Here is a 461,373-nt window from a genome sequence, read left to right as displayed (position 1 = left end):
CAAGCGGATCGAGGCCGGCCTGTTCGCGGAGGAGAAGCTCGCGGCCGAGGGCGACGACCTGGACCGCAAGCTCAAGCGCGAGCTGCAGTGGATCGCGCACGACGGCAAGCGGGCGAAGAACCACCTGCTCGAGGCGAACCTGCGTCTCGTGGTGTCGCTGGCCAAGCGGTACACGGGCCGCGGGATGCTGTTCCTGGACCTGATCCAGGAGGGGAACCTCGGCCTGATCCGTGCGGTCGAGAAGTTCGACTACACCAAGGGCTACAAGTTCTCGACGTACGCGACGTGGTGGATCCGCCAGGCGATCACGCGCGCGATGGCGGACCAGGCGCGCACCATCCGCATCCCGGTGCACATGGTCGAGGTCATCAACAAGCTCGCGCGCGTGCAGCGTCAGATGCTGCAGGACCTGGGCCGCGAGCCCACGCCCGAGGAGCTCGCCAAGGAGCTCGACATGACCCCCGAGAAGGTCGTCGAGGTCCAGAAGTACGGCCGCGAGCCCATCTCGCTGCACACGCCCCTCGGCGAGGACGGCGACAGCGAGTTCGGCGACCTCATCGAGGACTCCGAGGCGATCGTCCCGGCCGACGCGGTGAGCTTCACGCTCCTGCAGGAGCAGCTCCACCAGGTGCTCGACACCCTCAGCGAGCGCGAGGCGGGCGTCGTCTCGATGCGGTTCGGCCTGTCCGACGGGCAGCCCAAGACGCTCGACGAGATCGGCAAGGTCTACGGCGTGACGCGCGAGCGCATCCGCCAGATCGAGTCGAAGACGATGTCGAAGCTGCGGCACCCGAGCCGCTCGCAGGTCCTGCGCGACTACCTCGACTGACGCCCCGCCGTCGGGCGTCCGGCCGGCTGCGGCCGGTCGGCCCGACGGCGAGCAGCGTCGCGACGCACGAAGGCCCCGAGGAGATCTCCTCGGGGCCTTCGTCGTGTCGTCGGCCGTCGGGCCGCGGGACCGGGCGGTGGAGCCGGTCCTCGGGGCCCGCCGCTCCGGCGCGGGTGCGCGCGGCGCGTCAGCGCGCGCCGTGCTCCGCGAGCAGCTTGTCGGTCTCGTCCTGGATGGACGTCGCGAGGTCGGTGTAGGCGTCCGCGTGCGCCCGCGCGTGGTGGCCGCAGAACAGCAGCTCACCGCTCGGCAGGACCACGCGGACGTACGCCTGGGCCCCGCAGCGGTCGCAGCGGTCGGCCGCGGTCAGCGGTTCGGTGGTGGTCGTCGTAGCAGTCACATGAACATCAAACCATCCGCCCCTGAGGATTCGTCCCCCGCGGGTGCCGGGTTCGCTACCCGCGAAGCGCCGCGGGCCTGCGCCGGGTCCGTGCCGGGTCCGCGTGGAGGCGGCCCCGGGGCCCGGCGGGGGAGCGCAACGGTGTGGGCGCGCTCGTCTAGGCTTGCCGCCGTGACGACCACCTCCGCTGAGTCCAGCTACACCGCTCGGCACCTTTCCGTGCTCGAGGGTCTCGAGGCCGTGCGCAAGCGCCCGGGCATGTACATCGGGACGACCGACTCGCGCGGTCTCATGCACTGCCTGTGGGAGATCATCGACAACTCGGTCGACGAGGCGCTCGCCGGGAACTGCTCCAAGATCCTCGTCGTGCTGCACGCCGACTCGTCCGTGACGGTCGAGGACGACGGCCGCGGCATCCCCGTCGACATCGAGCCCAAGACCGGCCTGTCCGGCGTCGAGGTCGTCTTCACCAAGCTGCACGCGGGCGGCAAGTTCGGCGGCGGCTCGTACACGGCGTCGGGCGGCCTGCACGGCGTCGGGGCGTCCGTCGTCAACGCGCTCTCGTCGCGCCTGGACGTCGAGGTCGACCGCGGCAGCAAGACGTACCGGATGACCTTCCACCGCGGCGAGCCCGGGGTCTTCGCCGACCCGAAGAGCGGCCCGACGCCGGACGCCCCGTTCGAGCCGTTCGTCTCCGGCTCGGAGCTCGCCGTCGTCGGGAAGACGAAGCGCGGTGTCACCGGCACGCGCGTGCGCTACTGGGCGGACCGCCAGATCTTCCTCAAGACCGCCGTCTTCTCCTACGACGAGCTCGTCACGCGCGTGCGCCAGACGACGTTCCTCGTCCCCGGGCTCGAGATCACCGTGCGCGACGAGCGCGGCGTGCCGGGGACGCCCGGAGAGGCGGGGCCGCACGAGGAGACCTTCGTGCACACCGGCGGGTCGGTCGACTTCGTCGACTTCCTCGCGCCGGACACGCCCGTCACGGCGACGTGGCACCTCACCGGCTCGGGGTCGTTCACCGAGACGGTCCCGGTGCTCGACGACCGCGGGCACATGACCCCGCAGGCCGTGCAGCGCGACTGCGAGGTCGACGTCGCGCTCCGCTGGGGCACGGGGTACGAGACCGAGGTCCGGAGCTTCGTCAACATCATCGCCACGCCCAAGGGTGGTTCCCACCTCGGCGGCTTCGAGCAGGGCCTGCTCAAGGTGCTGCGCAAGTCCGTCGAGACGAACGCGCGCCGCCTCAAGGTCTCGACGAAGGACGCGTCCGAGCGCATCGAGAAGGACGACGTCCTCGCGGGCCTGACCGCCGTCGTCACCGTGCGCCTGGCCGAGCCGCAGTTCGAGGGCCAGACCAAGGAGGTCCTCGGGACGGCACCGGTCCGCGCGATCGTCTCGCGCGTCGTCGAGAAGGAGCTGAACGCGCTCCTCACCTCGACCAAGCGCGACGAGAAGACGCAGGCCGCGCTGCTGCTCGACAAGGTCGTGGCGGAGATGCGCGCGCGCATCACCGCGCGCAAGCAGAAGGAGATCTCGCGGCGCAAGAACGCGCTCGAGACGTCCTCCCTGCCGGCCAAGCTCGTCGACTGCCGCAGCGACGACGTCGAGCGCAGCGAGCTGTTCATCGTCGAGGGCGACAGCGCGCTCGGCACCGCGCGCCTCGCGCGCAGCTCCGACTTCCAGGCCCTCCTGCCCATCCGCGGCAAGATCCTCAACGTCCAGAAGGCGTCCGTGAGCGACATGCTCCGCAACGCGGAGTGCACCGCGATCATCCAGGTGCTCGGCGCGGGGTCCGGGCGGTCGTTCGACCTCGAGGCCGCGCGCTACGGGAAGATCGTGCTCATGACGGACGCCGACGTCGACGGCGCCCACATCCGCACGCTCCTGCTCACCCTCTTCTACCGGTACATGAAGCCGCTCGTGGAGGCGGGCCGCGTGTTCGCGGCCGTGCCACCGCTGCACCGGATCGAGGTCATCGGCGCGGGCCGCCGCAAGAACGAGTACATCTACACGTACTCCGAGGCCGAGCTCGCCGCGACCCTCAAGAAGCTCGACAAGGCCGGGCGCCGCTACAAGGACGACATCCAGCGGTACAAGGGCCTCGGAGAGATGGACGCCGACCAGCTCGCCGAGACGACGATGGACCCGCGCCACCGCACGCTGCGCCGCGTCACCGCCGAGCACGCCGAGGCGGCGGAGCGCGTGTTCGAGCTGCTCATGGGCAGCGACGTCGCGCCGCGCAAGGAGTTCATCGTCGCCGGCGCCGCCGAGCTGGACCACGCACGCATCGACGTCTGACGGTGACCACCGGCCAGGACGCCCGCCGGCCCGACGAGGCCGACGTCGCGCGCCGCCTGCGTCGCGTCGTCCTGGTCGTCGCGGCGCTCAACCTCGCGTACTTCGTCGTCGAGCTGACCGTCGCGCTCGCGGCGGGGTCGGTGTCGCTGCTCGCCGACAGCGTGGACTTCCTCGAGGACACGGCGATCAACCTGCTCATCGCTGTCGCGCTGGGCTTCCCGCTCGCGCGGCGTGCGGTCCTGGGCAAGGTCATGGCGCTGCTCCTCCTCGGCCCGGCGCTCTTCGCGGCCTGGGAGGCGGTGCAGCGCTTCGGCGACCCGACGGCGCCCCAGGTCGTGCCGCTCGTCCTCGCCTCGCTCGGGGCGATCGTCGTCAACGGTGCGTGCGCGTGGCTCCTGGTGCGGGTGCGGTACCACGGCGGGTCGCTCAGCCGGGCCGCGTTCCTCTCGGCGCGCAACGACGTCCTCGTGAACGTCGCCGTCATCGCGATGGGGCTCGTGACCGCGTGGACCGGGTCCGGCTGGCCGGACCTCGTGCTCGGGTGCGGGATCATCCTCCTCGCCTTCCACTCCGCCTACGAGGTCTGGGAGGTCAGCGAGGAGGAGCGGCTGGCCGCCAAGGCCGTCGCGGGGGAGAAGATCGGGTGACCGTGCATCGTCCGACTGGCGGGCGCCCGGGCGCGCGTCGGCGCGCGCTCCGTACGCTGGGGTCGTGACCCTCCGAACGCTCCGCGACGCCTCCGCGCGCCCGCTCACCGCACTGACCGCCGCCCTGCTCACCGCGGGCCTGCTGGCCGGGTGCTCGTCCACCGACGAGCCCGCGACCGACGCCACGACGTCGACCGCGAGCGAGGAGACGAGCGCGCCCGCCGACGACGCGACGGACGAGGCGACCGACGACGAGTCGGGCGACGCCGAGGACGCGCCCGAGCTCTCCTACGACGGACGCACCGGCGCGTCCGCGCTCGACCTGCTGCTCGAGGCTGACCCGTCCGCCCAGGTGACCGGCGAGGGCGAGAACGCGTTCGTCACGGCGATCGACGGCGTCGTGGCAGACCCGGACAGCGAGTTCTGGGCGCTATACGTCAACGGCGAGATGGCTACCGTGGGAGCAGGTTCCCTCGAGACGAAGGACGGGGACGAGATCACGTGGAAGCTCGAGACGTTCACCTCGTGACGGGTTCGCAGGCCTCCCTGGTGTCCCGCTGGTGGCGCCCGGCGCTCGTCGTGGCGCTCGCGGCGCTGGCCGTGGTCTGGCGCCTCGTGCGCGCCGACCTGGGCGCTCCCGCGAACCTCGAGCTCGTCACGGCGGCCACGTTCGCGGCGACGCTCCTGCTGCGCTCGCGCTGGGCGTTCGTCGTGCCGCTGGCCGTGACGGTCGTGTCCGACGTCGTCCTCGGCAACACCGCGATCGCGCTCTTCACGTGGAGCGCCTGGCTCGTCGTCGGGCTGGGCTCGCTGCTCGCGCGGAACACGACCGGATGGCGCCGCGTGGGCGCGGGCGCCGCGTTCGGCGTCGCAGGCTCGCTGTGGTTCTTCGTGTGGACCAACTTCGGCGTCTGGTTCCAGGGTCGCGGCGTCTGGTACCCGGCGGGCGTCGACGGGCTCGTCGCGAGCTACGTCGCGGGCCTGCCGTTCCTGCGCACGATGCTGCTGGGCAATCTCGTGCTCGTGCCGCTCGTCGCGGCGGGCACGCTGCTCGTGGACCGGCTCGAGGCGTCGCACGGGATGGTTGCAGCCCGACCCGCCTGACCCGCGCGGTAGCGTGGTCCGTGCCGGACGGCCGCACGTGCTGAACCGGCGACCGGCTCGTTCGCGGCAGGAGGAGGACACCCATGGCGGGACACCGGATCTTCGGGATGAGCTTCGCGAGCATCTACCCGCTCTACGTGACCAAGGTGGAGCGCAAGGGGCGGTCGACGGACGAGCTCGACCAGGTCATCGGCTGGCTGACCGGCTACGACGACGCCGGCCTGGCGCAGGCGATCGCGGACGACATCACGCTCGAGGAGTTCTTCGACCGGGCACCGGCGATGAACCCGAACGCCTCGCTCATCACCGGGGTGATCTGCGGCGTCCGGGTCGAGGACATCGACGACCCGCTCATGCAGAAGATCCGCTACCTCGACAAGCTCGTCGACGAGGTAGCGCGCGGCAAGAAGATGACGTCGATCCTGCGTGGGGAGACCGCGGCCGCGTCGTAGCGGCCGGCGGGGTCTCAGCCGAGCTGCTCTGCGATCCCCACGATGACGCCACCCGGCCCGCGCAGGTAGCAGAGCCGGTAGACGTCCTCGTACTGGACGATCTCTCCCATCACCTCCCCGCCGTGAGGCCCGAGGCGCCGCACCGTGTCGTCGATGTCGTCGACCGCGAACATCACCCGGTGCAGGCCCAGCACGTTGGGCGGGGCGGTGCCCAGGCCGAGGTCGAGCGGCGCAGGCGCGTGGTACCGCGTGAGCTCGAGCCGCCCGTGGCCTCCGGGCACGCGCATCATCGCGATCTCCGAGCGCAGGCCGTCGAGCCCGATGACGCGCTCCGCCCACCGTCCCTCGATCGTCGTCCGGCCCTCGAGCTCCATGCCGAGCTCGGCGAAGAACGCGATGGCCGCGTCGAGGTCGTCGACCACGACGGCCACGTTGTCGAGCCGCTGGATCGCCATGTGCGGTGCCTCCTGGGTCTGGGGACGGTGTGGTCCGGTTCCAGGGTCACCCGTCCTGGTCGACGCCGCGCCCCGGCTCGCTCATGTCGCCCGTCCGCGGCGTGCCGTCGGCGAGGCCGTAGCGCAGGAGGACGGTGCCCGTCGGGCTGGGTGCCGGTGGTTCGAGGAGGGTGAGGTTGGTGGGGACGGCGCCGCCGTCGAACACCGACTTGCCCGTGCCGAGCACGATGGGGTGCACCCACAGGTCGAGGCGGTCGAACAGCCTCTCGTGCAGCAGCGTCTGCACCAGGTCGAGGCTGCCGACGACCTTGACGTGCTCGTGCCGGTCGCGCACCTCGCGTACCGCGGCCGGCAGGTCCGGGCCGAGCAGCGTCGACCCGGCCCACGACAGGTCGGGCGTGCCGCGCGACGCGACGTACTTGGGGATGCGGTTGAACAGGGCGGCGAAGTCGTCGTCCTGCCCGCCCTCCTGGAACGGCCAGTACGACGCGAAGATGTCGTACGTCCGCCGCCCGAGCAGCAGCGCGTCCGTGCCCTCGTACGCCGCGGCGATCTGCTCGCCCGCGACGTCGTCGAGCAGCGGCGCCTGCCATCCGCCGAACGCGAACCCGCCCTCCGGGTCCTCCTCCGGCCCGCCGGGCGCCTGCCCGACGAGGTCGAGGGTCGTGAACAGCTCGATCTCGATGGATCCCATGAGTCCGCTCCGTGGTGATCGCCTGGTTCTGTCGAGGAGTAGACCTCGCGCTCAGCGAGAAGTCATCGCGGAGGCGACCCGCGGTGCAGCAGCCCGTGCGAGCGGTCGGACGGCACCCGAGGCCGACGTGGCGTCACGCACCGGTCCGTGACGCGACGAGCGCACCGAGCCCGCCCGCCCACGCGTGCAGGTCGCGAGCCTGCGCGGCAGCGTCGTGCGTGTCGGAGGCCCACGGCTCCTTGAAGAAGAAGCCGAGCTCGGGCACCGGGCCCGCGAGCCCCGCGGCGTGCGCGAGAGCGAGGAGGCGGGCGAGGTCGAGCACGTAGGGCGCGGCGAGCATCGAGTCGAACGCGCTCCACGTCGTCTGCAGCGTCAGGCGGGTGCCGAGGAAGCCCTCGACGTGCACGTGGTCCCACGCGACCTTGAGGTCGCCGAGGTCGGGCACGTTGTCGATGTGCAGCGGGGTGACGTCGGAGCCGGTGAGGGCACGGAGTCCGCGCGACTTCGTCGCGAGCTTGCTGCGGACGTTCTGCGGGTCGGCCAGCGTGGCTCCGTCGCCACCACCGAGCAGGTTGGACCCGGCCCACGAGAGCACGCGCAGGCCGCGGGCAGCGAACGCAGGTGCCAGGACGGTCCGCAGCCAGGTCTGACCCGTCTTGCCGTCCTGGCCGGCGACCGGCAGGCCGGCCTGCGTGGCCAGCCGGGTCAGCGCCGGGATCGTCATGCCTGCGGATGGTGTGAAGGCGGCGTACGGCGTGCCCGCGAGCACGGCGGCGTACGCGGTCACGGACGACGGTGGCAGGACCGCCTGGGCGGGATCGGCGAGCGCCGTGAGCAGGGCGGCGACGTCGTCGTGCTCGGCCCGTGGCTCGACCGGCGGCTCCGTCGACGCCAGGTCGACGACCACGACCCGGGCCAGGGCGTGCCGGTCACGGAAGGCGACGATGTCCGCCGCGAGCCGTTCGGCCGCCTCGAGCTGGGAACCGTCGTGCCCACGCGGGTCGTAGCCGGGCCGGACCTCGGCGTCCGCGGCCTCCAGTCCGTTCAGTGCCGCGGACAGCAGGCGGGGAGCGATCATCCCGGCCTCGACCAAGGCCTCCGCCCGCTTGACCATCGGGCCGGGGGAGAGGTCGTGCCCACCGACGACGAGGTCGTCGAACCGGGGCAGCGGTACGGCGTCGAACTCCGGCTGCGCGGTCACGCACCCGGTCGGGGCCGCGTGACGTTGGGCCAGCACGGCCAGCCCGAGCGTCACCGTCGTCGCGACCGAACCACGGGCGCCCACGAGCCACAGCCCCGTCCGCTCCGTCGGTGCGGCGTGCCCGGGGCTCCCGGTGGACGGCGTGAGGTCGCGAGCAGCGCGATGGCGCATCGGCGCGCCCGGTGAGGTGAACGGCTGGGCAGTGGTCACGTCAGGATTCGACCTCGGCGCCCGGTGCGCGGGCAAGGAGTTGCCGTCGGTTGCCGAGTTGCCGTCAGTTGCCGCGCGGGTCGCGGCAACAGTGCGGTTCGGGGCTCAGGGGCAACAAGTGGCAACTCGTTGTTGCCGTCTCGGGGGCGACCTAGCGTCGGGGTCACGCGCACTGCGCAGCCACGGGACGCACGTCCTGAGCAGGCATTCCTCAACGGAGAGGCAGACTGATGGCACTCGCAACATCCCCTCGCGCCGGTAGACGCTGGAGCCGGCGAGCTCGGCTCGTCGCCGCCGCGACCGGAGCGCTCATGCTCCCGCTCATCTCGTCGGGCGCGTATGCGGCGACGGAGTCGGACGCGTGCACGTACGGCTACTCGGCGGACTCGAGCGTGTTCTTCGGAGACGGCGCTGCGGCATCCGGGGTCGCGAACGTCGATCGTGGCGACGGGTGCACGCTGATGGACGTCTTCATGGCGGAGGCGCCGTTCGCCAACCACGGCCAGTTCGTCAGCAGGATCGCACGCATCGCCACCGAGCAGGTACGCAACGGCGTCATCTCCGACGCCGAGCGTGCCGCGATCGTCTCGGCAGCGGCCGCGTCCGAGGTCGGGCGACCGCATCCCGTGACCGGGACACGCTCCGTCGACCTGAGCCGGGTCGGCCTCGTCGGCTACACCGTCCGTGCGACGATGCCGTCGGACGCCGAGGGGACCCTGGCGGCCCTGGCCGAGTGCGGCTTCCAGAACATGGAACCGTCTGGCGCCGTCGGCGGCTTCTACGGCTACACAGCCGCCCAGCTCGCGCCGCTCACCGAGTCCGCGGGCATCGCGGTGCCGTCGCTCGGTATCAGTCAGGCGAACCTCGAGAACGACATCGACGGCGTGATCGCGGAAGCGCGGGCCATCGGCGCCGAGTACGTGCGCATCTCCGGCTCGGGTCGGTGGACCCTCGCCGACTACTCCCGGACCGCGGCCGTGCTGAACGAGGCCGGCGCGCAGCTCAAGGAGGCCGGCATCACGGTCGCCTACCACAACCACGGTTTCGAGTTCCAGACCGAGGAGAACGGGGTGACCGGGTACGACGTCCTGGTCCGCGAGACCGACCCCGAGCTCGTGACCATGGAGCTCGACGTCTACTGGGCGGCCAGCGTCGGGGTCGACACGGTCGGCCTCTTCGAGACGTACCCCGGCCGGTTCGGGCTGCTCCACCTCAAGGACATCGCTCCTGACGGCTCCTTCGCCGACGTCGGGTCGGGCAGCATCGACTTCGCCGAGATCTTCGCGAACGCGTCCCTGGCCGGCGTCGAGTACTCGTTCACCGAGAACGACCAGCCACGCCCTGACGGCGTGACGTCGGCGTGCACGAGCCATGCGTACCTGAGCGACCTCCGGTACTGACCCGACCGCTGCCGGCCCGTTCCGTGGGCCGGCAGCGCGCATCCCGGCGCCGCACGGCGCCGGGGATCCATCACCAGAACCCACGACGAACGATGGGGCGGTCCGTCGGGGACCGACCCGTGACGAACGTGTGCCCTGCGCGATCGCCGCAGGTCGCGCCAGGGCACCTGACGACACAAGGGAGTGTTGATGATGTCTGCGAGACGCAGCAGAGCGTTGAGCGCGACGATCGGGGTGACCGTCGCGATCGGCGCGGTCGCTCTTGTCCCCGTCGCTCACGCGCACGAGGACGCGCACCCCTCCGCCGAGGTCGCGGAGGACGTCTTCGACAAGGTGCCACTGGTCACCGAGGGCCTCGCCGATCCGTTCGAGCTCGACGTCGCCGAGGACGGCCGCGTGGTCTACATCCAGCGGACGGGACAGGTGAAGGTGCTGGAGCAGGACACGCTCCGCCAGTTCACCGCGCTCGACCTCGACTACGGCCTCGACCTGCTCACGCAGTCCGACGGTCTGCTCGGCCTGACGCTCGACGGCGACTTCGCCGAGAACGGGTGGCTCTACCTCCTCTGGAGCGACCCGGACGTGGCGAAGATGAACTTGTCGAGGTTCACCATGGGGCCCGACAACAGGATCGACCGGGACTCCGAGAAGCGTCTCCTCGACTTCACGATCTGGCGCGGTGAAGGTCGCGCCAACTCGCACATGGCCGGCTCGCTCGCCATGGGTCCCGACGGGAACCTCTACGTCGCCACCGGTGACAACACCGACCCGTTCAACCAGCAGGGGTACACCCCGATCGACGAACGACCGGGCCGCCGCGCGTACGACGCCCAGGCGACCTCGGCGAACACGAACGACCTGCGCGGCAAGGTCCTCCGGATCACGCCGGAGGACGACGGGACGTACACCGTCCCCGAGGGGAACCTCTTCGCGCCCGGGACGGAGGGCACGAGACCGGAGATCTACGGCATGGGCTTCCGCAACCCGTTCCGCATCACCGTCGACCCGGCGACCAACGCCGTCCTGGTGGGCGACTACGGGCCTGACGCCCGGGTGGCGAACCCGCTGCGAGGGCCGGAGGGGCTGGTCGAGCTCGTCCGGATGACCGGGCCCGGGAACCACGGTTGGCCGTACTGCCACGGGGACAACCAGCCGTACGTCGACTACGACTACGCCACCGGGGTGTCCGGCGAGACGTTCGACTGCGCCCACCCGGTGAACGACTCGCCCAACAACTCCGGCCTGCGGGAGCTGCCGCCGACCCAGGAACCCCTGGTCTGGTACGGCTACGGGGTCTCGGAGCAGTTTCCCGAGCTCGACTCGGGAGGCGCTGCGCCGATGGCCGGTCCGGTCTACCGCTATGACGCCGAGCTCGACGTGAAGACGAAGTTCCCGGAGTCGTACGACGGGCGGTGGTTCGTCTCGGAGTACGCGCGGCACTACTACAAGGTGCTCTCGCTGGACGAGACGACGGGCGAGCTGCTCTCGATCGACCCGTTCCTGCCCGGCGAGAGGTTCGTCGCACCGTTCGAGGCGGAGTTCGGGCCCGACGGCTCGCTGTACGTCATCGACTTCGGGCGGGGCAGCGGGGCGGGGCGGGGCAGCACGAACACGGACGCCGGCATCTACCGCATCGACTACGCCGCCGACGGCCGACGCCCGGTGTCCCAGTTCACGTCCGACGTCGACTCCGGCACCGCGCCGCTGACCGTCGCGTTCGACGGCAGCGCGAGCGAGAGCCCGGACGGGCTCGACATCACCTACGAGTGGGACTTCGAGAACGACGGGACCGTCGACTCGACGGAACGTGACCCCGTCCACACCTATGAGGAGAACGGGCAGCACACCGCGCGCCTGACGGTCACCGACTCCGACGGTCTCAGCGGCGTCTCCGTCCAGAAGATCACGGTCGGGAACACGCGTCCCGAGGTCTCCTTCGCGCGGCCGCTCGCCGGCGGCTTCGCGGAGCTCGGCGACACGGTGCCGTACGCGGTCGACGTCGTGGACGCCGAGGACGGCTCGACGGCCGACGGGACGATCGACTGCAGCCTCGTCACGGTCGCGACCCAGCTGGGGCACGACGACCACGCGCATCCTCTCGACAACTACGAGGGATGCTCCGGCGAGGTCTTCCTCGACCCCGCCGACCACGGCGTGGGCCAGAACGTGTACGCGGTGCTGGGCGCCGGATACCAGGACCTCGGTGCACCGGGTGTTCCGGAGCTCGCTGCACAGGAGATCATCCGCCTGCAGGTCCGCGACAAGGAGGCCGAGTTCTTCAGCAGGGGATCCGGGGTCCAGATCGTCGACGACGACGCAGCCCGGGGTGGACGGTGGGTCGATGGTTTCGACGACGGCGACTGGATCGCCTTCGATCGTGTGGACCTGACGGGCATCTCGGGCCTGACCGTCGGAGCCGTGCGTGGCGCCGCCGAGACCACGCTCGAGGTGCGCACGGGCAGCCCGACCGGGCCCAAGCTGGGGCAGGTCAAGATCGCCCCGGCGACCGCACCGGGCCAGGTGGTGTCGCCCACCATCGAGATCGACGCCGAGGGCGGAGAGACGTCCCTGTACGTGGTCGCCTCCAGCAAGGGCAGGGCCGGCGCCGAGGCGGGCGTCGTGGCGCTCGACTGGCTGGTCTTCCACGGGCGCGGCGTCGCCGACGCGACGGCCCCGGTCGTCGAGGCGCAGGCGAGCCGCGGAGGCGGCCCCGCCGGCATCGCGGTCACGCTCAGCGGCTCCGCGGTCGCTCCGGAGGGTCGCACCATCGGGTCCTACGTCTGGGACTTCGGGGACGGGACGACGGCGGAGGGCGCCGAGGCGACCCACGTCTACACCCAGCCGGGCAGGTACACCGCCCGTCTGATCGCGACCGACAGCGCCGGTACCCGCGACTGGACGACGGTGGGGATCAACGTCGCGGCCACGTCGAAGTGACGCGGTAGCACCCACGGCCGGCCCGCTGGCACATCGCCGGCGGGCCGGTCGGCACGCGCCCGAGACCTCGTGGCGCGGTCAGACGCTGAAGTACTTCGCCTCGGGGTGGTGGAACACGAACGCGTCGGTCGACTGCTCCGGGTGGAGCTGGAGCTCCGCCGAGAGCTCGACCCCCACGCGCTCGGGGCGCAGGAGCTCGACGACCTTGGTGCGGTCCTCCATGTCCGGGCAGGCGGGGTAGCCGAGCGAGAAGCGCGCGCCGCGGTACTCGAGCTTGAACATGCCCTCGACCTCGGTCGGGTCCTCGTCGGCGAACCCGAGCTCGGCGCGCACCCGCGAGTGCCACATCTCGGCCAGCGCCTCGGTGAGCTGCACCGAGAGGCCGTGGAGCTCCATGTACTCGCGGTAGTGGTTCCCCGCGAAGAGCTTCGCGGTGTGCTCGTCGACGCTCGCACCCATGGTGACGAGCTGGACGGGCAGCACGTCGTAGCGGCCCGTCTCCTCGACCCACGACCGGGGCTTGACGAAGTCGGCGAGGCACAGGTGCCGGTCGCGGCGCTGGCGCGGGAAGGTGAAGCGCAGGCGCTCCTCGCCCAGAGGCCCGCCCGACCCGCCGTCCGGCGCCCCGATCCCGGCCAGCCCGGCACCGTGGTGCGCGACGACCACGTCGTCGCCCTCCGACCACACCGGGAAGTAGCCGTAGACGACCGACGGGTCCACGACGCCCTCGGTGCGGATCCGGTCGTACCACGCGTTGAGCCGCGGGCGGCCCTCGGTCTCGACGAGCTCCTCGTACGACGCGCCGTCGTCGCCACGCCCCGGCTTCAGACCCCACTGGCCCATGAACGTCGCGCGCTCGTCGAGGAACGCCGCGTACTCGGCGAGCTGGACGCCCTTGACGAGGCGCGTGCCCCAGAACGGGGGAGCGGGCACGGGGTTGTCGGCCGCGACGTCGGACCGCGCGGGCAGGTCCTCGACGGGCGTCTCGGTCACGGTGACCACCGCGTGCCGGCGCTTCTTGAGCGCGGGCAGCCCGACGGCGTCGGGCGACTCGCCGCGCGCCACGCGCACGAGGGGCTCCATGAGGCGCAGGCCCTCGAACGCGTCGCGCGCGTACCGGACGACCCCGGGGAACTGGCCCGCGAGGTCGTCCTCGACGTACGTGCGCGTGAGCGCCGCGCCGCCGAGCAGGACCGGCCAGCGGCCGGCGAGCCCGCGCGACGCGAGCTCCGCGAGGTTCTCCTTCATCACGACGGTCGACTTCACGAGCAGCCCCGACATGCCGATGACGTCGGCATCGTGCTCCTCGGCGGCCTCGATCATCGCGGAGATCGGCTGCTTGATGCCGATGTTGACGACCGTGTAGCCGTTGTTGGTGAGGATGATGTCGACGAGGTTCTTGCCGATGTCGTGCACGTCGCCCCGCACGGTCGCGAGCACGATCGTGCCCTTGGACCCGGTCGAGCCCTCGACCTTCTCCATGTGCGGCTCGAGGTAGGCGACCGCCGTCTTCATGACCTCGGCGGACTGCAGCACGAACGGGAGCTGCATCTCGCCGCGCCCGAACAGGTCGCCCACCACCTTCATGCCCTCGAGCAGGTGGTCGTTGACGATGTCGAGCGCCTTGAGACCGGACGCCATCGCGGTGTCGAGGTCCTCCTCGAGGCCCTTGCGCGCGCCGTCGACGATCCGCCGCTCGAGGCGCTCGCCGACGGGCAGCGCCGCGAGCTCCGCCGCGCGCTGGTCCTTGAGCGCCGCCGAGTCCACGCCCTCGAACAGCTCGAGCAGCCGGGCGAGCGGGTCGTGCACGAGGTTCCCCTCGTCGTCGTACCGCCGCCGGTCCCACACGAGGTCGAGCGCGGCCTCGCGCTGCTCGTCGGGGATCTGGGCGAGGGGGAGGATCTTCGCGGCGTGCACGATCGCGGAGTCCAGCCCGGCCTCGACGGCCTCGTGGAGGAACACGGAGTTGAGCACCGTGCGCGCCGCGGGGTTGAGCCCGAACGACACGTTCGAGACCCCGAGCGTGGTGTGGATGCCGGGGTAGCGGTGCGTGATCTCGCGGATCGCCTCGATCGTCTCGATCGCGTCGCGCCGCGTCTCCTCCTGGCCGGTGGCGATGGGGAACGTCAGGGCATCGACGATGATGTCGTCGACCCGCAGGCCCCAGTCGCGCGTCAGCGTCTCGACGAGCCGGGTCGCGATCGCGACCTTCGTCTCGGCGGTGCGCGCCTGGCCCTCCTCGTCGATCGTCAGCGCGACGACGGCCGCCCCGTGCTCGACGACGTGCGGCATGACCCGGGCGAAGCGCGACGTCGGGCCGTCGCCGTCCTCGAAGTTCACCGAGTTCACGACCGCGCGCCCGCCCACGAGCTCGAGGCCCGCCGCGATCACCTCGGGCTCGGTCGAGTCGATGACGAGCGGGAGCGTCGACGCGCTCGCGAGGCGCGAGACGACCTGCTTCACGTCCGCGACGCCGTCGCGCCCCACGTAGTCGATGCACACGTCGAGCAGGTGCGCGCCGTCGCGCGTCTGCGCCCGCGCGATCTCGACGCACTCGTCCCAGTTCTCCGCCAGCATCGCCTCGCGGAACGCCTTCGACCCGTTGGCGTTCGTGCGCTCGCCGATGGCGAGGAACGACGCGTCCTGGTGCAGGTCGGTGTGCGAGTACAGGCTCGCGACGCCGTTCTCCCGCTCCGGGTGGCGCTCGACGACGGGCCGCGTGCGCACCGCCTCGACGACGCGGCGCAGGTGCTCGGGCGTCGTGCCGCAGCAGCCGCCCACGAGGCCCAGGCCGAACTCGGTGACGAACTGCGTGTGCGCGGCCGCGAGCTCGTCCGGCGTCAGCGGGTACGTCGCCCCGTTCGGGCCGAGCACCGGCAGCCCCGCGTTGGGCATGCACGTCACGGGGATCTCCGCGTGCCGCGACAGGTGCCGCAGGTGCTCGCTCATCTCGGCCGGGCCTGTCGCGCAGTTGAGCCCGATCGCGTCGACGTCCAGCGCCTGGAGCGTCGTCAGCGCGGCCCCGATCTCCGAGCCCATGAGCATGGTGCCCGTGGTCTCGACCGTGACCTGGACGATGACGGGGACCTCGCGCCCGACGTCGCGCATCGCGTTCCGCGAGCCCGTCACGGCGGCCTTCGCCTGGAGCAGGTCCTGGCTCGTCTCGACGAGGATCGCGTCGACCCCGCCCTCCAGCAGCCCCGCGGCCTGCTCGGCGAACGTGTCGCGCAGGTGCGCGTACGTCGTGTGGCCGAGGCTCGGCAGCTTGGTGCCCGGCCCCATCGAGCCGAGCACCCAGCGCGGCTGCTCGTCGGTCGCGAACGCGTCGGCGCGCTCGCGCGCGATCCGCGCCCCGGCGGCGGCGAGCTCGCGGATGCGGTCGTCGATGTCGTAGTCCGACAGGTTGGACCAGTTCGCCCCGAACGTGTTCGTCTCGATCGCGTCGACCCCGACCTCGAGGTACGCGTCGTGCACCGCCGCGATGATGTCGGGCCGCGAGACGTTGAGGATCTCGTTGCAGCCCTCGAGCCCCTGGTAGTCGTCCAGGCTCGGGTCCTGCTCCTGGATCATCGTCCCCATCGCGCCGTCCGCGACGACGACGCGTGTGCGCAGCGCGTCGGCGAGGGCCCGGGAACGGGCGTCGGCGAGGTCCTGGGGTACGACGATCGGCATGCTACGCAGCGTAGATCGCGCCCGCCCGGTCGTGGGATGCCGTCTCAGCGGGACCCGCTCGCCGCCGAGTGATGCGTCTCGGGGTGAGCGATGCGTCCACGAACGCATCGCTCGGCCCGGGACGCATCTCTCGGGCGCCCGGGCGCGCGGGCGGGCGGGAAAAGCGCGTGCCCGACGGCGCAGGCGCACCTACCGTGGTCGGCATGTCCTCTCCCGCGACCGACCAGGTCGAGAACCCGGCCCCCGCGACGCTCGCCCCGATCGCCGAGCGCGCCGCCGCGCCGTCGACCCTCCCGGCCGTCACGGCGGGCGACCTGACCTGGCGGCATGCCGTGCCGGCCGACGCGCCCGCGCTGCTGGCCCTGCGCAACGGCATCGCCGAGGCGGACCAGGAGCCGTACCGCGAGACGATCGGCGAGGTCGAGGAGCTGTTCACCGCGCCGTGGCGCGACCTCGCGACCGACTCGCTCGTCGGCGTCGACACCGACGGCACGCTGCGCGCGTACGCCCTCGTCGACACCAACCCGGGCGACGCGAACACCGTGCGTGCGTTCCTCTGGGGCGGCGTCCACCCCACCCATCGCGGGCGCGGCGTCGGGCGCGAGCTGTTCGCGTGGGAGATCGCCCGTGGACGCCAGCTCCTCGCGGCGAGCGGCAAGGAGCTGCCTGCGCGCCTGCTCACCTACGGCGAGGACACCGACCCGCCCGCGAAGGCGCGGCTCTACGCGCGCTTCGGGCTCGAGACCCGCCGCTTCTACTCCGACCTGCGCCGTGACCTGTCCGCGCCCCTCCCCGACGTGCCGCTCGACGGGTCGCTGCGGCTCGTCGCGTGGTCGCCGGAGCTCGACGAGGCGACCCGCCTCGCGCACAACGACGCGTTCCGCGACCACTGGGGGAGCGAGCCCCGCACCGCTGAGGCGTGGACGCACGGGCGCAGCGAGTTCGCGCCCCAGTGGTCCTTCCTCGTGGTCGACGACGCGCCCGACGTCGATGCGCTCCTCGCCGACCCGACGACGGACGCCGAGACCGCCGCGGCCCTGCGCGCGGGCGAGCCGCTCGTCGTGGGCTACGAGATGGCGGGCCGCTACGACGAGGACTTCCCCGTGCGCGGCTACTCGTTCGGGTATACCGAGATCCTCGGCGTGCGCAGCGCGTACCGGGGGCGTCGGGTCGCCGTCGCGGCGCTCGCCGCCGGGATGCGCGCGTTCGCCGCGGACGGCATGCAGTACGCCGCGCTCGACGTCGACACCGAGAACCCGTCCGGCGCGCACGGCCTCTACGCGAGCCTGGGCTACGAGAAGGTGACAGGCTCGCGCATGTACTCGATCGAGCTCTAGAGCCCCTGCCGGGGCTCCGGGACCGGCGCGCGACGCCGGGAGAGGTGGCGACCATGCCCGAGGTGATCGTGGAGACGCTCGTGCCGCTCGGCGCCGACGGGGCGTGGGAGGCCTGGACGCGGCCCGACCGGCTCGCGACCTGGTGGTGGCCCATGTTCCCGGACACGGTCTACGACCTCGACGCCCGCCCCGGCGGGAGCTACCGCTTCGAGACGGCGACCGGCGGGTTCGGCGCTCGCGGCGACGTCGTCGCTGCCGACCGCCCGGACCGCCTCGTGCTCACTTGGACGTGGCTCGACCACGGCGCCGACGACGGCGGGCCCGACCCCGTCACCGTGACGTTCGCGCCGTCGGGCGCGGGGACGCTCGTGCGCGTCGTCCACGAGACCGCGGAGGAGAACCGGGACCCCTACGCCGAAGGGTGGCGCGACTGCTTCGCACGGCTCGGGACGCTCGTCGGCTGACGGGCGTCCCGGGTCACAGGGTCGAGGCCGAGAGGGCGTTGCAGTCCTGGAGGGTGCCGCCGTTGTAGCCGATGGTGAACCAGCGCTGGCGCTGCTCGCTCGAGCCGTGGGTCCAGCCCTCGGGGTTCACCTGGCCGGTCGCGGCCTCCTGGATGCGGTCGTCGCCGACGGCGGACGCGGCGGACAGCGCGTCGTTCAGCTCCTGCTCGGTGATGGGGGCGAGGAACGTCACGCCGGTGTCCGGGTCGACGGTGCTCGCGGCGTGGCCCGCCCACATGCCGGCGAGGCAGTCGGCCATGAGCTCGATGCGGACGGAGTCGGACTCGGGACCCGTGCCCTGGCGGTCCGCCGCGTCCATGGCTCCGACGAGCTGCTCGATGTGGTGGCCGAACTCGTGCGCCACGACGTACATCTCCGCGAGGCCGCCGTCGTTGGCGCCGAACCGGCTCGTGAGGTCGTCGTAGAAGCCGAGGTCGATGTAGACGGTCTGGTCGGGCGGGCAGTAGAACGGGCCGACGGCGCTGGTCGCCGCGCCGCAGCCCGTCGAGACCTGCCCGGTGAAGCTCACGACCTGGGGCAGGTCGTACGTGACGCCCGCCTGCTCGGGGAGCGCGTCGGTCCAGTAGGCGTCGAGCGACTGGACCGTGCCGTTGAGGCGGCACTCGCGCGTCGAGTTCGCCTCCTCGGCCGTGCACGTGTCGATGTACTCCTGCTGGCCGTCGCCGTACGCGCCCGAGTCCGACCCGTCACCGCCCGTGAGCGCGCTGAGGTCGACACCGGTCTGGTTGCCCACGAACGCGATGAGCAGCGCGACGAGCACGGCCCCGATCCCGCCGCCCGCGATCATCGTGCCGCGCCGACCGCCGCCCTTGCGGACCCGTCCGCCCTCGAACGAGCCACCCTCCTGGAAAGTCACAGGTCAACGCTACCGCCGGGCCACGCACGAGGCGTCCTGGTACGGGGGCGCCCGGCGGACGAGCACGCTCCCGACGCGCGCGACCGACCTCACGCGGACCGTCGGCGGAATGGGGTGGGACGCGACGCCGGGCGCCCGTAGAATCGACGAGGCCCGGACGCCGGGGCGCACGCGCCCCGGCCCCACGACGAGCCGCCGGCCGACCGGCCGGGAGAGGGCCGTCGTCGGGCGCCCGTACCACCCGAGAGGACCCTCCCGTGATCACCGCTCACGGCGTCGAGCTGCGCGTCGGCGCCCGCGTCCTGCTGCACGAGGCGAACTTCCAGATCGCCTCGGGCGACCGGATCGGACTCGTCGGGCGCAACGGCGCCGGCAAGACGACCCTGACCAAGACGCTCGCGGGGGAGACCCAGCCGACGGCGGGGAAGATCACGCGCGGCAACGACATCGGCTACCTGCCGCAGGACCCGCGCACGGGCGACCTCGACGTCATCGCGATGGACCGCGTGCTCTCGGCTCGCAGCCTCGACAAGATCGTGCGCCAGATGCGCGAGACCGAGGGCGCGATGGCGAGCGCCGACGTCGAGACGCACGAGGCCGCGATGGAGCGCTACCCCCGGCTCGAGGCGCGCTTCCTCGCCGCGGGCGGGTACGCGGCCGAGAGCGAGGCGCACCGCATCACGAGCAACCTCGGCCTCGACGACCGGGTCCTCGGGCAGCCGCTGAGCACGCTGTCGGGCGGCCAGCGCCGCCGCATCGAGCTCGCGCGCATCCTGTTCTCCGGGGTCGAGACGCTGCTCCTCGACGAGCCGACGAACCACCTCGACGCCGACTCGATCATCTGGCTGCGCGACTACCTCAAGTCGTACAGCGGCGGGTTCGTCGTGATCTCCCACGACGTCGAGCTGCTGCGCGCCACCGTGAACAAGGTGTTCCACCTGGACGCGAACCGCGGGGAGCTCGACCAGTACAACCTCGGCTGGGACGCGTACCTCGCGCAGCGCGAGTCGGACGAGCGCCGCCGCCGTCGTGAGCGTCAGAACGCCGAGAAGAAGGCGGGCGCGCTGCTCGCCCAGGGCGAGAAGATGCGCGCCAAGGCGACCAAGGCCGTCGCCGCGCAGCAGATGATGCGCCGCGCGGAGAAGATGCTCGCAGGCATCGAGGGCGAGCGGCAGTCCGACAAGGTCGCCAAGCTGCGGTTCCCCAAGCCCGCGCCCTGCGGGCGCACGCCCCTCACCGCGAGCGGGCTGTCCAAGGCGTACGGGTCGCAGGAGGTGTTCGCGGGCGTCGACCTCGCGATCGACCGCGGCAGCCGCGTCGTCGTGCTGGGCCTCAACGGCGCCGGCAAGACGACGCTCCTGCGCATCCTCGGCGGCGTCGAGAAGCCGGACACGGGCGAGGTCCACCCCGGGCACGGCCTGAAGATCGGCTACTACGCCCAGGAGCACGACACGCTCGACATGGACGCGACCGTCGTCGAGAACCTGCGCCACGCCGCGCCAGACCTCACCGACACGCAGGTGCGCTCCGTGCTCGGGTCGTTCCTGTTCTCCGGCGACGACGCGGAGAAGCCCACGAACGTGCTCTCCGGCGGGGAGAAGACGCGCCTCGCGCTCGCGACGCTCGTCGTCTCGGCGGCGAACGTGCTGCTCCTCGACGAGCCCACGAACAACCTCGACCCCGCGTCGCGCGCCGAGATCCTCGGGGCGCTCAAGACGTACGAGGGCGCCGTCGTCATGGTCACGCACGACGACGGCGCGGTCGAGGCGCTCGAGCCCGAGCGCGTCCTGCTGCTGCCCGACGGCGACGAGGACCTGTGGAGCGACGACTACGCGGAGCTCGTCTCGCTCGCGTGAGGCGCCCGCCGAAGAACGCCGTGCCCGCGCGCGACGAGCCGCGCGGCGTCAGGTGAGGAGGCGCCGCCGGTAGCCCTCGGCCACCGCCGAGGCGCGGTCGCGGACGCCGAGCTTGTCGTAGACGTGCTGCAGGTGGGTCTTGATGCTCGCCTCGCCGATGAACAGCGCGGCGGCGGCCTCGCGGTTCGAGCAGCCGTTCGCCACGAGCTGGAGCACCTGCTTCTCCCGGTCGGTCAGCGATCCGGCGCCGGGCCTGCGCACCTGTCCCATCAGGTGCTGGGTCACCGACGGCGCGAGCACCGACTCCCCGCGCCCGGCGGCGCGGACGGCCCGGACCAGGTCGTCGGGCAGCGCGTCCTTCAAGAGGTAGCCGATCGCGCCCGCCTCGATCGCCGGGAGGACGTCGCTCTCGCCGTCGAAGGTGGTCAGGACCAGCACCCGGGCGTCCGGGACCTGGTCGCGCAGGGCCGCCGTGGCCGCGACGCCGTCCGTCCCGGGCATGCGCAGGTCCATGAGCACGACGTCCGCCGCGAGCGACCGCGCACGGTCGACCCCCTCGGCGCCGTCGCCGGCCTCGCCGACGACGACGATGTCCTCGACGTCCGCGAAGGTGTCGCGGAGGCCTCCCCGCACGATCGGGTGGTCGTCGACGATCACGAGTCGAAGCATCGGCCGGTCTACTCCTTCTCCGTCGTTCCCCCGGGGGCGATCGCCGGGACGCGAGCGCTCACGGAGGTTCCCTCGCCGGGCGCGCTCTGCACCTCGAGGTGACCGCCGACCCCTCTGATCCGCTGGCGCATGCTCGTCAGGCCGAAGCCGGTGCCGACCCCTGCGACGAACCCGCGCCCATCATCCCGCACGTCCAGCAGCACCTCGGCGCCTGCGTACGACAGCGTGACCCCGACGCGCGAGGCCTCCGCGTGCTTCGCCACGTTGGTCAGCGACTCCTGCACGACCCGGAAGAGCGAGACCTCGATCGCCGGGCTCAGCGGTTCCCGCACTCCGGTGATCTCGACGTGAGCGCGGACGTCGTGCTCGTGCGACCAGCGCTCGGTCAGGGTGCGCAGCGCGTCGGGAAGGTGCGCGCGCCCGAGCTCCTGGGGTCCGAGCGCCTGCACGGACCGTCGGGCCTCCGCCAGGCTGCTGCGCGCGAGCCGGAGCGCCCGCGCGACGTGCGCGTCGGTCTCGCCCTGCGCGTGCGCGGAGCGTTCCGCGGCCTGGAGCTGCGTGATGATGCCCGCCAGGCCTTGGGCCAGGGTGTCGTGGATCTCGCGGGCCAGGCGCTGCCGCTCGTCCTGGGCGCCGGACTCCCGGGCCTGGACGACGAGCTGGGCATGGAGTCCCGCGTTCTCGTGCAGCGCGGCCTCGAGCCGCTCGACCAGCTCCTCGCGCTTGCGTTCCGCCGACTCGCTGCGCGCCGCCAGCAGGATGCCCGCACCGATCGCCGCCGTCTGCACGACGACGACCAGCACGAGCTCGGCGAGCAGCTCCGGTGTCGGGTCGGGCCACATGCTCATCGCCGAGCCGTTGAGGGCCACGGAGGTGGCGAGGACGCCGAGCACGCCGAGCGGCCAGGGCGTGAGCAGGTACGCGTGGAAGAAGCCCGCGACGGTGAAGACCAGGAAGATCTCGGAGTAGGTCATGAGGGTGACGCACAACGCCAGCAGGCCGACGAAGTAGATGCCCGCCGGGACGGGACGCAGCGTCCCCCTCCGCAGCGGAAGCGTGTGCCCGCACAGCACCCACAGCGCCGAGACCGCGACCAGCCCGAGGACCGAGGCGCCCTCGGGCCAGAAGCGCTCACCGGAGGCCGGGAGCACCCCCGCGAAGTAGATCGCGGTCGAGACCGTCAGGAGCAGCCACGGGGTGAAGAGCTGCAGGAGGTCCCAGACCCGGAGCTGGCCCGCCTTCCAGGGCCGCGTCGTGGCGCCCGGCGTCGGCGCACCGTCGGCGACGGAGGGTCCGCGCTCCCCGGAGGTCGGGCGCTCGACGGCCCCGGCGTCCTGCATCGTCGACTCCTGTTCCGGTCCGGCTCCCGGCTCTACTCCCAGCGGAAGAGCTTCGCGGCGACCGCGCCCGCGACCAGCGCGATGCCCGCCATTATGGCCATCTGCAGCCAGAACGGCTGCCCGCCGGCCGTGGCCGTGAGCGCACCCGCCTCTGCGGACCACGCCGTGGTCAGGGCCTGCAGGCCCGGTGGGACCACGTCGCCGACCGCGCGCAGCAGGTCGGGCATGAGGACGCGGGGGAGGAACGCCCCGCCGAAGAACATCAGCGCGACGAACAGGAGGGTGCCGACCTGGTTCGCCGCGCTGCTCGTGCGGACCACCGCGGCGGAGACCAGCCCGAGCCCGAGCAGCGCCGCGTAGCCGACGACGAACGCGACGACGAACTCCAGCGGTCGTTCCGGCGGCGCGACGTCCAGGACCGCCCATGCGGCGAGGACCAGGAGCGCCGCAGAGACCGCCACGGAGGCGAACGCGACGATCACCTGCGCGAGCAGGACGCTCCGCGGGTGCGCCGGGGTGGTCGACAGCCGGCGCAGGATGCCGCGCTCCCGGTACGTCGCGATCACCGCCGGGACGTGCTGCACCGCGATCATCACCATCCCGAACACCAGCGCGGTCGGCGCCCAGACGTCGATGGGCCGGAGGCCGCCGGTCTCCGGCGTCGGTTCCCTGAGCGCCGGGATCGTGCCGAGGCCGAGCAGGAGCGCCGTCGGGAACAGCACGCCGAAGACGACGGTCGTGGAGTCCCGGAGGAAGAGCCTCGTCTCGACCCGGACCAGCTTCCGGAGCGCGGGCATCAGCGGGCCCTCCGCGCGGAGGCGTCCCCGGACCCCGGGGGTCGCCCCGTCAGGGCGACGAACGCGTCGTCGAGGGTGCGCTGGTCGACGCGGAGGTCCTCCGCCACGACGTGCGCCCGGGCGAGAGCCCCGGCGACGCTGCTCAGGAGCTGCCCGCGGCCCGTGACCCGCCAGCGGTCCGCGGTGTTCTCGACGTCGGTCACCTCGGGAAGCCCGGTCAGGACGCTCCTGTCCAGGGGTTGGCTCACGCGGAACCGGACCTGCTGCGCGGCGTTCGCCTGCGCGACGAGGCCCGCGGGCGTGTCCACCGCCGCGACCCGCCCACCGCTGACGACGGCGATCCGGTCGCTGAGGCGCTCGGCCTCGTCCATGAAGTGCGTGACGAGGACGATCGTGACGCCCGTGTCCCGGACGCGCTCGACGAGGCTCCACGTGTCGCGCCTCGCCTGCGGGTCCAGCCCCGTCGTGAGCTCGTCGAGGATCGCGACCCTCGGGCCGCCGACGAGCGCGAGCGCGATCGACAGCCGCTGCTTCTGCCCGCCGGACAGGGCCTTGTACCGGGTGTCGCGCTTCTCGGTGAGGTCGAGGAGCTCCATGAGCTCGCGCCAGTCGCGGGGGTCCCGGTAGAACGAGCCGTAGAGGTCGAGCGCCTCGGCGACCGTGATCGCGTCCGGGAAGCTGCTCTCCTGCAGCTGCACGCCCAGCCGCTCCCGCACCTCGGCGCGATCCGTGGCCGGGTCGAGACCCAGCACCGAGATGGATCCGGAGTCGGGCGTGCGCAGGCCGGCGACGCACTCCAGGGTCGTCGTCTTCCCGGCGCCGTTCGGCCCGATGATGCCGAAGATCTCGCCGTCCTCGACGGTCAGCGACACGTCGTCGACGGCGACGCGGTGCCCGTAGCGTTTGTGCAGGTTGCGCACTTCCAGAGCGGTCATGCGACGACGCTACGGTCGCCGGGCACAGGGCCACATCGACCGTCACGGCTCTGCCGAGGTGGACGCGCGCCTCCACCGTTCGGTGGACCCGCGACCCTGCCGGCACGCGAGCATGGCTACCGCAGTGGCGGGCGCTCGCGCTGCATCTCGCGCTCGGAGCTCGTCTCGTCGGCCCGACCGCTCGGCGGACCGGGGTGCGAGCCCAGCTGGGCGTCGATGAGCGCGTCCTCCTCGTCCTCGGCGCTCGGCCGACGGCTGCGCGGCTCGCGACGAGCGCGGGCGGTCGCGGGGTCCTGGGCGGCGAGCAGGTCGCCCGCGGTGAGCGTCGTCTCCTCGCCGCGCGCGTCGCGCCGGTCGCGGCGGACCAGGAGCCAGAAGCCGGCGAGCGCCCCGATCGCGAACACGCCCCACTGGAACGCGTACGACAGGTGCGACCCGGGGTCCGTGTCGGGCTTGGGCAGCGCCTCCAGCGTCTCGGCCGCGGGCGGCACCTCCGTGCGGAGCTGCCCGTACGCGCCGACGGTCCGACCCTCGGCCCACGCGGTGCCGTCGGGCCCTGCGGCGAGCACCTGGTCGGTCGCGATCGCCTGGACCTGCCCGTCGGGAGCGTCCCGGCCGGACGGCGGCTCGTCGCCCCGCAGCGTGACGGTCGCCTCGACCTCACCCTCCGGGGGCGCGGGGACGTCCCCCGGCGTGACGGCGTCCGTGCCGAGCGGGACGAACCCGCGGTCCACGACCACGACGAACCCGTCGGGCGCGGAGGCCGTGGGATTCGTCACGAACGGGACGAGCACGTGGAAGCCGGGGCTGCCACCGACGGGGCGATTGCGCAGGAGGACGGTCGCGTCGGTCTCGTAGCGGCCGACGAGCGTCACGGGGCGCCAGAGGTCGGCCTCGTCCAGCGTGGCGCCCGGACCGTCGAGGACGGCGTCGACCGGCACGGGCTCGGACGCGTAGTTCGTCTCGATGCGCTCGATCTCCGCCTCGCGCGCGACGTAGCGGTTCCACTGCCAGCGCCCCGCCACGAGGCACAGCGCGACGAGGACGACGACCCCGACCGCGAGAGTCACCCACTGCCGGGGCGTGCGGGGCTGGTGGGCGTCCGCGGTGGCGCGCTCCGGCGTCGGGCCCCCGGGGGAGACCTGTGCCGGGCCGGGTGGTGCGGCCTGCGTCACGGGGCCGCCCGGCGCTCGAGCTCGTCGACGGGCACGGTCGAGCGCCAGAACGAGCGGGCGCCGAGGAACGTCTCCAGGTGCTCGCGGTGGGCGTCGCACGCGAGCCAGACCTTGCGCCGCTCGGGCGTGTGGATCTTGGGGTTGTTCCACAGCAGGCCCCAGACGGCCTCCTCGCGGCAGCCCTTGGCGCTGCACACCAGCTCCTCCTCGCCGACGGGGTCGGCGAGGCCCAGGACGTCGGTCACCGGTGGTCCTCCTCGTGATCCTGCGTGTCGCGCGGTCCTGCGCCGGCGATCCCGTGGGATCCCGGCACCCCGGCCGAGGGCAGCGCGTGGTGCTCCATCGGCGAGGTGTCGTACCGGGCCTGGTCACGCCCGGCGTTGGCGATGAGCACCGCGCTGTACGGCAGGACGATCGCGCCGACGGCGAGGACCCAGGTCAGCCAGCTGCCCTGGGCGAGGATGGCGCCGAAGATGCACACCAGACGGATGCCCATCTGGATGAGGTACTTGCGCTCACGCCGCGCCTGGTCCGCGGCCAGGGGCTCCGGGGCTGACGTGATGCTCGGGACCGCCTCGGCCGACCTCCGGGCCGTGCGTCGTGTGCTCACACGGCCAGTCTACGTTTGTCGGGACCCCACAAAGTGTGGGGGAGCGCTGTGACCGTGCCGCACCGCGCACGGCGGCGCCAGGGCACGGTACGGTCGGTGCGGCGCGTTCGCGCGGGCCTGTCACGAGCCCGCGCCAGGCCCACCCGGCACCGGCCGTGCGGGACCCGTCCCCGGCCGCCGACCCACCCGACCGTCCCGAGGAGCCGCACCGTGTCCGAAGCCACCGCACCCGCCCCGCGCACCGTCGTCGTCACCGGCGCGAACCGGGGGATCGGCCGCGCCATCGCCGAGCGGTTCGTGGCGAACGGCGACCGCGTCGCGACCGTCTACCGCGGCGGCGACCTGCCCGAGGGCGTGTTCGGCGCCGTGGCGGACATCACCGACACCGCGGCCGTCGACGCCGCGTTCACCGAGATCGAGAAGGAGCTCGGGCCGGTCGAGGTGCTCGTCGCGAACGCGGGCGTGACGCACGACCAGCTCCTGCTGCGCATGACCGACGAGGACTTCGAGTCCGTGATCGACGTCAACCTCACCGGCACGTTCCGCTGCGTGCGGCGCGTGAGCAAGGGCATGATCCGCCTGCGCCGCGGCCGCATCGTGCTCGTGTCGTCCGTGATCGGCCTCTACGGGGGCGCCGGTCAGGTCAACTACGCGTCGTCCAAGGCCGCGCTCGTCGGCATGGCTCGCTCGATCACGCGCGAGCTCGGGTCGCGCAACATCACGGCGAACGTCGTGGCGCCCGGCTTCATCGACACCGCGATGACGGCCGAGCTGCCCGAGGAGCGCCAGGCCGCCTACAAGGCCGCGATCCCCGCCGGGCGTTTCGCCCAGGCCGACGAGGTCGCGGGGGTCGTGCAGTTCCTCGCGTCCGACGACGCCGCGTACGTCTCCGGGGCCGTCATCCCCGTCGACGGCGGCCTCGGCATGGGCCACTGAGCGGACCCGCGACCCGGCCCGCACGGGAGCCTCATCATGGTGAGGGTCACGTCCGCGGGTCACCGGCGCCCCCGCGCCCCCTCTCTTTCAGTACGCTCAGCCTCAGCGCGCCCGCACGGCGGGTGCACGACGGAAGGAAACCGATGGGTCTGCTCGACGGCAAGAAGCTCCTGATCACCGGAGTGCTCACCGACTCCTCGATCGCGTTCCACGCGGCGCGCCTCGCGCAGGAGGAGGGGGCCGAGGTCGTGCTCTCCTCGTTCGGCCGCCAGATGAAGCTCACGCAGGCCTTCGCCAAGCGCCTGCCCGTCGAGGCGCCCGTCGTCCAGCTCGACGTGACGAACGACGACGACCTCGCCGGCCTCGCTGACGCCCTCCGCGAGCACACGGACCGCCTCGACGGCGTCGTGCACTCGATCGGCTTCGCCCCGCAGAGCGTCATGGGCGGCAACTTCCTCGCCGCGACGTGGGAGGACGTGGCCACCGCGCTCCAGGTCTCGACGTTCTCCTACAAGTCGCTCGCGGTCGCCGCGAAGCCGCTCATGACGGACGGCGGCGCCGTGGTCGGTCTCACGTTCGACGCGCAGTTCGCCTGGCCGGTGTACGACTGGATGGGCGTCGCGAAGGCCGGCCTCGAGTCCGCGAACCGCTACCTCGCGCGCGACCTCGGCCCCGACGGCATCCGCGCCAACCTCGTCTCCGCGGGCCCGATCCGCACGACGGCCGCCAAGTCCATCCCCGGCTTCGAGCAGATGGAGGACGGCTGGCCGAAGCGCGCGCCGCTCGGCTGGGACCAGACGACGGCGGAGCCCGCCGCGCGCGCCGTCGTCGCCCTCCTCTCCGACTGGTTCCCGGCGACGACCGGTGAGATCGTGCACGTCGACGGCGGCGTGCACGCCATGGGGCAGTGAGTCAGGAGGAGAGCATGGGCGCGGAGACCACCGACGGCGGCGTGCGCCGCCTCGTCCTCCTGCGCCACGCGAAGGCGGAGCCCGGCGGCGGGAGCGTCGACGACGTGCTGCGTCCCCTCGCCCTCAACGGGCGGCGGCAGGCGGTCCGGGTCGGCGGCGCGCTGCGCGAGACGGGGCTCGTGCCCGAGCGCGTGCTGTGCTCGTCGGCGCTGCGCACGCGCCAGACCTGGGAGCTGCTCGCCGCCCACCTGGGCGACGTGGACCCGGAGGTCCTGGTGAGCGACGACCTCTACGCGGCGGACGTGACCGACGTGCTGGACCTCGTCCGGACGACGGACTCGCGCGTGCGCACGCTGCTCGTCGTCGGGCACGAGCCCACGATGGCGGCGACGGCGTCGCACCTGGCCGACCCCGCCTCCGACGGCGGGGTGCTCGCCCAGGTGCGCGTCGGCGTGCCGACCGCGACGTACTCCGTGCTGGAGTCGGCGACGGCCTGGGACGCCTGGGTGCCCCGCGGGGCGCTGCTCACCTACGTGGGTCGCCCGTCCTGACCGTCGCGTCCCGCTCGTGACGCGAGAGAGCCCTGGTCCGCACGGACCAGGGCTCTCTCGCGTGCGGGGCGCGGCTCAGCGCGCGGCGTCCACCCGGTCGACGACGTCGAGGACGGCGTCGATGCGGGGGCCGTCGACGCCGTAGGGGGCCTGGGCCCGCACGACCGGCTTCGCGGCGAACGCGACGCCGATGCCGGCGGCGCCGATCATGTCGAGGTCGTTCGCACCGTCGCCCACGGCGATCGTCGCGCTCATCGGCAGGCCGAGCTCGGCCGCGAACTCGCGCAGCGCGACCTCCTTCGCGGCGCGGTCCACGACCGGGCCGGTCGTGCGACCGGTGAGCCGGCCGTCGGCGACCTCGAGCCGGTTCGCGCGGAAGCGCGTGATCCCCAGCTCCGCGGCGAGGTCGGCCACGATCTCCTCGAAGCCGCCCGACACGAGCCCGACCTCCCAGCCGCGGCGGTGCGCCTCGGCGACGAGCTCGCGCACGCCCGGCGTGAACGTCGCGCGAGCCCGGACGTCGGCGAACGCCTCGACGGGCACCCCGGCGAGGGTCGCGACGCGCTCGCGCAGCGACGCCCCGAAGTCGATCTCGCCGCGCATCGCGCGCTCGGTCACCTCGGTGACCTCCGCGCGCGTGCCCGCGTGGTCGGCGAGGAGCTCGATGACCTCCTGCTCGATGAGCGTCGAGTCGACGTCCATGACGAGGAGCCGGACGGGACCGCTCGGGGGGTCGGGGGTCACGCGGGGGCTCCTCGCGGTGTCGGTCTCGTCGGCGCCCGGGGCGGGCACCTCGGCGGGCGCGTCGACGGGCAGCGCGACGCGGACGGCGTCGGGCACGACGCCGGCGGGGGAGGGCGTCACTCGACGACCGTCCCCTTGGGCACGACCGTGATGCCGGACTCGGTGACGGTGAACCCGCGGGCGCGGTCCTGCTCGGGGTCGAGCCCGATGCGGGCCTGCTCGCCCACGACGACGTTCTTGTCGATGATCGCGCGGTGGACCTGTGCGTGGCGGTGCACCTGCACCCCGTCCATGAGCACGGAGTCCGACACGGACGACCACGAGTGCAGGTAGGTGCCGGGGGAGAGGACCGAGCCGACCGCCGTCGCGCCCGAGATGATCACGCCGGGCGAGACGAGCGAGTCCGCGGCGTGCCCGAGGCGCCCGCGGCCCGCGTGCACGAACTTCGCGGGCGGCAGGCCCGTGTAGCCCGTGTGCAGCGGCCACTCCTCGTTGTAGAGGTTGAAGACCGGCGTGACGGCGATGAGGTCCTTGTTCGCGTCGTAGTACGAGTCGATCGTCCCCACGTCGCGCCAGTAGTCGCGGTCGCGGTCGGTCGAGCCGGGGACGTCGTTGCGGATGAAGTCGTAGACCGCCGCCGTGCCCTTCTCGACGAACGCGGGCACGATGTCGCCGCCCATGTCGTGGCGCGAGTCCGCATTCGCGGCGTCCGACGTCACGGCCTCGACGAGCGCGTCCGTGTCGATGACGTAGTTGCCCATCGACGCGAGCACCTCGTCGGGCGAGTCCGCGAGGCCGACCGGGTCCTGGGGCTTCTCGCGGAAGGCGGCGATCTTCGTCGGGTCCTTCGCGTCGGTCTCGATGACGCCGAACTGGTCGGCCATGGAGATCGGCTGGCGGATGCCCGCGACGGTGAGCTGTGCGCCCGACTCGACGTGCGCGTCGACCATCTGGGAGAAGTCCATGCGGTACACGTGGTCCGCGCCGACCACGACGACGATGTCCGGGCGCTCGTCGTCGATGATGTTGAGGCACTGGTAGATCGCGTCCGCGCTACCGAGGTACCAGTGCTTGCCGACGCGCTGCTGCGCGGGCACCGGCGCCACGTAGTTGCCCAGGAGCGACGACATGCGCCACGTCTTGGTGATGTGCCGGTCCAGGCTGTGGGACTTGTACTGCGTGAGCACGACGATGCGCAGGTAGTGCGAGTTCACGAGGTTGGACAGCGCGAAGTCCACGAGGCGGTAGATGCCCCCGAACGGCACCGCGGGCTTGGCCCGGGAGGCGGTGAGCGGCATGAGGCGCTTGCCCTCGCCCCCGGCGAGGACGATGGCGAGGACTCGTGGTGCGGCGGCCATGCCCAGACGGTAGCCCCTCGGGGTGGCACCACGCAGCAGGGACCCGCATCCTGGGCGCGGCGCGTCGGGAGCACCCCGCGTCGGCGGTCATCACGGGACCGCGACGGGGGACTCGGCTACGGTGTGGCGCGTGAGAGTGGACCTGCTGACCCGTGAGTACCCGCCGCACGTCTACGGCGGCGCCGGCGTGCACGTCGCCGAGCTGTCCGCCGTCCTGCGCCGCCACGTCGACGTGCGCGTGCGCTGCTTCGACGGCCCGCGCGGCGAGGACGGCGTGACCGGCTACTCGGTGCCGGGCGTCCTGTCCGGCGCGAACGCCGCGCTCGGCACGTTCGGCGTCGACCTGCAGATGGCCGACGACGTCGCGGGCGCCGACCTCGTGCACTCCCACACCTGGTACGCGAACCTCGGCGGACACCTGGCGGGCCTGCTGCACGGCGTCCCGCACGTGCTCTCCGCGCACTCGCTCGAGCCGCTGCGCCCGTGGAAGGCCGAGCAGCTCGGCGGCGGGTACGCGCTGTCGTCCTGGGCCGAGCGCACCGCGTACGAGGGCGCGGCGGGGATCGTCGCCGTGTCCGGCGGCATGCGCGACGACATCCTGCGCGTGTACCCGCAGGTCGACCCGGCCAGGGTGCACGTGGTGCACAACGGCATCGACCTCGACGGCTGGCGGCGCCCCGAGCCGGGGACGCAGACCGACGTCGCGGCACGGGTCGTGCGCGACCTCGGCATCGACCCCGACCGCCCCGCCGTCGTGTTCGTCGGCCGGATCACGCGGCAGAAGGGCCTGCCCTACCTGCTGCGCGCCGCGCGCTCGCTGCCCGACGACGTCCAGCTCGTGCTGTGCGCCGGCGCGCCCGACACCCCGGAGATCGCCGCGGAGGTGAGCGGCGCCGTCGCCGAGCTGCAGAAGGAGCGCAGCGGCGTCGTCTGGATCGAGCAGATGCTCCCGCGCGCCGAGCTCGTCGCGGTGCTCGCCGCGTCCACCGTGTTCGTGTGCCCGTCCGTGTACGAGCCGCTCGGCATCGTCAACCTCGAGGCCATGGCCGTGGGCCTGCCCGTCGTCGGGACCGCCACGGGCGGCATCCCCGAGGTCGTGGACGACGGCGTCACGGGCCTGCTCGTCCCCATCGACCAGGCCGACGACGGCACCGGCACGCCGCTCGACCCCGACCGGTTCGTCGCGGACCTCGCCGCCGCGCTGACCCAGGTCGTGAGCGACCCCGAGCGCGCCGCCGCGATGGGCCGCGCCGCCCGGCAGCGGGTCGAGGACCACTTCGCGTGGGACGCGATCGGGGAACGGACCCTCGAGGTGTACCAGACGGTGCTGGGGCAGTCGTGACCAGCGCGGGGTCCGGCCGGGTCGACGAGGCGTCACGACTCGTCGCCGCCGCGCCCCGCGACGTCTACCGCGCGCTCGTCGACCAGGGCGCGCTCGCCGCGTGGCTGCCCCCCGACGGCATGACGGGCCGCTTCGAGCACTTCGACCTGCGCCCCGGGGGCGGATACCGCATGGTCCTCGCCTACGACGACCCGCGGGCCGAACCCGGCAAGACCGGCGAGGGGACCGACGTCGTCGACGTCGCGATCGTCGACCTCGTCCCGGACCGGAAGGTCGTGCAGCAGGTCGACTTCGCGTCCGACGACCCGGCGTTCGCCGGGACCATGACGATGACCTGGACCGTCGAGCCCGACGGCGACGGTGCCCGGGTCACCGTGCGGGCCACGGGCGTGCCGCCGGGGATCTCCCCGGAGGACCACGCCGCCGGGATGGCGTCCTCGCTCGCGCACCTCGACGCGCACGTGACGTCGCGCACCTGACGGCGGGTTCGCGCGGGGCGTCACGGGCCGGGCAGTCGGCGAGTCGTGAGAAGTGGCCCTCCGGGTCGCCCCACGACGGGCCACGTCTCGCTTCTCACCCCCGCGACCGAGGTGACGTCGCCCGTGACCTGCCGGTCCGCGGGTCCGCGATGCCCCTCTGCGGGGGAGCGGGCCCACGCGCCCTCGTCGTCCACAGGGCGGGACGTGCGGTTCCGTCGGCCGGGCGACTTCGCTAGGTTGCTGGGCAGCCCGCACGCCTCGTCGAAGTGACGTGCCGGGTGGTTCGCATCGATCAGCAGGGGGTCTCGTGCGTCGTTCTCGTGTGCTGTCCCGTGCCCGACGGCGGTCGCTCGCCGTGGGCGTCGTCGTCGCGGTCGGGTGGGTGGTCGCCGGGTGCACCGGGGGCGGCGACGCCGGTCCGTCGCCGTCGGTCGACGAGCCGGTCGTGCCATCGCCGTCAGAGTCGGAGCCGTCCGAGCCGTCGCCGACCGAGACCGGACCGGCGAAGCCGGAACGTCCCGCGGCGATGGACCGCGACGACGCGGAGGGTGCCGCCGCGGCGGCGGAGTACTTCCTGTCGTTGTACGCATATGTCCTCGCGACGGGTGACACCGCCGAGTGGGACGCGATGACCTGGGCTGAGACATGCACGTTCTGCACCAGCGTCCGCGATCGGGCCGGCGAAGTCCGTGCAAACAACGACTCGTTCACGGGAGCCGGCATCGACGTGACCAACCCAGACGTGGGGTTGTACGACGACTTCGTTGGCGGATTTCCAGTCCTCTTCGACTTCGTGCAGTCGCCTCACAAGCGGGTCGCAGCGGACGGCTCAGTCGTCTCCGAGGACCAAGGGGCGAGCGGAAAGCTGCAGATCGATATGAAGCACCTTGCTGACGGCTGGCTCGTTCTTGCTGTGACGAGTGCCGAATGAGCACGACTCTGGTGGCCCTTGCCGGCCTCGTCGGCGTCATCGTCGCAAACGTCACACCCCCAGCCGGAACAGGGGACGCGGAAATCTGGGGTGAACTGGGCGGCGACAAGGCAATACTCCACGGAACGGCGGGGCCGAATGGTGGGGCGGAGTACGTGCCGGCGGCGGCGGGTGGTGGTCCGGCGTCGGAGGCGTTCCGGCGGGGGCCGGCGTACCGGTGCTACGACGGTGACCACGCCACGACGTTGCCCGGGCTCGTGCCCGCGTGCCCGGACGGGCAGAGCCCGGCGGGGTTCGACCCGGGGTGCACGCCGGACCAGGTCGCGATGGAGCCGTTGTTCCGCCAGACCTGGACCACCACCGACGAGGGCACCCGCACCGCGGTCTCGGCCTGGGAGCTCGTCGCCGACGGGTCCTGCGTGGGCGCGGCCGACCTGGCCGGCGAGGCCGAGGCCGCGTTCCGCACCCTGACCATCGCGCCGTCCCCGGTGATCGTGCAGCCCCCGGACGGGTGGACCCTGGTCAACGTCCCCACCATCACCTACACCCAGCCCGGCGAGCAGACCCTGGACACGACCCTGCTCGGCATCCCCGTGCAGATCCGCGCCACCCCGCGGACGTACGCGTGGGACTACGGCGACGGCACCGCCCCGCTGTCCACGACCGACCCGGGAGCGCCCTACCCGCACCACACGGTCGCGCACACCTACGACCAACCGGCCGAGCAGATCCAGATCACGCTCACCACGACCTGGTCCGGGCAGTTCCGCATCACCGGCACCACCACCTGGACCGACGTCACCGGCACCGCGACCACCACCAGCACGGCCGACCCCCTGCGCGTCTACGAAGCCCGCTCCCGCCTCGTCACCGACAACCTGTCCGGGTAGCACCCCTGCACCCGACGGGCCGCACCGTCGTCGAGCACCAGGACGACACCTCCGAACCACACCGCCCAACCATCTCGCCGAACCACCTCGCCGAACCACCCGCGAGATCGACCCGACGTGCGAGACCGACCCTCAGAAGGCCGATCTCGCGACGTGCGGGTCGATCTCGCGGAGTGTCAGGAGGCGATCCAGAGGGTGGCGGCGCCGACGGCGTGGCGGGAGGCGCGGTCGACCTCGCGCAGGGCGGTGGAGCGCTGGTCGGCCTGCCAGAGGTTGACGGACCCGCCGTCGTCGGCGGTGGCCAGGTCGACGATGGCGCGGAGGCGCACGGCCTGGGTGAGGACCTGGACGGCGCGCGGCGGGACGGTCGCGGGGAGCTGCCAGGTGGGGGCGCCGCCGGCGCGCAGGTCGGCGATGGCTCCGGCGGCGTCGTCGCGCCAGCGTGCGACGTCGAGCTCGTCGAGGGCGCGGGTCGCGAGGAGCAGCGCGGTGCGCAGGTCGCGCTCGGCCTCGGCGAGCGAGCCGAGCGCGCCGAGGACGCGCGTGCTCCACGGGCCGACCGACGTCACGTGCCACGTCACGAGGTGGCCCGGCTCGAGGTCGCTGCCGAACTCGGTGACCTCCGGCACGAGCGCCCACGACCCGGAGGACGTGGTGACGACGACGCACTCGCCGGCGTCGGTCGCGCGTGCCGCGGCCTCGGGCGGGACGCCGGTGACGTCGCCGGGGACCGGGGCGAGCGCCACGACCTCGCGTGCGTCGCCGGCCCACGCCCCGGCCAGGTCCTCCAGGCGGAGGTCGCCCAGCGCCCCCGACACGACGTGCGGCTCGTCGTCGCGCTGCACCGCGCGGAGCAGGCGGGCCAGCCCGTCCTCGTCGCCGAGGCGCGCCGCGCGCAGCCAGAGCGCGAGGAGCGCGCTGCGGGGGAGGGCGCCCGCGCTCGACGCGGAGCCGGGACCGGAACCGGGGCCGGTCGCGTCGCGCGGGCCCTCGGACGAGTGTGAGACCACGTCGGCCAACCTATAGGGTCGGTGACCATGAGCGCGGTTCTCGACCTGAAGGGCGTCACGGTCCGCCGTGACACCAAGACCATCCTCGACGCGGTGGACTGGCAGGTGAACGAGGGCGAGCGGTGGGTCGTGCTGGGCCGCAACGGCGCCGGCAAGACGACGCTGCTGCAGATCGCGTCCGCGCGCATGCACCCCACCGCGGGCACGGCGGACATCCTCGGCGAGCGGCTCGGCCGCGTCGACGTGTTCGAGCTGCGCCCGCGCATCGGCCTCGCGTCGGCGGCGCTCGCGGAGCGGATCCCGGGCGACGAGACGGTGCGCGACGTCGTGCTGACGGCCGCGTACGGCGTCACGGGCCGGTGGCGCGAGGAGTACGAGGAGTTCGACGCGGAGCGGGCGAGCGACCTGCTCGCCGCGTTCGGCGTCGACCACCTGGCGGACCGCCTGTTCGGCACCCTCTCGGAGGGCGAGCGCAAGCGCACCCAGATCGCGCGGTCGCTCATGACCGACCCCGAGCTCCTGCTGCTCGACGAGCCTGCTGCGGGGCTGGACCTCGGCGGGCGCGAGGAGCTGGTCGGTGCGCTCTCCGAGCTCGCGGGCGACCCGGCGTCTCCGGTGCTCGTGCTCGTCACGCACCACGTCGAGGAGATCCCGCCGGGGTTCACCCACCTGCTGCTGCTCAAGGACGGCGTCGTGCACACGGCCGGACCGGTCGAGGAGGTCCTCACGGCCGAGAACCTCAGCGACGCGTTCGGCATCCCGCTCCTCGTCGCGCACGGCGGCGGACGCTGGATGGCGCGCGCCGCGCGCGTGTGACGCACCCGTCCTCGACCCGGCGCACCGGGATGCGTGCACCGCGGGCGGAAATTCGGTAAAGTACACGTAAAGCGTGCACGTGGGAACGGGGGTCGAGATGGACTGGCTGTGGTGGGTCGGAGCGGCGCTTCTCCTCGCTCTCGTGGAGATCATCTCGCTCGACCTCGTGCTCATCATGCTGGCCGGCGGCTCGCTCGCCGCGGCCGGCGTCAACGCTGCCGGCGGGCCCCTGTGGCTGCAGATCGTGGCGTTCGCGGTCGTGAGCGCCATCCTGCTGCTCACCCTGCGGCCGTGGCTCCTGCGCCACCTGCGCTCGCGGGTCCCGCTCACGGAGACGAACGTCGCCGCCCACGTGGGCCGCACGGCGCTCGCCGTCGACCGCGTGAGCGAGTTCGGCGGCCGCGTGAAGCTCGTCGGCGAGGTCTGGACCGCGCGGACCGAGCCCGACGCTCCCCAGATCCCCGTGGGGACGGAGGTGCGCGTCGTGCGGATCGACGGCGCGACCGCCGTCGTCGCGCCGCTGCCCGCACAGCACCCGACCGGGTCGTGACCGACCGGCACGACCCGCACCGCGCCGCCGGGCGACCGGTCGCGCCGACGACCAGGAGGTAGTCGATGAACGACCCCAGTCCCGGAACGATCCTCGCGTACGTCGTCCTCGCGCTGATCCTGATCTTCGTCGTCGTCGCGCTCGTCAAGGCGGTGCGCATCGTGCCGCAGGCGGTCGCGATCATCGTCGAGCGCCTGGGCCGCTACTCCCGCACGCTCGAACCGGGTCTGCACCTGCTGGTGCCGTTCATCGACCGCGTGCGCGCCTCGGTCGACCTGCGCGAGCAGGTCGTGTCGTTCCCGCCGCAGCCCGTGATCACGTCCGACAACCTCGTGGTCAGCATCGACACGGTGATCTACTTCCAGGTCACGGAGCCGAAGTCGGCGGTCTACGAGATCGCGAACTACATCACGGCGATCGAGCAGCTCACCGTCACGACGCTGCGTAACGTCATCGGCTCGATGGACCTCGAGCAGACGCTCACGAGCCGCGACCAGATCAACGGCCAGCTCCGCGGCGTGCTCGACGAGGCGACCGGGCGCTGGGGCATCCGCGTGAACCGCGTCGAGCTCAAGTCCATCGACCCGCCGCCCAGCGTGCAGGGCTCGATGGAGCAGCAGATGCGCGCCGAGCGCGACCGGCGTGCCGCGATCCTCACCGCGGAGGGCGTCAAGCAGTCGCAGATCCTCACGGCCGAGGGCGAGAAGCAGGCGGCGATCCTCCGGGCCGAGGGTGACGCACAGTCGAAGATCCTCACCGCGGAGGGCGAGGCGCGCGCGATCCTCCAGGTGTTCGACGCCATCCACGAGGGCGACGCCGACCCCAAGCTGCTCGCGTACCAGTACCTGCAGATGCTCCCGCAGATCGCGAACGGCACCGCGAGCAAGCTGTGGGTCGTGCCGACGGAGTTCACGGCCGCGCTCGGGTCCATCGCCAAGGGCTTCGGCGGCGTGCCGGGGATCGACGGCGGTGGCGTGCCGAGCGCGACGCCCGCCGAGGACGCGGAGGCCGCCGAGGCGAGCGCCGAGGCGCGCCGCGAGCGTGAGCGCGACCGCGTGAAGTTCGGCGTGCCGTCGCTGACCGACCCGTCGGAGGCGCTGGCCGAGGCGCGTCGTCAGGCCGAGGCGGCCACCGCGGACGCCACGAGCGCGGGCACGCGCTCCGGTCTCCCGTTCGACCCGCAGACGGAGCGCGGCCAGCACCCGGGCGGTGCCGGTGAGCACCGCGCAGGCCCGCCGGAGCCGGGTGCCGCGACGCCGCGCCCGCTGGGCGGCCCGTCGCAGTACGCACCGCCCCCGCCGCCCGTGGAGGACGCGCCCGGGGCGGACGAGCCGCCCGCCGACGAGCAGCCGCCGTCGTTCCCGCCGCACCGCTGATCTCCGTGGTCGGCGCCGGGTGGCCGACGCGGGCGGCATCGCGGCGCTGATGCCAGCGTCGCCGGCGCCGTCCTCGTGACGCGCGGCGGAGGCCGGACCCGCATCGCAGAGCCCCGCACCTCCCGGGTGCGGGGCTCTCGCGCGTCGCGACGGGGGCACGTCGTCGGTCGCACGAGGGTTCTGCCGTGAGCGGACGGCGTTGCGAGTGAGTGCTCACTCAGTTAGCGTCGCCATCGTGACACGGCTCCCCGTCCCGTCGGACGCACCACCCGACACGTCGTCCGACGTGGCGCCCGAGGCGCCCCTGGACGCACCCGCTCCCGAGCGCACGCGCGCCCGCCCGCTCTCGCGCGAGGAGCGCCGCGACGCGATCGCGGCCGCGACGATCCCGCTGCTCGTCCAGCACGGGGCGGCCGTGACTACCCGGCAGATCGCGGACGCCGCCGGGGTCGCCGAGGGGACGCTGTTCCGCGCGTTCGCCGACAAGGACGAGATCCTCCACGCCGCCGTCGTGCGCTCGCTCGACCCGGCGCCCGCGGTCGCCGCGATCGAGTGCCTCCCCGACGACGACGGCCTGCGTCCGCTCGTGGTGAGCATCGTCGAGTTCCTCCTCGAGGCGCAGCGCGTCGGCATGCGGATCTTCTCCGCGGCGCACCAGGTGCTCGAGCCGCACCGCGTGTCCGGGCACGGGGCCGGCCCCGACGGCGGCCCGCGGACCGACCGCCAGGTCCGTGACGACGCCGCACGTCGGAGGCGCGCCGGTCACGGCCCGGACGCGCGCCGCGCGGGGTTCGACGCGCGGGAGCGCTCCGCGCGCGAGATCGTCGGGGCGATCGAGCGCAAGCTCGCCGACCACCGCGCCCAGCTGCGCGTGGACCCGGGGCTCGCGGCGCGCGCCGTCTTCTCCCTGGTGTTCGGAAACGCCTTGCCGCACCTGTCGGGCGGTGACAGGCTCGACGCCGTGCAGCTCGCCGACCTGATCCTGGGCGGCATCGGAGCGGACGTCACCACCGACCCCTCGCCCTGACGGGCGTTCCGTCACCACGTCTGCGACAGCCCTCGCCCGGCCCGTTCGCGGATCGAGCCCGCGGCGCCCCTGGCCCCCGCGGCCCGTCCGCCCGTCCCCGTAGCCCCCACCCGGACAGGAACCCCATGCTCGTCAGCCTCTTGCGGACGCGGTTGCGTCCCTACCTGACACCGATCCTCATCCTCCTCGGCCTGCAGCTCGTGGCGACGCTCGCGTCGCTGTACCTGCCGAGCCTCAACGCCGACATCATCGACCAGGGCGTCACGCAGGGCGACACCGCCTACATCATGCGCACCGGCGGGCTCATGCTCCTCGTGAGCCTGGGCCAGGTCGTGTGCGCGGTCGCGGCCGTCTACTTCGGCGCGCGGGTCGCGATGTCGTTCGGCCGCGACGTGCGCGCCGGGCTGTTCACCACCGTGCAGCGCTTCTCCGCCCAGGAGATGGGCCAGTTCGGCGCGCCGTCCCTCATCACGCGCACCACGAACGACGTGCAGCAGGTGCAGATGCTCGTGCTGCTGTCCCTGACCATCATGGTCATGGCGCCGATCATGCTGGTCGGCGGCGTGGTGATGGCGCTCCAGGAGAACGTCGAGCTCTCCGCCCTCCTGCTCGTCATCGTCCCCGTGCTCGGCGTGAGCGTGGGGCTGATCATCTGGCGGATGGTCCCGTACTTCCGGCAGATGCAGAAGAAGATCGACGGCATCAACGCGGTCCTGCGCGAGCAGATCACGGGCATCCGCGTGATCCGCGCGTTCGTGCGCGAGCGGCGCGAGGCCGAGCGGTTCGACGTCGCGAACGACGCCCTGTTCGACGTCTCGCTCAAGGCGGGCAAGCTCATGGCGCTCATGTTCCCGACCGTCATGCTCGTCATGAACGCGTCGAGCATCGCGGTGTTGTGGTTCGGCGGTCGGCAGATCGACGCCGGCGACATGGAGGTCGGTGCGCTCACCGCGTTCCTGTCCTACCTCATGTACATCCTCATGGCCGTGATGATGTCGACGATGATGTTCATGATGGTGCCGCGCGCGGCGGTCTCCGCCGAGCGCATCACGGACGTCCTGCGCACGACGGCCACGGTCGTCGAGCCGGAGCGCCCCGTGGCCCTCACGTCGCGCACCGGCCGCGTCGAGCTCGACGGCGTCGAGTTCGGCTACCCGGGAGCGGAGGACCCGGTGCTGCACGACGTCTCGTTCGTGGCCGAGCCCGGTCAGACGACCGCGATCATCGGCTCGACGGGCTCCGGCAAGACGACGCTGCTCAACCTCGTGCCGCGCCTGTTCGACGTCACGGGTGGGTCCGTGCGCATCGACGGGACCGACGTGCGCGACCTCACGGGCGCGGACCTCGGCTCTCTCCTCGGCCTCGTGCCGCAGAAGGCGTACCTGTTCTCCGGCACCGTCGCGGACAACCTCCGGTACGGCCGCCCTGACGCGACCGAGGAGCAGATGTGGGAGGCGCTCGACGTCGCCCAGGCCCGCGAGTTCGTCGAGGCGCTGGACGGCGGGCTCGACGCGCCCGTCGCGCAGGGCGGGACGAACTTCTCGGGCGGTCAGCGCCAGCGGCTCGCCATCGCCCGCGCGATCGTGCGCGACCCCGCGGTCTACCTCTTCGACGACTCGTTCTCCGCCCTCGACTACGCGACCGACGCGCGCCTGCGCGCGGCCCTCGCGCCCCGTACCCGGCACTCCACGGTGATCGTCGTCGCGCAGCGCGTCGCGACGATCCGCGGCGCCGACCAGATCCTCGTGCTCGACCACGGCCGCATCGTCGGCCGCGGCACGCACGCCGAGCTCCTCGAGTCCAACGAGACGTACCAGGAGATCGTCTACTCCCAGCTCTCGATCGAGGAGGCAGCATGAGCGGCGAGCAGGACGCCTCGCGCACGCCCGCGCCGTCGGGCCCGGACGCCCCCGGAACGGACACGCCCGCCGCGAAGGGCCGCGACGTCGCGTCCACACGGATGGCCGGACGCCCCCGGGGCGGCGGCCCCGGCCCCATAGGCGGCATGGGGGTCCCCGGGGAGAAGGCGCTCGACTTCAAGGGCTCCCTGCGCCGGTTCGCGGCCTCGCTGCGGCCCGAGCGCGTGCCGATCGTCGCCGTCGTGATCCTCGGCGTCGTGTCGGTGGCGCTCGCCGTCGCCGGCCCCAAGCTCCTCGGCAACGCGACGAACATCATCTTTGCCGGCGTCGTCGGCTCTCAGCTCCCCGCGGGCGTGACACAGGCCCAGGCCGTCGACGCGCTGCGCGCCCAGGGGCAGGACCAGATCGCGGACCTCGTCTCCGGCGTCCCCGGCCTCGTCCCCGGCGAGGGCATCGACTTCACGGCGCTCGCGACCGTGCTGGCGTGGGTGCTCGCGGTCTACGTCGGCTCGTTCCTGTTCGGCTGGCTGCAGGGGCGCATCACGGCGATCGTCGTGCAGCGCACCGTCTACCGGCTGCGCGCCGAGGTGCAGGCGAAGCTCGGTCGGCTCCCGCTGTCGTACTTCGACCGCAACCAGCGCGGCGAGATCCTCTCGCGCGTGACGAACGACATCGACAACATCTCCCAGACCCTCACGCAGACGCTGTCGCAGCTCGTGACGTCGGTCCTGACCGTCTTCGGCGTGCTCGGCGTGATGTTCTGGATCTCGCCGCTGCTCGCGGTCGTCGCGCTCGTGACGGTGCCCCTGTCCGTCATCATCACGGCCCAGATCGCCAAGCGCTCGCAGCCGCAGTTCATCCAGCAGTGGGCCGCCACGGGCCGCCTCAACGCCCACATCGAGGAGATGTACACCGGCCACACCCTGGTCAAGGTCTACGGTCACCAGCAGGCCGCGATCGACGACTTCGAGCGCGAGAACGGTGACCTGTACGACGCGAGCTTCAAGGCGCAGTTCATCTCCGGCACCATCCAGCCGGCGATGGGCTTCGTCGCGAACCTCAACTACGTGATCGTCGCGGTGGTCGGCGGGCTGCGTGTCGCGTCGGGCACCATGACGCTCGGTGACGTGCAGGCGTTCATCCAGTACTCGCGCCAGTTCACGCAGCCCATCACGCAGATCGCGTCGATGATGAACCTGCTCCAGTCGGGCGTCGCGTCGGCCGAGCGGGTCTACGACCTGCTCGACGCCGAGGAGCAGACGCCGGACCCGTCGCCTGCCGCGACGGTCGATCCGGTGCGTGGCCGCGTCGCGTTCGACGACGTGTCGTTCTCCTACACCCCGGACACCCCGCTCATCGAGCACCTCGACCTCGTGGTGGAGCCCGGCCAGACGATCGCGATCGTCGGGCCGACGGGCGCGGGCAAGACCACCCTCGTGAACCTGCTGATGCGGTTCTACGACGTGGACTCGGGCCGCATCACGCTCGACGGCGTGGACACGCGCGACATGACGCGCGACGACCTGCGCTCCGACATCGGCATGGTCCTGCAGGACACGTGGCTCTTCAAGGGCACGATCGAGGAGAACCTGCGCTATGGCGTGCGGGACGGCCGGGAGCTCGACGACGAGGCGTTCCTCGCGGCGACGCGTGCGACGCACGTCGACCCGTTCGTGCGCACGCTGCCTGACGGGTACGCGACGGTGATCGACGACGAGGGGTCGAGCGTGAGCGCGGGCGAGAAGCAGCTGCTCACGATCGCGCGCGCGTTCCTCGCCGACCCGGCGATCCTCGTCCTCGACGAGGCGACGAGCTCGGTCGACACGCGTACGGAGGTGCTCGTGCAGCAGGCGATGAACGCGCTGCGCGAGGGGCGCACGTCGTTCGTCATCGCGCACCGTCTGTCGACGATCCGCGACGCCGACACGATCCTCGTCATGGAGCACGGCTCGATCGTCGAGCAGGGCTCGCACGACGAGCTGCTCGCGGCGGGCGGCGCGTACGCGCGCCTGTACGAGAGCCAGTTCGCGGCGCCCGTCGGCGCCGAGGCGGAGGACGACGCGGTGGACGCCGCCGCGGCCCCCGCGGGGCGGCCGGCCGGCGCCTGACACGGCTCGGCCCGCGGCGGTCCACCGGAGGGCGGACCGCCGCGGGCCGTGTGCGGGCACGACCAGGGTCGCGGTCGGGCGGCGACCTGCCCGGGCTCAGGCGAGCGAGAGGAACAGCTTCTCGAGCTTCGCCACGTCGAGCGTGGGGTCCTCGCCGTCCTCGGCCGGCTCGGTGAGGCACTGGCGCATGCCGGACGCGATGATCGCGAAGCCCGCGCGGTCGAGCGCGCGCGACACGGCGGAGAGCTGCGTGACGATGTCCTCGCAGTCCCGCCCTTCGTCGATCATGCGCACGACGGCCGCGAGCTGGCCCTGGGCGCGCTTGAGCCGGTTGACGACCTTGTCCATGTCGGTGCGGTCGAGCTCCACGGGTGTTCTCCTGCGTTCGTCTCGGAAGGGTGGCAGCGAGCGTGCTGCCGAGGGGCCCGCGTGCGGGCCGGGGTCGGCGGGGTCGGCGTCAGGCGCAGGTGCAGCGCTGCTCGGGCGGTACCTCGGCCATGACCTCGTCGGCGTGCATGCCGCAGCCGGTCCAGGTGGTCTTGCCGCACGTGCGGCACAGGGCGGGACTGCACACGGTGTGTCTCCTCGGTTCGGCGGTTCGGGGGTTCGGGGGTTTCAGCGGTTCGGGTGCGGGGGTCGGCGCTCGGCCGGGTGGTGCAGGATCAGCGTCGCACGGCTCCGCCCGCGGCCTGCCACGCGCCGATCCCGCCGGACAGGCTCGTCGCGGCGTACCCGAGCGAGCGGAGCTGGCGGGCCGCGGTGCGCGAGCGCATCCCGGACGCGCACATGACGACGACGGTCGCGCCGTCCTGCAGGCGACGCGGCCCGGCGGTCGAGACGTCGGCGAGCGGGACGTGCACGGCCTGAGGCGCGTGCCCGGACCGCCACTCGTCGCGCTCGCGCACGTCGAGGAGCGTCGCCCCGTCGCGGACGAGCTGCAGCGCGGTGGGCGCGTCGACCGTCGGGCGGACGCCGCCGTCGTCGGTGGGGCGGGAGAAGAGGCGGCGGAGGCGGTCGATCATGCGGGGACTCCTTCGAGGTCGCGCGCGGCGCGCGGCGTGGTGGTGAGGGTGAGCCAGCCGCCGGAGAGGTTGCGCGCGTCGAGCCCGGCGGCGAGCAGGACACGCGTGGCGAGGTAGGAGCGCACGCCGCTCGCGCAGTGCACGGCGACGGGTCGACCGGCCGCTGCGGCGCGCACCTCGTCGAGCCGCTCGCGCAGCTCGGTGTGCGGGACGTTCAGTGCACCGTCCAGGTGGCCGCCGGCGTGCTCGGCGCGCGACCGGACGTCGAGCACGAGCGAGGACGCGACGACCGCGTCGAGCTCGGCCGCGTGCCACTGCGGCATGGTGCCGTCGAGCACGTTCTGCGCGACGAACCCGAGCATGTTCACGACGTCCTTGGCGGCGCCGTAGGGCGGCGCGTACGCGAGCTCGAGCTCGGCGAGGTCGTCCGCGGTGAACCCGGCGCGCAGCGCCGTCGCGAGCACGTCGATGCGCTTGTCGACCCCGGCGCGGCCCACGGCCTGGGCGCCGAGCAGGCGACCGTCGGGCGCGAAGCTCGCCGTCACGTGCACGGGCTCCGCCCCGGGGAACCAGCCCGCGTGGTGGGCCGCGTGGACGCGCACCTGCTCGTGCGCGACGCCGGCGGACGTCAGGGTCGCGTGGCTCGGCCCGGTGACCGCGGCGGTGAGGCCGAACACGCGCACGATCGCGGTGCCGAGCACGGGCGCCTGCGGCGTGGTGCGGCGGCCGAGCATCGAGTCGGCGGCACGTCGTCCCTGGCGGTTGGCCGGTCCGGCGAGCGGGACCGGGCCGGTCGCTCCCGTCACGGCGTGCACGACCTCGACCGCGTCGCCCACCGCCCACACGTGCGGGTCGGACGTGCGCTGGTCGGCGTCGACGCGGATCGCGCCCCGCTCCCCGAGGGCGAGCCCGGCGGCCGCGGCGAGGTCGCTCGCGGGCCGGACGCCCACGCTCACGAGCACGACGTCCGCGTCGAGCGCGGTGCCGTCCTCGAGCTCGAGCGTGACGGCGTGGGGGGCGCCGGTCGGCCGCGGCACGACGGCGGTCGCGGACGTCCCGAGGTGCAGCCCGACCCCGTGGTCGCGCAGCTCGTCCGCGAGCAGCGGCGCGAGGTCGGGCTCGAGCGGCGGGAGGACCTGCTCGGCGCGCTCGACGACGTCGACCACGAGCCCGCGCGCGACGAGCGCCTCCACCGCCTCCAGGCCGATGAACCCCGCGCCCACGACGACGGCCCGCACCGGTGCGGTGCGCCCGGAGGCGACGTCGGCCTCGAGGTCCGCGAGCCGCCCGGCGAGCGCGTCGAGGTCCGTGATCGTCCGCAGCGTGTGCACGGCCGGGTGGTCGATCCCCTCGACCGGCGGGAGCACGGTGGTCGCGCCCGGCGCCAGGAGGAGCGCGTCGTAGCCGAGCTCGTACGTCCCGTCCGCGGCGGCGACGGTGACCGTGCGCGCGGCGCGGTCGATCGCGGTGACGCGGTGCCGGGTGCGCACGTCGAGGTCGAGGCTCGCGCGCAGCGACGCGGGGGAGTGCAGGAGGAGGGCGTCGCGGTCCGCGATCTCGCCGGACACCTGGTACGGCAGGCCGCAGCCCGCGAACGATACGTGGTCGGACTGCTCGAGCACGACGATCGACGCGTGCTCGTCGAGGCGGCGGGCGCGCGCTGCGGCGCTCATGCCTCCCGCGACGCCCCCGACGATCACGACGCGGCGTGCGCCGTGGGTGTCCGACGGACGGGTCGTCGAAGCAGGAGTCGAGGTGATCATGGCTCCACGATACCCCTGGGGGTATCCCTCGAAGCAAGCCGTCGGGCTGAGAGGTCCGTCACGGGACGTCCGGGGCGGCGGTTGCGGCCGCTCACAGCCGACGAACAGCCACGCCATCCGCGTGGCACACACCCGCTCCGTAGACACGGACCATGAGCACCCCGACCTCGACGAGCACCCCGGCCCCGACCCCGCAGGACCCGACCCCGCACGACCCGCCCGCCGCCCGGCGCCGACGACGATGGCGCGTCGCGCTCGTCGGAGCCCTCGCCGTGCTGCTCCCGCTGGGAGGCGCGACGGCGTGGGCGCTGGACCGGTTCGTCGTCGAGCACGTCGAGATCGCCGACGTGTCGGCGTACGAGGCGTCGCAAGGTGCCGACGCGGACGGGGCGTCGGAGCAGGGCACGACGGCGGACGGCAGCGCGGGCGCACCGGACGGCGGCTCGACCGGCACCTCGGACGGCGGCGCGAGCATCGACGGCGACACATACAGGTCCGACGGCACGAGCATCACGGTCTCCCGGGTGACCACCGGCTCGGGCGACGACACCGTGACGTACTACGTGGCCGACGTCGCGCTCTCCGACATGACGGACCTGCGCTCCGCGTTCGCGCAGGACGCGTTCGGCACGAACATCACGGAGACGACGTCCGACATCGCCGCCGACAACGACGCGGTCCTCGCGATCAACGGCGACTACTACGGGTTCCGCGACACGGGCATCGTCATCCGCAACGGCGTCGTGTACCGGGACGAGGGCGCGCGCGAGGGCCTGGCGCTCTACCGCGACGGCCACGTCGAGGTCTACGACGAGTCGACGACCGACGCGCAGAGCCTCGTCGACGCCGGCGTGTGGAACACGCTGTCGTTCGGGCCCGCGCTCGTCGAGGACGGCGAGGTCGTGGCCGGGATCGAGGACGTCGAGGTCGACACGAACGTCGGGAACCACTCGATCCAGGGGGAGCAGCCGCGCACCGCGATCGGCGTGATCGACGAGAACCACCTCGTCCTCGTCGTCGTGGACGGCCGTCAGGAGGGCTACTCGCGGGGCGTGACCATGACCGGGCTCGCGGAGATCCTGCAGGGCCTCGGCGCGACGACCGCGTACAACCTCGACGGCGGCGGATCCTCGACGCTGTACTTCGACGGCGAGGTCGTCAACAGCCCGTCGCAGGGACGCGAGCGCGGCACGTCCGACGTCCTCTACGTCGCGGACGGTGCGTGATGGCCGCCGCGACCACGCACGCCCCCGCAGCGCTGCCCGGCGCGGGCGCCGCCCGGACCGCCGTCGTCGTCCCCGCGTACCAGCCGGACGCGCGCCTCGTCGCCCTCGTGGACGCGCTGCGCGTCGCGGTCCCCGGGCTGCCGGTCGTGGTGGTCGACGACGGGAGCGACCGGCGGTGCGGGGGAGTGTTCCGCGCGGTGCGCGCGCTGGGCGCTGTCGTGCTCGCGGTGCCGGTCAACCGCGGGAAGGGCCACGCGCTGCGCACGGGGATCCGGTGGGTGCGCGACCGCCTGCCCGGCCACGGCGTCGTGTGCGCCGACGCGGACGGGCAGCACACGGTCCTCGACGTGCTGCGCGTGGCGGCGCGGTCGCAGGCCGAACCCGACGCGGTCGTGCTCGGCGCGCGCCGCTTCGCCGGTGTCGTCCCGCTGCGCAGCCGGGTGGGCAACGCCGCGACACGCTGGGCGTTCACGGCCGCGACGGGGACGCGCGTGCGCGACACCCAGACCGGGCTGCGCGCCTACGGGCCGGGACTGCTCGACGCCCTGCTCGCCGTGCGCGGCGACCGGTACGAGTACGAGCTGCGCACGCTCCTCGACGCGACCCGCGCGGGCTGCCGGATCGTCGAGGTGGACGTCGCGACGGTCTACCTCGACGACAACGCGTCCTCGCACTTCCGGCCCGTCGCCGACTCGCTGCGCGTGTGGGCACCGCTGCTGCGGTTCGCCGCGTCGTCGCTGGGGTCGGCCGCGGTCGACGTCGTCGGGCTGCTCGTGCTGCACGCGCTCACCGGGTCGCTCCTCGCGGCCGTGGTGGGTGCGCGCCTGCTCAGCGCGGGCGTGAACTTCGCCGTGAACCGTCGCCTCGTCTTCGGCGGCGGGCGCGACGTCCCGCTGCGCGCCGCCGTCGTGCGGTACGCGGCGCTCGCGGTCGTGCTGCTCCCGGCGAGCTACGGGCTGCTCGCGCTGCTGACTGGTCTCGGCGTCCCGCTGCTCGCGGCGAAGGTCGGCACCGACGCCGCGCTCTTCGCGACGAGCTACGAGGTGCAGCGGCGGGTGGTGTTCGCTCGCCTCAGCCCTGGACGGCGCGCTGACCGGCGTCGTGGCGCTCGACGAGCGCGGGCACGTGGTCGCGCGCGGTCCAGCGCCGGCCGACCCACTTGATCGCCTCGACGAGCAGGAACACGACGAGCGCGAGCCCGAGCGTCTTGCCCCACTCCGCGAGGTCGATGGGTGCCGAGTCGAACCAGGAGTGCATGAACGGCGCGTAGACGAACACGGCCTGGAGGGCGAGGAGCGTCGCGGCCGAGATCCAGATCACCCGGTTGCCGCGGAGCACGTCGAGCGTGAGGCTCGACCGGTCGAGGAACCGGCAGTTGAACAGGTACGCGAGCTGGCCGAGCGCGAGCATCGTCACGGCGGTCGTCTGGGCCTCGGCGATCGGGACGCCCTGAGCCCGCTCGACGTAGAACAGCAGGATCGTCGCGCCGCCGATGAGGAGGGAGACGAGGAGGATGCGCCGCACGTAGGCGCCGTCGAGGATCGACGCCTTGGGGTCGCGCGGCGCGCGGCGCATGACGTCGGGCTCCGCCTTCTCGTACGCGAGCGCGAGCGACAGCGTGACGGCGGTGATCATGTTGATCCACAGCACCTGGACGGGCTGGAGCGGCAGCGTGAGGCCGAAGAGCACCGCGACGAGGATGACGAGCGACTGCGCGCCGTTGGTCGGCAGGAGGAAGAGCACGGACTTGCGGATGTTGTCGTAGATCCGCCGCCCCTCCTTCACGGCGCGCTCGATGGTCGCGAAGTTGTCGTCCGCGAGCACGACCTCCGCGGCCTCCTTGGTCGCCTCCGTGCCCTTGATGCCCATCGCGACACCGACGTCCGCCTGGGTGAGCGCCGGGGCGTCGTTCACGCCGTCACCCGTCATGGCGACGACCTCGCCGTGCGACTGCAGCGCCGAGACGATCCGGATCTTGTGCTCGGGGCTCGTGCGCGCGTACACGTCGACGTCGCGCACCACCTGGCGCAGCCTCTCCGTGCTCATCTCCTCGAGCTCGGGGCCGGTGAGCACGTCCGGCGCAGCGGTGGCGCCGGTCTCGTCGTGGGGGTCCACGATGCCCATCTCCCGACCGATCGCGAGGGCCGTGCCCGCGTGGTCGCCCGTGATCATCTTCACGCGGATGCCCGCGTCGCGGCACTCGGCGATCGCCTCGATCGCCTCGGGCCGCGGCGGGTCGACGATGCCGACGAGCCCGCACAGCTCGAGCCCGTCCGCGACGTCGTCGACGTCCAGGTCGGCCGTGCCGTCCGCGGCGGTCCGCCGGGCGGCGGCGAGCACGCGCAGCCCGCGCCCGCCGAGCGCGTCGATCTGCGCGTCCCAGAACGCGCGGTCGAGCGGCTCGGTTCCGCCGTCCTCAGCCACCTGGGTCGCGCAGCGGTCGAGCACGCGGTCCGGCGCGCCCTTGACGTGCACGTGCAGGGCGCCGTCGGGGTCGGCGTCGAGCGTCGCCATGAACTTGTTCTCGGACTCGAACGGCACGACGGCGACGCGCCGCCACCCCGTGGGGTCGACGCCCGCCTTCATGCCGAGCGTGCGCAGCGCGCCCTCGGTCGGCTCGCCCACGAGCCGCCAGCCGTCGGCGTCGGACTCGTCGGGGACGATCCGCGCGTCGTTGCAGAGCATCATGACGGTCGCCAGGGCCGCGAGGTCCCGGTCGTCGGCGAGGTCCGCGTGCCGCGTGCCCGACGCCGGTCCGTCGCCCGGGTCTCCCGCGGCGCCGGGGGCGTCGGCCGGCCCGGGGTTTGACGCGTCGTCGGGCACCGTCACGTCCCCCACGGGCGCGTACCCCGCACCCGCCACCGCGAAGGTGCGCCCGCTCGTGCGGACCGTGCGCGCCGTCATCTCGTTCTTCGTGAGCGTGCCCGTCTTGTCGGAGCAGATCGTGGTCACGGACCCGAGCGTCTCGACCGCGGGCAGCTTGCGCGTGATCGCCCGGCGGCGGGCCATCTGCTGCACGCCCAGCGCGAGCGTGATCGTCACGAGCGCGGGCAGGCCTTCGGGCACCGCGGCGACCGCGAAGCCGATCGACGCCGAGATGAGCTCCGGGACGGTGAAGTCGTGGAAGACCCGGCCGATGATGACCATGACGACGGCCATCGCGAGGATGAGCACCGCGAGCAGCTTGCCGAACCGGTCGAGCTGGCGCGTCAGCGGCGTCGCGAGGCTGCGGACCTCGGAGATCATCGTCTGGATGCGGCCGATCTCCGTCGCCGTGCCCGTCGCGGTGACGACCCCGACCCCCTGGCCCGCGGCCACGAGCGTGCTCGAGAAGAGCATGCTCGACCGGTCGCCCACGCCCGCGTCGGCGCCGACCGCGTCGACCTTCTTGGCCGCCGCGACGGACTCGCCCGTGAGCGCCGACTCCTCGACCCGGAGGTTCGTCGCTTGGATCAGCCGCACGTCCGCGGGCACGCGGTCGCCCGAGCGCACGCGCACGACGTCGCCCGGCACGACGTCGTCGGCGTCCACGCGCGCCCACGCGCCGTCGCGCCGCACCTCCGCGTGGACCGACAGCATGTTGCGGATGCCCTCCAGCGCGCTCTCCGCGCGACCCTCCTGGATGAACCCGATCGCCGCGTTGATGACCGCGACCGCGAGGATGACCGTGAAGTCGACCCAGTCACCGAGGATCGCCTTGAGCACCGCCGAGACGAGCAGGATGTAGATGAGGACGTCGTCGAAGTGGACGAGGACCCGCTTCCACAGCGGGTCGCGCTGCGGCGGGGGCAGCCGGTTGGGCCCCACCTCCGCGAGCCGCGTCGCGGCGTCGGCGTTCGAGAGACCGCCCGCGTCCGTGCCCAGCTCGGCCAGGACCTCGTCGGGCGGGCGCGACCACGGCACGTCGAGCGGCCGCTCGGCCGTGCCTGCGGAGGTCGACGAGTCCGTCGTGGCGGGGGTCGGTGCAGCGTCCGGCGCGGATCCCATGTGCCTATTCGACCCCCGATGCCCGGATAGCGCGAGAGACGAAAGACCGTGAGCCCCGCCACGGCCGGGCTCACGCGTCGAGCACGACCTCCCGAAGCGGGCTCGTGTCCCGGACGATCTCCAGATCGTCGCCGACGGGCGCGGCGAGAAGGTGCTCCGCGAGCCCGGTGCTGGCGCCGACCATCTCGCGGTACAGGTCGATCCCGATGATCGCGGCGACTGCCGTCCCGTCCTTCGTCACGACCTGCGGCTCGTCCTCTGCCGCGCGGAGCAGAGCGTCCAGGCCCCGCTCGGCCTCGCCGATGGTCCAGTCCATCTGCCACCTCCCGTCGTCCCAGAAACCAGGGTAAGGGCCCCGCGATGCAAGGCCCGGGTGCCGTGCACGAGGCGGCATCGATGCTGCAAATGCGTCGTTCGCTCCGTTGATACCGTATGCCCCATGAGTGGTTCCGCCGACATGGCGCCGCGAGCATCGTCGGGTCGCAGGATCGAGGTGCTCGTGGTCGCGGCCACGGCGCTCGCCGGCGCGGCACCGACCCTGATCCTTGGATGGGCCGTCAACGAGCATCTCTGGGAGCTGTGGTGGTTGGAAGCCGGGGCGGACAGCGGGCTGCTCGACGGGCGACCGGACCGCGCCGTGGTCGTAAGCGCCGCCGTAGGGATCGGCCTGCTCGTCGGTCTCACGGTGGCCGCCCATCTCGTGATGCACTCCCTGTCTGCGGGCAGGCTGACCCACCGCCAGGCGGCGGGGCGGGCGCTGCTCGCCGTCGGGATCCCCGTTGCCCTGCTCGTGCTGGCGCTGCTCCTGCAGATCGTGGTGCCCGGGGCCGAGGGCTCGCCTCTCGTTCCCTTCTCCGACCGGGTGCGCACCTGACGGAGACGCGCGGCGGTGCTGGGAGAATCGACGCGTGAGCGACACCAGCACCCGGGCCGACCTGCGGGTCGTGCACGTCACCGACCCCGCCGACGACCGCCTCGCGGACTACAACCGCCTGACCGACGTCGCGCTGCGGTCCAAGCACGAGCCGGAGAAGGGGCTGTACATCGCGGAGAGCTCGACCGTCATCCGGCGAGCGCTCGCGGCGGGGCACCGGCCGCGGTCCTTCCTCATGGCCGAGCGCTGGCTCGACGACCTGGCCGACGACATCGCGGCACTGCCCGTCGACGACGCCCCGGGCGGCACGGGCGAGCCGGTCCCGGTCTACGTCGGCGCGCCCGACGTGCTGGAGGCGATCACCGGGTTCCACCTGCACCGCGGTGCGCTCGCGGCGATGCACCGCCCGCCGCTCCCGACCGTGCACGACCTGCTCTCCACCGCTCGCGGCGGCACCGGGGCGCGGCGCGTCGCCGTGCTCGAGGACATCGTGGACCACACGAACGTCGGCGCGATCTTCCGGTCGGCGGCCGCGCTCGGCGTGGACGCCGTGCTCGTCTCGCCGCGTTGCTCCGACCCGCTGTACCGGCGCTCGGTGCGCGTGAGCATGGGCACGGTGTTCCAGGTCCCGTGGACGCGGTTCGAGACCTGGCCGGGTGGGCTCGACGTGCTGCGCGCGGAAGGCTTCGACGTCGCGGCGCTCGCGCTGGCGGACGACGCGACCAGCCTCGACGACGTCGTCGCCGACCCGCCCGAGCGGCTCGCGCTCGTGCTCGGCACCGAGGGCGACGGGCTCTCGCGCGGCGCGATCGAGGCGGCCGACCGGGTCGTGACGATCCCCATGGCCGGGGGAGTGGACTCGCTCAACGTCGCCGCCGCCTCGGCTGTCGCGTTCTGGGCGACGCGGGTTCCCTGACTCCTGGTCGACGCACACGGCAGGACTTCCTGGCCGCCGGGAACAACTGTGCGCGCGGGCGCGTTGGGCTCGTGTCCGTACGTCGTACGAGAAGAGGTCCCGTGCCGGTCCAGCCCTCCCCGTCCCTGCCCGCCGTCGTGCTCACCGCCCCGCAGTCACCCATGCCACGCGCCACGCCGCACGACGCCGCGGCACAGGCCGTCGTCGAGGAGCAGCGGCACCTCGACGTCGCGCTCGCGCGCAGGATCCAGCTCCTCGACGAGCTGGACGCGCAGCTCTCGGCGCCTGCCGAAGCCGGCACCGACCGGTCCGGGTCCGAGGACGTCGTCGAGCGCTCCCGGCGGGCCGGGCTGCGCCGTCGGCGTACGGAGCTCGAGCGCGCGGAGAGCGGGCTCGTCTTCGGTCGCGTCGACACCGTCGACGGGGTGACGCGCCACGTCGGGCGCGTCGGGATCGCCGCGCCCGACGCCGACGCCGACCCGCTCGTGCTCGACTGGCGTGCCCCGGGCGCCCGCGCCTTCTACACCGCGACCGCGCGCGAGCCGCAGGGCCTCGCGCGGCGCCGGCACGTGCGGACCGCGGGGGAGCGGGTCACCGGCGTGGACGACGAGCCGCTCGACGGGTCGGCGGCCGGGGCGGACGAGGAGGACGGCCTCGTCGGCGAGGGCGCCCTGCTCGCCGCGCTGTCCGAGCGCCGGACCGGCCGCATGGGCACCGCGGTCGCGACCCTCCAGGTCGAGCAGGACGCGATCGTGCGCGCCCCGGCCGAGCAGACGCTCGTCGTGCAGGGCGGCCCGGGCACGGGCAAGACGGTCGTCGCGCTGCACCGCGTCGCGTACCTGCTGTTCACGCACCCGCACCTCGCGGAGCGCGGCGTGCTCCTGCTCGGCCCGTCGTCGCGGTTCCTCGAGTACGTCGCTCAGGTGCTGCCCGCGCTCGGGGAGACGGCCGTCGTCTCGGCCACGTGCGACACCCTCGTGCCTGGCGTCGTGCCGGAGCGCGACGAGTCGCGGGACGTGGCCGAGATCAAGGGGCGTGCGCTGTGGCAGGACGTCGTCGCCCGGTACGCCGACGCTCTCCTCCCGGACGCGCGGGCGCTGACGGTGCGCCTCGACGGCGAGCCGCTGACGCTCGACGCGGCCCGCGTGGGGCAGGTCCTGCGCGCCGCGCGGGCGGGCGGGCGCAGCGTGCTCGCGGCGCGTCGTCGAGCCGTGGACCTCGTGCTCGACGCGCTCGTCGACGAGGCCGCGGCGCGGCACGCGGAGCTGCTCGAACGCGTCGAGGAGGGGTTCGAGGACGTGCTCGGGAAGCTCGACGCCGGGCTCGCCGCGCGCGACGACCGAGCCCCGACCACCGGCGCGCACGGCGGCGACGTCGACGGCGAGCTCACGGACGACGACCTCGACCGGCTGCGCGGCGAGCTCGCGCGCGACGGCGGGTTCACGGCGGTCCTCGACGCGTGGTGGCCCGTCGTCGACGCCCGCACGGCGCTCGCGGACCTCCTGGGCGACGGCGCGCTCCTCGCCCGCCACGCGCCCGAGCTCGCGCCCGCGGAGGTCCGCCGGGTGACGGGCGAGCCGGCGACGCTCGCGCCGAGCGACGTCCCGCTCCTCGACGCGCTCGCCGACGCGCTGGGCACCCCCGACGCCCCGGGCGAGCAGGGCGAGTTCCTCGCGCAGCGGGCCGCGACCCGCCGCGACTGGGTCTACGGGCACGTCGTGGTCGACGAGGCGCAGGAGCTCTCGCCCATGCAGTGGCACATGGTGCTGCGCCGCTGCCCGACCCGGTCGGTGACCGCCGTCGGGGACGTCGACCAGACGGAGGCGCCGCACCGTCACACGGACTGGGCGGACGTCGTCGGCCCGGTCTTCGGGGAGCGCTGGCACCGCGCGGACCTGACGATCTGCTACCGCACGCCGCGCGAGGTCATGGAGCTCGTCGGGCCCGTGCTGCGCGCGGCGGGCAGCCGCAACGCGCCGCCCCGCGCGGTGCGCGACGCGGGGGTCGCGCCGCGCGACGTCGCCGTCCCCGCCGATGCTTCGGGCGCGAGCCTGGGCGCGACGGTCGCCGCGGAGGTCGCTCGCCTCGTGGAGCGGTACGACGGCGGTTCCGTCGGGGTCGTGGCCCCGCGCGACCGGCTCGCGTACCTGGGCGCCGCCGCCGACGGCGTCCCCGTGCTCAGCACGTCGGAGGCGAAGGGGCTCGAGTGGGACGCGGTGGTCGTCGTCGACCCGGACGGCATCGCCGCGGAGCCGCGCGGCTGGAACGGGCTGTACGTCGCCATGACCCGGTGCACGCAGGAGCTCGCGCGCGTCACCGTGGGCGCGCCGTCCGGCACCGGCTGACCGCGCCCGCTCACTCACGGGAGGTCGACCGGGCGAGCCGGTCGACCTCCCGCACCACGACCTCGACGAGCGCCGGGTCCCCGAGCGGGAGGAAGTGCCCCGCGAGCGGCAGCTCGACGTTCCGCCCGCCCTCGAGCCGCCCGGTCTCCGGGATGTGCGGGTCGAAGCGCGGGTAGACGGCGGTGATCCGGGCGTCCACGCCGCGCTCCGCGGCGAGCGCGAGCAGCGCCGCGTCCCGGGGCGAGAACGCACGGAGCGTGCGGCCCACGACGTAGCGCGCGTAGCTCGACCCGTTGAACGGCGTCGCGACCGCGACCATGCCGGCGACGCGCGGGCCTCCGGCCGACAGCATGACGCGCTTGCCCACGAGGCCGCCCTTGCTGTGGGCCACGAGCACGACGTCGTGCAGGTCCTCCTCCTCCAGGAGGTGCGCCACGAGCTCGGAGCCCTCGGTGAACGGGCGCCGGTTGTGCCCGAGGCCGGGCACGGCGCGGACGCGGTGGCCCGCCGCGGCGAGAGCCTCGGCGACGGGCGCGAGCAGGTGCCACGTCTCGAGCACCCCGGGCAGGAGGACGACCGTCCCGCGTCCGCCCGTACCCGTCGGGACGGGCCGCCGGGGGTGCAGCGCGGCGGCGACCTGGCGTCCGGCCACGTACGCGTAGTCCACCGCCCGTTCGCGCAGGCGCAGCCCGGTCCGCGGGCTCGCGGCGGCGCTCGTCCGCGGCGCGGGGCGGGCGCCCGGGCGCGGGGCCCGACCGGGGGGCTCGGTCACCGCCCCAGCATGGCCCGCCGGGCGGGGCCGCGCGAGGGCGCCCGCCGGTCCCGGCCGGTCCCGAGGCACGGTCGGAGGTCGCTGGTGAGCCCGGTCACATGGTGGCGAGGGGCTGGTTCGGACACGGCGACATAGATTAGCCTCACCTATGTGAGTGGAACCTCAGTTGACCCGGGCCCGGCCGGAGCGCCCGGCGCCCCGGCGCTCGCCGGGCACGACCTGCGGCTGTCGTACGACGCGCGCACCGTCGTCCACGGCGCCGCGCTCGAGCTCGCGCCGGGAGCCGTCACGGCCCTGATCGGGCCCAACGGCTCGGGCAAGTCGACGCTCCTGCGCTCGCTCGCGCGCCTGCACCGTCCCGACGCCGGGACCGTCGCGCTCGACGACGCGCCCGACGCGCTCGCGCTGCACCCCAAGGACTTCGCCCGCCGGGTGACGCTCCTGTCGCAGAGCCGGCCCACGCCGTCGGGCGTGAGCGTGCGCGACGTCGTCGCGTACGGGCGACACCCCTACCGTGGCCGGTTCCGCTCCAACGACCCCGACGGCCCGCGCGCGATCGCGCACGCCATGGACGTCACGGGCATCACGACCATGGCCGACCGCGGCGTCGACGAGCTCTCCGGCGGCGAGCTGCAGCGCGTGTGGCTCGCGACGTGCCTCGCGCAGGACACGCAGGTGCTCCTGCTCGACGAGCCGACGACGTACCTCGACCTGCGCTACCAGGTCGAGCTGCTGGACCTGGTGCGCGACCTCGCGACGGAGCACGGCGTGGCCGTCGGCGTCGTGCTGCACGACCTCAACCAGGCGGCCGCCGTCGCCGACCGCGTCGTCCTGCTCCACTCGGGCGTCGTGCGCGCCACCGGTCCCGCCGACGAGGTCCTGACGTCCGAGCTGCTCACCGAGGTCTACGGCATCCACGTCGACGTCTACACGCACCCCCTCACGGGGCGCACGTGCTGCGAGCCGCTCGGGCGGCACGCCGCCCGGCTCGACGCGGCCGTCCTCGTCTGACCCCGTACCACCCGACGTACCACCCCACGACGTACCCGCACCGACCCACCGCCCGGCCCCGACGCGCGGCCCACCGGCCCGCCCGACGGAGCACGGCCCGGGCACCGACCGAACCCGAAGGACACCCATGCGCTCGACCACCCGTTCCCTCGCCGCGGGCGCCCTCGCGCTCGCCACGGCGCTCGCGCTCACCGCGTGCGGCACGACCGAGGACCCCGCGGCCGCCGACGACACCGAGGCGACGACCGACACGGCGTCCGGCCCGGTCACCGTCACCGACGAGCGCGGCGAGGTCACGCTCGACGCCCCGGCCACCGACATCGTGTCGCTCGAGTGGGGCCTCACGGAGAACCTCGTCGCGCTCGGCATCGAGCCCGTCGGCCAGGCGGACGTCGAGGGCTACAACACGTGGGACACGGTCGCGCCGATCGACGCGAGCACGCCCGACGTCGGCACGCGCGGCGAGCCCAGCCTCGACGCGATCTCCGCGCTCGAGCCGGACCTCGTCGTCACGACGACGGACCTGCCGGAGAACGTCATCGCGCAGATCGAGGAGGTCGCGCCGGTGCTCGCGCTGCGCGGCTCCGACGGCGAGGACCCGATCGGCTACATGCGCTCCACGGTCGAGACGCTCGGCACGGTCACGGGCCGCGAGGACGAGGCGGCCGCCGCGCTCGAGACCTACGACGCGAAGATCGCCGAGGCCACCGCGGCGCTCGACGAGGCCGGCGTCGGCGGCGTCGACTTCGTCATGGCCGACGGCTGGATCACGAACGGCGCCGTCTCGATCCGCATGTACACGCCCGGCTCGTTCTTCGGCGCGATCGGCGAGGAGCTCGGGCTCGTCAACGCCTGGACCGAGGGCGGGGACCCGGACTACGGCCTCGCGCAGACCGACGTCGAGGGCCTGACCCAGCTCGGCGACGTGCAGTTCCTCTACGTCGCGAGCGAGTCCGAGGCCAACCCGTTCGAGGAGGGCCTCGCCGGCAACGCGGTGTGGGAGCAGCTCCCGTTCGTCACGGCCGGGAACGTGCACCGTCTGCCCGACGGCATCTGGATGTTCGGCGGCCCGCTGTCCGCGGCGGCCTACGCCGACGCGGTCGTCGAGGCGCTCACCGCGGCCTGACACCGGTCCGCACCACCACCGGGCGCGGTCGCGCCCGGGACGACGAGAAGGCTGACGAGAACCACAGTGCTGACGAGGACATCGTGACGCGGCCGGAGCAGCGCACGACGGCGGAGCCGGACACCCTCCTCCTGGAGGACCCGGCTCCGGCCGTCGTCCCGGGGCCGGGCGGTACCGGCGACGGAGGTACCGGGGGCGGCACGCCCGCAGGCCCGACGGCGGCCCCGCCCCGCGCGCGGACGTCGCGCCTCGGGATCGCGGGCGTGTTCGTCGTCGCGGTCGTGGTCGCGGCGGTGCTCGCCGCCGTGCACCTGACCCAGGGCACGGCGGACGTCGGGCCGCTCGACCTGCTGCGCCTGGCGACCGGAGGCGACGGCGTCGACCAGACCGTCGCCGTCCTCGTGGCCTCGCGCGTGCCGCGGCTCCTCGCGGGCCTGCTCCTGGGCGTCGCGCTCGGCGTCGCCGGTGCGGTGCTCCAGTCGGTCGCGCGCAACCCGCTCGCGTCGCCCGACACGCTCGCGGTCAACGCCGGCGCGTACCTCACGGTCGTGGTCGTCGCCGCGTTCGGCATCTCCATCCCGTTCTACCTCCAGGGCGGGCTGGCCTTCCTCGGCGGGCTCGCCGCGGCCGGGCTCGTGCTCGTCCTCGCGCGCGGCGGCGCCGACGGCCCGACCCGCCTCGTGCTCGCCGGGTCGGCGATCATGCTCGCGCTGCACTCGCTGACGACGGTCCTCCTCGTGCTGTTCGAGCAGGAGACGATGGGCCTGTTCGCCTGGGGGAGCGGGTCCATCGTCCAGTCGGGCACGCGCACGGTCTCGCTGGCGACGCCCGTCGTCGTGGTCGGCGCCCTCGCCGCCCTGCTCCTCTCGCGCCGCCTCGACCTCCTCGGCCTCGGCGACGACGCCGCGACCGTGCTCGGCGTCGACGTGCGCCGCACGCGCGTCCTGTCGGTCCTCGTGGCCGTCCTCCTGGCCTCGATCGCGGTGACGGTCGCGGGACCGGTCGGCTTCGTCGGCCTCGCCGCACCGGTCGTGGCGCGGCTCGTCGCGCGCCGGGTTCCCGGGCTCGGTCGGCACGTGCTGCTCCTGCCGTTCGCGGCGATCGTCGGGGTGGTCGTCGTCCTCGGCGCCGACGTCCTGCTCCGCCTGCTGCTGCCGGGCACGCTGTCCATCGCCGTGCCGACCGGCATCGTCACGACGGTCCTCGGCGCGATCCTCCTCATCTGGCTCGCGCGGCGCCTGCGCGACTCCGGGCCGGCGTCGTCGCGCGGCGCGCACGGCGCGCTGAGCCGCCCGCGCTCGTCGCGCGCCGTGCTCGTGGTGGTCGTCGTCCTGGCGCTCGCGGTCGCCGCGGCCGCCGTCGCGGGCCTGCTGCTCGGTGACCGGGTCGTGCTGCTGGGCGACGTGGCGAACTGGTGGAACGGGCTCGCCGGGCGGCACGTGACGTTCGTCCTCGACCAGCGCTTCCCGCGCGTGCTCGCGGCGCTCCTCGCCGGCGCGGCGCTCGCGCTCGCCGGCACGATCGTGCAGGCCGTGTGCCGCAACCCGCTCGCCGAGCCCAGCCTGCTCGGCGTCACGTCGGGCGCCGGGCTCGGGGCCGTGACGATGATCCTGCTCGTCCCGGGCGTCGGGATCTGGCCCATGTCCGCCGCGGCGGCGATCGGGGCGTTCGCGGTGTTCGGGCTCGTCTACGGGCTCTCCTACCGCGGCGGGCTCAGCTCGGACCGGCTCGTGCTCATCGGCATCGGTGCCCAGGCCGGGGTGATGGCGCTCATCACGCTCCTCGTGGTCGTCGTCGCGCCGTGGGACGTGAACCTCGCGCTCACGTGGCTCTCGGGCTCCACGTACGGGCGCACGCTCGAGCAGCTCATCCCCGTCGCGCTCGCGCTGCTCGTGCTCACGCCGCTCACCGCGTTCTACCGTCGCGACCTCGACGTCCTGGCGCTCGACGACGACACCCCGCGCGTCCTCGGCGTCGCGCTCGACCGCACGCGCCTGCTGCTGCTCGCGGCCGCGGCGCTCCTCACGGCCGCCGCCGTGTGCGCGATCGGGGCGCTCGCGTTCGTGGGCCTCGTCGCGCCGCACGCCGCGCGGGCGCTGGTCGGCGCACGGCACGGTCGCGTCGTCCCCGTCGCGATGCTGCTCGGCGCGCTCCTCGTGTCCGTCGCGGACACGCTCGGCCGCGTCGTCATCGCGCCGGAGCAGATCCCCGCGGGCCTCGGCACGGCCCTGCTGGGCGCGCCGTACTTCGTCTACCTGCTGTGGCGCAGCCGCGGCCGGGGAGCGTGACGCGTCTCACGGTGCCGGAGCCGGGTCCGCGTCCCGGACGGGTTGACCCCGGTGAGGGTGCGTAGGTTAGCCTCACCTGTGTGAGCCAGACCGTCGTCGCACCCCGCACCCGAGCCCGTCGCCCCGTCGCTCGGGCCACCGCGCCGTGGCGCTTCTTCGACGTCGAGGTGGCGCGCGTCGAGCAGCTCACGCCCAGCTTCCGCCGGTTCACGTTCACCGGCCCGGAGCTCGACCTCTTCGGCGACCCCGGCCTCGACGTGCGGATCAAGTTCGTCCTCCCCGCGCCCGACGGCGGTTACGAGCACCTCGTGCGCGACGCCGAGTCCTGGTACGCCGCGTGGCGCGACCAGCCCGAGGAGCGCCGCAACCCGCTGCGCACCTACACGACCGTCGCGGTGCGCCCCGAGGCGCTCGAGGTCGACGTGGACGTCGTGCTGCACGGCGACGCCGGCCCCGCCTCGCGCTGGGCGCTGACCGCCGAGGTCGGGACGCCGCTCGTCCTGCTCGGCCCGGACGCGACGTTCGACGGCCCCGTCGGCGGCATCGAGTTCCGCCCGCCGACGCGCCCGCACGCGCTCCTGCTCGCCGGCGACGAGACGGCGCTGCCCGCGATCGCCGCGATCTGCGAGGACCTGCCCGCCGACGCGTGGGGCGAGGTGTACGTCGAGGTGCCGCACGTGGGCGACGCGCGCAACCTGGTCACGCCGCCCGGCGTCCGCGTGACGTTCCTCGCGCGCGACGACGTCCCCGGCGGAGCGCACGACGCGCACGGCGCGCGACTCGTGCCCGCCGTCCAGGAGGCCGCCGCGCGCATCCTCGGCGCGGGCGTCCTCGGGACCGACCCGCCGGCTCAGTGCCGTACGGCCGAGGACCTCGAGGACGTCGACGTCGACGCCTCGATCCTCTGGGAGGTCCCCGGCCTGCTCGAGGAGGACACCGTCCTGTACGCGTGGCTCGCGGGCGAGGCGAGCGCGATCAAGACGCTGCGCCGTCACCTCGTGACCGACCTCGGCGTCGACCGCCGCGCCGTCGCGTTCATGGGCTACTGGCGTGAGGGCCGCGCCGAGGGCTGACGCGTTCCCCGAGACGAGAGAAGTGGCCCCTCACCGTGCACGGTGAGGGGCCACTTCTCGCATCTCGGCTCGCGGGTCCCGGTCCGACCCTGGTCGGGTCGCTGGTCGGGTCGAAGACGGGGACGGAAGAGGGAGGCCGACCGGCCTCCCTTTCCAAGGTATAGCGCACGGGGGGTCTTGCGGCAAGGCCCCCCTGGGGGCGCAGAATCTCCGTTCGTGCGCGGGCCGTCGTCGGTCCGCGCCGTCCCGCTCGACCTCGGACCGGAGCTGATGACGTTGCCCGACGCCCCCGTGACCGCCGACCGCACGACCGACCGTCCCACCACCCGGCCCGCCCGGGTCTTCGACCTTCCCGACCGCCTGGCCGCGAAGGCCGACCCCGCGCTCGTCGCCGCCGACGAGCGCCACTTCGCCGCGATCGCGGCGAGCCTCGAGCACTCCGTCGCGGACCTCTCGCAGCGCCTCGACGCGGCGCGCCGCGCCCCCGGCGGGAGCGGGACCGAGGCGCTCGAGCGCGACCAGGAGATCCATCGGCTCAGCGGGCGGCTGCGCCTCCTGCAGCGCTACGGCGTCGACCTGTGCCTGGGCCGCATGACGTTCGCCGACGGCTCCGCCCCGGTCTACGTCGGGCGCGTGGGCCTCACCGACCCGGCGGGGGAGCGGCTGCTCGTGGACTGGCGCTCGCCCGCCGCGGAGCCGTACTTCGCCGCGACGCCCGCGCACCCGCTCGGCCTCGCGGCGCGGCGCCGCTACCGGTGGGCGCGTGGTCGCGTCACGGACTACTGGGACGAGGAGCTCGTGCCCGACGGCGCGGGGTCGGGCGCGGCGCTCGACGACCAGTCCGCGTTCGTCGCCAGCCTGGGCGCTAGCCGGTCGCCGCGCATGCGCGACGTGCTCGGCACGATCCAGGCGGACCAGGACGCGATCGTGCGCGCGGGGTCGCGCGGCGCGCTCGTCGTCGACGGCGGCCCCGGCACGGGCAAGACGGTCGTGGCGCTGCACCGCGCCGCCTACCTCCTGTACGCCGACCCCCAGGTGGGCGCGGGGCACGGGGGCGTGCTCGTCGTCGGGCCCAGCCGCCCGTACCTCTCGTACGTCGCCGACGTGCTGCCCGGGCTCGGCGAGGAGGGCGTGCAGACCTGCACGCTGCGCGACCTCGTCCCGGAGGGCGCCGCGGCGCGCGAGGAGACCGACCCGGAGGTCGCCCGGCTCAAGGCGTCCGCCGACCTCGTCGCCGCGATCGAGCCGGCGGTGCGCTTCTCCGAGCGCCCACCGACCGAGGGGATGGAGGTCGAGACGCCGTGGGCCGACGTCTGGCTCTCCACCGCCGACTGGGCGGAGGCGTTCGAGTCCGTGGACCCCGGCACCCCGCACAACGAGGCGCGCGACGACGTCTGGGGCGCGCTCGTGGAGATCCTCGTGGACAAGACGGTGGGCGAGGGGGCCGCGGAGGACGCCGGGGACCTGTCTGCCGACGACGTGCGCCGCGCCCTGCGCGGTCACCGCGCGCTCGGCGCCGCGTTCGACCGCGCGTGGCCGCTCGTCGAGGCGACGGACCTCGTGGCCGACCTGTGGTCGGTGCCTGCCTACCTGCGCCTGTGCGCGCCGTCGCTCACGCCCGAGGAGGTGCGCGCGCTCCAGCGCCCGGACGCGCAGGCGTGGACGACGGCGGACCTGCCGCTGCTCGACGCCGCCCGGCAGCGTCTGGGCGACCCGGAGGCGTCGCGTCGCCGTCGCCGCAACGCGGCCGCCGCGGCCGCCGAGCGGGCCCGCATGGACGACGTCGTCGACCACCTCGTCGCGTCCGACGACAGCGAGCTCATGGTCATGACGATGCTCAAGGGGCAGGACCTGCGCGACGCGCTCGTCGACGAGGGGGCGATGGTCACGGCCACGCCCGACCGGCTCGCCGGTCCGTTCGCGCACGTCGTCGTCGACGAGGCGCAGGAGCTCACCGACGCCGAGTGGCAGATGGTGCTGAGCCGCTGCCCGTCACGCAGCGTCACGGTCGTCGGGGACCGCGCGCAGGCGCGTCACGGGTTCGCGGAGGGGTGGCGCGAGCGGCTCGGGCGCGTCGGGTTCGACCGGGTCGCGGAGTCGTCGCTGAGCGTCAACTACCGCACGCCGCAGGAGGTCATGGCGGCGGCGGAGCCCGTCATCCGGGCCGCGCTCCCGGACGCCAACGTCCCGACGTCGGTCCGCAGCACGGGCGTGCCGGTCGCCCACGGCGCGGTCGCGGACCTCGACGGGATCCTCGACGGCTGGCTCGCCGAGCACGCCGAGGGCACGGCCTGCGTGATCGGTGGCGCGGGGTCCGTCGCGGCGTCGACCGCGTCGGTCTCGGCGCGGGCCGGCGAGGACGGGGCGTCGCGCGTGCAGGTGCTCACGCCGGAGACGGCGAAGGGGCTCGAGTTCGACCTCGTCGTCCTCGTGGACCCGCAGGCGTTCGGCGACGGCGTCGAGGGCGCCGTGGACCGCTACGTCGCGATGACGCGCGCGACGCAGCGGCTCGTCGTCCTGGATCGCTGAGGACCGGGCGTCGAGCACGACCTGGCGGTCGTCGGGCCGCCGGTGGCGACCGTCAGGTCGTGCCCGGCAGGGTGGGACGGGTCAGGCGACCGGGACCGCCAGGTCCTCGACGACCTCGACGCCGGGCAGGCGCTCCAGCAGGTGGCCGGGGAGGAGCAGCTTCGAGCGCCGCACGCCGCTGCCGATCAGCGCGTGCGCGCCGTCGGTCACGACGCGCGAGTCGACGAGCACGCGCCACCCCTCCGGGAGCCCGACGGGCGTGATGCCGCCGTACTCCATCCCGGACTCGGCCGTCGCGCGGTCGGTCGGCAGGAACGACGCCTTGCGCACGTCGAGGAGCTTGCGGATGCGCGTGTTGACGTCGGCGCGCGTGTGCGCGCGCACCACGGCGGCGGCGATCCGCTCGTCGCCCGCGCGTGCGCCGCCCACGACGACGCAGTTCGCCGACGCCTCGACGGGCAGGTCGAACGCGGCGTTGAGCGTCGCGGTGTCCGCGAGGTCGGGGTCGATCTCCGTCACCGCGACGAGCGCCGCGACGTCCGGGTCGGCCTCGGCCCAGCGGCGCAGCGCGTCCGCGGTCACGGGGGCGACGAGGTCGAGGTGGTCGAGCGCCGGCTCCCAGGTGAGCGAGCCGAGCGTGGGCAGGGTGGCGCGGGCGTCCATGGCGCCAGCCTGCCATCCCGGGACCGCTCGTGCGGGCGAGGACCGGCTGCCGAGCAGGCGCCTGCGCCCGCCGAGCATGCGGTCGTGGCTCGCCCCGCACGCCGGACGGGCTGCGACCCCATGTTCGGCGGGAGGGAGAGGTTCAGGTAGAGGTCGAAGGTTCGGGTCGACCCTCGAGCGTGGGTCGAGGGTTGCGGCGGGCATCTCGGACGAAGGCGACGGCTCTCACCTGCGGAGTTGACACCCTGCGACGGCGGTCGTTCACTGGAAGTGTTCGAACGTCTGTTCGAACGATGGCGGGGTGCAGAACGACGCCCCCAGCAGTCGACGCGCGGTGCGCGTCCCGTCCGAGCAGCATCCCCGGGAGGCGAGATGACCCTTCTCGCCGACCCCGCCGAACGGGCGGGGGCACCAGGCCCGACGGCCGCGGCCGTCGACAAGGCCGAGCGCGCCCGCGCCGTCCTGCGCCGTGCGGAGGAGCGTACGGGCGTCCGCCGACACCGCCCGGTCGTCGCACCCGCGGTCCCGGCAGCACCGGACGCCGCCCCGCGCGCCGACACGGTCCCGCGCGCCGACGTCCCGCGTGCCGACACGGTCCTGCTCGCCGACGCCCCGCGCGCCGCCGTCTCCTCGCCGACGGTCGCGCCGGCCGAGCGCCCGGCGCGCGCCCGCGACCGCCACGTCGTGATGCGGGACCCGAGCCGGGACGTGATCCCCGACGAGCGGGCGTGGCCGGTGCACGACGCGCTCGCCCCGCTCCTGCCGCTCGGCGGGCTGCAGCGGGGCACCGTGGTCGCGGTGCGCGGGTCGACGAGCCTCCTGCTCGCGCTCGTGGCGCGGCCGTCGCGGGCCGGGGCGTGGACCGCCGCGGTGGGGTTCCCCGCGGTCGGGCTGCTCGCGGCCGCCGACGTCGGTGCGGACCTCGACCGCGTCGTCCTCGTCCCGCGGCCGGGACCGGACGCGGCGCTCGCGATCGCGGCGCTCGTCGACGGCCTGGACGTCGTGGTCGTCGGACCCGACGCCGCCCTCACCGACACCGACCGGCGCCGCCTCACCGGCCGCGCACGCGAGCGCGGGGCGCTGCTCGTCGCAGCCACGGCGTGGCCGGGCGCGCACGTCGCGCTCACGGTGACGGGCGGCGGCTGGTCCGGTGCGGACCGTGGGGCGGGCTGGCTGCGTCGGCGCACGCTCGTCGTCGAGCGCGCGGGCCGCGGGGGTGCCGCGCGCCCCACGCGGGTCGAGGTCGAGCTCCCGCTCGCCCACGAGGACTGGCCCGCGTTCCTCGCCGAGGGCGCCCGGGGCACCCGGCCCGACGCCGAGGTCGGGGTCGCCGGCCCCGTCCCCGCCCACGTCGTCGACCCCGACCGGCCCTCCCCGCTCCGGCTCGTCGGATGAGCACGAGCCCGACCCGCACGGCGGCCCTGTGGGTGCCGGACTGGCCGGTGCTCGCGGCGATGGCGGGGCGCGACGTCCCCGCGCACGTCCCCGCCGCGACGCACGACGGCCGCCGCGTCGTCGCCGTCTCCGCGACCGCGCGCGCCCAGGGCGTGCGCCGGGGCATGCGCCGCCGTCGGGCCCGCGAGTGCTGCCCCGAGCTCGAGCTGCTCGACGTCGACGACGCGCGCGACGCCCGCGAGTTCGAGCCCGTCGCGCTCGCGGCCGAGACCGTCGTCGCGGGCCTGGAGATCACCCGGCCCGGCCTGCTGCTCCTGCCGGCCGCCGGGGCGAGCCGCTATCACGGGTCGGACGTCGCGCTCGCGGAGGCGCTCGTCGCGCGCGTCGCCGAGCGCACCGGGCACGAGAGCCAGGTGGGCGTCGCCGACGGCATCCTCGCGGCCGTGCTCGCCGCGCGGGACGCCGCCGTCGTCGCGCCCGGCGGCTCCGCCGCGTTCCTCGCGCCGCGGCCCGCGCGCGACCTCGCGCACGTCGCCGCCCGCCCCGACGCCGCCGTCGCGATCGACGAGCTCGTGGACCTCCTGGGCCGGCTCGGCGTACGCACCCTCGGGGCGCTCGCGGCCCTGCCGCCCGCGACCGTCGAGGGACGGTTCGGCGACCTCGGCGCGTGGGCGCACCGGCTCGCGCGCGGCGAGGACCTGCGCCCGCCCGCGCGGCGCCGCGTCGAGCCCGACGTCGCGGTGGGGGCCGAGCTCGACCCGCCCGCCGAGCGCGTCGACGTCGCGACCTTCGCCGCGCGACGGCTCTCCGAGGACCTGCACGACCAGCTCGTCGCGCGCTCGCTCGTCGCCGGGCGGCTGCGCATCACCGCGCGGACCACGGAGGGCGACGACCTCGAGCGCACCTGGCGGCTCGACGGGCCGGGTGCGATGAGCCCCGCGCGCCTCACGGACAAGGTCCGGTGGCAGCTCGAGGGCTGGCTCACCACCACGTCCGTCCGCGCCGGGCGCGCGGCCCGGGCCGCGCGTCGTGGCGGCGAGCACGGCTCGGTCGGCGGGGCCGACGTCGTCCCGGCCGTCGCGCCGCTGACCCGGCTGTCCCTCACGGCCGAGGAGGTCGTGCCCGCGGGGGCGGAGCAGCCGCGCCTGTGGGGCGCGTCGAGCGGCGAGGACGCGCGGGCCCACCGCGCGCTCGGGCGCGTGCAGGGCATCCTCGGCGGCGACGCGGTCCTGCGCGTCGAGGTCCAGGGCGGTCGCGACGCGACCGACCGCGTGCACCTCGTGCCGTTCGGGGAGGACGTCGCGCGTCCGCGCGACCCGGCCCTGCCCTGGCCGGGCGCGCTGCCGAGCCCCGCCCCGGCGGTCGTGCCCGTCGAGCCGCAGGACGTCGTCGTGCTCGACGCCGCGGGGCGGCCCGTCGTCGTCGACGCGCGCCTCGCGATGAGCGGCGAGCCCGTCACCGTGCGGTGGCCCGCCGCCGCGCCGGAGGAGGGTCCGCGCCGCCCGTCGGCACCCCGGGGCGAGGCGGCGCTGCCCGGTCCGGGGTCCGCGCGCGCCGTCGTGGACTGGGCCGGGCCGTGGCCGCTCGCCGAGCGCTGGTGGACCCCCGCGCCGCGGCGCCGGGTGCACGTGCAGGTCCTGCTCGACGACGGCCGCGGGCTCCTCCTCGCGAGTGCCCGCGGGCGCTGGACCGTGGAGGGCCTCTATGACTGACCGGACCACCGGCCCGCGCTACGCCGAGCTCCACGCGCACTCCGCGTTCAGCTTCCTCGACGGCGCGTCGCACCCCGAGGAGCTCGCCGCCGAGGGCGCGCGGCTCGGGCTGTCGGCGCTCGCCGTCACCGACCACGACGGCCTGTACGGCGTCGTGCGGTTCGCCGAGGCCGCGCGCAAGGTCGGGCTGCCCACGATCTTCGGTGCCGAGCTGCACCTGCCCGTCGTCGAGCACGGGCGGACGCCCGCGGGACCGCCCGTGCTCGACCCGCCCACCGGCGTGCCCGACCCGCGCTCGACCCACCTGCTCGTCCTCGCGCGAGGGGCGCAGGGCTACCGCAACCTGTCGAGCGCGATCGCCACCGCGCACCTCGCGACCGGGACCAAGGGCGCCGCCCGCTACGACCTCGACGCGCTCGGCGCGCAGGGCGCGGGCGAGTGGCTCGTGCTCACCGGCTGCCGCAAGGGCTCCGTGCGGCGCGCGCTGGTCACGTCCGGGCGCGCCGCGGCGCGCCGCGAGCTCGACCGGCTCGTCGCCGTGTTCGGCGCGGACAACGTAGCCGTCGAGATCACCGCGACCGACGACCCCCGCGACGCCGACCTGCACGCGGCGCTCGCGGACCTCGCCGCCGAGGCCCGGCTGCCGCTCGTCGCGACGACCGCCGCGCACTACGCCCACCCGCGCGACGCCGACCTCGCCGGGGCGCTCGCCGCGGTGCGCGCCCGCTCGTCGCTCGACGACCTCGACGGGTGGCTCCCCGGTGCCCCGACGACGCACCTGCGCACGGCGGCGGAGATGCTCGCGCGCCACCACCGGCACCCGCAGGCCGTCGCGACCGCCGCCGCGCTCGGGGACGAGTGCGCGTTCGACCTGCACCTCGTCGCGCCCGACCTCCCGCCGTACCCGGTGCCGGACGGGCACACCGAGGCGACCTGGCTGCGCGAGCTCGTGCGCCGCGGCGGCGAGAACCGGTACGGGCCGCGCGGTCAGGAGAAGATCGCGGGCGCGTGGGCGCAGATCGACCACGAGCTGCGCGTCATCGAGGACCTGCACTTCCCGGGGTACTTCCTCGTGGTCTACGACCTCGTCGAGTTCTGCCGCAGGAACGGGATCCTCGCCCAGGGCCGCGGGTCGGCCGCGAACTCCGCGGTCTGCTACGCGCTCGGCATCACGGCCGTCGACGCGGTGAAGCACGGTCTGCTGTTCGAGCGCTTCCTCGCCCCCGAGCGCGACGGCCCGCCGGACATCGACGTCGACATCGAGTCGGGGCGGCGCGAGGAGGTCATCCAGCACGTCTACGCGACGTTCGGGCGCACGCACGCCGCGCAGGTCGCGAACGTCATCTCCTACCGGCCCAAGTCCGCGGTGCGCGACGCGGCCCGGGCGCTCGGGTACGACGTCGGGCAGGCCGACGCGTGGAGCAAGTCCATCGAGCGGTGGGGGTCGCTACGCGGCCCCGACCCGTCGTCACCCGCGGCCGACCGCAAGGCCAAGGAGGTCGCCATCGCGACGAAGACCGCCGAGAAGGACGCCGAGAAGGCTCGCCTGTGGGGGTCGGGCGACGTGGGTTCGGCGGGGAGGGATGTGGGGTCGTCGCGCACCGGCACCTCCCGCGCCGCCGCCTCTCGCGACGAACGTCCGCACACCGGGCATCGTGGCGACTGGTCGCCCGACCTGAGCGGCCGGGGCGCGCGGCGACCGCGCGTCGTCGACCCGCTCGCGGTGGACGAGGGCGAGGTCCTGCGCGCGGACGACACGCACGACGTCGTGCCCGCGCACCGGCCGCCGTCGGCCGCGCAGGAGGGCGAGATCCCGGACGCGGTGCTCGACCTCGCCGACCGGATGCTGCGCCTCCCGCGGCACCTGGGCATCCACTCGGGCGGGATGGTCATGTGCGACCGCCCCGTCATCGAGGTGTGCCCCGTCGAGTGGGCGCGCATGGAGGGCCGCACCGTCCTGCAGTGGGACAAGGAGGACTGCGCGGACGCGGGGCTCGTGAAGTTCGACCTCCTCGGCCTCGGGATGCTCACGGCGCTGCGCATCGGGTTCGACCTCGTGGAACGGCACGATGGCGGGCCGCGCCTCGCGCTGCACACGCTGCCCGAGGACGACCCGGCGGTGTACGACCTGCTGTGCGCGGCCGACACCGTCGGCGTGTTCCAGGTCGAGTCGCGCGCGCAGATGGCGACGCTGCCGCGGCTGCGACCCCGGACGTTCTACGACATCGTCATCGAGGTCGCGCTCATCCGCCCCGGGCCCATCCAGGGCGGGTCCGTGCACCCGTACATCAACCGCGCGCGGGGGCGGGAGAAGGTGACGTTCCTGCACCCGCTGCTGGAGAAGTCGCTCGGCAAGACCCTCGGCGTGCCGCTGTTCCAGGAGCAGCTCATGCAGATGGCGATCGACGTCGCGGGCTTCTCGCCCCAGGACTCCGACCAGCTCCGGCGCGCGATGGGGTCCAAGCGGTCGGTCGAGCGCATGGAGGAGCTGCGCGGGCGGCTCATGGACGGGATGCGGAAGAAGGGGGTCACGGACCCGGCCGTGCGCGAGGCGATCTACGACAAGCTCAAGGCGTTCGCCGACTTCGGGTTCCCCGAGTCGCACGCGTACTCGTTCGCGTTCCTCGTCTACGCGAGCTCGTGGCTCAAGGTGCACCACCCCGCCGCGTTCTACGCCGGCCTGCTCGCGGCGCAGCCCATGGGGTTCTACTCGCCCCAGTCTCTTGTGGCGGACGCACGCCGCCACGGCGTCACCGTCCTGCGCCCCGACGTCAACGCGTCCGACGTCGAGGCGACGGTCGAGCGGCTGCCCGCCGATCCTGCGGTTGCGTCCGCCGGCCCTGCGGATACCGATCGTCCTGGTTCCCGGACGGGCGACAGCCGCATGCTCGGCGGGGAGGTGGGGATCGACACCGTGTTCGGGCCGGAGCCCGATCTCACCCTCGCCGTGCGGCTCGGGCTCGCGAGCGTGCGGGGGCTCGGGAAGGACGCGGCCGAGCGCGTCGTCGCGGCGCGCGGGACGCCGGGGGAGGGGCGGCCGTTCCGGGACCTGCGCGACCTCGTGCGGCGCGTCGACCTCACGACCGCCCAGCTCGAGGGGCTCGCGACGGCCGGGGCGACGGACTGCCTCGGCGTGACCCGGCGCGAGGCGCTGTGGGCGGCGGGCGCGCTCGCGCAGGAGGGCCCGGGGACGCTGCCGGGCGTGAGCGTCGGGGTCGAGGCACCGGTGCTGCCGGGCATGACCGACGTCGAGACCGCCGTCGCCGACGTGTGGGCCACGGGGGTGTCCGCCGACTCCTACCCGACGCAGTACGTGCGCGACGGCCTGACGGCGGCGGGCGTGCTCACCGTCGTCGGCGCGGTCGAGGTGTCGCGGCAGATCGAGCAGGTCGACGAGGCCGAGCGCATCGCGGGCGAGGTGCCGGGGACGCGCCCGCACCCGTCGTCGCGCGTGGCGGTGGGCGGCGTCGTCACGCACCGCCAGCGCCCCGGGACCGCCGGGGGCGTGACGTTCCTGTCGCTCGAGGACGAGACGGGGATCCTCAACGTCGTGTGCTCGCCCGGGCTGTGGCAGCGGTTCCGGAAGGTCGCGCGCGGCTCCGCGGCGCTCGTCGTGCGCGGCCGGCTCGAGCGGGCCGACGGCGCCACGAACCTCGTCGCGGAGCACCTCGCCCCGCTCTCGCTCCAGGTCGCGACGACGTCGCGCGACTTCCACTGACGGGTTCGTCGCCGTCCGGTGGCACGCGTGGTAGGAACGGAGCGGACGAGGGCCCGGCGCGCGACGACGGGTCATCCGCACCGGCTCACCGACGAGAGGACCCGCGATGCCACCTCGCCTCACCGCCCGCACGATGTTCTGGACCGGCGTCGGTCTCACCGTGGTGAGCGCCCTCGTCCAGAACGTCGGTCTCGCGAACCTCACCTACTCCTTCATCGGCACGTGGTTCGTAGGCCTGCTCCTCACCGTGCTGCAGGTCGCGTTCACCGGCGGCGTCGTGCTCGCCGCGGGGTCGTTCGTCGTCCGGGCTCTGCAGCCTGACGACCCGCCGCGCAAGGAGGCGGCGTCGACGCCGTGGGAGGACCGCGACAACCGGCTGTCCTGACCGGCACCCGGGCAGCGCCCGAGCGGTCCGGGCGCACAGGAGGCCGCCGGCAGCCAGACGGCGTGGGGCTACGGACCGACCGGCGCGGCGACGCAGACCTCGAACGTGTCGCGGGCGCGGCGCAGCAGGTACCGGACCTCCTGCGCCTCCTGCTCGTTCGCGTACTCGTCGCGATAGCTCCAGCGCACGCGCGCCCACACGAGCGCGTCGCCGACCTCCTCGACGTCCTCGAGGTGCGCGACGACGCCGACCAGGCCGCGCTCGCGGAACCCGCGCGCGGTCTCGGTGGTCGACTCGCGCACGTCCTCCGGGTCGGCGAGGAGCGCAGACCTGGTCGACCCGACCACGAGCGCCGGGAACGCGTAGCTCTCGCCGATCGTGTCGAGGTCGCCCGTGGAGAGCGCGACCCCGTAGGTCGTGAGGAACGTCTGGACGTCGTCGGCGTCGAAGGACTCGGTGGAGGGTTCCATGGTCCCGTTCTACCCCGTCGGTCCGGCGTCGGCGCGGCCGGGCGCCTCGGCCGCGCGCGTCAGGCGGGCAGGGTCGCGGTGACCTGCTCGAGGAGCGCGAGGTCGGCGAGGACCGTCGCGTGCTCGGCGTCGATCCGAGCGGCCTGCCCGTCGGCGCCCGCCGTTCGCGCCGTCGTGCCGACGGCCGTGCCGGACGTCGGCGCGAGGACCGCGAGCGCGTGCTCGACCACCGGGGCGAGGTAGTCGGCGTCGAGCACGACCTCGGAGCGTTCGACGCGGCGCGGCGTGCGCACCGCGACCGTGAACCCCGCGGCCGGGTGCGCGCCCGGGTCGAGGAACCGCAGCCGGACCGGGACGCCGCCGAGGCGCGTGGTCGCGACGACCCCGTCCGCCGAGGTCGTCACGACGGGCGGTGCCCACCCCGCGCCGGGAGGACCGCCGACCACGGCGCGAGCCGCCTCCACGACGTGGATGCCGAGGAAGAACAGCCCGTCGCGCTCGTCGGCCGGGTCGGCGGGCCCGGACACCTCCACGACCGGCCCGGGCGACGTCGTCGCCGCCTCGGCCGTCGGTGCCGTCTCGGCCGTGTGGGCCGCGAGCACGGCGCGGGCGGCCGCGACCTCGGGCGCGAACCGCAGCGCGGACGCCGTGGTCACGGCGGTGCCGTGGGCGCGGGCCACGTCGAGCGTCGCCCGCGCGTCGGCGACCGACGCCGCGAACGGCTTGTCGACGAGCACCGGGACGCCCGCGCCCAGGAGCGTGCGGGCCGCGGCACCGTGGAGCCGGCCCGCGCGGTGGGCGACGATCGCCACGTCGGCCCGCCCGACGACGTCGGGCACGGTGACCTCACCCGCGCCGAGGGAGAGCCCGCCCGCGGCGGCGAGCTCCGCGCGTCGGGCCGGCTCGCCGTCGACGAGCGCGACGACGCGCGCGCCCGGCCAGTGCCGCTCGGCCTCGACGAGCCGCACGTACTGGTCGGCGTGGGACGAGTCGAGGCCGACGAGGGCGAGGCGCAGCACGCGGCGATCGTCCCACGCCTCGCGCGCGCCCCGCGCCGACCGTCACCACGCCTGGGCGAGCAGGAGCGCGAAGAGCTCGTCGGCGTCGGTCTCGAGCCCGCGCGAGGCGAACCACGCGGACATCGTGCGGCAGTCGCGCAGCAGGAGCTCGGTACCGAACGGGTTGGCCACGAGGTCGACCACCTGCGGCAGGTCGATGATGACGAGCCGGTCGCCGTCCGCGAGGACGTTGTACGGGGACAGGTCGCCGTGCGCGAAGCCGAGGCGGGCCAGCACCGCCATCCCGTCGCGGAGCTGGTCCCACCACGACGTGAGGAGGTCCAGGTCGGGCCGCGTGCGCGCGAGCCGGGGCGCGGCCTCGTGCGCGACGCCGTCCGACGTCCCGACGAACTCCATGAGGATCTCGTTGCCGTCGATCTGGACGGGGTAGGGGACGGGCGCGCCGGCCGACCAGAGCTCGCCGAGCGCGGCGAACTCGGCCGCCGCCCACTGCCCGGCCGCGACCTGGCGCCCGTAGCGGGACTTGCGGTCGAGCGCGCGCCGGTCGCGCGTGCGGCGCACGCGGCGGTCCTCGGTGTAGACCGTGTCGCGCCGGAACGCGCGGTGGTCGAGGTCCCGGTAGCGCTTGGCGGCGAGCAGCGTGCGCCGGGTGGCGTCGTCGGGGACGGCGCGCTCGACGAGGAAGACGTCCGCCTCCTTGCCGGTCTTGAGCACGCCCAGCTCGGTGTCGACGGCCGCGTCGGCGGTCACGACCCAGTCGGGGCGCGGCTCCGGTCCGCGCTGCCCCTTCTCCACGGCGGACCACGTGGACCAGCGCTGGTCGTCGCCGAGCGCGGCGTCGAGGACGCCCGCCGCGGGGCCGGCGTCGTCAGCGGTGTCGTCACGGCGCCGCAGGCGGCGGGGCGGGGGAGTGCGGGGGTCTCCCGCGAACGTCGGCGGGAGGTACGGGTCGGGGTACAGCAGGTCGTGCTCGGGCACGGGTGGGCTCCTTCGGGCGGGGAGCGCACGGCGCTGCCGTCGCCTCAGGGGCGAGCGGCGGGCGCGGGCCATCTGGGGGGGACGGGCCCTGGACCGTCTAGCGGCGGTCGGTGCTCCCGGGGGTGGTGGACACGCGAGCGTGGGTCGTCCAGCTCATGGCGTTCCTCCTTCCTCCGGTGCCCGACGGCGCGGGCGACGTCCCGTGACCGTCCCACCCGGGCGCGGCCCGGGGCAAGCGAATTACCGTCGGTCGTCGGTCGTCGGTCGTCGGTCGTCGGTCGTCAGGCGGGGCGGCTCACGCGGCGCCGGTCGCCAGCGCCTGGACCGCCGACGCGACGCGCTCGTACGCCCCGTACGTGTCGTAGCCCATCTGGTCGAGCGCGGACCACACGAACCCGACCGTCGCATAGAGGCCGACGGCCGTCGCGAGGATCCACTCGCGCACCGACCCGGTGTCCCCGAGCAGGGGCAGGGCGAAGCTGCCGCCGGGGCGCCAGACGTCGTCGACCACCAGGGACTTGCGCACCCAGCGCGGGGAGCGGATCTTCACGGGCCACAGCAGCGGCGCGCCGTTGGTCGTGAGCACGTCGCCCAGGATGTGCACGGTGACGCCGATGCCGACCGCGACCGGGAGCCAGTTCCACTCCTCGGGCGAGAAGAGCGCGACGAGGGCCGCGACGGTGAGCGACGTGACCCACGGCATGAGCTTGCCGCGTCGCGTGAGCTTGAGCGCCTTGAGCGCGAGCGCGACGAGCAGGACCGCGAGGAGTCCGCCGCCCACGTAGACCGTGCCGAAGCTCTCCGTCTCGACCGTGACCAGACCCACGAGCCACGCGAGCGCGGTGAACACCGCGATGCCGAGGAACGAGTGCGTGCCCTGCCGGTGGCCGCCGGAGATCGTCTCGACCGCGTCGGACACCCACTCGCTCACGGGCGGGAGCGAGTGCGCGAACGTGCCGTTGTGGTGGTCGGCGTCGGGGAGGAGCGCGGCGCCCGCGCACACGACGGCGCCCGTCATGACTCCGACCGACGACACGGGGTGCCACCCGAGCGCGAACGGGGCGGTGGACGTCACCGCCACCCAGGCGGCGGCTCCGGTCGCGGCGTGGTGGGCGCCCATCATGGCGGCGGGTCTCCTGTCGTCGGCCCGGCCGGGTGGTTCGTCGGCGTCGGGAGGTGTGTCCGGAACGTCCGGAACCCTACCGGGTGCCGCCGACAGCGCCGGAGGGCCGTCCGGGCGCAGGCGCACCGCCGGGAAGAAAAGTGTGCCAAGCGGCGAGCCGCCTTCGGAGAAGGTCGCCGGCCCGGCCCGGAGCGGCGAAGCTCGCGGAGTATTTCCGGCGAATTCTGGAAAGAGGGTTGTGCCGATCGGAAAAGGCGCGTACGGTCTTCCTCGGTCGACGACATTCCGGTGCGTGGGCCACCCGACATGACCGAGAGGAGCAGTGCCGTGCGCGAACCCGTCCAGCAGGACCGGCGACGTCCCGTGCTGCCCTGCGAGCAGCCGCGCGTCGTGCTGCCCGTGGCGTATCTCAGCGTGTCCTCGTTCCTCGCCGGCGACTCCGGCGGTCCTGTCGTCTGACCACAGCGTCGTACGACAGGCCGTCCCGGGACATCGCCGGGGCGGCCTTTTTCTTGTGCATGAATGTGCCCGGCCGGGGTGCATTTCTCGTGCTGCCATTCTGCTCGTTCGTCGTCGGCGCGCATTTGTCGTGCGCCTGCGGTGGAAAAGCACTGCCTTCGTGGTCCAACGGACACGACGCCGCTCTACGGAAGCGGAGACGGGGGTTCGACTCCCTCCGAGGGCACCTGGACGCCTCGCGTCCCGTCTGCTCGACGTTAAGGAGCACCAGCGCGCGTAGCTCAGCGGACAGAGCACCGGCTTCCGGAGCCGGGCGTCGGGGGTTCGAGTCCTCCCGCGCGCACCTCGCCGCCCCGCCCGGGGCGGCGTCATGATCGTCAGGACGACCCGAGGAGGTCAGCACCGTGAGCACCGAGGCCCACGCGTTCCCCGTCCCGCTGTCGGGTGCGAAGGCACCCACCCTCATGTGGGCGCACGAGCACGCCGTCGAGCCCGCCGCGCTCCAGCAGCTGCGCAACATCGCCGCGCTGCCGTGGGTCGAGGGCGTGCGCGTCATGCCCGACGTCCACCTCGGCAAGGGCGCGACCGTCGGCTCGGTCATCGCGATGCGCGACGCCGTGTCGCCCAACGCCGTCGGCGTCGACATCGGCTGCGGCATGATCGGCGTCCGCACGTCGCTCACGGCCGAGGACCTGCCCGACGACCTCGGCCCGGTCCGTGCGCGCATCGAGGCCGCGATCCCCGTCGGGTTCCACGCGCACGACGAGGCGGTCGACCCGCACCGGCTGCGCTCGATCTCCGGGCGCGGCCCCGCCGAGGTCGCGCGCGGCGCGGACGCGTTCTGGTCGCGGTTCTCCGGCCTGCACGGGCGTGTCTCGGACATCGAGGGTCGGGCGCGCCGCCAGCTCGGAACGCTTGGTGGAGGCAATCACTTTGTTGAGTTGTGTGTAGATCAGGCGGGTTCTGTTTGGCTTCAGCTGCACTCGGGGTCGCGCAACATCGGCAAGACGCTCGCCGAGCAGCACGTCGCCGTCGCGAAGCGCCTCGAGCACAACCAGGGGCTCGTCGACCGCGAGCTCGCGGTGTTCCTCGGCGGCACGCCGGAGATGGACGCGTACCTCGCCGACCTGTGGTGGGCGCAGGAGTACGCGGCGCGGTCGCGCGCGGTGATGATGACGCTCGTCGTCGACGCCGTGCGTGCCTCGTTCCCGGGTCGTGAGATCGCGTTCGACGAGGCCGTGAACGTCCACCACAACTACGTCGCGGTCGAGCACGTCGACGGGCAAGAGCTCGTCGTGACCCGCAAGGGCGCGATCCGGGCCGGGAAGGGTGACCTCGGCCTGATCCCCGGGTCGATGGGCACCGGCTCGTACATCGTGCGCGGGCTCGGGAACCCGGAGTCCTACTGGTCGGCGTCGCACGGCGCGGGGCGGCGCATGTCCCGCACCAAGGCGAAGAAGACCTTCACGCTGGACGACCTCGCCGTCCAGACGGCCGGCGTGGAGTGCCGCAAGGACGCCGGGGTGCTCGACGAGATCCCGGGTGCGTACAAGGACCTCGACGAGGTCGTCCGCGCGCAGTCCGACCTCGTCGAGGTCGTCGCCCGCCTCACGACGCTCCTCTGCGTCAAGGGCTGACCACAGGAAGCCCCACCGCGCGGCGCGACCAGGTGGTCCTGGCGCGTCCGGCTGTCCGGACGAGCCAGGACCACCTGCTCGGCGCGGAAGGGGAGTCCGCGCGCGGACTGGCGACCCGGAACGGTCAGGGGCGGTCACGGGGGAGGGTGACCGTGAAGGTGGTGCCGGTGGGGCCGGGGTCGTCGGGTGTGGAGGACGACACGGTGATCGTGCCGCCGTGGGCGGTCACGATCGCGTCCGCGATGGCGAGGCCCAGACCGGTGGAGCCGCCGGTGCGGTTGCGCGCGTCGTCGCCGCGCGTGAAGCGGCGGAAGAGCGTCGGGCGCAGGGCCGCCGGGATGCCCGGGCCGTCGTCGGCGACGGTGAGCACGACGTCGTCGCGGTCGGTCGTGAGCCGTACCGCGACGTGCGTGCCGGGCGGGGTGTGCGTGCGCGCGTTGGCGACGAGGTTCGCGAGAACCTGGCGCAGGCTCGCCTCGTCGCCCAGGACCTCGAGGTCGACGTCCTCGTCGGTGCCGTCGCCGAGCGCGTCGGGCAGGTCCGTGGCGAGGTCGACGTCCAGGTCGCCCGCGCCGGGCAGGTCGAGGGCCCAGTCGTGGTCGGGGCCGGCGGCGTGGGCGTCCATGACGGCGTCGACGGCGAGCGCCGCGAGGTCGACGGGCGCACGGTCGAGCGGGCGGCCGGCGTCGAGCCGGGCGAGGAGGAGCAGGTCCTCGACGAGGCCGGTCATGCGCACGGCCTCGGACTCGATGCGGTCGAGCGAGCGCGCGGTGGCGGGCGGGACGTCGTCGGGAGAGCGCCGCACGAGCTCGGCGTAGCCGCGGATGGAGGCGAGCGGGGTGCGCAGCTCGTGACTCGCGTCGGCGACGAACTGCCGCACCTGGGTCTCGGAGTCGTGGCGCGCCTGGAGCGAGGTCTCGACGTTCTCCAGCATGCGGTTCAGCGCGGCACCGACCTGCCCGACCTCGGTGCGCTCGTCGGTGAGGTCGTCCGGGACGCGCGGGATCGCGTCGATCTCGCCCTGCGCGAGCTCGAGCTCGGAGACGCGGCCCGCCGCGGTGGCGACGTCGTCGAGCGGCCGGAGCGAGCGCCGCACGAGCCACGTGCCGAGGAGCACCGCGGCGAGCAGGCCCGCGGCGCCGAGCGCGACCTCGATGAGCACGTACTTCTCGACCGTCGCGTCGACGGTGGCGGTGCTCGACGCGACGACGACGGTCTGGCCGTCGTCCGTGGTCCGGTGCACGGCGCGGAACGACCCGAGGTCGGGCAGGTCGGCGTCGTGCGGGGTGCCGTCGGCGGGCACGTCCTCGAGCGCGGCGATCTGCGCGTCGTCGAGCGCGATGCGCTCGAGCGTGGGGGTCACGTACTCGGCGAGCACGACCGCGCCGTCGACGTAGCGCAGGACGGCGCTGCCGGGGCCGGTGCCCGCGGGAAATCGGGACGGGTCGTCGGGCAGGTCGCTCGGGTCGGGGGTCGCGCCGGTGTCGGCCGGAGGCTGCCCGGGGCCGTCGCCCGGACGCTCCCCGAAGCCCTGCGCGAGCCGCGAGCTCGCCTGCTCGAGCTCGTGGTCGAGCTGTTCGACGAGCTGGTCGCGCAGCGCGAGCGCGGACGCGGCGGCGAGGCCGACGGTGACGAGGAGCACGACCCCGGCGAGCACGAGGACGAGCCGGCGGCGCAGCGCCGTCGGCCGTCGCGCGGGGACACCGTCGGCGGACCCGTGACGCGCGGGGTCGGGAACGGCGCGCGCCTCAGCCACGGGCGTCGTCCGCGCCGTTCGCGGGCTTGAGCACGTACCCGACCCCGCGCAGCGTGTGGATCATGGGCTCGCGCCCCTTGTCGATCTTGCGGCGCAGGTAGGAGATGTAGAGCTCGACGATGTTCGCCTGGCCGCCGAAGTCGTAGTTCCAGACGCGGTCGAGGATCTGCGCCTTGGACAGCACGCGGCGCGGGTTGCGCATGAGGTAGCGCAGCAGCTCGAACTCGGTGGCCGTGAGGCGCACCTCCTCGCCTGCACGGCGGACCTCGTGCGCGTCCTCGTCGAGCTCGAGGTCGCCGACGACGAGCACGGAGTCCTCGCGCTGCGCGGTCGCGCCGCCCCGGCGCAGCAGCCCGCGCAGGCGCGCCACGACCTCCTCGAGGCTGAACGGCTTGGTCACGTAGTCGTCGCCGCCCGCGGTGAGCCCGGCGACGCGGTCCTCGACGGCGTCGCGCGCGGTGAGGAAGAGGACGGGGACGTCGGTGTCGCGCTCGCGCAGCCGGCGGAGCACGGTGAGGCCGTCCATGTCGGGGAGCATGACGTCGAGCACGACGACGTCGGGCCCGGTCTCGCGCGCGGTGCGGATCGCGGAGCCTCCGTCGAGCGCGGTGGACACGTCCCAGCCCTCGTAGCGCAGTGCCGAGGTGAGCAGCTCGGCGAGGTTGGGCTCGTCGTCGACCACGAGCACGCGGACGGGCGAGCCGTCCGGGCGCGTGAGGCGCGGCTGGTCAGGACGGCCGACGGGGGCGGTGGCTGCGGTCATGGACCCAGCGTCCCGCGGCGCGCGTGGTCGTGCCTGTGGTGACCCTGTGCGCGCGCTGTGCCTGCTGGGATGCCTGCTGGGATGCTGCGCGTCGCGCGCCAGGAGCGGGTGAGATCGGCACGCCACGGTCGTTGAATCCTTGACTTTTGATGGGTCGCCGTCAAAACTCGCGGCATCGGCAGCAGCCGACGTCCACGCACGCAGGAGTGCGCGCGCTGCCGGGCTGCCGAGGGTGCCCGGTGATCGGACGGGCAGTGGAGGCCCGGCTCGCGCTCTCGACGACGAGGGAGAAGCACGCATGGATTTGTTCAGCGGTACGACAGTCAGACGGGCGGTGGCGGCGGCGGTCGCGCTGCCCCTCGCCGGAGGGGCGACGCTCGTGGCCGCGGGCCCGGCGGCCGCCGACGAGGAGGACTACAAGATCCTCGTCGTCGGCAAGACGCTCGGGTTCCGGCACTCGCACATCGACGACACGACGCGCGCGCTGATCGAGCTCGGTGAGGACAACGGGTTCACGGTCGACGTGTGGGACCCGCCGAACGACTCCGCGGGCTGGTGGGGGAACGGCTCGCCGGGGCAGCCCGACCTCACGATGGACTCGACGCCGTTCACGAGCGCCGAGGACCTGTCGCAGTACGCGACGCTGGTCTTCGTCTCGCCCGTCGACAACACGAACTCGCTGAACCCCGCGACGCCACGCCTGCTCGACGACACCGAGCTCGCGGCGCTCCAGGGCTACATCCACGACGGCGGCGGGTTCGTCGGGCTGCACGCCGCGACCGACACGATGCACACCGTCCCCTGGTACAGCGAGCTGACGGGAGGTGGCGCCCGCTTCGTCGCCCACCCGCAGCAGCAGACCGCGACGATGCGCGTCGAGAGCCCGGCGCACCCCTCTACCGCGCACCTGCCGGCCGTCTGGGAGCGGTTCGACGAGTGGTACAACTACTCGGTCAACCCCCGTGCGGACGTGCACGTGCTCCTCACGCTCGACGAGTCGACCTACTCGCCCGGCAACGGTGCGATGGGCGAGGACCACCCGCTCTCGTGGTGCCAGAACTTCGAGGGCGGCCGTTCCTGGTACGAGGGCGCCGGGCACACCGACGAGTCGTGGACGGACCCGCTCTTCCGCGAGCACGTGCTCCATGGCGTCGAGTGGACCGCGGGCGTCGTCGAGGGCGGCGGCAACTGCGTGACGTTCCCCGAGGTCGACGGCGTCGTGGCCGGCCTGAACACCTCCGCGGTGGGCGACAGCGTGATCGCGGGCGCGATCGGCTCGTTGCTCGGCAGCGCGCGCACCGCCGCCGAGGCGGGCGACCCGACGACGGCGGTCCAGGTGCTCGGCGGCGCGCGGTCGCTCGTCGACCACCTGTCCGCGGCCGCGGGAGACCGGGACCTGCTCGCGTCGAAGATCGACGACCTCGTCGTGTGGCAGGGCGCGCTCGTCGACGACGGCCCGGCGATCGACCTCGCGGCCGAGGCCGAGCTGCGGACCATGGGCGGCAAGCAGTACGTCGCCGTGCGTGTGCTCAACGAGGACGACGCCCCCGTCGACATCAGCCTCGCGACGCCGTACGGGAGCAAGGAGTACGCCGACGTGGCGCCCGGGAAGAACGCCTACCAGGCGTTCGCGACCCGGCTCGTCGAGGCCCCGGCCGGGGAGGTGACCGTGACGGCCACCGTCGAGCGTGACGGCGAGACCGTCACCGAGGAGATCGTCCTCGCCTACGCCGGTACCGCCTGACGAGCCTCCTCGTCGGCACCCGGTGCACCGACGGCGCCCGTCGCACCCTCCCGTGCGGCGGGCGCCGTCGTGCGTCCCCGGTACAGTCGCGGCGTCCAGGAACCGTCCGAAGGAGCGTCCGAGTGCCCCCGCACCCCGACCCGGAGGCGCCTCCCGGGCGGCCGGTCGCGCGCTTGCGGCGCACCCCGCCCAAGGTGCCCCGCCCGGAGCCGGCGCCGCGCGTCGTCGGGCCCGTGGTCGAGCGGCTCGAGGCGGCGCTCGCAGCGTCCCCGGGACGCCGAGACGCCGTGGTCGAGCGGTTCTGGTCGGAGGGCGCGGGAGCGTCGCCCGTCGTCGAGACCGCGGGCCCGGGCGAGGCGGTGGCGACCTTCCTCGTCCGCGACGGGGGCGCCCGCGCGGTGCTGCTGTTCGTCAACCGCCTCACCGACGAGCGGAACCTGGCCGACAGTCTCATGGCACGCGTGCCCGGGACCGACGTCTGGCACCTCTCCTACCGGATGGCGACGACGTGGCGTGCCTCGTACGCCGTGCTGGCACATCGCGGCGACGGCCCGGCCCCGTGGGACGCACCGGACCAGGCGGCGCTGCGACGTGCGCTCGACCTCGTCGGGCGCCCGGACCCGCGCAACCCGCGCACGTGCCGCAACCGCGCGGGCCAGGTGCAGTCCGTCGTCGAGCTCCCCGACGCCCCGCCGCAGCCGTACGTCGAGCGGCGGCCGGGCGTCGCACGCGGCGCCGTCACGGATCAGGCGGCGCCCGGTGGCCGTCGCGCCTGGGTCTACGAGCCACCCGTGCCGGAGGGTACGGCGACCGACGTCGTCCTCGCGCTCGACGGCGACGCGTGGACGGGGTCGCAGGACCTCGCCACGACGCTCGACAACCTGCATCACGACGGCGCGGTGCGGCCGCTGCGCGCCGTCCTGCTCGACGCCGGGTCGCGCGAGCGGCGCTGGGGCGAGCTCGACGGGGGCGGCGGCATGGACGCCTACCTTGCGCACGACCTCCTGGACTGGGCCCGCGCCAGCCTCCCGGTGCGCTCCGGACGCGGTGCCGTGAGCGTCGCGGGCCAGTCGCTCGGCGCGCTCACGTCCCTGCGCGTGCTCGCCGCGCACCCCGACCGGGTAGGCGCGGCGATCAGCCAGTCCGCGTCCTTGTGGCAGGGCGACCCGAGCGCGGGTCTGGCGCCCGGCGCGCTGGCCGGGACGCGCGCGTGGGTCGAGGTCGGCACCCAGGAATGGGTCCTGCGTCCGGAGCACCCGGCTGCCGTCGGACGGCTGCGGGCGGCCGGGTGCGAGGTGGCGTACCGCGAGTTCGACGGCGGCCACGACGACGCGTGCTGGCGCGGCGGGATCGCGGACGCGCTGGCGTGGGCGCACCCACCGACGCGCTGAGGGGCCCGCCGCCGGGGGAGGCCCGGACGTGACGTGCGACACGTCGCGTGATGATCCGCCTCGTGTCGCGTCCTCACTCCTGGACACCCGTCCAGGAGTGAAGGAGAACCGCCGTGCCCCCCACCGCCCGCCCCCCGCGCGCGAGCACCTCGCCCGCGCGCCGCGCCCTCGCCGGCGCGGTCGCGCTGCTGCTCGCCCTGCTGAGCCTCGCCGCCGTCCCCACGGCCGCGAGCGCCACCGAGCTCGACGCGATCACCGGCGTCGAGATCACCCGTCCCACCGGGCAGATCCACCAGTGGGACTCGATCCGCCTCGACGCCACGTGGGCCGTGCCCGACGACGCACGCCCGGGTGACACGTTCCGCCTCGCGCTCCCCACGAGCCCGCGCATCGTCGGGTTCACCGACACGTTCGACCTCACCGACCCCTCGGGTGCGGTGGTCGGCTCGTGCACGGTCGACGAGACGCAGTTCGTCTGCACCCTCGGCGACTACGTCGCGACGCACACGGGCGTCGCGGGGACGCTGTTCTTCTGGGCCCAGGTGACGGAGACGACCGATGCCGACGTGCTCGTGTTCACCACGGGCGGCGGTGTCGAGATCCGCGTCGACGTCCCCGGCGGCATCGGCGAAGGCGAGGGCGGCGGGGGCTGGCAGCCACCTACGTACCCCGTCAAGGGCGGCTGGTACGACCGCTGGGACGGCGTCGTGCGCTGGGACGTGTACGTGCCCGGCCAGTACCTCACCGGCCCGGACGGCGACCCGGTCGTGCTCACGGACACGTTCGACCCGCGCCTCACCCTGGTCGAGGGCAGCGTCGGGGCGCTCGCGGTGCCCGTCGACCGCTGGGACGACGGCGACTTCTGGGACGCGGGCTTCTGGATGGATCCTGCGGACTACGTCGTCGAGACGGGACCGGCCGCGAACCAGTTCCGGTTCAGCGTGCCCGACGCCCACGGTGCCGACCACGTCTACGTGCTCACGTACGCGACCTCGGTCCCCGACGACGCGCGCGACGGCGACCGGTACGAGAACACGGTCACCGGCCTCGCCTCGGGAGACGTCGAGGCGTCGGCGGAGTACGCCGGGGCCGGCGGGACCGGCGGCGGCGAGGGCGTGCGCTCGATCCGGCTCGCCAAGCAGCTCGACGGCGACGCCGCGGAGGGGGTGACCGGGCCGTTCGGTTTCGAGCTGGCCTGCACCGACGCGGACGGCGCACCGCTGGCAGGGTTCCCGCGCGCCGCCACCGTCTCCGCGGGGGCGACGACGACGTTCGCGGGCGTCCCGGTAGGGGCGGTGTGCGGGCTGACCGAGACCGAAGACGGAGGAGCGGACCGCGTGACCTTCGCCCCTGCCGGCCCGATCGAGGTCACCGCGGACTCGCCCACGACGATCGACGTCGTCGCGACGAACACCTTCGACGCGCACGTCGGCGGGATCGCCGTGACCAAGCGCGTGACGGGGTCCGCCGCCGACGCCGTGGCGGACGGGACCGAGTTCGCCGTCGGCTACGCCTACGAGGGCCCCGAGGGCGAGGTGACCGGGGAGCTGGTCGTCACGGACGGGTCCACGGCGGCGCTCGCGGACCTGCCCGCGGGCACGGTCGTCACGCTCGTCGAGGCCGCGCCCGCGGCGCTCGACGGGGTGGTGTGGCGGACACCGGCGTTCTCCGGCGACGGGGTGGAGGTGCTGGCGGACGGCGCGGCGCGCGTCGTGGTCGGCGACGGCACGACGGCGGAGGCCGTCCTGACGAACGAGGCCGACGCGCCGGGCGTGCCGGAGGAGCCCGGCGGCCCCGCGGAGAACGTCGAACCCCCGGCTCCCGGGGCGCCGCAGCCCACGGCGCCGGCCTCGAGCGAGGCCCTGGCGGTCACCGGCATGACCCTCGGCGTCGCGACCCTCGCCGCGGCCCTGCTCGTCGCGGCCGGGGTGGTGGTCGTCGTCGCGCGGCACCGCGCCCGGGCCTGAGGTCCCGGGACGTGGTGACGTCCGTCACCGCGAGGCCGTCCCGGCGTCATGATCGTGCGCCGGGGCGGTCTCTCCACCCGAGGGGTCGCGCCGACCGCGTCGCCCCGGACGAGAGGCGACCATGCACGCGCACCACCTGACCGCACCCGTCGGCACCCAGGCCGACGCGGTCCCGCACGACGAGCACGACGTCGGGCCCGCCCCCGCGCGGGACGACGTCGAGCTCGCCGACGCCGTGCGCGCCGGGGACGTCGACGCCTACGCGGAGCTCTGGGGACGCCACGCCGGCGCCGGCAGAGCGGCGGCGCGGCGTCTCACCGCGACCTACGACCCCGACGACCTCCTCCAGGAGGCGTTCGCGCGCATCCTGCACGCCCTCCAGTCGGGGGCCGGTCCGACGGGACCGTTCCGGCCCTACCTCTACACGACCCTGCGCTCGGTCGCCGCGTCGTGGTCGCGCACGCCCGCCCCGTTCCCCGTCGACGAGGTCCCCGAGGTCGCCGACCTGCGGGACGCCACGACCGAGGTGCTCGAGCGCTCGGTCACGGTGCGTGCGTTCCGGCGCCTGCCCGAGCGCTGGCAGTCCGTTCTCTGGTACACGGAGGTCGAGGGGATGGAGCCGCGCGAGGCGGGGCCGCTCCTGGGTCTGTCCGCGCCCGCCACGGCCGCGCTCGCGTACCGGGCGCGCGAGGGGCTGCGCCGGGAGTGGCTCCAGGCGCACGTCGCGACCGACGCCGTCGCGCCGGAGTGCCGCTGGGCTGCCGCCCGCCTCGGCGACCACGCGCGCGGCACCCTCTCACCGACCGCCCGCGACCGCGTCGAGGACCACCTGACGGGGTGCCTCGCGTGCTCGATCCTCGCCGAGGAGGTGGACGACGTCGCCTCGCGCCTGCGCCTGGTGCTGCTGCCGCTCGTCCTCGGGGTGCCGGCAGCCCTCGGGGCCGCGGGCACGGTGGTCGCGCCGACGGTCGCCCCGGCCGCCACGTCCCCCGCCGTGACGCCCTCTCCCGGGGCGGGCACGCCGCCTGCCGCGGGCACCCCGGCCGCGACCACACCGGCTGCGGGCGTCACGGCCGGCGCCCTCCCGGGTCTCGTCCTCGGGGGCGTGGCGGCGACGGTCGTCGCGGCGGTCGTGGGCGTCGGTGCTGTCGCCGGGTGGTGGGGCGGCGCCGGGGAGCCGGCGCCGGCAGCGGGCCAGGCCGCGGGCGCGCTCGCCTCCCCGCGCGTGCGGGGGGACGAGGTGCCCGCTGCCCCTGCCGCGCCCGAGGGCGTCGCGCGCGGGCCGGCCGTCGAGCCCGGCACGGCACCCGACGCCACTCCGGACGCCGCCCCGAGCCCGGCCGACCTGCCCGCGGCAGGCTCCGTCGACCCGGGGTCCGGGCCGGGCGCAGGGACGACGTCGCCCCTCGTCGCCCAGCCGTCGCCCCCGGCCACGGAGACTCCGCTCGCCCCGGCCCTGCCACCCGCGCCGGAGCCCCCGGACCCGGGTACGGACCCCGGAACGGAGCAGCCCGAGCCGCTGACCCCGGCGGCCCCGGTCGTCGCGTCGGCCCCGGACCCCGGCCTGCTCACGGTCCTCCCGGTCCTGCGCGGGACCGGCGAGCCCGGCGCGACGGTCCGGGTCCTGGACGCGGCGGGCACGGTCGTCGGGACGGCGCCCGTCGGGCACGACGGCGCGTGGGAGGTGGTCGCCGACGGTCTCGGCGCCGCGGGCGAGCACCGGCTCCGGGTGGTGCAGGAGGCCGAGGGCGTCGCGTCCGCGCCGTCCGAGGCGCTCGGGCCCTACACCTTCGACCTGCCCGTGCTGCTGTCGCCGGGCGACGGGTCGACGGTCACGGGGCGGCCGTCCGGCCCACCCTGGGAGCCGGTGCGCTACGCGGTCGACGCCGAGATCGCCGGGACCCCTGGTCTGGTCGTCGAGGCGTTCGTCGACGGCCGCTCGACGGGCAACCTCCACACGCTCGGCGACGTGCCGCTGGCCCGGCAGGTGACCGGGCTCTCGCTCGGCGAGCACTCGCTCGGGCTGCGCGTCGTCGACCCGGGGACCGGGGCGCACGGTCCCGTCGTGACGACGCGATTCACCGTCGTCGGCTGAGTCAGGCGAGCTGCAACGACGTGAGGCAGGTGGGGTCGTCGTCGCCCGTCGAGACGGTCGTCGTGCCGACGCGGCCGTCGTGCTCCACGCGCAGCGCGGCCTCGACGTCGCGCGGGAGCCAGTAGCCGACGAACCCGTTGGCGCCGAGCGTCGTGTCCTCCTCGACGAGGACGTCGCCGGTCGCGGTGTCGACGACGCTCACGCTCACGGGCTCGCCCGCGAGCTCGCCCTGGCACGTCGTGAGCGAGTGGTAGAAGCACTCGTGCGTCCCGTCCACGTACGGCGCGACGGACAGGTAGAACGTGTCGTCCGGCAGCGGGACCGTCGTCTCGTACGACGCGTCGGCGAGCACGAGCTCCGCCGCGCGGACCGAGGCGACCAGGTCCGTGGGGCGATCCGCCGACTCCAGCCCCTCCAGGCGGTCCACGACCTCCTGACCGGTGAGGCCCGCGAGGTCGTGGCGGTCGAGCAGCGCGTCCAGCGCGCTGGGCTCGGGCGCGGCGGCGGTACAGCCGGCGAGCACGAGGGCGAGGGCGGTTCCGGCGGCGGCGGTCACGAAGGTCGGGAGGGCGCGTCGTCTCATGCGTCGATCCTCTCAGAGCGCAGCCCCGTGACCAGGGCCGGAGGTCCCGCGCGCACGGCGCCGGCCGGGCCCGACGACGAGCGTGTCGGGACCCGGCCGGGTGGGGCGTGATGGGTCGCGCGGTCCGACGGCGGCGCCGTCAGGCGGTGAGCATCGCCACCGGGTTGTCGTGGGTGAGCCGGGCGAGCACGTCGCGGGGCACGCCGCGCGACGCGAGCATCTCCGTGAAGACGGTGGGGACGTAGGCGAAGCCGTTGCCGCCGTGCTGGACCCACATCTGCTTGAGGAACACGTCGTGGCTGAGCAGCACCTGGCCCGCGTGCCCGTCCGCCACGAGACGCTGCACCGCGGCGGCGGTCGTGTGCGGGTCGGGGGAGACGCCCTCCTGCGGGAAGGTGATGTCCATGCCCACCATGTCGAACTCGAGCCAGACGCCGCGCTCGGCCACCGACCGCTGGTAGCCCGGGTCGTCCGCGGACGGGTCCATGTGGCACAGCACGACCTTCTCGGGTCGTACGCCCACCTCGTCGAGCACGAGGTCGAGGACCTCGTGCGCGCGGCGCTGCCAGCCGGGCAGGTGCACCTGGAGCGCGACGTGCGGGTGCTCGCGCTGTGCGAGGGCCGCCGCGCGCAGGGAGGCGGTCTCGCCCGCGGTGAACGACGGCGAGACGCCGATCTCGCCGATGACCCCGGGCCGCACGCCGGTCTCGCCGATCCCGTGGACGAGCTCGGCCACGATCGCGGTCGCCTGGGCGTCCACCGCGGCGGCGGCGATGCGGTCGCCCTCGAACTTCTCGAGGTAGGCGCCGCAGCCCGCGATCACGTGCAGGCCCGTCCGGCGGGCCACCTCCGCGAGCCGCTCGGGGTTGCGCCCGATCACCGCGCTCGACGTCGCGTCGACGATCGTGCGCCCGCCCAGCGCGGCGAAGCTCTCGAGCTCCGCCGCGACCGCGGCGACCGGCTTGTCGGCGATGTTGTCCGCGCAGCAGTACGGGTCCTGGCGCAGCGCCCAGGCGACCGACGCGGAGACCGGGGCCCCGACGACCGCCTCGGAGAAGCGGTAGCTCGGCGGGTCGAGCACGCCCGACAGGTCGTTGAACAGGTGCTCGTGCGGCAGCGTGAGGCCGAGGTCGGCGGCCGCGGCGCGGCCGGTGACCGTCTGCACGTGGCCGGCGGGCGTGACGCTCATCGTCCGCTCGCCTCGCCCGCCTCGCCGCCCGCGACCGCCGCCGTCACGGCGTCCTCGTGCTCGCCGTCGTCCGGCTCGTCGGCGTGGGCCGCCTTGCCGGACGGGATCATGCCGATCCCGGCGGCCACGAGCGCGATGACCGTGCCGATCACGGTCGCGACGTGCACGGTGTGGCCCAGCGCCGGGATCGCGGCGTCGAGGACGAGCGAGCCGACGAGCTGGCCCGCGACCGAGGCGAGGCCGAGCAGGAGCAGCCCGAGGCCGCGCACGAGCAGCGCCATGAGCGCGATGGACAGCAGGCCGAGCGGGCCGCCCAGGTACATCCACCACTCGCTCGGGAGCTGGAAGTCGACGCCGCCCGCCAGAGCGCGCACGACGTAGGCGATCAGGAGGGCCGTGAAGCCCACGAGGAAGTTCCAGCCGATCGAGACGAGCATCGACCCGGTGACGTCCGCGACGGCCGCGTTCCCGGCCGGCTGCCAGCCCGCGAGCAGGCCGCCCACGAACGGCATGATCGCGAGGACGATCGTGTGCGGCACGGAGAAGCTCGGCGAGATGACGACGACGGTCGCCGCGATGGCGAGCGCCGCGCCGAGGAGGCGCGTCGTGGTGAGCGGCTGCTTGACCGACGCCGTGACGCCGAGGCGGTCGCAGATGACGCCCGAGATCACGAGGCCGGAGATCAGCGAGATCTGGAACGTGGCGACGCCGAGGACACCGACGGTCACGCCCTCGGACAGGACGATGACGGCGCCGCACAGGCCCGCGAGGTAGTTCCACCACGGGATCGTGCGGGAGCGGATCAGGCCGGGGATCGCGAGCGCCTCGCGCCGGGTGGCCGGGCGGGCGAACACGACGACGAACATGAGGACCAGGCCGGTCCCGAACGAGATGAGCGCGGCGGCGTGCCCGTCGCCGATCGTCTTGCCGAGCTGGCCGTTGACGGCCGCCTGCAGGGGGCCGAGGGCCCCCGCGAGGACGGTCGCGACGACGAGCAGGGCGGTCGCGGTGTCCTTGACCCTGCTGCGGCGGGCTGACGAGTTCAGAGCACCTCCCTGAGTGCCGGACGGGGAACCGGTGGTCGCCGGCGTGGTGTGCTTCATTGCGTGACCGTGCCTTCCTCCGACGGTACGTCGGACTTAGCTGTGGAGCGGAATCCTGGTGCCCTCGGGGGCCAGGTCGGCGGCGCGCGGCAGGGAGTCGACGGCGCCGTGGCGGGTGGTGGTGGAGGCGGCGACGTGCGCCGCCCAGCGGGCGGACTCGACGAGGTCGCCGCCGTGGAGCAGGCCGTCCGCGAGCGCCGCGCAGAACGAGTCGCCGGCGGCGGTCGTGTCGACGGCGTCGACGCGCTCGGCCGGGACGGTGACGGGTGCGCCCCCCGCGGGGACGACGAGCGCGCCGTCGGCCCCGAGGGTGACGACGACGTCCCCGGGGTGGTCGAGCGCGTGCACCATGGCGAGCACCTCGTCCTCGTTGCCGGGCTCGGTGCTCGCCCCGACGAGGGTCGCGAGCTCGAACCGGTTGGGCACGAGCACGCGGAACGCGGCGCGCACGGGGGCGGGCAGCGGGACGGCGGGCGCCGGGTTGAGCACCGTGGTGCCCGTCGCGGTGGCGGCGACGGCGCGCAGGGCGCCGAGCGGCGTCTCGCACTGGCACAGGACGGCCGCCGCGTCGCGGACGAGGTCGGCGCGCTCGGCGACGAACGCCTCGTCGACGACGGCGTTCGCGCCGGGCTCGATGACGATCGTCGACTCGGGCTGCTCCCACAGCACGACGGCGACGCCCGTGGGGCGGTCGACCGTCGCGAGGCCGTCGAGGACGAGGCCCTCGACGGCGAGGCGGCGGCGGATGGCGCGGCCGTCGTCGTCGTCGCCGACGGCGCCGACCATGGCGACGCGCCGGCCGAGCCGGGCGGCGGCGACGGCCTGGTTGGCGCCCTTGCCGCCGGGGGAGCGGACGAGGCCCGTCGCGGAGACTGTCTCGCCCGAGCGGGGCAGGCGGTCGACGGTCAGCCTGAGGTCCATGTTCAGGCTGCCGACGACCACCACCTCGGGCGTCATCAGCCCGCGAGCCAGGTGACGGCCTGGTCGAACAGCGGGCTGTAGCCGGCCCAGTCCATGAACTCGCGCGGGGCCCAGTGGGGGGAGATGTCGGAGGCGAACGCGAGCGTGCGCCCCTGGCCCTCGGTGCGGACGGCGACGAGCGGTCGGCCCTCGATGGTGGCGAGGACGGTCGCGTCGGGCTTGGGCGTGAGGCGCTGGTAGCCGAGGAGGATCGGCCACTCGCGGTCGAGGCCGGCGGTGACGGGGTGCTCGACGTCGGTCCGGGTGCCGCCGATGCCCTCGGGGGTCTCCTCGCGGTCGTCGTACGGGAGGATGTCGACGGGCAGGACGGCCTCGACGGCGGTGCCGTGGTAGTTCGCCTTGGCCTGGAAGCCCTGGAAGCTCAGGTAGCCGCCGGCCATCATGAGGCCGCCGCCGCGGCGGACCCACTCGGCGAGGAGCTTGAGCCGGTTCGGGAACGGGCGGCCCTGGGAGAACACGACGGGCGGCAGCAGGAGCGAGTTGGCGCCGATGTCGGACAGGATCACGACGTCGTAGGCGTCGAGCTCGTCGAGCGTGGAGGGGAAGTCCTCGGCGACGAGGTGCGAGGGCAGGTGCGTGACCTCGTGGCCCTCGGCGGCCAGCGCCTCGAGCAGGCGCGCGCACCCGATCTCGAGCTGGGCGTGGGGGAACGCGTCGTACCCCTTGTAGTCGGTGGTCGCGTTGATCCACGACTCCCCGGCGAGCAGAACCCGGCTCATCCCGGCCTCCTTGCGATCAGGTCGCGCGACGACGTTGCGCAACGTTGTGTGACGTTGCGCAAGACCGTAGGGTGGAGACGCTCGGCCTGTCAACACCGTCTGTGTGACGCGGTGCCGGTAGGGTGCAGGGGTTCTGGGACGCGAGCCGTTGGAGGGGAGCCATGACGCTCACGCGTGTTGCGCAACGTGCCGGCGTGTCGGCCTCGACGGCGTCGCGCTACCTGCGCGGTCAGCTCAACGTCCAGCCGGAGACGGCGGCGCGGATCGACGCCGCGGTCCGCGAGGTGGGGTACGTCGTGCCTGCGCCGGGCCCGGCCGTGCGCGAGGACGAGCGCCGCACGGGTGTAGTCGCGCTCGTCGTGCCCGACTTCGTCAACCCGTTCTTCACCGCGCTCGCCGAGGAGGTCGCGCGCCTGGCGGGCGACCGCCGCGTCCCGCTCGTCGTCGCGCTCTCGACGCGGCACGGCGACGCCGAGTCCGGCCTGGGCCAGCTCCTCGCGAGCGACGGCTCGCTCGGCGGCGTCGTCTACGTGGGCATGTCCCGCACCGACGACCGGCTCGCGCGCGCCGTCGCGGACGGCCTGCCGGTCGTCGTCATCGACGAGGAGGTCGACCTCGACCTGCCGGTCGAGACCATCACCGTCGACAACTACGGCGGCGCCTACCAGGCCACGAGCTACCTCGTGCAGCAGGGGCACCGGCGCATCGCCCACGTCGCCGGCCCCGCGGAGCTGTCCACGACCCAGGACCGACTGCGCGGCTACGTCGACGCGATGCACGACGCCGGACTCGACGTCGATCCGGACCTCGTGCGCCACGGTCCGTACACCGAGCAGTTCGGCGCCTCGACGTTCCCCTACCTCACGCGCCCCGGGAGCGCGCCGACGGCCGTGTTCGTCGGCAGCGACATCGTCGCCGTCGGGATGCTCGGCGCGGCCGAGCTGCACGGGATCTCCATCCCCGAGGACCTCTCGGTCGTCGGGTGCGACGGCATCCGCGTCGGCCAGTGGCTGCGGCCCAAGCTCACGACGCTCGAGCAGCCCGTCGCGGCGCTCGCGCTCGCCGCGATGGACGCGGTCGAGCGGTCCATGGCCGGGGCGCGTCCGGACGGCGTCCCTGCCCGGACCGTCCTGCCGCTGCACCTCGTCGTGCGCGGCTCGGTCGCACGGCCCGCGACACCCTAGGGCGGGCCGACGGCGGACGTTGGCCGTCGTCGGCCCGCGCAACCGACCAACTTCCAGAAAACACATTTCGACTTTTGACTTGGCAGCAGCGAAAGTCGCCCGTAGGGTCGTCCCAGTGCGACGGCGGGGCATCGCATCGTCCGTCGCACCGGGTCTCACGTTCGAGGCCCAGCCATCCGGAGCCGACCGATCGACGGGGATCGTCGTGCGGCCGCATCGGGAGCGCGCGTGCCTGGCGCTGCTGGTCCGGCGGTCACCGTCGTCGCGTGACGCGTCAAGGAGGACGTCGTGCACAGACGAACGACCATGGGCCCTCGCAGGCTCGCCAGACGAGGGATCGCCGCGGTCCTGTCCGCCGTGGTGCTGGTACCGCTGTCGATCAGCGCAGCCGGCGCGCACCCCGGGCACGAGGAAGCGACACCGGCCGCCGACGAGGCGATCGACTGGGACAACTACGAGAAGGTGCTGCTCAGCAAGAACACCGGCGAGCCGATCGACCTCGCCGTCCTGCCTGACTCCCGGGTCCTGCACACCGCGCGCGACGGCGTCGTGCGCCTCACCGACTCCGCGACGGGGCTGACCACCCAGATCGCGGACCTCGACGTCTACTCCAACTCCGAGGACGGGCTGCAGGGCATCTCCCTCGACCCGGACTTCGAGGAGAACCACTGGCTGTACCTGGTCTACGCACCCCGCGTGATGGACGGCGTCTCGCCCTCCGGCGTGGAGTACCCGGAGACGACCCCGTCGGGGAGCGCTCCGAACTCGCTGCCGACGGGCGAGGACGAGAGCTACTGGGACCGGTGGCTCGGGTACAACCAGCTCTCGCGCTTCACGTGGGACCCGGCGACCGACGCGATCGACCTCTCCACCGAGCGCGAGATCCTCAAGGTGGACGCGCAACGAGGGCAGTGCTGCCACGTGGGCGCGGACATGGCGTGGGACGCCGAGGGGAACCTGTTCCTCTCGACCGGTGACAACACCCCGGCCAGCACCCCGGGCGCGAACGGCTACGCGCCCAACAACAACGCCCCGGGCATGAACCCCGGCTTCGACGACCGTCGCGGCGCCGGCAGCACCAACGATCTGCGCGGCAAGATCCTGCGGATCAACCCGATCGAGGACCTCGCCGCAGACACCGAGGTCGGCCCGGGGAGCACGTACACGATCCCCGAGGGCAACCTCTTCGACGACCCGCAGTACGACGACGTCCAGGACCTCGTGCGGAACGAGACCTACGTCATGGGTGTGCGCAACCCGTTCCGCATCGACTACGACGTCGAGTCCGGCGCGCTCGTGTGGGGCGACTACGGACCGGACGCGGCCGCGGCGGACCCGAACCGGGGGCCCATGGGCTACGTCGAGTGGCAGCTCACGACCGAGCCGATGAACGGCGGCTGGCCGTACTGCCACGGTCCCAACGCGAACTACAACGAGTGGGACTACGCGACGTCGACGCCGGGAGACTTCTTCGACTGCGAGGCCGGCGCCGAGAACAACTCGACGTGGAACACCGGCCTGGACGTCGTGCCGCCCGCGACCGCGCCGCAGGTCTACTACGGCGACAACCCCGGCGACCAGCCGGAGCTGCTCGACCCGCTGACGGCATGGGGCGGCACGGGCCAGGCCCCGATGGGTGGCCCGATCTACCGCTACGACGAGAACCTCGACTCGGACGTCAAGTTCCCCGCGTACTGGGACGGGCACCCGTTCATGGCGGAGTTCTCGCAGGACTACGTCGCGGCGTTCACCCTGGACGAGCTCTCGTCCGCCGGTGAGGTCACCGCGGTCGAGAACTTCCTGCCGAACGACCACCTGGAGACGGTCAACCAGCCGATCTGGGACAACGTCATGGACATGGAGTTCGGTCCGGACGGCGCCCTGTACGTGCTGGAGTACGGTGACGGCTTCTTCCGCCAGAACCCGGACGCCGGCCTGTACAAGGTCGTCTACGGGTCGTCGAACACCCACCCGCGGGCCTTCATCTCGGCCGACCCGGTCTCGGGCAGCACCGCCCCGCTCGAGGTGACCTTCGACGCGTCGGCCTCGACCGACGCCGAGACCCCGGCCGGCGAGCTCGTCTACGACTGGGACTTCGACTCCGACGGCGTCTACGACGCCCAGGGCGTGACCGTCACGCACACGTTCACCGAGCTCGGCCAGTTCAACGTGCAGCTGCGCGTCACCGACGCGGGCGGCAACTTCGGTCTCGCGATCCAGCAGATCACGGTCGGCAACACCGCCCCCGTCATCACCCTGGACCAGCCCGACGGGGCGATCTTCGACTGGGGCGACGCCGTCCCGTACACCGTCTCGGTCGAGGACGCCGAGGACGGCAACCAGCCGACGTGCCGCAACATCCAGTACACGTTCGGTCTGGGCCACAACACGCACGCGCACCCCGAGGTGAGCGGGCGGGCCGCGGACACGGCGGACGGGTGCGGGTTCACGATCCAGACCAGCCCCGACGCGGTCGAGCACGGCGAGGGCGAGAAGATCTACGGCACCCTCGTCGTGACCTACACCGACCAGGCGCAGGGCAGCGTCCCGGCCATCCGGGGCGAGGCCACGCACATCCTCAAGCCGCAGGAGCAGCAGGCGGAGTGGTACGACGCGGCCGAGGGCGTCGAGCTCGTGCAGGACGACACGGCGGACGCCGGGTACTACGTCTCCTCGCTCGACGAGGGCGACTCGTTCTCCTACAAGCCGATCGCCTTCACGCACGCCCCGACCGGTGACCCGATCAACAGCGTGACCATGATCGGCCGCGGCGAGGGCACCGTCTCGCTCGGCTGGGTGGGTGCGGACGGCGAGACCGTCGACTCGCTCGCCGAGTTCCGCTTCGCCGGTGACACCTGGAAGGACGCCAGCCGCACGCTCACCGAGGTGCCGGAGGGCACCGGGACGCTCGTCGTGACGAGCACCGGTGGTGTGGACGTCGACAACCTGACCTTCGGGCGCAACGTCGTCGTCCCGGCCGACCAGGTGTCCATCCAGCTCTACTCGCTGATCCCGTGGGTCCGGGCGGACGGCCAGCAGGCCGTGCTCGACCGTCTGGGCGAGATCGGGCTCCAGAACGTCGAGCCGTACGGCGGCAACTACGCCGGCCTGACGGGCGAGGAGTTCCGTGCGCAGGCCGACGCAGCGGGCCTGAAGGCGCCGTCGTCGCACTACAACGTGGGCGAGGCGGACTTCGACACGACGCTCGAGTACGTGGGCGAGGTCGGGCAGCAGTACGTGGGATCGGGTGGCTTCCCCTCCCCGGGGATCGGCACCTACGAGAACACGCTGGCCACCGCCGAGGCGATGAACCGTCTCGGTGAGCGGGCCGTGGCGGCCGGGTTCGAGAAGTTCTTCGGCCACAACCACGACCGCGAGTTCACCACGAAGTACGTGCACGACGGCGTCGAGATGTCCGCCTGGGAGATCCTCGTGGCGGAGACGAACCCGGAGTACGTGACGTTCGAGGTGGACGTCGCGTGGGCCGCTCACGCGGGCGTGGACGTCGCGGCGCTGCTCGAGCAGCACGGCGACCGGATCGAGCTCCTCCACATCAAGGACGCGACCGGGCTCGGCTCGAGCATCAGGTTCACGAACCTCGGTGACGGGGACGTCCCCCTGCAGGGCATCCTGTCCGCCGCGGCCGAGGCCGGCGTCGTGTACTACGTCATGGAGTACGACCAGGCCCCGGACGGCGAGGACTTCGCCACCACCGGGTACGAGTACCTCACCGGTGAGCCCGCGGGCGGTCCGGACGAGCCCACCGAGCCGGTCACGGTCCCGGTGGACCAGGTCTCGATCCAGATGTTCTCGCTGATCCCGTGGGTCAACGAGGTGGGCCTGCCAGCCGTCCTCGAGCGCCTGTCCGAGATCGGGTTCCAGAACATCGAGCCGTTCGGCGGCAACTTCGCCGGCTACACGGCGGAGGAGTTCCGCGCGCTGGCCGACTCGTACGGCCTGAGCGTCAAGTCCTCGCACTACAACGTCGACGAGGGCACGTTCGACGCCACGCTCGACTACGTCTCCACGCTGGGCCAGGAGTACGTGGGCTCGGGTGGCTTCCCCCAGCCGGGGATCGGCACCTACGAGAACACGATCGCCACCGCCGAGGCGATGAACCGCCTCGGTCAGCGCACCGTGGACGCGGGGCTGGTGAAGTTCTTCGGTCACAACCACGACCGGGAGTTCACCACCACGTACGAGCACGAGGGCGAGACGCTCTCCGCCTGGGAGATCCTGGTCCGCGAGACCGACCCGGAGCTCGTGACGTTCCAGCTGGACGTCGGCTGGGCGACGCACGCCGGCGTCGACGTGCCGGCGCTCATCGAGCAGTACGGCGACCGGATCGCGCTCACGCACATCAAGGACGCGGTCGACCTGGGGACCGAGGACGGCCCGACGTTCACCAACCTCGGTGACGGTGACGTGCCGCTGCAGGAGATCCTTGCGGCGGCGCAGGAGGCCGGCGTCGACTACTACGTGATGGAGTACGACCTCGCCGCCGACGGCGAGGGCTTCGCCACCACCGGGTTCGAGTACCTCACCGGCCAGCCGGCCGGCGCGAACGAGCGGACGGTCACGGTGACGGCGCAGCCGCGGTGCCTCGCGGGCAAGGCCTACCTCGCCGTCCGTGCGCTCAACGACGAGGACGTCCCGCTCGACATCACGATCGAGACGCCCTACGGCACCAAGACGTTCGAGGACGTCGCACCGGGCAAGAACGCCTACCAGTCGTTCGGTACCCGGTCGGACGAGCTCGGCGCCGGCAGCGTCAGCGTCGCGGCGACGGACGCCGAGGGAGGGACGGGCACGGTCACCGCGGAGCACGACGCCCTGTCGTGCGGCTGACGGCAGCCTGACAGCGGCCTGACGGCCAGGTGAGGCGGACGTCCGACGCCGCCTCACCTGGTCGCACCACCGGCGGCCCGGGAGACGAGGTGCCCTCGTCACCCGGGCCGCCGGCGTGCCGGTTCCGTGGTGCGACGGCTCGGCTCGCGAGCGGGGGCGAACGCGGACAGCATGGCCGTGGTGTCGAGCAGGGGCGCCGACCACGCCAGAGCGAGGACCCTTCCCATGACCCCCACCGCCGTGCCCGCCCAGGTCTCGGAGACCGCACGGGGGCCCGCCGTCGGGCCCGTGGCCGGTACCTCCTCGGCGCCGGGCGCGGGCCGCCTGCCGCTGCCCCAGCCCCGCGGTCCGCTGACCGCCGCGCTCCTGTCCGCGCTCGTCGCGGGTGCGCCCGCGGACGACGCGGCTGAACGACTACGCCCCGTCCGGGACGCCCTGCCCGCCGCACTCGACGCGGCTGCCGGTCGGGTGCTCCGGGACGACGACGTCCAGCTCGCCCTCGCGGTCCTCTACGAGCTGCACTACCGCGGGGTCGACGGCGTCGACGACGCCTGGGAGTGGGTGCCGGCGCTGCTCGCCGTCCGTGCACGGCTCGAGGCCCCGTTCGAGACGGCCGTGCGTAAGCGCGCCGGGCAGCCGGAGTGCGCGACGACGGATGCCGCAGGCGTCGCCCGGCGGCTCTTCGAGCTCGCCGCCGCCGACGACGGACCGAGCCTGTCGCGCTACGTCGCCCGGCGCGCCGACGCCGAGCAGGCGCGCGAGCTCCTGGTGCTGAAGTCGCTGTACCAGCTCAAGGAGGCGGACCCCCACACGTGGGCGGTCCCGCGGATAGCGGGTGCGCCCAAGGCCGCGCTCGTGGAGATCCAGGCCGACGAGTACGGTGGCGGGCGGCCCGGACGCATGCACGCGGAGCTGTTCGCGCGCGCGATGCGCGGGGTTGGGCTCGACGACACCTACGGGCGGTACGTCGACGCGGTGCCTGCCGTGGTCCTCGCGGCGGTCAACACGATGTCCCTGTTCGGCCTGCACCGCCGGCTGCGCGGGGCGATCGTCGGGCACCTCGCCGCGTTCGAGATGACGTCGTCCGTGCCGAGCCGCCTCTACGGGAACGGGTTCCGTCGCCTGGGCCACGACGCGGACACGACCTGGTACTTCGACGAGCACGTCGAGGCGGACGCGGTGCACGAGCAGATCGCCGGGCGGGACCTCGCCGGCGGCCTGGTCGAGCAGGACCCCGCCATGCGCGACGACGTGCTGCTGGGGGCGGCCGCCTGCCTCGCCGTCGAGGCCGACGTCGGCGCCTACGCGCTCGACCGCTGGGAGCGGGGAGAGTCGGCGCTGAGGGTCCCGCTCGGGACGTCCGAGACGGCCCGGGAAGGCTGACCGTGACGGTGGACCCGCGTGCGGACCGTGCGGAGGAGGTCGTCGTGACGGCCTGCCCAGACGGCCCGCTGCTCGTGCGCGGCCCGGCGCGGCTCGTCGACCAGGACGGGCGCGACGTCGAGCGGCACCGCGCGACCGTCGCGCTCTGCCGGTGCGGCGGCACGGCGATCCCGCCGTGGTGCGACGGCACGCACAAGGTCAACGGCTACCGCAGCGGCGAGGAGGCCTGAGAACGCGGCGGGGGAGCCGACGACGGGCGCGTCGGCACCGGCGGCCGGAGCCGTGGCCAGGAGGAACGTGCGCTCGTCACGCAGCTCTCGGCCAGCGGGCCCAGGACGGCGCCCACGGGTTTCTCGGCGTAGGCGCGGGCCATCCTCGCGGCGCAACCCCGACCGTCGCGCCGCCACGTGGTCGTCGAGGTAGATCGCCAGCAGGTCGCGGTCGGTGCGCCGGGTGCCGGTCATCGAGTCGCCTCGGACCACGGGTCGAGCACGACCTTGACGCAGCCGTCCTCCTTGCGCTGGAACATCCCGTACGCCGCGGGCGCGGACTCCAGGGAGAGCCGGTGCGTGCGCAGGTCCAGGACGCCGAGGGGGTCGGAGACGTCGGCGGCGAGGGGGAGTGCGTCGTCGGTCCAGCGGCGCACGTTCGCCTGACCCATGCGCAGCGTCACCTGCTTGTCGAAGAGCTGCATCATCGGCAGGGGGTCCTTGGCGCCGCCGTAGACGCCCGAGATGGACACCGTGCCGCCGCGGCGGACGAGGTCGAACGCGTTGTAGAGGGCGGCGAGGCGGTCGCCCCCGGCGCGCTCGGTGAGGGGCGCGGACAGCAGGTCTGGCAGCAGTCCCACCACCTTCTGCGTCGCCTCCGCTACGGGAGAGCCGTGGGCCTCCATGCCGACCGCGTCGATCACGGAGTCCGCCCCGCGCCCCGCCGTCAGGTCGCGCACCGCGGCCGGGAGGTCGTCGACCGCCGTCGGGTCGAGCGTCTCGATTCCGTGGCGCTCGGCCATCGCCCGCCGCTCGGGCACGAGGTCGACGCCCACCACGCGCGCCGCCCCTCGGTGCAGGGCGATGCGCGCGGACATCTGGCCGATCGGGCCGAGGCCAAGGACCACGACCGTGCCGCCGGGCGGGACGTCGGCGTACTCGACCGCCTGCCATGCGGTGGGCAGGACGTCCGACAGGTAGAGGTAGCGCTCGTCCGGCGACCCGTCGTCGGGCACGACGACGGGGCCGTACTGGGCCTGCGGCACGCGCAAGTACTGTGCCTGGCCCCCGGGGACCTGGCCGTAGAGCTTGGTGTACCCGAAGAGCGCGGCGCCCTTGTCCTGCGAGCGGACCTGCGTCGTCTCGCACTGGGTCTGGAGGCCGCGCTCGCACATCCAGCAGTGCCCGCACGCGATGTTGAACGGGATCACGACGCGATCGCCGACGTGGAGGTTCCCGGCCTCCGGGCCCACCTCCTCGACGACGCCCATCGCCTCGTGGCCCAGGACGTCGCCCGCGTCGAGGAACATTCCGAGCACCCCGTACAGGTGCAGGTCGGAGCCGCAGATCGCGGTCGATGTCACGCGGACGACCGCGTCCGTGGGCTGTTCGATCCGGGGGTCCGGCACGTCCTCGACGCTCACCTTCTCGCGTCCCTGCCAGGTCAGTGCTCGCATCAGTCGTCGTCCTTCCGTGGTCGTCGTGCCGACCGCGGCGGCGTCAGCACGCCTGGGACGCCACCGTGCCCGACGGCGTCGGCGGGACTCTGCACCGACGTCGCCAGTGAAGCACCGGCCCGACCCGCTCACACCTCGGCGAGCGGCGGGGAGGCGGCGTGCGGGTGCGGGCACGACGCGCGATCCTCGTGCTCGTGACGACCGACGACCGGGCAGCGCCCCACGTGCCAGGGGGCGAGGGGGCGACCTGGGCGCGCCGTGCCGTCGCCGCCGCGGCGCGGCGCTGGGTGCGGCACCCTCGCTGGTCGCTCGCGGTCAAGGGAGCGGTCGCGGCCGCGCTCGCCTGGTTCGTCGGCGTGCTCGCGCCCGAGCCGTTCTCCGACTACCCCTACTACGCGCCGCTGGGCGCCGTCGTCGCGACGACGAGCACGCTCGCGCGCTCGGTCCGCGAGTCCACCCAGGCGATCCTCGCGATCCTCGTCGGCGCGGCCATCGCGCGCGGCGTCGATCTCGTCCTCTCCCCGAGCGCGCTGTCCGTCGCGCTCGTCGTCGGCCTCGCGCTCCTGTGCTCGGGGTGGCGTCGCTTCGGCGAGATGGGCACGTGGGCGGTGACGTCGGCGCTGTTCGTCCTCATCATCGGCAACGCGGCCAAGGTCGAGTTCGTCGGCGCCTACGCCGGGCTCGTCGTCGTGGGCGCGACGATCGGCGTCGGGATCAACCTCCTGGTCCCGCCGCTCCCGCTCACGCCGACCGAGGAGGCGCTCGACGGGCTGCGCGACACGCTCGTGGACCAGGTCGACGCGCTCGCGGACGGGCTCGACGGGGAGCGGCCGCCGTCCGCGGAGGAGTGGGAGGAGCGCCGCCGCGAGGTGGAGCCGACGCTCGCCCGTGCGCGCGACGCCGTCGCGCGCACGCGCGAGGCCGCGCGGGCGAACATCCGCCTGCGCCGGCACCGGGACTGGGCGGTCTCCCAGGTGCGGCGCTCGCACGAGCTGGAGGTGTCCGCGGACGTGGTGGGGTCGCTCGTCCGGCTCCTCGTCGAGTGGGAGCGCGAGGGGCGCGACGACCTGGCGCTGGGAGCCCGCCTGCGCCCGCTCGCGGCCCGTGCGCTCGACGCCTACGCCGCCGCCCTGCGCTCCGTCGGCGCCGAGCCTGCCGACGAGGAGGCGCTGCGCGCCGTGGCCGCCCGCGCCGAGGACCTGCGCAGGGCGGTCCGGGAGGCGCGGCAGGAGGACGACGAGGACTACTTCGTCGCGGGTGCGGTCGTGCTCGCCCTCCGGCGCGGTGCGGCGGTCCTCGCCGCCACCTGACCGCAGTCTTGCTCCGTCGCTCCCGCACCACGCCGGAACCGGGACGCACGAGCCGCCCCGGACCCGCCGGCTGGTCGGACGCAGCCGGCGCGGCCGGGGCGGCTCACGCGGTCAGGAGGTGGCGCTCATGCGCGGGGGGTCACCCGCACGTGAGCGCGTCGTGCTCGACGACGACCTCGCCCGTCACCTCCTCGCCGTCGACCGTCGCGGTCGCGGAGACCGCGACCGTCCCTGCGTCGAACGCCGTCGCCCGCGACGCGAACGACTGATAGGCGGCCTTGCCGGGCTGGACGTCCGCGACCGTCCGCGATCCGAACGCCGTCGTGAGCGTCACGTCCGCCGGGACGTCGGACGCGTTCGTCGCCGCGACGGCGAGGTACGCCTTGCCCGCGAGGCACCGCGGGGAGACCGTCACGTCGAGCGCGACCCCGGCAGGCTCCGCGGCGGGCGTGACCACGAGGCCGCGCAGGCTGCCGGTGTTGTCGAACGAGCCGAAGCCGGCGCGTCCCTCGGCGAACGTCGTGTCGTTCGCCGTGAGGAGCGGGGTGTCGAGGCCGTCGAGGTAGACGGCGATGTCGCCGCTGTCCGCGCAGCGCACGACGCGCACGTCGTGCCACTCCTCGTCGGTGACGGCCGGGGGAGCCCCGACCGCGCCGTCCCACTGGTCGTCGATCCGCTCCCGGTCCTTGCCGTCGACCTTGAAGATGCCGTTGTGGGCGTAGATCGTGTTGTCCTGCGACAGGTGCGCGTAGTAGTACTGCGTGTCCGACTGCCAGCCGAACACCACGATCACGTCCCGGTTGTTCACCGACGCGGGGGCGTCGAGCTTCACCTCGGCGTCGAGCGCGAACGAGCCGAGCTCGGGACCCTCGGTGAGGACGGCGTACTCGAACGGTCGGCGGATGCCGTCGTTCGGGTTGTCGCCCGCCTGGGCGAGGACGATCTTGTCGCCGGGGAACTGCCACTTCGACGGCGTGCGCGGCGCCCAGTGCTCGGCCGCCAGGACGTCCGTGATCGGCTCGCCCGCAGGCGCGCACGACGGCGGGGCCGGGGGCTCGACCGGCTGCGCCCCGAACCGGGCGTACTGCGCCGCGACCTGCTCCGGCGTCGGGACGGTGTCGAGGAACATGAGGTCGTCCATGCGACCGTGGAACGGGTTGGCCTCGCGCGTGTTCTGCGGGAAGCTGCCCCCGATCTTGAGCCCGGCGGGGTCGGATGGGGAGGTCGCGCCCGCGCCCCACGGGTTCGAGGCCGTGTACTGGCCCTCAAGCTCCTCGCCGTTCATGTAGAGCTTCATCTCGCCGCCCGCGAAGTCGAACGTGGCGGCGAGGTGGACCCAGCGGTTCCGCTCGAGGATCTGGTCCCACGGCAGGTCGGCCGCGAACGTCCAGGACCCGGCGCCGTCGACCCGGCGGCCGAGCGCGACGAGCTTGAGCTCGTTCCCGACCGTGATGACCTCGAGGAGCGCGCGCACCGCGTGGCCGTCCGAGGTCCCGGTGAGGACGCCGGCGAGCCCGATCGCGTTGTAGCGGTCGTCGGGGTTCACGGTGCCCGAGTTGAGGGCCGGGTGCTCGCCGGTCGGCTTGAACCAGCCCATGACCGAGATCTCGTCCGCGTCCGCGAAGGCGCCGAGCGAGTCCACGCCCGCGGGGTCGTAGACGCCGGCCTTCCAGTCGTCGTTCGACGCCGTGAGCGGGCTCATCTGCTGCGTCTGGAGCGCCTCGCCCGCACCGGGGTAGGCCCGGTCGGCCACACGCATCTCGACCCCGCCGTTGACGAGCTGGATGTTCGTGCCGGACCAGCCCTGGTCCGCCTCCCACGTCGTCGAGCCCGTGACCGGGTGGTCGAAGTCGTAGTGCGCCGCGACGTTCCCGGCGAGCTCGGGGAGCACGACGGGCGAGGACGCCCCGACGCGCCGGGCGCCGGTGACCTGCCAGATCTTCCCGTCGGCCTTCGAGATCAGGTACAGCTCGCCGTCGGCGTCGGACCCGAAGCGCAGGTCGACGCGCTGGTCGCCGACGAGCTCCTGGAACGTCGTCTCCTGCCCGTCGGCGAACACGCGCAGGTGCTCGATCTCGGCCAGGTCCGCGAGGTCGCCGTCGCCCCGCACCATCTCGTCCTGCTCGGTGGCGAGCACCCAGCCGCGCACGAGGTCGGTGAAGAGGTAGCGCCCCCGCAGCTCGGGGATGTCGCCGCGGTAGACGAACCCGCCGTTGAGCGCGACGCCCGCGTCGCCGGTCTGGCCGGGGTCGCGGTTGTGGTCGTAGGCGGCCACGGGGTACGTGAAGCCGTTCTCGGCGTCGTTCGCGGGCAGCGGGTAGATCTGCCGGTTGTCGGCGCGGAACGACCCCTCGCGCACGGACCAGCCGAAGTTGTCGCCCGGCTCGACGGCGTACACCGACTCGACCTGCCACTCGCCGATGTGCCCGAGGTACATCGTGTGGTCGCCCTCGGGGTCCCAGCTGATCCGGTGCGGGTCGCGCATGCCGACCGCGTAGATCTCCGGCAGCGCGCCGGCCGTCCCGACGAACGGGTTGTCCGCGGGGATCCCGTACCGCCCGTTGGCGCTGTCGTCGCCCAGCGGGTCGATGCGGAAGATCTTGCCCTGGGGCGTGGCGAGGTTCTGCGGGTTGCCGTTGCCGACGCCGTTGCCGCCGTCGCCCACGAGGACGTAGAGGTTGCCGTAGTCGGCGTCACCCTCGGAGACCGTGGGGTTGAACGCGATCTGCTGCACCGTGTGCACGCGGCCGGCGAACGGCACGCGCAGGACCTCGCGGCTCGTGCCCTCGAAGACCGGTGCGGACGGGTCGGTCGCCTTCCACTCCGTGACGACGCTGTGGAACTGGGTGTTGCCGTATGCGGGGTAGTCCGGGGTGTCCTCCGTCAGCGCCGTGCCGCCCTCGGTGTGGACCGTGTAGAACAAGCCGTTCTCGGCGAAGTCGGGGTGGAACTCGGCGGAGCCGAGCCCGGTGCCGAGGCCGGCGCTGTTGTGGAAGTTGTCGAGGAACTGCTGGCGCACGTCCAGGTAGGGCACGTACGCGCCCGTGTCCTTGTCGACGGTGTAGAGGACCGCGTTGTTGTCCGGCACCATGAGGCGGCCCGAGCCGTCGGGGATCTCGTCGAGGTGCGTGATGCGGTTGTGGCGCACGAGGCGCGGGTCCTGCGTCGCCGGGGTCGTCTGCGACGCCGGGAGCTGGGCGAGCTCCGTCACCTCGATGCCGAGGGTCGACGGCGTCGGGTCGGGCAGCGGGTTGAGCAGCGGCTCGTTCGGCGTCGTGCCGCCCGCGGCGCAGTCGGCGGGGTTGCCCGTCGGGATCGCGAGGTTCTGCCCGGCCGTGTCGACCGCGACGTCGTCGAGCATGAGGCGGCCCGCGCTGCTGGCGCCGTTGATCCAGAAGAACCGGTCGAGCGCCGAGGTCACGCCCTGGCGGAAGCCGAACTGCTGCTCCGTGCCCTCGGGCAGCCGGGTGATCTCCTCGTACGGGCCGCCCTGGCTGTAGACGCTGACCTTGTCCGTCGCGTTGTCGGCGACGATCCAGACGCACTGCCACGTGTCGCGCGACCAGACGCCGGCGGGCTTGAAGGCGCCGCCGTCGCGCACGAGCATCACGTCGTTGTTCTGGTTGTTCACGTACGCGCGGCTGTGCGCGTAGTCGGACGGCGCGTCGTTGTCCGTGATGCCGAACGACGTGTCGACGCTCCCTGTCCGCATGAAGCGGAAGAACACGGTCCCGGTCGTGCCGTCGGCGATCCCGGGGACGGCACGGTGGGCGCGCTGGGTGCCCCCGACCATCTCGAGGACCTGGTTGTTGCCGTTGAGCGGGTCGGCGATGACCCGCGCCGCGGACGAGGCGGACCAGCCGTCCTGACCGTTCAGGGCGGTGCGCTGGTAGGCCTCGAAGCTGAGGACCTCGCTGAAACCGTCCGCGGCCTCCTCCGCGGCCGCCGGTGGTCCGAGGAGGGTTCCTCCCAGGACGGCCGCGAGGGAGAGGGCGATCGCCGCTCTCCCTCGTCGGCTCGAGTGCGTAGACGTCATCGTCTGCTCCGTTTCGTCGGGTGGCGCTGGCACGACAGCAGTGAGCGCTGTCATGTCTCCGACCCGCCGGCCGTCCGTCGCCGGGTCGGGCTCCTGCACTCCGCCGGTTCTCCTCGGCCGCGTCGTTGCGCCGGGGTCCGCACGGGCCGCGCGCACGGTCGGTGGCGGCCCCTCGACCGCCGCGTCCTGGCTCTCCCGTCCGGCTCGAGCTGCACGTCCGTGTGCGCGACCCTCGCAGCGTAGGGAAGGCGCTTTCCGAGTGTCAAGAGATGTGTCGGCCGCGTGTCGCGGCGCCGGTGCACGACGACGGCGGGCGACCCGGTCCGCCGGGTCGCCCGCCGTGGGCTGCGCGTCGTGCAGCCGGTCAGGAGGCCTGCGCGTACGTCTGGATCCGGTCGATCCGCAGCGGCGGCTTCTTCTCGCCGGCGGTCACGGGCACGGGGAGGCGGTTCTGCGGCGGTGCCAGCGGGCACGTGACGAAGTTGGTGAACGCGCACGGGAACGAGAACGCCCGGTTGAAGTCGACCACCGTGTCGCCGTCGGTCTCGATGTCCGGGACCTGCACGAGCCGTCCGTTCCCGTAGGTCTCGGTGCCGCTCGTCGTGTCCGTGAAGTGGGCGTTGCCGCGCTCGATGCCGGTGTCGTCGTCGGGGCGGCCCGCGACGGCGAGCCTGTACTCGACTCCGTCGAGGGTGAAGGAGACCTCGCCGATCACGCGCTGCTCCTCGAAGACGCCGCGCTCCACCGTCGGGTAGTCCGACGCCTGCTCGGCCGTCCGCGTGAACCGCGCGGGGAGCACCCAGCGCTCGTCGAGCGGGAACGTCTCGATGTCGTCGAGGCGCTTGCTGGCCGCCTCGCGCGGGTCGCGGACGCGCACGCCGAAGATCTGGCGGCCGGTCGCGTCGGTGCGACGGATCGTCTCGACGCGCAGGTCACCGTAGAACGCGGGCACGAGGGAGTACTTGTGGCCGGTCGACACGGGCGTCGGCGCCGTCACCGGTGCGCCGTCGAGCGTGACGGTCTCCCCGCTGCCGTCGGGCGTGTACACGACCTCGTCGTCCTGGACCGACCAGGTGCCGGGCACGCCCTCGACCTCGAGCGGCTCGGCGCCCGTCAGCCAGTCCTGGCTGACCATGGACATCCACCCGTACGGGCTCGTCAGCTCGTCGAGCCGGGCGCGGTGCCACCGCTCCCACTCCTGGCGGTACTCGGCGCTCACTGCGGACATGTCGGTCCTCTCGTCGATGGGTCGGGTCACAGGTCGGGACAGGTTCTGGGTCGAGGGGTGCAGGTCAGGGCACGCGCGTCGCGCGCTCCACGAACGCGCACACCTGCGCGAACGAGTCGGCGTCGGCGAACGCGTTGCCCGCGGGGGTCCCGCCGGCCGACAGCTCGATGCCGGAGACGGGGTGGCGCGTCGGGCCCTGCGCGACGGGGAGGTGCGGCAGGGCGATCGAGTGGCCCGCGTCGGGGTAGTCGAGCAGCAGCGTCTCGTGCACGTGGCCCGCGGCGTGCAGCGTCTCGACGACCTGGCGTGCGTACATGCTCGACGGCCACAGGCCGTCGGCCATGCCGGAGACGCACGCGACGGGGCCCGCGATGCGCTCGACGGGGACACGCGACGCGGCGGCGAACTCGCGGTCGCGCAGGCCGTCGACGTAGACGTCGCGGTACCGGTCCGGGGGCGGCCCGCCCGTCCACGGCTGCCACGTCACGCCGGGGTTGTCCTGCCACAGGTGCGGGAGCGGCTCGCCGCCGAGCGTCCACGTGGGGGAGTCCCACCCCTGCGCCGGGTCCGCGGCGCCCTGGGCGCCGTGCACGTGGGCCCCGGGCACGTAGGCGACGACGGCGCCGACCAGCCCGGGGTAGGTGGCGCCCAGCAGGAGGGCGAGCTCGCCGCCCCGCGACTGGCCGCTCACCACGACGACGCCGGCGCGCGGCGCGAGCTCGCCGTGCACGTGGCGCAGCGCGGTCTCGAAGTACTCCAGCGGCGTGCGGGTGATGTGGTCGGGCAGGCCGGGCACGCCGAAGTAGCCGAGCGCGAGCGCCTGCACGCCGCGCGACGCGTAGAGCGCGCCCCGCTGCTCGTTGATGCCGCCGCCGGAGCCGTTGAGCACGACGATCGTCGGGTGCGGGCCGTCGCCCGGCGGCACGAAGAGCGTGCCGACGAGCCCGTCCTCGCGGACGTCGTGGCGTCGCACCCCGGGTCCGGTCCAGCGCTGCACGAGGTCGGCCGTCGCGCGCCGCGTGGCGTCGGACTCGTCCCACGCCTCGAGGCGCGTGCGGAGCGGGCGCGCGACGTCGGTCGTGGTCGGCCGGCCGGGCTCCGTGCCGGGCGTCGGGTCGGGCCGCTGCGACGTGAGGAGCGCCATCCCGTCGACGCGCCCGTAGTCGCCGGACATCGGCGGGTCGCGGTCGAGCCGGACGGTGCCGGCCCGGTCCGCGCGGTAGGTCGCGCGGGCGGACCACGCGGTCCCGGCGCGGTCCGTCGTCGCGCGGACCGTGACGAGCGCGCGGGGAGCGGCGCCGCTCACCTCGATGCGGCGGGCGACGTCGAGCAGGTCGTCGGCGGGGCTGACGGTGAGCCGGAGCGTCACGGCGTGCCTCCCGTCGCCGGGTCCAGCGCGTCCCAGACGTCGCGGTCGACGTCGAACGCCGGCGCGTCCGGACGGGCGCCCGGGACGCGGCCCCCGGCGCGGGCCCAGTCGTCGCCGAGGCGGTCGGCCCGGTCGGCGAGGTCCTCGGCGCCGAACGCGCGGGGGTCCAGCGCGAGCACCCAGAGACCGCGGCCCACGGCGTCGCCGCGCGCCCCCGTCAGCAGCCCGGCGAGCGCCTCCACCGTGAGACCGAGGAGGGACCCGAGCAGCCCCGCGGGGAGCAGCGTGGCGACGGCGCCCGCGTCCCGGGTGGGCTCGCCGTCGGGACCGAGCGCCGCGCCGTCGGGCAGGGGAGCGCCCTCCCGGGCGCGGCGCCGCGCGTCGGCGAGCGTGACGGAGCTCGTCGCGGCGTCCACGACGAGCGCACGCCCCTGCCCGGCCCGCGGCACCGCCACGGCGAGCGGGTTCGTGCCGACCACGGGGGCGGTCCCGCCGTACGGGGCGACGGTCGCGGGGGACTGGGCGAGCGCGACCCCGACCAGCCCGTCCTCGGCGAGCGCGCGGACGTACGCGCCGACGCGCCCCGTCCCGCCCGCGTGGCGCACGGCGACCACGCCGACGCCGAGCCCGCGCGCGAGCCCCGCGGCCCGGCGGACCGCCGCGGCGAGCGCGACCGGCCCGGGGAGGTCGTACGCGTCCAGCGTCGCGGTCGCCCCGGTCACGACGGCGGACGGCGCCGCGGTCCCGGCCCGCCCCGTCGTCGTGCGCTCGCGCGCGTCCCGCAGCTCGCGGACGAGGAGCGCGAGGCCGAACTCCGGCCATCCCGACGCGTCCCCCGCGACGACGGCGCGGGCCGCGAGGTCGGCGTCGGCGGGGTCGTGGGCGGCGAGCGCAGCGCGGGCCCGGGCGCGGGCGTCCGCGGCGTCGACGCGCACGGTGGGGGTGGCGGGCACGGCGGTCCTCTCGGGTGGTCAGGGTGGGTCGGTCGTGCGGGTGGATCGGGGTGGGACGTGCGGGTCGTCGCGCGGGAGAGACGCTCAGTCGTCGCCGAAGAACGCCCCGGAGTCGATCGCGAGGCCCATGACGACGCTGCGACCGCGGCGGATGTGCTCGAGCTCGAGCCGGGCGGCGCGCTCGCCGTCGCCCGCACGGAGCGCCTCGATGAGGAGCCGGTGGTCGTCGAGTGGAGGCCCGGGCTCCAGGGGCTGGCGCCCGCAGAGCCGGAACGCCCGCTCCAGGTCCTCGAGCGCGAGCTCGGTGATCGCGTGCAGCCGGGGGTTGCGCGAGTACTTCGCGACCCGGCAGTGGAACAGGTGCGACGCCGACAGGATCGACTGCACGTCCTGCGCCTGCGGGTACGTGCCCTCGGCGATGGCCGCGAGCTCGTCGACCTCGGCCGGGCTCGCGTGGGCGGCCGCGAGGCGCGTCGCCATCGGTCCCGTCGCCTCGCGCACGTCGAGCACGTCGACGAGCGTCTTGAGGGTCACCGGAGCGACGCGGCACAGGGCGCGCGGGCGCACGTCCACGAGACCGTCGTGGTCGAGGCGGTGGAGCGCGTCCCGCACCGGGGTGCGCGACGTCCCGAACTCGGACGCCGTCTCGGTGACGTCGATCTCCTCGCCGGGGCGCAGCTCGGTGAAGATGATCCGGCGCCGCAGCTCGTGGTAGATCCGGTCCGCGGCCGGGACGACGCTCATGCGACGCCCCCGGGCACGCGGGACGGGTCGTGGTGGGATCGGTTCATGCTGCCTCCTACTGACGGGACCAGGGCACGAGACGTCGTTCGAGCACCGTGACCAGGGTCGTGGAGAGGTAGCCCAGCACGGAGATGGTGACGATGCCCACGTACATCTTCGCGACGGCGAACGTCGTCCAGGAGCTCCAGATGAGGTAGCCCAGGCCGTTGCGCGACCCGACGAACTCCGAGGCCGCGATGATGACGAACGCGCCGCCCACGGCGAGCTTGAGCCCGGTGAAGATGCTCGGCAGCGCGGCGGGCAGCGCGACCGTGCGCCAGCGCTGGAGCCGGCCCGCCCCGTTGGCGGACGCCACGTCGAAGTAGATCTGCGGCGTCTGGAGCACGCCGCCCATCGCGTTGTAGAAGACGTAGAAGAACACGCCGATCGCGACGATCACGTACTTGCTCGCCTCGCCGAGGCCGAACACGAGGAGCAGCAGCGGGAAGATCGCGACCTTGGGCACGGGAAGCAGGCTCGCGAAGATCGGCCCGAGGAGCGTGCGCAGGGTCGTGACCGAACCGAGCGCGATCCCCAGGACCAGCCCGGGCACGGCGCCGAGCACGAACCCGATCGCGATGCGCGTGAGCGTGATGCCCGCGTGCTCGAAGAGCTCGCCGCTCCCGACGAGCTGCGCGAAGGTCTCGGCGATCGACGACGGCGGCGGGAAGAACCGCGCGTCGAGCACGTTGGTCCGGCTCGCGAGCTCCCACACCGCGAGGAGCAGGAGCGGCGTGAACGGCCCGACGATCCGCACGACGCGGCCCGTCCGCTTCCGGCGCAGCTTCTCCGTCAGCTCGCGCGTGATCTCGGCCGTGCGGTCGTCGGCGTCCCGGGGCCCGCCCGGGGCGTCGCCCCTCGCGGCGGAACCGGTCCGGCCGGCGGGGGTGCGCTCGTCGGTCGGGGTCGTCATGCGGCCGCCTCCCGGGCACCGGCGGCAGACCGCTCGCCCGCCCCCGACGCGTCGTGCGCCTCGGCGTCCTGCGCCTCCGCGTCCCGCAGCAGCCGCCACAGCTCGTACGTGATCTCGCCGTGGCGGGGGTCGCGGCGCAGCTCGAGGATGTCGCGCGGGCGGTCGAACGGGACCCGCACGTCGGCGAGGATGCGGCCGGGCCGGGCCGACATGACGACGACGCGGTCCGCGAGCACGAGCGCCTCGTCGACGCTGTGCGTGATGAAGAGCACCGACCGCGAGGTCTGCGACCAGATCTTCAGCAGCTCCTGCTGGAGCACGACGCGCGTCTGCTCGTCGAGCGCGCCGAACGGCTCGTCCATGAGGAGGGTCGCGCCGTCGTCGGCCAGCGCCCGCGCGACCGACGTGCGCTGTCGCATGCCGCCCGAGAGCTGGTGCGGGTAGAAGCCCCGGAACTCCGTGAGGCCCACCATGTCCAGCAGCGGGGCGACGCGCTCGCGCCGGGCCGAGCGCCGCACGCCGCGCAGGCGCAGCGGGTACTCGACGTTCTGCTCGACCGTGAGCCACGGCAGCACGCCGTGGTCCTGGAAGACGACGGACGGTCGCGCCGCCATGGTCACCGTCCCGCGGTCGGCCTCCTCCAGGCCCGCGAGGATGCGCAGGAGGGTGCTCTTGCCGCACCCGGAGGGGCCGAGCACGCAGACGAACTCGTTGTCCTCGATGGTGAGCGACACGTCCTGGAGCGCGACGAGCACGTCGTCGCGGCGACGGTCGTGGAATCCCTTCCAGAGGCCCTCGACGGAGACGGCCGTCACGAGCCGAGCTCCGCAGCCCGCTCGCGCGCCTGCTCGAGGAGGTCGGCGCGGAAGATGCTCTCGACGTCCGCCTCGCCCTCGTACTCGAGCGTGCCGCGGTCGCGGAAGAACTGCTCCTGAGCGTGCACGTCCTCCCAGTCGATCTCGCCCGTCGGGTCCTGCTCCGTGAGCGCGAGCGACGTGAGCGTCTCGACCGGCAGCTCGGTGTACCGCGCGATGATCTCCTGGTTCGCCGGGTCGTCCCAGCCGCCCGCCTCGAGCTCCGCTGCGGCGCGCAGGTACGCGGCCGTGAACGCGACGACCGCGTCGGGGTGCTCGTCGACGTACTCGGTGCTGAAGACCAGGGCGCCGAGCTCGGTGCCCGCGTGGTAGTCGATCGGGAGGATCTCGGACGCGATGCCCTCGCTCTCCAGCGACGACGAGATGGGCTCGATCGACCAGGCGGCGTCGACGGAGCCGCCCACGAGCGCGGGACCTGTCTCCGGCGGGCCGACGTTGACGAGCTCGACGTCGTCGAGCGTGAGGCCGCCGGCCTCCAGCGCCTTGGCCACCGAGTAGATGCCGAAGCCGCCGTCACCGGGGATGCCGACACGGCTGCCGGCGACCTGCTCGATCGACGTGATGCCGGAGTCGGCCGCGACGACGAACGGGGCCGGGTTCGGCCCGCTCTCCGGCACGCGCGAGACGCTCGCGATGACCGAGAGCGACGCGCCGGCCTCGGTGGCGTTGAACAGGCCCGCGCCCCACGTCGCGCCACCGGCCGTGACGTTGTTCGTGCTGACGAGCTGGTAGGTCTCGCCGGACGTCCCGCCCTTGGCGAGGAGCTCGACGTCGACGCCCGCCTCCTCGAAGTACCCCTTGTCCTCCGCGAGGAAGAACGGCGCGTAGTCCGCGTAGGGGGAGTAGAGGAACGAGATCTGCGGCGCGGCGTCGTCCCCGCCGCCGGACGGGTCGCTCCCGCCCGCACAGCCCGTGAGGACCCCCGCCGCCGCGACGAGCGAGATGGTGATCGACGAGCGGCGTGAGATAGCCATGAGTCCTCCTGGGTCTGACACACGAGCAAGCGCGTCGTGATGTGCTTGGCACTATGCGCTAGTGCATCAGTTGCCCCTAGCGTGACCCTGGATGTCTCGAATGTTGGGACGATGTAACAGCGGACGGTCTCCGGCCCGTCACGTCCCCAGGATGTGCGCCTTCTGCTCCGTGAGCTCGGCGTCCGTGAGGACGCCCTGGTCGCGCAGCGCGGCCAGCTCGCGCAGCTGCGCGATCCGCACGTCCATCGCGTCGGACGCGCGCTGCCCCGGCGTGGCGGGCGGGTCCGGGGGAGCGGTGGGCGGCGGGTCGTCGCCGGAGGGGGGTTCGCGCAGGCCGGAGACCACGGCGAGCAGGCCGGCCAGGTCGGTGTCCCGGAGCCGGTAGGACGTGAGCGACCCGGGGAGGGCGCGGCCGACGTCGCGCAGCATCTCCTGCACCAGCGCGCCCACGGGACCGCGGACGACGACCTCGACGTCGGCCCGCTGCCCCGGCGTCGCGGTGCGCAGCTCGACGAGCTCGAGACCGAGCGCGGCGAGCCGCTGGAGCAACCCGTAGAGCGCGGCCTGGTCGCGCACCGTCGCCTCGAGCAGCGTGCACTCCGCGGTCCGGTGCACGCCCAGCTCCGCCAGGTCGGCGGCAGGGAGCGTCACGGGCCCCAGCACCGTCACCTCGACCATCGTCGTGCCGTCCATGCGCCTCTCCCGGCTCGCCCACGTCGGTCCAGGATGTGCGCGCACCGGGCAGCGCGGATCACCCGGTGCGGGTGGCACCCGGGAGGCGCCTCGGCGACTACCCCCGGCGGGTGAGTACCGGTGGCGTCCCGCGACCCACAGTGGGAGCATCGCGAACGTTCGCGACCTGAGACGAGGGGTGCCTGATGGACGGCTTCTGGGACTGGTTCTGGCTCATGGTGTGGTGGTTCTTCTTCATCGCGTACCTCGTCGTGCTGTTCCAGATCGTGGCCGACCTGTTCCGCGACAAGGCGCTCAGCGGCTGGTGGAAGGCGCTGTGGATCATCGCCCTGATCTTCGTCCCGTACCTGTCGGCGCTGATCTACGTCATCGCCCGCGGGCGCGGGATGGCCGAGCGGCACGCCGAGGAGGACCGCGCGCGGCGTCAGGTGATGGACGACTACGTCCGGGCGACCGCGAGCACCGGCCGTTCGCCGGCGAGCGAGATCGCGGACGCGAAGGCGCTCTACGACGCCGGGACGATCGACGCGGACGAGTTCGCCCGCCTCAAGGCGCGAGCGCTCGCCTGAGAGGCCGGGGATGACCGACGAGAGCGAGCCCGGGGCCGGGGCCGGCACCGCGACCGACGACGTGGCCGCACGGCTCGCCGCGCTGGAGCGCGAGAACGCGGAGCTGCGGCGCCGCCTCGAGGAACGACCAGGCCCGGGCGGCGACGGGGCGGTGCCGGGCACGGGCACAGCGCCGCCGACCGCCGTGCGCCGTCCCCGACGCCGCCTGCGGGCCGTGGCGTGCGCCGTGCTCATCACCCTGGGCGCGCTCCTGGCCCCGTTGGGCGCGGTCTCGGCGTGGGCGCAGCGGGAGCTGACCGACACGGACCGGTACGTCGCGACCGTCGGCCCGCTCGCCGCGGACCCGGTCGTGCAGTCCGCCGTCGCGGGACGCCTCACCGAGGAGGTCATGTCTCGCATCGACGTCGGGGCGCTCGTCGACGACCTCGTCGGAGGGCTGGAGGAGCGGGACGTCCCGCCGCGCGCCACCCAGGCGCTCGCCGCGCTCGAGGCGCCGCTCCAGAGCGGCGTCGAGTCGCTCGTCCACGAGACCGCGACGCGGCTCGTGGAGAGCGACGCGTTCGAGGGCGCCTGGCTCCAGGCGAACCGCGTGGCGCACCAGCAGCTCGTCTCGGTCATGCGCGGCGAGGACGGCGACATCCTCCAGGTCGACGACGGCCGCCTCAGCATCCAGCTCTCCGGTCTGATCGACCTGCTCAAGGAGCGGCTGGTCGACCGCGGGCTGGACGTGGCCGCACGCATCCCGTCGGTGGACGCGACGTTCACCATCGCGCAGTCCGCGGAGCTCGTGATGCTCCAGAACCGGTACGCGCAGATCGTGACGCTCACGACGTGGCTGCCGTGGGTCGTGCTCGGCCTGCTCGCCGCTGGGGTCCTCGTGGCGAACCGTCGGTCGCGCGCGCTGGTCGTCGCCGGGCTCGCGCTGACGGGGGCGATGGTCGGGCTCGGCGTCGGGCTCGCGGTCGCGCGCGGCCTCTACCTCGGTGCGCTCTCCGGGCAGGTCCTGCGCCTCGACGCGGCCGAGGTCGTGTTCGACCAGGCCGTGGGCTACCTGCGCCTCACGCTGCGCACCGTGGGGGTCCTCGGCCTCGTCGTCGCGCTCGCCGCGTACCTCGGCGGGCCGAGCGAGTCGGCGCGCAGCCTGCGCGCGGGGCTCGGGCGCATGGGCGCCACGGTGCGGGGTTGGGGCGAGGGCCGCGGGGTCTCGGCGGGTCCCGTGGGCGACTGGCTCGGGCGGCACAAGGCGTTCGTGCGCGTCCTGGTCATCGGGGCTGCGGCGGTCGTCCTGCTGCTCGCCGGATCCCTGACGCCGGGCCTCGTGGTCGGCGTCGCGCTCGTCGCCGGCCTCCTGCTCGTCGTGGTCGAGATCCTCGCCCGACCGCCCGTGGTCACCGAGCCGGCGGGCTCGCCGTGATCGACGACGTCGTCCCGCCGTCCGGGGCCTAGCGGGCCTGACCTCTTCCACCCGGCGTTCGTCCTGCGCCTCCCCGGCCGCGGGAATAGCCTGCCCTCATGACCTCGGTCGAGCCGCGTGCCGAGCAGGAGGACGTCGCGCTCGTCGCCGACACCTTCGAGACGACGCGTGCCCGGACCTCGGTCCCGGCGCTCCCCGCCTCCACGGTTCCGCGGCCCGCCGTCGAGGCGCTCGTGGCCGCCGCGGTGGCGCGGCGCCTGACGCTCGTGTCGGCCGGGCCCGGCTGGGGCAAGACCACCGCGGTGGCTCGGTGGGCGCGCGCCGCGACCGGCCCGCGGGTCGCCTGGCTGACGCTGGAGCCGTTCGACGACAAGCCGGCCGCGTTCTGGGCCGACGTCCTCTCGGCGCTGCGCGCCGCGGGCGTCGTCCCTCCGGGGCACCCGCTCGAGACGCTCGTCGTCCCGCCGCGGCTCTCGCCCGCGCTCCTGCGGCGGGTGCTCGCCGCCGTCGAGCAGCTTCCCGAGCCGGTCGTGCTCGTGCTGGACGACTTCCACCACGCGGCGCGCGCCGACGTCGCGGCGACCGTCGACGACATGCTGCGCTACCCGCTGCCCCTCCACCTCGTCGTGCTCACGCGCGTCGACCCGCTGGTGCGGCTCCAGCGGCTGCGCGCGCAGGGCGAGGTCGCCGAGGTCGGTGCGGCCGACCTCGCGTTCGATGCCGCGGCCGTCTCGACGCTCGCCACGGCCCACGGGCGGCCGCTGTCCACGGTCGGTGCGCAGCGCGTCCTCGACGAGACGGGCGGCTGGGCGGTCGGGGTCCGCCTGTGGGTCGAGGCCGACGACGCGGCGAGCCGCGCACGCGCCGACCGCTCGGCGGCGGAGTTCCTCCTCGCCGAGGTCCTCGACCGGCAGGAGCCGGAGACCCGGAGCTTCCTCCTCCGCACCAGCGTCGCCTCGGCCGTCTGCCCCGACCTCGCGTCCGCGCTCGACCCGGAGGCCCCGGCGGACCGGCTGCTCCCGGGCCTCGCCGCGGCGGACGGCTTCGTCATGACGGCGGGTGAGAACCGCACCTGGTACCGGTACCACCCGCTCCTGCGCGAGATGCTCCTGAGCCAGCTGCGGGTCGAGGACCCGGTGCGGCTGCGCGACGCGCACCGTGCAGCCGCGCGCTGGTTCGCGCGCGACGGCGAAGCGGTGCGAGCCCTCGAGCACGCCGCCGCCGCGGAGGACTGGCCGCTCGTGGGCGAGGTCTTCGTGGAGGGGGCGGCCGCCCAGCTCGCGGGCCCGCACCGCGAGACCGTCGCGGACACCCTGCGTCACGTGCCCTACGCGACGATCGGGGTGGACGCACGGCTGCACCTGTGTGCCGGCGCGCTGGCGTACGTCGACGAGCGCTTCGACGCCGCTCGTCGGCACGTCGCGACGGCCCGCGACCTCCTCGACCCCGCCGAGCAGCCCGCCGCGGCCGTGCTCCTGGAGCTGCTCGACGCCTCGATCGCGCGCGCGACGGGCGACGTGCGCGGCCTCGCGACGGCGGCCGGCGCCGCCCTCGCGACCGCGGACGCGGCGCCGTACCCGTTCCCCGCGCTCGACACCTACCGAGGCCTCGCGCAAGCCCACCGCGCCGCGGGCCTCGCCTGGTGCTCGGTAGGCCCCGAGCCGGCGACGCCCGCCTTCGAGCTCGCGCCGCCTCCCGGCCGCGCCTGGCGGGCACCCCAGCTCTTCGTCCTCGGGGCTCGGGCGGCGATGTCCCTCCTCGCGGTCGCGGAGGGCCGGCTCGACGAGGGCGACGCGGTCGCTCGCGCGGTCGTCGCGGAGGCCGAGCCCCGGGGCTGGGACGGGTACGCCCACGTGCGCCCGGCCCACGCGGCCCGGGCCTGGGTGCTGTACCTGCGCGCGTCGGACGACGCCCTCGACCGGGAGCTTGCGCACGCGCTGGCAGCCGACGCCGGGGGACGCGAGCCGGCGTCCGAGGCGGCCGTCCGGCTGCTCCAGGCCCTGGTGGCGGCGGACCGCGGGCACGCCGGGGCCGCGCGCCACGCACTGGTCGGCGCCGACCGCGCGCTCGGGCCCGTCGTGACGCCCCCGGTGCTCGCCGACCTGTGGGTCCGGGCGACGGCGGCGGTCCGCCTGCTCGACGACGGGACTCAACCGGCGCTCCCCGTGCGCGTCCGGCGGGAAGGGCTGGGCACGGCCGCCGTCGCCGCGGTGTGCGGCGCCCGCGAGCTGCTCGTCACGGGGCGGACCGGGGCCGCGCTGCGCGCCGTCGCGGGGCTCGTGGACGCGGGGGAGGACGAGGTGGACGACGTCGTGCGGGTCGAGGCGGCACTCGTCGAGGCGTCGGCCCTGGCGCGGGCGGGCACCCGCCGCGTCGAGGTCCCGTTGGCACGTGCCCTGGACCTCGCCGCCGTCGAGCGGCTCGCGCGCCCGTTCCTCACCGTCGTCGTGCGCGAGCTGCGCCCGGCGCTGGCGCGCGCGGTCGCCGCGCGCGACGACGCGCTCTCCGAGCGGCTGCGCGCCCACCTCGACCCGGCCGACCGCGCACCGGAGCCGGCCCCGCTCGTCGAGCCCCTCACCGAGCGGGAGCTCGCGATCCTCGCCGTCCTGCCGTCGATGGCCAGCAACGTCGAGATCGCCGAGGACCTCTTCGTCTCGGTGAACACCGTGAAGGCGCACCTCAAGTCCGTCTACCGCAAGCTCGGCGTGAGCTCGCGCCGCGACGCCGTGCGTCGAGGCCGTGAGCTCGGCGTCGTGTCCTGAGCCGCCGCCCTCAGACCTGCGCGGGCGAGACCCGGGCGGGCGCGCCCGCGTCGGCGGGCGTGCTCCGGTGCCGGTCGACCTGCCGCAGCACCAGCTTGCCGAGCTCGGCCAGGACGAGGAACGCGAGCGCGACGAGCGCGCACACGCTCCACTGACCGCCGTCGAGGTCGACCGTGCCGAAGATCCGCTGGAGGCCGTCGAGGGTCGTGACGAGGAACGTCAGGCCCAGGGACGCCAGGAGCAGCACGACGAACCGGCCGTTGGCGAGCGTCTCGAACGACAGGATGCTGGCCCGCGGGTCGCGCCACTCGAGCGCGGCGACGACGTGCAGGAGCGACATCGCGGTGAGGCCCATCGTCGTCGCGACGGCCAGGTCGGCGTCGGCCTCGCCCCACGCCACGGCGACGAGCGAGCCGACGGCGATGAGCACGCCGCCGACGGCGAGCCGGACCCCGAGCCCGCGCCCGATGACCGGCTCGGTCGGCGGCCGGGGGCGGCGGCGCATGAGGCCGGGCGTCGCGGCGTCGAAGCCGAGACCGATCGCGAGCAGCACGTCGATCGCGAAGTTAACCCAGAGGATCTGCAGCGGCGTGAGCGGCGTGCCGCCCGCGATCGTGAAGATCCCGGCGCCCACGAACGTGAGGATGAACCCGACGAGCACGACCATCTGGAAGCGGATGTACTTCATGAGGTTGTCGTAGAGCCCGCGACCCCCCTCGACGGCGGCCACGATCGTGGCGAAGTTGTCGTCGGTGAGGATCATCTCCGCGGCGTCCTTGGTCACCTCGGTGCCGGTGATGCCCATGGCGACGCCGATGTCCGCACGCGTGAGGGCGGGCGCGTCGTTGACGCCGTCGCCCGTCATGGCGACCACGTCGCCCGTGCGCTTGAGCACGTCGACGAGGCGGACCTTGTCCTCGGGCGCCACGCGCGCGACGACCCCGATCTCGCCGACCTCCGCCTCGAGCTGCGCGTCCGACATCGCCGCGAACTCGGCCCCGGTCAGCGCGCGGCCCTCGATGCCGAGCTGCCCGGCGATCGCCGCCGCGGTGGTGACGTGGTCGCCCGTGATCATCCGGACGCGGATGCCGGCGTCGCGGCACTCCGCGATGGCGTCGCGCGCCTCCCGCCGCGGCGGGTCGACGATGCCGACGAGCGCGACCAGCTCGAGGTCGCGCACCGCGTCGAGGAGCTCCCCGGACAGCTCGTCCCCGCCGACGGTCCGCCGCGCGACCGCGAGCACGCGCATGCCCTCGCCCGCGAGCGCGTCGTTCTCGGCCACGACGCGCGCCCGCGCGTCGTCGTCGAGCGGCGCCGTCCCGCCGTCGGCGGTGAGGTAGCGGCTCGACCGGGCGAGCAGCACGTCCGGGGCGCCCTTGACGAAGCACGTGAGCACGCCGTCGATGTCGTGGAACGTCGCCATGAACTTGTACGCCGCGTCGAACGGGACCTCCGCGACGCGGGGGTGCTCGGCCCGCGTCTCCTCGACGTCGAGGCCCGCCTTCGCGGCCAGGACGACGACGGCCCCCTCGGTGGGGTCGCCGATGCACTCGCCGTCGCGCACGACGGCGTCGCTCGCGAGCGCCAGGGGCAGCGCGACGGGCTCGAGCGGGACGTCCGTCGAGCCCGCGGCCGCCAGGATGCGGCCGGTCGTGGAGTAGCCCTCGCCGTCGACCGAGAACCGGCGGCCCGCGAGGACGAGGCGGCGCGCCGTCATCTGGTTGAGCGTGAGGGTCCCGGTCTTGTCCGAGCAGATGGCGGACGTCGACCCGAGCGTCTCGACCGACTTGAGGCGCTTGACGATCGCGCCCTCCTCGGCGAGCCGGCGCGTGCCGAGCGACAGCAGCATCGTCACCACGGCGGGGAGCCCCGTCGGGATCGCGGCGATCGCGAGGCTGATCCCGACCACGAAGAGGCTGTCGAAGTCCTCGCCGCGCACCAGGCCCAGGACCACCACGACGACGAGGGCGATCGCCGCCATGACCGTGATGATCACGGTGATGCGGTCGAGCTGGCGCGTGAGCGGCGTCTTGTCCTGCTCGACGCCGCTGAGCATCCCGGAGATGCGGCCCACCTCGGTCGTCATGCCGGTAGCCGTGACGACCATCTCGCCGCGCCCGCGCGTCACCTGCGAGTTCATGTACGCCATGTCGGTGCGGTCGCCGAGCGGGGCGTCGTCCGCGACGACCGTCTCGACGCCCTTGGCGACCGGGGTGCTCTCGCCGGTCAGGCCGGCCTCCTCGATCTCCAGCGACGCCGCGACGAGCAGCCGCCCGTCCGCGGGGATCTTGCTCCCCGCCTCGAAGCCGACGACGTCGCCCGGCACGAGCTCCTCCGCGGGCACCTGCTCCTGCCGCCCGTCGCGGCGCACGGTGGCCGTCATGACGAGCATCTGCTGCAGCGCCGCGACGCTCTGGGCGGCCTTGCCCTCCTGGTGCAGGCCCATGAGGGCGTTGAGCACGGTGAGACCGAGGACGACGACGCCCGTCGTGACGTCGCCCAGCGCGATGATGCTCACGACCGCAGCCCCGACGAGGACGAGCTGCATGAGGTCCCGGTACTGGCGCAGGAACGCCTGCCACGGCTTCTCCTTGCGCTCCTCCGCGAGCGCGTTGGGCCCGTACCGGGCGCGCCGCTCGCCGACCTGCGCCGTCGTCAGCCCGACCGCCGGGTCGACGTCGAGCGCCGCGCACACGGCCTCCGTCGAGGCGGTGTGCCACGGGCCCGTGGCGGGAGGGACCTGCTGTCGGGGGATCTGCGCAGCCGTCATCGTGGGCTCCTCTCCGGCGCTCGTCACCACCGTCGCAGCGGACCCGGGGCCGAGCCTCACCCGGCGGGGGTGAACGCGGCGCACCGGGCACGGCCGGGAGCGCCGGGTCAGGACCTCGACCCGACCAGCCCGCTCTCGTAGGCGACGATCACGGCCTGGACGCGGTCCCGGACCCCGAGCTTGGCGAGGAGGTTGCCCACGTGCGTCTTGACCGTCGTCGACGACAGCACGAGGCGCTCGGCGATCTCGGCGTTGGACAGGCCCTCGGCCACGCGCCGCAGCACGTCGAGCTCGCGAGGCGTGAGCGACCGCAGGCGCGGGTCGAGGCCGTCGTTCGCCGGCTGCTCTCCGGCGGGCAGGTGCGGGGCGAAGAGGTCGAGCATGCGGCGCAGCACCCGGGGCGCGACCACAGAGCTCCCCGCGGCGACGGTGCGGATCGCCTCGACGAGGTCGTGCGGGCGGGCGCTCTTCAGCAGGAAGCCGCTCGCGCCGGAGCGCAGCGCCGCGAACGCGTACTCGTCGACGTCGAACGTGGTCAGCACGAGCACGCGCGTCCCGGGGTGCTCCGCGACGACGCGGCGGGTCGCCTCGATGCCGTCCATCCCGGGCATCCGGACGTCCATGACGACGACGTCGGGCGCGAGCGCCGCGACCTGGTCGAGCGCGACCCGGCCGTCGGACGCCTCGCCGACCACCTCGAGGTCGGGCTCCGACTCGATCACCAGCCGGAAGCCCATCCGTAGGAGCGCCTGGTCGTCCACGAGCAGCACGGTCGTCACGGGAGCCCTCCCTCGTCCTCGTCGTGCGGCGGGTCGCGCGGCTCGTCCCGGGGCCCGGGCCACGGAAGGGCGACGTGCACGACCCACCCGCCGTCGGGGCGGGGGCCGGCCTCGACGCTGCCGCCGAGCAGGGCGGCGCGCTCGCGCATGCCGAGGATGCCGCGGCCGGTCCCGCCGCCCGCGCCGGGTCGGGTGCCACCGGCGTCGCGGACCTCGACCTCGACGACGTCCGCGCCGCGCCGGACCTCGACCTCCGCCGTCGGCGTCCCGGGCGCGTGCCTCAGGACGTTCGTCAGCGCCTCCTGCACGACCCGCACCACCGCGAGCCGGAGCGACGTGTCGTCCGGGAGCGGGACGTCGAGGCCGGTCGCCGTCACGGGCACGCCCGCGGCGCGGAAGCGCGCGACGACCGCCGCGAGGTCCGTCGCCGTCGGCTCCGGCCGCCCGTCCGGCGCCACGGGCTCCTCGTCGCCGGGGTCGAGCGCGCCGAGAACGCGCTGCATGTCGGTCAGCGCCTCGCGCCCCGTCCGGGAGAGCTCCCGCAGGGCCTCGCGCGAGCGGTCGGGGGCGCGGTCGAGCGCGGCGCCCGCGCCGTCGGACAGCGCGACCATCACCGAGACGCTGTGGGCGACGACGTCGTGCATCTCGCGGGCGATGCGGGTGCGCTCGGCCGCGCGGGCGAGCGCCGCGCTCTGGTCCCGGTCGCGGGCCATGGCCCGGTAGCGCTCCGCCAGGTCCTCGGCGTGCAGCCGCCGGGCGCGCGCGCCCGAGCCCGTGGCCATGCCGAGGAGCAGGAGCGCGAGGAGCAGCGAGACGGACGCGGACCGGCGGCCGGGGGAGAAGGGCGGCTCGGCGAGGTCGCGCACGGGGTCGCCGTCCGGCGTGACGACCGGGTCGCTCCAGAGCAGGATCTCGGCGAGGCCGATGTCCTGCCACCACCACAGCGCCACCGTGACGACGGCGAGCACCGCCGCGCACGTCAGCCACGCCGTGCGCGGCGGGCGGGTGGCGGCCACGGCGTGCACCGCGCACGCGAGGCACACCCCGAGCACCCCCAGCACGCCCGCGCTCGCGAGCGACGCGACGGCCAGCGCCGTGAGCGCGGCCGTGACGACGAGCGGTCGCGCGCGGCGGGCGAGGAGGAGCGCGGCCCCGAGGGCGGCGCCGGCGAGCCACGCCGCGACGACCACCTGGGCGACGGGCTCGTCGGGCCGGAACAAGCCGAGGCTGGTGGACCCCTCGACGGTCGCGAGCCCGAGGACCGCCGTCACGAGCCCGAGCGTCACGACGCCGACGGCGAGCGCGGCGTCCGCGACGCGCGGGTGCTCCTCGACCAGCCGGCCGACCGACCCGCGCCGCCGGACGTCGTGCGTGGTGAGCGCGACGTCGTCGGCCACCCCGTGCGCGGGCGGGGCGGGGGACGGCAGAGGCATGGGGCCACTCTCCCATCCGTACCCGCCCCCGTCAGGTGACGTCACGGCGCCGGAGGCGGTACCCCGCCGCGACGAGGAGCACGGCAGCCCACGCGGCGAGCACGAGGCCGGCGGCCCACGGACCGAGGTGCGGGCCCAGCGTCGTCGCATCGAGGGCGGCGAGCCGCTCGTCGCCCTGGAGGAGGCGCGTCCCGACGCCCGGGAGGAGGGCGCGCGCCGTGTCGGCGACCCGGCCGGGGTTCGTGGCGAGGAGGTGGTCGAGCACGACGACCAGGACCACCCCGGTGACGAGCGCGGCGTCGGGCCGGCGCAGCAGCGCCCCCAGCCCGAGCCCGACGAGCGCGACCCCGGTCTGGTAGAGCACGAAACCCCCGAGGAGGCGCGCCGTCTCCGGGTCCGCGACGTCCAGCACGAGCCCGGTCGCCGCGCGCGGCGCCGCGAGCGCCGCGCCCAGCGCGACCGCGGCCGTGAGGGCCGCGGCCGCCGTCGTGACGAGCACCTGGGCCAGGAGCACGGGGATCCGCCGGGGGACCGCGACGAAGGTGACGCGCGCCGTGCCGGTGCGGAACTCGCCCGCGCCGGTCGTCGCGCCGAGCACGAGGAACCCGAGCTGGGCGAGCACGTACCCGGCGACGGCCACGGGGGCACCGGACGCGCCGTCGTCGGGCCGGACGAACAGGCCGAGCGCCCAGGCGCTCGCCGCCGCGGCCGCGACCGTCGCGAGGGCGAGCCAGCCCGTCGCGCGCAGGCTCGTGAGCTTGTCCCACTCGGCCGCGAGCACCCGGCGGAGGGTCACCTGCGGGCGGACCCCGGTGCGGACGGCGGGAGTCTGTGTCGTCGCGGCCACGTCAGACCACGTCCCGCGTGCGGAGACGGACGCCGGCCACCGCGAGCGGCAGGGCGACCCACGCCGCCAGGACGAGCCCGCCGCCCCACGCGCCGAGGTCGGGAGCTCCCTCGACGGCGCCCTCGGTCGTCAGCAGGGACCCGGCGCCGGCGGGGAGGAACGTCACGGCGGTGTTGACGGCGGCCTGGGCGGGCGGGACGCCCGCGGACGCGGCGAGCGGGTCGCCCGCCACGTCGGCCGCGAGCACGAGTGCGACGGGCAGGACGAGCACGACGAGGACCGCGACCGTCAGGGCGGGCACCGGCCGCCGGAGCAGCGCGCCGAGCGCCAGGCCGAGGACGGCCATCGCGACGAGCAGGAGCACCATCCCGCCGAGGACCTGGGGCGTCCCGTCGTGACCGAGGTCGAGAGCGATGCCGCGGGCCCGGGCCGAGGGGAGCAGGGCGAGGACGGCGGCGCCCACCGCGAAGGCGGCCGTGAGCAGCGCGAACGCGGCGGTGACGACGGTCTGCGCGGCGAGCACGGGCCACCGCCTCGGGACGGCGACGAACGTCGTGCGGAACGTCCCCGTGCTGTGCTCGCCCGTCCCGACGAGGACGCCCAGGACGAGCGGGGGCACCTGGGCGAGCAACAGGCCGGACGTGAGGGAGCCGAGCGGGTCGAACCCCGGGTCCACGGACGATGCCTGGGCCGAGAGGTAGGTCAGCGCGGCCGAGACCGCGACCGTGAGCGTGGCGGCCCACCAGGAGGACCGGAGGCTCGTGAGCTTGGTCCACTCGGAGCCGACGACGCGCGCGAACGTCGGGCCCCGGGGCGTCGACCGCGCAGGGGCCGGGGGAGTGCGCACCGGGGCGGGGGTCGCGGCGGTCATCGGGCACCGCCCGTCGCGGCGCGGTCGGTCTCGCCGGTGGCGCGGCCCCGGTACTGGACCGCTCCGGCGGTGAGCCGCAGGTACGCGTCCTCGAGCGAGCCCGCGTCCTCGGCGAGCTCCTGGACCGGTGCGTCCGCGAGGAGCCGGCCCCGGCCGATGACGACGACCCGGTCGGCGCAGAGCGCGAGCTCGTGCATGAGGTGCGAGGAGAGGAGCACGGTCCGTCCCTCGGCCGCGAGGCCCCGGACGAGCCCCCGCACCCACAGGACGCCGTCGGGGTCGAGGCCGTTCACGGGCTCGTCGAGGATGAGCGTCCCGGGGTCGCCGAGCAGCGCCCCCGCGATGCCGAGGCGCTGCCCCATCCCGAGCGAGAAGGTCCCGGCGCGCCGTCCGGCGACGCTCTCGAGCCCGGTCATCCCGATGACCTCGTCCACGCGGGCGCGGCCGATCCCGTGGGTCCGCGCGAGGGCCCGCAGGTGCCGGAACGCCGTGCGCCCCGGGTGGACCGACCGCGCGTCGAGCATGCACCCGACGGCGTGGAGCGGCGCCGGGAGGTCGGCGTACCGGCGGCCGTCGACGGTCGCCGTGCCCGACGTGGGCCGCTCGAGCCCGACCACGACGCGCATCGTCGTCGACTTCCCCGCCCCGTTCGGGCCGAGGAACCCCGTCACGGTGCCGGGCCGCGCCGTGAACGACAGCCCGTCCACCGCCGTCGTCGGCCCGTAGCGCTTGGTGAGCCCCTCCACCTGGATCATGCGTCCTCCCGTCGTCGCCGGCGCGCCCGGTCCTGGACGCCGCCGTCGTCGACGCTACGGACGGCCACCGGGACCGCGGCTCCCGCCGGCGGCCGAGATCGGCGCGGGCTGGCCCTCCTCCTCGAGGAGGAGGTGGTCGTGCTGGGGTGGGACCGGCGGTGGCCGGGTGCCGGGCGTCACGTTCTGCCCGGGCCGTGCCGCTCCGCCGACCGCTGCGCCACGTCGACGCCGGCCGCCCAGCCCGGGGCGCGACCGCCCCCGGGCGGCTCGTGGCCGGTCGGGACACCGGCGCGCGCCAGCAGCCACGCGACCAGCGAGTTGGAGTTCCACATGGCGCGAGCACCGGGCGGGCGGCGGCCCCAGGTGAGCGCGGGGACGGCCGGGACCGCGTCCAGGAGCCGGGCGACCGCGGCGGTGTCGGAGGCGACGACGACGGGCGGCCCGACGGCGTGGGCACGGTCCGGGATCACCCCGTAGGGCCAGCAGCGCACCTCGTACCGGAACCAGCGAGACCGGCCCAGCGGTCGCGCGCCGACCGGTCCGGTGGCGACGACGCCACGGTCGGTCGGGGCAGCGCCCCACGCGGGGGTCATCTCGACGGTGTACGGGACGCCGCCGAGGCGCACGTCGAGCGCGGCGTGGAACAACGGGCGGGGACGACGTCTCTCGGCGAGCGCGCACGCGCGCTCCCACCACGCGCTCGTCCGACGCACGACACGACCGTCGGCGCCGACCGGCAGCCAGAGCAGCTCGACCCGGTCGTCGTCGGGGAGGGCGCTCGTGGTCACGCGACGACGCTATAGGCTGGGGGCATGCTTCCGGCGCGAGAGCGCCGGCGGGATCCGATGAGACAGCGGATCGAGAAGCCCCGTCGCTCCACACGGCGGGGCTTCTTGCTACCCGGGTGAATGCGCGGCGCGGGGATTGTCGCCCGGCGGCGGGCGGGCGTAGCGTCGGAGAGCGCCACGACGACACCGGGGTCGACCGATCGGGCGGAGGACGAGATGACCAGCAGGCTGCCTCCCCCCGGACCGCTGCCCGCGGGCCAGCACGCCGGGTGCGACACGTCGGGCATGTTCCTCGTCCACCGGATCTTCCGCTGGCTCTACCGCGAGCTTCCCGTGCTGGTGCGCGAGGTCGCGCCGGGGGACACCGCGCGCTCCGCCGTCGTCGGGCGCTACGCCCACCTCGACTTCTTCGCGCTGCACATGCACCACGAGACCGAGGACATGGTGCTCTGGGACAGGCTGGAGGCCCGCGCACCCGCCTGCGCGCTGCACGTCGGGCAGATGCGGGCGCAGCACGCCGAGGTCGCGGTGCACCTCGCGCGGATCGAGCCACAGCTCGCACCGTGGGTGGCCACCGCCGACCACGGGCTCCGCGACGCCTTCGCCGCCGACCTCGAGGCGCTGCGGGACCTGCTGTCCGCGCACCTCGGGCAGGAGGAGGGCGACATCCTTCCCGTCGCAGGCGAGGTGATGTCGCAGCAGGAGTGGGACTTCATGGAGGAGCACACGCGCGCGACGCTGATGGCGCACCGCAAGGAGCTCGGCAAGGACGTCATGGCGCTGCAGCTCGGGCTGCTGGTCGCGAGCGTCCCCGAGGCCGAACGGGAGGACTGGTTCCGGGCGAACGTGCCGGCCCCGGTCCGGGTGCTGTACCTCCTCCTCCTGAGGCGCCGGTACGACAACGCGATGCGGGAGCTCTACCCGGACCGTCCCGTGCCCGCGATGGTCTGACACCGGGTGCCGGGAGGGGGACGGACCGTGTGGCGACGCGTGACGCTCGACGTCCACCTCGACCACCCGCCGTCGCGCGTCTTCCCCTACTTCGCCGACCCGGGTCGGTGGCCGGAGTTCGCGCCCGCGGTCGTCTCCCGCAGCCCGGTCGACGACGGGCCGCTGCGGGTCGGGAGTCGTTGGGCCGCCGTCGACCGCGTGGGTCCCTTCCGGGTGCGGTTCACCGACGTGCTCGAGGTCGTCGAGCCCGACCGGCGGGTCGTGTGGCACTCCACGGCGCCCTGGAACTCTCGCGTCGAGTACGTCACCACGCCGGACGGTGGCGGCACGCGTGTCCGCGCCGACTACCACGGTGACGTCGCCGCCGGGCTCCGGCTGGTGGCCCTTCTCCCGACGGCCGTCCTCGCGCGGATCCTCCTGCGCGACTTCACGGGCCTACGCCGGGTCCTCGAGACGGAGGACCGGGCGCGCGCGCGTCGGCCGTGAGGCGGCACCCCGCGTACCGCTACCGGCGGACCGGGACGGTCTCCCGCGCCATGCGGTCCCGGAAGGCTTCGTGCCGCTGCCGCTCGCTCTCCGTCCGGGAGCCGACCACGACGAACATCAGGAGCACGACGGAGCCGCCGCCCCCGACGAGGAGGGCACCGAGCAGGTCCAGCATCGGTACGCCGCCGTCCGGTGCGCCCGGCTGACCGGTCACCGAGACGCCCCACATGCCGGTGTAGTGCATCCCGGCGACCGCGACCCCCATGACGAGGGCCGACACCGTCATGGACAGCCCGCCCCGTGCGTGCACGCAGAGCCAGAGCGCCGCCGTCGCGGCGGCGACCGCGATGAGCACCGCGAGGACGACGGAGACCGCGCTGTAGTGCACGGTGCCGTGCATGCGCATCGCCGCCATGCCCATGTAGTGCATCCCGGCGACGCCGAGCCCGGCCACGGAGCCTCCCACGACCAGCAGCAGGGGACGGTAGCCGAACATCATCACCAGGTGCAGGCCGACCGACACGACCACCACGGCGACCAGTGCGGAGACGATCGTCAGCGGCACGTCGTAGTGGATCGGCATGCCGGTGACCGTGAACCCGAGCATCGCCACGAAGTGCATCACCCAGATGCCCGTACCTCCGATGGCCGCGGCCCCCAGCCACAGCCACGCCGAGCGCACGTGCCACGGCGCGTCGACACGGGACCGGGACACCGCGGACAGGCCGCAGGCAGACCCGGAGACCGCGGCAGCGTAAGAGATGAGCGGAGTCACGGCTCCGTAGGTGAAGTGATGGACGTCGAGCATTGCATACCGCCTCAAAAGCATCAGAAAGGACATGCCACCGTAAAGCGGGACGTCCGACCGCGCATCCCGAGGCGGGCCGAGGACACCTCGCTACGATGAGATCCCGCGGGCCCGGGCTGTGCCGGGGTCGGCCCCGGCGACGTCGAAGGGGAGCGCATGGGCGAGTCGACGAGCGAGCGCGGACGGATCTCCGCGGCCGAGTTCCACCGAGCACCGGGCGTGTCCGACTGGCGCGTCACCGGGACGGGACCGCAGGCGGTCTTCACGGCGACGTCCCTCGCGCGTGCCGCGGCCTTGGTCCCGGCGGTCGTCGAGGCCGCGGAGCGCGCCGGGATCCTGCCCGACGTCGACGTGCGTCCCGAGGGAGTCGTCGTCCGGGTCCCGTACCGCGACCCGGACGGCATCCCCGCGACGGCTCCGGACTTCGCGGCGAGCGTGTCGCGCACGGCGGCCGAGCTGTCGCTGACGCCCGACCCGACGCGTGCGCAGTCGGTCGGTCTCTACGTCGCGCAGCACTCCCAGGCGGACGTGCGGCCGTTCTTCACGGCCGTGCTGGGCTACGAGGAGCTCGGCGACACGGACGCCGTCGACCCGCTGCGGTGCGGCCCGCAGCTCGCCTTCAACCCGATCTCCGGCGACTCCCCGGGACGCGGACGGACCCATCTCGACGTCTTCGTGCCGGCCGACCAGGCATGGGCGCGCGTGGACGCCGCGCTCGCCGCCGGCGGGCGGCTGGCCGACGACTCGCACGCCCCGGCGTGGTGGTCGCTCGCGTCGCCCGACAACCACGGCGTCGACGTCGCGTCCTGGACCGACACGGACGGCTGACCGCGGGCGGGCTCAGGCGCGCGAGCTCGGCGGGTCAGCCGGTCGCGGTGGCCGGCAGCAGAGCGTCGGGGGCGGTCGCCGACTCGACGTCGACCGCGGTGACGTGCACGGTTCCTGGTCGTGCCGTCCCGAGGCTCGCGGTGACACCCGCGGCGCCGAGGAGGACCAGGTTCGACGCAGTCGCCTCGCCGTCGTTGACGAATACCTCCAGGAGGGGGCCGTCAAGGCTGAGGAGCACCTGTGCAGGGCGGTTCCCCGGCAGCGCGACGGTGCTGGTCGACGGGAGGTCGGGGTGCACCGCCTCGGCTGCGGGGCCCCCGCGAACCAGGCGAAGCCTCCCGCTGCCGGGTTCGTGCACGAGGTCCACGAAGGCGTCCGCGTCCCCGCGCAGCCGGAGCGAGAGCGAGCCGGTGGAGGCCGGATCCCAGCGCAGCTCGAGCAGGGAGTGACCGGTGAGCGAGAGCTCGGTGGGGCGGACGCCCACGGCGACCGGTGTCGGCGCCGCCTGCTCCAGCTGCCGGCGGACGAAGTGCGGCGGCGCCTGGACGAGAGCAGGCTGCCCGTGCACGGTGCGCAGCGCCAGGACGCGCGGAAGCGACATCGCCCCACGCCATGGCGTCGAGGGGAACACGTGCGCGTAGCGCCAGTTGCTCATCCAGCCGATCGTCACGGCCTCGCCGCCCGGGGCGTCGTCGAACGTGACGGCCGCGTAGTAGTCGCGGCCGTGGTCGAGCCGGTGGAGCTCGGGCGAGTCAGGGAGAAACACCGTCCCGTCGAACTGCCCGACGACGTAGTGCATCGACGAGCCCGCGGGGTCGGGGTCGTCGCCGACCGGGTTGGTGCTGAGCAGGAGGACCCACCGGGGATCGTCGGCGTCGCCGTCCAGGGGCAGCCGGACCAGGTCGGGGCACTCCCACACGACACCCGCCGCACCCAGGGGACCGAAGGTGCTCAGGTGCTCCCAGGACACCAGGTCGTCGGACGTGTAGAGCAGGACCTGGCGGTCGTCCGCCTCGACGGTGAGCATGACCCACCGAGCGGTGCGACCGTCGTCGTAGCGGATCACCTTGGGGTCGCGGAAGGCTGTGGTGCCCCGGTCGAGGACCGGGTTGGCGGTGTCGGTCTCCCAGGTGAAGCCGCCGTCGTGGCTGGTCGCGCGTGACTGCGCCTGACGCCCGTCGTCGTACGCGCTCGTGTAGTAGGCGGTGAGCACGTCGTCGTCAGCACGTGGGGCGACGACGGAGCCGGAGAAGATCTGCTCGCCGGTCCGGTGCGGGAGCGCGACCGGGTGCTCGGTCCAGTGCTCCAGGTCCGGGCTGGTGGCGTGGCCCCAGCTCATGTTGCCCCAGTCGGAACCTTCCGGGTTGTGCTGGAAGTACAGGTGCCACAGGCCCCGGTGGTGCACCAGGCCGTTCGGATCGTTCATCCAGTGTCGCCGGGGGGTGAAGTGGAAGCGGGGCCGCGGCACGTCGGCGCTCGTCGTTCGCACGGGCGCGCGTCCTCAGACCGAGTGCCGGCGGACCGGCGGGCAGGCGACGAGACGGGGCTGGTCGTCCGGTGCCGGGTCGACGCCGAGGAGCGTCCGCACGCCCGCTGCGCCGAGCTCGTAGTGCGGCAGCGCGACCGTGGACAGGGTCGGGCGCAGGTGAGCGGCGATGACGTCCTGGTTGTCGAATCCCATGACGGCGACGTCGTCGGGGATGCGCAGCCCGCGCTCGCGCAGGCCGTCGTAGACACCCATCGCCACGCGGTCGTTGTGGCAGAACACGGCGGTCGCTCCGGACTCGACGACGTGCGCCGTCGCGGCATAGCCGCCCTCCTGCTCGGGCGCCACGGACAGGACGAGCGCGGGGTCGAAGTCGACGCCGGCCGCCTCGAGCGCGGCGCGGTACCCGGCCAGACGACCCGACTGGGCGGGGGACGGCGTGGTGGTGTTGAGGAAGGCGATGCGGTGGTGCCCGGCGGTGAGGAGCTCCTCGGTGGCGGTCCGCCCGCCCTGCTCCTCGTCGGGGACCACGGCGGGCAGCCCGCTGCCGTCGGCGAAGCAGTCGACGAGGATCGTGTCGGTCTGGTGCAGCGACTCGGGGACGACGATCTCGCGGTGGTACCAGGTGGAGTAGAGGATTCCCCGCACCTGGTGCTCGAGCATCATCGCGATGGCGTCGTTCTCGGCCGCCACGTTCCCGTCGGTGTTGGCGACGAGCAGCACGTAGCCGTGCTTCCACGCCTCGTCCTGCGCACCGTGGATGATCTGACCGGCGAACGGGGTGGTGGCGATCTCGTCGGCGACGAGGCCGATGAAGGGGGAGGTGCCACGGGAGAGGGTCTTCGCCAGGGCGTTGGGGCGGTAGCCGAGCTGCTCGACGGCCTCGTGCACCCGTCGCCGGGCGTCCTTGCCGATGCGCGCACCGGGCTTGTCGTTCACGACGTGCGAGACCGTGGCGACCGAGACGCCCGCGAGCTTGGCGACGTCACGCATGGTGACTGTCGCCCCGTGCTTGCTGTTGCCTGCCGTGCTCATCCCTTGGTCGCCCCGCTCTCGAGTCCGTTGATCATCGCCTTGTTCAGGACGAGGAATACCAGCAGCAACGGGGTCACGGTGACACACACCGCCGCAAAGGTCGCCGTCCAGTCGGTGTTCCCCATCGCGCCGATGTAGTTCTGCAGGCCGAGCGGGATGGTCTTGAGCCCGTCGGACAGGACGAACGTGTTGGCGAAGATGAAGTCGTTCCAGATGAAGATGCTGTTCACGAGGACCACCGTGATGATCGTGTTCACCGACAGCGGGGTCGTGATACGGGCAAAGATCCGGTACGGGCCCGCGCCGTCGAGCGACGCCGCCTCGTACATCTCACGCGGGATGTACTCGTAGAAGGACGAGAACAGGTAGATCGCCATCGGCAGCGAGAACGCCGCGAGCGGGATGATCATCGAGGCGTACGTGTCGAGCAGCCCGACCTGCGCGTAGTCCACGAAGAGCGGGACGAGCGCGATCTGCACGGGCACGATGATGCCCAGCAGGAACAGGGCGCGCACGAGCCCGCTGAACCGGAAGCCGAGCACCTGCAGCGCGAAGGCCCCCATCATCCCGGCGACGACGATGAGCGCGCTCGCACCGAGCGTCACGACGAAGCTGTTGACGATGTTCAACCACAGGTTGCCGGTCGCGAACGCCCGCGAGTAGTTGTCGAGCGTCAGCTCGCCGGGGATGGCGAACGGGTTGCCGCCGGCGAAGTCGGCAGCCGTGCGAAAGCTTGTGAGAAACAGCCAGGCGAGGGGATAGACCTGGACGACGACGATCGCGACGATCGTGACGGTCAGCAGCGTGCGCTGGACGCGGAGCCGGGACGAGCGCGACGAGCGTGCGCGGGCCGGTGGTCGCGCGGGGTGCGAGGCGTCCGGTGTGGACCGGGCCAGGAGGGGCGTGGTCACGAGTCGTCCCTTCGACGGAGCAGGAGGAAGATGAGGCCGACGGCGACGAGGCACTCGACCACGATGAACACGGAGATCGCGCTGGCGTAGCCGTAGTCCGTGTGCACGAACGCGGTCTTGTACATGTAGGTGGTCAGCAGCTCGGAGGCCTGGCCGGGACCGCCGTTGGTGAGCAGGTACGGGATGTCGAACCCCCGCAGGGCGAAGGTCGTCGCCATGATCGTCGTCGTGATCCACACCGGCCGGATGTAGGGGAAGCGGATGCGCCAGAACACCTGCCACCACGATGCGCCGTCGAGGCGTGCCGCCTCCTCGAGCTCGCGGGGCACGGCGATGAGCGCCGCGTAGACGATGAGCATGTACAGGCCCGTGAACCGCCAGCCCTCGGGCACGGACACCGCGGCGAGCACCGTGTCCACGTTCGACAGCCACGCGGTCTGCAGGCTCTCCAGCCCGACCCATCCCAGGATCTGGTTGAGCAGGCCGACGGGCTCGAGCGAGTAGATGCGCTGGAACAGGAACGCGATCGCGACGGTCGAGATGACGGCCGGCAGCAGGTAGAGGGTCTTGACGAGCTCGCGCGCGCGGGGGAGCGCCGTCAGCAGTCCCGCGACGGCCAGCGCGCCGCCGAGCTGGAGCACGAGGCAGATCGCGAGGTAGCCGAGGGCGTTGCCGAACGCGGTCCAGAAGACGTCGTCGCGGGTGAACATCTTGGTGTAGTTGTCGAGGCCGACGAAGTCCATGGCGCTGATCCCGTCCCACCGGAACAGGCTCAGGAACAGGGACTGCACGATCGGCAGCAGCACCGCCACGCCGTACAGGACCAGCGGTGGCACCAGGAAGACCAGGACCGCGGTCCGCGACCGGCGGGGCAGCATCGACGACCTCAGCGGCGTGCGCCGTGACTGCGGTCGAGGGAGGGGTCGAGGTCGGGCCGCGACGTCGACCGCGGCGGTGTCAGCCATCGATGTTCTCCCGCAGCGTCGCGTCCATGGTCGTCACGAACTCCTCGGGAGTGATGTCGCCCTGGACCAGCAGCGTCAGCTCCTGCTGGAGCCGGGTGTTGGTGGCCGGGTCGAGCTGGGTGTCCCAGGGCATCGCGATCTTCGGCCCGACCGTGTCCGCCTGCTCGACCGCGCGCGAGTACAGGGGGGTCGCGTCGGCGGGGACCGTGGTCTGCACGGTCGTCGTCGGAGAGATCGCACCCGTGGTCGCGTAGATCTCGGGGTACCGCTCGAGCGCGAACTTCAGGAAGTCGCGGACCAGGGGGTCGTACGTCTGGGCGTTGACCGCCATGCCGATACCGGACGGCGTGACGTACTCGTCGTCCGTGGTGACGGCGCCGTCGACCGTCGGGAGGGTGAAGTAGTCCACGTCGTCGCGCACCCCCGGGTCGAGCGCCTCGGTCGCGAGGTTGCCGAGCTCCCAGGTCCCGATGTTGTAGACGGCGGCCTTCCCCGAGGTGAACAGCGCCTGGGCGTCGGCGTAGCCCGTGGAGGAGAAGCCCTCCTGGAAGCACCCGGCCTCCCCGAGCTCGGACAGCCACTCGGCGGCGGCGACGCCGGCGGGGTCGGCGAACGACGCGTCGCCGTTCTTGAGGTCCTGCACGTACTCCGGCCCGGCCATGCGGAACGGGTAGTACGCCATGTACCGCTCGAGCGGCCACTGGTCCTGGCCGTCGAGCGCGATCGGTGTGATGCCCTGGGCACGCAGGTCCCGGCACAGCTGCGGGAAGTCGTCGAGCGTCGCGGGGACCGTGACGCCAGCCTTCTCGAACAGCGCGGTGTTGTACCAGAAGAACTCGAGCTGGAACTCGAACGGCACCATGTACAGCGAACCGTCGTCGAACCGCTGATAGCCCAGCGCCGCTTCGCGGTAGTCCTCGGCCAGCCCGAGGTCGTCGAGCAGCGCGTCGACGTCGATCATCCGGTCCTGGCTCGCGAGCTTCTGCGCGAAGGGCGTGGCGTCGGTGTCGAAGAGCTCCGGGAGCTTGTTCGCGGCCGCGAGGGTCTCGTACTTCTGGATGTACGACGGCCGGTCCGGCGTGGTGATGAGGTTCAGCGAGAATCCCGGGTGCTCGGCCGCGTACTCGTCGGCGATCTGCTCCATCGCGGTGATCACGCCACCGTCGGCGGGTCGCGAGAGGAGCCAGGAGATCTCGCGAGGTTCGATCTCCCCCTCGGGGTTCACGTCGGTCGGGTCGGCACCACCGGTACCGCCGGCGCACCCGGTGAGCGCGAGGGCGGTGGTCACGGCGGCGGCGAGGAGTGCTGCGGTGCGCTTCCTGATGGCCATGGTCGACATCTCCGTTGATCGATGGGGTGTGGTGAAGCGGGTCGGGGTCGGGGCTACGTCGCCGTGGCGAGCACGTCGTCGCCGAGGGCGGTGGCGTCGTCGAGCTCTCGCGCCGGGGCACGTTCGCCCGGGGTGGCGAGCGAGACGCGGATCAGCGCTGCGGTGCCCTCGCCGACGAAGGCCCCCACGCGGCCTCCGGGCCGGTCGTACAGACGGGTGCTCAGCACCGTCGCGTCGTCCACCGTGGCGACGCACAGGTCGCCGTCGACGATGACCTCGAGCTCGTGCACGCCGGGTCCGATCGCGCACGGGCGCTCGAGCTCGACGGCGAACGGCACGTCGCCGGAGATCTGCCACTGCTCGGTGCCGGTCTGCCGGCGTGGCCACCGGTCCAGGACCAGGCGCTGGCGGGGCGGCTCGAGGCGCAGCACGTACCCCTCGTCGCCGTCCGCGCTCGCGCGCAGGAGCAGTCCGAGCTCCCGGGTGCCCGCGGCGACGTCGAACCGGGCGGTGAGCCGGAACGCGTCCGGCGCGTCCTCGGGGGAGAGGACGCTCACGTGCCCGTCGGGGGCGGTGAGCGTCGTCCCGGCGGGGACGACGTCCACCGGGTCGACGAACGTGCCGCGCTGCTCCTGGGTGGGGTGGAAGGTGAGGGTGCCGTCCTCGCGCTGCTCGGCCTCGAGCACGGACATCGTGCCGGCCCACTGCCACGCTCCGTCGTCGGTGCCGCCCTCGCGCGAGGCGATCCACCCGAAGAAGAACCGGCGCCCGTCGCGCTCCGCGGACTTGGCGGCGTAGTACGCGCGCCCGTCGAGCGTGTCGTGCTCCGGCACGAGCCACGGGCCCTCCAGGCTGCGAGCCATCCGGTAGCGCGTGGTGAAGGCGTCGCTGAACTCCGAGTAGACGAGGTACCACCACTCACCCCACTGGAACACCTCGGGGCACTCGTGAGCGATGTACCGGCGTGGGTCCCAGAACGGCGCGGCCGCCTCCCAGGTGGAGAGGTCGCGCGACACGCACTGGGCGATCACACCTCGACGACGCTCGGGCCCGTGGTCGTGCCGGGCGGTGATCAGCATGCGCCAGAGCCCGGCCTCGGCGTCCCAGAGCACGAACGGGTCCCGCCAGTCCCCGGTCTCGTAGCCGGCCGTCGCGCCGAAGGTGTCCTCCGGGCGGCCGTGCCAGGACCGCATGCCGTCGCGGCTCGTCGCGTGCATCACCACCTGGAGCGGCCGCCCGTCCGCGCCGACGCGGGCCGGGTTCTGCCCGGTGTAGAACGCGTGGTGCGTCCCCGCGGAGTCCAGCACGATGCTGCCCGTGTAGACGTTGAAGTCCGCCGCGGACGGGCCACCCGAGGCGAGCGCCGCCCCGGCGTCGTGGAAGTCGACGAGGTTCTCGGTGAGGACCCGGTGCCACGGCATGCCGTCCTTCGGCGCGCGGCGCGTCTCGTGCAGGTAGAAGAGGTGGAAGACACCGTCCTCCTGCCAGGGGATGACGTCCCCCACCCAGGCGTCGGTCGGCTGGTAGAACCCTCGCTGGTCCATTGCTACCCATCGTCGTGGTTAAGCGGTTGCGCACACCGTAGCGGCCTCCAGCGACGTTGGTCAACCGGTTGATCATCCACGAATGAGGTCGGGAGCAGCCTTCGTATCTGGCATGAGGGAAGTCGCTGGCGAGCCTGCCCCGCGGGAACGCGCGCCGCCGCGCGCGACGAGACCGGAGGCCGGCCGAAGAGCGCTGTCCCCGGTGCGGTGCGAGACAGGGCTCGGGGAGCGTCTGCGACGGATCGTGGTCTCGCGCCGGGGGCGCGTGGTAGGCCTCACACCTGCGGCTCGACCCGGCCCGGCCGAGGGCGCCGTGCGTCGGTGTGCCTGGGGCGTGGCGGGCGCGTTCGGTGGAACGCAGAAGGCCGGGTCAGGAAGAATCTCCTGACCCGGCCTCCGTGGCGCACGAGCGCCGTGCGGTGTCCGGAGGGGGACTTGAACCCCCACGCCCGATAAAGGGCACTAGCACCTCAAGCTAGCGCGTCTGCCATTCCGCCACCCGGACGAGTGGACCTTCCCGGCGTTTCCGCCGTTCCGGTGCGGGGAAAAACATAGCACGGTTCGGGCGTGGTCCTCACATCGCGGCCGCCCGCCGGGACCGGGCCGACGTGGGGCGACGGCCCGGGTGCGGCACCCGGCGTGGGGGGACGACCTGGGGCAGACTGGGCGGATGAGGGCCACGACCGGGCGGAGGCACGTGTGACGGACGAGCAGAGACCGGCGGCAGCGGTCCCGACCCCGCGGCCGGGCTCCGGCTCGGACCGCTCGGCGGCGTCGGTGAAGCACCTCGCGGGCGCGTCGAGCGCGGCGCGCAAGGTGGCGGGGGCGCGGCGCAACCCGTCCGTCGTCGGGTACGACGAGTCGGTGCCCGCGTGGCTGCGCACGACGGCGGGCTGGTCGTGGCGCCTCCTCATGATCGTCGCGGCGGTCGCGCTCATCTTCTTCGCGACGGCGCAGGTGCAGCTCGTCTTCGTGGCCGTCTTCCTGGCCCTCGTCATCACGTCGGTCCTGCGGCCCGTCACGGACTTCTACGCGAAGGTCATGCCGCGGGGGCTCGCGACCGGGCTCGCGATCCTCTCCGCGCTCCTGTTCATCGCGGGCCTGCTCGCGTACGTCATCACGTCGGTCGCGGGCCAGTGGCAGAGCCTCGCGGACCAGTTCAGCAGCGGCATCGACCAGATTCTCGAGTTCCTCGAGAACGGCCCGTTGCCGGTGACCATCACCGCGGACGACGTCAACGGCTGGATCGAGAACGGCCGGCAGTGGCTCACCGAGCACGGCGGCGACATCGCGAGCCAGGCGGCCGCGAGCGCCGGGTCGGTGTTCGAGGCGTTCGCGGCGATCGCCCTGGCGATCTTCTGCACGGTGTTCTTCCTCGCCCGGGGCAAGGACATGTGGACCTGGTTCCTCAACCAGCTCCCGTCGCGCTCGCGCGACAGCTGGAAGATCGCCGGCGGCGCGGGCTGGTACACGTTCTCGGGCTATGCCCGGGGCACCGTGATCATCGCGCTGGTCGACGGCATCCTCGCGGGCATCTTCCTCGGGATCCTGGGCGTGCCGCTCGCCGCGCCGCTCGCGGTGCTCGTCTTCATCGGGGCGTTCATCCCCATCATCGGCGCGCCCCTCGCCATGATCATCGCGGCCATCGTCGCGCTCGCGGCCAAGGGCATCGTCATCGCGCTCGTCGTGACGATCGGCATCGCGCTCATCGGGCAGTTCGAGGGCCACATCCTGCAGCCGCTCGTCATGGGCAAGCAGGTGTCGCTGCACCCGGTCGTCGTCGCGATCGCGGTGACCGCGGGGACGCTGCTCGCAGGGATCCTCGGTGCTGTCGTGTCCGTGCCGCTCGTCGCCGTCGCCTGGTCGGTGTTCTCGCACCTGCGGCACAAGGACCCACCCATGGAGGAGGACCTGCCGACGGCGAAGGAGATCGCGCTCGGCGACGCCCTGCCCGGGTCGCCGGACCGCACGGCGGAGGACGCCGCCGGCTGACCAGGGGGAGGCGACCCGCCAGGATCGGGCCGCGAGCGCCTCACCGGGGGACGGCCGAGACCTCCGCCGCGAGCCGGACCGCGACGTGCACGGTGTCCCCGACGTCCTTGCCGGTCGTGGTGCGCACCGACCGGAGGACGGCGAGCAGGTGCGGACCGCCGTAGGCGACGAGCGAGGCGTGGTACCGCACGTCGTCGACCTCCGCGGTCACCGGGACCCGGCCGCGCGTGCCGAACAGGTCGACGGCGTCGTACGGCAGCGCGACGAACGCTCCCGAGCGCGTCCCGGCGGCGATCACGACGGCGTCGAACTCCACCGTGCCCGGGTCCGTCCACGTGGGCATGCCGTCGACCGTAGCGGACCGCGCCACGACGGGGAACGGGTCGGGCGGGCGATTCTCGGGCGGCGGCGACGCTCAGGGCGTGGCTCGCCGGTGCCGCACGAGCGTGACCGTGGTGGCGCCGACGGCGAGGAGCGCCGGGGCGACGAGCGAGGCACCTGCGAGGACGAGCAGGACGCCGGTGAGGGCGGTCGCGACGGCGGCGAGCCACCAGCCGACGGTGCGGCGGGGGAGCAGGCGCAGGGCGGCGAGCATCCCGAGCGCGTACACCGCCACCATGCAGCTCGTGTGCACGCGGACGAACGGCTCGAGGTCGAGGCCGGTGGCGACGAGCACCGCGAGGTACGCCGCGCTGAGCACGAGGGTGACGGCGAGCGCGCGCCGCGGGACGTCCGCGCGGCCGGAGAGCGCGGCGAGCGGGCGCGGCAGGTCACCGTCGCGCGCGAGCGCCTGGCCCAGGTTCGCGAAGGCCGCGAGGTAGGCGGTGAGGACGCCGGACGTGACGATCGCCGCCACGACGCCGACGACCACGGGCCCCGCGGCGGGCGCGCCGGTGCGCGCGAGGTCGAGCAGCGCGACGGTGCCGGAGCCGGCTCCGGCGCCGAGCACGCCGACCGTGGTGACCTGCAGGGCGAGGTAGGCGACGCCGACGACGACCAGCGCGATCCCGGTCGCGGCGGGGATGGTGCGGCGCGGGTCGCGGAATTCGGCCGAGACGTGCGTGCCGACCTCCCAGCCCGCGAACGCCCACACGAACAGGCTCACCGCGGAGCCGACGCCGGACCAGCCCTCGCTGAGGAACGGCGTGAACCGCTCCGCGCTCACGGCGGGCGCCGCCACCGCGACCACCACGACGACGGCGGCGAGCAGCAGGGACGTGAGCCCGAGCTGGACGGCGCCGGCGACGCGGATCCCGAGCCACACGGCGACCGACGGCACGACGACGAGCGCGACGGCCACGACCGGGACGGTCCCGCGGTCCGCCCCCACGACCGCGACGACGTACTCCGCGCCGAGCACCGCCACGACGGGCACGCCCACGCACACCCCGAGGTAGAACCAGTAGCCCGTGGCGCGGGCCGCCGTCGGGCCGAGGGCCGCGCGCACCGCGCTCGCGACGCCGCCCCGGTCCGGGTGCCGCGCGGCGAGCGCCGCGAACGTGCCGGCGAGCGGGACGCTCGCGACGAGCACCAGGGCGACGGCGAGGACGGACGCGGGGCCCGCGACGCGCGTGGCGAGCCCGGGCAGCGCGAGCACGCCCGTCCCGAGCACGCTCGCCACGTACAGGGCGCTGCCGCGCGCGAGCCCCAGGGTGCCCGACGACGCGTGCTCGCGCGGGGGAGCGGTGGTCGCCGTCACGGCGTGGTCGAGGGCGGCGCGCGGCGTCGCGAGAGGTGTCGTCGGGTCCACGCGCCCACCCTGGCAGCGGGTCGTGGCCGGGACGAGCGGCAGGAAGGACACTCTCCGACAAGATCCTGCCACCCTGCGCGCGACGGGGTGGTGCGACCACACTGGACCATGAGGATCGGCATACCCACCGAGGTCAAGAACCACGAGGACCGCGTCGCGCTCACCCCCGCCGGCGCCCACCACCTCGTGCGGGCCGGGCACGACGTGCTCGTCCAGTCCGGGGCCGGTGCCGGCTCCCACCTGTCCGACGCGGAGTTCGAGGGCGCCGGTGCCCGGATCGTCGCCTCCGCCGAGGAGGTCTGGGGCGAGGCGGAGCTCGTGTGCAAGGTCAAGGAGCCGGTCGCGAGCGAGCACGCGCTCCTGCGCGACGACCTGCTGCTCTTCGCCTACCTGCACCTCGCCGCGGACCCGGCCTGCACGCGGGCGCTCCTCGACGCCGGCACGACCTCCGTCGCGTACGAGACGGCGCAGGCGCCCGACGGCACGCTCCCGCTGCTCGCGCCCATGAGCGAGGTCGCCGGGCGCATGGCCACCCAGGTCGGCGCCTGGCTCCTGCAGCGGCCCGCGGGAGGTCGCGGCGTCCTGCTCGGCGGCGTGCCGGGCACGCGGCCCGGGCGGGTCGTGGTGCTCGGGGGCGGGACCGCGGGGCGCAACGCGGCCGAGGTCGCGGTGGGCATGCGCGCCGAGGTGACCGTGGTCGACCTGTCGCTGCCCGTGCTGCGCGCCGCCGACCAGGAGTTCTCCGGGCACGTGCGCACCGTCGTGTCGAGCGCGTACGCGATCGAGCGCGAGGTGCTGGAGGCCGACCTCGTCGTCGGGGCCGTGCTCGTCGCGGGGGCGCGCGCCCCGCGCCTCGTCACCGACGACCTCGTCGCGCGCATGCGCCCCGGCGCCGTGCTCGTCGACGTCGCCGTCGACCAGGGCGGCTGCTTCGAGGGGTCGCGACCCACCACGCACGACGACCCGACGTTCGCGGTCCACGGCACGACGTTCTACTGCGTGGCGAACATGCCCGGCGCGGTCCCCGTGACCAGCACGCTCGCCCTCACGAGCGCGACGCTGCCCTACCTCGCGGCGCTCGCGGACGGCGGGGTCGAGGCGGTGCGGGCCGTCCCGATCCTCCGGTCGGGGGCGTCCACCCACCGCGGCGCGCTCCTCAACGAGGCGGTCGCCGCCGCGCACGGCCTGCCGTGGACGCCCGCGGAGGACGCCCTGCGCACCTGAGGCCGCCCGTGCCCGCGGTGCGGGGCGGCCGCGGCGTCGCGGGGCGACGGCACCCGGCAATCCGGGTGACGCCGCACGGCGGGACGTGCCAGGCTCGGGCGGTGCACCCCTTCACCCTCGACGACGGCCACGTCCACCTGTCCAGCCCGACCCTCGACGACGCGGACGCGATCACGGCGGCGTGCCAGGACCCGGCGGTCGCGGCGTGGACCGTCGTCCCGTCCCCGTACGCGCGCGAGGACGCGGTGCAGTTCGTGTCGGAGTACGTGGGACCGGGCTGGGAGCGCGGGGACGTCCTCACGTGGGGCGTGCGCGCGAGCGCCGGCCCCTCGGGCATCCCCGGCCCCGACGGCGCCGGTCCCCTCCTCGGGATGGTCGGACTGAGCCTCGACGACGCGCCCGAGGGGCGTCGGTCGGCCGAGATCGGCTACTGGGCGGCCCCCGAGGCACGGGGCCGCGGTCTGACGACCGCGGCGTGCAGGCTCGTCGTCGACTGGGCATTCGACCCGGAGGGCCTGGGGCTCGCGCGGCTCTTCTGGCAGGCGTACGTCGGCAACTGGCCGTCGCGGCGCACCGCCTGGCGGCTCGGCTTCCGGGTCGAGGGCGCGGTGCGCGGGTTCGCGCTCCAGCGCGGCGAGCGGCGCGACGCGTGGCTCGGCACGCTCCTGCCCGACGACCCGCGCGAGCCGAACGAGCCCTGGCCGGCGGACGCGCCGTCGTCGGGCCGCGCCGCCTGACGCTCGCACCTGCCCGCCCGGTCCCTGGGGCGTCCGCCAATGCGTTTCCGTCGCGCCCGCCCGCGGGGTCAAGATGGGCACCATGACCTCCGAGCCCACGACGCGCACCGACGCGCCCGCGCCCACCTCCGCGCCCGCTGTCACCTCCGGCATGATCGACCTCGATCCCGCCAACCCGTTCGCCGCGCCCTCGGCGCTGCCGTACGAGCTGCCCGACTACGACGCGATCCGCGAGGAGCACTACCTGCCCGCGCTGCGCGCGGCGACCGCGGCCCAGCGCGCGGCGATCGAGGCCGTCGCGACCGACGACGCGGCCCCGACCGCCGTCACCGTGCTCGAGGCGCTCGAGCGGTCGGGCCGCGAGGTCGCGCGCGTGCTCAACGCGTTCTACAACCAGCTCTCGGCCGACGCGACGCCGGGGCTGGAGGAGATCGAGGAGGAGTTCGCGCCCGAGCTCGCGGCGCACCACGACGCGATCTACATGGACGCGCGCCTGTACGCGCGCGCCCGCGCGCTGCAGGACGCCGTCGACGCCGGCGAGCAGACGCTCGAGCCCGACGCCGCGTGGCTGCTGCACACGCTCCTGGTGCGGTTCCGCCGCTCGGGCGTCGAGCTCGACGCCGCGCAGCAGGAGCGCCTGCGCGAGCTCAACGGCCGCCTCACCACGCTCGAGGCCGCGTTCGGCCGCAAGCTGCTCGCGGGCGCGAACGCGGCGAGCGTGCTCGTCACCGACCGCGCCGAGCTCGACGGCCTCGCCGAGGACGCCGTCGCGGGGGCGGCGGCTGCCGCCGCCTCGCGCGGGCACGAGGGGGCGTGGCTGCTCGAGATGCAGCTCCCCACCCAGCAGGGCGTCCTCGCGTCGCTCGCGCGCCGCGACGTGCGCGAGCGCGTGCAGCAGGCGTCGGAGTCGCGCGGCGCGACCGGCGACGACCACGACACGCGCGAGATCGTGCTGGAGACCGTGCGCCTGCGTGCCGAGCGCGCGCGCCTGCTCGGCTACGAGCACCACGCCGCGTACGTCGCGGAGGACGCGACCGCGAAGACGACCGAGGCCGTCGACGCGATGCTGGCGCGGCTCGCTCCCGCCGCCGTCGCGAACGCGCGGCGCGAGGCTGCCGACCTCGAGGTCGCGCTGCGGGCCGACGAGCCCGGCGCGACGCTGCGCGCGTCCGACTGGTCGTTCTACGCCGAGCGCGTGCGCAAGGACCGCTACGCGCTCGACGACGCGCTCCTGCGCCCCTACCTGGAGCTCGAGCGCGTCGTGCACGACGGCGTCTTCGCGGCGGCGAACCGGCTCTTCGGCGTCTCGTTCGCCGAGCGCCACGACCTCGTCGGCTACCACCCCGACGTCCGGGTCTTCGAGGTCTTCGACGCGGAGACGCCGGGCGAGCCCGGCCAGGGCCTCGGCCTGTTCCTCGCCGACTGGTACACGCGCGAGTCCAAGCGCGGCGGGGCGTGGATGAACAACCTCGTCGACCAGAACCACCTCCTCGGGCAGAAGCCGGTCGTCGTGAACAACCTCAACATCGTCAAGCCGCCGGCCGGCCAGCCCACGCTGCTCGTCTGGGACGAGGTCATCACGCTGTTCCACGAGTTCGGGCACGCGCTGCACGGCCTGTTCTCCGACGTGCGCTACCCGTCGCAGTCCGGCACCGAGGTGCCGCGCGACTTCGTCGAGTACCCCTCGCAGGTCAACGAGATGTGGGCATGGGAGCCGTCGGTCCTGCGCTCCTACGCGGTGCACCACGTCACGGGCGAGCCGATGCCCGCCGAGTGGGTCGACACCATGCTCGCCTCGCGCCAGTTCAACGAGGGCTTCGGCACGACCGAGTACCTCGCCGCGGCGCTGCTCGACCAGGCCTGGCACCAGGTCGGGCCCGAGGCCGTCCCGGCGTCCGAGGCCGACGTCGTGCCGTTCGAGGCCGCCGCGCTCGAGGCGGCGGGCGTCGCGTTCGCGCCCGTCCCGCCGCGCTACCGCACCACGTACTACAACCACGTGTTCGGGGGCGGGTACGCGGCCGGCTACTACTCGTACATCTGGTCCGAGGTGCTCGACGCCGACACCGTCGAGTGGTACCGCGAGAACGGCGGCCTGTCGCGCGAGAACGGCGAGCGCTTCCGCCGCGTCCTGCTCGCCCGCGGCGGCTCGCAGGACCCGCTGCAGTCGTTCCGCGAGCTGCGCGGCCGCGACGCCGACATCGGGCCGCTCCTCGCCCGCCGCGGCCTCGACGCCTGATCCGAGGCCCCGTCCCGCCGAGGTAGAGCTCCGGTTCCGCGAGGTAGAGGCGTGGTCATGACCACGCCACTACCTCGGCGGGGTGCCCGGGCGGACCAGGCCGGTCTCGTAGGCGACGACGACGAGGCCGGCCCGGTCTCGCACGCCCAGCTTGGCGAGGATGCGGCCCACGTGCGTGCGGGCCGTCGCCGGGCTCATGAACAGCGTCGCGCCGATCTCGTCGTTGGTCAGCCCGCGTCCGACGTGCGCGAGCACCTCGCGCTCGCGGTCCGTGAGCCGGCCTGCGACCGCGGCGACGAGCGCCTCGTTGCGTCGCCCGCCGTCCACCGCCTGCGCGACCACGCGCGCCGTGACCGCGGGGGAGAGCAGCGCGTCGCCCGCGGCGGCGGTGCGCACCGCGGCGCGCAGCTCGTCGGGGCTCGCGTCCTTGAGCAGGAAGCCCGACGCCCCCGCCCGCAGCGCCGCGAAGAGGTTCGCGTCGTCGTCGAACGTCGTGAGGACGACGACACGCGGCCCGGCCGGGTCGGCGCCCTGGGGGGTCGCCCGGGTGGCGCCCTCGACGATCTCGCGCGTGGCGGCGATCCCGTCGAGCACGGGCATCTGGAGGTCCATGAGCACGACGTCGGGGCGCACGTGGCGCACGAGCGCGACGCCCTCCCGGCCGTCGGCGGCCTCGCCGACGACCTCGACGTCGTCCGCGCGCTCGAGCAGCGCGCGGATGCCGGTCCGCACGAGGGGCTGGTCGTCGACCAGCACGACGCGGATCACGCGACACCCCCGCCGGAGGACTGCGGGCCCCGCACGGGAGCGGTCCTGCGCGCCGCGGCGCCGGGCGCGACCGGCACGCGCGCCCGGAGCCGGAACCCGCCGCCGTCGGGCGTCACGGTCTCGACCGTGCCGCCCAGGACCGCGACGCGCTCGCGCAGGCCGCGCAGCCCGAACCCGCCACGGTCCGTCGCGTCCCCCGCGGCCCGTGCCCCGTGGCCGTCGTCGTGCACCTCGACCGCGAGCACGTCGCCGCCTGCACCGGGCGAGCGCTCCAGGGCCACGCGGACGACGGCGGCGCGCGCCCCGGCGTGCCGCAGCACGTTGGTCAGCCCCTCCTGGACGACCCGGTACGCCGCCGCGCCCGCGGCGGTGCCGTCCGCCGTCCCCGACGGCAGGTCGACGTCCAGGGTGACGTCGAGCCCGGCCGCCCGAGCCGTGCGCGCGAGGTCCTCGAGCCGGTCGATGCGCGCCTGGTCCGCGAGCCCCGCGGGCGCGGTCGTCCCGCGCAGCGCGCGCACCGTGGCGCGCAGGTCCGCCAGGGCCGTCGTCGTGGTCGTCCGGACGAGCTCGAGCTCGGCCCGCACGGTCGCGAGCGCGTCCGACCCCGCCGCACCGTCGGGGCCCACGTCGTCGAGGGCCTCACGGGCGACGTTCGCGTGCAGGGACACGACGGCGAGGTGGTGCCCGACGACGTCGTGCAGGTCGCGGGCGACGGCCTCGCGGTCGCGCGCGAGCCGGTCGGCGGCCTCGAGCTCGTGCGTCTGCTCGCGCAGCGCGTCGGCGTGCCGCCGCTGCTCGTCGCGCTGCCGGCGGGCGAAGGAGCCGTGGCCGAGGGCGATCGCGGCGGCCATGAGCGCGACGGTGGTCGCGAGCTCGTACCCGACGACGTACCGGACGTCGTCGCCCTCGGCGAGCCGGAAGTACGTCGAAGCGACGACGAGCGCCGCCGCGACCCCGACGGCCCACCCGAGCCGGCCCGCGACGGCCGCCGAGTAGAGCGCGACCGAGACGGGCAGGGCCAGGCCGATCGCGGGCAGGTCGAGCGTGTAGTAGGCGCAGATGACGAGCGCCGTCGCGACGAGCACCCCGACCGGGAAGCGGCGCCGGCCGAGCACGAGCAGCCCGAGCACGAGGGCGGTCGGGTACGCGACCCACGGGTCGGCCCGCGTGCCCCCGACGTCGGCCGCGATGGCGAAGGCGACGACGTCGAACACCGCGAACCCCAGCAGGGCATCGATGAGCCACGGCGGTGGCGACGGGCGCGACGGCCGGGTCGCGGGCGGCGATCCGGCGGGCCGGTCGTGCGGGATGTCGGGGGACGTCACGACGACCGAGTCTAGGAAGACCGCCCCGACGCCGCGTCCGTCGCGGGGCGGGTCCCGGTCGGGGTCGGCTACGTCGAGACGCGTACGCGAGGGGCGCGGGACGACGCATCGCGTCGCGCACCAGGGCGGACGCGACGCCGCACCCCGCTCCCTAGCGTCGACGGCATGAACCCGACTCCCGGCCCCGCACCCGACCGTCCGACCCCGCCCGCGTCGTCGGTCCCGCCCGGACCCGGCGTCCCGCCAGGCGCGCCCGCACGGCCGGACGCGCCGTCCCGCCCGACCCTCGGCGAGACGGTCCGCACGCTGAGCTGGCCGCTCGTCCTCGGGCTCGGCGCGCTCGCCCTCGTCCGCCCGCTCCTGAGCGTCACGGGCCTCGACGACGCGATCGGGCGGCCCGCCGCACCCCTGCTCACGACCCTCGCGCTCACGGTCGCATGGGTCGTCGCGATCGTCGTCGCCCGTCCCGCGCACCCGCTCGCGACCGGCGTGGCCGTCGGGCTCGCCTACGGCGTCCTCGCGCTGATGCTCAGCGCGGTGCTGTCGCCGATCCTCACCGGCGAGCTGCAGGGGCCCGTCGCGCGGCCCGTCGCGGTCGTCCCGATGCTGCTCACCAACGCGGCCTGGGGCGCGCTCGCGGGAGCCGTGGCGCGGGGTCTCCTCGCGGCCCGACGCCGCTGAGGCCCGTCCTCCCACCGCCCTCGCGCCCCCGTCCCCCCCGCAGTCCCCGACCGGCACCACCCTGAGCCGCACCTCCGCGCCCTCAGGGTCGGTTCCGGGCGCGCGTACGCTTCCGAGCGGACGCGCCCGGCACCGCCCGGTCCCTAGCGTCGACGGCGTCGCCCGCACCGCCGGGCCACCGTCGACCCGCACCCGCCGACCGCCGTCGTCCACCCTGGAGAAGACCCGATGACGACCACGTACACCACTCCGCCGCCCGCCGTCCCGCCGACCCCCGGGGCGCCCGCCGGGCCGCCCGGGCGTCGCGCGCGACGGCGGCGCAGCCCGCTCGCGCGCGTCCTCGTCGCGCTCGGGCTCGTCGTGCTCCTGTTCGTCGCGGCGGTCGTCGCCGTCGTGGGCGTCGCGTGGGCGCGCGCCGCGACCAGCACGGCGGGAACCGTGGAGTTCACGCGCCCGCTCGCCGTCCCGCCGCTCGCGGAGTCCCGCGTCGAGGACGGGGTGCGCGTCTTCGAGCTCGAGGCGCGCGACGGGGTCGCCGACCTCGGCGCCGCCGCGCCCACGCCGACGATCGGGCTGAACGGCGACTACCTCGGCCCCACCCTGCGCGCCGCGCGGGGCGAGCGCGTCCGTGTGGACGTGACGAACGCGCTCGACGAGACCACGACGCTCCACTGGCACGGCATGCACCTGCCGCCCGCGATGGACGGCGGCCCCCACCAGATGGTCGAGCCCGGAGAGACGTGGTCGCCCACGTGGACGATCGACCAGCCCGCCGCGACCCTCTGGTACCACCCGCACCTGCACGGGCAGACCGCGAGCCAGGTGTACCGCGGGCTCGCAGGGATGTTTCTCCTCGACGACCCGGCCGGCGCCGACGGCCCCGCGGCCGACCTGCCGCACGAGTACGGCGTCGACGACGTCCCCGTCATCCTCCAGGACAAGAGCTTCCACGCCGACGGACGGCTCGACGACAGCGCCTCGTTCCTCTCACCGGTCGGCACGCTCGGCGACTCCGTGCTCGTCAACGGCACCCCCGGCCCGTACCTCGACGTCACGACCGAGCGCGTCCGCCTGCGCCTGCTCAACGGCTCCGACTCGCGCGTCTACGACGTCGGCCTCGCCGACGGCGGCGCGGTCCAGCTCGTCGGCACCGACGGCGGGCTGCTCCCCGCCCCGCAGACGGTCGAGCGCGTGCGCCTCTCCCCGGGGGACCGGGCGGAGGTCGTCGTGACCCTGACCCCCGGGCAGAGCGCCGTCCTGCGCAGCTTCCCGCCCGAGCTCGGCGTCAACCCGCTGTTCGAGCGGTTCTCGGGCGGCGACGACACCTTCGACCTTCTCGAGCTGCGCGCCGCTCCCACGCTCGCGCCGAGCCCGGTCGTGCCGGACGTCCTCGGCTCCGACCCGGCGGACACGCTCGACGAGGGCGACGCCGTCCGGACCCGGACGTTCCAGCTCTCCGGCCGGTCCATCAACGGACGGTCGATGGACATGTCCCGCGTCGACGAGGTCGTCACCGTGGGGGAGACCGAGGTGTGGGAGGTCACCGGGCTCGACGACACCCCGCACAACTTCCACGTCCACGACGTGCAGTTCCGCGTCCTCGACGTCGGCGGCGAACCACCCGCGCCCGACCTCGGCGGCTGGCAGGACACCGTCTACGTCCAGCCGGGCCGCGTCACCCGCCTGCTCGTCCGGTTCGAGGCGTCCGAGGGGACGACCGACCCCACCACCCCGTACATGTTCCACTGCCACCTCCTCACGCACGAGGACCAGGGCATGATGGGCCAGCTCGTCGTGGTCGCCCCGGGCGAGCGGGCGCCGTCCCGCATCGACGTGCCCGACGACGGCACCCACCCCGACCACGACGCCGCACCCCTGCCGGCCGACGGCACCGGCCCCCGTCGCCTCGACCCCGACCGGCACGAGGACCACTGACCTGCTCGACCGGCGACCACCCGCTCGGCCCGCGCCGCCCCCTCGGCGATGTCCGCGATGTGGGCGGGTGGCGCGGTCGGTCGGTCGGGTCGACGGCGGCGGGTAGCGTGTCGCCCATGACCGCTCCGCACCCGGAATCCCCGGCCAGCGCCCGCACCCCGGCGACCGTCGACGTCCCCTCCGGCACGGTGCCGCGAGCCGAGGACGAGGTCGTGCGGATCTGCCGGGAGCTGCTGCGCATCGACACGTCGAACTTCGGCGACGGGACGGGCCCGGGCGAGCGCCGGGCGGCGGAGTACGTCATGGGGCTGCTGCACGAGGTCGGGCTCGAGCCGGAGCTGTTCGAGTCGGAGCCCGGGCGGGCGAGCGTCGTCGTGCGTCTGGAGGGCGCGGACCCGACGCGGCCGGCGCTCGTGCTCCACGGGCACCTCGACGTCGTGCCGGCGCAGGCGGCGGACTGGTCGGTCGACCCGTTCGCGGGCGAGGAGATCGACGGCCTGCTGTGGGGCCGCGGCGCCGTCGACATGAAGGACATGGACGCGATGATCCTCGCGGTCGTGCGCCAGATGGTGCGTGAGGGGCGCAAGCCCGCGCGCGACGTCGTCGTCGCGTTCTTCGCCGACGAGGAGGCGGGGGGCGTGTACGGGGCGCGCTACGCCGTCGACCACCGACCCGAGCTGTTCGAGGGCGCGACCGAGGCGATCAGCGAGGTCGGCGGGTTCTCGGTCGAGGTCGGGGGGCGGCGGGCCTACCTGCTCCAGACCGCGGAGAAGGGCATCGCGTGGCTGCGCCTCGTCGCGGAGGGCCGTGCGGGCCACGGGTCCCAGGTGAACGACGACAACGCGGTGACACGCCTCGCGGAGGCGGTCGCGCGCATCGGGGCCCACCACTGGCCGAACACGCTCACCCCGACGGTCGACAGGCTGCTGCGGGGCGTCGCGGACCTCACCGGGCTCCGGTACGACCCGGAGGACCCGTCGTCCGTCGCCGCGCTCGTGGCGGCGCTCGGCCCGGCGTCACGGTTCGTCGGCGCGACGGTGCGCCACACGTCCAACCCGACGCAGCTCACGGCCGGCTACAAGGCGAACGTCATCCCCGGCCGGGCGGAGGCGACGATCGACGCGCGCCTGCTCCCCGGGCACGAGGACGAGGGGTTCGCGACGCTGCGCGCGCTCGCGGGCGAGCACGTGCGGGTCGAGGAGATCCACCGCGACATCGCGCTCGAGGTGCCGTTCGAGGGCGACCTCGTCGACGCGATGGTCGACTCGCTCCTCGCCGAGGACCCGGAGGCGACGGTGCTGCCGTACACGCTCTCGGGCGGCACGGACAACAAGTCGCTCGCGCGGCTCGGCATCACGGGCTACGGCTTCGCGCCGCTGCGCCTGCCCGGCGACCTCGACTTCTCCGGCATGTTCCACGGGGTCGACGAGCGCGTCCCGGTCGACTCGCTGCGCTTCGGCGTGCGCGTGCTGGACCGCCTGCTGCGCACCTGCTGACGCCGTCCGGGTCGACGCCTCAGGCGTCGCCGAGCAGCGCCCGGACCGACGAGCGGAGCTGCGCGCGGTAGCCGCCGCCGAACAGCACCGCGTGCACGGCGACCGGGTACACCTGGTGCAGCGCGACCCGGTGGCGCCACCCGCGCGCGAGCGGGTGCGCGGCGTCGTACCCGGCGACGATCTCGTCGAGGTAGGGCGCGCCGAACAGCGCGAGCATCGCCAGGTCCGCCTCGCGGTGCCCGCCGTGCGCAGCGGGGTCGATGAGCACCGCCTCGACGCCGCCCGGACGCCCGCCCGGGCCGGGATCGAGCGGGGACCACAGCACGTTGCCCGACCACAGGTCGCCGTGCACGCGCGCGGGGGAGTCGTCGAGCGCGGGTCGGGCGAGGTCCGTCAGGCGGTCGCCCAGCCGCTCGAGCAGACGCGCGTCGTCGGCGTCGAGGGCGCCGCGGTCCCGGCCCTGCCGCGCGACCGGGAGCAGCCGCGCCTCGGCGTAGAAGGTCGGCCAGTCGGGCCAGGAGCCCGTCGCCATGGGCAGCGGGTCGTCGAGCGGCCCGAAGAACGCGTCACCGTCCCATCCCGGCGGCGACGCGCCCCACGCCGGCGCCCCGGCGTCGTGCACGACGGCGAGCGCCCGGCCGAACTCCTGCGCCGCCTCGGGCGTCGGCGCGGCAGGCACGACGCGTTCGAGGTCGAGGCGCGTCGGGCTCACGTCGAGGACCCGGGCGACGCGGGGCCCGCCCGCGACGCTGAGCCAGGTGAGACCCGCGGCCTCGCACGCGAAGAACCCCGGGGGCGCGTCGGTGCGCGACTTCGTGAAGACGCGCGCCGACGGCGTGTCCCCGGAACCCACCTCGCGGTGGCGCGCGGGCCCGCTCACGGGACCGTGCTCACGTGGTCGGGCCCACGGCGGAGCTCACAGGGTCGAGCTGACCCGGATGATCTTGCGCCGCAGCCAGACGCGTCGCTCGCCCCCGACGTAGAGCCGCGTCCGGGCGAGCTCCCAGCGCCCGTACTCGGCCTCGTCGGTGAGGAGCCTGCTCGCGTCCGACCTGCTCGTGGAGCGGTCGATCGTCAGGACGCGGTACTCGTACTGCCCGCCGTGCGCGGCCCATCCGGACCGCCGACGTGACGTCGGCCTCTCCTCCACGTGCCACCGTCCTCTCTCGCCTGTCTCGGTCGTCGGCCGGGCGGGGCGGACCTGCCCGACTAACGAGTGCCATTGTGCCCCTCTCGGCGCTACCGTCAGGGTATGACCGCTGACCCGCGTGCCGCGCTCGACCGGTTCATCGCCGCGCTCGAGGCCCACTACAACGCCGTCGCCGCACGCCGCGGGGAGGACGACCCCTCCGTCGACGACGCCTACTACGTGCTCGCGGACGCCTTCGAGGTCTACGACGAGGCCCTCGGCCAGGTCCACGGGGAGGCGACGCCGTTCTACCTCGCGGAGGAGGACGACGACGACGAGGACGACGAGGACGACGACGAGGAGGACGAGGTCGACGACCTCGACGACACGCTCGACGACGACGTCCTGTCCGGCGAGCTGGAGACCGACGGCGCGCGCTGACGTGCCGCGCCCTCACCACCGCTCGGGGTAGCCGACCTCCAGGTCGCTCACGTCGTCGAGCGCCGCACGGACCGCGTCGGGGAGCTCGAGGTCCGTCGCGGCGAGCGACGTGCGGAGCTGGGCGGGGGTCCGTGCGCCGACGATCGCGCTCGCCAGGGTGGGACGGCCCAGGAGCCACGACAGGGCGACGTCGAGCGGGGCGCGGCCCAGCCCGTCGGCCGCGGTGACGACGGCCTCGACGATCCCCGACGAGGACTGGTCCAGGTAGGGCTCGACGAACGCGGACAGGTGCGGGGACGCGCCACGCGAGTCCGCGGGGAGCGAGCGGCGGTACTTGCCCGTGAGCACGCCCCGGCCCAGCGGCGACCAGGCGAGGAGGCCGAGCCCGAGCGCCTCGGCCGCCGGTACGACCTCCCGCTCGGCGCCGCGCTGCAGCAGCGAGTACTCGAGCTCGACCGCGGCGAGGCCCACGTCGTCGGCGCCGCCGAGCAGCGTCGCCGCGCGCGCCGTCGCCCACGCGGGGTGGTTGGACAGGCCGACGTAGCGCGCGCGCCCGGAGGTCACGGCGTGGCGCAGCGCGGAGAGCGTCTCGGTGAACGGCGTGCGCGGGTCGGGCGCGTGCACGAGGAACAGGTCGACGTGGTCGGTGCCCAGGCGGGACAGCGAGTCGTCCAGCGAGTCGAGCAGCGCTCCGCGCGACGCGTCGACGACCGGCCCCTGCGCCGTGCGGCGCACGCCGGCCTTGGTGCACAGGAGCACGTCGCGCCGGTCCACCTTCGTCCCCAGCAGCGACCCGAGCAGCGCCTCGGCGTCCCCGTCGGCGTACGAGGCGGCGGTGTCGACGAGGGTCCCGCCCGCGTCGACGAAGTCGCGCAGCTGCTCGGCGGCGTCGAGCTCGTCCGTGTCCCGGGCCCACGTCATGGTGCCGAGACCGAGCTCGGACACGCGCAGGCCGGTGCTGCCGAGGTGGCGGTGTTCCATGGGAGCCGAGGGTACCGGCGGACCCTGCCGCGCGACCGTCGGGGCGCGCGGCGGGCGCCGGGAGCGGCGAGGTTCACCCGCCGCCCCGGGCCTGCCGGCCGGGTCCGCAGGACGGTGTTCACGCGCCCGTCGCCCGGCGTTCGTCCGGGGGCGCCGACCCGCCGACGAGGTGCCGGGCGGGCCCGCTCGAGCGGGTATCGTGGCCGCTCGTGAACGCGTGGGAAGCCGTCCTCCTCGGCCTCGTCCAGGGCCTGACCGAGTTCCTCCCGATCTCCTCGAGCGCGCACCTGCGCATCGTGGGCGAGCTCATCGGCTCGCAGGACCCGGGTGCCGCCTTCACGGCGATCACCCAGATCGGGACCGAGACGGCGGTCCTGCTGTACTTCCGGCGCGACATCGCCCGGATCTGCGTGGCGTGGTGGCGCTCGGTGCGCGGCGACCACGGCACGGACTGGAGGTCGCGCCTCGGCCGGCACGACCACGACGCCGCGATGGCCTGGTACATCGCCCTGGGCTCCGTCCCGATCGTCGTCCTCGGCCTGCTCTTCCAGGACGCGATCGAGAACACGTTCCGCAACCTCTACCTCACGGCGCTCATGCTCGCGGTCTTCGCGCTCCTGCTCGGCTGGGCGGACCGGGTCGGCGCCAAGCGGCGCGCGCTGCGCGAGCTCTCGCCCGGCCAGGCGGTCGCGTTCGGGCTGGCGCAGGCACTCGCGCTCGTCCCGGGCGTCTCCCGGTCCGGCGGCACGATCACCGCCGGACTCCTCATGGGGTTCACCCGTGAGGCCGCGGCGCGCTACTCGTTCCTCCTCGCGATCCCCGCGGTCATGGGCTCGGGCTTCTACCAGCTCTTCAAGTCCGCGGACGAGCCGGCGCCCGGTGCGCCCGGCGCGGGCGCGACCCTCATCGCCACGCTCGTCGCGTTCGTCGTCGGCTACTTCGTCATCATCGCGTTCCTCAAGATCGTCTCGACCTTCAGCTACAAGCCGTTCGTGATCTACCGCCTGGCGCTCGCGGCGATCGTCGTGCTGCTCCTGCTCACCGGCGTGCTCGAGCCCGGCGGGACCGCCGCGTCCACCCCGTGACCTGCGGTCAGAGCCAGCCGACCCGCTTGAACACGCGGTAGAGCACCAGGCAGCCGACGGCCATGAGACCGAGCGCGAACGGGTAGCCGAACGCCCAGTGCAGCTCGGGCATGTTCCGGAAGTTCATGCCGTAGACCCCCGCGACGATGGTCGGGTAGACGAGGATCGCCGCCCAGGCCGAGATCTTGCGCATGTCCTCGTTCTGGCGCACCGACACCTGGGACATGTGGACCTGCAGCATGTCCGAGAGCAGGTCGTCGTGCGCGTCGAGGTGGCGGTCGATCCGCTCGACCGTCGTCACCACGCGCTCGAGCATGCGCCGGTTCACCGCGAGGTGGTCCGGGACGTCGGGGTCGAGCAGCTCGGGCAGCTCGGCCGAGACGGGCATGAGGGCGCGCCGCGCCTCGGTGATCTCGCGCTTGAGGTCGTAGATGCGCTCGACCGGGTCCTCGCGCTGCTGGTCGAACACGACCCGCTCCGTGTCCGCGACCGCGTCCCCCAGGCCGAGCTCGACCTGCGACGCCCCGCCCACGATCGCCAGGACGGCGGCGGACACGATCCGCTGGACGGGCGTGCCCCGCGGGTCGCCCGGGGCGGCGAGCTTCGCGAGCATGGTCGCGTGCACGTCGGCGTCCCCCTCCTCGGCGGTGACGACGGTCCCCGGCCCGAGGAGCGCGGCGAACTGGCCGGTGTGCACCTGGCGGTCCGCCTCCGTGAACCAGGCCGTCGGCGTGACGAGCAGGAGCCAGTCGGCCGCGAGGCGGCGCACGTGCGCCAGCGGGTGGTGGGCGTGCCGGGACAGCTCGTGGCGCGTCGGTCCCGGGCCCGTCGAGACCCTCGCCGCGGCGTCGAGCACGGCGTCGAGGTCGGCGACCCGCACCCACGTCGCCGGGCCCCGCGCGGCCCGGTGGTCCTCGCGGTCGCCGTCGTCGTGGTCCCGTGACGCGTGGTCCACGGCGTGCGCGTCCCCGAGCGTGCCGGGGTCGACCTCGCGGACCCCGGCCGCTCCGGGGTCCACGGTCCAGGCCGCCAGCACGTGGACGCCGGGGAGCAGCGGACCGTCGTCGCTCCACCCGTCCCGCGGGGCGTCGACGTGGGGGTCGGTGGGCTTCGTCACGTCCGCATTGTCCCGCGCCCGGCGCGGACCTGCCCGGGCGCGCGGGTTCGCCGTCCGGGCGCCGTGCGCGCGGTGCCCGGGTCCCGGACGACGGTCCGGCGCCGACGTCCCGACCGATAAGGTTGACGCGTGCACAGCTGGCCCGCCCCGCAGATCCCCGAGCTCCCCGGACGAGGCCTCCCGGTCCGGGTGCACGACTCGACGACCCGTGAGCTCGTCGTCGCGGCCTCGGGCGAGGACGCCACCCTCTACGTGTGCGGCATCACGCCGTACGACGCGACCCACATCGGCCACGCGGCCACCTACGTCGCGTTCGACCTGCTCGTGCGCGCGTGGACGGACGCCGGCCAGCGCGTGCGGTACGCGTCGAACGTCACCGACGTCGACGACCCGCTGCTCGAGCGCGCCGCCGCGACGGGCGTCGACTGGCGCGCGCTCGCCGTCGACCAGACGGCGCTCTTCGCCGAGGACATGACGGCGCTCGGCGTCGTCCCGCCCGACGTGTACGAGGGCGCGGTCGAGACGATCCCCGCCGTCGTCGAGGCGGTCACCCAGCTCCTCGACGCCGGGCTCGCCTACCGCGTGCCGGTCGAGCCCGGGGCGGGCGGCACCGACCCGGGGCTCGGCGACGTCTACGCAGACCTCTCGGCCGACCCCGCGTTCGGGTCGGTCTCGCGCCTCGCGCGCGACGTCATGCAGCACCTCTTCGCCGAGCGCGGGGGCGACCCGGACCGCGAGGGCAAGAAGGACGCGCTCGACCCGCTCCTGTGGCGCCGCGAGCGCCCGGGCGAGCCCGCGTGGGACGGCGGCGCGCTCGGCACCGGGCGACCGGGGTGGCACGTGGAGTGCGCCGTCATCTCGCGCGACGGGCTCGGCCTGCCGTTCGACGTGCAGGGCGGGGGAGCGGACCTGCTCTTCCCGCACCACGAGATGTCGTCCTCGCACGACCGCATGCTCTCGGGTGGCGGCGCGCCCCGCGCCCACGTCCACGCCGGCCTCGTCGCGTACGAGGGCGAGAAGATGAGCAAGTCGCGCGGCAACCTCGTGCTCGTCTCGAAGCTGCGGGCCACCGGCGTCGACCCCATGGCGATCCGCCTCGCGCTGCTCGCGCACCACTACCGCGGCGAGTGGGAGTGGACCGACGACGACCTGCCCGCCGGCGCGCGCCGCCTGGAGACCTGGCGCGACGCCGTCTCCGGCAACGGCGGTCCCGACGCCACCGCGACCCTCGCCGCCGTGCGCGCCGCGCTCGCCGACGACCTGGACGCGCCCGCGGCGCTCGCTGCGGTCGACGCGTGGGCCGCGGAGTCGCTGCGTCCGGGTCGCGACACGTCCGGCGACGACGAGGGCGCGCCCGGCGTGGTCGCCCGCGCGGTCAACGCGCTCCTGGGCGTGCGGCTGTAGGAACGGGTCGTGACGCCCGGGTGCCGGTGGCGGACGCGCGGGCGCGAGCTCGTCGGGTCCGCGCGCCTGCGCCCGAGCGGGGGCCGGGTCGTCGTCCTCGTGCTGGGCCTCGGGCTCGCGGTGACCTCCGTCGTGGTGCTGCGCGGGGCGACCGCCGTCGCGGCGGCCGACGGCTGGACGGCGCGGCAGGACCCGTGCCTGTCCTCGCGCGGCTGCGCGCCCGTCGTCCTCGAGGCGGTCGTCGGGGTCGTGCTGGCGCTCGGGGCGCTCGCGCTGCTGCTCGGCTCCGTAGGCCTCGTGCTCCGGCAGCCGGTCCTCGTCCTGACGGAGGCCGGCGTCCGCGGGCGGCAGTCCCGCAGCGACCACGCGCGGACGGTGCCGTGGGAGGCCCTGGCCGGGGTCGCCCCGCTCGGACGCCGACGGCTCGTCCTCCAGGTCCTGGAGGACCCTCCGGCCGAGGTGGCGGTCCGGAGCGCCCGGTCCGCGTCCGACGCCGCCGTGCTGCGCGGCTTCCTGGGCGACCCGCACGCCCGCGCCGCGATCGGGACTCCCGTGGCGGAGCGCTCGGCCACCGTCTGGGCCGCGGGTGGTTCGTCGCCACGCAACCCCGACGAGACCTAGACCGTCGGCCCCTTGCCCGGGTTGCCGCGGTCGCGGCGGCGCAGGTACCGCTCGAACTCGCGCGCGATCGCCTCGCCGCTCGCCTCGGGCAGCTCCACGGTGTCCTTCGCCTCCTCGAGCTGCTGGACGTACTCCGCGATCTCGGCGTCCTCCGCGGCGAGCTCGTCGACGCCGTGCTGCCACGCCTCGGCGTCCTCGGGCAGGTCCCCGAGCGGGATGGGCTCCGAGAGGAGCTCCTCGACGCGGGCGAGGATCGCGAGCGTCGCCTTGGGCGACGGCGGGTGCGCCACGTAGTGGGGCACCGCCGCCCAGAGCGACACCGACTGCAGGCCCCGCTCGGCGGCGGCGTGCTGGAGCACCCCGACGATCCCCGTCGGCCCCTCGTACGTGCTCGGTTCGACGTCGAGCACCGCCTGGAGACCGACGCTCTCCGACGTCGCGGTCATGGGGATGGGGCGTGTGTGCGGGACGTCGGCGAGCAGCGCGCCGAGCGTGACGACCGTGCGCACGTCGTGCTCCTCCGCGATGTCGAGCAGCTCGCGGCAGTACCGGCGCCACCGCATCGACGGCTCGATGCCGTGCACGAGCACGACCCGGCGCCCGGTCGGTGACAGGACGGCGGACGCGATCGTCGTCGTCGGCCACGTGATCTCCCGGCGCCCGTCGTCGTCGGTCGTGACGACGGGGCGGTTCACCTGGAAGTCGTGGTACTCCTCCGGGTCGAGCTCGTCGACGTCCTCGGCCCCCCACACCTCGTGCAGGTGCTGGAGGGCGGCCGTGGCGGCGCTCCCCGCGTCGTTCCAGCCCTCGAACGCCGCGATCATCACGGTCTGCCGGGTGCCCTCGGTCGCGTTCTCGGTCATCGCCCCAGCCTATGCGGCGGGGCCCGACGACGGCGGAGCAGGTTCGCGCGTGGCGTAGTCGACGGCTGCGGTGCCTCGGAGCCGCGGCGCGCGCCCTGTGCGGTGCGCCGCCCGGTCCTTCCTCGGGACGAGCCTCGCTGCGGCGGGGTCCGACCCCGGTGGGACGTCGCCCCGCGAGGGACGGTCGAGGATCGACGGGTGCCCTTCACCCTCTCCCACCCTGCCGCGGTGCTGCCCCTCGTGCGGGCCCCCTTCGTCCCTGCCGCCCTCGTGGCGGGGGCCGTCGCTCCGGACGTCCCGTACTTCGTCCGCGTCCCTCGGTCCGCGAACGCCTGGTACGAGCCGTTCGTCAACGCGACGACGACGCACGAGCCGCTCGGCGCGCTCGCCGTGGCGGTGCCGACCGCCGCGGTGCTCCTCGCGCTCTGGTCCGTCGTGCGCGCCCCGCTCCGCGCTCTCGCCGTCGGGCACGAGCGTGGGGACGTCCGCAGGCTGCCCAGGAGCGGACCCTGGGGCGTCCGCGCGTGCTGGGTCGTCGTCTCGCTGGTGCTCGGTGTCGCGACGCACGTGGTGTGGGACGCGCTGACCGACGACGCCGGGTTCCTCGTCGAGCTCCTCGTGCCGTCGCGCGAGCCCGAGGCGACGGGGTGGGACGGCAGCCGTGTGCTGCAGCACGCGAGCACGGCGCTGGGACTCGGGGTGCTCGGGGTGTGGTCGTGGCGCCGGTTCGCCGCGTGGCGAGGTGACGGGGGTCGCCTGCGGCTCACCTCGGGCCGGGCGGCGGTCGTCGCCGGGATCGTCGCGCTCGTCGTCGGGGTCACGGTCGCGGCCGCCGTGCGCGCGGGGCAGGACGAGCTCGCCGGGGTCGAGGGAGTCCTCACCGCGGTCGCGAAGGCTGCGGGGTCCACGTTCGCCGCAGCGGTGCTCGTGTACGCCGTCGCGTGGTGGTGCTGGGCCGGTCGGCGGCGCTCGGCCACGATCATCGGCACGCAGCCGTGACGAGAGCCCGCGCCGGGCGTCCCGGCGTGACGCGAGGGTCCGGCGCGCACCGCGCGCCCGGGGCTGGGGCTGGGTCGATCAACAGGGACGGTCCTGTGCGCGGCATCCTGGCCGGGAGCGTGGTGCCCGGCGATCGTGGCGGGGGAGCGGCTAGGGTCGGATGCTGCACGACGTGTTGCACCGTTCGGTTGGGAGTATGTGATGGCCGCCCCTCATGGCGAGATGAACGCAGTTCACGGGACGTCTTCGAGCGTGGTGCTGCCTGACGCTGTCCTGTGGGACATGAAATCAGCGGACAGTCACTGAGGGGCGCAACTGGCGAAGTTACGCGCCTTTCGGCGCATTGAACTCGGCGATCAGAGTCCATTTGCGGGTCGAAGACGGCGATTTTGATGCATCGCGTGGTGCATCGCGTTCGTGGTCTGGATGCACCCAGACGCCTCCAGATGGACCTGGATGGCCCACGCGAGCCGCGCCACAAGCGAACACCAAGGTGCAGTCCACGCCGCGCGGACACCGCGACCACGTAGCGGTGCCTGACGGCACGGCTTGTAAAGCGGCCCGTGCGCGAGCGCCGCGAGACGCAGGTCCTCCAGTGTCGAGACGCCACGGGATGCGACCGGTGCGGCGTGGCCGTGCGGCCCATTGCCCATCACGCGCCTGCGCTTGACCCACGCAGCGGGCCTCTTTGCCGCCGATCCGCGTCGTGCCCGCCCCACCGATGTCCGCGCTGGCGATGGACGCGCGATAGACGCGCGCCCACCACCGACCCGACCGAGCACCGCGAGGGAGGGGGCGCTCTTAGGGCGCCGCCGGCGCCCAGCCGGTTCGGCTACCGCTGCTGCCGGCTCGCCTGGGGCTCGCGGGTTGGGCCGTTCGGCCTACCGACCCTGCTGGCGTGTAGGCGTCGGACGGTCGCGTCCTGCGGCTCGGGCCGCACCGGTAGGGTCGCCGGTCATGGAGCGTAAGCACTGGGTGATCGGCTCGCTCGTCGTGGTGATCGTCGCGGTCGCGGCGTACATCATGGGGTGGGTGTCGGGCCCGGACTCGCCGGCTCACGTGGTGCCGCGCAGCCACGAGGAGTGGACAGCGGCGGCTGCGTGGGTCGCGGTGTTCGTGGCTGTCGCCGCAGCGGTGTTCGCAGGGGTGCAGGCCCTCGAGGCGCGGCGCATCCGGATCGACCAGGCGCAGCCTCACGTCGTGGCCTACCTCGAGCAGGACCCCGACATCCCCTCGGCCGTCAACATCGTGATCGCGAACTTCGGTGCGACCGCGGCGCGCGACGTCGCCGTGACCGCGGACGGACCGATCCGTGGGACGCTCGGCCTGGGAGGTGGGCCTGGCGTGAAGGCGGTGCCGCTCCCGAAGGAGTTCAGCACCCTGGCGCCCGGTCAGAAGTGGCGCACGTTCTGGGACTGGGCCCCCGATCGATCCACGCATCCCGAGCTCGAGAACGAGAAGCGCGTCACCCTGACGTTTACCTACGGCGGAGTTGCGGGCTCGAAGCCGAGGGAGGAATCGACGCTCGACTGGTCGGTGATTGACGCGCGGACCTACGGGAGCAAGAAGACCATGCATCACGCCGCGATCGCACTCGAGGCGATCGCCGCTGGGCCTTCCAGCGCGCAAAGCGAGATGGGCGAGCACCAGCCCGCGGTGCCCGGTGTCACCGTGCCGGACTCTGCCGCTCGCGCGGGGCGTAGATGCCTGCGCGCGACGTGGCGGGGACTGATCGGTCGCTGAGCGTCGGCGCCGCAGAGCACGAGTCCCGGCCACCGTGAAAGGTGCCGGGGCGTCGGTGGCGATCAGGGCATGGAGCGCAGCAACGCCTCCAGCGCGGCTGGCCGCTGTGTGACGGAGACCGGCGTGTCGACTGGGACATGACGCCGAACTCCTCGGACCCGTTCAGCATCCGTCCGCCGCACCACACGGCCACTCCCTTGTGGGGGCGGAGCATGACCGCGACGGAGACGAGCTTGTGCTGGGGGTGTCGCTAGACTTCACCGGCAGGATCAGCGCCGGCACTCCGCAGCCCTGCCGCTGGAACCGGGTCTGGGCCAACACCGGGAACCGGTCAGCGGGGAGGCGGCGACCTGCTCCTGGAGGCGCTGATACACCGTGAGCAGGTCGGCCACCTCGGACAGGACACCATCCCGGCGACGTCCTCCTCGCCCTCGGCGTTGGGGGCGAGGCCTGGACGCTACGCAGCCGGTTGACCTGCGGGGTGTGCGCACCGGTGTGCGCGAGCAGGTCCGGGCCGCGGTCGAGCAGCTCGGCGGTGTCGGCCTCGCCCTCGGCCCACTCCTCGGAGTCCTGCAGCTCGAGCGAACCGGTGACGTACTCCTGGATGCGGGCGGCCACGAGCTCGTCGATCTCGGCGCTGATCGTCGAGGTGTCGCTGAGGTCGACGTCGGCCTCGGCGTGCGCGGTAGTGGCGAATTGCCCGCCGGTGCTGACGCCGGCCGGGGTGCGGGGCTGTCGGGTGCTCATGCCTCATGGATATGCGGGGGAACATGCCGTCACCCGGACGGGCGAAGCACCGCACGGGTGGGCCCCCGTGTCGCCCGTACGGTGCTGCTGCCGGTGTCAGCCGTGGCAAGGCGTCGAGCAGTCGGCGGTGGCGCGGCGACGTCGCCTGGCGGCTGGCCGGTACCGCTTCGGTGAGCAGGATGCCGCCAGCGCCGGCGAGGGTTCCGGTGACGAGGGTCAGGACGATGGAGAGGATGTGGTCGGTCATGATGGGAGCGTGGACGACCGGGACGGTTACCGTCTCGTCCTGCGACCCCGGGGCTGGCCGCGACCTCCGCTAGGGTCCGCACCATGAAGCCGAAGCACCTGATCATGACGGTCGCGCTCGTCATGATCGTAGCCGTCGCCTCGTTCGCGGCGGGGTACGCCGCGAGCCCGGCTTCGCCCGCTCACCTGCTGGCCCACACCGCGGAGGAGTGGGCAGCGTTGGCGGCGTGGGTGACGATCGCCGTCGCGGTGCTGGCGGCGCTGTTCGCGCTGGAGCAGGCGCGCGAGGCACGACGCATCCGAATCGAGCAGGCGCAGCCTCAGGTGGTCGCCTACCTCGAGCAGGACCCCGACATCCCGGAGGCCATCGAGATCGTCATCGCGAACTTCGGCACGACCGCGGTGCGGGACGTGAAGGTGACGACGAGCACCCCGTTGCGCTCCACCCCCGGGTACCGGCGTGGGGACGCTCCGGAGGCCCTGGCCATCCCAACACGGTTCGCCACCCTGGCTCCCGGTCAGCAGTGGCGCACCATCTGGGACTGGGGACCTCAGCGTGCCAAGCACGACCAGCTCGCCGAGGAGAACCAGGTGACGTTCACGTTCGACTACGTCGGCGTGGACGGCAAGCCGATCCGCTCGCAGTTCGATCTGGACTGGGCGGACATCCAGGGGAGGCTGTGGGCGAAGAAGAAGTCGCTCCACCACGTCGCTGCCGAGCTAGCGGGCATCAACACCACGATGCGCCGCAAGGCGTCGTCCACGCCGGTGTTCCCGCCCGGCGCCATCGCAGGCGTCACCCCGGTGGAGCGACCTCGGGTGCAGCAGTCGTTGCCGCGCATGTCCCGCAGGCTCCAACGCGGCTGACGGCCTGGGAAGCGCGAACGCCCCGACCCGGGCCGGAGCATTCGCGGTTGGCGGGCCTCAGGGTATCGAGTCGAGGACCGCGGCCAACGCCGCGGCGGCCGCGGCCGGTCGCTGCGAGGCGGCCCTGGTGGCGATCGCCGACCAGATGGGGCGCTCGCCCAGGCCGACGACCCGCTGACCTCCGGCCCACAGGTCGACGGTGCCGGCGGGAGTGCGGGCCGCGGTGACGTGCTGGCGACCGCCGGCGGCCGCGACGAACTCGGTGTGGGCCAGCATGACGGTCGGCGCCCCGGTCGGTTCGCGCTGGTACCGGGGCCGGACGAGCTGCTCGGAGCCTGCGAGCGGGGAGTGCAGCACGGCGTCCTGCAGCGCGAGGTGCGTCTCGAGCAGCCCCGTCACGTCGTCGACGAGCCCGGCAGGGTCGGGGTCACCTTCGAGGAAGCGCTCGCTGAACCGCTCCCGCCGGATCCGGGTGACGAGCTGGTCGTGGGCGCCGGTCTCCGCCAGAAGCGCCAGGCCCTGGTCGAGCAGGGAGGCGGTGTCGACGTCCCCGCCGTACCAGGCGTCGTTGCCCTGCAGCGTCCGGACCTCCTGGACGTACTCGCTCAGGTTCACTCCGAACTCCGCGCGGGCCAGGACGCCGCGTAGGTCCGCGGAGCCGTAGGACTCGGCGACGATGGAGGCCTCCCAAATGGCGGCCGCGATGCGGGCCTGGCGATCCGCGGGCGGCTCGACGCCGAGGGTGACGGCGGACTCGGCACGTGCCGACGCGACGAACTGGCCGCCGGCGGTCACACCGGCGGGCAGGCGCGCGGGGGTGTGGTTGCTCATGGCCGGTAGATGTGTTGCCCTGCCGCCGAGGTCAGCCGCCGAAGCCGGGTCCGGCTCGCGCCACGTTCCGTCGCTACTCACCCACGAACCGGCCGGCGCGACCGGGGGTTCGAGCACCAGCGTTAGCTCGGCGAGGTGTTCGTCCTGACCCTACGTGGCACTGTGCTCGAGGACGCGGACAGGTCGGCGACTACCTTCGGATCGTGCCCGGGCCCCCGTACGAGTGGGCCCCTCGCACCGCGCCCGAACGGGCCGTCGGCCGCGGTGACCAGCTCGACGTGGCTCGCCTGCTCTTCCAGCCGCAGCGCCTGGTGCGAAGCAGGAGGCGGGGGTATGCGTTGTACGCACCCATCGAGTCCCGGTGCTGACCGCGGTCGTCGTCGGCGCACGCCTGGGTGCCCTCCTCGAATGCGGCCGCCTTGGCTAGCAGCACGACCTTCTCAAACTGGTCGGTCAGCGCCTTCGCCTCCGGGCGGTCGACGTCGTGCGCGTCCAGGCCGTCCACGCTCGTGCCGGGTGCCGCGGCGTAAGCCGCGCAGCCCGAGCTCCTGCAGCCCGTCCTGGTCGATCGGGCAAACGGTCACGGGCGGGGCGGAGAGGCGAACGGGTCTGAACCGTCGAGGTTGTTCGTGTCGGTGCTCATCGCGTGCTCTAGGAGATGCCGGGGTTGGTGTGCGCACGGCTTAGTTCGCGCGAGGCGTCGGTGCGGGCGCGCTGCCGATGGGTTCCATCGCGGCGGGTGGCGATCGCGCCGCGCAGCTTTCTCGGCACCCGACTGGCCAGGCGTCATGGGCTTGGCGGCCAGCCAGTACGCCCCGATGCGGCTGCGCAGCGCTGGGGGGGTACCACGCGACCAGGAACAGCACCATGCCGACGAGGTGAGCAAGATGCCGATGGCGCAGACGGCCAGGACCCTCATCGCCGAGCTCCGGGTGACGTGGTCGTCGACGCGACGGCACCACACCACGGTGGCGTAGCCGAGCACGACCGGGACAGTCAGGGCGACGGCGATCGGATCCATGCTGCTGTGCGGCACGCCCTGGGTGTGGGATGGTTCGCTGCGTGGACGGACACGAAAAGCAGCAGGTGATAGCCGACGGTCTGAGCAGTCTAGCCATCGCCTCCCTCGAGTTGGGCGAGTCACCCGAGGCTGTCCGTGCGAAGCTGCTGGAGCAGTGGCACCGGCTGGGCGCGCCTGCCGGGGCTTTCGCCGCCGCGGCCGTCGCGGTCGGCAGCCTGCCGCTGCCGCCCCAGGAGTCCGCGTACGAGACCGAGCAGCGCCGGCACGTCCGCGAGCTGCTCGGTCTGACCAGCGCGGAGGACCAGATCGCTGCGGCGCTGGCCGCACGGGAGCTGCTGCAGGATCTCGCCCGCGAGGTGGGCTGAGCCCTTGTTAGCCGCGGCGTCAGCGTGCCGATCGTCTGCTGTGGCCTAGCTGCGATGTCCAGGGAGGTTGGTCTGCTGGCCTACCGGTGTGGCTGATTGCAGATCGAGTTGTGGGGTCCGTGGTGATTGTAGAAGTGGAGCCATCCGCGTAGCGCAGCGCGGCGTTCAGTCTCTGAGGCGCAGAAGCGTGCGTAGGGCCCGCCCGCCGACGAGCGTGCGGTGGAAGCATCCGATCTGGCCGTTGGTCTGCGGGCGGCAGGGTTGGGATCGCGGATTGCGGCGTCCGTCGGTGCCAGGCACTACGATTCCGAGCGAGTACGACGGCCACGGACAGCGTTGTCTCGTCGACGGGACGCGGCGGGCATTCGGGGAGCGCTTCGGGGTCGAAGGGCTGTCACGACTTTCAGAAGCGGGAGCAGGCGACTTGGCTGATGACGCTCTTCTCGGGACTGCGGGTCTACCCGCCCCTAGGACGCAACAAGAGGCACAGTTGCTCGAGTTGGTTCGGATTGCGGCAGCCGCTCAGAGAGCTCCGGAGCTTGGCGTCACCATGCGACCAGGGCCCGACGGACTGTACGTGCCCGAGGAGCTCCTCCAGGGCCCGGAGCCACTCGACATCGTCCAGGTGTATGCGACGGCCTCGGACATACTTGGTGAGGAACCAGGCGTGGCGTGGCTCCTGAACACGATCGAGCACACGTCCCTGTCGGACGTGCTCGAGTTCGCCACCACGTGGACAGCGAAGTCCGGCGCGACAGATGTGCGGTGGAGCGACGTGGATCGTGAGTTCGCCCAGACGTATCTGAGCGGCGAGTATCTTGACCGCGCGCTGGTGTTCCTGGCCAAGCCTCGCCGACGCCTTGTAGTTCCCCAGGCGCTTATGGTGCTGATCAAGATCGCGCTGTTCAGTTGCGGACGACAAGTGCGGACCCCGGAGCATGTCAGACTCTTGCCAGCGGCACTGTTCACCGTTGGGTCGGGACTGAACGGCGGAAAACAGCCCAGGCGCAGAGAGGACCTCATTGGTGAGTTCATCGCCAATCAGCACTTCAACAACAGCACCGACCCCGCCACGAGCATGGCGCTCTACGACGCACGATGGCACGACGGAAGATTCTCGGACGGGCAGTTGCCGCTGGCCCAGACCTACGCAGAGGTGATGGGTCATAACCTGAACGACCTGGCGCTGGTCGTGCTTGCGATCTGGGCTCGTGTAAACTTGGGAGGCAGTCCGTTCTTCCGGACCGACATGTTCTCAGGAGCCATCGATCCACAGGCCACCGAGCAGGTGCTGAGTCTTTTGTCTGCGACTCCCGAGCAGTTGCGGCAGCAGATCGACGAGGCAGAGATCGCCCCGTCGACCCCCTGGAACTCGGTCCCATGGACGTTCTCGGCTTTCGAACGCTTCCCGTTGATTCAGCATGACGATAGTTGGTTCGTCGTCTCGCCAAAGTTCTTGCTCGACCGTCTCGTGACATGGCTGCCGGTCTTCGACGTCAAGGCAGCGATCGAGGCCCAGGGCTCGGCATCCGATGCGGCACGGTTCGACACGCGTTTCCGCACGACGACCGAGCGCTACGTGCAGGATATCGTCGCGAGGACATACGAGCTCCTGCCAGGCCGCGTCTACACCGAGGTCGAGCTCAGGGCCGAACTCGGTAGAAACCACAAAGTCGCGGACATCGCCATCGACTACGGACATGCCTGGGTCGTAGCAGATGTCTCGACCAGGCGCCTGATGCGCGAAGCTGCCCACGGTGGGGCGGGCGTGACTCTCGACCACGAGATTGACGCGCTCTGCAAGAAGTTCGAGCAGATCCACTCGACCATCAGGCGGATCCGCGAAGCGCGGTTCCAAGTGCGGCCAAGCCGTGGCGAAAGCGAGCCGGCGCGGTTCTATCCGGTTCTGATTCTCACGGAGGGTTACCCCGTCAACCCGTTCGTTCTTGACCGGTTACGCGAGGTGCTCGCAGCGAAGAACATTCTATGCGGGCGGGACACGGCCGCTCCCGAAGTGATCGACCTTGCAGACCTTGAGGCGGTCGAGTCGCTCGCCACGAGCGGTGGTCCCACGCTGATCGACGTAATTCGGTCCAAGCAGAACGGCCCGCTACGCAACATGGACATGACGAGTCACATCCGGAACGCCCTGGGCTTGAGCCCGACACGCCCTGAAAGGGTAAAACAGGCGCAGGACCGCGTCTTCGGGCGTGTGGTCGCCGCTCTACCCCCGCAGGACGCGAGCATCGAGACCCCTACAGCGGACTAGTCCTCGAATCGTACGGGCTCTCCTTTACTTGTCAGAAACTTCCACAACGCTCCTGCCGGGGAAGTCGTGAATCGGCCTGAGACTCGTTCCTTGTTACGAAGCGCCCTCCGCGCACGAGGTGACCGGTGGCGGGCGAACTCGAGATCGTGGGCAGTCCTACTTTTGCCGTGGTCTAGTCCCGAGCCACTAGCGAGGGTCCTCCTGCGCATCTGGCGGGATCCTGCCTGGGGCGGGTCCCAACCATGGCTCGATGTCGGTCACCACTGTTGTCATGCGAGTTGTGGTGGACCTGGGCGTGAGGCCGTTGAGAATCATGATCATGGGGTCACCGACTGCCACCAGCCCGATCGTCCCAGCGAGGTTGGCTGGTGCTCCGTCGGCGCGGAGCGCGGCCAATGCCCATGGCTCGTCGTCGGGTGGTAGCTGTACGCCGAGGAACACCGTGCGTCCGAAGTGGTTGCCGTCTGCGTCAGGGACCTCCAGGTAGTCGACCTCTCGATCCACGGGCATCACGCGGGTGACGGTGGGTGGAGTGGCCGTCGTATCGATCAGGTGCTGCGCGCCGCTCGCGGTCGACACCAGCACACGCGGGAACCGGAACCGGTCCCGCTCGAGGTCCCATCTAGCCAGGCCGGTCATCAGCGGGCTTCGCTCGCGTCGGCCGGCCCACGGTCGGCCCGGTGCGCGCTTCGGCTCCATTCGGGCAGGTCCACGAGTTCTCCTTCGAGGTCGGTCAGGTCGAGGACGACGGAGTTGAAGCGGCGGTTCTCCTCCGGCAGGACCTCGTACCGGGTCGTGACGCCGTCGTCCCAGGTGCGGGTGTGGGCGACGCGCTGGTGCCAGTGCCCGGACAGCACGAGTTGCGGGCGGACGGTCTCCACGGCGCAGTCAAGCAGCTCGCGGCCCTGGTGCGCCGAGGTGGCAACCTCGGACGGGACTGTGAGCTGAGATTCGACCGGAACCGATGCGGGGACCTCGTGCGTGATCAGGATGTCCAAGGGATCGCTACCGAGCGCCTCGATGTCGCTGTCGAGGATGCGCTCCTGGGGCCACCAGGTGCGCCCGGGCTGGCGGTGCGGTCCGACGTCGACGCTCACCGCGCCACCGAGGGAGCCGACCGCGCGCCCACCGATGGTTAGGCGGTGGCCCCGGGGGAGTGCGCGCAGCTGCGAACCGAGGTAGATCGCGCCCGACGTGTCGCGCGGTGCAGCGTCGATCCGGTCGTAGTTCTCGTGGTTGCCGGGCGTCACGAACAACCACACCCCGAGCCGGGTCAGCCAGCGGTCGATGGCCTTGGTGAACGACTTGCGTTCCCCCGGCCATGGGCCGATGCCGAAGTCCCCGACACTGAGGATCACGGTGACGCCAGTTCGGGCCGCAGCCTGGAGCGCGGTGATGACTGCCATCGCGTCCCCGTGCACGTCACCGAGCACCACGACCCGAGTCGCCGCAGCAAGTAGCTCATCAGGGGCGGCCAGTTTGCTCATATGTCAACCTTCACACGGGTACCCGCAGAAGTGGCTCAGGCGCTGCCTGCAGCCCGTAAGCAACCGGCGAGGTGTCCGTCGATCTTGGGGCTGTCCCGGCGGTGCGCAACATTGGCGACCTCTCCTGGAAAGTCCCGACAGTCTGCGCTTACCGCCGGGTGCCGCCTCGACCGTCGGGCCTTTGCTGCTTCCCAGAGGCGCCGTGTCGTTCATCCAGGCCTGGGTGATCGACCTGGCGTGCGGCGTAGGGGAGCTTTAGAAGGAGGGTGAATCAGCGATGAGGAGCAGCGTCCCACCTCTTCACCCAGAGAAGATGCGCGCCGGTGCGCCCCTGTGACACGGGGCGGTGCGGTTCAGACCGCCACGCCGGCACGGATAGGACTGATCGCCTCGAGGTCCTCGTCGCGCTGGTGGTCGCGTGCTCGCGCCCCTCGCCGCGTTCGACGTCAAGGCGCTCGCGGGCCGCGATGTCCGGTCGCGGTCGTTCGACGAGCGGCGGGCGCTCCTGGTCGAGATCGCGGCGTCATGGCGGCCACCGCTCAACCTGAGCCCGGTGACGGCCGACGTCGACGAGGCCGCCGGGTTTTCGAGTCGTACGCCCCGGTCGGGGTCGACGGGTTGGTCGTCAAGGCGGCGCACAGCCCTGTCGGGCGAAGCGGATCTGGTTGAAGGGCAAGCACCGCTCCACCATCGACGCCGTGTGCGCCGCGGTTACCCGGACCCAGCCCCAGGAGATCGTCGCGGGCCTGCAATCGAGGGAGATCTGCGCATCGGGCGCTAACCCGCCCGGTCGAATGGCGTCATCCACGCGGCACGCGCACGCACGCGCGGCAACATCGACGGGCCCGTGCTCGACTTGGGAGACGCGCCCTTGTCCCTCTGGTAACTCCGAGTTAGGACACACGCCCGCACTCTGCACCACCATGATCAAGGCACTAGGGAGACACGCCCTAGCCCGCGCCGCTACTCCTGGCTCGCCGCGGATGCGCAGCGCGCGGTCGCGTGGGGGCCGCCAACGTATCGCTCGAGCGCCTCACCAAGGAGGCTGCAGAAGCCGACGAGGTGCACCTGGCGAAACAGGTCGCTTCGTGAAGCGCCGCCGCCCCGACGCACGCCGGCGACTCGCCTGGTGCATGACCTGCACGGTCGGTGCCCTGACTCTCAACCACCCGCGCGCGCTCACCCCCGGCGAGCCCTTGCGCACCGGCGGCGGGCTGTTCACCCAAGCCCTGTGCGGTCGCGACCTCGCCGGGGGCTGGGACCTCTCCATCGCCGACCCGCACCACGAGACCGACCGACTCGAGCGACAACCGGGTTCCACCCGGGTCTGCATCGCCTGCGCACACGCCGTGCTGCGCCCCAGGACCGAATAGCCCCGTGCCACGACTCGAAACTGACGCCACCAGCGAACAGCGCAACAGCAACCGTTGCGCCTCTGACATCGACGGCTGTACCGTTCAAGGGCTGATCGCTCATCCCTGGATCGCGGCCTGGCGCCGCGACAGCCTCAAGGGCTCCGCCGTTCTCGCCATCCCCGCGGATGGGCCTGAGCGAGGAGTGGGAAGGCTGTGAAGCGCGCTTCGAGCCGTAGACGCGCCGCATCCCGATGATGAGGCACAGGAGCTCCCCGTCACTCGACGGTCCACTACGGCCCTTCCATATTTGGGAGGGCCTCTGCTGTGCAGAGCCCTCCCCCAGCACGAAGGGCTTCACGCACCCCATGACCACTCCTGCGTTCACCTTCGCCGGCGCCCCTGCTGAGGACGAGCCCACGACCGACACCACGCGCCCCGCGCTCGCGGACGGTGAGCTGATCGCCGTACTCGGGGATCAAGAGATTTCGACCCGCCTGCGACCCGAGCCGTCGACAGAGAAGGTCTCCCGGCCAGGTCAGGCGATCGCCAAGGCGCTCGAGGCAGCGACGAGGACCGTCGAGTTCACTCCGCCCCGCGAGGCGGCCCAGGCCGTCGCTCGCACCACCGACAACCCGGCGCTGGCCGCCGCGCAGATCCAGGGCGCCTTCCGCGTCGTTACACCTGAGGGGGAGTTGCTTTCCGCGCACTACGAGGCGTCGACACCGATGCTCCTGCCCGGCCCCCAGCCGCGAGGGATGTCCGGCACGCGCGCGACGGACCCGCTGTGGCCCGCGCCGACAGTCCAGGACGGCATCCCGCGGTACCCCTTCGCGTCACCGACGGAGAGCCGCAAGGTCCTGGTGAACTCCGTCGAGCGGACGATGCGAGACCTGCAGACCCGCAACCGGCCCGCTGAGATCCTGGCGACGGGCGTCCGCCAGGAGCTCTCCACGCACCTTGCCGTCTTCACCTTCGACGACGGCGCCCCGGACCAGTGGGTCATCCTGATCCGCGACGGCATCACCCGCTGGACTGCATCCATGATGCTCGCCCTCGAGCTCGCCGGGCGCCGAGACCTGAAGCCTCTCGACGTCGCCACGCAGATCATCGACGCGGTCCTGCCTCTGTCCCGCACCGCCCGCCCCGTTCGCGATGACGCGTTCGCGGTTGCGCAGCACGCGCTGCGTACCCAGTGGCTGCGCGAGTACACGGCCGACCAGCTTCCCGCCCGCGGCAAGGTTGCGCCGAGCCTGGGACAGCGCGCGATCCACCTCCGTCAGTCGATCGTCGTGCCCACACGGCTCTACCTGCCCACGAGCGACGACGGCGAGATGATCGGTGCCATCGACCGCATGGTCCAGGACAGCCACACCGGTCAGCAGGGCTGGGCCGGGACGGACCAGTCCTTCAAGCAGGCGCTCGACATCATCCACTCGATGCACCGCCAGACCGAGTTGACGGAGTCTGAGCTGAGCCTCCTCCTCGACGTCGACCCCCACCAGAACTCCCTGGACCGTGCGGCCCGCATCGCCCGACTCCTGCTCAACGAGAAGTACGAGGAGTTCAAGGCAGAGATCCGTCGCCAGGGCACCTACAGCGCGGTGCACCTGCACCACGCCGTCGAGCTCTTGGCCGCGGTGATCTCCCGTCCGTGGGCGCACGCCAAGCCCATCGGATCGGCATGGGGGTACCGAGGACTTCTCGAGCCGGACTTCCAGTACGCCACCCTCACCCTTGCCTCCCCACGCTCGTACCTCGAGCTCGTTCCTGCCGCCATCGCCGGTGACGAGGACGCGATTCGCGAGCTGCGTCTGGTCGGCACCATCGCGCTCGTCGCCAACGGCGTAATCACCACCACGGTGGTGGGCGGCTCCGGCGGAGCCAAGAAGCCCACGAGGCGCCTGCCTCTTCGCGACGTGTTCGGTGGGCTCGCTGCCACGCACGAGGGACTGACCCAGCTGGCGCTAGCCGCAGACTGGTTCCACGACGAGACGAGGCCCGAGGACGACCCGACACCGGGTGTGGACCTCGCCGCCCCCGGCAGCGCCGCGCTCGACCCCAACGGGCACGTGCCCGGCGGTGGCGTCACCTCGCCAGAGCTCGTCGACCTGGCGGCCGCCGGTCTCCAGCAGGGCGGCGGTGAAGGCGACGACGGTGCCGATGACGACCGTGACCCTGTTACGAAGGCGGTCGCCGAGCTCCTTACCGACGTCGAGGACCTACAGCAGAGCATGCGCACCTCCAGCGAGCTTGTGAGGGCAATCCTCGACGCCCGGAGCCGCGCCGAGATGGAGGGCCGCGACATCCTGAGCCAGGCGGCGTGGACTGAACTCTCTGACCACTTCCGCGTAATCCAGGAGAGCATCTTCACGTTCAAGCCGAAGGCTCCTGCCGCATGAGCGCGGGCGCGACACGCACTCAGCTGGAGGCAACCGCCGCCGACTGGGCTTCCTGGCTTGCCTCCAACGGGCTCACGGACCCCGGGGCCATGACGGCCTACCCAACCGACGAGCTCCTCGCGGGGCTCGGGGCTGATCTCGCTGGCCATCGCGTGTACTGCGGCATCGGTCACGACGGGGTCGCCGACTACGTCGGGCAGACCCGACGCCCGCTGCGCGAGCGCATCGCCGGCCACGTGCGGAACGGCAACGCCGCGCTGTGGTCTTGGATCGTCAGCGTCAGCGTCGTCGGGCTGTCCGCCGTACAGGTAGACGCGCTCGAGCGGTCCGCGCACCTGTGGATGATCCCACCGAGCCGCCGGCAGGGACGCAAGACACCCGCAGCACGGTGACGAGCGAGGGTGCCGGCCTCAACTAGGCCCCGGCACCTTCGCCCGTCATCACCGGCGTTGTCCCGCGACAGAGGAGAACTCTAGCGCCGCGGCGTCACACGCGGGCATCACCCCACACCTTCCAGGGATGGGAGCGACACCTGAAGAAGGTGCACCGATGAACCTCAGAGCGACCACGGCCGAGCAGTCGTCCCCGCGGACCGAGGACGCACGTCACCGCGCCACTGGCCGCATGGGTCTGATAGCGCCAAGGACGGCGACCGGCCCGGCGCCAACGCCCAGCAGATCGGCGACGGCCAGTGGCAGTGCGGAGATCCTGCCACCCTGCTCGCGGTGTGGGAGTGCACAAGTTGTGTCCACCAGCACAGCGCCGTGCTCTGCGACGTCTGCGCGCACCGCGTCGGGTTGCCCGGTATGCGTGCCGAGCAGTGCTTCAGGCCCGCCGAGGTGAGCGTCTGATGGCCACCGGAACCACCGCTGCTGTGGTTGTCATGGGCAAGGAACCTGCGTCCAGTGCGACGCGACCTACTGGGCCTGGACAAGAATGGCATTGAGTACCGCGTTGTCGACGTCACCCAGGGCGCCGCGGCCCTCGAGCGCGAGCTCGGCTACCCGCAGGTGCTGGTAGTCGTCGCCGGCGACGACCACTGGTCGGGCTTCCGGCCCAACCGGGTCAACGCGCTCATCAACTGAGCAGTATTCGATCCTGGTGCAATCGCTGAGTAGGGCGGACTCGTTCACGGCGGCCCGTAGTCCGGCGGCCATGGAGCACGGTCAGGCGTGCGGACCTGCCGACGTGTGGGTGGCATCGGGCAGCATTGGTGCATGCCGCTTCGTACGCCAAAGTTCCTCGACGCCGAGACCCTGTTCGCCCTTGCTGAGTACGCCGATGTGGACGTGCCGTTGCAGCAGGAGATCACCGAGCGCACGGTGAAGAACCGCAAGGGTGGTGGCAAGTTCGGGGTCGGCAAGAGTGAGGTCGGTGGTGAGCGCGGTACGGAGGTAGAGGTTCAGACGAGCTACACGTTGGCCCCGAACCAGAAGGCTGCGGTGAGCAAGGTGCTCGACAGGCTCATCGCCGAGGAGCACGTGGTGTCTGCGAGCAACGACACGACGCTGCACAAGGATGTCCCCCTGGTGCTCGAAGGAACAGCGCATCTGACGACGGCCTCGGTCGCTGGCAAGCTGCTGCACGTGGTGCTCCAGGCAATCCGTTCTGCGGAGACCTCGTTGGACGATCTGAAGTCGGGACAGATGCCCGCAGGTGTGGAAGAAGCGCTCAAGGGCGTCTACCTAGGCAACCAGCTCGTACCCGTACCGACACTCTTCGAGGTCCAGGGAACCGGGCTGCAGCCCCGCGTCTTGCTAAGCGTCCGTCCTGGTCACTTCGTCGATGCTGCCGCACCTGACCATCTGGAGGGTGAGATCGGGCTCGTTGGCACGGTCGAAGCACTCGTAGCTGACGATGACTACCTCAACGCCGAGAAGTGGCTTCTGCACGGGTGGGAGTGGATGGTCAAGCGCACTCTCATGACCACGATGGATGACATGGTCGCGGGCCTGTCGAAGGCTCTGGACGTCGACCTGCCAGCCGACGACATCCAGGCCTACATCCCGGGCCCTGCGGTGGTGATCGACGCCATCGCGGTCTACTGACTGTGGTGGTCGACCTTGCGGCGGACGACGGGCAACCGCTAAGGCGGGTGTCGGCGAGCCGCGAGGCCGCCGCGCAGGCCTCAGCGGCGTTGCCGAGAGCGCGCCCTGTGCGCGGTTTCCTCCGTCATCGGCCGGGAAGAGGGCCTACGGGCCGTCTCTCGTAAGCGCGCCAGACGAGTGCGGTGATGGCGGACCTTGCAGGCCAGTTTGCAGGTTCGATCTCGGTTATTGCTTGTGCGACCTCGAGCAGGTCGTCATCGCTATCGAGAACCTCGATCGTTGCTTCTCTTGCCTGGATCGACCCGCTTGGTATGCGGAAGGTTCCGTCGGTCCCGGCTGCGGTGACGATGGTTCGTAGGTCGGCGTAGAACCGGCCCCGTGGGCTGGACTTGGGCCATGCGGCGGCAGTCTTGGGGAGGGCGTCGGCGAGCCGGACTGTGTTGCCACGGACTGGTTCGATGATCTCTGGGGCTCGTCGTGCCATGTCTCTGAGCTGTCGTGCGCGCACGAAGAGAGGGCCCGTGGCCTCGCTTTCGGCGAGATGGTCGAGGACGACGAGTGCGCTGTGGCGTTCTCCGGGATCACCATCCACTGCTCGTGCTAGAGCGTCGGTGACCTGCGTGCGCACTGCGCTCTCGTCTCCCAGCTCCACCAGGGCTTCTGCGAGTCGTCCGGCGCCGAGGCTAACGCCTTGGAGTACGTCGAGCGCGTGGGTAAGCAGGAGGCGCAGTTGCATAGGGCTTGCGTTTGCCACACCGTCGTCGAGGATGTCGATGGCGAGGTGGGGGCCCGGCTTGATCACGATCCCGATCGTGGCGCTATCGAGTTCGCGCAACAGCTGCAGGACCTGGTTGAACAGGTAGGAGCGGGTGCGGTGGATCAGGCCCACGGCAAGTTGCCAGGTGTTGCGCCAATGCGCGGAGGGCGCGATGGTACGCAGGCGTTCCAGGACGTCGTGGTCAGGCGCGTCGATAAGCGCCCGCGCAGCCATGAACTCTTGGAGGCTGCGTAGGTCGAAACCCACCCCGTCCTTGCCCTTCGCCATGAGCAGGACGAGTCGATGTTGAGCCGCCTTCATCAGTTCCTCGACGAGGTTGTCCAGGTCTGGCCCCTCGTGCCCGGCGGTCTCGAGTTGGTCGCGCACGAGTGTAGTGAACTCGCCGCGGGTGAGGATCGCTTCGGCGTCGCCGGCTGCTTCGCTCGACCGCTGAAGCGTAAGGCCCACTGCTTGGTGGATGGCGTCCACGTCTGCTCGGTAGGTGTGGAGCAGCTTCGCGAGGTGGTTTGTCTTGGCTGTCTCGCGGTCGTAGATGACGTCGTAGTACCTCTGGAAGAGTTCCGCACGATCCTGGGGCGGCTTCCTGCGGTGTTCGAGGAGGAGCGTCATGAACATGACCTGGAGAGGGGTCTGCATCAGGCGACTCGTCAGCGGGTTTTCGACCGCGTCGGCGATCCGCTGGAGTATCCCCGGCACGTCTTGGCTCTCACCCAGCCGTGCATGCACGAGCGCCGTGGCATAGGCAACGGCTTCCCCTGGAAGAAGAGGCGCCAGGCGTACCTGGCGGAACGATGAGGGGAGTTCGTCGCTGTAGCCCTGGGGACGTGTGGTGGCGAGCACGAGGAGGTCGGCGTCCTCGGTATGTGCGGTCTCGAGCAACTGGCTCACGGCCTTCGCGACGGTCTCTCTCGCGGGGCGAGCGGCTACCTCGTCGTAGCCGTCGAGAATGAGCAGCCACGGCCATGCGCTGAGCCATTTGCGAAGGTCACGCGCGTGGAGGTCGAGGTCGGTCTGTGCCGCGATTCGGCCGGCGATGTACCGCAACAGCGAAGTGTCTTCACCACCGCCGACTTTGTCGGCGTACTCGGCGAGGTCGACGCGAACCGGCCACCGGCGATTGCGAGGCCGCTGGATTCCGATTCCCTCGGCCCGGGCGAGGACGTCTGCGACGGCTCGGGCGACGGGGGCTGAGAGGCCCTCTTGGTCGGCGAGGATGTTTGCCTGGTAGAGCTGTAGAAGGAAGCGTCCGAGTGTGGTCTTTCCCTGCCCAGGGCCTCCGACGATGAGGAAGTGCTCTGGTTCGCCGTCGTAGACCTCGGGTCGGAGGACGGCATCTCCGGCGGCAACGATCTTCTTCATCGTGAGCTGCGGGCGGTGTGCGTCAGCCGCCAGGTCGGGGTAGCTCGGTAGGTCTACTGCCACGCTGGTGAGGTCGATGCGCTCGCTTGCGATCTGACCTGCCTCACTGAGGTTGACGTACGCCCTGTTCCGTAGTTCCGAGCGCATGTGCTCTTCGAGCGTTGTGCGGACCGTGTCCGGGTCAAGTTCCCCGCGCGTCATCTGTCTGAGGCTTGCCAGGACGTCCCCGACCGTGAGTAGGCCGTTGAACCGTTGTCGAACGTCCGCCGCTGTGTCGAGCAGGGTGGTGACCTTGGTGCGATCCCAGACCTGGCAGTCCTTCAACGGCCAACCGTGCTTGTCGGCGTGCATGCGGATGACGTCGGTGGCTCTGTCGAGCCCGCCGCCGATCTGTCCAGAAAGCGCAACGTTCGTCACGAAGACGATGTACTCGGGCCGAGGGCCCTTGCGTCCCTTTCTTGCGTCAGTCCACTTTGTAAGCTCGGCCTGGACCTGGTTGAGGAACCAGGCGAGATCCGGCCCGGTGCCGAGCGGTTGCTCGCGGAACTTGACCTGGAACACGTGGTACCCGTCCCATATCGTGCTCTGCTGCGGTCCCGCGTCCTGAGGAACGGCCTTCCCCTCGACGGTTCGGATCTCATCCGAGCGACCGCGCAGCGTGCCGTCCCGACCGCTGTCTGGACCGCTGCCGAACACACCAACGGTCGGACCATAGAGCTTGACCAGAAGTGCCTGGATCAGGTGCTCGAACTCGTGTGCCCCGAGATCGTCAAGTCGGTACGACATGGGCTCCATCCTGCCGTGCGAGCACGATTCCCTCACAGACTGAACCGCCCCGGGTTCAGTGGAGTCTCGGTTCTCTGGTCTCGGCCGTCGTGACGACCGGGTTCTGAGGGCGGTGGATCGTCTCGTGCTCGGCTGGCGGCATATCGCCGAGCTCGGTGCGTAGGCGACGGTTGTTGAACCAGTCGACCCATTCCAGGGTCGCGATCTCGACGCCGTCCAGGGTTCGCCAGGGCCCGTGGCGGCGGATCAGTTCGGTCTTGTAGAGCCCGATTGCGGACTCCGCAAAGGCGTGGTCATAGGCGTCGGCGACGGTCCCGATCGACGCACGCGTCCCCAAGGCCGCGAGGCGCTCGGTCAGTACCGGTCGTGGGGGCGCTGTTGCGGCGTCGCTATGACCCGCCGTGGTGGGCTCGATCACGGACGAGGTCCGCCCGGCGCGGCGGTCGGCCGCGGCGTAAGAAGTCGGTACGCTCGCATGCCCGTGAAAAATCGCCCGTATCAGACCAAAGTCATCACCCCGGCCTCGGTGTACGTCGGCATCGTCCTCCTTGCGCTAGGACTGCTCGCGGCGGCGTTCGACGGCGGCGCGGGCCCGCTGCTCATCTTGGTTGGTGCCGTCTTCACGATCATCGGGTCCGTGACCCGCGCGCGACGTCGACGCGAGGCGTTCGACTTCGAGGTCCAGTTGATGCTGCACGCCGCGGACGACCCCGACGACTGACGCATAAAATCTATACCCGCGGCTTCGACTGTGTAATGCAGTGGTTGGTGAGGGGCCCGGGCTGCCGCCTAGGCCCACTGTCGTGTTCGGGCGGCGGAGGCAGACGCACCGCCAAGCGTCGTGGATCCGTGACAATGCTGTTTGTCACGGTGCTGTGACACCCATGCGTCCTGTCTCCGGACCTCTCCAGCTTGGGGCCGCGCTGCGCGAGCGGCGAGAGCGCGCCGGGCTGACCCAGGCCGAGCTCGCCGCGCGCGCCAACGTCCCACGCGCCTTCGTTGCCGAGATCGAGCGCGGTCGACGCCCGCGGGCGGAGCGCATTCGCGTCCTGTCGGTCATCCGCGCGCTTGATGCCGACATCGTCTTCGTCGACCGCGACACGCACAGAACAGAGCAGATGCTCGAGGACCTGCTCGCAGACATGTGAGGGACGCGCGGCCTCGGGTCTGGCCCGGCGGGGTCGGAGGCCCGGATGGCGCCTCCGGCGCCGGCATGTGCCCAGGTTGAAGGCTGGTCAAGGGGGGTCGGTGCCGGTGGGGGCGCACGAGAGATGCACCGGGCGGACTTACGAGGACGGCCTCTGCGCTGCGCTTCCGCAGCTCAGAGGCATTTCTAGGGTGTTCGGAGAGGGTCTGAACCCCAGTGGTGCGGTTCCGACTCAATGGCGAATCGGAAGCGACGGGTCGAGGTGTGAGGTTAGTTGTCTCCGGCGAGGAGGGCCTCGAGTCGGTTCGCGGCTCCCTGGTGCGCATCGGGCATGAGGTGCGCGTAGGTGCCCAGGGTGATCGCGGCGTTGGAGTGTCCGAGGCGCTCCTGGATGACCTTGATGTCGACTCCTGCCGCGAGGAGCAGTGAAGCGTGGGTGTGTCGGAGGTCGTGGACGGTGAGGTTCGGTAGTGGGACGTTCGGGTGCGCACTTCGGTAGCCTGCCTGGGCGCGTTTGAATGCCGAGAGCAGGGCGGACTGGCTGGGTGAGCGGTTGTTGCCAGGCGGGAACACGAGGTTGTGGCGCCGACCGCCGATCAGGGTCGAGGTGGTGTCCCGCTGCTGCTTGAGGAGGGCAAAATGCTTCTGCGCTCTGGGCTCAAGGTAGATCGTGCGGATGCGGCCGTGCTTGGTGGGGCCGATCTCGGTGCGCTGCCCGTGGGGTAGGGACTCGTTGTACCGCAGCGCCTGCTTGACCGTGAGGCTGGCTGTTGTGAGATTGACGTCTTGCCACTCGAGGCCGAGGAGCTCGCCCGATCGCAGTCCGGTGAGCGCGAGGATCCACCAGGCGCGTGCCCACGGCTGATCGGTTCGGAACGCCCAGTCGCAGAACGACATCATCTGGTCCACGTTCCAGACGGCGAAGGGCTTGACGCGACGTGCCTGCGGGCCGCGGGGTCGCCCCGAGCGCCGGTTCGATGCCGGGTTGCGTGAGATCAGCCCGTCGTCGATTGCGGCGCCGAAGATGGTCACGAGCCAGCCGCTGTATCGGGCGACCGTGGACGGCGCGAGCTTGCCGGCCGTGTACTTGGTGGTCGCCTTGCGGCCCGTGCCGTTCTCCAGCGCGCGGTAGCACGCCGCAAGGTCGGAGGGGAGGACCTGCGCCATCTGGAGGTTGCCGATGTGTGGCTGCACGGCGTTGATGACCCGTTGGACGTAGACGCGGGTGTTGGGCGACGGGAAGTGGTAGCCCGCAAGCCACCGACGGGCGTAGGAATCGAAGGTCGTACGGCTCTGCGCGGTCGTCGTCCTGCCGTCGGAGACGAGCACCAAGTGCTTGAGGAGCGCAATGCGGGCCTCAGCCGGAGACGCGAAGCCACCCTTGCCCACGAGGCGCTTCCCGAGGTGGGGGTTCATGGGGTCCTTCGGCTCGTACCACTGACAGCGCCAGCGGAGCTGGCCGTTGGCGAGGCGGTACGAGCTGATGGAGCCGTCGCCCTTGCTTCGGCGGGTCATGCCAGACCCCCCTGGGTGATGGCGGGGGGACTCGGGAGGGATGGCCGGGATGGTGAGGGGTTCATGTCCCGTAGATGTGCGGGGTGCCGTGGGGGCGCGCCTCTCGTCGCTCTATGCGCCTCAATGCGGCTAGGGTCGGTTGTTGCACGGTTCGTTGCATGACCACTGATGGAGATCACTCTTGTCCTCTCGTACCGACGGTATTTCCGCAGGTCAGCGCGCTATTGAGTTCTCTGGCGGCTTACCGTTGCCTGAGGCAACTTTGTGGGACATGGACGGCACGCTCGTCGACACCGAGCCCTACTGGATCGCGGCGGAGCACGAGCTCGTCGAGGCGCACGGGGGCACGTGGACGCACGAGGACGCCATGTCGCTCGTGGGGAACCCGCTGCGCGAGTCCGCGCGGATCATCCGAGAGCGTGGGGGCGTGGACCTGCCGATCGACGAGATCGTCGCGTTCCTCCTGGGCCGGGTCGTCGAGCAGGTGCAGGCCGCGGTCCCGTGGCAGCCCGGCGCGCGCGAGCTCCTCACGGCGCTGCGCGAGGCCGGCGTGCCGTGCGCGCTCGTCACCATGTCCTACCGCGAGCTCGCCGCGCCCGTCGCGGAGCTCGCGCCGGACGACGCGTTCCAGGTGCTCGTGTGCGGGGACGAGGTCGAGCGCGGCAAGCCCGACCCCGAGCCCTACCTGCTCGCGGCCGAGCGCCTCGGCGTCGACGTCACGCGCTGCGTCGCCATCGAGGACTCGCCCGCCGGCATCGCCTCGGCCCGCGCGGCCGGCGCGGCCACGCTCGGCGTGGAGGCCGTGGTCCCCGTCCTCCCGGCGCCCGGCCTGAGCCGGACTCCGTCGCTGGAGCTCGTCGACCTCGACCTGCTCGCCCGGCTGGTCTCCGGCGAGGTCGTCGACCTCATGGCCGACGACGCGGCCTAGCCCCGGGGGAGGCGCGCCGCGTCGCGGCGGTACAGCGCGGCGTGGTCGTGCAGGTCCGGACGATCGGTGTCCCGGGCGTGCGCGTCCGTCCAGTCGGCGAGGTCCAGGAGACGGTCGTGCATCGCCGACAGCACGTCGTCGGGAGCCGGTGCGCGGTCGCGGCCGTAGCCGGTGAGCAGCTCGGCGAGCCGCTCGTCTGGCGCGAGCCCGGGCGGGGCCGGCATGTCCTCGCACCAGCCGCACAGCCGGTAGGCGAGGTACGCGACGTCCCAGACCCGAGGCCCGGGCGACGCCATGTCGACGTCGATGAACCCGACGAGGGTGCCGTCCGCGCGGACCATGTTGTACGGCGCGGCGTCGTTGAGGCACACGACCTCCGCCGGCTCACGCACGGGCGAGCGCCACACGGCCCCGGTGAGCGCGAAGCCGACCGTCGCGTCGTGCCACGCCCGCAGCATCGCGCCCGACTGGCGGAGCGTCGCGCGGTCCCAGAGCCAGTCCGGGAGCGGCCAGCCGCCGACCTCGCCCTCGGTCCAGGTCAGCACCTCGCGCCCGGCCGCGTCGCGGCCGAGCGGCGCGGGGGCCACGGAGACCCCCTGGGCGCGGACCCAGGCGAGGAGCGCGTGGACCGTCGGCGTCCACGGACCGGCCGTCCGCCGCACGGTGTCGCCGACGCGCACCACGGCGTTGACGTTCCCTCCGGTCAGCGGGACCTCGACCTGGTCGTCGTCGTGAGCGTGCACGGCCAGATCATCGCACCCGCCGCTCGCCCGACGTCCGGGTCGGCGCGCGGAACGCATAGGCTCTCAGGGTGGACGGACCCGAGCCCAGAGCCCCCCGCACGCCCGCACCGGCCGGCCCGCGCACGAAGGGCTGGGTCATCGGTCGCATCGTCGGCGCACCGGTCATCCTCACGCCGTCGTGGTTCCTGGCCGCCGCGATCCTCACCGTGCTGTTCGTCCCCACGGTGCGGCGGCTCGCGCCGCAGCTGGGCAACGAGGTGTACCTCGTCTCGTTCGCGTTCGTGCTCCTGCTGTTCGCCTCCGTGTTCCTGCACGAGGTCGCGCACGCGCTCGTCGCGCGGGCCCGGGGGCAGCACGTCACCGAGCTCGCCGTCACGCTGTGGGGCGGCCACACGGCGTACTCCGGGACGTCGTCGCGCCCGCTCGACGGGTTCCTCATCTCCGTGGTCGGGCCGCTGACCAACCTGGCGCTCGCGGTCGTGTTCTGGGTGACGTTCCAGGCGCAGCCGACGTTCTCCGTGCCCGCGCTCCTCCTGTACGCCGGGGCGTTCTCCAACGCGTTCGTCGGGTTCTTCAACCTCCTGCCGGGCCTGCCGCTCGACGGCGGCCAGATCCTCGAGTCGGCCGTGTGGGCCGCGACGGGATCACGCACCAGGGGCACGGTCGCGGCGGGCTGGGTCGGGCGCGCGGTCGCGGTCGGCGTCGTCGCGTGGGCCCTGGTGTGGCCGCTGACCGTCGACCGCCAGCCCGACCTGTGGACGGTCGCCTGGGCCGCGCTCATCGGCGCCTTCCTCTGGAGCGGCGCCGGGCAGGCGATCACCGCGGGCCGGACGCGCGAGGCGGTCTCCGGGCTCTCCGTGCGCGGCCTCGCGCGGCCCGCCGTCGCGGTGCCCTCCACGGCGACGGTCGGGGCCGTGGGCCGGTCGGTCGCGCTCGCGGGCGGCCCGCACGTCCTCGCCGTGCTCGTCGACGGGACCGGCCGACCCGTGGGGTACGCGGACCCTGGTGCTGCCGCTGCCGTGCCACCGGACGCCGCCGAGACCACGCCGGTGGGCGCCGTCGCCGTGCCGCTGCCCACGGGCAGGACGATCGACGCGCACCTCCAGGGTCAGGACATGCTCGCCGTGCTCTCGCGGGTCGGGCGGGACGGCGCCGTCGTCGTCGTGACCGACGGCGGCCGCGTCGTCGGGGCGCTCGAGGTCGCGCGGGTCGTGGCCGCCCTGCGGGAGGCCCAGCGCGGTCGCTGACCGCGCCCGGCCCGTAGGATGGTCGCCCGTGACCTCCGAGCCCGCCGCCACGCCCGGCCCCCAGACGACACCACCCGGACCGGAGAGCACCGCCGTGCCCGCGGCCACCGCCTCGGACCGCCCCGGCGCGACGGGCGCGGGCGAGCGCCGCGGGCCCCTGCGCGTGGGCGACAAGGTCCAGCTCACGGACCCGCGCGGACGCCTGCATACCATCACGCTCGCGCCGGGCGCGACCTTCCACACGCACAAGGGCTACCTGCGGCACGACGACCTCATCGGGCAGCCCGAGGGGAGCGTGGTCCGCAACACGGCCGAGATCGAGTACCTCGCGCTGCGCCCGCTGCTCGCCGACTACGTGCTGTCCATGCCGCGCGGCGCCGCGGTCGTCTACCCCAAGGACGCGGGGCAGATCGTCGCGATGGCGGACATCTTCCCCGGTGCGCGCGTCGTCGAGGCGGGCGTCGGCTCGGGCGCGCTGACGATGTCGCTCCTGCGCGCCGTCGGCGACGCGGGCGAGCTGCACTCGATCGAGCGCCGCGAGGACTTCGCCGCGATCGCGCGCGGCAACGTCGAGACGTTCTTCGGCGGAGAGCACCCCGCCTGGACGCTGTCCGTCGGCGACCTCGCCGACGTGCTGCCCACCGTCGCCGGGGACGGCACGGTCGACCGCGTCGTGCTCGACATGCTCGCGCCGTGGGAGAACCTCGACGTCGTCGCGCGCGCGCTCGTCCCGGGCGGCGTGCTCGTCTGCTACGTCGCCACGACGACGCAGCTCTCGCGCCTCGCGGAGGACCTGCGCGCCGACGGCCGCTACGCCGAGCCGGTCGCGTGGGAGTCCATGGTGCGGGGCTGGCACCTGGAAGGCCTCGCCGTCCGCCCGCAGCACCGCATGATCGGGCACACGGGCTTCCTGCTCACCGCGCGCCGTCTGGCCGACGGCGTCGCGCCGCCCGAGCGCAAGCGCCGCCCGGCCAAGGGTGCGTACCCGACCGACGCCGAGCAGTGGTCGCCCGAGGAGCTCGGCGAGCGCCCGGTGTCGGAGAAGAAGATCCGCCGCGTGCGGCGCGACGTCGGCCAGGGGCCGGAGCCGGTCGTCGAGCAGGGCGAGCACCCGTCCGACGTGTCGGCGCCGTGACGGTCCGGTAACGATCGGGACCCGGTCGTCTCACCCTGGGTGTCGTCCGTGTGCACGGGCGAGAATTGTGCCTAAGGTCTACACCCGACCGCCGGACGGTGGTCGGCACGGGTCCTCCCGCGGGTCCGCCGCCTGCCGTCCACGACGCGGTCGGGCGAGCCGCCGGCGAGAGGGGACACCCCATGAGCGAGACATTCGGCCGTAGCGACGAGGCCCCGCAGAGCAGCGCGAGAGAGCTCGCGCTGCTGTCCGCGAAGAACGAGAGGCTCGCCGAGGCGCTCCGTGCCGCGCGCGACCAGATCCTCGACCTCAAGCGGCAGATCGACGACCTCGCCAAGCCCCCCGGGACGTACGCGGTGTTCCTCGCGGCGCACCCGGACGGGTCGGTCGACGTGTCCGCCGCCGGGCGCAAGATGCACGTCGGAGCCAGCCCGAGCCTCGACGTGGAGCGGCTGCGTCCCGGCCAGGAGGTCAAGCTCAACGAGGCGATGACGGTCGTCGCGGCGGGCGGGTACGAGCGCACGGGCGAGATCGTCACCGCCAAGGAGATCCTCGACGCCGACCGCGTGCTCGTCGTGGGCCGCGCCGACGAGGAGCGCGTCGTGCGCCTCGCCGGCTCGGTCGCGCACACGGCGCTGCGCGTCGGGGACTCGTTGACGATCGACACGCGCAGCGGGTTCGTGTTCGAGGTGATCCCCAAGTCCGAGGTCGAGGAGCTCGTCCTCGAGGAGGTCCCGGACATCGAGTACGAGGACATCGGCGGCCTCGGCCCGCAGATCGAGCAGATCCGCGACGCCGTGGAGCTCCCGTTCACGCACCCCGACCTCTTCCGCGAGCACGGGCTGCACCCGCCCAAGGGCGTCCTCCTGTACGGCCCGCCCGGGTGCGGCAAGACGCTCATCGCCAAGGCCGTCGCGAACTCGCTCGCGCACACCGTCGCGCGGGCGCGCGGCGAGAAGGTCGAGGCCGGGTCGGGCGCGGCGCGCAGCTACTTCCTCAACGTCAAGGGGCCGGAGCTGCTCAACAAGTACGTGGGCGAGACCGAGCGGCACATCCGCCTGATCTTCGCCCGCGCGCGGGAGAAGGCGTCCCAGGGCACCCCGGTCGTCGTGTTCTTCGACGAGATGGAGTCGCTGTTCCGCACGCGCGGCACGGGCCTGTCGTCGGACGTCGAGACGACGATCGTGCCCCAGCTCCTCGCCGAGATCGACGGCGTCGAGCGCCTCGACAACGTCATCGTCATCGGCGCGTCCAACCGCGAGGACATGATCGACCCCGCGATCCTGCGGCCCGGCCGCCTCGACGTGAAGATCAAGATCGAGCGGCCCGACGCCGAGGGCGCCAAGGAGATCTTCGCCAAGTACCTCACCGAGGACCTGCCGATCCACGCCGCCGACCTCGCCGAGCACGGCGGCAACCAGCGCGAGGCCCTCGACGCGATGATCCGGTCCGTGGTCGAGCGCATGTACTCCGAGGAGGACGAGAACCAGTTCCTCGAGGTCACCTACGCGAGCGGCGACAAGGAGGTCCTGTACTTCAAGGACTTCAACTCGGGCGCGATGATCCAGAACGTCGTCGACCGGGCCAAGAAGTCCGCGATCAAGGACTTCCTCGCCACCGGTCAGCGGGGCATCCGCGTCGACCACCTGCTCTCCGCGTGCGTCGACGAGTTCAAGGAGAACGAGGACCTGCCCAACACGACCAACCCGGACGACTGGGCGCGCATCAGCGGCAAGAAGGGCGAGCGCATCGTCTTCATCCGCACGATCGTCCAGAAGAAGGGCGAGGGCGGCTCTCCGCGCACCATCGACACGGTGACGAACACGGGTCAGTACCTCTGACCGGGCGGGGCGCGGCCGCGCCGGCCCGGCGGCCGCAGGGCCGGTGGGTCCTCGCGGTGCGGCTCCTGTGGGTCGCCGGCTTCCTCGTGGGGACGACGACGCACGTGCTCGACCTGACGGCGGGCGGGACCGGCGTGTACGCCGGCTTCCCGCCCGCCGTCCGCGCCTTCTGGGTCTCGCTCACGCTCCTCGACCAGCTCGTCGTGCTCCTGCTCGTGCTGCGTCGTCGGGCCGCCGTTCCGCTCGGGGTGGCGGTCATGGTCGCGGACGTCGCCGTCAACGCGACCGTGGCGGCCCGCGTCGGCGGGCTGGCTCCGTGGGGCCTCGTCAACCAGTCGCTGTTCTGCGTCCTCGTCCTGGCGACCGCCCGTGTCCTGTGGCGCGCCGACGAACCGGGCGCTCGTGGACAGGACCGACGCGCCGTCGGCGGACCGGCATAGGGTGAGCGCGTGAGCGTCCGACGGGTCATGGGGATCGAGACCGAGTACGGCGTCCTGCAGCCGGGGAAGCCGATGGCGAACCCGATGCTCATGTCGAGCCAGGTCGTCACCACCTACCGGGCGCTCGCCGCGCGCAGCGACGGCGCGCGGGGCCGGGCGCGCTGGGACTACGACGACGAGGACCCGCTCCAGGACGCGCGGGGGTTCCACGTGCCGCGCGCGTCGGCGCACCCGTCCTTGCTCACCGACGACCCGACCCGGCCCGCGCCGTCAGGCCCCGCGGCGGAGCCCACCGGGGACGGGGCGCCCGAGAGCTCGCTCCAGGAGGTCGCGCGGCCCACCACGGACGAGTACGACGACCCGAGCGCGGCGAACGTCATCCTCACGAACGGTGCCCGGCTCTACGTCGACCACGCGCACCCGGAGTACTCCTCGCCCGAGGTCACGGTGCCGCACGACGTCGTGTGCTGGGACGTGGCGGGGGAGCGCGTGATGCTCGCGGCGTCGCGGGAGCTCGCCCAGGTACCGGGCGGGTCCGTGGTGCTGTACAAGAACAACGTCGACGGCAAGGGCGCGAGCTACGGCACGCACGAGAACTTCCTCGTGGACCGCGACGTCCCCTTCGGGGTGCTCGTGGAGATGCTCACGCCGTTCCTCGTGACCCGGCAGGTGTTCGCCGGCTCGGGGCGCGTCGGCCTCGGCCCGACGGGCGAGGAGCGCGGGTTCCAGGTCTCCCAGCGCGCGGACTACGTCGAGGCGGAGGTCGGGCTGGAGACGACGCTGCGCCGCCCCATCGTCAACACGCGCGACGAGCCGCACGCCGACCGGCAGCGCTGGCGGCGGCTGCACCTCATCATCGGCGACGCGAACATGCTCGAGACCGCGACCTACCTCAAGACGGGCACGACGTCGCTCGTGCTGTTCGTCGTCGAGCACCTCGAGGAGCTGGGGCCGCAGGTGCGGGCGCGGCTCGCGGGCCTGCGGCTGGCGGACCCGGTCGCGGACGTGCAGCGGGTCAGCCGCGACCTGGACCTCACGCGTCGGCTCACCCTCGCCGACGGCAGGGAGCTGACCGCGCTGGAGGTGCAGAGCGAGTACCTCGCGGTGGCCGCGGAGGCGTCGGAGCGGCTCGCCGGCGCGGACGGCGTCGACGCGCCCACGCGCGACGTGCTCGCGCGATGGGCCTCGGTGCTGGAGCGCCTGGGGACGGACCGCGCCGCGTGCGCGCGCGACGTCGAGTGGGTCGCGAAGCTGCGGCTCCTCGACCGCCTGCGCGAGCGCGACGGCCTCGACTGGGGCCACCCGCGGCTCGCGGCCATGGACCTGCAGTGGTCTGACGTACGGCCGGAGCGGGGGATCTACCACCGGCTCCTCACGGCCGGTGCGGTGGACCGGGTCGTCACGGAGCGCGAGGTCGGGGCCGCGGTGCACCACGCCCCGGACGACACCCGGGCGTTCTTCCGTGGCGAGGTGATGGCCCGCTACGGCGACCAGGTCTCGGCCGCGAGCTGGGACTCCGTGATCTTCGACGTGCCGGGCGCGCCCTCGCTCCAGCGGGTCCCCATGATGGACCCCTTGCGGGGCACGCGGGCCCACATCGGCGCGCTGCTCGACGCGAGCCCGGACGCGGCGACGCTCCTGGCGGGTCTGGCGGGCCCGTCGTGATCCGCGGCGACTAGGCTGGACGCACGACGGCGCCCCGCTCCTCGCGGAACGGGCGCCGCGTGCGAGCAGGGCCGGGAAGGGTGCGAGCCCCGACCGGGTTGGAACGGACAGAGCGTCGGCGCGGCACCGGGCCGACGGACGAGGAGGCAGCCATGGCGGGTACCGAACGCACCCACGCGTCGCACGAGGACCGGCGTCCCGACGACGAGCCCGAGGGCCCCGAGGTCCCGGTCGCGCCGCAGGCGCAGTCGCGCGACGCGGAGGTCGACGCGCTCCTCGAGGAGATCGACGAGGTGCTGGAGACGAACGCGGAGTCCTTCGTCCGGGGCTTCGTCCAGAAGGGCGGCGAGTAGGAAGGGTGACGGCAACCCGATGAGCACAGACCAGCCAGGGCGCCTGCCCGACGCGTTCACGACCCCCGGGTCGTCGTCCTTCCTGGACTTCCTGTCCGGGCACGCCCCCGACCTGCTGCCGTCGCACCGCGCCGCGGGGCACGCGTCGGCGGGCGTCGTGCCCGACGCGCCGCACGCGACGACGATCGTGGCGCTCACGTTCGGCGCCGAGGGCGTCGCGGGCGGCGTCGTGATGGCGGGGGACCGCCGCGCGACGATGGGCTCGATGATCGCGAACCGTGAGATCGAGAAGGTCTTCCCGGCGGACGAGTTCTCGGCGGTCGGGATCGCGGGGACCGCGGGCATCGCGGTCGAGCTCGTGCGCCTCTTCCAGCTCGAGCTCGAGCACTACGAGAAGATCGAGGGCGCCCTGCTCTCGCTGGACGGCAAGGCGAACCGCCTGTCCACGATGATCCGGCAGAACCTCGGCCTCGCCATGCAGGGCCTCGCCGTGGTCCCGCTGTTCGCCGGGTTCGACCTCGACCGGGCCACGGGCCGCATCTTCTCCTACGACGTGACCGGCGGCCGGTACGAGGAGCGCGCCTACCACTCGGTGGGTTCCGGGTCGGTGTTCGCGCGCAGCTCGCTGAAGAAGCTCTGGCGTACGGAGCTCGACCGGGACGCGTCCGTGCGCGTCGCGGTCGAGGCCCTGTACGACGCGGCGGACGACGACTCCGCCACCGGCGGCCCCGACCCGGTGCGCCGGATCTGGCCCGTCGTCGCGGTCGTGACCCGGGACGGCTACGAGCGTGTCGCGGACGACGAGCTCGCGGCCGTCGTCGAGCAGATCGTGGCCGAGCGGTCCGGCACGGGCGTGCCGCGCCGCAGCCCCGCGGTGACGAACGCCGAGGCGGTCCCGCACGACCAGCCGCACGACCTGTCGCAGGGCCCCGCGTCGGGAGGTGACGCCGAGTGAGCATGCCCTTCTACGTCTCGCCCGAGCAGCTCATGAAGGACCGGGCGGACTTCGCGCGCAAGGGCATCGCGCGCGGCCGCTCCGTCGTGGTCCTCGCGTACGAGGACGGGATCGCGTTCGCCACGGAGAACCCGTCGCGCGCGCTGCACAAGATCTCGGAGATCTACGACCGCATCGCGTTCGCCGCGGTGGGCAAGTACAACGAGTTCGAGAACCTGCGGGTCGCGGGGGTGCGCTACGCGGACCTGCGCGGGTACTCCTACGACCGTACGGACGTCAACGCGCGCGGTCTGGCGAACGCCTACGCCCAGACCCTGGGCACGGTGTTCACCACCGAGTCCAAGCCGCTCGAGGTCGAGCTCGTCGTCGCGGAGGTCGGCCGGACCGCGGCGCACGACCAGCTCTACCGGATCTCCTACGACGGGTCGGTCGCCGACGAGCAGGGTGTGGTCGTCATGGGCGGGCAGGCGGACCAGCTCGGCCGCGTGATCGAGGACGCGTGGCAGCCCGGTCTCGGCCTGGCGGAGGTGCTGCGTCTCGCCGTGCGCGCGCTCGGGTCGGGCGGCGACGGCGAGGAGGTGCGGACCATCCCGGCCGCGCAGCTCGAGGTCGCCGTCCTGGACCGCACGCGCCCACGGCGCGCGTTCCGCCGCATCTCGGGGAGCGCGCTCGAGGACCTCCTCGCGGGCGGCGACGGCCCGACGTCGGCCGCCGACGCCGCGACCGACGACGCGGGCGACGCGACGGGCACCGGCCCCGCGACGGACGAGGGGTAGGACCGCATGGACCGCAGGATCTTCGGGCTGGAGACCGAGTACGGCGTCACGTGCGCGTCCGACGACGGCCGGGGGCTGTCGGCGGACGAGGTGGCGCGCTACCTGTTCCGCAAGGTGGTCGCGTGGGGCCGGTCGTCCAACGTCTTCCTGCGCAACGGCTCGCGGCTGTACCTCGACGTCGGCTCGCACCCCGAGTACGCGACGGCGGAGTGCGACGACGTGCACCAGCTCGTCGCGTACGACCGTGGTGGGGAGCGGATCCTGGAGGGTCTCGTCGCGGACGCGCAGCAGCGTCTCGAGCACGAGGGGCTGCCCGGCCGCATCCACCTGTTCAAGAACAACACGGACTCGGCGGGCAACTCCTACGGGTGCCACGAGAACTACCTCGTGCGGCGCCAGGGCGACTTCGCGCGGCTGTCGGACGTGCTCGTGCCGTTCCTCATCACGCGGCAGGTGCTCACGGGCGCGGGCAAGGTCCTCGCGACGCCGCGCGGGGCCGTGTACTGCTTGTCGCAGCGCGCCGACCACATCTGGGAGGCGGTCTCCAGCGCGACGACGCGTTCCCGCCCGATCATCAACACGCGAGACGAGCCGCACGCGGACGCGGAGAGCTATCGGCGCCTGCACGTCATCGTCGGCGACTCGTCCATGGCGGAGACGACGACGATGCTCAAGGTCGGCTCGACCGACCTCATCCTGCGCATGATCGAGGCGGGCGTGCCCATGCGGGACCTCGCGCTGGAGAACCCGATCCGGTCGATCCGCGAGATCAGCCACGACATGACGGGCAAGCAGCCGGTCCAGCTCGCGAGCGGACGGACCGTCACCGCGATCGACCTGCAGGGCGAGTACCTCCAGCGCGTGAAGGAGTTCGTCGAGCAGGACGTCTCGCTGACGCCCGTCGTGAAGCAGGTCCTCGACCTGTGGGAGCGGGGGCTGCGCGCGCTCGAGACGGGTGACCTCTCGCTGGTCGACCGCGAGCTCGACTGGGTCATCAAGTACCGGCTGATCCAGCGGTACCAGGCCAAGCACGGGCTCGAGCTGGACGACCCGCGGATCGCGCGCCTGGACCTCGCGTACCACGACATCTCGCGCACCGAGGGGCTGTACAACCTTCTCGCAGCGCGCGGGATGGTCGAGCGCGTCACGACGGACCTCGAGGTGTTCGAGTCGACGGCGGTCCCGCCGCAGACGACGCGCGCCAAGCTGCGCGGCGACTTCGTGCGCGCCGCGCAGGAGGCGCGCCGGGACTACACGGTCGACTGGGTGCACCTCAAGCTCAACGACCAGGCGCAGCGCACCGTCCTGTGCAAGGACCCGTTCCGGAACGTCGACGAGCGCGTGGAGCGCCTCATCGAGTCGATGTGATGCGGGACGTGATGTGACGAACCTGGTACCTCCGACCGGGAGCCCCGTGCAGGGTTCCCGGTCCGCTCGTCGTCGTGCGCCGCGCGCCCGAGGGGTGCTCGCGCTGCTCGTGGCGTTCGTCGTCGCCGTCGTCCTCGCCGCCTGCACGGAGCCCGAGGACGCGACGCCGACGCCCCTGAACACCGACCTCACGGTCGGCGGGTCGTCGGGCGCGCCCCCGGAGCTGCAGTACCGCGCCCCGCTCGACGTGCCGGAGGCGACGTCGGAGGTCGTGTGGCCGGGCGCCGGGGCCGAGCTCGTCGACGGCGGTCCGCTCCTGCTCAACCTCTACGCCCAGGACGTGAGCGACGGGACCGTCCTGCAGAACACCTACACCGACGCGCCACGCTGGCGCGCGCTGACGGACGAGTCGATCGGACGGGACCTGCGCGACCTCCTGCGCGGCCAGCGGGTGGGTGCGCGACTCCTGCGGCTCGAGGAGGACGACGGCGTCCCCGTGGCGCTGGTCGTCGACGTGCTCCCGACCCGGGCGTCGGGCGAGGCGGTCGCGCCCGTCGAGGGTCTGCCGACCGTGACGCTCGCCGAGGACGGCGCGCCGAGCGTCACGATCCCGCCCGAGACGACCCCGCCCGCGGGGCTCGTCGTGCAGCCGCTGGTCCGCGGCGACGGCAACCAGGTCGAGGTGGGCCAGGTCGTCACGGTCCGGTACACGGGCGTGCGGTGGTCCGACGGCGACGTCTTCGACACGACCTGGGCCGACGACACGGCGCCCCTGTCGATCATGATCGGGATCGGCGAGGTCATCGAGGGGTGGGAGCAAGGGCTCCTGGAGCAGTCCGTGGGGAGCCAGGTGCTGCTCGTCGTGCCGCCGGACCTCGCCTACGGCGAGACGGCCAACCCGCTCGCGGGCGAGACCCTCGTCTACGTCGTGGACATCCTCGACGCCCAGTTCCCGGTGACCGCCGAGGAGGCCGCCGAGGGCGGCGCCGATGGCACCGGTCCCGACACGACCGGCGACGCGCCGGCCGACCAAGGAGAGTCCTCATGACCGTCGCGATCCGCGTGATCCCGTGCCTCGACGTCGACGCGGGGCGCGTCGTCAAGGGCGTGAACTTCGAGAACCTGCGCGACGCGGGCGACCCCGTGGAGCTCGCCTCCCGGTACGACGCCGAGGGCGCGGACGAGCTGACGTTCCTCGACGTCTCGGCGTCGTCGGGGAACCGGGAGACGACGTACGACGTCGTGCGGCGCACCGCGGAGCAGGTCTTCGTGCCGCTCACGGTCGGCGGCGGCGTGCGCTCGGTGGAGGACGTGGACCGGCTCCTGCGCGCCGGTGCGGACAAGGTCGGGGTGAACACGGCGGCCATCGCCCGGCCGGAGCTCATCGCCGAGATCGCTGACCGCTTCGGCAGCCAGGTGCTGGTCCTGTCCGTCGACGCGCGCCGCACGACGGGGGACGTGCGCACGGAGTCCGGGTACGAGGTGACGACCCACGGCGGGCGCCGGGGGACCGGCATCGACGCCGTGGAGTGGGCGGCGCGCGCCGCGCGGCTCGGGGCGGGCGAGATCCTCCTCAACTCCATGGACGCCGACGGCACGACCGCAGGCTTCGACCTCGAGATGCTCGCGGCGGTGCGTTCCGAGGTCCGCGTCCCGCTCGTCGCGAGCGGCGGGGCGGGGACGCCCGAGCACTTCGTGGCCGCGGCGCGCGCCGGGGCCGACGCGGTGCTCGCGGCGAGCGTCTTCCACTTCGGCGCCCTGACGGTCGCCCAGGTCAAGGACGCGATGCGCGCGCAGGGCGTCGAGGTGCGCTGAGGCACGGTCCCGCGGGCCGAGGGCCGGGCGGCGCAATTTCGTCGAGCGTGTCAGGGGCGCATGAGAGGATCGTGCAACCCCCTGAACGAAAGACGAGGACCGTCCCGTGCCCGGCAGCAGGACGCGCCCCACCGGCGCCGACGCCCCGCCCGCCCCGACCGACCAGCCGGCCCTGACGGACCGGCCCGACCCGCCCCGGGACCTGCTCCCCGACGAGCCGACGGTCCGGCGGCCGCACGCCCTGACCGGGTCGCGCGTGCGCCGGTCGCTGGCCCTCATGGGTCGCGGCATCCGCGACGAGCCGCGCACCTACGCGCTGGCGATCGGGTCCTCGGCCCTCTTCGGGGCGCTCACGGTCGCCGTGAGCAGCGCGATCGGCACCGCGACCGACGAGGTCGTCGTCCCCGCGATCGCCGGTGACGAGACCGCACGCGGCCGCATCTGGGTCGCGGGCCTCGTCCTCGCCGGCATCGCGGTCTCCCTCGCGGCGAGCGTGGCCGCGCGCCGCATCTTCGCGGGCAACGGGTACGCCGCGCTCCAGGCCCGGCACCGCACCGCGGTGACGCGCCAGTACCTCCGCCTGCCCATGTCGTGGCACCGCTCGCACCCTGCCGGCCAGCTCCTGTCGAACGCGAACTCCGACGTCGAGGCCGCCACGGGGGTGTTCAACCCGCTCCCGTTCGCGCTCGGGGTCGTCGTCATGATCGGCGTCGCCGCGGTGATGCTGTTCCGGGTGGACGTCTGGCTCGCGTGCGCCGCGCTCGTCGTGATCCCGGTCGCGATCGCGGTGAACATCGTCTTCCAGCGCTACATGTCGCCCGCGATCACGCGTGCGCAGCAGCTCCGTGCCGAGGTCTCGGACGTCGCGCACGAGAGCTTCGAGGCCGCCCTGCTCGTCACCTCGCTCGGGACCGCGGACCGCGAGGAGCGCCGCTTCGCCGAGCGCACCGACGAGCTGCGCGCCGCGAACGTGCGCGTCGGCGTCGTCCGGGCGTTCTTCGACCCGGTCATCGAGCTGCTGCCGTCGCTCGGCACGCTCCTCGTGCTGGCCGTCGGGACCGTCCGGCTCACCTCCGGCGGTGTCGCGGCGGGCGACATCGTCACGGCCGCCTACCTCCTCACGGTCATGGCCGTCCCCGTCCGGGCGTTCGGCTGGGTGCTCGGCGAGCTCCCGCGCGCCCTCGTCGGGTACGAGCGCATCAGCCGCGTCGTCGACGCCGGCGGGGTGCTGCGCCCCGGGACCGGTGGCCTCCCCGGCAGGGGCACCGGTCTGGGCGTGCGCCTCGAGGGCGTCGGCGTGGACGTCCGCGCGGGCGGCCGGGTGATCACCCTGCTCGACGGGATCGACCTCCGGGTCGATCCCGGGACCACGGTCGCGGTCGTCGGCCCCACGGGCGCGGGCAAGACGACGCTCGTGTCGCTGCTCGCCCGGCTCTCGGACCCCACCCGCGGACGTGTCCTGCTCGACGGCACCGACGTGCGCGACGTGCGCGAGGCCGACCTGACGTCCCAGGTCGCGCTCGTGGCCCAGCAGGCGTTCGTCTTCGAGGACTCCGTGCGGGCGAACGTCACGCTCGTCGACGACGGCGACCCGGGCCCGGACGACGACCAGGTCTGGGAGGCGCTGCGCCTGGCGCGCGTGGACGACGTCGTCGCGCGCCTGCCGGAGGGCCTGGACGCGCCGCTGGGGGAGCGCGGGGCGAACCTGTCCGGCGGCCAGCGTCAGCGGCTCGCCATCGCGCGCGCCCTCGTGCGCCGCCCGCGCCTGCTCGTCCTCGACGACGCGACGTCGGCGGTCGACCCGCGTGTCGAGCAGCAGATCCTCGCGGGCCTCGCGCGCGAGGGGGCCGACCGCCCGACCGTCGTCATGGTGGCCTACCGCATGTCGAGCGTCGCGCTCGCGGACGTCGTCGTGCACGTCGAGTCCGGCCGGGTGGTCGACGTCGGGACGCACGACGAGCTCCTCGCGCGCGACCGTGGCTACCGTGAGCTCGCGACGGCCTACGCCCGCGAGGCGGAGCGGCGCGAGCAGGAGCGCGCGGACGCCACCGACGACACCGCGCTGGAGACGGCAGAGGACGCCGACGCCGACGAGAGCCGGGGCGACGACCTCGCGCGTCGGGAGGAGATCGAGGAGGACGACGTCGTGCGGCACGTCGAGACGGGGGCGCTGGAGGAATGAGCCGGACCACCACCACGGAGCGCTCGGCGACCGGGAGCGCGACCCCTGCGCCCGGCGGCACGCCGGGCCGCGCCGCCGAGGCGCGCATCGCCGCGGCGAGCTCGCTCGGCGTCCTCGCCACCCTGCGTCGCGGCGTCCAGGTCTCGCCGCAGATCCTCGACGGCATCTGGATCACGCTCGGCCTCGCGGTCGCCGCCGCCCTGGGGCGCGTCGTCGTGCCCGTGACCGTCCAGCAGACCGTGGACACGGGCGTGCTCGCCGACGGCGGTCCGGACACGGCCCGCGTGGCCGTGCTCGTCGGCGTCGCGGCGGTCGTCATCGTCCTCGCAGGCCTCTGCTCGGCCTTCGTCAACGTCCGGCTGTTCCGGTCGACGGAGGCGGGGCTCGCCGGCCTGCGGGTCGGGGCGTTCCGGCACGTGCACGACCTCTCGGTTCTCACGCAGAACACCGAGCGGCGCGGGTCGCTCGTCTCGCGCGTCACGAGCGACGTCGACACCATCTCGCTCTTCGTCCAGTGGGGCGGCATCATGCTGCTCGTCTCGGTGCTCCAGATCGGCGTCGCGACGGTCCTCATGGCCGTCTACTCGTGGCAGCTCACGCTCGTGGTCTGGGCGTGCTTCGTCCCGCTGTTCCTCGTCCTGCGGCCCGCGCAGGCGCGCGTCAACGACGCGTACACGCAGGTCCGGGCGCGCGTCGGGGGGATGCTCGGCGCGATCTCCGAGTCGATCGTCGGTGCCGAGACCATCCGCGCGTACGGTGCGGGCGCGCGCACCGCGCGTCGCATCGACGCCGCCGTCGACGCGACGCGGCGGGCGATGGTCCGGGCGCAGAAGCTCGTCGCCGTCGTCTTCTCGAGCGGGGTGCTCGTCGCGAACCTCGTGCTCGCGGTCGTCGTGGTGGTCGGCTCGTACCTCGGGGTGGCCGGCGACATCTCGGTCGGCCAGCTCCTCGCCTTCCTCTTCCTCGTCCAGCTCTTCACGGGCCCCGTGCAGATGGCGACCGAGATCCTCAACGAGCTCCAGAACGCCGTCGCCGGCTGGCGTCGCGTGCTCGCGGTGCTGGAGACGCCCGTCGAGGTCGTCGACAAGGGCGCCGACGGCGAGCGCAGCCCCCGCGGGCCGGCCCACGTACGGCTCGAGGGCGTCCGGTTCGCCTACCCCGACGGCCCGGAGGTGCTGCACGGCGTCGACCTCGACCTCCCGGCCCGGGCCTCGGTCGCCGTCGTCGGAGCGACGGGGTCCGGCAAGACGACCATCGCCAAGCTCGTCACGCGCCTCATGGACCCGACCGCGGGGCGCGTGCTGCTCGACGGCACCGACCTGCGCGACCTCGCCGTCGAGTCCTTGCGCGAGCGCGTCGTGCTCGTGCCGCAGGAGGGCTTCCTCTTCGACGGCACGCTCGCGGACAACGTCGCCTACGGGCTGCGGGGCGACGCGGAACGGGAGCCGGAGGCCGCGCGTCGCGCCCGGATCGAGGCCGCCGTCGGACGGCTCGGGCTCACGGACTGGGTCGCGGACCTCCCCGACGGGCTCGACTCCGCGGTCGGCCAGCGTGGCGAGTCGCTCTCGGCGGGGGAGCGGCAGCTCGTCGCGCTCGTGCGTGCGTACCTCGCGGAGGCCGACCTGCTCGTCCTCGACGAGGCGACGTCCGCCGTCGACCCCGCGACCGAGGTCCGCATCGCCCGCGCCCTCGCGTCGCTCACCGCGGGCCGCTCCACCCTCACCATCGCGCACCGGCTCTCCACCGCGGAGGCGGCCGACCTCGTCGTCGTGGTGGACGCGGGCCACGTCGTCGAGATCGGTCACCACGACGACCTCGCCCGCGCGGACGGTGTCTACGCCCGCATGCACGACGCCTGGGTCTCGCAGACCCGCTGAGCCGCCCGTCGCCGGGTCGGGGCGTCGTGGGCGCGTGGCGGCTCGGGACGCGACCCCGGCCCGACCGGGGTGAGGCGAGACGGCGGACCGGGGAGGGCACGGCGTCTGGCAGGATTCTCAGGTGCCCGACTCCACGACCGGCCCGCAGCCCACGACCGACCTCTCGCTCGACCCCGAGATCGCCGCGCGGCTCAAGCGCGACGACGCCGGGCTGGTCGCCGCGATCGTCCAGCAGCACGACACGGGCGACGTGCTCATGCTCGGCTGGATGGACGACGAGGCGCTCCACCGGACGTTGACGACCGGGCGCGTGACGTTCTGGAGCCGGTCCCGCCAGGAGTACTGGCGCAAGGGCGACACGTCCGGCCACGTGCAGGTCGTGCGCTCGGTCGCCCTCGACTGCGACGGGGACGCGCTGCTCGTGCGCGTCCACCAGGTCGGGGCCGCGTGCCACACCGGCACGCGCACGTGCTTCGAGGCCGGGGGAGACCTGGGCGCCGTCGTCGGCGACCTGCCGCCCGGCGCTGTCGACCCCTCGACCACGCCCGACCCCGATCCTGAGGAGGAGAACCAGTGAGCGCGACCGTCGACCCGGCCGAGACCACCACCGTCCCCGCGGGCGGTCCCGCGTGGGGCGGGACGTGGCCCGTGCTCGACGGCTTCCGCGCGCTGGCCACGTCCCGACGGGTGGTCCCCGTCGTCCGGCGCCTGCTCGCCGACGACGTCACGCCCGTGGGCCTGTACCGCACGCTCGCGCAGGGCCGGCCCGGCACGTTCGTCCTGGAGTCCGCCGAGTCGGACGGCCGCTGGGCGCGGTACTCGTTCGTCGGCGTCGCGTCGCGCGCGACGCTCACGGCGCGCGGCGGCCGCGCGGTCTGGTCCGGTGACGTGCCCGCCGGCGTCCCGCTCGAGGGTGACGTCGTGGACGTGCTGGAGGCGACGCTCGACGTGCTGCGCACGCCGGCCGTCGAGGGCCTGCCGCCGCTCACGGGCGGCCTCGCGGGCGCGATCGGCTGGGACGTGATCCGGCACTGGGAGCCGACCCTGCCCTCGGACGCGCCGGACGAGCTCGGCGTGCCCGAGCTGACGCTGTGCCTCGCGACGGACCTCGCGGTCGTCGACCACGCGGAGGGCAGCGTGTGGCTCGTCGCCAACGCGATCAACTTCGACGACACGGACGAGCGCGTCGACGAGGCGTACGCGGACGCCGTCGCACGGCTGGACGCGATGCAGGACCGGCTCGTGGCACGCGGCGCGCACGTCGCGTCGGTCCTCGCTCCGGACGTCGCCGAGCCGGAGCTCGAGTTCCGCTCCACGCGCGAGGAGTTCGAGGCGTCCGTCGTCGCGGGCAAGGACGCGATCCGCGAGGGGGAGGTGTTCCAGGTGGTGCTGTCCCAGCGCCTGGACCTCGACTGCCCGGCGGACCCCCTCGACGTGTACCGCGCGCTGCGGACGATCAACCCGAGCCCGTACATGTACTACTTCCAGCTCACGGACGCGGACGGGCGGGACTTCGCGGTCGTCGGGTCCAGCCCCGAGACGCTGGTGAAGGTCGAGGACGGCCGCGTCACGACGTTCCCGATCGCCGGCTCGCGTCCGCGCGGCGCGACGCCGGAGGAGGACGTCGCGCTGGGCGAGGAGCTCCTGCAGGACCCGAAGGAGCTCGCCGAGCACATCATGCTCGTGGACCTGTCGCGCAACGACCTCGTGAAGGTGTGCGAGCCGACGTCCGTCGAGGTCGTGGAGTTCATGGCGACCAAGCGGTTCAGCCACATCATGCACCTGTGCTCGACGGTCGTCGGGACGCTGCGCGACGGCGCGACCGCGCTGGACGCCTTCCGGGCGACGTTCCCGGCCGGGACGCTCTCGGGCGCGCCCAAGCCGCGGGCGATCGCCCTCATCGACGAGCTCGAGCCGGCGTCGCGGGGGATCTACGGTGGGACCGCGGGGTACTTCGACTTCGACGGGAACATGGACATGGCCATCGCGATCCGGACCGCGCTCATCCGCGACGGCCGGGCGAGCGTCCAGGCCGGCGGCGGCATCGTCGCGGACTCGGTGCCGGCGCTGGAGTACGCGGAGTCGCGCAACAAGGCGGCGGCCGCGGTCCGGGCCGTCCAGGTCGCCGCGCGGCTGCGGGGGCTGGCATGAGCCGGCCGGCCGGGCCGAGCCGGCGCACCGCGATCTGGGTCCTGCTCCTGCTCGGCGGCGCGACCCTCGCGGCGGCCGTGCCGACGTGGCTGAGCACGACCGGCGCGACGGCGCTCGACCCGGAGGTCGAGGTGGCCGTCGCCGGGACGTCGGCGGCGCCGGGGGTGAGCGCGTCGGCGCTCGTGCTCGTCGCCGCCGCGCTCGCGCTCGGGCTCGTCGGCCGCGTCGGCCGGTGGGTCGTGCTCGCGGTCGCCGCGGCGAGCGGTGTCGTCGCGACCGTCTCCGCGCTCGGCGTCGCGCTCGACCCGGAGCCGAGCGCCCGGTCGGCCGTCGCGGACGCGACGGGCGTCACGGAGCTCACCGCGCCCGTCGAGCTGACCGTCGCGCCCTGGCTCGCCGCGGCGCTCGGTGTCCTCACGGTGCTCGCGGTGGTCTGGGTCGCCGTCGGCTCGCGGTCGTGGGCGGGCGCCTCGACCCGGCACGAGCGCGCGTCCGGCGCGACGGCGCCCGCCGCACCGGCGGCGGGAACGGCGGTGCCCGAGGAGCGGCCGGACCGGTCCCGGGCCACGGAGACCACCGCCCCCGACGACCTCACCGACCACGACGCGTGGGACGCGCTGTCCCGCGGCGAGGACCCCACGGACCGCTGAGCAGCGCGGACGCCCGCTCGCGTCGACGTCAGCCGCGGCCGTGCGGGGGACGGGCACCTGCCCGGTCCGATAGGCTCTGACCACATCTTGACGAAAGGCACGACCCTCATGGCCGAGAACCAGCAGACCACCGAGATCGCCTACCTGCCGCCCGCGGCACCGCCCACGAACCACGGCCACACCGTCGCCGCGTGGTTCACCATGATCGGCATCATGGTCGGGTCCCTCGTGGCCGCGATCGGGGTGGTCGTCGCCGCCGTCTGGCTGTTCTGGGTGGGCATGGGCGTCGTGGCCGTCGCGCTGATCGGCGGGCTCGTGCTGCGGAACGCGGGCTACGGCCAGAAGCAGGCCGCGCGGTGACGCAGCCGCCGGGACCCGGCCCGTACGACCCCGCAGGCCCCCAGGACGGGTCGCAGGCGCCGTACGGCTCGTCGGCGCCCGGCGGCTCCCCGCAGCATCCCGGGGGTGACCCGGCGGGCGCCTCGTACGCGGCGCAGTACCCCGGCGAGCAGTACCCCGGCGAGCAGTACCCCGGTCAGCAGTACCCCGGCCAGCAGTACCCCGGCCAGCAGTACCCCGGCCAGCAGTACCCGGCCGGCGCCTACGGGGCGCCGCCGTACTACCCCAAGAACAGCCTGGCCATCTGGTCGCTGGTGCTGGGGATCGCGTCGTTCGTGCTGAGCTGCGGGTTCTTCACGGGCATCCCCGCCGTGATCGTCGGCAACGCCGCGAAGCGCGCGGTCGCGGAGGGCCAGGCGGACAACGACGGCATGGCGACGGCGGGGATCATCCTCGGTTGGGTCGCGATCGGGCTGTCGGTCGTCGGTGTCCTCTTCCTCCTCCTCTTCTTCCCTGCCTTCTTGGCCTGGGTCGGCACGATCCCGGACCAGTACTGACGGGTGCGCACGTGACGTCCGAGGCCGTCCGACGTCGACGGCTCCCGCGCGCGGCGCAGGCACCGCTCGTCGTCGGCGCGCTCGTCGCGGCGGCGACGGCCTACGTCGGTGCCGTCGACCCGAACCGTCCGGGGCACTACGTCACCTGCCCCCTGCTCGCGCTGACCGGTCTCGCGTGCCCGGGGTGCGGCGGTCTGCGCGCCACGCACGACCTCGTGCACCTCGACCTCGCCGCCGCCTGGTCCATGAACCCCCTGTGGGTCCTCGTCGCGCCGCTGCTCGTCGTGCTGTGGGCCACGTGGCTCGTCCGGGCCTGGCGCGGGCGCCCGGCCCCCCGCCTCCCGGCCTGGCTCGCGTGGGTCTCGCTCGGCGTCCTCGTGCTCTTCGGCGTCCTGCGGAACGTGCCCGCCCTCGTCCCGTGGCTCGGCCCGGTGGCGGTCTGAGACGGTCGGGCGGCCCCGCGACGGTCGTCTCGGGGGCTGGGCCGTGGTCATCGTCACTCGGGGGCGGCTCTACGATGGCAGGTACCTCCCTGTCAACGGGTCGGCCCGAACCTGTGGGTGCACGATGGCCGACCGGCCCGGCCGGGGGGCGGGACGACACGGGGAGTGGTGGGACGATGACGGTTCTGGACGACATCGTCGCGGGCGTGCGCGAGGATCTCGCGGTACGTCAGGCGGCGACCTCGCTCGACGAGCTGAAGGAACGTGCGTCCCGCGTCCCCGGCGCGCTGGAGTGCGTGAGCCGCCTCAAGGCGGACGACGCCGTCGCGGTCATCGCCGAGGTGAAGCGCTCGAGCCCCAGCAAGGGCGCGCTCGCGGCGATCTCCGACCCGGCCGAGCTCGCGGGGGAGTACGAGAAGGGCGGCGCGGCCGCGATCTCGGTGCTCACGGAGCAGCGGCGGTTCAACGGGAGCCTCGCCGACCTGGACGCCGTGCGCGCCCGGGTCGACGTCCCCGTGCTCCGCAAGGACTTCGTGGTGACGCCGTACCAGGTGTGGGAGGCGCGGGCGCACGGCGCCGACATCGTCCTCCTCATCGTCGCCGCGCTCGAGCAGACGGTCCTCACGTCGCTCGTCGAGCGCGTCCACTCGCTCGGCATGACCGCGCTCGTCGAGGTGCACACGCTGGACGAGGTCTCGCGCGCGCTCGACGCCGGCGCGCGCGTCGTCGGCGTGAACTCGCGCGACCTGAAGACTCTCGACGTGGACCGCACGACGTTCGCGCGCCTCGCGCCCGCCATCCCGGACGAGGTCGTCCGCGTCGCCGAGTCCGGCGTGCGCGGCCCCCACGACGTCATGGACTACGCCCGTTCCGGTGCGCACGCGGTGCTCGTCGGCGAGGCGCTCGTGACGGACGACGCCCCGCGCTCGTCCGTCGCGGACCTCGTCGCGGCCGGGTCGCACCCGTCGCTGTGGTCCGTGCGGCCCTGAGGCACGACGGCACCGCCCGTCACGCCGCAGGCGCCGCGCCCCGGCCCAGCACACCCCACCACGCAGGAGGACCGGCCCCGTGCCCGACTCGACACCTTCGACCACCTCCCGGAGTGCCGAGCACTCCGTGCGCGCCGACCTGACGCGCTCCCTCGCGACCCAGGAGGGTCCCTACTTCGGCGAGTTCGGCGGACGGTTCGTCCCCGAGGCGCTCATCGCCGCCCTGGACGAGCTGGAGACCGAGTACCGCAAGGCGCTCGACGACCCGGCGTTCGTCAACGAGCTCGCGCGTCTCCAGCGCGAGTACACCGGACGTCCGAGCCCGCTCACCGAGGTGCCGCGCTTCGCGCAGCACGCCGGCGGCTCGCGCGTCTTCCTCAAGCGCGAGGACCTCAACCACACCGGATCGCACAAGATCAACAACGTGCTCGGCCAGGCCCTGCTCGTGAAGCGCATGGGCAAGACGCGCGTGATCGCCGAGACCGGGGCGGGGCAGCACGGCGTCGCGACGGCGACGGCCGCGGCCCTGCTCGACCTCGAGTGCGTCGTGTACATGGGCGAGGAGGACACGCGGCGCCAGGCGCTCAACGTGGCCCGCATGCGCCTGCTCGGCGCGGACGTCGTCCCCGTGACGATCGGGCAGCGCACGCTCAAGGACGCGATCAACGAGGCGCTGCGCGACTGGGTCGCGAACGTCGACACGACCCACTACCTCCTGGGCACGGTGACCGGCCCGCACCCGTTCCCCGAGATGGTGCGCGAGTTCCACCGCGTCATCGGCGAGGAGGCGCGCACGCAGATCCTCGACCGCATCGGTCGGCTGCCGGACGCGCTCGCGGCGTGCGTCGGCGGCGGGTCCAACGCGCTCGGCCTTTTCAACGCGTTCCTCGACGACGACGCGGTCGAGCTCTACGGCTTCGAGGCGGGCGGCGAGGGCGTGGAGACCGGGCGGCACGCGGCCCGCTTCAGCGGGGGCGCCCCGGGCGTCCTGCACGGCGCCCGCTCGTACCTGCTGCAGGACGACGACGGCCAGACCCTCCCGAGCCACTCCGTCTCCGCGGGGCTGGACTACCCGAGCGTCGGCCCCGCGCACTCGTGGCTCCACGACCTCGGTCGTGCGACCTACCACCCCGTGACGGACTCCGAGGCCATGGAGGCGTTCCGGCTGCTGTGCCGCACGGAGGGCATCATCCCCGCGATCGAGTCGGCACACGCGCTCGCCGGCGCGCTGCGGATCGGCCGCGAGGCCGCTGCCGCGGGCCGTACCGACCACGTGATCCTGGTGAACCTCTCCGGGCGCGGGGACAAGGACGTCGCGACCGCCGCCCGGTGGTTCGACCTCGTGGACGACGACGCGATCGCCGAGACGGCGACGGGCACGGAGGGACAGCTGTGAGCGCGGCGCAGACCAAGGACGCCCTCGGGGCGCCGACCGCAGGGACGGCGTCGGTCACGGCGCGGCGCCTGCTCGAGCTCCGCGCGGAGGGACGTGCGGCGCTCGTGGGCTACCTGCCCGTCGGCTTCCCGACCGTGGACCGCTCGATCGAGGCGGCGCTCGCCCTCGTCGAGTCGGGCGTGGACGTGCTGGAGCTCGGCATCCCGTACACCGACCCCGTGATGGACGGCCCGGTCATCCAGGCCGCCGCGCAGACGGCGCTCGACGCGGGCGTGCGCGTCGCGGACGTGTTCCGCGTCGTGGCGGCGGTCACGGAGCGTACCGGCGGCCGGGTCCCCGTCCTCGTCATGACGTACTGGAACCCGGTCCTGCGGTACGGCGTCGACGCGTTCGCGCGCGACCTCGCCGCCGCCGGGGGCGCCGGGCTCATCACGCCCGACCTCATCCCCGACGAGGGCCGCGCCTGGCTGGACGCCTCGGAGGCGCACGGGCTGGACCGCGTCTTCCTCGTCGCGCCGAGCTCGACCGCCGAGCGGCTGCGGCTCACCGCACGCGCGTCGCGCGGGTTCGTCTACGCCGCCTCGACGATGGGCGTGACGGGCGTGCGTGCCGCCGTCGGGCCGCAGGCGGCACGGCTCGTCGCCGACACGCGCGCTGCCGGGGCAGACCTCGTCTGCGTCGGGCTCGGTGTGTCCACGGGCGAGCAGGCTGCCGAGGTCGGCCGCTACGCCGACGGCGTCATCGTCGGGTCGGCGTTCGTCCGCCCCCTGCTGGGCGACGCCCCGTGGGACGAGCGCATCGCCGCCCTGAAGGTCGTCGCGGCGGGTCTCGCCGCCGGCGTCCGTGCGGGGCGGGAAGGGGCCGGCGACGACGTCCCGGCCGGCACGACGACGTCCGGAGGGGTGGTCGCATGAGCGCCGTGCTCGCCGTCGGGCAGCTCGTGGAGGCCGCGGGCACCCTGCCCGCCGCGCTCCCGAGCCCCCCGCAGCACACGTGGTACGTGGGCCCGTTCCCGATCCGGGCGTACGCGCTCGCGATCCTCGCGGGCATCGCCGTGGCCCTCTGGCTCACCCGGCGCCGCTGGGTGGAGCGCGGGGGAGAGGCGGACGACGTCCTGGAGATCGCCTTCTGGGCGGTCCCCTTCGGCATCGTCGGCGGGCGGCTCTACCACGTCTTCTCGACGCCGGACCCGTACTGGGGCCCGAACGGTGACCCCGTCCGCGCGCTCTACGTGTGGGAGGGCGGCCTCGGGATCTGGGGCGCGGTCGCGCTCGGGGCGGTCGGTGCGTACATCGGGTGCCGTCGCCAGCGCGTGAGCTTCCCCGCGTTCGCCGACGCCCTCGCGCCCGGCCTGCTGCTCGCGCAGGCCGTCGGCCGGCTTGGCAACTGGTTCAACCAGGAGCTGTTCGGCGCCCCGACGACCCTGCCCTGGGGACTGCGCGTCGACGACTCGGTGGCCGCCGCCGCGGGGTATCCGCCGGGCACCTTGTTCCACCCGACGTTCCTCTACGAGATGGTCTGGAACATCGGTGCTGCCCTGCTCCTGATCTACCTGGACCGTCGGTTCCGGCTGGGTCATGGTCGGGTATTCTGGCTCTACGTCTTCGTCTACACGCTCGGTCGTGTGTGGATCGAGATGCTGCGCATCGACGAGGCCGAGCACGTCCTCGGCCTCCGGCTGAACGTCTGGACCTCGATCCTGGTCGGCGTCGGTGCGTTGATTGCGTTTATCGTTGTCGGGCGTCGCCACCCCGGGCGCGAGGAGACGGTGTCCCTCGACGCTCCGGACGAGGCGTCCACCACGGGGTCCGAGGAGCCGGTCGAGGAGTCGACCGACGACGAGGACCTCTCGACGACCGAGGACTCCGACGACTCGGAGGAGTCCGAGCAGGCAGGTGCCGCGCGACCAGACCCCGGTCGCTGAGCATCCGTCATTCATAGGCGAATCCGCCGGGCGACCGCCCGGTGGGTTCTGTCATGTCCATAGGGCCGACGACGTCCCGAATCCCCCAGCTGGAAACCAGCCCGGCCGTCTCGGTCGGGCGCCTGTGAGGACGGTGTTGATGACCACGCCGCAGTATCGGGACGCGCACCGGGCACCCGCCCTGTCCGCCCCTCCCACGGCATCCGGTCTGTACGACCCCGCCGCCGAGCACGACGCGTGCGGCGTCGCCTTCGTGGCGACGCTCCGCGGCACGCCCGGACGCGACATCGTTGACGCGGGCCTGACGGCCCTGCTCAACCTCGACCACCGCGGCGCCGTCGGCGCCGAGGAGAACAGCGGCGACGGCGCCGGGATCCTCACGCAGATCCCCGACGCGTTCGTGCGCGACGTGGTCGACGCGGAGCTCCCGCCCGCCGGGCACTACGCCATCGGCATGGCCTTCCTCCCGCAGGACGCCGGCGCGGCCGCTGAGGCGGCCCGCGGCGTCGAGGCGATCGCGGCCGAGGAGAAGCTCGAGGTCCTGGCGTGGCGCGACGTGCCCGTGACCGCGGACCTCGTCGGCCCGAGCGCACGCGCGTCCATGCCGCTGTTCCGCCAGGTCGTCGTCGCGGACCCCGCGCGCGAGCTGTCCGGCGTCGAGCTCGACCGTCGCACCTACCGCCTGCGCAAGCGGGCGGAGAACGAGCTCGGCCTGTTCTTCGCCTCGCTCTCGGCGCGCACCCTCACGTACAAGGGCATGCTCACGACGGCGCAGCTCGAGCCGTTCTTCCCGGACCTGTCCGACCCGCGGTACGCGAGCGAGATCGCGCTCGTGCACTCGCGGTTCTCGACGAACACGTTCCCGTCGTGGCCGCTCGCGCAGCCGTTCCGGATGATCGCGCACAACGGCGAGATCAACACGGTGCGCGGCAACCGGAACTGGATGGCGGCGCGCGAGGGCACCCTCGCGAGCGACGCCGTCGGCGACCTCGCGCCGCTCCTGCCCGTGTGCTCGGAGGGGTCGAGCGACTCGGCCAGCTTCGACGAGGTGCTCGAGCTGCTGCACCTGTCGGGCCGCTCGCTGCCGCACGCGGTGCTCATGATGGTCCCCGAGGCGTGGGAGAACCACGCCGACATGGACCCGGACCGGCGCGCGTTCTACGAGTACCACTCGACGCTCATGGAGCCGTGGGACGGGCCGGCGTGCCTCAACTTCACGGACGGCACCCTCATCGGCGCGGTCCTCGACCGCAACGGCCTGCGCCCGGGGCGCTACTGGGTGACCGAGGACGGCCTCGTCGTGCTCGCGAGCGAGGCGGGCGTGCTCGACCTCGACCCGGCGACGATCGTCCGCAAGGGTCGCCTCGAGCCGGGGCGCATGTTCCTCGTCGACACCGGTCAGGGCCGGATCATCGAGGACGAGGAGATCAAGTCCCAGCTCGCCGCGCAGCGCCCGTACGCGCAGTGGGTCGCCGAGAACGCGGTCTACCTCGACCAGCTCCCCGAGCGCGAGCACGTCGCGCACAGCCCCGCGTCCGTCGAGCGCCGCCAGCGTGCCTTCGGGTACACGCAGGAGGAGCTCAAGGTCATCCTCACCCCGATGGCCAACACGGGTGCCGAGCCGCTGGGCGCGATGGGTACGGACACCCCGATCGCCGTCCTCGCGCAGCGCCCGCGCCTCCTGTTCGACTACTTCACGCAGATGTTCGCGCAGGTGACGAACCCGCCGCTCGACGCGATCCGCGAGGAGCTCGTGACGTCCATCGGCGGCGCGATCGGCCCGGAGCCGAACCTGCTCGTCGACACGCCCGAGCACGCGCGCAAGCTCATGCTGCCGTTCCCCGTGCTCGACAACGACCAGCTCGCGAAGATCATCCGCGTCGACAAGGACCCGAAGCTCGCCGGCATCTTCCGCGCGGTGACGATCAAGGGCCTGTACCGCGTCGCGGGCGGCGGCGAGTCGCTGCTCGCCCGGCTCGAGGAGATCTTCGCCGAGGTCGACGAGCACGTCGCCGCGGGCGCGAGCTTCATCGTGCTGTCGGACCGCGACTCGGACGCCGAGCACGCCCCGATCCCGTCGCTGCTGCTCTCGAGCGCGGTGCACCACCACCTGCTGCGCCGGCACACGCGCACCCAGGTGTCGCTCGTCGTCGAGGCCGGCGACGTGCGCGAGGTGCACCACGTCGCGCTGCTCATCGGCTACGGCGCCGCCGCGGTCAACCCGTACCTCGCCATGGAGACCGTCGAGGACCTCGCGCGCCGCGGCTACCTCACGGTCGACCCGGCGAAGGCCGTCGCGAACCTCATCAAGGGGCTCGGCAAGGGCGTGCTCAAGGTCATGAGCAAGATGGGCATCTCGACCATCTCCTCGTACCGCGGCGCCCAGGTCTTCGAGGCGGTGGGCCTGTCCCACGACCTCGTGCAGGCGTTCTTCACGGGCACGACGTCGCGCCTCAGCGGCATCGGGCTCGACGTCGTCGCGGCCGAGGTCGCGGCGCGGCACGTCGACGCGTACCCCAAGTCCGGCAACCACCGCCCGCACGTCCGTCTCACGACGGGCGGCGAGTACCAGTGGCGCCGCGACAGCGAGGAGCACCTGTTCGACCCGGAGACGGTCTTCCGGCTCCAGCACGCCACGCGCGAGCGCCGGTTCGACATCTTCCGTCAGTACACGCACCGCGTGGACGAGCAGTCCTCGCGGCTCATGACGCTGCGCGGCCTCCTCGCGCTGCGCGAGGGCGAGCGCCCCGCGGTGCCGCTCGACGAGGTCGAGCCCGTGAGCGAGATCGTCAAGCGCTTCAACACGGGCGCCATGTCGTACGGGTCGATCTCCGCGGAGGCGCACGAGACCCTCGCGATCGCGATGAACCGCCTCGGCGGCCGGTCGAACACCGGCGAGGGCGGCGAGGACCCGGAGCGCCTGTACGACCCGGAGCGCCGCTCCAAGGTCAAGCAGATCGCGTCGGGGCGCTTCGGCGTCACGAGCGAGTACCTGACGAACGCCGACGACATCCAGATCAAGCTCGCCCAGGGCGCCAAGCCCGGCGAGGGCGGTCAGCTCCCGGGCCACAAGGTGTACCCGTGGGTCGCCAAGACCCGGCACTCGACGCCGGGCGTCGGGCTCATCTCGCCGCCGCCGCACCACGACATCTACTCGATCGAGGACCTCGCGCAGCTCATCCACGACGCCAAGAACGCGAACCCGTCGGCGCGCATCCACGTCAAGCTCGTGTCCGAGTTCGGCGTCGGGACGGTCGCGACGGGCGTGTCCAAGGCGCACGCGGACGTCGTCCTCATCTCGGGTCACGACGGCGGCACGGGCGCGAGCCCGCTCACGTCGCTCAAGCACGCGGGCACGCCCTGGGAGATCGGTCTCGCCGAGACCCAGCAGACGCTCGTGCTCAACAACCTGCGCGACCGCATCGTCGTCCAGGTCGACGGCCAGATGAAGACCGGCCGCGACGTGGTCGTGGCGGCGCTGCTCGGGGCCGAGGAGTTCGGCTTCGCGACCGCCCCCATGGTCGTCTCGGGCTGCGTCATGATGCGCGTGTGCCACCTGGACACGTGCCCGGTGGGTGTCGCGACGCAGAACCCCGAGCTGCGCGCCCGGTTCACCGGCAAGCCGGAGTTCGTCGTGAACTTCTTCGAGTTCATCGCCGAGGAGGTGCGCGAGTACCTGGCGCGCCTGGGCTTCCGGAGCATCGAGGAGGCCATCGGCCGCGTCGAGCTCCTCGACACGCGCAAGGCGGTCGACCACTGGAAGGCCCAGGGTCTCGACCTCGGGCCCGTGCTCGAGCGGCCCGTGCCGGTCGAGGGCGCCTCGCTGCGCAACACCACGACCCAGGACCACGGCCTCGAGAAGGCGCTCGACAACCAGCTCGTCGCCCTCGCCGAGGACGCGCTCGAGCGGCGCGAGCCGGTCCGCATCTCCCTGCCGGTGCGCAACGTCAACCGCACCGTGGGCACGATGCTCGGCCACGAGGTCACCAAGCGGTTCCGCGGCGAGGGCCTGCCCGACGACACGATCGACGTGACCCTCACCGGGTCCGCCGGCCAGTCGCTCGGCGCGTTCCTCCCGTGCGGCGTCACGCTGCGCCTGTTCGGCGACGCGAACGACTACGTCGGCAAGGGCCTGTCGGGCGGGCGGATCGTCGTGCGCCCGGACCGCAACGCGGTCCTCACCGGGTCGAGCAACGTCGTGGCAGGCAACGTCATCGGCTACGGCGCGACGTCGGGCGAGATCTTCCTGCGCGGCCGTGTCGGCGAGCGCTTCGGCGTCCGCAACTCGGGTGCGACGCTCGTCGTCGAGGGCGTGGGCGACCACGGCTGCGAGTACATGACGGGCGGCACGGTGCTCGTGCTCGGCCCCACCGGGCGCAACTTCGGCGCCGGCATGTCCGGCGGCACCGCGTACGTGCTCGACCTGCGGGAGGGCGCCGTGAACACGAGCGCGCTCGCGACGGGCGAGCTCGGCCTGAGCCCGCTCGAGGACGCCGAGGTGGCGCTCGTGGAGCAGCTCGTGCGTCGTCACCACGAGGAGACCGGGTCGCCGCTCGCGGCCGAGCTCCTCGAGGACTTCCCCGCGGCCGTCCAGCGCTTCACGCGCGTGCTGCCGACCGACTTCGCCCGCATGCGCTCGGCGCTCGAGAAGGCCGAGTCGGCCGGGCTCGACCCCGCGGCCCCGGGTGTGTGGGACCAGATCTTGGAGGTGGCCCGTGGCTGACCCCCGCGGATTCCTGAAGGTGCGGGAGCGCGAGCTCCCGCCCAACCGCCCGGTGGCCGTGCGCCTGCGGGACTGGAAGGACGTGCACGCGCACCTCGAGGAGGGCCAGGTCTTCCTCAAGGAGCAGGCGGGACGCTGCATGGACTGCGGCATCCCGTTCTGCCACCAGGGGTGCCCGCTCGGCAACCTCATCCCCGAGTGGAACGACCTCGTCTACCGCGACCAGTGGGCCGACGCGATCGACCGCCTGCACGAGACGAACAACTTCCCGGAGTTCACGGGCCGCGTGTGCCCGGCGCCGTGCGAGTCGAGCTGCGTGCTCGGCATCAACCAGCCGGCCGTGACGATCAAGAACGTCGAGGTCTCGATCATCGACGAGGCGTTCGCCCGCGGCTACGTCACGCCGCAGGTGCCGCAGCGCCTCACCGGCTCGACCGTCGCCGTCGTGGGCTCGGGTCCTGCCGGCCTCGCGGCCGCCCAGCAGCTCACGCGCGCCGGCCACACGGTCGCCGTGTACGAGCGGGACGACGCGATCGGCGGGCTGCTGCGCTACGGCATCCCCGACTTCAAGCTCGAGAAGCTCCACATCGACCGCCGCGTGGCGCAGATGGAGGCCGAGGGCACGCGCTTCCGCCCGGGCGTCGAGATCGGCGTGGACATCACCTGGGACGACCTCCGCGCACGGTACGACGCCGTCGTGGTCGCCACGGGCGCGACCGTCCCGCGCGACCTGTCGATCCCCGGGCGCGAGCTCGACGGCATCCACTTCGCGATGGACTTCCTGCACCAGGCGAACGCCGTCGTGGCCGGGCGCGAGGTCGCCGACCAGATCACGGCCACGGGCAAGCACGTCGTCGTCATCGGTGGCGGCGACACCGGGTCGGACTGCCTCGGCACCTCGCTGCGCCAGGGCGCGGCGAGCGTGACGACGCTCGCGATCGGCAAGCAGCCGCCGCTCGAGCGGTCCGCGACCCAGCCGTGGCCGACGGACCCGATCGTGTTCGAGGTGTCCTCGTCGCACGAGGAGGGCGGTGAGCGCGAGTTCCTCGCGTCCACCGTCGAGTTCCTGGGCGACGAGAACGGAGCCGTGCGCGCGCTGCGCGTCGCGGAGACCGAGTACCTGCCCGACGGCCGTCGCGTGCCCAAGGAGGGCACCGAGCGCGAGATCCCCGCGGACCTCGTGCTCGTCGCGATGGGCTTCACCGGGCCGGAGACGGCGACCATCACGACCCAGGCCGGCACGGACCTCACGGGCCGCGGTCTCGTGGCGCGCGGCGACGACTTCGCGTCGTCGCTGCCCGGGGTCTTCGTGGCCGGCGACGCGGGTCGTGGGCAGTCGCTGATCGTGTGGGCGATCGCCGAGGGTCGGGCGGCGGCGGCATCCGTCGACGCCTACCTTCAGGGAGGGACCGAGCTGCCCGCGCCTGTGCGCGCGAACACCGTGTCCTTGCGCGCTTGACGTGCACCCCGACGTCGGGTGTCCGGCGCCGGGACGATGAGCGGGGCATCCTAGGGAGGGGCACCCCGCGACGACCGGCTCCCGGCCGGTCGGAAGACTAGAGGCTGGAGATATGCGCAGAGCAAAGATCGTCTGCACCATCGGACCCGCGACCGAGTCGAAGGAGCAGCTCCGCGCGCTCGTCGACGCGGGGATGGACGTGGCGCGGATCAACCGCAGCCACGGCAGCGCCGAGGAGCACGCGGCCGTCTACCAGGGCGTGCGCGAGGCCGCCGCCGAGTCCGGCCGCTCCGTGGCGGTGCTCGTCGACCTCCAGGGGCCGAAGATCCGCCTGGGCCGCTTCGGCGGCGACGAGAAGCACTGGCTCGAGGAGGGTGACACCTTCACGATCACGACCGAGGACGTCGTCGGCACCAAGGAGCTCGTCTCCACGACGCACAAGGGCCTGCCGGGCGACGCGCGCGTCGGTGACCCGATCCTCATCGACGACGGCAAGGTGCTCGTCCGCGTCACCGCCGTCGAGGGCCCGCGCGTGGTCACGCGCGTCGAGGTCGCCGGCCCGGTGTCGAACAACAAGGGCCTGAACCTCCCGGGCGTCGCGGTCTCCGTGCCGGCGCTGTCCGAGAAGGACCAGGACGACCTGCGCTGGGCGCTCCAGCTCGGTGCGGACATCATCGCGCTGTCCTTCGTGCGGTCCGCGAAGGACTTCGACGACGTCAAGCGGATCATGGACGAGGAGGGCCGCACGGTCCCCGTCGTCGCGAAGATCGAGAAGCCGCAGGCCGTCGACAACCTCGCCGAGATCGTCGACGCGTTCGACGGCGTCATGGTCGCCCGCGGTGACCTCGCGGTCGAGCTCCCGCTCGAGCAGGTCCCGCTCGTCCAGAAGCGCATCGTCGAGCTCGCGCGTCGCAACGCCAAGCCCGTCATCGTCGCGACGCAGGTGCTCGAGTCCATGACGAACTCGCCGCGCCCGACGCGCGCCGAGGCGTCCGACTGCGCCAACGCCGTCCTCGACGGCGCCGACGCGGTCATGCTCTCGGGCGAGACCAGCGTGGGCGAGTACCCGATCCTCACGGTCGAGACCATGGCCCGCATCATCGAGGCGACGGAGGAGGCCGGCCGCGAGCGCATCGCGCCGCTGGGCTCGACCCCGCACACGCGCGGTGGCGCCATCACGCGTGCCGCCGCCGAGATCGGCGAGATCCTCGGCGCGAAGTACCTCGCGACGTTCACCCAGTCGGGCGACTCCGCGCGCCGCATGTCGCGCCTGCGCTCGTCCATCCCGCTGCTCGCCTTCACGCCGCGCGAGCACGTGCGCAACGTCCTGTCGCTCACGTGGGGCACCCAGACCTACCAGGTGCCCGAGGTGGAGAACACCGACGCGATGGTCGGCCAGGTCGACACGACCCTCCAGGCCAACGGCCTCGCCGAGGTCGGCGACCTCGTGGTCGTCGTCTCCGGCGCCCCCGTGGGCCAGCCGGGCACGACGAACTCGATCCTCGTGCACAAGATCGGCGACCACTCCGACACGCGCGCCTGACGCCGTCGCGCCCGTGAGGGCGCGGTCTCGCGCGACGCCCGACGGCGGCGCCCCTCTCGCGGGGGCGCCGCCGTCGTCGTCTCGCCGTCGAGCCCCGCGACCACCCCGCGCGTGGGTGGTCAGGGACGGAAAGACCACGACACGGAGGTCGCGGTGTCCCTACCCTCGCGGGATGCGTGCCGTGCCGGACTCCCTGGACCCTGCGGTCGTGCGTCGGGTCGACGCGCGGCTGGACGCCGTCGTGCGCGTCGAGCAGGTCGCCCTGCCGCTCGCGGTGGAGAGCGGGAGCCGTGCGTGGGGGTTCCCGTCGCCGGACTCGGACTACGACTGCCGGTTCGTCTACGTGCGTTCGACGGCGGACTACCTGGACCCGTGGCCGCGGCGCGACGTCGTCGAGACGCCCCTGGACGCCGTGCTCGACGTGAACGGCTGGGACCTGCTCAAGGCGGTGCGGCTGCTCGTGCGGGGCAACGCGACGCTGCTGGAGTGGCTGCGGTCGCCGATCGTGTACCGCGCGGACGACGCGTTCCGGGCGGACCTGCTCGCGCTCGCGGAGCGCGTCGTCGACCGTCACGCGCTGCGGCGCCACTACCTGCACGTCGCTCGGGGACAGCGGGAGCGGTGGTGGTCGGACCCCGAGGTGCCGCTCAAGAAGGTGTTCTACGCCGTGCGCCCGGCGGCGACGCTGCGCTGGCTCCGGGTGCGTGCCGAGGCGGCGGTCCCGCCGATGGACCTCGGGACGCTGCTCGTGGAGGGCGAAGCCCCCGAGACCGTCGTGCGGGCGGTGTCCGAGCTCGTGGCCCTCAAGGCGGTGTCGCGCGAGATGGGTGCCGGCCTCGTCCCGGAGCCCCTGGCGCACCTCGTGGCCGACGAGCTCGCGCTCGCCTCCGAGGCGGTGGAGCGCGACGGCGACCGCGCCGGTGCGCGCGCGGTCGCCGCGGAGTCCTTCCGGACGCTGGTGTCGCGCTACGGCCCGGACGCGCCGCCGTCGGACTCCGGCCTCAGGCGCGTACCGGACGCAGCTCGTTGACCCACCGGGGCGCGGTGGGGGACGCCACGAGACGGGCGAGCATCGCGTCGAGCACGGCGGCCCGGTCGAACTGCGACGCGTACGTCCGGGCCGCGTCGGCGCGCGCCCGACGCGCCGGGGGGTCGAGGGAGAGCGCCTCGTCGAGCGCGTGCGCGACCGCGGCAGGGGAGTGCGTCGGGACGATCGTCGCGTGCGGGCCCACGGCCTCGCCGATGCCACCGGTGTCCGTGGTGATCACCGGCCCCCCGCCGGAGAGCATCGCCTCGGCGAGCGCGATGCCGAACGTCTCGACGAACTCGGGGCGTGGCTTGCTCGGCAGGACGAACGCGGCGCTGCCGGCCATGAGGTGCGGCTTGGTCGCGTCGTCGACGTCGTCGAGGAAGACGATCCGGTCGGCAGCCAGGCTCGCGGCGGCGCGGGCGCGCAGGTCGGCCTCGGCCGGCCCGCGGCCTGCGACGACGAGGCGGGCGCCGGCGGCGCGCGTGGCCAGCGCGAACCCGTCGATCAGGTCGTCGACGCCCTTCGCGGCGGCGAGGCGGGACAGGAAGAGCACGTACGGGCGGTCGTCCAGACCGCGCCCGGCGAGCACGTCGCGCGTGACGGCCGGGTCGAGACCGGTGTACGCGCCGGTGTCGATCGCCGGGAAGGAGACCTGCACGCGCTCGGCGCACTGCTCCGCGAAGAAGGTCCCGTGCCGGTCGTCGATCTCCTGGGCGCACGCCACCACCAGGTCGCGCGTGTACCGCGAGACGGCGACGCACAGGTCGCTGGCCAGATACCCGGACAGGACGTGCGCGGCGGCCCCGAAGCGCCCGTCCTCGACGCACGAGCGGACGACGTTCGTCACGTCGGAGCCGACCGCCTCGGCGATCGTGGCGACCTCGACGGGGAGGCCGGTGCTGCGTGCCACGCGCACGGCGTCGGTCACCGCGGTGGTGTGCGGGCTGAGGTACAAGGAGAGGCAGACGGTGGGCACGCCGTCGGTGAAGAGCTCGACGAGGCGGCCGGTGAGCCCGGCGAGGTATCGGCCGTCGGGCACCTTGTAGTCGCCGACGGGACCCGGCCGCTCGACCGTGATGCCCGGGCCGTAGGGGAGGACGGAGTCGAGAGGCTTCAGCGGGAGCCCGGCGGCCTCGAGGCGCTCGACGGGCCAGGTGACGATCCGCACCTCGGTGAACCCGCGGCGCAGCGCGGCCTCGGCGAGGTTGCGGGCCTCGCCCGAGTGGCCGCAGATCACAGGGTCGGCGCGGACGACGACGACGAGGCGGCGGGCGGGCGTCTGGCGCGGGGTGGTGGTCATGACGTCTCCGGGGTCTGGTCGGTCGGGTGGTGTGCGGGGCTCCCGTCGGGGTACGACGGCGGCCGGTGCTCGGGCGCGGTGCCCCAGTCGGAGGGGTGCGGACCGAGCTCGAGGAGGAGGCGCCCGCCGCGGCGCACGCGCGTCGCGGGGAGCCAGGTGCGGTGGAGCGGGCGGCCGTCGAGCCACGCGGCGCGCACGTGCTGCGGCGGCGTGCGCGGGCCGGGCTCGACGAAGCCGGTGGTCTCGATCGTGAGCGTCCCGCCGGGGACGTGGAGGCGGGACTCGGCGAACGACGGCACGCTGACGAGGAAGATCCCCTGCCCGGCGACCGGGAACAGGCCGAGCGACGCCCAGACGTACCACGAGCTCAGCGCGCCCGAGTCGTCGTTGCCGGGCAGGCCGCCCGGCCCGGTGCCGAAGCGCTGGTGGACCGCGGCGTGCACGACCTCGGCCGTCCGGTCGGGGCGCCCGGCGTAGTGGTAGGCCCACGGCGCGTCCATGTCGGGCTCGTTGTTCAGCCCCTCGAAGCGGTTCAGCGCGTACCCGGCGGCCATCTCGGCGGCGGACGGCTGCTCGCCCGGCTGCCTCACGGCCGGTGCACCGACGCCGAAGAACCGGTCGAGGAGCGCGACGAACGCCTCGTCGCCGCCTGCGAGCCCGATCCGCGCCGCCATGTCGTGCAGGAGGCGGAAGGAGTAGTTCCACCGACCGCCCTCGTAGAAGGTCGAGTCGTGCAGCAGCCCGGTGGCGGGATCGAACGCGCTCACCCACCCGCGGGCGTGCCGCGTGAGCTCGTCGGCAAGCGCGTGGTCGCCGACGCGGCGCGCGACGAGCGCGGTGCACCAGTAGCCGAACGCGAGATCGAGCGTGTGGCTGATCGGGTGCGCGACGCCGTGGAGCAGGTAGTCCTCGCCGTAGGTCCGGCGCAGGTCGTTGTGCAGGTGCACGAGCGCCCAGTCCCAGTCGAGGCCCGGCTCGTCGAGCGCGCACAGGTCGGCGAGGAACGTGTGCGCGAGCGCGCTCGCCTGGCGCGAGAAGCGGTCGGCCCCGCGCGCCATCCGGTAGCCGATCGGGAAGTTCCCCTCCTCCTCGCAGACGTGCAGGAGCGCGGCGGCGAGCTCGACGGCGCGCTCCGGCCAGAAGGTCGTCAGGAGCGGGAGCTGTGTCCGGTAGATGTCCCACATCGTCGACACGTCGAACGCGAAGGGCGTGTCGCCCGGCCAGAACGGGCTCTCGTCCGGGGCGAGGCACGGCTTGAGGAGCGCGTGGTAGAGCGCGGTCGCGAAGACGGTCCGGCGCTCGGGGTCCGGGCACGCGACCTCGATCCGGTCCAGGTGCTCGCTCCAGGTCGCCGCGGTGCGGTGGTGCCGCGCCTCGAAGGCCGCGGGCGCGGGACCGCAGTCGGCGACGAGGTTCGCGCGCGCCCGCTCCGGGCCGCGCAGCGAGAACCCGAGGCGGAGCTCGACGACCTGCCCGGGCGTCGTCGGACCCGCCCAGAGCAGCCCGAACGACCGCAGCGTGGTGGGACGGATCCCGCCGAGGTCGAGGCGCGTGCTCCCCGGCATCAGCCGGCGGTCGTACCAGAGCATCTGCCGCCAGCGGCGGGCGTCGCACTGGAGGTGGACCGCGAGCGGCGCACCCTCCACGACGATCTCGCCGGCCGCCGTCCCCGGGCCGAGCGTCGCGAGGTGCGCGCGCAGGGGCACGGTCGTGCCGTGAGGGATCGCCAGCCCGCCGAGCGAGAGGTCGACGACGAGGCGGGCGTCGGCGTGCGCGGGGAACGTGTAGCGGTGGACGGCGCTCTTGGGCCCGACCGTGACCTCGCACCGGACCCCGTTGCCGAGCGTGGCGGCGTAGTACCCGGGGGAGGCCTCCTCGCCGAGCAGGTCCCAGTGCCGGCCGAGCGCGTCGAGCGGCTCGAGCATGGGCGTCACGCGCACGTAGTTGTAGTACTTGCGGATCGCGCCCGTGCCGGACTGCTGGAAGTGCGTGAGGCCCGACGCGACCGGATGGTCGAACAGCGTGCTCGGCACGCCCTCGGTGCCGAGGTCGTACCGGCCGTACCCCGTCGGGTAGGCGCCCGAGTAGGCGCACGCCGAGACCATCCCGAGCGGGTGGGCGGCGCCGGGGTGGGTGTTCCCGACGAGCGGCTTGGGGGACCACCACGTCGCGGCGAGACCGGTCGGCGTCGGGAGGTCGGTCACACCCGTCCCCACGAACGGGTCCACGTGCTCGAGCACCGGTCACCTCCCACCGGACGCACGGCGACGCGCCCTGCTCGGACGGTACGAGCAGGGTGTGACGAGAGTGTTTCCTGCGGTTTCCTGGGCGTCACGACGTCGGGACGTCGCCAGGGACGGAGGGTGCCCCGGGTGGGATTCGAACCCACACTGGATCGGGTTTGAGCCGAACGCCTCTGCCGGTTGGGCTACCGGGGCGGTGCGCGTCGGGACCGGTCCGACCGGGTCCGCAGCGCGTGCACCATCGAACCACACGCGTGCGCCTTCACGAGAATCACACTCCTCCGAGGGTGAAACACGGGGGCGGCACGGGGTGCGGCGCACTACAGTGAACCCCGTGAGTGACCAGACAGCGCAGCCCGAGGACAAGCAGCCGCTCGACCTGCCCCCGATGATCGAGCCCGAGCCCGCCGCGACCCCCGCCCCGTCGGGCCGTCCCGCGCGACGCGCGGTCGTCGCCGAGGACGAGGCCCTGATCCGTCTCGACGTGGTCGAGACGCTGCGCGACGCCGGGTTCGACGTCGTCGGCGAGGCCGGCGACGGCGCGACGGCGGTGAAGCTGGCGCTCGAGCTCAAGCCCGACGTCGTCGTCATGGACGTGAAGATGCCCGAGCTCGACGGCATCTCCGCCGCGGAGCAGATCGGCAAGGCGCACGCCGCGCCCGTCGTCCTGCTGACGGCGTTCTCGCAGGCGGAGCTCGTCGAGCGGGCGCGTGACGCGGGGGCCATGGCCTACGTCGTCAAGCCGTTCACGCCGGCGGACCTGCTGCCCGCGGTCGAGATCGCGATCTCGCGCTACTCGCAGATCACGGCGCTCGAGTCCGAGGTCGCGGACCTGGCCGAGCGCTTCGAGACGCGCAAGCGCGTGGACCGCGCCAAGGGTCTGCTCATGACCAAGATGGGCCTGTCGGAGCCGGAGTCGTTCCGCTGGATCCAGAAGACGTCGATGGACCGTCGCCTCACCATGCGCGAGGTCGCGGACGCCGTCATCGAGCAGGTCGGCGGCGCCTGAGCCTGCGGCGGCGACCGATCGGCCGTGGCCGGGGTCCTGAGCAGGACCTTTGTCACGGCGTCCCGGGCGGGCTATCGTCTTGGACTGGCGTCCAGTAGTTCCCGGGGCGGTGGACACGCGGTCGCCACGTAGTGCTCAGTCGACGGCCGACGGCGCCGTCCGAGCGACGTGGACCATCTCACCCCCCACGTCCCTCGGTGCCGTCGGTCCCACGGTGCGAACGAGGAGGAGCGCGGTGCGCCCAGCAGTGGAGGTCAGGCCCGCGGTCGGTGACGACCTGCCGGGGATCGCTGTGCTGTGCTCGGAGGCTCGCCGCGAGTCGGCGTCCGGGGCCCAGATCTGCGCGCCCGACGAGGACCGCCTGGTCCGGCATCTGTCGGTGCTGCTGACGTTGCCCGGCGGCAACGTCCTCGTCGCCCTGCACGACGGCCGTCCTGTCGGGTTCGTGCTGGCGCGCGTGCTCGACCCGCACCTGTTCGCCGACGAGCCGAGCCTGTACGTCGAGGCCGTCTACGTCGGCGAGGACGCGCGCCGTCGCGGCGTGGGCCACGCACTGCTCAGCGCGACCGCCGACCTCGCCGCCACCGCCGGCGCGACGCACGTCTACTCGGTGCCGATCCCCGGCTCGCGCGGCGTCCAGCGCTTCCTCGCGCGGCTCGGCTTCGGCCCGGTCGCGGGCCACCGCGTCGTGTCGACCGCGGTGCTGCAGCGCCGCCTCGCGGCCGATCTCACGCCGACCCGCCGGGGCACCCGGTCCCTCGAGGATCTCATCGCGCGCCGCCGTCGCGCCCGGACCGAGACGATGTCCGGCCCGGTCGACCTGCGCGAGTTCCAGGCGGAGTACCGCAGCCGCAGCGGCGTCGTGACCCCGGTCGAGGCCCGCGAGACCCTGCCCGGCTGAGCCGGCGGACGGGCGCCCGCGGCGTCGTCAGTCCAGGCTGAGGATCATGCACGTGAGGCGCGCCGTGCACACGCGACGCCCCGCGTCGTCGGACACCACGATCTCGTAGCTCGCCGTCGTGCGGCCACGGTGCACCGCGACCGCCTCCCCGTGGACCCAGCCGTCGCGCACCCCTCGGTGGTGCGTCGCGTTGACCTCGATGCCCACCGCGGCGCGCCCCGGCCCGCCGTGGAGCTGGGCGGCGATCGATCCGAGCGTCTCGGCGAGCACCACCGACGCGCCCCCGTGCAGGAGCCCGGCGGGCTGGGTGTTGCCCGCGACGGGCATGCGGGCGGTGACGCGGTCCGCGCTCACGTCCTCCAGCTCGATGCCCATGCGCTCGATGAGCGTGCCCGCGGTACGCAGGCCCATGGCCTCGTAGGCGTGGCGCGGGGCCTCGGGGGCCCCTGCCGCGGCAGGCGCGGGCGCGGTGGGGTCGGTGGTCCGGTCGGGGCCGTGCGTGTCGGTCATGGACTGTAGGTTGGCACCCGTGACGACCTCCGCGCGACCTCGCCTCCTGCTCATCGACGGACACTCCATGGCCTACCGCGCGTTCTTCGCGCTCCCGGCGGAGAACTTCTCGACGACCACGGGGCAGCACACGAACGCGGTGTACGGCTTCACGTCGATGCTCATCAACCTCCTGCGCGACGAGGAGCCGACGCACGTCGCCGTCGCCTTCGACGCGGGTCGCCAGTCGTTCCGCACCGAGATCCTCCCGAGCTACAAGGGCACGCGCGAGTCGTCGCCCGAGCCGTTCCGCGGCCAGGTCCCGCTCATCAAGGAGATCCTCGAGACGCTGCACATCCCGACGCTCGAGCGCGAGGGCTACGAGGCGGACGACATCTTCGCGACGCTCGCCACGCAGGGGGCAGCCGCCGGGATGGAGGTCCTCGTCTGCTCGGGCGACCGCGACTCGTTCCAGCTCATCGGCCCGGACGTCACCGTGCTGTACCCGAAGAAGGGGGTCTCCGAGCTTGCGCGCATGGACGGCGCGGCCGTCGTCGAGAAGTACGGGGTCCCGCCCGAGCGGTACAGCGACCTGGCAGCGCTCGTGGGGGAGACCTCGGACAACCTGCCGGGCATCCCCGGCGTCGGCCCCAAGACGGCCGCGAAGTGGATCACGGCCTACGGCGATCTCGACGGCCTGCTGGACCACGCGGACGAGATCAAGGGCAAGGCGGGGGAGAACCTCCGGGCGCACCTCGACCAGGTCCGCCTCAACCGACGGCTCAACGCGCTCCTGCGCGACCTCGAGCTGCCCGTCGGCCCCGACGACCTCGCGACGCGCCCGTGGGACCGCGAGGCCGCCCACCGCGTGCTCGACGCCCTGGAGTTCCGAGCCCTGCGCGACCGGCTCTTCGCGATCGCCCCCGAGGGCGAGGTCGAGGCCGAGGCGGGGTTCGACGTCACGCTCGCCGACGTCCTGCCGGGAGGCCTGGGCGCGTGGCTCGCCGAGCACGGCGCGCGTCCGCTGGGCGTCGAGGTGGCCGGCAAGGCCGTGCCGGGCGGCGGGGACGCGTGGGGCCTCGCGGTGTCCGACGACGCCGGGGCGGCGGTCGCGCTCGAGCTCGCCGACGTCGCGGGCGCCGACGACGAGGCGTTGGCCACGTGGCTCGCGGACCCGGAGCGGCCGAAGGTCGTGCACGGCGCGAAGGCCGCGTGGCACGAGCTCGCGGCGCGCGGCTACGACCTCGCGGGCGTCACGTTCGACACCGAGCTCGCGGCCTACCTGTGCCACCCCGACCAGCGCGGCTACGACCTCGGCGACCTCGTCGTGCGCCACCTGCACCGCGAGCTGCGTCCCGACACCGAGGCCGGCAACGACGCGCAGGGTGCGCTCGACCTCTCGCTCGACGGCAACGGCGAGCAGGAGCGCGACGCCGTCCGCGCGCTCGCCGTCGCCCAGCTCGGGGACGTCCTCGCCGGCGAGCTCGAGGACCGTGACGCCACGACCCTCCTCACGGACCTCGAGCTCCCGCTGGCCCAGGTGCTCGCGCGCATGGAGCAGCGCGGCATCGCGGCGGACGTCGAGTACCTGCGCGAGCTCGAGCAGCACTTCGGCGACCTCGTCGCGACGGCCGCGGCCGAGGCGTACGCGGTCATCGGGCGCGAGGTGAACCTGGGCTCACCCAAGCAGCTCCAGGAGGTCCTGTTCGACCAGCTCGGCATGCCCAAGACGAAGAAGATCAAGACGGGCTACACGACCGACGCGTCGGCGCTCGCGGACCTCTTCGTCAAGACGCAGCACCCGTTCCTCGAGCACCTGCTGGCCCACCGCGACGCCTCGCGCCTGCGCCAGACGGTCGAGGGCCTGCTCAAGTCGGTCGCGGACGACGGCCGCATCCACACGACGTTCCAGCAGACGATCGCGGCGACGGGTCGCCTCAGCTCGACCGACCCGAACCTGCAGAACATCCCGATCCGCACGGAGGCCGGGCGGCGCATCCGCCGCGCGTTCGTCGTCGGCGAGGGCTACGAGACGCTCCTGACGGCCGACTACAGCCAGATCGAGATGCGCATCATGGCGCATCTCTCCGGCGACGAGGGTCTCATCGAGGCGTTCCGGTCGGGCGAGGACCTGCACTCCTACGTCGGCTCACGGGTGTTCGAGGTGCCGGCGGCCGAGGTCACGCCCGCGATGCGCTCGAAGATCAAGGCGATGTCCTACGGACTCGCGTACGGGCTCTCGGCCTTCGGGCTCTCGCAGCAGCTCACCATCGAGGTCGGCGAGGCCCAGAAGCTCATGGACGACTACTTCGAGCGGTTCGGAGGCGTGCGCGACTACCTCACTGGCGTCGTCGACGAGGCGCGCGCCACGGGGTACACGGCGACGATCCTCGGGCGCCGCCGGTACCTGCCCGACCTCACGAGCGACAACCGCCAGCGTCGCCAGATGGCGGAGCGTATGGCCCTCAACGCGCCGATCCAGGGCAGCGCGGCCGACATCATCAAGGTCGCGATGCTGGGCGTCCAGCGGGCGATCGACGAGCGCGGGCTGCGCTCGCGCCTGCTCCTGCAGGTGCACGACGAGCTCGTGGTCGAGGTCGCCCCGGGCGAGCGCGACGCCGTCGAGGACGTGCTGCGCACGCAGATGGGTGCGGCGGCAGATCTCGACGTCCCGCTCGACGTCTCGGTCGGCGTCGGCGCCACGTGGCACGACGCGGGGCACTGACGAGGGTTCGTCAGCCCGGGAGGCGCGTGCGGAAGATCGCCGTCCCGGGCAGGTAGGCGCCGCGCACCGGGCCCCACCCGCCCCACACCTCCGTGTTGTCGGCGGGCCACTCCGGCTCGACGACGTCGCGCACCTCCAGCCCGGCGGCGACCACCTCGCGCACGTGGTCGCCCAGCGTGCGGTGGTACTCCGCGTAGCCGACGCGACCGGCGTCGTCCGTCTCGACGTAGGGGCGCCGATCGAAGTAGGAGCGGTTCGCGGTCAGCCCGTGGGCGCTCGGGTCGTCGGGGAAGGCCCAGCGTGTGGGGTGCGTGACCGAGAACGTCCACGTGCCGCCGGGCCGCAGGACGCGCGCGACCTCGCGGTGGATCGCGTCGGCGTCGGGGACGAACGGGATCGCGCCGAACGACGTGAACGCGACGTCGAAGACGTCGTCCGCGAACGGCAGGCGGCGCGCGTCGGCCTGGACGGCCGGGACCCGGATCCCTGTCGCCCGGTCGAGCGCCGTCCCCGCAGCGAGCATCCCCCGGGAGACGTCCGTCGCGACCACGTGCGCCCCCTGCGTGGCGAGCCAGCGCGAGCACTGAGCCGCCCCGGCGCCGACCTCGAGCACGCGGAGTCCCGCGACGTCGCCGAGCAGTCGGGCGTCGCGCTCCCGCAGCCCCTCGGGGCACCAGCAGAAGTCGACGGCGCCGAGGAACGCCCCGTGCTCGTCGAGGTACTCGGCGGCGTTCGCGTCCCACCACCCGCGCCCGGCGTTCCCGCCCTCGGCGGCGGGCACGTCGCGGTAGCCGGCGTCGGCCGTCGGACCGGGCGGGGCGACGTCGCGCAGGGCGGGGACCTGGGGCGGCACGGGCGGCGGGGTCGCGCTCATGCGGCCATTCTCCCGGGCGACGCCCTGTGCCGGCGCCGTCGCGCGCCGCACGGCCCGGGCGCTCGGGACCTTGGTCGTCGGCGTGCCCGAGGACCGGGACGGACCGTGACCCGCGGCGCCGGGTTGACTAGGGTTGGGGTCGACGCGGTGCCGCGGAGGTCGGCACCTCCGTCGACGCCGGGCACGCGCGCGAGGACGCGCGACGCGACGACGAGACGGAGGACACAGGTGCGCATCGGACTTCTCACCGGCGGAGGCGACTGCCCCGGCCTGAACGCGGCGATCCGGGCCGTGGTCAAGCAGGGGACGGGGGAGTACGGGCACACCATCATCGGCTTCCGCAACGGCTGGCGCGGCGTGGTCGACGGCGACGTGCACCCGCTCGGCCGCCAGGACATCCGCAACGTGCTGCCGGTCGGCGGGACGCTGCTGGGCACCGCGCGGTTCCACCCGCGCGAGGAGGACGGCAGCATGGACGCCGTCCTCGCGACGGTCGAGGCCGAGCACCTCGACGCCCTCATCTGCATCGGCGGCGACGGCACGCTGCACGCCGCGAGCCGCGTCGCGGAGGCGGGCGTCAAGATCGTCGCGATCCCCAAGACGATCGACAACGACGTCGAGGGCACGGACCTGTCGATCGGGTTCCACACCGCGGTGAACATCGCGACCGAGGCCCTCGACCGTGTGCACACGACGGCGGAGAGCCACAACCGCGTCATGGTCGTCGAGGTCATGGGCCGCCACGCCGGGTGGATCGCGGTCAACGCGGGCATCGCGGGCGGCGCCGAGGTCGTCCTCGCCCCCGAGGAGCCGTTCGACATCGACCAGCTCGTGAAGTTCCTGCGGCACCGGCACCGCGCGCACGCGAACTTCTCGATCGTCGTCGTCGCGGAGGGCGCGGTCCCGCGCGAGGGGTCGTCGATGGAGTTCACGCAGCAGCTCGGTCGCTTCGGCGAGATCGTCGCGGGGTCGATCGGCGAGCGGGTCAGTGCGGAGATCGCGGAGCGCACGGGGTTCGACACGCGACTCACAGTGCTCGGGCACGTGCAGCGCGGCGGCGAGCCGACGCCCACGGACCGCATCCTCGGGAGCCGGTTCGGGGTCGCCGCCGTCGACGCGGTGAGCGCCGGGACGTCGGGCGTGATGACAGCGCTGCGCGGCGAGCGTGTCGAGCTCGTGCCCCTGGCCGAGGTCGCCGGCCGGCCCAAGCGCGTTCCCGAGGAGCTGCTGCGCGTCGCGCGCGTGCTCGCCTGAGGCGACCTCGGGTGAAGGACGCCGGGCCACCGCGCTCGCGTTGACCACCGGGGTGACACCCGGATAAGGTGGACGGCGGTGCGTTGCGCCTGCCTTCGTCCCGGACCACGACGCCAACCATGACGTCACCTGGTCCACGGACCAGCGGCAGCGGCGCGCCGAGAACCCTACCCGCTCGACTACACCTGTCCGCATCGGAGCATCGAACTCAATGACCATCTCTACCCCCGCGAAGTCCGCACCCCAGGTTGCCGTCAACGACATCGGCACCGAGGAGGACTTCCTCGCCGCCGTTGACGCGACCATCAAGTACTTCAACGACGGCGACATCGTCGAAGGCACGATCGTCAAGGTGGACCGCGACGAGGTCCTCCTCGACATCGGCTACAAGACCGAGGGCGTCATCCCCTCCCGCGAGCTGTCCATCAAGCACGACGTGGACCCCGGTGAGGTCGTCAACGTCGGCGACGCGGTCGAGGCCCTCGTCCTCCAGAAGGAGGACAAGGAAGGCCGTCTGATCCTGTCCAAGAAGCGCGCCCAGTACGAGCGCGCCTGGGGCACGATCGAGAAGATCAAGGAGGAGGACGGCGTCGTCACCGGCACCGTCATCGAGGTCGTCAAGGGTGGTCTCATCCTCGACATCGGCCTCCGTGGCTTCCTCCCGGCCTCCCTCGTGGAGATGCGTCGCGTCCGCGACCTCCAGCCGTACGTCGGCAAGGAGATCGAGGCGAAGATCATCGAGCTCGACAAGAACCGCAACAACGTCGTCCTCTCGCGCCGTGCCTGGCTCGAGCAGACGCAGTCCGAGGTCCGCTCCACCTTCCTGCAGACGCTGCAGAAGGGTCAGGTGCGCCCCGGTGTCGTCTCCTCGATCGTCAACTTCGGTGCGTTCGTGGACCTCGGCGGGGTCGACGGCCTCGTGCACGTCTCCGAGCTGTCCTGGAAGCACATCGACCACCCCTCCGAGGTCGTCGAGGTCGGCCAGGAGGTCACGGTCGAGGTCCTGGACGTCGACTTCGACCGCGAGCGCGTCTCGCTGTCGCTGAAGGCGACGCAGGAGGACCCGTGGCAGACGTTCGCCCGGACCCACGCGATCGGTCAGGTCGTGCCGGGCAAGGTCACCAAGCTCGTCCCGTTCGGTGCGTTCGTGCGCGTCGAGGACGGCATCGAGGGCCTCGTGCACATCTCGGAGCTGGCCGTGCGCCACGTCGAGCTGCCGGAGCAGGTCGTCAACGTCGGTGACGAGGTCTTCGTCAAGGTCATCGACATCGACCTCGAGCGTCGCCGCATCTCGCTCTCGCTCAAGCAGGCCAACGAGGGCGTGGACCCGGAGTCGGACGACTTCGACCCCGCGCTGTACGGCATGGCCGCCGAGTACGACGAGCAGGGGAACTACAAGTACCCCGAGGGCTTCGACCCGGAGACGAACGAGTGGCTCGAGGGCTTCGAGACGCAGCGCGAGGCGTGGGAGGCGGAGTACGCCAAGGCCCACGAGCGCTGGGAGGCGCACCGCAAGCAGGTCGCCGAGGCCGTCAAGGCCGACTTCGACGCCGCGTCGGGCGACTCGGGCTCCTCGAGCTCGTCGTCGTCCTCGAGCAGCACGTCCTACTCGTCGGCCCCGGCCGCCGAGGCGACGGGCACGCTCGCGTCGGACGAGGCGCTCGCCGCGCTCCGCGAGAAGCTCACCGGCAACTGATCTCCTGACGCCCTCCGCCGTTCTGGCGGAGACGTCGCAGGTCGCACGAAGGCCCGCCACCCCCAGGGGGTGGCGGGCCTTCGCCGTGCCCGGCGGGCGCGTCCGGTGCCGAACAGGTTCGCCTGGTGCGTCAGCGGCCACGGACGAGCGGGGACCGCCTGGTCGGCGGTCCAGGATCGCCTGCTCGGCGATCCCGCCGTCGGGCCGTCAGGCCGTCACGGTCGCCGGCTCGGGCGGCGCGGTGGTCGGGTCGGCGCCCGACGGCGGGGGCGAGTCCGCGAACTGCGTCCGGTAGAGCTCGGCGTAGCGCCCGTCCCGGGCGAGGAGCTCGGCGTGCGTGCCGGTCTCGACGACGCGTCCTGCGTCGAGGACGACGATGAGGTCTGCCTCGCGCACGGTCGAGAGCCGGTGCGCGATGACGAGCGACGTCCGGCCGCGCAGCGCCTCGGCCAGGGCCGCCTGGACCGCAGCCTCGGAGCCCGAGTCGAGGTGCGCCGTCGCTTCGTCGAGGACGACGAGCCGCGGCGCCTTGAGGAAGACGCGCGCGATCGCGAGGCGTTGACGCTCGCCGCCGGACATGCGGTACCCGCGGTCGCCGACCACGGTGTCCATCCCGGACGGCAGCGCGGCGACCACGTCCCACACGTGCGCACGCCGCAGCGCGGCCTCGAGCTCGGCGTCGGTCGCGTCGGGCTTGGCGTACCGGAGGTTGTCGGCGATGGAGTCGTGGAAGAGGTGCGCCTCCTGCGTGACCACGCCGACGGCGTCGTGCAGGCTCTCCTGCGTGACGCCGCGCAGGTCGCGCCCGGCGATCCGCACGTGCCCGGAGGTCGGGTCGTACATGCGCGTGACGAGCTGGGACACGGTGGTCTTGCCCGCGCCGGACGAGCCGACGAGCGCGACCATCGCCCCCGCGGGGACGGAGAACGTGACGTCGCGCAGGGTGTCGGTCGTGGGGTCCGTCCCCTCGACGGCGACGGACTCGAGCGAGGCGAGGGAGACCTCCGAGGCGCTGGGGTAGCGGAACGTCACGCCGTCGAGCTCGAGGCTCGCGCCCTCCGTCTCGAGGTCGTCGGCGAGGTCGACGGCGTCGGGCGCGTCGGTGACGGTCGGCTCGAGGTCGAGGACCTCGAGCACGCGCTCGAAGCTGACGAGGGCGGTCATGACGTCGACCTGGACGTTCGACATGGCGGTGAGCGGGCCGTAGAGGCGCCCGAGATAGGCGGTGAGCGCGACGACGGTGCCCACCGTCAACGAGCCGGAGATCGCCATGACGCCGCCGAGCCCGTAGACGATCGCGACGGCGACCGAGGCGACGACGGTGAGGCCGACGCGGAACACCGTGCCGTACATGGCCTGCTTCACGCCGATGTCACGCACGCGGCCGGCCTGGGCGGCGAACCGGGACGACTCGCGGGCCGGGTCGCCGAAGACCTTGACGAGGTGCGCGCCCGCGACGTTGAACCGCTCGTTCATCGTCTGCGCGGCCTCGGCGTTGAGCTCGTAGCTCTCGCGCGTGATCGCGGCGAGGCGCTTGCCGACCCAGCGGGCCGGGAGCACGAAGGCGGGCAGCAGGGTCAGGGCGAGGAGGGTGAGCTGCCAGGACATGGAGAGCATCGCGGCGAGGACGAACACGACGGTGAGGAGGTTCGAGAAGACGTTGGAGAGCGTCGACGTGAACGCCTGCTGCGCGCCGAGGACGTCGCCGTTGAGCCGCTGGACGAGGGCGCCGGTGCGGGTCCGGCTGAAGAAGGCGAGCGGCATGCGCTGCACGTGGTCGAAGACGGCGGTGCGGAGGTCGACGATGAGGCCCTCGCCGATGCGCGAGGAGAACCAGCGCTGGGCGACCCCGAGCGCGCCGGAGAGCACGGCCAGCCCGGCGGCGACGAGGGACAGGCTGACGACGACGCCGACGTCGCCGGCGGTGATGCCGTCGTCGATGATCCGCTGGAACAGGAGCGGCGTGGCCGCGCCCGCTGCGGCGTCGATCGAGATGAGCACGAGGAAGGCCGCGAGCTGGCGGCGGTAGGGCCGGGCGAACGTCAGGACGCGTCGGATCGTGCCGCGGTGCAGCCGCCGGGACGCGACGGAGGAGTCCTGGCGGAACGAGCGCATGCCGCGCCCGCCGCCGGAGCCGGGGAGAGGTGAGGTAAAAGACATGGGGCCTCCTGGGTGGGGGAGGGGCGCGGTCGTCCGCGGGGCGTGGCGGCCGGGCGCGCGCGGCCGGCTGGTGGGCACGGCCGCGCGGGCCGCGCACGCGAAACGATAGTGAGTCTAACTCACAATGAGTGTGCTCCACAAGACCTCGTCCGCCCGGTACGCTCGGCATCGTGACGAGCGATGCGAGCGCGCGCCCCGCGCGGGGCGCGGAGGGCGGCCCGACCTCCACGGACGAGGCGGGCGAGTTCCTCTCGCTCCTGCACGCGGCGCTCCGGAGCGTGCGGCGCGAGGCGAGCGAGCGTGCCGAGCCGGCCGGGACGACCCCCGGTCAGTACCGGATGCTGCGATTCCTCGCCCGCTGCGACGAGCCTTGCCGGCTCGGTGCGGTCGCGTCCGCGCTGGACGTCGCCCCCCGCTCGGTGACGTCCAAGGTCGACGACGCCGAGCAGGCCGGGCTCGTCCGGCGGACCCCCGACCCGCACGACCGGAGGGCGACGCTCGTCGAGCTCACCGCGCGGGGGCGGGAGGTCGTCGCGCAGGTGGGAGCGGAGCGGTCGTCGAGCGCCGGCACGCTCCTCGCGCGCCTCGACGCCGCCGAACGCGCCGAGCTCCTGCGGCTCCTGCGTGCCGTCGCGGGCGAGCGGTCGGACGGCCCGCCCGCCGATGGCCGACCGGCGGACGGCACGGGCGAGCCGGCGGTCGGGCGCCGCTGAGCCGTCCGTGCGCTCGACCGTCCCGGCGCGAGGTCGCCCACCGGCTGGCAGGATGGGGCGCATGTTTCGCATCGGCCTGACCGGAGGAATCGCGGCGGGGAAGTCCGTCGCGCTCGCACGCTTCGCCGAGCTCGGCGCCGTCGTCGTGGACTACGACGCGCTCTCCCGCGACGCGGTCGCGCCGGGGACGGTCGGCCTCGACCAGGTCGTCGAGGCGTTCGGGCCGGGCGTCCTCGACGGTGACGGCGCGCTGGACCGGGCCGCGCTCGGTCGGGTCGTGTTCGGCGACGCCGCAGCGCGCGAGCGCCTCAACGCGATCGTCCACCCGGAGGTGCGCCGGCTCGCGGCCGAGCGTGAGGCCGCCGCCGGCGCGGCCGACCCCCGGGCCGTCGTCGTGCACGACATCCCGCTGCTCGTCGAGACGGGCGACCCCGCGCGGTTCCACTGCGTCGTGGTCGTGCACACGCCCGCGGACGTCCGGGTGGGCCGGATGGTCGAGGAGCGCGGGCTGAGCGAGGACGAGGCCCGCGCCCGCCTCGCCGCCCAGGCCGACGACGCGTCGCGTCTCGCCGCGGCGGACGTGACCCTCGACGGTTCCGGCTCGCCCGAGGCGCTGCGGGAGCAGGTCGACGAGCTCTGGGCACGGGTGCGTGCCGAGGTCGACGCCGAGGTCCAGGCCGAGATCGAGGAGCACGAGGCGTGACCGTCGTCGTCAGCGGGTTCGAGCCGTTCGACGGCGCCGACGCGAACCCGTCGTGGGAGACGGCCGCGCGGCTCGCGGAGCGCGGGGAGGAGCTCGTGGGCGACCAGGTGGTCGCCGTCCGGCTCCCCGTGACCTTCGCCGGGGCGTGGCCGGTGCTCGACGCCGCGATCCGCGAGCACGACCCCGACGTCGTCGTGGCGCTCGGCCTCGCGGGCGGTGCGCCGGGCGTCCGCCTCGAACGGGTCGCCGTGAACGTGCGGGACGCGCGGATCCCCGACAACGCGGGCGCGCAGCCCGTCGACGTCCCCGTCGTCGCCGGTGCGCCCGTCGGGTACTGGTCGACGCTCCCGCTCAAGGCGTCCCTCGCGGCGATCCGCGCGGCGGGTGTCCCCGCAGGGGTGTCGAGCACCGCCGGGACCTACGTGTGCAACGACGTCTTCTACGCGCTCATGCACCACTGGGGCGCCGGGCCGGGACGGCGTGCCGGGTTCGTCCACGTCCCTGACGCCGACGTGGTCCCGATCGAGGACCAGGTCGCCGCGGTGGCCGCGGTCGTGCGGCACGCGCTCCTCGGCACCCCCGAGCCGGTCCTCGCGGGCGGCACGGAGAGCTGAGCCGGACGAGGACGCAGCGAGGGCCCGGCAGGTCGTCCTGCCGGGCCCTCGCTGCGTGGTCGTGCTCGAGGCGTCAGCTCGTCGCGCGCCGACGTGCCACGACGAGGACCGTCGCGCCCCCGGCGAGCAGCAGCGCGGCGACCACGGCCAGCACGACGACCGAGGCGCCCGTCGACGCGAGGCCGCTCCCCGGCGTGTCGTCACCCTGCTCGGCCGACTCGGGCGTCGCGCCGGTGCCGGGAGCCGGGGTCTCTGCGGCCGGGGTCGCCTCCACCGTGGGCTCGCCCGGCTCCTCCGGGGACGGGGTCTCCTCGGCCGTCGGCGGCGTGGTCACGCCCTCGCCCGGGTTCGGGCCCTCCGGCGACGGCTCGGGCTGGGGCTCCTCGACGAACGGCGTCGACTCGCACGGGCCGGCGAACGGGTAGTTGTGGTGCTCGATCCCGGCGCCACCGGTGTAGGAGACGGCGCCGTTCGACAGGATGCGTCCGTTGGTCGAGGTCGCGACGGTGAGGGTCGCGTCCGTGCGCGGGACGACGATCGTCCCGGGGAACTGGTCGTTCGTGCCGAGCGTCACCTGCGTCGCGTCCGGGAAGCTCCACAGGAAGTGCGCCGACAGGTGCTGGGTGGCCTGGTAGACGCGCACGCCGCCGTACTCGACGTGCTGCAGCCGCGACACGTCCACGGAGGGGCCGGTGACGGTGAGGAGCACCGGGCCGCTCCCGGTGACGTGCAGCGTGGTCAGGGTGGAGGCCTGGGCGGCCGTGAGCGTGTACCGCGCTCCCGCCTCGACCGTCAGGACGCCGTCCCGGGGCGTGGCGGCGACGGCACCGTCGGCGGCGTCGGTCGCGAGGCCCGTGACGAGCCCGGGGAGCGCGGCGTAGGGACGCAGGGCGGCCTCGCGACCGACGCCCTGCGTGACCGTGCCGGGGCGGCCCGGGGCGTTGCGGCCCTCGGTGCTCGGGGTCGCGCCGGTGATCGCACCCCCGACGACCACGTTGCCGCCGCTGGACGCGTGGAAGCCGACCTGGGTGTTCGTCGCCGTCGCGAGGTCGCCACCGACGACGAGCATGTCGGTCCCGCCGGCCGGCGTGATGGCCGAGCCGCCGCCCCCCGCGGTCCCGACGTTGAGGCTCCCGGCCCCGGAGAGGTCGGCGTCCCCGCCCACGACGACCCGGCCCTCGAGCTCGGTCGCCGTCGTGACGGTGAGCCCGCCGCCCGCCCAGATGCCGACGCCCGCGTCCTCCACGGCGGTGAGCTCGTACACGCCGACCGGTCGCGTGGACGGGTCCGCGGTGCAGACCTCGTCGGCGGTGACCGGCGTGCCGGCCAGCGGCGCGGCGGTCGCGGGCGCGGCGAGGCCGACGGTCGTCAGGGCGAGCGCGGTGAGGGCGAGCAGGGGGATTCCGCGGGGGCGCGCGGGGTGAAGGCGCATGGTGTCGGCTCCAGGTCGAGGGTTCGCTAGCGGCGCTGACTTACTGCGGACGGACTCCGTCGCCCGTGATCCGTGCTGTCGTGCTGCTCCACGGGCGTCGGGGAGCGCGGCAGGGTCGAGGCGACCCTAGAGGTTGCGAATGACACCTTCCAAATTACGTCGGGGTGATTTCACCGTGCGGCTCCGCGCGCGTGCGACGAACGCGTGCGGAGGGGTCCGTGTGGGTGGGTCGACGTACCGTGGAGGCATGCGTCCCGTGACCGATCTCCAGCGTGCGACCACCCCGTTCGAGGTCATCTCCGAGTACCAGCCGTCGGGTGACCAGCCGACGGCGATCGCGGACCTCTCCCAGCGCATCCGCGCGGGGGAGAAGGACGTCGTGCTGCTCGGCGCCACCGGGACGGGCAAGTCGGCCACGACGGCGTGGCTCATCGAGGAGCTGCAGCGCCCGACGCTGGTCATGGCGCCCAACAAGACCCTCGCGGCGCAGCTCGCGACGGAGTTCCGGGAGCTGCTCCCCAACAACGCCGTCGAGTACTTCGTCTCCTACTACGACTACTACCAGCCCGAGGCGTACATCGCGCAGACGGACACCTACATCGAGAAGGACTCGTCGATCAACGACGAGGTCGAGCGGCTGCGACACTCCGCGACGAGCTCGCTGCTCACCCGGCGCGACGTCGTCGTGGTCGCCTCCGTGTCGTGCATCTACGGCCTCGGCACGCCGCAGGAGTACGTCGACCGCATGGTCCGGCTCGACGTCGGCATGCAGGTCGAGCGCGACGACCTGCTGCGGCAGTTCGTGACCATGCAGTACGCGCGCAACGACATGGCGTTCACACGCGGCACGTTCCGCGTGCGCGGGGACACGGTCGAGATCATCCCGGTGTACGAGGAGCTCGCGGTCCGCATCGAGTTCTTCGGGGACGAGATCGAGAGCATCCAGACCCTGCACCCGCTCACGGGCGACGTGATCCGGTCGGAGCCGAGCATCCACGTGTTCCCGGCGACGCACTACGTCGCGGGGCCGGAGCGCATGGAGCGCGCGATCTCCTCGATCGAGGCGGAGCTCGCCGAGCGGCTCGACGAGCTCGAGCGGCAGAACAAGCTGCTCGAGGCCCAGCGGCTGCGCATGCGCACCACCTACGACATCGAGATGATGCGCCAGATCGGCACCGCGTCCGGGATCGAGAACTACTCGCGGCACATCGACGGCCGCGAGCCGGGATCGGCGCCGAACACGCTGCTCGACTACTTCCCGGAGGACTTCCTCCTCGTCATCGACGAGTCGCACGTGACCGTGCCGCAGATCGGCGCGATGTTCGAGGGCGACATGTCGCGCAAGCGCAGCCTCGTCGACCACGGGTTCCGGCTGCCGAGCGCGATGGACAACCGGCCCCTGCGCTGGGAGGAGTTCGTCGAGCGGATCGGCCAGACCGTGTACCTGTCGGCGACCCCCGGCGACTACGAGCTCTCGATGGCGGACGGCGTCGTCGAGCAGATCATCCGCCCGACCGGCCTGGTCGACCCGGAGGTGCTCGTCAAGCCGACCACGGGGCAGATCGACGACCTGCTGCACGAGATCCGCGAGCGGGTCGAGCGGAACGAGCGCGTCCTGGTCACGACCCTCACCAAGAAGATGGCCGAGGACCTCACGGACTACCTGCTCGAGAAGGACGTGCGGGTCCGGTACCTGCACTCGGAGGTCGACACGCTGCGGCGCGTCGAGCTCCTGCGCGAGCTCCGCCTCGGCGAGTACGACGTCCTCGTCGGGATCAACCTCCTGCGCGAGGGCCTCGACCTGCCCGAGGTGTCGCTCGTCGCGATCCTCGACGCGGACAAGGAGGGCTTCCTGAGGTCGCCCAAGTCGCTCATCCAGACGATCGGCCGCGCGGCCCGCAACGTCTCGGGCCAGGTGCACATGTACGCGGACAAGATCACGCCCGCGATGGCCGCGGCGATCGAGGAGACCGAGCGTCGTCGCGAGCGGCAGATCGCGTACAACACGGAGCACGGGGTCGACCCGACGCCGTTGCGCAAGCGGATCTCCGACGTGACGGACATGCTCGCGCGCGAGGACGTCGACACGGCCGAGCTCCTCGCGGGCGGGTACCGGCAGCCGGGCAAGGGCGCGAAGGGCAGGGCGCCGGTGCCAGGAGCGCCCAAGGAGGGTGCGTCGTCGGGCAACCGGCTCGCGGGCGCGGCGGCGAGCGACCTGGCCGAGCTCATCCAGGAGCTCAGCGACCAGATGCACGCGGCCGCGGGCGAGCTGCAGTTCGAGCTCGCCGCCCGGCTGCGCGACGAGATCTCCGGGCTCAAGAAGGAGCTGCGGCAGATGCAGGCCGCGACGGCCTGACGCGGAGGTCCGGGGTCGGCGTCGGGCGACGAGCCCGTCGGTCGGCCACGGGGGAGGAGGCGACGTGACGTTCGGGGTGCAGGTGACGTTCGACGCGGCCGACCCGCGTGCGCTGGGCGCGTTCTGGTGCGTGGCGCTCGGATACGTGGAGCCGCCGCCGCCCGAGGGCTTCGGGTCGTGGGAGGCCGCCCTGGAGGCGTGGGGCGTCCCTCCGGAACGATGCGGCGACCGGTACGCGATCGTCGACCCCGACGGGGTCGGCCCGCGTGTGTACCTCCAGCGCGTGCCGGAGCCCAAGACCGCGAAGAACCGCGTCCACCTCGACGTGGACGTCGGGGCGGGAGCGCCCGACGCAGAGACCCGGGTCGCGCGGGTGCGCGCGCATGCGGCGCGGCTCGTCGAGCTCGGTGCCCGCGTCGAGCGCGAGGTCGAGGAGATGGGCGAGTTCTGGGTCGTTCTCCAGGACCCCGAGGGGAACGAGCTCTGCCTCCAGTGAGCGGCCGGGGTCGAACCGGCGGCGAGGCCGAGGAACATCTCGCCCGCGCGTCACGTTGTCCCGTGCGGAGGGGCGATGGCCTATGCTGGCTCCTCGTTGAAGGGGAGTATTCCTCCGCGGTGATGTCGTCATCACGGCCGGCGCAGTCGTCGGCCCGGTGTCACCGGTCCCACAACCACCAGCCCGCGTCCCGTGCGGGTGCGGGTGGCGGTGCGTGGCGGAAGAGACCTTCGGTACACAGTGCTCCCCACGTACCGGAGGAATCTTCATGGATGTGCCCGTCTGGGTCTGGCTCGTCACCGTCGGCGTGATCCTCGCGATGCTCGCCGTCGACTACGTCGGGCACGTGCGCACGCCCCACGCCCCGAGCCTGCGCGAGGCCACCTGGTGGTCCGCCGGCTACGTCGCCGTCGCGGTGGCCTTCGGCGGCATCGTCTGGGCCGTCTGGGGCTCGACGTACGGCGGAGAGTACTTCGCCGGCTACATCACCGAGAAGAGCCTGTCGGTCGACAACCTCTTCGTGTTCGTCCTCATCATGACGAGCTTCCGCGTCCCGCGGCTGTACCAGCAGAAGGTGCTGCTCATCGGCATCACGATCGCGCTGGTCCTGCGGACGATCTTCATCTTCCTCGGCGCGGCCCTCATCGAGAACTTCAGCTGGGTCTTCTACGTCTTCGGCGCGTTCTTGCTCTACACCGCGTGGACGCAGGTCAAGGCGGGCTCGGGCCACGACGAGGAGTTCCACGAGAACGGCGCGCTGAAGCTGACCCGCCGCCTGTTCCCGACGACGGAGACGTACGTCGAGGACAAGATGACGACGAAGATCGACGGGAAGCGCTACATCACGCCGATGCTCATCGTGATGATCGCGATCGGCAGCGCGGACCTGCTCTTCGCGGTCGACTCGATCCCCGCGATCTTCGGCCTCACGCAGGAGACCTTCCTCGTGTTCGCCGCCAACGCGTTCTCGCTGCTCGGCCTGCGCCAGCTCTACTTCCTCATCGATGGCCTCCTCGACCGCCTCGTCTACCTCGCGTACGGCCTCGCGGCGATCCTCGGGTTCATCGGCGTCAAGCTGCTCATCCACGCGCTGCACAAGAACGAGGTGCCGTTCATCAACGGCGGTGAGCACATCACCGCCATCCCGGAGATCTCGACCGCGTTGTCGCTCGGGTTCATCGTCGTCGTGCTCACGATCACCACGGTCGCGAGCCTCGCCAAGGACCGCGCCGACCGTCGGCGCTCCGTCGAGAGCTCGGAGGGCTCACGCTGATGGTTCACGAGCTTCCCGTCTGGTTCGAGTGGGCGTCGCTGTCGGCGCTCGCGATCCTGCTCCTCGTCGACCTGTTCGTCGTGGGGCGCCGCCCGCACGTCCCCTCGATGCGCGAGAGCGCGCTGTGGGTCGGGTTCTACGTCGCGCTCGCCCTGGTCTTCGGGGCCATCGTGGGCGCGGTCGGCGGGGCGGCACCGGCCGGGGAGTTCTACGCGGGCTGGCTCACGGAGTACAGCCTCTCCGTGGACAACCTCTTCGTGTTCGTCATCATCATGGCGAGGTTCGCGGTCCCGCGGGACCAGCAGCAGCGCGTGCTGATGGTCGGCATCATCGTCGCGCTCGTCCTGCGCGGGGCGTTCATCCTCGCGGGCGCCGCGATCATCGCGCAGTTCGTGTGGGTGTTCTACCTGTTCGGCGCGTTCCTCATCTACACGGCGATCAAGCTCGTGGCCGGCGGGGACGAGCCGGAGGAGTACCACGAGAACCGCGCCGTGCGGGCGCTGCGGCGCGTCCTGCCGCTGGGCACGCAGTACGACGGCGGGCGGCTGCGGACGGTCGAGGACGGCAAGCGGGTCTTCACGCCGCTCGTCATCGTGTTCCTCGCGATCGGCAGCACCGACCTGCTGTTCGCCTTCGACTCGATCCCCGCGATCTTCGGGCTCACCCAGGACCCGTTCATCGTCTTCACGACGAACGTCTTCGCGCTCATGGGCCTGCGCCAGCTCTACTTCCTCCTGGGCGGCCTGCTCGAGCGCCTGGTCTACCTGCCGATCGGTCTCGCGGTGATCCTCGGGTTCATCGGCGTGAAGCTGATCCTCGAGGCGCTGCACGAGAACACGCTGCCGTTCATCAACGGCGGTGAGCACCTCGACGCCGTCCCGACGGTCCCGATCTGGCTGTCGCTCGTCGTGATCATCGGTGCGCTCGCCGTCACGACCGTCGCGAGCCTGCTGCGGACGCGGGCGCTGCACGCCCAGGACGGCCCGGCCGCGACGACCGCCGCGAGCGACGTCGCCGGTCCCGTCGAGAACGCGTCCGAGGCGCCTGCGGACGAGACCGTCGACGAGGTGGCGTCCAGCGGCGAGGCGCCGCCGTGGGGCACGGGCCCGCAGGACGGCGCCGCGCGGTAGCGCGTGCCCGACGAGCCGCGGAGCGAGACGGTGCCAGCCCGGCCCGACAGGTCCCGCGCTTCCCGCCTGGCCACGCACGCAGCGGTCGCCACCGTGCTGTCGCTGCGCAGCGACCACGAGCTGCGCGAGCTCGTGGACGCCGCCCCCCGGATCGGCGCCGGCATCGGCGGGGAGACGGCGCTGCTCGATGTCGACGGCACGCCCGTCTTCGTCAAGCACGTGCGCCTGACCGACCTCGAGCGACAGGCGGAGAACGTCCGCTCCACGGCGAACCTGTTCGACCTCCCGACCTTCTGCCACTACGGCGTCGGCACCATCGGTGCCCCGGGTTTCGGCGCCTGGCGGGAGCTGGCCGTGCACGTCATGACGACGGGCTGGGTGGTCGCGGGGGAGCACGAGGGCTTCCCTCTGATGCACCACTGGCGCGTGCTCCCCGACGGGGGCCGGCCGCTGCCCGACGAGCTGGCCGACGTCGAGCGTGCCGTCGACTACTGGGGCGGCGGCGCGGCGGTGCGTCGCCGGTTCGAGTCCCTGCGGGACTCCTCGGCGAGCATCGTGCTGTTCCTGGAGCACGTCCCGCAGACGCTGCACGACTGGCTCGGCCTCCAGGTCGAGGCGGGTGGTGAGTCCGCCGAGCGGGCCTGCGCGCTCGTGGAGGAGGCGCTGAGCACCGGGATCTCCTTCATGAGGTCGCGGGGCTTGCTGCACTTCGACACGCACTTCGAGAACGTCCTGACCGACGGCGAACGGCTGTACTTCGCCGACTACGGCCTCGCGATCTCGTCAGGCTTCGACCTCTCGCCCGACGAGGTCGACTTCGCCGACGCGCACCAGGACTACGACGACTGCTACAGCGTCACCCACTTGGTGAGCTGGCTGGCCGTCGCGCTGCACGGGTGCGGGCCCGACGAGCGCCGCGCGCTGGTGCGTTCCTGGGCTCAGGGCAGCCTTCCGGCGGGCGCCCCCGCGGCGGTCGCGGCGACGTTGTCCCGGCACGCCCCGGTCGCGGCGGTGGTCGGGGACTTCTACCGCGCGTTCCAGCGGGAGAGCCGGGAGACGCCGTACCCGTGGGAGGCGATCCGTCGGCTCGACCGGGACCGCCGTCCGGGCGCGACCGCGCGGTGAGCCGTCCCGGCGTGCCGACCCTCGTCCCGGGCGAGCGTGCGCAGTGCGGGTGAGACCTCGGTCAGGCGCGGTCCGCCCAGTCGCCGATGACCGGCGCCCACGGGCGGACCGTGCGCTCGGCGACGAGGCCCGCCCGCCCGAACGGGTCGTCGTCGAGGATCGCGGCGACGGCGTCGGGCGTCTCCCCGTCGAGGACGAGCAGCGCCCCGGCGTGTGCGCCCTCGTGCGCGGGCAGCGGGCCGGACGCCAGGAGCGTGCCCCGGGCGTACAGGTCGCCCAGGAACGCGCGGTGCTCCGGACGCAGGGCGTCGAGCTCCGGGGCGCGGTCGGTGTAGACGTAGGTGACGGCGTGGATCGGCATGCGGTCAGTGAACCAGGACCGCCCGACGGCGCGCGGTCGGGTCCGCGCCTCGGTCGTCACCGCGGCGGCACCCGGGCTGGTCCGACCTCCGTTACCAGCCGCGCTCGCGCCACTCGTCGAGGTGCGGGCGCTCGGCCCCGAGGGTCGTGTCCGCACCGTGGCCCGGGTAGACCCACGTCGCGTCGTCGAACCGGTCGAAGACACGCTCCGTGACGTCCGTGAGCAACCGCTCGAAGCGGGCCGGGTCGCGCTGGGTGTTCCCGACGCCGCCCGGGAACAGCGAGTCGCCCGTGAACAGGTGCACCCGGCCCGCCACCGCCTCCGGCTCGTGCACCTCGGCGGGCTCGCGGTAGGCCAGCGCGACGGATCCCGGCGTGTGGCCGCGCAGCGCCACGACCTCGAGCGCGACGTCGCCGGCGCGGACGACGTCCCCATGGCGGAGACGGCGGGTGACGTGCACGTCCGCGGCTGCCGCGACCGCGTCCGCGTCGAGGTCCCCGGCGGCCGTCGTCGCGCCGGTGACCGCGACGATCGAGGCGAGCGCACGCAGGTGGTCCGGGTGGCGGTGCGTCGTGACGACGACGTCGAGGCGTGCGGCCGGCGACCCGTCGCGGACGAGCGCGAGGACGTCGTCGGGCGCGTCCGCGGCGTCGACGAGTACCTGGGCGCCCGTGCGTCGGCACGTGAGGAGGTAGACGTCGTTCGCGAGCGGTCCGACGGCGAGCTTGCGGATCTCGACCTCGTCGAGGCGGCGCCGGTCGCTCGGCCCGCCGACGACGACCTGTCCCGTGTACACCATGGGGTCAGTCTGCCGCGGCCGGGTCCGCGTCAGGGCCACGGGTGGGCCCGCGGTGAGCGTTCGTCGGAGGACGCGCGAAGGTGACGTCGAACACCTGTGCGAATGTGGGCGGTCGGTCGTACGATGCTGCGGTGAGCAATCGCCTCGTCATCTCCGGTGCCCGCGAGCACAACCTCCGCAACGTCGACCTCGACCTCCCGCGGGACAAGCTCATCGTCTTCACGGGGCTCTCCGGCTCGGGCAAGTCGTCGCTCGCGTTCGACACCATCTTCGCGGAGGGGCAGCGCCGTTACGTCGAGTCGCTGTCCGCGTACGCGCGCCAGTTCCTCGGGCAGATGGACAAGCCCGACGTCGACTTCATCGAGGGCCTGTCGCCGGCGGTCTCGATCGACCAGAAGTCCACGAACCGCAACCCCCGGTCGACCGTCGGCACCATCACCGAGGTCTACGACTACCTGCGCCTGCTCTTCTCGCGCGCGGGGACGCAGCACTGCCCGGTGTGCGGCGAGCGCGTGACCGCGCAGACGCCGCAGCAGATCGTGGACCGGCTCCTCGAGCTGCCCGAGGGCACGCGGTACCAGGTGCTCGCGCCGGTGGTGCGCGGGCGCAAGGGTGAGTACTCCGAGCTCTTCAAGGAGCTGCAGACCAAGGGCTTCGCCCGTGCCCGCGTCGACGGCGAGGTGCGCACGCTCACCGACGTCCCCGCGCTCGAGAAGAAGCTCAAGCACGACATCGAAGTGGTCGTCGACCGCCTCGTGGCGCGCGAGGGCGTGCAGCGCCGGCTCACCGACTCGGTCGAGACCGCGCTCGGGCTCGCGGGCGGGCTCGTCGTCATCGAGCTCGTGGACGCCGACGCGGACGACCCGGCGCGCGAGCGCCGCTTCTCCGAGAAGCGCGCGTGCCCCAACGACCACGAGCTCGCGCTGGACGAGATCGAGCCGCGCACGTTCTCCTTCAACGCGCCCTACGGCGCGTGCCCCGAGTGCACCGGCATCGGCTTCCGCCTCGAGGTCGACCCCGACCTCGTGGTGCCGGACGTCGAGAAGTCGCTGGGCGAGGGCGCGGTCGCGCCGTGGGCGCAGATCTCCTCGGAGTACTTCGAGCGGGTCCTCACGGCGCTCGCGGACGACCTCGGGTTCTCCATGGACACGCCGTGGCGGGCGCTGCCCGAGCGCGCGAAGAAGGCCGTGCTGCACGGGCAGAACCACCAGGTGCACGTGCGGTACAAGAACCGCTGGGGCCGTGAGCGGCAGTACTCGACCGGGTTCGAGGGCGTCATCACGTTCCTCGAGCGCCGGCACACCGAGACCGAGTCGGACTGGTCGAAGGAGAAGTACGAGGCCTTCATGCGCGAGGTCCCGTGCCCCGTGTGCCGGGGCGCTCGTCTCAAGCCCGAGGTCCTCGCGGTCAAGGTCGGCGGCAAGTCCATCTGGGACGTGTGCCGTCTCCCGCTGCGCGAGGCCGCGGCGTTCCTCGGGGCGCTCGAGCTCGGCGCGCGCGAGCGCGCGATCGCGACGGAGGTGCTCAAGGAGATCGACGCACGCCTGGGCTTCCTGCTCGACGTCGGCCTCGACTACCTCTCGCTCGAGCGCCCGGCCGCGACGCTCTCCGGCGGCGAGGCGCAGCGCATCCGGCTCGCGACGCAGATCGGCTCCGGCCTCGTCGGCGTCCTCTACGTCCTCGACGAGCCGAGCATCGGCCTGCACCAGCGCGACAACCGTCGCCTCATCGAGACGCTCACGCGCCTGCGTGACCTCGGGAACACCCTCATCGTCGTCGAGCACGACGAGGACACCATCCGCACCGCGGACTGGGTGGTCGACATCGGCCCGGGCGCGGGCGAGCACGGCGGGCGCGTCGTGCACTCGGGCGACTACGCCGGTCTGCTGGAGGCGCCGGAGTCGGTGACGGGCGCCTACCTCGCGGGCCGTCGCAGCATCCCGCTCCCGGCCGAGCGCCGCCCGACCGACCCGGGCCGCCAGGTCAAGGTCGTCGGCGCGCGCGAGCACAACCTCACGGGCATCGACGTGAGCTTCCCGCTCGGGACGTTCACCGCGGTGACCGGGGTGTCGGGGTCGGGCAAGTCGACGCTCGTGAACTCGATCCTCTACACGGTCCTGGCCAACGAGCTCAACGGCGCACGGCAGGTCGCGGGCCGGCACACGCGCGTCACGGGCCTGGACCACCTCGACAAGGTCGTGCACGTCGACCAGGGGCCGATCGGGCGCACGCCGCGGTCGAACCCGGCGACGTACACGGGCGTGTGGGACCACGTGCGCAAGCTCTTCGCGGAGACCACCGAGGCGAAGGTGCGCGGGTACACGCCGGGCCGCTTCTCGTTCAACGTCAAGGGCGGCCGCTGCGAGGCGTGCTCGGGCGACGGCACGCTGAAGATCGAGATGAACTTCCTCCCGGACGTCTACGTGCCGTGCGAGGTGTGCCACGGTGCGCGCTACAACCGCGAGACGCTCGAGGTGCACTTCAAGGGCAAGACGGTGGCCGACGTCCTCGACATGCCCATCGAGGAGGCGTCGGAGTTCTTCGCGGCCGTGCCGGCGATCTCGCGGCACCTCAAGACGCTCGTCGAGGTCGGCCTCGGGTACGTCCGCCTCGGGCAGCCCGCCCCGACCCTCTCGGGGGGCGAGGCGCAGCGCGTGAAGCTCGCGAGCGAGCTGCAGAAGCGCTCGACGGGGCGCACGATCTACGTGCTCGACGAGCCGACCACGGGCCTGCACTTCGAGGACATCCGCAAGCTGCTCGGCGTGCTGCAGTCGCTCGTCGACAAGGGCAACAGCGTCCTCGTCATCGAGCACAACCTCGACGTCATCAAGAGCGCCGACTGGGTCGTCGACATGGGCCCCGAGGGCGGTTCGGGGGGCGGCAAGGTCGTCGCGCAGGGCACGCCCGAGCAGGTCGCGCGCGTCGAGGCGAGCCACACCGGCCGCTTCCTCGCGGAGATCCTCGACCAGCACGACCCCGTTCCGGTCGGTGCGCCGACGAAGCCCGGCGCCGCGCCGGCGCCCGCCACGAAGGGGGCCAAGGGCCGCTCGGCCAAGGCCCGCCGGGCGACCGACGAGGGCACGACGCGCTCGCGTCGCAAGGCGTCCGCGGCCTAGCCGCGACCCGGCGGGGGAGCCCCGGCGCGCCGTCGTCGGGCGACCCCGCGGTGACGCGTCCTCGGACCGTCACCGCGGGCGTCGACGACCACGGACGGAGTGCTCAGGCTGCCGCCCGCCGCGCGGGCGCAGGCTCGACGAGCACGCGGAAGTTCACCGAGCGCGCGATGAAGCAGTGGTCGTGCGCGCGCTGGTGGAGCGCGGCCAGCGACCCCTCGTCGGTCCCCGGGCCGTCGTCGACCACGACGCGGGGGTGCAGCGTGACGTCCGTGAACTGCCCCTCGCCGCCGGACTCGACGCGCATGGTCCCGGTGACGTCGTCCACGTACTCCCGCACGACGACGCCCGCCGCCGCGGCGAGGTGGAGGAACCACAGCATGTGGCACTGCGAGAGGCTCACGACGAACAGCTCCTCGGGGCTGTAGCGCGTCGGGTCGCCCCGGAACGCCGGGTCCGCGGACCCGGGCAGCGGCGGCCTCCCCTCGAGGAGCACGTCGTGGTCCCGGCCGTAGGCCGTGTAGGAGGCGGTGCCCCTGTCGCCCGCGCCCGTCCAGCGGACCGTGGCGGCGTACCCGTGCTGTGCGCTCATGGCCGCCACCCTAGCGGGCGGTGGTGCAGGTCACACCACGTCTTCGCGGGGCCGCCGCGGCCCCGGACGTCGCCTGCCACCCGACCGTCGGTGGCCTGACCTAGGGTGGAGAACATGGCTGATCCCGCGACGTACCGCCCGGCGCCGGGGGAGATCCCCACCTCGCCAGGCGTCTACCGGTTCCGCGACGACCACGGGCGCGTGATCTACGTCGGCAAGGCCAAGAACCTGCGCGCGCGCCTGTCGAACTACTTCCAGGACGTCGCGAACCTGCACCACCGCACGCAGACGATGGTGACGACCGCGGCGTCGGTCGAGTGGACCGTCGTGGGCACCGAGGTCGAGGCGCTCGCGCTCGAGTACTCGTGGATCAAGGAGTTCGACCCGCGGTTCAACGTCAAGTACCGCGACGACAAGTCCTACCCCTACCTCGCGGTGACGATGGGGGAGGAGTTCCCCCGCGCCCAGGTCATGCGCGGCGCCAAGCGGCCCGGCACCCGGTACTTCGGCCCCTACGGGCACGCGTGGGCGATCCGCGAGACGCTCGACCTCCTGCTCCGCGTCTTCCCCGTGCGCACGTGCTCGGCGGGCGTGTTCAAGCGCGCCCACCAGACGGGCCGGCCGTGCCTCCTGGGGTACATCGACAAGTGCTCGGCACCGTGCGTCGGGCGCATCACGCCCGAGGACCACCGGGCGCTCGCCGAGGACTTCTGCGACTTCATGGCGGGCGACACGCAGCGCTTCGTGCGCCGGATCGAGCGCAAGATGAACGAGGCCGCCGCCGCGATGGAGTACGAGGCCGCGGCGCGCCTGCGCGACGACATCGTCGCTCTCCAGCGCGCGACCGAGAAGAACGCGGTGGTCCTCGGTGACGGCACGGACGCCGACGTCTTCGCGCTCGTCGGTGACGAGCTCGAGGCGGCCGTCCAGGTGTTCCACGTGCGCGGTGGGCGGATCCGCGGCCAGCGCGGCTGGATCGTCGAGAAGGTCGAGGACGTGACCGACGCGGAGCTGGTCGAGCACCTCCTCCAGCAGGTCTACGGCGCGGCCGAGGAGGCGGCGGCGGCAGACCCGGGGACCGGCCAGGGCCGGGGTGGCGCACGCGACGTCGTCCCGCGCGAGGTGCTCGTCCCCGTCCTGCCGCCGGACACCGCGCAGGTCACGACGTGGCTCTCGGGCCTGCGGGGCGCGCGCGTCGACGTCCGCGTGCCGCAGCGCGGGGACAAGAAGGAGCTCGCCGCCACCGTGCGCGCGAACGCGGAGCACGCGCTCGCCCTGCACCGCACGCGCCGCGCGGGCGACCTCACGACGCGCAGCCAGGCGCTGCGCGAGATCCAGGAGGCGCTCGACCTCGACACCGCCCCGCTGCGGATCGAGTGCTACGACGTCTCGCACAACCAGGGCACGTACCAGGTCGCGTCGATGGTCGTGTTCGAGGACGGCCTCGCGCGCAAGAGCGAGTACCGCCACTTCACCGTGCGCGGGCCCGACGGGGACGGGGCCGCGGACGACACCGCGGCGATGTACGAGGTCATCACGCGCCGGTTCAAGCGCTACCTGTCCGACCGCGCGCGCTCGGGCGAGGTCGAGCTGGACCTCGAGGCCGACGACGTGGCGACCGGCTCCGACGCGGCCGGCCGGCGTGCTGAGCGGGCAGCGGAGGCGGCCGGCTACGTGCCGCGCAGCGGCGAGGTCGACGCCGACGCCCCCGTGGACCGGCGCGCGCGGTTCGCGTACCCGCCGAACCTCGTCGTGGTCGACGGCGGCCCCCCGCAGGTCGCCGCCGCCGCCCGGGCGCTGGCCGACCTCGGGATCGACGACGTCGCGCTGTGCGGCCTCGCCAAGCGCCTCGAGGAGGTGTGGGTCCCGGGGGACGACTACCCGGTGATCCTCCAGCGCTCGTCGGAGGGCCTCTACCTGCTCCAGCGCGTGCGCGACGAGGCGCACCGGTTCGCCATCGCCCAGCACCGCAGGCAGCGCAGCAAGGGCATGACCGCGTCCGCGCTCGACGACGTCCCGGGCCTCGGTCCGGCGCGTCGCACCGCGCTCCTCAAGCACTTCGGCTCGCTCAAGCGCCTGCGCGCCGCGAGCGTCGAGGAGATCGCGACCGTGCGGGGCATGGGCGAGCGCACGGCGCGCGCCGTCGTCGCCGCCCTGGGCGGCGCCGCCGAGCCGTCCCCGGGCACGGCCCCCGTCGGACCGGCGCCCGAGGGTGCCGCGGTGCGCCCGGACGAGGCGACCGGCGGCGCCCGGGACACTCCGGTGGGCGACGGGGCCGCGGCCCGGGCGTGAGCGGCTGGCATGCTGGTGCCATGACCTCGGAGCCGACCCCGGACCTCAGCCCGCAAGGGCCGCCCGCCCGCGTGCCGGAACCCTCCCCGACCACGGTCCCCAGCGGGATCCCCGCGATCGAGGCGGCGACCCACGCCCCGGAGCCGCGCGAGGCCGAGGTGCTCATCATCACGGGCATGTCCGGCGCCGGGCGCACCCGGGCCGCTGCCGTGCTCGAGGACCTCGACTGGTACGTCGTCGACAACCTGCCGCCGCGCATGATCGTCCCGCTCGTGGACCTCATGACGCGGTCGGGATCGGCGCTCGAGCGCATCGCGGCGGTCGTCGACGTGCGCGGCCGCGAGTTCTTCACCGACCTCGTCGAGGTGCTCGACCACCTCCGCCAGAGCGGGGTGTTCTACCGCATCCTGTTCCTCGACGCGTCCGACGAGGTGCTCGTGCGCCGGTACGAGCAGGTCCGGCGCCCGCACCCGCTGCAGGGGGAGGGGCGCATCCTCGACGGCCTGGCAGAGGAGCGGCGCCTGCTCGCGAGCCTCGAGGAGCGCTCCGACGTCGTCATCGACACGTCCGAGCTCACCGTGCACGACCTCGCACGCGAGGTTCGCGCCGCCGTCGCCGACGGCACGCCGGAGACCCTGCGCATCAACGTCGTCTCGTTCGGGTTCAAGTACGGGCTGCCGCTCGACGCCGACCACGTGGTCGACGTGCGGTTCCTCGCGAACCCGTACTGGATCACCGAGCTGCGGCACCTCACCGGGCGCGACGCACCGGTGCGCGACTACGTGCTGGGTCGCCCCGGCGCGCTGGAGTTCGTCGACCGGTACGTGAGCGCCCTGGAGCCGGTCCTGGCCGGCTACCTGGGGGAGGAGAAGCGCTACGTGACGATCGCCGTCGGCTGCACCGGGGGCAAGCACCGCTCCGTCGCGATCAGCGAGGCGATCGCCGCGCGCCTGCGCGCGCAGGGTCAGCGCGTCATCGTCACCGCCCGCGACCTCGGCAAGGAGTGATCGGTGGTCGCCCAGCGCAACCCCGCCGTCGTCGCCCTGGGCGGCGGCCACGGCCTGTCCGCGAGCCTGTCCGCGCTGCGCCTCATGTCCGACCGGCTCACCGCCGTCGTGACGGTGGCCGACGACGGCGGCTCGTCCGGACGCCTGCGCGCCGAGCTCGGCGTGCTGCCCCCGGGCGACCTGCGCATGGCGCTCGCCGCCCTGTGCGACGACTCGGAGTGGGGTCGCACGTGGAGCGCGCTCCTCCAGCACCGGTTCACGTCGGAGGGGGACCTCGACAACCACGCGGTGGGCAACCTGCTCATCGTCGCGCTGTGGGAGCTGCTCGACGACCCGGTCGCCGGGCTCGACTGGGTGGGCAAGCTCCTCGGCGCGCGTGGGCGCGTGCTGCCCATGGCGGCGGTCCCGCTCGGGATCGAGGCCGACGTGCGGACGGGCGACCGGCTGGACACGGTCGTCGGGCAGAGCCACGTCGCGGTGACCCACGGCCGCATCGAACAGCTCCGGCTCGTCCCGGCGGACCCGCCGGCCTGCGCCGAGGCGGTCCAGGCGGTCGAGGAGGCGGACTGGGTCGTGCTCGGCCCGGGGTCGTGGTTCTCGTCGGTGATGCCGCACCTGCTCGTGCCCGAGCTCGCGCGCGCCCTGCACGAGACGTCCGCGCGGCGCTGCGTGACGCTCAACCTGTCGAGCGAGACGGGGGAGACCTACGGGCTGTCGGCGACGGATCACCTGGAGGCGCTGCACAAGCACGCACCCGGTCTCCGGATCGACGCCGTCGTCGCGGACCCGTCCGCCGTCGAGGACACGGAGCAGCTCGCAGAGGCGTCCGCGAGCATGGGGGCGCGCCTCCTCCTGCGGCAGGTGCGCCGCGGGGACGGCACCCCGCGGCACGACGCGCTGCGCCTGGCGGCGGCGTACCGGGACGTGTTCGACGACTTCCTCGGCGACGTCGGCTCGCCCGCCCGCTGAGCCGCGCACCGACCCACCGGGTGGTGCTCGGGGCGCCCGGTCCGCCGCCGCGACGCGTCGGCATCGGTGGCAGGATGTCCCGCATGGCGCTCACGGCACAGGTGAAGGACGAGCTGGCTCGACTGCGGGTGGACAAGACCTCGTGCCGCAAGGCGGAGGTCTCGGCGATGCTCCGCTTCTCGGGCGGGCTGCACCTCATCTCGGGCCGCGTCGTCATCGAGGCCGAGCTCGACACGGCGATCGCGGCGCGCCGCCTGCGCGAGACCATCGCGGACGTCTACGGGCACACGAGCGAGCTGATCGTCGTGTCGGCGGGCGGGCTGCGCAAGAGCAGCCGGTACGTCGTGCGCGTCGTGCGCGACGGCGAGTCGCTGGCCCGCCAGACGGGCCTCCTGGACCAGCGCGGGCGGCCCGTGCGAGGGCTTCCGCCGCAGGTCGTCTCCGGCGGGGTGGAGGAGGCCGAGGCGGCGTGGCGCGGCGCGTTCCTGGCGCACGGGTCGCTCACCGAGCCGGGCCGGTCGTCGGCGCTCGAGATCACGTGCCCCGGGCCCGAGGCCGCGCTCGCGCTCGTGGGTGCGGCGCGCCGGCTCGGCGTCTCCGCGAAGTCCCGCGAGGTGCGCGGCGTCGACCGCGTCGTGATCCGGGACGGCGACGCGATCAGCGCGCTCCTCACGCGCCTGGGCGCGCACGAGGCGGTGCTGGTCTGGGAGGAGCGGCGGGCCCGGCGCGAGGTGCGCGGCACCGCGAACCGGCTCGCGAACTTCGACGACGCGAACCTGCGTCGGTCGGCCCGGGCCGCGGTCGCGGCAGGAGCGCGCGTCGAGCGGGCCTTCGAGATCCTCGGCCCCGACCTGCCCGACCACCTGCGCGAGGCCGGCGAGCTCCGGCTCGCCCACAAGCAGGCGTCGCTCGAGGAGCTGGGGCAGCTCGCGGACCCGCCGCTCACCAAGGACGCCGTCGCGGGCCGCATCCGGCGCCTGCTCTCCACGGCGGACAAGCGCGCGGCCGAGCTCGGCATCCCCGACACGGAGGCGGGCCTGAGCCCGGAGCTGCTCGACCTCTGACCTGCCGGCCCGCGACCAGCCCGGCGACCCGCCGGCGACCGCCCGGCACCTGGACGTCATGCACCGACGGGACGATGGTCCCGAACCGTGGGATCCAGGTCACACGCTGGCGTGGTGTTGGTATAGGCTCGGATGCGTCAGGTGACAACGACGTGCTCCTTCGCTGACACCCCTCGTGGGCGTGGGTGGTCCCGGCTGTCGCCGTGACGGTCCACGGGCACGGAGGGTGCTGTGCCGGGATCCCGGGCAGCGGGGCACGGGCGCGATCACCACCTGCGTACGACGGCGTACGTGATCGTTCGGCATCAACCGTGTGCGTCGGGACAACCGGCGCGCCCTGAGGAGGGCATTGTGACCATCCGCGTCGGTATCAACGGCTTCGGTCGTATCGGACGGAACTTCTACCGCGCCATCGTGGCGTCGGGCGCCGACATCGAGATCGTGGGCGTCAACGACCTCACGGACAACAAGACGCTCGCGCACCTGCTCAAGTACGACACGGTCCTCGGCCGTTTCCCGCTGAGCGTGGACTTCGACGACGACAACATCATCGTCGACGGCAAGAAGATCCGTGCCCTCGCCGAGCGTGACCCCGCGAACCTCCCCTGGGGCGAGCTGGGTGCCGACATCGTCATCGAGTCGACCGGCTTCTTCACTGACGCCACCAAGGCGAAGGCCCACATCGACGGTGGCGCCAAAAAGGTCATCATCTCCGCCCCGGCGAAGAACGAGGACGCGACGTTCGTCGTCGGCGTGAACTCGGACCAGTACGACCCGGCCGCGCACCACATCATCTCGAACGCGTCGTGCACCACGAACTGCCTCGCCCCGCTGGCGAAGGCGCTCAACGACTCGATCGGCATCGAGCGTGGTCTCATGACCACGATCCACGCCTACACGGGTGACCAGAACCTGCAGGACGGCCCGCACCGCGACCTGCGTCGCGCCCGCGCCGCCGCGCAGAACATCGTCCCGACCTCGACGGGTGCGGCGAAGGCCGTGTCGCTCGTCCTCCCGGAGCTCAAGGGCAAGCTCGACGGCTTCGCGCTGCGCGTGCCGGTCATCACGGGCTCCGCGACGGACCTCACGTTCACGGCCTCCAAGGAGGTCACGGTGGACGAGGTCAACGCCGCCGTGAAGGCTGCCTCGGAGGGCCCGCTCAAGGGCATCCTGTCCTACGTCGAGGACGAGATCGTCTCGAGCGACATCGTCACGGACCCGCACCAGAGCATCTTCGACTCGAAGCTCACCAAGGTGATCGGCGACCAGGTCAAGGTCGTCTCCTGGTACGACAACGAGTGGGGCTACTCGAACAGCCTCGTCGCGCTGACGCAGCTCGTCGGCGACAAGCTCTGAGCCACCTGCTGACGCAGCACGACCCTGCGTAGCAACCATGCGTCCGCGTGCGCGTCCCGGCACCGCCCGGTGACGCGCACGCGGACGTCCTCATGTGCGGGCCCGGCCGGTCCTCGGCAGGCGCCCCGTACGACGGCGACCGAACCGTAGGAGACCGCATGAACACCATCGACTCCCTGGGCGACCTGCGCGGCAAGCGCGTCCTCGTCCGCTCCGACTTCAACGTCCCGCTCGACGGGACGACCATCACGGACGACGGCCGCATCCGCGCGGCGCTGCCGACGCTGAAGAAGCTCACCGACGCCGGCGCGAAGGTGATCGTCACCGCGCACCTGGGTCGCCCCAAGGGCGAGCCGGACGCGAAGTACTCGCTCGCGCCCGTCGCGGCCCGCCTGGGCGAGTTGCTCGGCGTGCCGGTGCACCTCGCGCAGGACGTCGTCGGCGACTCGGCCCGCGAGACCGTCGCCGCCCTCGGCGACGGCGAGGTCGCGCTGCTGGAGAACATCCGGTTCGACCCGCGCGAGACGTCCAAGGACGACGCGGAGCGCCAGTCGCTCGCACGCGACCTCGCGCAGCTCGCGGACGTCTTCGTCTCGGACGGCTTCGGCGTCGTGCACCGCAAGCAGGCGTCGGTCTACGACGTCGCCCAGGTGCTCCCGTCCGCGGTGGGCGAGCTCGTCCTCAAGGAGGTCGACTCGCTGCGCAAGGCGACGGAGGACCCGGCCCGCCCGTACGCGGTCGTGCTCGGCGGCTCCAAGGTCTCGGACAAGCTCGGCGTCATCGCGAACCTGCTCACCAAGGCGGACCGCCTGCTCATCGGCGGCGGCATGGTGTTCACGTTCCTCGCGGCCAAGGGCTACGGCGTCGGCAAGTCCCTCCTCGAGGAGGACCAGATCGACACGGTCAAGGGCTACCTCGCGGACGCGGAGAAGAACGGCGTCGAGATCGTCCTGCCGACCGACATCGTCGTGGCGGACGCGTTCGCCGCGGACTCCCCGCACGAGGTCGTCGCCGCGGACGCGATCCCCGCGGACAAGATCGGCCTCGACATCGGCCCCGAGTCGGCGCAGCTCTTCGCGAGCAAGATCGTCGACGCGAAGACGGTCGTGTGGAACGGCCCCGCGGGCGTGTTCGAGTTCGAGGCGTTCTCGGGCGGCACGCGTGCCGTGGCCAAGGCGCTCGTCGACGCGACCGCGAACGGCGCGTTCACGATCGTCGGCGGCGGCGACTCGGCGGCGGCGGTCCGCATCCTCGGCTTCGACGAGGCGGGCTTCAGCCACATCTCGACCGGTGGTGGCGCGAGCCTCGAGTTCCTCGAGGGCAAGGACCTGCCGGGGATCTCCGTCCTCGAGGGCTGAGCGCCCCTCCCGAACCATCCTCACGCACCGCCCGCGGCCTGTCGTGCGCGGGCGGTGCGACCCCCACAGAGAGAAGAAGGACCGTGGCGAACAGCCGTACCCCGCTCATGGCGGGCAACTGGAAGATGAACCTGGACCACCACCAGGCGACCCACACCGTGCAGAAGCTCGCGTGGACCCTCAAGGACGCGAAGCACGACTACGCGGCCGTCGAGGTCGCCGTGCTGCCGCCCTTCACCGACCTCCGGTCCGTGCAGACGCTCGTCGACGCGGACAAGCTGGAGCTGAAGTACGGCGCGCAGGACGTGTCCGCGCACACCGAGGGCGCCTACACGGGCGAGATCTCGGCGACGATGCTCGCCAAGCTCGGCGTGAGCTACGTCGCGATCGGCCACTCCGAGCGCCGGCAGTATCACGCCGAGACGGACGCGCAGGTCAACGAGAAGATCGTGGCCGCCGTGGGTCAGGGCGTCGCCCCGATCCTGTGCGTGGGCGAGGGCCTCGACGTCCGCAAGGCCGGCGAGCAGATCTCCTACACGCTGGCTCAGGTCGAGGGCGCCCTCGCGGGCATCCCGGCAGCGCAGCTCGCGACGCTCGTCATCGCGTACGAGCCCGTCTGGGCCATCGGCACAGGCGAGGTCGCGACGCCGGAGGACGCGCAGGAGGTCTGCGGTGCGATCCGCGGTGCCCTGGGCGACCTGTACGACGCGGACCTCGCGGACGCGACGCGCATCCTGTACGGCGGCTCGGTGAAGTCGTCCAACGTCGCCGCGATCATGGCGCAGCCCGACGTCGACGGCGCGCTCGTCGGCGGCGCGAGCCTCGACCCCGAGGAGTTCGCCAAGATCGCGCGCTACCAGTCGCACGCGACCGGGGCCTGACCTCCGCGAGACCCTCGTACCGACGGCCCCGGGAGCGGATCCCGGGGCCGTCGGTCCCTGGCGTGAGACGCTGCCGGCCGGGGTTGGCCGGAGCGGCCCCGCGTCGCCTACTCTTGTCCCCTGTGCAGCAGGTCACGCCTGCGCACGACAACCGTGCGGTCGCGCTCGACATCGGTCGGGACGGCCCTGAGCCTCAAGGACGTACTCGTGGACGTGCTGCGCATCATCCTCCAGATCCTGCTGGTCCTGACCAGCGGCTTCCTCACCCTGCTCGTGCTCATGCACAAGGGCAAGGGCGGCGGCCTCTCCGACATGTTCGGCGGCGGGATCTCGAGCTCGGTGGGCAGCTCCGGCGTCGCCGAGCGCAACCTCAACCGGATCACCGTGTCGTTCGCCCTCGTCTGGGCGGTCGTCATCGTGCTCCTGGGGCTGCTCCAGAAGGTCAGCTGACCTCCGCGCCCCTGAGGGCGTCGCAGGGTCGAGCAGGGCTCGAGGAGTCGGCAGGGGGCAGCCGCGCCGGACGGCGCGGTACGGGCAGGATCGAGTGCCGACGACGGCACGGACGGGGGAGAGCACGTGGCAGGTGGTAACGCGATCCGCGGGTCGCGCGTCGGGGCGGGACCGCTCGGGGAGTCCGAGCGCGGCGAGATCGCGCCGCGCTTCTGGGTCTCCTACTGGTGCGCGAACGGCCACGAGACGCGGCCCAGCTTCTCCTCGGAGGCGGAGATCGAGGCGCCCGAGACCTGGGACTGCCCGCGGTGCGGGTTCCCGGCCGGGCAGGACCGGGAGAACCCGCCGACGCCGTCGCGCAACGAGCCCTACAAGACGCACCTCGCGTACGTGAAGGAGCGTCGCAGCGACGAGGACGGCGTCGCGATCCTGGACGAGGCGCTCGCCGCGCTGCGGGCCCGTCGGGGTCGCTGACTCGCTGACCGAGGGTCCCTGCGCGGCAGGGCCGGGGCTCGCTCCTGCCTCAGCGCACGCGCGCGAGCACGAACCCGTCGTAGCCCTTGGACCCGACGGTCTGCACGGCCGTGGCGTCGAGGCGCGGGTCCGCGACGACGTGCTCGACCATCTCCCGCACCCCGAGCACGTTCGGGTCGGTGCTCTCGGCGTCGGCGACGGCGCCGCCGCGGACGGTGTTGTCCACGACGATCAGGGTGCCGGGGCGGGACAGCCGGAGCGCCAGGTCGAGGTAGACGGGGTTCGACGGCTTGTCAGCGTCGACGAAGACGAGGTCGAACGGCTCCGCACGCTCGTCGACGAGGCGGCGCAGGGTGTCGGCCGCGGCCCCGACGACGACGTCCACCACCCCGGAGAGCCCCGCGGCGTCGAGCGACTCGCGCGCGACCGCGGCATGCGCCGGGTCGATCTCGCACGTGACGAGCGAGCCTCCCGCAGGCAGCGCGCGGGCGAGCCAGATCGTCGAGTAGCCGCCGAGCGTGCCGACCTCCAGCACGCGGCGCGCGCCCGTCGCGAGCGCGAGGAGCTGCAGGAGCCGGCCCTGCGCGGGGGAGACCTGGATCTCCGGCAGGCCGGCGGCCCGTGCGCGGGCGCCGGCGGCGGCGAGCAGGTCATCCTCGGCCACGAGCGGGCCGAAGTACGCGTCGACCGCGTCCCACGTCGCCGCGGGGTCCACGTGCTCGCCGCCGGTCGTCATCGGTCGGCGTCCCGCGTGCCTGCCGCTGCGGCGTCCACGAGCCACAGCGTGCGCTCGGTTCCGGTGACCGCCGCCGCCGGGGTCTCGGCCGCAGGGGCACCCCCGAGCGCCGACGCGACGGCCGTGGCCTTCTCGGCGCCCGCGGCGACGACCCACACCTGGCGGGCGCGCGCGATGGCCTCGAAGGTCAGCGTCACGCGCTCCGGCGGCGGCTTGGGCGAACCGTGGACGCCGGCGGTCGGGACGCCCGTCACGTCGAGCCCCGGGTGCCCGGGGAAGAGCGACGCGACGTGGCCGTCAGGCCCCATCCCGAGCAGGAGCACGTCGAACGCCGGCACCTCGGCGCCGTCCGGGGCGTGCGCGGCGAGCGTCGCGGCGTATGCGGCGGCCGACTCCTCGGGGGTCGCCGCCACGTCCGCCGCGGGCATCGGGTGCACGTTCTCGGCCGGGAGCTGAGGCAGGTGGGCGAGCAGCGCGTCGCGTGCCTGCGTCTCGTTGCGGTCCGGGTCCCCGGTGGGCAGGAAGCGCTCGTCGCCCCACCAGAGGTGCACGCCCGACCAGTCGACGGCGTCGCGGGCCGGGTGGCGCTCGAGCGCCGCGAGGCTCGCGATGCCGACGGTGCCGCCGGTGAGCACGACGTGCACCGGGCTGCGCACCGACTGCACGTCGAGCAGGCGCGTCACGAGCCGCGAGGCGACGGCCTCGGCGAGGACGCCGGCGTCCGGGTGGACGACCACGAGGCGCCCGTGGGACGCGTGCGCGTCCCCGGGCCCGGCGGCGGTCACGCGCCCACCTTCTGCAGGCCCTTGGTGAGCACCTCGCCGTAGATCTCGTCCGGGTCGAGGCGACGGAGCTCCTCGATGAGGGCCTCGCTGAGCGTCCGGATGGGCAGCGCGACGCGGCGGTCGGGCTTGCCCGGCTGGCTGATCGTCACGGTGCGCCCGTCCGGGCGGTCGAGGATGATCGGCCCGCTCTTGCGCTCGAGCGTGACGCGCGTGATCGCCTCGGCCCCACGACGGCGCACTACCGCGGCCGGGCAGCGCAGGCGCGAGCCCAGCCAGGCGGCGAGTAGGTCGAGCGACGTGTGCTTCGCCTGACCCTCGACCACGACGCTGGTCACCGGCTCGTACGGGGGCTGGTCGAGCGCCGCCGCGATGAGGCCGCGCCACAGGGTGACGCGAGCCCACGCCAGGTCGGAGTCGCCGGGACCGTACGTCGTCGCGAGCTGCGCGAGCATCGCCTCGGGGTCCTTGGACGTGATCGAGTCGGTGATGCGGCGCTGGGCCATCGCCCCGACGGGGTCGTCGTCGACCGAGGCGGGCGGCTGGCCGGGCCACCACACCACGATCGGCGCGTCGGGGAGCAGGAGCGGCATGACGAGCGTGTCGGCGTGCTCGAGCAGCGGGCCCGCGGTCCGCAGCACGACCACCTCGGACGCGCCGGCGTCGCCGCCCACGCGGATCTGGGCGTCGAGGTGCGGGACCGTGCTCCGGCCGGACGGCGCGACGACGATGACGCGGCACGGGTGCTCGCGGCTCGCGTCGTTCGCCGCCTCGATCGACGTCTCGACGTCGGACTCGCGCGCGATGACGACGAGCGTGAGGACGCGGCCGAGCGCGATCGCGCCGCCCTCGTCGCGCAGCCGCACGAGGCGCTTGTTCACCGCGTTCGTCGTCGTGTCGGGCAGGTCGATGATCATCGCGGGGTCCTCGCCGGTCGGAGGGTCGTGCGGCCCTGCGGCGCACGACGGGGTCGGGGGGTCTCTCTCTGGGGCGCCGCGCTCCGCGGGGCCGACGCCGGGACGGCGGCCGTCACGGGCGCCGCCACGAACGGCCGTCGCGCGCTAGCATCGCGTCGGCCGACTCCGGCCCCCACGTGCCGGACCGGTACTGGTCGGGCGTGCCCTTGGCCGCCCAGTGGGCGGTGATCGGGTCGAGGATCTTCCACGAGAGCTCGACCTCCTCACGCGTCGGGAAGAGCGGCGGGTCGCCCAGCAGCACGTCGAGGATGAGCCGCTCGTACGCCTCGGGGGAGGACTCGGTGAACGCGTGCCCGTACCCGAAGTCCATCGTGACGTCGCGGACCTCCATCGCGGTGCCGGGGACCTTCGCGCCGAACCGCATGGTCACGCCCTCGTCGGGCTGGACGCGGATGACGAGCGCGTTGTTGCCGAGGTCGGACGCCTGCGAGGTCTCGAACGGCAGGTGCGGAGCCTTCTTGAACACGACCGCGACCTCGGTCACGCGACGCCCGAGGCGCTTGCCGGTGCGCAGGTAGAACGGGACGCCCGCCCAGCGACGGTTGTCGATGTCCACGCGGATCGCGGCGTACGTCTCGGTCGTCGAGTCGGCGGGAATGCCGTCCTCGTCGAGGAAGCCGATGACCTCCTCGCCGCCCTGCCACCCGGCCGCGTACTGGCCGCGCGCGGTGTGCTTGGACAGCTCGCGCGGCAGGCGCACGGCCGAGAGCGCCTTGATCTTCTCGGCGCGCAGCGACGGGGCGTCGAACGACACGGGCTCCTCCATCGCGACGAGCGCGAGGAGCTGGAGCAGGTGGTTCTGGATGACGTCGCGCGCGGCGCCGATGCCGTCATAGTAGCCCGCGCGCCCGCCGATGCCGATGTCCTCGGCCATCGTGATCTGCACGTGGTCCACGTAGTTCGCGTTCCAGATGGGTTCGAACATCTGGTTGGCGAACCGCAGCGCGAGGAGGTTCTGGACCGTCTCCTTGCCGAGGTAGTGGTCGATGCGGAAGACCGAGTCGGGCGGGAAGACCTCCGACACGACGGCGTCGAGCTCGCGGGCGCTCTCGAGGTCGTGGCCGAAGGGCTTCTCGATGACGACGCGGCGCCAGGCGTCTCCCTCGGAGCGAGAGAGCCCGGAGCGGGAGAGCTGCCGGCACACGACCGGGAACGCGCTCGGCGGCACCGAGAGGTAGAAGGCGTGGTTGCCGCCCGTGCCGCGCTCGGCGTCCAGCGTCTCGACGGTCTCGCGCAGCCGCTCGAAGGCGTCCTCGTCGTCGAACGTGCCCTGCACGAACCGGATCCCCTCGGCGAGCTGCCGCCACGTCGCCTCGCGGAACGGCGTGCGCGCGTGCTCCTTGACGGCGTCGTGCACGACCTGCGCGAAGTCCTGGTCCTCCCAGTCGCGGCGCGCGAAGCCCGTGAGCGCGAAGCCCGGGGGGAGCAGGCCGCGGTTGGCCAGGTCGTACACCGCGGGCATGAGCTTCTTGCGGGCGAGGTCGCCCGTGACGCCGAAGATGACGAGCCCGCACGGGCCCGCGATCCGGGGCAGGCGCAGGTCGAGGGGGTCGCGCAGCGGGTTGTGCTCTGGCGTGATCTTGGCCGGTCTCACCTGGTGGCACCGTTCCGTTTCGAGGAGGGGTCGGGAGGACTGCAGAAGGTCTGAGGCGTGTGCGGATGATACGGCTGGCCCGGGTGGGCGCGCCGTCGTTCCCGCAGGTCGGACGCGTGCCCGCGCGCGGCGGGCACGCGTCGGGAGGTCAGGAGCCGGCGGCGTCGCGCAGGCCGTCGCGCGTGGTCGCGAGGAGGTCGGTCCAGCTGTCCTCGAACTTGCGCACGCCCTCCTCCTCGAGGCGGTCGGTGACCTCGACGAGCGAGACGCCGAAGGACTCGACGGTCTCCAGGGTGCGGCGGGAGGCGGCGGCCGTGCCGATGATCGTGTCGCCCGTCACGACGCCGTGGTCGGCGAACGCCTGGAGCGTCGCCTCGGGCATGGTGTTGACGACGCCGTCGGTGACGAGCTCGTCGACGTACATCGTGTCGCGGTACTCGGGGTTCTTCACGCCGGTCGAGGCCCAGAGCGGGCGCTGCGGCTGCGCGCCGGACGCGACGAGGGAGCGCCACCGGTCGGTCTGGCGGAACTCCTCGTACGCCTCGAACGCGAGGCGGGCGTTGGCGATCGCGGTCTGGCCGCGCAGGTCGAGCGCCTCCGGGGTACCGACCTTCTCGAGCGCGGCGTCCACCGCGGTGTCGACGCGGGAGACGAAGAACGACGCGACGGAGCCCACCGGCGCGAGGTCGATGCCGTCCGCGCGCGCCTGCTCGAGCCCGATCGCGAACGCCTCCATGACCGCGCGGTAGCGCGCGAGCGAGAAGATGAGCGTCACGTTGACGCTGATGCCCTGCGCGAGGGTGCGGGAGATCGCGTCGAGCCCGGCGACCGTCGCGGGGATCTTGATGTAGACGTTGGGCCGGTCGATGGTGGCCCACAGGCGCTCCGCCGTGACGACCGTCTTGTCGGCGTCGTGCGCGAGGCGCGGGTCGACCTCGATCGACACACGACCGTCGACACCCTCGGTCGCGTCGTACACGGGACGCAGCAGGTCCGCGGCGGCGCGCACGTCGTCCGTCGTGATGCGCTCGACCGCGGCCTCGACCGCCGCGTCGTCGACGCCCGCGGGGGCGAGCTCGGCGAGCTGGGCGTCGTAGGCGTCGCCCTTCGAGAGCGCCCCCGCGAAGATCGTGGGGTTGGTCGTGACCCCGACGACGCCGCGCGTCGCCACGAGGTCGGCGAGGTTGCCCGTGCGGAGCCGTTCTCGTGAGAGGTCGTCGAGCCAGATCGAGACGCCCGCTCCCGTGAGCTGCTCGACGGGGCCGGGGACGGTGGGGGACTGCGTCATCGGACTTCCTCTCGGTGGTGCTCTCGCTGCGGGCGTGCTCCCGGGCGGTCGCGCACGGCGGCCGGTTCCCGGGGCAGTTCCGAGGTGGGGCCGCGCGCGGCCCCACCTCGGAATCTACGAAGGGTCAGCGCTGGTCGCCAGTGCCACCCTCCGAGGGCGTCGGCGCGGCGCCCGGGGTGTCGCCACCACGCGCGGCCGCGATCGACTCGCGCGCCGCGGAGGCGACGGCCTCGGACGTGATCCCGAACTCGCGGTACAGCACCTGGTAGTCCGCCGAGGCGCCGTAGTGCTCGAGGCTCACGGTGCGGCCGGCGTCGCCGACGAGCTCGCGCCAGCCCTGCGCGACGCCCGCCTCGACGGAGACGCGTGCGCGGACGGCGGCCGGGAGCACCGACTCGCGGTACGCCGCGTCCTGGCCGTCGAACCACTCGCGGCTCGGGACGGAGACGACGCGCGCCTGGACGCCCTCGCCCGCGAGGATCTCGCGCGCCTCGACGGCGAGCTGCACCTCGGAGCCGGTGCCGATGAGGATGACGTCGGGCGTCCCCTCGGTGTCGAGCAGGACGTAGGCGCCGCGGGCGGTGCCCGACGCGTCGGCGTAGCCCTCGGTGCCGCGCGGGAACGTCGGGACGTTCTGGCGCGTGAGGATGATGCCCGCCGGGCGCTCGGTGTTCTCGAGGATCGTGCGCCAGGCCCAGGCCGTCTCGTTCGCGTCGGCCGGTCGGACGACGTCGAGGCCCGGGATCGCGCGCAGCGCCGCGAGGTGCTCGACGGGCTGGTGCGTCGGGCCGTCCTCGCCGAGGCCGATCGAGTCGTGCGTCCAGACGAACGTCGTCGGGATCTCCATGAGCGCGGCGAGGCGCACCGCGGGGCGCATGTAGTCGCTGAACTGGAGGAACGTGCCGCCGTAGGCGCGCGTGCCGCCGTGCAGGACGATGCCGTTGAGGATCGCGCCCATGGCGTGCTCACGGATGCCGAAGTGCAGCGTGCGGCCGTACTCGTGGCCGGGGAACTTCTTGGTCGCGTGCTCGACGGGCACGAAGGACGGCTCGCCGTCCATGGTCGTGTTGTTCGACCCGGCGAGGTCGGCCGAGCCGCCCCAGAGCTCGGGCAGCACGTCCTTGAGCGCGGTGAGGACCTTGCCCGACGCGGAGCGCGTCGCGACGGCCTTGCCCGCCTCGAACGTGGGGAGCGCGTCCTCCCAGCCGGCGGGCAGCTCGCGCTTCTGGAGCCGGCCGAGGAGCTCGGCGCCCGAGGGGTTCGCCGTCGTCCACGCCGCGAAGGCGGTCTCCCAGGCGGCGCGCGCGTCGCCCTGGCGCTCGCCGACGGCGCGCGTGTACGCGAGCACCTCGTCGTCGATCGCGAAGCTCGCCTCGGGGTCGAGGCCGAGCTCGATCTTCAGGCCCTTGATCTCGTCGGCGCCCATGGCCGAGCCGTGGATGCCGCCGGTGTTCTGCTTGGTCGGCGACGGGTAGCCGATGATCGTGCGCAGCGCGATGATCGACGGCTTGCCGGTCTCGGCCTTGGCGGCCTCGATCGCGGCGTGCAGCGCGTCGACGTCCTCGCCGTAGCCCGTGCCGCCGTTGGTCCAGTCGACGCGCTGGGTGTGCCAGCCGTACGCCGCGTAGCGCGCGAGGACGTCCTCCGTGAACGCGATGTCCGTGTCGTCCTCGATGGAGATCTTGTTGTCGTCCCAGATGACGACGAGGTTGCCCAGCTGCTGGTGCCCGGCGAGCGAGGAGGCCTCGCTCGTCACGCCCTCCTGCAGGTCGCCGTCGGACGCGATGACGTACACGTGGTGGTCGAACGGCGACTCGCCCGGGGCGGTCGACGGGTCGAGCAGCCCGCGCTCGCGGCGCGCCGCGAAGGCCATGCCGACGGAGGACGCGAGGCCCTGGCCGAGCGGGCCGGTCGTGATCTCGACGCCCTTGGTGTGCTTGTACTCGGGGTGGCCGGGGGTCTTCGAGCCCCACGTGCGCAGCGCCTCGATGTCCGCCATCTCCAGGCCGTAACCGGCGAGGAAGAGCTGGAGGTAGATCGTGAGCGACGAGTGGCCCGCCGAGAGCACGAACCGGTCGCGGCCGACCCAGTGGTCGTCCGACGGGTCGTGGCGCATGACCTTCTGGAAGAGCAGGTAGGCGGCCGGGGCCAGCGAGATCGCGGTGCCGGGGTGGCCGTTGCCCACCTTCTCCACCGCGTCGGCGGCGAGCGCCTTGATCGTCTTGACGGCCCGGTCGTCCAGGTCCGTCCAGTCCAGGGGCGTGTGAGCAGGGGACAACGCGTTCACCGAACCTCATTCCCGTCCGGAGCGCGCGCCCCGGATCCTCGCGACAACTCGAAACAACCGTTGAACATTTCCCGGCCTCACGCCTCAGGGGGCGGGGCGGCCCGGTGCCGGTCACGTCGTCCGCGGGCCACAGGTCCTGACGGGCGGTCCGACGCGGGACGGTTGCGGGTCCAGCCTATACGCGGACGCCGTTCGTGCCCGGGCGGTGCCCACGTGCTGGATTTCGGTCGGATGTCACACAATCGCCCGGCCCGTCCGGTCGGCCCCGGCGCAGGCGGGGACGTACGATGAGCGAGGACGACCGGCGGTCCGTCCCAGCTCGCCCCCCCACCTCAGAACGGAACACCGAAGCGCGTGCACACCACGAGCCAGGCACCGATCGACGGGACCGGAAGCCCGTCTGGCGCCGCGTCGACCCAGCAGCCGTCCTCGCCGACGAGCCCCGTGTCCTCCGTCGCCCCCGCGGCCGAGGCCGTTCGTGCGACCCGCACCCTGCGCGAGCGCCTCGGCGCCTACGTCGCGCTGACCAAGCCGCGCATCATCGAGCTCCTCCTCGTGACGACGGTGCCGACGATGATCCTGGCCCAGGGTGGGCTGCCGGGCATCGGGCTGATCCTCGCGACGCTCGTGGGCGGTACGCTCGCGGCAGCGTCGGCCAACGTCTACAACTGCTACCTCGACCGCGACATCGACGAGGTCATGAACCGCACCAAGCGGCGCCCCCTCGTCACGGGCGAGGTGACGCCGCGGGCCGCGCTGGTGTTCGCGACCGTCCTCGGCGTCGTGTCGCTCGTGTGGTTCGCGCTCCTGGTCAACGTCGTCTCGGCCTGGCTGACGTTCGCGGCGATCGCGATCTACGTCGTCGGCTACACGATGATCCTCAAGCGCCGCACGCCGCAGAACATCGTCTGGGGCGGCATCGCGGGCTGCATGCCGGTGCTCATCGGCTGGTCGGCCGTCACCGGGTCGCTGAGCTGGGCCGCGCTCGCGCTGTTCCTCGTCATCTTCTTCTGGACGCCGCCGCACTACTGGCCGCTGTCCATGAAGTTCAAGCGCGACTACGCCAACGCCGGCGTGCCGATGCTCCCGGTCGTCGCGGACGACCGCAAGGTCGCGCGCGAGATGATCGTCTACGGCGTCGCGATGGTCGCCTCGTCGCTCGCGCTCTGGCCGCTCGCCGGCATGACCTGGGTCTACGGCGTCGTCGCGACCGTGCTCGGGGCCTGGTTCCTGTCCTCGTGCGTGACCATGCTGCGCCGCGCCCGCGACAAGGCCGACGGCAAGGGCGGCAAGGTCGGGGAGATGAAGGTCTTCCACGCCTCGATCACGTACCTCACCCTGCTCTTCGTCGCGGTGGCGGTCGACGTCTTCCTCCCGCTGTGAGCCCGGCCGTGCCAGGGGGACGGTAGGACCATGGGCTCCGGCGAGGCGCTCGTGCCCGAGGCGCTGGACCGCGCCGCGCGGGAGTACCTCGCGCACCTCGCCGTCGAGCGCGGCCTGTCCGCGAACACCGTCGCCGCCTACCGGCGCGACCTCGCGCGCTACGTCGCGTTCCTCGCCTCCCGGGGCAACCACGCGGTCCGCGAGGTCGAGGCGGACGACGTCGCGGCGTACGTCACCGCGCTACGCACCGGTGCCGACGGCGGGGCGAGCCTCTCGGCGTCGTCCACGGCGCGGTCCGTGGCCGCCGTGCGCGGTTGGCACCGCTTCTGCGCGGCGGAGGGCCTCGCCGATGCCGACGCCTCCGCCGACGTGCGGCCCCCCGCCCAGGGGAGGAGGCTCCCCAAGGCGATCTCGACCGACGAGGTCGCACGCATCCTCGAGGCCTCCGGCGTCGGCGACGGCCCCGGACCCCTGCGCGACCGTGCGCTGCTCGAGCTCGTCTACTCGACCGGTGCGCGCATCACCGAGGCCGTGAGCCTCGACGTCGACGACCTCGACCTCGGGACGGGCGCCGTCCGCCTGCTCGGCAAGGGCGGCAAGGAGCGCGTGGTGCCTGTCGGATCGTTCGCGCGGCGCGCGCTCGACGCCTACCTCGTCCGCGGGCGCGCGGGACTGGCCGCGCACGGCCGCGGGACGCCCGCCGTCTTCCTCAACACGCGCGGCGCGCGCCTGTCGCGGCAGAGCGCGTGGGCCGTGCTGCGCACCGCCGCCGAGCGCGCGGGGATCGACCACCCGGAGCGGATCTCGCCGCACACGCTGCGGCACTCCTTCGCGACGCACCTGCTCGCGGGCGGCGCCGACGTGCGCGTCGTCCAGGAGCTGCTGGGGCACGCCTCCGTCACGACGACGCAGATCTACACGCTCGTCACCCCGGACACGCTGCGCGAGGTGTATGCCGCCGCGCACCCCCGCGCGCTGGGCTGACGCGGGAACGCGGCGCGCGGGCGCGTGCGCACGAGCGGCGGCAGGGTCCTGCGATACCGTGGCGGACGTGAGCAGCCAGGCCGAGACCCAGCCCGAGACGCGCGGCGCGCAGAGCTCGCACGGCGACGCCGTCCGTCCGGCCGCCCCCGTGACCTCCTCCGAGCGCGACGTCGCACCCGTCGTCGACCACGCCACGAACGGCGAGAGCCGCGAGACGACCGAGGCGCCCACCGACGTCGTGGGCCGCCCCCTGCCCGAGTTCCCGGTCCCCGCGCCGCTCGCGGCGCACGGCCCCGGACGCATCATCGCGATGTGCAACCAGAAGGGCGGCGTCGGCAAGACGACGACCACCATCAACCTCGGTGCGACGCTCGCCGAGTACGGCCGCAAGGTCCTGCTCGTCGACTTCGACCCGCAGGGCGCGGCGTCCGTGGGGCTCGGCGTCAACCCGCACGAGCTCGACCGCACCGTCTACAACCTGCTCATGGAGCGGGGCGCGGACATCCACGACGTGCTCGTCCCGACGGACGTCGAGAACCTCGACCTCCTTCCCGCCAACATCGACCTGTCGGCCGCCGAGGTCCAGCTCGTCGGCGAGGTGGCGCGCGAGTCCGTCCTGTCGCGCGTGCTGCGGCCCGTCGTCGACGACTACGACGTCATCCTCGTGGACTGCCAGCCCTCGCTCGGCCTGCTCACGGTCAACGCGCTCACCGCAGCGCACGGCGTCCTCATCCCGCTCGAGTGCGAGTTCTTCGCGCTGCGCGGCGTGGCGCTGCTCGTCGAGACGATCGAGAAGGTGCGCGACCGGCTCAACCCGCGGCTCGAGGTGGACGGCATCCTCGCGACGATGTTCGACTCGCGCACGCTCCACTCGCGCGAGGTCGTGGCGCGCGTGCACGAGGCGTTCGGCGACAAGCTGCTCCAGACCGTCATCGGGCGCACCGTGAAGTTCCCGGACGCGTCCGTCGCGGCCGAGCCCATCACCGTCTACGCGCCGACCCACCCCGGCGCGGTCGCGTACCGGCAGCTCGCCCGGGAGCTGGTCGCCCGTGGCGACGCCGCCTGAGATCGAGCCAGCGCGTCGAGGGTTCGAGGTCCGCCTCGACAACTTCAGCGGCCCGTTCGACCTGCTGCTGTCGCTCATCACCAAGCACAAGCTCGACATCACCGAGGTCGCGCTCGCGCGCGTGACGGACGACTTCATCGCGTACATCCGCGACGCCGAGCGCGCGGCCGCCGCTGCCCGCGCCGCGGGGGAGGACCACCCCGGGTGGGACCTCGGGACCGCGAGCGAGTTCCTCGTCGTGGCGGCGACGCTGCTCGACCTCAAGGCCGCGCGCCTGCTGCCCACGGGCAGCGTGGAGGACGACGAGGACCTCGCCCTCCTCGAGGCGCGCGACCTCCTGTTCGCCCGGCTGCTGCAGTACCGCGCGTACAAGGACGTGTCGGGGGTCCTCGCGGAGCGGTTCGAGAGCGCAGGTCGGCGCTTCCCGCGCGTCGTGCAGCTCGAGCCGCACCTCGCCGCGCTCCTGCCGGAGCTCGTGTGGACCATGGGTCCCGACCAGCTCGCAGCGCTCGCGGCCCGCGCCCTCGCGCCCAAGGCGCCCCCGCCCGGCGTCTCGCTCGACCACCTGCACGCGCCCGCGGTGAGCGTGCGCGAGCAGGCGGGCATCGTCGTCGACCGCGTGCGCAGCCACGGCACGACGACGTTCCGCGCCCTCGTCGCGGACGCGGGGGAGACGGCCGTGGTCGTCGCCCGCTTCCTCGCCCTGCTCGAGCTGTTCCGCCAGGCGCTCGTCGCGTTCGACCAGGTGACGCCGCTCGGCGAGCTCACCGTGCGGTGGTCGGGTGACGACGACGCTCCGGAGCCCGCGCTCGCCGACGTCGGCAGCGAGTTCGACGAGGGAGACGACCCCGAGCCGGTCGACGCCCCCGCACCCACCGACCTGGAGGTCCCCGCGTGACGCAGCCCGACGGCGCCCCCGCCCTCGACGAGGTCCTCCCGCCCGCCGTGCACGACCTCCCGGGCGGACTGCCCGCCGCACTGGAGGCCGTGCTCATGGTCGCGGACGAGCCGATCCCGGTCGTCGAGCTCGCCGCGGCGCTCGCGGTCCCCGTCGACGCGGTCCTCGACGCGCTGCACGACCTGGCCGCCGAGTACCGGGGCGACGACGGCGGGCGACCGCGCGGGTTCGAGCTGCGTGCGGCGGGCGGCGGGTGGCGCGTGTACTCGGCGCCGGCGCACGCCGAGGTCGTGGGACGGTTCGTGCAGGGCGGCCAGACGGCGCGGCTCACGCAGGCGGCGTTGGAGACTCTGGCCGTGATCGCGTACCGTCAACCGGTCAGCCGCGGCCAGGTGTCGGCGGTGCGAGGGGTCAACGTGGACGGCGTGGTGCGCACTCTCGTGGCGCGCGGGCTCGTGGCCGAGGTCGGTCAGGACCCGCACACCGGCGCCGGCCTGTTCGGCACCACGGGCTACTTCCTCGAGCGCATGGGCTTCACGTCGCTCGACGAGCTGCCCCCGCTCGCCCCGCACCTGCCGGACATGGACGACCTCGAGGGCCTGGACGGGCTCGCCGACCTGCGCGGCAGCGCGCGGGCAGGCGCCGTCGCGTCCCCGACGGCCCTCTCCGACGGCGCGGCTGACGACGGGGACGACGCACCGGCGTCGGCCCCGACGCTGCACGACGTGGCGCACGACGCCGCGCAGGACACGACGGACGAAGGACACGCATGAGCTCGAAGGACGGACGCCAGCCCGGTGACGGGGGGCGCGGGCGCGCCCCGCGCGACGGGGCGGGCGACGCGCGTCGCGGTGGCCCGCGGCGCGGCGACGCCGCACGCTCGGGCGGCGCCCCGCGGGGGGCCGGCTCCGGGTCGACGGGCACGTCCGCGGGCCGCGGCGCGAGCGCCGGCCGCGGAGGTCGCAGTGGCCAGGCCGCGGGGCGCGGCACGACGCCCTCGCGCGGCGGTCAGCAGCCCGGTCGGCAGCAGCCTGGTCGGCCGCGACGTGCGCAGCAGCCGACGGAGCCGCAGCGGGACGTGCACGTCGAGGACGGCGTGCGCCTGCAGAAGGTGCTCGCCTCGGCGGGGCTCGGCTCGCGCCGCGCGTGCGAGGAGCTCATCTCCCAGGGCCGCGTCGAGGTCGACGGCGTCCGCGTGACCGAGCTGGGCGTGCGGATCGACCCGGAGCGCGCCGTCGTGCACGTGGACGGGATGCGGCTCCAGCTCGACTCGTCGCGCGTGACGCTCGCGCTCAACAAGCCGCGCGGCGTCGTGTCGACCATGCACGACCCGGACGGTCGCCCGTCCATCGCCGAGCTCGTCGCGGACCGCCCCGAGCGTCTCTTCCACGTCGGGCGCCTCGACGCGGACAGCGAGGGCCTGCTCCTGCTGACGAACGACGGCGAGCTCGCGAACCACCTCGCCCACCCGTCGCACGAGGTCGCCAAGACGTACCTCGTCACGGTGCGCGGCAAGGTGCCGGGCAACGTCGCCAACAAGTTCCTGCACGGCATCGAGCTCGAGGACGGGGTCGTGCGCGCGGACGCGTACCGCGTCGTCGACCAGGTCGCGGACCAGACGATGATCGAGGTCGTGCTGCACTCGGGGCGCAACCGCGTGGTGCGCCGCATGTTCGAGGAGGTCGGCTTCCCCGTGACGCGCCTCGTGCGCACGCGTATCGGTCCCATCGCGCTGGGCAACCTGCGCCCGGGGACGACGCGCGTCCTCGGCCGGACCGAGCTCGGCAGCCTCATGGCGGGCGTCGGGCTCTAGGGCCGAGGAGGTCCCCACGCGACCTGCACCACCCTCCGACGGACCGCCGTGAGGCGGGCCGTCCCGTACTGAAGGAGCACCACCCATGCCGGTCCGGGCGATCCGGGGCGCGACCCAGCTCGACGTCGACGAGCGCGAGCACCTCTTCGAGCGCACGCGCGAGCTGGTCCAGGAGGTGCTCGACGCGAACGCGGTCGATACCGACGCGCTCATCTCGATCCTCTTCACCTGCACGCCCGACCTCGTCGCCGACTTCCCGGCCGCGGCGGCGCGCGAGATGGGGCTCGGGGACGTGCCGCTCATGTGCGCGACCGAGATCGCGGTGCCGGGCGCGCTGCCGCGCGTCGTGCGCCTCATGGCGCACGCCGACCTCGACGTCGAGCGGTCGGCCGTCCAGCACGTGTACCTGCACGGCGCCACGTCGCTGCGCAAGGACCTGGCCCAGTGAGCGCGGGGGGCGCCGCGGGCACTGCGGGCACCGCGGGTACCGCGCTGACGATCGCGGTCGACGGTCCCTCGGGGTCGGGCAAGTCGAGCGTGTCCAAGGGCGTCGCGCGCCGGCTCGGGCTCGCGTACCTCGACACCGGCGCGATGTATCGCGCCGCGACCTGGTGGTGCCTGCACCGGGGCGAGGACCTCACCGACCAGGCGGCGGTCGCCCACGCGGTGCGCGTGATGCCGCTGGTCATGGGCCTGGACCCGTCCGGGCCGACCGTGCACGTGGACGGGACCGACGTCGGCGAGGCGATCCGTTCCACGGAGATCTCCACGGCCGTGAGCGCGGTCGCGACCAACCTCGACGTGCGCGCGGAGCTGCGGCGCCTGCAGCGCGCGGTGATCGAGGCCGAGCGCACGCCGTCGGGGTTCGCCGGGGGGCGCGGCGTCGTGGCCGAGGGCCGGGACATCACGACGGTCGTCGCGCCCGACGCGGACGCGCGCGTCCTGCTCACCGCGAGCGAGGAGGCGCGCCTGGCGCGCCGTTCCCTCGACGTGCACGGGACGGCGGACGCCGCCGCGGTCGAGGCGACCAAGGACCAGGTGCTGCGCCGGGACCGCGACGACGCGACGGTCTCGCAGTTCCAGGTCGCGGCCGACGGCGTCGTGACGGTCGACTCGTCCGAGCTCGACCTGGAGCAGACGATCGACGCCGTGCTCGCCGTCGTCGAGCAGGTCACCGGGCGGGTGGTCGGTCCGCGCCAGGGCTCGTGAGCGCGAGCCCGACGGGCGAGCGGGTGCCGTCGCCCGCCGGCCCGGCCTGGTCGCGCTGGGTCGGCCGGTTCCTCGCGCGCGTCGTCTGGTCGACCCGGGTCCTCGGCGCGGAGAACGTGCCGGCCGACGGCCCCGTCGTGCTCGCGGCGAACCACACGGGCGTGGTCGACGGGCCGATCGTGCTCGGGGTCGCGCCCCGCCCCCTCCACGTCCTCGTCAAGGAGGAGATGTTCGTCGGGCCGGTCGGGTGGGTCCTGCGCGCGGCGGGCCAGATCCCCGTCGACCGCAGCGGCGGCCGGAGAGCGCTCGCGACCGGGCTGGGCGTGCTGCGCCGGGACGGCGCGGTCGGCGTGTTCCCCGAGGGCAACCGCGGTCGCGGCGACGCGACGTCCGCCCGGGCCGGGGTCGCGTGGCTCGCGCTCAACGGTGGAGCGCGCGTCGTCCCCGTCGCCGTGCTCGGCACGCGTCGCACGGGCGAGGGCGTCAACCGGATCCCGGGCCTGCGCCGCCGCCTCGTGGTCCGGTTCGGCGAGCCGTTCGCCGTCGAGCGGGCGCCCGGGGTGAGCGGCAAGCAGGCGCTCGAGGACGCGAACGAGCGCATCCGCACCGCCCTCGCGGAGCTCGTCGCGGACACCGTCGCCTCGACGGGCGTGGCGCTGCCCACGGACGACCCGAACCGGGAGCGGCGGGCGGCGCCGTGAGCACCGGCGGCCCGGTGGCGCACGTCGTGGGCGACCGCCCGGGCACGGGAGTCCTCGTCGGCCTCGCGTCCGCGCTCGCGTTCGGCGCGAGCGGCCCGTTCGTGAAGCCGCTGCTCGAGGCGGGGTGGTCGCCGGGCGCCGCCGTCTTCGCGCGGGCGCTGTGCTCGGCGCTCGTCCTCGCCCCGGTCGCGGCGTTCGCGCTGCGGGGCAGCCACCGGCTGCTGCGCGAGGAGTGGCGCCTCGTCCTCGGGTTCGGCCTCGTCGCGGTCGCCGGGACGCAGCTCTGCTACTTCGCGGCCGTCGCGCGCATGCCGGTCGGCATCGCGCTGCTCGTCGAGTACCTCGCGCCGGTGCTGCTCGTCGGGCTGGCATGGCTGCGCACGCGGCACGTCCCGCCGCGGCTCACGCTCGCGGGCTGCGTCGTCGCGGTCGCCGGGCTGGTGCTCGTCGTCGACCCCGCGGGCGCGCGCCCCGACCTCGTCGGGGTCCTCTTCGCCCTCGGCGCGGCCGTGGGCCTCGGCGCCTACTTCGTCCTGTCCGCGCGCCCGACCCGGCTGCCGGCCGTCGCGCTCGCCGCGTCGGGGCTGGGCGTCGGGGCGCTCGCGCTCGGCGCCGCCGGCCTCGTGGGCGTGCTGCCGTTCGCCGCGCCGTTCGTCGACGTCGCGCTGCTCGGGACGTCCGCGCCCTGGTACGTGCCGCTCGCCGTCGTCGTGCTCGTGGCGACGGCGTTCGCGTACGTCTCCGGCGTTGCCGCGACCGTGCGCATGGGGGAGCGCCTCGCGTCGTTCGTCGGGCTGTCCGAGGTGCTGTTCGCCGTCGTCATCGCGTGGCTGCTCCTCGGCGAGGCGCCGAGCCTCGTGCAGGCGGCCGGAGGCGTCCTCGTCGTCGCCGGCGTGGTGCTCGTGCGCCTCGCGGGGTCGCCCGGCGCGCGGTAGGTTCGCGCGTAGCCGGCCGTGGAGCCGTGCCGTCGTGAGGTCGCGGACGCCAGCCAGCACGCGCGGAGAGGAGAGCGGATGACCGACGCTCCGGGCAAGCCCACGACCGTGGACGAGTACCTCGCGACGCTGACACCCTCGGCGCGGGACGTCGTCGCCCACCTGCGCGCCGTCGTCCACGACACCGTGCCCGGCCTCGGCGAGCGCATCAGCTACGGCATCCCGACGTTCACGCTCGACGACCGGTACGTCGTCTACCTCGCGGGCTGGGCCCACCACGTCTCGCTGTACCCCGTGCCCGAGACCGACGACGAGCTGGCGCGCCGGATCGCGCGCTACCAGGACGGCAAGGGGACCCTGCGGTTCTCGCTGGCCGAGCCCGTGCCCGACGACGTCGTGCGCGCCGTCGTCCTCCGGCTCGCCGCCCGCGCGGCGGCGGCGCGCGACGGCCGGGCCGGCTGATCCGGCCCTCCGCGGAGCCCCGCGAGGGCGCGCCGACGGGCCGGGTTCGGAGCCTGGCCCGCGGCCTGGGAGAATGGACCACATGACCACACCCGACCCCGCCCAGCCCGGCACGCCCGGACAGATCGACGCCGCCGGGCAGGCCGAGGAGCCCCTGGCGCCCGCGGACCTCGCGGACTCCGCGGACTCGGCGGACGACGCGGCGCGCGAGCGTGCGCTGCGCGCCGGCCTCGAGGACTACGAGCTCGAGGACACCGACCTCGTCCTCCTCGACGCCGACGGCGAGGTGATCGAGGGCTACGAACCCGAGGCGCCGCTGCCCGTGCTCGCCGTGGTCGGCCGCCCCAACGTCGGCAAGTCGACGCTCGTCAACCGCATCATCGGGCGCCGCGAGGCCGTCGTCGAGGACAAGCCGGGTGTCACGCGCGACCGCGTGAGCTACCCCGCCGAGTGGGCAGGGCGGCGCTTCACGCTCGTGGACACGGGCGGCTGGGAGGTCGACGTCGCGGGCATCGAGTCGAAGGTCGCCGAGCAGGCGGAGGTGGCGATCTCGCTCGCGGACGCCGTGCTGTTCGTCGTCGACGCGACGGTCGGTGCCACCGCGACGGACGAGCGCGTCGTGCGCCTGCTGCGCGAGTCCGGCAAGCCCGTCGTGCTGTGCGCCAACAAGGTCGACGGGCAGTCCGGCGAGGCGGACGCGGCGTACCTGTGGGCGCTCGGCCTGGGCGAGCCGCACCCCGTGTCGGCGCTGCACGGCCGCGGGACCGGCGACCTGCTCGACGCCGCCATGGCGGCTCTGCCGACCGAGTCCGAGCACGGCGAGGTGCGCCCGACCGGTCCGCGCCGCGTCGCGCTGATCGGGCGGCCCAACGTCGGCAAGTCGTCGCTGCTCAACAAGATCGCCGGCGCCGACCGTGTCGTCGTCGACGAGATCGCCGGCACGACCCGCGACCCCGTCGACGAGCTCGTGACGATCAAGGACGTCCCGTACGTCCTCGTCGACACCGCCGGCATCCGCCGCCGCGTGCACCAGACCAAGGGCGCCGACTTCTACGCCTCGCTGCGCACGCAGGCCGCGATCGAGAAGGCGGAGCTCGCGGTCGTGCTCGTCGACGCGTCCGTCCCGCTCACCGAGCAGGACACGCGCGTCATCTCGCAGGTCGTCGACGCCGGCCGCGCGCTCGTCATCGCCTACAACAAGTGGGACCTCATGGACGAGGACCGCCGTCCGTTCCTGGAGCGCGAGATCGAGAAGGACCTGGTCCAGGTCCAGTGGGCGCCGCGCGTCAACGTCTCCGCGCGGACGGGCTGGCACACCGACCGGCTCGTGCCCGCGATCCAGCGCTCGCTCGAGTCGTGGGACACGCGCATCCCGACCGGGCGCCTGAACGCGTTCCTCGGCGAGCTCGTCGCCGCCCACCCGCACCCGCTGCGCGGCGGCAAGCAGCCCCGCATCCTCTTCGCGACCCAGGCGTCCACGCGCCCGCCGCGGTTCGTCATCTTCGCGACGGGCTTCCTCGAGGCCGGCTACCGCCGGTTCATCGAGCGTCGCCTGCGCGAGACGTTCGGGTTCGAGGGCACGCCCATCGAGATCAGCGTCCGCGTGCGGGAGAAGCGCAAGCGGTGAGCGACGGCGCGGCACGCGTCCCCGCGGGGGTCACCCGGCGGGGGCGTGCGCTGCGCCTCGGCGTCGCGCGCGACACCGCCGCGACCCGCCACCTCGTGACGTTCCTCGTCGTGACCGTCGCGACCGTGCTCGTCACGCGCTTCCTGCTCGCCGCCTCGGGGTACCCGCAGGTCGGCGGGGGAGACCTGCACGTCGCGCACGTGCTGTGGGGCGGGCTGGGCATGGCGCTCGCGGTCGTCGTGCTGCTGTCGTTCGTCGGCCCGGCGCTGCGGTCCCTCGGCGCGGTGCTCGGCGGCGTGGGCTTCGGGCTGTTCGTCGACGAGATCGGCAAGTTCGTCACCGCGGACAACGACTACTTCTACCAGCCGACGGCGGCGCTGATCTACGCGACCGTCGTGGTCCTCGTGCTCGTGGTCGAGGCGGTGCACGGGCGGCGCCGGCACCACCCGGCCGAGTACCTGGCCGTCGCGACGGACCGCGCGGTCGCCGGCGTCGCGGGCGGGTTCACCGACGACGCGCGAGACGAAGCGCGGGCGCTCGCGGCGCGGGGCCGGGGCGAGCCCGCCGCGGCGGAGGTGTCGGCGCTCGTCGAGGCCGTGCCGCGCGACGACGTCGACGTGCCCGACCCCGTGCGCGCGCTCGTCCGTCGTGCGTCCGCCTGGTTCGCCGCGGCGCTGGGACGGCCCTGGGCGGCTGTCGTCGTCGTGGTCCTCGCGCTCGGGACGGCGCTGGGGTCCCTCCTGGCCGGGATCCGCGTGCTGGGCGGCGGGATCGACGTGCCGACGTGGGTGGGCGCGGGGATCGTCGTCGGGGTGGCGGGGACGGTCGCGTGTGTCGTGGCGGGCGTCGTCGTGGCCCGCGGCGGGTCGCCCGAGGACCACCGGGCAGGCGCCGTCTGGGTGCGCCGCGGGGTGCTCGTGTCGCTGCTGCTCACCCAGCTCCTCGTGTTCCGCGCGCTCCAGTGGGTCGGCGTCGGGGGTCTCGTCGTCGACCTGCTGGTGCTCGCGGCGCTCGGTGCCGCGCTGGGCCGGGACGACGAGCGCCGTCGGGCGTCGGTGAGGACGGAGCGACGCGTCTGACGCCGCCGACCGGGCGCCGAGCCCGCGGTGGGCGGTGACGACCCGTCACCGAACCCGTGGTTGCGTGCCAGGGGGAGGCTGAGGTGCCGCGCAACCCCGGGTTCGGCGATCAGGCGACCACGACCGGGCGGACGAGGTCGGCGAGGCGCCGGACCTCCGCGAGCAGGCGAGCGGCGGCCGGGGCGAGGGTGCCGTCGTCGTGGATCCGGCCGTCGTCGTCGAGCCAGCGGCGCAGGTGGATCGTGACGGCGCTCGCGGTGGGCAGCATCCCGAGCGCGACGACCACCGGCGTGATCGCCTCCACCGCGCGCATCCCGCCCGACGACATCCCGTACGACACGAACCCGACCGGCTTGTCGCGCCACTCGTCGGCGAGGTAGTCCAGGGCGTTCTTCAGCGGTGCGGGGTAGCCGCGGTTGTACTCCGGCATGACGAGCACGACGGCGTCCGCCGCCTCGACCCGGGCGCTCCACGCGATCGTGTGGGCGTGCACGTAGCCGCCGGAGTGCGCGTCGACGGGCTCGTCCAGGAACGGCAGGGCGACCTCGGCGAGGTCGGCGACGTCGACCTCGAGGCCCGGGTCGGCGGGCACCTGGGCGAGGAACCAGTCGGCGACGGCGGGGCCGACGCGGGTGGGGCGGGTGCTGGCGACGACGACGAGCAGCTTCACGAGGGGTCTCCTGGGGTGGTGGGGACGGAGCCGGGGCGGTCCGCGAGCCGCGGTGCCCGGACGGTGAACAGGGCGAGGAAGGGCTGGACGAGCGGCCCCACGGCGAGCGCGTACACGACCGTGCCCACGCCGACCGTGCCGCCGAGGGCGAGCCCCACGCCGAGGACGCCGAGCTCGATCCCGAGGCGCGACCAGCGCAGCGACCGACCGCGGGCGGCGAGGCCGGTCATGAGCCCGTCGCGCGGGCCGGGCCCGTACCCGGCGCCGATGTACAGGCCGGTCGCGGCGGCGTTGACGACGACGCCCGCGACGAGCAGCACGACGCGCCAGGGGAGCGGCTCGACCGTCGGGAGGACGGCGAGGGTGAGATCGACGAACACGCCGACGATCACGACGTTCGCGACCGTGCCGAGCCCGGGTCGCTGACGCAGCGGGATCCAGAGCGCGAGCACGACCACGCTCGCGAGGATCACGACGACGCCGAGCGGCAGTCCGGTCGCGCGCGCGACGCCCTGGTGCAGCACGTCCCACGGGAACAGCCCGAGCTCGGCGCGCACGAGCAGCGCGATGCTCGCGCCGAAGAGGGCGAGCCCCAGCACGAGCTGGGCGAGGCGGCGGGTCGTTGACATGTCATCGATGCAATCACGACTCTCGATGACATGTCAACGAGTGTGGGATGCTGTCCCCATGACCGACGCCTCCGGACCTCGCTGGCTCTCCCCGGACGAGGAGCGCGCGTGGCGCGCGTACCGCCGCATGCAGACCGTCCTGCCCGTCGCGCTCGCGCGCGACCTCGCGCGGGACTCCGGGCTGTCCGACCCGGACTACGACGTGCTCTCGACCCTGTCGGAGCAGTCCGGGCACCGGTGGCAGCTCCGCGAGCTCGCGGCGCGCATGCTCTGGTCCCGTAGCCGGCTCTCGCACCACCTCGCGCGCATGGAGGCACGGGGGCTGGTCGCCCGTGAGCCGGACCCCGACGACGGCCGCAACGCCGTCGTCGTGCTCACCGACCTCGGCTTCGCGACCCTCGAGGGGGCCGCGCCCGCGCACGTCGAGTCCGTGCGTCGCCACCTCGTCGACCTCGCCACGCCCGAGGAGCTCGCGGCGCTCGCGGCCCTCGCCGAGCGGGTCGTCGCGGAGGTGGGCGACCTCGCGTAGGAGATGCCCTCTCCGCGTCAGCGGATCCCGAGGGCCTCGCGCAGCTCGCTCCCGCGTGCCACGACGACCGCTCCGTCGCGCAGCTCGACCGGAAGGTGCGGCAAGAGGGTCTCTGACGGCACCGCCGCCGGGCAACCGACGGCGAGGATCGCCAGCGAGCCCGCTCTCGCGAGGTCCGTGACGACGTCCCACGCCGCCAGCCCGGCGATGTGGCTGAGCATCAGTCCCCGCGAGAGGTCCGCGCCGAAGATCTCGGCATCGCCGTCGTCGAACACGGCTCTCGTCATCTCGCCGGTGCGGACATCGCGCGTGACGTACGCATCGAGGACGGCGAGCAGGGCGCCGGCGTCGCAGCCCGCGGCCTCGCCGTCGACGAAGCGCTGGAGGAACACGTCGAAGCTCATCGGGCGGCATCCTTCTCGCTCGCGCGAAACTCGGGGAGGAGCGCCCTCAGGCGCACGACCGTCCCTGCCTCCTCGCTCTCCGCGGATCCGGCACCGGACACGGACGACGACGCACGGAGTGCCAGCGCGGCCCAGCCGAGCGGGCTCGGCCGGTTCTCTGGGCGAGCCAGAGGCGAAATCTGTCGAGGTCGGGGTGCGCTCGGCTGCGGCCGACGAAATGTACCAGCCCGCCGCCCTAGGATCGGTGCCCATGACCGACCTGCCGCTCGCCCCCAGCCACGACGCCTTCCCGAACCACGTCTTCGACGCGTTCGGCGTCCCGCCGGCCCTGCTCGACGAGCGCATCGGCGGTTCCGTCATGGTCGTGGCCAAGCAGCCGACGGACGGGCCGCTCACGCTCCTCACCGCGGGCGTGTCCCGGCTGCCGGTGGACGCCGGGCCTCCCGTCGAGCTGGCGGTCGAGGTGCCCGAGGGGCAGGAGGGCGCCGCGCTCGTCGCCCTGCGGATCGTGTGCGACGACATCGCGGTCAACCGCCGCACCCCGCCGTTCGAGACGCCGTGGCGCAACGGGGACCCGTTCCTGACCGGGACGCGGATCTCCGCGATCATGGCGACCGGGTCGCGCTGGGGAGCCGCGCTGGACGACGTGGTCGATCCCGTGGGGAACGTGGTCGGCCACGTCCGCACGCTGCGGCTGCTCACCGACGCGGAGGCGCAGACCGCCTCGCGGGTCGGCTGGTCGGGACTCGTCGAGGAGGCCGGGTCGATCGACGCCCTCCTGGACGTCACGCGCCCCTGACGTCACGAGGAGCGCCGACCGGGCGCAGCCACCGGTGGCGCAACCGCTCGTCGGGGCGGGCGAGACGGACCGTCGTCGTGGGCATGCCGACCGTCCTCGACCACGGCCCGCCCGGCTCGGCGCCCTGCGCGCGGCCGTCAGCAGGCCGGCGCGGCGTGCTCGACCCGCTCGACGCGCTCGGTGCCCCCGCCTCCCGCCGTGCGCGCCGTGACCGTCACGACGCCGGCGCTCGGTGTGGTCCGCACGGCGAACGACTGGTACGCGCTCGACCCGGGCTCCACGCCGGTGAACGACCTCGACCCGTAGGCGGTCGCGACGTCGACGTCGAGCGCGACGTCGTCCGTGTTGGCGACGCGGACCGCGACGTACGGGGTGCCGGCGAGGCAGCGCAGGCGGACGTCCGTGGCGACCGACGGCCGGTCGCCGACGAGGAGGTCGAGCGGGATCGAGTCGGCGATGGCCTGCTGCCCGGCGACGTTGGCGTGGACACCGTCGCCGGTGTCGTAGGGCGGGTAGATCGAGTCGGGGTTCGCCGGGTCCTGGAGGACCGCGTCGAAGTCGAGGACGCCGTCGCACGACCCGTCGCAGTCGCCGCCCGCGCGCACGACGTCGTTGACGGCGCGGCGGTACTGGTTCTGCAGCGCGGTGTACCCGGGGCGCGGGGTGACGGGAGTGACGAAGACTCTGATGCCCTCGGCGCGCAGCCGCTCGAAGATCTGCTCGTAGCTGGCCAGGATCGTCGCGTCGGTGCAGCCGTTCGCGAGGTCGTTGGTGCCGTAGTAGAAGATCACGCCGGTCACCCCGTGCAGGGCGAGGACGTCGCGCTCGAGGCGCGAGACGCCGTCGTTCCCGCCGCCCCCGCACGCGGGCGAGGAGGTCGTGCCGCTGATCCCCTCGTTGACGATCGCGACCTGCTGCGAGGGCGGCAGCTCGGCGGCCACGCGGCGCGCGAGGTCGTCGGTCCAGCGGCGGTCCTGGCCGAACGCGTCGCAGCCCGGCCCGCAGCTCTCGCTGCCCACGCCGTCGACGACGGAGCTCCCGTAGGCGACGATCGTGCCCGCGACGTCCGCGTCGTACACGTCGACCGCGCTGACGAAGTACGTCCACGGCAGGTTCTCGGTGAACGACGCACCGGAGACCTCAGCGTTGCGGTTGCCCGACCCGGTCGGGGCGCCGTAGTTGTTGCGGCCCGCGCGGTCGTGCAGGCTCGCGACGGTCGGCCGGGCGAGGTAGAAGGTCACGGCGACCTCGTCCAGGTCGTCGGTGGCGATGCTCGTCGGGTCGCTCCAGACCTCTCCGCCCACGGGGATCGTGACGCTCTCGGCGCCGCCGAAGGTGAGCACACGGTCGGTGCCCGCGACGATCGCCGGTCCTCCGGCGCTCAGGGCGAGCGACGTCTGGTCGATGACGACCGGCCCGACCCCGTACTGGTTCTGCAGCCGGATCCGCACGGCGTCCCCGCCCTGGCTCAGGCGGGTGACCATCCGCATCGACTGGTCGTCGAAGTTCTTGGTGGAGACGCGCTGCTGCGACTGCGCCCAGCTCGTGAACCAGCCGGCGTCGTCAGGCCCCGGGGCGTCGGCGGCGGAGGCCGTGCCGAGACCGGTCAGGGCGAGCCCGAGCGTCGTCAGGGCGGCGAGCAGGGCTCGGCGTGCGCGCCGCGGGGCGCGCGTGGTGCGGTCGGGTGGGGTGTGCGTGTGCGGCATCCGGGCGTCCCTCGGCGTTGAGGTTGATAGCGGTGTCAGGGGGAACCTAGCACCGTTCGCCCCGGCCCGGCCCCGAGATGCGGACGGCGGCCGGACCCGCGTGGGTCCGGCCGCCGTCGGGCGGCGTGTCACCCGGCCGCCATGGCCTCCTCAGCCGAGCGGACCGTACAGGGCAGGGGACGTGCGCGCGTGCACCGACTGCTCGAGCGCGAACGCGAGGCCGAGGAGCGGGCCCTCGTCGAAGTCGCGGCCGAGCAGCTCGAGGTTGACGCCGCCTCCTGTGACCGTCGCGTCGGCCGCGGTCGCCTGGCCGATCGGCACGGTCACGGCAGGGAGGCCCGTGTTGGGGCTGAGCCGCAGGTTGGTACCGATCGTCCCGTAGGGGTTCGCGCTGGGGTAGACGAGCGCGTCGAGGTCGGCGTCGTCGAGCATCGCGGTGACGAGGTCCTTGCCCTCGGCGAGCACCCGGGTGTGCGAGCCGTCGGGCCCGGCCCACGCCAGGTACGTCTCCTCGGAGATCGCGGCGCGCGAGACGTAGGTGCTGCGCCGCGAGGGGACGAAGCGGCCGGAGTCGACGATGCCCTGCAGCGTCCGCGCCTCGACCTGCGGTGCGAGGTGGTTCGCGACGTAGGCGTCGAGGTCGTGCCGGAACTCGTTCGTCGAGCCCGAACCCTCGTTGAGGACGCTCGCGAAGCCGTTCGGCAGCACGGGCGACCACGTCGTGGGCGGCGCGACCTCGACGACGGTGGCGCCGAGCGACTCGAGCGTGGCCCGCGTCTGCGCCCACAGACGCAGGGTCGTGGCGTTGCTCCCCAGCATGGACGGCACGTAGCCGATGCGGGCACCGTCGAGCGCGTCCGCGTCGAGGAACTGCGTGTACGACGCCGGCACCTCACCCTCCTGGCGCGACGTGACCGGGTCCGCGGGATCGACGCCCACGACCGCGTCGAGCGCGACGGCTGCGTCGAGGACGCTGCGCGCCATGGGCCCGCCGGTGTCCTGGCTCAGCGCGAGCGGGACGATCCCGTCCCGGCTCGCGAGGCCGACGGTCGGTCGCACGCCCACGAGCTGGTTGTACGACGACGGCACGCGGATCGAGCCGCCCGTGTCCGTGCCGAACCCGAGCCCTGCGAGGTTGGCGGCGATCGCCGCGCCCGTGCCGCCGCTCGACCCGCCGGCCGTGCGGCTCGTGACGTACGGGCTCGCGACGAGCGTGCTCGTCCCCGCGTCCTGGTACGCCGAGAACTCGGACACGAAGCCGAACGCGAACTCGTCGAGGCTCGCCTTGGCGAGGACCACGGCACCGTCGGCGCGCAGCCCGTCGACCATCGTCGCGTCGGTCGTCGTCCGGTTGCCGTCCCAGCACCCGCAGCCACCCGTGGTGGGCATGTCCTTCGTGTCGTAGTTGTCCTTGACCGCGACCGGCACGCCGAGGAGCAGGCTCGTCATGCCGTCTGCGTCCCGGGCCGCGTCCGCGCGTGCCGCGGCGTCGAGCGCGACGTCGCTCGTCGTGATGATCGAGTGCAGAGGCCGCCCGCCCGCGCCCGTGTCGACGAGCGTCGTGTCGTAGGCCGCGATGCGGTCCAGGTACTCCTGGGTGATCGCGACCGACGACGTGACCCCGGCGTTCATCGCCGCCTGCATGTCGAGCACCGACGCCTCGACGAGCTCGAACGGCCCGTCGTCGTAGATCATCCGCTGGGAGACCGCCGCGAGGTCCGCGACGGTGATCGTGCCGTCGCTGTCCGTGTCGGCCGCGGCGACGTCGTCCCACGTGGCGTCGTCGGTCGTCGCGCCGAGCGCCGCGGCGACGACGGCGAGGTCGTCGGTCGTCACCTGCTCGTCGCCCGTGAGGTCGAGCTCGGTCCAGTACGGCGCGAGGATCGGCGCGGCCGCGGGCGCCGCCGTCGCGACGGGAGCCGCGACGACGGCGAGCGCGAGACCGGCGACGGTGAGCGTGGCGAGCCCGCCCGCTGCGGCTCGTCGGTGGCTGGTGGGCACGGGCTGCTCCTTCGTGGTGGTGGGCCGGCGGTGCACGCCGGCGGCGGGGGCGCCGGCCGTCGGGTCGGCGCTCATCGGGAGGCCACCGCGCGGCGACGCGCCCAGAGGATCACGACGCCCACCGTGACGGCGAGCAGCGCGGCGCCCGCGAACCAGGCGACGCTCGCGCCCGTCGAGGCGAGCGAGCCCGAGCCCGCCGAGGTCGACGGCGAGTCGGACGCGTCGTCGGCCCCGGGGGCGGTGGTGTCGTCACCCCCCGGGGTCGGGGAGGTCGCGCCGTCCGTCGGGTCGTCCGTGGGCGGCGCCGTCACGGCGGCCGTGATCGTCGTCGTGGCGGACGCGAGGTCGGTCAGGGAAGCGGTCGTGGCGTCGGCGCCGACGAGGGTGGCCGTCGGGACGGTGAACGGGGCGTCGCCGTCGGCGACGGCCGTGAACGTGAGCGTCACGAGCGTGACGTCTCCCTCCAGGCCGGGGGACGTGCCGAGCCGCGTGTGCGCAACGGCGACGGCGCCGCCGTCGTCGACCACGTCGGAGAACCCGCCGTCGGGCGTGACCGCGGAGTCCTCGACGAGCTCGACGAGGTCGGGGTCGTAGGCGACGGCCAGGTCGTAGGCGTAGAGGTCGACGGCACCGGTCGTCGCGACGGTCACCGTGATGGAGGTGCCAACCTCCGCCGTCGACGGCGCGTCGAGGGTCGCGTCAGAGGCGGACGGCGCGGCGTGGGCCGGAACGGTGAGGGCGGTCGCGGCGACCGCCAGGCCGCCGACGAGCGCGGCGCGCCGGCCGAGCCGTCGGCGCGAAGGGGATCGGGTCATGAGGGAGCAGGTCCTTCCTCGGGCGCGCGCCGGTCTGCGCGCACGACCGCGGTGGTGGTGGGGCCCCCTGCCGCGACCGATGCTTACAAGTCCCTGTTTCCCGGGCGTTTCACGACGGTTAGCGCGAGCAACGAAGGGTGTCTCGGACCGGTCACGGACGCCGCGGGGCGGTGCGCCCCGGCGACGGATCGTCGGCGGGCGTCGTCCCGGGTGGCCTCAGCCGAGGACCGGCGGCGCGTCCGCCCGCGTCTCGGGATCGGAGATGCGCCGCATGCGCAGCGCGGCGACCACCCCGAGCAGGCCCGCGACGAGCGGGACGAGGAGCGCGACCTGGAGCGCGCGGGCCCGGACGTCGTCGTTGATGCGCAGGATCTCGTCCTGCACCTCGGGCGGCTCGTCGGCGAGCAGCTCGACGAGCTGGGCGTCGCTCATGATCTCGGCGTCGTCCTCGAGCACCGTCGCGACCTGCTGCTTGTCGTCCGGGGGCAGGACGGTGCTCGACTCGGCCTGCGCCGTGAAGCCCGCGGCGAGCGACGCGAGCATCACCGCGCCCGCGACCGCGAGGCCGAGGGAGAGCCCGAACGAGCCTGCTGCCGAGCTGACGCCGGCGGCCTCGCTCGCGCGTTCCTCGGGGACGGGCGAGAGCGTGTACGCGTTGAGCTGCGACACGAGCAGGCCGAGCCCGGCACCCGCGACGACGAGCGGCAGCGCGAGCCACCAGCCCGACGTCGCGCGCGGCACCACGAGGACCGCTGCCGCGATCCCGAGGACGAGCAGCGTGAACCCGGCGAGCACGCGCGTCGCCGGCCTACGCCGGCCGGGGCGCTTGCCCGCGACGAGCGCGGCGGCGAACATCGTCAGCGACAGCGGCGCGAGCGAGAGGCCCGCGAGGAGCGCGTCGTAGCCGAGCGCCATCTGGAGGAAGATCGGCAGCGCGATCATCGCGCCGCCGAGCGCCACCTGCTGCAGGAGCTGCTGCGAGACGCCGATGCGGAACGCGGGGGAGCGGAACAGGCCCGGGTCGACGAGCGTCGTCCGGCCCGCCCGCGCGCGCCGCACGAGCCAGGCCGCGAGACCCACGAGGCCCGCGGCGCCGACGACGACGAGCGCACCGACCGCCTCGCCGCCCTCCTGCCAGACGAGGACCCCGAGGACGATGCCGCCCATCCCGACGACGGACAGGATGGTCCCCACGACGTCGACCGCGCGGTCGCCGGTGTACGGGACGTCGCGCACGAGCCGCACCCCCAGGAGCACCACCACGATCACCACGGCCTCGAGGCCGAAGGCCACGCGCCACGACAGCGTCGTCGTGATGACGCCGCCGAGCAGCGGCCCCACCGCTGCCGCGATCGACGCCGCGGCCCCCACGAGCGCGTAGGCAGACTTGCGCGCGGCGCCCTCGAAGTTCCCATGCACGAGCGACTGCATCGCCGGGAGCAGCAGCGCGGCGCCCAGGCCGCCGATGACCGACCAGAAGATCACGACCACCACGAGGCTCTGCGCGAGCATCATCGCGATCGCCCCCACCCCGTACGCGAGGAGCCCGATGACGTACGCCCGGCGCCGGCCGACGAGGTCGCCCACCTTGCTGCCCACGAGGATGAACGACGCGGACACGAGCGCCTCGAGCGCGATCGCCGTCTGGACGCCGCTCACGGTCGTGTCGAGGTCGCGCACGACGGCCGAGATCGAGACGTTCATGAACGACGTGTCGACGACGAGGACGAACATCGCCGCCGCGAGGAGCAGCGCGAGGCGCCGGGCGGCCGCGGTCGGCCGGCCGGCGGTGTTCTCGGTGCTCTGCTCCACGTCGACCCCCGTCCGCCGTCCATGCTCACGGGCCGCGCCGCACGCGCGCCTCACCCGCCGGGGGTGCTCCGGCTGCCCGGGCGCCCCGACGCACGCTCTGCCACCATCGGCCTATGGCTGCTGACGGGTGGCGCTCGCGCCACGTCGACGTGGAGGGGCACGACGTGTTCGTGCGCGTCGGGCCGGACGTGCCGGGGGCGGTCCCGATCGTGCACGTGCACGGCTTCGCAGTCTCGGGCACGTACCTGCTCCCGACCGCGGAGCGCCTCGCGCACCGGGCGACCGCCGTCGTGCCCGACCTGCCCGGCTACGGGCGCAGCGAGCGGTGGGGGCACACCCTTGGGATCCCGTCGCTCGCCTGGGCGCTGCTCTCGTTGCTCGACGCGCTCGAGCTCGATCGGGTGATCCTCGTCGGCAACTCCATGGGCGGCCCGATCGGCCTCGAGGTCGCGCACGCAGCGCCGGCGCGCGTCGCCGGCATCGTGCTCGCCTCGCCCGCCGGCGGCGTGCACAACCAGCCGTTCGCCCGCGCCCTCACCCAGCTCGCGCGCGACGCAGGCCGGGAGAGCCCGCGCATGGCCCGCATCGCGGTGCCCGACTACGCGCGGTTCGGCGCCGTCAACGCGCTGCACCTGTTCGCCGAGCTCGTCCGGTTCCCGTCGCTCGAGCGCATCATCCGTGTGCCGGTCCCGACGCTCGCGGTCGTCGGCACGCGCGACCCGCTCATGCCGCCGCCCCGGCGCGTGCACGAGGTCGGCACGCTCGCGCCCCCGCACGTGACGATCGTCGCGATCGACGGCGCCGCTCACGCCATGAACTTCAGCCACCCCGGCGAGCTCGCCCACGTCATCGAGTGCTGGCTCGACGGACGGGAGATCACCGACGACCCGGACCAGCCGGGCGTCTCCCGTGTGCTCCAGATCGCCCAGGGATCCGGTCCCGTGGTCTGACCGGCGCGGGTGTCGGTGCCCGGGGCTAGCCTGCGGACGTGGCGATCACCTGGGCGCAGGCCCTCGCCTGGCGCGCGCGGCGGCACCTGCTCGACCCGGTCGGCGACGACCCGGCCGAGGAGGTCGTCGGGCGGCTGAGCGCCGTCCCGGCGGCCTCCGACGACGCTGCGGAGCTCGCGGTCCGCGTCCGTCAGGGCACCTCGCGGCCGGGCGAGGTCGGACGGGCGCTCGCGGACGGGCGGCTCGTGCGCACGTACGCCTTCCGGGGTGCGACACACCTCGTCACGCCCGAGGAGGGCGGGGCTTACCTGGCGCTGCGCCGCGCGGGCCGCATGTGGGAGCGCGCGAGCTGGCGCGAGTACTACCGGCTGGAGCCGGACGACTGGCCCGACCTGCGCGCGGTGGTGCGCGACGCGCTGGCCGACGGCCCGCTCACGCGCGCCGAGCTCGGCGACGCCGTCGCGGCGCACGACCGGTTCGCGCACCTGCGGTCGTCGTTCGGCGACGGGACGGACACGCTGCTCAAGCCGCTCACGTGGTTCGGCGACATGAGCTTCGCGCCCGCGCGCGACGGGCGCACGACGTTCCAGCGGCTCGACACCAATCCCCGGTGGGTCGACTGGCCCGACCTGGACGCCGCGGGCCGGCACGCGGTCCTCGCCTACCTCGGTACATACGGCCCCGCGACGCCGGACCACGTGCACCACTGGCTCGGGCAGGGGCTGGGTGCCGGTCGCGCGCGGCTCAACCGGTGGCTGGCGGAGCTGCGCGACAACGCGCTCGTGGTGGTCGACGTCGACGGCGACACCGCGTTCGTCCCGCGCGAGCACGCCGACGACCTCGCGGGAGCGGCTCCGTCGGCGGCGGTCCGACTGCTCCCCGCGTACGACCAGTGGGTGCTCGGCCCCGGCACCGCGGACCCGCGCGTCGTGCCACCTGAGCACCGCGGCGCGGTGAGCCGCGGGGCGGCCGTCGTCACGGTGGGCGGGACCGTCGCGGGGACGTGGACGCTCGCGGGCGAGGTGGCGCACGTCGCGTGGTTCGACGGGGCCCGCGCGCGGGACGACGCGCTCGCCGTGGAGGTCGCGCGGCTGGGCCGTGTGCTCGGGCGGGGCCTGCGCCTCGTGGTGGGCGGTGCCGGCGCGACGCGCCGATGAGTTCCGGACGGGCAGCGGGTCGTTGCACACGACCTCGCCGACGGCGAGCGCCACCACCCGACACAGCGGAGGACGACACCATGACGACCATGCCCAGCATCCCCGCCACCGCCACGCCCGGCCGGCCACCCGTCGTCGACCTCGCCACCTGGCAGGCCGTCCGGGACGAGCTCCTCGTGCGCGAGAAGGCGCACACCCACGAGGGCGACGCCATCGCCGCGGCGCGTCGGCGGCTTCCCATGGTGGAGATCGACGGCTCGGTGGAGGTCGTCGGTCCGGACGGGGCGGTCCCGTTCCTCGACCTGTTCGAGGGCCGGGACGAGCTCGTCGTCTACCAGCACATGTGGCACGACGGCGCCCCGCACCAGGGGCAGTGCGAGGGCTGCACCTGGACGGCGTGGGGGCTGCGCGACGCCGTCTACCTCAACGCGCGCGGCGTCTCGTTCGCGATGCTCACCGTCGGCCGGTGGGAGGAGGTGGAGCCCTACGTCGACTTCATGGGCTACACGCAGCCGTGGTACTCGGTGCGCGGGCTCGACGAGCCGATCGGTGGGGAGATGGGCTACGTGAGCTGCTTCCTGCGCGACGGCGACCGCGTGTTCCTCACCTACCGCACGACCGGTCGGGGCAACGAGCCGACCAGCCCGCACTTCGCCCTGCTCGACATGACGCCCTACGGGCGCCGCGAGGAGTGGGAGGACACCCCCGACGGCTGGCCCGAGGGCAAGGGCGTGTGCTGGTACTGGCGCGCTGACGCTGACGGCGTCGACGGCTGGGGGCCGACGACCCGCCCGGTGCCGCAGTGGACCCGTCCCGGGGCGACGCCGGAGGAGACCCTCGGGCGCACGGCGCATCACCATTGAGGCCCTCCCGCAGACGCGCGGGGTGGTCGAGCCAGGACCCTCCCGCCGCGCCTGAGGGTTCGTGGCGAGTGTGGCGAGGCCCACGCCCGTGGGGCCGGTCCGCGGTCGAAGTCGTGCACCACTTAGACGCATCATGTATCTATGCCACGAACCACCAGCGGTTCTGCCACGGAGCAGGCCTATCGGCACATGAAGGCCCTCGTCCTCGACGGGAGCCTGCCCGGCGGGTCCATGACGAGCGAGGGCGAGATCGCCGAGCAGCTCGGCGTGAGCCGCACGCCCGTGCGCGAGGCGTTCCTGCGGCTGGAGACCGAGGGGCTGCTACGCCTCTACCCGAAGCGGGGAGCGCTCGTCGTCCCGGTTGCGCCGGGGGAGGCGGACGACGTCCTCGACGCGCGCCTGCTCGTCGAGTCCCACGCGGCGCAGAACGTCGTCCGCCTGCCCGACACGGAGCTCGCCACGCTCGTCGCGCTCCTGCGCGACCTCGTCACCGCGCAGGAGGCGGCGGTCGCCGACGGCGACGTCGCCGAGTACGCGACGCTCGACGCGCGCTTCCACCAGGAGATCGTCGCCGCGGGCGGCAACACTCTCCTCACCACGTTCTCCGTGAGCCTGCGCGAGCGTCAGCAGCGCATGGTCGCGCACAGCGTCCGGTGGGACCCACGGCGGGCCGCGACCTTCGTCGCCGGCCACCGCGCCCTCGTCGACGCGCTCGAGGTGCGCGACACCCGCACGTACAAGCGCCGCATCCAGCGTCACCTCGAGGACGCGAGGGCGGGCCTGTGAGCGCAGCGACGTCCGCGACCACCTCGGTGGCGGCCGAGGACCGGACGGCCGCGTCCGCCCCCGGGGCTGGGGTCGCCGTCGGGCCGCGCGCGTGGCTCGCCGTCGCGGCGGTGATGTTCGCCGTCGCGTGGGGCGGCAACGAGTTCACGCCGCTGCTCGTCATGTACCGGGAGGTCGGACACTTCTCGGCCGTGACGGTCGACGCGCTGCTCGCCTCCTACGTGCTGGGCATCATCCCGGCGCTCCTGCTCGGTGGGCCGCTGTCCGACCGGTACGGCCGCCGGCCCCTGCTGCTGCCCGCGGCGCCGATCGCGCTCGTCGGATCGCTCGTGCTCGCCGCTGGAGAGTCGTCGGCTGCGCTGCTCGCGACGGGGCGCGTGCTGTGCGGCGTCGCGCTCGGGCTCGTCATGGCGGTCGGGACGACGTGGGTCAAGGAGCTCACCGACGCGGCGGCGGCCGGACCCGGGGTGCCCGACGGAGGCTCCGGTGCCCGACGTGCGGGTCTCGCCCTCACCCTGGGGTTCCTCGTCGGCGCAGGTGTCGCGGCGGTGCTCGCGCAGTGGGCGCCCTGGCCCACCCACACGGCCTACCTGCTGCACGCCGTGCTCGCCGTCGCCGCCGGGGCGTGGGTGCTCGGCGTGCCGGAGACGCGGGCAGCGCCCGACGGTGCGGCACGCGGCCGCCTGCGGGACGACCTGCGCGTACCGGCTGTCGCGCACCGGCGGTTCCTGCGCGTCGTCGTGCCCGTGGCGCCCTGGGTGTTCGGGTGCGCGGGCAGCGCCTACGCCGTGCTGCCCGGGCTCGTGTCCGCGAGCGCGGGCAGCGCGCCCATCGCGTTCTCCGGACTCATGACCGTGCTCGGCCTCGGCTGCGGCGTCGGGATCCAGGTGCTCGGCCGGCTCATCGACACTCGCCACAGCGCGCGGGCGTCCGTCGTCGCGATGTCGATCGTCGTCGTCGGCATGGGCCTCGGCGCCTACGCCGCGGCCCGGCTCGACCTCCCGACGGCGCTCGTCGCCGCCGCCGTCCTCGGCGCCGGGTACGGGCTCGCGCTCGTCGCCGGGCTCAGCGAGGTCCAGCGCATCGCGACGCCCGACGACCTCGCCGGCCTCACGGCGGTCTACTACTCGATCACCTACGTCGGGTTCTGCGTGCCCGTGGTGCTCGCGGCGCTCTCCGTGCGCTGGACGTACACCCAGATGTTCCTCGGCGGACTGGTCATCGCCGCGATCTGCCTGGCGGTCGTCGCGACCGCGTGGCGCGCGCACCTGCCGACGGGGGAGCGGGACGCCGTCGCGGGCGCTGCGGACGAGACCGACCGCACAGCCCCGACCGGGGCAAACGGTGCGCTGGCGGCGTCGCGGATGGGGTAGAGTATCCGAGGCTTCACGGGGCCGGGACACGCGATACTAGGTCGAGTGTTACGCCTGGTGATCCAGCCACGGGCTGTGGCGCAGCTTGGTAGCGCACCTGACTGGGGGTCAGGGGGTCGCAGGTTCAAATCCTGTCAGCCCGACAGTGTGACGTCGCAGGACGTCGAGATGGCCGGGCCTACGTTTTCGTAGGCCCGGCCATCGTCATTTCCATGCGAGTGGAGCGGTCCTGGTCAGAGGTAGTTGGGCGGGGTCGTCCTCGGGGACGACGAGGAACTCCGTGTCCTGCACCGTCCACACCTCCAGGTGCGGTGAGAACGGGAGTCCGTGACCGACGTGCTAGAGCGACGCCGCCGTGTCGCGGGCGGTCTGCTGCAGCCGTTCTCCCGAGAGCGTCACGCCCCGCTCCTCGCGAACGTCGCGGGATCGACGGGGCGTCGGCCGTGAGGCAGGCACGGCATGCCCACGGGCCCGGGTCGTCGTGACGACCGCCACGCGCCGATCCTTCTCGCCGAGGCTCCGAGTCGATGCCTGGGCGCGCGGCGCGCGCGCCGCGCGCTCGTCTGCTCCGATTTCTCGAGGGGCACGGTGTGGTGAGGCTTTCCTTTCTTTTATGTATCGAGAATTGCTGTTCGGCAAGGCTTTGCTTGCTTGAAAGAATGCGAGTCTTCGGCAATCCTTTTCTGTATGAACCGCATTCTCTGCGCCGCGCGTGCCTTTCCTTACCTGGCCGCGACCCTCGCCGTGGTCGCGGTCGCAGGGGCGCTGTCGGCGGTGTGGCCGCAGGCTGTGCCGTGGGTGCTGGGCTTCTACGCGGGCGCGATGGCGCTTCGTGCCGCGGTCGCGATGGTCAAGGAGCTGCGCTCGGGGACCTTCGGCGTCGACGTCCTCGCGGTCACGGCGATCGGGTCGACGATCGCGGTGGGGGAGTTCTGGGCGGCCGCCGTCATCGTGCTCATGCTCACGGGCGGCGAGGCCCTGGAGGAGTATGCGTCCGGCCGGGCGCGCAAGGACCTGACCTCGCTCGTGTCCAACGCACCACGCACCGCGCACCTCCTCACCGCCGACGGGGCGGTCCGTGACGTCGACGTCGCCGACGTCGAGGTGGGCGAGCGGGTCCTGGTCCGTGCGCACGAGATCGTGCCGCTCGACGGCACCCTCGTGTCCGACGCCGGGGTGTTCGACGACTCGTCCCTCACAGGAGAGCCGCTGCCGCAGGAGCGCGTCGCGGGGGACACCGTGTACTCGGGGGCGGTCAACGGCGCGGGCGCCGTGAGCATCGAGGTCGCCCGGCGAGCCGAGGACTCGCAGTACCAGCGGATCGTCGCGCTCGTCGAGGAGGCTGCGGCGAGCCGTGCCCCGATGGTGCGTCTCGCCGACCGGTACGCCCTCCCGTTCACGGCGCTCGCGCTCGCGATCGCGGGGATCGCCTGGTGGGTGTCGGGCGACCCGCTCCGGTTCGCCCAGGTGCTCGTCGTGGCGACGCCGTGCCCGCTGATCATCGGCGCGCCGGTGGCGTTCATGGCGGGCATGAGCCGCGCGGCCCGCCGTGGCGCGGTCATCCGGTCGAGCGCCACCCTGGAGAAGCTGCACCGGGTCGCGACCGTCGCCTTCGACAAGACCGGCACGCTCACCCGCGGCACGCCCGCGCTGGCCGACGTCCGCCCGGCGGGCGGTCTCGACGCGGACGCCCTCGTGCGCTTGTCCGCCGCCGCGGAGCAGGCGTCCGTGCACGTGCTCGCCGACGCGATCGTGCGGGGCGCGACCGCTCGTGGCATCACGCTGCCGGTGCCGCAGGACGTCACGGAGACCACGGCCGGCGGTGTGACCGCGACCGTCGCCGGCGTCCGGGTCGCGGTCGGCAAGCGGACGTTCGTGGCAGAGCAGACCGGAGCCGACGTGCCGGCGCCCGGGCTCGCTCCCGGTGAGCTCGCCGTCCACGTCGCGACCGACGGCGCCTACGCCGGCTGCCTCGTCCTGCGTGACGAGGTGCGCGCCGACGCCGCAGAGACCGTGGCCCGCCTGCGCACCGGCGGCGTCGGCCACGTCCTCATGGTCACGGGCGACGAGGAGGCGACGGCCCGCGCCGTCGCCCTACAGGTCGGCATCGACGACGTCCGTGCCGGGTGCCTGCCCGCGGACAAGGTCGCGGCCGTGCGCGACGTGCCTGGGCGCCCCGTCGTCATGGTCGGTGACGGGGTCAACGACGCCCCGGTGCTCGCAGCGGCCGACGTCGGTATCGCCCTGGCGGCCCGGGGGTCGAGCGCGGCGACCGAGTCCGCGGACGTCGTCATCCTCCCCGACGAGGTCGGGCGCGTGGCCGAGACGGTGGAGATCGGGCGCCACACCGTCGACGTCGCACTTCAGAGCATCTGGATCGGGATCGCCGTCAGCGTCGCACTCATGCTCGTCGCGACCACGGGCGCGCTGCCCGCCGTGGTGGGGGCCTGGCTCCAGGAAGCCGTCGACGTCATCGCGATCGCCTGGGCTCTGCGCGCGGCCGGTCGTACGTTCCGGGTCTCCGGCCTTCGCGGGAGCCCGTCCGACGGAGGGGTACCGGCGCCGGCGCCGGGACCCGCGACGAGCGCGCGTACCGCAGCCTGACGAACCCGGGTGCGGGCCCTTGACACCCTGCCTCCGCCCGCCGTCGGCGTCGTGGGACTCGGGTCACGCTCCCCGAGACGTCGCCGCGCGAGCACCGGATCGCTCGCGTTCGGCGGGTCGCCCCCGGAGCCGGGTGACGCTGTCCTGGACGAGCACGGCGACCAGTGCGAGGAGCGTCCCGAGGCAGATCCCGGCCAGGGTGTCGGTGAGCCAGTGGAAGCCCAGGTACGTGCGGCTCACCGCCATGACGGCCGCCCAGACGAGCGCGAGAGCGAGGAGCCAGCGGCGGCCCAGCAGGACCGCGAGCAGGACGGCGACGGTCGCCGCGTTCGTGACGTGCCCCGAGGGGAACGCGTACGACGTGTCGAGCGTTCCGGCGCCCGGCCGGGGGCGTGCGACCAGGTCCTTGAGAGTCCAGACGATCACGGCCGACGCTGCGACGGTGACGGCGAACGTCAGGGCATCCGCCCATCTGCGTCGGGCCAGGAGAGCCACGACGACGATGACGGGTACGACGAGCTTTCCGATCAGCCTGCTGCTCATGTCGGACACGACCGTGAGGACCGCCGTCGCCGGAGGGCTGTGGAGAGTGGCCACGACGGGTTGCCACCACCGGTCGATCGCCAACGGTCCACGGCCCGCGAGGAGCGTGAGCGCCAGGAGGAGCAGGAACGAGGACGCGGCGACCGCGGCTCCCAAGATCAGTGGCCGTCGGTCTCGCACCCGGTGACGCTAGGCGCGGGCACCTGCCAGCCACCTGACCGGCCTGCCGTGCGACGACCGTGTCGATCGCGCTCCCTCCGCCAGGTCACCGGGCCGCCGGCAGCGTCAGCCGGAACCGCGGCGGGGTCGCGGTGACGAGCTCGACGTCTCCACCGCTCGCCCGGGCGACGCGCCGCGCGAGCGGCAGCCCCAGCCCCGCGCCGGGAGAGTCGGGTGCGCGGTGCCCGGGGACGAACACCGCCTCCGCCTGTTCCTCGGGCACGCCGGGCCCGTCGTCCTCGACGTCGATCGCCACCCAGGCGCCGGCGTCCGACGCGCGGACCGTCACCCGGGCTCGTCCGTAGCGCAGCGCGTTCGCCACCAGCGGCGAGAGCGCCCTCGTGGCCACGTCCAGCGGGGTGGACGTGACGAGGCCGGGGGAGCCGTGCACGACCACCGCGGGGCCGCGCCCGGTCGTCGCGGGTCCGCTCGTCGCGGCGTCGAGAACCTCGTCGACCGGCGTGCGCACGTGCGCCGCGACCGAGCCGCGCGCGGCGGACATCAGGGTGTCGATGACCGCGTCCATGTGCGTCGTGGCGTCCACGATCCGCTCGAGGCGGTCGCGGTCCGCGTCCTGGCCGCCGACCTGCAGCGCCAGCTCTGCCTCGGCGCGGACCACGGTCAGCGGGGTCCGCAGCTCGTGCGCGAGCTCGGCGGTGAGGCGCTGCTCCGCGCGCAGGACCTGCGCGACGCGCTCCAGGAGCTGGTCGAGCACCGCTCCCAGCTCGGTGATCTCGTCGTGAACCGGGCCGAGGGCGAACCTGCGGTCGAGGTCGTGCTCGCTCCACCGCGACGCGTCCTGCGCCATGGACCGGACAGGCTGCAACGCGCGACCCACGGCCGCCGCCGTCAAGGCCGTGACCGCGGCGACCACGAGGACCCCGAGCAGGCCCGACGTGAGCAGCGACAGATGGCGAGTGGTCTCGTAGGGCTCCAACGACGTCGCTGCGACGATCGAGCCACGCCCCGCGGGCAGGTCGTCGCTGAGCAGCAGCCACTCGTCGACCTCCCGGACCGTGCCGGACGGTTCCTGGGCCATCCGGGAGGCGGCGTCGCCCAGCGCCGTCGTCGACGGACCGGACCGCAGGTCGCCGCCGGGATCGAAGAACCACACCAGGGGCCCCGACGCCTCGTCCGAGGCTGCCGGGTCGCCGTCCGCCACCGCGTCGACTCGGGCCTGCAGCAGCTCGGCGACGCTGGCGTCGACGGAGCGGTCGAGGGCGAGGTCGACGAGCACGACCAGCACGGCCATGCCGACGAGGCTGAGGACGGCCGTGGCACTGACGATCCGTGCCCGGATGCTCCAGGTGCGCCACGAGAGCAGGCGCGAGGTCGCGCGTGTCACCGGAGCGTGTACCCGACGCCGCGCACCGTCTCGATCCGCACGGGCGAGCCGACGGAGGCGAGCTTCGCGCGCAGCCGACGGACGAACGAGTCGATCGTGTTCTCCTGCACCATCGCACCCATCGGCCACCCCGCGGCGACGAGCTCACGGCGCCGGACGACGGTGCCCGGGCGTGCGGTGAGCGAGGCCAGCAGACGGAACTCGGTGGGCGTGAGGGTGCACGCGCGGACGTCGTAGCGCACCGCGAAGGTCGCGGGGTCGAGGACGAGGCCCGTGGTCGGTGCGGTCGCGAGGCGGCGTTGCGCGAGGGCCGCGACCCGGACCTGCAGCTCTGCCACGGCGAACGGCTTCGTCAGGTAGTCGTCACCGCCGGCGCTGAAACCCGAGACCAGGTCGGTGAGCGTGTCCCGGGCCGTCAGGAAGAGGACCGGAGCGGTCTGCCCGGCGGCTCGCAGCGCCTGGCAGACGTCGCGTCCGTCCGCGTCGGGAAGGCCGATGTCGATGACGAGGACGTCGAGGCCGGCGCCGGGCCCGAGGACGCGCATGGCCTCGGAGCCTGTGTGTGCGAGCACGACGCGGTGATCCGCACGCCGGAGCGTCTCGGCGACGGCGCGCCGGACCGCGGGGTCGTCCTCGCACACGCCCACTCCGGCCATCGGCTTCTCCTCCAGCGCTCATCGTCGCACCCGCTGCCGGCGCTGGCCCTCAGGGCGCGACGGGTGCCCGCGCCGGACCGCAGGATCAGGAGCGTCGCCACGGAGGCGTGCCGGGTAGGCGTGCCGCGTGACGCAGCCTCGTCGCGGCGGCCTCGAGGAGGTCGCGGAGCTCGGTGGGCCTCTCGACGCGCACGTCGGCACCGATCGCGGCGATGACGGGCGGGAGCCACTCGAGGCTCTTCGCGCGGATCTCGACGCGGTGCCACGGGACCTCGTCCTCGGGCGGCACGTCGAGTGCCGCGACGGTCGCGACGGCCCGGGGGAGGTGGGACCGGACGAGCGCTTCCGTCGCGTGCACGTGGAGCACGACGTGCCACGGGTAGTCGGCCTGGGCGAAACGGCGGACGAGATCGTCTGCCGTGGGGCGTGCCTCCGGCTCCGGGAAGACGGTGCCGGTCTGACGGACGCTGTCGATCCGGTCGATCCGAAACGTGCGCTCGGCTCGGAGCGTCACGTCGTGAGCGGCCAGGTACCACCGTCCCGCGTGCTCGACGACCCGGAGCGGGTGCAGCGTCCGGAGCGAGCGCGCGCCGTCGGCGTCACGGTAGGCGATCTCCACGGTCTGCCGGCTCGCGACGCCGTCCACGAGCGTCAGGAGCGTCTCCCCGTCGGGACTCTCGGTGTCGCCCGCGGAGGTGACGGCCGCGTCCCCGAGGAGCGCGGCGACACGTCGCGACGCCTGGGCAGGAAGGACGCGACGGATCTTCGACAGCGCCGCGTGCGCGGCCTCGTCGTGTTCGCGGCTGGTAGCCCTCGCCCGGACGATGCTGGCGACGACGGCGGTCGCCTCGTCGGCGGACAGGACGAGAGGCGGGACGTGTCGGCCGGCGGTGAGGCGATAGCCCCCGTAGCGTCCTCGCACGGACTCCACGGGGATGTCGAGGTCCACCAGCCTCCGGACGTCGCGGCGGACCGTGCGCTCGTCGACCACGAGGCGGTCGGCGAGCTCGGTCATCGTGCGCGAGGGCGCGGACTGCAGCAGCTCGAGAAGCAGGAACAGGCGGGCGGCGGAAGACACCCCTCCATCGTCGACCCATTCCGGTCAGGATCTGTCCAGAATCATTCGTACGGTGTGTCGGGTCAGTCCGTCCCGCGCATCCTCGAGGAGTCCCGCATGCAGCTCGCCGCAACCCGCATCGTCACCGACGACGTCGATCGGCTGATCGGCTTCTACGAACGCATCACCGGACTCGCTGCGGTCCGCCTCCACCCGCTCTTCGGCGAGCTGCGCACGGACCACGGCACGATCGCGATCGCGAGCTCGGCGACGGTGGCGTTGCTGGGCGAAGGGGCTGCCGAGAGTGCGTCGAACCGCAGCGTCGTGCTCGACTTCCTCGTCGACGACGTCGATGCGGTCTACCCGGTTCTCCAGGGCGTGGTCAACGTGTTCGTGAACGAGCCGACGACGATGCCCTGGGGAAACAGGTCGCTGCTGTTCCGGGACCCCGACGGCAACCTCGTCAACTTCTTCACGCCGACGAGCTCCGAGGCCACCGAGCGCTCCGGGCGGGGGCCGAGGCCCTGAGCCGATCCCCGACGACCGCACGACGGTCACGGGGAGTCGAAGACGGTGACCGCGAGCGCTCTGTCCCTTGCCGAGAGGACGCGCAGCGTCGTCTCGTCGTCGGCGTACCCGCCGAGGGCGAGGTGGGCGGACGACGGCCACAGCGCACGGGCCAGCGACCGCATCTCGGCCAGGTGGGGCAGCTCACGCTCCGCGTACCGGGCCGGCCGCTGCAGGAACGGCGACAGGTCGTCGCGGCGGGTGCGGTCGCGCCGCGACGGCGCTGCCGGGTCTGCGGGCTACGCTCCCCCTGTCGACGACGTGAGGGTGCGCATGGTCGACGATCGAGCCGGAGGGGGCGGGCCGTGACGAGCCGGGTCAGCACGACGCACGACTGGTCGGCGTCGGTGGATCATGAGCACCTCGCGGACGTCCGCCGTCGCGCGCGCGAGCTGGCCCCGAGTGGCGTGGAGCACCTGGTGCTCGAGGTGCTGGCCTACGCCGCGGAGGAGGCCGAGGACCGCGGAGTCGGGTCGGCCGTGGTGACGTTGCACGCATTGGGCGCGACCGTCGCCGACGACGGCCGCGGGACGGCGACCCTCTTCGACGACGCGGGCAGGTTCGTCAAGAAGCCGGTCATGGCGACGCGTGACCTGCGGTTCTTCGACGCGCCGGCGCCGCCGGTCCTGGCGGACGGGCACGCGCGCCGGGGGATGTCGGTCGTCAGCGCGCTCAGCGTCGAGCTGACGCATACCAACCGCCGGCTCAACGGCTCGTGGACCCAGCGGTACGCCGCGGGCGTCCCGGTGACCGACCTCGTCCCGGTCCCCGACGACGGCTCGACGGGCACGACGGTGCGCTTCGTGGTCGACCCGCCGCTGGGACTGGCGACGCACGTCGACGTGTCGCGGCTGCGCGAGCGGATCGGGGCGTTCGGCGCGCAAGGGCTGGTCGTCCGCGTGACCGGACGATCCGCTCCGCCGCGCTGAGGCCGCTCGCGCCGAGCCCGTGGCCCGCGCGTCGTCCGCACCGGGCAGCGGACGCGCCTACGCTCGGGGCATGCCGACCGTCCTCCTCGTCCGCCACGGCCGCACCACCGCGAACGCCGGAGGCGTCCTCGCCGGGCGGGCCGCCGGGGTACGGCTGGACACGGTCGGGCGTGACCAGGCGGCCCGCGCCGCCGAGCGCGTCGCGGGGGTGCCGCTCGCGCGCGTCGTGACGAGCCCGCTGGAACGGTGCCGGCAGACCGCGCGAGCACTGCTCGACCGCCAGGCGGCCACGCCGGGTTCCGTCACCGAGCACGGCATCACCGAGTGTGACTACGGGCGGTGGCAGGGGCGCGCGCTGCAGGACCTGGCGAAGGAGGCGCTGTGGTCCGTCGTGCAGACGCAGCCGTCGGCGGCGGCGTTCCCCGGCGGGGAATCGCTGGCCGCGATGCAGGCACGGAGCGTCGCGGCCGTGCGCCGCCACGACGCCGAGGTCGCGGAACGGCATGGCGCCGACGCGGTCTGGGCGGCCGTCTCGCACGGGGACGTGATCAAGTCCGTGGTCGCGGATGCGCTGGGGATGCACCTGGACCTGTTCCAGCGCATCGTCGTCGGCCCGGCGTCGATCTCGATCGTCCGGTACGGCCCGCACCGCCCGGACGTGATGGCGGTCAACACCGACGCGGGCGACCTCTCGTGGCTGGGCGGTGCCGCGCCTGCCGGCGACGCCCCGGTCGGGGGCGGCGCCGGGCACGGACGGCCCGCCGACCCGAGCGGTGCGCCGCCGTCCTGACGCCCGGCCCGCGATCTTCTGCCACGAAGGCGACGACCGCTCGTAGAGTGGGCGCATGCCCACTCTCGTCCACGAGCACGACTGGCCCGACCGCGTCGTCGTGGGGACCGTCGGGATGCCCGGCTCCCGCACCTTCTACCTGCAGGCCCGGACGGGCACCCGGACGACCAGCGTCGCCCTGGAGAAGGAGCAGTCCGCCGTCCTCGCCGACACCATCCAGCGCCTGCTCGACGAGCTCATGGAGCAGCCCGACAACCGGTTCAGCGTCCCCGTCGACGTGGCGGCCGAGCTCGTCGACGACGACCCGCTGGACCTCCCCGTCCAGGAGGAGTTCCGCACCGGGTCGATGCGGCTGAGCTGGGACCCCCGCACCGCGCAGGTGGTCGTCGAGGCGTTCCCGCTCGTGGACGACGACGAGCTCGACCCGGACGCACCGGAGCCGGAGCCCGCCGAGTCGCTCCTCGTCCGCATGCCCGTCGGGACGGCCCGCGCCTTCGCGCAGCGCACGCGCTCCGTCGTGCAGGCAGGCCGACCGGCCTGTCCCCGCTGCGGTGCTCCGGTCGACCCTGACGGGCACGAGTGCGTGCTGCCCGACGAGGCGTGACGACCCCGCACGACGACGTCGCCACGACGCCGCCCGACACCGCGCCGCTCGACATCGTCGGACGCATCCGCGCCGCCTCCAACGCGACGTTCCTGGCACGGATCGACGAGGTCGAGGTCGTGTACAAGCCGGTGGCGGGCGAGAAGCCGCTGTGGGACTTCCCGGACGGCACGCTGGCGTCCCGGGAGGTCGCCGCGTACGTCGTGTCCGAGATGCTCGGCTGGGGCATCGTGCCGCGCACGTGGTTGCGTGACGGACCGCTGGGTCCGGGCATGGTGCAGCTCTGGCAGGAGGTCGACGGCGGGCAGTCGCCGGTCGACGTCGTCCCGACGGGCGACGTGCCGGGGGACGGCGTGCGGACGGTGCTGGAGGGCGTCGACGACGAGGGTCGTCCGGTGAGCGTCGTCCACGAGGACACGGCGGCGCTGCGTCGCATGGCGGTGTTCGACGCGATCGTGAACAACGCCGACCGCAAGGGCGGGCACGTGCTGCCGCTGCCCGACGGACGTCGGCTCGGCGTCGACCACGGCGTCACCTTCCACGTCGAGCCCAAGCTGCGGACGGTGCTGTGGGGCTGGCTCGGAGAGAGCCTGGACGTCGACGAGCTCGCGGGCGTCGAGCGCGTGCGCGCCGGCCTCGGTACCGGCGACGGGAGCACCGACGACGGGACCGCCCACGACGGCGACCTCGGTCGCCGCCTGGCAGACCTTCTGGCTCCCGACGAGGTGACCGCCCTCGCCGAGCGCTGCGACCGGCTGCTGCGCGCGGCGCGGTTCCCTGCCCCGACGGGGGGCATGCCCGCCGTGCCGTGGCCGCTGTTCTGAGGCGTGTCTCCCCGCGCCGAGCCGCAGGTCGGGGTGCGTAGACTCGCGCGATGAGTCTTCTTGCTGCTGAGCACGCGCTCCAGGCCGCCCAGCGGGCCGGTGACGTCGAGGCCCTGGACGCGTTGCTGCACCCGCGGTGCGTCGGCGCCGGCCCGGACGGGTCGGTCTTCTCCAAGGAGGACGACCTGGAGGGCTACCGCTCGGGTGCGCTGCGGATCACCCGACTGGAGGAGGAGTCGCTCGACGTCCAGGAGGACGTCGCGACGGGAGCGACCCGGCTCGTCGCGGCCGTGGAGGCGGTCCAGGGCGGCACCGCGGTGTCCGCGCGGTTGGTCTACACGCGCCTCTGGGTGCGCGCCGACGAGCGGTGGCAGGTTCTCGCGGCCACGCTCGCGCCGGCCGCCGCGACCGCCTGATCCGCTCCGCGAGCGCCCCTCTCGCCCGGGCACCCCTCGGCGCGCGGGACCGGCGTCGCCCGCCCGTCGCTCCTACGAACCGTCACTCGGCCCGGGTTCGCCCGTCCGCGCGGCGGCGTCCGTACCCGGGTCGGTGCTCGTGGTCGGTCGCCGCGCCGGGAGGAGTGCGAGCGCCAGGGCACCGGTGACGAGCGCGACGACGGCCGCGAACCCGAAGCCTGCCTCGATCCCCTGGACCGAGCCGTCCGCGATGCCTGCCGCCGCGACGCTCGAGATGACGGCGGCGCCGAGCGCCGCGCCGAGCTCGTGGAACGTGCTCACGATGCCGGACGCGATGCCCGCCTCGTGCGGCGCGACCTGGCCGAGCGCGGTGGCCGACGCCACGACGAAGAGCGCGCCGATCCCGGCGGACCCGACCACCATCCCGGTGACGGCGGCGGCGACCCCGGGGACGAGCGCGGGCAGCGCGAGGCCCGCGGCGACCACGAGCGCCGCGGTGAGCGTCATCGCCCGGGCGCCCGTCCTCCCGAGGAACGTGCCCGCGAGCTGGGACCCGGCCATGGTCGCCACCGCCACCGGGAGGAAGAGCATCCCGGTGGCGATCGGGCCGAGGTCATGGACGCGCTGCAGCAGGAACGAGCCGAGGAAGAACACGGCGATCATGAGCGCGGTCGCCACGAGGACGAGGAACGTGCCCGCTCGGACGGGGCGACGGACCAGCAGTCGCAGGTCCATGAGCGGCGCGGCGGCTGCGCGCTGCCACAGCGCGAACACGAGGTAGAGCACCAGGCCGGCCACGAGCCAGAGCACCGTGGTGGCGTCGGACCAGCCCCGGTCGCCCGCTCCGATGAGCGCGAAGAGGACGGAGCCCGTCGCCGCGGTCACCAGCGCCGCGCCGAGCAGGTCGAGCCGACGGCGGTGGGAGCCGACGGGACCCGCAGGGAGGAGCCGGAGCAGCGCGGCGAGGAGCGCGAGCCCGAGGGGGACGTTGACGAAGAAGATCCACGGCCAGCCCGGGCCACCGGTGAGCAGGCCTCCGAGCAGGACGCCCAGCGCCGCCCCGCCGCCGCTCAGCGCGGACCAGACGCCGAGCGCCCGGTTGCGCTCCTCGCCGTCGAACGTCGTGACGACCGCCGAGAGCGCGGCGGGGGAGAGCAGCGCGGCGCCGACGCCCTGGGCGACCCGACCCGCCAGCAGCAGCGCCGGGCCGGTCGCGAGCCCGGTCGCGAGCGAGGCGAGCGTGAAGATCGTCAGCCCGGTCAGGACGAGCCGCCGCGAACCGAACCGGTCCGCGAGCCGGCCGCCGAGCAGCATGAGCCCGCCGAAGGCGAGGGTGTACGCGCTCACGACCCAGGTGAGCGCGGCGCGCTCGAGCCCGAGGTCGTCCCCGATCGCCGGGAGCGCGATCGTCACGACCGTGATGTCGAGGATGAGCATGAGCTGGGCGGTCCCGAGCAGCGCGAGGACCCGCCACCGCGCCGGGTCGGGGGTCGTGCGTGGGCTGGCGACGTCCAGGTCGTGGTCCGTCATGGCGGCTCCTCAAGTCGAACATGCGTGTTCGGGTTGACGCGGCCACGTTAACTCGTACAGTGGTGTTCGACAAGGGAGGTCTTCATGCCGAGCAACGCCACCCAGCACCAGGCCAAGCGGGCCGACGCCCGCCGCAACGTCCAGGCGATCCTGGACGCCGCCGCCGTCCGCCTGAGCCGCGACCCCGACGCGAGCATCGCGGAGATCGCGAAGGCCGCGGGCGTCGGCAGGGTCACCCTCTACGGGCACTTCGCCGGCCGCGCCGAGCTCGTCGACGCCGTGGTCGCCCGCGCGATCGAGGAGGGCGACGAGGCGCTCGACGCGCTGGACCTGTCCGGCGACCCGCGCGAGGCGCTGGTCCGCCTCGTCCGGCAGAGCTGGCTGACGATCGTCCAGATCGGCGCCCTCATGACCGCGGCGACCGAGGTCCTCTCGCCCGAGCGGATGCTCGAGCTCCACGAGCGACCCGCGACCCGCGTCGAGCGCCTCGTCGAGCGGGGCCGCAAGGCCGGGGCGTTCCGGACGGACCTGCCCGCCTCGTGGCTGGTCGGGACGCTCCACCGCGTGATGCACGGCGCCGCGGCGGAGATCGAGGCGGGTCGCCTCGCGCCCGACGACGCGGCCGCCACCATCGCCGCGACCGTCCTGGCGGCCTTCACCCCGCCCGGTCAGCCGGTCCCGCACGTGCCCGACGGGGCGACGTCGTGACCGCCGCCGAGCACGCCGCGGTCCAGCAGCCGCCCCGGGCGTCCGCATGGCCGGCGCGGTGGCCGACCGTCGCCGGGATCGCCTTCGGGGCGGCGCTCGCGGCCGCGTTCTGGTTCGGGGTGTCCGACCCGGCGCAGGTCGCGCAGGTGCTCACCGCGGCGGGCTTCGTCTACCTCGGCGCCGCGGCGCTGGGCCGGAGATCGGCCGCCTGGCCGCTGTTCGGCCTGACGTTCGTGCTCCTCGGCGTCGGGTTCGCCGTCCCCGGGTTCGACCCGTTCTGGGCGCTGCTCGCGCTCGTCGTGGTGGTGGGGGTCTACGGGCTGGTCCGCGGCAGGGTCCGGCCCGGGTGGGGCCTGCCGCTGCAGGCGGCGGCGATGGCCGTCGTCGTCGGTGCCGCCGTGGCCGTCGCGCTGCTCGGGCAGCCGTGGGCCGGGCTGGTCGTGGGCGCCGGGCTCCTCGGACATGCGGCGTGGGACGTGCACCACCTGCGTGCCCGCCGCGTGGTCGCCTCGACCCTCGCCGAGTTCTGCTGCGCGCTGGACGCGGTCCTCGGGGTGGGCGTCGTCGTGATGTCGTTGGCCGGGTGAGCCCGGCGCCCGGCCTCAGCGGCCGTGCGGGTCCGACGCGTTGAGCACGCGCACGACCTCGTCGTAGTCGCCGCGCGCCTCGCCGTACCGGAGGAACTTCACGCGCTCGACGAGGACCTCGGGTGCGTCGGGCTGCGTGCGCAGCAGGTCCACGACCTCGGTGACGAACTCGTCGAGCGGCATGGCGACGGCGCTCTCGCGCTGGCCGGGCATGAGGTCGGTCGCGACGGACGGAGGGACGAGCTCGACGACGTCGACGCTCGTGTCCGCGAGCTGGAGGCGCAGCGCCTCGCTGAGCATGTGGATCGCGGCCTTGGACGCGTCGTACGTCGGGGTGACGGCGAGCGGCGCGAACGCGAGCCCGGACGACACCGTGACGATCGTCGCGCGCGGCCGGGTCTGCAGGTGCTCGACGAACGCGCCGACGAGGCGGATCGGCCCGAGCACGTTCGTCGTGACGATCTCCTCGGCGGTGTCGAGGAACCCCTCGGGGTGGTGCCAGTCCTCGGCGCGCATGATGCCCGCCATGGCGACGAGCGTGTCGAGGTCGGGGTGGCGCTCGAGCACCTCCTTCGCGGCGGAGGCGATGCTCTCCGGGTCGGTCGTGTCGATGCGCACGGTGTCGAGGCCAGGGTGCTCGGCCGCGATCTGGTCCAGCAGCGCGGCGCGGCGGCCGCCGACGACGACGGTGCTGCCCTGCTCGTGGAGCGCGACCGCGAGCGCCAGGCCGATGCCGCTCGTCGCGCCGGGGATGAAGACGGTGCTGTTCGTGATGTCCATGCCTCGATCCTGGGCGCGGTGCGGGCGGCGCGGCAGAGTCCGTCGAACGGGGGACCGGCGATCCCTGGCACGCGCGCCGCGCACCCCGGACGATGAGAGGCATGGACCGTGCCGCGCTCGCCGACTTCCTCCGCCGCCACCGGGAGGCGCTGCAGCCGGGCGACGTCGGCCTCCCGCCCGGGCTGCGCCGTCGGGCACCGGGATTGCGCCGCGAGGAGGTGGCGCAGCTCGCGCTCATGTCGACGGACTACTACACGCGGCTGGAGCAGCAGCGAGGTCCGCAGCCCAGCACGCAGATGCTCGCGTCGATCGCGCGGGCGCTGCGCCTGTCCGACGACGAGCGCGACTACCTCTTCCGGGTCGCGGGGCACGGCGTCCCCGACCGGGCGACCGATCCCGGCCACGTCGCGCCCGCGCTCCGACGCGTGCTCGACCGCCTCGGCGACACCCCCGCGCTGATCCTCAACCCGCTCGGGGAGGCCCTCGCCCAGAACGACCTGGCCCGTGCGCTCTACGGCGACGCGACGGCGTACTCGGGCTGGGACCGCAGCGAGATCTACCGGTGGTTCGCCCACCCCGAGGCGGCCCGCGCGATCTACCCGGCGGACGACCGCGACCGGCAGGGCCGCGCGCTCGTCGCGGGGCTGCGCTCCGCCGTCGCCGTGCTCGGTCAGGACTCGCGTGCCGGGCGCCTGGCCCGGGAGCTGCGGCGCACGAGCCCGGAGTTCGACGCGCTGTGGGACCGGCAGGAGGTCGCGCGCCGGTTCGTCGACCACAAGGTGCTGGTGCACCCGGTGGTGGGCGAGATCGAGGTCGACTGCCAGGCGCTGCTCACCGAGGACCAGCAGCAGGTCCTGCTCGTGCTCACCGCCGCGCCCGGGACGGAGGCGGCGGAGCGGATCCGCCTGCTCGGCGTGCTCGGCACGCAGGACCTCGCGGCGGACGCCCGCGTCTGACGCACGTGCGCGCCGGACGTGCCCTGCTACCGCTGCCCGAGAAGGTCGAGCCGTGCCGCCGCGGTCGCGCACGCCGTGACGAGCTCGGCCGGCCCGGCAGCGAGGACGTCGGCGTCGAACGCCGCGACGCGCGCGGCGAGCCCGGCCCAGGACCACGAGCCCAGCCCGACCCGGCACCGGTCGGGGCCGAGCGCCTCGACCGTGCCGTCCTCGGCGAACGGCGCGACGGCGGAGGCGGGCGCCGCGAGCTCGATCCACCCCGTGCACGGCCACCCCGGGGCGTGCGCCCGCTCGTTGCCCGCGAAGCGGGCCGCGACGAACGCGCCGGCGTCCCCGCCCGGCACCTCGCGGGGTGTGAAGCGCGGCCCGGTCGGGACGCGCGGCGTCGTCCGGTCGAGGCGGAACGTGCGCCAGTCGTCGCGGCCCAGGTCCCACGCGAGGAGGTACCAGCGGCCGTCGCGCACGACGACGTAGTGCGGCTCCACCCGGCGCGGCGCCGCGGGCGTACTCGGGGAGTCCCCCTCGTCCGCCGAGCCCGGCGCGGCGTGGTCGAGCCGCAGCACCTCGTGGCGTCGCGTGGCGGCGCTCACCGCGAGCAGCACGTCGAGGTCCACCGCGGGCGTGGGACGACCGGGGCCGGCGGGGACCGGTGCGACGTCGACGGCGTCGACCCGGTGGCGCAGCCGCGCGGGCAGCACCTGGCGCACGGTCGTCAGCGCCCGCACGGACGCTTCCGCGATCGCGTCGCCGGTCCCGCTCACCGCGACGGTGCGCAGCGCCACGGCGAGCGCGACGACCTGCTCGTCGTCGAACAGCAGGGGAGGGAGCTCCGCGCCGGCGTCCAGCCGGTACCCGCCGTCGCGGCCGCGCGTGGCGACGACCCGGTAGCCGAGGTCGCGCAGGCGCTCGACGTCGCGACGGACGGTCCGGGGGTCGACGCCGAGCCGGTCCGCGAGCTCCGGGCCGGTGCGGTCCGGGCGCGCCTGGAGGAGCGCGAGCAGGAGGAGGGTCCGGCGCGACGTCTCGGTCATGCTCCCATGCTCGCGCACCATGCGGACGCTATCCGTCCGCATTGACGGAGAGAGTCGTCGTCATGAGCCCGGGCGGCGAGCCCGGGAGCTCGGGGCACCGCGACCCGCGGCCCGACGACCGACCCGAAGGAGACGTCATGTCCGTCCAGACCACCCCGCACCTCAACTTCCGCGGCGACGCCCGCGCCGCGCTCGAGCACTACCGCGCCGTGTTCGGCGGCGACCTCGTCCTCACCACGTACGGCGACCTGGGCCAGGCGCCGGACCCGGCCGAGGCCGACCTCGTCGTCTGGGGTCAGGTCAGCGCGTCGAGCGGCTTCCGCGTGATGGCCTACGACGTCCCGGCGGGACGACCCTGGAGCCCGGGCGAGGCGCCGTTCTTCGTCTCCGTGCGCGGCGACGACGTCGAGGAGGTCCGCGGCTACTGGGACGCGCTCGTCGAGGGCGCGACCGTCGTCGCGCCGCTCGCGTCGTCCGACTGGGCGCCGCTGTACGGGATGCTCACGGACCGGTTCGGCGTGACCTGGGTGCTCGACGTCGTGGCGAGCCGCTGACGCGTCGGCCGGGGCGCTCCTCGCCGTCGCGGGGTGCGCTCCGGCCGCTCGGCGGGCGGCCGCTCGACCCGCGTGCTTCACCCGCTCCCACCCCGCACGAGCAGGCCCGCCCCCACCTCCCTCCAGGTGCAGGGGGACCGAACCGAGGGGGAACCCGATGCCTGGAACCAGGAAGTCGACGTCCCGGAAGCCGACCCGGCGCGAGGTGCCGGAGACGCCGGACACCGTCGACGCGCTCTACCCGCCGCTCCCCGAGCGGATCCCGCTGACGCTCGAGTCCATCGCGGGCGACGAGCCCACGTACTCCGAGATGCTCGAGTCCATCTGCGGCGCCACCGACGACTCCCAGCCCGTCGAGCAGTACGACGGCACCCTGGGCGTCACGCAGGCGTACGTGAACGCCCACCAGAAGCAGGCCGTCCAGGTGCAGTGGAACACCGGGCTCGGCGGCGTCTTCACCAACCCCGGCAACGTCGACGGCGTCCGCTGGGGCAGCGGCACGCTCATCGCCCCGGACCTGGTGCTCACGTGCGGGCACCTGTTCGACCAGAGCGCCGACGGGTGGGTCCTGCCCCGCCAGAACGGCTCGATGCAGGTCGTCACGCCGCAGCAGATCGCGACGAGCATGCACATCAACGTGCTCTACCAGGTGGACCCTGGCGGGGTGCTGCGCACCGAGGTGAGCTTCCCGATCCTCGCGCTCGTCGAGTACCGCCTCGGCGGGCTCGACATGGCGGTCGTGCGCGTGGGCGGCAACCCGGGGAACACCTACGGGTTCACCGCCGTCGCGACCGGCAACCCGGCCGTCGGCGACATGCTCGCGATCATCGGCCACCCGGCGGGGATGCCGAAGCGGGTCGAGGCCGGGCCCGCGACCACCGTCACGACGAACCAGGTCCGCTACAACGACATCGACACGCTCGGCGGCAACTCCGGGTCCGGGATCCTCGGGCCGACGGGCGAGCTCGTGGGCGTGCACACCAACGGCGGCTGCAACGCGTCGGGCACCGGCGCCAACTTCGGGACCGCGATCGCGGGCATCCGGGCGGTGTCGCCGACGCTCCAGGCGCTGCCGCACGGGTCGCGCACCGCCGTCGCCGACGACGTCCTCACGTCGCTGGCGCAGGACGTCATCGCGACCGTCAAGGCGGCCGACCAGGTCGGCACGCTCCGCGCGGCCGACACGGCGCGGGCGGTCGACGTGCTCACGATCAAGCAGGCCGACTCCCACACGGTCGCCGACCAGATCGGGACGTCGTTCCTCCGGGACCAGGGCGGTACCCCGCGCGCCCTGGACTCGATCTTCCAGGCCGACACGCGGTTCGCTACGGACACCCCGGTCGCGACCGGGTTCGCGGGCGACGTCGGCACGGGACCCGGGGACACGCTCCAGGAGGGGATCTTCGACCCCGGCGACCTCTTCGACCCGGTCGTGAACCCCGCGATCGGCCGGCTCGTCCAGGCGGGTGCGCTCGCCGGGGCGCGGCCGTTCGTCCAGGGCGCCGAGTCGCTCGTCGACGAGGAGGACGAGGGCGCCCCCGTCGACGTCGTCGGCGCGCTGGTGGAGGCCGTCGCCGAGGCGCGGGCGACCCTCGAGGCCGTCGAGGCGGCCCTGACCCAGCTCCAGGCCGGGCAGTGACCCGATGATCGGCATCGTGTCCCACGCGGACGACCTCCACACCACGGAGGTCGTCCGCCACCTGGGCGAGCTCGACGCTCCCCACGTCCTGCTCGACACCGGGCACGCCCCGCGCGCGGTGTCGCTCACGTCCGCCCAGGACGCGACCAGGTGGCGCGCCGACTGGGTCGACAGCGACGGCGACGGCGTGAGCGCCGTCGACGCCACCGGGCTGCGCGCCATGTGGTGGCGTCGCCCGCAGCCGTTCGCGCTGCACGACGACGTCCGCTCGCCCCAGGACCGCGGGTTCGCCCACGGGGAGGTCGCCGCGGCGGTGTCCGGGCTGTGGTCGTGCCTGCCCGCGACGTGGGTCAACGACCCGGACCGCGACGAGGCGGGCTCGCGCAAGATGTGGCAGCTCCAGGTGGCCTCGCGCCTCGGGCTGCGCGTGCCGCGCACGTGCATGACCAACGACCCGGCCCGCGCCCGGGAGTTCCTGCGCCGCGAGCCGGGCCGCGTCATCTTCAAGCCGTTCAGCGGCACGCCCGCGACGTGGCGCGAGACCCGCCCCGTGCGCGAGGCGGACCTCGACCTCATCGAGAGCGTGCGGTACGCGCCGGTCATCTTCCAGGAGGCCGTCGCGGGCTCGGACGTGCGGGTGACCGTCGTCGGCACCGACGTGTTCGCGGCCGAGCTGCGGACCGAGGAGTCGGGGTACGCGTACGACTTCCGCGTCGACACCCACCACTGCCCGACCGCGGCGCACGGCCTCCCGGACCACGTCACGACCGGGCTCCTGCGCCTCATGGAGGTGCTCGGGCTCTGGTACGGCGCGGTGGACCTGCGCCGCACGCCCGACGGCGACTACGTGTTCCTCGAGATCAACCCCGCCGGGCAGTGGCTGTTCGTCGAGTACGCGACCGGACAGCCGATCGCCGCGGCGCTCGCGGCTCTCCTGGCGCGCCTCGACCGGGAGGAGGACAGCGGGGCGAGCCGCCCGGTGCGGCGTGCCGACGGCGTACGAGCGCGGGCATGAGGGCGTGCGGCGTCGGCCGCGCGCCGCGCTCCGGCGCACGCCCGACCGTAGCCAGGGGCACCGACAACCCGGTCGGCTCAGTGCCGGAAGCCGACAAGTGCGGCGTCCAACGCCGCGAGCATCCCCGCGCGCAGGGCCGCGGGGTCGTCCGTCTCGTGCGCGAGGGCCAGCCCGGCGGCCTCGACGGCGCCCACCGCGGCGCCCACCATCGGGGCGACGTCGCGCAGCGGGCTCCGCGTCCCGCGGGCGACACGGTCGGCGAGCCCCGCGGCGAGCGACGAGAGCCGGGCCAGGAGCGGGGCGGGCACCCGGCCGCTGCCCCCCAGGGAGGCGCGTGCCCGTGCCTGGGCGACGAGGGCGGTGTCCGAGGTGGCGGCGTCGACGAGCGCCCGCACCGCGGCGTCGACCCGGGCTGCGGCCGACGGCGCGCGCGACTCCTCCGCGACGCGCCACGCGAGCTCGGTGAACGCGTGCACGTGGTCGAAGAGGAGGTCCTCCTTGGTGGGGAAGTGCAGGTAGAACGTGCGCTCCGAGACGTCCGCGGCACGTGCGACCTCGGCGACGGTCGTGCGGGCGAACCCCTGCTCCGCGAAGAGGCGTCCCGCGCTCGCCAGGATCGCCTCGTGGGTGCGTCGTCTCCGGGCGTCGTGGCCGTTCTCGCTCGTCACGCGAGGAGCCTAGCCGTCGAGGGCAAAGTATGCAGATCTGCACCTTGTGGCAGAGTGGGTCCATGGAGCCACTGAGCCGCCCTCGTACCTACGTCGTCACCGGAGCGGACTCCGGCCTCGGGCGCGAGGTCGCCCGACTGCTCGCCCGGACGGGCGACGTCGTCGCGTGCGGGCTGGGCCCGGGCGCCGACGTCCGCGCCGACCTCACGTCCCGGGAGGGGCGCGCGGCGCTGGTCGAGCAGGTCCGTCGCCTGACGGACGACCGGTTCGACGCCGTCGTCGCGGTCGCGGGGTCCGGCGCCCCGCGACCGGAGACCGTCGCCCTGAACTACTTCGGCACGGTCGAGGTGCTCGACGGCCTCCGACCCGCCCTCGCGTCCTCCACCACACCGGCCGTCGTCGTGGTGTCGTCGTCCTCGACGCTCCACCGGGGCAGCGGCGCGCTGGTCCGCGCCTGCGCGCGGCGCGACGAGCCGCGGGCGCTCGCGACCGCGCGACGCCTGACCCGGACGCGGCGCGGGAGCCAGCTCTACCGGTCGAGCAAGATCGCGCTGAACCACTGGGTGCGGACGACGGCCGTGCGCGAGGAGTGGGCCGGTGCGGGGATCGTCCTCAACGCCGTCGCGCCGGGCATCGTCGCGACCGAGACCGTCACCCGGACCTGGGAGCGTGACCGGGCGCTCCTGGAGACGGCGCTCCCGCAGCCGCTCGGGGCGCCCGGCCCGGTCGCGCCCGTCGCGCACCTGCTCGCCCACCTGGTCTCCGCGGAGAACCGCTTCACGACGGGGCAGGTCGTGTACGGCGACGGCGGCACGGACGCGCTGGTGCGCGGCACCCGGCCCCAGCGGTCGTACCTGCGCTACGGGGCCCGCGACGTCGTCGCGATGTGGCGCGCGGCGCGGTCGGGAGCGTCGTAGCGGACGTCGAGGCCCGGGCTCAGTCCCAGGTGGCCGTCGCCGGGTCCACGCCGCGGGAGCGCGCGTTCGCCTCGACCGCGGCACGCAGCCATCCCGCGAGGCCCGGCGCCAGGCCGTCGTAGTGGGCGCGGAACCCGTCGTCCTCCACGAACCGCCGGGCCAGGCACACGTGCCGGGCCGGGGTGCAGTCGAAGTGCGCGCCGATCGAGGCGCGGTGGCGCTCGGCCAGCGCGAGCCCGCGCGCCGACGCCGGCTCGACACCCTCGCGGCACGTGGCGGCGAGGTCGGCCTCGAGCACGGCGACGCCGTCCGCCAGGTCCTGCCAGTCGTCGAGCGTCCGCTCGGCGGACCGCTCCGCGTACTGCGCCCACTGCGGGGTGTCGCCCCAGCGTTCGCGCGCCTCGGCGGGCCACGCCGGGTCCCACGTCTCGCCGAACAGCGCGACCTGCTCCGCGGGGGTGAGCAGCAGACCGCGCTCCCGGGCGTCGAGGAGCCGGTCGAGCGCGAGCGCCGTCCGTCCCATGCGCGCGATCCGTTCGCCGAGCAGCGCGCGGTGGCGACGCAGCGCGTCGACAGCGTCGTCCCCGGGCGCGTCGAGCAGCCCGGGGATGTCCTCGAGCGAGACGTCGAGCTCGCGGTACGCCACCACGCGGCGCAGGCGCGCGACGTCGGCCGGCGCGTACAGCCGGTAGCCCGCGGCGGTGCGCGCCGACGGGCGGACGAGGCCGACGGCGTCCCAGTGGTGCAGCGTCCGTACGGTGACCCCGACCGCGGCGGCCGCGTCGCCGACGGTGAGCGCGTCGGCGACGCGACGGCGCGGAGGTTCCGAGGTCACGCGCCCCAGTGTCTCAACGGTCACGACCGGGGCGCCTCGATCCCGATGCCGTCGAGGAAGCGCGCCGCGTCGCTGCCGGGGTCGTACGGCCGCGCCGCGGTCATGACGACGCGCGTGTTCTCGGGCGTGCGGACCTCGACCTCGACGGAGCCCCACGGCATCTCCCGGGGGCCCGTCGTGCACCCGGGCGAGACGTCCTCGCACGCGGCGACGATCCCGTCGAGCTGCGACAGCACGCACGCGAAGCTGACGGTGAGCGCGCTCGGCCCGGGCGCCGGCGTCCCCGGGACGAGCAGGACGTCCTGGAACGCCCAGCGCCGCAGGTGCACGACGCCGCCCGGGACGGAGAAGAGGTCGAAGAACCCGAGGCCCCGGGTCCAGAGGTCGACGGACGCGGCGAGGCCCGCCGTCGGGACGGTGACGAACTGCGGCATGCCGTAGATGCCGCGGAACGGCTCGGGGGCGACGGCGTCAGGCCCCGGGGCGGGGACGGGAGAGAGGTCGAAGGCGGGGTACGTGTCGGTCATGCGGTCAGCGTGGGCCCTGACGTCGCGTGAGGGTCAAGCGCCGCCGCGCGGCTCGTCGGCGAGGAGCGCGTACGTGACGCCGTCGACCCACCCGAGGTCGCGGTGCAGCGAGTCCCGCACGCCGACGCCCTCGCGCCGCATGCCGACGCGCTCCATGAGCCGCCACGACGGCTCGTTGCCCGCGAACGCGTTCGCGACGACCCGCCGCAGGCCGAGGTCCTCGAAGCACACCCGCAGCAGGGCGCGGACGGCCTCCGTCGCGTACCCGCGTCCCTGGTGCGACGGCGAGAACGCCCAGCCGATCTCCGCCTCGTCCGGGCGGGGGCGGTCGACGACGTCCCGCTGCGCCCAGCCGTCGCGCACGGCGAGATAGAGGTCACCGACGACGTCGCTGCCACGCTCCACGACGAGCGTGGTCGCGAGCCGGTCGGGGTCGCCGTGGTGCACGCGCCACTCCTCGGCGCTCGTGAAGCGCTGGGAGAGCCATCGGTCCACCGCGGGCAGGCTGCGGTAGGCGAACAGGGCGTCGGCATCCTCGGGCAGCGCTCGGCGCAGCGTGAGTCGCGCGGTCGCGACGGGCCAGGCGACCCGGTCGAGGACGTCCGGACGGACGTCGGTGGTGTCGGCCATGGGCCCACCCTGGCACGCGGTCCGCCGAGGATCGAGGAGATTCCCTGCCGACCTCGGCGGCGCGGTGTCACAACCCGCGCGTGCGTCCGGTCGAGAGGGCGACAGGGCGGCACGCGCCGCACGCAGCGACAGGAGGACACCATGAAGATCGTCGTGATCGGCGGAACGGGGCTCATCGGCTCGAAGCTCGTCACCGTGCTGCGGGACCGCGGCCACGAGGCCGTCCCCGCCTCGCCCGCCTCGGGCGTCGACACCCTCACCGGGGAGGGCGTCGCCGAGGTGCTCGAGGGCGCCGACGTCGTCGTCGACGTCTCGAACTCGCACTCGTTCGAGGACCAGGCGGTCCTCGACTTCTTCCGCACCTCGACGGCCACCCTCCTGGCGGCCGAGGAGGAGGCGGGCGTCGGCCACCACGTCGTGCTCTCCGTCGTGGGGACGCAGGGCCTGACCGAGAGCGGGTACTTCCGCGCGAAGATCGCGCAGGAGGAGCTCGTCGCGGGCTCGCCGGTGCCGTACTCGATCGTGCACGCGACGCAGTTTTTCGAGTTCCTGCAGGCCATCACGGACGGCGCCACGCAGGACGGCGTCGTGCACCTCGCGCCGGTGCGGTTCCGGCCGATCGCCGCCGCCGACGTCGCCCTCGTGGTGGCGGACGTGGCCACGGGGACGCCGGTGCGCGGCATCCTGGAGGTCGCGGGTCCTCAGGAGTTCCGGCTCGACGAGCTCGTCCGGACCACGCTCGCGTCGCTCGACGACCCGCGCGAGGTCGTCGCCGACCCGGACGCGCGCTACTTCGGCGCACCGCTCGCCGACGACTCGCTCGTCCCGGGAGTCGGCGCGGTGGTCGGCGGCACGCGGCTCGCCGACTGGCGCCAGCAGCAGTCCGTGGCGGCGCGGTAGCACGCGGGCGGACGGGCCGGTGGTGACGACGGTGCGCGGGACGACGAGGATGGCGGGCGTGGACGAGCGAGCGGCGGACCTGGCGGTGGCGGAGCAGCAGTTCGGCGCGGCACGGCGCCGGCTCTTCGGGATCGCCTACCGGATCCTCGGCAGCGCGGCCGAGGCCGACGACGTGCTCCAGGACGCGTGGGTGCGCTGGCAGACGTACGACCGCTCCACCGTGCGCAACCCGGACGCGTTCCTCACGACGACGGTGACACGGCTCGCGATCAACGTCGCCCAGTCGGCGCGCGTGCGCCGCGAGACGTACATCGGCCCCTGGCTGCCCGAGCCGGTGGACACGAGCGCCGACCCGACGCTCGGCGCCGAGCGGGGCGAGGCGCTCGAGGTCGCGCTGCTCATGCTCCTGGAGAAGCTCACGCCGACCGAGCGCGCCGCGTACGTGCTGCGCGAGGCGTTCGACTACCCGTACGAGCAGATCGCGGAGATCATCGGGCACTCACAGGCCAGCGTGCGCCAGCTCGTGAGCCGCGCGCGCCGGCACCTGGGGGAGGAGCGCCACGCGCCGGTCACCCCGGAGGCCCAGCGGCGCCTGCTCACCGCGTTCGTCGCTGCCGCGAAGGCCGGTGACGTCGTCCTGCTGGAGCAGCTCTTCGCCGAGGACGTCATCTCCTACTCCGACGGCGGTGGAGCGGTCCGTTCGTCGAAGTTCCCGGTCGTGGGCCGACCGCGCGTCGCGAAGTACCACCACGCGTTCGCCGAGCGCTTCTGGGCGGGCGTCGACGTCGAACCGGTCGAGGTCAACGGCCACCCGGCCGTGAAGCTCTCGCACGACGGGGAGCTCTTCGCCGTGCTCACGGTCCGCGCCACCGTCGACGGCATCGACCGCGTGCTGTGGATGATGAACCCGCAGAAGCTCGCGGCCGTCTCCGCGTAGGTGCGGCGTGGCGCAGCGAGACGGGTCGAGGGGACCCGGCGGAGCCGGGGCGGGTGCGGAGCACGCTCGGGTCGTCGCCGCGCTCCGCCGCGCGACGGGCGCGGGCGACCGTGACGGCGTGCGCGCTCTCGTCGAGCCCGACGCGACCCTGTGGGTCGACGCCGCCGGCAGCGACGACGCGACGCCCGGGGTCGTCGAGGGTGGCGACGAGACGGCACGGGCGCTGTGCCAGGTCCTGCGCCCCGGGCCCGGGGTCGAGGTCGCGGTGTGCTCGGTCAACGGCGCGGACGGCCTCGTGGTGCGCCACGAGGCCGTCGTCACGGGCGTGGTGAGCGTGACGGTGCGGTCGGCCCGGGTCCGCGAGGCGTGGGTCGTGCTCAGCCCTTACAAGCTCGAACGGTGGAACCGCGACTGAGACGTCCGGACCGGCAGAGGTCTAGGGTCTCCCCATGACGCTCTACCTCGACGACCGCGACGAGGGCCTGTCACCCACGACGAGCCACCCCGCGTTCGTGTCCCTCGCGCCCGAGCCGTTCTACGACGAGGGCGAGGATTTCTCGCCGTTCGGCAACGACTCCGGGCACGACGCGCTGCGGGACCTCGAGGAGTGGTACGCGGCCGACGGCCGCGACGACGCGCTGCCCGCGTTCGTCGACGGTCTCCTCGCGGCCTGGGACCTCGGGGTGCCGGAGGACGTCTGGTCGGCCGGGCGCGAGGCCGCGTCCGACGGGCTCCGCTCCGGCGCGCTGGACGAGGCGACGCTCGCGGCGGAGGCCCGGGCGCAGGTGGCGATCGTGCTCGGCCAGCTGAAGATCCGGGGCGGCCTCACGCCGCAGGCCCGCCAGGTGGGTGCGCGGGCGCTCGACGTGCTGGGCGCGCTCAACGACCACGCGCGCGCCGCGAGCCCGGACTGGCCGTACGCGGACGCCGACGCCGCCGCGACGGCCGCGATGGCCACCGTCGTGCGGGACGCGCCCGACCTCGCCTGAGGTCGCGCTACGCCGTCGGCGGCGGGTCGTCGTCGGCGCGCCCGCCCACGAGGGTGCGGACCCGCTCCCACCGCGCCTGGTACCGCGCGCCGAACCGTGCCTTCGCGCGGGCGAGCCGGTGGGGCCGGCGCGCGTACCGCCGTCGGGCCCAGGGCGAGGTCGGCTTGGCGAGGCGGACCGCCCCGACGAACGCCACGACCGGGACGACGATCCCGACGAGGCCCGTCGCGAGCTTGCCCTTGAGGACGCACACGAACGCGAGCGCGAGGTGGACCACGACGGTCACCGTGTACGCGAGCCAGCCGCCCTGCGAGCCGTCGGACGTGACCCCGATCGGCGAGGCGGACAGGAGCAGCGCACCCCCGAGCGCGCCGCCCACGAGGATCGCGTCGATCGAGCGCTGGCCCTCCTCGGACCAGTAGACGTCGTCGACGAACAGCCAGAGCGCGAACTCGTCGAGCGCGAGCGCGGCGCCCGCCCCGAACAGGAGTGCGAGCACCTCGGACCACGGGTGTCCGGGCGAGTACCGGAACTCGAGCATCCCCGTGAGCAGCACCAGGAGGATGCCCCACACCTGGTGGTGCACGTGGACGCCCCCGACGGACACGTCGCCCAGGAGGGCGCGCCGGGGTCGTGCGGCCGGACCGGGGTCGGGCGCTGGCTCCGCCTCGCGGCGTGCGCGGATGCGGCGCGTGATCGAGCGCACGACGACGAACGTCACGACGAACCCCACGAGCGCGAACAGCGCCGGCGCGCGCCCGGTGTCGACGACGTGCTCGGTGTACCAGTCCACGGGTGCACCTCCCCGGCGCGGCCGACCCTCTCTCGGCCCATCGTCGCCGGTCCCGGGGCGCCCCGGCGAGCGGGACGCCCCGGGCCGGGCTCAGCGGCCGGGCACGGGGACGCGGCGGAGCGCCCCGTCCGAGCCCAGCTCGAGCGCGACGTCGACGCCGAGCCGGGCGAGGAAGCCGTCGTCGTGGCTCACGACGAGCAGCGCGCCGGCGTAGCCCGACAGGGCCTCGACGAGCCGGTCGACGCTGCGCACGTCGAGGTTGTTCGTCGGCTCGTCGAGCACGAGGAGCTGGGCGGGCGGGTCGGCGAGCAGGAGCCGGGCGAGCGAGACGCGGAACCGTTCGCCGCCCGACAGCGTCGAGACGGGGCGGTCCACGCTCGACCCGCGCAGCAGCAGGCGAGCGAGCTGGTTGCGGATCGTGCCCGGGGCCGCGCCCGGTGCCCCGTCGCGCACGTTCTCCAGCGCGCTGCGGGCGTCGTCGAGCCCGTCCAGGCGCTGGGGCAGGTAGCCGACGCGGTCGGTGAGCAGCGTCCCACCCGCGCGCCCTGGCTCGGGTGAGCGGCTGGCGAGCAGGTTCTCCAGCAGCGTCGTCTTGCCGGTCCCGTTGGCGCCGACGAGCGCGACCCGCTCGGGACCCTGCACGACGACCGTCCCGGTCGTCCCGTGCAGCTCGGCGAGGCGGCGGCCGCGCGGCACGTCCGGGTCGGGGAGCACGAGGTGCACGTGCTCGTCGTCGCGCACGCGGGCCGCCGCGGCGTCGAGCGCGTCCTGCGCGGCCTGGACCTTCGCGTCCAGGCCCTGGCGCATCGAGCCGGCGGACACCTGCGCGGCGGACGCGCGCAGTCCCATCGAGATGCGTGACCCGGTGCGGTTCGCCTGCGCGGTGCGCGCCGTCCGCTCGCGGCGCGCGAGCTTGGTCTCGGCCTCGACGCGCTGGCGCTTCTCGGCCCGGAGCGTCTGCTCGGCGGTCCGCGCGGCCTGCGCCGCGGCGGCCTGGTCCGCGTCGAGCTGGTCACGCCACGCGCTGTACGGGCCGCCGAACGTCGTGAGGCGCCCGGCGTGCAGCTCCGCGGTCTCGTCCATGTGCTCGAGCAGGTCGAGGTCGTGGCTGACGACGACGAGCGTCCCCGGCCAGGAGCCGACGAGCGCCGCGAGCCGGGCGCGCGTGCCGCGGTCCAGGTTGTTGGTCGGCTCGTCGAGCAGGGTGATCGCGCTGCGCCGCACGCGCAGCCCGCTGATCGCGACGAGCATCGCCTCGCCGCCGGACAGCTCGCCTACGCGCCGGTCGAGGCCCACGCCGTCGAGCCCGATCTCGGCGAGCGCCTGCGCGGCGCGCGCCTCGACGTCCCAGTCGTCGCCGACGGCGTCGAAGTGCCGCTCGTCGACGTCGCCGGACTCGATGGCGCGCAGCGCCGCGAGCGTGCTGTCGATCCCGAGGAGCCGCGCGACGCTCGCGTCCTGGCCGAGCGTCAGGGTCTGGGGGAGGTAGGCGACGTCGCCGGTCGTCGTGACGCGCCCCGACGTCGGCGAGAGCAGGCCCGCGACGAGCCGCAGGAGGGTGGACTTGCCGGCGCCGTTGTCGCCGACGAGGCCCGTGCGGCCGGCGCCGAACGTGCCGGTGAGGTGCGAGAGCGCGACGGTGCCGTCGGGCCACTCGAACGTGAGGTCGGTGAGGGTCACCGCGGATCGGTGCAGGGTGGACATGAGGTGCTCCTCGTGCCCGCGATGGCGCGGGCAGGGTCGTGCCGGGAACGGACAGAGCGGCGCGGGAGCGGCGCGGCGGGTCCAGGCACGACGAGTCCACGGCACGAGCCGGGAGGGGCCGCCCAGAGGGGCTCCGTCACGGAGCCCAGGGGCGGGAGGGTGCGCTGGGACAGGCCGCCGACGGCTCGGCGGCTAGAGTCTGTCGACCTCGATGAGCACGGTGCCGATGCTACCAGCGCCTCGCGTCAGCCGGGCGTGGGCGCACCTCCGAGCGCGTCCACGAGTCCGGCCACCAGGGCCGCCGCGGCGGCGCTCGGGTGCGGCCTGGTCACGAGCCCGAGGGACCATGCCTCCGGCGCGTCGAGCGGGACCGCGACCGCGCCGTCGGCGGGCTCGTACATGTCGGCCGGCACCACCGCGACCCCGAACCCCGCGGCGACGAACGCGGGCAGGTCCCCGACGTCCGCGACCTCCGTGTCGGCGCGCGGCGCGACGCCCGCGTGCGCGAACGCGCGCTCGGCGACCACACGGTTGCCGAACCCGCGCGGCGTCGTCACGACGCGCTCGTCGGCCAGGTCGCCCGGCGCGACCGACGCGGCGCCCGCGAGCGCGTGCCCGGCGGGCAGGACGGCGACGAACGTCGCGGACGTGAGGCGCGTGTACCGCAGGCCCGGGTGGTCCTGCGGGTCCAGCCCCGTGAAGGCGACGTCGACGACCCCGCGGCGCACGTCCTCGCCGAGACCCGTCGAGCCGGCGGGGCTCGGCGTCAGGCGCAGCTCCACGCCCGGGTGGCGCTCGCGGAACGCCGCGAGCACGCGCGGCAGGCCGAGGTAGCCGAGGTTGGTGAAGACCCCCAGCCGGACGGTGCCGCGCACGAGGTGCGGGCCGGGCGTGACGGCGGCGCGCGCCTCGTCGACCGCGTCGAGGACCGCGCGGGCCCGGGGGAGCAGCGCCTCGCCCTGCGAGGTGAGCGCGACGGTGCGCCTGGTGCGCTCGAACAGCCGGGCGCCCAGCTCGGTCTCGAGCGCCCGCACCCCCGCGGACACGCTCGACTGCACGGCGAACACGCGGGCTGCGGCGCGCGTGAAGCTCAGCTCCTCGGCCACGGCAACGAAGTACTCGAGCTGGCGCGTCTCCATGGGGTGAGGCTACCCAAGAAATCGGCCAGAGCGATCAGAGGTATCGAGACAAGTCGTTGGACACGATCACTCGACCAGGCGCACGGTGGTGCGCATGACCACCACCTCGACGCGCACCCCTCGCCTCGCCGGAGCCACCCCGCGGGCGGCCCGACGGCGCCCGCTCGTCTCCCACGGCTCCGGCTTCCTCGTCGTGGCGCTCGCGTTCGCCACGGCGATGGCGTTCTCGACCGTCCCGACCCCGCTCTACCCCCTCTACCAGGTGCGCGACGGGCTCCCTACGGTTGCCGTGACCGTCGTCTTCGCCGCCTACGCGGTCGGCGTGGCGGCGAGCCTCTACCTCGTGGGTCACCTCAGCGACCGGTTCGGGCGCCGGCGCGTGCTGCTCCTCGGTCTCGCGGCCGAGCTCGTCGCGGCGCTGCTGTTCCTCGCGCTCGACGGGCTCGGCGGGCTCGTGGTAGCGCGGCTCGTCTCCGGTGCGGGGATCGGCGCCGTCACCGCGACGGCGACGGCGCACCTCGCCGAGCTGCGCGCGGTCGCGCGCCCGGACGGCTCGCGCGACGCGAGCGCGGTCGCCGGCCTGGCGAACATCGGCGGCCTCGCGCTCGGCCCGCTCGTCGGCGGGCTGCTGGCCCAGGCCGCGCCCGCCCCGCTCACGACGCCGTACGTCGCGTTCGCCGTCCTGCTCGCCGCCGCGGTGCTCGCCGCCGCGCTCGTACCCGAGACGGTCGCGCCGCCGGTCGGCCCGTACGCCTACCGCCCGCAGTGCGTCGCGGTGCCGCGGTCGGGGCGTGGCACGTTCGTCGCCGCGGCGGCGGCGGCATTCGCCGGCTTCGCCGTGTTCGGGCTCTTCACGTCGCTCACGCCGAGCGTGCTCGCGACGGTCATGCACGAGGAGTCGCGACTCGTCGCGGGGCTCGTGTCCGCCGCGGTGTTCGCGTCCGCCGCCCTCGCCCAGCTCGCGTCCGGGCGGCTCGCCCCGGCGCGGCAGGTGGCGCTCGCGGTCGGGCTGACCCTGTTCGGGCTCGTCGTCCTCGCCGGGGCGGTCGCGCTCGCGTCCCTTCCGGCCTTCGTCGCCAGCGCGGTCGTCGCCGGGGCGGGCGTCGGCATCCTCTTCCGCGGCGCGCTCGCGACGGCGGGGTCGCTCGCCGAACCGCACCGGCGCGGCGAGGTGCTCGCGGGGATCTTCCTCGTCGCCTACGTCGGGCTCGCGGTGCCCGTGCTGCTCCTGGGCATCTCGCTGACCGTCGAGCCGCTGCGGCTCATGGTCGTCGTCTTCGCCGCCGCGACCGCGGTGCTCGTCGCCCTCGCTGCCCCGGGCCTGGCTCGCCGGTCCGCGCGCGGGTGACGTCCGAGCAGGGTGACGTCCCGGCGCACGGCAGGGGCGAGCCCTCGACCCCATCGACCGCACGCAGCCGCTGCCGCTGTGGTCGATCGCGAGCGTCGCCGTCGCGGCCGCGGTGGCCCCGAACCTCCTCGGCACCCTGGCCCTGTCGGCGCTCGGTGCGGGCGAGAGCGCCGCGGTGCTGGTGCTCGGAGTGTGGCCGTTCGTGGTCGGGCCGCTCGCGGCGGCGTTCGCCGCGGAGCGCGCCTGGAGCGCGGCGCGCGACGCCCGCTCGGCGGCCGCGCGCGGCGAGAGCCCGACGGGGTAGCGCTTTCCGTCCTCCGTGTGCCAGACTCGGCGACGCCGGTGGGAAACCGGTTTCTCGCACCGACGAAGGAGTTGGGTGATGGCAGGACGGTGGGTGAGGGTCCCGCTGGCCGCGGCGACCGCGGTCGTGTTGGCGGTCACGGGGACCGCACTGACGAGCAGCGCAGCGCCGGACGCCGCGGGAGTGGACGGCGCGACGCCGGGCGGCCCCGGCGCGGCGGACCTCGGTCGGCAGGTGCTCGGCGCGAACGACGGCTGGGGCGCCGCGAACGGCGGCACCACGGGCGGGAGCGCGGCGAGCGCCGAGCGCGTGTACGTCGTCGACACCTGGGAGGAGCTGCGCGCCGCGCTGGGCGGGGTCGGCGCACGGACCGACACGACGCCCCGCATCGTGTACGTCGACGGACGGATCGACGCGTTCGCCGGGACCAGCTGCGAGGCGATCGCCGCGACCGTTCCCGTCGCGGGGAGCGACGTCCCGTTCTCGATGGACGACTACGTCGCGGCCTACGACCCCGCGACGTACGGGTGGGTGGACCCGGCCGGTCCGCTCGAGGACGCGCGCGTGGTCGCTGCCGCGGAGCAGGCGACGCGCACGCTCCAGCACGTGGGGTCGAACGTGACGATCGTCGGCCTGGGCGCGGACGCGCAGGTCGTGGGCGCGAGCCTGCGGATCCGGGACGCGCGCAACGTCATCATCCGCAACGTCACGTTCTCCGACGCGCGCGACTGCTTCCCCGCCTGGGACCCGGGCGACGGCGACGCGGGCAGCTGGAACTCGGCGTACGACAACGTGTCGGTGTGGACGTCGGAGAACGTGTGGGTGGACCACAGCACGTTCGACGACGGCGAGCACCCGCCGTCGTCGCTGCCGACGGTGTTCGGCCGCCCGTACGAGATCCACGACGGCCTGCTCGACGTCACGCACGGTTCCGACCACGTGACGGTCTCGTACAACCACTTCTCCGACCACGACAAGACGGCGATCCTCGGCTCCTCGGACAGCCGTATCCAGGACGTGGGCAAGCACAAGGTGACGTACCACCACAACCGGTGGACCGACGTCGGGCAGCGCGCCCCGCGCGTGCGGTTCGGGGACGTGCACGTCTACGACGAGCTCTACGAGCAGACGCGCGAGGGCATCTTCCAGTACTACTGGGGCGCGGGCGTCGACTCGAGCATCTACGCCGAGAACAACGCGTTCGAGCTCGCCCCGGGCGTCGACCCGGCGCGGATCATCGGCCGGTACAAGGGTGAGCGGCTCTTCGAGACCGGCTCGACCGTGAACGGCGAGCCCGTCGACCTCCTCGCGGCCTACAACGCCTCCGTGGGAGAGGCGGACCGGCTCGCCGACGAGGCGCGCTGGACGCCGACCCTGCACGGGAGCATCGACCCGACGTGGGCCGTGCCCGCGATCGTGCGGTCCTCCGCGGGTGCAGGTCGACTCGGCCCGGTCGACGCCCCGGCCTACGACCCGCGCGCGACGTACGGCGCGGGCGACGTCGTCGTCCACGCCGGCGCGGTGTTCCGCGCCCAGTGGTACGCGCGGGGAACGACCCCGGGCTCGGCGTGGGGACCGTGGGAGGAGCTGGCCGCAGACGAGCGCGGTGTGCCCGTCTGGACCCCGACACGTGTGTTCCGGTCGGGCGACGCGGTCGTGCACGACGGCGCGGTGTGGGTCGCGCAGTGGTGGTCGCGCGGGCAGGAGCCGGGCACCGGCTCGTGGGGCCCGTTCCGCGCGGTCGGCTGAGACGCGCGGTCGTGAGGACGAGCTCACGGGGACGACGAGGGGACCGGTCGGCACGACGCGCTGGGGGCGTCGTGCCGACCGGCCGCCTCGCGCGCCTGGCGCGTCTCTCGACGTCCCGGCGTGGTCGACAGCGCATGCGCGCCACCGAGGAGTCACGCCCTAGGCGTCGCGCGCGGCGAGCTGGACCTGTTCGACACCCCACCCGAGCGCCTCGTGCCGTTCGACGCGCCAGCCCGCGCGCTCCGCGAGCCGGGCGACGTCGTCGGGCGTGCGTGGCGCAGAACCGGTCGTCGCCAGCGAGAGCAGGGCGCGCTCGTGCGCGTGGGGGCTGAGACCGTCCGGCGTGAAGTCCTCGACGAGGACGGCGCGCGACGCGGCTGCGCGCATCGCGACGAGGAGGTCGACGACCTCGTCGTCGGTGCGGTGGCCGGTCCCGAGCGCGCTCACGGCGACGTCGGTCGCGGGCCACGTCTCGGCCGTGGCGTGCGTCGTGGACGCTCCGGCCCGCTCGCGCAGGACCCCGAGCGGGACCGTCTCCTCGACGAGCGTCGTCGCGCGGTCGCCCGGGACCTCGGTGAGCAGGTCCGCGACGACGAGCGCGCCGGGACCACCGAGCGCGACGGACCGTGCGTCCGCCCAGACCGGCCACGTGCCGAGGCCGGTGAGCACGTACGGGAGCACGTCGGCGCCCTCGACGACCTCCGCGGCGCGGTCGGCGTCCGTCTCGACCTCGGCGCGCAACGACCGGCCGCGCGCGCGTGACCATGCCGGGCCGCCGTCCCGCAGCGCGGGGGCGAGCGCGGCGAGCGCCAGGAGGGCGTCCGCCTCCAGGCCCTCGTACTCCTCGCGCTCGTGCTCGTCGTCGAGGAGGTCCTCGCCCGCGTCGCCCAGGGCGACCGTGTCGCCGTCGAGCGTGACGACGCCCGACGCCGCGAGCACGCCCACCAGGGCGCGGAGCGCTCCCGGTGCGGTGCGCGCGACCTCGGCGAGGGTCGCGGCGTCGCGCGGCCCCGCGCCGAGCTCGTCGAGCAGGCCGAGCTGGAGCGCGGCGCGGGTCGCGAACCAGGGCACGGGAGACGGGACCCCCGTGGGCTGCGGCTGCGCCTCGGCCGCGGGTCCCGGTGCCGGGGCGGCCGCCGGCTCCGCGTGCCAGTAGCCCGTGACGTCGACGTGCGTGCGCGGCACGGCGCGCTCGCGCGTCAGGTAACGCCGCACGGGCAGGAGCGCGCGGCTCTCGCTCGCCGCCCACGCGTAGACCTGGCCGGGCCACCACTCCAGGGCGCGCACGGCCTCGTCGAGCGCGGCGCGGTCGCCCTCCGGCGCGACGACCCACCGCACGGTGTCGCCATGTCGCAGCGCGAGGTCCTGCCGGGCCTCCTCGGCACCGATCGTCACGACGACCTGCACGGGCACGTCGACGGGTCGTTCGTCGAGGAAGCGCCCGATCGCCGGCAGCGCCGTCTCGTCGCCCGCGAGCAGCGCCCAGCCGACGTCGTCCGGCCAGACGGTCGAGGCCTTCGGCCCGACGAACCACAGCTCGCTGCCCGGGCGCGCGGACCGGGCCCACGCTGCGGCCGGGCCGTCGCCGTGCAGCACGAGGTCGAGGTCGAGCTCGCCCGCCGCCGCGTCCCAGCGGCGCGGCGTGTAGTCGCGACCCTGCCGGTTCGGCGCCGGCGGCCAGTCGATGCCGTGCGCGCGCTGCACGGGCAGCGCGGAGGCGACGTCGCCGTCGGACGCGAGCACGATCTTCACGTGGTCGTCGAACCACGGCGCGTCGAACGCGGGCATCGGCAGGCCGTCGCGCTCGAAGGCCCCGAGCTCGGGCCCGACGAGCGTCACCCGGCGCATGCGGGGCGTCACGTCGACGACGCGCGCGACCTCGACGCGCCGCAGCACCAGCGGGTGCGTGCGCAGGCGGTGCTGGGCCATCAGGAGAACTGCTCCTCGACGACATCGAGCAGGGCCATGGCCTCGTGGTAGTCCCCGCGGATCGTCCACGTGGGCAGCTCGTGCGCCGTGCCGGCCGCGAACGACGGCAGACCCGCGTACACCGGGTCGGCGGCGAGGGCGTCGACGTCGATCTCCGCGCCGTTGAACCCGATCACGAAAACGTTCGGCGCGCTGACCACGGAGGTCACCTGCTCGGCCGAGACCTCGAACATGTCGCCCCCGGGCGTGTACGGCTCGGCGCCGGTCTGCTCCTGGATCGGCTGGATCGCGAACCCGAGCCGCTCGAAGATCGCGGGCAGGCCCTCGCCCTCGTTGAGCGCGAACGTCTTGCCCTCGGACGTGAGCGCGAGGAACGCCGTCTCGCCCGCGGGGACGGTGATGGACCCGCCGACCTGGGCGAGACGCTCGTCGTACCCGGCGACGAGCTCGTCGTACGTCGCGGCGTCGTCGAACACGTCCTGCGCGAGGAACGCGAACTGCTCCTGCCACGTCGTGTACGTGCCGCTGACGAGCACGGTCGGGGCGATCTGGCTCAGGCCGTCGTAGACGTCGGTCGCCTGCTTGAGCGGGAAGCCCCAGCCGCCGCCGACGATGAGGTCGGGCTCGAGGGCGAGGATCGCCTCGAGGTTGAAGCCGTCGGCGCTCCACTCGATGAGCTCGGTGCCGTCGGCCTCCGCCTCCTCGGCCCAGAAGGTGGAGAACGCGGGGTCCGGGTCGTCGGTCACCTCGGGCACCGTGGCGAGCACCGGCACGTCGAGCGCGTACAGGTATCCGGCGAGGGCGTGGTTGAGCACGACGACGCGCCGCGGGTCGGTCGGGACGGTGACGTCGCCCTGGTCGGTCGTCACGACCCGCTCGGCGGTGGTCTCGGACGCGGTCGACCCGGAGTCGGCGGAGGGCTCGGCACCGGAGCCGGACGGTGTCGTCCCGGCGGAGCAGCCTGCCAGGGCGAGCGTCGCGGCAGCGACGAGCACGCTCAGCGCGGCGAGGGGACGGCGGGCGGGGCGACGTGACGGCAGCATGGAACCTCACACTCGGCAGCAGGGACGCGGGGGCCGCACGGCGTACCGGGGCGCACCTCGCGAGGTTAGGCTAACCACACCTGGCGGACGAACCGCGTCCGAACGTGACACGACCTGTCCCGAAGACGACACGGCGACCTGGGCCCGCGAGCCCGGGGGAGAGGAGGGCGCATGACCCCGACCGCGCTGGGCGCCGTCGTCCCCGAGCACTCCGTCCGCTTCCTCGGGCACGACACCCACGCCCACGAGGAGCCGCACCTCGTCCACGTCGTCGCGGGCACCGCGGAGCTCGTCGTCGACGGCGTGGCACTGACCCTGCGGACGCACGAGAACCTCTGGCTCGCCCCGCGCGTCCCGCACGCGATGCGCCTCCCCGGCGACTCGATGGCGCTCGGCCCGGTGCTCTCGCCCGGGGTCGAGCCGCCGACGCGCGTCCGGCGCCTCGGCGTCGTGCCCGCCCTCACCTCCGTGCTGACGGCCGTCCTGTGCGCGGCCCCGGCGACGCCCGAGCAGGTCGCACCGTTCCGCGCCGCGCTCGAGGACGTGCTGCGGGGGCTCGCGGGCGACTACTTCGTCCTGCGGCTGCCCGTGCACCCCGTCGCGCGGGCCGTGGCGGAGGAGGCCCGCCGGGGCGTCGCGACGCTCGGCGAGCTCGCCGACCGGCGCCGCGCCAGCGCGCGGCACGTCCAGCGGCTCTTCGTCGAGGAGACCGGGCTCGCGTTCGGGCGCTGGCGCACGCGCGCCCACCTCAACGTCGCCGTCGCCCGGCTGCGCGGCGGGTCGCAGCTCGACGCCGCGGCCCACGCCGCGGGCTACGCGACGCGCGCCGGCCTGCTGCGCGCGCTGAGCCGGGAGACCGGGCTCCCGGTCGCCGACCTCGCGCGCGACCCGGTCGCGGCGCTCGCGGCGCGTCCGCCCGAGCGGTCGGGGGACCGGGTCGCGCCGGCGAGCGCCTGAGCTACGCCTGCGCGGCCGTCGGACCGGCCGCCCGGACGACCCGGTAGCGCAGCGCGGTCCGCGCGCCGAGCTCGTCGACCCGCACCTTCTCCAGCGTGGCGGGCGCCTCGCCGTGGAACAGCCGGACGCCGCCCCCGAGCAGGACCGGCATGACCTCGACCGCAAGCTCGTCGACGAGCCCGGCGGCCCAGAGCTGGTGGAAGACGTCGGCCCCGCCGATGAGGGTCACGTCGCGCTCGCCCGCGGCGGCGCGGGCCTGCCGGACCGCCGACTCGACGCCGTCCGTGACGAACGTGACCCACAGCCGCTCGTTGCGCTTCGGGGCGACCGGAGGGGGCGTGTGGGTGACGACGAAGATCGGCACCTGGAACTCGTAGCCGTCCGCGTAGCCGTCGGGGTCCGGGGCCATGTCGTACGTGCGCCGGCCCATGAGGACGGCGCCGGTCCGCTCCTGGAGCTCTCGCAGGTACGCGCTGCTCGCCAGCTCCTCGAAGTCCGCGTACAGCGCCTCGATGCTTCCGTCGGCGTCCTGGACGTAGCCGTCCAGCGACACCGCTGCTCCCGCGACCACCGTGGCCATGCCGTCCTCCTGGGTTCGAGATCCTGGGTCGTGGGGTGAGACCCGACCCGCGCCGCCGACTCATCGGTCCCGGCATCGCCGACCCACCACCACGACCCACGACTCGCGAGCCGTGGGCACGGGACACTGGGTACATGACCGTCGAGAAGGATGCCGTGGACCTCGTGCCCGGAGACGCGCAGCCGTCCGCCGAGGTCGCGGACCCTGCCGTGCTCCTGGCGCGCGTGCGGGCTCTCCGCGAGCGGTCGGGCGGCGGGCGCGTCGTCGTCGGGATCGCGGGCAGCCCCGGCGCCGGCAAGACGACGCTCGCGACCCGGCTCGTGGAGGCGGTCGGACCGGAGGCCGTGCACCTCCCGATGGACGGGTTCCACCTCGCGAACGCGACGCTCGACCGGCTCGGCCGTCACGACCGCAAGGGCGCGCTCGACACGTTCGACGGCGACGGCTTCGTCGCCCTGCTGGGCCGGGTGCGCGACGAGCGCGACCGCACCGTGTACGCGCCGTCGTTCCACCGCGAGGTCGACGAGCCCGTGGCCGGGGAGATCGCGGTCGAACCGTCGCACGGGGTCGTCGTGGTCGAGGGGAACTACCTCCTGGTACCCGAGGACCCCTGGGGTCGGGTGCGCGACCTGCTCGACGAGGCGTGGTTCTGCGGCACCGGCGCCGCCGAGCGCGAACGGCGCCTCGTCGAGCGGCACACGCGCCACGGGCGCACCGTCGAGGCCGCGACCGCCTGGGCGCACGAGGTCGACGGGCGCAACGCGCTCCTCGTGGAGTCGACCCGCTCGCGCGCCGACCTCGTGGTGTCCGGCGCGATCCGGTTCGACGTCGTGCGTCAGGCGAGGTCCACGTCGGCGTAGAGGGCGGCGTGGTCGGAGGCGGCGTGCGTCGCCGACGTCATCGTGTCGTAGTGGGGGAACAGCGTCCCCTTCGTCCCGCCCCAGACGCCCATGCGGAACACCGACCCGCCGACGGTGCGGTCGAACAGCGCGGGGGACAGCAGCACGTAGTCGATCTTCTGGCTCGCGGTCCCGTTCCCGTACGTGCCGGGCCTCCCGTCGCCGCGGAACGCCGGGTGCTCGCTGACGTCGCGCAGGTCGGTCCGCTCGAGCAGAGGTCGCAGCGGGGTGGACGACGGGGTGTCGTTGAGGTCGCCCACGACCACGACGTTCTCCTCGCCGCGGGCGCGTAGGCCTGCGTAGATCGCGGCCGTGCGGGTCGCCTGCCGGCGTCGTGTCGCGTCGGACTCGGCCTGCGTGCCGTAGCCCTTGGACTTGAAGTGGTTGACCAGCACGGTGAGCGTGCCGCCTCCGGGCAGCTCGACGACGTACTCCGGGCAGTCGCGCCCGAACACGAGGCGCCCGCGCGAGTCGCGGTCGTCGACGTGCGAGCGCACGGTCCCGATCCGATACGGCCGCGTCGTGAGCAGCCCGACGTCGATCCCGCGGTCGTCGTTGCCGTCGATGACCAAGACGTGCGGGTAGACGGGACGCCCGGACGGCGTGACGACGCCCGCGTCCGTGAAGTGCTTGAGCGCGACCCGGCTCTCGGCCTCGACGACGGCCAGGACGTCGGCGTCGACGTCGGCGACGACGCGGGCGGTGTGCGTCATGGCGAGCTCGTCGACCCGGTCCTTGACGAGGTCGACCCAGCCGACCCAGTCGCCGCGCCCGGTGGCGACGACCTCGGTGCGCGCGGTGCCCGCCGCCTGCGAGCCCGTGCGGCGCACGAGCCGGCCGCGCACCTGGCGCAGGACCGCGAGCGCTGCGGCGTCCGAGCGCAGCAGGCCGAGGGTCTCCAGGTGCTGCAGGATCTCCGCCCGCACGCCCGGCCCGTACTGCTCCTCGGCGAGGAGCGCGTTGACCCGGGCGTGGGCGGCCAGGACGGCGTTGCCGCCCGTGAGGGGGCCCGCCATCGCGCGCGGGCGCTCGAACAGGTTCTCGACGTTGAACGTCCCGATCCGGAACCTCGCCATCGTGGTCTCCCTCGCGCGGTCCGGGACCCGGGATGGGTGCGAGACGCGGACCGGCTCTACCGGGAGGGAGGGCGCGTCGCCCGGTCCCGGACGGTCGACGGCGTCGCGCCCCGGGAGGCAGGGTGCGGCCGCGGGGAAGCCCGGCCGGTGTCACCGCCACCGGCCGGGCGGCCTGGGGAGCCGACCGTGGCGCCGGTCGGCGGACCCGTCAGCGTCTGCGCGGGGCGGGCGCCGACGGGTAGATGTCGCGGAACGCGGGCTCGAACGGGCGTCTGCGCATCCGCAGGCCGGCCTGCTCGGGCGTGCGGCCGCCCTTGGCGGCGTTGCACGGCTCGCACGCCGCCACCGCGTTGAGCCACGTCGTCGTCCCGCCCTGGCACCGCGGCACCACGTGGTCCATGGTCGTCGCGGTCCCGCCGCAGTAGGCGCAGCGGTACCGGTCGCGGCGCAGCAGCGCCGCGCGCGAGTACGGCACGCGGCCCTGGCGCTCGTACACCCACCGGGTGTGCACGTACCGCACGAGCGCGACCGACCGCGGCCGCTGGTACGGGCCGAACGTCTCGCCCTCGACGGCCTCGAGCACCTCGGCGACCCGCCGGTGCAGCATGCGGATGGCGTGGCGCAACGACACGCGGCCGATCTCCTGGCTGCCGCCGAGGTTGTAGATGACCACCTCGCTCATCGTCGCGCCTCCTGTCGTGTCGGTGGCCGTGGGGGCCGTGAGGTGGGGCGTGACCTGGGGTGGACGACGAGAGCCGCCCCAGGACGGTGCCCCAGGACGGCTCTGCAGGTGGACGACGTACGTCGTCTACCTGAGGAGCGCCCTTCGGGACGGGTCGGTGGACCACTGGTGCAGCACGCGGGTCCACCTCCCCTTCACCGGTCGTCATGATCGTGCGTCCGGGCGGGTTCGACCGGACGCCACGAGGCTATGCCCGCGATCGCCTGACGTCCACGATTTTGCGCGGGCAGGTCGCGGGCGTCAGGCGTCGGAGCCTGCCGGGGCGGGCGCCGGGCGGGGACCGCGGGCCAGGGCGAGCTGGACCAGCAGCGCTCCCGACAGCACCCACACCAGCCCCGCGGCCGAGATCGTGCCGCCGGCGAGCCAGGCCACCGCTCCGGCGGCGACGACGGGCACGGCGAGCAGGGCGGCGGTGCGCCCGTCGCGCAGCGCGGCGTGCACCCCGGCGGACACGAGCCCGTGCACGGCGAACGCGCCGACGAGCAGCGCGAGCTCGCCCGGGTCGAGCGCGCGCGCCGGACGGTCCAGGACGCCGCCGAGCGCGCCCGCGAGCGTCGCGAGCGCCCCGGTGGTCACCAGGTGCAGGAACCACGCCGAGCGCGGCGGCACCCCGGCGGGACGCAGCAGCGCGACGCCCGCGTAGCCCGACCGCACGGTGAGGGCCCACAGGGCCACCAGCAGCGTGAACGCGCCCGCTCCGGCGACGAGGAGCGTGCGGTCCCACTCCGCCTCGCTCGCGGCGTCGATCGCCTGGATGAGGCCTTCGCCGAGCACGATGATGACGAAGAGGCCCAGGCGCTCCCCGAGGTGCGGGACGTCGCTCACGGCCGCGTCGACCGTCGTCGGCACCTCGACCTCCTCGGCGCCCCTCGCGCCTCCCGCCCCCCGCCGTCCGCCACGTGCGCGCCTCTCGTCCGCACGCCCCACGGGCGCGCGCCCGTCACGCCGTCGGCGGTCGCGCCGGGCGCCCGGTCCGCGCCCCCGGCGCTCGCGGACCTCGTCCAGGCGTTCCTGCGCCCGCTGGACCAGGCGCTCGCCCGAGAGCGTGAGGAGCAGGAGGAGGTCGATCGCGAGGCCGACGGCCCAGAGCGTGTACCGCGTCTGCCCGTCGAACCACCACGACACGATCCACGGCACGACGCCGGTCAGCGCCTGCACCACGGGCAGGTCGACGACGACGGTCGTGCGGCGCCACGGTCGCGCGGCGACGAGCCGACCGACGACGTACGCGACCGCGAACGCCTGCGCGTGCTCGTCGTGGATGCCCGGGACCGCCGCGATCATCACCGCGAGCGCCGCCATCCCGCCGAGGATGGGCAGCGCACGGGCGCCCTCGCCCGCGACGTTGCCGTACGTGGTGAAACAGGCCCACACGAGCCAGAACGCGGTGTACGCGACGACGTAGAGGGCGAGCCCGCCGCGGTCGTGGTCCTCCTGCAGCAGGTGGGCGAGCATCCCGATGCCCGCGACGACGACGAGGTCGAAGAAGAGCTCGAGCCACGACGCGTGGCGCTCCTCGCCGACGGGCGACGTCCCCGCGGCGGGGGCAGCGGCCGTCACGGCTGCGGGGTCTGCGCGGGCTGCGGCGGGGTCTGCGCGGGCTCGAGCGGCAGGTGCACGACGAACCGCGTGTCGCCGGGCACGGACGTCACCGTGAGGTCGCCGTGGTGCTTGTTGACGACGATGCGCCACGAGATGTCGAGGCCGAGCCCGGTGCCCTGCCCGACCGGCTTGGTCGTGAAGAAGGGCTCGAAGATGCGCGGGCGCACGGCGTCGGGGATGCCGGGGCCGGTGTCGGCGATCTCGACCTCGGCGCGGTCGTCGACGCGCCGCGTCGTGACCGTGAGCGTGCCGGACCCGCCCATCGCCTGGGCGGCGTTCTCGACGAGGTTGGTCCACACCTGGTTGAGCTCGGCGGCGTAGACGGGGACGGGCGGCAGGGTGGTGTCGTAGCGCCGCACGACCTCGACGCCCGCGAGCGAGTGGTCGAGCATCGTCAGCGTGGAGTCGAGCAGCTCGTGCAGGTCGACGGGCCGGAACGGCGCCCGGTCGAGCTGGGAGTACTGGCGCGCCGCGCCGACGAGGGTCGAGATGCGCACGGTGGCGTCCTCGATCTCGGCCATGAGCTGCTCGGTCTCGATCGTGTACGCGAGCCAGCTCACGGCTCCGGTGAGCGCGCCGGCGTCCACGCGCTCGGCGACGCGGTCGAGCCAGGGCTCGTCGATCCCGGCCTGGACGAGCGCGGGGGACACGCGCCAGCCCTCCGGGAGGCCGTGGTCGTCGAGCCAGTCCGTGAGCCGGTCCTCGAGGTCGGACGTCTCCAGCGCGCCGACGGCGTCCGCGGTCCGGGTGTCCGCGTAGCGCTCGAGCGCCTCCTCCTGGAGCCGGATGAGCTCGGCGAGGGTGGCGCGGTCGTAGGGGCCGTCGGCGATGAGCGCGAGCTTGTGCCGCATGGCGGCGACACGCTCGCGCAGGGTCCCGGTGGCGCGCACCGCGGCGGCGGCCGGGTTGTTGAGCTCGTGCGTGAGGCCCGCGGACAGCGACCCGAGGGCGAGCAGCCGCTCACGCTGCCCGACGAGCTGCTGCGCGTCGCGCGTCCCCCAGAAGACCCCCTCCAACAGGTGCACCGCCATGGGGAACCACTCGGTCATGAGCTTGGCGAAGTCGTGCGCCTCGAGCACGAAGAAGCGCGAGGGCTCCAGGGCGCGCGCCGAGTGCAGGTAGGTCTGGGGGAGCCGGTCGCCGAGGTAGGCGTTCCACGCCCCGAGGTACACGCCGACCTGGTGCGTGCGCGAGACCTCGACCTCGTCCTCGCCGACGCGCCGGTAGAGCGCGACGCCGCCGTCGAGCAGGACGTAGAACGCCTCGGCAGGCGTTCCCTCGTGGAACAGCCAGCCCGCGTCGTGGCGCTCGACGTGGCCGGTGGCGCACAGCCAGGCGAGCTGGTCGTCGGTGAGGTGCTCGAACAGGAACGTCGCGCGCAGCTCGTCGACGTCGCACGGCAGCCACCCACGGGCGGCCGCCGCGGCGGAGGCGCCCGGGGTGGGCGGGGTCGTGGTGGGGTCCTCGGTGCTGGTCACGGTGTCGCCTCCGGGGTTCGGGTCGGGGCTGTGTCGCGCGGGACGGGACGGTCAGAGCTGTTCGAGGTAGCGGTGCACGAGCATGACGGCCATGGCGCCCTCGCCCACGGCGGACGCGACGCGCTTGGCGGACTCCGCGCGCACGTCGCCCGCGGCGAAGACGCCCGGCACGGAGGTCTCGAGGTGGTAGGGCGGGCGGTCGAGCGTCCACCCGGCGGGCGGGACGCCGTCGCGCAGCAGGTCGGGACCGGCGACCACGTACCCGCGCGGGTCGCGCGCGACGACGCCGTCGAGCCAGTCCGTGCGGGGCGCGGCGCCGATGAACACGAACGCCCAGCCGCACTCGACGCGCGAGGTCTCGCCGGTGTCGACGTCGTGCAGCTCGAGGTGCTCCAGGTGGTCCTCGCCCGACGCCGAGACGACCTCCGTGCGGGTCAGGACTCGCACGCGCGGGTGCGCCTCGACCTGCTCGACGAGGTAGGAGGACATGGACCGGGCGAGCGAGTCGCCCCGGACCACGAGGGTGACCCGCTTGGCCTCGCGGGCCAGGTAGAGCGCCGCCTGTCCCGCGGAGTTGGCGCCGCCGACGACGTACACCTCCTGGTCGTGGCACGCCGTGGCCTCGGTGAGCGCCGACCCGTAGAACACGCCGCGCCCGACGAGGTCCTCGAGCCCCGGTCCGTCGAGCAGCCGGTAGGACACGCCCGAGGCGAGGATGACCGTGTGGGCGTCGATCGACGTCCCGTCGGGGAAGCGGACGCTGCGCGCGGGCCCGTCGACGTCGAGCTCGATCGCGTCGCGCGTCGTGACGATCTCCGCCCCGAACCGCACCGCCTGTCGCCGCGCGCGCTCGGCGAGCTGCGCGCCCGAGATCCCGTCGGGGAAACCGAGGTAGTTGTCGATGCGCGAGCTCTGCCCGGCCTGGCCGCCGGTCGCGGTGCGCTCGACGAGCACCGTGCGCAGCCCCTCCGACGCCCCGTACAGGGCGGCGCTCAGCCCGGCGGGGCCGCCGCCCACGACGACGAGGTCGTAGAAGTCGGCCGTGGGCCGCGTGGCGAGCCCGACCCGCTCGGCGAGCGTGGCGTCGTCGGGCGCGACGAGCGCCTCGCCCTCGGGCGTGACCACGAGGGGGAGGGCCTCGCCGTCGGTCTGCGCCGCGGTGAGCAGCCGTGCGCCCTCGGCGGACTCCGACGGGTACCAGCGGTAGGGCACGCGATTGCGCGCGAGGAACTCGCGGACCTGGGACGAGCGCGCCGACCACCGGTGCCCGACGACGACCGTCTCGGCGGGCCGGCGCCGGTCGGTGGCGGACCACGCCTCGAGCTGGGCGTCCACGACCGGGTAGAGCTTCTCCTCGGGCGGGTCCCACGGCTTGAGCAGGTAGTAGTCGAGGTCGACGACGTTGATCGCCTCGATCGCGGCCTCGGTGTCCGCGTAGGCGGTGAGCAGGACGCGCCGGGCGGCGGGGAAGAGGTCCATCGCCTGCTCGAGCAGCTCGACGCCCGTCATGCCGGGCATGCGGTGGTCGGCGAGCACGACGGCGACGTCCTCGCCCCGCAGCGCGAGCTCGCGCAGCGCGTCGAGCGTCTCGGCGCCCGACTCGGCGCGCACGATGCGGTACCGGTCGCCGTACCGGCGGCGCAGGTCGCGCGCGACCGCGCGCGAGACCCCGGGGTCGTCGTCCACGGTGACGATGGCGGGGCGGGTCGTCGCGACGGTCGGTTCCACACGGTCTCCTCGGGAGCCACGGACGGGCGAGTGCCATCCTCCCGCTGCGCGGGTCCCGCGTCCACGGCGGCGTGGCGCAGGTCACTCTTGACGGCGCGTTCGACTGCGCTAGGTTAGGCAAGGCAAACCTCAGATTGCCCCGTCGCGATCCGCGACGGTCCTCTCCCCGTACCTGGAGCCTCGCCATGCTCTCAGCACGATCCGTCGCGCCCGCGCACGGTCCCTCGACGGCCCCGGCCCTGCTCACGGGCGCGACCGCGGGCGACTACGCGAGCACCCTGCACGCCGTCGTCGACGACGTGGCCGCGCGGGTCGCGGCGGTGACGCAGCCCTGGTCGGGCGCGAGCCGCGCGCAGCTCGCGGCGCTCGTCGACGCGGTCGACCTCGACGCGCCCGGCGTCGGCACCGAGGTGGCGCTGCGCGAGACGGGCGACCTCTACGCCGCCCACGCCGTGTGGTTCCACGATCCCGCGTACGCCGCCCACCTCAACTGCCCGGTCGCGCTGCCCGCCGTCGGCGCCGAGGCGATGCTCGCGGCGATCAACACGTCCGTCGACACGTTCGACCAGTCGACGGTGGCGACCCTCATGGAGCGCCGCGTCGTCGCGTGGACCGCGCGCCGGGTCGGGTACTCCGCGGGCGACGGGGTGCTCACCTCCGGGGGCACCCAGTCCAACCTGCACGCGCTCTTCCTCGCCCGGGAACGCGCCGTCGAGCGCGCGGCCCGCGCAGGCGGACCCGGGCGGTCGGCCGTGCTGCCGCGCCTGCGCGTCCTCGCGGCCGCGTCGAGCCACTTCAGCGTGGGCCGCTCGGCCCTGCTGCTCGGACTGGCCGACGACGCCGTGGTCCACGTCGCGGCCGACGCCGACGGCCGCCTCGACCCCGCGGCGCTCGCGGCGGCGGTCGGCGCGGTGCGCGCGGCGGGCGACCTCGTCATGGCGGTCGTCGCGACCGCGGGCACGACCGACCGCGGCTGCGTCGACCCGCTCGCGGACGTCGCGGACGTGTGCGACGCGACGGACGTGTGGCTGCACGTCGACGCCGCGTACGGCTGTGGGCTGCTCGTGTCCCCGACGCGCCGGCACCTGCTCGACGGGATCGAACGGTCGCGCTCCGTGACGGTCGACTACCACAAGGCGTTCTTCCAGCCCGTGTCCGCGAGCGCGCTGATCGTGCGCGACCGCACCGACCTGGAGCGCGTCGCCCACCACGCCGACTACCTCAACCCGCGCGAGAACGCCGAGCCGAACCAGGTCGACGTGTCGCTGCAGACGACCCGGCGCTTCGACGCGCTCAAGCTCTGGGCGACGCTGCGCGCGCTCGGGCCCGACGGCGTCGGCGCGATGGTCGACGCCGTGTGCGACCTCGCCGCGGCGGTGCACGCCGACCTCGCGGACGACCCCGACCTGCGCGTCCTCGGCCGCACCGACCTGTCCACGGTCCTGTTCCGCTACGAGCCGCCGGGGCTGGCCGCGGAGCACGCCGACCGGCTCGTGCCGCTCGTGCGGCGCGTCCTGTTCGAGTCCGGGCGCGCGGTCGTCGCCAAGACCGTGCTCGACGGCCTCCCGTGCCTCAAGCTCACGCTCCTCAACCCGACCGTGACCCTGGCGGACGTGCGCCGCGTGCTCGACCTCGTGCGCACGACCGCGCAGGCCCTCGTCGAACGCGACGCGCTGCTGGGGGACGAGGACGACGAGCACGCCGCGGACCTCGTGGCCTCGCTCGCGACGGCCGGGGCGGTCGCCCGATGACCGGCACCGCGGCCGGGACCCCGCACCCGACCCACGACGTCCCGACCCACGACCCTGCCCGTGTGCGCGACGTCGTCGGCGTGGGGATCGGGCCGTTCAACCTCGGGCTCGCGGCGCTGTCCGCGCCGCTCGACGACGTGGACGCCGTCTTCCTCGACGCCGCGCCGGAGTTCCGCTGGCACCCCGGCATGATGATCGAGGGCGCGACGATCCAGGTCCCGTTCCTCGCCGACCTCGTCACCATGGCGGACCCCACGTCGCCGTACTCGTTCCTCGCGTTCCTCAAGGCCACGGGCCGGCTCTACCCGTTCTACATCCGCGAGTCCTTCTACCCGCTGCGCGCCGAGTACGACGCGTACTGCCGCTGGGTCGCGGCCCGCCTGTCCTCGCTGCGCTGGTCGCGGCGTGTCGTCGCCGTCGAGCACGACCCGGCCGCCGACGCGTTCGTCGTGCGGGCCGAGATCCTCGACGAGGACGGCGCCGTGACGGGCACCGAGGAGCACCGGGGCCGCCACCTCGTGCTCGGCGTCGGCACCGCCCCGGTGCTGCCGCCCGCGCTGCGGGCGCTCGCGGACGAGGTCGCGCGCGGCGAGCACCCGGGAGCCGGGCCGCTCGTGCACAGCGCGCAGTACCTGCCGCACCGCGCCGCGCTCTCTGCCTCGGGGTCGGTCACGGTCGTGGGCAGCGGCCAGTCGGCCGCCGAGGTCTACCGCGACCTGCTCGACGGCGTCCACGGCGACGCGGACCGGCCCGGGTACCGGCTGGACTGGGTGACGCGCTCGCCGCGCTTCTTCCCCATGGAGTACACGAAGCTCACGCTGGAGATGACGTCGCCGGAGTACACCGACCACTTCCACGCGCTGCCGCTCGAGCTGCGCCAGCTCCTCGGGCGCGAGCAGCGCGGCCTGTACAAGGGGATCAGCGGCGACCTCGTGGACGAGATCTACGACGCCCTGTACCGCCTCAGCCTGGACCGCCCGGTGCCGACGACCCTGCTCACGGACACCGAGGTCGTGGCCGCGCGCTACGAGCCCGAGGCGGGGGAGTACGTGCTGCGCCTGCGCCACGCGCAGCTCGGCGTCGAGGTCGAGCGCGGCACGCGCGCCCTCGTCGCCGCGACGGGCTACGCCGCGGCGGTGCCCGCGTTCCTCGACCCCGTGCGCCACCTGCTCCGGTTCGACGAGCTCGGGCGGTTCGACGTCGCGCGCGACTACACGGTCGACGACGCGCGCCGCGTGCACGTGCTCAACGGCGAGGAGCACACGCACGGCATCACCGCGCCGGACCTCGGGTTCGCCGCGTGGCGCAACGCCGTGGTGCTGCGCACCGTCACGGGGCGCGAGGTGTACCCGGTCGAGGAGCGCATCGCGTTCCAGACGTTCGGCCTGCCCGACGGCGCGGCCACGTCTTCTACCACGTCCCCCGTCACGGCGCCCGTCGCCGCGGGCGAGCGTACGGGAGGGGGAGCCCGATGAGCGCCCAGACCGTCACCGCGTCGCCGTCGTCCGCGCCGCCGTCGTCGGCGGGGCAGACGGACGGGTTCGCACCGACCGCGACCCCGGACCACGCCTTCGCGCTGCGGGTCCGCCTCGGTGCGGGCCGCGCGGACGTGTCGTTCGACGCCGTCGACCCTGCACGTGACGCGGCGCTCGTGCAGGGCTGGCTCGCGCACCCGCGCTCGGCGTTCTGGCAGCTGGGCCACCTCGACACGGACGGCGTGCGCGCCTACCTGCAGGAGGTGGCCGCCGACCCGCACCAGGACGCGTGGCTCGGCCGTGTCGACGGCGAGCCCGCGTTCCTCGTCGAGACCTACGACCCGGCGCGCGTCACGCTCGCCGGCGTCCCCGCCGCCGTCGCGCTGCTGGAGCCCGGCGACGTGGGGATGCACCTGCTCGTCGCGCCGCCCGCCGGACCCGCGCGCAGCGGTCTCACGTCCGCGGTGATGGGCGCCGTCGTGCGGTTCTGCCTCGACCCCGCCGGGCGCGGGGCGCGGCGTGTCGTCGTCGAGCCCGACGTGCGCAACGCGGCGATCGCGGCGAAGAACGCCGCGGCCGGGTTCCGCGTGCTGCGTGAGCTCGAGCTGCCGGGCAAGACGGCGCACCTCGCGGTCGCGACCCGCGCCGACCTGGACGCGAGCCCGCTGGGCGACGGCGTGGACCTCGCCCCGCACCTGCGGCCCGACCTGGCCGACCGCGCGCACCGCCACCTCGTCGCCAAGGCGATCGCCGAGCTCACGCACGAGCGCCTGCTCGCGCCGCGCGCCGAGGTCGGGCCGGTCGAGGCGAACGGCCCGGGCGAGTACGTGCTGCCCGTCGCGTGCGGCGCCGTCGAGTACCGCTTCGTCGCACGTCGCTACGAGCTGGAGCACTGGGTGCTCGACGAGGCGTCGATCCGGCGGGCCGCCGTGCCCGGCGACGGACCCGGGGAGACGGGCGCGCGGCGCGACCTGCCCGTCGACGCGCTCGACCTCGTCGTCGAGCTGCAGCCCGATCTGCGCATCCCCGACGACCTGCTCGCCACCTACCTCGAGGAGGTGTCCTCGACGCTCGCGAGCGCGACCGCCAAGACCGAGCGCTACGAGCGCACCGGCGGCCCGAGCGCCGTCGACCTGCTGGGCGCCTCCTTCCAGGAGGTCGAGGCGGCCATGACCGAGGGGCACCCGGGGTTCGTCGCGAACAACGGGCGCATCGGGTTCGGCCTCGCGGAGTACCGCGCGTACGCGCCCGAGAACGGCGGGCGCGTGCGCCTCGTGTGGCTCGCCGCACGGCGCGAGCACACCCACCTCGCGCTCGGCGCCGAGCTCGACGAGGCGTCGCACTACGCGGGCGAGCTGTCCGACGACGAGCGCGCGGCGTTCGCGGACCGGCTCGCCGCGCGCGGCCTCGACCCGGCCGACTACCTCTACCTGCCCGTGCACCCGTGGCAGTGGGAGCACCGCGTCCCCATCACGTTCGCCGCAGACGTCGCGCGCGGCGACCTCGTGCCGGTCGGGCAGGGCGCCGACGAGTACCAGCCGCAGCAGTCGATCCGCACCCTGTTCAACCTCACCCGGCCCGGCCGCCACTACGTCAAGGTCGCGCTCGCGATCCAGAACATGGGGTTCCTGCGCGGGCTGTCGCCCGCCTACATGCGCGACACCCCGGCGATCAACGACTGGGTGGCCGACCTCGTCGCCGCCGACCCGGAGCTCGGCGGGCGTGGCTTCACCGTGCTCCGCGAGCTCGCCTCGATCGGGTACACCGGCGACGTCTACCACCGCACCACGACCCCGTCCGCGCACCGCAAGATGCTCGCCGCGCTGTGGCGCGAGAGCCCCGTGCCGCGCACCGCACCCGGGGAGCGCCTGGCCACCATGGCCTCGCTCCTGCACCGCGACCCCGACGGCGCCGCCCACGCGACCGCGCGCGTGCGCGCCTCCGGGCTCGACCCCGCCGACTGGGTCCGGTCCTACCTCGACGCCTACCTGCGCCCGCTCGCTCACGCGCTCCTCGCGCACGACCTCGCGTTCATGCCGCACGGGGAGAACCTCATCCTCGTCCTGCGCGACCACGTCGTCGTCCGGGCCGTCATGAAGGACGTCGGCGAGGAGATCGCGGTCCTCGGGGACGCCGCGCTCCCGCCCGGGGTCGAGCGCGTGCGGGCCGTCGTCGACGACGAGGAGAAGGCGCTCGCGATCTTCACCGACGTGTTCGACGGCGTCCTGCGTCACCTCGCGGCGATCCTCGCCGGGGACGGCGTGCTGCCCGAGGACCGGTTCTGGGGCCTGGTCGCCGAGTGCCTCGACGCCCACCGCGCCGACCACCCGGACCTGCGCCGCGGCGTCGACCTGCGCGCACCCCGGTTCGCGCACTCGTGCCTCAACCGGCTCCAGCTGCGCAACACGCTCCAGATGGTCGACCTCGCCGACCAGTCCGCGTCCCTCCTGTACGCGGGCACGCTCGCCAACCCCGCCGCGCGGGACGTCTGACGTGGGCGCCCCGGGGGTGCCGGGCGCCCCGCCCGGCGGGTTCGCCGTGCACCGCGACGCGTGGGGCGTGCCGCACGTGCGCGCCGCCGACGAGCTCGCGCTCGCGCGGGGTCAGGGATACGTCACCGCGCTCGACCGCGGCTGGCAGATCGAGGTCGACCGGTGGCGCGCCGAGGGCCGCCTCGCCGAACGCCTCGGCGAGCCCGGTCTCGCCTGGGACCGGTTCGCCCACCGCGTCCGCCTCGCCGACACCGCCCGCCGCGCCTACGCGGCGCTCGCGGACGACGACCGCGCCTGGGTCGACGCGTACGCCGCGGGCGTCAACGAGGGCCTGGCCCGGGGGCGTGACGTGCCCGAGCTGCACGCCCTCGCCGACCCCGCGTGGCCCGGTGGCGGCGACCTCCCGGCGCACGAGCCGTGGCCCGCCTGGGCGCCGCTCGGCGTGTTCCTCGTCGCGCACGTCCTCTTCTCCGGCTTCCCGCACGTGCTGTGGCGTGACCACGTCGCCCGCACGCTCGGGACCGCCGTCGCGCGGTCCCGTCCCGACGTGCCGCTCGCCGAGGTCCTCGACCTGCTCGCCGTCGACGGCGGGCCCGGCTCGGGGTCGAACGCGTGGGCGCTCGCGGGCGCGCGCACCCGCAGCGGGGCGCCGCTCCTCGCGGGCGACCCGCACCGCCTGCTCGAGCTGCCCGGCGTCTACCAGCAGGTGCGGCTCGCGTGCGACGACTACGACGTCGTGGGTCTCGCGTTCCCGGGCGTGCCCGGGCTCCCGCACTTCGGCCACGCCGGTGACGCGGCCTGGGGCGTGACGAACGCGATGGCGCACCACGTCGACGTCGTCGCCGAGCGCCTGCGCCGGACCGCCGACGGTGGGGTGGAGGCGCTGGGCCCGGACGGTCCGGAGCCCGCGGACGTCCTCGTCGCCACGGTGCGCGTGCGCGCCGCGGGAGGGCCCGTGGAGCACCGGGTGGAGACGGTCGAGACGGCGCGCGGGGTCGTCGTGACCGGCGGACCGGACGAGCCCGACCGCACGTTCGCGGTCCGGCTGCCCGCACGGGTCGACGCCGACCTCGGCGTCGCCGCGTGGCGACGGCTGCTGCGCGCCCGCTCGGCGCGCGACGTCGCGGACGCGTTCGCGACGTGGGTGGACCCGGTGGACCGCGTCCTCGCGGCGGACCGCGGCGTCGTGCTGTCCGTCACGGCGGGTCGCGTGCCTCGTCGTGACCGTGCCGAGCGTGCCCTGCCGCTGCCCGCGTGGTCCGACGCCGCGCGCGCCCGGCCGTGGGTCGTGCCACCCGCGGCCGTGGTCGTCGACGACGTCGCGGTCGACGCGAACGAACGCCCTGCGCGCCCCGAGATCGACCTCGGCCGCACCTACGCGCCGCCCCACCGCGCCCGGCGGATCCGCGATCTGCTCGACGCGGCCGGGGAGGACGGGACGGCCGCGGACCAGAACCGGGTACACGCGGACACCCTGCTCGGCGGCGCGGACGACCTGCTGCGCTGGCTCGACCAGACCAGGGGCGACGGGCCCACGGACGACGAGGAAGCCGGTGGCGAGGGCACCTCGGGTGCCGTCGCCGGCTCCGCGGAGGGGCGCGACCCCTGGTCGGTGCGGGCAGCCCGTCGCCTGCGCACGTGGGACCGCCGCATGGACGCGGACAGCGCCGACGCGGCACTCTTCGCCGCGTGGCGCACAGCCCTCGCGCACCGGGTCGCGACGCACCCGGCGTTCGAGCCCCTGCACGCGCCGCACGGGCTCGACCCGGTGCTCGCGCCGTGGCTGTCGGTCGCCGCGCGCGTCGCGGACGCGCTGCCGGCGCTGCTCGGCGCCGCGTGGCTGGGGATCGACGGGGCGGCCGAGGCGTGGGGCGCGCTGAGCGAGGTCGTCGGTGGGTTCCGGGACACGGAGGACCACGGCCGGACAGACCCGGGCCGGACGGGCACCGCACCCGCGTGGGGAGACACCCACCGCGTGCTCGGCCTGCACGTGCTGCTCGACGTGCCGGGCGTCGCCGTGCCGCGCGTGCCGTCGCTGCCGCTCGGCGGCGACACGGACACCGTGCGCTGCACCGCGAGCGTGCCCGGGACCAGCGACGTGTGCGTGCGCGGGTCGGTCGCGCGCTGGGTGTGGGACCTGGCCGACCGCGACGCGAGCCGCTGGGGCGTGCCGTTCGGCGCGAGCGGGGACCCCCGCTCGCCGCACTTCACCGACCAGCTCACGGCGTGGGCGGCCGCGGAGACCGTGCCCGTCGTGACCGACTGGACCCTGCTGCGCCACGAGGAGACCCGATGACCACCGCCGCGAGGACCGCGAACCACCCCGAGGTGCCGACCGGACCGGGCGGCGACGCCGACCGCCCCGCGCCCGCTGCCGACGTCGCTCCCGCGGGGAGCGGGCGGCTGCGGACGGGGGCGCCCGGCGAGCTCCTGCTGACGCACGACGCCCCGGGCGGCGGTCGGCTGACGCTGCGCGTGCTCGACCCCGACGCCGACCTCGACGTGCTGCACGACTGGGTGACCCAGCCGCGGGCACGCTTCTGGGGTCTGGCCGAGCTGTCCCGGGCCGAGCTGCGCGACCTGTACGCGTACGTCGGTTCGCTGCCCACGCACCACGCGTTCCTCGTGCGGTGGGACGAGACGCCCGTGGCGCTGCTGCAGACGTACGAGCCGGAGCACGACCCGGTCGGCGAGGCGTACCCGGCGCGGCCCGGCGACGCGGGGGCGCACTTCCTGCTCGGGGCGCGAGGGCCCCGGGGTGCGGACCTCTGGGGCGCGGTCGGGCCGCTGCTCGTCGGGTTCTGCTTCGCCGACCCGCGCGTGGACCGCCTCGTCGTCGAGCCGGACGCCGCGAACGAGCGCGCCCACGCCCGGATCCGTGCGCTCGGCTTCGAGGTCGCCGACAGGGTGCGCGTGGGCGAGAAGGACGCGGTCCTGGCGTTCCTCACGCGCGAACGGGCCCGCGACCTCCTCGACGCCGCCGCGGCGGCCGCGCGCGACTGACGTCCCGCGCGGGACGCGCCGTCCCCCGGACGGCCCGTGCGCGCCTCAGCGGGGGCCGGCGACGGCGTGCCCGGCGTCGCGCAGGGCGCGCGTGGCCCGGTCGAGGTGGTCCTCGGGCACGAGCACGAGGTCGGCGTGGAACGTCGAGGCGACGAAGACGGCGATGCCCGCGTCGGCGAGCGGCCCGACGACGGAGGCGAGCACCCCGGTCGTCGCCAGGTCGTGCGCCGAGCCGTAGAAGCCCGCCCACCGCTCGGCGTCGTCGAAGGGCGACGCGTGCCGCACGACCGTCAGGCCCTCCGGGGCGCGCACGAGGGCGACCCACTCGTCGTCCTCCGGGAACGTGGCGCCGGGGACGTGGGCGAGGAGGAAGCGGTCGGGGACGACGTGCAGGTCGAGCGAGGTCATGGGCGGCACGGTAGCCGCCCGCGCCCACACACGGCGGGTGCGCAGCGCCGGGACGGGGCTACGGGGCGAGCGCGAGCAGCGGGGCGGGGTCGTCGACCCCCACGAGGACGACGGTCGCCGCCACGCGGCGCGTCCCCGCGACGCGGGCCGTCACGGGTGCGGCGAGGTCGAGGCGCACCACCGTCGACCGGGTGGACCGCACGAACGACACGACACCGTGCGTGGCCCCGGCGGCGCGCCCGCCCGCGTCCACGGTCCCGGGATCGTGGCCCGCGCCGAGCTCGACGGGCCGCGCCGGGGTGCCCGCGTACGGCGCCGCGCCCACGACGTCGTCGCGCGGGACGACGACGCCGCCGACCCAGCCGAACCGCAGGACGAGCGCGTCGGGGCCGAGGCGGTAGGACGCCCACACGGGTGACGCGAGGACCACGACGAGGCCGAGCGTCGCGAGCCCGAGCACCCCGTCGACGACGAGGGCCGCGGCGTCGGGCAGGAGCACCCCGGCGACGAGGTGCACCGTGAGGACCTCGACGGCCCCGACTGCGACCACGCCCGCGACGAGCGCACCCCACTGCCGGCGGGAGCCCGCCCCCACCTGTTGCGACCGTGCCACGCGGCGACCCTACCGGCCGACGTCGGACGGAGCGCGACCACGCTCCTCAGCGGGCGAGGCGTTCGACGACCGCCCCGTACAGCCACGGGGCGGCGCTCGCGGCGGGCACGATCGCGCCGCGGGCGGGGCTGCCCGCCCAGGCGAGAAGGCCCGTCGTCAGGACGCGGTAGTCGCGCGTCGCCCGCGCCCAGGCCCGCTCGTACGCCGCCGCGTCGTCGAGGTGGCGCACGGCGGCGTCGGCCTGGGCGAGCCCGACGCGCACCCCCTCGCCCGTGAGCGCGTCGACGTACCCGGACGCGTCGCCGACGAGGCGCACCCGCCCGGCGGTACGGCGTCGGGCCCGCTGGCGCAGCGGCCCGGCGCCGCGCACGCGCCCCAGCACGGGGGCGTCGCGCAGGTGCTGCGCGAGCTCGGGAAAGGCGTCCAGCCCCGTGGCAGGGCGGCTCCCCGGCCCGGAGCCCGTCTCCCGGCTCGCGGGGGCGCGGTGGGTGAGCACGGCGACGCCGACGACGTCGGGCCCCACCGGGGTCACGTACGCCTCGGCGTGCGGGGCCCAGTGCACCTCGACGAGGTCGCTCCAGGGGGCGACGGCGTAGTGGGTGCGCAGCCCGAACCGGGCGCGCCCGCGTGGCGGGGCGTCGAGCCCGGTGAGGCGCCGGACGGCGGAGTGGAGCCCGTCGCAGCCGAGCACCCAGCCGGCGCGCACCAGCGAGCGCGCCCCGCCGTCGTCGCGCGCGGCGTCGAGCGTGACCTCCACCCCGCGCTCGTCCTGGCGCAGCGCGCGCAGCGTCGCGTGCTCGATCGCGACGCCCTCCGCGAGCGCACGCTCGCGCAGCGCGGCGTGCAGGGCGGTGCGCCGCACGCCCCGCCCCGGCCCGGCCGCGAACGGGTGGTCGGCGTGGCGGGTCGCGTCCCGGTAGCTGATGCCGGCGAGCCGGTGCCCGGGCGGGTCGACGCCGAGCGCGAGCACCGCGGCCAGCGCGCCGGGCAGCAGCCCCTCGCCGCACGCCTTGTCGATCACGCCCGCGCGGCGGTCGACCACGACGACGTCGTGCCCGGCGCGGCGGGCGTGCAGCGCGGCGGCGAGCCCGACCGGCCCGCCGCCGACGACGAGCACGTCGGTGCGCGCGGGAGTCACGGCGACGGGCGGGGCCCGCCCGCGGTGGCGAGCGCGAGCGCGCGCTCCTCGGCGGGGATGCGGAAGCGGGCCAGGAGCACGGCGTTGAGGACGGTGAACGCGACCGCCGTGACCCAGCACGAGTGCACCAGGGGGAGGGCGACGCCCTCGACGACGACCGCGACGTAGTTCGGGTGGCGCAGCCACCGGTACGGACCCCGTGCCACGAGGGGAAGGCCGGGCACGACGATGACGCGCGTGTTCCACCGCGGTCCGAGCGTCGCGATGCACCACCAGCGCAGTCCCTGGCTCGCGAGCACGAGGGCGAGCATGGGCCAGCCCAGCCAGGGCAGGAAGGGGCGGTCCGCGAGCCACGCCTCGGCGACGCACGCGAGCAGCAGACCGGTGTGCAGCGCGACCATGGCGGGGAAGTGCCCCCGGCCCGACTCGACGCCGCCGCGGGCGAAGGACCAGCGCGCGTTGCGCGCCGACACGACCAGCTCCGCGAGCCGCTCGACGGCGGTGGCGCCGACGAGCACGACGTACCAGGCGAGGCTCATCCGCCCGCCCCCGGGCCGGGCGCCCCGCGACCGTCGAGGCGCAGGAGCACGAGCTCGGTGCTCACGCCGGGCCCGAAGGCCATGAGGACGGCGGGCGTCCCGGGCCGGGCGGCGGGGCGCGCGAGGGTCGCGGCGAGGACGTGCAGCACCGACGCGGACGACAGGTTCCCGACGTCGCGCAGGGACGCGCGGCTGAGCGCGAGGTCGTCCTCGGCGAGGCCCAGCGCGTCGCGCACCGCGTCCAGGACGCGCGGGCCGCCCGCGTGCACGACCCACGCTCCGACGTCGGACGGCTCGAGGTCGTGCTCGGCGAGGAGCGCCTTCACGTCGCCGAGCAGGTGCGCGCCGATGAGCTCCGGCAGCCGCGCGGACAGCACGATCTCGAACCCCGTGTCGCCCACGCGCCACCCGAGGTCGCCCGTCGTGCCCGGGTGCAGGTGGGAGCGGGAGTCGACGAGGCGCGCCCCGCGCGCCCGCGCGGCCCCGCTCCCGGACCGCCCGTACGGGCCGGGGCGCCGCGCGAGCGGGTGCTCGTCGCCCACGAGGACCACCGCCGCCGCGCCGTCGCCGAACAGGCCCGAGGCGACGAGGTTCGCCGTCGACGGGTCGCCGCGCTGCAGCGTCAGCGAGCACAGCTCGACCGCCACGAGGAGCGCGACGTCGCGCGGGCGGCCCCGCAGCAGGTCGTCCGCGCGCGCCAGGCCCGCCGCGCCTCCCGCGCACCCCCACCCGAACGACGGCGTGCGCCGCACGTCGGTGCGCAGGCCCAGCCGGGCCGCCACGAGGACGTCCAGCGTGGGCGCGCCGACGCCCGTGACGGTCGTCAGGACGACGTGGTCCACCTCGTCCGCGTGCAGCCCCGCGTCGTCGAGGGCGGCCCGGCAGGCCCGTTCCGCGAGGTCCGTGCCGAGCGCGAGGAACGTGTCGTTGGCCGACCCGAACGACAGCCCGCCGTAGTCCTCGACCGGCAGCGCGAGATGACGGGTCTCCACGCCCGCGTGGGCGTGCAGGCGGCGTGTGAGCGCACGCCGCACCGGGTCGTCCGTGAGCAGCTCGCTCGTGACCCGGGAGATCTCGTCCTGGCGGTACGCATGGTCGGGCAGCGAGGTCCCGACGGCGACGACGCGCGACATGCCCGCATCGTCCCACCCGCCCGGTCGGCCCGCGCGGGGGAGGGGCCCGATGGCGGGCACGGCTCCGGTGCCGGGCGCGGGGCCCGCCGGCGGGCTAGGTTGCCGCCATGATGACCGGTCGCCCGCGGGGGCTCGTGCGGGGGCTCGTCGTCGCGAGCCACTTCCCGCCGACCGTGATGGTCACTGCCTTCGCGCTCGCGCTCTCGGTCGGGATCGGCGCGGGCGCCCGGACGGCGACGCTCGTCGCGCTCGCGGTCCTCGCCGGGCAGCTCTCGGTCGGGTGGAGCAACGACTGGCTCGACGCACGCCGCGACCTCGCGGTCGGGCGCGTGGACAAGCCCGTCGTGACCGGTCTCGTCACGCCCGCGGCCCTGCGCACGGCGGCGCTCGCGGCCCTCGGCGCGTGCGTGGTGCTCTCGCTCGCGACGGGCGTGGTGCCGGGGCTGGTGCACGTCGTCGCGGTCGCGAGCGCGTGGTCGTACAACGCGCTGCTCAAGGCGACGTGGTGGTCGTGGGCGCCCTACGCGCTCTCCTTCGGCCTGCTCGCGGTGTTCGTCGTGCTCGCCGCGCCCGGGAATGGTCGGCCCGCGCCGTGGGCGGTCGTGGCCGCGGCGCTCCTGGGCGTGGGCGCGCACGTCGCGAACACGCTGCCGGACCTCGAGGACGACGCCGCGACCGGCGTGCGGGGCCTGCCGCACCGGCTCGGTCGGCGTGCGAGCAGCGTGCTCGCGCCCGTGCTGCTCGGCGTGGCCGCGCTCCTCGTCGTCGTGGCGCCCCCGGGGGCGCCGGACGCCGCGGCCTGGGTGCTGGGCGGGGCGGGGCTGCTCGTCGCCGGCGCGGCCGGGGTCGTGGGCGTGGTGCGGCCCCGCAGCCGTGCCCCGTTCGCGCTGTCGATGGCGGTCGCGGGCGTGTGCGTCGTGCTGCTCGTGCTCGCGGCGCCTGCCGTCGTCGTCCCGGGCTGAGCGGGTGGGTCAGCGCGTGAGGTGGACGGACGCCTCGGCGGTGTAGGTCTGGAACGTGAGCGAGGCGAACAGGTAGAGGCGCACCTCGTCGGCTGTGTGGTCGAGGTAGCCGATGGACACGTCCTGCCCGATCGTCAGCTCGTGGTCCCCGCCGCGCGTGGTGAGCAGGTACCCGCCGCGCAGCGCGGGCGCCCACACGATGTCGCGCTGCACCATGCGCTCGAGCTGCTCGCGGATCGGGTACCCGTGGTCGCGGGTCTCGGACACCGCCGTGTACAGGTCGGCGTCGAGCACGAGCGCGTACGGGCCCTCCACGCCCGCGAGGCGCAGCTCGGTCTGCGCGGCGGCGACGGCGTCGGGCAGGTCGCGCGGGTCGGCGGGGACCGCGATCGGCGGGTTGTCCGACCCCGGGCCGATGCCGCGGATCCCGGCGGCCGCGTACCCCTCGAACACGGCCCGGTCCTCGGCGCGCGCGAGCGCCGTGGCGGCGTCCTTGACGGGCTGCCAGTCCGAGTCCTTGGATCCCCGCGCGACGTCGTCGACCGCCTGCCGGGACACCGTGAAGGGGACCTGGAGCTCGACGAGCGGCACGACGTCGCGCAGGCGCGCCCGGATGCCGTCGTGCGGGGCCTCGACGTCGGTCACGTGGCCCGTGCGCGCGGAAGCCGTGCCGAAGCCGAGCGGGCCCGTCACGTCGACCACGCGCCGCCCGGCGACGTTGCGCACGAACGTGCGCCGCGCCTCGTCGGCGATCTCCTCCCACGCCGCGTCCGTGACGGGCGCGAGCCAGCGGTGCAGGTTCGAGTCCCCGGGCGCGCCGGCGCCGCTCGTGGGGGCGACCGAGCCCAGGTCCGGTTCCGAGGTGCTCACGACGGTTCTCCCTTCAGCGACCCGATCGCGAGGGACCCGACGGGTGCGGTGGTGGCGGGTGCGGCAGGCTGTGCGGTCGAGGTCGAGGTCGAGGTCGAGGTCGAGGTCGAGGTGCCGGGTGCGGTGGGCGCGGACTGTCCGGCCCCGTCCGGGGCGTCGTCGGCCAGCGACTCGAGCAGGTCGAGCGCGGGGACGAAGAAGGACGTCCCCGTCAGTGCGGTGGACACGTCGAGGATGTGGTCGTACCGGCCGGGCGGGTTCCCCACGAACATGTTGTCCAGCATGCGCTCGACGACGCCCACGTCCGCGGCGTACGCGATGTAGTAGGTGCCGAACTCGCCCGTCGACGGGTCGCCGAACGCCATGTTGTCGCGCAGGACGTCGCGCTCCGTGCCGTCGTCGTCGACGATCGTGTTGAGCGACACGTGCGAGTCCGGGGGCTGCACGTCGTCCGCGAGCTCGACGTCGTCGAGCTTGGTCCGTCCGATGATGCGCTCCTGCGCCTCGACGGGCAACGCGCCCCAGGCCGCGAGGTCGTGCACGTACTTCTGCACCACGACGTGGCTCCCGCCCGCGAAGGGCCCGTCCGCGATGATCGCGGCGCCGGCGGCCGAGCGTCCCGTCGGGTTCTCGGTGCCGTCGACGAAACCGAGCAGGTCGCGCGAGTCGAAGTAGCGGAAGCCCGTCACGTGGTCCTCGACGCGCACCGCGTCGCCGAGCGCGGCCATGACCTGCCGGGTCAGCTCGAACGTGAGGTCGGCGCGGTCGGCCCGGACGTGGAACAGCACGTCGCCCGGGGTGGACGGCGCGTCGTGCACGGCGCCCTGCACGGCCCGGAACGGGTGCAGCCCCTCGGGCCGCGGCGCCCCGGGCGGGCGCACCGCGTCCCAGAACGCCGACCCCAGCCCGACGACGCACGTCAGCCCCGCGGCCGACTGGCGGAACCCGACCGCGCGCACCAGGTCGTTGACCGACGACGCGACGTCCAGCAGGCGCGCACGCGCCCCGGGCGACCCCGTGGCGCTGACGACGAGGAACACCGCGGACTCGGTGAGCCCGCCCAGGACGGGCTGCGGCTCGGGCACGTCGGCCGGCACGTCGATGCTCGCGCCGGTCCCTTGGGTCGTGTTCTGCGGCACGAGGCGAGCGTGCCACGCGCGCCCGGGGAGCGCACCCGCGCCGCGGCCTCACCCCGCGGCGCGCACCAGACCGTCGACGACGGCCGTCGCACCGGGGGAGGGCCGCTCCCCGTACGTGACCGCGAGCACCCGGCGTGCGGCCCCAGGCAGGGCCCGCACGTCCACCCGGGGGTCGCGGTGGGCGCGCAGCGCCAGGGCGGGCAGGAGCGAGACCCCGACCCCGGCCGCCACGAGGGACTGCACCGCGACGTAGTCGTCCGTCTCGAACGCGACCCGCGGCGTGAAGCCCGCGCGCTCGCACCGGCCCACCAGGTCGGCGCGGCACCGCTCGCAGCCCGCGATCCACGCCGCGTCCGCGAGCAGCGCGAGGTCGGCGAGCACAGGGTCCCGCCCCGGGGTGCCCTCGTCCCTGCGGGGGGCCGCCGCGGTGTCCGCCGCGCGCACCAGGAACAGCTCCTCGGCGAGCACCGGCACCGCGCGCAGTCCCTCCACGTCCACGGGGGAGCGGTCGTGCTCGAACACCAGCGCCACGTCCACCGCGCCACGCCGCAACGCGTCCAGCGCCTCCGGCGGCTCCGCCTCCACCAACCCCACGCCCAGGCCCGGACGGTCCCGCGCGAGCCGCGCCACGACGTCGGGCACCAACGTCGCCAGCGCCGACGGGAACGCCGCCAGGCGCACCCGGCCCGCCGAGAGCGACACCAGCGCGTCCAGCTCGTCCCGCGCCGCGCCCACGCGCCCCAGGATCTCCTCCGCCCGCGCGGCGAGGAGCCGCCCCGCCGCCGTCAGACGCACCCCGCGCCCGTGCCGTTCCAGCAGCGGCACGCCCACCTCCGCCTCGAGGCGCGCCAGGTGGTGGCTCACCGACGGCTGCGCGTAGTGCAGCGACCGCGCCGCCGCCGTCACCGACCCCTCGCGCGCCACGGCCGCCAGCACGCGCAGCCGCGTCAGGTCCATCTCGACTCCCTCACCGGCGAAGCATAGATCCGATCGATCGATCCACTCAGAACAGGCATTGGACCTATGGGACGGCGCGCGGCACCGTGGACGCATGGCCCCCGCAGACCTCGCCCCGCCCACGATGCGCGACGTCCTCGACGCCCGCCGCCTCCTCGCCGCGCACCTCGACCCCACGCCCGCGCGCACCTACGCCGCGCTCGACCGTGCCACCGGGGCGAAGCTCGTCATCAAGCACGAGAACCTCCAGCCCACCGGCGCGTTCAAGGTCCGCGGCGCACTCAACCTCCTCCAACGCCTCGCGCCCGACGAGCGCGCCCGCGGCGTCACCGCCTTCTCCACCGGCAACCACGCCCAGGCCGTCGCCCACGCCGCCCGCACCACCTCCACCCCCTGCACCATCGTCATGCCCACGAGCCCCAACCCCACCAAGGCCGACGCCGTCCGCGACCTCGGCGCCCGCCTCGTCCTCGCCGGCACCACGTTCGACGACGCGCGCGAGCACGCCACGGCGCTCGCGGCCGACGACGGCTCCCGCCTCGTCAGCGCCGCCAACGAGCCGCTGCTCGTCGCCGGCGTCGCCACCGCGTACGTCGAGCTGCTCGAACACGCGCCCGACCTCGACGTGCTCGTCGTGCCCGTCGGCGGGGGCAGCGGCGCCGCGGCCGCCTGCCTCGTCGCCCGCGCGCTCGCCCCCGGCCTCAAGGTCGTCGCCGTGCAGTCCGTCGCGTCGCCCGCCGCCCACGACTCCTGGCGCGCCGGGGACCTCCTCGCGCGGCCCAACACCTCCCGGGCCGAGGGACTGGCGACCGGCACGGGGTTCGCGCTCACCCAGGCGATGCTGCGCGAGCACCTCGCCGACTTCGTCCTCATCGACGACGACGCGATCGACCGCGCGGCGGCGCTCTACCTCACCGCCGCGCACACCGTCGCCGAGGGAGCGGGCGCCGCGGCGCTCGCGGCCGTGCTCGCCGACCCGGAGCGGTTCGCCGGCCGCCGGGTCGGCGTCGTGTGCTCGGGCGGCAACGCGAGCCCGGCGGAGCTGCGCCGGGTGGCCGCGCACCTGCCCGCATAGTCGTGGTCGCGGCACGCCGAGCACGAGCGCCGGTCACCCGCAAGGCCGGGCCTAGGCTCGGGACATGGCCCGCTACCTCGACGTGCACCCCGACAACCCGCAGCCGCGCGCGATCGCGCAGGTCGTCGCCCTCCTCGAGGACGGTGGGCTCGTCGCCTACCCGACCGACTCCGGCTACGCGCTCGGGTGCCGCATGGACGACCGGGAGGGTGCCGACCGCATCCGCCGGATCCGCCACCTCGACGACCGGCACCACTTCACGCTCGTGTGCGCGGACTTCGCGCAGCTCGGCCACTTCGTCATGGTCGACAACTCAGCGTTCCGCTCCATCAAGGCCGCCACGCCCGGCCCGTACACCTTCATCCTGCGCGCGACGTCCGAGGTCCCGCGGCGCCTCGCGCACCCCAAGAAGAAGACCGTCGGCGTGCGCATCCCCGACGACGCCGTCGCGCAGGCCATCGTCGCCGCGCTCGGCGAGCCCATCCTGTCGAGCTCGCTCATCCTGCCCGGCTCCGCCGAGGCGCTCACCGACGGGTGGGCGATCAAGGAAGAGCTCGACCACGTCGTCGACGCCGTCGTGGACGGCGGCGAGCGGGGGAGCGAGCCGACGACGGTCGTGGACTTCTCCGACGGCGCCCCCGAGGTCGTCCGCGCGGGCGCGGGCGACCCGTCGCGCTTCGAGTAGGAACCGCGGGCGGACCTGCGTGGGAGGCCACGCGCCGGGTCAGGCGACCGGGCCGAGGAGGCGGCGCAGGCGCGCGAGGTCGACCGGGTCGACGAGCGTGCCGCGCTCCTCGCGCACCCACCAGTCGCCCGACCGCCGCCGCTCGTCGCGCGTCGTGTACCGGTAGCGGAACACGCGGGCCCGGACCCACCGGGGCGCGGGTCCCTCCGGGTCGTGCGCGAACGGGTCCGCCGCGAGCAGGCGCAGGGTAGGGCGGTCCGCTTCCAGGAGCCGGAGCAGCAGCACCTCGAACCACCGGGTGCCCGGCGACCCGAGCGCGAGGAACCACATCTGCCAGTCCAGGCGCAGGTGGTACGGCGCGACCTGCGGCGGACGCCGGCTCACGTCGCCGGGCTTGCCGCGGAACGCGTACTCGACCCAGTCGTCCGGGCCGGGGGAGCGGGCCGTCGTGCCCTCCACCACGACCTCGTCCCGCCGCCGCGACACGGATCCGAACGCCCCGTACGCGTTGACGAGCCGGAACGGCTCGAAGCTCGCGTTCATGAGCTGGCGGCGCGCGACGAGGTTGCGTGCCGGGCGCACGCTCAGCACGAGCAGCAGCGCCGACACCGCGAGCACCACCACGACCAGGGCGACCGGGCCGCCCAGGCCGGTCCCGCCGTCGGGCACCGGCGCCTCGCCCCGCCCGAGCGCGGGCACGAGCCACGACCCCACCGCTGCCCACGCACCGTCGCTCACCACCCCCAGCCCCAGCACGACCGTGAGCCAGTTCAGCCACGCGAAGTTGCCCGTCACGAGCAGCCACGCCTGCGTGAGCACCACGACGCCGCCCGCCACGCTCGCGACCGGCTGCGGCGCGAACAGCGCGAACGGCACCACGAGCTGCGTCACGTGGTTGCCCGCCACCTCCACCCGGTGCCACCACCGCGGCAGGTGGTGCGCGTGCCAGGAGAACGGGCCCGGCAGCGGCTGCGTCTCGTGGTGGTAGGTCAGCGCCGTCAGGTCGCGCCACGCCCGGTCGCCCCGGATCTTGATGAGCCCCGCACCCAGCTCCACCCGGAACAGGCACCACCGGGCCGCCAGCAGCACCAGCACCGGGGGAGCGACGCCCCGCCCGACGACCCCAGCCACCCCACGAGGAACGTCACCTCGCACAGCAGCGACTCCCAGCCGAACCCGGAGAACCGCTGCCCGACGTTCACCACCGACAGGTAGGCCGCCCACAGGAGCAGGAACGCGAGCGTCGTCACCCACCACGGACCGCGCTGCGGGAGCCCACGACGAGCAGACCCGCCAGCACGACCCCGCACCACGCCGTCCCCGCCACGAACCGGTCGGTGCACCGCCACCGCAGCACGCTCGGCCCGTCCCGCCACGACGAGCGGGCCACGAACGCCGCCACGGGCAGCAGACCCCGCTCGCCCAGCAGCGGCCGCCACTGCCGCACCACCACGACGAACGCCACCACCAGCACCGCCGCCGTGCCCCGCTGCAGCACCTCGCGCGCCACGTCGTAGTCGTCGGCCCAGAACCACGACCCCAGCCACGTCGCCACGCGGCCGGGCCACCCGTCCGCCATCCCTCCACGGTAGGCGTGTGACCCGCGTCTCACCCGGGTGCGGCGGGCTCGCGCCGCCCGACCCCGAACGGGCCCCCGCCCCTACGATCGAGGCATGAGCAGCCAGGGCCTCACCCAGTCCACCGACCGCATGCGCGACGCCGGAGTCGCCCCCGCCGCCATCGACGTCTTCACCCGCTTCTACCGGCTCCTCGAGTCCGGCGCGACCGGCATGATCCCCGAGTCCGACGTCGAGCCCCTCACCGACGTCGCCCACCGCGACGCGCTCGACGTCCCCGACGACGCCGCCCGCGACGCCCTCCATCGGACAGCGATCATCAAGCTCAACGGCGGCCTCGGCACCTCCATGGGCATGGACCGCGCCAAGTCCCTCCTCACCGTGCGCGACGCCGACCCGCAGCGCCCCGACAGCGGCCCCCTCACCTTCCTCGACGTCATCGTCGCCCAGGTCCGCGCCGCCCGGCACGCCACCGGAGCGCCCCTGCCGCTGCTCCTCATGAACTCGTTCCGCACCCAGGACGACACCCTCGCCGCGCTCGCCCCCCACGACGACCTCCCCGTCACCGGGCTCCCGCTCGACTTCCTCCAGAACCGCGAGCCCAAGCTCCGCGCCGACGACCTCACCCCCGTCGACTGGCCCGCCGAACCCGAGCTCGAGTGGTGCCCGCCCGGCCACGGCGACCTCTACACCGCCCTGTTCGCCTCCGGCGCCCTCCGCGCCCTCCTCGACGCCGGCTACCGGTACGCGAGCGTCTCCAACTCCGACAACCTCGGCGCCGCGCCGGACGCCGCCATGGCCGGCTGGTTCGCCGCCAGCGGCGCCCCCTTCGCCGCCGAGGTCGCCCGTCGCACCCCCGCCGACCGCAAGGGCGGACACCTCGTCGTGCGCCGCAGCGACGGACGCCTCGTCCTGCGCGAGACCGCTCAGACGCCGCAGGACGACCAGGACGCCGCCGCCGACATCGGCCGGCACCGGTACTTCAACACCAACAACCTCTGGTTCGACCTCGAGGCGCTCGCGGCCGAGCTCGACCGCACCGGCGGCGTGCTCGAGCTCCCGCTCATCAAGAACACCAAGACCGTCGACCCGACCGACCCGACCTCGCCCGAGGTCGTGCAGATCGAGTCCGCCATGGGCGCCGCCGTCGAGGTGTTCGACGGCGCCGTCGCCATCGAGGTGGGCCGCGACCGCTTCCTGCCGGTCAAGACGACGAACGACCTCCTCGTCCTGCGCTCCGACGTCTACGACCTCGACGACCGGTGCCGGTTCGTCGCCCGGACCGACGCTCCGCTCGTCGACCTCGACACCGCCTACTACAAGACCATCGCGGCGTTCGACGCCCGGTTCGACGACGGCACGCCCTCCCTGCGCGCCGCGCGCTCCCTCACGGTCCGCGGCGACTGGACCTTCGGCTCCGGCGTCACCGTCACGGGCGACGCCGAGCTCGCCGACCCGGGCGGCTCCTCGCGCGTCCCCGACGGCGCCGTCGTCGGGCCCGACGGGGTCAGCGACTGACCGAGGGAGCACCCCGGATGGCCGAGTTAGAGGCCTCTACCTCGCGCTACCGGGCCTCTACCTCGGCCGGCCATGGCTCTGCCTCGGCGGGTGGGCTCAGCCCGGGAGGTCGACGACGCGGTCCGCGCCCCGGCGGGGCGTGAGGGTCCCGGACGAGGTGGCGGCGATGTCGGCGTCGAAACGGTCGAGCTCGGTGAGCGGGACGAGGACGGTGAACTCCGCCTCGATGCCGTACGTGACGTCGTCGAGAGCGCCGTCGTGCTGGGAGCACCAGTCGCGCAGGATGCCGTGGAGGCGGCCGGCGTCGGCGTGGGGGACGTCGACGCGCACCTCGGTCAGCACCGCGCGGCGCACGGGCCGCGCCACGTCGAGCGCCTCGCTCACCGCGGACGAGTACGCCCGGACGAGCCCGCCCGCGCCGAGCAGCACGCCGCCGAAGTAGCGCGTGACGACGGCGACGACGTCGGTGACCTGGCGGTGCCGCAGCACCTCGAGCATGGGGACGCCCGCGGTCCCGGAGGGCTCGCCGTCGTCGGTGGAGCGCTGCTGGTCGGCGTGGGCGCCGACGACGAGCGCGACGCAGTGGTGCCGCGCGTCCCAGTGCTCCTTGCGGACGCGGGCGATCACGGCGTCCGCCTCCGCGACCGAGGCGACGGGGGAGAGGTGCGCGAGGAACCGGGACTTCTTGACGACGAGCTCGTGGTCGACCGGTCCGGCGATCGTGCCCCACAGCTCACCGGTGCCCGCGCTCATCCCGCGAGCCTATCCGTGCACCGGGAGGGGCCACGCCCGCCTGCGAGAGGGCGCCCTGCCGCCGGACGGGCGACGCACGGCGGCGGAGAGCTGGTCTCCGCGGCCGTGCGTCGTCGTCCCGCTGCGCGTGGCCCGGGTCGGGTCAGTCCGTGCCCGACTCCATGGCAGCCCGGTCGAGGAGCGCGTCGTCGCCCTCGGCCATGCCGCGCGACGCGATGACCTCGGCGCCACCCTCGGGCATCGCGCCGATGAGCTCGGTCGTCGCCCCGGCCCCGGCCCCGATGAGTGCCGCGTGCGCGGTGCCGACGATGCCGATCCCGGCGTACTGCTCGAGCTTGGCGCGCGAGTCGGCGATGTCCAGGTTGCGCATGGTGAGCTGGCCGATGCGGTCCATGGGCCCGAACGCGGAGTCCTCGGTGCGCTCCATCGAGAGCTTGTCCGGGTGGTAGCTGAACGCCGGACCGGTGGTGTCGAGGATCGAGTAGTCCTCGCCGCGGCGCAGGCGCAGCGTGACCTCGCCCGTGACGGCGGTGCTGACCCAGCGCTGGAGCGACTCGCGGATCATGAGCGCCTGCGGGTCGAGCCAGCGGCCCTCGTACATGAGGCGGCCGAGGCGGCGGCCCTCGGTGTGGTACTGCGCGAGCGTGTCCTCGTTGTGGATCGCGTTGACGAGGCGCTCGTACGCGGCGTGCAGGAGCGCCATGCCGGGCGCCTCGTAGATGCCGCGGCTCTTGGCCTCGATGATGCGGTTCTCGATCTGGTCGGACATGCCGAGGCCGTGGCGGCCGCCGATCGCGTTGGCCTCGTTGACCAGGTCGACGGCGGACTCGAACTCGCGCCCGTCGATCGTGACGGGACGGCCCTGGACGAAGCCGATCGTCACGTCCTCGGTCGCGATCTCGACCGACGGGTCCCAGAACCGCACGCCCATGATGGGGTCGACGGTCTCGATGCCGGTGTCGAGGTGCTCGAGCGTCTTCGCCTCGTGCGTGGCGCCCCAGATGTTGGCGTCCGTCGAGTAGGCCTTCTCCGTGCTGTCGCGGTAGGGGAGGTCGTGGGCGAGCAGCCACTCCGACATCTCCTTGCGACCGCCGAGCTCGGTGACGAAGTCGGCGTCGAGCCACGGCTTGTAGATGCGCAGGGCCGGGTTGGCGAGCAGGCCGTAGCGGTAGAACCGCTCGATGTCGTTCCCCTTGAACGTGGACCCGTCGCCCCAGATCTGGACGTCGTCCTCGTGCATCGCGCGCACCAGCAGGGTGCCGGTGACGGCCCGGCCCAGGGGAGTGGTGTTGAAGTACGCGCGGCCGCCGGAGCGGATGTGGAACGCCCCGCAGGCCAGGGCCGCGAGGCCCTCCTCGACGAGCGCCGCGCGGCAGTCGACCAGGCGCGCGACCTCGGCGCCGTAGGCCGTGGCGCGCCCCGGCACCGACGCGATGTCGGGCTCGTCGTACTGGCCGATGTCGGCGGTGTAGGTGCAGGGCACGGCGCCCTTGTCGCGCATCCAGGCGACGGCGACGGACGTGTCGAGGCCGCCGGAGAACGCGATCCCGACGCGCTCGCCGACGGGGAGGGAGGTGAGAACCTTGGACATGGTCAAAGTATGCGCGAATCTGCATAGGTATTCAATCTCGCGCGACAGGTCGGGATCCTCCGGGCCGGTTCCGGTGTGTCCGGCCACTAATAGTGTGCCAAGCGGGGTATGTTCTCGACCGTGACCACCGACTCCGCCGCCTCGCCTCCCGACGGCCCCGACGACACGGGCGCCAGCCCCGCAGCCGCACCGTCCCGGTACCCCCGGCCGACGGTCTCGCTGGACGAGGCCGAGTGGGTGTGGCGCACGCTCGCGACCGAGGCGATGGTCGAGTCCGCGAAGCCGGAGACGGTGCGCCTCGCCGTGATCGCCGGCCTCACGCGCGCGACCGGAGCCCGGTACGGCGACCTCCTGCGGTGCACCGCGGACGCGGTCGACCTCGGGCCCGCGACGGCGCGCGCGGGGGAGGGGAGGGTCGTCCTCACGCACGGCAAGCACCGCACGGTCCGCGAGCACGTGCTCAGCGCGAGCGTGGTCGTGGTGCTGCGGCGCTGGATGACGGTGCGGGAGGTGCTCGCGGCGGACCTCGAGGGGTCGGTGCCGCGTGCGCTGCTGCTCACGGTGCACCACACGCACGACAACGGCGTCACGGTGTCGAGCGGCCTGCCCATCACGAAGCAGGGGCTCGTGCTCTCGTGGCGGCGGTTCGTGCACCGGACGAACGCCCGCTACGGCGCCGTGCGCGCGCCGCTGCCGACGCGCTTCGAGCAGGTCCGGCGTGCGTGGGTCGAGGCGTCAGCGCCGACCGGGAGCGGGACCGTCGCCGGTCCCGGGCTCGGCGACGACGCCGGGCGGGACGCCCTCCTCGCCGTCGAGCTCCTGGAACAGGGTGACGTGGAGGCCGGCGGGGGCGTCGAGCCGTGAGTTGAGCGAGCCCCACGGGGTGCGGGTCGGGGGAGCGACGAGCTCCGCCCCAGCCTCGACCGCACGGTCGGTGGCGACCCGCGCGTCGTCGACCTCGAACGCGACCCGCAGGTGGCCCGCGACCTGACGCCCGACCTCCACGTCGTCGATCGCCCGCTTGTGGGCCGCGTTCGCGATCTCGAGCGTCGCGTGCCCGACGTCGAGGATCGCCACCCGGTCGTCCGTGCCGTCGGCGTACGCGATGCGCTCGGGGAGGCCCAGGACGTCGCGGTAGAAGGCGAGGGCGGCGCCGTAGTCGTCGGCCTCCACGACGAGGCGGAGCTGGCGGACGGTGGGCCGCTGAGGTGTGGAGTCGCTCATCCGGCGACCCTATGACACCTCCTCCAAAAAATAGTGTGCCAAGCGGGATGAACAACCCCACCCTCCGCGCACACGTCACCACCCAGCACGGAAAAGCCGGCCGCGCGCCGCGTCGGGTGGACGGTGGCGCGCGGCCGGCTCGGTGCTGCGGAGCAGCGGTTCCGGCGGGGGAGCGGGCGTCAGGGCTGGCCGACGGCCGCCTGCTCGGCCTTGCGCGCGGCACCGGTCTCGGTGCGCGCGCCGTCGGTGGAGAGGTCGCCACCGGTCGACTCGAGGTGCGCGCGGACGAACCAGTGGAACAGCTCGAGGTCGTGCAGGTGCCCGATGAGCAGGTCGTTCGTCACGTCGTCGAGCTCCTCGGTCGCGGTCGCGGCCTCGCGGTGCGCCGTGATGACCCCGACGTACACCTCGTCGAGGGCCCCCAGGTGGGCGATGGTCGAGGCGCGGCCGAGCGAGTAGTCCTCCCAGCTCCGCTCGGCGACCAGGGCGCCGGGCGTGCCCTTCGGGGAGACGCCCAGCGTCGCGATGCGCTCCGCGACGGCGTCGACCATCGCGCGGACGGCGTCGACCTGCGGGTCGATCATCTCGTGCACCGCGATGAAGTGCGGTCCGACGACGTTCCAGTGGATGTGCTTGAGCGTGAGCTGGAGGTCGTTGAGCGCGTGCAGGCGCTCCTGGAGGATCCCGGCGACCTTCGCCCCTTCCTCGGGGGTGAGCGACGGGACGGTGTACTTCGGCAGGTCGGAGCGAGCGGCCATGGGTGCCTCCTCGGGTCGGGTGCGGTCGCCGCCGTGGTGGCGGGACGGCGTCGGGCGCCGTCCCGCCATCGTCGGGCGGTCCCCGGCCGCTCGCAGCGCGAGGTCAGTCCCGTGGCGTGACGAGCAGCACGAGGCCCAGCACGGCGATCCCGCCGAGGGCGGTGGCGACCGCCGACGAGACGTCTCCGGCGGTGATCGCCTGGACCCCGAGCGCGACCGGGAGGAGCGCTGCCTGCAGCACGACGACCCGACGGAGGTCGGGCACGACGGCGCGCAGCTCCGCGCGCGCCCCGGGTGGCAGGTGGTCCGACCACCAGGCCGTGCGTAGGACGAGGTGGCCGAGGGGGAGGAGCGCGAGCACGACGGGGTCGAAGGGCGCGCTCCCCTCCATGAGCAGGACGAGCCCGCCGAGGAGCACGAGGAGGTGGGGCACCGGCGGTGCGGGCAGGTAGGCGACGACGGTACCGAGGCAGAGCCCGGCACCCCAGACGAACGACGGCGCGAGACCGGTCGTCTGGAGCGCGGCGCCGGCGAGGGCCGTGGCGAGGACGAGGAGGACGACGCGCAGGCTCCACCCGGGGAAGGTGCGCCCGGTCTCGACCTGGAGACGAGGGCGCGGGCCGGCGGTGACGACCTCACGTCGGGCAGGCCGCCTCATCGCGTGCCCCCGGTCGGGCTCGGGCGGCCGGGTCCTTGCCGCTCGAGCCGTCGCGCTGCGAGCTCGAACGTCTCGCGAGCGCCGTCGGCGCCGCGCGTGCCGTCGTACCACCGTGCGACGACGACCCCGCGCTCGCGCAGGTCGTGCATGCGGTCCGCGCGCTCGTGGCGGGTGACGGCCCAGGCGGTCGCGACGTGGTCGTCGACCTCGGCGAGGGAGACGGGCGGGAGGACGTCGACGACGACGACCACGTGCCCGGTGTCGTGCCACTGGCGGGCGAGGCGGGGCGCCTCGTCGTCGAGCAGGGTCGAGAAGAGGTAGACGGCGGCGCCGGCGGGGACCTGGGGCGGTCGGTGCCGGGCAGAGGGGTCGCCGTCAGGCCGGGCGAGGGCGAGGCCGTGGAGGATGCGGCGCAGGTGGCGTCGTCCGCCGCCGGGTCGGACGGGTCGGGCGAGACGGCCGAGGTCGTCGAGGGCGACGCGGTCGCCCTCGGCGAGGACGGCCTGGGCGACGGAGGCTGCGGCGTGACGGGCGAGGTCGAGGGAGGTGGCCTCGTCGGGGCGCTGGGCGCCGACGCCGCTCCAGGTGGCGAGGTCCGGGGCGACCTCGTCGCGGGAGTCGACGACGAGGACGACGGTCGCCTCGGCGGTGCCGAAGGTGCGGCGGACGTAGAGGGTGTCGAGCGTGGGAGAGCGGCGGGCGGTGGCGCGCCAGTCGATGCGGCGGAGCCGGTCGCCGGGGCGGAAGGCGTCGACGTCCCGCAGCTCGGTGCCGTCGCCGGGGCGCCGGGAGGTGTGGGGTCCGGAGAGTCCGCGCAGGCGGGAGGCGAGGGGGAGGTGTCCGAGCGGGGTCGGGCGGGGCAGGACGAGGCGGCGCGGTCCGCGGGCGACGCGAGGGACCTGCTCCTCGACGCCGTCGGGCCCGTAGGCGGCGTAGTCGACACGGAGGGTGTCGGTGACGCCGGTGCGTGCGGAGGGCGCGTGCCAGGTGAGTTCCCGGGGGCCGTGGGTCGCGTCGACGAGGCGTTCGGTGACGAGGCCGCCGGGGGCGACGGCGCGCAGTCGCAGCAGCTCGACGCCGGGCGGGACGTCGGCGACGCTGCGGGCGGCGAGGGTCCCGGCCGGGGCGTCGGTGTCGAGGACGACGCGCACGGTGACGGGTCCGTGGGGGCGGTGGGTCCAGCCCCAGACGGCGCCGAGCAGGGGTGCGAGCCCGAGGAGGGCGACGTCGGGACGGCGGAAGAGGACGCCGAGGGCGAGGAGGGTGGTGCCGAGCAGGACGCCGGCGGCGAGGTGGACGGTGGTGCGCCAGCGGGGCGCGTCGGTGTCGCGGTCCGCCGTGGGGGTGCTCATCCGCGAGCGCCGACGGTGGCGGGTCCGGGGACGGTCCGGAGGATGCCGGCGACGACGGTCTCGGGCCGCAGGTCGGCGGCCCACGCCCCGGGGGTGAGGGTGAGGCGGTGGGCGAGCACGGGGACGGCGACGCGCTTGACGTCCTCGGGCAGGACGACGTCGCGCCCGTCGAGGACGGCGACGCCGCGGGCGAGGAGGGCGAGGTTCTGGGACCCGCGGGGGGACGCGCCGACCTCGAGGTCGCGGTGGGTGCGGGTGGCGGCGGCGAGGTCGACGCAGTACGCGACGACGTCGGGGTGGACGTCGACCTGCTCGACGGCGGACTGCATGGCGAGGACGGTCTCGCGGTCGACGACCTGGCGGACGACGGGGTCGTCGTGGCGGCGGGCGATGCGGCGGGTGAGGACCTCGCGCTCCTCGTCGCGCCCGGGGTATCCGACGGAGAGGCGCACCATGAAGCGGTCGAGCTGTGCCTCGGGGAGCGGGTAGGTGCCCTCGTGCTCGACGGGGTTGGACGTCGCGACGACGTGGAAGGGGCGGGGCAGCACGTGGGTGGTGCCCTCGACGGTGACCTGGCGCTCGGCCATGGACTCGAGCAGGGCGGACTGCGTCTTGGGGGCGGTGCGGTTGATCTCGTCGGCGAGCAGCAGCCCGGTGAAGACGGGTCCGGGCCGGAACTCGAAGGTCCGGGCCGCGGGGTCGTACACGGAGGACCCGGTGACGTCCGAGGGCAGGAGGTCGGGGGTGCACTGGAGGCGGGTGAAGTCGAGGCCGAGCGCGCGGGCGAGGCTGCGGGCGGCGAGGGTCTTGCCGAGCCCGGGGACGTCCTCGAACAGCACGTGCCCGCCGGCGAGGACGGTGGCGAGCGCGAGGGTGAGGGGTTCGCGGGCGCCGACGACGGCGGTCGCGACCTCGTCGAGGACGGCGCGGCCGTGCGCGGCGACGGCGGGCACGTCGAGGGTCGCGGGCTGCGCGGTGGTGCGGGCGGCGGGGTCGGCGGTCATCGGGGTGTCCCTCCGTCGGGGCGGTCCGGGGTGTCGTGGCTGGTGGTCGGGTCGAGCCGGTCGAGCGCCGCGAGCCAGGCGTCGAGCTCGGCGGGCGTGGGGAGGCGCCCGTCGGTGACGAGGTCGCCGACGGTGCGCGCGACGCGGGGACCGAGGAGCCGTGCCACCTCGGTCGCGGCACCGGGGTCGGCGAGGTCGTCGGTCCCGGCGTGGGCGAGACGACGCTCGGTGAGGCGGCGCACCCGGCGGGCGGCGGTGACCGTGACGCGCCCGTCGCGGCCCAGGACCGACCACCCGAGGTCGGACACGTCGCGCCGGTTGCCGTCGCGCCGCACGTCGGGGATCCGCGGCCACACGGTGTCCCCGGCGTACCCGGTGCGGTGCCACAGCAGCACGCCCGCGATGCCGAGGGTCGTGAGCATGAGGGCGTGCGCGGGCGAGGACCCGAGCAGCACGAGGACCACGCCGAGCCCGACGGTGACGACGGCCGCGCGCAGGGAGCGCCGGTCCGCCGGGCGCAGGCGGTCCCAGCGCTCGCGCGCCCTCACGGCCGGGCCCCGTCGTGGAGCGGTCGGTCGTGGAGCGCGGGGGTCAGGTCCTGGGTGCCGGCGACCCGCGTCGCGAGGTCGGCCGCGACGCGGGCGAGCGCCGCGCGAGCGGCCTCCAGGTCGCGCTCGCCGAGCGGCGTCTCACCGAACCGGGCCCGGTGGTACAGGCCGCGCAGCGTCGCGACCGCGTGCGGGTCGACCCGGGTGCCGGCCAGGACCGCGGTCGTGAACTCCGTCGGGGTCTGGGCGGGGTCGCGCCGGGTTCCCGCCCGCTCCGCGGCGTGCTCGAGCGCGACCCACGCGGCGACGACGGCGTCGTGCGGGTCCGCGTCGGGCGCGCGCAGGTCGTCGTGCGCCCGCTCGACCGCCTCCCGCAGCTCCGGCACGACCGGGTCCTCGGCCGCGTGGACGGAGACGTCGCCGGTCGCCGCGACGAGGAGCTCTCGTCGGCGTCGCCGCACGAGGAGTGCCGGGAGGTACCGGCGCGCGAGCACGACGAGGACCACGAGCACCACCGCGCCCAGGAACCAGAGCAGGTACGTGTCGAACGACATGCCCCCGGCGTCGGCCAGGTTCCGGAGGTCGTCCGGGCCGGTGTCCGCGTCGCGGATCGTGGCGGTCTCCGGGGGCGGCGCGACCGGGTCATGCGCGACGTCGTCGAACCAGGCCGGCGCGTCCCAGCCCCACGGCGCGCCGACGGCCGCGGCGAGCACCGCCGCGAGCGCCAGCGCGGCGACGGCGGCGAAACGTGCCGGCCCGGGCCGGCGGTGGTTCTCCCCCTGCGGTGCGGTCATGCGGGCCGGAGCGACTCGGCGTGGACGCCGGCGACGGCCGCGGCGACGAACGCGGCGGGGTCGGCGTCGAGGCCGCGGCCCATGGTGGACAGCCGGACGGGGACGTCGTGGAGCGCGTCGAGGATCTCCGGGCCGGCGGGGACGGAGACGAGGTGGTGGCGCCCGGCGGGGGCGGCGAGCGTCGCGACCTGCTGGGCGACACGACGGGTGAGGTCGGCTCCCCACCCGGGGAGCGCCTCGACGTCGGGAGTGGGGACGGGCACGGGGACGTCGCTCGGGGTGAGGGCGACGCGTCCGTAGGTGGTGAGGGAGTGGTGGGAGACGCCGAGGTGGCGGTCGCGGGCGTCGGCGCCGGAGACGCGCAGGGAGGCGACGGGGCGGCCGCGGAGGGCGGCGACGGCGTTGAGGGCCTCGCCGGCGGCGACGCCGGAGAAGCCCCAGCGGGTGCCGGTGCCGAGGTTGCCGGGTCCCTGGGCGACGACGACGAGGTCGGCGCCGGTGACGTGGCGGGCGGCGAGGAGGCCGGTGTGCACGGTGACGGCCTCGAGGTCGCCGCCGAACGCCTGCCCGACGGTGAGGCAGGTGTCGATCCAGCCGGTGTCGCGGAGGGTGGCGACGGTGCGGGAGAACGCGGCGGGGAGGGCGCCGCCGTCGGTCATGACGTAGGCGACGCGGGGGACGGGGCGGCCCGCGAGCGCCGCGGCGTGCCGGGCGCCGGCGACGACGGCGGGCAGGGCGGAGTGGAGGTCGGCGACGACGACGGGGGTGCCGTCGAGGTCGTCGGCGTCGCGGAGGGTGTCGTGGTGGGGGGACTCCTGCTCGTCGACGCCGAGGACGAGGGCCTGGAGCGGGGTGTAGCGGGCCTTGACGAGGTGGCCGGGTCCGGGTGCGGGGTCGGGCGGGAGGGGGGTGCCGGGCTGGGCGGGGCCGACGACGAGGGCGTACCCGCCGGTGCCGAGGCCGCGCGCGAGGGCGGAGACGTTGAGGAGCACGTGGTCGCCGGGCTCGGGGGTGCCGACGAGCTGGGTGTAGGCGAGGGCGCGCACGGTCGCGTCGGGGTCGTCGTCGCGCCCGGGCAGGGGGGTGTGGAGCCGCACGTGCAGCTCCTGGGCGCCGGTCCAGGTCTTCGCGTGCGACACCACGGTCGCGGTCCGCCACGTGATCACGCGGCACACCCTATCGACCGACTAGCGTTGTGCTCGATGTCCGAGCCCACGCCCCCCTCGTCCGTGCCCGACCCTGCGCCGTCGTCGTCGGGGTCGTCGCCGACGAACCCGGCCGCGCGCCTGCTGAACCTGGTGATCGCGCTGGTGAACACGAACGCGTCGATGACGAAGCAGCAGATCCGTGTCAGCGTGGCGGGGTACGGCGACGCCCCGTCCCCGGACGCGTTCGAACGGATGTTCGAGCGCGACAAGGACACGCTGCGCGACCTGGGGATCCCGATCGTCACGGTGGACGCGGGCGGGCACGCGGACGAGGTGGGGTACCGGATCGACCAGGACGCGTACGCGCTGCCCGCGGTGGACCTCACACCGGCCGAGCTCGGGGTGCTGGCGCTGGCGACGCAGTTCTGGCAGGACAAGACGCTGCGCACGGACATCTCGCGGGCGCTGACGAAGCTGCGGGCGGCGGGCGCGGGGGAGACCGCGATGGACGTCGTCGCGGGTCTGGCGCCGCAGGTGCGGCCGGTGGGCGACGCGTACGCGACGCTCATGGACGCGATCTCGGCCCGGCGGGCGGTGTCGTTCACGTACCGGGCGGCGAGCACGGGCGAGGTGCGGGCGCGACGCGCGCAGCCGTGGCGGATCGCGGCGCGGCGCGGCGGCTGGTACCTGGTGGGGTTCGACCTGGACCGGGCGGCGCCGCGGTCGTACCGGCTGAGCCGGGTCGAGGGCCGGGTGCGGGCGACGGGCCCGCGCGACGCGTTCGAGGTGCCGACCGACGTGGACGTGGACGCGGCGCTGGGCACGCGCGACGCGGGCGGGGTGGCGCGCCTGGCGGTGGTGCCGGAGCGCGCGGGCGCGCTGCGGGCGCGCGGCACGGTCGTGGGGTCGGTGCCGGACGCGCGGGCGGGCGACGGCGCGGGCCGCGACGTGCTGGAGGTGGCGTACGACGTCCGGTACGCGCTGGCGGACGAGGTCGTGGGGTACGGGGACGCGGTGCTGGTGCTCGGGCCGCCGGACCTGCGGGCGGCGGTCGTGCGGCGGCTGCGGGACGCGGCGGCGCTGGGTTCGTCGTCGGGACCCGTGCCGGGCTCGGAGCAGGGCGAGGGGACGACGGAGGTGGCGGGGCGTGGCTGAGCGCGCGGACGACCGGCTGGTGCGCCTGCTGGGCATCGTCGCGTACCTGGACGGGGCGGGGCCGGTGCCGGTGGGCGAGCTCGCCCGGCACTTCGGCGTGAGCGAGCGCCAGGTCCTGGACGACGTCGACGCCCTGTGGGTGTCGGGCACCCCCGGGTACTGGCCGGACGACCTCATCGACTTCGACGCCGACTCGATCGAGCGCGGCGTCGTGCGGCTCACCGAGGCGCGCGGCATGACCCGGCCCCTGCGGCTGGGCACGCGCGAGGCCGTGGCGCTCATCGCGGCGCTGCGGGCCATGCGGGAGACGGCGGCGGTGCAGGCCGACCCGGAGCGCGCGGGCGTCGTGGAGTCGGTGCTGCGCAAGCTCACCGACGCGACCGGCGAGGCCGCGGCGGCGCTCGACGTGCAGCTCGCGCCCGAGGGCGACCCGCGCGTCGTCGCGGCCATCACGAGCGCGCTCGTCGCGAGCCACCGGTTGCGCATCCGGTACGTGACGGCCGCCGACGAGGAGTCCGAGCGCGAGGTCGACCCCGTGTCCCTGCACACGCAGGACCAGCACGCGTACCTGCTCGCGTGGTGCCACCGCGCCCGCGGGCGCCGCACCTTCCGCGTCGACCGCATCCTCGCCGCCACCGAGCTCGACCAGGCCGTCGAGGGGCACGACGTCGACCCCGACGTGGACTTCACCCCCACCGGCGACGCGCCGCTCGCGACGATCACGTTCGCCAGCCCTGCGCGCGCCGTCGCGGAGCAGGTCCCCGTCGAGTCCGTGCGCAACCTGCCCGACGGCGCGTTCGAGGTGCGCCTGCGCGTCACCAACCCGGTGTGGCTGCGCCAGCTCCTCACCGAGCGGGCGCGGCACGTCCTCGCCGTCGAGCCGGCGTCGGTCGCGCGCGACGTGCGCGAGGCCGCGAGCGCCGCCCTGTCCGCGTACGCGGACCTGCCCGGCGACACCGACGGCGGGTCGGCCGACCCGTCCGGCGACCGGGCCGCTGGCTAGGGTGGGCGGCATGTGGTTCTGGGTCTGGACGCTGCTCGTCGTGGGCACGCTCGTCGGCGCGATCTTCCTCGCGCGGCACCTGTGGCGCTCCGTGAAGGGGCTGGGGCGCGAGCTGTCGCGCGCCTCGCAGGTCGCGGCGGACATGAGCGCGCGGGCGGACGAGCTCTCCCGTGCCCTGGAGGAGGCGCAGCCGTCGACCGCGCCGACGCTGTTCGACGACCCGGTCGTGCTGCAGGAGCGCGTGGACCTGCTGCGTGCCGAGCGGGCGGAGCGGCGCGTGCAGCGGCGGCGGCGCGACGAGCAGGTCTGGTCCCGCTGGCGCCGGTTCAACGCGTAGGGTTCACCGCGTAGACTCGCTCGCGTAGCGCCGTTCGCCTCGAGGAGGAGTTAGCCCATGGGCATGCTCAAGCCCTGGCACATCATCGTGCTGGTCGTCGTCATCCTGCTCCTGTTCGGTGCGCGCCGGCTCCCGGACCTGGCCAAGAGCGTCGGGCAGTCGCTGAAGATCTTCAAGAGCGAGGTCAAGGACCTGCGCGAGGACGACACCACGCCGCCCGCGGCGGGTGGCGCCGGCACGACGTCCGCGTCGACCGGCACCTCCTCGCCGACCGTGACCGGAGGGACGACGTCGCCCGAACCGGGCGACACCTCGAAGGGATAGTCGGTGTCACGTACTTCCCGTGACCCCGAGGGGCGGATGCCGCTCCGCGAGCACCTCCTGGAGCTGCGCAAGAGACTCTTCCTCGCCGCGTGCGGCCTCGTGGTCGGCGCGATCGTCGGGTGGTTCCTCTACGAGCCGCTGCTCGAGGCCCTCCAGGCGCCGCTGCTCAAGGCGGCGGAGGAGCAGGGCAAGGTCATCAGCCTGAACTTCTCGGGCCTGGCCTCCGCGCTCGACATGAAGGTCAAGGTCTCCCTCTTCCTCGGTGTCATCGTCACGTGCCCGTGGTGGCTGTACCAGCTGTGGGCGTTCATCACCCCGGGTCTGACGACCCGGGAGAAGCGGTACGCGTTCGCGTTCCTCGGCGCGTCGGTGCCGCTGTTCCTCGGCGGCGCGTTCCTCGCGTGGTGGGTCCTGCCGCACGCGGTCGACATCCTCGCCGGGTTCGTGCCCGACGGCGCGACCAACCTGGCCGACGCGCAGGGCTACCTGAGCTTCGTCATGCGCCTCGTGCTGGCGTTCGGGCTCGCGTTCGTGATGCCCGTGGTGCTCGTCGCGCTCAACGCGGCCGGGATCATGCGGGCGTCCGCGATGGCCAAGGGCTGGCGGTGGGCCGTGCTCGTCGCGTTCGTGTTCGCGGCCGTCATGACCCCCACCCCGGACGCGCTGACGATGATCTTCGTCGCCCTGCCGATCTGCGGCCTGTACTTCGCGGCGCTCGGCATCAGCTACCTCCACGACCGGCGCGTCGACAAGCTCGACGCCGCACGGCTCGCCCTGTGAGCGCCACGCCCCGGCCGCGCCCCCGTGGGCGCGGGGGCCGCGCGTGAGCACGGTCGCCCTCGTCGTCAACCCGACGGCGGGGCGCGGCCGCGGCCGCGCGGCCGGGGGACGCACCGCCGACGCGCTGCGCGCCGCCGGGCACGCCGTCGTCGACCTCAGCGCCCCGAGCCTGCCCCTCGCGCAGGAGTCCGCCGACGCCGCCGTGCGCGGCCCGGGCGGCGACGACGCGGGTGCGCGGCCCGGGGTGGACGCGCTCGTCGTCGTCGGCGGGGACGGCATGGTGCACCTCGGCGTCAACGCGACCGCCGGGACCGGCGTCCCGCTCGGCATCGTCGCGGTCGGGACGGGCAACGACTTCGCGCACGGCCTCGGGCTGCCCACGACCCGCGCGGACCGGTGCGTGGACGCCCTCCTCGCGGCCCTCGGGACCGCCGCGAGCGCCGCCGCGTCCGTGCGTGCCGTCGACGCCGCGCGCGTCACGGGCGAGCACCTGCCCGCCCCGCGCTGGTACGCGGGCGTGCTGTCCGCGGGGATCGACGCGGCCGTCAACGCGCACGCGAACGCGGCCACCTGGCCGCGCGGCCGGTCGCGGTACGCGCGCTCGGCCCTCACGGAGATCACGCGCTACCGCCCCTACGGGTACCGGGTCACGCTGCGCGGCGTGCCCGCGGACGACGAGCTGCCCGACCTGCTCGCCGGGGCGCCCCTCCTGCGCGACGGCGCCGCCGTCGGGACGAGCCCCGACGGCCTCGACGCGCAGGGCGGGCGGACCGTGGTGTGGGAGTCCCCGGGCGCGCTCGTGTCGGTCGCGAACGGGCCGCGCATCGGCGGCGGCATCCGGATCGCACCGGGCGCGGCGCTCGACGACGGCCTGCTCGACGTCGTCGTCGCCGGCCCGTTCGGGCGCTGGGGCGCGACGCGCATCTTCCCCGGCATGTACGCGGGACGGCACCTGGCGAACCCCGGGGTGGGGACGCTGCGCGCGACGTCGGTGACGGTCGCGGCGACCGAGGCGGGCGCGACCCCGCCGCACGCGTTCGCCGACGGGGAGCACCTGGGTCCCCTGCCGCTGCGGGTCGACGTGGTCCCGGGCGCGCTGCACGTCCTGGAGGTCGGTGCCGGACCGTAGGCTGGCACCATGACGGCCGCTGAATCGCCCGCCGCCCGTTACGCCGCGTCCCGGGCCCGCCAGGCGGCGTCCCGCACCCGGCTCGCGGAGTTCCGGCAGGTCCTCGACTTCCCCCTCGACGACTTCCAGGAGCGTGCGTGCGAGGCGCTGGAGGAGGGCCGCGGAGTGCTCGTGGCGGCCCCCACGGGCGCGGGCAAGACGGTCGTGGGCGAGTTCGCCGTCCACCTGGCACTCGCGGGCGGGCGCAAGGCGTTCTACACCACCCCGATCAAGGCGCTGTCGAACCAGAAGTACGGCGACCTCGTGCGCCGCTACGGCGCCGACTCCGTCGGCCTGCTCACGGGCGACACGACGATCAACGGGGAGGCGCCCGTCGTCGTCATGACGACCGAGGTGCTGCGCAACATGCTGTACGCGGGCTCGCGCACGCTCGACGGCCTCGCGTTCGTCGTCATGGACGAGGTGCACTACCTCGCCGACCGGTTCCGCGGGCCGGTGTGGGAGGAGGTCATCATCCACCTGCCGGACGACGTCCAGCTCGTGTCCCTGTCCGCGACCGTGTCGAACGCGGAGGAGTTCGGCGACTGGCTGGAGATGGTGCGCGGCGACACGACCGTCGTCGTCAGCGAGCGCCGGCCCGTGCCGCTGTGGCAGCACGTCCTCGTCGCGTCGGCGAACCCGGCGACCGGGGTCGCGCACGCGGGCGGCGCTCGGGCGCTCGGCGCGGACCTGCTCGACCTGTACGCCGGGCACGTGGACCCGACGGACCCGGGCGTGAACCCGCCCATCAACCCGGACCTGCTGGCCGCGTTCCGCGCGGCCCCGCGCACGGGCGCGTCGGGGCCGGGCGGGCGGCGCGGCCCGGGCGACCGCGGGTACCGGGGGCGGGGCGGGCGGCGTCCCGGCCCCGACCGGTCCGGGCTCGGTGCGCGCCGCACCCCGGCGCGGTTCGCCGTCGTGGACGCCCTGGACGCGGACGGGCTGCTGCCCGCGATCTACTTCATCTTCTCCCGCGCGGGGTGCGAGGGTGCCGTGCAGCAGTGCCTGGCCGCGGGGCTGCGCCTCACCTCGCCCGCGGAGGAGGCGGAGATCCGGCGGGTCGCGGAGGAGCGCACCGAGACGATCCCCGCCGAGGACCTGGACGTGCTCGGGTACTGGACGTGGACCGAGTCGCTCGCGCGCGGGATCGCGGCGCACCACGCGGGGATGCTGCCCGTGTTCAAGGAGACCGTCGAGGAGCTGTTCAGCCGCGGCCTGGTCAAGGTCGTGTTCGCGACCGAGACGCTCGCGCTCGGCATCAACATGCCCGCCCGGTCCGTCGCGCTGGAGAAGCTCGTCAAGTGGGACGGCACCGCGCACGTCGACGTGACCCCCGGCGAGTACACCCAGCTCACCGGGCGCGCGGGGCGGCGCGGCATCGACGTCGAGGGGCACGCGGTCGTCGTCGACCACGCAGGCCTGGACCCCGTGCACCTCGCGGGACTGGCGTCCAAGCGCCTGTACCCGCTGCGCTCCAGCTTCCGGCCCACGTACAACATGGCGGTCAACCTCGTCGCGCAGGTCGGGCGGGACCGGGCGCGCGAGGTGCTGGAGACGTCGTTCGCCCAGTTCCAGGCCGACCGCGGCGTCGTCGGGCTCGCGAAGCAGGCGCAGGCGCACGCCGAGGCGCTCGACGGGTACGCGCAGGCCATGACGTGCGACCGCGGCGACTTCGCCCAGTACGCGGCGCTGCGGCGGCGCATCGCCGCGCGCGAGGGCGACCTGTCGCGCGCCGCGAGCCGGTCGCGCCGCGTGGAGGTCGTGGCCGCGTTCGAGCGGCTGCGCCCCGGGGACGTCGTCGAGGTGCCGTCCGGGCGGCGCGCGGGCTACGTCGTCGTGCTCGACCCGGGGGAGCGGGCCGGTTTCGACGGCCCGCGCCCCACCGTGCTCACGCAGGACCGGCAGGTGAAGAAGCTCACCGTGGCCGACGCGCCCGGCGGCATCCGCACCGTGGGACGCGTCCGCATCCCCAAGACGTTCAACCCGCGCGTGCCCGCGCAGCGGCGCGACCTTGCCTCCACGCTGCGCAACGCCCTCGGGGCGCTCGACGAGCCCGGCGCCCGCCCTGGGCGCACCGCCCGCTCCCGGTCCGCCGCCGCGGACGACGCCGAGCTCTCCCGCCTGCGCGCGCAGCTGCGCGCCCACCCGTGCCACGACTGCCCCGACCGCGAGGACCACGCGCGCTGGGCCGAGCGGTGGGCCCGGCTCAAGAAGGAGCACGACCAGCTCGTGCGCCGCGTCGAGGGCCGCACCGGGTCCATCGCGCGCGTGTTCGACCGCATCTGCGACGTCCTGCTCACCCTCGGCTACCTCGCCCCGGGCGACGCCGCGGACGACCCGGTCGCCCCGCTGGAGGACGCCCTGGACGCGGAGGAGCCTGCGGGCGACGCGTACCCCGACGCCGACGGTGATCGTGACGGTGACCGCGCAGGACGGACCGGGCTGCGCGTCACCCCCGACGGGCAGTGGCTGCGGCGCCTGTACGCCGAGAACGACCTGCTGCTCGCCGAGTGCCTGCGCCGCGGCGTGTGGGAGGACCTCGACGCCCCCGCCCTGGCGGCGGTCGTGTCCACGTGCGTGTACGCGGGGCGGCGCGAGGACCACGGCGAGCCCGACGTGCCCGGCGGCCCCCACGGGAAGCTCGCCCGCGCGCTCGAGGCGACCACGCGCGTGTGGTCCGAGGTGGACGACCTGGAGGAGGCGCACGACATCGACGCGACCGGCGCCCTCGACGAGGGCCTCGTCACGGCCGTGCACCGCTGGGCCGTGGGCCGCAGCCTCGACGCCGTGCTGCGCGGCTCGGAGATCGCGGCCGGCGACTTCGTGCGCTGGTGCAAGCAGGTGATCGACGTCCTCGACCAGGTCGCGACCGCCGCGCCCACGCCCGGCGTGCGCCGCACCGCGCACCAGGCGATCGAGAAGCTGCGGCGCGGCGTCGTCGCGTACTCGAGCGTCTGAGCCCGACCGAGCGGGTACCCCGGGGAGCCGGGACGGGTGCGTGACGTTCGCGACACCCTTCGCGACCTGCACGGACGTCGCACCGGAACGGTGAGTTTCGGGCGGTTGTGGCGGTATCGTGAAGGATTGTGGCCTCAACCCTGTACCGCGGCGGCGTGATCCACTCCCAGGCCGACCCGTTCGCAGAAGCGCTCCTCGTCGACGACGGCGTCATCGCCTGGATCGGCGCCGACGACACGGCCGACGGGCTCGCCGCCCGCGCCGACCGCGTGATCGACCTCGACGGCGCGCTCGTCGCGCCCGGGTTCGTCGACGCGCACGTCCACCTGTTCGAGGTCGGGCTCGCCCTCGCGGGCGTCGACCTGTCCGCGAGCGCCGGCGTGACGACCCTCGCGGCGGCGCTGGAGGCGGTCGGGAAGGCCGCGGCGGGCGTCGGGGACGACGACGTCGTGCTCGCGTTCGGGTGGGACGAGCGGTCCTGGCCCGAGGGGCGCCCCCCGACGCGCGACGAGCTCGACGCCGCCGCCGGCGGGCGCGCCGTGTACGCGGCGCGGGTCGACGTGCACTCGGCCGTGGTCTCCACGACGCTCGCGCGGCGCTGCGCCTTGGCGGAGCGGCCGGGCTGGGACGAGTCCGGCTGGGTCACGGGGGAGGCGCACCACGTCGCCCGGGACGTCGCGCGCGACGTGTCGCCGACGCGGCGCACCGACCTGTACCGGGCGGCGCTGCGCGCCGCGGCGGAGCAGGGGATCGTGTCGGTGCACGAGATGAGCGCCCCGCACATCGACACGCGCGCCGGGCTGCGCGAGCTGCTCGCGCTCACGGGCGAGGCGTCCTCGGGGCTGGCGCACGTCGTCGGGTACCGGGGCGAGCTGTGCACCACGGTCGACGACGCGCGGGAGGTCCTCGCGGACGTGCCCGGTCTGACGGGACTCGCGGGCGACCTCAACGTGGACGGGTCGATCGGGTCGCGCACCGCGGCGATGCGCCTGCCCTACCAGGACGGGCGGGACCCCACCGACCGGGGGAACCTCTACCTGAGCGCGGAGCAGATCGCGAACCACCTGTCCGCGGTCGGGGCGGCGGGCACGCAGGGCGGGTTCCACGTCATCGGGGACCGCGCGATGGACGAGCTCGTCCTCGGGCTCAAGGTCGCCGCGGAGGTCCACGGCCAGGGCGCGGTGCGCGCGGCGCGGCACCGGGTGGAGCACGCGCTGTTCGTCGACGCGACGGCGCTGGCGTCGCTCCTGCTGTTCGGCGTGAGCCTGAGCATCCAGCCCGGGTTCGACGCCGCGTGGGGCGGGCCGCAGGGCATGTACGCGGCGCGCGTGGGCGCGACCAGGGCGGAGGGCCTGAGCCCCTTCGCGGACCTCGCGGGGGCGGGCGTGCCGCTCGCGTTCGGGTCGGACGCGCCGGTGACCCGGCTCGACCCGTGGGCGGGCGTGCTCGCGGCGATGTCGCACGTCGACCCGGACCAGCAGATCTCGGCGCGGGCCGCGTTCCGCGCGCACACGCGCGGCGGGTGGCGCATCGCGGGCCTGGACCACACGGGCGCCGGGCAGCTGCGCGTCGGGGCGCCGGCGCACCTGGCGGTGTGGCGGGCCGAGCACCTCGTGGTGCAGGGCGCGCTCGGGCGCACGACGTCGTCGTGGAGCACGGACGCGCGCGCCGGGCAGCCGCTCCTGCCGGAGCTCGGCCCGGACGTGCCACGGCCGCGGTGCCTGCAGACCGTGCGCGACGGCGTCCCGCTGTTCGACACGTTCGTCTGACCGCTACCGCTTGACAGGGCCGTGAGCCGGAGTAGGTTCGACAGGGTGTTCCGGCCCCCGCGGCCGCAGGGGGATCAGCCACCGACGACGACCCCTCGGCGTGCCGCGCCGGGTACCTGGCCGGGCTCGCGCGCTCAGTAGAAAACGTGCTCCGCCGGTGGCGGCTGGGTACGGGCCGAAGGGCGCGCGAGCCCGCACACGTTCACCCGTCGCCGGCCCTCCGCCGGCCCCCTGCGACCATCCGGTGTTCACCCGCCGGGCCGCCGGTCTCTCCGGCTCCGGCGCAGGTGCGTGGCGTAGGGTGCACCCGTGCACGCCCCCGAGCCCACGGCCACCCCGGCCGGGCGATCCCACCCCGCAGGACCTGACACCTCCGCCCCGGACTCCGCGGCACCCGCGACCGGACCCGACGAGACCGGTCGCCGCGTCCCGGGCGTGGCGGACGAGCGCACCGTCGTCGGGCCCCCGTCGCGGCCGCTCACGCTGCTCCTGGCCGTCGCGGGCGGCCTCGTCACCGACGCGGCGTTCCCCGACCGCGGGTGGTGGCCTCTCGCGTTCGTCGGCGTCGCCGCGCTGTTCTGGGGGCTGCGGCGCGACGGCGCGCGGTGGGGCTTCCTCGTCGGGCTCGTGTGGGGGCTCGCGTTCTTCCTGCCGCACCTGTGGTGGGCGAACTATGCGACCGAGACCGTGCCGTGGGTCGCGCTGTCCGTCATGGAGGCGTGCTTCGTCGGCGTGCTGGGCGCCGCCTGGGTGTGGGCGCGGCGGTGGTCGTGGCTGGCCGGGCGCCCGTGGGCGCAGGCGGTCGCGTTCGCGCTGCTGTTCGTCGGCGTCGAGCAGGCGCGCACCGAGGTCCCGTTCGGCGGCTTCCCCTGGGGCCGGCTCGCGTTCTCCCAGGCGGACTCCCCGCTCGGGCGCGCGGCGTGGCTCGGGGGCGAGGTGCTCGTGTCCCTGCTCGTCGCGCTCGCCGGGTCCCTGCTGGCGGTCGCCGTGCTCGCGCTGGTGCGCCGCCGCGACGTCGTGCCGGGGGCCGTCGTCCCGGTCGTCGTGGCCGGTGCGCTCGTGGCCGCACCCCTGCTCGTGCCGCTCGACACCCGCGCCGAGGCGGGCACGCTCGCCGTCGGGGCCGTGCAGGGCAACGTGGGCGAGCCCGGGCTCGGGTCGTTCGCGAACCGGGCCGAGGTGCTGAACAACCACCTGCAGGGGACCGTCGCGCTGCTGGACCAGGTGGAGCCCGGCGACCTCGACGTCGTCCTGTGGCCCGAGAACGGCTCCGACCTCGACCCGCAGACCGCGCCGGACGTGGCCCGGGCGATCGACGACGCCGCGCGCGAGGTGGAGGCCCCGATCCTCGTCGGCGCGCAGGAGTACCCGGACACGGGCGGCCGGTACAACGTGTCGCTGCTGTGGGAGCCGGGCGCCGGCGTCGTGGACCGGTACGCCAAGCAGCACCCCGCGCCGTTCGGCGAGTACATCCCCCTGCGGTCCCTGCTGCGGATCTTCTCCGACCAGGTCGACCGCGTGAGCATCGACATGATCCCCGGCACCGAGACCGGGGTCGTGGACCTCGCGTCCGAGCGCCTCGGGCGCACCGTGCCGCTCGGCGTCGTCATCTGCTTCGAGGTCGCCTACGACGGCCTCGTGAACGACGCCGTGGACGCGGGCGCCGAGGTGCTCGTCGTGCAGACCAACAACGCCTCCTTCGGGTACACCGCCGAGTCCACGCAGCAGCTCGCGATGTCGCGCCTGCGGGCCGTGTCGACCGGGCGTGCGACCGTGCAGGTCTCGACCGTCGGCGTGAGCGGCGTCATCGCCCCCGACGGCGAGCTCCTGCAGAGCACCGAGCTGTTCACCGCCGACCAGCTCGTCGCGGACCTGCCGCTGCGCACGAGCCTGACCCCGGCCGTGCGGGCGGGGGACTGGCCCGGCCGCGTCGTCGAGCTCCTCGCGCTCGGCCTCCTCGCGGCGGGGGTCGGGAGCGTCGTCCGCGAGCGCGGCGCGACCCGGGCGTCCGCGACGCCCGCCGCGACCGGGGACGACGCGCGGTGAGCGAGCGCCGCGGGGAGCCCGCCGCGCCGGGCCGCGTGCTCGTCGTCGTGCCCACGTACGACGAGGCGCTGACCCTGCCGGGCACGCTCGCGCGGCTGCGCGCGGCGGTGCCGGACGCGGACGTGCTCGTCGTGGACGACGCGAGCCCCGACGGGACGGGTGAGCTCGCCGACGCCGCGGCCGCCACGGACCCGGGCGTGCACGTGCTGCACCGCGCGGGCAAGGAGGGCCTGGGCGCCGCGTACGTCGCGGGGTTCGGCTGGGGCCTGGACGCCGGGTACGACGTCCTGGTCGAGATGGACGCCGACGGGTCGCACCGGCCCGAGCAGCTGCCGTCCCTGCTCGCCGCGCTCGCGCCGGCGGGGGAGACCGGCGATGGTGCGGGCGCGGACCTCGTGATCGGGTCGCGCTGGGTGCCGGGCGGGCAGGTGGAGAACTGGCCGTGGCACCGCGAGGTGCTCTCCCGTGCCGGGAACGTGTACGTGCGGCTCGCGCTCGGGCTCGGCCTGGGTGACGCGACGGCGGGCTTCCGCGCGTACCGCGCCGACGCGCTGCGCGCCGTCGACCTCGCGAGCGTGGAGTCGCACGGCTACTGCTTCCAGGTCGACATGGCCTGGCGGGTCGAGCGCGCGGGCGGACGGGTGGTCGAGGTGCCGATCACGTTCGTCGAGCGCACCGCGGGCCGGTCGAAGATGAGCCGCGCGATCGTCACCGAGGCGCTGTGGAAGGTCACGGTGTGGGGTGCGCGACGCCGCGCGGCCCAGCTGTCCGCCGTCGTGCGGGGGCGGGGGAGCCGCGCCTCGGGCTGAGGTCGCGCGGCACCCGTGCCGCTGGTCAGGCTTCCTGGTCGCGGACCGCCCGCAGGAGCGCGGTGTGCGTGGCCTGGTCCACGGCGGCCACGAGGCCGCCCGCGCCGGAGTGCACGGCGTTCCCGTCGAGGTCGCTCAGGATGCAGCCCGCCGCGACGCACAGCGCGATGCCGGCGGCGAAGTGCACGCTGCCCTCCAGGTGGCCGTCGGTCACGTAGGCCGCTCGGCGCCCCGCGGCGACCCACGCGAGGGCGAGCGTCGTGGAGCCGACGCGCGGGCGGAACCGCCCGGTGAACGCGGGGTCGGTCAGGAGGCGTGCGGCGCGAAAGCCCGGGGCGCGGGGGAAGGGCGGGTCGAGGTTGAGGTCGACCAGGCCCGGCCCCACGGTCGGGGCGAGCGGGGCGTCGTCGCCCTCGGGCGTGCGCCGGCCGGCGCGGTCCCCGTCGCACCAGAGCACCTCGTGCGCGAACGGGTCGGCGACGGCGGTCCGACCCCGCACCTGCAGCGCGACGTTCACGGCGACCGCGGTGGTGCCTACGGCGTAGTTCAGGGTCCCGCACAGCGGGTCGACGAGCCAGCGCCGCGGCGCGTCGCGCTCTCCCGACGCGCCCGACTCCTCCCCGGTGACGGCGTCGTGCGGGCGCGCGGCGCGCAGCACGTCGAGGATCGCGCGCTCGGCGGCGAGGTCCGCGCTGGTCGCGAGGTCTCCGCCGGGCTTGGCGAACCGTTCCAGGTCCGTGCCGTGCTGCGCGCGCAGGACGTGCGCGGCGGCCGACGCCGCGGCGACGGCCACCTCGAGGTCGGGGTCGGTGGGGGTGAGCACGGCGCGAGCGTAGCGGGCTCGGCGGGTGCGGCGTCCGGACGCGCGAGAGGCCCGGACCCTCAGGGGTCCGGGCCTCTCGCGTGAGTGCGGGCGGGTGGCGTCAGGCGCTGCGGCGCAGCTTGCCGGCGCGCAGCAGGCCGAGGCGCTCGTCGAGCAGCTCCTCGAGCTCGGAGATGGTGCGGCGCTCGAGCAGCATGTCCCAGTGGGTGCGGGCGGGCTTGCCGGCCTTGGGCTCGGGGCGCTCCGCGTCGCGCAGGAGCGCCTCGGCGCCGCAGCGGCACTCCCACACCGGGGGGACCTCGGCGTCGGTCGAGAACGGCAGGATGATGGTGTGCCCGTTGGGGCAGTCGTAGTGCGCCTGGAAGCGGGGGGCGAAGTCGACGCCCTCGTCCGACTCCATGCTCTTCGCACCGATGCTCATCCCGCGCAGCGAACGGTCGGCCATGGTGTCCTCCTGAGGGGTCTTCGGGGGTGGGTGGGGCGCTCCCGGTGGGGTGCGGACAGCGGCCCGGTCTACGAGAGGCAACGCCTCGCCGTCGGTCGGTGTTCCGGCGCGTCGTGAAGGTCCGGTGAACGTCGCGGGTCTCCGCGGCCGGGCCGCCCCCACGGCGTCGAGCCGGTCCGCCTCGGCGCGTCGCGGTCCCAGGCTCCCGGGTTTCGATGCCCGACGCAACTCGTCGAGGCCCTGGCGGGGCCGGACGTGCGCACGCTCACACCGGGGCCGGACGTGCCCGGGAACAAACCCGGGGGGTCCCCGGTTGAGCGCCATGTACATGCAAACGCATCGACCTAGGACTCACGGGAGCACACCATGCAGTTCGGCATCTTCACCGTCGGAGACGTCACGACGGACCCCACGACGGGCCGGACCCCCGACGACACCGAGCGCGTGCGCGCGATGCTGACCATCGCGAAGCACGCGGACGAGGCGGGCCTGGACGTCTTCGCCACGGGCGAGCACCACAACCCGCCGTTCGTCCCGTCCTCGCCGACGACCATGCTCGGCTACCTCGCCGGTGTGACGAAGAACATCGTCCTGTCGACGTCCACGACCCTCATCACGACGAACGACCCCGTGCGCCTCGCGGAGGAGTACGCGATGCTCCAGGTCATCTCGGACGGGCGCATGGACCTCATGATGGGGCGCGGCAACACGGGCCCGGTGTACCCGTGGTTCGGGCAGGACATCCGCAACGGCATCCCGCTCGCGATCGAGAACTACGCTCTGCTGCGCCGCCTGTGGACCGAGGACGTCGTGGACTGGGAGGGCAAGTTCCGCACCCCGCTCCAGGGCTTCACCTCGACCCCGCGCCCGCTGGACGGCGTGCCGCCGTTCGTGTGGCACGGGTCGATCCGCAGCCCCGAGATCGCCGAGCAGGCCGCGTACTACGGCGACGGGTTCTTCCACAACAACATCTTCTGGCCCATCAGCCACACCAAGCAGATGGTGCAGTTCTACCGCCAGCGCTGGGAGCACCACGGCCACGGCCCCGCGGACACCGCGATCGTCGGTCTCGGCGGCCAGGTGTTCCTGCGCAAGGACTCCCAGAAGGCGTGGGACGAGTTCCGCCCCTACTTCGACAACGCGCCCGTGTACGGGCACGGCCCGTCGATGGAGGACTTCACGCGCGAGACGCCGCTCACCGTCGGCTCCCCGCAGCAGGTGATCGACCGGTACGCCGCGATGCGCGAGCACGTCGGCGACTACCAGCGCCAGCTCTTCCTCATGGACCACGCCGGCCTGCCCCTCAAGACGGTGCTCGAGCAGATCGACCTCCTCGCGGGCGAGGTCGTGCCCGTGCTCCGCAAGGAGATGGAGGCCGCCCGGCCCGCGCACGTGCCGGCGAACCCGCCGAGCCACGCCGAGCGCGTCGCCGCGGCCCGCGCCGCCGGGACCGAGGGCGCCGCGCACGTCGGCGGCACCGAGGACCGCTGGACCGGGCGCACCGCCGAGGACGACCAGGAGCCGGCGAAGGCCGGTGCCGCGTTCGGGCTGTGACCCGCTCCGTCCCGCGGCCGGCGTCACCGGCCGCGGGACCGGCCGCCCGACGGCGTACGGTCGAGGGGTGCCCCGTGCACCCGCTCGACCTGCCGCCGTCGGGCACCCCCGCACCGTCCGGCCCGGCGACGGGCCGACCCCCGCACCACACGCCACACCCCAGGAGCACCGCATGACCGCCAGCACCCCCGCCCCGGACCGCCGCCTCGTCGTGGTCTCCGCCGGGCTGTCCAAGCCGTCCTCCACGCGCCTGCTCGCCGACCGGCTCGCCGAGGCCACGGTGCGCGAGCTCCAGGGGCTCGGCGTGAGCGCCGAGGTCGAGACCGTGGAGCTGCGCGACCACGCGCACGCCGTCGTCGACGCGATGCTCACCGGCTTCCCCACGGGCGAGCTCGCCGGGGTGCTCGAGCGCCTCGCCGCCGCGGACGGGATCGTCGTGACGACCCCGCTGTTCACCACCACGTACTCGGGGCTGCTCAAGTCGTTCGTGGACGTCCTCGACAAGGACTCGCTCACCGGCACGCCCGTGCTGCTCGGCGCGACCGGCGGCACCGCCCGCCACTCGCTCGCGCTCGAGTACTCCCTGCGCCCGTTGTTCACCTACCTGCGGGCCGACGTCGCCACGACGTCCGTGTTCGCCGCGACCGACGACTGGGCCGCCGCCGAGGCCGACTCCGGTGGCGGGCTGCCTGCCCGCATCGCGCGCGCCGGGCGCGAGCTCGCGGAGAAGGTCGCGCTGCGCAAGAACGCCGGCCCCGCCGACCCGTTCGCGGCCACGCCCGACTTCTCGGCGCTGCTCGGCGGGCTCTGACCCGCCCCCAGACGGCGCGCCCCGGCCACCGGTGCTCCCGGCCGGGGCGCGCTACCGTTCCCTGACCTGCGAGGACGTCGCCCGAGGGGCTTGCCCCGGGCGGGTGCCCCGCGGCAGGATCGGGGGACCGACGACGACGGGGGAGCACCATGAGCACCAGCGCGACCGAGGGCCACACCGAGGTCCCCCCGCCGGACCCCGCCCCGGCGCCCACGGTCGAGCCCGTCGCCCCCGTCACGGTCGCAGTCCCCGTCGTGGAGGCGCTGGCCGAGCACGGACCCGTCGCCCCCGCCCCGCCCCGTCGGCGTCCCGTCGGCGTCGTCACGATCCCCGGCAGGGCACCCGACACCTCACGCTTCTCCGCCGCGCCCCGCTACCCGGCCATGTTCCACGTCGCCGGCGGCCGGCTCGTGTGGGACGGCGCGCGGCTGCGCCTCGTCCGCGGCGACGACACCGTGCTCGAGCCCGCCGGGCGACCCGTCGTGACCGTCACGGGCGACGGTCCCACCGTCGTCGTGACCTGGCGCGACGAGCGCCCCGGGGCCCGGACCACCCGCGCCGTCCTGCTCGACGGGTCGTCCGCCCGGTTCGCGCGCTTCGCCCGGTCGCTCGCGGACACGCGACCCGGGAGCGTCGTCGTCGACGACCGGACCATGCCCTCACCGCGCGTGCCGCGCCTGCACCCCGGCCAGGCCGGCACCGCGCGGCGCCCCGGCGTGTTCGCCCGCACCCTGTGGCGCGTCGTCGGGCGCGGCGCGCCCGCCGCGAGCGCCGCCACGGGCGACGGGGGAGCGGCGCTCGTCGCCCGCCTCGAACGGCTCGCCGCCCTGCACCGCGCCGGCGACCTCACCGACACCGAGTTCGCACGCGCGAAGCAGGCGCTGCTCGGCTGACCGGCCCGCGCCGGGACGCGCCGCGATCAGCCCCCGGCCGGACCCCACCCGGTCACGTCGACCGCCGTCAGCACGGACCCACCGTCGCGGAAGTCCCCGTACCGCGCCCACGCGAGCACGACCCGCAGCAGCACGATGCCCTCGTCCGCCAGCGACCCCGCGAACTGCGGGAACGCCGCCGCGTACGCTGCGGCGCACCGGTCCCGGTCCGTGCCGACCGGGACGTCCGCCTCGCCCTCGCACTGCAGCGTCGTCCCGTCCGTCCCGCCCACCGTCACGGCGACGCGCGGGTCCCGGGCCAGGTTCGCCACCTTGCGCGACGTCGCACGCGCGTCGAACACCAGCTCGCCCGCGCCCGTCGCCGCCACGGCGAGGAACGCAGCCTGGGGCGCGCCCTCCGCACCGAGCGACGCCACGACACCCCACCCCTGCGACCGGACATACCTCACGAACGCCTCACGATCCATGCGGCCACCGTAGCGTCCTGCACCGCCGGACCGGAGGCGTCGAGGGCCCGGCGACACGAAATCCCTGGACCGCCGCGGACGCCACCTGACACCGTCGCACGATGACAGCCTCCCGCACCGACCTCGGCGGCACCGACCAGGAACGCCTCTGGGACGCCGACACCGCCGCCCGGTACGACACCCCTGGCGAGGGCATGTTCGCGCCCGACGTCCTCGATCCCGCCGTCGGCCGGCTCGCGGCGCTCGCGGGCCGGGGGAGCGCGGTCGAGCTCGCCGTCGGCACCGGGCGGGTCGCGATCCCGCTCGCCGCGCGCGGCGTCCCGGTCACCGGCATCGAGATCTCCCGGCACATGGTCGCTCGGCTCCGCGAGAAGGCCGACGAGACGACCCTGCCCGTCGTCATCGGGGACATGGCTACCGCCCGGGTGCCGGGGGAGCACACGCTCGTCTACCTCGTGTACAACACGATCGCGAACCTGCTCACGCAAGACGCCCAGGTCGAGTGCTTCCGCAACGCCGCGCGCCACCTCGCCCCCGGGGGCCGGTTCGTCGTCGAGCTCTGGGTCCCCGAGCTGCGCGCCCTCCCGCCCGGCCGCACCGCGACCGTCTGGCACGACGAGCCCGGCTACCTCGGCGTCGACACCTACGACGTCCTGCACCAGCGTGTCGTGTCCCACCACGTCCGGTTCGACGACGACGGCCGCGCCGAGGTCCACCGCACGCCCCACCGGTACGTCTGGCCCGCCGAGCTGGACCTCATGGCCCGCCTCGCCGGCCTCGAGATCGAGACCCGGCACGCCGGATGGGCAGGGGAGCCGTTCACCGCCGAGTCCCGCTCCCACGTGTCCGTGTACCGGCGCACCACGGCGGACGCCTCATGACCACCGAGGACCGCCCGCACCCCGGCGAACTCGTCGTCCTCGTCTGCGGCCCCGCAGGGTCCGGCAAGTCGACCTACGCCCGCAGCCTCGCCCGGCACGGCTACGTCCCGCTCTCCTTCGACGAGGAGGCCTGGCGGCGCGGGCACCGTGACCACCCCCTGCCGGCCCACGTCGCCGACGAGGTCCACACCGCCCTGAGCGCGCGCCTCACCGAGCTCGTCGCCGACGGCGTGCCCGTCGTCGTCGACACGTCCTTCTGGTCCCGCGCCTCGCGCGACCGCTACCGCGCCCTCCTCGCGCCCCTGGGGGTCCGACCCGTCGTCCACCGCGTCCGGACCCCGCGTGACGTCGTCCTCGCCCGGCTCGCCCGACGGCGCGGCACCGGGCCCGACGACGTCCTCGTCCCCGAGGACCTCGCGACCGCCTACCTCGACGGCTTCGAGGAGCCGACCCCGCAGGAGGGGCCGCTCCGCGTCGTCGACGGCGGACCGTAGGAACCCTCACGCACCGAGCGACCCCTCGATCGCACCGAGGTCACGCACCGCGAAACGGTGGTGCTCCCACTCCTCCTCGAGGATCACGTGCACGCACGACAACGTCGTCTCCGGGTACTGCGGCGACCACGGGTTGCGCCGCACCACCACCAGCTCCTCCGGCGTGACCCCTGCCAGGAAGTCCCGCACCATCGCGACCCGGCCCGCGCGCGCCTCCAGCACCTCCGCGTACGACGGCGCCCCCGTCACGAAAAGCGACAGGTCCAGCCCGTCCTCCGCCGCCTGCGGACCCGCCTGCCCCAACGGGTGGAACGGCTGCTCGATCTCCAGCACCGCCCGCCCCAACCACGCGTCCGTCGCCAGCACCAGGTGCCGCAACGTCTGCGCGAACGACCACTCGCCGTCCACCGACACGTCCACGGCGCTCGCGGGCAGCGCCGCCGCCCGGTCCAGCGTCGCGGCCCATGTCGACTGCAGCGCCGCCCACGCGTCGCGCAGCCCCTGCGGGTCGGTGGCGCGACGCCGTTCGCGCCCCGGGAACCGGCGGTCCAGCTCTGCCTCCACGAACCCGGTCACGTCCACCCCGTTCACCCGGAACGACGCGTCGCCGTCCGCGAGCCAGGGCGCATCGACGTCGACGCCCTCCACCTGCACGCCTCGCATCACCACACCGGACAGATCGGACTCCACGAACCGCGCACCGCGCAGGTCCGCACCGTCGAACGTCGCGCCGCGCAGGTCGTCCGTGCGGGTGAACCGGGCCATGAGCGCCTCCTCGTGGACGTGACCCACCCGAAGAACCCGGCCAGCCCGGGGGAGAGGCCGTGGTGCGGCGGCGACGCTGCACCACGGCGTCGGGGCAGGGGAGAGGCGTGCACCTCTTCCACGGTCACGACGAGCGGGGACGACGAACGCACCGTACGCCGCCCGACCCGCGCCCCACCAGAGGACCGCGCCACCACGCGGTCCGACACCACGCTCCGACCACACCGTTGCCGACACCACCGCAGGTTAGGGGTGGCCAGAGGCGGACGGCCCGGGGGAGCATCGGACCATGCCGATCCTGCCCACCGAACGCGACCCCCGACTCATCACCGTCCGACGTGGCGGCACCCTCACCGACGACCACCACCGCCAGCTCGCCCGGTGGGCCGTCGAGTGCACCGAGCACGTCCTGCCGATCTTCGAGGACGCCCGGCCCGACGACACCCGACCCCGCGACGCCCTCGACGTCGCCCGCGCCTGGATCCGCGGCGAGGTCCCCATGAAGACCGCCCACAGCACCGCCTTCGTCGCCAACGCCGCCGGGCGCGACCAGCCCGCACCCGTCAAGTACGCGGCGCTCGCGGCCGGGCAGGCGGTCGCGGTCGCGCACGTCGCGGCGCACGACCTGGGCGCGGCGGCGTACGCGATCCGGGCGGCGGTCGCTGACGCCGACGCGCGAGGCGAGGACCCGGAGGCTGCGCGCCGGGCGGAGCGGGACTGGCAGCGCGAGCGCATCCCGGCGGAGCTGCGCGAGCTCGTCCTCGACGACCAGCGGCGCCGGAGCGCGATCTGCTGGGACGTCTTCGACGACTGAGGCAGGGGACAGGGGCTGCTCAGCGCAGCAGGTCGACGTAGGCGGCGAGAGGGATCCGCCCGTCCGCCGTGGCGACGACGCCCGCGTCACCGGCCACGAGGACGTCGGCCTGGAGCACGGCCACGGCGACGTACTCGGCGGCTGCGATGTCGTCCGCGTCCAGCTCGTGAGCGATCCGCCACGCCGTGGCCCGCGAGACGCGGTCGCCGAGCAGGCGGATCTTCAGGGCAGCGATGCCCTCCAGGCGGGCGCGCGCCGTCGTCTCGTCGAGCACGCCGTCGCGGACGTCGCGGTAGAGCATCGAGAGCGCGTGACTGCGCAGCACGGAGGGGCCGACGAGCGGCCGTCGTGCACCGAGGCCGACGTCGTCGCGCACGAGTCGCAGCGCGGTGACGGCGTCGATCGCGCACCGGGTCGAGGGGTCGAGAGCGACGGTTCCCACGGGAGCCAGTAGACATCGCCGATGCCTCACAGGCATCCGCTCTGCCTCTTCCGCGGGCCGCCAGAGGTGCGTGACGGCACCAGGCTGTCCGCCGGCGACGTACGGGGTTCCAAGGGATCTGTGCGTGGAGCACCTGCAGGCAGGGTCCGCAGGTCACGATCGGGCACGTGCGCACGCGACGAGGTCGCAGGCCAGCTCCGAGGAGCCCGTAGGGTCGGACCGTGGCTGAGCCGTGGGAGACGACCGTGACAGCGTTCGCGATGACGCGCCGGGATCGGAAGTGGCTGATGATTCGGCACGAACGGCTGGGCGTCACGCGCTGGGAGCTGCCGGGCGGTCACGTCGAACGTGGCGAGACGCTCGAGGAGGCTGCTGCGCGCGAGACGGCTGAAGAGACCGGTGTTGCCATCGAGGTCGGTCGGTTGGTTGCCACCTGCGTTCACGAGTGGCACGAACGACGACGGCGCAAGCTGGTCTGCTTCTTCGACGCGACGGCCGCGAGCAGCGATGTGCCCCGGGTGCCCGCGGACGAGCCACATGTCCTGGAGGCGGCATGGGTCGACCCGTTCGCGCTGGACACGGTGAGTCCGTTCATCGTGCCGTTGATCAAGCAGCAGCTCGTCGGCTGGCCGAACGCTCCGATCTCCTTCGTGATGACACATCGCATCAACGGTGACGGGCTCTGGGAGCCGGCTCCCGTCGTCGCTGAGGCCTGAACACGCACGATCCGCGACCCCACCCGCGGGGCGCCGATAATGTACATTATGTCATTTCGCGGCGGAAGGAGCTGCTCCGACGCATCACGGAGGGCCTCCGCGCGCTCCCCTTCGTCATGAGCACGACGACGTACGCACCCCGGCTCGGCACGCACCGTTCCGGCGGCGGCACCGCGGACCGGAGCGACGGCCGGCGGCTGCTCGCAGGGCTGGTGGCGCTCACGCCGTCCCGGGCGTCGTCAGGAACCGTCTCCGGGACGTTCGCCGCGACCTCGCCGTTCACCGGGCTCGCGCCGGACGGCCGTCGTCCCCGACGGCTCGTCACGACGACGCTCGTGACGCTGGCCTGGGTCCCGGCGCTCGCCCTGACCCTGGTGGCGTTCGTCCTCGTCGGTGTCGCCGCAGGCGCGGCGACCGTCGCCGTGTGGGCCTGGCGCTCGGTGTCCCCCGCACGCGCGCCGCGGGCAGGGTCCGGCGGCACCGATGCGCCACAGGACGAGCTCAAGCTGACGGACGCCCCGGACGTCCGTGCGCCCCGGCGACTCCTGGTGCGGGACCGCACTCTGGGCTACGATGCCTAGAATCGGACATACGACGCAAACCATTGTGTTTAGGTCAACAGCGTGGTGACGCGTCGTCGCTGATCCTCGCGACCTCGGCCGGTTCCGGTGGCTCGCCGGTGGCACAGCACGCCACCGTCGGCGCGTCCTCCAGAGCACTCCGGCGTCCGGACCCCACAGCGGTCCCCCTCTCTCCGGCCCTCCTTCTCGCTCCCGGTGCCCGAGCGTGTGCCACCCTGGGCGCGTGCCCGACTCCACCCCTCCCCGGACGCCCTTCCCTCCCCCGCCGCTCGCCGAGGTCGTCGGCGCGCGCGAACGCACGATCCACGTCGTCACCCATCCCGAGGCGACGCACCACGTCGAGGGCCTGGTCGGCGGCGTCCACGACTCCGACCTCACCGCACGGGGCGCACGGCAGGCGGCTCTGGTCGCGGCGGCGCTGCGTGCCCGGATCCCGGACGACGCCGCCGTCGACGTCGTCACGTCCGACCTCCTGCGCACGCGCCGCACCGCGAGCGCGATCGGCGCGGCGCTCGGTGCCGCCCCCCGCCTGGACGCCCGACTGCGCGAGGCGTCCTACGGCGAGGCCGGGGGGCGGCCCCAGACCTGGCTCGACGCGCGGTTCGTCCCACCGCCGGCGGTGGGCGACCGTCTGCGGCACGACGTGGGCGTCACGGGCGCGGAGACGAGGCTCGACGTCGCGCTGCGGGTGTACGCGGCGACGACGGACCTGCTCCGCCGTGCCGCGGACCACCAGGTGGTGGTCACGCACGGGTTCGCGGCGACGTTCGTCGTCGCGGCCTGGATCGGGATGCCGGTCGAGGCCGCCGGGAGCGTCACGTTCCCGGTCGCCTCCGGGAGCATCACGACCCTGCGTGAGGACGGGTTCTTCCACAACCGCGGGGTGCTGAGCGTGGGCGACGTCGCGCACCTGGGCGCGTCGCGCTGACCCCGTCGCCCCCGACTCCCCCGCGTCGGCGCAGGTCAGGGCGTCGTGCGGTGGCGACGCTGTGGGTGGCCCGACCTAGGCTGGCGGCGACCGCACCCCGAAGGAGGCCCGCTCATGGTCGCCCCGCCCCGCCTCGAGCGGATCACCGTCGCCGAGGCCGCCGACCGCTACCTCGCGTCCGTCGCCGCGCAGACGCTGCGGGGCGTGCTGTCGCCGACGACACGCCGCAGCTACGAGCGGGACGTGGCGGAGTTCGCGCGGCTCGCCGGGCCCGCCCGGGTGCTGGACGACGTCGCCGGCGAGGACGTCGACGACGTCCTCCTGCGCTACCAGACCACTCCTGACGGCCGGTACGCGGACGCGTCGCGCAAGCCGGGGAGCTCGGGCCGCTCCGCCGCGACGGTCAACCGGTTCCGCCAGTCCGTCACCCGCTTCTTCTCCCACGCGGCGCGCGAGGGGTGGGTCCAGGCCGACCCGATGCAGTGGGCCTCTCCCCCGGCCCGCCTGCGCGACGGGCTGCGCGTCGCGCGCACCGCGCTGTCCGCGGGCTCCGCCGCGTCGCTCCTCGAGGTCTCCGCGGCCCGGTCGCCCGGCGACCCGGCCGCGGTACGGCGCGACCAGGACCTCCAGCTGCGCGACCGCCTCGTCGTCGCGCTCCTGCTCGTCCTCGGCCCGCGCGTCTCCGAGCTGGAGCGCGCGAACCTCGACGACTTCTCCCGCGAGCCCGACCAGACGCGCTGGCGCATCCAGGGCAAGGGCGGTCACGTCCGCACGGTGACGCTCTCTCCCCCGCTCGCCGCCGCGCTCGAGGAGTACCTGGAGCGCCTGCGCCCTGCGCTGCTCGCCCGCCGCCCCGACGACCCGGACGCGCGGCGCGCGCTCCTGCTGTCCTGGCGCGGCCGCCGCATCGACGCGCAGGCGGTTCGTGGTCTCCTGCGGCGCTGCGTCGAGCGCATGCCCGCGCAGTACCGGCGCGAGGCCACGCCGCACGCCCTGCGCCACACGACCGCGACCCTGCTGGCCGCCGAGGGGTGGGACGTGAAGGTCGTGGCCGAGCTCCTCGGGCACGCGTCCATCGCGACCACGGGCGTGTACCTCGACCGGATCGAGGGCGAGCTCGCCGCCGCCATCCGCGCCCACCCGCTCTCCGCGGCGCTCGAGCCGGCCGAGACCTGACGCCCGTGCGGCAGGGCGCGTAGCGTTGTCGGTATGGCCTCGCTCCACCGGGTGGAGCTCGTCCCGGACGACGAGCCCGCACCGGCCGCGCGCGGCGCACCCGCGGAGGGGGCCCACGGGTCCGCCGCACCGGCCCGACGACGTGGTCTGCTCCTGCGCGTGGTGGCACCCCTCGTGGTGGTCGCTCTCGTCCTCCTCGTCGTCGGGACGTGGCGCACGACCTCCGCGGAGCGGGAACGCCTCGCCCGGCCCGGGGCCGTGGTCTCGCTCGCGGTGCCACCCGAGCCGGCGTGGGAGACGGACGCCGCCTCTCCTCGGCTCGTCGTGGTCGGCGACGGCAGCGACGCGGTCCTCGCCGTGGTCACCGGGGCCGGCGTGGAGGGGTACGACGTCGCGTCCGGCACGCGTCGCTGGCGGGCCCTCGACCCGACGGCCTGGTGCGGCCCCGCCGTCGGCGAGACGTCGGCCCCGGCTCCGCGCCCCGCCGTCGTCACGTGCCTGACGGGCCCCGCCCTCGCGCCCGTCGCGCACGTCCTCGGCCCGGGCGGTCCGACGGCGGACCCGGTCCCCCTCGGCGACGATCTCGGCCGGGCGGTGCCCGCCCCCGACGGGACCGTCCTGCGCTGGTCGCGCACGGGCGGCGTGGTCCACCTCGCGCTCCAGGACGCCCGGACCGCGCAGGTGCGCTGGCGGCAGGCCGTCCAGCCCGACGACGCGGAGCGCACCGCGATGTGCCGGCCCCAGGTCGCGGGACAGGCCGCCGTCACCGTCGAGGAGGACCTGCTCGTCGTGCGCGGCTGCCGCCTGAGCGCCGTCCTCACTCTCGCCGGAACCCGCCTGGACGCCCGGGGCGACGCGATCACGGCGACGGTCACGCCCCGCGCCGACGGGTCCTTCTGGCGCACGACCGTCCGGTTGCCCGACCGCACCGAGTCCACCCAGCTCGTCGCCCCGGACGGGACGCTCCGTGCCTCCGTCGCCGGGCGCCTCCTCGTTCCTCTCGTCGGCCCCGGCAGCGCCGCGACCACCTGGCTCGTCACGGCCCCGGGCGAGGTGCGCGCGCTCGAGTCCGCGCCCGGCCCGGGCACGGACGCGCCGCACGAGCTGTGGCGCGCCGACCTGCCGGTCGTGCAGGCCGTGGCGCTCGCGGACGGCCGCGCGGTCCTCGCCACGGGCGGCGCGCTCGTCGCCCTGGACGCCCGCACGGGCGAGCGGGTGTGGTCGTGGCCGCGCTCCGCGCCGGGGTCGTCCGCGGACGAACCCACCGCAGGGCCGGACCTCGCGCGCGGCGTGACGGCCGCGTTCACCGACGGCGCGACGCTCGCCGTGGTCGTGCCCGACCCGGACGCCCCGCGACGCTCGCTCCTGGTCGGCCTGTCCCTCGACGACGGCGGGGTGCGCTGGCAGGCCGGGTACGACGCGGACCCGCACGGCTTCGCCGCCGTGGCGGGGCGGGTCGCGCACGTGGACACGGGCTCGTCGCGCCTCACCGTGCTCGGATGATGTGCCGAGACGAGGTGATCGGGTGAGGTCCGCGTGCGAGCGAGCGAGGGCGGGGCGAGCCTGTCGGGAGACCGGTCCCCGCGCCGAGGTGGCCGGCGCGAGACGAGGGAGGACGCCGTGCCGAAGCGCGACCCCGGACCGAGCGTGAAGGACCCCGAGCTGTACGAGAAGCTGCGCGACGAGGGCGACTCGAAGGAGAAGGCGGCGCGCATCGCGAACGCCGCCGCGGGCTCGTCCCGCACGAGCGTCGGACGCAAGGGCGGCAAGGCCGGCGACTACGACGACTGGACGGTCGAGAAGCTGCGCAAGCGTGCCGCGGAGATCGGCATCGAGGGCCGCTCCTCGATGCGCAAGGCCGAGCTGATCAAGGCCCTCCGCTCGCACTGACCGGGCGCGCGAGGAACCCGGGAACGGCGCAGGTGCGGGATCTCACCCGCGGCGCGCCCGTCCTGCGGTCGCGCCTGGAGGCGTGCCCGCTACGGTGAGTCCGTGCACCTGTCGCCCGACTCCGCCCTGCGCACCGCCCGCCGTCTGCTCTCCCGCGCGCTCGTGGTCGCCGTCGCGGCGCCGATCACGGTCGCGGCCGTGCTCGTCACCGCCGACGCGATCCGCAAGCGCCGCAACACGACCGAGGCGTCGTTCCCGCGCTCCTCCCCCGCCGACGTCGAGGTCGCGGGCACCACGACGACCGTCTTCACGTACGGCGAGGACGTGTACCGGGAGATGCTCGGCGCGATCCGCGGGGCGCAGCGCCGCATCCTGCTCGAGACGTACATCTGGAAGGCCGACGCGCTCGGCGAGGAGTTCAAGCAGGCGCTGGTCGAGGCGAGCGAGCGCGGCGTCGAGGTGTTCGTCGTCTACGACGGGTTCGCGAACCTCGTCGTGCCGCAGGCGTTCTTCGACCTGCCGGAGCCGATCCACGTGATCCGCTACCCGGTGTTCCGCCCCGGCATCCTCATGCTCAACGTGCGCAAGTCGGGCCGCGACCACCGCAAGATCCTCGTGGTCGACGACGAGATCGCGTTCGTCGGCGGCTACAACATCGGCGCCCTGTACGCGACGCAGTGGCGGGACACGCACATCCGCCTCGTGGGCCCGAGCGCGTGGGAGCTGCGCAACGCGTTCGTCGACTTCTGGAACGCCAACCGGAACCCCGGCCAGCCGCTGCTCGCCGACCCCGGGTCGGTGCACTGGGAGCCGCGGCTGCGGGCCGCGCGCAACGCGCCCGCGCACCTCGTCTTCCCGATCCGCGGCATCTACCTCGACGCGATCGACCGCGCCAGCTCGCACGTCTACATCACGCAGGCGTACTTCATCCCCGACCGGGAGATCCTCGCGGCGCTCCTCGCCGCCGCCGCGCGCGGGGTCGACGTCCGCGTGCTGGTCCCCGAGCGCTCCAACCACGTGCTCGCGGACTGGCTGTCACGCGGCCTGTACACGGCGCTGCTCAGGGGCGGGGTGCGTATCCACCTGTACCGGGACGCGATGGTGCACGCGAAGACCGCGACCATCGACGGCGCGTGGACCACGATCGGGACGGCGAACATCGACCGCCTCTCCCTGACGGGGAACTACGAGGTCAACCTCGAGATCACCGACCCCGGGGTGGCCGCGCAGATGGAGAAGGTGTTCGACGTCGACCTGTCGAACTCGCGCGAGCTCACGCTCGCCGAGTGGGACTCCCGCTCGGTGGCGGCCAAGCTCAGCGAGGTCGTCCTCACGCCCCTGCGGCCCCTGCTGTGACGCGTGGGCCCCGCACGGGGCCCGCGGTGGACGCCGGAGCCGGCGCGCGTGCCGCGTCGCATCAGTCGCAGTAGTGGGGCGCCTCGCCGCAGATCACGCCCTGCACCATGACGACGAAGAACCCCACGACGGCCGCGACGGCGGCCAGCGCGAGGACCACGCCGAGCACGATCGCGACGATCGCGCCGGGGTGCATCCGGGGCCGGCCGCCGGCGCCCGCGGGGCGGTCGCGGAGGTGCGGCGTCCACGCGCGCCCGTCGAACCACCGCTCGGCTCGCACGCCCCACGGGTCCGGGTACCAGCCCGGCGCCGGGGAGTCGCTCACCGGTCGGCCTCGGCGCGGGCGACGTCGGCCGCGTCCTCCTCGGGGCGGGGCGGCACGGTCTCGTCGGCCTCGAGCAGGGTCACCTCGCCGTACTCGGGGTGCTCGTCGCGCAGGGCGCGGGCCGCGGCGTCACCGACCCCGTCGAGGCTCCCCGCGGCGACGTCGAGCGACTCGCCGGGCGTGAGCGGCCGGTACGCGTACGTCCCGCCCGTGCGCTGCTCCCCGAGGAGACGGTCGACCATGCCGTGCCCGGCCGCCGAGAGCAGGGCGTCGTGGACCGGGACGACGACGCGCGGGTCGAGCCCGCGCACGAAGTCGATCGTCTCGGCGAGCTTGAGCCAGGGGGCGGCCACCGGCGCGAGGAGCACGTCGAGCCGCCTCCCCCCGAGCGTCTCGCCGTCCGGCGCGTCGAACGAGTCGCCCGGGTGCAGGAGCGTCGCGCCGTCCCCGCGCACGAGGTAGGTCACGTTGGCGATCCGGGGGACGTCACGGTGGATCACCGCGTGCTGCCCGCCACCCACGACGACCTCCAGCCCGCCGAGGTCCAGACCGTCACCCGGCGCGACGACGTGCACGCGTGCGGAGGTTCCCTCCGGCAGCGAGGGCCGCAGGGCGGCGGTCACCGCCTCCGGCGCCCAGACCGAGAGCCCGGGCCGGGCCGTGAGGGCGGCACCGAGCGCCACGGCGTCGACGTGGTCCGGGTGCTGGTGGGTGACCAGCACGGTGTCGGCGTCGCGCAGCGCGCCCGCCGCGTCGCTGAACGTGCCCGGGTCGATCACGACGACCTGACCGCCGTGGCGCACCGTGACGCACGCGTGGCCGTGGAACGTGACTCGCATGGTTGCTCCTCTGCTCGCCCTGCCCGGCGCGACGGCCGTCGCCTCAGGCTGCCACCCCGACCACGCGGGTGCCCACCGCTCAGCCCACGACGAGGACCAGGTCGCCGCCCTCGAGCTGCTGCACGGCACCGATCGCGACGCGCTGGACGGTGCCCGCGACCGGCGTCGTGATCGCGGCCTCCATCTTCATGGCCTCGACCGTGGCGACCGTCTGCCCTGCCTCGACGACGTCCCCCGCGACGACGACCGGCGTCACCGCGCCCGCGAACGGCGCCGCGACCTGACCCGGCTGCGTGGGGTCGGCCTTCTCGGCCGCCCGCGCGTCGACGTCGACCGCCCGGTCGCGCACCTGGATCGGGCGCAGCTGACCGTTGAGGGTGAACATCACCGTGCGCATGCCCCGCTCGTCGGGCGTGCCGATCGCCTCGAGCCCCACGAGCAGGCGCACGCCCTTGCCGAGCGCGACCGCGACCTCCTGACCGGGCTCGAGCCCGTACAGGTACGTCGGGGTGTCGAGCACGGAGACGTCCCCGTACGCCTGGCGCACCTGCTCGAACTCCTTGGTCGGCCCCCCGAACAGCAGGTGGTTCAGCCGCCGGCGCCGCACGTCCCCCGCCTGTGCGAGCTCGGCCTCGTCCTCCGGCGACAGGGGCGTCACGCCGCCGCGCGCCGCGCGACCGGCGAGCGCGCGCGAGCGGAACGGCTCCGGCCAGCCCCCGGGCGGGTCGCCGAGCTCGCCCCCGAGGAACCCGATCACCGAGTCCGGGATGTCGAACGCCTGCGGGTCGGCCGCGAACTCCGTCGGGTCCGCGCCCGCCGCCACGAGGTGCAGCGCGAGGTCGCCCACGACCTTCGACGACGGCGTCACCTTCACCAGGCGCCCCAGGATGCGGTCCGCCGCCGCGTACATCGCCTCGATCTGCTCGAACTTGTCCCCCAGGCCCAGCGCGATCGCCTGCTGGCGCAGGTTCGAAAGCTGCCCGCCCGGGATCTCGTGCTCGTACACCCGCCCCGTCGGCCCCGGCAGCCCCGACTCGAACGGCGCGTAGACGCGGCGCACCGCCTCCCAGTACGGCTCCAGGTCCGCGACCGCGGCCAGCGACAGGCCCGTGTCGCGCTCCGTGTGCTCCAGGCCCGCGACGAGCGCGGACAGCGGCGGCTGGCTCGTCGTCCCGGCCATGGCGGCGCTCGCGGCGTCGACCGCGTCCACGCCCGCCGCCGCGGCGGCGAGCAGCGTCGCCATCTGGCCGCCGGAGGTGTCGTGCGTGTGCAGGTGCACGGGCAGGTCGAAGCGCTCGCGCAGCGCGGTCACGAGGCGCGTCGCCGCCGCGGGCCGCAGCAGACCGGCCATGTCCTTGATGGCGAGCACGTGCGCACCGGCGTCGACGATGCGGTCCGCGAGGCGCAGGTAGTAGTCGAGCGTGTACAGGTCCTCGGCCGGGTCCAGGAGGTTGCCCGTGTAGCACAGCGCGACCTCCGCGACCGTCGTGCCGGTGGCCCGCACGGCCTCGATCGCCGGACGCATCTGGTCGACGTCGTTGAGCGCGTCGAAGATGCGGAACACGTCGATGCCCGTGGTCGCGGCCTCCTCGACGAACGCCTCGGTGACGCGCGTCGGGTACGGCGTGTACCCGACCGTGTTGCGGCCGCGCAGCAGCATCTGGATCGCGAGGTTCGGCATCGCCTCGCGCAGCGTCGCGAGCCGCTCCCACGGGTCCTCGCCGAGGAAGCGCAGCGCGACGTCGTACGTCGCCCCGCCCCACGCCTCGACCGACCACAGCTGCGGGGTGGCCCGCGCGACGTACGGCGCGACGGCGGCCAGGTCGTGCGTGCGCACGCGTGTCGCGAGCAGCGACTGGTGGGCGTCGCGGAACGTGGTGTCGGTGACGCGCAGGCGCTGCTCGCCGCGCAGGGCACGCGCGAAGCCCTCGGGGCCGAGCTCGAGGAGCTGCTGGCGCGTGCCGGGCGGCGGCGCGACCGACAGGTCCAGCGCGGGCAGCTTCGTCGCGGGGTCGGTGGTGCGCCGCGGCTCGCCCAGCGGCCGGTTGACCGTCGTGTCTCCCACGAACGCGAGCAGGCGCGTGCCGCGGTCGGCGCTCTCGCGCGCGGCCAGCAGCTCGGGCCGCTCGTCGATGAACGACGTCGCGACGTTCCCGGCGACGAATTCCGGGTCGGCGAGCACGGCCTGCAGGAACGGGATGTTGGTCCGGATGCCGCGGATGCGGAACTCGGCGAGCGCGCGCCGGGCGCGGCGCACCGCCGTCGGGAAGTCGCGGCCGCGGCACGTGAGCTTGACGAGCATCGAGTCGAAGTGGCCCGAGACGACGGACCCGGCCGTCGCCGTCGCGCCGTCGAGCCGCACGCCCGCCCCGCCCGGGGAGCGATACGCGATGATGCGGCCCGTGTCGGGACGGAACCCGTTCGCGGGGTCCTCGGTCGTGATGCGGGTCTGCAGGGCGGCGCCGTTGACGCGCACGTCCTCCTGCCGGATCCCGAGGTCCTCCAGGGTCTCGCCCGACGCGATGCGCATCTGCGCCGACACGAGGTCGACGTCGGTGACCTCCTCGGTCACGGTGTGCTCGACCTGGATGCGCGGGTTCATCTCGATGAACACGTGCTGCCCGGCCCGCTCACCCACGGTGTCCACGAGGAACTCGACCGTGCCCGCGTTCTGGTACCCGATGTGGCGGGCGAACTTCACCGCGTCCGCGCACAGCGCGTCCCGGATCGCCGGGTCGAGGTTGGGCGCCGGCGCGATCTCGACGACCTTCTGGTGGCGGCGCTGCAGCGAGCAGTCCCGCTCGTACAGGTGCACGACGTTCCCCGCGCCGTCGGCGAGGATCTGCACCTCGATGTGGCGCGGGCGCAGCACCGCCTGCTCGAGGAAGACCGTCGGGTCGCCGAACGCGCCGTCGGCCTCGCGCATCGCGGCGGCCAGCGACTCGGGCAGGTCCTCGCGCGCGTCGACGCGGCGCATGCCGCGCCCGCCACCCCCGGCGACAGCCTTGACGAAGACGGGGAACCCGATCGCGTCCGCAGCCGCGACGAGCTCGTCGACGTCCGACGACGGCTCGCTCGACGCGAGCACCGGCAGACCCGCCTCACGGGCGGCCTTGAGCGCCCGCACCTTGTTGCCGGCGAGCTCGAGCACCTCCGGCGGCGGCCCGACGAACGTCAGCCCGGCGTCCGCGCACGCGCGCGCCAGGTCCGGGTTCTCCGAGAGGAACCCGTAGCCCGGGTAGACCGCGTCCGCGCCCGCCTCGCGCGCCACGCGCACGATCTCCTCGATGTCGAGGTACGCCCGGACCGGGTGGCCCGGCTCCCCGATGAGGTACGCCTCGTCGGCCTTGAGCCGGTGCTCGGAGTTGCGGTCCTCCTGCGGGAACACCGCGACGGTGCGGGCCCCCAGCTCGTAGGCGGCACGGAACGCCCTGACGGCGATCTCCGCGCGGTTGGCGACCAGGACCTTCGAGAACACCGGCACTCCATCCGTCGACCGTGCGACGCCGCCGGGGAGAGCGTGACGCGCCGCGTACCGGGCGATCCTCCCACGGCCTCACGGGGCAGGCCGTCGCACCGGCTGTGACGTGCTCCACAGGCATGCGCGACGGCGAGCCTTCGCACGTGCGTCGTGGGGAGCGGCCCACCTCGTCGGAGGGGCGGCGCTCGCGGACCTCAGCCGGCGGAGCGGGCGCGACGGCGCTGCGCGAGCTCGTCCTGCGGGCTCACCGCCGCGTCGCCCTCGTCCTCGAGCGACTCGGTCGGCAGCTCCGCGAGCGTGCCCTCGACCTCGCGCCACACGCGCCCGACCGCGATGCCGAACACGCCCTGACCGCCCTGGACGAGGTCCACGACCTCGTCGGGCGACGTGCACTCGTAGACGCTCGCGCCGTCGCTCATGAGGGTGATCTGCGCGAGGTCGTCGACGCCCCGCTCGCGCAGGTGCTCGACGGCCGTGCGGATCTGCTGCAGCGAGACCCCGGTGTCCAGGAGTCGCTTGACGACCTTGAGGACGAGGATGTCGCGGAAGCTGTACAGGCGGTGCGAGCCCGAGCCCGACGCGGGGCGCACGGTGGGCTCGACCAGGCCGGTGCGGGCCCAGTAGTCGAGCTGGCGGTACGTGATGCCCGCGGCACGGCACGCGGTCGGGCCGCGGTAGCCGGTCGTCGTGTCCTGCTCGGTGATGTCCTCCCCGAAGAGGAGGCCCTGCGCGCCGTGCGGAACCGTCGCGCCGGCACCGACGCTCGCCTCACCGCTGCTGTTCACTGTCGCCTCCTGGGGTGATGTCCACGACCACGCTATGGGCGCCGTCGGGGGTCGTCAACGACCGACGGCCCGAGCGCGCGGGCGTGTCGCGCCCGCGCGTCCGACGAGCAGACCGCCCAACCCTCGACCTGAGGTCGAACGTCCGTGTTGTCCGTTGTGCCCGCACGTCTCGACCTTCGCTCGACGGTCGGTCCGGGCGGTGCTGACCCGCCCACCTACTCGTCCACGGAGAAGTCCTCCGGCTGGACGTGGTCCAGGAAGTCGCGGAACTTCTCGACCTCCTCCTGCTGCGCGACGTCGACGACCTCGACACCCGCCGTCGCGACGACCTCCGCCGAGCACAGCACCGGGCTGCCGGTGCGCACCGCGACCGCGATCGCGTCCGACGCGCGCGAGTCGAGCCGCACCCCGTTGCTCAGGACGAGCTCGGCGAAGAAGATGCCGCCGTCGAGCGCGACGATCTCCGCCCGCTCCAGGCGCACCCCGACCGCGTCGAGCAGGTCCCGCAGCAGGTCGTGGGTCATGGGCCGTGGCGTCGGCAGCCCCGCCTGCGCCATCGCGATCGCGCTCGCCTCCCGCGGTCCGATGACGATCGGCACCACCAGCTCGGACGCGTCGTCGAGCAGCAGCACCACGATCTCCTGGTCGCGCTGCTGCTGACGGACCCCGAGCACCTCGACCGGGACCATCGGGACGTCGTCGCTCACCCCTCCACGGTACGTCTCCGCCCGGCATCCGGCAGGGGGTGGGGCGGCCCCTGCGCGGGCGCCCGCGAGGTGGCGGACCGACCGGTGGGTCAGCGGGTGAGGTCGTCGATCCCCTGGCGCACGAACACGGTGTGCAGCTGCGCGCACAGCTCGCCGACCTCCGAGGCCACGGTGCCCGCGTGGGCGCGGGCGGACGCGCTCTGCTGCCCCCGCCACGGCGAGACGACCTGGTGCACGAGGCTCACGTGCCGGTCGGCGGCGGTACGCAGGGAGCGCAGGTGGCGCGGCTCGATGCCGTACTCCGCGAGCCCCGCGGCGAGCACGACCACGTCGAGCGAGCGCGCGTCGAGCTGGCCTCCCGGCGCCTGGCGCAGCACGCCGGCCTGGATGAGTCCCTCGACGAGGTCTCGCTCGACCCCTGCCGCGGACACGAGCGCGTCAACCGTGTAGCGCTGGCGGACGGCCGCCGAGCCCGGTTCGCCGTCGGACGTCGCCAGGCGCGGCGCGAGGACCTCGACGTCGGTGCCCGCGTCGAGCGCGGCGAGGCGCTCCTTGATGACCTTGAGCGGCAGGTACCGGTCGCGCTGCTCGACGAGCACGAACCGCAGCCGCTCGACGTCCGCGGGGCTGTACTGGCGATAGCCCGACGCGGTGCGCACGGGCTCGATGAGCCCCTGCTCCTCGAGGAAGCGCAGCTTGGAGTGGCTGACGTTCGGGAACTCGGCCCGCAGCGCGCGCAGCACGTCGGAGATGCGCATGGTCGCGCGGCGAGAGATGCCCTGGGGCCACTGCTCCGCGCCGTCGGCGGGCTCCGGAGCCGTGGCGTGCGCGGCGCCCGTCGAGGCGTTCACGACCGGGGAGCCGTGCCGCCCGCCGGTGCCCCCGCGTGCGGGCTGGCGTGGAACGTGAGCCGGTACTTGCCGATCTGCACCTCGTCGCCCGTCGCGAGCGCGACGGCGTCGATGCGGCTGCGGTTCACGTACGTCCCGTTGAGCGACCCGACGTCGCGCACGAGGAAGTGCTCGCCCTCGCGCACGAACTCGGCGTGCTTGCGCGACACGGTGACGTCGTCGAGGAAGATGTCCGCGCGCTCCGAGCGGCCGGCGACGGTGCGCTCGGCGTCGAGGAGGAAGCGGGACCCCTGCCCGGGACCGCGCTGCATGATGAGCAGGGCGGAGTGGCGCGGCAGGGCCGCGACCGCGGCGTGCTCCTCGGGGCTCAGGCCGCCCGGCTGCACGCCCTCCTCGATCGGGGCCTCGATCCGGCCGAAGCTGACCGTCGTGTCGCTACCCGCCCGGTTCGGCACCTCAGGACCGCCTGGGACACTCATCTCGCCTCCTCGGGGCTCACGCACGTCGTGCTCGACCTCGGAACACCGCACCGCAGGGCCGTGGCCCCACGTGCGGAATCAGTGCTCGAAAACTACTACACCCGCAGGTCACGCGGTGCGCGCGACCCACGGTCGTCCCAACCTACCCCGGCCTGCGGGGATGCGGGAAGCCGCGGTCACTCGTCGGCGGGGACCGGGGTCGCGTACTGCGGCGCGCCGGGCTCGACGGTCGCGGCGACCTCGACCCGGTCCTGCTGGGTGATCGTCGTGCGCGCCCCGTCCGCCCGCAGCGACGCCATGGCGCCGCCGGGGATCTCGAGAGCCGTCTCGAGCGTGGACGGGTCGCCGATCACGTTCCACCGGTACGGCGAGGAGATCGTCTGCCCGTCGACCACGACGCCCTCGGCCGAGTCCTCGAAGTAGCTGCTCGCCACGAGGCGGACCCCGTTGACCTCCATCGCCTCCGCGCCCGCGTTGCGCAGCTCCTCGAGCACGTTGAAGAGCGCGAACGCGTCGAGCGGCTCCGCGCCCTCGACGACCTCGATCTCGACGCCCGGCCCCTCGGCGGGGAGCCGGCCGGACAGGATTCCGAGGGTCTCCGCCTGCTGCTCGGCGAGCTCGAGGGCGGCACGCTCGCGCCCGGACCCCGACTGCAGCTCGTCCCGCGTCGACTCGAGCGAGGAGACCTGGTCCTCGAGCTCGCCGGAGCGCTGGGTCACGTCGTCGAGGAGGCGCACGAGGTCGCTCTGGCGCAGGGACGAGAGCTGGTCCTCCTGCGTCTGGCTCACCTGGACGACGAGCGCGAAGCCGAGCAGAGCGCACAGGACCCCGACGACGATCTGGGACCGGGACGCGCGCGGGCGCAGCGCGCGCCCGAGCCCCCGCAGCCCGCGCGGCTCCGGCCGCGTCGGGGAGCCGTGGCGGCCCACGGCGCCGATCGTCCCCGTCGTCGCGGGCGGCTCCTCCGGCGTCGAGCCCTCGGTGCCGGTCGTGCCCTCGGTGGTCGTGTCGTCGCGCGGCGTGTCGGGCTGCGGCGTGTCGGGGTGCGGGTCGTCGTCCGGGGCGACGGCGTCGTCCGGGGCGTGGTCCGGCGCCTCCGTGTTCCCGTCGGCGCTCTCCGGCGGTGCGGCGCCCGCCGGGTCGTCCTCGGGATCCGCGCCCGGCGCGGGGGGCACGTCGCGCTCCTGGTCGCCGGAGGAGCCGTCGTCGACGGCGCCTTCCTGGTCGACCTCGCGGTCCGTCTCGGGGGCGACGTCGGGCTCGCGCGCGGGAGCGTCCGTCGGGTCGCCGGCCTCGGCGCCGGTCGCGTCGGCAGCGTCGTCGACCGCCTCGCCGGTGGTCGCGCGCGCGGCGGCGGGCTCCTCCTGGCCCTCGGGCTGACGCTCGGGGTCGGGCGCGGTGTCCGCCTCGACCAGGTCCTGGTCCGTGCCCACCGGGTCGGGCTGGGCGGCCACGACGTCGGCGGCGGTCCCGTGGGAGGTCTGCTCGGCGCGCTCGCGCACGGCGTCCGGAGCGGCGTCCGGCGTCACGTCGGTGGCGGCCGCGTCGCGGGGGTCCTGGGGGTCGCGGGTCACGCTCACGCCTTGAAGATGTGGCGCCGGATCGCGGCGGCGTTGGAGAAGATGCGGATGCCGAGGACGACGACGACGGCCGTGGAGAGCTGGCTCCCGACACCGAGCTGGTCGCCGAGGAAGACGATGAGGGCGGCGACGACGACGTTCGACAGGAACGAGACGAGGAAGACCTTGTCGTCGAACAGCCCGTCGAGCCGGGCGCGCAGGCCCCCGAACAGGGCGTCGAGCGCGGCCACGACGGCGATGGGCAGGTAGGGCTGCAGCGACACGGGCACGGTGGGTTGCAGGACGAGGCCCGCGACGATGCCCACCACCAGTCCGACGACTGCGATCATTCGACGATCTCCTGCCCTGTCTCGTGCGCGTCCGGGCCCGTCCCGGACCCGTCGGTCGTGCCGTCCGTCGTGCCGTCGGTGCTCCCGGCGGGCGTGTCGGAGTCTACGGGCGCCGCCGGGCCCTTCGCGAAGAACAGCGTGGGCGCGGAGCGGCCTGGCAGGTCGAGGCGGCTCTGCGTCGTCACGCTCGACCGGATGCCGTACTGGGTTCCCAGGATCTGCAGGTAGTCCGACGTGCCGGAGCGCAGGAGCGAGGTGCGCAGGGTGTCCGGGTCGCCGATCGCCTCGACCCGGTAGGGGCCGACGAGGGGCTGCAGGTCGACGAGCACCGCGTCCCCGGCGGAGCGGATCGCCGACAGCCCGGTGAGGCGCTGACCGTTGATCGCGACCGCCTCCGCGCCGCCGGCCCAGAGCGCGTTGACGACGCGCTGCAGGTCGGAGTCGTGCACGAGCGAGTTCGCGTCCACGGTGTCGGACGACAGGCCACCGCTGGTGTCGTCGAGCGTGACGACGACCCCCTGCCCCTCGACCGCCTGCGTACCGGTGAGCGCGCCCTCCTCCTGGAGGCCCTGCAGCACGTCCGCGCTCGCGCCGCTGAGCGCCGCGCCCTGCAGCTGCTCGATCTCCCCGGACAGCTCCGCGCCGCGGGCCGTGAGCTCCTCGGCGGCGCCCTGCCGGTCGAGGATCTCCTGCTCCAGGGTCTCGCGCGCCGCGATGACGCCCGGCTGCGGGGCGCGCAGCTCGACGGCGGCCGCCGTGGTCACGACACCGAGGACGACCGCCAGGGCGACGAGGGTCACGGTGCCCGTGCGGCCGCGGTGCGGGGACTGCCCGGCGGCGCGGCGCGCCGCGGCGTCCGCGTACCCCGGGTCGAGCGGGCGGTGCATGACCTCGTTGAGGAGCGTCATCGACGCGTCGACGGGGGCGCGGCGTGCGGCGCCGCCCGGGTCCGGACGGTTCTCGCTCACGGCGCCTCCTGAGTCGTCGTGCCGGTCTCGTCGGTCTCTCCGCCGCCGGCCCGGTCGCGCACGACGAGCGCGCGCGTCTGCAGCACGTACTGGGCGCCCGCGAGCCAGTACAGGCCGACGCCCCACCAGGTGAACGCCCAGCCCGTGACCGCGGCGACGTCGCCCAGCCATCCCGGCATCTCGGCCAGCAGCAGGAGCGGGAACGCGTACAGCAGCGCGAACGTCCCGGCCTTGCCCGCGAAGCTCACCGGCAGAGGCCCGTACCCGTGGCGCGCCAGCAGCGGCAGCAGCCCGACGAGGAGCACGTCCCGCCCCACGATGACCACGACGAGCCACACGGGCACCACGTCGCGCCACGCCAGACCCAGGAGGGTGACGAGGATGAAGAGCCGGTCCGCGGCCGGGTCGAGCATCTGCCCGAGGCGGCTCACCTGGTCCAGGCGTCGCGCGAGGACACCGTCGAGCCAGTCCGACGCCCCCGACACCGCGAGCACGACCAGCGCCCAGACGTCGTCGCCGCGCACGATGAGGACCGCGAACACGGGCACGAGGAGCAGCCGCAGGAGGCTGATGACGTTCGGGACGGTCAGGACGCGGGAGCTGACCTGCTGCCCTGCTGACACACCCACCGCCCCGTGCTCACGTCGCGCCGTCGCGGCGACCTGCCGCGCGCGGACCATCCTACGTACCGGGCCTCCGAACCCGGGCCCTCATTTCGCGGCGCGGCGCCCGTGACGGGGGAAATCACCCGCTTCGTCCGTCCTGGCCGACGTCGGCGCCGGGCCCCGGGTGAGGGACGTCACCGGGTGCGCCCCGCCTGCCCGAGCGCGACCTCCGGTAGGATGGCCACACCTCTGGAGTTCGTCGCTCGTCCCGCGTGTGTCCGTGAGAGCGGCCGTCCCCCCCTCGATCGTCCCTGATCGTCCTGGTGGCCGGCCTGGTGTGTTCGGGAGTGCGACCTGCGAGAACCGTCCTGGTGACCGCACGCCACTCCACACCCCGAAACGAACGGTCCTCACCCTTTCATGACTGCTGACGTCCTCGCGCCCTCGCACGCCCTCGACCAGTCCGCCGACGCCGCCACCGAGCGCACGGACCAGACCCGCCCGGAGCCGACCGCTCCGACCGGTCCCGTCTTCGCCGACCTCGGTCTGCCCGCTCCCCTGGAGCGCGCCGTCGCCGACCTCGGCTTCGTCACCCCGTCCGCGATCCAGGCCGAGGCCATCCCGGCGCTCCTCGCGGGCCGCGACATCACCGGCGTCGCGCAGACCGGCACCGGCAAGACCGCCGCGTTCGGGCTCCCCCTCCTCGCCGCGATCGACCCGTCCCTGCGCCGCGTGCAGGCCGTCGTCCTGACCCCGACGCGCGAGCTCGCGATGCAGGTCGCCGACGCCGTCGAGTCGTTCGCGACCCACCTGCCCAAGGTCGACGTCGTCGCCGTCTACGGCGGCTCGCCGTACCAGCCCCAGCAGCGGGCGCTCGCGGCCGGCGCGCAGGTCGTCGTCGGCACGCCCGGGCGCGTCATCGACCACATCGAGCGCGGCACCCTCGTGCTCGACGACGTGCGCTTCCTCGTCCTCGACGAGGCCGACGAGATGCTCCGCATGGGCTTCGCGGAGGACGTCGACACGATCTTCTCCCGCGCCCCGCGCGAGCGTCAGGTCGCCCTCTTCTCCGCGACGATGCCCGCCCCGATCCGCCGCGTCGCGAACGAGCACCTCACCGACCCGGTCGAGATCGCCGTCGCCCGCCAGTCCTCCACGGTGACGAGCGTGCGCCAGACGTACGCCGTCGTCCCGTTCCGGCACAAGACCGGGTCGCTGGCCCGCGTCCTCGCGGTGTCCGACGCGGACGCCGCGATCGTGTTCACCCGCACCCGCGGCGCGGCCGAGGAGGTCGGGTCCGCGCTCGTCGAGCGCGGCATCTCCGCCGCCACCATCTCGGGCGACGTCGCGCAGAAGGACCGCGAGAAGATCGTCGAGCGCCTGCGCTCCGGCGCGCTCGACGTCCTGGTCGCGACCGACGTCGCCGCGCGCGGCCTCGACGTGGACCGCATCGGCCTCGTCGTGAACTTCGACCTGCCCGGCGAGCCCGAGGCGTACGTGCACCGCATCGGGCGCACCGGTCGCGCCGGGCGCACCGGTGAGGCGCTGAGCTTCGTCACCCCGCACGAGCGCGGCCGCCTGCGCGCGATCGAGCGCACGACCCGCACCCCGCTCGAGGAGATCGAGATCCCCTCCCCCGCGGACGTCTCCGCGCACCGCGCGCGCAAGCTCCTCGACCAGGTCCCCGCGCGCCGCGAGGCCGGCCGCCTGTCCCTGTACGCGGACCTGGTCCGCACGTTCGTCGCCGAGCACGACGTCGACCCCGTCGACCTCGCCGCGGCGATGGTGGCGCTCGCGGTCGGCGACGACGGCCCCCGCGCCCGCGAGGAGCAGGAGCGGTTCGAGGCCGAGCGTGCCGCCGCGCGCGAGCAGGCGAAGGCGCGCCGCACCGAGCGCACCGGCGAGCGTCCGCGCGGCGAGCGCGCGTCGGGCCGCCGCGAGGGCGACGGCACGCGCGGCATCCGTCGTGACGCCGTCGGGACCCGCTACCGCCTGTCCGTCGGCCACAAGGACGGCGTGATGCCCGGCGGCATCGTCGGCGCGCTGACGAACGAGGCCGGCCTCGCCGGGTCGGACGTCGGCAAGATCGACATCTTCCCGTCGTTCTCGCTCGTCGACATCACCGCGCCGCTCGACGCGGAGACCATGGACCGCATCTCCCGTGCCCGGGTGGCCGGCAAGGCGCTGCGCATCCGCCTGGACGAGGGCGCGCCCGCCTCGCGCGGCCCGCGCGGCGGCCACGGCCCGACCGGTCGACGCGACGAGCGCCGCGACCGCACCGACCGGGCCGACGACCGGGGCGAGCGCAAGCCCCGCCACCGCACGGCGTACTGACGCACCCGCCGTCGCCGCCCGGCGACGCGCGCAGACGAACGGCCCCCGATCCGCTGGATCGGGGGCCGTTCGCGTTCCGCCCGCGTCGTCGCGCCTCAGGTGCGCGGTCCCTCGTGCGCCTCGCCGTGGGCCTGGACCAGCGCCGCCAGGCGACGTGCCTCCGCGTCACCGCGCGCGCCGTCGGCCCGCTGGATCCCCATGACGGCGAGCGTCGACCCGTCGGCGAGGTCCAGGCGCACCCACGCGTCGCCGCTGCCGAACCGGACCGACACGACCTGCGCCCACACCAGCTCGCGCGTGTAGATGACGTTGCGCACCCGCAGGCCGTCGCGCGTCGGGACGGCGTGCACGCCCCCGAGGCGCCAGAGCAGCCACGCCGCGAACAGCGCGAACGCCGCCAGGGAGAGGCGGTTCACCCAGGACGTACCGAGCGGCCCCGTCGCGGACAGACCCACGACGACGCACCCCCCGACCACGACGACGCCCGTCGCCCACGCCGACACCAGGCCGAACCGGGGCCGGAACGGCCGGTACGGGTCGTCGTCACGCTCCCCCGGCAGCCCGGGGTCCGGGAACGGGTCGGTGCTCATGCCGCCACCGTCTCACACCCGCACGACGCCCACAGGCGTCGCCCGCCAGCGCAATCAAGGTCAGAGGCGGGACGCGTGGATCCGCGTCACGAGGATCGCGCGCGCCCCCACGTCGTACAGGGCGTCCATGACCTGGTTCGTCTGATCGCGGCGCACCATCGCCCGCACCGCCGCCCAGTCCCGGTCGTGCAGCGGGGACACCGTCGGCGACTCCAGGCCCGGCGTGATCGCGACCGCCCGCTCCACCAGCGACACCGGCACGTCGTAGTCCATGAGGACGTACTGCCGGGCCGTGAGCACACCCTGCAGGCGCCGGCTCAGCACCTCGACACCGGCCGGGACGTCCGCCTCCGCGACCGCGCGCGGACGGATGAGGACCGCCTCCGACACGAGGATCGGGTCGCCGAACACCTCCAGGCCCGCGCCCCGCAGCGTCGTGCCCGTCGACACGACGTCCGCGACGACGTCCGCCACCCCGAGCTGCACCGCCGACTCCACCGCGCCGTCCAGGTGCACGACCGTGGCCTGCACGCCGTGCGAGCGCAGGTGACCCTCGACCAGCACCTCGTACGACGTCGCCACCCGCAGGCCCTGCACCTGCTCCAGCGACGTCACCGTGCCCGCCGGGGCCGCGTACCGGAACGTCGACCCGCCGAACCCGAGCTGCATGTGCTCCACCGCGTCCGCGCCCGAGTCCAGCAGCAGGTCCCGGCCCGTGATCCCCACGTCCACCGTGCCCGACCCCACGTACACCGCGATGTCGCGCGGCCGCAGGAAGAAGAACTCGACGTCGTTGTCCGGGTCGGCCAGCACCAGCTCGCGCGAGTCACGACGCTGGCGGTACCCCGCCTCGCGCAGCATCTCGACGGCGGGCTCGGACAGGGACCCCTTGTTGGGGACGGCGATACGCAGCATGACGGGAACCTTCGTTCAGGGGATCGGCAGCGGGTCAGGGCGGGAACGGCGACGAGAGCAGGGGCGAGCGGCGCTCGCGGCCGGGAGCGGGACGCTCACCGGCACGGCCGCTCACAGATGCTCGTACACGTCCTGCAGGCTCAGACCCTTCGCCAGCATGAGGACCTGCAGGTGGTAGAGGAGCTGGGAGATCTCCTCCGCCGTCTTCACGTCGCCCTCGTACTCGGCGGCCATCCACACCTCGGCGGCCTCCTCGACCACCTTCTTCCCGATCGCGTGCACGCCGGCGTCCAGCTCCGCGACCGTGCCGGAACCGGCAGGTCGCGTCGTGGCCTTCTCGGACAGCTCCGCGAACAGGGACTCGAACGTCTTCACGCGCCCCAGGGTATCCGCCACCCGGGCGACGCCGGGGCGCGGTCCGCCCAGCGGGCACGCCCCGGCCGCCCCGTCACAGGTCGCGCAGCGCCACCACCGTCGCGACCGCGGCCTCCGCGGCCTCCGCACCCTTGTCCTCACGCGACCCCTCCAGGCCCGCCCGGTCCAGCGCCTGCTGCTCGTCGTCGCACGTCAGCACGCCGAACCCCACCGGCACGCCCGTGCGCACGCTCACGTCCGTCAGGCCCGACGTCGCCGCCTGGCACACGTACTCGAAGTGCGGCGTCCCCCCACGGATCACCACCCCCAGCGCCACCACCGCGTCCGCGCCGTGCTCCACCGCGCGCGCCGCCGCCACCGGCAGCTCGAACGACCCCGGCACCCGCACCACGCTCACGTGCGACACGTTCGCCGCCGCCAACGCCCGGCGCGCACCCGCCAGCAACCCGTCCATCACCCGCGTGTGCCAGCTCGCCGCGACCACCGTCACCCGCAGCCCCGACCCGTCCACGCTCACCGTCGGCGCACCTGCCCCGCTCATCCCTCGTCCTCCTTCGTCTCCGCACCCGGCTCGTCGCCCGGCTCCACCAGGACAGCCCCGTCCGGGACCGCCACCGTGTCCAGCAGGTGACCCATCGCCACCTTCTTCGTCACCAGGTACGCCCGGTTGTGCTCACCGTGACCCACCTCGATCCGCTCCGTCCCCACCACGTCGATGCCCGAGGCCACCAGCCCCGTCACCTTCGCCGGGTTGTTCGTCAGCAACCGCACCCGCGACAACCCCAGGTCCGCCAGGATCGCCGCCGCCGCCCCGTACTCCCGACGGTCCACCGGCCACCCCAGCTCCAGGTTCGCCTGCACCGTGTCCAGGCCCGCGTCCTGCAGCTCGTAGGCGCCGATCTTCGCCAGCAGCCCGATGCCACGCCCCTCGTGCCCCCGCAGGTACACCACCGCGCCCCCCTCCGCCGCGACCCGCTCCATCGCCGCCTGCAGCTGCGGACCGCAGTCGCACCGCAACGACCCGAACGCGTCACCCGTCAGGCACTCCGAGTGCACCCGCACCACCGGGACCCCGTCCGGCCCGACGGCGCTCGCGGACCCCGCGCTCGCGTCACCACCCGCGGCCGGGGGGACAGCCGGCACCAGGGCGACGTGCTCCGCACCGGTCCGCCGGTCCCGGTACCCGACCACCCGGAACCGGCCGTGCGCCGTCGGCAGGTCCGCCTCCGCCGTCCGGTGCACCCGCCGGGCCAACGACTCCCGGCCCGGCACGTCCGGAGCCGCCGCCGGCGCCGGGTCGTGCACCCGCCGCCACGCCACCAGGTCCGCGATCGTGATGAGCACCAGCCCGTCCCGCTCCGCCAGGGCCGCCGCGTCCCCCAGCCGCATCATCGTCCCGTCGTCGTGCACCAGCTCCGCGATGCCCCCGACCTCGCCCATCCCCGCCAGGCGCACCAGGTCGACCGCGGCCTCCGTGTGCCCCGCGCGATGCAGCACCCCGCCCGGGACCGCCCGCAACGGCAGCACGTGCCCCGGCCGGATCAGGTCCACCGGCCCCGACGCCGGGTCCGCCAGCACCCGCAACGTCCGCGCCCGGTCCTCCGCCGAGATCCCCGTCGTCACCCCCGTCGCCGCGTCCACCGTGACCGTGTACGCCGTGCGCCGCGGGTCCTGGCTGTGCGGCACCATCAACGGCAGCTCCAGCGCGTCCGCCCGCACCGCAGGCATCGGCGCGCACAGGTACCCCGACGAGTGCCGGATCGTCCACGCCACCCACTCCGCCGACACCCCCCGCGCCGCGAACACCACGTCCGCCTCGTTCTCCCGGTCCGGCGAGTCCGCCACCAGCACCGGCCGACCCGCCCTGATCTCCGCCAGCGCGTCCTCGACCGACCCCAGGCGCACGCCCCCCGAACCGTCCGGCACCGCGGCGCTCGCGGACCCCGCGCCCGTCACGACGCGCTCCCGGGGGCGGCGCCGGCACCGGAGCCCGACAGGAGTAGCCGCTCGACGTACTTCGCGAGCACGTCGACCTCGAGGTTCACGCGCTCGCCCGGGGCGAGGCCGCCGAGGATCGTCGCCTCGAGCGTCGTCGGGATGAGGGAGACGCCGAACGTCTCGGCGTCCACCCGCGTCACCGTCAGCGACACCCCGCTCACCGCGATCGAGCCCTTCTCCGCCACGTACCGCGTCAAGCCCGCAGGCGCCGAGAACACCAGGTCGTCCCAGCGCTCCCCCGGGTCACGGCTCACGAGCGTGCCGACACCGTCCACGTGCCCCTGCACCACGTGACCGCCCAGGCGCGCGTCCGCCCGGACGGCCCGCTCCAGGTTCACCGGCGACCCCGCCACGAGGTCAGCCAGGGCCGTACGCCGCAACGACTCCGGCATCACGTCCGCCGTGAACGACCCGTCGCCCCCGAGGCTCGTCACCGTCAGGCACACACCGTTGACCGCGATCGAGTCGCCCAGGCTCGCGTCGGACGCCGCGAGCGGCCCCTCGACCGTGAGCACCGCGTCCTCCCCCTCGCCGCCCGGGAACCCGATGTCCCGGACCTTCCCGATCTCCTCCACGATCCCCGTGAACATCAGCCGTCCCGCCCTTCCGTGCTCTTCCTGGACACCACCAGCGCGTCGTCGCCGACACGCCGCACCTCGACCGTGCGGAACCGGTGCGCGTCGGCGATCGTCGCCACGCCCAGCCCGTCCACGGCCCGCCGACCGCTCCCCAGCAGCACCGGGGCCACGTACGCGTGCAGCTCGTCCACGGCGCCGGCCGCGAGGAACGCCGTCGCGAGCGTCGGACCCCCCTCCACGAGCACGTGCCGCACCTCGCGCTCCCCGAGCCGTTCCAGCACCTGCCCGACGTCGCGCGTCAGCAGGTGCAGCAGCTCGCCGCCCTCCCCGCGCACGCGCGCAGTCGGCGGGATCCCGCGCAGCCCGACGACGACCCGCAGGGGCTGGTGCGCCGCGAGGCTCTCGGCGCTCGCGGCACCGTGCGTGCGCACCCGTGCGGTGAGCGCCGGGTCGTCCGTGAGGAGCGTGCCCGTGCCGACGAGGATCGCGTCGACCTCGGCCCGCACGCGGTGCGCGTGCTCGCGGGCGGCCGGCCCGGTGATCCAGCGGCTCGTGCCGTCCTCGGCCGCGACGTACCCGTCGAGCGTCGTCGCCGTCTTGAGCGTCACGTACGGGGTCCCGCGCCGCACGGACGTCAGCCACACCCGGAGAAGCTCCTCGCCCTCGGCGGAGCGCAGGCCGCGCACGACGCGCACCCCGGCCGCGCGCAGGCGGTGCGCACCACCCGTCGCCACGGGGTTCGGGTCGTCGACGGCGTGCACGACCTCCGCGATCCCCGCGGCGACGAGCGCGTCTGCGCACGGCCCGGTGCGGCCGGTGTGGGCGCACGGCTCGAGCGTGACGACGGCGGTCGCGCCCGTGACGTCGACGCCGCGCGTCCGCGCGTCCGCGAGGGCCGCGGCCTCGGCGTGCGGCGTCCCCGCTCCCTGGTGGTAGCCCTCGGCGAGGACCGGCCGTGGGTGCGGGTCCAGCGAGTCGGGCGCGGCGCCGTCGGGCAGGGCGCGGCCGTGCGGCGCGGGCCCCAGCAGGACGCAGCCGACCCGGGGGTTGGGTCCGTGCGCGGGTCCGTGTCCCGCGAGCTCGAGCGCGCGCGCCATCGCGGCGTCGATCGTCAGGGTTCTGGGGTGCTCGCCCATCGTCCTCCTCCCGGGCACGCGTGCTCCGGGGTGAGGGCGGGCGGCGGGGTCAGGCCTGGACCGGCCCGACGGCGTCGCTCACCACGGCGAGGCCGTCGCCGTGGTGAACGGGTGCACCGACGGGTCGCCGGAGCACCACGCCCTGGGCGTGGCCGCGCCGCACGTGCTTCCTCCCATCCGGACTGTCACCGTCGGTCCTGGAGTTCCACCAGGTCAACCGCGCGTGGGCGCGGGTCGCGGACTGTCACCGCCGGCTCGGAATTGCACCGACCCCGGAGCACGTTCGTGCGTACTGCTGCTTCCAACCGAGCATGCTACTCGCGCATTCCCCGGGGTCGGCCCGTCCGCCTGCCGAGCGGACGTGAACCCGGCAACACCCCTCCCCTCCGTGCTCGGTGGTGAGGGAGCTCGGTGGGGTGGGGTGGTGATAGCCGCTTGGCACACTATTTTTATCCGAACGAGAGGGGGGGGAGCCCCGGCTCGTGCGGGCTCCCCCCTCCGTTCGTCAGTGGGCGTGCGCCGACGCCTCCGCCAGCTCGCGCAGCGCCTGGATCTCGCCCGGCACGCTCTCCGCCCCGTACACGGCCGACCCGGCGACGAAGACGTTCGCCCCCGCGTCGGCCGCTCGTTCGATGGTCGAGCGCGACACTCCCCCGTCGACCTGGATCCACACGTCCAGCCCCGACTCGCTCACGGCCTCGCGCGCGCGTCGGATCTTCGGGAGCGTCCCGTCGATGAACGACTGCCCGCCGAAGCCCGGCTCGACCGTCATGACGAGGATCATGTCGACCTCTGCCAGGAGGTCCAGGAAGGGCTCCACAGGCGTCGCAGGACGCAGCGCGAGGCCCGCGCGGGACCCGAGGCGCCGGAGCTCGCGCGCGAGCCGCACAGGGGCAGCAGCGGCCTCGGCGTGGAACGTCACGGACGCGGCCCCGGCCTCCGCGTACGCCGGCGCCCAGCGGTCCGGGTCCTCGATCATGAGGTGCGCGTCGATCGGGACCGGTGACACCTGCGCCAGACGCTCGAAGACCGGCAGCCCGAGCGTGAGGTTCGGCACGAAGTGGTTGTCCATCACGTCGACGTGCGCGTAGTCGGCGGTCGAGATGGCGTTCAGGTCGCGCTCGAGGTTCGCGAAGTCGGCGGACAGGATGCTCGGTGCGATGAGGGCTGCCATGGGCCCCAGCCTAGGGCGCGTCCCGCCCGGCAGCCGCGCCCGTAGGCTCGTCCGGTGAGCACCCTCCCCTCCTCCGGCCCGACCACCCCGCCGGCTGCGGCTCACCCGACCGTGACGGTACGCCCCGCCACCGCGGACGACCTCGCGCGCGTCGCCGAGATCGCCGCCCCGTTCGTCCGCGACACATGCGTGACGTTCGAGGAGGAGGTCTGGGACGTCCCGGCGTGGCAGCGCAAGCTCGACGATGTCACCACGCGCGGCCTGCCGTTCCTCGTCGCCGAGGTCGACGGCACGACCCGGCCGGACGGCACGAGCGACCCGGTGGTCGCGGGCTACGCCTACGCGTCCGCGTGGCGCCCGAAGCCGGCGTACCGCCACACCGCCGAGGACACGATCTACCTCGACCCGGCCTACGCCGGCCGCGGGATCGGCACGGCCCTGCTCGGCGCGCTCCTCGACGCGTGCTCCGCGACAGGCGTGCGGCAGGTCGTCTCCGTCGTCGCCGACGTGCCCGAGGCGGCGGGCTCGCTCCCCCTCCATCGGCGCTTCGGCTTCGTCGAGGCCGGTCGCCTCACTGCCGTCGGCTTCAAGCACGGCCGGTGGGTCGACACGATCCTCCTCCAGCGCTCCCTCTGACCCCGGCGACGAGACCCGTCACGGCCCGCCCGACGCGCCGAGGTCGAGGCATGGTCCATGCCCGGTGGCGGTCGCTCGCCCCGCCGGTGGCGGGTCACCGCCCGAGGTGGTCGAGCCACGACCAGGGCTCAACCTCGGCGAGCCGGGATCAGGCGAGGAGTCCGCGGCGGAGGTCGGTCGTGCGCTGCTCGACGGTGCGCCAGGCATTCCGGCTCACGCCCGGGTGGGCGTCGCGGTCGATGTCCGCGAGCGCCGCGAGGAGCCCGTCGAGGGTCTGGGCGACGGCGCGCTGGGCGCGGCGTCGGGGCAGGCCCCAGGTGGTGCCTTCGGTGACGAGGTCCTCGGCGCTGAGGCGGTCCATGTCGCGTTCTCCGGCGACGTCCATGGCGAAGACGCGGGAGGCGTGGTCGTGGTGGAGGTGCATGGAGACGTCGTAGGCGGGGGCGAGGCGGACGGTGCCGTCGGCGTGGCGGAGGACGGAGATGTTCTTGGCGTGGGCGTCGGTGTTGCCGATGGCGAGGTTGAAGGTGGTGAGGGCGAGGAGGGGGTCGGGGCGGGTGCCGTCGTCGCGGAGGGTGCGGGCGATGGCGGCGAGGGAGGGGAAGCGGCGTCCGTGCTGGAACTTGCGTTCGGGGTCACGGGTGTTGATGCCGAGGGCCTGGGCGGCGTCTTCCTGATGGAGGCGGGCGGTGCCGCTGGGTTCGCGGGGGTCGGGGATGCGGTCGTAGCGGGTGACGACGATGGCGCGCTCGCCGTCGAGCTCGGTGACGTGGGCGTCGACGGTGGTGAGGTCGATGCGGCGGGCGAGGTCGAGGGCGGCGGCTTCGGTGTTGACGAGGTCGGCGGTGGGTGAGTCGGAGGGGCGGGCGACCTTGAGGATGTGGGTGGTGGGTGCGGTGCCGTGGGGGCGGGCCCAGCCGTGCTCGTCGTGGAGCAGGGTGATCTTGGGTTCCATGCCGGGCAGGGAGCTGGTGAGGTGGTCGGTGCGCCCTTCTCCCCCGCTGCGGGCGACGGCGGCGCGCAGGAGTCGTGCGACGGCGGCGTCGTCGAGTCGTTCGGGTGTGCCGGGGGTGGGGAGGGGGTGTCCGTCGGGGGTGAGGAGCACGGCGCCGGCGGTGTCGTGGCCGTAGTGGACGAGGAAGGCGAGGGCGTCGTCGGGGTCGATGCCGGCGTCGATGGCCATGGCGTCGCGGGTGCGGCCTTCGGGGAGGAGGCCGTCGAGCCAGGCGGCGACGCGGGCGGGGTGGGGTCCGGGTTCGTCGGGTGGGGTGATGGGCAGCAGGTGGGACAGGACGCGGGCGTCGTGTCCCCAGCGGTCGAGGGCGTCTGCGGTCCAGGTGAGGATGACGCGGGGGGTGCTGTCGGTGGTGCGCGTGCTGGCGGGTGCGAGGGTGGCGACGGGGGTGCCGTAGAGCCAGGCGGTGACGGTGGTCATGGACGCTCCTGGAGCCGCAGGTCGACGTCGAGGGTGTCGAGGAGCTCGAAGAGCCGTTGGACCCAGAGGTTCTCGACGCCGTTCTCGAGCTCGGAGAGGTACTGGCGGGTGATGCCGAGCTCCTCGGCGACCTGGGCCTGGGTGAGTCCGCGGGCGCGACGGACGCGGCCGAGGTAGGCGCCGAGGTCGCGGGGGCTGCGGGGGGTCGTCCAGGTGTCGGCCATGGGTGTCCTCCTGCGGTCGGGTGTCCCTCTCTCCGCGGCATGTCAGGTTTCTCCGACACGACGCAATGTCAGGTTACTCCGACACCGCCTCGTTGTCGAGATATGACGACAAGAACGACGTCGTCAGCGGTCCTTGCGGCGCACGAGCGTGAGGTGCATCGCGTCGGTGCCGTGGACGTGCGGCCAGAGCTGGACGTCCTGGCGGTCGCCGAGCTCGATCGTGGCGCGCGCCTCGGGGTGCACGACGTCGCGGACGACCGCGGGAGCGTCGAGCAGCTCGACGTCGTCGCGGCGACGCAGCACGTCGGCGACGACGACCTGGGTCTCGGCGAGGTGGGGCGAGCACGTGACGTAGCCGACCACTCCCCCGGGCCGGACGGCGTCCAGGGCCGAGTCGAGGAGCTCGCGCTGGAGCCCGGTGAGGGTCGCGAGGTCGGCCGGGGTGCGCCGCCAGCGGGACTCGGGACGACGGCGGAGCGCACCGAGGCCGGTGCAGGGAGCGTCGAGGAGCACGCGGTCGTAGGCGCCCGGCTCGTCCTGCCCGACGGCGCGCCCGTCGCCCGTGCGGACGGCCTCCACGGCGTCGGCCGGGACGGCGGCGAGGGCCTTCTCCACGAGGCGGGCGCGGTGCGGCTGGACCTCGTTGGCGACGAGACGGGCGCCTCGCTCGGCCGCGAGCGCCGCGAGGAGCGCGGCCTTGCCGCCGGGGCCGGCGCACAGGTCGAGCCAGCGCGCGTCGGGACCGGTCAGCGGTACGGCGGCGAGGGCGAGTGCGACGAGCTGGCTGCCCTCGTCCTGGACCCCGGCGCGGCCGTCGCGGACGGCGCCGAACGCGGCGGGGTCGCCGCCCTCGAGCCGCAGCGCGGTGGGGGCCCAGCGCGTGGGAGTGACGCGGTCGTCGCCGTCGGCCAGCTCCTCGGGGTCGGCGAGGCCGGGGCGGGCGACGAGCGTGACGCGGGGGGCGTCGTTGTCGGCGGCGAGGAGCGCGTCGAGCTCGGCGACCGGGCGGCCGTTGCCGGCGAGGGCGTCGCGCAGGGCGCGGGCGATCCAGACGGGGTGGCTCTGGGTCGCCGCGAGCGCCGCGAGGCCGTCGGGGGCGTCGTCGGAGATCGTGGTGAGCCAGTCGTCGAGGGGGGTGCGTGCGACGCGGCGCAGGACGGCGTTGACGAGCTGGGCGCTCCCGGCACCGGTGCGCTCGCGCGCGAGCCCGACCGTCTCGGACACGGCCGCGTGCTGGGGCACGCGCATGCCGAGGAGCTGGTGGGCGCCGAGGCGCAGGACGTCGAGCACGGGCGGGTCGAGGCGGTCGAGGGGCCGGTCGAGGCACAGCGCGAGGACGGCGTCGTAGCGACCGCGCAGGCGCAGGGTGCCGTAGGCGAGCTCGGTGGCGAACCCGGCGTCGCGACCGCGGATGCCGCGCTCGCGCAGGAGGGGCGGCAGGACGAGGTTGGCGTAGGCGTCGGAGCCGTCGACCTGACGCAGGACGTCGAACGCGACGGCGCGGGCCGGGTCGGTGCCCTTGCGACGCTGGGACGGCGCGTTCGAGCTGCGGGACGTCTCGCCGCGGGAGCGGGCGGCGCCGCGCTGGCGGCCGCGGGCGTCGCGGCGCTCGTCGTCGCGGCGGTCCCGGCCGCCGTCCGCACCGTTCGAACGGGCGTTCGAGTCGCTGCCGCGGGTCGCTCGCGAGTCGTTCGAACGCGCGTTCGAGCTGCGCCCTCCGCGCCGGCGATCGCTCGCCGAGTCGTTCGAACGTGCGTTCGATCCGTCGGTCGACCGCCGGCGGGGCGCGTCGTCGCGGTCGCGGTCCACGGGCGTGCCGCCGCTCATCGGACGACCTCCGCGCCGAGCACGAGGTTCTCGGGAAGGCGGGCACCGCGCGCCCAGTCGGCGGCGGGCATCTGCTTCTTGCCCACGGGAGCCACGTCCCCGAGCTGGACGGCGTGCGTGGCGGTGCCGACGAGGACCTCCTTCTTCCCGGCCCGCACGTGCCCGGGGGCGAGGTCGGTGACGTCGGGGCGCGGCGTCACCGGGGCGAGCCCGAGGCGCGCGGGCGCGCCGTCGGGCCCGGGGACGGTGGTCCAGGAGCCCGGCGCGGGGGTGCAGCCGCGCACGAGGCGGTCGACCGCGAGCGCCGGGTGGTCCCAGCGCACCTCCGCGTCGGCGGGCGTGAGCTTCGCGGCGTGGGAGACGCCGTCGGCGGGCTGGGGCTGCGGGCGCAGCGTCCCGTCCTCGAGCGCGTCGAGCGTCGCGATGAGCAGGCCCGCGCCCGAAACGGCGAGGCGGCCCAGGAGGTCCCCGGCGGTGTCCCGGGCGCGGATGGTCTCGGTCGTGGTGCCGAGCGTGGGGCCGGAGTCCAGGCCCTGCTCGATGAGGAACGTCGTGGCCCCGGTGACCTCGTCGCCGGCGATGATCGCGCGCTGCACGGGCGCGGCGCCGCGCCAGGCCGGCAGGACGGAGAAGTGCAGGTTCACCCACCCGTGGCGCGGCACGGCGAGCACCTCGGGGCGCAGGATCTCCCCGTACGCGACGACGGGCGCCGCGTCGACGTCGAGCTCGGCCAGGCGCGCGAGGAAGTCCTCGCCGCGGGGACGGTCGGTGATCACGGGGATCCCGGCCTCCTCCGCGCGCACGCGGACGGGGCTCGGGGTCAGGCGCCGCCCCCGGCCCGACGGCGCGTCGGCGCGCGTGAGGACGGCGACGACGTCGTGGCGGGAGTCGAGGAGGGCGTCGAGGGACGGGACCGCGGTATCCGGGGTCCCGGCGAACAGCAGGCGCATGGGCCCGATTCTAGGTGCCGTCCCGCTCCCGCCCCGCAGACGGTCGCAGGTCGCGGTCGCCGTCCTCGCAACGGCCGCCTACGGCCCCGTCACGGCGCGACGTGGACGCCGAGGTGCCGCAGGGCGGCGCGCAGGCCGGGGGTGCCGTTGAAGAGGTGAGTGCGCAGGCCGAGCCGGGCCGCGGCGTCGATGTTCGCGGCGCTGTCGTCGGTGAAGAGGGTGCGCGCCGGGTCGAGGCCGAACCGGTCGACCGCGAGCGCGAAGATCGCGGGGTCGGGCTTGGCGAGGCCCTCGCGCCCGGAGACGAGCACGTCCTCCATGAGCGTCGTGGCCGGGGCGGCAGGCCCGGCGTGCGGGTACAGCTCGGCGGACCAGTTCGTCAGCCCGTACAGGCGCAGCCCGAGGTCGCGCAGCTCGTGCACGAGCTCCTCGGAGCCCTCCACGGGGCCGGTGAGCGTCGCGGGGAACTGCGCGACGTACCGGTCCAGGAGCGCCACGTGGTGCGGGTGGGACGCCTCGACCACGGCGCGCGCGTCGGCCCAGGTGGCCCCGGCGTCGCGCTCGTGGTTGAGGACCGGGAAGTCGACGTCGGCGAAGAACGCGTCGACGACCGCACGGTCCAGCCCGGCGTAGGCGCCGTACGGGTCCCAGCCCACCAGCACGTTGCCGAAGTCGTACAGCACGGCGTCGATCGCGCGCTCGGGGGTGTCGCGGGTCGCGGGGTGCGTCGTCACAGGATCTCCTTCGGGTCGAGCTCCACCCGCACGCTACCCGGCTCCCGCCGCGCCGAGCGCACGGCGAGCGACGCGGCGAGCTCGCGCGCGAGGCGCCGACCGTCGCGCACCGGCACCCGCACGACGGCGCGCACCGGCGGGGCGTCCAGCAGCCCCGGTCCCGCGCCGTCGCCGGTCCCCGTGCCCGACCCAGTGCCCGATCCAGTGCCCGACCCAGTGCCCGACCCGGCGCCCGACCCGGCGCCCGGCGCACGCCCTCGCGGCGGAGGCGCGGGCACCTCCACCGGCCCGAGGACGGCGTCGGGCCGCGCCAGCTCGACCCGCCCCAGCAGCGCCGCGACCGCCGGACGGTCCCCCGTCACCGCCGCTACCCGCACGGCGGGCGGCAGGGACAGCTCGGCCCGCTCGTCGAGCTCGCGGTCCGCGAGGAGCGCCGGGTCCCAGCGCACGAGCGCGTTCGTCGGTGCCGGAGCGGCGTCGCCGACGAGCAGCACCTGCCCGCCCGCCGTCGCCGGACGCACGAGCGCCGCCGCGGCGAGCCAGCGCGCGAGCGCGTCCTGCGCGACGTCCAGCCCGACGTGCGCCGTGCTCACGGCGGCGTCGAGCAGCAGCGCGGCCGCGTACCCGCCCTCGGCGACCGGCTCCGCGCCTGGCGTCGCGACCACGAGCGCCGGGCGCGACGACACCGCGCCCAGCACCCCGCCCGCGGCGGCAGCGCCGGAGACCTGCACGGGCACGCCCGCGAACGCGCGCCCCAGCTCCTCCGCCGTGCGCTGCGAACCGACCCGCACCGACCGCAGGCCCGTCCAGTGGCACTCCGCGCACGACCAGCCGCCCGCGAGCGCCCCGCACCACGCGCACTGCGGCGTCGCCTGCGGACCGGACAGCGCGAGCGGGCCGTGGCACACGGTGCAGCGCGCGGGTGTGCGGCAGCGCCCGCACGCGACGACGGGCACGTACCCGGAGCGGGGCACCTGCACCAGCACCGGTCCCTGCTCCAGCGCGGATCGCGCAGCCCGCCAGGCTGCGGTCGGGATGCGGGCCGCGGCCCCCGGACCCTCGGCCGCGAGCTCCACCGAGGTCAGGGCCCGGACCCGGGGTGCCCGCGACCGCACGACGTCGCGCGGCGCGGCCAGGTCGTGCGCCCAGCCCCGCGCCACGAGCGCGTGCGCCGCGACCGTGCGGCCGTGCGACCCGAGGAGGAACGCCGCCCCCTCCTGGTCGCTGCGCAGCGCGAGGACCTCGCGCGCGTGCGGGTAGGGGGCGCGCGGCTCGGCGAGCGTGTCCTCGCCGTCGTTCCAGCACACCACGAGGCCGAGGTCCGCCACCGGGGCGAAGGCCGCCGCCCGGGTCCCCACGACGACGCGCGCCCGCCCGTGCAGCACCGCGAGGAACCCGCGGTAGCGGGGGGCAGGCCCCTCGTCCGCGGTCAGGCGCACGACCTCGCCCCCGGTGGCCGCGTCCCAGGCGGGCAGGCCCGCGGCGTCCAGGGCGGCGCAGACCTGGTCCACGTCGCGCGCGTCGGGCACGACGACGAGCGCCCCCCGGCCGCCCGACCGGGCCGCGCGCACCGCCTCCGCGACCGCGGCCGCCCAGTGCGTCACGGGCAGGGGGTCCGCCCCGCGGCGCCCCCGGCCCCCGCCCCGTCCTCGCTCGTCCGCACCTGACGCGGACTCCGACCCCGGCGCAGGAGAGGCGGGGGGCGCGAGCCCGGGCAGCGCGGTCCACACGGCCCGCGGGGCGCCCCCGCCTGCGACGTGCGCGAGGAACGCCGCACCGGCGCGGTACGGCGCCCACACCGAACCGCCGGGCGCCCCTGGGGAGCCCCCCGCACCGTCCGTACCGGGCGGGGCAGCGGGCACACCGTCGTCCGTCGCCACGCCTCCCGCGCCGTCGCCGACGGGCGCCGCGGCGACGGAGGCCGCGAGCGCCTGCTCGGCGCGCGCGTGCCGTGGCGGGACGGCGAGGCGGAGCACGTCCGAGAAGGTGCCCGCGTAGTGGTCGGCGACGGACCGCGCGAGCCGCGCCACGGCGGGCGAGAGCACGGGCTCGGGCGAGACGACGCGGCGCAGCGGCAGCAGGCGGCCGTCGTGGTCGGACCGCTCGGCCCGGTCCAGGACGTACCCGTCGACGTCACGACCGGCGAACCGCACCTTGACCCGGACGCCGGGCTGCGCGTCGTCGGACATCGCGGCGGGCACGAGGTAGTCGAACGCGCGGTCCAGGTGCGGGGGCGCCAGGTCGAGCGCCAGGCGCGCGACGGGCAGGTGGGCGGCGACCTGCAGGGACGCCGGGGCGGCGGGGCGCCGTGCTGCGGGCGCCGCGACGCCCGGCAGGGTGTCCTGCACCGCCTGCGACGTGTCCTCGGGCTCGCTCACGACGTCATCGAACCACGCGCCGCCGTCACGCCCTCGGCGGTCGCCCGGGCCGCCACCCGGGCGGCCACGGACACGGCGGGACGGTCGACGGGCGTCCCGGCGGTCACGACCGCGCGGGGCCCGGCCGGGCGTGTCACACCTGGGACTGCAGGTCTGCGACGCGGTCCGTGCGCTCCCACGTGAACTGCTCGAGCTCGCGGCCGAAGTGCCCGTACGCGGCCGTCGCGGCGTAGATGGGTCGCAGCAGGTCCAGGTCGCGGATGATCGCCGCCGGGCGCAGGTCGAACACCTCGCGGATCGCCGCCGTGATGCGCTCGACCGGCACCTTCTCCGTGCCGAACGTCTCGACGTACAGACCCACGGGGTGCGCCTTGCCGATCGCGTACGCGACCTGCACCTCGCAGCGGCGCGCGAGGCCCGCCGCGACGACGTTCTTCGCGACCCAGCGCGTCGCGTACGCGGCCGAGCGGTCCACCTTCGACGGGTCCTTGCCCGAGAACGCGCCGCCCCCGTGGCGGGCCATGCCGCCGTAGGTGTCCACGATGATCTTGCGCCCCGTCAGGCCGGCGTCGCCCTGCGGGCCACCGACGACGAAGGTGCCCGTCGGGTTCACGAACAGGCGCGTCTCGCGCGTGTCGAGATCCACGCCTGCGGCTGCGAGCACCGGTGCGACCACGTCGTCCGCGATGAGGTGGTGCAGCGCGTCCTGGCGCACGTCCGGGTCGTGCTGCGTCGACAGGACGACGGTGTCGAGCGTGACCGCACGGTCGCCGTCGTACCCGATGGTGACCTGCGTCTTGCCGTCCGGGCGCAGCCCCGGCACCGTCCCGTCGCGGCGCACCAGCGCGAGGCGCTCCGCGAGGCGGTGCGCGAGCCAGACCGGCAGCGGCATGAGGCTCGGGGTGTCGTCGCTCGCGTACCCGAACATCAGGCCCTGGTCGCCCGCGCCCTGCGCGTCGAGCGGGTCGTGGTCGCGCTGGTCGTCGCGCTCCTCGAGGCTCTTGTCGACGCCTTGCGCGATGTCGGGCGACTGCTGCCCGATCGACACCGAGATGCCGCACGAGTCCGCGTCGAACCCGATCGCGGACGACGTGTACCCGATGCGGCGCACGACGTCGCGCACGATCTGCGGGATCTCGACGTACGCGTCGGTCGTCACCTCGCCCGCGACGTGCACGAGGCCCGTGGTGACCATGGTCTCGACCGCCACGCGGGACGTCGGGTCCTGCGTCAGGAGCGCGTCGAGGATGGAGTCGGAGATCTGGTCGCAGACCTTGTCCGGGTGTCCCTCGGTGACGGACTCGGACGTGAACAGACGCAGCGCAGCCATGCCGCACAGCCTACTGTCCCGAGGCGTGGGCGCGAGCATCCGCCAGGCGAGACGAGACGCGGGTCACTCGGCCCGCGCGACCGCGCCGCCCGCCGACCCCGCGGCCATGCGGCGCGCGACGACGTCCCACACGGCGTCCGCCACCGCGCGCTTGGTGCCGCCCGCCGTCGCGACCACCTCGCCGGACCCGTCGACGACGGTCACGTCGTTCGCGTCGACGCCGAACCCGAGCCCTTCGCCCACCGCGTTCACGACGAGCAGGTCCGCACCCTTGCGGCGCGCCTTCGCCCGGCCGTGGTCGAGCACCGACCCGTCGGCGTCCCCCGTCTCGGCCGCGAAGCCCACCACGACCTGGTCGGCGCGCAGCCGGTCGTGGGCGAGCTCGGCGAGCACGTCCGGGTTCTCGACGAGCGCGATCGGCTCCGGACCGCGGCCCGGCACCTTCTTGATCTTCGCCCCGGGCGCGTGCGCCGGACGGAAGTCCGCGACCGCCGCCGCCATCACCACGACGTCGGCCGCCGCCGCGGCGGCGCGCACGGCCTCGCGCAGCTGGGCCGTCGTCTCGACCGTGACCACGTCGTCCAGGCCGGCGCCCTGCACCAGCGCGGCGACGTCCGGGGCGAGGTTCGCGGCGACGAGCGTCACGTGAGCGCCCCGCGCCCGCGCGGCCCGCGCGAGCTCGGCCCCCTGGCGCCCGCTCGAGCGGTTGCCGATGAAGCGGACCGGGTCGATCGGCTCGCGCGTCCCCCCCGCGGACACCACGACGCGCCGGCCCGCGAGGTCGCGCCCCGGCCCGGCCTCCTCGACACGGGCGCCGTCGCCGGGACCCTCGACGACGGCCAGCGCGACGCGCGCGATCTCGTCCGGCTCGGGCAGGCGGCCCGGGCCCGTGTCGGCGCCCGTCAGGCGGCCCGACGCCGGCTCGATCACGTGCACGCCGCGCGCGCGCAGCGTGGCCACGTTCGCTCGCGTGGCCGGGTGCTCCCACATCTCGGTGTGCATCGCGGGCGCCATTACGACCGGGCAGCGCGCGGTCAGCAGCGTCGAGGTGAGCAGGTCGTCCGCCCGACCCGACGCCGCCCGCGCGAGCAGGTCCGCGGTCGCGGGCGCCACGACGACGAGGTCGGCGCCCTGGCCGAGCGCGACGTGCGGCACGTGCTCCACGTCCTCGAACACCTGGTCCGTGGCGGGCTCGCCCGACAGCGCCTCCCAGGTGGGGGCGCCCACGAACCGCAGGGCCGACGCCGTGGGCACGACCCGCACCCGATGGCCCTGCTCGCGCAGCAGCCGCAGCAGCAGCACGGCCTTGTACGCCGCGACCCCGCCGCTCACCCCGAGCACGATCCGCATGTCGCTCCTCCCGCCGGTCCAGCCCGGCACCGCGCCCACCGGCCGTGGACGCACGAACGCCGCGCCCTCCAGGGGGAGGTGCGCGGCGTACGGGCTCAGGCCTCGTCTGCCTCGTCGGGCTCGGCCTCGATCGTCAGCAGGCCCGCGTTGATCTCGCGCATCGCGATCGACAGCGGCTTCTCCTGGTTGCGCGTCTCGAGCAGGGGCCCGACGTTCTCCAGCAGGCCCTCGCTGAGCTGCGAGTAGTACGCGTTGATCTGGCGCGCGCGCTTGGCCGAGTAGATGACGAGCGCGTACTTCGAGTCGACGTGCTCCAGCAGGTCGTCGATGGGCGGGTCGGTGATGCCCTCGGGGGCGGCGACGGTTCCGGACACAGTTCGCTCCGTGGGTTCAAGGGTCTGCAGCCGACGGCTGCAGCTGGTCGATGGCGGCGGCGCGCCGACCGCTCCGTCCGGGGCCGGGCGGCCGCGGCACCGCGCACAGCAGGCGGGCCGCCGACCGGGCCAGCGGCCCACCGGGGAGCGGGCCCGCGCACGGGCACCGCAGGACAGTCTACTCGCTGTGCTGTTCGATGCGCCGCTCGGTGCGCACGGCCGGGGCGGGAGCCCCCGCCGGCGCGGGATCGCCCGTCGCCGCCACGACCGGGCGCGGCTCGAGCCCCATGACGCGCACGAGCTCGTCCGTCGCGCGGTGCACCTCGTCGTTGACGATCACGTGGTCGAACTCCGACTCCGCCGCGAGCTCGACCCGCGCCGTCGTGAGCCGGCGCTCGCGCTCCTCCGCGTCCTCCGTGCCGCGGCCCACGAGCCGGCGCACCAGCTCGTCCCAGCTCGGCGGGGCGAGGAACACGAACCGCGCCTCGGGCATGGAGGCGCGGACCTGGCGCGCGCCCTGGAGGTCGATCTCCAGGAGCGCCGGCACGCCCGCGGCGAGCTTCTCCTCGACCGCGCGCCGGGGCGTGCCGTAGCTGTTGCGACCGTGCACCACCGCCCACTCGAGCAGCTCGCGCTCCGCGACCATGCGGGCGAACTCGTCCGCGCCGACGAACAGGTAGTGGACGCCGTCCACCTCGCCCGGCCGCGGGTCGCGCGTCGTCGCCGACACGGACAGCCACACCTCCGGGTACCGGGCGCGGATGTCGGCCGACACCGTCCCCTTCCCGACGGCGGTCGGTCCGGCCAGGACGGTCAGGCGGGCGGGGCTGGGTGAGACCACCGGCGCCGACGTCCCCTCGGTGGGGGCGTGCGGCGTCGGCTCGGACGGGTGCGCGGAAATGTCAGCCAAACCTCTCGATGAGGGCCGCGGACTGGTGGGGACCGAGGCCGCGGACACGACGTGTCTCGGCGATCCCGATCTCCTCCATGATCGCCCGAGCCTTCACCTTACCCACGCCGGGGAGGGACTCCAGCAACGAGACCACCTTGAGCTTGCCGATCATGTCGTCCGTCTGCCCGCGCTCGATGACCTCCTTCAGGGAGCCCTGGGAGTACTTGAGCCTGTTCTTCACCTCGGCGCGCACGCGTCGGGCCTCTGCGGCCTTCTCGAGCGCCGCCGCGCGCTGTTCTGGGGTCAGGGGTGGAAGTGCCACGCAAGTCACCTACTCGTCGTCAGGCGGATGGGCCCACTCAGTCGTCCCGGCGTGCCTCGACGAGGGGCCCTTATCGGGTGAATCACCCGGGCGACCTGCGCCGACGCACGGAGCCGACCCCTCGAAAGTAGCGAGCCTCGACCGATCGGGCAACGACTGGACGTGGCGCGTCGCGCGCGGTCGGCGCGCCGACGACGCACCGAGCGGACGCTGGGCGGACGCTGAGCGGACGACGTGCGGAGGTCGAGGACGACGATCAGGACGCCACGAGGCGGGCCGCGAGGGCGTCGCGCACCGTGGTCGTCACCCCGCACGCGACGAGGTAGCCGTCCACGCTCCCGTGCTCCCGGGCCGCGAGCTCCCACGCGCCGTCGAGGTACTCGGGCTCCACGGTCAGGACCGGGGCCAGGGCGTCCGGGGACAGCCCCGGGATGGGCGGGACGAGCGCGGCGAGGCCACCGACGGCCGAGCGGCTCGCGAGGTACTCCTCCCGGCGGTCCTCCTCCCCGACGCCCGCGACGTACTGGGCGAGGGCGACCACCCACCCGGTGCGGTCCTTGCCCGCCGAGCAGTGCACGACCGCGGCGCCCTCCGACGACGCGACCTCGCCGAGCACGCGCCCGACCGTGGCACGGATGCCCGGGTCCTGGACGAACGTCGCGTACACGCCGTGCATCATGCGGCGCGCGACCGCCGTCGGGTCGTCGGCCGCCAGCAGGCCCGCGATGAGCGCCGCGGGGTCGGCCGACGCTCCCCCGTCGGCGCCGCCCCCGGCCTGCAGGCCCCGCGCCGGGTCCATGCCGCGGCGCAGCACCCGGACACCGCCCGGCACGACGTCTGCGCCGTCACGCTCGAGCTCGTCGTCCCCGCGCAGGTCGAGCACCGTCGTCACCCCGAGGTCGGAGAGCGCGGCCTGGCCCGCCGGGGTCAGGCGCGACAGGCTCGCCGTCCGCAGGAGCACGCCGGTGCGCAGCGGCTCGTCGTGACCGACCGGGACGGCCCGGCCACCGACGTCGCGCGCGTTCCACGTGCCCGGCACGTCGAGCGCCCCCGGCACCGCTCCGGCCCCGGGTGCGGGTACGGCCGAGTTCTTCTCACCGCGCTCGGGCGTGGCGGAGGGGCTCGAGGTCGCGTCGTGGGAGGTCATGGGCGCAGTCTCGCACGGCACGACGGCGGCGGGGGGCGGTTCCGGCGGGACGACCGGGTCCCACGCCCTGACGCCGGCGCGACGACGGGGCCGGCACCCGCAGGTGCCGGCCCCGTCGCCCGGGTGGCTGACGCTCAGCCGCGCAGGGCGCGCGCGACCTCGTCCGTGGCCGACCGGGCCGCGGCGCGCAGCGCGTCGACGTCCGGTCCCGCGCGCAGGACGCCGCGCGAGGAGGACGCGAGCACCTGACGACGAGCCTCCCCGAACACGGTGGCGAGCTCGCGCTCCCCCGCGCCCTGGGCACCCACGCCCGGCGCGAGCAGCGGCCCGTTCACGGCGGTCAGGTCCGTCCCGGTCCGCGCCGCCGCGTCGCCGACCGTCGCCCCGACGACGAGACCGACCGAGCCCATCGGCTCGGCGCCCTGGTTGAGGACGGCCGCGTGGGCAGCCATCGCGGCGGAGACGCTCGGCCCGTCCGGCCGGCCGTCGGTCGTGAGCGTGCGCGCGTGCTGCACCTCGTGGCCCTCCTTGTTGGAGGTGAGGCACAGGACGAACAGCCCGCGGCCGGACGACAGGGCGAGGTCGACCGCCGGCGCGAGCGACCCGAAGCCGAGGTACGGCGAGACGGTCAGCGCGTCCCCCGCGAGCGGCGAGCCGTCCCGGAGGAACGCCTCGGCGTACGCGTCCATGGTGGAGCCGATGTCGCCACGCTTGGCGTCGACGACGACGAGCGTCCCGGCGGCCCGGGCGGCCGCGATGACGTCCTCGAGGGCCGCGACCCCGCGCGAGCCGTGGCGCTCGAAGAACGCCGCCTGCGGCTTGACCGCGGCCACGCGCCCCCCGACCGCCTCGACGACCCGCAGGCCGAGCTCACGGACACCGTCGGCGTCGTCGGGCAGGCCCCACGCGTCGAGGAGGCTCGCGTGCGGGTCGATCCCGACGCACAGCGGTCCGTGGTCGTCCATCGCGGCGGCGAGCCGCGCGCCGAAGCCCGTGCTCACGCGCCCACCCGCTCCGCGGCGGCGGGCAGCGCGACGCCGGCCGTCAGACCCTCGCCCGCCATGTGCTCCTGGAGGCTGGCCACCGCGAACGGACCCGCCAGGACCGCCTCGATGCCCTGCACCGCCGCGGCGAGCTGGTCGACCGTCGTCGCGATCGGCTTGTCCGCCGCGGTCGTGGCGGCCCGGATCTCGTAGCCGTCGGCCCGCGCGCCCTGCCCGGACGGGGTGTTGATGACCATGTCCACCTCGCCGGCCGTGATGAGGTCGACGATCGTCGGCTCGCCGTCCGCGCCGCGGCCCTCCGAGAACTTGCGCACCACGCGCGACGCGATGCCGTTGCGGCGCAGCACGCTCGACGTGCCGTCCGTCGCGAGGATCTCGAACCCGAGCTCCGCGAGCCGCTTGACCGGGAACACGATCGAGCGCTTGTCGCGGTCGGCGACCGAGACGAACACGCGGCCCGACGTCGGCAGCCCGCCGAACGCGGCGGCCTGCGACTTGGCGAACGCGTGCGGGAAGTCGCGGTCGAAGCCCATCACCTCGCCCGTGGAGCGCATCTCCGGGCCGAGGACCGTGTCCACGACCACGCCGTCGGCGGTACGGAAGCGCTTGAACGGCAGGACCGCCTCCTTGACCGCGATCGGCGCGTCGAGCGGGAGCGTGCCGCCGTCGCCCTCGGCGGGCAGGGCGCCCGCCGCGCGCAGCTCGGCGATCGTCTCGCCCGCCATCACGCGGGCCGCGGCCTTGGCGAGCGACGTGCCCGTCGCCTTGGAGACGAACGGCACGGTGCGCGAGGCGCGCGGGTTGGCTTCCAGGACGTAGAGCACGTCGGAGACGAGCGCGTACTGCACGTTGAGCAGGCCGCGCACGCCGACGCCCTTCGCGATGGCCTCGGTCGAGCGGCGGATGCGCTCGATCTCCTGCTCGGACAGCGACACCGGAGGCAGCACGCACGCCGAGTCGCCGGAGTGGATGCCGGCCTCCTCGATGTGCTCCATCACGCCGCCGAGGAACAGCTCGGTGCCGTCGTAGAGCGCGTCGACGTCGATCTCCATCGCGTCGTCGAGGAAGCGGTCGATGAGCAGCGGCGCGGGCAGCGTCCCGGCCGTGCGGTCCTCGGCCGCGGCCGCGGCGAGCGCGCGCTCGACGTAGCCCGTGAGCTGCTCGGCCGAGTACACGATCTCCATGCCGCGCCCGCCGAGGACGTAGGACGGGCGCACGAGCACCGGGTACCCGATGCCGGCCGCGACGTCCGTGGCCTCCTCGAGCGAGCGCGCGGTGCCGAACGCCGGGGCGGGCAGGCCCGCCTCGACGAGCACGCGGCCGAACTCGCCGCGGTCCTCGGCGGCGTCGATCGCCTCGGGGCTCGTGCCGAGGATCGGCAGGCCGGCGTCCGCGAGACGCTGGGCGAGCGCGAGCGGCGTCTGGCCGCCGAGCTGGACGATGATCCCCTTGACCGGCCCCGCCGCGAGCTCGGCCTGGTACACCTCGAGCACGTCCTCGAACGTCAGCGGCTCGAAGTACAGGCGGTCGGAGGTGTCGTAGTCCGTCGAGACCGTCTCCGGGTTGCAGTTGACCATGATCGTCTCGTAGCGCTCGCGCAGGGTGAGCGCCGCGTGCACGCACGAGTAGTCGAACTCGATGCCCTGGCCGATGCGGTTCGGGCCCGAGCCGAGGATGATCACGGCCTCGCGCTCGCGCGGGGCGACCTCGGTCTCGAGGTCGTAGGACGAGTAGTGGTACGGCGTGCGGGCCGCGAACTCGGCCGCGCACGTGTCGACCGTCTTGTAGACGGGGCGCACGCCGAGCGCGTACCGCACCTCGCGCACCGTGGCCTCGCCGGCCGGGCCCATGCCGCGCAGGCGCGCGACCTGGGCGTCGGACAGGCCGTGCTTCTTCGCCTCGCGCAGCACGTCCTCGGTGAGCGCGGGCGCGTCGGCGACGGCCGCCGCCACCTCGTTGACGAGCTGGATCTGGTCGAGGTACCACGGGTCGATCTTCGTGGCCTCGAAGACCTGCTCGACGCTCGCGCCGGCGCGCAGCGCCTGCTGGACGCCGATGATGCGGTTCTCCGTGGGGCGCGCGATGCGCACGAGGAGCTCGTCCAGCTCGGCGCCCGAGACGGGGTCGCCGTCCCAGTGGAACACCGACCCGCCCTTGTCGATCGAGCGCAGCGCCTTGCCGAGCGCCTCGGTGAAGTTGCGCCCGAGCGCCATGGCCTCGCCGACGGACTTCATGGTCGTCGTGAGCGTCGGGTCGGCGGCCGGGAACTTCTCGAACGCGAAGCGCGGCACCTTGACGACCACGTAGTCGAGCGTGGGCTCGAACGAGGCCGGGGTGACCTGCGTGATGTCGTTGGGGATCTCGTCGAGCGTGTAGCCGACGGCGAGCTTCGCCGCGATCTTCGCGATGGGGAACCCGGTCGCCTTGGACGCGAGCGCCGACGAGCGCGAGACGCGCGGGTTCATCTCGATGACGATGACGCGGCCCGTGTCCGGGTCGACGGCGAACTGGATGTTGCAGCCGCCCGTGTCGACGCCGACCTCGCGGATCACGGCGATGCCGATGTCGCGCAGCTTCTGGTACTCGCGGTCCGTGAGCGTGAGCGACGGCGCGACCGTGATCGAGTCGCCGGTGTGCACGCCGACGGGGTCGACGTTCTCGATGGAGCACACGACCACGACGTTGTCGTGCTTGTCGCGCATCAGCTCCAGCTCGTACTCCTTCCAGCCGAGGATCGACTCCTCGAGGAGCACCTCGGTCACCGGGGAGTAGTGCAGGCCCTGCCCGACGATGCGGCGCAGCTCCTCCTCGTCGTAGGCGAAGCCCGAGCCGAGGCCGCCCATCGTGAAGGACGGGCGCACGACCATCGGGTAGCCGAGGTCGCCCGCGGCCGCGATCGCCTCGTCGACCGTGTGGACGATGACCGAGCGCGCCGACTCGCCGCCGCACTTCTCGACGACGTCCTTGAACTGCTGGCGGTCCTCGCCCTTCTGGATCGCCTCGATGTTCGCGCCGATGAGCTCGACCCCGTACTCGGCGAGGACGCCCGCCTCGTCGAGCGCGATCGCCGCGTTGAGCGCGGTCTGCCCGCCGAGCGTGGGCAGGAGCGCGTCGGGGCGCTCCTTGGCGATGATCGAGGTGAGGACCTCGGTCGTGATGGGCTCGACGTAGGTCGCGTCGGCGAACTCGGGGTCCGTCATGATCGTGGCCGGGTTCGAGTTCACGAGGACGACCCGCAGGCCCTCCTCCTTGAGCACGCGGCACGCCTGGGTGCCGGAGTAGTCGAACTCGCACGCCTGGCCGATGACGATCGGGCCGGACCCGATGACCAGGACGCTGGAGATGTCGGTTCTGCGAGGCACGGTCAGCTCTCCTTGGTGTTCTGGTCGGCGGCTGCGGAGCTCTCCGCGCGTCGGGACGCCATGAGCTCGACGAAGCGGTCGAAGAGGTACGCGGCGTCGTGGGGGCCGGCCGCGGCCTCGGGGTGGTACTGGACGGAGAAGGCGGGCAGGTCGAGGCACTCGAGCCCCTCGACCACCTGGTCGTTGAGCCCGACGTGCGACACCACGACGCGCCCGTAGCGGCCGCCGTCGTGCGGGGCGACGGACTCGCCGTCGAGCGGCGCGTCCACGGCGAACCCGTGGTTGTGCGCGGTGACCTCGACCTTGCCGGTGCGGCGGTCCATCACGGGCTGGTTGATGCCGCGGTGGCCGTACGCGAGCTTGTACGTGCCGTACCCGAGGGCGCGCCCGAGGATCTGGTTGCCGAAGCAGATCCCGAAGAACGGGGTGCCGCGGTCCAGGACGCCGCGGAGCAGCTCGACCTCGTGCGTCGCCGCGCCCGGGTCGCCGGGTCCGTTGGAGAAGAACACGCCGTCGGGCGCGTACGCCTCGACGTCCTCGATCGTCGAGGCGGCGGGCACCACGTGCACACGCACGCCGCGCTGCGCGAGGCGCTGCGGCGTCATCGACTTGATGCCGAGGTCGACGGCGACGACCGTCGCGACGGGCTCGCCGTCGGTCGTCGTGCCCTCGAAGGGCTCGACGACGTAGGCCTCGGCGGTGCTCACCTCGCGCGCGAGGTCGGCGCCGGCCATCGCGGGCGCGGCCTGCACCTCGGCGACGAGGTCCTCGACGGTGCGGGGGTAGCCGTCGCGCACGAGCGCGGCGCCGGAGAAGATGCCGGCGCGCATGACGCCGAGCTCGCGCAGGTGGCGCGTCAGGGCGCGCGTGTCGACGTCGCTGATGCCGACGATCCCCTGCGCGGCGAGCTCGTCGTCGAGGGTGCGCTGCGCGCGCCAGTTGGAGGCCCGGCGGGCGGCGTCGCGCACGACGTACCCGGCGACCCAGATCTTGCCGGACTCGGGGTCCTCGTCGTTGACGCCGGTGTTCCCGATGTGGGGCGCCGTCATGACGACGATCTGGCGGTGGTAGGACGGGTCGGTGAGCGTCTCCTGGTAGCCGGTCATGCCGGTGTTGAAGACGATCTCGCCGACCGTGGTGCCGCGCGCGCCGTAGGCGCGCCCGGTCTGCACGGTGCCGTCCTCGAGGACGATCAGGGCCCGGTCAGCGGGCGGTGCGGTGGCGGAGACCTGGGTGGTCGCTGTGTTCACTGGGGCGGTCACGGTGCTTCCTCGTCGTTCTCGTCGGTGCCGGGTGTCGCGCTCTCGCGCGTCGGCGCCGGGTCTGCGGGGTCTGCGGGGGCGGCGCCGCTCGGCGCCCCGGGTCGTCGCTCGTCCGAGCCGTCGGCGGCGGCTCGGTCGCGGTCGTCGTCGGCTCGTCCGGCGAGGCCCTGGACGGCCTCCAGGAGGCGTGCGACGTCGTGGTCGTGACGGGGCAGGAGGCCGGTGTCGAGCCGGACCTCCGCCGGAGCGTCCGTCCGTGCCGGGGGCGCGTCCGCCGGGACGGGCTCGGCCGGCACGGTCCACGTCACGACGACGATGGCCTCCTTGCCGACGAACTTGCCGGCCATCCCGGGCGTGAGGGCCACGCCCCCGACCGCGGCGGCGGGCACCCACAGGTCCGGGGCGCCGCTGCGCGCGACGTGCAGGCCGCCGTCGTGCACGGTGACCTGGGCCTGGGACCGGTCGCCGAGACCGTGGGCGCCGACGCGCGCGAGCCAGTCGCCCGCGAGCGTGCTGGACACGTAGAGCGCGTCGAGCGGCCCGAGCACCACGGCGCCCCGCGCCGCCTCGGCGGGCGCCGCCGGAGGCGTCGGGACGACGCCGACCGAGCGGCGCACGAGGCGGCGTCGACCGACGAGGACGAGCGTCAGCAGGACGACGCCGAGGACGACCCAGATGCCGACCGCGACGGGCTGGGGCAGGTTCACGCCCGCACCCCCCGCGCCTCGGTGCCCGCCGGGACGGGTGCGCCGTCGAGCACCGTGGCCCGCCCGCGCAGGAACGTCGCGACGACGGCACCGGGCAGCTCACGACCCTGGAACGGCGTGTTGGTGCTCGCCGTGACCTGCCCTGCGCCGTCGACGACCCGGCGCGCGGCCGGGTCGACGAGCGTGACGTTGGCGGGCTCGCCGACCTCGAGCGGGCGGCCCTGGGCGCGCTCGCCGGTGTCGATGCGGCCGATGCGCGCGGGCGCGCTCGACAGCACGCGCGCGACGTCGGCCCACGTGAGGCGACCGGTGTCGACCATGGTCTGCTGGACGACGCTCAGCGCCGTCTCCAGGCCGGTCATGCCGAACGCGGCCGCCGCCCACTCGCAGTCCTTGTCCTCGCGGGCGTGCGGCGCGTGGTCGGTCGCGACGATGTCGATCGTCCCGTCCGCGAGCCCCTCGCGCACCGCCTCGACGTCCGCGGCGGTGCGCAGCGGCGGGTTGACCTTGAACGTCGGGTCGTAGCCGCGCGCGAGGTCGTCCGTGAGCACGAGGTGGTGGGGCGTGACCTCGGCGGTCACGTCGATGCCGCGGCCCTTGGCCCAGCGCACGATCTCGACCGAGCCCGCGGTGGACAGGTGGCACACGTGCAGGCGCGAGCCCACGTGCTCCGCGAGGAGCACGTCGCGCGCGATGATCGCCTCCTCGGCGACCGCGGGCCAGCCCGCGAGGCCGAGCTCGGCCGAGACGACGCCCTCGTTCATCTGGGCGCCCTCGGTGAGGCGCGGCTCCTGCGCGTGCTGGGCGACGACGCCGTCGAACGCCTTGACGTACTCGAGCGCCCGGCGCATGAGGATCGGGTCGTCGACGCACTTCCCGTCGTCTGAGAACACGCGCACGCGGGCCGCGGAGTCGGCCATCGCGCCGAGCTCGGCGAGCTGCTCGCCCGCGAGCCCGACGGACACCGCGCCGACCGGGTGCACGTCGACCCAGCCGGCGTCGCGACCGAGGCGCCACACCTGCTCGACGACGCCGGCCGTGTCCGCGACGGGCGTCGTGTTGGCCATGGCGTGGACGGCCGTGAACCCGCCCGCCGCGGCGGCGCGCGTGCCGGACTCGATCGTCTCGGCGTCCTCGCGGCCCGGCTCGCGCAGGTGCGTGTGCAGGTCGACCAGGCCGGGCAGCGCCACGAGGCCCGTCGCGTCGACGACGACGGTCTCGCCGTCCGCGGACCCGGCGCGCGCAGCGCCGACCGGCGCGATCTCGGCGATCACGCCGCCGGAGAGCACGAGGTCGACGGGCTCGCCCCCGAGCGGGCGCGCGCCGCGCAGGACGTACGTGGTGGTTGCGGCGCTGCTCACGAGGCGGGGACCCTTTCGACGGCGGGAGGCTGGGCGGGCGAGAGCGGGACGGCCGTCGCCGGGGCGGCGTCGGTGTCGTCGCTGCCCGCGAGGAGGAGGTAGAGCACGGCCATGCGCACGGCGACGCCGTTCGCGACCTGCTCGACGATGACGGCGCGCGGCGAGTCCGCCGCCTGCGCGGAGATCTCGAGCCCGCGGTTCATCGGCCCGGGGTGCATGACGATCGCGTGCTCGGCGAGGAGCCCGAGGCGCCGCGCGTCGAGCCCGTACTTGCGGCTGTACTCGAGCGGGTTGGGGAAGAACGCTCCCCCGCCCGCGCCCGAGCCGCTCATGCGCTCACGCTGGACGCGCAGCATCATCACCGCGTCCGGGCCGCCGTGCGCGGTGTCGCCCGCGAGGGTCGCGTCGAGGTCGTAGGAGACCGCGCACGGCCACGTCTGGACGCCGACGGGCAGCAGCGTGGGCGGGGCCACGAGCGTGACGCGCGCTCCGAGGGTGTGCAGCAGGTGCACGTTCGAGCGCGCGACGCGCGAGTGCAGCACGTCCCCGACGATCGCCACGTGACGCCCGTCGAGGCCCGCGCCGCGCGCGGCTGCGTCGTCCGGGCCGCTCGCCCCGGGGGCGGTGAGGGCGGTCCCGGACAGGTGGCGCCGCAGCGTGTACGCGTCCAGCAGCGCCTGCGTGGGGTGCTGGTGCGTGCCGTCGCCGGCGTTGAGGACCGCGGCGTCGAGCCAGCCCGCGTGGGCGAGCAGGTGCGGTGCGCCGGACGCCTGGTGCCGGACGACGACCGCGTCCGCGCCCATCGCCTGGAGGGTCAGCGCGGTGTCCTTGAGCGACTCCCCCTTGGACACGCTCGAGCCCTTGGCCGAGAAGTTGATGACGTCGGCCGACAGGCGCTTGGCCGCGGTCTCGAACGAGATGCGGGTACGCGTCGAGTCCTCGTAGAAGAGGTTGACGACCGTGCGGCCGCGCAGCGTCGGGAGCTTCTTGATCTCGCGCGCCTGCGTCGCGGCCATCTGCGCGGCCGTGTCGAGGATGCGCACCGCGTCGGTGCGGGCGAGGTCCTGGGTGGACAGCAGGTGCCTCATGCGCGTGCCTCCGCCCCCGGGGTCGCGGGCCGGATCACGACCGCGTCCGTGGCGGACCCGTCCGCGGGCGTGCCGTCGACCTCCGCGAGGCGCACGCTGACGCGCTCGGACGTCGACGTCGGCAGGTTCTTGCCGACGAAGTCGGGACGGATCGGCAGCTCACGGTGGCCCCGGTCGACGAGCGCGGCGAGCTGCACGGCGCGCGGACGGCCGAGGTCGCTGATCGCGTCGAGCGCGGCGCGGATCGTGCGCCCCGAGTACAGGACGTCGTCGACGAGCACCACGACCTTGCCGTCGATGCCCGACGCGGGCAGGCGCGTCGCGCCGATCGTGCGCGTCGGGTGGCGGTGCAGATCGTCGCGGTACATCGTCACGTCGAGCTCGCCGACGATGGCGTGCGGGTCGGGCGCGCCGTCGGCGGGCGTCTCCTCGATGGCGGCGAGGCGCTCAGCGAGCCGCGTCGCGAGCGGGACACCGCGCGTCGGGATGCCGAGGAGGACCAGGTCGTGGGCCCCCTTGTTGCGCTCCACGATCTCGTGGGCGATGCGCGTCAGCGCGCGGGAGATGTCGGCGGCCGTCAGGACGACGGTCCCGGCCTCGGGGGTCGAAGAAGTCGAAGAAGCGGGTGTGGGCACAGCAGCGCCAGAGCTCATGTCCGGCGACCTCCTTCCCCGCCTCACAGGACGGGCCTTAAAGGATGTCTGACGGTCACCCACCCTACCGCCGCGCGTCGCGGGCCGGGCGCTCGTCCCGCCCGACGAGACGCGGCGTCGGTCACACTCGGTGACCGACGCCGCGGCGGGGTGGTGGCGGCCCGGGGGGGCCGCGGGGGTGCTCAGGCGGTGATCGTCGGCTTCATCTCGACGATCCGCGCGAGCAGCCCGTTGACGAACGACGGCGAGTCGTCGGTCGACAGCGAGCGCGCGAGGTCGACGGCCTCGTCGATCGCGACGACGTCGGGCACGTCGTCGTTGAAGAGGATCTCCCAGCCGCCGATGCGCAGCAGGGCCCGGTCGACCGCCGGCATCCGCTCGAGCGTCCACCCGTGGGAGTACGTCTCGATCAGCTCGTCGATGCGGTCGCGGTGCGCGAGCACGCCCTCGACGATGTCGACCGCGTACTGCGGCAGGGCGGTCTGCGCGGTGCCGGGGTCGGCGACGCGCTCCGCGAGGAGGGTCGTCGGGTCCACCTGACGCTGCTCCGCCTCGAAGAGGACGTCGAGCGCGCGCTTGCGCGCCTTGGTGCGTGCGGCCATCGTGATCGGCTGTCTCTCGGTGCTCTCGGTCGGGTCAGTCGTTCACGCGGCCGAGGTACGAGCCGTCGCGCGTGTCGACCTTGACCTTGGTGCCCTGCTCGAGGAAGAGCGGGACCTGGATCTGCGCGCCCGTCTCGAGCGTCGCCGGCTTGGTGCCGCCCGTGGAGCGGTCGCCCTGGAGGCCGGGCTCGGTGTAGGTGATCTCGAGGACCACCGAGGCGGGGAGCTCGATGTAGAGCGGCTGACCGTCGTTGGACGCGATGAGCACGTTCTGGTTCTCGAGCATGTAGTCCTTGGCGTCGCCCACGATCTCCGCCGAGATCGTGATCTGGTCGTACGTCGAGGTGTCCATGAACACGTAGTCCGCGCCGTCCTGGTACAGGTACTGGAAGTCGCGGCGGTCGACGTTGGCCGTCTCGATCTTGAGGCCGGCGTTGAACGTCTTGTCGATCGTCTTGCCCGTCATGACGTTCTTGATCTTGGTGCGGACGAACGCGCCACCCTTGCCGGGCTTGACGTGCTGGAACTCGATCACGGTCCACAGCTGGCCGTCGAGTCGCAGCACGGTGCCGTTCTTGATGTCGTTGGTGGTCGCCACGTTCGTCTTCCTGTCGGAGGGTCTGCGGTCTCCGCCCCACGCGGGACCGCGTGCCGGACGGCACGAGAGGGTCCCCCGAGGACGGGATGCGGAAATGGGCCTTGACGATCTTACCGGAGCGCGACGAGGACCGCGTTCGCCACGACGCCCACGGTCGCCGCCCAGCACATCGAGGCGAGCGTCCCGATGACGAACCGCTCGGACGCCACAGGGTGCTCGCGCAGCTCCGGGTAGCGCCCGAGGCCCTTGATCGCCACGACGAAGGCGATCCCGCCAGGCTCGCCGGCGAGGAGGCAGCCGGTGATGGCGAACCGTTCGAGGATCCCGATCCACGTGCCGCCGCGCAGCGCCTTGACGGCCTCGGTGCCGATGGGCCCGGTCGCCGGAGGCGGCGGCGGGGGGACGGGGACGGCGGCCGGGTCCGCCGCGGCGGACCGGGCCCTCCCGCGCCCCGCACCGCCGGAGCCCGAGCGTGCCGGGTCGCCGGAGCGTGCCGCGGCGCGCAGCACCCACTGCGTCACGGGCCCTCCGCCGAGCACGCTCGCGACGAGCGCGACGACCCACACCAGCACGACCAGCACGACCGACACCGGGTCCGTCATCTCCCACCCTCCCGCGGATCCTCGAACGGCTCACCCTGACGACTCGACCTGAGCTCGCCCAACAGCCTCGCCACCACGGGTCGCACCGCCGCCTCCTCGGGCCACAGCGCGACGCGCAGCCGCTGGCTCACCGCCTGCTCGGAGACCCCGAGCACGCGGGCCACATCCTTCTGGGTGCCACCCACACGCGCGAGCGTGTCGACCGCCTCCCACCCCGGCGCGGTCCGCCGCTCCACGACCGCCGCGAGGAGACGCAGGAGCGCCTCGACCTCGGCCGCCCGCGCCGACGGCTCGCCCCGGACGGCGACGGGCGCCGTCGCCGCACGCGACTTGGCCTGCTCGACCGCCTCCCGCGCCCGCACGAACGCCTCCCCCGAGGCCTCGCGCGAGACCGCCGGCAGGGGCTCGTCGACGCTCCCGGCGCCGACGCCGACGCTCCAGCCGCCGTCGCGCAGCAGGTCCAGCACGACGTCGACCACGGTGCCGGCGTCGCCGAGCACGCCCTGCACCTCGTCGCCCACGGTCCGGTCGAACGGGACCACGACGCCGGGGCGGCCGTCGAGGAGCTCGCCCAGGCGCGCGAGCACCTCGGGCACCCGGTCCGGGTGGCCCGTGCTCCCGCGCTGGTCGACGGTGAGGACGAACATGCGATCCAGGCTAGACCCTTGAGAGGGAGGAATCAAGCATGGGGACTTGATCGCGAGAGATCAAGGCGGACGGTGGGGAGCGGAGGACCCGACGTCAGCCCCGCAGCCGGGCTGCGAGCGCTTCGAGCGCGAGGCGGTAGGAGTCGAACCCGAACCCCGCGATCGTCCCCGTGGCGACCGCTCCGACGACCGAGTGGCTGCGGAACGCCTCGCGTGCCGCGGGGTTGCTCAGGTGCACCTCGACGAGCAGGAGGCCGGAGGTCGTGACCTGCGCCGCGGCGTCGCGCACGGCGTAGGAGTAGTGGGTGAACGCGGCCGGGTTGAGCACCACGTGGGCGCGCGCGTCGACGGCCTCGTGGAGCCAGCCCACGAGCTCGGCCTCGTCGTCGGTCTGGCGCACGTCGACCGTGAGGTCGAGCGCGCTCCCCCACGCGACCGCGGACTCCTGGAGGTCGACCATCGACGCCGAGCCGTAGATCTCCGGCTCGCGCACACCGAGCCGGCCGAGGTTGGGTCCGTTGAGGACCAGCACGCGTTCCATGGCGCCCGAGCCTAGCGGCGCCGTGGGCGTGCGGCGCGTACGTGCTCGTGCCGTGGTCGGGCCCCACGGCACGGGGGCTTCTCGACGCGCGGCGGGCCGCGCCGTCGGGCACGCTGGCGGGGTGAGCCTCGTCGCCGTCCCCCGCGCCCGCTGGGAGCCCGACGCGCTGGTCGAGGGGTGGGAGTCGCTCGAGCTCCCGGCCCCGCGGCTGCCGGGCGTCGCCACGCCGGGCAGCGCGCGCGAGGCGGTCCCGCCGGTCCTGACGCTGGTGCGGCGCGCGCACCGACCGGCACGTCCGGCAGGGACCGTCGTCCTCGTCCACGGCTACAACGACTACGTCTTCCAGGACCACGTCGTCGCGGCGCTCGCCGAGGCGGGGTGGGACGCGCTGGGCGTGGACCTGCGGCGCGCGGGCCGGTCGCTGCGTCCGGGGCAGGTGCCGCACTACGTGGACGACCTGCGCGAGACGGCGGCGGACCTCGGCGTGGCGGTCGCGGCCGCGCGGCGGACGCCGGGCCCGGTGGTCGTGCACGCGCACTCGACGGGCGGCCTCGTCGCGGCGCTGTGGGCCCACGCCCACCGGGGTGGTGGCGGGTGCGACGCGCTCGTGCTCGACAGCCCGTTCCTCGACCTGCGCGCGTCGTGGGTCGAGCGGACGGTGGGGACGCGGGTGCTGGACGCCGTCGGGCCGTGGAGCCCGCTGACGGTCGTCAGCGCGGGGCCTTCCGCGTACACCGGGCACCTGCTCGCGGACCGGGGCGGCCGGTGGACGTTCGACACCACGCTGAAGCGTCCCGAGGGCGTGCCGGTGCGGGCCGGCTGGCTGCGGGCGGTGCGGCAGGGGCACGCGCGCGTGGCGCGCGGCCTGGAGGTCGCGTGCCCGGTGCTCGTCGCCCGGGCCGAGCGGTCCGGGACGGACGACCCGACGAGCCCGGACCGCGAGCGGGACCTCGACGCGAGCGACACCGTGCTCGACGTCGCCCAGATCGCCCGGCTCGCACCGCGGCTCGGGCGCGACGTGACGGAGCTCGTCGTCGCCGGCGCCGTGCACGACCTCACGCTCTCCGCCGACGGCCCGCGCGCGAGGTATCTGAGCGCCCTCACCGGCTGGCTCGACGAGCACGCGGCCCGGGTGGCGGCGTGAGCGTCGCCGCGGACCGCGCCGGCGGCTACCTCGAGGCGCCGTTCGTCGCGCTCGCGCACCGCGGGTTCTCGCGCGCGGGCCTGGAGAACTCCATGGCGGCCTTCGCCGCCGCGCGCGACCTCGGGCTGCGGTACGTCGAGACGGACGCCCACGCGACGGCGGACGGGGTCGCCGTCGCGCTCCACGACGCGTCCCTGGACCGCACGACGGACGCGCACGGGCTCGTCGCCGACCTCCCGTGGCGGACCGTGCGCGCGGCCCGGATCGGCGGGACCGAGCCCGTGCCGTCGCTCGAGGACGTGCTGGGCACGTGGCCGGACCTGCGCGTGAACGTCGACGTGAAGTCCGCGGCGGCCGCCGAGCCGGTCGCGCGGGCGATCGAGCGCACGCGCGCGCACGACCGCGTGTGCGTCGCGTCGTTCGCGGCGTCGCGCCGGGAGGCGACGGTGGCACGGCTCTCGCGCCCTGTCACCGTCTCGGGGGCGCGAGGCGCGGTCCTGGGCATGTTCCTCGCCGGGAGGGCGCGCACGGACGCGCTGGCCCGCCTCGCGGCGCGCTCGGTCGACTGCCTCCAGGTCCCCGTGCGCGGGGGCTGGGTGCGCGTCGTCGACTCGGGTTTCGTGCGCGCCGCGCACCGGGCAGGCGTCGCGGTGCACGCGTGGACCGTGAACGACCGCGCGACGATGCACCGGCTGCTGGACCTCGGGGTCGACGGGATCGTCACCGACCGCGCGGACCTGCTGCGCGACGTGCTCCGGGCGCGCGGCCTGTGGGCGTGAGCGCGCGGGCGTCGCGACGTCAGAGCGCGACGGGGCCGCGTCCCACCGGCGCGTCGGCCGCGATCTCGGCGTAGGCCGCGGCGAGGAGCGTCGGGTCCGGGCCCTCGAGCCGGGTCGGCCGTGCGACGTCGTCGAGCACGACGAAGCGCAGGAGGTCGCCGCGCGACTTCTTGTCGCGGCGCATGGCGGACAGGAGCTGCTCCCAGCGGTCGCCGCGGTACGTGAGCGGCAGCCCGAGCGAGCCGAGGATCGCGCGGTGGCGCTCGACGACCGCGTCGTCGAGCTTTCCCGCGAGGCGCGAGAGCTCCGCCGCGAACACCATGCCGACGGAGACGGCGGCGCCGTGGCGCCACTGGTAGCGCTCGGTGAGCTCGACCGCGTGGCCCAGCGTGTGCCCGTAGTTGAGGATCTCGCGCAGGCCGGCCTCCTTGAGGTCCTCCCCCACGACGCGCGCCTTGACCGCGATCGAGCGCTCGACGAGCTCGGCGACGACCGCCCACGTCTCGTCGGTGGTCGGGCGCGTGCCCCACGCGCTCAGCGCGTCGGCGTGCTCCTCGACGAGCTCGAGGATGCGCTCGTCAGCGATGAAGCCCGTCTTGACGACCTCCGCCATGCCGGCGACGAAGTCCCAGCGCCCGAGCGACTCGAGCGCCGCGAGGTCGCACAGCACGCCCGCGGGCGGGTGGAACGACCCGACGAGGTTCTTGCCCTCCGCGGTGTTGATGCCCGTCTTGCCGCCGACCGCCGCGTCGACCATCGCCAGAAGCGTCGTCGGCACGTGCACCACGCGGATGCCGCGCAGCCACGTCGCGGCCACGAACCCGCCGAGGTCCGTCGTCGCGCCGCCGCCGACCGTGACGACGGCGTCCGTGCGCGTGAAGTCCAGCTGCCCCAGCACGCCCCACAGGAACGCCGCGACCTGCGCGGTCTTGGCCTCCTCCGCGTCCGGGACCTCCGCGACGAACGCCTCGTAGCCCGACGCCTTGAGGTCCTCGTGGACCACCTCCGCCGTCGCCGCGAGGGCCGCGGGGTGGACCACGAGCACGCGGCGCACCCGGTCGCCGAGCATGGTGGGCAGCTCGCCGAGCAGGTGCCGACCCACGACGACCTCGTACGGCTGGTCCCCGGCGACCCGCACGCGCGTCGGCGCGGGGTTCTCGTCGGTCTCCGGGGCGGGGGTCGTGTCGCTCACGCGTTCTCCTGTTCGGCCGGGGTGTCGGTGGGAGCGGACGCCGCGGCACGGTCTGCCGCCTCGCCGCCACCCGCGAGGTGCGCCCGGATCTCCTGGGCGACCTGCGCGGGCGTGCGCGCGTCGGTGACGACGTGCAGCGTCGCGACCCGCTCGTAGACGGGGCGCCGCGCCTCCATGAGGGCGGCCCACCGTGCCCGCGGGTTGCCCAGCAGCAGCGGGCGGGACTGGTTGAGCCCGACGCGCGGCGCCGCGTGCGCGAGGCTCACGTCGAGGAACACCACGGCACCGCCCGCCGCGACGTACGCCGCGAGGGCGGTCTGGGTGTGCTCGTCGAGCACGGCGCCGCCGCCCAGGGCGAGGACGCCGTCGTGGGTCGCGAGCGCCGTCGTCACGGCCTCGCGCTCGAGCTCGCGGAAGTGCGGCTCGCCGTGGTCGACGAAGATGTCGGCGACGGGCTTGCCCGCCGTGGTCTCGACGTCGGTGTCGGTGTCGCGCTGCGCGAGGCCCAGCAGGTCCGCGAGGTGGCGCGACACCGTCGACTTGCCGCTGCCGGGCGGGCCGACGAGGACGACGACCGGGCGCGTGCCCGGAGGGACAGGCGTCATCAGCGCTGCAGCTCCGGGATCGCCGCGAGGTACGCCTCGGCGTTGCGGCGGACCTCCGCGACGGAGTCGCCGCCGAACTTCTCGAGCGCCTGCTCGGCGAGCACGAGCGCGACCATGGCCTCGGCGACGACCGCCGCCGGAGGGACGGCGCACACGTCCGAGCGCTGGTGCTGGGCCTTGGCGACCTCGCCCGTGACGACGTCGACCGTCGCGAGCGCGCGCGGCACGGTGGAGATGGGCTTCATCGCCGCGCGCACGCGCACGACCTCGCCGTTCGACATGCCGCCCTCGACGCCGCCCGCGCGGTTGCTCAGGCGGTGGATGCGGCCGTCGGTGCCGCGCTCGATCTCGTCGTGCGCGGCGGACCCGCGGCGGCGCGCGGTGCGGAAGCCGTCGCCGACCTCCACGCCCTTGATCGCCTGGATGCCCATGAGCACCGCGGCGAGACGCGCGTCGAGGCGCCGGTCGCTCTGCGCGTAGGTGCCGAGCCCCGACGGGACGCCGTAGGCCAGGACCTCGACGACGCCGCCGAGCGTGTCTCCCGCCTTCTGGCACTCGTCGATCTCGGCGACCATCGCCGCGGACGTCGCGGCGTCGAAGCAGCGCACCGGGTCGGCGTCGAGCGCGGCGACGTCGTCGGGCCCGGGCACCGCGGCGTCCTCGGGGACCTCGACGGGACCGATGCCCACGACGTGCGACACGAGGCGGACGCCCAGCGCCTGCTCGAGGAACTTCGCGGCCGCCGCGCCGAGGGCGACGCGTGTCGCGGTCTCGCGCGCCGACGCGCGCTCGAGCACGGGGCGGGCGTCGTCGAACCCGTACTTGCGCATGCCCACGAGGTCGGCGTGGCCGGGGCGCGGACGCGTGAGCGGCCGGTTGCGGGCGATCTCGCGCACGTCGCCCGTCCCGGCGTCGACCTGGAGAGCCTCGGGCGGCACCGGGTCGGCGGACATGACGTCGACCCACTTGGGCCACTCCGAGTTCGCGATCTCCAGCGCGAGCGGGCCACCCTGGGTCACGCCGTGGCGCAGCCCGCCCAGGACGCGCAGCACGTCCTGCTCGAACTTCTGGCGCGAGCCGCGCCCGTACCCGAGGCGACGACGCGCGAGCGCGGCCTTCACGTCGTCCGTGGTGAGCTCGACGCCCGCCGGCAGCCCGTCGAGGATCCCGACCAGCGCCTCACCGTGCGACTCACCCGATGTCAACCAACGCAGCATGATCGCCATCCTCCCACGTCGGCGCGCACGTCCCGGCGGGCGCCCGCAGTGCGGACCGGCGGTCGCGGACGGCGCCTCGGGGCGAGCCGCGCGCCGGATCCGGGGAGAGGACGGGCCGTCCGGCACGCTGTGGACGACGGCGGCGCGCGCCGTCGCGGGCGCGCTACCGTGCCGCGCATGGTCCAGCAGGGGGACAGGACGACGACCGACCGGCCGGAGACGTGGGGACGACGTCGGCGCGACGACCTGGCGCGGGAGGCGCGCGTCGCGGGCCGGCCGGGCGCGGCTCTCACGGTGCTCGCGGCGCTGGGCGCGGCCTGGTGGTCAGGTCTGTCGTGGGCGACGCCGGCCCTCGTGCTCGTCGCCGGGGCCGGCGCGCTCGTGGCCGTGATCGACGCGCGCACGCACCGCCTGCCCGACGTCGTCGTCCTGCCGACGTGGCTCGGTGCGGTCCTGCTCCTCGCCGTCGCCGCGCTCGGGACCGGGGACGACGCCGCCCTCGTGCGCGCGCTCGTCGGGGGCGCCCTGGGCTTCGGCGCCTACGCCGCGCTCCGGATCGCGTACCCGCCGGGTCTCGGCTTCGGCGACGTCAAGCTCGCGGGGATGCTCGGCACGCCGCTCGCGTGGCTCGGGTGGGGCGACCTGGTCACCGGACTCGTCCTGCCGTTCCTGCTCGGCGGCGTGTGGGCGCTCGGGCTGGTCGTCCTGCGACGAGCACGTCGGGACACCGCCGTGCCGTTCGGACCCTTCATGGTCGCCGGTGCGGGCGTCGCCGCCGTGCTCGGCGGCGCGGTGGTCGGGGCGTACGCGCCCGCGTGAGCAGTGCCTCGCGCCGGGCCGGCAGGCCTCGCGACGCGGGGACGCATGTCAGGCCGGGACGTCCAGCGCTGACGTGAGCGCCCGGTCCATCGCCTCCAGCGGGACCACCTTGCCCGTCATGAGCCGCACCTGCTCGGCCGCCTGGTGCAGGAGCATGCGCTCGCCGCCGACCACGGTGCCGCCCGCCGCGGCCCAGGCCGCCGAGAGCGCGGTGGGTCGAGGGTCGTAGACCACGTCGAGCAGCACGCCTGCGACGGGCGCGGCCGCCTGTGCCAGCGCCTCGGCCACCGGGTCGGCCGCACGCGACGGAAGGGTCGCGACGACCGCGTCGGCCCGCCCGAGGCGGTCGCGCAGTGCGGAGGACGACGGGTCGAGGATCTCGAAGCGCGGCTCGACGCCCATGCGGTGCGCCGCGCGCTGGAGCGTGCCGGTGCGCCCGAGCGAGCGCACCAGGACCGTCGGCGTCGGGCAGCCGAGCTCGGCGAGAGCGGCGAGCGTCGACGCGGCGGTCGCGCCCGCCCCGAGCACGACGGCGGTCCGCGCGTCCCGCTCCCCCAGACCCTCGCGGAGCGCGGCGACGAGCCCGTGCACGTCGGTGTTGGTCCCCACGAACGTCGGGCGCCGGCCGCCCGTGGGCTGCACGACGAGCGTGTTCACCGCGCCGACGACGTTCGCGAGCGGGTCGACGTGGTCGAGCAGCGGGATCACGGCGTGCTTGAGCGGCATGGTCAGGCTCAGGCCCGCCCACGACGCGTCGAGACCGTTGACGAGGGCCGGGAGCTGCTCCTCGGTCGTGTCGATCGCCTCGTACGTCCAGCCGTCGAGGCCGAGCGCCTCGTACGCGGCGCGGTGCAGCACCGGGGACAGCGAGTGGGCGACGGGGTGGCCGAGGACGGCCGCCCGTCGCGGCGCGCGCGTCGCGCTCACCCGCCGTTCTCCGCGAGCCACTGCCGGTACTCCTGCTTGAACTGCTCGAACTCGGCGTACGTGTCGGTGAACTTCGTCTCGCCCGTGTCCAGGTTGACGGTCACGTACCAGAGCCACGGGCCGTCGGGGGCGTTCATGACCGCCTCCACGCTCTCGCGGCTGGGGCTCCCGATCGGGGTCGGGGGAAGGCCCTGGTGGACGCGCGACGCGTAGGGCAGGTCGGGGTTCTGGAACTCCTCGGTCGTGATCTCGTTCGCCGGCTTGCCGAGCCCGTAGACGTCGATCGCGTCCATGCCGAGAGGCATGCCGTCCGCGATGCGGTTGTAGATGACCCGCGCGACCATCCCGCGCTGCTCCGCGTTCTTGCCCTCCCACTCGACGATCGACGCCATCGTGAGCACCTCCTGGAAGCGCTCCGGCGGGACGCCGAGGTCGGCGAGCTCGCTCGTGGTCTGGCTGACCATGCTCTGGATGATCCCCGTCGCGTTGACGTCTCCCGGCTCGAGGACGTACGTCGTCGGGTAGAGCCAGCCCTCGTAGTTGCCGTTCGCCTCCGCGGGCAGGCCCATGGCGGTGGTGTCGGCCATCGCGGCCTCGAAGTCGGCGACGGGGATGTCCGTCACCGAGGACGCCTTCTCGAGGATCTGCTTGACCGTGTAGCCCTCGGGGATCGTGATCTTGGTCTCGACGCGCGAGTCGTTCGCCACGAGGCGCGCGACGGCGTCCTTGGCCGGCATGCCGAGGAGCAGCGTGTGGGTGCCCGGCTGGATCTTCCCCGCGTTCGGGTTCTCCTCGAACGCCTTCGCGAAGGCAGCCGAGCTGGCGACGACGCCGGCCTCGGTCAGGACCGCGCCCATGTCGCGGCCGGTCGAGCCGGGCTCGATGACGACGTCGACGGGGTCGGTGCCCGGCCCCTCGAAGTCCTTGGCCTCCAGCGGGTTCGCGAACCCGAAGAGGTCGGAGGCGTTGTTGAGCAGCAGGTACCCCGCGCCGCCCACCACGAGGAGGGAGACGAGCAGCACCACGAGGGCGCGGCGACGCCGGCGCTGGCGTCGCTTCTTCGCCGCCCGGCGGGCGCGCTGCTCCGAGCGCGACGAGCGCGCGGGCTGCTGCTCGCCCTGGACGGCGGGCCGTTCGAACAGGTCGGTCACGGTCGGTGGTCTCCTGTCGGGTCTACAGGTTCTCCGGCGCGCGCCCCCGCGCCCCGCTCGGCGTCGAGAGCGGATTGCAGAATGATAACGGCGGCCGCCTGGTCGACGACGCTGCGGTGCTTCTTGCCGGCGCGTCCCGACGCGTGCAGCGCCTGGTGCGCGCTGACGGTCGTCATCCGCTCGTCGACGAGGTGCACCGGCACCGGTGCGACGACGCGTGCCACCAGTCCAGCGTACGCCCGCGCCCCCTGGGCGGCGGCACCCTCTCCCCCGGAGAGGTGGCGCGGGAGGCCGACGTAGACCACCTGGGCGCCGCGCTCGTCGACCTCGGCGGCGATGCGCGCGACGTCCGTCGGGACCGCGGCCCCGGCCTTCGTGTCGCGCGCGAGCGTCTCGACCGGGGTCGCGACGCGCCCGTCGGGGTCGCTCGCCGCGAGCCCGACGCGCACGCTGCCCACGTCGACGCCCAGGCGCGCCCCGCGCGGGAGGGGGGCGCGCCCGTCGTCGGCGGGCAGCCAGGGGACGGCCGTCACGCGGCCGCCGCAGCGCCGTCGCGCACGCCCTGCAGGGCGGCGGGCAGCGCCGAGACGTCCGTGCCGCCGCCCTGGGCCATGTCGTCCTTGCCGCCGCCGCCGCCGCCGAGCGTCTGGGCGGCCGCCTTGGCGAGCACGCCGGCGCGGAGGCCCGCGGCACGGGCCGACGCGTTGGTCACGACGACCACCTGCGGGCGGTCCTTCGCGACGCCCCCGACCGCCACGACGGCGGGCTCGGACTCGCCGAGGCGACCGCGCACGTCGAGCGCCAGCGCACGGAGGTCGTCCGCGGAGGCAACCTCGCCGGCGTCGTGCACGACGACGCGCGTGCCGCCCGCGAGCTCCGCGCCCGCGGCGAGCGTGCCGGCCACCGCGAGGAGCTGACCCTGCCGGAGCTGCGCGAGCTCCTTCTCCGCGTCGCGCAGCCGCGACACGAGCGAGCTCACGCGGTCGGGCAGCTCCTCGGTCCGCACGTTGAGCAGGCCGGTGAGCTGGCCGACGAGCGCGTGCTCCTTGGCCTGGAAGCCGTACGCGCCGTCGCCGACGAGCGCGTCGACGCGACGCACGCCCGAGCCGATGGACGACTCGCCGAGCAGCGTGACGAGGCCGAGCTGCCCCGTCTGCTGCACGTGCGTACCGGCGCACAGCTCGCGCGACCAGTCGCCGCCGATCGACACCACGCGCACGACGTCGCCGTACTTCTCGCCGAACAGCGCCATCGCGCCCAGGGCGCGCGCCTCGGTGATCGGCATGAGCTGGTCCGTGACCTCGAGGTTCTCCTGGAGCTGGGTGTTCACCCGCTCCTCGATCTCCGACAGCGCGCCCGCGGGCACGGCCGACGAGCGGCGGAAGTCGAAGCGGATGCGGCTGGGCGCGTTCTCCGAGCCGGCCTGGGTCGACTCCTTGCCGAGCGACTCCTGGAGCGCCTTGTGGATCATGTGCGTCGCGGAGTGGGCACGGCTGATCGCCTTGCGGCGGTCGCGGTCGATCGTCGCGGTGCCGGGGTCGCCGAGCGCCGCCGTTCCCTCGACGAGGCGGCCTCGGTGCACCGACAGACCCTTGATCGGGCGCTGGACGTCGTCGACCTCGATGGTCGCGCCGCCGTCGAGCACGATCGTGCCGTGGTCGGCGAGCTGGCCGCCGGCCTCCGCGTAGAACGGCGTGCGGTCGAGCACGACCTCGACGTCGGCGGGCGCGGTCGCGGCGGGAGCGGGCACGCCGTCGACGAGCAGCCCGGCCACGCGCACGGAGGCCGAGGACTCCGTGTAGCCGAGGAACTCCACCGGCGCGGAGAGCTCGCCCGCGAGCGACTCGTAGGCGGCCGTGTCGACCCCGCCCGAGCGCTTGGCGAGCGCGTCGGCGCGGGCGCGCTGGCGCTGCTCGGTCATGAGCGCGCGGAACGCCTTCTCGTCGACCTGGACACCCTGCTCGGCGGCCATCTCGAGCGTGAGGTCGATCGGGAAGCCGTACGTGTCGTGCAGGGCGAACGCCTGGTCGCCGCCGAGCAGCGGCACCCCGCCCGTCCCCGCGGCAGCCTTGGCCTTGGTGACGGCCGTGTCGAGGATCGTCGTCCCCGAGGTGAGGGTGCGACGGAACGCGTCCTCCTCGGTGTAGGCGACGTTCGAGATGCGCTCGAAGTCGGTCGCGACCTCCGGGTACGACGGCGCCATGGCGTCGCGGCTCACCGGGAGCAGCGCGGGCATCGCACGGTCCTCCACGCCCAGCAGGCGCATCGCGCGCACGGAGCGGCGCAGCAGGCGGCGCAGGACGTAGCCGCGGCCCTCGTTGGAGGGGCGCACGCCGTCGCTCATGATCATGAGCGCCGAGCGCACGTGGTCGGCCACGACGCGCATGCGCACGTCGTCCTCCCGGTTCGCGCCGTAGCGCCGGCCCGAGAGCGCCTCGGCGGCCGCGATGACGGGGAACACCTCGTCGATCTCGTAGAGGTTGTCCTTGCCCTGGAGCAGGTAGGCGACGCGCTCCAGGCCCATGCCCGTGTCGATGTTCTTGCGCGCGAGCTCCGAGACGATCCGGAACTCCTCCTTCGACTTCACGTCGTCGATCGCGTACTGCATGAACACGAGGTTCCAGATCTCGAGGTAGCGGTCCTCGTCGACGACGGGGCCACCCTCCTGGCCGAACTCCGGGCCGCGGTCGATGTAGATCTCCGAGCACGGGCCGGCGGGACCGGGCTGGCCCGTGGACCAGTAGTTGTCCTTCTTGCCGCGCGCCTGGATGCGCTCGTCCGGCAGGCCGGCGATGCGCTTCCAGAGCTGCCGCGCCTCGTCGTCGTCGTGGTAGACGGTCACCCAGACCGTCTCCGGGTCGAACCCGTACTTGCCCTCCTCGCGCGGACCCGTGACGAGGTCCCAGGCGTAGGTGATCGCGCCTTCCTTGAAGTAGTCCCCGAAGGAGAAGTTGCCGTTCATCTGGAAGAACGTGCCGTGACGCGTCGTCTTGCCGACCTCGTCGATGTCGAGCGTGCGCACGCACTTCTGGACGCTGGTCGCACGGTCCCACGGCGGGGTCTGCTCACCCGTCATGTACGGGATGAACGGGACCATGCCCGCGATGGTGAACAGCGTGGACGGGTCCGGGGAGACGAGCGACGCCGAGGGCACGACGGTGTGGTCGCGGTCGGCGAAGTAGTCGAGCCAGCGCTTGCGGATCTCGGCGGTGCGCATGATGTCCTTCGGGGGCAGTCGGTGGGTCGTGCGGGTGCTGTGCTGTGGGTCGCGGCGGCCGGGCCGCGCGTCCTAGAAGGAGTAACCGAGGAGGTCCTCGACGTCGTCCGTGTCGTCGAAGGGGCTGGGGTCTCCCGCGGCCGGGCGCGTGTGGCGGCCGGCCGCGCGGCGCGCTCGGACCACGTCCGGGTCCTCCTGGCCCTCGGCGAGGAGCGCTGCCATGAGCTCCTGCTCGCGCGCGTCGCGCGCGAGCGTGAACTCGGTGCGGAAGTCGCGGGCGATCCCGACGACCTTCTCGCCCAGCCCGTTGACCTGCTCGGTGGCCTGGTCCACGAGCGACGCCGGCGCGTAGCGCGCGAGGATCTTCTTGCCGCGGACGACGACCACGACCGTGATCGCGACCCCGACGCCGACCCAGAAGACGCGGCGCATCAGCGCGACCCCTCGGCACGTCCGGCGCCGTCCGACGAACGGCGTCGGCCGAACGAGCGGGCGGCCGCCTGGCGCACGCCGTAGGTGAACGCGGCGACCTTCACCAGCGGGGCGCCGAACGTCGCGGCGTACAGCCCCGTGAGCGCGGACACGTTCTCGCTCACCTGGGCGGCCGACGTCGTGATCGTGTCGACCTTGACGAGCTGGCTGTTGGCCGTCGCGACCGTGGTCGCGGCCTCGTCGAGGATCGGGACCGAGTGGTCCGTGACCTCCTTGATGCTCGCCCGCGCCTCGTCGAGCACACGGCCGAGCTTGAGGAGCGGCACCGCGAGCAGGCCGACGAGCAGCACGAACGCGATGGCTGCGATGAGGCCGGCCACGTCTCCCAGGGACATTCTTCCTCCAGTGCCAGTCACGGTGCCGCGTCCACGGCTCCGCGAAACACTACCCGCACCAGGGCGGGGACCATCGTCGGGCGCGACACGACGGCGGGGTCGCCGCGGGCGCCGCGGTCCGGACGCACGAACGCCTCGCTCGCCGACGAAGCGGTGAGCGAGGCGTCCGGAGCGGGGGTCAGCGAGCGTAGTACTCGACGACGAGCTGGACCTCGCACTGCACGGGGACCTCGGCGCGCTTGGGGCGACGCGTGAGGATCGCGCTCAGCTTCTCGAGCTGGACGTCCAGGTAGCCCGGGACGGCCGGGAGGACGTCGCGGTGCGCGCCCGCGGCGGCGACCTGGAACGGCGTCGTCGCCTGGCTCTTCGGCTTGACCTGGAGGGTCTGGCCGGGCTTCACGCGGAACGACGGGCGGTCCACGATCTTGCCGTCGACGAGGATGTGGCGGTGCGTGACCGCCTGGCGCGCCTGCAGGATGGTGCGGGCGAAGCCGGCGCGCAGCACGAGCGCGTCGAGGCGGGTCTCGAGGTTCTCGACGAGCGCCTCACCGGTCAGACCCTTGTCCTTGCGGGCCTCCTCGTACGCACGCGCGAGCTGCTTCTCGCGGAGCATGTACTGGGCGCGCAGACGCTGCTTCTCACGGAGACGGACCGCGTAGTCCGACTCGGTGCGGCGGCGGGCGCGGCCGTGCTCACCCGGGGGGTACGGGCGCTTCTCGAAGTGCTTGACGGCCTTCGGGGTGAGGGCGATGCCCAGGGCGCGGCTCAGGCGGACCTGGCGGCGCGAGCGCTTGACAGACGTCACAGCGGTATCTCATTCCTGTCGTGTGGGTACTGACGTCACACCTGGTCCCGAGGAGTCGGGTCCGGGTGCGGGACCAGCCGATGGACCACGTGCCTCTCCGAGGAGAGACGGTAGGTCGGGGCCGAGGTCCCAGGTGGTCGCCGTGAAGGCAACCTGAGAAGTCTACCGCACGCCCCGGGGCGGCGGTCCCCCGCACATCAGCGCGCGGGCTCGTCCTGGGCCAGGATGTCCCGGATCCGGCCGAGGCGGTCGGAGACCTGGCGCTCGTACCCGCGGTCGGTCGGCGCGTAGTACCGCGACCCGACGAGCGTGTCGGGCAGGTACTGCTGCGCCGCGACGCCGTGGGGCGCGTCGTGCGCGTACCGGTACCCGGTGCCATGCCCGAGCTGCTTGGCGCCCGGGTAGTGCGCGTCGCGCAGGTGCGTCGGGACGGACCCGGCCTTCCCGGCGCGCACGTCCGCGAGCGCCGCGTCGATCCCGAGGTAGGCGGCGTTGGACTTGGGCGCGGTCGCGAGGTGCACGACGGCCTCCGCGAGGACGATCCGCCCCTCGGGCATGCCGATGAGCTGGACGGCCTGGGCCGCGGCGACCGCGGTCTGGAGCGCGGACGGGTCGGCCATGCCGACGTCCTCCGCGGCCGCGATGACGATGCGCCGGGCGATGAAGCGCGGGTCCTCCCCCGCCGCGATCATGCGCGCGAGGTAGTGCAGGGAGGCGTCGACGTCGGAGCCGCGCATCGACTTGATGAACGCGGACACGACGTCGTAGTGCTGGTCGCCGTCGCGGTCGTAGCGCACGGCCGCGACGTCCACGGCTCGCTCGACGGCCTCGAGGTCTACCGGCACGGGAGCCGGGGCGCCGTCGGCCTCGCCGCGCGTAGCGTCACCGTGCGGGTCGGCGTCCGCGTCGCCGTCGACGTCCTCGGACGCCGCCACGGGCACGGGCACCGGGGCGTCCGAGAGCGCGGCGCCGGCCGCGGCCTCGAGCACGGTGAGGGCCTTGCGCGCGTCGCCGCCGGCGAGGCGCACGAGGTGGCCCTCCGCCTCGTCCGTGAGCGCGACGAGACCGCCCAGCCCCCGGTCGTCGGCGACGGCGCGGCGCACGAGGGCGCGGACGTCGTCGTCCCCGAGGGGCTGGAGCGTGAGCAGGAGCGAGCGGGAGAGCAGGGGCGAGTTCACGGAGAAGCTGGGGTTCTCCGTGGTCGCCGCGACGAGCGTGACCCAGCGGTTCTCGACGCTCGGCAGGAGCGCGTCCTGCTGGGACTTGGAGAAGCGGTGCACCTCGTCGATGAACAGGACGGTCTCCTCGCCGCCGGTCGCGAGGCGGCGGCGGGCGTCCTCGACGACGGTGCGCACGTCCTTGACGCCCGCGGTGACGGCGGAGAGCTCGACGAAGCGACGACCCGACGCGGTCGCGATGAGGTAGGCGAGCGTCGTCTTGCCCGTGCCGGGCGGACCCCAGAGGATGACGGAGCCGGGCACGGCACGGCCGCCGGACGCGTCCGACTCGATGAGGCGCCGCAGGGGCGAGCCGGGGACGAGCAGGTGCGCCTGGCCCGCGACCTCGTCGAGGGCGGCGGGACGCATGCGCACGGCGAGCGGGGCCCCCGGTCCGGGTCGCGGCGTGCCCTGCGCGCCGGAGGTGGCGGCGCCGAAGAGGTCGCCGCCGAACAGATCACCGGTGGACATGCCCCGAGCCTACGCACCGCCGCCCACGCGCCCGGACGCCGCCGGCGTGGGGAGGTCGGGTGAACGTCGTCCACAGCGCCGCGGGGGATCTGACACGCGGCGCGGGCGGATGGGATGCTGGCGCTCGTGTTCTCGAGCCTCGGTCGTCGTGTCGCCCGCCATCCCCGCCTCACGGTCGTCGTGTGGGTCGTCCTCACCGGGCTCGGGTTCGCGCTCGCGCTGTTCGGCGTGCACGGCGAGAGCGTGTTCGACCGGGTGACGACGGGAGCGCCCTCCATCCCCGGCTCGGACAGCGAGCGCGCGACGGAGATCCTCGCCGAGAACGACGAGGGCGGCCCGGAGATCACGCTCCTGGTGAGCGACGTCGACCCCGCGGACGCGCAGGTCGTGGCTGCCATGACGGAGGTGAACGCGGACCTCGTGGCGATCGAGGGCGTGGACACGGTCATCAACCCGTACGTGATCCCTGGCGGGGTCGAGGACCCTGCCGCGCAGTCGCTCGTCGCGAACGAGGGCGACGGGTTCCTCACCGTGGTGACGCTGCGCACCGACCTCGACGCGGAGCGGACGGACGCCGTGGCCGAGCGCGTCGTCGAGCAGCTCGAGGCGGTGCCCGGCGTCCTCGCGGAGGCCGCGCCCGACGCGGCCGGGGACGCGACGGGGCTCGTGGGGTCGAACGCGCTCATCGTCGACGCCATCACCGGGCAGGTCGAGGAGGACCTCACGACGGGCGAGAAGGTCGCCCTGCCGGTCGCCCTGCTCATCATGGTGCTGGTGTTCGGCGGCTTCCTCGCCGCGGCGATGCCCATGGCGGGGGCCGTCGCGTCCATCGGGACGGGCCTCGGCGTGCTGCTCGGCCTCACCTACGCGCTCGACGTCGACGCGTCCGTGGTCAACGTCGTCACCCTGCTCGGGCTCGGGCTCTCGATCGACTACGGGCTGCTCGTCGTGTCACGGTTCCGGGAGGAGCTGCACCGGCTGATCGCCGCGGGCGACGACCCGTCGCTGCGGCGGCGGCGGGGTGACGGCGTCGTGCACGCCGCCCTGATCCGCACGATGGAGACGGCGGGCCGCACCGTCGCGTTCTCGGCGCTCACGGTCGCGATCTCGATCGCGGGGCTCATGGTGTTCCGCCCGGACATCCTGCGGTCGGTCGGCGCGGGCGGCCTCGGCGTCGTCCTCGTCGCGGTGGCGACGGCGCTCACGCTCGTCCCCGCGCTCCTCGCGTTCTCCGGTCGCCGGCTCGCGAAGCCGGGGATCCTCGGCCGGATCCCCGGTCTGCGCCGCGTGCTCGCCCGGACCGCGGACGTGCAGTCCGACGAGGGCGCGTTCTCCCGTCTCGCCGCGCGCGTGCAGCGCCACCCGGTGTGGGTGCTGCTCACGACGGTCGTCGTGCTCGTCGTCCTCGCACTGCCCGTGCTCGGCCTCCACATGCGCAACTCGGGCATCGAGCTGCTCCCCCAGGGGTCCCCGCAGCGGGAGTTCGTCGACGAGCTCGCCGCGCAGTACCCGTCGAGCGAGAGCGCCCAGGTCGTGGCGGTGGTCGACGCGAGCGTCGAGGACGCCCAGGCGTGGGCCGACGAGGTCGCGGGGCTCGACGGCGTCGCGAGCGTCGACCCGGCCGCCCCGCTCGGCGACCACGCCGTCGTGGGCGTGCACGTCGACGCGGACGACGCCGGCGGCCCCGAGGCGGTGTCGGTCGTGCGGGAGGTCCGCGCCACCGACCCGGGGTTCGAGGTGTGGGTCACCGGGCAGGCTGCCGGGCAGGTCGACTTCCTCGACGCGCTCGGCGAGCGCGTGTGGTGGGCCGTCGGGATCGTCGTCGGCGCGACGCTCGTGCTGCTCTTCCTCATGACCGGCTCCGTCGTCGTGCCGGTCAAGGCGCTGCTCACGAACGCGCTCTCGCTCGCCGCGTCGCTCGGCGTGCTCGTGTGGGTGTTCCAGGACGGGCACCTGGAAGGTTTGCTCGACTTCTCCTCGGTCGGCGGGATCGAGACCTACGTGGTCGCGCTCGTCGTCGCGTTCGCGTTCGGCCTCGCCATGGACTACGAGGTGTTCCTGCTCGCGCGCGTCAAGGAGCTCTACGACGCCGGCCACCCGAACGACGAGGCCGTGCGCCTGGGGCTCCAGCGCTCCGGCCGGATCATCACCTCCGCGGCGGCGATCATCATCGTCGTCTTCGCGGGCTTCGTCTTCGGCGACCTCCTCGTCATCAAGGAGGTCGGGTTCGCGCTCGCCGTCGCCGTGCTCATCGACGCGACGATCGTCCGGCTCCTCCTCGTCCCCGCGACGATGACGCTGCTCGGCCGGTTCAACTGGTGGGCCCCGCGACCGCTCCGGTGGGTGCACCGCAAGCTCGCGATCACGCACTGAGCACGCGACGAAGGGCGCTCCACCCCTGCGGGTGGAGCGCCCTTCGTGCTCGGCGCGGGCAGGCGGGTGCTACGCCTCGCCGCCGCCCGACTCGTCCTTCGGCGCTGCGGGCTTCGCGTCGACACCCGCCTCCTTGCGCTGCTCGGGCGTGATCGGAGCGGGGGCCTGCGTCAGCGGGTCGAACCCGCCGCCCGACTTCGGGAACGCGATGACGTCGCGGATCGAGTCCGACTTCGTCAGCAGCGCGACGATGCGGTCCCAGCCGAACGCGATCCCACCGTGCGGGGGCGCGCCGAACTTGAAGGCGTCGAGGAGGAAGCCGAACTTCTCCTGCGCCTCCTCGGGCCCGATGCCCATGACCTCGAACACCCGCTCCTGCACGTCGCGGCGGTGGATACGGATCGAGCCGCCGCCGATCTCGTTGCCGTTGCAGACGATGTCGTACGCGTAGGCGAGCGCCTCGCCCGGGTCCTGCTCGAACGTGTCGACCCAGTCCGGCGTGGGCGACGTGAACGCGTGGTGCACGGCGGTCCAGGCCGAGTGCCCCAGGGCTACGTCACCCTCGTCGGCGGCATCCCCGGTCGGCTTGAACAGCGGCGCGTCCACGACCCAGACGAACGCCCAGGCGTCCTCGTCGATCTGGCCGGTGCGCTTGGCGATCTCCTGGCGCGCGGCGCCGAGCAGCGCGCGCGACTCCGACGTCTTGCCCGCGGCGAAGAACACGGCGTCGCCCGGCTGCGCGCCGGTCGCGTCGCGCAGGCCCTCGCGCTCGGCGTCGGACAGGTTCTTGGCGACCGGGCCGGCGAGCGTCCCGTCCTCCTGGAAGGTCACGTAGGCGAGCCCGCGGGCGCCGCGCTGCTTGGCCCACTCCTGCCACGCGTCGAACTGGCGGCGCGGCTGCGACGCCCCGCCGGCCATGACGACGGCGCCGACGTACTCGGCCTGGAACACGCGGAACGGCGTGTCCTTGAAGTAGTCCGTGAGCTCGACGAGCGGGTTGCCGAAGCGCAGGTCGGGCTTGTCCGACCCGTACAGGCGCATGGCGTCGTGGAACGTCATGCGCGGGATCGGCGTCGGGATCGTGTAGCCGATCAGCTCCCACAGCGCGACGAGGATCTTCTCCGCGAGGGCGATGACGTCGTCCTGCTCGACGAAGCTCATCTCGACGTCGAGCTGCGTGAACTCGGGCTGGCGGTCGGCGCGGAAGTCCTCGTCGCGGTAGCAGCGCGCGATCTGGTAGTAGCGCTCCATGCCGGCGACCATGAGGAGCTGCTTGAAGAGCTGCGGGGACTGCGGCAGCGCGTACCAGGACCCGGGCGCGAGGCGCGCCGGCACGAGGAAGTCGCGCGCGCCCTCGGGCGTCGAGCGCGTGAGGGTCGGCGTCTCGATCTCGACGAACTCCTCCGCGTCGAGCACGCGGCGCGCCGCCTGGTTGACCTTGGCGCGCAGGCGCAGCGCGTGCGCGGGAGCGGGGCGGCGCAGGTCGAGGTAGCGGTGCTTGAGGCGCGCCTCCTCGCCGATCGTCTCGGTGTCCGCGAGCGCCGTGGAGACCTGGAACGGCAACGCCTCGGACGTGTTGAGCACGACGACGTCGCTCGCGACGACCTCGATCTCGCCGGTGGGCAGGGCCGCGTTCTCGTTCCCGTCGGGGCGGCGCGAGACCTCGCCGGTGACCTGGAGGACGAACTCGTTGCGCAGCGGGTGCGCGACGGCCTCGTCGCGGATGACGACCTGGGCGATGCCGGAGGCGTCGCGCAGGTCGATGAAGGCGACGCCGCCGTGATCGCGCCGACGGTCGACCCAACCCGTGAGGGTGACGGTCTGACCGGTGTGCTCGGCCCGCAGTGAGCCGGCCGTTCGGGTGCGCAGCACGGAGGGTTCCTTCCAGGTGGGCGGTGGGGTTCGCGCTCCCGAGGGGTGCGCGTCCGCACGAGTCTAGTGGGCCATGTGCGGGCCGTCTGCCGGGCCGTGCGCCGAATAGTGTTGTCGCCGCCGTGCCCGCGCGTCTCCTGCTGCGGGAGGGTCCGTCCGCTGCGGCCGTCCCCGGGGGACTCACGTCCGTGCGAACGAAGGAGACGAATCCGATGCGACCGACCCAGGAAGTGCCCGTCGATGTGGTCCTCGCCGCGCGCTCCGGCGACCCGGAGGCGCTCGACCGCCTCGTCGCGCAGTCGCTGCCGCTGGTCTACAACGTCGTCGGGCGCGCTCTCGACGGGCACCCGGACACCGACGACGTGGTCCAGGAGTCGGTCCTGCGCGTGGTGCGCGGGCTCGGCTCCCTCGAGCGCCCGCAGTCGTTCCGCTCGTGGCTGCTCGCGATCACGGTGCGACAGGTGCGGGACTGGATGCGTCGGCGTCGGGTCGACCGCGAGCGCCATGCGGACCTGTCGGCGGTGGAGCTCGCGGCGGACCCGGCGGCGGACTTCGTGGCGACGACGATCGACCGGCTGTTCCTCGCCGGGGAGCGACGGGTCCTCGCCCGGGCGACGCGGTGGCTGGACCCGCGCGACCGGGACGTGCTCGCGCTGTGGTGGCTCGAGTCGACCGGCGAGCTGACGCGGGCCGAGCTCGCCGAGTCCCTCGGCGTCGAGCGCCGGCACGCTGCGGTGCGCGTCCAGCGGATGCGTGAGCGTCTCGCGACGGGGCGCGCGATCGTCGTGGCGCTCGACCGCACCCCGCCGTGCGCGGGGCTCACGGACGTCGCGCGGCGCTGGGACGGGCTCCCGAGCCCGCTGTGGCGCAAGCGGATGGCGCGGCACGTGCTGGACTGCCCGCGCTGCGGCGGCCTCGAGGCGCGGTCGCCCGAGCGGCTGCTCGCCGGTCTCCCGCTCCTCGTGCCGCCGGCGGCCCTCGCGGGCGCGGCCTCCCGCCTCGCCGCCGAGGGGCTCGCGGGTGCACCGACGATCGAGGGGCTCGCGGGAGGCTCGGCCACCGAGGTGCTCCCCGTCACGCACCCGCAGACCCGGACCGGTCTGCTCTCCTGGGTGCGCTCGCCCCTGCGGACCGCGCTCGTCACGGGCGCCGCTGCGGCGGCTGTCGGGGTCGTCGCGGCGCTCGCCCTCGGGGGCGGTCCCGCGCCGACGGTCGCGGCGCCGGTCCCGACGGCGGTCACGGTGACCACGACGCCGCCGCGCGAGGCAGCGCCCGACCCGTCTCCGGAGCCCGCCGTGACCCCGGTCGATCCTCCGACCGTCGAGCCGGCACCCGCCTCGCCCGAGGCGCCGTCGTCGGCCCCGGGTGAGGCCCCGGGCGCCGCGGCGGACCCCGGTCCGGCCGCACCGCCGTCGGGCAAGAAGGGTGCGGCCGTGTGGGCGTTCGACGACGCCGCCACGGCGCTGACCGCCTCGGGGGCCGCCTGGTACTACACCTGGGGCACCGACCCCGGGCCGGGAGCGGCGTCGGGGGTGGAGTTCGTCCCGATGATCTGGGGCCGCGACCACGTGACGGACGAGAACCTCGCGCGCGCCGCGAGCCAGGGACGCTACCTGCTCGGGTTCAACGAACCGGACCTCGCCGGACAGGCCGAGATGAGCGTCGAGGAGGCGCTCGCGCTGTGGCCGCGCCTCGAGGCCACGGGTCAGGTGCTCGGCAGCCCCGCGGTCGCGTGGGGAGGCGACGCGCCCGACGGGTGGCTCGATCGCTTCCTGCGCGGCGCCGACGAGCGCGGGTACCGCGTCGACTTCGTGACGCTGCACTGGTACGGCGGGGACTTCGACGCCACGCGGGCGACCGACCAGCTCCGGCGGTACCTCGAGGCGGTCCACGCGCGGTACGGCAAGCCGATCTGGCTCACCGAGGTGGCGCTCATCGACTTCTCCCAGGGCGTGCGGCACGCGAGCGAGGACGAGCAGGCGGCGTTCCTCGCCCAGGCGACACGGATGCTCGCCGGACTCGACTACGTCCACCGCTACGCGTGGTTCGGGCTGCCTGCCGAGGACGGTCCGCTGCGCTCGGGGCTCTACGGTCCGGGCGGTGTCGCGACCCCGGTCGGCAGGGCGTTCGAGGCCGCGCCCTGACCTCGGCGCTCGTCGAACCGGTCGCGGTTCCGCGCGGAGATAGGGTCGTGCGGTACCCCTACCGCACCGGACGAGGAGGCCTCCCGTGGCCCGCACCATCGCCACCAACCGCAGGGTCGAGCGCCAGGAGCTCGAGGAGTTCCTGCGGTCCCGGCACGACGGCGTCCTCGTCACGACGCGCGCCGACGGGCGGCCGCAGCTCAGCCCGGTGACGTACGGGGTGGACGACGCGGGCCGGGTCGTCGTGTCGACGTACCCGGAGCGCGCGAAGTCGGTCAACGCGCGCCGCGACCCGCGCGCGTCGCTGCTGTCGCTGGGCGAGCGCTTCTCCGACCCGTGGGTCCAGGTCGACGGCGACGCCGAGGTGATCGACCTTCCGGAGTCCGTCGAGCCGCTCGTCGAGTACTACCGCTCCATCAGCGGCGAGCACCCGGACTGGGACGAGTACCGCGCGGCGATGGTCGCGCAGGGCAAGTCGCTCGTGCGCCTGACGATCACGCGCTGGGGCCCGGTCGCGACCGGCGGCTTCCCCGCTCGACTCGCGGAGGGCTGAGCCCCGCGAGCACCGCGGCGGCGTAGCGTTCGGCCATGCCGATCACCCTGTGCGTCCTGCTGTGGCCCGTCGAGGGCAGAGCCGACCTGCTGAGCCGGTACGAGGACGACGTCCTCGCCCTCGTGCCCGCGCACGGGGGACGCGTGCTGTCGCGTGTGCGGGCGCTGCCCGGTCAGGACGCGACGCTGCCGACCGAGGTGCAGGTCATCGAGATGCCGGATGACGACGCGCTGGCCGCGTACATGGCCGACCCCGCGCGCGTGGCACTGGCGGACGTGCGCGACCGGGCCGTCGCACGGACGGACATCGTCCGGGTCGGCGCGGTGGGAACCGAACCGTCGGCCTGACACCGCGACGGGCGGCTCCCCGCAGGGCGTCAGAACAGGACCTGCTCGACTCCCCCGCCGACGACGTCGAGCCCACCCCCGTCGACCGGCATGCCCGCGAGCGCCCCGTCGTGGCCTCGATGCGTCTCTGCGTCCCGGGCGCCGCGCGCCATGCTCCCGGCGGGGTACGCACCGTCGAGGGGTGGGCCGGGGTCCAGCGGCCCGGAGCCGAGGCCGCCGAGCTCGCCCCGGCGGTACCGCCCCTCGACGCCGGCGGGACCGCGATGGCCGGACACCGCGAAGCCGCGTGCCTCGAGCATCGGGCGCACACGGTCCCACAGCCACGAGCGGTACGCCTTCGAGGCGTACGCGCCGCGCGCGTAGACGCGCTCGTACCCGGGGACGAGCTGGGGGTGCTCGCGCGCGAGCCAGCCCAGGTACCACTCGCGCGTGCCGGGCTTGAGGTGCAGGGGCAGCACGGTGACCCCCGTGGCCCCGGCGTCCTGCACGGCGTCGAGCAGGTCCGTCAGCGCGCGCGTGGAGTCGGTGAGCCACGGCAGCACGGGCGCGACCATGACGCCGCACGGCAGGCCCGCCTCGCGGACCGCGCGGATCAGGTCGAGGCGGGCGCGCGGCGAGGGCGTGCCCGGTTCGACGCTCGCCTGGAGAGTCGGGTCCAGCAGCGCGAGCGAGACGCCGACCCCGACCTCGACGCGCGAGGCGGCGTCGGCGAGCAGCGGCAGGTCGCGGCGCAGGAGCGTGCCCTTGGTGAGGACCGACAGGGGTGTGCCGGAGCCCGCGAGCGCGTCGATGATGCCCGGCATGAGGCGGTAGCGCCCTTCGGCCCGCTGGTAGGGGTCCGT

407 protein-coding genes, 5 tRNA genes, 5 pseudogenes and 1 riboswitch (2 of these 418 only partly in view) are annotated in these 461,373 nt (G+C 74.2%); of the genes and pseudogenes, 215 read left to right on the top strand and 202 right to left on the bottom strand.

The genetic code is table 11. The annotated features are described in order from the left end of the window. Positions 1-829: the 3' portion of an RNA polymerase sigma factor gene (locus JOE63_RS13800; RefSeq protein ID WP_204542170.1), read on the top strand. It extends 716 nt beyond the left edge of the window; 829 of the gene's 1,545 nt are visible here — the last part of the coding sequence; the start codon falls outside the window, past its left edge; it ends in the stop codon at positions 827-829. Between the two features lie 187 nt (positions 830-1,016). Here JOE63_RS13800 and JOE63_RS13795 read toward each other — a convergent pair whose 3' ends face one another. Beyond that, entirely contained in the window at positions 1,017-1,229 is a 213-nt protein-coding gene (locus JOE63_RS13795; protein ID WP_021479923.1) for a DUF7455 domain-containing protein, read from the bottom strand. A 171-nt stretch (positions 1,230-1,400) separates the two neighbouring features. Here JOE63_RS13795 and JOE63_RS13790 point away from each other — a divergent pair, with 171 nt between their 5' ends. The 5 genes from JOE63_RS13790 to JOE63_RS13770 all read left to right on the top strand — a co-directional run bounded on the left by JOE63_RS13790 (position 1,401) and on the right by JOE63_RS13770 (position 5,733). Beyond that, positions 1,401-3,530 (top strand): DNA gyrase/topoisomerase IV subunit B, encoded by a 2,130-nt coding sequence (locus tag JOE63_RS13790; RefSeq protein WP_087472299.1) that lies wholly within the window; start codon positions 1,401-1,403, stop codon positions 3,528-3,530. Positions 3,531-3,532: 2 nt separating this feature from the next. Next, positions 3,533-4,177: a cation transporter gene (locus JOE63_RS13785; protein ID WP_087472298.1), complete on the top strand. Its 645-nt coding sequence runs from the start codon at positions 3,533-3,535 to the stop codon at positions 4,175-4,177. A 64-nt stretch (positions 4,178-4,241) separates the two neighbouring features. Beyond that, the gene (locus JOE63_RS21460; protein ID WP_204542169.1) at positions 4,242-4,706 is read left to right on the top strand and encodes a DUF4430 domain-containing protein; all 465 of its coding nucleotides are present in this window, start codon (positions 4,242-4,244) and stop codon (positions 4,704-4,706) included. Further along, entirely contained in the window at positions 4,703-5,281 is a 579-nt protein-coding gene (locus JOE63_RS13775) for a DUF6580 family putative transport protein (protein WP_204542168.1), read from the top strand. Before JOE63_RS21460 ends, JOE63_RS13775 begins: the two co-directional genes overlap by 4 nt. An 83-nt stretch (positions 5,282-5,364) precedes the next feature. Then, positions 5,365-5,733 carry a DUF2200 domain-containing protein gene (locus tag JOE63_RS13770; RefSeq protein WP_087472295.1) on the top strand — a complete coding sequence of 123 codons (369 nt, stop codon included), beginning with the start codon at positions 5,365-5,367 and terminating at the stop codon, positions 5,731-5,733. Positions 5,734-5,747: 14 nt separating this feature from the next. Here JOE63_RS13770 and JOE63_RS13765 read toward each other — a convergent pair whose 3' ends face one another. From JOE63_RS13765 to JOE63_RS13755, 3 genes are all read right to left on the bottom strand, one after another. Next, on the bottom strand, positions 5,748-6,188 hold the full coding sequence (locus tag JOE63_RS13765; protein ID WP_204542167.1) for a VOC family protein: 441 nt from the start codon (positions 6,186-6,188) through the stop codon (positions 5,748-5,750). A gap of 46 nt (positions 6,189-6,234) precedes the next feature. Further along, a complete protein-coding gene (locus JOE63_RS13760; protein ID WP_087472293.1) occupies positions 6,235-6,882 on the bottom strand; it encodes a dihydrofolate reductase family protein in 648 nt (215 codons plus the stop codon). A 133-nt stretch (positions 6,883-7,015) separates the two neighbouring features. Beyond that, entirely contained in the window at positions 7,016-8,293 is a 1,278-nt protein-coding gene (locus tag JOE63_RS13755) for an inositol-3-phosphate synthase (protein ID WP_244286183.1), read from the bottom strand. A 311-nt stretch (positions 8,294-8,604) separates the two neighbouring features. Between JOE63_RS13755 and JOE63_RS13750 the strand changes: the two genes are divergently transcribed. Together JOE63_RS13750 and JOE63_RS13745 are read left to right on the top strand one after the other, a co-directional pair. Next, complete coding sequence (locus JOE63_RS13750; protein ID WP_239576701.1) at positions 8,605-9,693, top strand: sugar phosphate isomerase/epimerase family protein; 1,089 nt, start codon at positions 8,605-8,607, stop codon at positions 9,691-9,693. A 216-nt stretch (positions 9,694-9,909) separates the two neighbouring features. Beyond that, entirely contained in the window at positions 9,910-12,630 is a 2,721-nt protein-coding gene (locus JOE63_RS13745) for a PKD domain-containing protein (RefSeq protein WP_239576700.1), read from the top strand. A 78-nt stretch (positions 12,631-12,708) separates the two neighbouring features. Here the strand turns inward: JOE63_RS13745 and metH are convergent, their stop codons facing one another. Then, a complete protein-coding gene (metH, locus tag JOE63_RS13740) occupies positions 12,709-16,302 on the bottom strand; it encodes a methionine synthase (protein WP_204542164.1) in 3,594 nt (1,197 codons plus the stop codon). A 203-nt stretch (positions 16,303-16,505) separates the two neighbouring features. Here metH and JOE63_RS13735 point away from each other — a divergent pair, with 203 nt between their 5' ends. Then, entirely contained in the window at positions 16,506-17,639 is a 1,134-nt protein-coding gene (locus tag JOE63_RS13735) for a GNAT family N-acetyltransferase (RefSeq protein WP_087473009.1), read from the top strand. Positions 17,640-17,692: 53 nt separating this feature from the next. Beyond that, positions 17,693-18,103, top strand: coding sequence for an SRPBCC family protein (locus JOE63_RS13730; protein ID WP_087472289.1), 411 nt, complete (start codon positions 17,693-17,695; stop codon positions 18,101-18,103). A gap of 13 nt (positions 18,104-18,116) precedes the next feature. Here JOE63_RS13730 and ypfJ read toward each other — a convergent pair whose 3' ends face one another. After that, positions 18,117-19,019 carry a KPN_02809 family neutral zinc metallopeptidase gene (gene ypfJ, locus JOE63_RS13725; protein ID WP_087472288.1) on the bottom strand — a complete coding sequence of 301 codons (903 nt, stop codon included), beginning with the start codon at positions 19,017-19,019 and terminating at the stop codon, positions 18,117-18,119. Between the two features lie 257 nt (positions 19,020-19,276). Here ypfJ and JOE63_RS13720 point away from each other — a divergent pair, with 257 nt between their 5' ends. After that, complete coding sequence (locus JOE63_RS13720; protein WP_204542162.1) at positions 19,277-20,875, top strand: ABC-F family ATP-binding cassette domain-containing protein; 1,599 nt, start codon at positions 19,277-19,279, stop codon at positions 20,873-20,875. Between the two features lie 48 nt (positions 20,876-20,923). Here JOE63_RS13720 and JOE63_RS13715 read toward each other — a convergent pair whose 3' ends face one another. The 7 genes from JOE63_RS13715 to JOE63_RS13685 form a co-directional block, all read right to left on the bottom strand. Beyond that, a complete protein-coding gene (locus JOE63_RS13715; protein WP_087472286.1) occupies positions 20,924-21,544 on the bottom strand; it encodes a response regulator in 621 nt (206 codons plus the stop codon). 8 nt (positions 21,545-21,552) lie between these two features. Next, positions 21,553-22,884, bottom strand: a complete 1,332-nt coding sequence (locus tag JOE63_RS13710; RefSeq protein WP_204542161.1) for a sensor histidine kinase — start codon at positions 22,882-22,884, stop codon at positions 21,553-21,555. A gap of 32 nt (positions 22,885-22,916) precedes the next feature. Beyond that, positions 22,917-23,681 carry an ABC transporter permease gene (locus tag JOE63_RS13705; RefSeq protein WP_204542160.1) on the bottom strand — a complete coding sequence of 255 codons (765 nt, stop codon included), beginning with the start codon at positions 23,679-23,681 and terminating at the stop codon, positions 22,917-22,919. Then, positions 23,681-24,616 (bottom strand): ABC transporter ATP-binding protein, encoded by a 936-nt coding sequence (locus tag JOE63_RS13700; protein ID WP_204542159.1) that lies wholly within the window; start codon positions 24,614-24,616, stop codon positions 23,681-23,683. The genes JOE63_RS13705 and JOE63_RS13700 overlap by 1 nt, the downstream gene beginning before the upstream one ends. 116 nt (positions 24,617-24,732) lie before the next feature. After that, entirely contained in the window at positions 24,733-25,791 is a 1,059-nt protein-coding gene (locus tag JOE63_RS13695; RefSeq protein ID WP_204542158.1) for an SURF1 family cytochrome oxidase biogenesis protein, read from the bottom strand. Next, entirely contained in the window at positions 25,788-26,036 is a 249-nt protein-coding gene (locus tag JOE63_RS13690; protein WP_087472283.1) for a hypothetical protein, read from the bottom strand. Before JOE63_RS13690 ends, JOE63_RS13695 begins: the two co-directional genes overlap by 4 nt. Beyond that, entirely contained in the window at positions 26,033-26,401 is a 369-nt protein-coding gene (locus JOE63_RS13685) for a DUF3099 domain-containing protein (protein WP_204542157.1), read from the bottom strand. Before JOE63_RS13685 ends, JOE63_RS13690 begins: the two co-directional genes overlap by 4 nt. Positions 26,402-26,611: 210 nt before the next feature. Here JOE63_RS13685 and fabG point away from each other — a divergent pair, with 210 nt between their 5' ends. The 3 genes from fabG to JOE63_RS13670 all read left to right on the top strand — a co-directional run bounded on the left by fabG (position 26,612) and on the right by JOE63_RS13670 (position 28,799). Next, positions 26,612-27,337, top strand: a complete 726-nt coding sequence (gene fabG, locus JOE63_RS13680) for a 3-oxoacyl-ACP reductase FabG (RefSeq protein ID WP_047233142.1) — start codon at positions 26,612-26,614, stop codon at positions 27,335-27,337. 143 nt (positions 27,338-27,480) lie between these two features. Continuing rightward, positions 27,481-28,248 carry an enoyl-ACP reductase FabI gene (fabI, locus tag JOE63_RS13675; RefSeq protein WP_204542155.1) on the top strand — a complete coding sequence of 256 codons (768 nt, stop codon included), beginning with the start codon at positions 27,481-27,483 and terminating at the stop codon, positions 28,246-28,248. 14 nt (positions 28,249-28,262) lie between these two features. Beyond that, positions 28,263-28,799: a SixA phosphatase family protein gene (locus tag JOE63_RS13670; protein ID WP_204542152.1), complete on the top strand. Its 537-nt coding sequence runs from the start codon at positions 28,263-28,265 to the stop codon at positions 28,797-28,799. Between the two features lie 75 nt (positions 28,800-28,874). On the opposite strand, the gene serB is transcribed toward JOE63_RS13670, so the two are convergent. Together serB and glgC are read right to left on the bottom strand one after the other, a co-directional pair. Further along, positions 28,875-29,543 (bottom strand): phosphoserine phosphatase SerB, encoded by a 669-nt coding sequence (gene serB, locus JOE63_RS13665; RefSeq protein WP_307840317.1) that lies wholly within the window; start codon positions 29,541-29,543, stop codon positions 28,875-28,877. A 116-nt stretch (positions 29,544-29,659) separates the two neighbouring features. Further along, positions 29,660-30,901: a glucose-1-phosphate adenylyltransferase gene (gene glgC / locus JOE63_RS13660; RefSeq protein ID WP_087472278.1), complete on the bottom strand. Its 1,242-nt coding sequence runs from the start codon at positions 30,899-30,901 to the stop codon at positions 29,660-29,662. Positions 30,902-31,031: 130 nt separating this feature from the next. On the opposite strand from glgC, the gene glgA reads away from it, so the two are divergent. The 4 genes from glgA (at position 31,032) to JOE63_RS13640 (ending at position 34,543) form a co-directional block, all read left to right on the top strand. After that, positions 31,032-32,243 carry a glycogen synthase gene (gene glgA, locus JOE63_RS13655; protein ID WP_204542149.1) on the top strand — a complete coding sequence of 404 codons (1,212 nt, stop codon included), beginning with the start codon at positions 31,032-31,034 and terminating at the stop codon, positions 32,241-32,243. Then, positions 32,240-32,722, top strand: a complete 483-nt coding sequence (locus JOE63_RS13650; RefSeq protein ID WP_087472277.1) for an SRPBCC domain-containing protein — start codon at positions 32,240-32,242, stop codon at positions 32,720-32,722. Before glgA ends, JOE63_RS13650 begins: the two co-directional genes overlap by 4 nt. A 355-nt stretch (positions 32,723-33,077) precedes the next feature. Next, positions 33,078-33,653, top strand: a complete 576-nt coding sequence (locus JOE63_RS13645; RefSeq protein ID WP_204542146.1) for a DUF6318 family protein — start codon at positions 33,078-33,080, stop codon at positions 33,651-33,653. Between the two features lie 245 nt (positions 33,654-33,898). Continuing rightward, positions 33,899-34,543, top strand: a complete 645-nt coding sequence (locus JOE63_RS13640; RefSeq protein WP_204542143.1) for a hypothetical protein — start codon at positions 33,899-33,901, stop codon at positions 34,541-34,543. A 176-nt stretch (positions 34,544-34,719) separates the two neighbouring features. On the opposite strand, the gene JOE63_RS13635 is transcribed toward JOE63_RS13640, so the two are convergent. Next, a complete protein-coding gene (locus JOE63_RS13635) occupies positions 34,720-35,553 on the bottom strand; it encodes a hypothetical protein (protein WP_307840102.1) in 834 nt (277 codons plus the stop codon). A 27-nt stretch (positions 35,554-35,580) separates the two neighbouring features. Between JOE63_RS13635 and JOE63_RS13630 the strand changes: the two genes are divergently transcribed. The 6 genes from JOE63_RS13630 to JOE63_RS13605 all read left to right on the top strand — a co-directional run bounded on the left by JOE63_RS13630 (position 35,581) and on the right by JOE63_RS13605 (position 43,289). Then, on the top strand, positions 35,581-36,369 hold the full coding sequence (locus tag JOE63_RS13630; protein ID WP_087472274.1) for an ABC transporter ATP-binding protein: 789 nt from the start codon (positions 35,581-35,583) through the stop codon (positions 36,367-36,369). A gap of 73 nt (positions 36,370-36,442) precedes the next feature. Next, a complete protein-coding gene (locus tag JOE63_RS13625; RefSeq protein ID WP_307840101.1) occupies positions 36,443-36,919 on the top strand; it encodes an NfeD family protein in 477 nt (158 codons plus the stop codon). A gap of 65 nt (positions 36,920-36,984) precedes the next feature. Further along, complete coding sequence (locus JOE63_RS13620; protein WP_204542140.1) at positions 36,985-38,295, top strand: SPFH domain-containing protein; 1,311 nt, start codon at positions 36,985-36,987, stop codon at positions 38,293-38,295. Between the two features lie 235 nt (positions 38,296-38,530). Continuing rightward, the gene (locus tag JOE63_RS13615) at positions 38,531-39,322 is read left to right on the top strand and encodes a TetR/AcrR family transcriptional regulator (protein ID WP_204542138.1); all 792 of its coding nucleotides are present in this window, start codon (positions 38,531-38,533) and stop codon (positions 39,320-39,322) included. Positions 39,323-39,447: 125 nt separating this feature from the next. Further along, positions 39,448-41,181, top strand: a complete 1,734-nt coding sequence (locus JOE63_RS13610) for an ABC transporter ATP-binding protein (protein ID WP_204542136.1) — start codon at positions 39,448-39,450, stop codon at positions 41,179-41,181. After that, a complete protein-coding gene (locus tag JOE63_RS13605; protein WP_204542134.1) occupies positions 41,178-43,289 on the top strand; it encodes an ABC transporter ATP-binding protein in 2,112 nt (703 codons plus the stop codon). Before JOE63_RS13610 ends, JOE63_RS13605 begins: the two co-directional genes overlap by 4 nt. Before the next feature lie 96 nt (positions 43,290-43,385). Here the strand turns inward: JOE63_RS13605 and JOE63_RS13600 are convergent, their stop codons facing one another. From JOE63_RS13600 to JOE63_RS13590, 3 genes are all read right to left on the bottom strand, one after another. Next, the gene (locus JOE63_RS13600) at positions 43,386-43,658 is read right to left on the bottom strand and encodes a metal-sensitive transcriptional regulator (RefSeq protein ID WP_087472270.1); all 273 of its coding nucleotides are present in this window, start codon (positions 43,656-43,658) and stop codon (positions 43,386-43,388) included. Positions 43,659-43,951: 293 nt separating this feature from the next. Then, positions 43,952-44,311 (bottom strand): rhodanese-like domain-containing protein, encoded by a 360-nt coding sequence (locus tag JOE63_RS13595; protein ID WP_204542132.1) that lies wholly within the window; start codon positions 44,309-44,311, stop codon positions 43,952-43,954. Continuing rightward, the gene (locus tag JOE63_RS13590) at positions 44,308-46,074 is read right to left on the bottom strand and encodes an FAD-dependent oxidoreductase (RefSeq protein WP_204542130.1); all 1,767 of its coding nucleotides are present in this window, start codon (positions 46,072-46,074) and stop codon (positions 44,308-44,310) included. Before JOE63_RS13590 ends, JOE63_RS13595 begins: the two co-directional genes overlap by 4 nt. Before the next feature lie 152 nt (positions 46,075-46,226). Between JOE63_RS13590 and JOE63_RS13585 the strand changes: the two genes are divergently transcribed. Next, the gene (locus JOE63_RS13585) at positions 46,227-47,300 is read left to right on the top strand and encodes a phosphodiester glycosidase family protein (RefSeq protein WP_204542128.1); all 1,074 of its coding nucleotides are present in this window, start codon (positions 46,227-46,229) and stop codon (positions 47,298-47,300) included. Further along, positions 47,300-48,463: a glycosyltransferase gene (locus JOE63_RS13580; RefSeq protein ID WP_204542125.1), complete on the top strand. Its 1,164-nt coding sequence runs from the start codon at positions 47,300-47,302 to the stop codon at positions 48,461-48,463. The genes JOE63_RS13585 and JOE63_RS13580 overlap by 1 nt, the downstream gene beginning before the upstream one ends. On the opposite strand, the gene JOE63_RS13575 is transcribed toward JOE63_RS13580, so the two are convergent. Further along, positions 48,372-51,287: a cation-translocating P-type ATPase gene (locus tag JOE63_RS13575; protein WP_204542122.1), complete on the bottom strand. Its 2,916-nt coding sequence runs from the start codon at positions 51,285-51,287 to the stop codon at positions 48,372-48,374. The genes JOE63_RS13580 and JOE63_RS13575 overlap by 92 nt on opposite strands. A gap of 70 nt (positions 51,288-51,357) precedes the next feature. Next, positions 51,358-51,603 (bottom strand): type II toxin-antitoxin system prevent-host-death family antitoxin, encoded by a 246-nt coding sequence (locus JOE63_RS13570; protein WP_204542119.1) that lies wholly within the window; start codon positions 51,601-51,603, stop codon positions 51,358-51,360. A gap of 123 nt (positions 51,604-51,726) precedes the next feature. Here JOE63_RS13570 and JOE63_RS13565 point away from each other — a divergent pair, with 123 nt between their 5' ends. The 3 genes from JOE63_RS13565 (at position 51,727) to JOE63_RS13555 (ending at position 55,422) form a co-directional block, all read left to right on the top strand. Then, complete coding sequence (locus JOE63_RS13565; protein WP_204542116.1) at positions 51,727-52,161, top strand: hypothetical protein; 435 nt, start codon at positions 51,727-51,729, stop codon at positions 52,159-52,161. A 34-nt stretch (positions 52,162-52,195) separates the two neighbouring features. Then, a complete protein-coding gene (locus tag JOE63_RS13560; protein ID WP_204542113.1) occupies positions 52,196-53,077 on the top strand; it encodes a TrmH family RNA methyltransferase in 882 nt (293 codons plus the stop codon). 101 nt (positions 53,078-53,178) lie between these two features. After that, positions 53,179-55,422 carry a HelD family protein gene (locus tag JOE63_RS13555; protein WP_307840100.1) on the top strand — a complete coding sequence of 748 codons (2,244 nt, stop codon included), beginning with the start codon at positions 53,179-53,181 and terminating at the stop codon, positions 55,420-55,422. 10 nt (positions 55,423-55,432) lie between these two features. Here the strand turns inward: JOE63_RS13555 and JOE63_RS13550 are convergent, their stop codons facing one another. Further along, positions 55,433-56,194 carry an alpha/beta fold hydrolase gene (locus JOE63_RS13550; protein ID WP_307840099.1) on the bottom strand — a complete coding sequence of 254 codons (762 nt, stop codon included), beginning with the start codon at positions 56,192-56,194 and terminating at the stop codon, positions 55,433-55,435. Between the two features lie 150 nt (positions 56,195-56,344). Between JOE63_RS13550 and JOE63_RS13545 the strand changes: the two genes are divergently transcribed. The 5 genes from JOE63_RS13545 to helR all read left to right on the top strand — a co-directional run bounded on the left by JOE63_RS13545 (position 56,345) and on the right by helR (position 64,221). Next, positions 56,345-57,205 carry an ABC transporter ATP-binding protein gene (locus tag JOE63_RS13545; protein WP_087472260.1) on the top strand — a complete coding sequence of 287 codons (861 nt, stop codon included), beginning with the start codon at positions 56,345-56,347 and terminating at the stop codon, positions 57,203-57,205. Between the two features lie 127 nt (positions 57,206-57,332). After that, positions 57,333-58,331, top strand: coding sequence for an ABC transporter substrate-binding protein (locus tag JOE63_RS13540; RefSeq protein WP_204542110.1), 999 nt, complete (start codon positions 57,333-57,335; stop codon positions 58,329-58,331). Between the two features lie 83 nt (positions 58,332-58,414). Further along, a complete protein-coding gene (locus JOE63_RS13535) occupies positions 58,415-60,619 on the top strand; it encodes an iron ABC transporter permease (protein ID WP_307840098.1) in 2,205 nt (734 codons plus the stop codon). 80 nt (positions 60,620-60,699) lie between these two features. Next, positions 60,700-61,692: a siderophore-interacting protein gene (locus JOE63_RS13530; protein ID WP_204542107.1), complete on the top strand. Its 993-nt coding sequence runs from the start codon at positions 60,700-60,702 to the stop codon at positions 61,690-61,692. A 270-nt stretch (positions 61,693-61,962) separates the two neighbouring features. Continuing rightward, positions 61,963-64,221, top strand: coding sequence for an RNA polymerase recycling motor ATPase HelR (gene helR, locus JOE63_RS13525; RefSeq protein ID WP_204543725.1), 2,259 nt, complete (start codon positions 61,963-61,965; stop codon positions 64,219-64,221). An 81-nt stretch (positions 64,222-64,302) separates the two neighbouring features. Here helR and JOE63_RS13520 read toward each other — a convergent pair whose 3' ends face one another. Beyond that, the gene (locus JOE63_RS13520; RefSeq protein WP_204542103.1) at positions 64,303-64,884 is read right to left on the bottom strand and encodes a YbaK/EbsC family protein; all 582 of its coding nucleotides are present in this window, start codon (positions 64,882-64,884) and stop codon (positions 64,303-64,305) included. A gap of 372 nt (positions 64,885-65,256) precedes the next feature. On the opposite strand from JOE63_RS13520, the gene JOE63_RS13515 reads away from it, so the two are divergent. The 4 genes from JOE63_RS13515 (at position 65,257) to JOE63_RS13500 (ending at position 72,094) form a co-directional block, all read left to right on the top strand. Then, on the top strand, positions 65,257-66,279 hold the full coding sequence (locus JOE63_RS13515; RefSeq protein ID WP_239576698.1) for a hypothetical protein: 1,023 nt from the start codon (positions 65,257-65,259) through the stop codon (positions 66,277-66,279). Continuing rightward, positions 66,276-67,991, top strand: coding sequence for a DNA polymerase Y family protein (locus JOE63_RS13510; RefSeq protein ID WP_204542099.1), 1,716 nt, complete (start codon positions 66,276-66,278; stop codon positions 67,989-67,991). Before JOE63_RS13515 ends, JOE63_RS13510 begins: the two co-directional genes overlap by 4 nt. Next, entirely contained in the window at positions 67,984-71,709 is a 3,726-nt protein-coding gene (locus tag JOE63_RS13505) for an error-prone DNA polymerase (protein WP_204542096.1), read from the top strand. The genes JOE63_RS13510 and JOE63_RS13505 overlap by 8 nt, the downstream gene beginning before the upstream one ends. Positions 71,710-71,815: 106 nt before the next feature. Then, positions 71,816-72,094 carry a hypothetical protein gene (locus JOE63_RS13500; protein WP_087472254.1) on the top strand — a complete coding sequence of 93 codons (279 nt, stop codon included), beginning with the start codon at positions 71,816-71,818 and terminating at the stop codon, positions 72,092-72,094. 68 nt (positions 72,095-72,162) lie between these two features. Here the strand turns inward: JOE63_RS13500 and JOE63_RS13495 are convergent, their stop codons facing one another. The 4 genes from JOE63_RS13495 to JOE63_RS13480 form a co-directional block, all read right to left on the bottom strand. Beyond that, positions 72,163-72,564, bottom strand: coding sequence for a hypothetical protein (locus JOE63_RS13495; RefSeq protein WP_087472253.1), 402 nt, complete (start codon positions 72,562-72,564; stop codon positions 72,163-72,165). Between the two features lie 59 nt (positions 72,565-72,623). After that, on the bottom strand, positions 72,624-73,583 hold the full coding sequence (locus JOE63_RS13490) for a Gfo/Idh/MocA family oxidoreductase (RefSeq protein ID WP_204542093.1): 960 nt from the start codon (positions 73,581-73,583) through the stop codon (positions 72,624-72,626). 42 nt (positions 73,584-73,625) lie between these two features. Further along, entirely contained in the window at positions 73,626-74,561 is a 936-nt protein-coding gene (locus JOE63_RS13485) for a serine protein kinase RIO (protein ID WP_244286177.1), read from the bottom strand. Positions 74,562-74,856: 295 nt separating this feature from the next. Further along, complete coding sequence (locus tag JOE63_RS13480) at positions 74,857-75,684, bottom strand: metal-dependent hydrolase (RefSeq protein WP_157759647.1); 828 nt, start codon at positions 75,682-75,684, stop codon at positions 74,857-74,859. A 327-nt stretch (positions 75,685-76,011) separates the two neighbouring features. On the opposite strand from JOE63_RS13480, the gene JOE63_RS21455 reads away from it, so the two are divergent. The 4 genes from JOE63_RS21455 to JOE63_RS13465 all read left to right on the top strand — a co-directional run bounded on the left by JOE63_RS21455 (position 76,012) and on the right by JOE63_RS13465 (position 77,780). Then, positions 76,012-76,143, top strand: a complete 132-nt coding sequence (locus JOE63_RS21455; RefSeq protein WP_255318583.1) for a hypothetical protein — start codon at positions 76,012-76,014, stop codon at positions 76,141-76,143. A gap of 154 nt (positions 76,144-76,297) precedes the next feature. After that, positions 76,298-76,369 (top strand) — tRNA-Arg (locus JOE63_RS13475). 44 nt (positions 76,370-76,413) lie between these two features. Continuing rightward, positions 76,414-76,486, top strand: a tRNA-Arg gene (locus JOE63_RS13470). Positions 76,487-76,607: 121 nt separating this feature from the next. Then, entirely contained in the window at positions 76,608-77,780 is a 1,173-nt protein-coding gene (locus tag JOE63_RS13465; protein ID WP_087472997.1) for an RtcB family protein, read from the top strand. A 124-nt stretch (positions 77,781-77,904) separates the two neighbouring features. Here JOE63_RS13465 and JOE63_RS13460 read toward each other — a convergent pair whose 3' ends face one another. Together JOE63_RS13460 and JOE63_RS13455 are read right to left on the bottom strand one after the other, a co-directional pair. Next, positions 77,905-79,536: a sensor histidine kinase gene (locus JOE63_RS13460; RefSeq protein WP_204542087.1), complete on the bottom strand. Its 1,632-nt coding sequence runs from the start codon at positions 79,534-79,536 to the stop codon at positions 77,905-77,907. Continuing rightward, on the bottom strand, positions 79,529-80,299 hold the full coding sequence (locus JOE63_RS13455; RefSeq protein WP_087472250.1) for a response regulator transcription factor: 771 nt from the start codon (positions 80,297-80,299) through the stop codon (positions 79,529-79,531). Before JOE63_RS13455 ends, JOE63_RS13460 begins: the two co-directional genes overlap by 8 nt. A 298-nt stretch (positions 80,300-80,597) precedes the next feature. Between JOE63_RS13455 and JOE63_RS13450 the strand changes: the two genes are divergently transcribed. The 4 genes from JOE63_RS13450 to JOE63_RS13435 all read left to right on the top strand — a co-directional run bounded on the left by JOE63_RS13450 (position 80,598) and on the right by JOE63_RS13435 (position 87,496). Continuing rightward, entirely contained in the window at positions 80,598-82,043 is a 1,446-nt protein-coding gene (locus JOE63_RS13450; protein ID WP_204542084.1) for a ThuA domain-containing protein, read from the top strand. 122 nt (positions 82,044-82,165) lie between these two features. Then, positions 82,166-83,434, top strand: coding sequence for an enterochelin esterase domain-containing protein (locus tag JOE63_RS13445; protein ID WP_204542081.1), 1,269 nt, complete (start codon positions 82,166-82,168; stop codon positions 83,432-83,434). Positions 83,435-83,547: 113 nt separating this feature from the next. Further along, positions 83,548-85,401 (top strand): DUF5979 domain-containing protein, encoded by a 1,854-nt coding sequence (locus tag JOE63_RS13440; protein WP_204542078.1) that lies wholly within the window; start codon positions 83,548-83,550, stop codon positions 85,399-85,401. Between the two features lie 121 nt (positions 85,402-85,522). Continuing rightward, entirely contained in the window at positions 85,523-87,496 is a 1,974-nt protein-coding gene (locus JOE63_RS13435; protein WP_204542075.1) for an Ig-like domain-containing protein, read from the top strand. Position 87,497: 1 nt separating this feature from the next. Here the strand turns inward: JOE63_RS13435 and JOE63_RS13430 are convergent, their stop codons facing one another. From JOE63_RS13430 to JOE63_RS13410, 5 genes are all read right to left on the bottom strand, one after another. Then, the gene (locus tag JOE63_RS13430) at positions 87,498-88,079 is read right to left on the bottom strand and encodes a CueP family metal-binding protein (RefSeq protein WP_204542072.1); all 582 of its coding nucleotides are present in this window, start codon (positions 88,077-88,079) and stop codon (positions 87,498-87,500) included. Between the two features lie 139 nt (positions 88,080-88,218). Next, entirely contained in the window at positions 88,219-89,268 is a 1,050-nt protein-coding gene (locus JOE63_RS13425; RefSeq protein ID WP_087472244.1) for a phosphotriesterase family protein, read from the bottom strand. Continuing rightward, positions 89,265-90,371, bottom strand: a complete 1,107-nt coding sequence (locus JOE63_RS13420; RefSeq protein ID WP_087472243.1) for a DMT family transporter — start codon at positions 90,369-90,371, stop codon at positions 89,265-89,267. The genes JOE63_RS13425 and JOE63_RS13420 overlap by 4 nt, the downstream gene beginning before the upstream one ends. A 36-nt stretch (positions 90,372-90,407) precedes the next feature. Then, on the bottom strand, positions 90,408-91,328 hold the full coding sequence (locus JOE63_RS13415; protein WP_204542069.1) for a ribokinase: 921 nt from the start codon (positions 91,326-91,328) through the stop codon (positions 90,408-90,410). Next, on the bottom strand, positions 91,328-92,071 hold the full coding sequence (locus JOE63_RS13410; protein WP_204542066.1) for a glutamine amidotransferase: 744 nt from the start codon (positions 92,069-92,071) through the stop codon (positions 91,328-91,330). The genes JOE63_RS13415 and JOE63_RS13410 overlap by 1 nt, the downstream gene beginning before the upstream one ends. Positions 92,072-92,232: 161 nt before the next feature. Here JOE63_RS13410 and JOE63_RS13405 point away from each other — a divergent pair, with 161 nt between their 5' ends. The 4 genes from JOE63_RS13405 (at position 92,233) to JOE63_RS13390 (ending at position 99,716) form a co-directional block, all read left to right on the top strand. Then, positions 92,233-93,255 (top strand): LacI family DNA-binding transcriptional regulator, encoded by a 1,023-nt coding sequence (locus JOE63_RS13405; protein ID WP_087472240.1) that lies wholly within the window; start codon positions 92,233-92,235, stop codon positions 93,253-93,255. Between the two features lie 306 nt (positions 93,256-93,561). After that, on the top strand, positions 93,562-98,103 hold the full coding sequence (locus JOE63_RS13400; protein WP_204542063.1) for a TIM barrel protein: 4,542 nt from the start codon (positions 93,562-93,564) through the stop codon (positions 98,101-98,103). Between the two features lie 225 nt (positions 98,104-98,328). Continuing rightward, on the top strand, positions 98,329-99,486 hold the full coding sequence (locus JOE63_RS13395) for an iron-containing redox enzyme family protein (RefSeq protein WP_204542060.1): 1,158 nt from the start codon (positions 98,329-98,331) through the stop codon (positions 99,484-99,486). Positions 99,487-99,530: 44 nt separating this feature from the next. Next, positions 99,531-99,716 carry a CDGSH iron-sulfur domain-containing protein gene (locus tag JOE63_RS13390; protein WP_307840096.1) on the top strand — a complete coding sequence of 62 codons (186 nt, stop codon included), beginning with the start codon at positions 99,531-99,533 and terminating at the stop codon, positions 99,714-99,716. Between the two features lie 230 nt (positions 99,717-99,946). Here JOE63_RS13390 and JOE63_RS13385 read toward each other — a convergent pair whose 3' ends face one another. Next, positions 99,947-101,152 (bottom strand): zinc-dependent alcohol dehydrogenase, encoded by a 1,206-nt coding sequence (locus JOE63_RS13385; protein WP_204542055.1) that lies wholly within the window; start codon positions 101,150-101,152, stop codon positions 99,947-99,949. Between the two features lie 164 nt (positions 101,153-101,316). On the opposite strand from JOE63_RS13385, the gene JOE63_RS13380 reads away from it, so the two are divergent. Further along, positions 101,317-102,462, top strand: coding sequence for an FUSC family protein (locus JOE63_RS13380; RefSeq protein ID WP_204542052.1), 1,146 nt, complete (start codon positions 101,317-101,319; stop codon positions 102,460-102,462). 139 nt (positions 102,463-102,601) lie between these two features. Here the strand turns inward: JOE63_RS13380 and JOE63_RS13375 are convergent, their stop codons facing one another. From JOE63_RS13375 to JOE63_RS13335, 9 genes are all read right to left on the bottom strand, one after another. Then, on the bottom strand, positions 102,602-106,498 hold the full coding sequence (locus JOE63_RS13375) for a PQQ-dependent sugar dehydrogenase (protein ID WP_239576697.1): 3,897 nt from the start codon (positions 106,496-106,498) through the stop codon (positions 102,602-102,604). A gap of 364 nt (positions 106,499-106,862) precedes the next feature. Then, a complete protein-coding gene (locus JOE63_RS13370) occupies positions 106,863-107,726 on the bottom strand; it encodes a DUF1684 domain-containing protein (protein ID WP_087472235.1) in 864 nt (287 codons plus the stop codon). A 64-nt stretch (positions 107,727-107,790) separates the two neighbouring features. After that, positions 107,791-109,095 carry an acyl-CoA thioesterase/bile acid-CoA:amino acid N-acyltransferase family protein gene (locus JOE63_RS13365; protein WP_204542049.1) on the bottom strand — a complete coding sequence of 435 codons (1,305 nt, stop codon included), beginning with the start codon at positions 109,093-109,095 and terminating at the stop codon, positions 107,791-107,793. Further along, on the bottom strand, positions 109,092-110,048 hold the full coding sequence (locus JOE63_RS13360) for an Ldh family oxidoreductase (protein ID WP_204542046.1): 957 nt from the start codon (positions 110,046-110,048) through the stop codon (positions 109,092-109,094). Before JOE63_RS13360 ends, JOE63_RS13365 begins: the two co-directional genes overlap by 4 nt. An 84-nt stretch (positions 110,049-110,132) precedes the next feature. After that, on the bottom strand, positions 110,133-110,792 hold the full coding sequence (locus tag JOE63_RS13355; protein ID WP_021483335.1) for a GntR family transcriptional regulator: 660 nt from the start codon (positions 110,790-110,792) through the stop codon (positions 110,133-110,135). Between the two features lie 55 nt (positions 110,793-110,847). Continuing rightward, entirely contained in the window at positions 110,848-111,744 is an 897-nt protein-coding gene (locus tag JOE63_RS13350) for an ABC transporter permease (RefSeq protein WP_204542043.1), read from the bottom strand. Next, the gene (locus JOE63_RS13345) at positions 111,741-112,559 is read right to left on the bottom strand and encodes an ABC transporter ATP-binding protein (RefSeq protein ID WP_087472230.1); all 819 of its coding nucleotides are present in this window, start codon (positions 112,557-112,559) and stop codon (positions 111,741-111,743) included. The genes JOE63_RS13350 and JOE63_RS13345 overlap by 4 nt, the downstream gene beginning before the upstream one ends. Beyond that, on the bottom strand, positions 112,556-113,593 hold the full coding sequence (locus JOE63_RS13340; protein ID WP_087472229.1) for an ABC transporter substrate-binding protein: 1,038 nt from the start codon (positions 113,591-113,593) through the stop codon (positions 112,556-112,558). The genes JOE63_RS13345 and JOE63_RS13340 overlap by 4 nt, the downstream gene beginning before the upstream one ends. Before the next feature lie 138 nt (positions 113,594-113,731). Then, on the bottom strand, positions 113,732-114,286 hold the full coding sequence (locus JOE63_RS13335; RefSeq protein ID WP_087472228.1) for an SHOCT domain-containing protein: 555 nt from the start codon (positions 114,284-114,286) through the stop codon (positions 113,732-113,734). 185 nt (positions 114,287-114,471) lie between these two features. Between JOE63_RS13335 and JOE63_RS13330 the strand changes: the two genes are divergently transcribed. From JOE63_RS13330 to JOE63_RS13320, 3 genes are all read left to right on the top strand, one after another. Beyond that, positions 114,472-114,855, top strand: a complete 384-nt coding sequence (locus tag JOE63_RS13330; protein WP_087472227.1) for an SHOCT domain-containing protein — start codon at positions 114,472-114,474, stop codon at positions 114,853-114,855. A 10-nt stretch (positions 114,856-114,865) separates the two neighbouring features. After that, a complete protein-coding gene (locus tag JOE63_RS13325) occupies positions 114,866-116,269 on the top strand; it encodes a hypothetical protein (RefSeq protein WP_204542040.1) in 1,404 nt (467 codons plus the stop codon). 98 nt (positions 116,270-116,367) lie between these two features. After that, positions 116,368-119,031, top strand: a complete 2,664-nt coding sequence (locus JOE63_RS13320) for a LuxR C-terminal-related transcriptional regulator (protein ID WP_204542037.1) — start codon at positions 116,368-116,370, stop codon at positions 119,029-119,031. 10 nt (positions 119,032-119,041) lie between these two features. On the opposite strand, the gene JOE63_RS13315 is transcribed toward JOE63_RS13320, so the two are convergent. The 7 genes from JOE63_RS13315 to JOE63_RS13285 form a co-directional block, all read right to left on the bottom strand. Then, the gene (locus JOE63_RS13315) at positions 119,042-121,801 is read right to left on the bottom strand and encodes a cation-translocating P-type ATPase (protein WP_204542034.1); all 2,760 of its coding nucleotides are present in this window, start codon (positions 121,799-121,801) and stop codon (positions 119,042-119,044) included. 107 nt (positions 121,802-121,908) lie between these two features. Continuing rightward, positions 121,909-122,580 carry a response regulator gene (locus JOE63_RS13310; protein WP_087472223.1) on the bottom strand — a complete coding sequence of 224 codons (672 nt, stop codon included), beginning with the start codon at positions 122,578-122,580 and terminating at the stop codon, positions 121,909-121,911. Next, positions 122,577-124,013: a sensor histidine kinase gene (locus JOE63_RS13305; protein ID WP_204542031.1), complete on the bottom strand. Its 1,437-nt coding sequence runs from the start codon at positions 124,011-124,013 to the stop codon at positions 122,577-122,579. Before JOE63_RS13305 ends, JOE63_RS13310 begins: the two co-directional genes overlap by 4 nt. Positions 124,014-124,044: 31 nt before the next feature. Then, positions 124,045-124,860, bottom strand: coding sequence for a hypothetical protein (locus tag JOE63_RS13300; protein WP_204542028.1), 816 nt, complete (start codon positions 124,858-124,860; stop codon positions 124,045-124,047). A 1-nt stretch (position 124,861) separates the two neighbouring features. Continuing rightward, complete coding sequence (locus JOE63_RS13295; RefSeq protein WP_204542024.1) at positions 124,862-125,731, bottom strand: ABC transporter permease subunit; 870 nt, start codon at positions 125,729-125,731, stop codon at positions 124,862-124,864. After that, the gene (locus JOE63_RS13290; protein WP_204542020.1) at positions 125,728-126,486 is read right to left on the bottom strand and encodes an ABC transporter ATP-binding protein; all 759 of its coding nucleotides are present in this window, start codon (positions 126,484-126,486) and stop codon (positions 125,728-125,730) included. The genes JOE63_RS13295 and JOE63_RS13290 overlap by 4 nt, the downstream gene beginning before the upstream one ends. A gap of 176 nt (positions 126,487-126,662) precedes the next feature. After that, complete coding sequence (locus tag JOE63_RS13285) at positions 126,663-127,274, bottom strand: hypothetical protein (protein ID WP_204542017.1); 612 nt, start codon at positions 127,272-127,274, stop codon at positions 126,663-126,665. Between the two features lie 216 nt (positions 127,275-127,490). Between JOE63_RS13285 and JOE63_RS13280 the strand changes: the two genes are divergently transcribed. Together JOE63_RS13280 and JOE63_RS13275 are read left to right on the top strand one after the other, a co-directional pair. Beyond that, positions 127,491-128,225, top strand: coding sequence for a hemerythrin domain-containing protein (locus JOE63_RS13280; RefSeq protein ID WP_204542014.1), 735 nt, complete (start codon positions 127,491-127,493; stop codon positions 128,223-128,225). A gap of 39 nt (positions 128,226-128,264) precedes the next feature. Further along, entirely contained in the window at positions 128,265-128,711 is a 447-nt protein-coding gene (locus JOE63_RS13275; RefSeq protein ID WP_157759645.1) for an SRPBCC family protein, read from the top strand. A gap of 19 nt (positions 128,712-128,730) precedes the next feature. Here JOE63_RS13275 and JOE63_RS13270 read toward each other — a convergent pair whose 3' ends face one another. Beyond that, on the bottom strand, positions 128,731-129,426 hold the full coding sequence (locus JOE63_RS13270; protein WP_307840095.1) for an MHYT domain-containing protein: 696 nt from the start codon (positions 129,424-129,426) through the stop codon (positions 128,731-128,733). A gap of 249 nt (positions 129,427-129,675) precedes the next feature. On the opposite strand from JOE63_RS13270, the gene JOE63_RS13265 reads away from it, so the two are divergent. Further along, positions 129,676-130,347, top strand: a complete 672-nt coding sequence (locus tag JOE63_RS13265; RefSeq protein WP_204542008.1) for a VOC family protein — start codon at positions 129,676-129,678, stop codon at positions 130,345-130,347. 34 nt (positions 130,348-130,381) lie between these two features. On the opposite strand, the gene JOE63_RS21700 is transcribed toward JOE63_RS13265, so the two are convergent. The 7 genes from JOE63_RS21700 to JOE63_RS13230 form a co-directional block, all read right to left on the bottom strand. Further along, the gene (locus JOE63_RS21700; protein ID WP_204542006.1) at positions 130,382-131,836 is read right to left on the bottom strand and encodes a glycoside hydrolase family 32 protein; all 1,455 of its coding nucleotides are present in this window, start codon (positions 131,834-131,836) and stop codon (positions 130,382-130,384) included. Between the two features lie 12 nt (positions 131,837-131,848). Next, positions 131,849-132,868, bottom strand: a complete 1,020-nt coding sequence (locus JOE63_RS13255) for a LacI family DNA-binding transcriptional regulator (RefSeq protein ID WP_204542004.1) — start codon at positions 132,866-132,868, stop codon at positions 131,849-131,851. Next, positions 132,865-133,779 (bottom strand): carbohydrate ABC transporter permease, encoded by a 915-nt coding sequence (locus JOE63_RS13250; protein WP_307840094.1) that lies wholly within the window; start codon positions 133,777-133,779, stop codon positions 132,865-132,867. The genes JOE63_RS13255 and JOE63_RS13250 overlap by 4 nt, the downstream gene beginning before the upstream one ends. Continuing rightward, entirely contained in the window at positions 133,776-134,657 is an 882-nt protein-coding gene (locus JOE63_RS13245) for a carbohydrate ABC transporter permease (protein ID WP_087472210.1), read from the bottom strand. The genes JOE63_RS13250 and JOE63_RS13245 overlap by 4 nt, the downstream gene beginning before the upstream one ends. A 79-nt stretch (positions 134,658-134,736) precedes the next feature. Beyond that, on the bottom strand, positions 134,737-136,074 hold the full coding sequence (locus JOE63_RS13240; RefSeq protein ID WP_374059035.1) for an ABC transporter substrate-binding protein: 1,338 nt from the start codon (positions 136,072-136,074) through the stop codon (positions 134,737-134,739). A gap of 53 nt (positions 136,075-136,127) precedes the next feature. After that, a complete protein-coding gene (locus JOE63_RS13235; protein WP_204542000.1) occupies positions 136,128-137,618 on the bottom strand; it encodes a GH32 C-terminal domain-containing protein in 1,491 nt (496 codons plus the stop codon). Between the two features lie 420 nt (positions 137,619-138,038). Beyond that, positions 138,039-138,123: transfer RNA gene (locus tag JOE63_RS13230), tRNA-Leu, on the bottom strand. 194 nt (positions 138,124-138,317) lie between these two features. Here JOE63_RS13230 and JOE63_RS13225 point away from each other — a divergent pair. Continuing rightward, positions 138,318-139,610, top strand: a complete 1,293-nt coding sequence (locus JOE63_RS13225) for an AI-2E family transporter (protein WP_244286172.1) — start codon at positions 138,318-138,320, stop codon at positions 139,608-139,610. Between the two features lie 40 nt (positions 139,611-139,650). Here JOE63_RS13225 and JOE63_RS13220 read toward each other — a convergent pair whose 3' ends face one another. Together JOE63_RS13220 and JOE63_RS13215 are read right to left on the bottom strand one after the other, a co-directional pair. Next, positions 139,651-139,953: a DUF1905 domain-containing protein gene (locus JOE63_RS13220; protein ID WP_204541998.1), complete on the bottom strand. Its 303-nt coding sequence runs from the start codon at positions 139,951-139,953 to the stop codon at positions 139,651-139,653. A 72-nt stretch (positions 139,954-140,025) separates the two neighbouring features. Next, the gene (locus JOE63_RS13215; protein ID WP_307840093.1) at positions 140,026-141,411 is read right to left on the bottom strand and encodes an APC family permease; all 1,386 of its coding nucleotides are present in this window, start codon (positions 141,409-141,411) and stop codon (positions 140,026-140,028) included. Between the two features lie 57 nt (positions 141,412-141,468). Here JOE63_RS13215 and ald point away from each other — a divergent pair, with 57 nt between their 5' ends. From ald to JOE63_RS13200, 3 genes are all read left to right on the top strand, one after another. Next, positions 141,469-142,584 (top strand): alanine dehydrogenase, encoded by a 1,116-nt coding sequence (gene ald / locus JOE63_RS13210; protein WP_204541995.1) that lies wholly within the window; start codon positions 141,469-141,471, stop codon positions 142,582-142,584. Between the two features lie 101 nt (positions 142,585-142,685). Next, positions 142,686-143,321, top strand: coding sequence for a GNAT family N-acetyltransferase (locus JOE63_RS13205; RefSeq protein WP_204541991.1), 636 nt, complete (start codon positions 142,686-142,688; stop codon positions 143,319-143,321). Between the two features lie 151 nt (positions 143,322-143,472). Then, complete coding sequence (locus JOE63_RS13200) at positions 143,473-145,557, top strand: M3 family metallopeptidase (protein ID WP_204543715.1); 2,085 nt, start codon at positions 143,473-143,475, stop codon at positions 145,555-145,557. Positions 145,558-145,626: 69 nt separating this feature from the next. Here JOE63_RS13200 and JOE63_RS13195 read toward each other — a convergent pair whose 3' ends face one another. Continuing rightward, a complete protein-coding gene (locus JOE63_RS13195) occupies positions 145,627-146,325 on the bottom strand; it encodes a response regulator (RefSeq protein WP_204541988.1) in 699 nt (232 codons plus the stop codon). Continuing rightward, on the bottom strand, positions 146,322-147,650 hold the full coding sequence (locus tag JOE63_RS21695; RefSeq protein ID WP_204541986.1) for a sensor histidine kinase: 1,329 nt from the start codon (positions 147,648-147,650) through the stop codon (positions 146,322-146,324). Before JOE63_RS21695 ends, JOE63_RS13195 begins: the two co-directional genes overlap by 4 nt. 165 nt (positions 147,651-147,815) lie before the next feature. On the opposite strand from JOE63_RS21695, the gene JOE63_RS13185 reads away from it, so the two are divergent. From JOE63_RS13185 to JOE63_RS13175, 3 genes are all read left to right on the top strand, one after another. Then, a complete protein-coding gene (locus tag JOE63_RS13185) occupies positions 147,816-148,331 on the top strand; it encodes a hypothetical protein (protein WP_204541984.1) in 516 nt (171 codons plus the stop codon). Positions 148,332-148,559: 228 nt separating this feature from the next. Then, positions 148,560-150,266 carry a multicopper oxidase family protein gene (locus JOE63_RS13180; RefSeq protein WP_204541982.1) on the top strand — a complete coding sequence of 569 codons (1,707 nt, stop codon included), beginning with the start codon at positions 148,560-148,562 and terminating at the stop codon, positions 150,264-150,266. Positions 150,267-150,382: 116 nt separating this feature from the next. Next, positions 150,383-151,762, top strand: a complete 1,380-nt coding sequence (locus JOE63_RS13175) for a M20/M25/M40 family metallo-hydrolase (protein ID WP_204541979.1) — start codon at positions 150,383-150,385, stop codon at positions 151,760-151,762. A gap of 19 nt (positions 151,763-151,781) precedes the next feature. Here JOE63_RS13175 and JOE63_RS13170 read toward each other — a convergent pair whose 3' ends face one another. Continuing rightward, entirely contained in the window at positions 151,782-152,642 is an 861-nt protein-coding gene (locus JOE63_RS13170) for a fructosamine kinase family protein (RefSeq protein WP_307840092.1), read from the bottom strand. A gap of 36 nt (positions 152,643-152,678) precedes the next feature. Continuing rightward, positions 152,679-152,912: a DUF5703 family protein gene (locus JOE63_RS13165; protein WP_009861400.1), complete on the bottom strand. Its 234-nt coding sequence runs from the start codon at positions 152,910-152,912 to the stop codon at positions 152,679-152,681. A 102-nt stretch (positions 152,913-153,014) separates the two neighbouring features. Here JOE63_RS13165 and JOE63_RS13160 point away from each other — a divergent pair, with 102 nt between their 5' ends. Continuing rightward, a complete protein-coding gene (locus JOE63_RS13160) occupies positions 153,015-153,332 on the top strand; it encodes a primosomal protein (RefSeq protein WP_204541977.1) in 318 nt (105 codons plus the stop codon). A 12-nt stretch (positions 153,333-153,344) separates the two neighbouring features. Here the strand turns inward: JOE63_RS13160 and JOE63_RS13155 are convergent, their stop codons facing one another. After that, positions 153,345-154,313, bottom strand: coding sequence for an aldo/keto reductase (locus JOE63_RS13155; RefSeq protein ID WP_087472201.1), 969 nt, complete (start codon positions 154,311-154,313; stop codon positions 153,345-153,347). Positions 154,314-154,522: 209 nt separating this feature from the next. Between JOE63_RS13155 and JOE63_RS13150 the strand changes: the two genes are divergently transcribed. Beyond that, the gene (locus JOE63_RS13150) at positions 154,523-155,398 is read left to right on the top strand and encodes an undecaprenyl-diphosphate phosphatase (RefSeq protein ID WP_087472200.1); all 876 of its coding nucleotides are present in this window, start codon (positions 154,523-154,525) and stop codon (positions 155,396-155,398) included. A 7-nt stretch (positions 155,399-155,405) separates the two neighbouring features. On the opposite strand, the gene JOE63_RS13145 is transcribed toward JOE63_RS13150, so the two are convergent. Further along, entirely contained in the window at positions 155,406-156,515 is a 1,110-nt protein-coding gene (locus JOE63_RS13145) for a magnesium and cobalt transport protein CorA (RefSeq protein ID WP_307840091.1), read from the bottom strand. Positions 156,516-156,644: 129 nt separating this feature from the next. On the opposite strand from JOE63_RS13145, the gene mshC reads away from it, so the two are divergent. Next, positions 156,645-157,919: a cysteine--1-D-myo-inosityl 2-amino-2-deoxy-alpha-D-glucopyranoside ligase gene (mshC, locus tag JOE63_RS13140; protein WP_204541975.1), complete on the top strand. Its 1,275-nt coding sequence runs from the start codon at positions 156,645-156,647 to the stop codon at positions 157,917-157,919. 9 nt (positions 157,920-157,928) lie between these two features. Beyond that, positions 157,929-158,540: a hypothetical protein gene (locus JOE63_RS13135; protein WP_204541973.1), complete on the top strand. Its 612-nt coding sequence runs from the start codon at positions 157,929-157,931 to the stop codon at positions 158,538-158,540. Here the strand turns inward: JOE63_RS13135 and JOE63_RS13130 are convergent. Beyond that, complete coding sequence (locus JOE63_RS13130) at positions 158,537-159,403, bottom strand: PAC2 family protein (RefSeq protein ID WP_087472196.1); 867 nt, start codon at positions 159,401-159,403, stop codon at positions 158,537-158,539. The two genes, JOE63_RS13135 and JOE63_RS13130, sit on opposite strands and share 4 nt — an antisense overlap. Before the next feature lie 198 nt (positions 159,404-159,601). On the opposite strand from JOE63_RS13130, the gene JOE63_RS13125 reads away from it, so the two are divergent. From JOE63_RS13125 to JOE63_RS13115, 3 genes are all read left to right on the top strand, one after another. Continuing rightward, positions 159,602-160,402, top strand: coding sequence for a DUF4184 family protein (locus tag JOE63_RS13125; protein WP_204541970.1), 801 nt, complete (start codon positions 159,602-159,604; stop codon positions 160,400-160,402). Positions 160,403-161,359: 957 nt separating this feature from the next. Next, on the top strand, positions 161,360-162,145 hold the full coding sequence (locus tag JOE63_RS13120) for a hypothetical protein (protein ID WP_204541967.1): 786 nt from the start codon (positions 161,360-161,362) through the stop codon (positions 162,143-162,145). 1,098 nt (positions 162,146-163,243) lie between these two features. Beyond that, positions 163,244-164,005: a hypothetical protein gene (locus JOE63_RS13115; protein WP_204541964.1), complete on the top strand. Its 762-nt coding sequence runs from the start codon at positions 163,244-163,246 to the stop codon at positions 164,003-164,005. A gap of 57 nt (positions 164,006-164,062) precedes the next feature. Here JOE63_RS13115 and JOE63_RS13110 read toward each other — a convergent pair whose 3' ends face one another. Continuing rightward, positions 164,063-164,836 carry a hypothetical protein gene (locus JOE63_RS13110; protein WP_204541961.1) on the bottom strand — a complete coding sequence of 258 codons (774 nt, stop codon included), beginning with the start codon at positions 164,834-164,836 and terminating at the stop codon, positions 164,063-164,065. Between the two features lie 1,062 nt (positions 164,837-165,898). Between JOE63_RS13110 and JOE63_RS13105 the strand changes: the two genes are divergently transcribed. Further along, complete coding sequence (locus JOE63_RS13105) at positions 165,899-166,222, top strand: hypothetical protein (protein ID WP_204541958.1); 324 nt, start codon at positions 165,899-165,901, stop codon at positions 166,220-166,222. 80 nt (positions 166,223-166,302) lie between these two features. Here JOE63_RS13105 and JOE63_RS21050 read toward each other — a convergent pair. Next, positions 166,303-166,507: pseudogene (locus JOE63_RS21050) on the bottom strand (integrase core domain-containing protein); the annotation flags it as partial. Positions 166,508-166,889: 382 nt separating this feature from the next. On the opposite strand from JOE63_RS21050, the gene JOE63_RS13100 reads away from it, so the two are divergent. After that, positions 166,890-168,491 carry a hypothetical protein gene (locus JOE63_RS13100; RefSeq protein ID WP_204541955.1) on the top strand — a complete coding sequence of 534 codons (1,602 nt, stop codon included), beginning with the start codon at positions 166,890-166,892 and terminating at the stop codon, positions 168,489-168,491. A gap of 186 nt (positions 168,492-168,677) precedes the next feature. On the opposite strand, the gene JOE63_RS13095 is transcribed toward JOE63_RS13100, so the two are convergent. Continuing rightward, positions 168,678-169,130 carry a hypothetical protein gene (locus JOE63_RS13095; RefSeq protein WP_204541952.1) on the bottom strand — a complete coding sequence of 151 codons (453 nt, stop codon included), beginning with the start codon at positions 169,128-169,130 and terminating at the stop codon, positions 168,678-168,680. Beyond that, complete coding sequence (locus JOE63_RS13090) at positions 169,130-169,978, bottom strand: metallophosphoesterase family protein (RefSeq protein WP_204541949.1); 849 nt, start codon at positions 169,976-169,978, stop codon at positions 169,130-169,132. The genes JOE63_RS13095 and JOE63_RS13090 overlap by 1 nt, the downstream gene beginning before the upstream one ends. 1,720 nt (positions 169,979-171,698) lie before the next feature. On the opposite strand from JOE63_RS13090, the gene JOE63_RS13085 reads away from it, so the two are divergent. From JOE63_RS13085 to JOE63_RS13070, 4 genes and pseudogenes are all read left to right on the top strand, one after another. Then, on the top strand, positions 171,699-173,732 hold the full coding sequence (locus JOE63_RS13085) for a hypothetical protein (RefSeq protein WP_204541945.1): 2,034 nt from the start codon (positions 171,699-171,701) through the stop codon (positions 173,730-173,732). Then, positions 173,729-174,124: a hypothetical protein gene (locus JOE63_RS13080; RefSeq protein ID WP_204541942.1), complete on the top strand. Its 396-nt coding sequence runs from the start codon at positions 173,729-173,731 to the stop codon at positions 174,122-174,124. The genes JOE63_RS13085 and JOE63_RS13080 overlap by 4 nt, the downstream gene beginning before the upstream one ends. A gap of 502 nt (positions 174,125-174,626) precedes the next feature. Continuing rightward, positions 174,627-174,817, top strand: a pseudogene (locus tag JOE63_RS13075) (glutaredoxin domain-containing protein); the annotation flags it as partial. A 132-nt stretch (positions 174,818-174,949) separates the two neighbouring features. Next, a complete protein-coding gene (locus tag JOE63_RS13070; protein ID WP_204541939.1) occupies positions 174,950-175,780 on the top strand; it encodes a hypothetical protein in 831 nt (276 codons plus the stop codon). A 124-nt stretch (positions 175,781-175,904) separates the two neighbouring features. Here the strand turns inward: JOE63_RS13070 and JOE63_RS13065 are convergent, their stop codons facing one another. Both JOE63_RS13065 and JOE63_RS13060 read right to left on the bottom strand, forming a co-directional pair. Beyond that, positions 175,905-178,703 (bottom strand): NACHT domain-containing protein, encoded by a 2,799-nt coding sequence (locus JOE63_RS13065; RefSeq protein WP_204541935.1) that lies wholly within the window; start codon positions 178,701-178,703, stop codon positions 175,905-175,907. Between the two features lie 55 nt (positions 178,704-178,758). Further along, on the bottom strand, positions 178,759-179,121 hold the full coding sequence (locus JOE63_RS13060) for an integrase core domain-containing protein (protein ID WP_204541931.1): 363 nt from the start codon (positions 179,119-179,121) through the stop codon (positions 178,759-178,761). 63 nt (positions 179,122-179,184) lie between these two features. Between JOE63_RS13060 and JOE63_RS13055 the strand changes: the two genes are divergently transcribed. Together JOE63_RS13055 and JOE63_RS13050 are read left to right on the top strand one after the other, a co-directional pair. After that, positions 179,185-179,424 (top strand): hypothetical protein, encoded by a 240-nt coding sequence (locus JOE63_RS13055; protein ID WP_204541928.1) that lies wholly within the window; start codon positions 179,185-179,187, stop codon positions 179,422-179,424. 163 nt (positions 179,425-179,587) lie between these two features. Beyond that, positions 179,588-179,851 (top strand): helix-turn-helix domain-containing protein, encoded by a 264-nt coding sequence (locus JOE63_RS13050; RefSeq protein ID WP_204541925.1) that lies wholly within the window; start codon positions 179,588-179,590, stop codon positions 179,849-179,851. Between the two features lie 269 nt (positions 179,852-180,120). On the opposite strand, the gene JOE63_RS13045 is transcribed toward JOE63_RS13050, so the two are convergent. Beyond that, on the bottom strand, positions 180,121-181,365 hold the full coding sequence (locus JOE63_RS13045) for a tyrosine-type recombinase/integrase (protein WP_204541922.1): 1,245 nt from the start codon (positions 181,363-181,365) through the stop codon (positions 180,121-180,123). Positions 181,366-181,636: 271 nt separating this feature from the next. Between JOE63_RS13045 and JOE63_RS13040 the strand changes: the two genes are divergently transcribed. After that, positions 181,637-182,293, top strand: a complete 657-nt coding sequence (locus JOE63_RS13040; RefSeq protein ID WP_204541919.1) for an HAD family hydrolase — start codon at positions 181,637-181,639, stop codon at positions 182,291-182,293. Here the strand turns inward: JOE63_RS13040 and JOE63_RS13035 are convergent. Continuing rightward, the gene (locus JOE63_RS13035) at positions 182,290-183,036 is read right to left on the bottom strand and encodes a phosphotransferase (RefSeq protein ID WP_307840088.1); all 747 of its coding nucleotides are present in this window, start codon (positions 183,034-183,036) and stop codon (positions 182,290-182,292) included. The two genes, JOE63_RS13040 and JOE63_RS13035, sit on opposite strands and share 4 nt — an antisense overlap. Positions 183,037-183,104: 68 nt before the next feature. Here JOE63_RS13035 and JOE63_RS13030 point away from each other — a divergent pair, with 68 nt between their 5' ends. The 27 genes from JOE63_RS13030 (at position 183,105) to JOE63_RS12900 (ending at position 215,894) form a co-directional block, all read left to right on the top strand. After that, positions 183,105-184,283: a site-2 protease family protein gene (locus JOE63_RS13030; RefSeq protein ID WP_204541911.1), complete on the top strand. Its 1,179-nt coding sequence runs from the start codon at positions 183,105-183,107 to the stop codon at positions 184,281-184,283. Positions 184,284-184,377: 94 nt separating this feature from the next. Next, positions 184,378-185,418: a tRNA (adenine-N1)-methyltransferase gene (locus tag JOE63_RS13025; protein WP_204543707.1), complete on the top strand. Its 1,041-nt coding sequence runs from the start codon at positions 184,378-184,380 to the stop codon at positions 185,416-185,418. A 182-nt stretch (positions 185,419-185,600) separates the two neighbouring features. Further along, on the top strand, positions 185,601-187,259 hold the full coding sequence (gene arc / locus JOE63_RS13020; RefSeq protein WP_204541906.1) for a proteasome ATPase: 1,659 nt from the start codon (positions 185,601-185,603) through the stop codon (positions 187,257-187,259). A gap of 56 nt (positions 187,260-187,315) precedes the next feature. Then, positions 187,316-187,699: a hypothetical protein gene (locus tag JOE63_RS13015; protein ID WP_204541903.1), complete on the top strand. Its 384-nt coding sequence runs from the start codon at positions 187,316-187,318 to the stop codon at positions 187,697-187,699. A gap of 27 nt (positions 187,700-187,726) precedes the next feature. Next, positions 187,727-189,364, top strand: coding sequence for a depupylase/deamidase Dop (gene dop, locus JOE63_RS13010; protein ID WP_204543704.1), 1,638 nt, complete (start codon positions 187,727-187,729; stop codon positions 189,362-189,364). 152 nt (positions 189,365-189,516) lie between these two features. Beyond that, entirely contained in the window at positions 189,517-189,717 is a 201-nt protein-coding gene (locus JOE63_RS13005; RefSeq protein WP_047232853.1) for a ubiquitin-like protein Pup, read from the top strand. A 19-nt stretch (positions 189,718-189,736) separates the two neighbouring features. After that, on the top strand, positions 189,737-190,672 hold the full coding sequence (gene prcB / locus JOE63_RS13000) for a proteasome subunit beta (RefSeq protein ID WP_204541900.1): 936 nt from the start codon (positions 189,737-189,739) through the stop codon (positions 190,670-190,672). Continuing rightward, on the top strand, positions 190,669-191,448 hold the full coding sequence (prcA, locus tag JOE63_RS12995; RefSeq protein ID WP_204541897.1) for a proteasome subunit alpha: 780 nt from the start codon (positions 190,669-190,671) through the stop codon (positions 191,446-191,448). Before prcB ends, prcA begins: the two co-directional genes overlap by 4 nt. 6 nt (positions 191,449-191,454) lie before the next feature. Continuing rightward, positions 191,455-192,816: a Pup--protein ligase gene (gene pafA / locus JOE63_RS12990; RefSeq protein ID WP_087472187.1), complete on the top strand. Its 1,362-nt coding sequence runs from the start codon at positions 191,455-191,457 to the stop codon at positions 192,814-192,816. Positions 192,817-192,862: 46 nt separating this feature from the next. Then, positions 192,863-193,864, top strand: coding sequence for an FKBP-type peptidyl-prolyl cis-trans isomerase (locus JOE63_RS12985; RefSeq protein ID WP_244286168.1), 1,002 nt, complete (start codon positions 192,863-192,865; stop codon positions 193,862-193,864). Then, complete coding sequence (hisF, locus tag JOE63_RS12980; protein WP_204541894.1) at positions 193,861-194,631, top strand: imidazole glycerol phosphate synthase subunit HisF; 771 nt, start codon at positions 193,861-193,863, stop codon at positions 194,629-194,631. The genes JOE63_RS12985 and hisF overlap by 4 nt, the downstream gene beginning before the upstream one ends. 277 nt (positions 194,632-194,908) lie before the next feature. Continuing rightward, a complete protein-coding gene (locus JOE63_RS12975) occupies positions 194,909-196,813 on the top strand; it encodes an ABC transporter ATP-binding protein (protein WP_204543702.1) in 1,905 nt (634 codons plus the stop codon). After that, positions 196,810-198,690, top strand: a complete 1,881-nt coding sequence (locus JOE63_RS12970; RefSeq protein ID WP_204541891.1) for an ABC transporter ATP-binding protein — start codon at positions 196,810-196,812, stop codon at positions 198,688-198,690. The genes JOE63_RS12975 and JOE63_RS12970 overlap by 4 nt, the downstream gene beginning before the upstream one ends. Before the next feature lie 121 nt (positions 198,691-198,811). Next, a complete protein-coding gene (hisI, locus tag JOE63_RS12965) occupies positions 198,812-199,267 on the top strand; it encodes a phosphoribosyl-AMP cyclohydrolase (protein ID WP_204541888.1) in 456 nt (151 codons plus the stop codon). Continuing rightward, the gene (locus tag JOE63_RS12960) at positions 199,264-200,841 is read left to right on the top strand and encodes an anthranilate synthase component I (protein WP_204541885.1); all 1,578 of its coding nucleotides are present in this window, start codon (positions 199,264-199,266) and stop codon (positions 200,839-200,841) included. The genes hisI and JOE63_RS12960 overlap by 4 nt, the downstream gene beginning before the upstream one ends. Next, positions 200,838-201,491 (top strand): Trp biosynthesis-associated membrane protein, encoded by a 654-nt coding sequence (locus JOE63_RS12955; RefSeq protein WP_204541882.1) that lies wholly within the window; start codon positions 200,838-200,840, stop codon positions 201,489-201,491. Before JOE63_RS12960 ends, JOE63_RS12955 begins: the two co-directional genes overlap by 4 nt. A gap of 87 nt (positions 201,492-201,578) precedes the next feature. Then, positions 201,579-201,851 (top strand): HGxxPAAW family protein, encoded by a 273-nt coding sequence (locus JOE63_RS12950; RefSeq protein WP_307840085.1) that lies wholly within the window; start codon positions 201,579-201,581, stop codon positions 201,849-201,851. Beyond that, positions 201,848-202,387 carry a DUF4190 domain-containing protein gene (locus JOE63_RS21690; RefSeq protein ID WP_204541879.1) on the top strand — a complete coding sequence of 180 codons (540 nt, stop codon included), beginning with the start codon at positions 201,848-201,850 and terminating at the stop codon, positions 202,385-202,387. Before JOE63_RS12950 ends, JOE63_RS21690 begins: the two co-directional genes overlap by 4 nt. Positions 202,388-202,398: 11 nt before the next feature. Continuing rightward, the gene (locus JOE63_RS12940; protein WP_204541875.1) at positions 202,399-202,830 is read left to right on the top strand and encodes a DUF2752 domain-containing protein; all 432 of its coding nucleotides are present in this window, start codon (positions 202,399-202,401) and stop codon (positions 202,828-202,830) included. 176 nt (positions 202,831-203,006) lie between these two features. After that, positions 203,007-203,819, top strand: a complete 813-nt coding sequence (gene trpC / locus JOE63_RS12935; RefSeq protein WP_087472178.1) for an indole-3-glycerol phosphate synthase TrpC — start codon at positions 203,007-203,009, stop codon at positions 203,817-203,819. A 127-nt stretch (positions 203,820-203,946) separates the two neighbouring features. Then, positions 203,947-205,215 (top strand): tryptophan synthase subunit beta, encoded by a 1,269-nt coding sequence (gene trpB / locus JOE63_RS12930; RefSeq protein WP_307840083.1) that lies wholly within the window; start codon positions 203,947-203,949, stop codon positions 205,213-205,215. Continuing rightward, the gene (trpA, locus tag JOE63_RS12925) at positions 205,212-206,129 is read left to right on the top strand and encodes a tryptophan synthase subunit alpha (RefSeq protein WP_204541869.1); all 918 of its coding nucleotides are present in this window, start codon (positions 205,212-205,214) and stop codon (positions 206,127-206,129) included. The genes trpB and trpA overlap by 4 nt, the downstream gene beginning before the upstream one ends. Beyond that, positions 206,126-207,139 carry a prolipoprotein diacylglyceryl transferase gene (gene lgt / locus JOE63_RS12920; RefSeq protein WP_087472176.1) on the top strand — a complete coding sequence of 338 codons (1,014 nt, stop codon included), beginning with the start codon at positions 206,126-206,128 and terminating at the stop codon, positions 207,137-207,139. Before trpA ends, lgt begins: the two co-directional genes overlap by 4 nt. Positions 207,140-207,278: 139 nt before the next feature. Continuing rightward, positions 207,279-211,862, top strand: a complete 4,584-nt coding sequence (gltB, locus tag JOE63_RS12915; RefSeq protein WP_204541866.1) for a glutamate synthase large subunit — start codon at positions 207,279-207,281, stop codon at positions 211,860-211,862. After that, on the top strand, positions 211,855-213,321 hold the full coding sequence (locus JOE63_RS12910; RefSeq protein WP_087472174.1) for a glutamate synthase subunit beta: 1,467 nt from the start codon (positions 211,855-211,857) through the stop codon (positions 213,319-213,321). The genes gltB and JOE63_RS12910 overlap by 8 nt, the downstream gene beginning before the upstream one ends. Before the next feature lie 112 nt (positions 213,322-213,433). Beyond that, complete coding sequence (pyk, locus tag JOE63_RS12905; RefSeq protein WP_087472173.1) at positions 213,434-214,864, top strand: pyruvate kinase; 1,431 nt, start codon at positions 213,434-213,436, stop codon at positions 214,862-214,864. A gap of 172 nt (positions 214,865-215,036) precedes the next feature. Further along, the gene (locus JOE63_RS12900) at positions 215,037-215,894 is read left to right on the top strand and encodes a nucleotidyltransferase domain-containing protein (protein WP_204541863.1); all 858 of its coding nucleotides are present in this window, start codon (positions 215,037-215,039) and stop codon (positions 215,892-215,894) included. On the opposite strand, the gene JOE63_RS12895 is transcribed toward JOE63_RS12900, so the two are convergent. The 3 genes from JOE63_RS12895 to JOE63_RS12885 form a co-directional block, all read right to left on the bottom strand. Then, positions 215,866-217,194: a glycosyltransferase gene (locus tag JOE63_RS12895; RefSeq protein ID WP_204541860.1), complete on the bottom strand. Its 1,329-nt coding sequence runs from the start codon at positions 217,192-217,194 to the stop codon at positions 215,866-215,868. The genes JOE63_RS12900 and JOE63_RS12895 overlap by 29 nt on opposite strands. Continuing rightward, on the bottom strand, positions 217,191-219,434 hold the full coding sequence (locus tag JOE63_RS12890; RefSeq protein ID WP_204541856.1) for a glycoside hydrolase domain-containing protein: 2,244 nt from the start codon (positions 219,432-219,434) through the stop codon (positions 217,191-217,193). Before JOE63_RS12890 ends, JOE63_RS12895 begins: the two co-directional genes overlap by 4 nt. A gap of 124 nt (positions 219,435-219,558) precedes the next feature. Then, positions 219,559-219,632: transfer RNA gene (locus JOE63_RS12885), tRNA-Leu, on the bottom strand. Between the two features lie 193 nt (positions 219,633-219,825). Here JOE63_RS12885 and JOE63_RS12880 point away from each other — a divergent pair. Both JOE63_RS12880 and JOE63_RS12875 read left to right on the top strand, forming a co-directional pair. Continuing rightward, entirely contained in the window at positions 219,826-220,446 is a 621-nt protein-coding gene (locus JOE63_RS12880; RefSeq protein WP_053370758.1) for an ANTAR domain-containing response regulator, read from the top strand. Positions 220,447-220,681: 235 nt separating this feature from the next. Next, on the top strand, positions 220,682-221,347 hold the full coding sequence (locus JOE63_RS12875; protein WP_157759639.1) for a GNAT family N-acetyltransferase: 666 nt from the start codon (positions 220,682-220,684) through the stop codon (positions 221,345-221,347). 27 nt (positions 221,348-221,374) lie between these two features. Here JOE63_RS12875 and JOE63_RS12870 read toward each other — a convergent pair whose 3' ends face one another. Beyond that, positions 221,375-221,758 carry a hotdog fold thioesterase gene (locus JOE63_RS12870; RefSeq protein ID WP_087472984.1) on the bottom strand — a complete coding sequence of 128 codons (384 nt, stop codon included), beginning with the start codon at positions 221,756-221,758 and terminating at the stop codon, positions 221,375-221,377. 97 nt (positions 221,759-221,855) lie between these two features. On the opposite strand from JOE63_RS12870, the gene polA reads away from it, so the two are divergent. Further along, positions 221,856-224,561 carry a DNA polymerase I gene (gene polA, locus JOE63_RS12865; protein ID WP_204541853.1) on the top strand — a complete coding sequence of 902 codons (2,706 nt, stop codon included), beginning with the start codon at positions 221,856-221,858 and terminating at the stop codon, positions 224,559-224,561. Positions 224,562-224,571: 10 nt separating this feature from the next. Here the strand turns inward: polA and JOE63_RS12860 are convergent, their stop codons facing one another. Beyond that, the gene (locus JOE63_RS12860; RefSeq protein ID WP_204541851.1) at positions 224,572-225,435 is read right to left on the bottom strand and encodes a class I SAM-dependent methyltransferase; all 864 of its coding nucleotides are present in this window, start codon (positions 225,433-225,435) and stop codon (positions 224,572-224,574) included. Between the two features lie 228 nt (positions 225,436-225,663). On the opposite strand from JOE63_RS12860, the gene JOE63_RS12855 reads away from it, so the two are divergent. Both JOE63_RS12855 and rpsA read left to right on the top strand, forming a co-directional pair. After that, positions 225,664-226,689, top strand: a complete 1,026-nt coding sequence (locus tag JOE63_RS12855; RefSeq protein ID WP_204541848.1) for a 6-phosphofructokinase — start codon at positions 225,664-225,666, stop codon at positions 226,687-226,689. Positions 226,690-226,900: 211 nt separating this feature from the next. Continuing rightward, positions 226,901-228,385: a 30S ribosomal protein S1 gene (rpsA, locus tag JOE63_RS12850; protein ID WP_047232834.1), complete on the top strand. Its 1,485-nt coding sequence runs from the start codon at positions 226,901-226,903 to the stop codon at positions 228,383-228,385. 207 nt (positions 228,386-228,592) lie between these two features. On the opposite strand, the gene JOE63_RS12845 is transcribed toward rpsA, so the two are convergent. Next, positions 228,593-230,545 (bottom strand): ABC transporter ATP-binding protein, encoded by a 1,953-nt coding sequence (locus JOE63_RS12845; protein ID WP_204541846.1) that lies wholly within the window; start codon positions 230,543-230,545, stop codon positions 228,593-228,595. A gap of 170 nt (positions 230,546-230,715) precedes the next feature. On the opposite strand from JOE63_RS12845, the gene JOE63_RS12840 reads away from it, so the two are divergent. From JOE63_RS12840 to JOE63_RS12830, 3 genes are all read left to right on the top strand, one after another. After that, on the top strand, positions 230,716-231,258 hold the full coding sequence (locus JOE63_RS12840) for a MarR family winged helix-turn-helix transcriptional regulator (protein ID WP_307840081.1): 543 nt from the start codon (positions 230,716-230,718) through the stop codon (positions 231,256-231,258). Between the two features lie 61 nt (positions 231,259-231,319). Further along, positions 231,320-231,961 carry a dephospho-CoA kinase gene (gene coaE / locus JOE63_RS12835; RefSeq protein ID WP_087472981.1) on the top strand — a complete coding sequence of 214 codons (642 nt, stop codon included), beginning with the start codon at positions 231,320-231,322 and terminating at the stop codon, positions 231,959-231,961. Beyond that, entirely contained in the window at positions 231,958-232,575 is a 618-nt protein-coding gene (locus JOE63_RS12830) for a pyroglutamyl-peptidase I family protein (RefSeq protein ID WP_204541844.1), read from the top strand. Before coaE ends, JOE63_RS12830 begins: the two co-directional genes overlap by 4 nt. A gap of 73 nt (positions 232,576-232,648) precedes the next feature. Here JOE63_RS12830 and JOE63_RS12825 read toward each other — a convergent pair whose 3' ends face one another. Further along, entirely contained in the window at positions 232,649-234,007 is a 1,359-nt protein-coding gene (locus JOE63_RS12825; protein ID WP_204541842.1) for a choice-of-anchor A family protein, read from the bottom strand. Positions 234,008-234,254: 247 nt separating this feature from the next. Here JOE63_RS12825 and uvrB point away from each other — a divergent pair, with 247 nt between their 5' ends. From uvrB to JOE63_RS12800, 5 genes are all read left to right on the top strand, one after another. After that, on the top strand, positions 234,255-236,363 hold the full coding sequence (uvrB, locus tag JOE63_RS12820; RefSeq protein WP_204541839.1) for an excinuclease ABC subunit UvrB: 2,109 nt from the start codon (positions 234,255-234,257) through the stop codon (positions 236,361-236,363). A 64-nt stretch (positions 236,364-236,427) separates the two neighbouring features. Then, on the top strand, positions 236,428-236,859 hold the full coding sequence (locus JOE63_RS12815) for a VOC family protein (RefSeq protein WP_204541836.1): 432 nt from the start codon (positions 236,428-236,430) through the stop codon (positions 236,857-236,859). Between the two features lie 268 nt (positions 236,860-237,127). Then, positions 237,128-238,132 (top strand): TerC family protein, encoded by a 1,005-nt coding sequence (locus JOE63_RS12810; RefSeq protein WP_087472161.1) that lies wholly within the window; start codon positions 237,128-237,130, stop codon positions 238,130-238,132. Further along, positions 238,132-239,262 (top strand): TerC family protein, encoded by a 1,131-nt coding sequence (locus tag JOE63_RS12805; RefSeq protein WP_204541833.1) that lies wholly within the window; start codon positions 238,132-238,134, stop codon positions 239,260-239,262. The genes JOE63_RS12810 and JOE63_RS12805 overlap by 1 nt, the downstream gene beginning before the upstream one ends. 93 nt (positions 239,263-239,355) lie before the next feature. Beyond that, positions 239,356-240,387, top strand: coding sequence for a protein kinase family protein (locus JOE63_RS12800; protein ID WP_307840080.1), 1,032 nt, complete (start codon positions 239,356-239,358; stop codon positions 240,385-240,387). Between the two features lie 61 nt (positions 240,388-240,448). On the opposite strand, the gene JOE63_RS12795 is transcribed toward JOE63_RS12800, so the two are convergent. Both JOE63_RS12795 and JOE63_RS12790 read right to left on the bottom strand, forming a co-directional pair. Beyond that, a complete protein-coding gene (locus tag JOE63_RS12795; protein ID WP_204541827.1) occupies positions 240,449-240,748 on the bottom strand; it encodes a YciI family protein in 300 nt (99 codons plus the stop codon). Positions 240,749-240,839: 91 nt separating this feature from the next. Then, on the bottom strand, positions 240,840-241,547 hold the full coding sequence (locus JOE63_RS12790; RefSeq protein ID WP_087472158.1) for an MBL fold metallo-hydrolase: 708 nt from the start codon (positions 241,545-241,547) through the stop codon (positions 240,840-240,842). Positions 241,548-241,678: 131 nt separating this feature from the next. Between JOE63_RS12790 and uvrA the strand changes: the two genes are divergently transcribed. Then, positions 241,679-244,663, top strand: coding sequence for an excinuclease ABC subunit UvrA (uvrA, locus tag JOE63_RS12785; protein WP_087472978.1), 2,985 nt, complete (start codon positions 241,679-241,681; stop codon positions 244,661-244,663). A gap of 103 nt (positions 244,664-244,766) precedes the next feature. Here uvrA and JOE63_RS12780 read toward each other — a convergent pair whose 3' ends face one another. Next, entirely contained in the window at positions 244,767-245,252 is a 486-nt protein-coding gene (locus tag JOE63_RS12780) for an OsmC family protein (protein ID WP_087472157.1), read from the bottom strand. Positions 245,253-245,366: 114 nt separating this feature from the next. Here JOE63_RS12780 and uvrC point away from each other — a divergent pair, with 114 nt between their 5' ends. The 9 genes from uvrC (at position 245,367) to JOE63_RS12735 (ending at position 255,103) form a co-directional block, all read left to right on the top strand. After that, complete coding sequence (gene uvrC, locus JOE63_RS12775) at positions 245,367-247,544, top strand: excinuclease ABC subunit UvrC (protein WP_204541824.1); 2,178 nt, start codon at positions 245,367-245,369, stop codon at positions 247,542-247,544. Positions 247,545-247,564: 20 nt separating this feature from the next. Then, positions 247,565-248,551, top strand: a complete 987-nt coding sequence (rapZ, locus tag JOE63_RS12770; protein ID WP_087472156.1) for an RNase adapter RapZ — start codon at positions 247,565-247,567, stop codon at positions 248,549-248,551. A 3-nt stretch (positions 248,552-248,554) separates the two neighbouring features. After that, positions 248,555-249,520, top strand: coding sequence for a gluconeogenesis factor YvcK family protein (locus JOE63_RS12765; protein ID WP_204541820.1), 966 nt, complete (start codon positions 248,555-248,557; stop codon positions 249,518-249,520). Between the two features lie 83 nt (positions 249,521-249,603). Continuing rightward, complete coding sequence (whiA, locus tag JOE63_RS12760; RefSeq protein WP_047232822.1) at positions 249,604-250,584, top strand: DNA-binding protein WhiA; 981 nt, start codon at positions 249,604-249,606, stop codon at positions 250,582-250,584. 351 nt (positions 250,585-250,935) lie between these two features. Next, on the top strand, positions 250,936-251,940 hold the full coding sequence (gene gap / locus JOE63_RS12755) for a type I glyceraldehyde-3-phosphate dehydrogenase (RefSeq protein ID WP_087472154.1): 1,005 nt from the start codon (positions 250,936-250,938) through the stop codon (positions 251,938-251,940). A 158-nt stretch (positions 251,941-252,098) separates the two neighbouring features. Further along, a complete protein-coding gene (locus JOE63_RS12750) occupies positions 252,099-253,298 on the top strand; it encodes a phosphoglycerate kinase (protein WP_204541817.1) in 1,200 nt (399 codons plus the stop codon). Positions 253,299-253,405: 107 nt separating this feature from the next. After that, a complete protein-coding gene (gene tpiA / locus JOE63_RS12745) occupies positions 253,406-254,179 on the top strand; it encodes a triose-phosphate isomerase (RefSeq protein ID WP_239577902.1) in 774 nt (257 codons plus the stop codon). A gap of 207 nt (positions 254,180-254,386) precedes the next feature. Then, positions 254,387-254,629 (top strand): preprotein translocase subunit SecG, encoded by a 243-nt coding sequence (gene secG, locus JOE63_RS12740; protein WP_087472975.1) that lies wholly within the window; start codon positions 254,387-254,389, stop codon positions 254,627-254,629. A gap of 126 nt (positions 254,630-254,755) precedes the next feature. Further along, positions 254,756-255,103, top strand: coding sequence for an RNA polymerase-binding protein RbpA (locus JOE63_RS12735; RefSeq protein ID WP_047232819.1), 348 nt, complete (start codon positions 254,756-254,758; stop codon positions 255,101-255,103). A 49-nt stretch (positions 255,104-255,152) separates the two neighbouring features. On the opposite strand, the gene JOE63_RS12730 is transcribed toward JOE63_RS12735, so the two are convergent. The 6 genes from JOE63_RS12730 to tkt all read right to left on the bottom strand — a co-directional run bounded on the left by JOE63_RS12730 (position 255,153) and on the right by tkt (position 262,767). Beyond that, complete coding sequence (locus JOE63_RS12730; RefSeq protein WP_204541814.1) at positions 255,153-255,839, bottom strand: O-methyltransferase; 687 nt, start codon at positions 255,837-255,839, stop codon at positions 255,153-255,155. Continuing rightward, a complete protein-coding gene (gene pgl / locus JOE63_RS12725) occupies positions 255,836-256,624 on the bottom strand; it encodes a 6-phosphogluconolactonase (protein ID WP_204541809.1) in 789 nt (262 codons plus the stop codon). The genes JOE63_RS12730 and pgl overlap by 4 nt, the downstream gene beginning before the upstream one ends. After that, a complete protein-coding gene (gene opcA / locus JOE63_RS12720) occupies positions 256,621-257,538 on the bottom strand; it encodes a glucose-6-phosphate dehydrogenase assembly protein OpcA (RefSeq protein ID WP_204541806.1) in 918 nt (305 codons plus the stop codon). Before opcA ends, pgl begins: the two co-directional genes overlap by 4 nt. A 112-nt stretch (positions 257,539-257,650) precedes the next feature. Continuing rightward, entirely contained in the window at positions 257,651-259,192 is a 1,542-nt protein-coding gene (zwf, locus tag JOE63_RS12715; RefSeq protein ID WP_047232815.1) for a glucose-6-phosphate dehydrogenase, read from the bottom strand. A gap of 148 nt (positions 259,193-259,340) precedes the next feature. Next, positions 259,341-260,480, bottom strand: a complete 1,140-nt coding sequence (gene tal / locus JOE63_RS12710) for a transaldolase (protein WP_204541803.1) — start codon at positions 260,478-260,480, stop codon at positions 259,341-259,343. A gap of 124 nt (positions 260,481-260,604) precedes the next feature. Continuing rightward, positions 260,605-262,767, bottom strand: coding sequence for a transketolase (gene tkt / locus JOE63_RS12705; RefSeq protein WP_204541800.1), 2,163 nt, complete (start codon positions 262,765-262,767; stop codon positions 260,605-260,607). A 444-nt stretch (positions 262,768-263,211) separates the two neighbouring features. Here tkt and JOE63_RS12700 point away from each other — a divergent pair, with 444 nt between their 5' ends. The 13 genes and pseudogenes from JOE63_RS12700 (at position 263,212) to JOE63_RS12640 (ending at position 274,924) form a co-directional block, all read left to right on the top strand. Continuing rightward, positions 263,212-264,150, top strand: a complete 939-nt coding sequence (locus JOE63_RS12700) for a heme o synthase (RefSeq protein WP_204541797.1) — start codon at positions 263,212-263,214, stop codon at positions 264,148-264,150. Positions 264,151-264,180: 30 nt separating this feature from the next. Beyond that, entirely contained in the window at positions 264,181-265,134 is a 954-nt protein-coding gene (gene xerD / locus JOE63_RS12695) for a site-specific tyrosine recombinase XerD (protein WP_204541794.1), read from the top strand. A 238-nt stretch (positions 265,135-265,372) separates the two neighbouring features. Further along, positions 265,373-266,200 (top strand): ParA family protein, encoded by an 828-nt coding sequence (locus JOE63_RS12690; protein ID WP_244286435.1) that lies wholly within the window; start codon positions 265,373-265,375, stop codon positions 266,198-266,200. Beyond that, positions 266,184-267,098, top strand: coding sequence for a segregation and condensation protein A (locus tag JOE63_RS12685; RefSeq protein WP_204541791.1), 915 nt, complete (start codon positions 266,184-266,186; stop codon positions 267,096-267,098). The genes JOE63_RS12690 and JOE63_RS12685 overlap by 17 nt, the downstream gene beginning before the upstream one ends. Continuing rightward, a pseudogene (scpB, locus tag JOE63_RS12680) lies at positions 267,095-267,703 on the top strand (SMC-Scp complex subunit ScpB); the annotation flags it as partial. The gene JOE63_RS12685 and the pseudogene scpB, both read left to right, overlap by 4 nt. 164 nt (positions 267,704-267,867) lie before the next feature. After that, positions 267,868-268,911, top strand: coding sequence for a pseudouridine synthase (locus tag JOE63_RS12675; RefSeq protein WP_204541785.1), 1,044 nt, complete (start codon positions 267,868-267,870; stop codon positions 268,909-268,911). A gap of 85 nt (positions 268,912-268,996) precedes the next feature. Then, a complete protein-coding gene (gene aroH, locus JOE63_RS12670) occupies positions 268,997-269,359 on the top strand; it encodes a chorismate mutase (protein ID WP_087472142.1) in 363 nt (120 codons plus the stop codon). Continuing rightward, positions 269,356-270,120: a (d)CMP kinase gene (gene cmk, locus JOE63_RS12665; protein ID WP_307840078.1), complete on the top strand. Its 765-nt coding sequence runs from the start codon at positions 269,356-269,358 to the stop codon at positions 270,118-270,120. The genes aroH and cmk overlap by 4 nt, the downstream gene beginning before the upstream one ends. Continuing rightward, a complete protein-coding gene (locus tag JOE63_RS12660) occupies positions 270,117-270,821 on the top strand; it encodes a lysophospholipid acyltransferase family protein (protein WP_204541781.1) in 705 nt (234 codons plus the stop codon). Before cmk ends, JOE63_RS12660 begins: the two co-directional genes overlap by 4 nt. Beyond that, complete coding sequence (locus JOE63_RS21685) at positions 270,818-271,756, top strand: EamA family transporter (protein ID WP_204541779.1); 939 nt, start codon at positions 270,818-270,820, stop codon at positions 271,754-271,756. Before JOE63_RS12660 ends, JOE63_RS21685 begins: the two co-directional genes overlap by 4 nt. A 78-nt stretch (positions 271,757-271,834) precedes the next feature. After that, a complete protein-coding gene (locus tag JOE63_RS12650) occupies positions 271,835-272,218 on the top strand; it encodes an iron chaperone (protein ID WP_087472140.1) in 384 nt (127 codons plus the stop codon). An 82-nt stretch (positions 272,219-272,300) separates the two neighbouring features. Further along, positions 272,301-273,845, top strand: coding sequence for a ribosome biogenesis GTPase Der (der, locus tag JOE63_RS12645; RefSeq protein ID WP_087472139.1), 1,545 nt, complete (start codon positions 272,301-272,303; stop codon positions 273,843-273,845). Beyond that, complete coding sequence (locus tag JOE63_RS12640; RefSeq protein ID WP_204541777.1) at positions 273,842-274,924, top strand: hypothetical protein; 1,083 nt, start codon at positions 273,842-273,844, stop codon at positions 274,922-274,924. Before der ends, JOE63_RS12640 begins: the two co-directional genes overlap by 4 nt. Before the next feature lie 109 nt (positions 274,925-275,033). Here the strand turns inward: JOE63_RS12640 and JOE63_RS12635 are convergent, their stop codons facing one another. Both JOE63_RS12635 and yczE read right to left on the bottom strand, forming a co-directional pair. Further along, positions 275,034-275,594 (bottom strand): NADPH-dependent FMN reductase, encoded by a 561-nt coding sequence (locus JOE63_RS12635; protein WP_087472138.1) that lies wholly within the window; start codon positions 275,592-275,594, stop codon positions 275,034-275,036. Next, positions 275,591-276,223, bottom strand: coding sequence for a membrane protein YczE (gene yczE, locus JOE63_RS12630; RefSeq protein ID WP_204541775.1), 633 nt, complete (start codon positions 276,221-276,223; stop codon positions 275,591-275,593). The genes JOE63_RS12635 and yczE overlap by 4 nt, the downstream gene beginning before the upstream one ends. Before the next feature lie 58 nt (positions 276,224-276,281). On the opposite strand from yczE, the gene JOE63_RS12625 reads away from it, so the two are divergent. Beyond that, positions 276,282-276,752 carry a MarR family winged helix-turn-helix transcriptional regulator gene (locus tag JOE63_RS12625; protein ID WP_204541773.1) on the top strand — a complete coding sequence of 157 codons (471 nt, stop codon included), beginning with the start codon at positions 276,282-276,284 and terminating at the stop codon, positions 276,750-276,752. A gap of 17 nt (positions 276,753-276,769) precedes the next feature. Here the strand turns inward: JOE63_RS12625 and JOE63_RS12620 are convergent, their stop codons facing one another. Next, positions 276,770-277,156 carry a hypothetical protein gene (locus JOE63_RS12620; protein WP_204541771.1) on the bottom strand — a complete coding sequence of 129 codons (387 nt, stop codon included), beginning with the start codon at positions 277,154-277,156 and terminating at the stop codon, positions 276,770-276,772. A 250-nt stretch (positions 277,157-277,406) separates the two neighbouring features. On the opposite strand from JOE63_RS12620, the gene JOE63_RS12615 reads away from it, so the two are divergent. Then, positions 277,407-277,955: a suppressor of fused domain protein gene (locus JOE63_RS12615; protein ID WP_087472134.1), complete on the top strand. Its 549-nt coding sequence runs from the start codon at positions 277,407-277,409 to the stop codon at positions 277,953-277,955. A 137-nt stretch (positions 277,956-278,092) separates the two neighbouring features. Here the strand turns inward: JOE63_RS12615 and JOE63_RS12610 are convergent, their stop codons facing one another. The 4 genes from JOE63_RS12610 to JOE63_RS12595 form a co-directional block, all read right to left on the bottom strand. Then, entirely contained in the window at positions 278,093-279,661 is a 1,569-nt protein-coding gene (locus tag JOE63_RS12610; protein WP_204541769.1) for a GDSL-type esterase/lipase family protein, read from the bottom strand. A gap of 150 nt (positions 279,662-279,811) precedes the next feature. Continuing rightward, positions 279,812-281,662 (bottom strand): amidase family protein, encoded by a 1,851-nt coding sequence (locus JOE63_RS12605; protein WP_244286163.1) that lies wholly within the window; start codon positions 281,660-281,662, stop codon positions 279,812-279,814. 71 nt (positions 281,663-281,733) lie between these two features. Beyond that, entirely contained in the window at positions 281,734-282,477 is a 744-nt protein-coding gene (locus JOE63_RS12600) for a cohesin domain-containing protein (protein WP_204541767.1), read from the bottom strand. Between the two features lie 216 nt (positions 282,478-282,693). Next, entirely contained in the window at positions 282,694-284,211 is a 1,518-nt protein-coding gene (locus JOE63_RS12595; RefSeq protein WP_204543696.1) for an MFS transporter, read from the bottom strand. 191 nt (positions 284,212-284,402) lie between these two features. Between JOE63_RS12595 and JOE63_RS12590 the strand changes: the two genes are divergently transcribed. From JOE63_RS12590 to JOE63_RS12560, 7 genes are all read left to right on the top strand, one after another. After that, positions 284,403-285,239, top strand: coding sequence for an alpha/beta fold hydrolase (locus tag JOE63_RS12590; protein WP_204541765.1), 837 nt, complete (start codon positions 284,403-284,405; stop codon positions 285,237-285,239). Between the two features lie 38 nt (positions 285,240-285,277). Continuing rightward, complete coding sequence (locus JOE63_RS12585; protein ID WP_204541763.1) at positions 285,278-286,396, top strand: DNA glycosylase AlkZ-like family protein; 1,119 nt, start codon at positions 285,278-285,280, stop codon at positions 286,394-286,396. Positions 286,397-286,476: 80 nt separating this feature from the next. Further along, on the top strand, positions 286,477-287,259 hold the full coding sequence (locus JOE63_RS12580; RefSeq protein WP_204541761.1) for a DUF899 family protein: 783 nt from the start codon (positions 286,477-286,479) through the stop codon (positions 287,257-287,259). 141 nt (positions 287,260-287,400) lie between these two features. Beyond that, positions 287,401-288,045, top strand: coding sequence for a GntR family transcriptional regulator (locus JOE63_RS12575; RefSeq protein WP_204541759.1), 645 nt, complete (start codon positions 287,401-287,403; stop codon positions 288,043-288,045). Continuing rightward, complete coding sequence (locus tag JOE63_RS12570) at positions 288,042-289,418, top strand: MFS transporter (protein ID WP_244286162.1); 1,377 nt, start codon at positions 288,042-288,044, stop codon at positions 289,416-289,418. Before JOE63_RS12575 ends, JOE63_RS12570 begins: the two co-directional genes overlap by 4 nt. A 69-nt stretch (positions 289,419-289,487) precedes the next feature. Continuing rightward, positions 289,488-289,561, top strand: a tRNA-Pro gene (locus tag JOE63_RS12565). Between the two features lie 544 nt (positions 289,562-290,105). Then, a complete protein-coding gene (locus JOE63_RS12560; protein ID WP_204541757.1) occupies positions 290,106-292,022 on the top strand; it encodes a heavy metal translocating P-type ATPase in 1,917 nt (638 codons plus the stop codon). 63 nt (positions 292,023-292,085) lie between these two features. Here JOE63_RS12560 and JOE63_RS12555 read toward each other — a convergent pair whose 3' ends face one another. The 4 genes from JOE63_RS12555 to JOE63_RS12540 all read right to left on the bottom strand — a co-directional run bounded on the left by JOE63_RS12555 (position 292,086) and on the right by JOE63_RS12540 (position 295,863). Further along, positions 292,086-292,565 carry a phosphatase PAP2 family protein gene (locus JOE63_RS12555; protein ID WP_204541756.1) on the bottom strand — a complete coding sequence of 160 codons (480 nt, stop codon included), beginning with the start codon at positions 292,563-292,565 and terminating at the stop codon, positions 292,086-292,088. Positions 292,566-292,830: 265 nt separating this feature from the next. Then, complete coding sequence (locus JOE63_RS21680; RefSeq protein ID WP_204541755.1) at positions 292,831-294,129, bottom strand: sensor histidine kinase; 1,299 nt, start codon at positions 294,127-294,129, stop codon at positions 292,831-292,833. Continuing rightward, positions 294,126-294,785, bottom strand: a complete 660-nt coding sequence (locus JOE63_RS12545) for a response regulator transcription factor (RefSeq protein WP_087472124.1) — start codon at positions 294,783-294,785, stop codon at positions 294,126-294,128. The genes JOE63_RS21680 and JOE63_RS12545 overlap by 4 nt, the downstream gene beginning before the upstream one ends. Positions 294,786-294,870: 85 nt before the next feature. Continuing rightward, positions 294,871-295,863: a helix-turn-helix transcriptional regulator gene (locus JOE63_RS12540; protein WP_244286161.1), complete on the bottom strand. Its 993-nt coding sequence runs from the start codon at positions 295,861-295,863 to the stop codon at positions 294,871-294,873. 96 nt (positions 295,864-295,959) lie between these two features. On the opposite strand from JOE63_RS12540, the gene JOE63_RS12535 reads away from it, so the two are divergent. After that, positions 295,960-296,370, top strand: coding sequence for a VOC family protein (locus JOE63_RS12535; RefSeq protein WP_204541754.1), 411 nt, complete (start codon positions 295,960-295,962; stop codon positions 296,368-296,370). A 26-nt stretch (positions 296,371-296,396) separates the two neighbouring features. On the opposite strand, the gene JOE63_RS12530 is transcribed toward JOE63_RS12535, so the two are convergent. Beyond that, complete coding sequence (locus JOE63_RS12530) at positions 296,397-296,534, bottom strand: hypothetical protein (protein WP_157759637.1); 138 nt, start codon at positions 296,532-296,534, stop codon at positions 296,397-296,399. 180 nt (positions 296,535-296,714) lie between these two features. Here JOE63_RS12530 and JOE63_RS12525 point away from each other — a divergent pair, with 180 nt between their 5' ends. The 5 genes from JOE63_RS12525 (at position 296,715) to JOE63_RS12505 (ending at position 299,972) form a co-directional block, all read left to right on the top strand. Beyond that, entirely contained in the window at positions 296,715-297,338 is a 624-nt protein-coding gene (locus tag JOE63_RS12525; RefSeq protein ID WP_204541752.1) for an ATP-binding protein, read from the top strand. A gap of 70 nt (positions 297,339-297,408) precedes the next feature. Next, positions 297,409-298,128 (top strand): histidine phosphatase family protein, encoded by a 720-nt coding sequence (locus JOE63_RS12520; protein WP_204541750.1) that lies wholly within the window; start codon positions 297,409-297,411, stop codon positions 298,126-298,128. 55 nt (positions 298,129-298,183) lie between these two features. Further along, the gene (locus JOE63_RS12515) at positions 298,184-298,732 is read left to right on the top strand and encodes a DUF3090 domain-containing protein (RefSeq protein WP_204541748.1); all 549 of its coding nucleotides are present in this window, start codon (positions 298,184-298,186) and stop codon (positions 298,730-298,732) included. Then, positions 298,729-299,556, top strand: a complete 828-nt coding sequence (locus tag JOE63_RS12510) for an SCO1664 family protein (protein ID WP_204541746.1) — start codon at positions 298,729-298,731, stop codon at positions 299,554-299,556. Before JOE63_RS12515 ends, JOE63_RS12510 begins: the two co-directional genes overlap by 4 nt. Positions 299,557-299,606: 50 nt before the next feature. Then, positions 299,607-299,972 (top strand): nuclear transport factor 2 family protein, encoded by a 366-nt coding sequence (locus JOE63_RS12505; protein WP_087472120.1) that lies wholly within the window; start codon positions 299,607-299,609, stop codon positions 299,970-299,972. Positions 299,973-300,044: 72 nt separating this feature from the next. Here the strand turns inward: JOE63_RS12505 and JOE63_RS12500 are convergent, their stop codons facing one another. After that, positions 300,045-301,502 (bottom strand): MFS transporter, encoded by a 1,458-nt coding sequence (locus JOE63_RS12500; protein WP_204541744.1) that lies wholly within the window; start codon positions 301,500-301,502, stop codon positions 300,045-300,047. An 84-nt stretch (positions 301,503-301,586) separates the two neighbouring features. Here JOE63_RS12500 and JOE63_RS12495 point away from each other — a divergent pair, with 84 nt between their 5' ends. Then, entirely contained in the window at positions 301,587-302,210 is a 624-nt protein-coding gene (locus JOE63_RS12495) for a TetR/AcrR family transcriptional regulator (RefSeq protein ID WP_087472118.1), read from the top strand. Then, the gene (locus JOE63_RS12490; RefSeq protein WP_204541742.1) at positions 302,207-302,797 is read left to right on the top strand and encodes a hypothetical protein; all 591 of its coding nucleotides are present in this window, start codon (positions 302,207-302,209) and stop codon (positions 302,795-302,797) included. Before JOE63_RS12495 ends, JOE63_RS12490 begins: the two co-directional genes overlap by 4 nt. Positions 302,798-302,812: 15 nt before the next feature. On the opposite strand, the gene JOE63_RS12485 is transcribed toward JOE63_RS12490, so the two are convergent. Next, positions 302,813-303,577: an SDR family oxidoreductase gene (locus tag JOE63_RS12485; RefSeq protein WP_204541740.1), complete on the bottom strand. Its 765-nt coding sequence runs from the start codon at positions 303,575-303,577 to the stop codon at positions 302,813-302,815. Between the two features lie 101 nt (positions 303,578-303,678). On the opposite strand from JOE63_RS12485, the gene JOE63_RS12480 reads away from it, so the two are divergent. Beyond that, positions 303,679-304,533 carry a helix-turn-helix transcriptional regulator gene (locus tag JOE63_RS12480; RefSeq protein WP_204541738.1) on the top strand — a complete coding sequence of 285 codons (855 nt, stop codon included), beginning with the start codon at positions 303,679-303,681 and terminating at the stop codon, positions 304,531-304,533. Between the two features lie 26 nt (positions 304,534-304,559). On the opposite strand, the gene JOE63_RS12475 is transcribed toward JOE63_RS12480, so the two are convergent. Continuing rightward, entirely contained in the window at positions 304,560-305,564 is a 1,005-nt protein-coding gene (locus JOE63_RS12475) for a helix-turn-helix transcriptional regulator (protein ID WP_204541736.1), read from the bottom strand. Between the two features lie 137 nt (positions 305,565-305,701). Between JOE63_RS12475 and JOE63_RS12470 the strand changes: the two genes are divergently transcribed. From JOE63_RS12470 to JOE63_RS12460, 3 genes are all read left to right on the top strand, one after another. After that, positions 305,702-306,118, top strand: coding sequence for a VOC family protein (locus JOE63_RS12470; RefSeq protein WP_087472965.1), 417 nt, complete (start codon positions 305,702-305,704; stop codon positions 306,116-306,118). 157 nt (positions 306,119-306,275) lie between these two features. Then, entirely contained in the window at positions 306,276-307,757 is a 1,482-nt protein-coding gene (locus JOE63_RS12465) for a trypsin-like serine peptidase (RefSeq protein WP_087472114.1), read from the top strand. Between the two features lie 16 nt (positions 307,758-307,773). Beyond that, positions 307,774-308,772, top strand: a complete 999-nt coding sequence (locus tag JOE63_RS12460) for a hypothetical protein (RefSeq protein ID WP_204541734.1) — start codon at positions 307,774-307,776, stop codon at positions 308,770-308,772. Between the two features lie 77 nt (positions 308,773-308,849). Here JOE63_RS12460 and JOE63_RS12455 read toward each other — a convergent pair whose 3' ends face one another. Beyond that, positions 308,850-309,440 carry a TetR/AcrR family transcriptional regulator gene (locus JOE63_RS12455; protein WP_087472112.1) on the bottom strand — a complete coding sequence of 197 codons (591 nt, stop codon included), beginning with the start codon at positions 309,438-309,440 and terminating at the stop codon, positions 308,850-308,852. A 62-nt stretch (positions 309,441-309,502) separates the two neighbouring features. Here JOE63_RS12455 and JOE63_RS12450 point away from each other — a divergent pair, with 62 nt between their 5' ends. Further along, positions 309,503-310,357 carry an SDR family oxidoreductase gene (locus tag JOE63_RS12450; RefSeq protein ID WP_157759635.1) on the top strand — a complete coding sequence of 285 codons (855 nt, stop codon included), beginning with the start codon at positions 309,503-309,505 and terminating at the stop codon, positions 310,355-310,357. Between the two features lie 19 nt (positions 310,358-310,376). Here the strand turns inward: JOE63_RS12450 and JOE63_RS12445 are convergent, their stop codons facing one another. Genes JOE63_RS12445 through JOE63_RS12435 form a run of 3 tightly spaced genes read right to left on the bottom strand, consistent with a single transcriptional unit; the run spans position 310,377 to position 312,349 of the window. Beyond that, entirely contained in the window at positions 310,377-311,192 is an 816-nt protein-coding gene (locus tag JOE63_RS12445; RefSeq protein ID WP_204541732.1) for a MerR family transcriptional regulator, read from the bottom strand. A 20-nt stretch (positions 311,193-311,212) separates the two neighbouring features. After that, complete coding sequence (locus JOE63_RS12440) at positions 311,213-311,719, bottom strand: VOC family protein (RefSeq protein WP_204541730.1); 507 nt, start codon at positions 311,717-311,719, stop codon at positions 311,213-311,215. A 33-nt stretch (positions 311,720-311,752) separates the two neighbouring features. Beyond that, complete coding sequence (locus tag JOE63_RS12435; protein WP_204541728.1) at positions 311,753-312,349, bottom strand: GNAT family N-acetyltransferase; 597 nt, start codon at positions 312,347-312,349, stop codon at positions 311,753-311,755. A 141-nt stretch (positions 312,350-312,490) separates the two neighbouring features. Between JOE63_RS12435 and JOE63_RS12430 the strand changes: the two genes are divergently transcribed. From JOE63_RS12430 to JOE63_RS12415, 4 genes are all read left to right on the top strand, one after another. Then, a complete protein-coding gene (locus tag JOE63_RS12430) occupies positions 312,491-313,249 on the top strand; it encodes an SDR family oxidoreductase (protein WP_204541726.1) in 759 nt (252 codons plus the stop codon). 58 nt (positions 313,250-313,307) lie between these two features. Continuing rightward, the gene (locus JOE63_RS12425; RefSeq protein WP_307840073.1) at positions 313,308-314,186 is read left to right on the top strand and encodes an RNA polymerase sigma-70 factor; all 879 of its coding nucleotides are present in this window, start codon (positions 313,308-313,310) and stop codon (positions 314,184-314,186) included. A gap of 118 nt (positions 314,187-314,304) precedes the next feature. After that, positions 314,305-314,601 (top strand): hypothetical protein, encoded by a 297-nt coding sequence (locus JOE63_RS12420; RefSeq protein WP_204541724.1) that lies wholly within the window; start codon positions 314,305-314,307, stop codon positions 314,599-314,601. 34 nt (positions 314,602-314,635) lie between these two features. Continuing rightward, complete coding sequence (locus JOE63_RS12415) at positions 314,636-315,175, top strand: hypothetical protein (protein WP_087472105.1); 540 nt, start codon at positions 314,636-314,638, stop codon at positions 315,173-315,175. 7 nt (positions 315,176-315,182) lie between these two features. On the opposite strand, the gene JOE63_RS12410 is transcribed toward JOE63_RS12415, so the two are convergent. The 3 genes from JOE63_RS12410 to JOE63_RS12400 form a co-directional block, all read right to left on the bottom strand. After that, positions 315,183-315,968 (bottom strand): hypothetical protein, encoded by a 786-nt coding sequence (locus JOE63_RS12410; protein ID WP_087472104.1) that lies wholly within the window; start codon positions 315,966-315,968, stop codon positions 315,183-315,185. A gap of 90 nt (positions 315,969-316,058) precedes the next feature. Further along, a complete protein-coding gene (locus tag JOE63_RS12405; protein ID WP_204541721.1) occupies positions 316,059-317,672 on the bottom strand; it encodes an ABC-F family ATP-binding cassette domain-containing protein in 1,614 nt (537 codons plus the stop codon). Positions 317,673-317,917: 245 nt separating this feature from the next. Next, a complete protein-coding gene (locus JOE63_RS12400; RefSeq protein ID WP_087472103.1) occupies positions 317,918-318,811 on the bottom strand; it encodes a LysR family transcriptional regulator in 894 nt (297 codons plus the stop codon). A gap of 94 nt (positions 318,812-318,905) precedes the next feature. Here JOE63_RS12400 and JOE63_RS12395 point away from each other — a divergent pair, with 94 nt between their 5' ends. The 3 genes from JOE63_RS12395 (at position 318,906) to JOE63_RS12385 (ending at position 322,212) form a co-directional block, all read left to right on the top strand. After that, positions 318,906-320,159 (top strand): MFS transporter, encoded by a 1,254-nt coding sequence (locus JOE63_RS12395; RefSeq protein WP_204541718.1) that lies wholly within the window; start codon positions 318,906-318,908, stop codon positions 320,157-320,159. A 112-nt stretch (positions 320,160-320,271) separates the two neighbouring features. Then, positions 320,272-320,463, top strand: a complete 192-nt coding sequence (locus tag JOE63_RS12390; protein ID WP_204541715.1) for a hypothetical protein — start codon at positions 320,272-320,274, stop codon at positions 320,461-320,463. Positions 320,464-320,541: 78 nt separating this feature from the next. Beyond that, positions 320,542-322,212, top strand: a complete 1,671-nt coding sequence (locus JOE63_RS12385) for a pectate lyase family protein (protein WP_204541712.1) — start codon at positions 320,542-320,544, stop codon at positions 322,210-322,212. Between the two features lie 159 nt (positions 322,213-322,371). Here JOE63_RS12385 and JOE63_RS12380 read toward each other — a convergent pair whose 3' ends face one another. Then, complete coding sequence (locus tag JOE63_RS12380) at positions 322,372-324,141, bottom strand: siderophore-interacting protein (RefSeq protein ID WP_204541709.1); 1,770 nt, start codon at positions 324,139-324,141, stop codon at positions 322,372-322,374. Next, on the bottom strand, positions 324,141-325,184 hold the full coding sequence (locus JOE63_RS12375; RefSeq protein ID WP_204541706.1) for a Fe2+-enterobactin ABC transporter substrate-binding protein: 1,044 nt from the start codon (positions 325,182-325,184) through the stop codon (positions 324,141-324,143). The genes JOE63_RS12380 and JOE63_RS12375 overlap by 1 nt, the downstream gene beginning before the upstream one ends. Positions 325,185-325,355: 171 nt before the next feature. On the opposite strand from JOE63_RS12375, the gene JOE63_RS12370 reads away from it, so the two are divergent. Further along, positions 325,356-326,141 (top strand): helix-turn-helix domain-containing protein, encoded by a 786-nt coding sequence (locus tag JOE63_RS12370; RefSeq protein WP_204541703.1) that lies wholly within the window; start codon positions 325,356-325,358, stop codon positions 326,139-326,141. Between the two features lies 1 nt (position 326,142). Here the strand turns inward: JOE63_RS12370 and JOE63_RS12365 are convergent, their stop codons facing one another. After that, positions 326,143-326,721 carry a dihydrofolate reductase family protein gene (locus JOE63_RS12365; RefSeq protein ID WP_204541700.1) on the bottom strand — a complete coding sequence of 193 codons (579 nt, stop codon included), beginning with the start codon at positions 326,719-326,721 and terminating at the stop codon, positions 326,143-326,145. 134 nt (positions 326,722-326,855) lie between these two features. On the opposite strand from JOE63_RS12365, the gene JOE63_RS12360 reads away from it, so the two are divergent. Continuing rightward, positions 326,856-327,581 (top strand): nucleoside/nucleotide kinase family protein, encoded by a 726-nt coding sequence (locus JOE63_RS12360; RefSeq protein WP_087472097.1) that lies wholly within the window; start codon positions 326,856-326,858, stop codon positions 327,579-327,581. Here JOE63_RS12360 and JOE63_RS12355 read toward each other — a convergent pair. The 5 genes from JOE63_RS12355 to JOE63_RS12335 form a co-directional block, all read right to left on the bottom strand. Beyond that, a complete protein-coding gene (locus JOE63_RS12355) occupies positions 327,557-328,696 on the bottom strand; it encodes an endonuclease/exonuclease/phosphatase family protein (RefSeq protein ID WP_204541697.1) in 1,140 nt (379 codons plus the stop codon). The genes JOE63_RS12360 and JOE63_RS12355 overlap by 25 nt on opposite strands. Before the next feature lie 208 nt (positions 328,697-328,904). Next, positions 328,905-329,378 carry an HNH endonuclease gene (locus JOE63_RS12350; protein WP_087472095.1) on the bottom strand — a complete coding sequence of 158 codons (474 nt, stop codon included), beginning with the start codon at positions 329,376-329,378 and terminating at the stop codon, positions 328,905-328,907. Positions 329,379-329,678: 300 nt separating this feature from the next. Continuing rightward, the gene (locus JOE63_RS12345) at positions 329,679-330,998 is read right to left on the bottom strand and encodes a low temperature requirement protein A (protein WP_204541694.1); all 1,320 of its coding nucleotides are present in this window, start codon (positions 330,996-330,998) and stop codon (positions 329,679-329,681) included. Continuing rightward, complete coding sequence (locus JOE63_RS12340; RefSeq protein WP_244286155.1) at positions 330,995-332,518, bottom strand: ATP-binding protein; 1,524 nt, start codon at positions 332,516-332,518, stop codon at positions 330,995-330,997. The genes JOE63_RS12345 and JOE63_RS12340 overlap by 4 nt, the downstream gene beginning before the upstream one ends. A 51-nt stretch (positions 332,519-332,569) precedes the next feature. Further along, complete coding sequence (locus JOE63_RS12335; RefSeq protein ID WP_087472093.1) at positions 332,570-334,246, bottom strand: FAD-dependent oxidoreductase; 1,677 nt, start codon at positions 334,244-334,246, stop codon at positions 332,570-332,572. A 185-nt stretch (positions 334,247-334,431) separates the two neighbouring features. Here JOE63_RS12335 and JOE63_RS12330 point away from each other — a divergent pair, with 185 nt between their 5' ends. Genes JOE63_RS12330 through JOE63_RS12310 form a run of 5 tightly spaced genes read left to right on the top strand, consistent with a single transcriptional unit; the run spans position 334,432 to position 342,967 of the window. Then, on the top strand, positions 334,432-335,997 hold the full coding sequence (locus JOE63_RS12330; protein WP_204541692.1) for a pyridoxal phosphate-dependent decarboxylase family protein: 1,566 nt from the start codon (positions 334,432-334,434) through the stop codon (positions 335,995-335,997). Then, positions 335,994-337,472 carry a lysine N(6)-hydroxylase/L-ornithine N(5)-oxygenase family protein gene (locus tag JOE63_RS12325; protein ID WP_204541689.1) on the top strand — a complete coding sequence of 493 codons (1,479 nt, stop codon included), beginning with the start codon at positions 335,994-335,996 and terminating at the stop codon, positions 337,470-337,472. The genes JOE63_RS12330 and JOE63_RS12325 overlap by 4 nt, the downstream gene beginning before the upstream one ends. Then, positions 337,469-339,964: a GNAT family N-acetyltransferase gene (locus JOE63_RS12320; protein ID WP_204541686.1), complete on the top strand. Its 2,496-nt coding sequence runs from the start codon at positions 337,469-337,471 to the stop codon at positions 339,962-339,964. Before JOE63_RS12325 ends, JOE63_RS12320 begins: the two co-directional genes overlap by 4 nt. A 1-nt stretch (position 339,965) precedes the next feature. Beyond that, positions 339,966-342,260, top strand: coding sequence for a penicillin acylase family protein (locus tag JOE63_RS12315; RefSeq protein WP_204541683.1), 2,295 nt, complete (start codon positions 339,966-339,968; stop codon positions 342,258-342,260). After that, positions 342,257-342,967: a GNAT family N-acetyltransferase gene (locus JOE63_RS12310; protein ID WP_087472089.1), complete on the top strand. Its 711-nt coding sequence runs from the start codon at positions 342,257-342,259 to the stop codon at positions 342,965-342,967. The genes JOE63_RS12315 and JOE63_RS12310 overlap by 4 nt, the downstream gene beginning before the upstream one ends. Positions 342,968-343,012: 45 nt before the next feature. On the opposite strand, the gene JOE63_RS12305 is transcribed toward JOE63_RS12310, so the two are convergent. The 5 genes and pseudogenes from JOE63_RS12305 to JOE63_RS12285 all read right to left on the bottom strand — a co-directional run bounded on the left by JOE63_RS12305 (position 343,013) and on the right by JOE63_RS12285 (position 346,798). After that, positions 343,013-343,375, bottom strand: a complete 363-nt coding sequence (locus JOE63_RS12305) for an ACT domain-containing protein (protein WP_087472088.1) — start codon at positions 343,373-343,375, stop codon at positions 343,013-343,015. 58 nt (positions 343,376-343,433) lie between these two features. After that, positions 343,434-343,988, bottom strand: coding sequence for a hypothetical protein (locus JOE63_RS12300; protein WP_157759634.1), 555 nt, complete (start codon positions 343,986-343,988; stop codon positions 343,434-343,436). Positions 343,989-344,034: 46 nt separating this feature from the next. Further along, a pseudogene (locus JOE63_RS12295) lies at positions 344,035-345,189 on the bottom strand (NAD(P)/FAD-dependent oxidoreductase); the annotation flags it as partial. After that, positions 345,123-345,665 carry an isoprenylcysteine carboxyl methyltransferase family protein gene (locus JOE63_RS12290; protein WP_204541677.1) on the bottom strand — a complete coding sequence of 181 codons (543 nt, stop codon included), beginning with the start codon at positions 345,663-345,665 and terminating at the stop codon, positions 345,123-345,125. The pseudogene JOE63_RS12295 and the gene JOE63_RS12290, both read right to left, overlap by 67 nt. Then, complete coding sequence (locus JOE63_RS12285; protein WP_204541674.1) at positions 345,662-346,798, bottom strand: type III polyketide synthase; 1,137 nt, start codon at positions 346,796-346,798, stop codon at positions 345,662-345,664. The genes JOE63_RS12290 and JOE63_RS12285 overlap by 4 nt, the downstream gene beginning before the upstream one ends. Positions 346,799-346,905: 107 nt before the next feature. On the opposite strand from JOE63_RS12285, the gene JOE63_RS12280 reads away from it, so the two are divergent. Next, positions 346,906-347,760 (top strand): UbiA family prenyltransferase, encoded by an 855-nt coding sequence (locus JOE63_RS12280; protein ID WP_204541671.1) that lies wholly within the window; start codon positions 346,906-346,908, stop codon positions 347,758-347,760. Positions 347,761-347,769: 9 nt separating this feature from the next. On the opposite strand, the gene JOE63_RS12275 is transcribed toward JOE63_RS12280, so the two are convergent. The 3 genes from JOE63_RS12275 to JOE63_RS12265 are packed head-to-tail and all read right to left on the bottom strand — an operon-like array spanning position 347,770 to position 350,726. Next, complete coding sequence (locus JOE63_RS12275) at positions 347,770-348,630, bottom strand: family 1 encapsulin nanocompartment shell protein (protein ID WP_244286154.1); 861 nt, start codon at positions 348,628-348,630, stop codon at positions 347,770-347,772. Further along, positions 348,627-349,769, bottom strand: a complete 1,143-nt coding sequence (locus JOE63_RS12270) for a Dyp-type peroxidase (protein WP_307840070.1) — start codon at positions 349,767-349,769, stop codon at positions 348,627-348,629. Before JOE63_RS12270 ends, JOE63_RS12275 begins: the two co-directional genes overlap by 4 nt. Positions 349,770-349,817: 48 nt before the next feature. After that, entirely contained in the window at positions 349,818-350,726 is a 909-nt protein-coding gene (locus tag JOE63_RS12265; RefSeq protein WP_204541668.1) for a LysR family transcriptional regulator, read from the bottom strand. 94 nt (positions 350,727-350,820) lie between these two features. On the opposite strand from JOE63_RS12265, the gene JOE63_RS12260 reads away from it, so the two are divergent. Together JOE63_RS12260 and JOE63_RS12255 are read left to right on the top strand one after the other, a co-directional pair. Further along, a complete protein-coding gene (locus JOE63_RS12260; RefSeq protein ID WP_204541665.1) occupies positions 350,821-351,801 on the top strand; it encodes a threonine ammonia-lyase in 981 nt (326 codons plus the stop codon). A gap of 64 nt (positions 351,802-351,865) precedes the next feature. Continuing rightward, on the top strand, positions 351,866-352,486 hold the full coding sequence (locus JOE63_RS12255) for an L-threonylcarbamoyladenylate synthase (protein WP_204541662.1): 621 nt from the start codon (positions 351,866-351,868) through the stop codon (positions 352,484-352,486). A 39-nt stretch (positions 352,487-352,525) separates the two neighbouring features. Here the strand turns inward: JOE63_RS12255 and JOE63_RS12250 are convergent. Further along, a pseudogene (locus JOE63_RS12250) lies at positions 352,526-354,065 on the bottom strand (lipase maturation factor family protein). A 94-nt stretch (positions 354,066-354,159) separates the two neighbouring features. Between JOE63_RS12250 and JOE63_RS12245 the strand changes: the two are divergent. Beyond that, on the top strand, positions 354,160-355,581 hold the full coding sequence (locus JOE63_RS12245) for a UTP--glucose-1-phosphate uridylyltransferase (RefSeq protein WP_204541659.1): 1,422 nt from the start codon (positions 354,160-354,162) through the stop codon (positions 355,579-355,581). Between the two features lie 96 nt (positions 355,582-355,677). On the opposite strand, the gene JOE63_RS12240 is transcribed toward JOE63_RS12245, so the two are convergent. The 10 genes from JOE63_RS12240 to JOE63_RS12190 form a co-directional block, all read right to left on the bottom strand. Next, complete coding sequence (locus JOE63_RS12240; RefSeq protein ID WP_204541656.1) at positions 355,678-356,334, bottom strand: YigZ family protein; 657 nt, start codon at positions 356,332-356,334, stop codon at positions 355,678-355,680. 142 nt (positions 356,335-356,476) lie between these two features. Continuing rightward, positions 356,477-357,925: an argininosuccinate synthase gene (gene argG / locus JOE63_RS12235; RefSeq protein WP_204541653.1), complete on the bottom strand. Its 1,449-nt coding sequence runs from the start codon at positions 357,923-357,925 to the stop codon at positions 356,477-356,479. Positions 357,926-358,660: 735 nt separating this feature from the next. Then, positions 358,661-359,149, bottom strand: a complete 489-nt coding sequence (locus JOE63_RS12225) for a VOC family protein (protein ID WP_204541650.1) — start codon at positions 359,147-359,149, stop codon at positions 358,661-358,663. Between the two features lie 179 nt (positions 359,150-359,328). After that, entirely contained in the window at positions 359,329-359,907 is a 579-nt protein-coding gene (locus JOE63_RS12220) for a Dps family protein (RefSeq protein WP_087472073.1), read from the bottom strand. A gap of 103 nt (positions 359,908-360,010) precedes the next feature. Next, positions 360,011-360,565: a hypothetical protein gene (locus JOE63_RS12215; protein WP_204541647.1), complete on the bottom strand. Its 555-nt coding sequence runs from the start codon at positions 360,563-360,565 to the stop codon at positions 360,011-360,013. Next, on the bottom strand, positions 360,562-361,917 hold the full coding sequence (locus JOE63_RS12210; RefSeq protein WP_204541644.1) for a DUF58 domain-containing protein: 1,356 nt from the start codon (positions 361,915-361,917) through the stop codon (positions 360,562-360,564). The genes JOE63_RS12215 and JOE63_RS12210 overlap by 4 nt, the downstream gene beginning before the upstream one ends. After that, positions 361,914-362,921 carry an AAA family ATPase gene (locus JOE63_RS12205; RefSeq protein ID WP_204541641.1) on the bottom strand — a complete coding sequence of 336 codons (1,008 nt, stop codon included), beginning with the start codon at positions 362,919-362,921 and terminating at the stop codon, positions 361,914-361,916. The genes JOE63_RS12210 and JOE63_RS12205 overlap by 4 nt, the downstream gene beginning before the upstream one ends. Beyond that, positions 362,918-363,469, bottom strand: a complete 552-nt coding sequence (locus JOE63_RS12200; protein ID WP_204541638.1) for a hypothetical protein — start codon at positions 363,467-363,469, stop codon at positions 362,918-362,920. Before JOE63_RS12200 ends, JOE63_RS12205 begins: the two co-directional genes overlap by 4 nt. Then, complete coding sequence (locus tag JOE63_RS12195; protein ID WP_204541634.1) at positions 363,466-364,263, bottom strand: DUF4129 domain-containing protein; 798 nt, start codon at positions 364,261-364,263, stop codon at positions 363,466-363,468. Before JOE63_RS12195 ends, JOE63_RS12200 begins: the two co-directional genes overlap by 4 nt. Continuing rightward, positions 364,260-365,429, bottom strand: a complete 1,170-nt coding sequence (locus tag JOE63_RS12190; protein ID WP_204541632.1) for a DUF3866 family protein — start codon at positions 365,427-365,429, stop codon at positions 364,260-364,262. Before JOE63_RS12190 ends, JOE63_RS12195 begins: the two co-directional genes overlap by 4 nt. A gap of 36 nt (positions 365,430-365,465) precedes the next feature. On the opposite strand from JOE63_RS12190, the gene JOE63_RS12185 reads away from it, so the two are divergent. The 10 genes from JOE63_RS12185 to JOE63_RS12140 all read left to right on the top strand — a co-directional run bounded on the left by JOE63_RS12185 (position 365,466) and on the right by JOE63_RS12140 (position 377,760). After that, positions 365,466-366,566, top strand: a complete 1,101-nt coding sequence (locus tag JOE63_RS12185) for a helix-turn-helix transcriptional regulator (protein ID WP_204541630.1) — start codon at positions 365,466-365,468, stop codon at positions 366,564-366,566. Then, the gene (locus tag JOE63_RS12180; protein ID WP_087472065.1) at positions 366,559-367,569 is read left to right on the top strand and encodes a helix-turn-helix transcriptional regulator; all 1,011 of its coding nucleotides are present in this window, start codon (positions 366,559-366,561) and stop codon (positions 367,567-367,569) included. Before JOE63_RS12185 ends, JOE63_RS12180 begins: the two co-directional genes overlap by 8 nt. 10 nt (positions 367,570-367,579) lie before the next feature. Continuing rightward, positions 367,580-367,906, top strand: a complete 327-nt coding sequence (locus JOE63_RS12175) for a hypothetical protein (RefSeq protein WP_204541627.1) — start codon at positions 367,580-367,582, stop codon at positions 367,904-367,906. A gap of 57 nt (positions 367,907-367,963) precedes the next feature. Then, the gene (gene tatA, locus JOE63_RS12170; RefSeq protein ID WP_087472064.1) at positions 367,964-368,230 is read left to right on the top strand and encodes a Sec-independent protein translocase subunit TatA; all 267 of its coding nucleotides are present in this window, start codon (positions 367,964-367,966) and stop codon (positions 368,228-368,230) included. Between the two features lie 36 nt (positions 368,231-368,266). After that, complete coding sequence (gene tatC, locus JOE63_RS12165; RefSeq protein WP_087472063.1) at positions 368,267-369,010, top strand: twin-arginine translocase subunit TatC; 744 nt, start codon at positions 368,267-368,269, stop codon at positions 369,008-369,010. 43 nt (positions 369,011-369,053) lie between these two features. Further along, positions 369,054-370,139 (top strand): diacylglycerol/lipid kinase family protein, encoded by a 1,086-nt coding sequence (locus JOE63_RS12160; RefSeq protein WP_204541624.1) that lies wholly within the window; start codon positions 369,054-369,056, stop codon positions 370,137-370,139. A 9-nt stretch (positions 370,140-370,148) separates the two neighbouring features. Next, on the top strand, positions 370,149-373,136 hold the full coding sequence (locus tag JOE63_RS12155; protein WP_204541621.1) for a DEAD/DEAH box helicase: 2,988 nt from the start codon (positions 370,149-370,151) through the stop codon (positions 373,134-373,136). A 128-nt stretch (positions 373,137-373,264) separates the two neighbouring features. Continuing rightward, on the top strand, positions 373,265-374,905 hold the full coding sequence (locus JOE63_RS12150; protein WP_204541619.1) for an amidohydrolase: 1,641 nt from the start codon (positions 373,265-373,267) through the stop codon (positions 374,903-374,905). Between the two features lie 309 nt (positions 374,906-375,214). Continuing rightward, positions 375,215-376,951 (top strand): apolipoprotein N-acyltransferase, encoded by a 1,737-nt coding sequence (gene lnt, locus JOE63_RS12145; protein WP_445082674.1) that lies wholly within the window; start codon positions 375,215-375,217, stop codon positions 376,949-376,951. Then, a complete protein-coding gene (locus tag JOE63_RS12140; protein ID WP_204541617.1) occupies positions 376,948-377,760 on the top strand; it encodes a polyprenol monophosphomannose synthase in 813 nt (270 codons plus the stop codon). Before lnt ends, JOE63_RS12140 begins: the two co-directional genes overlap by 4 nt. 25 nt (positions 377,761-377,785) lie before the next feature. On the opposite strand, the gene JOE63_RS12135 is transcribed toward JOE63_RS12140, so the two are convergent. Together JOE63_RS12135 and JOE63_RS12130 are read right to left on the bottom strand one after the other, a co-directional pair. Continuing rightward, positions 377,786-378,583, bottom strand: a complete 798-nt coding sequence (locus tag JOE63_RS12135) for an inositol monophosphatase family protein (RefSeq protein WP_204541614.1) — start codon at positions 378,581-378,583, stop codon at positions 377,786-377,788. Between the two features lie 100 nt (positions 378,584-378,683). Next, the gene (locus JOE63_RS12130) at positions 378,684-379,028 is read right to left on the bottom strand and encodes an RNA polymerase-binding protein RbpA (RefSeq protein ID WP_021483180.1); all 345 of its coding nucleotides are present in this window, start codon (positions 379,026-379,028) and stop codon (positions 378,684-378,686) included. Between the two features lie 366 nt (positions 379,029-379,394). Here JOE63_RS12130 and JOE63_RS12125 point away from each other — a divergent pair, with 366 nt between their 5' ends. The 3 genes from JOE63_RS12125 (at position 379,395) to JOE63_RS12115 (ending at position 382,286) form a co-directional block, all read left to right on the top strand. Further along, complete coding sequence (locus JOE63_RS12125; protein ID WP_087472056.1) at positions 379,395-380,582, top strand: LLM class flavin-dependent oxidoreductase; 1,188 nt, start codon at positions 379,395-379,397, stop codon at positions 380,580-380,582. 172 nt (positions 380,583-380,754) lie between these two features. After that, on the top strand, positions 380,755-381,393 hold the full coding sequence (locus tag JOE63_RS12120; RefSeq protein ID WP_087472055.1) for an FMN reductase: 639 nt from the start codon (positions 380,755-380,757) through the stop codon (positions 381,391-381,393). Between the two features lie 149 nt (positions 381,394-381,542). Next, a complete protein-coding gene (locus tag JOE63_RS12115; protein WP_204541611.1) occupies positions 381,543-382,286 on the top strand; it encodes an SHOCT domain-containing protein in 744 nt (247 codons plus the stop codon). Between the two features lie 26 nt (positions 382,287-382,312). Here JOE63_RS12115 and JOE63_RS12110 read toward each other — a convergent pair whose 3' ends face one another. Then, a complete protein-coding gene (locus tag JOE63_RS12110) occupies positions 382,313-382,753 on the bottom strand; it encodes a pyridoxamine 5'-phosphate oxidase family protein (protein WP_204541609.1) in 441 nt (146 codons plus the stop codon). 101 nt (positions 382,754-382,854) lie between these two features. On the opposite strand from JOE63_RS12110, the gene JOE63_RS12105 reads away from it, so the two are divergent. Together JOE63_RS12105 and JOE63_RS12100 are read left to right on the top strand one after the other, a co-directional pair. Further along, positions 382,855-383,634, top strand: a complete 780-nt coding sequence (locus JOE63_RS12105) for a class I SAM-dependent DNA methyltransferase (protein WP_204541607.1) — start codon at positions 382,855-382,857, stop codon at positions 383,632-383,634. Further along, positions 383,631-384,128 (top strand): AAA family ATPase, encoded by a 498-nt coding sequence (locus JOE63_RS12100; RefSeq protein ID WP_204541604.1) that lies wholly within the window; start codon positions 383,631-383,633, stop codon positions 384,126-384,128. Before JOE63_RS12105 ends, JOE63_RS12100 begins: the two co-directional genes overlap by 4 nt. A gap of 6 nt (positions 384,129-384,134) precedes the next feature. On the opposite strand, the gene JOE63_RS12095 is transcribed toward JOE63_RS12100, so the two are convergent. Further along, positions 384,135-384,893, bottom strand: coding sequence for a DinB family protein (locus tag JOE63_RS12095; RefSeq protein WP_087472050.1), 759 nt, complete (start codon positions 384,891-384,893; stop codon positions 384,135-384,137). 289 nt (positions 384,894-385,182) lie between these two features. Between JOE63_RS12095 and JOE63_RS12090 the strand changes: the two genes are divergently transcribed. Continuing rightward, the gene (locus JOE63_RS12090; protein WP_087472049.1) at positions 385,183-385,707 is read left to right on the top strand and encodes a putative immunity protein; all 525 of its coding nucleotides are present in this window, start codon (positions 385,183-385,185) and stop codon (positions 385,705-385,707) included. Positions 385,708-385,726: 19 nt separating this feature from the next. Here the strand turns inward: JOE63_RS12090 and JOE63_RS12085 are convergent, their stop codons facing one another. Beyond that, positions 385,727-386,149, bottom strand: a complete 423-nt coding sequence (locus JOE63_RS12085; RefSeq protein ID WP_087472048.1) for a hypothetical protein — start codon at positions 386,147-386,149, stop codon at positions 385,727-385,729. A 221-nt stretch (positions 386,150-386,370) separates the two neighbouring features. On the opposite strand from JOE63_RS12085, the gene JOE63_RS12080 reads away from it, so the two are divergent. From JOE63_RS12080 to JOE63_RS12050, 7 genes are all read left to right on the top strand, one after another. Continuing rightward, positions 386,371-386,865, top strand: a complete 495-nt coding sequence (locus JOE63_RS12080) for an NUDIX hydrolase (protein WP_307840065.1) — start codon at positions 386,371-386,373, stop codon at positions 386,863-386,865. A 116-nt stretch (positions 386,866-386,981) separates the two neighbouring features. After that, positions 386,982-387,446: a hypothetical protein gene (locus tag JOE63_RS12075; protein ID WP_204541601.1), complete on the top strand. Its 465-nt coding sequence runs from the start codon at positions 386,982-386,984 to the stop codon at positions 387,444-387,446. Between the two features lie 223 nt (positions 387,447-387,669). Beyond that, positions 387,670-388,374: a histidine phosphatase family protein gene (locus JOE63_RS12070; protein ID WP_204541598.1), complete on the top strand. Its 705-nt coding sequence runs from the start codon at positions 387,670-387,672 to the stop codon at positions 388,372-388,374. A gap of 114 nt (positions 388,375-388,488) precedes the next feature. Next, a complete protein-coding gene (locus JOE63_RS12065; protein ID WP_204541595.1) occupies positions 388,489-389,550 on the top strand; it encodes a tyrosine-type recombinase/integrase in 1,062 nt (353 codons plus the stop codon). Between the two features lie 33 nt (positions 389,551-389,583). Beyond that, positions 389,584-391,053 carry an outer membrane protein assembly factor BamB family protein gene (locus JOE63_RS12060; RefSeq protein ID WP_087472045.1) on the top strand — a complete coding sequence of 490 codons (1,470 nt, stop codon included), beginning with the start codon at positions 389,584-389,586 and terminating at the stop codon, positions 391,051-391,053. Positions 391,054-391,170: 117 nt separating this feature from the next. Beyond that, positions 391,171-391,440 (top strand): DUF7218 family protein, encoded by a 270-nt coding sequence (locus JOE63_RS12055; RefSeq protein ID WP_204541592.1) that lies wholly within the window; start codon positions 391,171-391,173, stop codon positions 391,438-391,440. Positions 391,441-391,542: 102 nt separating this feature from the next. Then, on the top strand, positions 391,543-392,796 hold the full coding sequence (locus JOE63_RS12050; RefSeq protein WP_307840063.1) for a phospholipase D-like domain-containing protein: 1,254 nt from the start codon (positions 391,543-391,545) through the stop codon (positions 392,794-392,796). Positions 392,797-392,857: 61 nt separating this feature from the next. On the opposite strand, the gene JOE63_RS12045 is transcribed toward JOE63_RS12050, so the two are convergent. The 11 genes from JOE63_RS12045 to JOE63_RS11995 all read right to left on the bottom strand — a co-directional run bounded on the left by JOE63_RS12045 (position 392,858) and on the right by JOE63_RS11995 (position 403,763). Then, on the bottom strand, positions 392,858-393,121 hold the full coding sequence (locus tag JOE63_RS12045; RefSeq protein WP_204541589.1) for a DUF2510 domain-containing protein: 264 nt from the start codon (positions 393,119-393,121) through the stop codon (positions 392,858-392,860). After that, entirely contained in the window at positions 393,118-393,960 is an 843-nt protein-coding gene (locus tag JOE63_RS12040) for an MBL fold metallo-hydrolase (protein ID WP_204541586.1), read from the bottom strand. Before JOE63_RS12040 ends, JOE63_RS12045 begins: the two co-directional genes overlap by 4 nt. A gap of 79 nt (positions 393,961-394,039) precedes the next feature. Further along, complete coding sequence (locus JOE63_RS12035) at positions 394,040-397,438, bottom strand: pyruvate carboxylase (RefSeq protein ID WP_204541583.1); 3,399 nt, start codon at positions 397,436-397,438, stop codon at positions 394,040-394,042. Positions 397,439-397,635: 197 nt separating this feature from the next. Further along, the gene (locus JOE63_RS12030) at positions 397,636-398,226 is read right to left on the bottom strand and encodes a MerR family transcriptional regulator (protein WP_204541580.1); all 591 of its coding nucleotides are present in this window, start codon (positions 398,224-398,226) and stop codon (positions 397,636-397,638) included. A 215-nt stretch (positions 398,227-398,441) separates the two neighbouring features. Then, complete coding sequence (locus JOE63_RS12025; RefSeq protein ID WP_024839673.1) at positions 398,442-398,915, bottom strand: bifunctional nuclease family protein; 474 nt, start codon at positions 398,913-398,915, stop codon at positions 398,442-398,444. 107 nt (positions 398,916-399,022) lie between these two features. Further along, positions 399,023-399,784 carry a transcriptional regulator FtsR gene (ftsR, locus tag JOE63_RS12020; RefSeq protein ID WP_244286151.1) on the bottom strand — a complete coding sequence of 254 codons (762 nt, stop codon included), beginning with the start codon at positions 399,782-399,784 and terminating at the stop codon, positions 399,023-399,025. Continuing rightward, on the bottom strand, positions 399,781-400,263 hold the full coding sequence (locus JOE63_RS12015; RefSeq protein WP_087472040.1) for an FHA domain-containing protein: 483 nt from the start codon (positions 400,261-400,263) through the stop codon (positions 399,781-399,783). Before JOE63_RS12015 ends, ftsR begins: the two co-directional genes overlap by 4 nt. 176 nt (positions 400,264-400,439) lie before the next feature. Then, positions 400,440-401,843, bottom strand: coding sequence for a DUF881 domain-containing protein (locus tag JOE63_RS21670; protein ID WP_204541577.1), 1,404 nt, complete (start codon positions 401,841-401,843; stop codon positions 400,440-400,442). Further along, on the bottom strand, positions 401,840-402,172 hold the full coding sequence (locus JOE63_RS12005; protein WP_021483549.1) for a small basic family protein: 333 nt from the start codon (positions 402,170-402,172) through the stop codon (positions 401,840-401,842). Before JOE63_RS12005 ends, JOE63_RS21670 begins: the two co-directional genes overlap by 4 nt. Then, positions 402,169-403,140, bottom strand: coding sequence for a DUF881 domain-containing protein (locus JOE63_RS12000; RefSeq protein WP_244286150.1), 972 nt, complete (start codon positions 403,138-403,140; stop codon positions 402,169-402,171). The genes JOE63_RS12005 and JOE63_RS12000 overlap by 4 nt, the downstream gene beginning before the upstream one ends. Further along, positions 403,137-403,763 carry a CDP-alcohol phosphatidyltransferase family protein gene (locus JOE63_RS11995; protein WP_307840315.1) on the bottom strand — a complete coding sequence of 209 codons (627 nt, stop codon included), beginning with the start codon at positions 403,761-403,763 and terminating at the stop codon, positions 403,137-403,139. Before JOE63_RS11995 ends, JOE63_RS12000 begins: the two co-directional genes overlap by 4 nt. A gap of 402 nt (positions 403,764-404,165) precedes the next feature. On the opposite strand from JOE63_RS11995, the gene JOE63_RS11990 reads away from it, so the two are divergent. Beyond that, positions 404,166-406,079: a DEAD/DEAH box helicase gene (locus JOE63_RS11990; RefSeq protein ID WP_087472037.1), complete on the top strand. Its 1,914-nt coding sequence runs from the start codon at positions 404,166-404,168 to the stop codon at positions 406,077-406,079. Between the two features lie 95 nt (positions 406,080-406,174). Here JOE63_RS11990 and JOE63_RS11985 read toward each other — a convergent pair whose 3' ends face one another. The 8 genes from JOE63_RS11985 to rpe form a co-directional block, all read right to left on the bottom strand. After that, positions 406,175-406,669, bottom strand: a complete 495-nt coding sequence (locus JOE63_RS11985) for a PH domain-containing protein (RefSeq protein WP_087472036.1) — start codon at positions 406,667-406,669, stop codon at positions 406,175-406,177. A gap of 60 nt (positions 406,670-406,729) precedes the next feature. After that, complete coding sequence (hisG, locus tag JOE63_RS11980) at positions 406,730-407,584, bottom strand: ATP phosphoribosyltransferase (protein WP_087472035.1); 855 nt, start codon at positions 407,582-407,584, stop codon at positions 406,730-406,732. 111 nt (positions 407,585-407,695) lie between these two features. Further along, positions 407,696-407,959: a phosphoribosyl-ATP diphosphatase gene (locus JOE63_RS11975; RefSeq protein ID WP_024839663.1), complete on the bottom strand. Its 264-nt coding sequence runs from the start codon at positions 407,957-407,959 to the stop codon at positions 407,696-407,698. A gap of 73 nt (positions 407,960-408,032) precedes the next feature. After that, positions 408,033-408,500: a 6,7-dimethyl-8-ribityllumazine synthase gene (ribH, locus tag JOE63_RS11970; RefSeq protein WP_087472034.1), complete on the bottom strand. Its 468-nt coding sequence runs from the start codon at positions 408,498-408,500 to the stop codon at positions 408,033-408,035. Beyond that, complete coding sequence (gene ribA / locus JOE63_RS11965) at positions 408,497-409,864, bottom strand: GTP cyclohydrolase II (protein ID WP_204541570.1); 1,368 nt, start codon at positions 409,862-409,864, stop codon at positions 408,497-408,499. The genes ribH and ribA overlap by 4 nt, the downstream gene beginning before the upstream one ends. 47 nt (positions 409,865-409,911) lie before the next feature. Then, entirely contained in the window at positions 409,912-410,547 is a 636-nt protein-coding gene (locus JOE63_RS11960) for a riboflavin synthase (protein ID WP_087472033.1), read from the bottom strand. Further along, on the bottom strand, positions 410,547-411,671 hold the full coding sequence (ribD, locus tag JOE63_RS11955; RefSeq protein ID WP_239576695.1) for a bifunctional diaminohydroxyphosphoribosylaminopyrimidine deaminase/5-amino-6-(5-phosphoribosylamino)uracil reductase RibD: 1,125 nt from the start codon (positions 411,669-411,671) through the stop codon (positions 410,547-410,549). Before ribD ends, JOE63_RS11960 begins: the two co-directional genes overlap by 1 nt. A 160-nt stretch (positions 411,672-411,831) precedes the next feature. Next, positions 411,832-411,955: riboswitch (FMN riboswitch) on the bottom strand. 221 nt (positions 411,956-412,176) lie between these two features. Continuing rightward, on the bottom strand, positions 412,177-412,845 hold the full coding sequence (gene rpe / locus JOE63_RS11950) for a ribulose-phosphate 3-epimerase (RefSeq protein ID WP_087472032.1): 669 nt from the start codon (positions 412,843-412,845) through the stop codon (positions 412,177-412,179). A 54-nt stretch (positions 412,846-412,899) separates the two neighbouring features. Here rpe and JOE63_RS11945 point away from each other — a divergent pair, with 54 nt between their 5' ends. Continuing rightward, entirely contained in the window at positions 412,900-413,481 is a 582-nt protein-coding gene (locus JOE63_RS11945) for a GNAT family N-acetyltransferase (RefSeq protein ID WP_307840060.1), read from the top strand. 148 nt (positions 413,482-413,629) lie between these two features. Here JOE63_RS11945 and JOE63_RS11940 read toward each other — a convergent pair whose 3' ends face one another. The 24 genes from JOE63_RS11940 to JOE63_RS11825 form a co-directional block, all read right to left on the bottom strand. Further along, complete coding sequence (locus tag JOE63_RS11940; protein WP_204541566.1) at positions 413,630-414,916, bottom strand: type II toxin-antitoxin system HipA family toxin; 1,287 nt, start codon at positions 414,914-414,916, stop codon at positions 413,630-413,632. Beyond that, a complete protein-coding gene (locus tag JOE63_RS11935; RefSeq protein WP_087472029.1) occupies positions 414,913-415,140 on the bottom strand; it encodes a helix-turn-helix domain-containing protein in 228 nt (75 codons plus the stop codon). The genes JOE63_RS11940 and JOE63_RS11935 overlap by 4 nt, the downstream gene beginning before the upstream one ends. Positions 415,141-415,263: 123 nt before the next feature. After that, positions 415,264-416,967: an RsmB/NOP family class I SAM-dependent RNA methyltransferase gene (locus JOE63_RS11930; RefSeq protein WP_204541562.1), complete on the bottom strand. Its 1,704-nt coding sequence runs from the start codon at positions 416,965-416,967 to the stop codon at positions 415,264-415,266. After that, a complete protein-coding gene (gene fmt, locus JOE63_RS11925; protein WP_204541560.1) occupies positions 416,964-417,917 on the bottom strand; it encodes a methionyl-tRNA formyltransferase in 954 nt (317 codons plus the stop codon). Before fmt ends, JOE63_RS11930 begins: the two co-directional genes overlap by 4 nt. Positions 417,918-418,006: 89 nt before the next feature. Further along, positions 418,007-418,651 carry an HAD family hydrolase gene (locus JOE63_RS11920; RefSeq protein ID WP_204541557.1) on the bottom strand — a complete coding sequence of 215 codons (645 nt, stop codon included), beginning with the start codon at positions 418,649-418,651 and terminating at the stop codon, positions 418,007-418,009. Then, positions 418,648-421,029: a primosomal protein N' gene (locus tag JOE63_RS11915; RefSeq protein WP_307840058.1), complete on the bottom strand. Its 2,382-nt coding sequence runs from the start codon at positions 421,027-421,029 to the stop codon at positions 418,648-418,650. The genes JOE63_RS11920 and JOE63_RS11915 overlap by 4 nt, the downstream gene beginning before the upstream one ends. A 133-nt stretch (positions 421,030-421,162) precedes the next feature. Further along, entirely contained in the window at positions 421,163-422,359 is a 1,197-nt protein-coding gene (gene metK / locus JOE63_RS11910; protein ID WP_204541554.1) for a methionine adenosyltransferase, read from the bottom strand. Between the two features lie 63 nt (positions 422,360-422,422). Next, positions 422,423-423,709: a bifunctional phosphopantothenoylcysteine decarboxylase/phosphopantothenate--cysteine ligase CoaBC gene (coaBC, locus tag JOE63_RS11905; RefSeq protein WP_204541551.1), complete on the bottom strand. Its 1,287-nt coding sequence runs from the start codon at positions 423,707-423,709 to the stop codon at positions 422,423-422,425. A 95-nt stretch (positions 423,710-423,804) separates the two neighbouring features. After that, positions 423,805-424,083, bottom strand: a complete 279-nt coding sequence (rpoZ, locus tag JOE63_RS11900; RefSeq protein WP_047234226.1) for a DNA-directed RNA polymerase subunit omega — start codon at positions 424,081-424,083, stop codon at positions 423,805-423,807. A 178-nt stretch (positions 424,084-424,261) separates the two neighbouring features. After that, positions 424,262-424,924 (bottom strand): guanylate kinase, encoded by a 663-nt coding sequence (gene gmk / locus JOE63_RS11895; RefSeq protein WP_087472023.1) that lies wholly within the window; start codon positions 424,922-424,924, stop codon positions 424,262-424,264. Between the two features lie 61 nt (positions 424,925-424,985). After that, positions 424,986-425,297, bottom strand: a complete 312-nt coding sequence (mihF, locus tag JOE63_RS11890) for an integration host factor, actinobacterial type (protein ID WP_021482878.1) — start codon at positions 425,295-425,297, stop codon at positions 424,986-424,988. A gap of 256 nt (positions 425,298-425,553) precedes the next feature. After that, entirely contained in the window at positions 425,554-426,444 is an 891-nt protein-coding gene (locus JOE63_RS11885) for a tyrosine-protein phosphatase (protein ID WP_204541548.1), read from the bottom strand. A gap of 134 nt (positions 426,445-426,578) precedes the next feature. Further along, positions 426,579-427,445: an orotidine-5'-phosphate decarboxylase gene (gene pyrF / locus JOE63_RS11880; RefSeq protein ID WP_307840056.1), complete on the bottom strand. Its 867-nt coding sequence runs from the start codon at positions 427,443-427,445 to the stop codon at positions 426,579-426,581. Continuing rightward, entirely contained in the window at positions 427,442-430,810 is a 3,369-nt protein-coding gene (gene carB / locus JOE63_RS11875) for a carbamoyl-phosphate synthase large subunit (RefSeq protein ID WP_087472021.1), read from the bottom strand. The genes pyrF and carB overlap by 4 nt, the downstream gene beginning before the upstream one ends. A 2-nt stretch (positions 430,811-430,812) precedes the next feature. Then, positions 430,813-432,072 (bottom strand): glutamine-hydrolyzing carbamoyl-phosphate synthase small subunit, encoded by a 1,260-nt coding sequence (gene carA, locus JOE63_RS11870; RefSeq protein ID WP_374059031.1) that lies wholly within the window; start codon positions 432,070-432,072, stop codon positions 430,813-430,815. Next, on the bottom strand, positions 432,069-432,779 hold the full coding sequence (locus JOE63_RS11865; protein WP_204541545.1) for a PH-like domain-containing protein: 711 nt from the start codon (positions 432,777-432,779) through the stop codon (positions 432,069-432,071). Before JOE63_RS11865 ends, carA begins: the two co-directional genes overlap by 4 nt. Next, positions 432,776-434,140 (bottom strand): dihydroorotase, encoded by a 1,365-nt coding sequence (locus JOE63_RS11860; RefSeq protein WP_087472019.1) that lies wholly within the window; start codon positions 434,138-434,140, stop codon positions 432,776-432,778. Before JOE63_RS11860 ends, JOE63_RS11865 begins: the two co-directional genes overlap by 4 nt. Further along, on the bottom strand, positions 434,137-435,228 hold the full coding sequence (locus JOE63_RS11855; protein ID WP_204541542.1) for an aspartate carbamoyltransferase catalytic subunit: 1,092 nt from the start codon (positions 435,226-435,228) through the stop codon (positions 434,137-434,139). Before JOE63_RS11855 ends, JOE63_RS11860 begins: the two co-directional genes overlap by 4 nt. After that, the gene (pyrR, locus tag JOE63_RS11850) at positions 435,225-435,881 is read right to left on the bottom strand and encodes a bifunctional pyr operon transcriptional regulator/uracil phosphoribosyltransferase PyrR (protein WP_204541539.1); all 657 of its coding nucleotides are present in this window, start codon (positions 435,879-435,881) and stop codon (positions 435,225-435,227) included. Before pyrR ends, JOE63_RS11855 begins: the two co-directional genes overlap by 4 nt. A gap of 182 nt (positions 435,882-436,063) precedes the next feature. Continuing rightward, a complete protein-coding gene (nusB, locus tag JOE63_RS11845; protein WP_087472016.1) occupies positions 436,064-436,483 on the bottom strand; it encodes a transcription antitermination factor NusB in 420 nt (139 codons plus the stop codon). 34 nt (positions 436,484-436,517) lie between these two features. Continuing rightward, positions 436,518-437,081 (bottom strand): elongation factor P, encoded by a 564-nt coding sequence (gene efp, locus JOE63_RS11840; protein WP_087472015.1) that lies wholly within the window; start codon positions 437,079-437,081, stop codon positions 436,518-436,520. A 110-nt stretch (positions 437,082-437,191) separates the two neighbouring features. Further along, positions 437,192-437,683: a hypothetical protein gene (locus JOE63_RS11835; RefSeq protein WP_204541536.1), complete on the bottom strand. Its 492-nt coding sequence runs from the start codon at positions 437,681-437,683 to the stop codon at positions 437,192-437,194. After that, positions 437,680-438,330: a hypothetical protein gene (locus JOE63_RS11830; RefSeq protein ID WP_087472014.1), complete on the bottom strand. Its 651-nt coding sequence runs from the start codon at positions 438,328-438,330 to the stop codon at positions 437,680-437,682. Before JOE63_RS11830 ends, JOE63_RS11835 begins: the two co-directional genes overlap by 4 nt. 94 nt (positions 438,331-438,424) lie before the next feature. Beyond that, entirely contained in the window at positions 438,425-438,871 is a 447-nt protein-coding gene (locus tag JOE63_RS11825; RefSeq protein WP_204541533.1) for a type II 3-dehydroquinate dehydratase, read from the bottom strand. A 121-nt stretch (positions 438,872-438,992) separates the two neighbouring features. Between JOE63_RS11825 and JOE63_RS11820 the strand changes: the two genes are divergently transcribed. Both JOE63_RS11820 and JOE63_RS11815 read left to right on the top strand, forming a co-directional pair. Next, positions 438,993-440,015 carry an alpha/beta hydrolase gene (locus JOE63_RS11820; RefSeq protein ID WP_307840055.1) on the top strand — a complete coding sequence of 341 codons (1,023 nt, stop codon included), beginning with the start codon at positions 438,993-438,995 and terminating at the stop codon, positions 440,013-440,015. Beyond that, positions 440,012-440,794 carry a glycerophosphodiester phosphodiesterase family protein gene (locus tag JOE63_RS11815; protein WP_307840054.1) on the top strand — a complete coding sequence of 261 codons (783 nt, stop codon included), beginning with the start codon at positions 440,012-440,014 and terminating at the stop codon, positions 440,792-440,794. The genes JOE63_RS11820 and JOE63_RS11815 overlap by 4 nt, the downstream gene beginning before the upstream one ends. 19 nt (positions 440,795-440,813) lie before the next feature. Here the strand turns inward: JOE63_RS11815 and aroB are convergent, their stop codons facing one another. Genes aroB through aroC form a run of 3 tightly spaced genes read right to left on the bottom strand, consistent with a single transcriptional unit; the run spans position 440,814 to position 443,808 of the window. Further along, entirely contained in the window at positions 440,814-441,986 is a 1,173-nt protein-coding gene (gene aroB / locus JOE63_RS11810) for a 3-dehydroquinate synthase (RefSeq protein ID WP_374059029.1), read from the bottom strand. Next, complete coding sequence (locus tag JOE63_RS11805; RefSeq protein ID WP_087472010.1) at positions 441,983-442,591, bottom strand: shikimate kinase; 609 nt, start codon at positions 442,589-442,591, stop codon at positions 441,983-441,985. The genes aroB and JOE63_RS11805 overlap by 4 nt, the downstream gene beginning before the upstream one ends. Next, the gene (gene aroC / locus JOE63_RS11800; protein ID WP_087472947.1) at positions 442,591-443,808 is read right to left on the bottom strand and encodes a chorismate synthase; all 1,218 of its coding nucleotides are present in this window, start codon (positions 443,806-443,808) and stop codon (positions 442,591-442,593) included. The genes JOE63_RS11805 and aroC overlap by 1 nt, the downstream gene beginning before the upstream one ends. Positions 443,809-443,985: 177 nt before the next feature. On the opposite strand from aroC, the gene JOE63_RS11795 reads away from it, so the two are divergent. Continuing rightward, positions 443,986-444,627 (top strand): prepilin peptidase, encoded by a 642-nt coding sequence (locus tag JOE63_RS11795; protein ID WP_157759631.1) that lies wholly within the window; start codon positions 443,986-443,988, stop codon positions 444,625-444,627. Positions 444,628-444,675: 48 nt separating this feature from the next. Here JOE63_RS11795 and JOE63_RS11790 read toward each other — a convergent pair whose 3' ends face one another. The 8 genes from JOE63_RS11790 to JOE63_RS11755 all read right to left on the bottom strand — a co-directional run bounded on the left by JOE63_RS11790 (position 444,676) and on the right by JOE63_RS11755 (position 453,242). Then, entirely contained in the window at positions 444,676-445,554 is an 879-nt protein-coding gene (locus JOE63_RS11790; RefSeq protein ID WP_204541525.1) for a shikimate dehydrogenase, read from the bottom strand. Next, complete coding sequence (mltG, locus tag JOE63_RS11785) at positions 445,551-446,705, bottom strand: endolytic transglycosylase MltG (RefSeq protein WP_087472007.1); 1,155 nt, start codon at positions 446,703-446,705, stop codon at positions 445,551-445,553. The genes JOE63_RS11790 and mltG overlap by 4 nt, the downstream gene beginning before the upstream one ends. Continuing rightward, positions 446,702-447,238, bottom strand: coding sequence for a Holliday junction resolvase RuvX (gene ruvX / locus JOE63_RS11780; protein ID WP_244286145.1), 537 nt, complete (start codon positions 447,236-447,238; stop codon positions 446,702-446,704). The genes mltG and ruvX overlap by 4 nt, the downstream gene beginning before the upstream one ends. After that, positions 447,235-449,922 carry an alanine--tRNA ligase gene (gene alaS, locus JOE63_RS11775; protein ID WP_204541521.1) on the bottom strand — a complete coding sequence of 896 codons (2,688 nt, stop codon included), beginning with the start codon at positions 449,920-449,922 and terminating at the stop codon, positions 447,235-447,237. The genes ruvX and alaS overlap by 4 nt, the downstream gene beginning before the upstream one ends. Before the next feature lie 72 nt (positions 449,923-449,994). Next, positions 449,995-450,354 (bottom strand): hypothetical protein, encoded by a 360-nt coding sequence (locus JOE63_RS11770; RefSeq protein ID WP_053370881.1) that lies wholly within the window; start codon positions 450,352-450,354, stop codon positions 449,995-449,997. Further along, the gene (locus JOE63_RS11765; protein WP_204541518.1) at positions 450,354-450,749 is read right to left on the bottom strand and encodes a DUF948 domain-containing protein; all 396 of its coding nucleotides are present in this window, start codon (positions 450,747-450,749) and stop codon (positions 450,354-450,356) included. Before JOE63_RS11765 ends, JOE63_RS11770 begins: the two co-directional genes overlap by 1 nt. Before the next feature lie 178 nt (positions 450,750-450,927). After that, positions 450,928-451,554 carry a 30S ribosomal protein S4 gene (rpsD, locus tag JOE63_RS11760; protein WP_047234514.1) on the bottom strand — a complete coding sequence of 209 codons (627 nt, stop codon included), beginning with the start codon at positions 451,552-451,554 and terminating at the stop codon, positions 450,928-450,930. 197 nt (positions 451,555-451,751) lie between these two features. Further along, positions 451,752-453,242 (bottom strand): replication-associated recombination protein A, encoded by a 1,491-nt coding sequence (locus tag JOE63_RS11755; RefSeq protein WP_204541515.1) that lies wholly within the window; start codon positions 453,240-453,242, stop codon positions 451,752-451,754. Positions 453,243-453,368: 126 nt separating this feature from the next. On the opposite strand from JOE63_RS11755, the gene JOE63_RS11750 reads away from it, so the two are divergent. Beyond that, positions 453,369-455,615: an MMPL family transporter gene (locus tag JOE63_RS11750; RefSeq protein WP_307840053.1), complete on the top strand. Its 2,247-nt coding sequence runs from the start codon at positions 453,369-453,371 to the stop codon at positions 455,613-455,615. A gap of 69 nt (positions 455,616-455,684) precedes the next feature. Here the strand turns inward: JOE63_RS11750 and aspS are convergent, their stop codons facing one another. Continuing rightward, a complete protein-coding gene (gene aspS / locus JOE63_RS11745; RefSeq protein ID WP_204541511.1) occupies positions 455,685-457,487 on the bottom strand; it encodes an aspartate--tRNA ligase in 1,803 nt (600 codons plus the stop codon). Between the two features lie 212 nt (positions 457,488-457,699). Here aspS and JOE63_RS11740 point away from each other — a divergent pair, with 212 nt between their 5' ends. The 3 genes from JOE63_RS11740 (at position 457,700) to JOE63_RS11730 (ending at position 460,531) form a co-directional block, all read left to right on the top strand. Further along, positions 457,700-459,631: a sigma-70 family RNA polymerase sigma factor gene (locus tag JOE63_RS11740; RefSeq protein ID WP_204541509.1), complete on the top strand. Its 1,932-nt coding sequence runs from the start codon at positions 457,700-457,702 to the stop codon at positions 459,629-459,631. 85 nt (positions 459,632-459,716) lie between these two features. After that, a complete protein-coding gene (locus JOE63_RS11735) occupies positions 459,717-460,184 on the top strand; it encodes a PPOX class F420-dependent oxidoreductase (RefSeq protein ID WP_087471999.1) in 468 nt (155 codons plus the stop codon). 35 nt (positions 460,185-460,219) lie between these two features. Further along, positions 460,220-460,531, top strand: coding sequence for a DUF1330 domain-containing protein (locus tag JOE63_RS11730; protein ID WP_204541507.1), 312 nt, complete (start codon positions 460,220-460,222; stop codon positions 460,529-460,531). A 29-nt stretch (positions 460,532-460,560) separates the two neighbouring features. Here the strand turns inward: JOE63_RS11730 and JOE63_RS11725 are convergent, their stop codons facing one another. After that, on the bottom strand, positions 460,561-461,373 hold the 3' end of the coding sequence (locus tag JOE63_RS11725) for an Rv2578c family radical SAM protein (protein ID WP_204541505.1). It continues 852 nt past the right edge of the window; 813 of the gene's 1,665 nt are visible here — the last part of the coding sequence; the start codon falls outside the window, past its right edge; its stop codon occupies positions 460,561-460,563.

The sequence above is a fragment of the Cellulosimicrobium cellulans genome (genome assembly GCF_016907755.1).
Taxonomy (GTDB): domain Bacteria; phylum Actinomycetota; class Actinomycetes; order Actinomycetales; family Cellulomonadaceae; genus Cellulosimicrobium; species Cellulosimicrobium cellulans_D.
This window is presented reverse-complemented; position numbering and strand designations above follow the sequence as displayed.

Coding starts and splice junctions, on each gene's coding strand:
- JOE63_RS13770 (WP_087472295.1), top strand. CDS start 5,365: ATGGCGGGACACCGGATCTTCGGGATGAGCTTCGCGAGCATCTACCCG.
- JOE63_RS13765 (WP_204542167.1), bottom strand. CDS start 6,188: ATGGCGATCCAGCGGCTCGACAACGTGGCCGTCGTGGTCGACGACCTC.
- JOE63_RS13760 (WP_087472293.1), bottom strand. CDS start 6,882: ATGGGATCCATCGAGATCGAGCTGTTCACGACCCTCGACCTCGTCGGG.
- JOE63_RS13750 (WP_239576701.1), top strand. CDS start 8,605: ATGCTCCCGCTCATCTCGTCGGGCGCGTATGCGGCGACGGAGTCGGAC.
- metH (WP_204542164.1), bottom strand. CDS start 16,302: ATGCCGATCGTCGTACCCCAGGACCTCGCCGACGCCCGTTCCCGGGCC.
- JOE63_RS13735 (WP_087473009.1), top strand. CDS start 16,506: ATGTCCTCTCCCGCGACCGACCAGGTCGAGAACCCGGCCCCCGCGACG.
- JOE63_RS13730 (WP_087472289.1), top strand. CDS start 17,693: ATGCCCGAGGTGATCGTGGAGACGCTCGTGCCGCTCGGCGCCGACGGG.
- JOE63_RS13715 (WP_087472286.1), bottom strand. CDS start 21,544: ATGCTTCGACTCGTGATCGTCGACGACCACCCGATCGTGCGGGGAGGC.
- JOE63_RS13710 (WP_204542161.1), bottom strand. CDS start 22,884: ATGCAGGACGCCGGGGCCGTCGAGCGCCCGACCTCCGGGGAGCGCGGA.
- JOE63_RS13705 (WP_204542160.1), bottom strand. CDS start 23,681: ATGCCCGCGCTCCGGAAGCTGGTCCGGGTCGAGACGAGGCTCTTCCTC.
- JOE63_RS13700 (WP_204542159.1), bottom strand. CDS start 24,616: ATGACCGCTCTGGAAGTGCGCAACCTGCACAAACGCTACGGGCACCGC.
- fabI (WP_204542155.1), top strand. CDS start 27,481: ATGGGTCTGCTCGACGGCAAGAAGCTCCTGATCACCGGAGTGCTCACC.
- JOE63_RS13670 (WP_204542152.1), top strand. CDS start 28,263: ATGGGCGCGGAGACCACCGACGGCGGCGTGCGCCGCCTCGTCCTCCTG.
- glgC (WP_087472278.1), bottom strand. CDS start 30,901: ATGGCCGCCGCACCACGAGTCCTCGCCATCGTCCTCGCCGGGGGCGAG.
- JOE63_RS13630 (WP_087472274.1), top strand. CDS start 35,581: ATGAGCGCGGTTCTCGACCTGAAGGGCGTCACGGTCCGCCGTGACACC.
- JOE63_RS13620 (WP_204542140.1), top strand. CDS start 36,985: ATGAACGACCCCAGTCCCGGAACGATCCTCGCGTACGTCGTCCTCGCG.
- JOE63_RS13610 (WP_204542136.1), top strand. CDS start 39,448: ATGCTCGTCAGCCTCTTGCGGACGCGGTTGCGTCCCTACCTGACACCG.
- JOE63_RS13605 (WP_204542134.1), top strand. CDS start 41,178: ATGAGCGGCGAGCAGGACGCCTCGCGCACGCCCGCGCCGTCGGGCCCG.
- JOE63_RS13595 (WP_204542132.1), bottom strand. CDS start 44,311: ATGATCGACCGCCTCCGCCGCCTCTTCTCCCGCCCCACCGACGACGGC.
- JOE63_RS13590 (WP_204542130.1), bottom strand. CDS start 46,074: ATGATCACCTCGACTCCTGCTTCGACGACCCGTCCGTCGGACACCCAC.
- JOE63_RS13585 (WP_204542128.1), top strand. CDS start 46,227: ATGAGCACCCCGACCTCGACGAGCACCCCGGCCCCGACCCCGCAGGAC.
- JOE63_RS13580 (WP_204542125.1), top strand. CDS start 47,300: ATGGCCGCCGCGACCACGCACGCCCCCGCAGCGCTGCCCGGCGCGGGC.
- JOE63_RS13575 (WP_204542122.1), bottom strand. CDS start 51,287: ATGGGATCCGCGCCGGACGCTGCACCGACCCCCGCCACGACGGACTCG.
- JOE63_RS13570 (WP_204542119.1), bottom strand. CDS start 51,603: ATGGACTGGACCATCGGCGAGGCCGAGCGGGGCCTGGACGCTCTGCTC.
- JOE63_RS13565 (WP_204542116.1), top strand. CDS start 51,727: ATGAGTGGTTCCGCCGACATGGCGCCGCGAGCATCGTCGGGTCGCAGG.
- JOE63_RS13540 (WP_204542110.1), top strand. CDS start 57,333: ATGCGCTCGACCACCCGTTCCCTCGCCGCGGGCGCCCTCGCGCTCGCC.
- helR (WP_204543725.1), top strand. CDS start 61,963: ATGACGTTGCCCGACGCCCCCGTGACCGCCGACCGCACGACCGACCGT.
- JOE63_RS13520 (WP_204542103.1), bottom strand. CDS start 64,884: ATGGACGCCCGCGCCACCCTGCCCACGCTCGGCTCGCTCACCTGGGAG.
- JOE63_RS13515 (WP_239576698.1), top strand. CDS start 65,257: ATGACCCTTCTCGCCGACCCCGCCGAACGGGCGGGGGCACCAGGCCCG.
- JOE63_RS13510 (WP_204542099.1), top strand. CDS start 66,276: ATGAGCACGAGCCCGACCCGCACGGCGGCCCTGTGGGTGCCGGACTGG.
- JOE63_RS13505 (WP_204542096.1), top strand. CDS start 67,984: ATGACTGACCGGACCACCGGCCCGCGCTACGCCGAGCTCCACGCGCAC.
- JOE63_RS13500 (WP_087472254.1), top strand. CDS start 71,816: ATGCCACCTCGCCTCACCGCCCGCACGATGTTCTGGACCGGCGTCGGT.
- JOE63_RS13495 (WP_087472253.1), bottom strand. CDS start 72,564: ATGGAACCCTCCACCGAGTCCTTCGACGCCGACGACGTCCAGACGTTC.
- JOE63_RS13480 (WP_157759647.1), bottom strand. CDS start 75,684: ATGATGGGCGCCCACCACGCCGCGACCGGAGCCGCCGCCTGGGTGGCG.
- JOE63_RS13465 (WP_087472997.1), top strand. CDS start 76,608: ATGTGGGCGCACGAGCACGCCGTCGAGCCCGCCGCGCTCCAGCAGCTG.
- JOE63_RS13455 (WP_087472250.1), bottom strand. CDS start 80,299: ATGACCGCAGCCACCGCCCCCGTCGGCCGTCCTGACCAGCCGCGCCTC.
- JOE63_RS13450 (WP_204542084.1), top strand. CDS start 80,598: ATGGATTTGTTCAGCGGTACGACAGTCAGACGGGCGGTGGCGGCGGCG.
- JOE63_RS13435 (WP_204542075.1), top strand. CDS start 85,523: ATGCACGCGCACCACCTGACCGCACCCGTCGGCACCCAGGCCGACGCG.
- JOE63_RS13430 (WP_204542072.1), bottom strand. CDS start 88,079: ATGAGACGACGCGCCCTCCCGACCTTCGTGACCGCCGCCGCCGGAACC.
- JOE63_RS13425 (WP_087472244.1), bottom strand. CDS start 89,268: ATGAGCGTCACGCCCGCCGGCCACGTGCAGACGGTCACCGGCCGCGCC.
- JOE63_RS13420 (WP_087472243.1), bottom strand. CDS start 90,371: ATGAAGCACACCACGCCGGCGACCACCGGTTCCCCGTCCGGCACTCAG.
- JOE63_RS13415 (WP_204542069.1), bottom strand. CDS start 91,328: ATGACGCCCGAGGTGGTGGTCGTCGGCAGCCTGAACATGGACCTCAGG.
- JOE63_RS13410 (WP_204542066.1), bottom strand. CDS start 92,071: ATGAGCCGGGTTCTGCTCGCCGGGGAGTCGTGGATCAACGCGACCACC.
- JOE63_RS13405 (WP_087472240.1), top strand. CDS start 92,233: ATGACGCTCACGCGTGTTGCGCAACGTGCCGGCGTGTCGGCCTCGACG.
- JOE63_RS13400 (WP_204542063.1), top strand. CDS start 93,562: ATGGGCCCTCGCAGGCTCGCCAGACGAGGGATCGCCGCGGTCCTGTCC.
- JOE63_RS13395 (WP_204542060.1), top strand. CDS start 98,329: ATGACCCCCACCGCCGTGCCCGCCCAGGTCTCGGAGACCGCACGGGGG.
- JOE63_RS13385 (WP_204542055.1), bottom strand. CDS start 101,152: ATGCGAGCACTGACCTGGCAGGGACGCGAGAAGGTGAGCGTCGAGGAC.
- JOE63_RS13375 (WP_239576697.1), bottom strand. CDS start 106,498: ATGACGTCTACGCACTCGAGCCGACGAGGGAGAGCGGCGATCGCCCTC.
- JOE63_RS13370 (WP_087472235.1), bottom strand. CDS start 107,726: ATGTCCGCAGTGAGCGCCGAGTACCGCCAGGAGTGGGAGCGGTGGCAC.
- JOE63_RS13355 (WP_021483335.1), bottom strand. CDS start 110,792: ATGAGCGTCGTCCCGGCCGCGGACCGGATCTACCACGAGCTGCGGCGC.
- JOE63_RS13350 (WP_204542043.1), bottom strand. CDS start 111,744: ATGACGACCCCGACCGACGAGCGCACCCCCGCCGGCCGGACCGGTTCC.
- JOE63_RS13340 (WP_087472229.1), bottom strand. CDS start 113,593: ATGGCTATCTCACGCCGCTCGTCGATCACCATCTCGCTCGTCGCGGCG.
- JOE63_RS13335 (WP_087472228.1), bottom strand. CDS start 114,286: ATGGACGGCACGACGATGGTCGAGGTGACGGTGCTGGGGCCCGTGACG.
- JOE63_RS13330 (WP_087472227.1), top strand. CDS start 114,472: ATGGACGGCTTCTGGGACTGGTTCTGGCTCATGGTGTGGTGGTTCTTC.
- JOE63_RS13325 (WP_204542040.1), top strand. CDS start 114,866: ATGACCGACGAGAGCGAGCCCGGGGCCGGGGCCGGCACCGCGACCGAC.
- JOE63_RS13320 (WP_204542037.1), top strand. CDS start 116,368: ATGACCTCGGTCGAGCCGCGTGCCGAGCAGGAGGACGTCGCGCTCGTC.
- JOE63_RS13315 (WP_204542034.1), bottom strand. CDS start 121,801: ATGACGGCTGCGCAGATCCCCCGACAGCAGGTCCCTCCCGCCACGGGC.
- JOE63_RS13305 (WP_204542031.1), bottom strand. CDS start 124,013: ATGCCTCTGCCGTCCCCCGCCCCGCCCGCGCACGGGGTGGCCGACGAC.
- JOE63_RS13295 (WP_204542024.1), bottom strand. CDS start 125,731: ATGACCGCCGCGACCCCCGCCCCGGTGCGCACTCCCCCGGCCCCTGCG.
- JOE63_RS13290 (WP_204542020.1), bottom strand. CDS start 126,486: ATGATCCAGGTGGAGGGGCTCACCAAGCGCTACGGGCCGACGACGGCG.
- JOE63_RS13280 (WP_204542014.1), top strand. CDS start 127,491: ATGACCAGCAGGCTGCCTCCCCCCGGACCGCTGCCCGCGGGCCAGCAC.
- JOE63_RS13265 (WP_204542008.1), top strand. CDS start 129,676: ATGGGCGAGTCGACGAGCGAGCGCGGACGGATCTCCGCGGCCGAGTTC.
- JOE63_RS13255 (WP_204542004.1), bottom strand. CDS start 132,868: ATGAGCACGGCAGGCAACAGCAAGCACGGGGCGACAGTCACCATGCGT.
- JOE63_RS13245 (WP_087472210.1), bottom strand. CDS start 134,657: ATGCTGCCCCGCCGGTCGCGGACCGCGGTCCTGGTCTTCCTGGTGCCA.
- JOE63_RS13240 (WP_374059035.1), bottom strand. CDS start 136,074: ATGGCCATCAGGAAGCGCACCGCAGCACTCCTCGCCGCCGCCGTGACC.
- JOE63_RS13235 (WP_204542000.1), bottom strand. CDS start 137,618: ATGGACCAGCGAGGGTTCTACCAGCCGACCGACGCCTGGGTGGGGGAC.
- JOE63_RS13220 (WP_204541998.1), bottom strand. CDS start 139,953: ATGCCCACGTGGACGGACCCGGGCACGGTGGAGTTCGACGCCGTCGTG.
- ald (WP_204541995.1), top strand. CDS start 141,469: ATGAGGATCGGCATACCCACCGAGGTCAAGAACCACGAGGACCGCGTC.
- JOE63_RS13200 (WP_204543715.1), top strand. CDS start 143,473: ATGATCGACCTCGATCCCGCCAACCCGTTCGCCGCGCCCTCGGCGCTG.
- JOE63_RS13185 (WP_204541984.1), top strand. CDS start 147,816: ATGAACCCGACTCCCGGCCCCGCACCCGACCGTCCGACCCCGCCCGCG.
- JOE63_RS13180 (WP_204541982.1), top strand. CDS start 148,560: ATGACGACCACGTACACCACTCCGCCGCCCGCCGTCCCGCCGACCCCC.
- JOE63_RS13175 (WP_204541979.1), top strand. CDS start 150,383: ATGACCGCTCCGCACCCGGAATCCCCGGCCAGCGCCCGCACCCCGGCG.
- JOE63_RS13160 (WP_204541977.1), top strand. CDS start 153,015: ATGACCGCTGACCCGCGTGCCGCGCTCGACCGGTTCATCGCCGCGCTC.
- JOE63_RS13155 (WP_087472201.1), bottom strand. CDS start 154,313: ATGGAACACCGCCACCTCGGCAGCACCGGCCTGCGCGTGTCCGAGCTC.
- JOE63_RS13130 (WP_087472196.1), bottom strand. CDS start 159,403: ATGACCGAGAACGCGACCGAGGGCACCCGGCAGACCGTGATGATCGCG.
- JOE63_RS13120 (WP_204541967.1), top strand. CDS start 161,360: ATGGAGCGTAAGCACTGGGTGATCGGCTCGCTCGTCGTGGTGATCGTC.
- JOE63_RS13115 (WP_204541964.1), top strand. CDS start 163,244: ATGACGGTCGCGCTCGTCATGATCGTAGCCGTCGCCTCGTTCGCGGCG.
- JOE63_RS13110 (WP_204541961.1), bottom strand. CDS start 164,836: ATGAGCAACCACACCCCCGCGCGCCTGCCCGCCGGTGTGACCGCCGGC.
- JOE63_RS13095 (WP_204541952.1), bottom strand. CDS start 169,130: ATGACCGGCCTGGCTAGATGGGACCTCGAGCGGGACCGGTTCCGGTTC.
- JOE63_RS13090 (WP_204541949.1), bottom strand. CDS start 169,978: ATGAGCAAACTGGCCGCCCCTGATGAGCTACTTGCTGCGGCGACTCGG.
- JOE63_RS13085 (WP_204541945.1), top strand. CDS start 171,699: ATGACCACTCCTGCGTTCACCTTCGCCGGCGCCCCTGCTGAGGACGAG.
- JOE63_RS13080 (WP_204541942.1), top strand. CDS start 173,729: ATGAGCGCGGGCGCGACACGCACTCAGCTGGAGGCAACCGCCGCCGAC.
- JOE63_RS13070 (WP_204541939.1), top strand. CDS start 174,950: ATGCCGCTTCGTACGCCAAAGTTCCTCGACGCCGAGACCCTGTTCGCC.
- JOE63_RS13065 (WP_204541935.1), bottom strand. CDS start 178,703: ATGTCGTACCGACTTGACGATCTCGGGGCACACGAGTTCGAGCACCTG.
- JOE63_RS13050 (WP_204541925.1), top strand. CDS start 179,588: ATGCGTCCTGTCTCCGGACCTCTCCAGCTTGGGGCCGCGCTGCGCGAG.
- JOE63_RS13045 (WP_204541922.1), bottom strand. CDS start 181,365: ATGACCCGCCGAAGCAAGGGCGACGGCTCCATCAGCTCGTACCGCCTC.
- JOE63_RS13040 (WP_204541919.1), top strand. CDS start 181,637: ATGGACGGCACGCTCGTCGACACCGAGCCCTACTGGATCGCGGCGGAG.
- arc (WP_204541906.1), top strand. CDS start 185,601: ATGAGCGAGACATTCGGCCGTAGCGACGAGGCCCCGCAGAGCAGCGCG.
- dop (WP_204543704.1), top strand. CDS start 187,727: ATGGGGATCGAGACCGAGTACGGCGTCCTGCAGCCGGGGAAGCCGATG.
- JOE63_RS13005 (WP_047232853.1), top strand. CDS start 189,517: ATGGCGGGTACCGAACGCACCCACGCGTCGCACGAGGACCGGCGTCCC.
- prcB (WP_204541900.1), top strand. CDS start 189,737: ATGAGCACAGACCAGCCAGGGCGCCTGCCCGACGCGTTCACGACCCCC.
- pafA (WP_087472187.1), top strand. CDS start 191,455: ATGGACCGCAGGATCTTCGGGCTGGAGACCGAGTACGGCGTCACGTGC.
- hisF (WP_204541894.1), top strand. CDS start 193,861: ATGACCGTCGCGATCCGCGTGATCCCGTGCCTCGACGTCGACGCGGGG.
- JOE63_RS12975 (WP_204543702.1), top strand. CDS start 194,909: ATGGGTCGCGGCATCCGCGACGAGCCGCGCACCTACGCGCTGGCGATC.
- JOE63_RS12970 (WP_204541891.1), top strand. CDS start 196,810: ATGAGCCGGACCACCACCACGGAGCGCTCGGCGACCGGGAGCGCGACC.
- JOE63_RS12955 (WP_204541882.1), top strand. CDS start 200,838: ATGAGCCGGCCGGCCGGGCCGAGCCGGCGCACCGCGATCTGGGTCCTG.
- trpC (WP_087472178.1), top strand. CDS start 203,007: ATGACGGTTCTGGACGACATCGTCGCGGGCGTGCGCGAGGATCTCGCG.
- lgt (WP_087472176.1), top strand. CDS start 206,126: ATGAGCGCCGTGCTCGCCGTCGGGCAGCTCGTGGAGGCCGCGGGCACC.
- gltB (WP_204541866.1), top strand. CDS start 207,279: ATGACCACGCCGCAGTATCGGGACGCGCACCGGGCACCCGCCCTGTCC.
- pyk (WP_087472173.1), top strand. CDS start 213,434: ATGCGCAGAGCAAAGATCGTCTGCACCATCGGACCCGCGACCGAGTCG.
- JOE63_RS12900 (WP_204541863.1), top strand. CDS start 215,037: ATGCGTGCCGTGCCGGACTCCCTGGACCCTGCGGTCGTGCGTCGGGTC.
- JOE63_RS12895 (WP_204541860.1), bottom strand. CDS start 217,194: ATGACCACCACCCCGCGCCAGACGCCCGCCCGCCGCCTCGTCGTCGTC.
- JOE63_RS12880 (WP_053370758.1), top strand. CDS start 219,826: ATGATCGAGCCCGAGCCCGCCGCGACCCCCGCCCCGTCGGGCCGTCCC.
- JOE63_RS12870 (WP_087472984.1), bottom strand. CDS start 221,758: ATGGGCCTGCGTACCGCGGGCACGCTCATCGAGCGCATGGGCATCGAG.
- polA (WP_204541853.1), top strand. CDS start 221,856: ATGGACTGTAGGTTGGCACCCGTGACGACCTCCGCGCGACCTCGCCTC.
- JOE63_RS12860 (WP_204541851.1), bottom strand. CDS start 225,435: ATGAGCGCGACCCCGCCGCCCGTGCCGCCCCAGGTCCCCGCCCTGCGC.
- rpsA (WP_047232834.1), top strand. CDS start 226,901: ATGACCATCTCTACCCCCGCGAAGTCCGCACCCCAGGTTGCCGTCAAC.
- JOE63_RS12845 (WP_204541846.1), bottom strand. CDS start 230,545: ATGTCTTTTACCTCACCTCTCCCCGGCTCCGGCGGCGGGCGCGGCATG.
- coaE (WP_087472981.1), top strand. CDS start 231,320: ATGTTTCGCATCGGCCTGACCGGAGGAATCGCGGCGGGGAAGTCCGTC.
- JOE63_RS12825 (WP_204541842.1), bottom strand. CDS start 234,007: ATGCGCCTTCACCCCGCGCGCCCCCGCGGAATCCCCCTGCTCGCCCTC.
- uvrB (WP_204541839.1), top strand. CDS start 234,255: ATGCGTCCCGTGACCGATCTCCAGCGTGCGACCACCCCGTTCGAGGTC.
- JOE63_RS12810 (WP_087472161.1), top strand. CDS start 237,128: ATGGATGTGCCCGTCTGGGTCTGGCTCGTCACCGTCGGCGTGATCCTC.
- JOE63_RS12805 (WP_204541833.1), top strand. CDS start 238,132: ATGGTTCACGAGCTTCCCGTCTGGTTCGAGTGGGCGTCGCTGTCGGCG.
- JOE63_RS12795 (WP_204541827.1), bottom strand. CDS start 240,748: ATGCCGATCCACGCCGTCACCTACGTCTACACCGACCGCGCCCCGGAG.
- JOE63_RS12790 (WP_087472158.1), bottom strand. CDS start 241,547: ATGGTGTACACGGGACAGGTCGTCGTCGGCGGGCCGAGCGACCGGCGC.
- JOE63_RS12780 (WP_087472157.1), bottom strand. CDS start 245,252: ATGAGCGCACAGCACGGGTACGCCGCCACGGTCCGCTGGACGGGCGCG.
- uvrC (WP_204541824.1), top strand. CDS start 245,367: ATGGCTGATCCCGCGACGTACCGCCCGGCGCCGGGGGAGATCCCCACC.
- rapZ (WP_087472156.1), top strand. CDS start 247,565: ATGACCTCGGAGCCGACCCCGGACCTCAGCCCGCAAGGGCCGCCCGCC.
- whiA (WP_047232822.1), top strand. CDS start 249,604: ATGGCGCTCACGGCACAGGTGAAGGACGAGCTGGCTCGACTGCGGGTG.
- JOE63_RS12750 (WP_204541817.1), top strand. CDS start 252,099: ATGAACACCATCGACTCCCTGGGCGACCTGCGCGGCAAGCGCGTCCTC.
- tpiA (WP_239577902.1), top strand. CDS start 253,406: ATGGCGGGCAACTGGAAGATGAACCTGGACCACCACCAGGCGACCCAC.
- JOE63_RS12730 (WP_204541814.1), bottom strand. CDS start 255,839: ATGACGACCGGCGGCGAGCACGTGGACCCCGCGGCGACGTGGGACGCG.
- opcA (WP_204541806.1), bottom strand. CDS start 257,538: ATGATCATCGACCTGCCCGACACGACGACGAACGCGGTGAACAAGCGC.
- tal (WP_204541803.1), bottom strand. CDS start 260,480: ATGACGCAGTCCCCCACCGTCCCCGGCCCCGTCGAGCAGCTCACGGGA.
- xerD (WP_204541794.1), top strand. CDS start 264,181: ATGGGCTCCGGCGAGGCGCTCGTGCCCGAGGCGCTGGACCGCGCCGCG.
- JOE63_RS12675 (WP_204541785.1), top strand. CDS start 267,868: ATGAGCTCGAAGGACGGACGCCAGCCCGGTGACGGGGGGCGCGGGCGC.
- aroH (WP_087472142.1), top strand. CDS start 268,997: ATGCCGGTCCGGGCGATCCGGGGCGCGACCCAGCTCGACGTCGACGAG.
- JOE63_RS12650 (WP_087472140.1), top strand. CDS start 271,835: ATGACCGACGCTCCGGGCAAGCCCACGACCGTGGACGAGTACCTCGCG.
- der (WP_087472139.1), top strand. CDS start 272,301: ATGACCACACCCGACCCCGCCCAGCCCGGCACGCCCGGACAGATCGAC.
- yczE (WP_204541775.1), bottom strand. CDS start 276,223: ATGTCAACGACCCGCCGCCTCGCCCAGCTCGTGCTGGGGCTCGCCCTC.
- JOE63_RS12625 (WP_204541773.1), top strand. CDS start 276,282: ATGACCGACGCCTCCGGACCTCGCTGGCTCTCCCCGGACGAGGAGCGC.
- JOE63_RS12620 (WP_204541771.1), bottom strand. CDS start 277,156: ATGAGCTTCGACGTGTTCCTCCAGCGCTTCGTCGACGGCGAGGCCGCG.
- JOE63_RS12615 (WP_087472134.1), top strand. CDS start 277,407: ATGACCGACCTGCCGCTCGCCCCCAGCCACGACGCCTTCCCGAACCAC.
- JOE63_RS12610 (WP_204541769.1), bottom strand. CDS start 279,661: ATGCCGCACACGCACACCCCACCCGACCGCACCACGCGCGCCCCGCGG.
- JOE63_RS12600 (WP_204541767.1), bottom strand. CDS start 282,477: ATGACCCGATCCCCTTCGCGCCGACGGCTCGGCCGGCGCGCCGCGCTC.
- JOE63_RS12595 (WP_204543696.1), bottom strand. CDS start 284,211: ATGTTCGTCCTCGTCGTCGACACGTCGTTCATGAACGTCTCGATCTCG.
- JOE63_RS12590 (WP_204541765.1), top strand. CDS start 284,403: ATGGCTGCTGACGGGTGGCGCTCGCGCCACGTCGACGTGGAGGGGCAC.
- JOE63_RS12580 (WP_204541761.1), top strand. CDS start 286,477: ATGACGACCATGCCCAGCATCCCCGCCACCGCCACGCCCGGCCGGCCA.
- JOE63_RS12575 (WP_204541759.1), top strand. CDS start 287,401: ATGCCACGAACCACCAGCGGTTCTGCCACGGAGCAGGCCTATCGGCAC.
- JOE63_RS12560 (WP_204541757.1), top strand. CDS start 290,106: ATGAACCGCATTCTCTGCGCCGCGCGTGCCTTTCCTTACCTGGCCGCG.
- JOE63_RS12555 (WP_204541756.1), bottom strand. CDS start 292,565: ATGAGCAGCAGGCTGATCGGAAAGCTCGTCGTACCCGTCATCGTCGTC.
- JOE63_RS12545 (WP_087472124.1), bottom strand. CDS start 294,785: ATGGCCGGAGTGGGCGTGTGCGAGGACGACCCCGCGGTCCGGCGCGCC.
- JOE63_RS12535 (WP_204541754.1), top strand. CDS start 295,960: ATGCAGCTCGCCGCAACCCGCATCGTCACCGACGACGTCGATCGGCTG.
- JOE63_RS12530 (WP_157759637.1), bottom strand. CDS start 296,534: ATGCGGTCGCTGGCCCGTGCGCTGTGGCCGTCGTCCGCCCACCTCGCC.
- JOE63_RS12520 (WP_204541750.1), top strand. CDS start 297,409: ATGCCGACCGTCCTCCTCGTCCGCCACGGCCGCACCACCGCGAACGCC.
- JOE63_RS12515 (WP_204541748.1), top strand. CDS start 298,184: ATGCCCACTCTCGTCCACGAGCACGACTGGCCCGACCGCGTCGTCGTG.
- JOE63_RS12505 (WP_087472120.1), top strand. CDS start 299,607: ATGAGTCTTCTTGCTGCTGAGCACGCGCTCCAGGCCGCCCAGCGGGCC.
- JOE63_RS12500 (WP_204541744.1), bottom strand. CDS start 301,502: ATGACGGACCACGACCTGGACGTCGCCAGCCCACGCACGACCCCCGAC.
- JOE63_RS12495 (WP_087472118.1), top strand. CDS start 301,587: ATGCCGAGCAACGCCACCCAGCACCAGGCCAAGCGGGCCGACGCCCGC.
- JOE63_RS12485 (WP_204541740.1), bottom strand. CDS start 303,577: ATGGACATCACGAACAGCACCGTCTTCATCCCCGGCGCGACGAGCGGC.
- JOE63_RS12480 (WP_204541738.1), top strand. CDS start 303,679: ATGGACCGTGCCGCGCTCGCCGACTTCCTCCGCCGCCACCGGGAGGCG.
- JOE63_RS12475 (WP_204541736.1), bottom strand. CDS start 305,564: ATGACCGAGACGTCGCGCCGGACCCTCCTCCTGCTCGCGCTCCTCCAG.
- JOE63_RS12470 (WP_087472965.1), top strand. CDS start 305,702: ATGTCCGTCCAGACCACCCCGCACCTCAACTTCCGCGGCGACGCCCGC.
- JOE63_RS12465 (WP_087472114.1), top strand. CDS start 306,276: ATGCCTGGAACCAGGAAGTCGACGTCCCGGAAGCCGACCCGGCGCGAG.
- JOE63_RS12450 (WP_157759635.1), top strand. CDS start 309,503: ATGGAGCCACTGAGCCGCCCTCGTACCTACGTCGTCACCGGAGCGGAC.
- JOE63_RS12440 (WP_204541730.1), bottom strand. CDS start 311,719: ATGACCGACACGTACCCCGCCTTCGACCTCTCTCCCGTCCCCGCCCCG.
- JOE63_RS12435 (WP_204541728.1), bottom strand. CDS start 312,349: ATGGCCGACACCACCGACGTCCGTCCGGACGTCCTCGACCGGGTCGCC.
- JOE63_RS12430 (WP_204541726.1), top strand. CDS start 312,491: ATGAAGATCGTCGTGATCGGCGGAACGGGGCTCATCGGCTCGAAGCTC.
- JOE63_RS12415 (WP_087472105.1), top strand. CDS start 314,636: ATGACGCTCTACCTCGACGACCGCGACGAGGGCCTGTCACCCACGACG.
- JOE63_RS12405 (WP_204541721.1), bottom strand. CDS start 317,672: ATGTCCACCCTGCACCGATCCGCGGTGACCCTCACCGACCTCACGTTC.
- JOE63_RS12400 (WP_087472103.1), bottom strand. CDS start 318,811: ATGGAGACGCGCCAGCTCGAGTACTTCGTTGCCGTGGCCGAGGAGCTG.
- JOE63_RS12395 (WP_204541718.1), top strand. CDS start 318,906: ATGACCACCACCTCGACGCGCACCCCTCGCCTCGCCGGAGCCACCCCG.
- JOE63_RS12385 (WP_204541712.1), top strand. CDS start 320,542: ATGGCAGGACGGTGGGTGAGGGTCCCGCTGGCCGCGGCGACCGCGGTC.
- JOE63_RS12380 (WP_204541709.1), bottom strand. CDS start 324,141: ATGGCCCAGCACCGCCTGCGCACGCACCCGCTGGTGCTGCGGCGCGTC.
- JOE63_RS12375 (WP_204541706.1), bottom strand. CDS start 325,184: ATGCTGCCGTCACGTCGCCCCGCCCGCCGTCCCCTCGCCGCGCTGAGC.
- JOE63_RS12370 (WP_204541703.1), top strand. CDS start 325,356: ATGACCCCGACCGCGCTGGGCGCCGTCGTCCCCGAGCACTCCGTCCGC.
- JOE63_RS12365 (WP_204541700.1), bottom strand. CDS start 326,721: ATGGCCACGGTGGTCGCGGGAGCAGCGGTGTCGCTGGACGGCTACGTC.
- JOE63_RS12360 (WP_087472097.1), top strand. CDS start 326,856: ATGACCGTCGAGAAGGATGCCGTGGACCTCGTGCCCGGAGACGCGCAG.
- JOE63_RS12355 (WP_204541697.1), bottom strand. CDS start 328,696: ATGGCGAGGTTCCGGATCGGGACGTTCAACGTCGAGAACCTGTTCGAG.
- JOE63_RS12350 (WP_087472095.1), bottom strand. CDS start 329,378: ATGAGCGAGGTGGTCATCTACAACCTCGGCGGCAGCCAGGAGATCGGC.
- JOE63_RS12330 (WP_204541692.1), top strand. CDS start 334,432: ATGCTCTCAGCACGATCCGTCGCGCCCGCGCACGGTCCCTCGACGGCC.
- JOE63_RS12325 (WP_204541689.1), top strand. CDS start 335,994: ATGACCGGCACCGCGGCCGGGACCCCGCACCCGACCCACGACGTCCCG.
- JOE63_RS12320 (WP_204541686.1), top strand. CDS start 337,469: ATGAGCGCCCAGACCGTCACCGCGTCGCCGTCGTCCGCGCCGCCGTCG.
- JOE63_RS12310 (WP_087472089.1), top strand. CDS start 342,257: ATGACCACCGCCGCGAGGACCGCGAACCACCCCGAGGTGCCGACCGGA.
- JOE63_RS12305 (WP_087472088.1), bottom strand. CDS start 343,375: ATGACCTCGCTCGACCTGCACGTCGTCCCCGACCGCTTCCTCCTCGCC.
- JOE63_RS12290 (WP_204541677.1), bottom strand. CDS start 345,665: ATGAGCCTCGCCTGGTACGTCGTGCTCGTCGGCGCCACCGCCGTCGAG.
- JOE63_RS12285 (WP_204541674.1), bottom strand. CDS start 346,798: ATGTCGCGCGTCGTCGCCGTCGGGACCTCGCTGCCCGACCATGCGTAC.
- JOE63_RS12280 (WP_204541671.1), top strand. CDS start 346,906: ATGATGACCGGTCGCCCGCGGGGGCTCGTGCGGGGGCTCGTCGTCGCG.
- JOE63_RS12265 (WP_204541668.1), bottom strand. CDS start 350,726: ATGGACCTGACGCGGCTGCGCGTGCTGGCGGCCGTGGCGCGCGAGGGG.
- JOE63_RS12260 (WP_204541665.1), top strand. CDS start 350,821: ATGGCCCCCGCAGACCTCGCCCCGCCCACGATGCGCGACGTCCTCGAC.
- JOE63_RS12255 (WP_204541662.1), top strand. CDS start 351,866: ATGGCCCGCTACCTCGACGTGCACCCCGACAACCCGCAGCCGCGCGCG.
- JOE63_RS12245 (WP_204541659.1), top strand. CDS start 354,160: ATGAGCAGCCAGGGCCTCACCCAGTCCACCGACCGCATGCGCGACGCC.
- JOE63_RS12240 (WP_204541656.1), bottom strand. CDS start 356,334: ATGAGCGCGGGCACCGGTGAGCTGTGGGGCACGATCGCCGGACCGGTC.
- argG (WP_204541653.1), bottom strand. CDS start 357,925: ATGTCCAAGGTTCTCACCTCCCTCCCCGTCGGCGAGCGCGTCGGGATC.
- JOE63_RS12225 (WP_204541650.1), bottom strand. CDS start 359,149: ATGAGCGACTCCACACCTCAGCGGCCCACCGTCCGCCAGCTCCGCCTC.
- JOE63_RS12220 (WP_087472073.1), bottom strand. CDS start 359,907: ATGGCCGCTCGCTCCGACCTGCCGAAGTACACCGTCCCGTCGCTCACC.
- JOE63_RS12215 (WP_204541647.1), bottom strand. CDS start 360,565: ATGAGGCGGCCTGCCCGACGTGAGGTCGTCACCGCCGGCCCGCGCCCT.
- JOE63_RS12210 (WP_204541644.1), bottom strand. CDS start 361,917: ATGAGCACCCCCACGGCGGACCGCGACACCGACGCGCCCCGCTGGCGC.
- JOE63_RS12205 (WP_204541641.1), bottom strand. CDS start 362,921: ATGACCGCCGACCCCGCCGCCCGCACCACCGCGCAGCCCGCGACCCTC.
- JOE63_RS12195 (WP_204541634.1), bottom strand. CDS start 364,263: ATGACCGCACCGCAGGGGGAGAACCACCGCCGGCCCGGGCCGGCACGT.
- JOE63_RS12185 (WP_204541630.1), top strand. CDS start 365,466: ATGTCCGAGCCCACGCCCCCCTCGTCCGTGCCCGACCCTGCGCCGTCG.
- JOE63_RS12175 (WP_204541627.1), top strand. CDS start 367,580: ATGTGGTTCTGGGTCTGGACGCTGCTCGTCGTGGGCACGCTCGTCGGC.
- tatA (WP_087472064.1), top strand. CDS start 367,964: ATGGGCATGCTCAAGCCCTGGCACATCATCGTGCTGGTCGTCGTCATC.
- tatC (WP_087472063.1), top strand. CDS start 368,267: ATGCCGCTCCGCGAGCACCTCCTGGAGCTGCGCAAGAGACTCTTCCTC.
- JOE63_RS12155 (WP_204541621.1), top strand. CDS start 370,149: ATGACGGCCGCTGAATCGCCCGCCGCCCGTTACGCCGCGTCCCGGGCC.
- JOE63_RS12130 (WP_021483180.1), bottom strand. CDS start 379,028: ATGGCCGACCGTTCGCTGCGCGGGATGAGCATCGGTGCGAAGAGCATG.
- JOE63_RS12125 (WP_087472056.1), top strand. CDS start 379,395: ATGCAGTTCGGCATCTTCACCGTCGGAGACGTCACGACGGACCCCACG.
- JOE63_RS12120 (WP_087472055.1), top strand. CDS start 380,755: ATGACCGCCAGCACCCCCGCCCCGGACCGCCGCCTCGTCGTGGTCTCC.
- JOE63_RS12115 (WP_204541611.1), top strand. CDS start 381,543: ATGAGCACCAGCGCGACCGAGGGCCACACCGAGGTCCCCCCGCCGGAC.
- JOE63_RS12110 (WP_204541609.1), bottom strand. CDS start 382,753: ATGGATCGTGAGGCGTTCGTGAGGTATGTCCGGTCGCAGGGGTGGGGT.
- JOE63_RS12105 (WP_204541607.1), top strand. CDS start 382,855: ATGACAGCCTCCCGCACCGACCTCGGCGGCACCGACCAGGAACGCCTC.
- JOE63_RS12100 (WP_204541604.1), top strand. CDS start 383,631: ATGACCACCGAGGACCGCCCGCACCCCGGCGAACTCGTCGTCCTCGTC.
- JOE63_RS12095 (WP_087472050.1), bottom strand. CDS start 384,893: ATGGCCCGGTTCACCCGCACGGACGACCTGCGCGGCGCGACGTTCGAC.
- JOE63_RS12090 (WP_087472049.1), top strand. CDS start 385,183: ATGCCGATCCTGCCCACCGAACGCGACCCCCGACTCATCACCGTCCGA.
- JOE63_RS12075 (WP_204541601.1), top strand. CDS start 386,982: ATGAGCACGACGACGTACGCACCCCGGCTCGGCACGCACCGTTCCGGC.
- JOE63_RS12065 (WP_204541595.1), top strand. CDS start 388,489: ATGGTCGCCCCGCCCCGCCTCGAGCGGATCACCGTCGCCGAGGCCGCC.
- JOE63_RS12060 (WP_087472045.1), top strand. CDS start 389,584: ATGGCCTCGCTCCACCGGGTGGAGCTCGTCCCGGACGACGAGCCCGCA.
- JOE63_RS12040 (WP_204541586.1), bottom strand. CDS start 393,960: ATGCGAGTCACGTTCCACGGCCACGCGTGCGTCACGGTGCGCCACGGC.
- JOE63_RS12025 (WP_024839673.1), bottom strand. CDS start 398,915: ATGGTCCCGGTCGAGGTGCTCGGGGTCCGTCAGCAGCAGCGCGACCAG.
- JOE63_RS12015 (WP_087472040.1), bottom strand. CDS start 400,263: ATGAGTGTCCCAGGCGGTCCTGAGGTGCCGAACCGGGCGGGTAGCGAC.
- JOE63_RS12005 (WP_021483549.1), bottom strand. CDS start 402,172: ATGATCGCAGTCGTCGGACTGGTGGTGGGCATCGTCGCGGGCCTCGTC.
- JOE63_RS11990 (WP_087472037.1), top strand. CDS start 404,166: ATGACTGCTGACGTCCTCGCGCCCTCGCACGCCCTCGACCAGTCCGCC.
- JOE63_RS11985 (WP_087472036.1), bottom strand. CDS start 406,669: ATGAGCACCGACCCGTTCCCGGACCCCGGGCTGCCGGGGGAGCGTGAC.
- hisG (WP_087472035.1), bottom strand. CDS start 407,584: ATGCTGCGTATCGCCGTCCCCAACAAGGGGTCCCTGTCCGAGCCCGCC.
- ribH (WP_087472034.1), bottom strand. CDS start 408,500: ATGAGCGGGGCAGGTGCGCCGACGGTGAGCGTGGACGGGTCGGGGCTG.
- JOE63_RS11960 (WP_087472033.1), bottom strand. CDS start 410,547: ATGTTCACGGGGATCGTGGAGGAGATCGGGAAGGTCCGGGACATCGGG.
- ribD (WP_239576695.1), bottom strand. CDS start 411,671: ATGGGCGAGCACCCCAGAACCCTGACGATCGACGCCGCGATGGCGCGC.
- rpe (WP_087472032.1), bottom strand. CDS start 412,845: ATGGCAGCCCTCATCGCACCGAGCATCCTGTCCGCCGACTTCGCGAAC.
- JOE63_RS11940 (WP_204541566.1), bottom strand. CDS start 414,916: ATGACCACCGTCACCGCCTGGCTCTACGGCACCCCCGTCGCCACCCTC.
- JOE63_RS11935 (WP_087472029.1), bottom strand. CDS start 415,140: ATGGCCGACACCTGGACGACCCCCCGCAGCCCCCGCGACCTCGGCGCC.
- JOE63_RS11930 (WP_204541562.1), bottom strand. CDS start 416,967: ATGAGCGGCGGCACGCCCGTGGACCGCGACCGCGACGACGCGCCCCGC.
- fmt (WP_204541560.1), bottom strand. CDS start 417,917: ATGCGCCTGCTGTTCGCCGGGACCCCGGATACCGCGGTCCCGTCCCTC.
- metK (WP_204541554.1), bottom strand. CDS start 422,359: ATGGCTGCGCTGCGTCTGTTCACGTCCGAGTCCGTCACCGAGGGACAC.
- coaBC (WP_204541551.1), bottom strand. CDS start 423,709: ATGCGGATCGTGCTCGGGGTGAGCGGCGGGGTCGCGGCGTACAAGGCC.
- JOE63_RS11885 (WP_204541548.1), bottom strand. CDS start 426,444: ATGACCTCCCACGACGCGACCTCGAGCCCCTCCGCCACGCCCGAGCGC.
- JOE63_RS11855 (WP_204541542.1), bottom strand. CDS start 435,228: ATGAGGCACCTGCTGTCCACCCAGGACCTCGCCCGCACCGACGCGGTG.
- pyrR (WP_204541539.1), bottom strand. CDS start 435,881: ATGAGCTCTGGCGCTGCTGTGCCCACACCCGCTTCTTCGACTTCTTCG.
- nusB (WP_087472016.1), bottom strand. CDS start 436,483: ATGGCCGCACGCACCAAGGCGCGCAAGCGCGCGCTCGACGTCCTCTTC.
- JOE63_RS11835 (WP_204541536.1), bottom strand. CDS start 437,683: ATGACGGACCCGGTGTCGGTCGTGCTGGTCGTGCTGGTGTGGGTCGTC.
- JOE63_RS11830 (WP_087472014.1), bottom strand. CDS start 438,330: ATGTTCGTCCTCACCGTCGACCAGCGCGGGAGCACGGGCCACCCGGAC.
- JOE63_RS11825 (WP_204541533.1), bottom strand. CDS start 438,871: ATGGAACGCGTGCTGGTCCTCAACGGACCCAACCTCGGCCGGCTCGGT.
- JOE63_RS11805 (WP_087472010.1), bottom strand. CDS start 442,591: ATGACGCCTGTCCCTCCGGGCACGCGCCCGGTCGTCGTCCTCGTCGGC.
- aroC (WP_087472947.1), bottom strand. CDS start 443,808: ATGCTGCGTTGGTTGACATCGGGTGAGTCGCACGGTGAGGCGCTGGTC.
- JOE63_RS11795 (WP_157759631.1), top strand. CDS start 443,986: ATGGTCCAGCAGGGGGACAGGACGACGACCGACCGGCCGGAGACGTGG.
- alaS (WP_204541521.1), bottom strand. CDS start 449,922: ATGCGCACCGCCGAGATCCGCAAGCGCTGGCTCGACTACTTCGCCGAC.
- JOE63_RS11770 (WP_053370881.1), bottom strand. CDS start 450,354: ATGCGCCGCGTCTTCTGGGTCGGCGTCGGGGTCGCGATCACGGTCGTG.
- JOE63_RS11765 (WP_204541518.1), bottom strand. CDS start 450,749: ATGTCCCTGGGAGACGTGGCCGGCCTCATCGCAGCCATCGCGTTCGTG.
- JOE63_RS11755 (WP_204541515.1), bottom strand. CDS start 453,242: ATGTCCACCGGTGATCTGTTCGGCGGCGACCTCTTCGGCGCCGCCACC.
- JOE63_RS11740 (WP_204541509.1), top strand. CDS start 457,700: ATGCGACCGACCCAGGAAGTGCCCGTCGATGTGGTCCTCGCCGCGCGC.
- JOE63_RS11730 (WP_204541507.1), top strand. CDS start 460,220: ATGCCGATCACCCTGTGCGTCCTGCTGTGGCCCGTCGAGGGCAGAGCC.